The 461,373-nt window shown below is 43.5% G+C and carries 389 protein-coding genes, 24 tRNA genes, 2 other RNA genes, 15 pseudogenes and 1 CRISPR repeat array (2 of these 431 running past the window's edge); of the genes and pseudogenes, 201 read left to right on the forward strand and 229 right to left on the reverse strand.

All coding sequences use genetic code 11. The features are described 5' to 3' along the window. From tnpC (E5Y90_RS08740) to E5Y90_RS08780, 9 genes are all read right to left on the reverse strand, one after another. Positions 1 to 911, reverse strand: partial view of an IS66 family transposase gene (tnpC, locus tag E5Y90_RS08740; RefSeq protein WP_174660002.1) — the 5' portion only. 757 nt of this gene lie to the left of the window's left edge; 911 of the gene's 1,668 nt are visible here — the first part of the coding sequence; the start codon lies at positions 909 to 911; the stop codon falls past the left edge of the window. Positions 912 to 985: 74 nt separating this feature from the next. Further along, the gene (tnpB, locus tag E5Y90_RS08745; protein ID WP_174659632.1) at positions 986 to 1,321 is read right to left on the reverse strand and encodes an IS66 family insertion sequence element accessory protein TnpB; all 336 of its coding nucleotides are present in this window, start codon (positions 1,319 to 1,321) and stop codon (positions 986 to 988) included. Next, positions 1,318 to 1,701: a transposase gene (locus tag E5Y90_RS08750; protein ID WP_019836977.1), complete on the reverse strand. Its 384-nt coding sequence runs from the start codon at positions 1,699 to 1,701 to the stop codon at positions 1,318 to 1,320. The genes tnpB (E5Y90_RS08745) and E5Y90_RS08750 overlap by 4 nt, the downstream gene beginning before the upstream one ends. A gap of 196 nt (positions 1,702 to 1,897) precedes the next feature. Further along, positions 1,898 to 2,965 carry an enoyl-CoA hydratase/isomerase family protein gene (locus E5Y90_RS08755; RefSeq protein WP_174660003.1) on the reverse strand — a complete coding sequence of 356 codons (1,068 nt, stop codon included), beginning with the start codon at positions 2,963 to 2,965 and terminating at the stop codon, positions 1,898 to 1,900. A 21-nt stretch (positions 2,966 to 2,986) separates the two neighbouring features. Continuing rightward, a complete protein-coding gene (locus E5Y90_RS08760; RefSeq protein WP_174660004.1) occupies positions 2,987 to 3,760 on the reverse strand; it encodes an enoyl-CoA hydratase in 774 nt (257 codons plus the stop codon). A 19-nt stretch (positions 3,761 to 3,779) separates the two neighbouring features. After that, complete coding sequence (locus E5Y90_RS08765) at positions 3,780 to 4,907, reverse strand: acyl-CoA dehydrogenase family protein (protein WP_174660005.1); 1,128 nt, start codon at positions 4,905 to 4,907, stop codon at positions 3,780 to 3,782. Positions 4,908 to 4,967: 60 nt separating this feature from the next. Then, on the reverse strand, positions 4,968 to 6,617 hold the full coding sequence (locus E5Y90_RS08770; protein WP_174660006.1) for an AMP-binding protein: 1,650 nt from the start codon (positions 6,615 to 6,617) through the stop codon (positions 4,968 to 4,970). An 86-nt stretch (positions 6,618 to 6,703) separates the two neighbouring features. Further along, complete coding sequence (gene mmsB / locus E5Y90_RS08775) at positions 6,704 to 7,594, reverse strand: 3-hydroxyisobutyrate dehydrogenase (RefSeq protein WP_174660007.1); 891 nt, start codon at positions 7,592 to 7,594, stop codon at positions 6,704 to 6,706. An 11-nt stretch (positions 7,595 to 7,605) separates the two neighbouring features. After that, positions 7,606 to 9,135, reverse strand: coding sequence for a CoA-acylating methylmalonate-semialdehyde dehydrogenase (locus tag E5Y90_RS08780; protein ID WP_174660008.1), 1,530 nt, complete (start codon positions 9,133 to 9,135; stop codon positions 7,606 to 7,608). Between the two features lie 176 nt (positions 9,136 to 9,311). On the opposite strand from E5Y90_RS08780, the gene E5Y90_RS08785 reads away from it, so the two are divergent. The 8 genes and pseudogenes from E5Y90_RS08785 to E5Y90_RS08815 all read left to right on the forward strand — a co-directional run bounded on the left by E5Y90_RS08785 (position 9,312) and on the right by E5Y90_RS08815 (position 17,549). Continuing rightward, complete coding sequence (locus E5Y90_RS08785) at positions 9,312 to 10,196, forward strand: LysR family transcriptional regulator (protein WP_151206051.1); 885 nt, start codon at positions 9,312 to 9,314, stop codon at positions 10,194 to 10,196. A 481-nt stretch (positions 10,197 to 10,677) separates the two neighbouring features. Then, positions 10,678 to 10,884 (forward strand): annotated as a pseudogene (locus E5Y90_RS17690) (IS5/IS1182 family transposase); the annotation flags it as partial. 329 nt (positions 10,885 to 11,213) lie between these two features. Next, positions 11,214 to 12,479 (forward strand): tyrosine-type recombinase/integrase, encoded by a 1,266-nt coding sequence (locus tag E5Y90_RS08790; protein ID WP_168397073.1) that lies wholly within the window; start codon positions 11,214 to 11,216, stop codon positions 12,477 to 12,479. Beyond that, positions 12,469 to 12,552 (forward strand): annotated as a pseudogene (locus tag E5Y90_RS08795) (Fic family protein); the annotation flags it as partial. The gene E5Y90_RS08790 and the pseudogene E5Y90_RS08795, both read left to right, overlap by 11 nt. A 167-nt stretch (positions 12,553 to 12,719) precedes the next feature. Further along, a protein-coding gene (locus E5Y90_RS08800; RefSeq protein WP_416377163.1) for an IS1 family transposase occupies positions 12,720 to 13,420 on the forward strand; the annotation gives its coding sequence in 2 pieces (ribosomal slippage) (positions 12,720 to 13,131 and positions 13,131 to 13,420; 702 coding nt in all). 226 nt (positions 13,421 to 13,646) lie between these two features. Continuing rightward, positions 13,647 to 14,591 carry a catechol 1,2-dioxygenase gene (gene catA / locus E5Y90_RS08805; RefSeq protein WP_174660009.1) on the forward strand — a complete coding sequence of 315 codons (945 nt, stop codon included), beginning with the start codon at positions 13,647 to 13,649 and terminating at the stop codon, positions 14,589 to 14,591. A gap of 88 nt (positions 14,592 to 14,679) precedes the next feature. Next, complete coding sequence (locus E5Y90_RS08810; protein ID WP_174660010.1) at positions 14,680 to 15,939, forward strand: GTPase; 1,260 nt, start codon at positions 14,680 to 14,682, stop codon at positions 15,937 to 15,939. After that, positions 15,936 to 17,549: a dynamin family protein gene (locus E5Y90_RS08815; RefSeq protein ID WP_168397076.1), complete on the forward strand. Its 1,614-nt coding sequence runs from the start codon at positions 15,936 to 15,938 to the stop codon at positions 17,547 to 17,549. Before E5Y90_RS08810 ends, E5Y90_RS08815 begins: the two co-directional genes overlap by 4 nt. A 57-nt stretch (positions 17,550 to 17,606) precedes the next feature. Here the strand turns inward: E5Y90_RS08815 and catM are convergent, their stop codons facing one another. Continuing rightward, positions 17,607 to 18,524: a cis,cis-muconate-binding transcription regulator CatM gene (catM, locus tag E5Y90_RS08820; protein ID WP_168397077.1), complete on the reverse strand. Its 918-nt coding sequence runs from the start codon at positions 18,522 to 18,524 to the stop codon at positions 17,607 to 17,609. A gap of 102 nt (positions 18,525 to 18,626) precedes the next feature. Here catM and E5Y90_RS08825 point away from each other — a divergent pair, with 102 nt between their 5' ends. From E5Y90_RS08825 to mobR, 6 genes and pseudogenes are all read left to right on the forward strand, one after another. Next, the gene (locus E5Y90_RS08825; RefSeq protein WP_168397078.1) at positions 18,627 to 19,736 is read left to right on the forward strand and encodes a muconate/chloromuconate family cycloisomerase; all 1,110 of its coding nucleotides are present in this window, start codon (positions 18,627 to 18,629) and stop codon (positions 19,734 to 19,736) included. Between the two features lie 14 nt (positions 19,737 to 19,750). Continuing rightward, positions 19,751 to 20,041 (forward strand): muconolactone Delta-isomerase, encoded by a 291-nt coding sequence (catC, locus tag E5Y90_RS08830; protein WP_004827058.1) that lies wholly within the window; start codon positions 19,751 to 19,753, stop codon positions 20,039 to 20,041. Between the two features lie 201 nt (positions 20,042 to 20,242). Then, the gene (locus E5Y90_RS08835) at positions 20,243 to 20,914 is read left to right on the forward strand and encodes a 3-oxoacid CoA-transferase subunit A (protein ID WP_168397079.1); all 672 of its coding nucleotides are present in this window, start codon (positions 20,243 to 20,245) and stop codon (positions 20,912 to 20,914) included. A gap of 20 nt (positions 20,915 to 20,934) precedes the next feature. After that, complete coding sequence (locus E5Y90_RS08840) at positions 20,935 to 21,588, forward strand: 3-oxoacid CoA-transferase subunit B (RefSeq protein ID WP_168397080.1); 654 nt, start codon at positions 20,935 to 20,937, stop codon at positions 21,586 to 21,588. A gap of 109 nt (positions 21,589 to 21,697) precedes the next feature. Beyond that, positions 21,698 to 22,446, forward strand: a pseudogene (locus E5Y90_RS08845) (beta-ketoacyl synthase N-terminal-like domain-containing protein); the annotation flags it as partial. 85 nt (positions 22,447 to 22,531) lie between these two features. After that, positions 22,532 to 24,199, forward strand: coding sequence for a phenol degradation transcriptional regulator MobR (mobR, locus tag E5Y90_RS08850; RefSeq protein WP_174660011.1), 1,668 nt, complete (start codon positions 22,532 to 22,534; stop codon positions 24,197 to 24,199). A 259-nt stretch (positions 24,200 to 24,458) separates the two neighbouring features. Here mobR and E5Y90_RS08855 read toward each other — a convergent pair. The 5 genes and pseudogenes from E5Y90_RS08855 to E5Y90_RS17485 all read right to left on the reverse strand — a co-directional run bounded on the left by E5Y90_RS08855 (position 24,459) and on the right by E5Y90_RS17485 (position 30,095). Beyond that, a protein-coding gene (locus E5Y90_RS08855; protein WP_168397082.1) for an IS3 family transposase occupies positions 24,459 to 25,588 on the reverse strand; the annotation gives its coding sequence in 2 pieces (ribosomal slippage) (positions 24,459 to 25,336 and positions 25,336 to 25,588; 1,131 coding nt in all). A gap of 283 nt (positions 25,589 to 25,871) precedes the next feature. Continuing rightward, positions 25,872 to 26,602, reverse strand: a pseudogene (locus E5Y90_RS08860) (IS5 family transposase); the annotation flags it as partial. 74 nt (positions 26,603 to 26,676) lie between these two features. Continuing rightward, positions 26,677 to 27,579, reverse strand: a complete 903-nt coding sequence (locus tag E5Y90_RS08865) for a LysR family transcriptional regulator (protein WP_174660012.1) — start codon at positions 27,577 to 27,579, stop codon at positions 26,677 to 26,679. Positions 27,580 to 27,648: 69 nt separating this feature from the next. Continuing rightward, entirely contained in the window at positions 27,649 to 29,040 is a 1,392-nt protein-coding gene (locus E5Y90_RS08870; RefSeq protein ID WP_168397146.1) for an MFS transporter, read from the reverse strand. Positions 29,041 to 29,069: 29 nt separating this feature from the next. Beyond that, positions 29,070 to 30,095 (reverse strand): annotated as a pseudogene (locus tag E5Y90_RS17485) (OprD family outer membrane porin). A 41-nt stretch (positions 30,096 to 30,136) separates the two neighbouring features. Here E5Y90_RS17485 and E5Y90_RS08885 point away from each other — a divergent pair. Continuing rightward, a complete protein-coding gene (locus E5Y90_RS08885; protein ID WP_130149031.1) occupies positions 30,137 to 31,069 on the forward strand; it encodes an IS5 family transposase in 933 nt (310 codons plus the stop codon). Between the two features lie 29 nt (positions 31,070 to 31,098). Here the strand turns inward: E5Y90_RS08885 and E5Y90_RS08890 are convergent, their stop codons facing one another. From E5Y90_RS08890 to E5Y90_RS08960, 15 genes and pseudogenes are all read right to left on the reverse strand, one after another. Continuing rightward, entirely contained in the window at positions 31,099 to 31,374 is a 276-nt protein-coding gene (locus E5Y90_RS08890; protein ID WP_306670474.1) for an OprD family outer membrane porin, read from the reverse strand. 77 nt (positions 31,375 to 31,451) lie between these two features. Continuing rightward, complete coding sequence (locus E5Y90_RS08895) at positions 31,452 to 32,405, reverse strand: PDR/VanB family oxidoreductase (RefSeq protein WP_174660015.1); 954 nt, start codon at positions 32,403 to 32,405, stop codon at positions 31,452 to 31,454. 62 nt (positions 32,406 to 32,467) lie between these two features. After that, positions 32,468 to 32,953 (reverse strand): aromatic-ring-hydroxylating dioxygenase subunit beta, encoded by a 486-nt coding sequence (locus E5Y90_RS08900; RefSeq protein ID WP_174660016.1) that lies wholly within the window; start codon positions 32,951 to 32,953, stop codon positions 32,468 to 32,470. 10 nt (positions 32,954 to 32,963) lie between these two features. Next, positions 32,964 to 34,241: an aromatic ring-hydroxylating oxygenase subunit alpha gene (locus E5Y90_RS08905; protein ID WP_163169533.1), complete on the reverse strand. Its 1,278-nt coding sequence runs from the start codon at positions 34,239 to 34,241 to the stop codon at positions 32,964 to 32,966. A 305-nt stretch (positions 34,242 to 34,546) separates the two neighbouring features. Continuing rightward, entirely contained in the window at positions 34,547 to 35,698 is a 1,152-nt protein-coding gene (locus tag E5Y90_RS08910; protein WP_168396487.1) for an amidase, read from the reverse strand. 486 nt (positions 35,699 to 36,184) lie between these two features. Beyond that, positions 36,185 to 38,800 (reverse strand): annotated as a pseudogene (locus E5Y90_RS08915) (AAA domain-containing protein); the annotation flags it as partial. Positions 38,801 to 38,853: 53 nt separating this feature from the next. After that, positions 38,854 to 39,786, reverse strand: a complete 933-nt coding sequence (locus E5Y90_RS08920; protein ID WP_174659137.1) for an IS5 family transposase — start codon at positions 39,784 to 39,786, stop codon at positions 38,854 to 38,856. A gap of 7 nt (positions 39,787 to 39,793) precedes the next feature. Further along, positions 39,794 to 40,612 (reverse strand): hypothetical protein, encoded by an 819-nt coding sequence (locus tag E5Y90_RS08925; protein ID WP_174660017.1) that lies wholly within the window; start codon positions 40,610 to 40,612, stop codon positions 39,794 to 39,796. Beyond that, positions 40,609 to 41,970 (reverse strand): hypothetical protein, encoded by a 1,362-nt coding sequence (locus tag E5Y90_RS08930; protein ID WP_174660018.1) that lies wholly within the window; start codon positions 41,968 to 41,970, stop codon positions 40,609 to 40,611. The genes E5Y90_RS08925 and E5Y90_RS08930 overlap by 4 nt, the downstream gene beginning before the upstream one ends. Before the next feature lie 46 nt (positions 41,971 to 42,016). Beyond that, on the reverse strand, positions 42,017 to 43,642 hold the full coding sequence (gene tnpC / locus E5Y90_RS08935; protein WP_160255506.1) for an IS66 family transposase: 1,626 nt from the start codon (positions 43,640 to 43,642) through the stop codon (positions 42,017 to 42,019). Positions 43,643 to 43,716: 74 nt separating this feature from the next. Then, a complete protein-coding gene (gene tnpB / locus E5Y90_RS08940) occupies positions 43,717 to 44,052 on the reverse strand; it encodes an IS66 family insertion sequence element accessory protein TnpB (protein WP_004733288.1) in 336 nt (111 codons plus the stop codon). Then, on the reverse strand, positions 44,049 to 44,432 hold the full coding sequence (locus E5Y90_RS08945) for a transposase (protein WP_001055589.1): 384 nt from the start codon (positions 44,430 to 44,432) through the stop codon (positions 44,049 to 44,051). The genes tnpB (E5Y90_RS08940) and E5Y90_RS08945 overlap by 4 nt, the downstream gene beginning before the upstream one ends. Positions 44,433 to 44,453: 21 nt before the next feature. Continuing rightward, positions 44,454 to 45,452, reverse strand: a complete 999-nt coding sequence (locus E5Y90_RS08950; RefSeq protein ID WP_174660019.1) for a hypothetical protein — start codon at positions 45,450 to 45,452, stop codon at positions 44,454 to 44,456. 25 nt (positions 45,453 to 45,477) lie between these two features. Further along, positions 45,478 to 45,993, reverse strand: coding sequence for a hypothetical protein (locus tag E5Y90_RS08955; RefSeq protein WP_174660020.1), 516 nt, complete (start codon positions 45,991 to 45,993; stop codon positions 45,478 to 45,480). 217 nt (positions 45,994 to 46,210) lie between these two features. Next, positions 46,211 to 46,423, reverse strand: coding sequence for a helix-turn-helix domain-containing protein (locus tag E5Y90_RS08960; RefSeq protein WP_171526933.1), 213 nt, complete (start codon positions 46,421 to 46,423; stop codon positions 46,211 to 46,213). Between the two features lie 109 nt (positions 46,424 to 46,532). Here E5Y90_RS08960 and E5Y90_RS08965 point away from each other — a divergent pair, with 109 nt between their 5' ends. Both E5Y90_RS08965 and E5Y90_RS08970 read left to right on the forward strand, forming a co-directional pair. Continuing rightward, positions 46,533 to 47,420: a hypothetical protein gene (locus E5Y90_RS08965; protein ID WP_016167544.1), complete on the forward strand. Its 888-nt coding sequence runs from the start codon at positions 46,533 to 46,535 to the stop codon at positions 47,418 to 47,420. A 595-nt stretch (positions 47,421 to 48,015) separates the two neighbouring features. Further along, a pseudogene (locus tag E5Y90_RS08970) lies at positions 48,016 to 48,178 on the forward strand (IS66 family transposase); the annotation flags it as partial. A 348-nt stretch (positions 48,179 to 48,526) separates the two neighbouring features. Here E5Y90_RS08970 and E5Y90_RS08975 read toward each other — a convergent pair. Continuing rightward, positions 48,527 to 48,603 (reverse strand) — tRNA-Ile (locus tag E5Y90_RS08975). Between the two features lie 714 nt (positions 48,604 to 49,317). Between E5Y90_RS08975 and E5Y90_RS08980 the strand changes: the two genes are divergently transcribed. Further along, positions 49,318 to 49,872: a 1-acyl-sn-glycerol-3-phosphate acyltransferase gene (locus tag E5Y90_RS08980; protein WP_174660021.1), complete on the forward strand. Its 555-nt coding sequence runs from the start codon at positions 49,318 to 49,320 to the stop codon at positions 49,870 to 49,872. Between the two features lie 234 nt (positions 49,873 to 50,106). After that, positions 50,107 to 50,856, forward strand: a complete 750-nt coding sequence (locus tag E5Y90_RS08985; RefSeq protein ID WP_151206047.1) for a YebC/PmpR family DNA-binding transcriptional regulator — start codon at positions 50,107 to 50,109, stop codon at positions 50,854 to 50,856. Positions 50,857 to 50,927: 71 nt separating this feature from the next. Here the strand turns inward: E5Y90_RS08985 and E5Y90_RS08990 are convergent, their stop codons facing one another. Further along, a complete protein-coding gene (locus E5Y90_RS08990) occupies positions 50,928 to 51,398 on the reverse strand; it encodes an Lrp/AsnC family transcriptional regulator (RefSeq protein WP_174660022.1) in 471 nt (156 codons plus the stop codon). Positions 51,399 to 51,596: 198 nt separating this feature from the next. Next, complete coding sequence (locus E5Y90_RS08995; protein WP_174660023.1) at positions 51,597 to 52,361, reverse strand: glutathione S-transferase family protein; 765 nt, start codon at positions 52,359 to 52,361, stop codon at positions 51,597 to 51,599. 295 nt (positions 52,362 to 52,656) lie between these two features. Between E5Y90_RS08995 and ychF the strand changes: the two genes are divergently transcribed. The 3 genes from ychF to E5Y90_RS09010 all read left to right on the forward strand — a co-directional run bounded on the left by ychF (position 52,657) and on the right by E5Y90_RS09010 (position 55,369). Further along, entirely contained in the window at positions 52,657 to 53,748 is a 1,092-nt protein-coding gene (gene ychF / locus E5Y90_RS09000) for a redox-regulated ATPase YchF (RefSeq protein ID WP_174660024.1), read from the forward strand. A gap of 222 nt (positions 53,749 to 53,970) precedes the next feature. Then, complete coding sequence (locus tag E5Y90_RS09005) at positions 53,971 to 54,549, forward strand: superoxide dismutase (RefSeq protein WP_174660025.1); 579 nt, start codon at positions 53,971 to 53,973, stop codon at positions 54,547 to 54,549. A 121-nt stretch (positions 54,550 to 54,670) separates the two neighbouring features. Next, positions 54,671 to 55,369: a pirin family protein gene (locus E5Y90_RS09010; RefSeq protein ID WP_174660026.1), complete on the forward strand. Its 699-nt coding sequence runs from the start codon at positions 54,671 to 54,673 to the stop codon at positions 55,367 to 55,369. 84 nt (positions 55,370 to 55,453) lie between these two features. Continuing rightward, positions 55,454 to 63,524: direct repeats of the CRISPR family, unit length 28 nt; unit sequence TTTCTAAGCTGCCTATATGGCAGTGAAC. A gap of 131 nt (positions 63,525 to 63,655) precedes the next feature. Here the strand turns inward: E5Y90_RS09010 and cas6f are convergent. The 21 genes and pseudogenes from cas6f to E5Y90_RS09110 form a co-directional block, all read right to left on the reverse strand. Then, entirely contained in the window at positions 63,656 to 64,273 is a 618-nt protein-coding gene (gene cas6f / locus E5Y90_RS09015; protein WP_174660027.1) for a type I-F CRISPR-associated endoribonuclease Cas6/Csy4, read from the reverse strand. Positions 64,274 to 64,275: 2 nt separating this feature from the next. Then, complete coding sequence (gene csy3, locus E5Y90_RS09020; RefSeq protein ID WP_174660028.1) at positions 64,276 to 65,289, reverse strand: type I-F CRISPR-associated protein Csy3; 1,014 nt, start codon at positions 65,287 to 65,289, stop codon at positions 64,276 to 64,278. A 27-nt stretch (positions 65,290 to 65,316) separates the two neighbouring features. Further along, positions 65,317 to 66,201, reverse strand: coding sequence for a type I-F CRISPR-associated protein Csy2 (gene csy2 / locus E5Y90_RS09025; protein WP_174660029.1), 885 nt, complete (start codon positions 66,199 to 66,201; stop codon positions 65,317 to 65,319). Continuing rightward, positions 66,201 to 67,451 (reverse strand): type I-F CRISPR-associated protein Csy1, encoded by a 1,251-nt coding sequence (gene csy1, locus E5Y90_RS09030; RefSeq protein WP_174660030.1) that lies wholly within the window; start codon positions 67,449 to 67,451, stop codon positions 66,201 to 66,203. The genes csy2 and csy1 overlap by 1 nt, the downstream gene beginning before the upstream one ends. Positions 67,452 to 67,482: 31 nt before the next feature. After that, positions 67,483 to 70,863 carry a type I-F CRISPR-associated helicase Cas3f gene (gene cas3f / locus E5Y90_RS09035; RefSeq protein ID WP_174660031.1) on the reverse strand — a complete coding sequence of 1,127 codons (3,381 nt, stop codon included), beginning with the start codon at positions 70,861 to 70,863 and terminating at the stop codon, positions 67,483 to 67,485. Then, entirely contained in the window at positions 70,860 to 71,822 is a 963-nt protein-coding gene (gene cas1f / locus E5Y90_RS09040) for a type I-F CRISPR-associated endonuclease Cas1f (protein WP_174660032.1), read from the reverse strand. Before cas1f ends, cas3f begins: the two co-directional genes overlap by 4 nt. Before the next feature lie 268 nt (positions 71,823 to 72,090). Further along, positions 72,091 to 72,842 (reverse strand): IS5 family transposase gene (locus E5Y90_RS09045; RefSeq protein WP_416377164.1). Its coding sequence is split into 2 segments (ribosomal slippage): positions 72,091 to 72,608 and positions 72,608 to 72,842, totalling 753 coding nucleotides; the frame shifts between segments, so codons are not numbered across the junction. 432 nt (positions 72,843 to 73,274) lie between these two features. Further along, positions 73,275 to 74,795 carry a flavin-containing monooxygenase gene (locus E5Y90_RS09050; RefSeq protein ID WP_174660033.1) on the reverse strand — a complete coding sequence of 507 codons (1,521 nt, stop codon included), beginning with the start codon at positions 74,793 to 74,795 and terminating at the stop codon, positions 73,275 to 73,277. 219 nt (positions 74,796 to 75,014) lie between these two features. Further along, positions 75,015 to 75,839 (reverse strand): SDR family NAD(P)-dependent oxidoreductase, encoded by an 825-nt coding sequence (locus tag E5Y90_RS09055; RefSeq protein ID WP_174660034.1) that lies wholly within the window; start codon positions 75,837 to 75,839, stop codon positions 75,015 to 75,017. Positions 75,840 to 75,877: 38 nt separating this feature from the next. Next, positions 75,878 to 76,852 (reverse strand): metal-dependent hydrolase, encoded by a 975-nt coding sequence (locus E5Y90_RS09060; protein WP_174660035.1) that lies wholly within the window; start codon positions 76,850 to 76,852, stop codon positions 75,878 to 75,880. 669 nt (positions 76,853 to 77,521) lie between these two features. Beyond that, positions 77,522 to 78,337 (reverse strand): phosphonoacetaldehyde hydrolase, encoded by an 816-nt coding sequence (gene phnX, locus E5Y90_RS09065; RefSeq protein WP_174660036.1) that lies wholly within the window; start codon positions 78,335 to 78,337, stop codon positions 77,522 to 77,524. Between the two features lie 48 nt (positions 78,338 to 78,385). Beyond that, a complete protein-coding gene (gene phnW / locus E5Y90_RS09070) occupies positions 78,386 to 79,498 on the reverse strand; it encodes a 2-aminoethylphosphonate--pyruvate transaminase (RefSeq protein WP_174660037.1) in 1,113 nt (370 codons plus the stop codon). Between the two features lie 68 nt (positions 79,499 to 79,566). Next, positions 79,567 to 80,721 carry a TIGR03364 family FAD-dependent oxidoreductase gene (locus E5Y90_RS09075; RefSeq protein WP_174660038.1) on the reverse strand — a complete coding sequence of 385 codons (1,155 nt, stop codon included), beginning with the start codon at positions 80,719 to 80,721 and terminating at the stop codon, positions 79,567 to 79,569. Between the two features lie 132 nt (positions 80,722 to 80,853). Next, positions 80,854 to 82,566, reverse strand: a complete 1,713-nt coding sequence (locus E5Y90_RS09080; RefSeq protein ID WP_174660039.1) for a putative 2-aminoethylphosphonate ABC transporter permease subunit — start codon at positions 82,564 to 82,566, stop codon at positions 80,854 to 80,856. Beyond that, positions 82,560 to 83,756, reverse strand: a complete 1,197-nt coding sequence (locus tag E5Y90_RS09085; RefSeq protein WP_174660040.1) for an ABC transporter ATP-binding protein — start codon at positions 83,754 to 83,756, stop codon at positions 82,560 to 82,562. The genes E5Y90_RS09080 and E5Y90_RS09085 overlap by 7 nt, the downstream gene beginning before the upstream one ends. A 155-nt stretch (positions 83,757 to 83,911) precedes the next feature. Next, the gene (locus E5Y90_RS09090) at positions 83,912 to 84,955 is read right to left on the reverse strand and encodes a putative 2-aminoethylphosphonate ABC transporter substrate-binding protein (RefSeq protein ID WP_174660041.1); all 1,044 of its coding nucleotides are present in this window, start codon (positions 84,953 to 84,955) and stop codon (positions 83,912 to 83,914) included. Between the two features lie 165 nt (positions 84,956 to 85,120). Next, positions 85,121 to 85,852 (reverse strand): UTRA domain-containing protein, encoded by a 732-nt coding sequence (locus tag E5Y90_RS09095; protein ID WP_151206013.1) that lies wholly within the window; start codon positions 85,850 to 85,852, stop codon positions 85,121 to 85,123. Positions 85,853 to 86,375: 523 nt separating this feature from the next. Continuing rightward, a pseudogene (locus E5Y90_RS17490) lies at positions 86,376 to 86,465 on the reverse strand (ferredoxin-NADPH reductase); the annotation flags it as partial. 178 nt (positions 86,466 to 86,643) lie between these two features. Next, positions 86,644 to 86,733 (reverse strand) — tRNA-Ser (locus tag E5Y90_RS09100). 86 nt (positions 86,734 to 86,819) lie between these two features. Continuing rightward, a complete protein-coding gene (locus E5Y90_RS09105; protein WP_174660042.1) occupies positions 86,820 to 88,856 on the reverse strand; it encodes an NADPH-dependent 2,4-dienoyl-CoA reductase in 2,037 nt (678 codons plus the stop codon). Between the two features lie 139 nt (positions 88,857 to 88,995). Continuing rightward, entirely contained in the window at positions 88,996 to 89,349 is a 354-nt protein-coding gene (locus tag E5Y90_RS09110; RefSeq protein ID WP_174660043.1) for a hypothetical protein, read from the reverse strand. Positions 89,350 to 89,596: 247 nt separating this feature from the next. Between E5Y90_RS09110 and argG the strand changes: the two genes are divergently transcribed. Next, positions 89,597 to 90,937 (forward strand): argininosuccinate synthase, encoded by a 1,341-nt coding sequence (argG, locus tag E5Y90_RS09115; protein WP_151204831.1) that lies wholly within the window; start codon positions 89,597 to 89,599, stop codon positions 90,935 to 90,937. Between the two features lie 407 nt (positions 90,938 to 91,344). On the opposite strand, the gene E5Y90_RS09120 is transcribed toward argG, so the two are convergent. Next, positions 91,345 to 92,616 carry a GGDEF domain-containing protein gene (locus E5Y90_RS09120; RefSeq protein WP_174660044.1) on the reverse strand — a complete coding sequence of 424 codons (1,272 nt, stop codon included), beginning with the start codon at positions 92,614 to 92,616 and terminating at the stop codon, positions 91,345 to 91,347. Positions 92,617 to 92,768: 152 nt separating this feature from the next. Between E5Y90_RS09120 and pyrC the strand changes: the two genes are divergently transcribed. The 11 genes from pyrC (at position 92,769) to E5Y90_RS09180 (ending at position 101,413) form a co-directional block, all read left to right on the forward strand. Continuing rightward, positions 92,769 to 93,803, forward strand: coding sequence for a dihydroorotase (gene pyrC, locus E5Y90_RS09125; protein WP_151206009.1), 1,035 nt, complete (start codon positions 92,769 to 92,771; stop codon positions 93,801 to 93,803). After that, a complete protein-coding gene (rnt, locus tag E5Y90_RS09130) occupies positions 93,788 to 94,447 on the forward strand; it encodes a ribonuclease T (protein ID WP_151204834.1) in 660 nt (219 codons plus the stop codon). The genes pyrC and rnt overlap by 16 nt, the downstream gene beginning before the upstream one ends. 20 nt (positions 94,448 to 94,467) lie before the next feature. Continuing rightward, positions 94,468 to 94,543: transfer RNA gene (locus E5Y90_RS09135), tRNA-Glu, on the forward strand. Between the two features lie 411 nt (positions 94,544 to 94,954). Continuing rightward, positions 94,955 to 96,388, forward strand: a complete 1,434-nt coding sequence (locus tag E5Y90_RS09145) for an amino acid permease (RefSeq protein WP_174660046.1) — start codon at positions 94,955 to 94,957, stop codon at positions 96,386 to 96,388. 276 nt (positions 96,389 to 96,664) lie between these two features. Beyond that, positions 96,665 to 96,740 (forward strand) — tRNA-Glu (locus E5Y90_RS09150). Between the two features lie 111 nt (positions 96,741 to 96,851). Beyond that, on the forward strand, positions 96,852 to 98,264 hold the full coding sequence (locus tag E5Y90_RS09155; protein WP_151204836.1) for an amino acid permease: 1,413 nt from the start codon (positions 96,852 to 96,854) through the stop codon (positions 98,262 to 98,264). Between the two features lie 87 nt (positions 98,265 to 98,351). After that, entirely contained in the window at positions 98,352 to 99,254 is a 903-nt protein-coding gene (locus E5Y90_RS09160) for an alpha/beta fold hydrolase (protein WP_174660047.1), read from the forward strand. 131 nt (positions 99,255 to 99,385) lie between these two features. Beyond that, positions 99,386 to 99,461: transfer RNA gene (locus E5Y90_RS09165), tRNA-Glu, on the forward strand. A 25-nt stretch (positions 99,462 to 99,486) separates the two neighbouring features. Then, positions 99,487 to 99,562 (forward strand) — tRNA-Glu (locus E5Y90_RS09170). A gap of 47 nt (positions 99,563 to 99,609) precedes the next feature. Further along, positions 99,610 to 99,685 (forward strand) — tRNA-Glu (locus E5Y90_RS09175). A 306-nt stretch (positions 99,686 to 99,991) separates the two neighbouring features. Beyond that, positions 99,992 to 101,413, forward strand: coding sequence for an iron-containing redox enzyme family protein (locus E5Y90_RS09180; RefSeq protein ID WP_174660048.1), 1,422 nt, complete (start codon positions 99,992 to 99,994; stop codon positions 101,411 to 101,413). Positions 101,414 to 101,476: 63 nt separating this feature from the next. Here the strand turns inward: E5Y90_RS09180 and E5Y90_RS09185 are convergent, their stop codons facing one another. The 5 genes from E5Y90_RS09185 to E5Y90_RS09205 form a co-directional block, all read right to left on the reverse strand. Further along, the gene (locus E5Y90_RS09185) at positions 101,477 to 102,721 is read right to left on the reverse strand and encodes an NADH:flavin oxidoreductase/NADH oxidase family protein (protein WP_174660049.1); all 1,245 of its coding nucleotides are present in this window, start codon (positions 102,719 to 102,721) and stop codon (positions 101,477 to 101,479) included. Positions 102,722 to 102,893: 172 nt separating this feature from the next. Next, positions 102,894 to 103,904: an ABC transporter permease gene (locus tag E5Y90_RS09190; RefSeq protein WP_174660050.1), complete on the reverse strand. Its 1,011-nt coding sequence runs from the start codon at positions 103,902 to 103,904 to the stop codon at positions 102,894 to 102,896. Next, positions 103,904 to 104,947 carry an ABC transporter permease subunit gene (locus E5Y90_RS09195; RefSeq protein ID WP_174660051.1) on the reverse strand — a complete coding sequence of 348 codons (1,044 nt, stop codon included), beginning with the start codon at positions 104,945 to 104,947 and terminating at the stop codon, positions 103,904 to 103,906. Before E5Y90_RS09195 ends, E5Y90_RS09190 begins: the two co-directional genes overlap by 1 nt. Before the next feature lie 22 nt (positions 104,948 to 104,969). Further along, complete coding sequence (locus E5Y90_RS09200) at positions 104,970 to 106,778, reverse strand: extracellular solute-binding protein (protein WP_174660588.1); 1,809 nt, start codon at positions 106,776 to 106,778, stop codon at positions 104,970 to 104,972. A 40-nt stretch (positions 106,779 to 106,818) separates the two neighbouring features. Beyond that, a complete protein-coding gene (locus tag E5Y90_RS09205; RefSeq protein ID WP_174660052.1) occupies positions 106,819 to 110,049 on the reverse strand; it encodes a lytic transglycosylase in 3,231 nt (1,076 codons plus the stop codon). A gap of 203 nt (positions 110,050 to 110,252) precedes the next feature. Between E5Y90_RS09205 and dnaQ the strand changes: the two genes are divergently transcribed. The 3 genes from dnaQ (at position 110,253) to nudC (ending at position 114,171) form a co-directional block, all read left to right on the forward strand. After that, entirely contained in the window at positions 110,253 to 111,626 is a 1,374-nt protein-coding gene (gene dnaQ / locus E5Y90_RS09210; RefSeq protein ID WP_174660053.1) for a DNA polymerase III subunit epsilon, read from the forward strand. 125 nt (positions 111,627 to 111,751) lie between these two features. After that, positions 111,752 to 113,395 carry a chemotaxis protein gene (locus E5Y90_RS09215; RefSeq protein WP_174660054.1) on the forward strand — a complete coding sequence of 548 codons (1,644 nt, stop codon included), beginning with the start codon at positions 111,752 to 111,754 and terminating at the stop codon, positions 113,393 to 113,395. After that, entirely contained in the window at positions 113,395 to 114,171 is a 777-nt protein-coding gene (gene nudC, locus E5Y90_RS09220; RefSeq protein ID WP_174660055.1) for an NAD(+) diphosphatase, read from the forward strand. The genes E5Y90_RS09215 and nudC overlap by 1 nt, the downstream gene beginning before the upstream one ends. A 72-nt stretch (positions 114,172 to 114,243) precedes the next feature. Here nudC and E5Y90_RS09225 read toward each other — a convergent pair whose 3' ends face one another. The 4 genes from E5Y90_RS09225 to E5Y90_RS09240 form a co-directional block, all read right to left on the reverse strand. Further along, a complete protein-coding gene (locus E5Y90_RS09225; protein WP_174660056.1) occupies positions 114,244 to 115,122 on the reverse strand; it encodes an alpha/beta hydrolase in 879 nt (292 codons plus the stop codon). Further along, positions 115,112 to 115,801 carry a BON domain-containing protein gene (locus E5Y90_RS09230; protein WP_151203319.1) on the reverse strand — a complete coding sequence of 230 codons (690 nt, stop codon included), beginning with the start codon at positions 115,799 to 115,801 and terminating at the stop codon, positions 115,112 to 115,114. The genes E5Y90_RS09225 and E5Y90_RS09230 overlap by 11 nt, the downstream gene beginning before the upstream one ends. 134 nt (positions 115,802 to 115,935) lie before the next feature. Beyond that, complete coding sequence (locus tag E5Y90_RS09235) at positions 115,936 to 116,355, reverse strand: YraN family protein (RefSeq protein WP_151203318.1); 420 nt, start codon at positions 116,353 to 116,355, stop codon at positions 115,936 to 115,938. Positions 116,356 to 116,358: 3 nt separating this feature from the next. Next, positions 116,359 to 117,318 (reverse strand): penicillin-binding protein activator, encoded by a 960-nt coding sequence (locus E5Y90_RS09240; protein ID WP_174660057.1) that lies wholly within the window; start codon positions 117,316 to 117,318, stop codon positions 116,359 to 116,361. A 10-nt stretch (positions 117,319 to 117,328) separates the two neighbouring features. Between E5Y90_RS09240 and rsmI the strand changes: the two genes are divergently transcribed. Further along, the gene (rsmI, locus tag E5Y90_RS09245; RefSeq protein ID WP_151205993.1) at positions 117,329 to 118,171 is read left to right on the forward strand and encodes a 16S rRNA (cytidine(1402)-2'-O)-methyltransferase; all 843 of its coding nucleotides are present in this window, start codon (positions 117,329 to 117,331) and stop codon (positions 118,169 to 118,171) included. Between the two features lie 65 nt (positions 118,172 to 118,236). On the opposite strand, the gene E5Y90_RS09250 is transcribed toward rsmI, so the two are convergent. The 6 genes from E5Y90_RS09250 to E5Y90_RS09275 form a co-directional block, all read right to left on the reverse strand. Beyond that, on the reverse strand, positions 118,237 to 118,488 hold the full coding sequence (locus E5Y90_RS09250; protein WP_151203315.1) for a hypothetical protein: 252 nt from the start codon (positions 118,486 to 118,488) through the stop codon (positions 118,237 to 118,239). Positions 118,489 to 118,665: 177 nt separating this feature from the next. After that, a complete protein-coding gene (locus E5Y90_RS09255; protein ID WP_151203314.1) occupies positions 118,666 to 119,913 on the reverse strand; it encodes an FAD-dependent monooxygenase in 1,248 nt (415 codons plus the stop codon). After that, the gene (gene ubiH / locus E5Y90_RS09260) at positions 119,910 to 121,118 is read right to left on the reverse strand and encodes a 2-octaprenyl-6-methoxyphenyl hydroxylase (protein WP_151203313.1); all 1,209 of its coding nucleotides are present in this window, start codon (positions 121,116 to 121,118) and stop codon (positions 119,910 to 119,912) included. The genes E5Y90_RS09255 and ubiH overlap by 4 nt, the downstream gene beginning before the upstream one ends. 893 nt (positions 121,119 to 122,011) lie before the next feature. After that, positions 122,012 to 122,254, reverse strand: a complete 243-nt coding sequence (locus E5Y90_RS09265; RefSeq protein ID WP_174660058.1) for a DUF378 domain-containing protein — start codon at positions 122,252 to 122,254, stop codon at positions 122,012 to 122,014. 835 nt (positions 122,255 to 123,089) lie between these two features. Further along, positions 123,090 to 124,424: a Xaa-Pro aminopeptidase gene (pepP, locus tag E5Y90_RS09270; protein ID WP_174660059.1), complete on the reverse strand. Its 1,335-nt coding sequence runs from the start codon at positions 124,422 to 124,424 to the stop codon at positions 123,090 to 123,092. Between the two features lie 148 nt (positions 124,425 to 124,572). Continuing rightward, positions 124,573 to 125,205, reverse strand: coding sequence for a UPF0149 family protein (locus E5Y90_RS09275; protein WP_174660060.1), 633 nt, complete (start codon positions 125,203 to 125,205; stop codon positions 124,573 to 124,575). Positions 125,206 to 125,269: 64 nt separating this feature from the next. On the opposite strand from E5Y90_RS09275, the gene E5Y90_RS09280 reads away from it, so the two are divergent. The 5 genes from E5Y90_RS09280 (at position 125,270) to lon (ending at position 129,832) form a co-directional block, all read left to right on the forward strand. Continuing rightward, a complete protein-coding gene (locus E5Y90_RS09280; RefSeq protein WP_151203309.1) occupies positions 125,270 to 125,827 on the forward strand; it encodes a hypothetical protein in 558 nt (185 codons plus the stop codon). Continuing rightward, complete coding sequence (locus tag E5Y90_RS09285; protein WP_151203308.1) at positions 125,824 to 126,111, forward strand: cell division protein ZapA; 288 nt, start codon at positions 125,824 to 125,826, stop codon at positions 126,109 to 126,111. The genes E5Y90_RS09280 and E5Y90_RS09285 overlap by 4 nt, the downstream gene beginning before the upstream one ends. A gap of 98 nt (positions 126,112 to 126,209) precedes the next feature. Next, positions 126,210 to 126,394, forward strand: a non-coding RNA gene (gene ssrS, locus E5Y90_RS09290) — 6S RNA. A gap of 282 nt (positions 126,395 to 126,676) precedes the next feature. Then, entirely contained in the window at positions 126,677 to 127,258 is a 582-nt protein-coding gene (locus E5Y90_RS09295) for a 5-formyltetrahydrofolate cyclo-ligase (RefSeq protein ID WP_151203327.1), read from the forward strand. A gap of 147 nt (positions 127,259 to 127,405) precedes the next feature. Further along, positions 127,406 to 129,832 (forward strand): endopeptidase La, encoded by a 2,427-nt coding sequence (gene lon / locus E5Y90_RS09300; RefSeq protein ID WP_174660061.1) that lies wholly within the window; start codon positions 127,406 to 127,408, stop codon positions 129,830 to 129,832. A 79-nt stretch (positions 129,833 to 129,911) separates the two neighbouring features. Here the strand turns inward: lon and E5Y90_RS09305 are convergent, their stop codons facing one another. After that, positions 129,912 to 130,859, reverse strand: a complete 948-nt coding sequence (locus E5Y90_RS09305; protein ID WP_174660062.1) for a M28 family peptidase — start codon at positions 130,857 to 130,859, stop codon at positions 129,912 to 129,914. A 154-nt stretch (positions 130,860 to 131,013) separates the two neighbouring features. Between E5Y90_RS09305 and rlmH the strand changes: the two genes are divergently transcribed. The 3 genes from rlmH (at position 131,014) to E5Y90_RS09320 (ending at position 133,295) form a co-directional block, all read left to right on the forward strand. Further along, positions 131,014 to 131,496, forward strand: coding sequence for a 23S rRNA (pseudouridine(1915)-N(3))-methyltransferase RlmH (gene rlmH, locus E5Y90_RS09310; protein WP_174660063.1), 483 nt, complete (start codon positions 131,014 to 131,016; stop codon positions 131,494 to 131,496). A 103-nt stretch (positions 131,497 to 131,599) separates the two neighbouring features. After that, positions 131,600 to 132,376: a DODA-type extradiol aromatic ring-opening family dioxygenase gene (locus E5Y90_RS09315; RefSeq protein WP_174660064.1), complete on the forward strand. Its 777-nt coding sequence runs from the start codon at positions 131,600 to 131,602 to the stop codon at positions 132,374 to 132,376. A gap of 142 nt (positions 132,377 to 132,518) precedes the next feature. Next, positions 132,519 to 133,295 carry an META and DUF4377 domain-containing protein gene (locus tag E5Y90_RS09320; RefSeq protein ID WP_151203303.1) on the forward strand — a complete coding sequence of 259 codons (777 nt, stop codon included), beginning with the start codon at positions 132,519 to 132,521 and terminating at the stop codon, positions 133,293 to 133,295. 74 nt (positions 133,296 to 133,369) lie between these two features. Here the strand turns inward: E5Y90_RS09320 and E5Y90_RS09325 are convergent, their stop codons facing one another. Together E5Y90_RS09325 and gdhA are read right to left on the reverse strand one after the other, a co-directional pair. Further along, on the reverse strand, positions 133,370 to 133,546 hold the full coding sequence (locus E5Y90_RS09325) for a hypothetical protein (protein ID WP_174660065.1): 177 nt from the start codon (positions 133,544 to 133,546) through the stop codon (positions 133,370 to 133,372). Between the two features lie 322 nt (positions 133,547 to 133,868). Continuing rightward, the gene (gene gdhA / locus E5Y90_RS09330) at positions 133,869 to 135,212 is read right to left on the reverse strand and encodes an NADP-specific glutamate dehydrogenase (protein ID WP_174660066.1); all 1,344 of its coding nucleotides are present in this window, start codon (positions 135,210 to 135,212) and stop codon (positions 133,869 to 133,871) included. Between the two features lie 349 nt (positions 135,213 to 135,561). On the opposite strand from gdhA, the gene E5Y90_RS09335 reads away from it, so the two are divergent. Next, the gene (locus E5Y90_RS09335) at positions 135,562 to 136,353 is read left to right on the forward strand and encodes an RnfABCDGE type electron transport complex subunit B (protein WP_174660067.1); all 792 of its coding nucleotides are present in this window, start codon (positions 135,562 to 135,564) and stop codon (positions 136,351 to 136,353) included. Between the two features lie 3 nt (positions 136,354 to 136,356). Beyond that, positions 136,357 to 137,061, forward strand: coding sequence for an endonuclease III (nth, locus tag E5Y90_RS09340; RefSeq protein ID WP_151203300.1), 705 nt, complete (start codon positions 136,357 to 136,359; stop codon positions 137,059 to 137,061). Positions 137,062 to 137,365: 304 nt separating this feature from the next. On the opposite strand, the gene E5Y90_RS09345 is transcribed toward nth, so the two are convergent. The 4 genes from E5Y90_RS09345 to E5Y90_RS09360 all read right to left on the reverse strand — a co-directional run bounded on the left by E5Y90_RS09345 (position 137,366) and on the right by E5Y90_RS09360 (position 140,293). Beyond that, positions 137,366 to 137,572, reverse strand: coding sequence for a hypothetical protein (locus tag E5Y90_RS09345; protein WP_174660068.1), 207 nt, complete (start codon positions 137,570 to 137,572; stop codon positions 137,366 to 137,368). A gap of 85 nt (positions 137,573 to 137,657) precedes the next feature. Further along, complete coding sequence (gene adk / locus E5Y90_RS09350; RefSeq protein WP_151203298.1) at positions 137,658 to 138,317, reverse strand: adenylate kinase; 660 nt, start codon at positions 138,315 to 138,317, stop codon at positions 137,658 to 137,660. A gap of 75 nt (positions 138,318 to 138,392) precedes the next feature. Then, entirely contained in the window at positions 138,393 to 139,709 is a 1,317-nt protein-coding gene (locus E5Y90_RS09355; RefSeq protein WP_174660069.1) for a hypothetical protein, read from the reverse strand. A 65-nt stretch (positions 139,710 to 139,774) separates the two neighbouring features. After that, entirely contained in the window at positions 139,775 to 140,293 is a 519-nt protein-coding gene (locus E5Y90_RS09360) for a hypothetical protein (RefSeq protein ID WP_174660070.1), read from the reverse strand. 236 nt (positions 140,294 to 140,529) lie between these two features. Between E5Y90_RS09360 and mrdA the strand changes: the two genes are divergently transcribed. Then, the gene (mrdA, locus tag E5Y90_RS09365; protein ID WP_174660071.1) at positions 140,530 to 142,566 is read left to right on the forward strand and encodes a penicillin-binding protein 2; all 2,037 of its coding nucleotides are present in this window, start codon (positions 140,530 to 140,532) and stop codon (positions 142,564 to 142,566) included. 2 nt (positions 142,567 to 142,568) lie between these two features. Continuing rightward, on the forward strand, positions 142,569 to 143,129 hold the full coding sequence (gene rsmD / locus E5Y90_RS09370; RefSeq protein WP_151203294.1) for a 16S rRNA (guanine(966)-N(2))-methyltransferase RsmD: 561 nt from the start codon (positions 142,569 to 142,571) through the stop codon (positions 143,127 to 143,129). 89 nt (positions 143,130 to 143,218) lie between these two features. On the opposite strand, the gene E5Y90_RS09375 is transcribed toward rsmD, so the two are convergent. Further along, positions 143,219 to 143,449: a hypothetical protein gene (locus E5Y90_RS09375; protein ID WP_151203293.1), complete on the reverse strand. Its 231-nt coding sequence runs from the start codon at positions 143,447 to 143,449 to the stop codon at positions 143,219 to 143,221. Between the two features lie 246 nt (positions 143,450 to 143,695). On the opposite strand from E5Y90_RS09375, the pseudogene E5Y90_RS17495 reads away from it, so the two are divergent. The 3 genes and pseudogenes from E5Y90_RS17495 (at position 143,696) to E5Y90_RS09385 (ending at position 145,700) form a co-directional block, all read left to right on the forward strand. Further along, positions 143,696 to 144,397, forward strand: a pseudogene (locus E5Y90_RS17495) (sulfite exporter TauE/SafE family protein). A 64-nt stretch (positions 144,398 to 144,461) separates the two neighbouring features. After that, positions 144,462 to 145,223, forward strand: a complete 762-nt coding sequence (locus E5Y90_RS09380) for a 3-oxoacyl-ACP reductase (protein WP_174660072.1) — start codon at positions 144,462 to 144,464, stop codon at positions 145,221 to 145,223. A gap of 153 nt (positions 145,224 to 145,376) precedes the next feature. Beyond that, a complete protein-coding gene (locus E5Y90_RS09385; protein ID WP_174660073.1) occupies positions 145,377 to 145,700 on the forward strand; it encodes a hypothetical protein in 324 nt (107 codons plus the stop codon). A gap of 17 nt (positions 145,701 to 145,717) precedes the next feature. Here the strand turns inward: E5Y90_RS09385 and E5Y90_RS09390 are convergent, their stop codons facing one another. Next, positions 145,718 to 146,299 carry a 1-acyl-sn-glycerol-3-phosphate acyltransferase gene (locus E5Y90_RS09390; protein ID WP_174660074.1) on the reverse strand — a complete coding sequence of 194 codons (582 nt, stop codon included), beginning with the start codon at positions 146,297 to 146,299 and terminating at the stop codon, positions 145,718 to 145,720. Positions 146,300 to 146,513: 214 nt separating this feature from the next. Between E5Y90_RS09390 and E5Y90_RS09395 the strand changes: the two genes are divergently transcribed. Together E5Y90_RS09395 and E5Y90_RS09400 are read left to right on the forward strand one after the other, a co-directional pair. After that, complete coding sequence (locus E5Y90_RS09395) at positions 146,514 to 146,774, forward strand: hypothetical protein (protein WP_174660075.1); 261 nt, start codon at positions 146,514 to 146,516, stop codon at positions 146,772 to 146,774. Between the two features lie 351 nt (positions 146,775 to 147,125). Further along, positions 147,126 to 147,638 (forward strand): copper resistance protein NlpE, encoded by a 513-nt coding sequence (locus E5Y90_RS09400; RefSeq protein WP_174660076.1) that lies wholly within the window; start codon positions 147,126 to 147,128, stop codon positions 147,636 to 147,638. Positions 147,639 to 147,706: 68 nt separating this feature from the next. On the opposite strand, the gene groL is transcribed toward E5Y90_RS09400, so the two are convergent. The 4 genes from groL to E5Y90_RS09420 form a co-directional block, all read right to left on the reverse strand. Then, the gene (gene groL, locus E5Y90_RS09405) at positions 147,707 to 149,341 is read right to left on the reverse strand and encodes a chaperonin GroEL (RefSeq protein WP_151203288.1); all 1,635 of its coding nucleotides are present in this window, start codon (positions 149,339 to 149,341) and stop codon (positions 147,707 to 147,709) included. A 71-nt stretch (positions 149,342 to 149,412) separates the two neighbouring features. Then, positions 149,413 to 149,703, reverse strand: coding sequence for a co-chaperone GroES (locus E5Y90_RS09410; protein WP_067729023.1), 291 nt, complete (start codon positions 149,701 to 149,703; stop codon positions 149,413 to 149,415). Positions 149,704 to 149,878: 175 nt separating this feature from the next. After that, positions 149,879 to 150,655: a metallophosphoesterase family protein gene (locus E5Y90_RS09415; RefSeq protein WP_174660077.1), complete on the reverse strand. Its 777-nt coding sequence runs from the start codon at positions 150,653 to 150,655 to the stop codon at positions 149,879 to 149,881. Continuing rightward, positions 150,636 to 151,574, reverse strand: coding sequence for a diacylglycerol/lipid kinase family protein (locus E5Y90_RS09420; RefSeq protein ID WP_174660078.1), 939 nt, complete (start codon positions 151,572 to 151,574; stop codon positions 150,636 to 150,638). Before E5Y90_RS09420 ends, E5Y90_RS09415 begins: the two co-directional genes overlap by 20 nt. Before the next feature lie 416 nt (positions 151,575 to 151,990). On the opposite strand from E5Y90_RS09420, the gene E5Y90_RS09425 reads away from it, so the two are divergent. Continuing rightward, on the forward strand, positions 151,991 to 153,820 hold the full coding sequence (locus E5Y90_RS09425) for a phosphoenolpyruvate carboxykinase (GTP) (protein ID WP_174660079.1): 1,830 nt from the start codon (positions 151,991 to 151,993) through the stop codon (positions 153,818 to 153,820). A gap of 248 nt (positions 153,821 to 154,068) precedes the next feature. On the opposite strand, the pseudogene glpD reads toward E5Y90_RS09425, so the two are convergent. The 3 genes and pseudogenes from glpD to E5Y90_RS09440 all read right to left on the reverse strand — a co-directional run. Beyond that, positions 154,069 to 155,550, reverse strand: a pseudogene (glpD, locus tag E5Y90_RS09430) (glycerol-3-phosphate dehydrogenase); the annotation flags it as partial. Positions 155,551 to 155,954: 404 nt separating this feature from the next. Next, complete coding sequence (locus E5Y90_RS09435; RefSeq protein WP_174660081.1) at positions 155,955 to 156,344, reverse strand: tautomerase family protein; 390 nt, start codon at positions 156,342 to 156,344, stop codon at positions 155,955 to 155,957. Between the two features lie 595 nt (positions 156,345 to 156,939). Then, positions 156,940 to 157,482 carry a hypothetical protein gene (locus E5Y90_RS09440; protein WP_373688371.1) on the reverse strand — a complete coding sequence of 181 codons (543 nt, stop codon included), beginning with the start codon at positions 157,480 to 157,482 and terminating at the stop codon, positions 156,940 to 156,942. Between the two features lie 1,058 nt (positions 157,483 to 158,540). On the opposite strand from E5Y90_RS09440, the gene E5Y90_RS09445 reads away from it, so the two are divergent. Further along, positions 158,541 to 160,166, forward strand: a complete 1,626-nt coding sequence (locus E5Y90_RS09445) for an NAD+ synthase (RefSeq protein WP_174660082.1) — start codon at positions 158,541 to 158,543, stop codon at positions 160,164 to 160,166. A gap of 235 nt (positions 160,167 to 160,401) precedes the next feature. Here the strand turns inward: E5Y90_RS09445 and E5Y90_RS09450 are convergent. After that, positions 160,402 to 160,478 (reverse strand) — tRNA-Met (locus E5Y90_RS09450). A 174-nt stretch (positions 160,479 to 160,652) separates the two neighbouring features. Here E5Y90_RS09450 and E5Y90_RS09455 point away from each other — a divergent pair. Both E5Y90_RS09455 and E5Y90_RS09460 read left to right on the forward strand, forming a co-directional pair. Continuing rightward, the gene (locus E5Y90_RS09455; RefSeq protein WP_174660083.1) at positions 160,653 to 161,057 is read left to right on the forward strand and encodes a hypothetical protein; all 405 of its coding nucleotides are present in this window, start codon (positions 160,653 to 160,655) and stop codon (positions 161,055 to 161,057) included. Between the two features lie 245 nt (positions 161,058 to 161,302). Then, a complete protein-coding gene (locus tag E5Y90_RS09460) occupies positions 161,303 to 161,743 on the forward strand; it encodes a universal stress protein (protein WP_174660084.1) in 441 nt (146 codons plus the stop codon). Between the two features lie 49 nt (positions 161,744 to 161,792). Here the strand turns inward: E5Y90_RS09460 and E5Y90_RS09465 are convergent, their stop codons facing one another. Together E5Y90_RS09465 and E5Y90_RS09470 are read right to left on the reverse strand one after the other, a co-directional pair. After that, positions 161,793 to 162,089, reverse strand: coding sequence for an MGMT family protein (locus E5Y90_RS09465; RefSeq protein ID WP_174660590.1), 297 nt, complete (start codon positions 162,087 to 162,089; stop codon positions 161,793 to 161,795). A gap of 120 nt (positions 162,090 to 162,209) precedes the next feature. After that, positions 162,210 to 163,709, reverse strand: coding sequence for a cation:proton antiporter (locus E5Y90_RS09470; protein WP_151203279.1), 1,500 nt, complete (start codon positions 163,707 to 163,709; stop codon positions 162,210 to 162,212). Positions 163,710 to 163,919: 210 nt separating this feature from the next. Here E5Y90_RS09470 and E5Y90_RS09475 point away from each other — a divergent pair, with 210 nt between their 5' ends. After that, complete coding sequence (locus tag E5Y90_RS09475) at positions 163,920 to 164,474, forward strand: hypothetical protein (protein WP_174660085.1); 555 nt, start codon at positions 163,920 to 163,922, stop codon at positions 164,472 to 164,474. Between the two features lie 34 nt (positions 164,475 to 164,508). Here the strand turns inward: E5Y90_RS09475 and E5Y90_RS09480 are convergent, their stop codons facing one another. Beyond that, a complete protein-coding gene (locus E5Y90_RS09480) occupies positions 164,509 to 165,411 on the reverse strand; it encodes a neutral zinc metallopeptidase (RefSeq protein ID WP_174660086.1) in 903 nt (300 codons plus the stop codon). 50 nt (positions 165,412 to 165,461) lie between these two features. Then, the gene (locus E5Y90_RS09485) at positions 165,462 to 166,388 is read right to left on the reverse strand and encodes a DUF808 domain-containing protein (RefSeq protein WP_174660087.1); all 927 of its coding nucleotides are present in this window, start codon (positions 166,386 to 166,388) and stop codon (positions 165,462 to 165,464) included. A gap of 190 nt (positions 166,389 to 166,578) precedes the next feature. Here E5Y90_RS09485 and trpS point away from each other — a divergent pair, with 190 nt between their 5' ends. Beyond that, the gene (gene trpS, locus E5Y90_RS09490; RefSeq protein ID WP_151203275.1) at positions 166,579 to 167,592 is read left to right on the forward strand and encodes a tryptophan--tRNA ligase; all 1,014 of its coding nucleotides are present in this window, start codon (positions 166,579 to 166,581) and stop codon (positions 167,590 to 167,592) included. Between the two features lie 761 nt (positions 167,593 to 168,353). Here trpS and lysS read toward each other — a convergent pair. After that, positions 168,354 to 169,880, reverse strand: a complete 1,527-nt coding sequence (gene lysS, locus E5Y90_RS09495) for a lysine--tRNA ligase (RefSeq protein ID WP_151203274.1) — start codon at positions 169,878 to 169,880, stop codon at positions 168,354 to 168,356. A gap of 377 nt (positions 169,881 to 170,257) precedes the next feature. On the opposite strand from lysS, the gene E5Y90_RS09500 reads away from it, so the two are divergent. After that, positions 170,258 to 170,752, forward strand: coding sequence for a YqiA/YcfP family alpha/beta fold hydrolase (locus tag E5Y90_RS09500; RefSeq protein WP_151205952.1), 495 nt, complete (start codon positions 170,258 to 170,260; stop codon positions 170,750 to 170,752). Positions 170,753 to 170,834: 82 nt separating this feature from the next. Here the strand turns inward: E5Y90_RS09500 and E5Y90_RS09505 are convergent, their stop codons facing one another. Then, complete coding sequence (locus E5Y90_RS09505) at positions 170,835 to 171,377, reverse strand: adenine phosphoribosyltransferase (protein ID WP_151205951.1); 543 nt, start codon at positions 171,375 to 171,377, stop codon at positions 170,835 to 170,837. A 481-nt stretch (positions 171,378 to 171,858) separates the two neighbouring features. Between E5Y90_RS09505 and rubA the strand changes: the two genes are divergently transcribed. The 4 genes from rubA (at position 171,859) to oxyR (ending at position 175,212) form a co-directional block, all read left to right on the forward strand. Beyond that, positions 171,859 to 172,023: a rubredoxin RubA gene (gene rubA, locus E5Y90_RS09510; protein ID WP_151203271.1), complete on the forward strand. Its 165-nt coding sequence runs from the start codon at positions 171,859 to 171,861 to the stop codon at positions 172,021 to 172,023. A gap of 90 nt (positions 172,024 to 172,113) precedes the next feature. After that, positions 172,114 to 173,292, forward strand: a complete 1,179-nt coding sequence (gene rubB, locus E5Y90_RS09515) for a rubredoxin reductase RubB (RefSeq protein ID WP_174660088.1) — start codon at positions 172,114 to 172,116, stop codon at positions 173,290 to 173,292. A gap of 59 nt (positions 173,293 to 173,351) precedes the next feature. Then, positions 173,352 to 174,290 (forward strand): esterase EstB, encoded by a 939-nt coding sequence (gene estB / locus E5Y90_RS09520; protein ID WP_151205948.1) that lies wholly within the window; start codon positions 173,352 to 173,354, stop codon positions 174,288 to 174,290. A gap of 13 nt (positions 174,291 to 174,303) precedes the next feature. Further along, on the forward strand, positions 174,304 to 175,212 hold the full coding sequence (gene oxyR, locus E5Y90_RS09525) for a LysR family transcriptional regulator OxyR (protein WP_151205595.1): 909 nt from the start codon (positions 174,304 to 174,306) through the stop codon (positions 175,210 to 175,212). A gap of 132 nt (positions 175,213 to 175,344) precedes the next feature. Here oxyR and ppk1 read toward each other — a convergent pair whose 3' ends face one another. Both ppk1 and mtgA read right to left on the reverse strand, forming a co-directional pair. Beyond that, complete coding sequence (gene ppk1, locus E5Y90_RS09530) at positions 175,345 to 177,426, reverse strand: polyphosphate kinase 1 (protein WP_174660089.1); 2,082 nt, start codon at positions 177,424 to 177,426, stop codon at positions 175,345 to 175,347. Between the two features lie 111 nt (positions 177,427 to 177,537). Continuing rightward, positions 177,538 to 178,212: a monofunctional biosynthetic peptidoglycan transglycosylase gene (gene mtgA, locus E5Y90_RS09535; RefSeq protein ID WP_151204867.1), complete on the reverse strand. Its 675-nt coding sequence runs from the start codon at positions 178,210 to 178,212 to the stop codon at positions 177,538 to 177,540. Between the two features lie 78 nt (positions 178,213 to 178,290). On the opposite strand from mtgA, the gene E5Y90_RS09540 reads away from it, so the two are divergent. Next, a complete protein-coding gene (locus tag E5Y90_RS09540; RefSeq protein ID WP_174660090.1) occupies positions 178,291 to 179,109 on the forward strand; it encodes a rhomboid family intramembrane serine protease in 819 nt (272 codons plus the stop codon). Between the two features lie 20 nt (positions 179,110 to 179,129). Here the strand turns inward: E5Y90_RS09540 and E5Y90_RS09545 are convergent, their stop codons facing one another. After that, entirely contained in the window at positions 179,130 to 181,625 is a 2,496-nt protein-coding gene (locus E5Y90_RS09545) for an ABC transporter permease (protein WP_174660091.1), read from the reverse strand. Between the two features lies 1 nt (position 181,626). Continuing rightward, positions 181,627 to 182,352, reverse strand: a complete 726-nt coding sequence (locus tag E5Y90_RS09550) for an ABC transporter ATP-binding protein (protein ID WP_151205943.1) — start codon at positions 182,350 to 182,352, stop codon at positions 181,627 to 181,629. Positions 182,353 to 182,363: 11 nt separating this feature from the next. On the opposite strand from E5Y90_RS09550, the gene E5Y90_RS09555 reads away from it, so the two are divergent. Further along, a complete protein-coding gene (locus tag E5Y90_RS09555) occupies positions 182,364 to 182,993 on the forward strand; it encodes an arylesterase (RefSeq protein WP_174660092.1) in 630 nt (209 codons plus the stop codon). 130 nt (positions 182,994 to 183,123) lie between these two features. Here the strand turns inward: E5Y90_RS09555 and E5Y90_RS09560 are convergent, their stop codons facing one another. Beyond that, positions 183,124 to 183,738: a carbonic anhydrase gene (locus tag E5Y90_RS09560; protein ID WP_151204872.1), complete on the reverse strand. Its 615-nt coding sequence runs from the start codon at positions 183,736 to 183,738 to the stop codon at positions 183,124 to 183,126. A 313-nt stretch (positions 183,739 to 184,051) separates the two neighbouring features. Here E5Y90_RS09560 and E5Y90_RS09565 point away from each other — a divergent pair, with 313 nt between their 5' ends. Together E5Y90_RS09565 and E5Y90_RS09570 are read left to right on the forward strand one after the other, a co-directional pair. Next, positions 184,052 to 185,092, forward strand: coding sequence for an alpha/beta fold hydrolase (locus E5Y90_RS09565; RefSeq protein WP_174660093.1), 1,041 nt, complete (start codon positions 184,052 to 184,054; stop codon positions 185,090 to 185,092). A 13-nt stretch (positions 185,093 to 185,105) separates the two neighbouring features. Beyond that, positions 185,106 to 186,107 (forward strand): hypothetical protein, encoded by a 1,002-nt coding sequence (locus tag E5Y90_RS09570; protein ID WP_174660094.1) that lies wholly within the window; start codon positions 185,106 to 185,108, stop codon positions 186,105 to 186,107. Positions 186,108 to 186,227: 120 nt separating this feature from the next. Here the strand turns inward: E5Y90_RS09570 and nfuA are convergent, their stop codons facing one another. Beyond that, positions 186,228 to 186,866, reverse strand: a complete 639-nt coding sequence (gene nfuA, locus E5Y90_RS09575) for a Fe-S biogenesis protein NfuA (protein WP_151204875.1) — start codon at positions 186,864 to 186,866, stop codon at positions 186,228 to 186,230. 159 nt (positions 186,867 to 187,025) lie between these two features. On the opposite strand from nfuA, the gene E5Y90_RS09580 reads away from it, so the two are divergent. Next, positions 187,026 to 187,643, forward strand: coding sequence for a rhomboid family intramembrane serine protease (locus tag E5Y90_RS09580; RefSeq protein WP_151204876.1), 618 nt, complete (start codon positions 187,026 to 187,028; stop codon positions 187,641 to 187,643). A gap of 368 nt (positions 187,644 to 188,011) precedes the next feature. Then, positions 188,012 to 189,556 carry a hypothetical protein gene (locus E5Y90_RS09585; RefSeq protein WP_174660095.1) on the forward strand — a complete coding sequence of 515 codons (1,545 nt, stop codon included), beginning with the start codon at positions 188,012 to 188,014 and terminating at the stop codon, positions 189,554 to 189,556. 392 nt (positions 189,557 to 189,948) lie between these two features. Here the strand turns inward: E5Y90_RS09585 and E5Y90_RS09590 are convergent, their stop codons facing one another. Then, complete coding sequence (locus E5Y90_RS09590) at positions 189,949 to 191,571, reverse strand: inorganic phosphate transporter (protein ID WP_151205937.1); 1,623 nt, start codon at positions 191,569 to 191,571, stop codon at positions 189,949 to 189,951. Positions 191,572 to 192,091: 520 nt separating this feature from the next. Here E5Y90_RS09590 and metH point away from each other — a divergent pair. After that, complete coding sequence (gene metH / locus E5Y90_RS09595; RefSeq protein WP_174660096.1) at positions 192,092 to 195,778, forward strand: methionine synthase; 3,687 nt, start codon at positions 192,092 to 192,094, stop codon at positions 195,776 to 195,778. Between the two features lie 151 nt (positions 195,779 to 195,929). Here the strand turns inward: metH and E5Y90_RS09600 are convergent, their stop codons facing one another. After that, entirely contained in the window at positions 195,930 to 196,736 is an 807-nt protein-coding gene (locus E5Y90_RS09600) for an SDR family oxidoreductase (protein WP_174660097.1), read from the reverse strand. A 305-nt stretch (positions 196,737 to 197,041) separates the two neighbouring features. After that, positions 197,042 to 197,707: a hypothetical protein gene (locus E5Y90_RS09605; protein ID WP_151205160.1), complete on the reverse strand. Its 666-nt coding sequence runs from the start codon at positions 197,705 to 197,707 to the stop codon at positions 197,042 to 197,044. Between the two features lie 189 nt (positions 197,708 to 197,896). On the opposite strand from E5Y90_RS09605, the gene E5Y90_RS09610 reads away from it, so the two are divergent. Together E5Y90_RS09610 and E5Y90_RS09615 are read left to right on the forward strand one after the other, a co-directional pair. Next, entirely contained in the window at positions 197,897 to 200,791 is a 2,895-nt protein-coding gene (locus E5Y90_RS09610; RefSeq protein ID WP_174660098.1) for a valine--tRNA ligase, read from the forward strand. A 58-nt stretch (positions 200,792 to 200,849) separates the two neighbouring features. Then, entirely contained in the window at positions 200,850 to 201,425 is a 576-nt protein-coding gene (locus E5Y90_RS09615; RefSeq protein WP_174660099.1) for a toll/interleukin-1 receptor domain-containing protein, read from the forward strand. Positions 201,426 to 201,442: 17 nt separating this feature from the next. Here E5Y90_RS09615 and E5Y90_RS09620 read toward each other — a convergent pair whose 3' ends face one another. The 4 genes from E5Y90_RS09620 to E5Y90_RS09635 form a co-directional block, all read right to left on the reverse strand. Next, a complete protein-coding gene (locus tag E5Y90_RS09620) occupies positions 201,443 to 202,057 on the reverse strand; it encodes a TIR domain-containing protein (RefSeq protein ID WP_174660100.1) in 615 nt (204 codons plus the stop codon). Further along, positions 202,047 to 202,640: a hypothetical protein gene (locus E5Y90_RS09625; RefSeq protein WP_174660101.1), complete on the reverse strand. Its 594-nt coding sequence runs from the start codon at positions 202,638 to 202,640 to the stop codon at positions 202,047 to 202,049. The genes E5Y90_RS09620 and E5Y90_RS09625 overlap by 11 nt, the downstream gene beginning before the upstream one ends. Beyond that, entirely contained in the window at positions 202,625 to 203,779 is a 1,155-nt protein-coding gene (locus E5Y90_RS09630) for a toll/interleukin-1 receptor domain-containing protein (RefSeq protein ID WP_217485901.1), read from the reverse strand. Before E5Y90_RS09630 ends, E5Y90_RS09625 begins: the two co-directional genes overlap by 16 nt. Before the next feature lie 115 nt (positions 203,780 to 203,894). Next, complete coding sequence (locus E5Y90_RS09635) at positions 203,895 to 204,917, reverse strand: molecular chaperone DnaJ (protein WP_174660103.1); 1,023 nt, start codon at positions 204,915 to 204,917, stop codon at positions 203,895 to 203,897. Positions 204,918 to 205,084: 167 nt separating this feature from the next. Between E5Y90_RS09635 and E5Y90_RS09640 the strand changes: the two genes are divergently transcribed. Both E5Y90_RS09640 and E5Y90_RS09645 read left to right on the forward strand, forming a co-directional pair. Further along, on the forward strand, positions 205,085 to 205,621 hold the full coding sequence (locus E5Y90_RS09640; protein ID WP_174660104.1) for a hypothetical protein: 537 nt from the start codon (positions 205,085 to 205,087) through the stop codon (positions 205,619 to 205,621). 185 nt (positions 205,622 to 205,806) lie between these two features. Then, positions 205,807 to 206,484 carry a DUF421 domain-containing protein gene (locus E5Y90_RS09645; protein ID WP_174660105.1) on the forward strand — a complete coding sequence of 226 codons (678 nt, stop codon included), beginning with the start codon at positions 205,807 to 205,809 and terminating at the stop codon, positions 206,482 to 206,484. 273 nt (positions 206,485 to 206,757) lie between these two features. Here the strand turns inward: E5Y90_RS09645 and E5Y90_RS09650 are convergent, their stop codons facing one another. Further along, positions 206,758 to 208,062: a DcaP family trimeric outer membrane transporter gene (locus tag E5Y90_RS09650; protein ID WP_174660106.1), complete on the reverse strand. Its 1,305-nt coding sequence runs from the start codon at positions 208,060 to 208,062 to the stop codon at positions 206,758 to 206,760. 356 nt (positions 208,063 to 208,418) lie between these two features. After that, complete coding sequence (locus tag E5Y90_RS09655) at positions 208,419 to 209,657, reverse strand: MFS transporter (protein ID WP_174660107.1); 1,239 nt, start codon at positions 209,655 to 209,657, stop codon at positions 208,419 to 208,421. 136 nt (positions 209,658 to 209,793) lie between these two features. On the opposite strand from E5Y90_RS09655, the gene E5Y90_RS09660 reads away from it, so the two are divergent. The 5 genes from E5Y90_RS09660 to putP all read left to right on the forward strand — a co-directional run bounded on the left by E5Y90_RS09660 (position 209,794) and on the right by putP (position 214,574). After that, entirely contained in the window at positions 209,794 to 210,423 is a 630-nt protein-coding gene (locus E5Y90_RS09660; protein WP_174660108.1) for a 1-acyl-sn-glycerol-3-phosphate acyltransferase, read from the forward strand. A 63-nt stretch (positions 210,424 to 210,486) separates the two neighbouring features. Beyond that, positions 210,487 to 211,404 carry a patatin-like phospholipase family protein gene (locus E5Y90_RS09665; protein ID WP_151205924.1) on the forward strand — a complete coding sequence of 306 codons (918 nt, stop codon included), beginning with the start codon at positions 210,487 to 210,489 and terminating at the stop codon, positions 211,402 to 211,404. A gap of 102 nt (positions 211,405 to 211,506) precedes the next feature. Beyond that, positions 211,507 to 211,989 carry an NfeD family protein gene (locus E5Y90_RS09670; protein ID WP_151205569.1) on the forward strand — a complete coding sequence of 161 codons (483 nt, stop codon included), beginning with the start codon at positions 211,507 to 211,509 and terminating at the stop codon, positions 211,987 to 211,989. A 3-nt stretch (positions 211,990 to 211,992) separates the two neighbouring features. After that, positions 211,993 to 212,847 (forward strand): SPFH domain-containing protein, encoded by an 855-nt coding sequence (locus E5Y90_RS09675; protein WP_151205570.1) that lies wholly within the window; start codon positions 211,993 to 211,995, stop codon positions 212,845 to 212,847. Positions 212,848 to 213,062: 215 nt separating this feature from the next. After that, positions 213,063 to 214,574 (forward strand): sodium/proline symporter PutP, encoded by a 1,512-nt coding sequence (putP, locus tag E5Y90_RS09680; RefSeq protein WP_151205571.1) that lies wholly within the window; start codon positions 213,063 to 213,065, stop codon positions 214,572 to 214,574. Positions 214,575 to 214,656: 82 nt separating this feature from the next. On the opposite strand, the gene E5Y90_RS09685 is transcribed toward putP, so the two are convergent. The 3 genes from E5Y90_RS09685 to carO all read right to left on the reverse strand — a co-directional run bounded on the left by E5Y90_RS09685 (position 214,657) and on the right by carO (position 218,027). After that, on the reverse strand, positions 214,657 to 215,565 hold the full coding sequence (locus E5Y90_RS09685) for a polyprenyl synthetase family protein (RefSeq protein WP_151205369.1): 909 nt from the start codon (positions 215,563 to 215,565) through the stop codon (positions 214,657 to 214,659). A 225-nt stretch (positions 215,566 to 215,790) separates the two neighbouring features. Next, the gene (gene prpF / locus E5Y90_RS09690; protein ID WP_151205922.1) at positions 215,791 to 216,981 is read right to left on the reverse strand and encodes a 2-methylaconitate cis-trans isomerase PrpF; all 1,191 of its coding nucleotides are present in this window, start codon (positions 216,979 to 216,981) and stop codon (positions 215,791 to 215,793) included. A 308-nt stretch (positions 216,982 to 217,289) separates the two neighbouring features. Further along, positions 217,290 to 218,027 (reverse strand): ornithine uptake porin CarO, encoded by a 738-nt coding sequence (carO, locus tag E5Y90_RS09695; RefSeq protein ID WP_174660109.1) that lies wholly within the window; start codon positions 218,025 to 218,027, stop codon positions 217,290 to 217,292. Positions 218,028 to 218,322: 295 nt separating this feature from the next. On the opposite strand from carO, the gene dapD reads away from it, so the two are divergent. The 5 genes from dapD (at position 218,323) to E5Y90_RS09720 (ending at position 221,646) form a co-directional block, all read left to right on the forward strand. Continuing rightward, positions 218,323 to 219,144 (forward strand): 2,3,4,5-tetrahydropyridine-2,6-dicarboxylate N-succinyltransferase, encoded by an 822-nt coding sequence (dapD, locus tag E5Y90_RS09700; RefSeq protein ID WP_174660110.1) that lies wholly within the window; start codon positions 218,323 to 218,325, stop codon positions 219,142 to 219,144. Between the two features lie 126 nt (positions 219,145 to 219,270). After that, on the forward strand, positions 219,271 to 219,981 hold the full coding sequence (queE, locus tag E5Y90_RS09705; protein WP_174660111.1) for a 7-carboxy-7-deazaguanine synthase QueE: 711 nt from the start codon (positions 219,271 to 219,273) through the stop codon (positions 219,979 to 219,981). 32 nt (positions 219,982 to 220,013) lie between these two features. Next, entirely contained in the window at positions 220,014 to 220,682 is a 669-nt protein-coding gene (queC, locus tag E5Y90_RS09710; RefSeq protein ID WP_174660112.1) for a 7-cyano-7-deazaguanine synthase QueC, read from the forward strand. A 16-nt stretch (positions 220,683 to 220,698) separates the two neighbouring features. After that, positions 220,699 to 221,109: a hypothetical protein gene (locus E5Y90_RS09715; protein ID WP_151205363.1), complete on the forward strand. Its 411-nt coding sequence runs from the start codon at positions 220,699 to 220,701 to the stop codon at positions 221,107 to 221,109. A gap of 78 nt (positions 221,110 to 221,187) precedes the next feature. Next, positions 221,188 to 221,646 (forward strand): peroxiredoxin, encoded by a 459-nt coding sequence (locus tag E5Y90_RS09720; protein WP_174660113.1) that lies wholly within the window; start codon positions 221,188 to 221,190, stop codon positions 221,644 to 221,646. A 73-nt stretch (positions 221,647 to 221,719) separates the two neighbouring features. Here E5Y90_RS09720 and E5Y90_RS09725 read toward each other — a convergent pair. Next, a pseudogene (locus E5Y90_RS09725) lies at positions 221,720 to 222,347 on the reverse strand (LysE/ArgO family amino acid transporter). A gap of 107 nt (positions 222,348 to 222,454) precedes the next feature. Between E5Y90_RS09725 and E5Y90_RS09730 the strand changes: the two are divergent. Further along, complete coding sequence (locus E5Y90_RS09730) at positions 222,455 to 222,637, forward strand: hypothetical protein (RefSeq protein ID WP_174660114.1); 183 nt, start codon at positions 222,455 to 222,457, stop codon at positions 222,635 to 222,637. Positions 222,638 to 222,645: 8 nt separating this feature from the next. Here the strand turns inward: E5Y90_RS09730 and E5Y90_RS09735 are convergent, their stop codons facing one another. Together E5Y90_RS09735 and E5Y90_RS09740 are read right to left on the reverse strand one after the other, a co-directional pair. After that, entirely contained in the window at positions 222,646 to 223,212 is a 567-nt protein-coding gene (locus tag E5Y90_RS09735) for a YceI family protein (RefSeq protein WP_174660115.1), read from the reverse strand. Between the two features lie 47 nt (positions 223,213 to 223,259). Next, positions 223,260 to 223,829, reverse strand: coding sequence for a nicotinate-nicotinamide nucleotide adenylyltransferase (locus E5Y90_RS09740; RefSeq protein WP_174660116.1), 570 nt, complete (start codon positions 223,827 to 223,829; stop codon positions 223,260 to 223,262). A 103-nt stretch (positions 223,830 to 223,932) separates the two neighbouring features. On the opposite strand from E5Y90_RS09740, the gene E5Y90_RS09745 reads away from it, so the two are divergent. Together E5Y90_RS09745 and E5Y90_RS09750 are read left to right on the forward strand one after the other, a co-directional pair. Further along, positions 223,933 to 224,733, forward strand: a complete 801-nt coding sequence (locus tag E5Y90_RS09745) for an enoyl-CoA hydratase-related protein (RefSeq protein ID WP_174660117.1) — start codon at positions 223,933 to 223,935, stop codon at positions 224,731 to 224,733. Positions 224,734 to 224,835: 102 nt separating this feature from the next. Then, on the forward strand, positions 224,836 to 225,582 hold the full coding sequence (locus E5Y90_RS09750; RefSeq protein ID WP_174660118.1) for a nitroreductase family protein: 747 nt from the start codon (positions 224,836 to 224,838) through the stop codon (positions 225,580 to 225,582). A gap of 231 nt (positions 225,583 to 225,813) precedes the next feature. On the opposite strand, the gene E5Y90_RS09755 is transcribed toward E5Y90_RS09750, so the two are convergent. Together E5Y90_RS09755 and purL are read right to left on the reverse strand one after the other, a co-directional pair. Further along, positions 225,814 to 226,131 carry an NGG1p interacting factor NIF3 gene (locus E5Y90_RS09755; protein WP_151205419.1) on the reverse strand — a complete coding sequence of 106 codons (318 nt, stop codon included), beginning with the start codon at positions 226,129 to 226,131 and terminating at the stop codon, positions 225,814 to 225,816. Positions 226,132 to 226,418: 287 nt separating this feature from the next. Beyond that, a complete protein-coding gene (purL, locus tag E5Y90_RS09760; protein ID WP_174660591.1) occupies positions 226,419 to 230,252 on the reverse strand; it encodes a phosphoribosylformylglycinamidine synthase in 3,834 nt (1,277 codons plus the stop codon). Positions 230,253 to 231,615: 1,363 nt separating this feature from the next. Between purL and E5Y90_RS09765 the strand changes: the two genes are divergently transcribed. The 11 genes from E5Y90_RS09765 to pal all read left to right on the forward strand — a co-directional run bounded on the left by E5Y90_RS09765 (position 231,616) and on the right by pal (position 242,341). Then, positions 231,616 to 233,253: a sodium:solute symporter family transporter gene (locus E5Y90_RS09765; RefSeq protein ID WP_151205555.1), complete on the forward strand. Its 1,638-nt coding sequence runs from the start codon at positions 231,616 to 231,618 to the stop codon at positions 233,251 to 233,253. Between the two features lie 11 nt (positions 233,254 to 233,264). Continuing rightward, positions 233,265 to 233,396 (forward strand): putative transporter small subunit, encoded by a 132-nt coding sequence (locus E5Y90_RS17385; RefSeq protein WP_005097597.1) that lies wholly within the window; start codon positions 233,265 to 233,267, stop codon positions 233,394 to 233,396. A 172-nt stretch (positions 233,397 to 233,568) separates the two neighbouring features. Further along, complete coding sequence (locus E5Y90_RS09770; RefSeq protein ID WP_174660119.1) at positions 233,569 to 234,909, forward strand: deoxyguanosinetriphosphate triphosphohydrolase; 1,341 nt, start codon at positions 233,569 to 233,571, stop codon at positions 234,907 to 234,909. Between the two features lie 118 nt (positions 234,910 to 235,027). Continuing rightward, entirely contained in the window at positions 235,028 to 235,630 is a 603-nt protein-coding gene (gene ruvA, locus E5Y90_RS09775; protein ID WP_174660120.1) for a Holliday junction branch migration protein RuvA, read from the forward strand. Between the two features lie 236 nt (positions 235,631 to 235,866). Continuing rightward, positions 235,867 to 236,874: a Holliday junction branch migration DNA helicase RuvB gene (gene ruvB, locus E5Y90_RS09780; protein ID WP_174660121.1), complete on the forward strand. Its 1,008-nt coding sequence runs from the start codon at positions 235,867 to 235,869 to the stop codon at positions 236,872 to 236,874. A 508-nt stretch (positions 236,875 to 237,382) separates the two neighbouring features. Continuing rightward, a complete protein-coding gene (ybgC, locus tag E5Y90_RS09785; RefSeq protein ID WP_151205506.1) occupies positions 237,383 to 237,790 on the forward strand; it encodes a tol-pal system-associated acyl-CoA thioesterase in 408 nt (135 codons plus the stop codon). A gap of 27 nt (positions 237,791 to 237,817) precedes the next feature. After that, positions 237,818 to 238,516 carry a protein TolQ gene (gene tolQ / locus E5Y90_RS09790; RefSeq protein ID WP_174660122.1) on the forward strand — a complete coding sequence of 233 codons (699 nt, stop codon included), beginning with the start codon at positions 237,818 to 237,820 and terminating at the stop codon, positions 238,514 to 238,516. After that, positions 238,516 to 238,965 carry a protein TolR gene (gene tolR / locus E5Y90_RS09795; protein WP_151205504.1) on the forward strand — a complete coding sequence of 150 codons (450 nt, stop codon included), beginning with the start codon at positions 238,516 to 238,518 and terminating at the stop codon, positions 238,963 to 238,965. Before tolQ ends, tolR begins: the two co-directional genes overlap by 1 nt. 3 nt (positions 238,966 to 238,968) lie before the next feature. Further along, positions 238,969 to 240,225, forward strand: a complete 1,257-nt coding sequence (gene tolA / locus E5Y90_RS09800; RefSeq protein ID WP_174660123.1) for a cell envelope integrity protein TolA — start codon at positions 238,969 to 238,971, stop codon at positions 240,223 to 240,225. 205 nt (positions 240,226 to 240,430) lie between these two features. Continuing rightward, positions 240,431 to 241,714: a Tol-Pal system beta propeller repeat protein TolB gene (tolB, locus tag E5Y90_RS09805; RefSeq protein ID WP_174660592.1), complete on the forward strand. Its 1,284-nt coding sequence runs from the start codon at positions 240,431 to 240,433 to the stop codon at positions 241,712 to 241,714. A gap of 54 nt (positions 241,715 to 241,768) precedes the next feature. Then, positions 241,769 to 242,341 carry a peptidoglycan-associated lipoprotein Pal gene (gene pal / locus E5Y90_RS09810; protein ID WP_174660124.1) on the forward strand — a complete coding sequence of 191 codons (573 nt, stop codon included), beginning with the start codon at positions 241,769 to 241,771 and terminating at the stop codon, positions 242,339 to 242,341. Positions 242,342 to 242,418: 77 nt separating this feature from the next. Here pal and E5Y90_RS09815 read toward each other — a convergent pair whose 3' ends face one another. Further along, positions 242,419 to 242,598, reverse strand: a complete 180-nt coding sequence (locus E5Y90_RS09815) for an NF038105 family protein (protein WP_151203547.1) — start codon at positions 242,596 to 242,598, stop codon at positions 242,419 to 242,421. A gap of 184 nt (positions 242,599 to 242,782) precedes the next feature. Between E5Y90_RS09815 and E5Y90_RS09820 the strand changes: the two genes are divergently transcribed. From E5Y90_RS09820 to E5Y90_RS09840, 5 genes are all read left to right on the forward strand, one after another. Then, positions 242,783 to 243,757 (forward strand): class 1 fructose-bisphosphatase, encoded by a 975-nt coding sequence (locus E5Y90_RS09820; protein WP_174660125.1) that lies wholly within the window; start codon positions 242,783 to 242,785, stop codon positions 243,755 to 243,757. A gap of 49 nt (positions 243,758 to 243,806) precedes the next feature. Continuing rightward, positions 243,807 to 244,583 (forward strand): TrmH family RNA methyltransferase, encoded by a 777-nt coding sequence (locus E5Y90_RS09825; protein ID WP_174660126.1) that lies wholly within the window; start codon positions 243,807 to 243,809, stop codon positions 244,581 to 244,583. Between the two features lie 165 nt (positions 244,584 to 244,748). Then, complete coding sequence (locus E5Y90_RS09830) at positions 244,749 to 245,363, forward strand: RNA polymerase sigma factor (protein ID WP_151203537.1); 615 nt, start codon at positions 244,749 to 244,751, stop codon at positions 245,361 to 245,363. Further along, positions 245,360 to 245,677: a hypothetical protein gene (locus E5Y90_RS09835; protein WP_151203535.1), complete on the forward strand. Its 318-nt coding sequence runs from the start codon at positions 245,360 to 245,362 to the stop codon at positions 245,675 to 245,677. Before E5Y90_RS09830 ends, E5Y90_RS09835 begins: the two co-directional genes overlap by 4 nt. After that, a complete protein-coding gene (locus tag E5Y90_RS09840) occupies positions 245,667 to 246,074 on the forward strand; it encodes a DUF3106 domain-containing protein (RefSeq protein ID WP_151203533.1) in 408 nt (135 codons plus the stop codon). The genes E5Y90_RS09835 and E5Y90_RS09840 overlap by 11 nt, the downstream gene beginning before the upstream one ends. A 59-nt stretch (positions 246,075 to 246,133) precedes the next feature. On the opposite strand, the gene E5Y90_RS09845 is transcribed toward E5Y90_RS09840, so the two are convergent. From E5Y90_RS09845 to cxpE, 4 genes are all read right to left on the reverse strand, one after another. Next, on the reverse strand, positions 246,134 to 248,542 hold the full coding sequence (locus E5Y90_RS09845; protein WP_174660127.1) for a CSLREA domain-containing protein: 2,409 nt from the start codon (positions 248,540 to 248,542) through the stop codon (positions 246,134 to 246,136). Positions 248,543 to 248,551: 9 nt separating this feature from the next. Further along, the gene (rbtA, locus tag E5Y90_RS09850) at positions 248,552 to 250,351 is read right to left on the reverse strand and encodes a rhombotarget A (RefSeq protein WP_174660128.1); all 1,800 of its coding nucleotides are present in this window, start codon (positions 250,349 to 250,351) and stop codon (positions 248,552 to 248,554) included. A gap of 121 nt (positions 250,352 to 250,472) precedes the next feature. After that, complete coding sequence (gene hda, locus E5Y90_RS09855) at positions 250,473 to 251,177, reverse strand: DnaA regulatory inactivator Hda (RefSeq protein WP_151205901.1); 705 nt, start codon at positions 251,175 to 251,177, stop codon at positions 250,473 to 250,475. Between the two features lie 15 nt (positions 251,178 to 251,192). Further along, positions 251,193 to 252,413, reverse strand: coding sequence for a chloramphenicol efflux transporter CxpE (cxpE, locus tag E5Y90_RS09860; RefSeq protein WP_174660129.1), 1,221 nt, complete (start codon positions 252,411 to 252,413; stop codon positions 251,193 to 251,195). Positions 252,414 to 252,548: 135 nt separating this feature from the next. On the opposite strand from cxpE, the gene purM reads away from it, so the two are divergent. Both purM and purN read left to right on the forward strand, forming a co-directional pair. Beyond that, entirely contained in the window at positions 252,549 to 253,619 is a 1,071-nt protein-coding gene (purM, locus tag E5Y90_RS09865) for a phosphoribosylformylglycinamidine cyclo-ligase (protein WP_174660130.1), read from the forward strand. A 7-nt stretch (positions 253,620 to 253,626) separates the two neighbouring features. Further along, the gene (purN, locus tag E5Y90_RS09870) at positions 253,627 to 254,256 is read left to right on the forward strand and encodes a phosphoribosylglycinamide formyltransferase (protein WP_174660131.1); all 630 of its coding nucleotides are present in this window, start codon (positions 253,627 to 253,629) and stop codon (positions 254,254 to 254,256) included. Positions 254,257 to 254,339: 83 nt separating this feature from the next. Here purN and E5Y90_RS09875 read toward each other — a convergent pair whose 3' ends face one another. Then, positions 254,340 to 255,134 (reverse strand): alpha/beta fold hydrolase, encoded by a 795-nt coding sequence (locus tag E5Y90_RS09875; RefSeq protein ID WP_174660132.1) that lies wholly within the window; start codon positions 255,132 to 255,134, stop codon positions 254,340 to 254,342. Then, the gene (sppA, locus tag E5Y90_RS09880; protein WP_174660133.1) at positions 255,131 to 256,153 is read right to left on the reverse strand and encodes a signal peptide peptidase SppA; all 1,023 of its coding nucleotides are present in this window, start codon (positions 256,151 to 256,153) and stop codon (positions 255,131 to 255,133) included. The genes E5Y90_RS09875 and sppA overlap by 4 nt, the downstream gene beginning before the upstream one ends. A 125-nt stretch (positions 256,154 to 256,278) precedes the next feature. Here sppA and E5Y90_RS09885 point away from each other — a divergent pair, with 125 nt between their 5' ends. Then, positions 256,279 to 257,247 (forward strand): lysophospholipid acyltransferase family protein, encoded by a 969-nt coding sequence (locus E5Y90_RS09885; RefSeq protein ID WP_174660134.1) that lies wholly within the window; start codon positions 256,279 to 256,281, stop codon positions 257,245 to 257,247. Positions 257,248 to 257,255: 8 nt separating this feature from the next. Here E5Y90_RS09885 and E5Y90_RS09890 read toward each other — a convergent pair whose 3' ends face one another. From E5Y90_RS09890 to E5Y90_RS09900, 3 genes are all read right to left on the reverse strand, one after another. Then, a complete protein-coding gene (locus tag E5Y90_RS09890) occupies positions 257,256 to 259,703 on the reverse strand; it encodes a DNA internalization-related competence protein ComEC/Rec2 (protein ID WP_174660135.1) in 2,448 nt (815 codons plus the stop codon). 84 nt (positions 259,704 to 259,787) lie between these two features. Beyond that, positions 259,788 to 260,471, reverse strand: a complete 684-nt coding sequence (gene lolD / locus E5Y90_RS09895; RefSeq protein ID WP_151203511.1) for a lipoprotein-releasing ABC transporter ATP-binding protein LolD — start codon at positions 260,469 to 260,471, stop codon at positions 259,788 to 259,790. Next, on the reverse strand, positions 260,464 to 261,699 hold the full coding sequence (locus tag E5Y90_RS09900; RefSeq protein ID WP_151203509.1) for a lipoprotein-releasing ABC transporter permease subunit: 1,236 nt from the start codon (positions 261,697 to 261,699) through the stop codon (positions 260,464 to 260,466). The genes lolD and E5Y90_RS09900 overlap by 8 nt, the downstream gene beginning before the upstream one ends. Positions 261,700 to 261,724: 25 nt before the next feature. Between E5Y90_RS09900 and E5Y90_RS09905 the strand changes: the two genes are divergently transcribed. Then, a complete protein-coding gene (locus tag E5Y90_RS09905) occupies positions 261,725 to 262,291 on the forward strand; it encodes a PilZ domain-containing protein (protein ID WP_151203507.1) in 567 nt (188 codons plus the stop codon). A 10-nt stretch (positions 262,292 to 262,301) separates the two neighbouring features. Here E5Y90_RS09905 and E5Y90_RS09910 read toward each other — a convergent pair whose 3' ends face one another. Both E5Y90_RS09910 and E5Y90_RS09915 read right to left on the reverse strand, forming a co-directional pair. Then, a complete protein-coding gene (locus tag E5Y90_RS09910; RefSeq protein ID WP_151203505.1) occupies positions 262,302 to 263,207 on the reverse strand; it encodes a DMT family transporter in 906 nt (301 codons plus the stop codon). Positions 263,208 to 263,219: 12 nt separating this feature from the next. Beyond that, positions 263,220 to 263,705, reverse strand: coding sequence for a YaiI/YqxD family protein (locus E5Y90_RS09915; protein ID WP_161981116.1), 486 nt, complete (start codon positions 263,703 to 263,705; stop codon positions 263,220 to 263,222). Positions 263,706 to 263,941: 236 nt separating this feature from the next. Between E5Y90_RS09915 and E5Y90_RS09920 the strand changes: the two genes are divergently transcribed. Next, positions 263,942 to 264,874 carry a hypothetical protein gene (locus E5Y90_RS09920; protein ID WP_151203501.1) on the forward strand — a complete coding sequence of 311 codons (933 nt, stop codon included), beginning with the start codon at positions 263,942 to 263,944 and terminating at the stop codon, positions 264,872 to 264,874. Between the two features lie 127 nt (positions 264,875 to 265,001). Here the strand turns inward: E5Y90_RS09920 and E5Y90_RS09925 are convergent, their stop codons facing one another. Continuing rightward, positions 265,002 to 265,949, reverse strand: coding sequence for an IS30 family transposase (locus tag E5Y90_RS09925; protein WP_174660136.1), 948 nt, complete (start codon positions 265,947 to 265,949; stop codon positions 265,002 to 265,004). A 171-nt stretch (positions 265,950 to 266,120) separates the two neighbouring features. On the opposite strand from E5Y90_RS09925, the gene E5Y90_RS09930 reads away from it, so the two are divergent. From E5Y90_RS09930 to E5Y90_RS09940, 3 genes are all read left to right on the forward strand, one after another. After that, positions 266,121 to 266,516, forward strand: a complete 396-nt coding sequence (locus E5Y90_RS09930) for a transposase family protein (protein ID WP_174660137.1) — start codon at positions 266,121 to 266,123, stop codon at positions 266,514 to 266,516. After that, a complete protein-coding gene (locus tag E5Y90_RS09935; protein WP_174660138.1) occupies positions 266,464 to 266,934 on the forward strand; it encodes a transposase family protein in 471 nt (156 codons plus the stop codon). The genes E5Y90_RS09930 and E5Y90_RS09935 overlap by 53 nt, the downstream gene beginning before the upstream one ends. Before the next feature lie 288 nt (positions 266,935 to 267,222). Beyond that, the gene (locus E5Y90_RS09940) at positions 267,223 to 267,363 is read left to right on the forward strand and encodes a hypothetical protein (RefSeq protein WP_162850556.1); all 141 of its coding nucleotides are present in this window, start codon (positions 267,223 to 267,225) and stop codon (positions 267,361 to 267,363) included. 53 nt (positions 267,364 to 267,416) lie between these two features. Here E5Y90_RS09940 and serC read toward each other — a convergent pair whose 3' ends face one another. Beyond that, entirely contained in the window at positions 267,417 to 268,496 is a 1,080-nt protein-coding gene (gene serC / locus E5Y90_RS09945; protein ID WP_151203499.1) for a 3-phosphoserine/phosphohydroxythreonine transaminase, read from the reverse strand. Between the two features lie 437 nt (positions 268,497 to 268,933). On the opposite strand from serC, the gene E5Y90_RS09950 reads away from it, so the two are divergent. Genes E5Y90_RS09950 through E5Y90_RS09965 form a run of 4 tightly spaced genes read left to right on the forward strand, consistent with a single transcriptional unit; the run spans position 268,934 to position 273,722 of the window. After that, positions 268,934 to 270,397: a TolC family protein gene (locus tag E5Y90_RS09950; protein WP_174660139.1), complete on the forward strand. Its 1,464-nt coding sequence runs from the start codon at positions 268,934 to 268,936 to the stop codon at positions 270,395 to 270,397. Between the two features lie 11 nt (positions 270,398 to 270,408). Beyond that, entirely contained in the window at positions 270,409 to 271,491 is a 1,083-nt protein-coding gene (locus tag E5Y90_RS09955; RefSeq protein WP_151203497.1) for an HlyD family secretion protein, read from the forward strand. Continuing rightward, positions 271,492 to 272,634 carry an ABC transporter permease gene (locus E5Y90_RS09960; protein ID WP_151203495.1) on the forward strand — a complete coding sequence of 381 codons (1,143 nt, stop codon included), beginning with the start codon at positions 271,492 to 271,494 and terminating at the stop codon, positions 272,632 to 272,634. Next, positions 272,631 to 273,722, forward strand: a complete 1,092-nt coding sequence (locus E5Y90_RS09965) for an ABC transporter permease (RefSeq protein ID WP_151203493.1) — start codon at positions 272,631 to 272,633, stop codon at positions 273,720 to 273,722. Before E5Y90_RS09960 ends, E5Y90_RS09965 begins: the two co-directional genes overlap by 4 nt. A gap of 38 nt (positions 273,723 to 273,760) precedes the next feature. Here E5Y90_RS09965 and E5Y90_RS09970 read toward each other — a convergent pair whose 3' ends face one another. The 5 genes from E5Y90_RS09970 to E5Y90_RS09990 form a co-directional block, all read right to left on the reverse strand. Continuing rightward, positions 273,761 to 274,171 carry a DUF4878 domain-containing protein gene (locus E5Y90_RS09970; RefSeq protein WP_151203491.1) on the reverse strand — a complete coding sequence of 137 codons (411 nt, stop codon included), beginning with the start codon at positions 274,169 to 274,171 and terminating at the stop codon, positions 273,761 to 273,763. Positions 274,172 to 274,237: 66 nt separating this feature from the next. Continuing rightward, entirely contained in the window at positions 274,238 to 277,213 is a 2,976-nt protein-coding gene (gyrA, locus tag E5Y90_RS09975) for a DNA gyrase subunit A (RefSeq protein WP_174660140.1), read from the reverse strand. Between the two features lie 311 nt (positions 277,214 to 277,524). Then, positions 277,525 to 278,124: a hypothetical protein gene (locus E5Y90_RS09980; protein WP_151203487.1), complete on the reverse strand. Its 600-nt coding sequence runs from the start codon at positions 278,122 to 278,124 to the stop codon at positions 277,525 to 277,527. Between the two features lie 302 nt (positions 278,125 to 278,426). Then, on the reverse strand, positions 278,427 to 279,359 hold the full coding sequence (locus E5Y90_RS09985; protein ID WP_151203485.1) for an FAD-binding protein: 933 nt from the start codon (positions 279,357 to 279,359) through the stop codon (positions 278,427 to 278,429). Positions 279,360 to 279,377: 18 nt separating this feature from the next. Continuing rightward, positions 279,378 to 280,130, reverse strand: coding sequence for an electron transfer flavoprotein subunit beta/FixA family protein (locus E5Y90_RS09990; protein WP_151205880.1), 753 nt, complete (start codon positions 280,128 to 280,130; stop codon positions 279,378 to 279,380). A gap of 604 nt (positions 280,131 to 280,734) precedes the next feature. Between E5Y90_RS09990 and E5Y90_RS09995 the strand changes: the two genes are divergently transcribed. Then, the gene (locus E5Y90_RS09995; RefSeq protein ID WP_151203481.1) at positions 280,735 to 281,328 is read left to right on the forward strand and encodes a GNAT family N-acetyltransferase; all 594 of its coding nucleotides are present in this window, start codon (positions 280,735 to 280,737) and stop codon (positions 281,326 to 281,328) included. On the opposite strand, the gene E5Y90_RS10000 is transcribed toward E5Y90_RS09995, so the two are convergent. The 7 genes from E5Y90_RS10000 to E5Y90_RS10030 all read right to left on the reverse strand — a co-directional run bounded on the left by E5Y90_RS10000 (position 281,255) and on the right by E5Y90_RS10030 (position 287,437). Beyond that, entirely contained in the window at positions 281,255 to 281,626 is a 372-nt protein-coding gene (locus E5Y90_RS10000) for a hypothetical protein (RefSeq protein ID WP_151203479.1), read from the reverse strand. The two genes, E5Y90_RS09995 and E5Y90_RS10000, sit on opposite strands and share 74 nt — an antisense overlap. Positions 281,627 to 281,893: 267 nt before the next feature. Continuing rightward, positions 281,894 to 282,835, reverse strand: a complete 942-nt coding sequence (gene xerA / locus E5Y90_RS10005; RefSeq protein WP_151203477.1) for a site-specific tyrosine recombinase/integron integrase — start codon at positions 282,833 to 282,835, stop codon at positions 281,894 to 281,896. After that, positions 282,835 to 283,440, reverse strand: a complete 606-nt coding sequence (locus E5Y90_RS10010) for an alpha/beta fold hydrolase (protein ID WP_151203475.1) — start codon at positions 283,438 to 283,440, stop codon at positions 282,835 to 282,837. The genes xerA and E5Y90_RS10010 overlap by 1 nt, the downstream gene beginning before the upstream one ends. A gap of 97 nt (positions 283,441 to 283,537) precedes the next feature. Beyond that, positions 283,538 to 284,383 (reverse strand): diaminopimelate epimerase, encoded by an 846-nt coding sequence (dapF, locus tag E5Y90_RS10015; RefSeq protein WP_174660141.1) that lies wholly within the window; start codon positions 284,381 to 284,383, stop codon positions 283,538 to 283,540. A gap of 15 nt (positions 284,384 to 284,398) precedes the next feature. Beyond that, a complete protein-coding gene (gene lysA / locus E5Y90_RS10020) occupies positions 284,399 to 285,643 on the reverse strand; it encodes a diaminopimelate decarboxylase (protein WP_151203471.1) in 1,245 nt (414 codons plus the stop codon). Between the two features lie 24 nt (positions 285,644 to 285,667). After that, entirely contained in the window at positions 285,668 to 285,901 is a 234-nt protein-coding gene (lptM, locus tag E5Y90_RS10025; protein ID WP_151203469.1) for an LPS translocon maturation chaperone LptM, read from the reverse strand. Positions 285,902 to 286,033: 132 nt separating this feature from the next. After that, positions 286,034 to 287,437: an amino acid permease gene (locus tag E5Y90_RS10030; RefSeq protein WP_151203467.1), complete on the reverse strand. Its 1,404-nt coding sequence runs from the start codon at positions 287,435 to 287,437 to the stop codon at positions 286,034 to 286,036. A gap of 642 nt (positions 287,438 to 288,079) precedes the next feature. Between E5Y90_RS10030 and E5Y90_RS10035 the strand changes: the two genes are divergently transcribed. The 10 genes from E5Y90_RS10035 (at position 288,080) to E5Y90_RS10080 (ending at position 303,268) form a co-directional block, all read left to right on the forward strand. After that, entirely contained in the window at positions 288,080 to 289,432 is a 1,353-nt protein-coding gene (locus E5Y90_RS10035) for an alanine/glycine:cation symporter family protein (RefSeq protein WP_151205871.1), read from the forward strand. 140 nt (positions 289,433 to 289,572) lie between these two features. Further along, positions 289,573 to 290,964 carry a DNA repair protein RadA gene (gene radA / locus E5Y90_RS10040; RefSeq protein WP_151205870.1) on the forward strand — a complete coding sequence of 464 codons (1,392 nt, stop codon included), beginning with the start codon at positions 289,573 to 289,575 and terminating at the stop codon, positions 290,962 to 290,964. 113 nt (positions 290,965 to 291,077) lie between these two features. Then, the gene (locus tag E5Y90_RS10045; protein WP_174660142.1) at positions 291,078 to 292,082 is read left to right on the forward strand and encodes a Tim44 domain-containing protein; all 1,005 of its coding nucleotides are present in this window, start codon (positions 291,078 to 291,080) and stop codon (positions 292,080 to 292,082) included. A 189-nt stretch (positions 292,083 to 292,271) separates the two neighbouring features. Further along, positions 292,272 to 292,796, forward strand: a complete 525-nt coding sequence (locus tag E5Y90_RS10050) for a tetratricopeptide repeat protein (RefSeq protein ID WP_174660143.1) — start codon at positions 292,272 to 292,274, stop codon at positions 292,794 to 292,796. A 527-nt stretch (positions 292,797 to 293,323) separates the two neighbouring features. After that, entirely contained in the window at positions 293,324 to 294,706 is a 1,383-nt protein-coding gene (gene ahcY / locus E5Y90_RS10055) for an adenosylhomocysteinase (protein WP_151204888.1), read from the forward strand. 183 nt (positions 294,707 to 294,889) lie between these two features. Continuing rightward, positions 294,890 to 295,726, forward strand: coding sequence for a methylenetetrahydrofolate reductase [NAD(P)H] (metF, locus tag E5Y90_RS10060; RefSeq protein WP_174660144.1), 837 nt, complete (start codon positions 294,890 to 294,892; stop codon positions 295,724 to 295,726). Positions 295,727 to 295,756: 30 nt separating this feature from the next. Next, a complete protein-coding gene (locus E5Y90_RS10065; protein ID WP_151204886.1) occupies positions 295,757 to 296,467 on the forward strand; it encodes a 16S rRNA (uracil(1498)-N(3))-methyltransferase in 711 nt (236 codons plus the stop codon). Between the two features lie 174 nt (positions 296,468 to 296,641). Then, positions 296,642 to 299,521, forward strand: coding sequence for an EAL domain-containing protein (locus tag E5Y90_RS10070; protein WP_151204885.1), 2,880 nt, complete (start codon positions 296,642 to 296,644; stop codon positions 299,519 to 299,521). Positions 299,522 to 299,663: 142 nt separating this feature from the next. Then, positions 299,664 to 301,943 carry an NADP-dependent malic enzyme gene (locus tag E5Y90_RS10075; protein WP_151204884.1) on the forward strand — a complete coding sequence of 760 codons (2,280 nt, stop codon included), beginning with the start codon at positions 299,664 to 299,666 and terminating at the stop codon, positions 301,941 to 301,943. Positions 301,944 to 302,026: 83 nt separating this feature from the next. Further along, positions 302,027 to 303,268, forward strand: a complete 1,242-nt coding sequence (locus E5Y90_RS10080) for a multifunctional CCA addition/repair protein (protein ID WP_151204883.1) — start codon at positions 302,027 to 302,029, stop codon at positions 303,266 to 303,268. A gap of 88 nt (positions 303,269 to 303,356) precedes the next feature. On the opposite strand, the gene epmA is transcribed toward E5Y90_RS10080, so the two are convergent. The 5 genes from epmA to E5Y90_RS10105 all read right to left on the reverse strand — a co-directional run bounded on the left by epmA (position 303,357) and on the right by E5Y90_RS10105 (position 309,746). After that, positions 303,357 to 304,337: an EF-P lysine aminoacylase EpmA gene (gene epmA, locus E5Y90_RS10085; RefSeq protein WP_151204882.1), complete on the reverse strand. Its 981-nt coding sequence runs from the start codon at positions 304,335 to 304,337 to the stop codon at positions 303,357 to 303,359. Then, the gene (locus tag E5Y90_RS10090) at positions 304,334 to 305,401 is read right to left on the reverse strand and encodes a 4-phosphoerythronate dehydrogenase (RefSeq protein WP_174660145.1); all 1,068 of its coding nucleotides are present in this window, start codon (positions 305,399 to 305,401) and stop codon (positions 304,334 to 304,336) included. The genes epmA and E5Y90_RS10090 overlap by 4 nt, the downstream gene beginning before the upstream one ends. Positions 305,402 to 305,563: 162 nt before the next feature. Further along, on the reverse strand, positions 305,564 to 306,817 hold the full coding sequence (locus E5Y90_RS10095; RefSeq protein ID WP_174660146.1) for a CaiB/BaiF CoA transferase family protein: 1,254 nt from the start codon (positions 306,815 to 306,817) through the stop codon (positions 305,564 to 305,566). Between the two features lie 65 nt (positions 306,818 to 306,882). Further along, entirely contained in the window at positions 306,883 to 308,283 is a 1,401-nt protein-coding gene (locus tag E5Y90_RS10100) for an MFS transporter (RefSeq protein WP_174660147.1), read from the reverse strand. A gap of 239 nt (positions 308,284 to 308,522) precedes the next feature. Further along, positions 308,523 to 309,746, reverse strand: coding sequence for an acyl-CoA dehydrogenase (locus E5Y90_RS10105; protein WP_174660148.1), 1,224 nt, complete (start codon positions 309,744 to 309,746; stop codon positions 308,523 to 308,525). Positions 309,747 to 310,006: 260 nt separating this feature from the next. On the opposite strand from E5Y90_RS10105, the gene E5Y90_RS10110 reads away from it, so the two are divergent. Further along, positions 310,007 to 310,957 (forward strand): LysR substrate-binding domain-containing protein, encoded by a 951-nt coding sequence (locus E5Y90_RS10110; RefSeq protein WP_174660149.1) that lies wholly within the window; start codon positions 310,007 to 310,009, stop codon positions 310,955 to 310,957. A 54-nt stretch (positions 310,958 to 311,011) separates the two neighbouring features. Here E5Y90_RS10110 and E5Y90_RS10115 read toward each other — a convergent pair. From E5Y90_RS10115 to greB, 3 genes are all read right to left on the reverse strand, one after another. Further along, positions 311,012 to 311,101 (reverse strand) — tRNA-Ser (locus tag E5Y90_RS10115). A 273-nt stretch (positions 311,102 to 311,374) separates the two neighbouring features. Further along, positions 311,375 to 311,464 (reverse strand) — tRNA-Ser (locus E5Y90_RS10120). An 88-nt stretch (positions 311,465 to 311,552) separates the two neighbouring features. Further along, positions 311,553 to 312,047, reverse strand: a complete 495-nt coding sequence (gene greB / locus E5Y90_RS10125; RefSeq protein ID WP_151203933.1) for a transcription elongation factor GreB — start codon at positions 312,045 to 312,047, stop codon at positions 311,553 to 311,555. A 363-nt stretch (positions 312,048 to 312,410) separates the two neighbouring features. On the opposite strand from greB, the gene E5Y90_RS10130 reads away from it, so the two are divergent. Next, the gene (locus tag E5Y90_RS10130) at positions 312,411 to 313,529 is read left to right on the forward strand and encodes a transglycosylase SLT domain-containing protein (protein WP_174660150.1); all 1,119 of its coding nucleotides are present in this window, start codon (positions 312,411 to 312,413) and stop codon (positions 313,527 to 313,529) included. An 84-nt stretch (positions 313,530 to 313,613) separates the two neighbouring features. Here E5Y90_RS10130 and E5Y90_RS10135 read toward each other — a convergent pair whose 3' ends face one another. Together E5Y90_RS10135 and ttcA are read right to left on the reverse strand one after the other, a co-directional pair. Further along, positions 313,614 to 314,000: an SCP2 sterol-binding domain-containing protein gene (locus tag E5Y90_RS10135; protein WP_151203931.1), complete on the reverse strand. Its 387-nt coding sequence runs from the start codon at positions 313,998 to 314,000 to the stop codon at positions 313,614 to 313,616. 429 nt (positions 314,001 to 314,429) lie between these two features. Next, entirely contained in the window at positions 314,430 to 315,356 is a 927-nt protein-coding gene (ttcA, locus tag E5Y90_RS10140; RefSeq protein WP_151203930.1) for a tRNA 2-thiocytidine(32) synthetase TtcA, read from the reverse strand. 501 nt (positions 315,357 to 315,857) lie between these two features. On the opposite strand from ttcA, the gene E5Y90_RS10145 reads away from it, so the two are divergent. Both E5Y90_RS10145 and htpX read left to right on the forward strand, forming a co-directional pair. Further along, complete coding sequence (locus E5Y90_RS10145; protein WP_151203929.1) at positions 315,858 to 316,733, forward strand: lytic transglycosylase domain-containing protein; 876 nt, start codon at positions 315,858 to 315,860, stop codon at positions 316,731 to 316,733. Between the two features lie 171 nt (positions 316,734 to 316,904). Further along, complete coding sequence (gene htpX / locus E5Y90_RS10150) at positions 316,905 to 317,810, forward strand: protease HtpX (protein ID WP_151203928.1); 906 nt, start codon at positions 316,905 to 316,907, stop codon at positions 317,808 to 317,810. Between the two features lie 95 nt (positions 317,811 to 317,905). Here htpX and E5Y90_RS10155 read toward each other — a convergent pair whose 3' ends face one another. From E5Y90_RS10155 to E5Y90_RS10170, 4 genes are all read right to left on the reverse strand, one after another. Continuing rightward, positions 317,906 to 318,487 carry a DUF4112 domain-containing protein gene (locus E5Y90_RS10155; protein ID WP_151203927.1) on the reverse strand — a complete coding sequence of 194 codons (582 nt, stop codon included), beginning with the start codon at positions 318,485 to 318,487 and terminating at the stop codon, positions 317,906 to 317,908. 73 nt (positions 318,488 to 318,560) lie between these two features. Beyond that, positions 318,561 to 319,901, reverse strand: a complete 1,341-nt coding sequence (gene mgtE, locus E5Y90_RS10160) for a magnesium transporter (RefSeq protein WP_151203926.1) — start codon at positions 319,899 to 319,901, stop codon at positions 318,561 to 318,563. A gap of 212 nt (positions 319,902 to 320,113) precedes the next feature. Further along, a complete protein-coding gene (locus E5Y90_RS10165; RefSeq protein WP_174660151.1) occupies positions 320,114 to 323,209 on the reverse strand; it encodes a multidrug efflux RND transporter permease subunit in 3,096 nt (1,031 codons plus the stop codon). Between the two features lie 250 nt (positions 323,210 to 323,459). Continuing rightward, entirely contained in the window at positions 323,460 to 325,061 is a 1,602-nt protein-coding gene (locus E5Y90_RS10170) for an isocitrate lyase (RefSeq protein ID WP_151203924.1), read from the reverse strand. A 679-nt stretch (positions 325,062 to 325,740) separates the two neighbouring features. On the opposite strand from E5Y90_RS10170, the gene E5Y90_RS10175 reads away from it, so the two are divergent. The 3 genes from E5Y90_RS10175 (at position 325,741) to E5Y90_RS10185 (ending at position 328,502) form a co-directional block, all read left to right on the forward strand. Further along, entirely contained in the window at positions 325,741 to 326,730 is a 990-nt protein-coding gene (locus E5Y90_RS10175; protein ID WP_151203923.1) for a LysR family transcriptional regulator, read from the forward strand. Positions 326,731 to 326,856: 126 nt separating this feature from the next. After that, on the forward strand, positions 326,857 to 328,179 hold the full coding sequence (locus E5Y90_RS10180; protein ID WP_151203922.1) for a hemolysin family protein: 1,323 nt from the start codon (positions 326,857 to 326,859) through the stop codon (positions 328,177 to 328,179). 44 nt (positions 328,180 to 328,223) lie between these two features. Further along, positions 328,224 to 328,502 (forward strand): hypothetical protein, encoded by a 279-nt coding sequence (locus E5Y90_RS10185; RefSeq protein WP_151203921.1) that lies wholly within the window; start codon positions 328,224 to 328,226, stop codon positions 328,500 to 328,502. A 210-nt stretch (positions 328,503 to 328,712) separates the two neighbouring features. Here the strand turns inward: E5Y90_RS10185 and E5Y90_RS10190 are convergent, their stop codons facing one another. Beyond that, positions 328,713 to 329,219, reverse strand: a complete 507-nt coding sequence (locus E5Y90_RS10190) for a hypothetical protein (RefSeq protein WP_151203920.1) — start codon at positions 329,217 to 329,219, stop codon at positions 328,713 to 328,715. A gap of 170 nt (positions 329,220 to 329,389) precedes the next feature. Between E5Y90_RS10190 and E5Y90_RS10195 the strand changes: the two genes are divergently transcribed. From E5Y90_RS10195 to E5Y90_RS10205, 3 genes are all read left to right on the forward strand, one after another. Next, a complete protein-coding gene (locus E5Y90_RS10195; RefSeq protein ID WP_151203919.1) occupies positions 329,390 to 330,121 on the forward strand; it encodes a hypothetical protein in 732 nt (243 codons plus the stop codon). A 179-nt stretch (positions 330,122 to 330,300) separates the two neighbouring features. Next, positions 330,301 to 330,386 (forward strand) — tRNA-Leu (locus tag E5Y90_RS10200). A gap of 90 nt (positions 330,387 to 330,476) precedes the next feature. After that, positions 330,477 to 331,163, forward strand: coding sequence for a hypothetical protein (locus E5Y90_RS10205; protein WP_174660152.1), 687 nt, complete (start codon positions 330,477 to 330,479; stop codon positions 331,161 to 331,163). Between the two features lie 38 nt (positions 331,164 to 331,201). Here E5Y90_RS10205 and E5Y90_RS10210 read toward each other — a convergent pair whose 3' ends face one another. The 5 genes and pseudogenes from E5Y90_RS10210 to rlmE all read right to left on the reverse strand — a co-directional run bounded on the left by E5Y90_RS10210 (position 331,202) and on the right by rlmE (position 335,922). Next, positions 331,202 to 331,516 (reverse strand): DUF5713 family protein, encoded by a 315-nt coding sequence (locus tag E5Y90_RS10210; RefSeq protein WP_151205849.1) that lies wholly within the window; start codon positions 331,514 to 331,516, stop codon positions 331,202 to 331,204. Between the two features lie 99 nt (positions 331,517 to 331,615). Continuing rightward, positions 331,616 to 332,470: a dihydropteroate synthase gene (folP, locus tag E5Y90_RS10215; protein WP_151203916.1), complete on the reverse strand. Its 855-nt coding sequence runs from the start codon at positions 332,468 to 332,470 to the stop codon at positions 331,616 to 331,618. A gap of 85 nt (positions 332,471 to 332,555) precedes the next feature. Continuing rightward, positions 332,556 to 333,147 (reverse strand): annotated as a pseudogene (locus E5Y90_RS10220) (GNAT family N-acetyltransferase). Between the two features lie 101 nt (positions 333,148 to 333,248). Further along, positions 333,249 to 335,138, reverse strand: coding sequence for an ATP-dependent zinc metalloprotease FtsH (gene ftsH, locus E5Y90_RS10225; RefSeq protein WP_151203915.1), 1,890 nt, complete (start codon positions 335,136 to 335,138; stop codon positions 333,249 to 333,251). A gap of 133 nt (positions 335,139 to 335,271) precedes the next feature. Then, a complete protein-coding gene (rlmE, locus tag E5Y90_RS10230) occupies positions 335,272 to 335,922 on the reverse strand; it encodes a 23S rRNA (uridine(2552)-2'-O)-methyltransferase RlmE (protein ID WP_151203914.1) in 651 nt (216 codons plus the stop codon). 196 nt (positions 335,923 to 336,118) lie between these two features. Here rlmE and yhbY point away from each other — a divergent pair, with 196 nt between their 5' ends. Continuing rightward, positions 336,119 to 336,442, forward strand: coding sequence for a ribosome assembly RNA-binding protein YhbY (gene yhbY / locus E5Y90_RS10235; protein ID WP_151203913.1), 324 nt, complete (start codon positions 336,119 to 336,121; stop codon positions 336,440 to 336,442). Between the two features lie 14 nt (positions 336,443 to 336,456). Beyond that, complete coding sequence (locus E5Y90_RS10240) at positions 336,457 to 336,996, forward strand: DOMON-like domain-containing protein (RefSeq protein ID WP_151203912.1); 540 nt, start codon at positions 336,457 to 336,459, stop codon at positions 336,994 to 336,996. Between the two features lie 323 nt (positions 336,997 to 337,319). On the opposite strand, the gene E5Y90_RS10245 is transcribed toward E5Y90_RS10240, so the two are convergent. After that, the gene (locus tag E5Y90_RS10245; RefSeq protein WP_151203911.1) at positions 337,320 to 337,838 is read right to left on the reverse strand and encodes a hypothetical protein; all 519 of its coding nucleotides are present in this window, start codon (positions 337,836 to 337,838) and stop codon (positions 337,320 to 337,322) included. A gap of 309 nt (positions 337,839 to 338,147) precedes the next feature. On the opposite strand from E5Y90_RS10245, the gene carA reads away from it, so the two are divergent. From carA to E5Y90_RS10275, 6 genes are all read left to right on the forward strand, one after another. Further along, entirely contained in the window at positions 338,148 to 339,290 is a 1,143-nt protein-coding gene (carA, locus tag E5Y90_RS10250; RefSeq protein ID WP_151203910.1) for a glutamine-hydrolyzing carbamoyl-phosphate synthase small subunit, read from the forward strand. A 14-nt stretch (positions 339,291 to 339,304) separates the two neighbouring features. Then, positions 339,305 to 342,538 carry a carbamoyl-phosphate synthase large subunit gene (gene carB, locus E5Y90_RS10255; RefSeq protein ID WP_151205845.1) on the forward strand — a complete coding sequence of 1,078 codons (3,234 nt, stop codon included), beginning with the start codon at positions 339,305 to 339,307 and terminating at the stop codon, positions 342,536 to 342,538. Positions 342,539 to 342,625: 87 nt separating this feature from the next. Beyond that, a complete protein-coding gene (gene greA, locus E5Y90_RS10260; RefSeq protein ID WP_151203908.1) occupies positions 342,626 to 343,102 on the forward strand; it encodes a transcription elongation factor GreA in 477 nt (158 codons plus the stop codon). Between the two features lie 134 nt (positions 343,103 to 343,236). Further along, the gene (locus tag E5Y90_RS10265) at positions 343,237 to 344,673 is read left to right on the forward strand and encodes a cryptochrome/photolyase family protein (protein WP_174660153.1); all 1,437 of its coding nucleotides are present in this window, start codon (positions 343,237 to 343,239) and stop codon (positions 344,671 to 344,673) included. A gap of 31 nt (positions 344,674 to 344,704) precedes the next feature. Next, positions 344,705 to 345,331, forward strand: a complete 627-nt coding sequence (locus E5Y90_RS10270) for a CatB-related O-acetyltransferase (protein ID WP_174660154.1) — start codon at positions 344,705 to 344,707, stop codon at positions 345,329 to 345,331. A 39-nt stretch (positions 345,332 to 345,370) separates the two neighbouring features. After that, a complete protein-coding gene (locus tag E5Y90_RS10275; RefSeq protein ID WP_174660155.1) occupies positions 345,371 to 346,267 on the forward strand; it encodes a hypothetical protein in 897 nt (298 codons plus the stop codon). A 37-nt stretch (positions 346,268 to 346,304) separates the two neighbouring features. Here the strand turns inward: E5Y90_RS10275 and E5Y90_RS10280 are convergent. The 4 genes from E5Y90_RS10280 to coaD form a co-directional block, all read right to left on the reverse strand. Then, a tRNA-Met gene (locus E5Y90_RS10280) sits at positions 346,305 to 346,381 on the reverse strand. A 72-nt stretch (positions 346,382 to 346,453) separates the two neighbouring features. After that, positions 346,454 to 346,831: RNase P RNA component class A (gene rnpB, locus E5Y90_RS10285), an RNA gene on the reverse strand. A gap of 26 nt (positions 346,832 to 346,857) precedes the next feature. After that, positions 346,858 to 347,121: a YfhL family 4Fe-4S dicluster ferredoxin gene (locus E5Y90_RS10290; RefSeq protein ID WP_151205646.1), complete on the reverse strand. Its 264-nt coding sequence runs from the start codon at positions 347,119 to 347,121 to the stop codon at positions 346,858 to 346,860. 1 nt (position 347,122) lies between these two features. Beyond that, the gene (gene coaD, locus E5Y90_RS10295) at positions 347,123 to 347,614 is read right to left on the reverse strand and encodes a pantetheine-phosphate adenylyltransferase (protein WP_151205645.1); all 492 of its coding nucleotides are present in this window, start codon (positions 347,612 to 347,614) and stop codon (positions 347,123 to 347,125) included. 137 nt (positions 347,615 to 347,751) lie between these two features. On the opposite strand from coaD, the gene smpB reads away from it, so the two are divergent. Further along, positions 347,752 to 348,228 carry an SsrA-binding protein SmpB gene (gene smpB / locus E5Y90_RS10300; protein WP_151205644.1) on the forward strand — a complete coding sequence of 159 codons (477 nt, stop codon included), beginning with the start codon at positions 347,752 to 347,754 and terminating at the stop codon, positions 348,226 to 348,228. Positions 348,229 to 348,282: 54 nt separating this feature from the next. On the opposite strand, the gene E5Y90_RS10305 is transcribed toward smpB, so the two are convergent. The 3 genes from E5Y90_RS10305 to rluD are packed head-to-tail and all read right to left on the reverse strand — an operon-like array spanning position 348,283 to position 350,715. Next, the gene (locus E5Y90_RS10305; RefSeq protein ID WP_174660156.1) at positions 348,283 to 348,843 is read right to left on the reverse strand and encodes a flavodoxin family protein; all 561 of its coding nucleotides are present in this window, start codon (positions 348,841 to 348,843) and stop codon (positions 348,283 to 348,285) included. Positions 348,844 to 348,883: 40 nt separating this feature from the next. Further along, positions 348,884 to 349,624, reverse strand: coding sequence for a peptidoglycan editing factor PgeF (pgeF, locus tag E5Y90_RS10310; protein WP_174660157.1), 741 nt, complete (start codon positions 349,622 to 349,624; stop codon positions 348,884 to 348,886). A 38-nt stretch (positions 349,625 to 349,662) separates the two neighbouring features. Further along, a complete protein-coding gene (rluD, locus tag E5Y90_RS10315) occupies positions 349,663 to 350,715 on the reverse strand; it encodes a 23S rRNA pseudouridine(1911/1915/1917) synthase RluD (protein ID WP_151204088.1) in 1,053 nt (350 codons plus the stop codon). A gap of 71 nt (positions 350,716 to 350,786) precedes the next feature. Here rluD and E5Y90_RS10320 point away from each other — a divergent pair, with 71 nt between their 5' ends. Both E5Y90_RS10320 and E5Y90_RS10325 read left to right on the forward strand, forming a co-directional pair. Continuing rightward, positions 350,787 to 351,752, forward strand: a complete 966-nt coding sequence (locus tag E5Y90_RS10320) for an outer membrane protein assembly factor BamD (RefSeq protein ID WP_174660158.1) — start codon at positions 350,787 to 350,789, stop codon at positions 351,750 to 351,752. A 214-nt stretch (positions 351,753 to 351,966) separates the two neighbouring features. Then, the gene (locus E5Y90_RS10325) at positions 351,967 to 353,871 is read left to right on the forward strand and encodes a DNA primase (protein WP_174660159.1); all 1,905 of its coding nucleotides are present in this window, start codon (positions 351,967 to 351,969) and stop codon (positions 353,869 to 353,871) included. 244 nt (positions 353,872 to 354,115) lie between these two features. Here E5Y90_RS10325 and hemA read toward each other — a convergent pair whose 3' ends face one another. Next, positions 354,116 to 355,435 carry a glutamyl-tRNA reductase gene (hemA, locus tag E5Y90_RS10330; RefSeq protein WP_174660160.1) on the reverse strand — a complete coding sequence of 440 codons (1,320 nt, stop codon included), beginning with the start codon at positions 355,433 to 355,435 and terminating at the stop codon, positions 354,116 to 354,118. A 78-nt stretch (positions 355,436 to 355,513) separates the two neighbouring features. Between hemA and E5Y90_RS10335 the strand changes: the two genes are divergently transcribed. From E5Y90_RS10335 to panD, 11 genes are all read left to right on the forward strand, one after another. Beyond that, positions 355,514 to 357,214 (forward strand): tetratricopeptide repeat protein, encoded by a 1,701-nt coding sequence (locus E5Y90_RS10335; protein ID WP_151204084.1) that lies wholly within the window; start codon positions 355,514 to 355,516, stop codon positions 357,212 to 357,214. A 19-nt stretch (positions 357,215 to 357,233) separates the two neighbouring features. Continuing rightward, positions 357,234 to 357,815: a lipoprotein insertase outer membrane protein LolB gene (gene lolB, locus E5Y90_RS10340; RefSeq protein ID WP_151204083.1), complete on the forward strand. Its 582-nt coding sequence runs from the start codon at positions 357,234 to 357,236 to the stop codon at positions 357,813 to 357,815. Positions 357,816 to 357,834: 19 nt separating this feature from the next. Further along, the gene (gene ispE, locus E5Y90_RS10345) at positions 357,835 to 358,665 is read left to right on the forward strand and encodes a 4-(cytidine 5'-diphospho)-2-C-methyl-D-erythritol kinase (protein WP_151204091.1); all 831 of its coding nucleotides are present in this window, start codon (positions 357,835 to 357,837) and stop codon (positions 358,663 to 358,665) included. Next, positions 358,664 to 358,738: transfer RNA gene (locus tag E5Y90_RS10350), tRNA-Gln, on the forward strand. Before ispE ends, E5Y90_RS10350 begins: the two co-directional genes overlap by 2 nt. A 25-nt stretch (positions 358,739 to 358,763) precedes the next feature. Continuing rightward, positions 358,764 to 358,838, forward strand: a tRNA-Gln gene (locus E5Y90_RS10355). Positions 358,839 to 358,856: 18 nt separating this feature from the next. Next, positions 358,857 to 358,931, forward strand: a tRNA-Gln gene (locus E5Y90_RS10360). Between the two features lie 91 nt (positions 358,932 to 359,022). Then, a tRNA-Gln gene (locus E5Y90_RS10365) sits at positions 359,023 to 359,097 on the forward strand. Positions 359,098 to 359,133: 36 nt separating this feature from the next. After that, a complete protein-coding gene (locus tag E5Y90_RS10370) occupies positions 359,134 to 360,087 on the forward strand; it encodes a ribose-phosphate pyrophosphokinase (RefSeq protein ID WP_151204082.1) in 954 nt (317 codons plus the stop codon). Between the two features lie 98 nt (positions 360,088 to 360,185). Beyond that, entirely contained in the window at positions 360,186 to 360,482 is a 297-nt protein-coding gene (gene rplY, locus E5Y90_RS10375) for a 50S ribosomal protein L25 (protein ID WP_151204081.1), read from the forward strand. A 19-nt stretch (positions 360,483 to 360,501) separates the two neighbouring features. Beyond that, positions 360,502 to 361,083, forward strand: a complete 582-nt coding sequence (gene pth / locus E5Y90_RS10380) for an aminoacyl-tRNA hydrolase (RefSeq protein WP_174660161.1) — start codon at positions 360,502 to 360,504, stop codon at positions 361,081 to 361,083. 143 nt (positions 361,084 to 361,226) lie between these two features. Further along, entirely contained in the window at positions 361,227 to 361,607 is a 381-nt protein-coding gene (panD, locus tag E5Y90_RS10385) for an aspartate 1-decarboxylase (RefSeq protein WP_151204079.1), read from the forward strand. A 75-nt stretch (positions 361,608 to 361,682) separates the two neighbouring features. Here panD and E5Y90_RS10390 read toward each other — a convergent pair whose 3' ends face one another. The 4 genes from E5Y90_RS10390 to E5Y90_RS10405 all read right to left on the reverse strand — a co-directional run bounded on the left by E5Y90_RS10390 (position 361,683) and on the right by E5Y90_RS10405 (position 365,298). After that, positions 361,683 to 362,246, reverse strand: coding sequence for a GDYXXLXY domain-containing protein (locus E5Y90_RS10390; protein WP_174660162.1), 564 nt, complete (start codon positions 362,244 to 362,246; stop codon positions 361,683 to 361,685). Next, a complete protein-coding gene (locus tag E5Y90_RS10395; RefSeq protein ID WP_174660163.1) occupies positions 362,243 to 364,039 on the reverse strand; it encodes a DUF2157 domain-containing protein in 1,797 nt (598 codons plus the stop codon). The genes E5Y90_RS10390 and E5Y90_RS10395 overlap by 4 nt, the downstream gene beginning before the upstream one ends. A 112-nt stretch (positions 364,040 to 364,151) precedes the next feature. After that, on the reverse strand, positions 364,152 to 364,763 hold the full coding sequence (locus tag E5Y90_RS10400; protein ID WP_151205830.1) for a LysE family translocator: 612 nt from the start codon (positions 364,761 to 364,763) through the stop codon (positions 364,152 to 364,154). Between the two features lie 49 nt (positions 364,764 to 364,812). Then, on the reverse strand, positions 364,813 to 365,298 hold the full coding sequence (locus E5Y90_RS10405; protein ID WP_151204075.1) for a DUF1289 domain-containing protein: 486 nt from the start codon (positions 365,296 to 365,298) through the stop codon (positions 364,813 to 364,815). A gap of 188 nt (positions 365,299 to 365,486) precedes the next feature. Here E5Y90_RS10405 and E5Y90_RS10410 point away from each other — a divergent pair, with 188 nt between their 5' ends. The 4 genes from E5Y90_RS10410 to E5Y90_RS10425 all read left to right on the forward strand — a co-directional run bounded on the left by E5Y90_RS10410 (position 365,487) and on the right by E5Y90_RS10425 (position 368,063). Beyond that, positions 365,487 to 366,419 carry a rhodanese-related sulfurtransferase gene (locus E5Y90_RS10410; protein WP_174660164.1) on the forward strand — a complete coding sequence of 311 codons (933 nt, stop codon included), beginning with the start codon at positions 365,487 to 365,489 and terminating at the stop codon, positions 366,417 to 366,419. A 206-nt stretch (positions 366,420 to 366,625) separates the two neighbouring features. Then, positions 366,626 to 366,904, forward strand: coding sequence for an FUSC family protein (locus E5Y90_RS10415; RefSeq protein ID WP_151204073.1), 279 nt, complete (start codon positions 366,626 to 366,628; stop codon positions 366,902 to 366,904). A gap of 89 nt (positions 366,905 to 366,993) precedes the next feature. Continuing rightward, positions 366,994 to 367,611, forward strand: coding sequence for a DedA family protein (locus E5Y90_RS10420; protein ID WP_174660165.1), 618 nt, complete (start codon positions 366,994 to 366,996; stop codon positions 367,609 to 367,611). A gap of 29 nt (positions 367,612 to 367,640) precedes the next feature. Continuing rightward, positions 367,641 to 368,063, forward strand: a complete 423-nt coding sequence (locus E5Y90_RS10425) for an ABZJ_00895 family protein (RefSeq protein WP_151204071.1) — start codon at positions 367,641 to 367,643, stop codon at positions 368,061 to 368,063. Positions 368,064 to 368,726: 663 nt separating this feature from the next. Here the strand turns inward: E5Y90_RS10425 and E5Y90_RS10430 are convergent. Then, complete coding sequence (locus E5Y90_RS10430) at positions 368,727 to 369,251, reverse strand: YecA family protein (RefSeq protein WP_174660166.1); 525 nt, start codon at positions 369,249 to 369,251, stop codon at positions 368,727 to 368,729. Positions 369,252 to 369,322: 71 nt separating this feature from the next. Next, positions 369,323 to 369,529: a PA3496 family putative envelope integrity protein gene (locus E5Y90_RS10435; RefSeq protein WP_151204069.1), complete on the reverse strand. Its 207-nt coding sequence runs from the start codon at positions 369,527 to 369,529 to the stop codon at positions 369,323 to 369,325. A 373-nt stretch (positions 369,530 to 369,902) separates the two neighbouring features. On the opposite strand from E5Y90_RS10435, the gene rpoD reads away from it, so the two are divergent. The 6 genes from rpoD to E5Y90_RS10465 all read left to right on the forward strand — a co-directional run bounded on the left by rpoD (position 369,903) and on the right by E5Y90_RS10465 (position 376,455). Continuing rightward, entirely contained in the window at positions 369,903 to 371,789 is a 1,887-nt protein-coding gene (gene rpoD / locus E5Y90_RS10440) for an RNA polymerase sigma factor RpoD (RefSeq protein ID WP_151204068.1), read from the forward strand. Positions 371,790 to 371,902: 113 nt separating this feature from the next. Beyond that, positions 371,903 to 372,190, forward strand: coding sequence for a YbeD family protein (locus E5Y90_RS10445; RefSeq protein ID WP_151204067.1), 288 nt, complete (start codon positions 371,903 to 371,905; stop codon positions 372,188 to 372,190). Positions 372,191 to 372,353: 163 nt separating this feature from the next. Further along, positions 372,354 to 373,013 (forward strand): lipoyl(octanoyl) transferase LipB, encoded by a 660-nt coding sequence (gene lipB, locus E5Y90_RS10450; protein ID WP_174660167.1) that lies wholly within the window; start codon positions 372,354 to 372,356, stop codon positions 373,011 to 373,013. A gap of 74 nt (positions 373,014 to 373,087) precedes the next feature. After that, the gene (locus E5Y90_RS10455; protein WP_174660168.1) at positions 373,088 to 373,621 is read left to right on the forward strand and encodes a hypothetical protein; all 534 of its coding nucleotides are present in this window, start codon (positions 373,088 to 373,090) and stop codon (positions 373,619 to 373,621) included. A 3-nt stretch (positions 373,622 to 373,624) separates the two neighbouring features. After that, positions 373,625 to 374,809 (forward strand): iron-containing alcohol dehydrogenase, encoded by a 1,185-nt coding sequence (locus E5Y90_RS10460; RefSeq protein ID WP_174660169.1) that lies wholly within the window; start codon positions 373,625 to 373,627, stop codon positions 374,807 to 374,809. Positions 374,810 to 375,066: 257 nt separating this feature from the next. Next, a complete protein-coding gene (locus E5Y90_RS10465; RefSeq protein WP_151204063.1) occupies positions 375,067 to 376,455 on the forward strand; it encodes an APC family permease in 1,389 nt (462 codons plus the stop codon). Positions 376,456 to 376,513: 58 nt separating this feature from the next. Here E5Y90_RS10465 and E5Y90_RS10470 read toward each other — a convergent pair whose 3' ends face one another. The 9 genes from E5Y90_RS10470 to rplU all read right to left on the reverse strand — a co-directional run bounded on the left by E5Y90_RS10470 (position 376,514) and on the right by rplU (position 384,673). After that, complete coding sequence (locus tag E5Y90_RS10470; RefSeq protein WP_228723956.1) at positions 376,514 to 376,903, reverse strand: hypothetical protein; 390 nt, start codon at positions 376,901 to 376,903, stop codon at positions 376,514 to 376,516. Positions 376,904 to 377,068: 165 nt separating this feature from the next. Next, positions 377,069 to 377,545: a tRNA (cytidine(34)-2'-O)-methyltransferase gene (locus E5Y90_RS10475; protein ID WP_151204061.1), complete on the reverse strand. Its 477-nt coding sequence runs from the start codon at positions 377,543 to 377,545 to the stop codon at positions 377,069 to 377,071. A gap of 168 nt (positions 377,546 to 377,713) precedes the next feature. Then, complete coding sequence (gene cysG / locus E5Y90_RS10480; protein ID WP_174660171.1) at positions 377,714 to 379,102, reverse strand: siroheme synthase CysG; 1,389 nt, start codon at positions 379,100 to 379,102, stop codon at positions 377,714 to 377,716. A gap of 68 nt (positions 379,103 to 379,170) precedes the next feature. Continuing rightward, entirely contained in the window at positions 379,171 to 380,442 is a 1,272-nt protein-coding gene (gene serS / locus E5Y90_RS10485) for a serine--tRNA ligase (protein WP_151204059.1), read from the reverse strand. A gap of 100 nt (positions 380,443 to 380,542) precedes the next feature. Continuing rightward, positions 380,543 to 381,283 (reverse strand): DUF3298 domain-containing protein, encoded by a 741-nt coding sequence (locus tag E5Y90_RS10490; protein ID WP_228723957.1) that lies wholly within the window; start codon positions 381,281 to 381,283, stop codon positions 380,543 to 380,545. 136 nt (positions 381,284 to 381,419) lie between these two features. Beyond that, positions 381,420 to 382,571, reverse strand: coding sequence for an IS4-like element ISAbe18 family transposase (locus E5Y90_RS10495; protein ID WP_096901158.1), 1,152 nt, complete (start codon positions 382,569 to 382,571; stop codon positions 381,420 to 381,422). A gap of 135 nt (positions 382,572 to 382,706) precedes the next feature. Next, complete coding sequence (gene lolA, locus E5Y90_RS10500) at positions 382,707 to 383,402, reverse strand: outer membrane lipoprotein chaperone LolA (RefSeq protein WP_174660172.1); 696 nt, start codon at positions 383,400 to 383,402, stop codon at positions 382,707 to 382,709. 685 nt (positions 383,403 to 384,087) lie between these two features. Further along, positions 384,088 to 384,342, reverse strand: a complete 255-nt coding sequence (rpmA, locus tag E5Y90_RS10505; RefSeq protein WP_004814861.1) for a 50S ribosomal protein L27 — start codon at positions 384,340 to 384,342, stop codon at positions 384,088 to 384,090. Positions 384,343 to 384,361: 19 nt separating this feature from the next. After that, on the reverse strand, positions 384,362 to 384,673 hold the full coding sequence (gene rplU / locus E5Y90_RS10510; protein WP_151205530.1) for a 50S ribosomal protein L21: 312 nt from the start codon (positions 384,671 to 384,673) through the stop codon (positions 384,362 to 384,364). A 439-nt stretch (positions 384,674 to 385,112) separates the two neighbouring features. Between rplU and sdsA the strand changes: the two genes are divergently transcribed. The 8 genes from sdsA to E5Y90_RS10550 all read left to right on the forward strand — a co-directional run bounded on the left by sdsA (position 385,113) and on the right by E5Y90_RS10550 (position 395,777). Further along, on the forward strand, positions 385,113 to 386,090 hold the full coding sequence (gene sdsA, locus E5Y90_RS10515) for an All-trans-nonaprenyl-diphosphate synthase (protein ID WP_151205818.1): 978 nt from the start codon (positions 385,113 to 385,115) through the stop codon (positions 386,088 to 386,090). Between the two features lie 15 nt (positions 386,091 to 386,105). After that, positions 386,106 to 388,148, forward strand: coding sequence for a site-specific recombinase (locus E5Y90_RS10520; RefSeq protein WP_174660173.1), 2,043 nt, complete (start codon positions 386,106 to 386,108; stop codon positions 388,146 to 388,148). 159 nt (positions 388,149 to 388,307) lie between these two features. Next, positions 388,308 to 388,910, forward strand: coding sequence for a phosphatase PAP2 family protein (locus E5Y90_RS10525; RefSeq protein WP_174660174.1), 603 nt, complete (start codon positions 388,308 to 388,310; stop codon positions 388,908 to 388,910). A gap of 37 nt (positions 388,911 to 388,947) precedes the next feature. Beyond that, complete coding sequence (locus E5Y90_RS10530) at positions 388,948 to 390,204, forward strand: efflux RND transporter periplasmic adaptor subunit (RefSeq protein WP_174660175.1); 1,257 nt, start codon at positions 388,948 to 388,950, stop codon at positions 390,202 to 390,204. 13 nt (positions 390,205 to 390,217) lie between these two features. After that, the gene (locus E5Y90_RS10535) at positions 390,218 to 393,394 is read left to right on the forward strand and encodes an efflux RND transporter permease subunit (protein ID WP_174660176.1); all 3,177 of its coding nucleotides are present in this window, start codon (positions 390,218 to 390,220) and stop codon (positions 393,392 to 393,394) included. Continuing rightward, positions 393,394 to 394,860 carry a multidrug efflux RND transporter AdeIJK outer membrane channel subunit AdeK gene (gene adeK / locus E5Y90_RS10540; protein ID WP_174660177.1) on the forward strand — a complete coding sequence of 489 codons (1,467 nt, stop codon included), beginning with the start codon at positions 393,394 to 393,396 and terminating at the stop codon, positions 394,858 to 394,860. Before E5Y90_RS10535 ends, adeK begins: the two co-directional genes overlap by 1 nt. 110 nt (positions 394,861 to 394,970) lie before the next feature. Then, positions 394,971 to 395,327, forward strand: coding sequence for a YbjQ family protein (locus tag E5Y90_RS10545; protein ID WP_174660178.1), 357 nt, complete (start codon positions 394,971 to 394,973; stop codon positions 395,325 to 395,327). A 3-nt stretch (positions 395,328 to 395,330) separates the two neighbouring features. Beyond that, the gene (locus E5Y90_RS10550; protein WP_174660179.1) at positions 395,331 to 395,777 is read left to right on the forward strand and encodes a YbjQ family protein; all 447 of its coding nucleotides are present in this window, start codon (positions 395,331 to 395,333) and stop codon (positions 395,775 to 395,777) included. Here E5Y90_RS10550 and E5Y90_RS17695 read toward each other — a convergent pair. Continuing rightward, the gene (locus E5Y90_RS17695) at positions 395,774 to 395,860 is read right to left on the reverse strand and encodes a hypothetical protein (protein ID WP_174660594.1); all 87 of its coding nucleotides are present in this window, start codon (positions 395,858 to 395,860) and stop codon (positions 395,774 to 395,776) included. The genes E5Y90_RS10550 and E5Y90_RS17695 overlap by 4 nt on opposite strands. Before the next feature lie 718 nt (positions 395,861 to 396,578). Here E5Y90_RS17695 and E5Y90_RS10560 point away from each other — a divergent pair. Then, positions 396,579 to 397,856: an MFS transporter gene (locus tag E5Y90_RS10560; RefSeq protein ID WP_174660180.1), complete on the forward strand. Its 1,278-nt coding sequence runs from the start codon at positions 396,579 to 396,581 to the stop codon at positions 397,854 to 397,856. A gap of 68 nt (positions 397,857 to 397,924) precedes the next feature. Here the strand turns inward: E5Y90_RS10560 and E5Y90_RS10565 are convergent, their stop codons facing one another. Both E5Y90_RS10565 and E5Y90_RS10570 read right to left on the reverse strand, forming a co-directional pair. Further along, complete coding sequence (locus E5Y90_RS10565; protein ID WP_151204275.1) at positions 397,925 to 398,422, reverse strand: DUF2505 family protein; 498 nt, start codon at positions 398,420 to 398,422, stop codon at positions 397,925 to 397,927. A 140-nt stretch (positions 398,423 to 398,562) separates the two neighbouring features. After that, the gene (locus tag E5Y90_RS10570; protein ID WP_151205810.1) at positions 398,563 to 398,835 is read right to left on the reverse strand and encodes a hypothetical protein; all 273 of its coding nucleotides are present in this window, start codon (positions 398,833 to 398,835) and stop codon (positions 398,563 to 398,565) included. A gap of 171 nt (positions 398,836 to 399,006) precedes the next feature. Here E5Y90_RS10570 and E5Y90_RS10575 point away from each other — a divergent pair, with 171 nt between their 5' ends. After that, positions 399,007 to 399,891 (forward strand): alpha/beta fold hydrolase, encoded by an 885-nt coding sequence (locus E5Y90_RS10575; protein ID WP_174660181.1) that lies wholly within the window; start codon positions 399,007 to 399,009, stop codon positions 399,889 to 399,891. 37 nt (positions 399,892 to 399,928) lie between these two features. On the opposite strand, the gene E5Y90_RS10580 is transcribed toward E5Y90_RS10575, so the two are convergent. Beyond that, positions 399,929 to 400,411 carry a hypothetical protein gene (locus tag E5Y90_RS10580; RefSeq protein ID WP_174660182.1) on the reverse strand — a complete coding sequence of 161 codons (483 nt, stop codon included), beginning with the start codon at positions 400,409 to 400,411 and terminating at the stop codon, positions 399,929 to 399,931. Positions 400,412 to 400,794: 383 nt separating this feature from the next. Between E5Y90_RS10580 and E5Y90_RS10585 the strand changes: the two genes are divergently transcribed. Next, entirely contained in the window at positions 400,795 to 401,238 is a 444-nt protein-coding gene (locus E5Y90_RS10585; RefSeq protein WP_151205964.1) for a GNAT family N-acetyltransferase, read from the forward strand. A gap of 5 nt (positions 401,239 to 401,243) precedes the next feature. Here the strand turns inward: E5Y90_RS10585 and E5Y90_RS10590 are convergent. The 5 genes and pseudogenes from E5Y90_RS10590 to E5Y90_RS10610 all read right to left on the reverse strand — a co-directional run bounded on the left by E5Y90_RS10590 (position 401,244) and on the right by E5Y90_RS10610 (position 406,007). Then, positions 401,244 to 403,075: pseudogene (locus E5Y90_RS10590) on the reverse strand (diguanylate cyclase domain-containing protein). Between the two features lie 163 nt (positions 403,076 to 403,238). Next, the gene (locus E5Y90_RS10595) at positions 403,239 to 403,580 is read right to left on the reverse strand and encodes an FKBP-type peptidyl-prolyl cis-trans isomerase (protein ID WP_151204272.1); all 342 of its coding nucleotides are present in this window, start codon (positions 403,578 to 403,580) and stop codon (positions 403,239 to 403,241) included. Between the two features lie 82 nt (positions 403,581 to 403,662). Then, positions 403,663 to 404,286: an MgtC/SapB family protein gene (locus tag E5Y90_RS10600; RefSeq protein WP_174660183.1), complete on the reverse strand. Its 624-nt coding sequence runs from the start codon at positions 404,284 to 404,286 to the stop codon at positions 403,663 to 403,665. A gap of 87 nt (positions 404,287 to 404,373) precedes the next feature. After that, positions 404,374 to 404,904 carry a YaeQ family protein gene (locus tag E5Y90_RS10605; RefSeq protein ID WP_174660184.1) on the reverse strand — a complete coding sequence of 177 codons (531 nt, stop codon included), beginning with the start codon at positions 404,902 to 404,904 and terminating at the stop codon, positions 404,374 to 404,376. An 83-nt stretch (positions 404,905 to 404,987) separates the two neighbouring features. Further along, positions 404,988 to 406,007 (reverse strand): CobW family GTP-binding protein, encoded by a 1,020-nt coding sequence (locus tag E5Y90_RS10610; protein ID WP_174660185.1) that lies wholly within the window; start codon positions 406,005 to 406,007, stop codon positions 404,988 to 404,990. 389 nt (positions 406,008 to 406,396) lie between these two features. Here E5Y90_RS10610 and E5Y90_RS10615 point away from each other — a divergent pair, with 389 nt between their 5' ends. Further along, complete coding sequence (locus E5Y90_RS10615; RefSeq protein ID WP_151204268.1) at positions 406,397 to 406,609, forward strand: hypothetical protein; 213 nt, start codon at positions 406,397 to 406,399, stop codon at positions 406,607 to 406,609. Positions 406,610 to 406,953: 344 nt separating this feature from the next. Further along, the gene (locus tag E5Y90_RS10620) at positions 406,954 to 408,561 is read left to right on the forward strand and encodes a bifunctional 3-(3-hydroxy-phenyl)propionate/3-hydroxycinnamic acid hydroxylase (RefSeq protein WP_174660186.1); all 1,608 of its coding nucleotides are present in this window, start codon (positions 406,954 to 406,956) and stop codon (positions 408,559 to 408,561) included. 810 nt (positions 408,562 to 409,371) lie between these two features. On the opposite strand, the gene E5Y90_RS10625 is transcribed toward E5Y90_RS10620, so the two are convergent. The 6 genes from E5Y90_RS10625 to E5Y90_RS10650 all read right to left on the reverse strand — a co-directional run bounded on the left by E5Y90_RS10625 (position 409,372) and on the right by E5Y90_RS10650 (position 414,504). Next, positions 409,372 to 410,265 (reverse strand): LysR substrate-binding domain-containing protein, encoded by an 894-nt coding sequence (locus E5Y90_RS10625; protein WP_151204266.1) that lies wholly within the window; start codon positions 410,263 to 410,265, stop codon positions 409,372 to 409,374. A 15-nt stretch (positions 410,266 to 410,280) separates the two neighbouring features. Beyond that, positions 410,281 to 411,471 carry an MFS transporter gene (locus tag E5Y90_RS10630; RefSeq protein WP_174660187.1) on the reverse strand — a complete coding sequence of 397 codons (1,191 nt, stop codon included), beginning with the start codon at positions 411,469 to 411,471 and terminating at the stop codon, positions 410,281 to 410,283. A gap of 26 nt (positions 411,472 to 411,497) precedes the next feature. Beyond that, positions 411,498 to 412,055, reverse strand: coding sequence for a TetR/AcrR family transcriptional regulator (locus tag E5Y90_RS10635; protein WP_373688380.1), 558 nt, complete (start codon positions 412,053 to 412,055; stop codon positions 411,498 to 411,500). A 135-nt stretch (positions 412,056 to 412,190) separates the two neighbouring features. Continuing rightward, the gene (locus E5Y90_RS10640) at positions 412,191 to 412,712 is read right to left on the reverse strand and encodes an acyl-CoA thioesterase (protein WP_151204263.1); all 522 of its coding nucleotides are present in this window, start codon (positions 412,710 to 412,712) and stop codon (positions 412,191 to 412,193) included. 285 nt (positions 412,713 to 412,997) lie between these two features. After that, complete coding sequence (locus tag E5Y90_RS10645; RefSeq protein ID WP_151204262.1) at positions 412,998 to 413,180, reverse strand: hypothetical protein; 183 nt, start codon at positions 413,178 to 413,180, stop codon at positions 412,998 to 413,000. Between the two features lie 334 nt (positions 413,181 to 413,514). Beyond that, positions 413,515 to 414,504: a patatin-like phospholipase family protein gene (locus tag E5Y90_RS10650; protein ID WP_174660188.1), complete on the reverse strand. Its 990-nt coding sequence runs from the start codon at positions 414,502 to 414,504 to the stop codon at positions 413,515 to 413,517. Positions 414,505 to 414,626: 122 nt separating this feature from the next. Between E5Y90_RS10650 and chrA the strand changes: the two genes are divergently transcribed. Further along, positions 414,627 to 415,835, forward strand: a complete 1,209-nt coding sequence (gene chrA / locus E5Y90_RS10655) for a chromate efflux transporter (RefSeq protein WP_174660189.1) — start codon at positions 414,627 to 414,629, stop codon at positions 415,833 to 415,835. 223 nt (positions 415,836 to 416,058) lie between these two features. On the opposite strand, the gene gltS is transcribed toward chrA, so the two are convergent. Then, positions 416,059 to 417,297, reverse strand: a complete 1,239-nt coding sequence (gene gltS, locus E5Y90_RS10660; protein WP_151204259.1) for a sodium/glutamate symporter — start codon at positions 417,295 to 417,297, stop codon at positions 416,059 to 416,061. Between the two features lie 886 nt (positions 417,298 to 418,183). Here gltS and E5Y90_RS10665 point away from each other — a divergent pair. Continuing rightward, positions 418,184 to 418,891, forward strand: a complete 708-nt coding sequence (locus E5Y90_RS10665) for a nitroreductase (RefSeq protein ID WP_174660190.1) — start codon at positions 418,184 to 418,186, stop codon at positions 418,889 to 418,891. 93 nt (positions 418,892 to 418,984) lie between these two features. Here E5Y90_RS10665 and E5Y90_RS10670 read toward each other — a convergent pair whose 3' ends face one another. Beyond that, a complete protein-coding gene (locus tag E5Y90_RS10670) occupies positions 418,985 to 420,175 on the reverse strand; it encodes a multidrug effflux MFS transporter (protein WP_174660191.1) in 1,191 nt (396 codons plus the stop codon). Positions 420,176 to 420,318: 143 nt separating this feature from the next. Here E5Y90_RS10670 and yccS point away from each other — a divergent pair, with 143 nt between their 5' ends. From yccS to E5Y90_RS10690, 4 genes are all read left to right on the forward strand, one after another. Next, positions 420,319 to 422,493 (forward strand): YccS family putative transporter, encoded by a 2,175-nt coding sequence (gene yccS, locus E5Y90_RS10675; protein WP_151204732.1) that lies wholly within the window; start codon positions 420,319 to 420,321, stop codon positions 422,491 to 422,493. Positions 422,494 to 422,578: 85 nt separating this feature from the next. Next, on the forward strand, positions 422,579 to 423,139 hold the full coding sequence (locus tag E5Y90_RS10680) for a hypothetical protein (RefSeq protein ID WP_151204731.1): 561 nt from the start codon (positions 422,579 to 422,581) through the stop codon (positions 423,137 to 423,139). 179 nt (positions 423,140 to 423,318) lie between these two features. Beyond that, positions 423,319 to 425,865, forward strand: a complete 2,547-nt coding sequence (locus E5Y90_RS10685) for a PepSY domain-containing protein (RefSeq protein WP_174660192.1) — start codon at positions 423,319 to 423,321, stop codon at positions 425,863 to 425,865. Positions 425,866 to 426,017: 152 nt separating this feature from the next. Next, a complete protein-coding gene (locus E5Y90_RS10690) occupies positions 426,018 to 426,245 on the forward strand; it encodes a hypothetical protein (protein WP_174660193.1) in 228 nt (75 codons plus the stop codon). 53 nt (positions 426,246 to 426,298) lie between these two features. On the opposite strand, the gene E5Y90_RS10695 is transcribed toward E5Y90_RS10690, so the two are convergent. From E5Y90_RS10695 to E5Y90_RS10745, 11 genes are all read right to left on the reverse strand, one after another. After that, entirely contained in the window at positions 426,299 to 426,760 is a 462-nt protein-coding gene (locus E5Y90_RS10695; RefSeq protein ID WP_174660194.1) for a DUF2750 domain-containing protein, read from the reverse strand. A gap of 71 nt (positions 426,761 to 426,831) precedes the next feature. Beyond that, positions 426,832 to 426,907 (reverse strand) — tRNA-Val (locus tag E5Y90_RS10700). A 97-nt stretch (positions 426,908 to 427,004) separates the two neighbouring features. Next, positions 427,005 to 427,081 (reverse strand) — tRNA-Asp (locus E5Y90_RS10705). A 12-nt stretch (positions 427,082 to 427,093) separates the two neighbouring features. Then, positions 427,094 to 427,169 (reverse strand) — tRNA-Val (locus E5Y90_RS10710). A 70-nt stretch (positions 427,170 to 427,239) separates the two neighbouring features. Further along, positions 427,240 to 427,316: transfer RNA gene (locus tag E5Y90_RS10715), tRNA-Asp, on the reverse strand. A gap of 14 nt (positions 427,317 to 427,330) precedes the next feature. Next, positions 427,331 to 427,406 (reverse strand) — tRNA-Val (locus E5Y90_RS10720). A gap of 21 nt (positions 427,407 to 427,427) precedes the next feature. Next, positions 427,428 to 427,504 (reverse strand) — tRNA-Asp (locus E5Y90_RS10725). Positions 427,505 to 427,552: 48 nt separating this feature from the next. Further along, positions 427,553 to 427,629, reverse strand: a tRNA-Asp gene (locus E5Y90_RS10730). Positions 427,630 to 427,657: 28 nt separating this feature from the next. Then, positions 427,658 to 427,733, reverse strand: a tRNA-Val gene (locus E5Y90_RS10735). A gap of 458 nt (positions 427,734 to 428,191) precedes the next feature. Continuing rightward, positions 428,192 to 428,734 carry a cell wall-recycling L,D-carboxypeptidase ElsL gene (elsL, locus tag E5Y90_RS10740; RefSeq protein ID WP_151204727.1) on the reverse strand — a complete coding sequence of 181 codons (543 nt, stop codon included), beginning with the start codon at positions 428,732 to 428,734 and terminating at the stop codon, positions 428,192 to 428,194. Further along, positions 428,731 to 429,168 carry a YbaN family protein gene (locus tag E5Y90_RS10745; RefSeq protein WP_151204726.1) on the reverse strand — a complete coding sequence of 146 codons (438 nt, stop codon included), beginning with the start codon at positions 429,166 to 429,168 and terminating at the stop codon, positions 428,731 to 428,733. The genes elsL and E5Y90_RS10745 overlap by 4 nt, the downstream gene beginning before the upstream one ends. Positions 429,169 to 429,255: 87 nt before the next feature. On the opposite strand from E5Y90_RS10745, the gene E5Y90_RS10750 reads away from it, so the two are divergent. From E5Y90_RS10750 to dapE, 3 genes are all read left to right on the forward strand, one after another. Beyond that, entirely contained in the window at positions 429,256 to 430,131 is an 876-nt protein-coding gene (locus E5Y90_RS10750; RefSeq protein WP_151204725.1) for a DUF1853 family protein, read from the forward strand. Between the two features lie 115 nt (positions 430,132 to 430,246). Continuing rightward, on the forward strand, positions 430,247 to 430,396 hold the full coding sequence (locus E5Y90_RS10755; protein ID WP_151204724.1) for an entericidin A/B family lipoprotein: 150 nt from the start codon (positions 430,247 to 430,249) through the stop codon (positions 430,394 to 430,396). Between the two features lie 119 nt (positions 430,397 to 430,515). After that, positions 430,516 to 431,652, forward strand: a complete 1,137-nt coding sequence (gene dapE, locus E5Y90_RS10760) for a succinyl-diaminopimelate desuccinylase (protein WP_174660195.1) — start codon at positions 430,516 to 430,518, stop codon at positions 431,650 to 431,652. A gap of 60 nt (positions 431,653 to 431,712) precedes the next feature. Here dapE and E5Y90_RS10765 read toward each other — a convergent pair whose 3' ends face one another. From E5Y90_RS10765 to pilG, 7 genes and pseudogenes are all read right to left on the reverse strand, one after another. Next, entirely contained in the window at positions 431,713 to 432,171 is a 459-nt protein-coding gene (locus E5Y90_RS10765; protein WP_174660196.1) for a hypothetical protein, read from the reverse strand. Then, a pseudogene (locus E5Y90_RS17700) lies at positions 432,172 to 434,532 on the reverse strand (hybrid sensor histidine kinase/response regulator); the annotation flags it as partial. Positions 434,533 to 434,708: 176 nt separating this feature from the next. Next, positions 434,709 to 436,656: pseudogene (locus tag E5Y90_RS17705) on the reverse strand (Hpt domain-containing protein); the annotation flags it as partial. Between the two features lie 168 nt (positions 436,657 to 436,824). Further along, on the reverse strand, positions 436,825 to 438,897 hold the full coding sequence (locus E5Y90_RS10775) for a methyl-accepting chemotaxis protein (RefSeq protein WP_151204720.1): 2,073 nt from the start codon (positions 438,895 to 438,897) through the stop codon (positions 436,825 to 436,827). Between the two features lie 46 nt (positions 438,898 to 438,943). Beyond that, complete coding sequence (locus E5Y90_RS10780; protein ID WP_174660198.1) at positions 438,944 to 439,480, reverse strand: chemotaxis protein CheW; 537 nt, start codon at positions 439,478 to 439,480, stop codon at positions 438,944 to 438,946. A 5-nt stretch (positions 439,481 to 439,485) separates the two neighbouring features. Next, positions 439,486 to 439,854 (reverse strand): response regulator, encoded by a 369-nt coding sequence (locus E5Y90_RS10785; protein WP_151204718.1) that lies wholly within the window; start codon positions 439,852 to 439,854, stop codon positions 439,486 to 439,488. Positions 439,855 to 439,878: 24 nt separating this feature from the next. Continuing rightward, complete coding sequence (gene pilG / locus E5Y90_RS10790; protein WP_004784987.1) at positions 439,879 to 440,262, reverse strand: twitching motility response regulator PilG; 384 nt, start codon at positions 440,260 to 440,262, stop codon at positions 439,879 to 439,881. Between the two features lie 285 nt (positions 440,263 to 440,547). Here pilG and E5Y90_RS10795 point away from each other — a divergent pair, with 285 nt between their 5' ends. From E5Y90_RS10795 to E5Y90_RS10810, 4 genes are all read left to right on the forward strand, one after another. Beyond that, positions 440,548 to 441,195 (forward strand): hypothetical protein, encoded by a 648-nt coding sequence (locus E5Y90_RS10795; RefSeq protein ID WP_151205790.1) that lies wholly within the window; start codon positions 440,548 to 440,550, stop codon positions 441,193 to 441,195. A 51-nt stretch (positions 441,196 to 441,246) separates the two neighbouring features. Then, positions 441,247 to 442,371: an efflux RND transporter periplasmic adaptor subunit gene (locus E5Y90_RS10800; protein WP_174660199.1), complete on the forward strand. Its 1,125-nt coding sequence runs from the start codon at positions 441,247 to 441,249 to the stop codon at positions 442,369 to 442,371. An 18-nt stretch (positions 442,372 to 442,389) separates the two neighbouring features. Continuing rightward, positions 442,390 to 445,497, forward strand: a complete 3,108-nt coding sequence (locus E5Y90_RS10805) for an efflux RND transporter permease subunit (protein WP_174660200.1) — start codon at positions 442,390 to 442,392, stop codon at positions 445,495 to 445,497. Positions 445,498 to 445,592: 95 nt separating this feature from the next. Then, positions 445,593 to 447,311, forward strand: coding sequence for a proline--tRNA ligase (locus tag E5Y90_RS10810; protein WP_151204893.1), 1,719 nt, complete (start codon positions 445,593 to 445,595; stop codon positions 447,309 to 447,311). A 54-nt stretch (positions 447,312 to 447,365) separates the two neighbouring features. Here E5Y90_RS10810 and E5Y90_RS10815 read toward each other — a convergent pair whose 3' ends face one another. From E5Y90_RS10815 to E5Y90_RS10840, 6 genes are all read right to left on the reverse strand, one after another. Continuing rightward, complete coding sequence (locus E5Y90_RS10815; protein WP_151204894.1) at positions 447,366 to 448,736, reverse strand: hypothetical protein; 1,371 nt, start codon at positions 448,734 to 448,736, stop codon at positions 447,366 to 447,368. Positions 448,737 to 448,756: 20 nt separating this feature from the next. After that, positions 448,757 to 450,928: a DUF6160 family protein gene (locus E5Y90_RS10820; RefSeq protein WP_174660201.1), complete on the reverse strand. Its 2,172-nt coding sequence runs from the start codon at positions 450,926 to 450,928 to the stop codon at positions 448,757 to 448,759. 26 nt (positions 450,929 to 450,954) lie between these two features. After that, on the reverse strand, positions 450,955 to 451,668 hold the full coding sequence (locus tag E5Y90_RS10825; RefSeq protein WP_151204896.1) for a hypothetical protein: 714 nt from the start codon (positions 451,666 to 451,668) through the stop codon (positions 450,955 to 450,957). A gap of 9 nt (positions 451,669 to 451,677) precedes the next feature. Next, complete coding sequence (locus tag E5Y90_RS10830) at positions 451,678 to 453,099, reverse strand: hypothetical protein (RefSeq protein ID WP_373688381.1); 1,422 nt, start codon at positions 453,097 to 453,099, stop codon at positions 451,678 to 451,680. Positions 453,100 to 453,341: 242 nt separating this feature from the next. Then, complete coding sequence (gene dcd / locus E5Y90_RS10835; RefSeq protein WP_004785008.1) at positions 453,342 to 453,911, reverse strand: dCTP deaminase; 570 nt, start codon at positions 453,909 to 453,911, stop codon at positions 453,342 to 453,344. 122 nt (positions 453,912 to 454,033) lie between these two features. Continuing rightward, positions 454,034 to 454,627, reverse strand: coding sequence for a LysE family translocator (locus E5Y90_RS10840; RefSeq protein ID WP_174660203.1), 594 nt, complete (start codon positions 454,625 to 454,627; stop codon positions 454,034 to 454,036). A 649-nt stretch (positions 454,628 to 455,276) separates the two neighbouring features. Between E5Y90_RS10840 and E5Y90_RS10845 the strand changes: the two genes are divergently transcribed. From E5Y90_RS10845 to E5Y90_RS10855, 3 genes are read left to right on the forward strand one after another with little or no spacing between them, the layout of a single operon-like run. Beyond that, complete coding sequence (locus E5Y90_RS10845; RefSeq protein WP_174660204.1) at positions 455,277 to 456,281, forward strand: TAXI family TRAP transporter solute-binding subunit; 1,005 nt, start codon at positions 455,277 to 455,279, stop codon at positions 456,279 to 456,281. Beyond that, positions 456,281 to 456,766 (forward strand): DUF1850 domain-containing protein, encoded by a 486-nt coding sequence (locus E5Y90_RS10850; RefSeq protein ID WP_174660205.1) that lies wholly within the window; start codon positions 456,281 to 456,283, stop codon positions 456,764 to 456,766. The genes E5Y90_RS10845 and E5Y90_RS10850 overlap by 1 nt, the downstream gene beginning before the upstream one ends. Continuing rightward, positions 456,763 to 458,778 carry a TRAP transporter permease gene (locus E5Y90_RS10855; RefSeq protein ID WP_174660206.1) on the forward strand — a complete coding sequence of 672 codons (2,016 nt, stop codon included), beginning with the start codon at positions 456,763 to 456,765 and terminating at the stop codon, positions 458,776 to 458,778. The genes E5Y90_RS10850 and E5Y90_RS10855 overlap by 4 nt, the downstream gene beginning before the upstream one ends. A 39-nt stretch (positions 458,779 to 458,817) precedes the next feature. Here E5Y90_RS10855 and apbC read toward each other — a convergent pair whose 3' ends face one another. Further along, positions 458,818 to 460,086, reverse strand: coding sequence for an iron-sulfur cluster carrier protein ApbC (apbC, locus tag E5Y90_RS10860; protein ID WP_174660207.1), 1,269 nt, complete (start codon positions 460,084 to 460,086; stop codon positions 458,818 to 458,820). 281 nt (positions 460,087 to 460,367) lie between these two features. After that, positions 460,368 to 461,000, reverse strand: coding sequence for a hypothetical protein (locus tag E5Y90_RS10865; RefSeq protein WP_153228189.1), 633 nt, complete (start codon positions 460,998 to 461,000; stop codon positions 460,368 to 460,370). A gap of 313 nt (positions 461,001 to 461,313) precedes the next feature. Between E5Y90_RS10865 and metG the strand changes: the two genes are divergently transcribed. After that, on the forward strand, positions 461,314 to 461,373 hold the beginning of the coding sequence (gene metG / locus E5Y90_RS10870; protein WP_151203458.1) for a methionine--tRNA ligase. It continues 1,998 nt past the right edge of the window; the window shows 60 of its 2,058 coding nt (coding positions 1-60); its start codon is at positions 461,314 to 461,316; the stop codon falls past the right edge of the window.

Below are 461,373 nucleotides of genomic sequence, written 5' to 3' on the forward strand. Positions count from 1 at the left end.
TTTTTATCATTCTCACCCATCCGCATGATGGTGACCGGTGTTTCATCTGCATGCAGCACCTGCTGTTGTAGTACCACCTGTTTTAAGGCATTGGCCAGAGGTTCCAGTTCCACACCGCAGCGACCAATCCAGTCAGATAAAGTGGATCTGGACAGATCAATGCCAGCCCGCTGATAGATCAGACGTTGACGGTACAGCGGTAAATGATCGGCATACTTCGATACCAGCACATGGCTGAGCAGTTCAGGACTGGCAATACCTTTATCAATCACATAGGCGGGCATCGCTTGCTGAGTCAGGGTGTCGCACTGATCACAGACCCATTTGCCACGTACATGCTGTTCCTTATAGAACTGTGCCGGTCTGAAATGCAGTTTTTCACTGATATCTTCGCCGATACGACGTAACTGGCAGCCACAACTGCATTGGGTTGATGCAGGTTCATGCTCAATACGGATGGTGTGTAGATGATCTGGCAGCAGTCGACGTTTAGGTTTGTTGACTGTGGCTTTCTGTGTCGCTGCATGGGTTTTATCTGCATTTAATCGTTCTAATTCCAGATCAACGGCTGCGATATCTTCTTCGACCGCCTCATCCCACAGATGGATTTGTTTTGCGGTGAGATGTTCGTTTTTACTGCCGAATTTATGCTGTTTAAACAGCGCCAGTTCATGCTCGTATTTTTGATTGAGAATAGAAAGATGCTGAACTTTAGAATCTAATTGCTGATTGGTGACTTCAAGATGTTGAACTTTGGCATCTAATTGTTGATTTGATACTTCCAGATGTTGAACTTGAGCATCTAATTGTTGTTTATCTTCTGCGAGTTGTTGATGCTGCATCGCCAACTGCCGGGTGAATTCCAGCAGTTGTTCATGGGTCAGTTGGCTTAAATCTGGCAGCGTATTCATGACCGCAGTATGCCTGAGGTCATGAGAAGAATGAAATAGAACGTTTGGAGGATGGCAGAATAGCCGAGCTTGGTTTAGAGCATCGTGACCACCTGCTGTCGTCCAATGCGCTGCCAAGGCAAACCCGGGATTAATGCCTGTAACTGTTCCGGGTTGAGAGCTACGCTTTCACCCTGGTGAACTTTAGCCCAGTGGAATTTTCCCTGTTCCAAACGCCTGGCACACAGCCAGATGCCCAGTCCATCATGTACCAGCACTTTCATACGATGGCCACGTTTATTACAGAACAGGTAGGCGCAATGCGGTTTGATTGAGCCAAAGGCTTTCATAATCTGCGCCATGACCGTATCCATCCCTGCTCGCATATCCAGAGGTTGGGTGGAGAGCCAGATTTCATCAATGCGGATCATGTTGCCAGTGCCTTGAGTAATTCTGCCAAGGCAGGTATTTCTGATGTCTGCCATTTTAGCTGAATATCATTATTCGTATGAGGCACGGTGATACACAACGTGATCCTCTCATCAATAGGTTGGCTGATTGCAGCAGTGTAAGGCAAAGCAATAAATGCTGGATTCACATGAGTAGGATCCTGCACGGCACCATCATGATGGCTGAAGATCCTGATCCAACGACTGACAAGGTTGGCATTAATACTATGTTGCAGTGCGACCGAAGCGATCGAGGTATTAGGATTTTTACAGGCATTGACAATACTGAGTTTGAATTCTTTGCTGTACGTTCTGCGTTTTTTAGCAACAGGAGGTGTTGCTGAATATATATCCATGTTCATGGATTAAGTCCCCACTTGTTTTTAGGTGGGAACTAAATTAAGGCTTATAGGATGAATTCAGAAGGTGTGTTCAGCGGACGCTTACATTTATGCATGGTTATGCGCATATCAATGAATTCATCGCAATAAGCCAATAATTCAGGTTATGGAATCATTGGCTTAAGCCGGATTCGGGTTTCTTTACAATAAATTTTGATTATTTATAACAAAGCGAATCTATATATTGCTTGCTCCAGGCGGGCCAGCATTTTTCCAACGTTTTTTCAAAGTTTACATTGTCTATTTGCCACTGCGGATTTTTATCTTTATCAATGATCAGTGCACGTACACCCTCGATGAAATCGCCCTGCTCTAACCAGATATCTTGTAAATCCCGTTCTAACTGCATACATTTTTCCAGCGACAGATTCTGACCGGTCTGCTGTAATTTCAGACTGACTTGTTTTGCCATCCGCGGACGTTGCTGCAAGAGATCCAGCATTTTCTTGGCCCAGTCCTGATCAAGGGCATCGCTTGTATGAGCCAGACTATGTTCAATTTCCTCCAGACGCGGATAAGAAAAATGTTTGTTAATCAGTCCAACACGTTTTTGCAACTCGCTTTCTACCGGATGGGTGATAAACGCACTGATGATTTTACGGATTTCCACCGGATTTAAAATAGGCGCAGCGCTCAATGCCGCTTCTAGTTTAGCAAAATTTTCACTCGGCACATGATAATCGACCAGATCCAGATATAACGCATCGCTACTGCTGATCTGTTCACCAGTCAGTGCCATATAAACGCCAACTTCATCCAGTCGGGACAGGAAATGGGTGGCTCCCACATCCGGGAAAAAGCCAATCGCAGTTTCTGGCATGGCAAAGCGTGATTTTTCACTGGTCACTTTAATATGACACGCCTGCGCCAGTCCAAATCCTCCACCCAGAACATAACCGTCCATCATCACGATGACGGCCTTTGGAAAATTGCGCAGTGTGCTCAGCATCGTATATTCTGTGGCAAAAAAATCCTGATATTGGGTATTGCCTGCCTGATAGCTGTCATACAGATAGCGGATGTCTCCTCCGGCACAGAATGCCTTGGGACTGTTAGAATTGATCAGAACCGCTTGCACCTCTGGATCATGGCGCCACTGATCTAATTGTGACTGAATACCTTGAATCATCTGTAGGGTTAAGGCATTTAAATGGCTAGTGCGGTCCAGGCTGATGATACCCAGAACTCCCTGTACGCTAATCACTAAGTTATTTTCAGCACTCATTATTTTTTTCCTATTCTTTTTTTATTGATGGGTAAATTTGGCTGGGCGTTTTTCAACAAAGGCCTGCATACCTTCTTTCTGATCAGAACCAGCAAAAATAGAATAAAATACCCGTCGTTCAAAGCGTAGACCTTCGGCCAGACTGACTTCAAAAGCCCGATTAATCGATTCTTTAATCATCATCACTGCAGGCAAAGATTTTTCGGCAATTTTTTCTGCCGCTTGCAGCGTCTGTTCCAACAATTCTTCTTTGGCAAAGACACGTGCCACCAGACCACTTTGCTCGGCTTCTTGTGCGCCCATGTGACGTGCGGTCAGGCACATTTCCATGGCTTTGGCTTTACCAATGGCCAGGGTCAAACGCTGCGTTCCGCCAATGCCGGGCAATACCCCTAAAGTGACTTCAGGTAAACCAAATTTTGCATTATCAGCACAGTAAATAAAATCGCACATTAAGGCCAATTCACAACCACCGCCCAAGGCATAGCCACTTACCGCAGCAATTAAAGGCTTACGGCGCTGGGCAATCCGGTCGGCCAGACTGAAAAAATCATCCAGATAAATTTGTGGAAAATTTAAATCCGCCATTTCTTTAATATCGGCACCGGCAGCAAAGGCTTTTTCCGAACCGGCAATCACAATACAGCCAATCTTTGGGTCTTTTTCCAGCTGATCCAGTGCCTGATTGACTTCAACAATCAACTGGTTGTTCAGTGCATTTAAGGCTTGCGGACGGTTTAAAGTAATCAGTCCGACACCATTACGTTGTTCGAGTAAAATCGTTTGCCATTGCATGATAAAAATCCCTTTAAAATTATAAACTGCGTGCAATTACCAGGCGCTGAATATCGCTGGTGCCTTCATAAATCTGACAAATCCGTGCATCGCGATAAATTCGTTCAATCGGAAAGTCTTTCAGATAACCATAGCCGCCAAAAATCTGTAATGCTTTGGAACAGACACGTTCTGCCATTTCCGAAGCAAAGAGCTTGGCCATAGAGGCTTCGGTTAAACAGCTTTCACCGGCTTCCTTTTTACGTGCAGCAAAATGCACCAGTTGACGTGCCGCTTCAATTTCGGTGGCCATGCTGGCCAGCCTGAATGCAATCGCCTGCTGCTCAAAGATTGGCTTGCCAAAGGCCATACGATCATGGGCATAAACAGTGGCTTCTTCTAAAGCAGCACGCGCCAAGCCAACCGCCTGTGCCGCAATGCCGATCCGTCCACCTTCCAGATTGGCAAGGGCAATTTTCAGACCTTCACCTTCTGCACCCAGTCTTAGGCTTTCATGAATGCGGACATCGGTTAAAGCAATCTGACAGGTATCCGAAGCATGTAGACCGAGTTTTTCTTCGACCCGAATCACTTCATAACCGGGCGTATCACGTGGGATTAAAAATGCACTCATGCCCTTTTTACCCGCGTCTGGGTCGGTCACGGCAAAGACAATAATCATCCCGGCATTATGGCCTGAGGTAATAAACTGTTTGGCACCATTGATAATATAGTGATCGCCGTCCTTGACCGCCCGGGTTTTAATCGCTGCCGCATCCGAACCGGTATGCGGTTCGGTCAGGGCGAAGGCACCAATCATTTCCCCTTGAGCCAACGGTTTTAAAAACTGCTGCTTTTGCTGTTCCGTCCCAAACTTCAGAATCGGCACACAACCCACCGAGTTATGTACGCTCATGATGGCGGAGGTTGCACCATCTGCCGCAGCTACTTCTTCGAGGGCCAGCACATAAGCCAGCGTGCCCGTACCTGAACCGCCCCACTCTTCTGGAATCAGCATGCCTAAAAAACCCAGCTCACCCATTTGAGACAAGGTCTGTTTAGGAAAGATGCCTTTTTGATCCCACTCGCTGGCAAAAGGTTTAATCTGTTCCTGGGCGAAGCTTTTGGCCATATCCTGAATCAGTTGTTGCTCTTCCGTAAATTGCATTGATGCTTCCTTCAATCTCTTTATTCAATATTTTTATTCAATCTGCGGGCTTGGGCTGATTTATGCGGTTTTCACCTGCTGCTTGTTGATTTCCTGATTACGCAGTAAGAAACGCTGAATCTTGCCACTCGGGGTTTTGGGCAATTCTGTGACAAATTCAATCAGGCGTGGATAAGCATGGGCAGACAAACGCTTTTTCACAAACTGGCCCAGTTCCTCTTCCAGATGAGGTGAGGCTGTAAAGTTATTCGCCAGAATTACAAAGGCTTTAATCACTTCAGTACGTTCAGGATCAGGCACGCCAATGACGGCGGCTTCAATCACGGCATCGTGTTCCAGCAAGGCACTTTCCACATCAAATGGTCCCACGCGGTAGCCTGAGGTGGTAATGACATCATCACTACGCCCCACAAAACTCATACTGCCATCGGCATGAATTTCCGCGGTATCCGCAGTTAAATAGTAATGTCCGACAAAGGGCGATTTGCGACTTTCTTCATAACCCGAGAACCACATCATTGGGGACTGACTGATATCCACTGCCAGGATGCCCGGAACATCAATCGCTAGTTCCTGACCTTGTTCATCGATGACTGCAATCCGATAACCCGGACTGGCAAAGCCTGCCGAACCTGAACGGACCGGATGTTGTAGTGCATGATGATTGCACACCACCATCCCGACTTCAGTCTGGCCATAATGGTCATAAATTGCTACATCCAGTACTTCTTTAAACCAGCGGATCACTTCCGGGTTTAAGGGTTCTCCAGCACTACTGACCACGCGCAACTTGCCGCGCAGCTGCGCCATCTGAGCCGGATCAGCAGCCATCATCATGCGGTAAGCGGTCGGCGCACCGGCCAGATTGGTAATGCCATACTCCTTGACAATGTCGCAGACACTTTCGGCATTGAAACCACCTTCATAAAACAGAGTCGAGTGCCCGAGCAGTAAAGGCCCGGTAATGGCATAGTACAAGCCATAAGCCCAGCCCGGATCAGCAATATTCCAAAAAGCATCATCTTCGGTTAGACCGATGGCATTGTGCATATAGCCAGCAAAAGCAATCAGGGCTTTTAGCGGCACTTTTAGAGGCTTGGCCGGTCCAGTGGTTCCAGAGGTAAACATCAACAAAAATGGCTCATCGATACTGAGCATTTCCAGTTCACAACCTTCAGCCTGACGGTTTAACACTGTCCAAAAACTGAGGTCTCGCGGATAGGTTTCGGCCTGCGTTTCGGCATGTACAGTGACGATCGTAGGACAAGCACTAAGATCGGAGAGTTTCTCCCGATTCGCCAGATCAGTCACGACCAGCTTGCTTTGCGCCAGCTGAATACGGTGTTCGATGGCTTTAGGACCAAAGGCAGTAAATAAAGGTTGATACACTGCACCAATCCGCCAGGTCGCTAGAATGGTAATAATTAGCTCTGGAGTCCGCGGTAACAATCCGGAAACGCGGTCTCCTTTGCCAATGCCTTGAGACTTCAAAAAATTGGCAAACTGGCTGGAATATTTCTTAAGCTCGCGAAAGCTATACTGTTCTTTGCGGCCATCTTTACCGTACCAGTGCAAGGCAATGGCATCGGAGTCGGCATGGCGGTCGCAACATTCATAACAGGCGTTCAGTGCCTGCATCGAACCGGATAAATACTGTTTTGCCACTGTATCTAAATCAAAATTTTCAATCGTTTTTTGATAATCTAACATGTTCAACCTCAGCCTGAATTTATCGTTATTACTGACAAGGTACTGTTAATGAAGCGAATCCTTGCTTCATCTGGATATTTTAAGTGTTAAGCAGGTGGCGTAGTGTATTGATGCATGATGCTGGAAAAGTCCAGATGCGCATCCCCTTCCTGACACAATTGCTGATAGAGTTTTTGTACCATGCTGCCAAGTACAACTGGTTGATCCACCTGCTGCGCTGCATCGACGGCCAAGCCCAAATCTTTAAGCATGAGCTGTGCTGCGAAACCATCGGTATAACCCCGTGATGACGGCGCATTGGCACAGATATCCGGCCAGGGATTATAGATTTCAGAACTCCAGCAACGTCCGGTTGAGCTATTGATTACCCCGGCCAGTGCTTGAGGATCAATGCCCAGTTTGGCACCAAGCGCCATGCCTTCCGCAACGGCGGTCATGGAAATACCCAGAATCAGGTTATTACAGATTTTTGCCACCTGTCCTGTTCCTACAGCGCCACAATGCACCAGATTTTTACCCATACTGCTGAGGACTGGTTTTACGGCCTCAAAGGTGGCATCGTCTGCACCCACCATAAAGGTCAGAGTGCCATCTTTGGCCCCCAAAGTCCCGCCAGAGACTGGTGCATCACACACACAAACCTGTTTGGCCTGCGCCATCGTGGCAATCTCCTGAATAGTTTGCGGGTCAATGGTGCTGCTGTCGATACACAGGCTGCCGGCTTGGAGTACTTCCAGAATACCGTGTTCACCGAGATAGACTTCACGCACATGCTTGGCTGCCGGCAGCATGCTGACCACAATATCCGCCTGTTTTGCGGCAGCTTGTGGACTGTCACAAACTATACCGCCCGCTTCGGCAAAATGCTGTAAAGCCATGGTACTTAAGTCATAACCAAAAACCTGATGTCCCGATTTGAGCAGATTCTGCGCCATCGAGCCGCCCATGTTGCCCAAACCAATAAATGCAATCTTCATGCGGATGCTCCTTAGCGCAGGCTGATGGTGGTATTGACACCCGTGGTTTCCTGATCATCTTCAAACCAGCGACTAGTAATGGTTTTGGTCTGGGTATAGAACTGTACTGCCTGCTTGCCATAAGGACCCAAATCACCCAGCTTTGAACCGCGTGAACCGGTAAAGCTGAAGAACGGTACAGGGACAGGAATTGGAATGTTGATGCCGACCTGACCAATATCAATCTGGTTCTGGAAGATGCGCGCGGTATTGCCATTTTGGGTAAACAGTCCAACGCCGTTACCGAATGGATTAGCATTAATCAGCTCAATCGCTTGTTCTAAAGTGTCGACATGCATGATCGCCAGCACCGGACCAAACACTTCTTCCTGATAAATGCGCATATCGGTCGTGACCTGATTAAAAATCGTTGGTCCAACAAAGTTGCCCTGCTCATAGCCCGGAACCTGAACATCACGACCATCGAGCAGCAGTTCAGCGCCTTGTTCAATGCCACTGTTAATCAGATCAATCACGCGGGCTTTGGCACGGGTCGAAATCACCGGTCCAACATCGGTATTGGGTTCATGCCCGGCATTGACTTTCAAGGTTTTGGTTTTATTGACCAGTTCATCAACCCAGTGCTTGGTCTCGCCGACCATCACTGCCACGGAAAGTGCCATACAACGCTGGCCTGCTGCACCAAAAGCGGCACCGACCAAAGCATTTAAAGTCTGTTCTTTATGGGCATCTGGCATCACCACCACATGGTTTTTCGCGCCCATCATCGACTGCACACGTTTGCCATGCTGGCCTGCGAGGTTATAGACGTGGGTGCCGACTGCGGTCGAACCGACAAAGGAAATGGCCTTGATGTCAGAATGGGTACAGAGCAAATCGACCACTTCTTTACCACCATGCACCACGTTGAGCACACCTGCTGGCACGCCAGCCTGAATCGCCAGTTCAACCAGCATCATGGTTGACAGTGGATCCTGTTCCGAAGGCTTTAAAACAAAGGTGTTGCCGCAGACAATCGCCATCGGGAACATCCACAGCGGAATCATTGCCGGAAAGTTAAAGGGGGTAATTCCGGCACAGACCCCCAGTGGCTGTTGCAAGGTATAGGTATCAACACCACGTGCCACGCCTTCTATGTATTCACCCATTTGTAGGGAACCGACTGAACAGGCATGTTCAACCACTTCTAAACCACGCTGGATATCACCTTCGGCATCTGCTAATGTTTTGCCCTGTTCAGCGGTCAAAACCTGTGCGATACTTTTTAAGTTGGTACGAATCAGATCTTGTAGTTTCAGCATGATACGCATACGTGTCTGAATCGGGGTCTGGCGCCAGCTGGCAAAGGCATTTTGCGCCGCCGCAATTGCAGCATTGACTTCTTCAGTCGTGGCAAAAGGCACCTGACCCAAGACTTCCTGAGTTGCAGGATTAACAATATCTTGCCAATGGCTGGTTTTTGATTCGACAAATTCACCATTAATCAGGAGTTTTGCGGTGGTGAATCCGGTACGTTGCTGGGGGTGATGAATAGCGTTCATGGTCGCTCCGTGCTGGTTTTGTTATTGTCGTTGTATCTGCCTTTACTGGCTTTTTTTTAACGTATTTTTTTACGCTGTGTCAGCAGACTAACAAAGAACACTTTGACCACCAATAGAAATTGATGCACGATGATTGTGCAAATATGCACAGGATTTAACAGGATGTTAAAGAGAAGATGAAAGTAGATTGGGATCATTTACGCTTTTTTTTGGTTTTGGCACGTGCTAAAACGCTCACCAACGCAGCCCGCTTGATTGGAGTTGAACACAGCACCGTGGCACGGCGGATTCAGGCGCTGGAAAATACCCTCGGTACACAACTGTTTAAACGTGAAGCAACAGGTTATGAGCTGACTTTGGAAGGTTTGGCACTAGTACCGCGTGTGGAACAGATGGAACAGTCCTTTATCCAGATTGACAAGCGCCATGATCCCTTGCAAGGTCGGGTTCGTATCGGCGCGCCGGAAGGCTTCGGCACAGCATTTCTGGCGGGCCTGTTGGCTGAGTTTTCCCAGCATTATCCGCTATTGACCATTGACCTGATTCCGGTGCCGAAAACCATTAAACTCTCGCATCGTGAAGCGGATATCGTTATTTCCATCGACCGGCCTAAATCCGGGCCGTATATCATTACCCGGTTGTCCAATTACTGTCTAAAGCTGTATGGCAGTAAACGTTATTTACAACAAAATCCGCCAATTCAAAAACTGGAAGATCTGAAACAGCAACGTTTTGTCAATTATATTGATGATCTGGTTTATAGCGCGGCGCTGTATTCACTGGAACGCCTGCCCTTGCAAGTCAGCGCCTGTTTTCGCAGTAACAGTATTCTGGCACAGGAGATTGCAGTTCGGGCCGGTGCCGGATTGGCCATTTTGCCGAGATTTCTTGTACATGATAAAAGTGAACTGGAAGAAGTTCTAGGCGATCAGCTGAGTTTTACCCATACTTTCTGGATGCTCACCCTGGTCGATTTACAACATGAGCCGAGAATTAAATTAGTGTGGGATTTTTTGCGTAAACAGGCCGATGTTCAGCAAGAACTGCTAATGGGCAGATAAATCACTATTTGTATAGATTTCAATAATATCTAGACACAGCAAATGAACGGATCACCAGAATTATAGCCAAATCCTAAAGACTATAGAACAATAAAGGTATGGGATACTCAAAAAGTTAACATGTTAAGCAGTCTAAAATGCCCCCTATATGAGCTAAGGGAGTCGGTTTTTAAATGCTATTAGGGGATTATTTTTACACTGCCGTGGCTTTATTGCACGAACTTATCCCAAAGGCTTATTCAGCAATAACTCTCAAATGAATAAGTCTAGACCTAAAATCTATCGTACAACAAATTGATCTTCCTATAACCGAACCTTAATTATATAAAAGACAAAAACATATTAATATTTATTGCAGTTAGCTATTAAAGAAAGCAGCAATCGCCTACATCTAATTACCGATTGTACTGACTTGAAATCTTTAAGTGACAGCAAGTAAAAACGTAAGAAACATTAACCTTCATATCGATGATAGCGGCTTAGGCTAAATATGGGTATAGAGGCTGAAACACTGCAAATATGTACAGTTCCGCTCATAATGAACAAGATTAGTGATTCACTAGTACTCGATGATTTACCTGATCAAATTTTACTGGATGAGCGGATTAATTCTGTCTATATAGATGGAGCTTATGACACGAAACATTGCAGAAAAGTCTTTTCAGATCGACAAGCACATGCGGTAATTCTATCTTTAAAGCCTTTATGCTCTAAAGCCAATTAAAAATAATATTGATTTAAGCTGCTTACATAGTACTTACATGAATTCTAAAAACAAAAAACCACTTAGGGTTAATGCATCTAAGTGGTTGTTTTATATGGTGGGCCCAGACAGACTTGAACTGTCGACCAACGGATTATGAGTCCGTTCATGCTCAATCAAAATATCAACAAGATATTAAAATAAAATATATATTATCATGTACTTATAAATTATACAAAGTTTACTATTCACTCTTTTTGTAGATTGATATATATTAATTTTGCTTACTACTTGCTTACCAGACGCTTACTAGAATGAAGTTAACAAAACCTGCTATTGATAGAATTGATTGCTCGGACAAAACTAAACCAACTTTTTTTTGGGATGAGAGAACACCTGGATTCGGTGTTAAAGTTACACCTAAAAATAATAAAAGCTACATTTTCCAAGGCCGTATTGGTCTTCAAAACCGTCGTATCAAAATTGGTGACGTTGATGTATGGAAATTAGATGACGCTCGTAAGTATGCACAAGAATTGGCGATTATGTGCCACAAAGGGATTGACCCATTAATCGAGCGTAAGAAAGCTTTAGCTAATAATAAAGAACTGCTAAAGCAAGAAAAGCGCAAAACTATTAAATTTAAAGATGTATGGTCTGAATATTTAAAAGCAAGACAACCTAATTGGCGACCAAGAAGCTATCAGGATCATATCGAATTATCTAGAGGTGGTTACGATCCTGAAAAAAATAGTGTTTATGCTAATCAACCCATTTTTCAACTGTTTGAGTACAAACTTTCTGAATTAACTGCAGATGTATTATGCGATTGGCTTGATCACAATGACTTCCGTCCAACAACATCAGCTAAAGCATACAGACTTACACGAGCTTTCCTGAATTGGTGTGAGGAACACGAGGATTATGAAAACTTAGTGCCTCCAAAATCATACAACTCAAAAAAAGTTAAAGATAAAGTCCCTTCCCCAAAAGCCAAGAATGATTGTTTGATGAAACAGCATCTAAAACCATGGTTTGAAGAGGTAAATAAGTTAACTAATAGAAAAATAGCGATTTTTTTGATATGTAGTTTAATCACTGGTTGCAGAAAGAATGAGCTACTTTCATTAAAATGGACAGATGTCGATTTTCGGTGGAAAACAGCGAAAGTCAGAGATAAAATTGAAGATGAGGGTCGCCTAATTCCTCTGACTACATATGTTGAAAGCCTATTATTAGAACTAAAGAAAAATTCTGATTCTAAATTCATATTTAGCAGTAAGGACGCTGAATGTGGTCATATTGTTAATCCTTATGATAGCTTAGAGAAAATATGTAAAAAACTAAATATTGAACTTACACCCCATGGATTGAGAAGGTCGTATAAAACATTAGCTATATGGGCAAAAATCAATGAAGGATCTTTAGCACAGATATCAGGTCATAAACCAAGCGCATTAGTTGAAAGGCACTACATCGTACGGCCTATGGATATGCTACGAGAGACACTACAAGAATATGAGGATTGGATTTTACAACAAGTACGAAATGGCATTAATTTAAATACCCGGAAAAACTGAATCATTTATCCAGTTGGTTTCTGAAGCTGTACTTGAAGGATTTAAACCATATCAAGTTGTTTTAGGAATTTAAATTTCCTATTCAATAACTTAGGGGGAAATTTAAACTTTAATTCTTAGTTTAGATCTATAATATCATTAGATATATTGAGTTAATAGATGCAATACAGATAAGAAAAATAGGTGGTGTTTCAAAAAGTATGCTGAAAAAAACAATATGGCTTTTGATAAAATAGAGGTATGAAAATAACGCTACAAATCAAATGTCCTACCTGTCTAAGTAACAATATAAAGAGAAATGGCATCAAAGTAGATGGGAAACAAAACCATCAGTGCAAAGATTGCAAACGTCAGTTTATTGGTGATCATGCATTAAGCTATCAAGGGTGTAACTCAGGTATTACCGGCAAGATATTACATTTAATGGTCAGAGGAAGCGGTGTAAGAGATATTGCTGAAGTCGAGCGTATCAGCATTGGCAAGGTATTACGAACCTTAAGTGAATCGATCTATCAGATTCAGCCTAAACAAAGCCACTACGAATGTCTTGAAGTCGATGAACTTTGGACTTTTGTAGGGAATAAGAAAAATAAACAATGGCTTATTTATGCCTACCATCGAGAATCTGGAGAAATTGTTGCTTATGTTTGGGTAAGCGGGATTTAGTAACGGTTCAACGTCTTAAAGCTAGACTTAAAAAGCTTGGGGTTCAATATGCTCGAATTGCGAGTGATCACTGGGATAGTTTTATCACAGCATTTCAATGTTGCAAGCAAGTGATCGGTAAGTTTTTTACCGTCGGTATTGAAGGTAACAATTGTAGAATTCGTCATCGAATCAGGCGTGGATTTAGGAGAAGTTGCAACTTTTCTAAAAAGCTCGAAAATCATTTCAAAGCCTTTGATTTGACTTTCTTTTACCTTAATAACGGATTTGTTTAACGCCAGCATACTTTTTGAAACACCACCTAATTTTTTAAAACCACATTCCTTAAATATACCTTTTAAGTATTTAAAGATACCAAAAAAAGACTAGATAAGGCTATAACATTTAATTAAGGTATATATGAACGGATATACAATTTAAGAATCAATGCAGGCTTAACTCATACAACGATTGAATAATTATGAAGTGGACCAGCATTATGGCAACATGAAGGAGATAGCCATGACAGCCGCAAATGTTAAAATTTTTAACACGGAAGAAGTACAAAATTTTATAAATCTACTCAGTGGTCTTGAGCAAGAAGGTGGTAATCCGCGTATCAAACAAATTATCCACCGCGTAGTTTCTGATTTATTTAAATCAATTGAAGATTTAGAAATTACTTCTGACGAATATTGGGCGGCAATTGCATATTTAAACCAACTCGGTACAAGTCATGAAGCTGGATTGCTTTCCCCTGGTTTAGGTTTTGACCATTTCCTTGATATGCGTATGGATGCCGCGGATGCCGCTTTAGGTATTGATAATCCAACACCGCGTACTATTGAAGGCCCATTATATGTAGCTGGTGCGCCTGTATCACAAGGCTTTGCTCGTATGGATGACGGAAGTGATCCAAATGGCCACACCTTAATATTGCACGGTACAATTTACGATACTAATGGCCAGCCGATTCCAAATGCACAAGTTGAAATTTGGCATGCCAATACCAAAGGTTTCTATTCACACTTTGACCCAACTGGCGAACAAACACCATTCAACATGCGCCGTACTATTATGACGGATGCACAAGGCCATTATCGTGTACAAACGATTCTGCCATCAGGTTATGGCTGCCCACCAGATGGTCCAACACAGCAATTGTTAAATCAATTAGGTCGTCACGGTAACCGTCCTGCGCACATCCACTTCTTTGTGTCAGCTGATGGTCATCGCAAACTAACTACGCAAATTAACGTTGCTGGCGACCCGTACACCTACGATGACTTCGCTTATGCAACTCGTGAAGGCCTAGTGGTTGAAGCGATTGAGCATACCGATCCTGCGATAAGTCAAGCCAACGGCGTAGAAGGTCCATTTGCTGAAATGGTCTTTGATCTAAAATTAAGCCGACTTGTCGATGGAGTTGATAACCAAGTGGTAGACCGCCCGCGCTTGCAAGCTTGATGCAACAATAAATCTAATTTTGAATCTTGTAATCAGGCTGTCAGCAATCGCGTAGCCTGATTTGCTTTATGGATAAATAGAAAATTATATGGATATTCGTATTTTTGATGCAGCAAAAAATGAAATTTTAACCATTCTTCCAGAGCGAGATAGGAGTTTGGCTCGGCTTCGTGCTATCTTGTTAGCAGGACAATTTCCCACCGTGACGGTGATTGGCAAATATAACCACGGTAAAAGCCGACTTTTAAATGAACTAATTGGCGATGACATTTTCTCTGTTGCAGATAAACGTGAAACGGTCACTTTATCTGAACATTTAAAGCATAATGTCCGCTGGTTAGATGCACCAGGTTTAGATGCTGATGTCGCAGCCATTGACGACCAATATGCGCAAGATGCGATGTGGACCGAAGCGGATATCCGCTTAATAATCCATTCTGTTCGTGAGGGTGAATTCGATCCGTATGAATTACAATTATTTCAACAATTCAAACAAGATGAACAGCAAACACGGCGTCAAAGCGTACTGGTGCTGACGCAAATCGATCAAGCACCAGATCAAGATGTTTTAGCACATATTATCGACAGCATTAAAAAACAAGCGCCTGATGCCAATGTTATGCCCGTTTCTGCAACGCGTCATCGCCAAGGCTTAGTCAATTCTAAACCACTACTAGTTCAACGTAGTGGTATTCCAGAACTGCAACAAACCCTCAACGGCATGATTGAAAAAGTTTCCGCAGTACGCCAGTTTGAAAAAAATAAAATCTTCACTGAACTTAAATCAGAAATCTCTGAACTGCAAAATTCAACTCAGACCCAAATACAGCAACTGAACACAACGCTTCAACAACAAGCTGAATCCTTTTTGCATGATCTCAATCAAGTGCTAGACAAAGTTCGTGTGGATTTACAGCCCATTCTGCAGATTTCAGGAAAAGACGATTCTTTAGAACCAGATTCCTTTGCCAATATGTATAAAGTGACTGCGGGTAAACGAGATCGTAACCGTATTCAAGTAGCGTATTCTCGCGCTTGTATCGAAATCAACAGTCACTTAGTACGATATGGTGTGATTGGTTTACCTGATACACAAAAAAGTAATGTCCGTAGTTTGGATACTGTGATGGTTGCGGTCATGGGGGTTTCGGTCAAACTGCGTAAGGATTTAAAACTTATTTTTGACGAAGAATCAGGTCGTGATCGTTTGCGACGTGAATTCACACACTATTTTGAAGTCTCGGCCGATCGCATGCAATTGAAAAACCAACTGCAGAATCTAGAGCAACGACTTCAACTCATTGTACAAGCCCAACAAGTAACAGAAACTTTGGAGGGAGCATTATGAGTACTGATTTGATTCAAACTTCGATTGAAAGTCCAATTCAACATTTGATCCAAAGTTCTGATACTTTCGTTCAGCCTGAGCAAGATATTCTACTGCATTTAAATAAAATGCAGGCTTGGCATCAGCAACTGGCAACCAATCTAAATGAACGACGTTTAAACAGTAACGGATTGAGTTCATCCAGCCAAATATCTACTGCGATTGTGGCTTTAAATACCCAACTTGAACATTATCTGAGTCACTGGGAAACACATCTAGACCGCCTCAAAGATGCACAATCTATTGCTGAACATTTTGAAGATAAAATCATTTTATTAATTTTTGGCAAATTTAATGCCGGTAAAAGTTCATTATGTAATGTCTTGGCTGAAAGTTTCCGCAGACGACAACAAAGCGTTGGTTATTTTTACCTCGATGCTGGAAATATCATCGAAAGTGATAAACCTTTAAAAGAAGGTGCCACAGAGACCACCTCGCGTTTACAAGGTGTTTGCCTCGGTCTTAATTTAATTTTATTAGACACGCCTGGACTGCATTCTGTAACTCCCCAAAATGCCGAACTAACTCAACGGTTTTTAGACAGTGCCGATGGTGTTTTATGGTTAAGCAGTTCATCTTCACCCGGTCAGGTCAAAGAACTCATGGCTTTGGGACAGGAGTTACGTAGGCATAAACCCTTACTGCCTGTGATTACCAGAAGTGATTATTTTGATGAAGACGAGGTGGATGGAGAAATTTTCCAAGTCTTATGCAATAAAAATTCGGATCAACGCAGTTTGCAGGAGCAGGACGTCTATACGCGTGCCACATCGCAACTGGTGGAAATGCAAGTTGATCCTGACTTATTGCAAGTGCCAGTATCGATTTCTTCGCAAATGTTAAAAGATGCAGATTTTAATGATCAAGCTATGCAATCTGCTGGATTTAATAGCCTATTTAATGCTCTTTTTCATTTAATTGAACCCGCCTTAGCCTATAAACAGCGAAAACCTGCCGAAGCCTTGCTTCATCATTTGCAGGAAGAAATATTAGCGCCGTTACAACTTGAAGTTGTGCCGCAGCTTAATCAATTGCAGGTGTGTTTGAACAATGCCAGCAATGCATTAGTGCAGCATAAGTCTCAAATCATGACACAGACTTGGCGCAGCGTTATTGCCACTTTACCAAGCCTATTAGAACAATTTGCCGCGCAGCAAGCCTTGCCTGATTTATATCGCACGCTTACACAGCAAACCAATCAATTACTGGTAGTACACATTTCAAATCATTTGGTTGATTATCAATTGAAATTTATGCCGCTTGAGCATTTAGAGTTTTCGGAGCATTTGGCATACGACGTCATATATGCAGAGGAGGATAAGGACATCTTAGCCATTGGTCATGAGCGTTTATATACTGAAATTTCGAATGGTTTATTGCAGAAAGTAGACAACTATTTGGATGATGTCATTGAGCAATGTCAAAACGTGCTGAGCAACATTGAAAAGCAAATTGAGACCATCCATCAGGGCTTAATCAATGATGAACAAGAACTAAAATACATTGCCGATTATTTAAGAAGGCCAAGTTCTGATTCGTCAAAAGCGAGGAATCTTTTGAATCTATCCTAATTAGATCCTAAATAGGCACATTAGGAAAAACTTCAGTGCAGCTTACCAACCATTATGTTAATCATCATTGAGTTGAACTGGCTCCCCCTCTTCGGCGAATACTTCTTTTATGCATTCTAAAATATCGGGAATGTATGAACTTTGATCCATATTTCTGACCGATAATGAAATTGGCGAATAAGCTTCTAAGTCTAAAATTGGAATATAGATTAAGTTTTTCATGCCAATTTCACTGGCACTTTCAGGAATGATTGAAATCCCTTCGCCAGAGGAAACCAAACCGAGTGCTAAATGAATTTCACGAACTTCTATAAGCTCTTTCGGGACTAAGCCTAATTCCGTAAAAATAGACTGGATTAATGTCGAAAAATTAGGTTTAGGCGCAATGGGATAAGAAAAGATGGATTCTTTGACAATTTGTGACAGGTAAACGCCAGTATCAATAAATTCTGCCAGATGATGATTTTTATGCACCGCCAGTTTTAAGCGCTCTTTACGTAATAATAAACGTTTGATGGCTGGATCGGATAATCGCAATCGACCAAAACCAATATCAATCTTACCTGCTTTTAGGGCTTCAATCTGATCCCGCGTGCCACACTCGATTAATTTTACATGTGTATCTGGATGCCGCTGACGAAATAAATAAATGATTTGAGGCAACAAAGCATACAGTAAAGAACCGACGTAGCCGATCCGAACTGTCTTATCCACAGCATTGATGCGCTGCGCCATTGAGGTCGCTTGAGCTGTATGCGTCAAAATTTGCACAGCATGTTCATAAAAGAACATCCCTGCCTCTGTTGTTTTAACTGGGCGCGATCCTCGTTCGAATAAGGTAATGCCTAATTCTTCTTCTAATTTTTGAATTTGTCGACTCAAAGGAGGCTGAGCAATACAGAGTTTATTTGCAGCTTTAGTAATGCTTTGCTCTTCAACAACCGTCACAAAATAACGTAAATGTCTTAATTCCATTTATATACCTTTTAAGTATTCAAAAATACCAATTTGGCTCTAGTTTAAGATATTACATTAACTTAGGGTATACAAATAGCTAAACACAGAAGATTTTTTGCAATGTATAAAACTATAGAAACATTGCTTGTTGAGATTCCAACGATCCGTCCACATAAGATGGCTGTTGCAACAATGCAAACTCAGACACTCGTACTGGTTAAAATCAGCACAGACGACGGTTTTATCGGCTGGGGCGAAGCCACCACAATTGGTGGCTTAGGATATGGCGAAGAAAGCCCTGAGAGCGTCAAAACCAATATTGAAACCTATTTTGCACCTCTACTCAAAACATTGAAAGATGTGAATGTCGCGCAAATTATGCAGGTCATTAATCGCAATATTAATGGTAACCGTTTTGCAAAATGCGCCATTCAAACTGCATTACTCGATATCCAAGCACAGCGTCTGGGTTTGCCTCTTAGTGAGGTTTTAGGTGGTCGCCTAAGAGACAGTATTCCAGTGTTATGGGTATTAGCTTCTGGTAATACTGAAAAAGACATTCTTGAAGCGCAAAAGATGATTGCTAGCAAGCGTCATAATATTTTCAAACTCAAAATCGGTTCACGCCCTGTTGAACAAGATGTTGAACATGTATTGGCAATCAAAAAAGCCTTAGGTGATGACATTTCAATTCGTGTCGATGTCAATCGTGCATGGTCAGAATTAACCGCGATTAAAGGTATTCAAATGCTGCAAGATGGTGGCATTGACCTTATTGAACAGCCATGCGCGATCCATAATATTGATGCTATGGAACGCTTAACACGTAAATTTGATATTGCGATCATGGCAGATGAATCACTCATGGGTCCACAAAGTGCTTATGAACTGGCAAAACGAAGCGCTGCCTCTGTATTTGCAGTAAAAATTGCGCAATCGGGCGGCTTACTTGAGGGCTGCGAAATTGGAAAGATCGCCAATCTTGCAGGTATAGATTTATACGGTGGCACCATGCTAGAAGGTTCTGTAGGCACAATTGCTTCAGCCCACGTATTTTCAACCTTCAGCAATTTAGCATATGGCACTGAGTTATTTGGTCCATTATTGCTGACTGAAGAAATTTTAAAAACGCCACTTAAATATGAAAATTTTGAGCTACAAATCCCTACAGGTTTAGGCTTAGGTATTGAGTTGGACGAAAATAAAATCGACAACCTACGTCGTCAATAATTTAAGGAGTCATCATGCTTTTCCAAGTCAAAATGGACGTACATATCCCTTTAGATATGCCAAGCGATAAAGCCAATGAAATTAAAGCTGTTGAAAAAGCTTATTCACAAGATTTACAGCGCCAAGGTAAATGGCGCCATATTTGGCGTATTACGGGTCAATATTCAAATATCAGTATTTTTGATGTTGAAAGCAATGAAGAGTTGCACAACATTTTGCAAGGTTTACCACTCTACCCGTATATGGATATTCAAGTAACAGCGTTGAACCGCCATCCTTCTTCAGTTCGTGAAAATGATAGCTGATCAGAACATTAAACCACTCTAATTTTTAGGGTGGTTTATCTCTCATTTATATACTGAGATGTATTACAGGAGTTTTAAAGGAGCAGTTTGAAATAGGTCCTAATTGTACAGTGATAACAACCCAATAATTTTTATGCATAGGTATTTTTGAAATGATATTTACGCATAGCAATTTAAGCATATACAAATAAGAGTAGGCATATGATTGATAAAAGCTCAACATCCTTAATGGATGCACTGTCCCAAATTAAAAATGGTTCAACTGTCATGATCGGTGGCTTTGGTACAGCTGGTCAGCCTGCTGAACTGATTGACGGACTGATTAAGCTTGGCATCAAAGACCTCGTAATTGTGAATAACAATGCAGGCAATGGTGATTATGGCCTTGCGAAACTGCTTAAAGCAGACTCTGTCCGTAAAATCATTTGTTCTTTCCCGCGCCAGTCTGACTCTTGGGTCTTTGATGAACTTTACCGTGCTGGAAAAATTGAATTAGAACTTGTGCCACAAGGCAATTTAGCATGTCGTATTCAAGCGGCGGGGATGGGTTTAGGCCCAATCTATACGCCTACAGGTTTCGGTACGCTTTTAGCTGAAGGTAAACCGACACTCAATTATGAAGGTAAAGACTTTGTTTTAGAAAATCCAATCAAAGCCGACGTTGCACTCATCAAAGCGCATCAAGGCGACCGTTGGGGCAACTTGGTTTACAACAAATCTGCACGTAACTTTGGCCCAATTATGGCCATGGCTGCCGATGTGACTATTGCGCAAGTATCTGAAGTGGTTGAACTGGGTGGCTTAGATCCAGAAAATATCATCACCCCAGGGATTTTTGTTCAACACGTTGTTGAAGTTACACCTACTCAATAATTGGATACGGAGATTTAAAAATGAGTTATACCCAATTAAGCCGTGATCAAATTGCTGAACGTGTGGCCCAAGATATTCCAGATGGTGCTTATGTGAACTTAGGCATTGGTTTACCGACTAAAATTTCGAATTACCTACCTTCAGATAAAGACATATTTCTACACTCTGAAAATGGTCTATTGGCTTTTGGCCCACCTCCAGAAACAGGTCATGAAGACCCAGAGCTGATTAATGCTGGTAAAGAATTTGTCACCATGTTGACTGGCGGTGCATTTTTCCATCATGGTGACTCATTTGCCATGATGCGGGGCGGTCACTTAGATATTGCTGTACTCGGTGCATTCCAAGTGGCTGAAAATGGCGACTTAGCCAACTGGCATACAGGCGCTCCCGATGCAATCCCTGCAGTGGGTGGTGCAATGGACTTGGCTGTGGGTGCAAAGAAAGTATTTATCACCACAGATCATGTAACTAAAAAAGGCGAGCCTAAAATTGTCGCTGAATTAAGTTACCCTGCCACTGGCTTGAAATGCGTAGACCGCATTTATACCGACCTTTGCGTGATTGATGTGACGCCTACAGGCATGACCGTGATTGAAAAAGTAGACGGTCTGAGCTTTGAAGAGTTGCAGGCAATGACTGGTGCAAAGTTGGTGGATGGGACATCTAAATAAAAAAGGGAGTCCCCTTTTACAAAGGGGGATTTTTCGAATAAATCAGCTTTTTAAAATCGCTCTCAACCTCCCTTTTAAAAGGGAGGAGCTTTCAGTAAAGGATTTAAAAATGAAAAACGCATACATCATTGACGCTATTCGTACACCTTTTGGTCGCTATGCAGGCGGTCTAGCGCCAGTTCGTGCAGATGATCTGGGTGCATTCCCCATAAAGGCTTTGATGGAACGAAATCCGACGGTCAATTGGGAAAATGTTGATGATGTCATTTACGGTTGCGCGAACCAGGCCGGTGAAGATAATCGTAATGTCGGACGTATGTCTGCCTTTTGGCTGGTGTGCCTTATCAAGTGCCTGCAACTACGGTAAACCGTTTATGTGGCTCATCTTTAGATGCTATTGCAATGGCCGCACGTGCAATCAAAGCCAATGAAGCTGATTTAATTATCGCGGGTGGTGTAGAAAGCATGAGCCGTGCGCCTTTTGTAATGGGTAAATCTGAATCTGCTTATGGGCGCAGCCAGAAATTTGAAGACACTACCATGGGCTGGCGCTTTATCAATCCTAAGTTGAAAGAAATGTACGGTGTAGAAACCATGCCGCAGACAGCGGAAAACGTTGCAGAACAATTCAATATCAACCGCACGGATCAAGACATCTTTGCATATAACAGCCAACAGCGCACCGCAGCAGCCCAAGCCAAAGGTTTTTTTAAAAGCGAAATTATTGCTGTCAGCATCCCTCAACGTAAAGGCGATGCCGTAATTGTTGATACAGATGAACACCTGCGCGCTTCAACCACACTGGAAGGTTTAAATAAACTCAAACCGGTTGTGAAAGCAGAAGGTACAGTCTTGGCATGATACTATTTATGTATTGTTAAATTTTCACGAATTTGCATAAGATAGCTAACCAGCCACGAATTTAATGGATTAAACACGGCGCATGGCACTAGTAAAATACGACAGTAGCGGCAAAAATGCAGGCTATCCTCAGGAAATTCACGACCTGCTTTCCAAGCTACATTTTGACACTGAGCATGGACAAATCTGGTTTGACGAATACCGCATGTTGCTGATGCATACCAGCGTCATCGGCTATTTGCGTAAAGACCTTGTCAATATGATTGGAATACAACGCACCAAACGCTTTTTTATTCGTTTAGGCTATCAGGCAGGTCTAAAAGATGCAGAAGTCACCACGAAAATGCGCCCAGGCTTAAATGAAGAGCAGGCTTTTATGGCAGGGCCACAAATGCACGGTATTCGTGGCATGGTACAAGTTTCTGCCAATCAACTGATTATAAATCAAAAGAAAAAACAGTTTTATGCAGACCTAAACTGGCATAACTCCTTTGAAGCCGATGTACATCTTGAACAGTTTGGACCGAGCAATGAACCTTCTTGCTGGATGCTGCTAGGCTATGCTTGCGGGTACAGCAGTTATGCCACAGGCATGACCATTATTTATCAGGAAATGGAATGTAAAACCTGCGGACATGCTAACTGTCGCATTATTGGTAAACCACTCGGTGAATGGGAAAATGCCGATGAACTGATTCAGTTCATGTCACCCGAACCGATGAAACAGGAACTCATTGCACTACAAGCCGAATTGTATGAACTGAAAAAATCGATTTATACCACCAGTAAAAATGACTACAGCATGTTCAGCTCAGTCGGCCAATCGGCAGCCTATCAACGGGTTTGTGACTTACTCAAAAAAGCCGCAGGTGCCAAAGTTTCCATTTTGTTGCAAGGTGAAACAGGTGTCGGGAAAGAAGCCTTTGCCCGTGGTGTACATGAACTGAGTCAACGTAAAGAATATGCTTTTGTCGCAGTCAACTGTGCGGCAATTCCGCCTGAACTGGTTGAATCTGAACTGTTTGGTGTTGAAAAAGGTGCATTTACAGGTGCACATCAATCACGTGTAGGTAAATTTGAACGCGCCCATGGCGGTACTATTTTTTTAGATGAAGTGATCGAACTTTCACCACGTGCTCAAGCGGCTTTGCTGCGTGTGCTACAAGAAGGTGAAGTGGAACGTGTCGGAGATTCACAAACCCGTCATATTGATGTTCGCGTGATTGCTGCAACCAATGAAGATTTAGAACAAGCGGTTAAAGCTGGGCGTTTCCGTGCCGATTTATATTACCGTTTAAATATTTTTCCTGTCCAAATTCCACCTCTGCGTGAACGCCGTGAAGATTTACCGCTGTTAGTCGAACACTTTTTAAAACGCTTTGAAAAAATGTATGACAAACAAATTCAGGGCGTCAGTGAAAAAGCCACTGATTTTATGCAAAGCTATGCTTGGCCTGGCAATATTCGTGAACTGGAAAACCTGCTCGAACGTGCGGTACTGCTAACGGAAGATCAACAACTGATTAAACTGAAAGCCTTATTTCCACAAATGCACAGCGAGCATAGCGTAGATGAACAAGCCAACGTAGATTTAGACAAGCTGTTGACTGAAGGTTTTGATTTAGAACAACATGAACAACAACTGATTATCACCGCGATGCAAAAAGCCAAACACAATGTGTCTGAAGCGGCCCGTTTGTTGGGTATTAGTCGAGCAAAGCTCGATTATCGACTTAATAAATATTATTAGGGCGTGTCCTCATTTAAAGAATTGGTTTTAAATACTTAAAATCTTCCTTTGACTTATTTTTATTTCTATATTTTCAATGGCACGTACTCTTCTTACCGATGATATCTGGCAGCAAATTCAAGATACTATGCGATTACATGATTGCTACCGTTCAAAGAATAGTAGAAATATCATGGAAGCGATCTTATGTAATATGGTTCCGTTAATTAGACCACTCAATTCAGTTTTATAAGTGATAAATCCGCTCTAAATATTTAAATTATGCTGCCATTACTTTTAGTAAATGTTGATCATAAAATTCATTCGGTGTTGCCTTATTCAAACTTGAATGAGGACGTATCATGTTATAAAAATCCAAATATTCAGCAATTGATTGTTTCGCTTGTTTAACCGTATCGTAAGCCTTCAAATAGACTTCCTCATGCTTCACGCTGCGCCATACACGCTCAATCATCACATTATCCATCCATCGTCCTTTCCCATCTATACTGATACGGATATTTCGCAATTTTAACTCATTCAAAAATGCTTCGCTTGTGAATTGACTGCCTTGGTCTGTATTAAAGACTTCAGGACAACCATATTTCACAATTGCTTCTTGCAACGCATCTATGCAAAAGTCTGTTTCCATACTGCTCGATACACGATGAGCCAGTACTTTACGACTATGCCAATCTATAATTGCACACAGATAGACAAAGCCTTTAGCCATAGGAATATACGTTATATCTGTACACCAGACTTGATTAGAGTGATCTATGACCGTGTTTTTCAACAGATATGGGAAAATACGGTGTGCAAGATTAGGCTTACTGGTATTGGGTTTTGGATACAAGGCATGTATTCCCATCAAGCGCATTAAACGTCGGACTTTACGCCGACCTATTTGATGCCCTTGACGCTGTAGCATATCTCGTATCATTCGACTGCCCATAAATGGGTAGTCGAGATGAATTTCATCGATTAGACGCATCAAACTCAAATCAGTGGATGAAATCTCTTTGGGCTGGTAATACAACGTACTGCGATTGATTTGAATCAATTGCGATTGTTGTCGTACCGAAAGTTGATGGGTCTTATCGATCATTTTTTGCCGCTCAACTGCCCTATTTTTCTGAGCGCACCTTCTAAAAAATCAATTTGCAATGCCTGATGTCCTATCTTGGCATGTAAAGCTTTGAGGTCAATCTCTGGTTCTTGTTGTGCTGTTGGTCGTGAAAAAATATTGACTGATTGCTCAAGCAGTTGATTTTTCCAATCAATGATTTGGTTTTGATGTAAGTCGAATTGAGTAGAAAGTTCAGCGAGTGTGTGGTCGCCTTTAATTGCTGCGAGAGCAACTTTAACTTTAAACTCTGCTGAATGATTACGACGTTTTCTTCGTGTCATGGTTGACTCCAAAAACAAGCATTTCCCATGCTTATTGGGGAGTAGATTATCACTTATAGGCGTGGTCTAAAATCCTAGACCCACATCAATTAATTGATAAAATTTTCATAAAATCCCTTTAAATCATAGCTTCTATATACTCTTTTCCAACCAAAATACCATTTTCCAAAGGCTTTGTTGCATAAATATGTAAGCATCTGATTTAAATAAATTTAATTTTGGATCAAAAAATAATCAAAACTTTTAAAATCATATAGTTATGAAATCTTTGTGCAACAAAGCCTGTTCGAAGTAATTCATTTCGCTCTAGCGAGCTACTCTTTGTATCTTTCCATGGTTTCGCATTTTTTCTAGGTGGAATCACCGCATGCGCTTGCCGATCTGCAATGACCTGGCGGCATTGCTTGGTGTCATAAGCTCCATCGGTATAAACAGAGTCAATCCGCTCATCTTGTGGAATCTGATTAAGTAAATCACCAAGCACCTGTGAATCACTGACATTATTGGTTGTAAGCTGAACTGCTCGTATTTGCAGGGTTTTAGCATCTATACCAATATGAAGTTTACGCCATTGGCGACGATATTCAGGTCCATGTTTCTTGCGTTTCCATTCGCCCTCACCTAGAAACTTCATGCCTGTAGAGTCCATGAGTAGATGCAGCCCATCGCTACTTTTTTGGTAGCTGATTACAATATCAATATGCTTTTGTCTTCTACAAAGCGTGGTGTACGAATATCACTGATATTCGGGGCTGCTCATCCGCAAAGTTTAATCAGACTTTGCACAAAGCCAGTGACCATACGTAAAGACAGACGGAATAAGGATTTAATCATTAAGCAGCATTGGATGGCTGCGTCGGAGTAGGTTTGATTTCGCCCTTGTTTGCCTTTTGATGGCGCATACCATTGCGTAGCAGGATCAAACCAAATGGCAATATTTCCGCGACTCATGAGTGCTCGGTTATATGCGGGCCAATTGGTTGTGCGGTAGATTTTGTGTGTAGGCTTCTTCATTTGAAAATTATATCGCTGAAAAACCCTTTACAGATAGGTTTGTGCAACAAAGCCGTAAAAATTTAAAATATAATTTATCTATTTCTGAAATTATTGACAAGCATATCCCTTAAAGTCAACGTTGATTTTTCATTTTTAAATAATTTATGATAAATAACATCCACTTCTATCAAATTCTCCTTAATTAAAATAGGGAAAATTTTAAATGTATTATGAAAATTATATTTTTTAGCAATAAAACTCGGCATAATGACCCCATAATCTGTTTTTTCAACTATATCCGGGGCAGCACTATAATAAGGTATATTCATTTTATTTTTACACCCCAATTTATTTAAAATTTTATTAACAACTTCAGAATGACCAGTTATATTATTATCCACACCAATCAGACTTAATAAGTTATAATTATTAAAATCCCCATCAGATTTAATCAATGGGTGTCCATCCCTAATCATTAAAACAAAGCAATCTTGAAATAAATTTTCAGATATTAAGTTAATATTATCTTTTAAAGCGGGAAAATTACCAATTGCAAAATCAATTTTACCCTCCCTCATTTTCACTTCCATTTCCAATTGATTAACTTGCAAGATATTGATATCAATATTTAAATTCGCCTCATCCAATAACAAGCAAAGTGGTGGAATAAAAAAAGATTGTGCTAAATCAGACATAACTATATTATAATTTTTCTTATAGAACAAATTATCATTATACCCCTTTTGATTCAATGATAACTCTATTAACTCAATCGATTTTTTTAGATTATCAATAATCTTCCTACTGAAAATTGTAGGTTTCATATTTCCAGACGTACGAACAAATAAATCATCATCATAAATATTTCTTAATTTTTTTAATGATTGGCTCACTGCAGGTTGTGAAATATTAAGAATTCTTGCTGTTTCTGTTAGATTTTCAGTATCGAATAAACTACAGAACACTTTGACCAAATTATAATCAAAATTTTCCATGCAATTCCTCCTTGAAAAACAAAATTCCATAGTTGATATTAAATATTAACTATGGAATTAGATAACGACTTACTTCATAAGTTTTCTGGCTAGACCATCAGGATTTAAAAATAAAATTGTAAAAATCCCAATAATAATCATATAGATACCAGCAGAGTTAAAACCAATATTGACACCTCTAATCAGATTTTCAGCCATTTCTTTAGATACCATTATACCTTTAGCAGGTTGTATATAACCAGCTGTATCCATTAAATATCCCACCATAGTTGGAGAGACTATACCTCCAATAGACGCAGTTGCAACTAATGTTGCCATGACTGCAGCACGTTGTTGTGAACATACACTGAAACCTACTGCCATGGTCGCTAAAGGGAAACACATTGCGAAACCAGCTGCAATAGTAATCAATATGATACACATACTATTCGATGCCATTGGTATTAAGAAAAAGCAAATACCTGATATCAAAATCATTGATCCGAAAATCATACCTAATGAAACATATACAGTCTTGTCCTTCCGCATCAAAATTCTTGAAATATAACCGGCTCCAGCTAGGCTTAATGCACCCATAATCCAAGGAAAGCTTGAAACTGTTGCGATTACTTCTGGTGAAAAGGACCCTAGTGCTGCAATATATTTAGGTGTCCATGTAGTTAAAAAACCTAATGACCAAAAACACCCTAAACCAGCTAAAAATGCAGAATAAAACATTTTTGAATTTAAAATTTTAAAGAATGGTACAGGTTTTAGGTCATCTACAAAATGAACAATACTTTTACTATTTAAGTTCACTTGTTTTTTTTCAATAGGTAGAGTTTTTTCCTTACTAAAATGGCTATATGGACCTTCTTTGAATACTATTGCCCACAAGATTGTCCATATAAGGCCTACCGCACCCAAAAATCCAAATGCCCAGCGCCATCCCCAATCTGGATGAGCAATAATATAAGCTAAGATTGGCGCAGCAATTACAGGACCTAATGTAGTACCGGAAGCAACCAAACTACTAGGAAAACCTCGTGATGAAGGTTCAAACCAACTTTGAACATGTGTTAAAGATATAGATGAAGCAGGACCCTCTGCTGCCCCTAGAACAATTCGAGTCACTAGGAGAGCCATTGCTCCACCACCAAATAACATAGGAAATTGTAAAATTGCCCAACTCAAACCCATAACCAAAATAATCCACCTGGTTTGAATCTTTTCAGCAACAAATCCAACAATGATTCCTGATATCGCAAATAAAAAGAAAAATGAACTTCCAATAAAACCAAACTGAGTACTTGTCATCCCTAACTCAGACATTACAGATTCAGCAACTAAACCTAATACAGCTTTATCTGCAAAATTCACCATTTGAAAAACTACTAGCAATGTCGTAATAATCCAGGCTTTTCGCATAATTCTTTTTCTATACTTAAAATCCGTATCAATTATCTCATTCTCTGACTTCATTAATCATCCCCTCTTTCATTAAATATTATTTAGAATTTAAATTCATATGTTGTAATGACACGATTTTCTTTAAAACTATTACCTGAATTGTTTTCAATACCATACCGAGTATCAGTTTGTGTGTATCTCCATTCTAAACTCAATCCTTTAAATTTACCTTCAGGAACAGCATATATAAGACCAACAATAGTTTCCTCTTCTTTATTATCATTTAATCCCGGTCTTTTAATATTATGACCATAATGGTAACCTAATCTTGTTTTAAAGCCATCCATTCCATGATTCTTAAAATCATGAATATAATTCAGATGCCATGTTAATTCTTCAGGATTATAAAAAGGAAGATTTGACCATGCTTGCAAATAAGGTTGTGGCGGATAACCAGCAAGGGTTGGGAAAATATCTTTCCCCATATTCTTTTGTACCCCTATACTGAGTTGATTATCATACTTATAATACGTACCCATTAAACCCACAGCCTGACTATCTATTTCTCCATATAAATTTTTTCCATCTTCTACATTATAAAAATAACTACTTTCAATTTTTAATTTTGATTGTTCAAATTGCTTTGTGTAGGCCAAACCTAGATAATTTTGTTGATAAATATCTTCAAGCTGACCAAACTAGTAAGATCCCGAAAAATACTCACTGAATTTATAATCCAAGCCAATAAAATTTAATCCATCACTTTCATATCTTGGTCCAGATCTTAATAAACTTAATTTTTCATATTGATCATCATTCCTTGCATTAATATGCGTAATCCGCCCCATATTAATATTTAAATTTTTGATTTCTTTTGACTCTAGCATCACCCCTGCATATGAAGTCGGGAGCTGCCTTGAAGTATCAATAAATACAATTGGATTTTTTGGATTTAATTCCCCCACCTTCAACTCTGTATCTTTATATTTAAATTTTAAGGTGACTCCATACTTCCCATAGGACTCTTTTAATTTATTATCCTGAGTGTCGTAAGGAAAATTGGTATCACTGAGCTGTTCATTTTTATCATTGAGCCGAAATGCATACCTTAGACGGCTTTGTTGCACAAACCTAGCATCAAAAGCTTATTCAGCAATATAATTTCAAAATGAATAAGCCTGCCTCTAAAATCTACCGTACAACCAATTGGTCATCCTATAACCGAGCCTTAATTAACCGAGGTAATATTTCCATTTGGTTTGATCCAAAGACTCAGTGGTATGCACAATCACAAGGCAAGCAAGGTCGAAATCAAACCTACTCCGATACAGCGATTCAATGCTGCTTAATGATCAAATTACTATTCCGACTCTCTTTACGTATGGTCACAGGTTTTGTTCAAAGTCTGATTAAACTCTCTGGATTAGATTGGACAGCTCCGGATTATTCCACCCTTTGTCGTAGACAAAAGCATATTGATATTGCGATTAGCTATCAAAAAAGTAGTGATGGACTGCATCTACTCGTAGACTCTACTGGTTTGAAGTTTCTTGGTGAAGGTGAATGGAAACGCAAGAAACATGGGGCTGAATATCGTCGCCAATGGCGTAAGCTTCACATTGCTATAGATGCTAAAACCCTGCAAATACGTGCAGTACAACTCACCACAAATAATGTCAGTGATTCTCAAGTACTCGAAGATTTACTTGCTCAAATTCCCTTGGATGAACCAATTGATTCTGTTTATACAGATGGTGCTTATGACACAAAGCACTGCCGACAAGTCATTTTAGATCGAGATGCACATGCGATCATTCCACCTAGAAAGAATGCAAAGCCTTGGAAGGATCAGCAAGCGAGGTCTATAGAGCGGAACGAATTATTAAAGACAGTCAAACGGCTAGGCAGATCGCTTTGGAAAAAGTGGTCTGGTTATCACCGTCGAAGTTTGGTTGAAACCAAGATGCATTGCATCAAATTATTAGGCGATAAATTAACAGCGCGGAGTTTTCCAAGTCAGGTAAATGAGATCCACGCACGCGTAGCGGTTTTGAATAAATTCACAGAATTAGGTCGCCCGCATACCCAAGTTGTCTCTTAAATTTGGATTACTTAGAGGAGTTCAGCCTTTCAAACCTTTATGCAACAAAGCCACCTTAGACTAAAATCAGTTCCCATTTGTATAGCAGTATCTGTATATCCAGACTGATATAATGCATTGATCGATTGTGACCAGCTCCCCAAATCATGAGATTGCGGATTTGAAAATGTCCTTTCAAAATAAAAATTTCTCAGATCAATTTTAAATTTATCATCTTGAAAAAATTCTGCATGTGTATGTGTTGATATTAAAATTGACATCATGATACCGAGTGGTATTTGCTTGAGTATCCCTGACCCTTTCATAAATATTCCTTGTTAAGTTATTTCCAGCATCTCTTTTACTTGGTAAGGAGAGATGTATGTTTGCTTATTGATTGACATCAAATATCCAGAACCAGAAATTTTGATTTTGATCGTGAACAGCACACCAAAATCTGTTCATTACTTTCTTTTTCTTCATCCGTTAAATACACATCACGATGATCAGGTTCACCTTCTAATACATCACACAAACATGTACCACACACACCTTGTTCACATGATTTCTCAATCTTTATGCCTTCTCTCGCTAATGCATCGATCAAACTTTCATCCGCTGCAACCGTAATAATTTTATTACTGCGCTGCGCAACGACTTCAAAGCTATCGCCTGTGACATCTGTTTCAACTTTAAAATATTCTCTGTGAATCTGCTGATCAGCAAAGTGATTCACTTTAGCTAAATCAATGACCCAATCCATAAAGCCATTCGGACCGCACGTATATATATGTGCTTCAGAGTTGAGCTGTTTAAAATGGTCTGTGAGGTGGTCACGATGACTTGAACCTTCTGCTTTAAAGTGGAAGGTTGTAAATGGTGCAAGTGGTCCCTGTTCTATTTCTTCGACGAAAGCACAGCGATCGCGACTACTGCCACAATAATGCAATTCAAAGGATTTGCCCTGAGCCAGTAGCTCATATGCCATGGTAATGAGTGGTGTAATGCCAATACCGCCACCGATCAACACTGAGTGGGAAGCATCAACCAAAGGGAATAAGTTTCTTGGTGCACTCACCTGCAACTGCATACCCGGTGTAAGTTGCTCAAATGCACATGTTGAACCACCACGTGACTGAGGATCTTTCAAAATACCGAGGCGAAAAATGCCGACTTGTTTAGGATCTTGGCAAAGTGAATATTGGCGTATTAGACCATTCGGCAAATGCACATCAATATGTGCCCCTGCTTCGATTTCAGGGAGTGTATTTTCATTCGCAGATGCCAATTCCAGTACTGCGATTGTGCCGCCTTGTATATAACGATCTTTTACGACCACATCATGTAAACACATCATTTTTTCTCATTCGATCCTTTTAAACAAATAGGGATTAGCAAAAAGCTAATCCCTATTTCCTCTTACAAAATATAGCTAATACCCGCCAGGGTATCGGTTGAATTAATGAGGTTAATCACCTTGCGACGAATCTTGAAGCCATTTTCTTCATCACGTACCAAGTGGTAAATCACATCTGCTGTGTAATGGCGCAAGTTTTCTTTACGGAATTCTCGCAAGTTTTGTGAACAGCGTAAGACAATCTCACCATCTTGTTCTTGAAGAATGCGTACACGCGATAAACTACGCACTGTATTCGCTTTTGGAGATGTCGAAATCGCTTCACCATTTTCTAAACGTTCAACACGTAGTTGACGCATATGATGATTGTCATATGCATAGTTCAGATGATTTTCATAATCGGTTAAGGCTGGGTCGATTGGAATAATATACTGACCTTGCTCTTCCCATAATGCTAACCAAGTTTGGTAATCCGAATGGTCAAGCATATCCGCTTCTGCCCAGATAAATGCGGTTACTTCATTTACTAAATTTACGTCGATTTTCATTGCATTCCCCTTAAGCCGTCATAATCTTTTTCCACTGCTGATAAGCAGCGCGCATACCTGTTTCAGCACTTACATCACTTTTCAGACCATCTTCGGTTTTAACTTCACCGGGTAATCCGCGATGTAGCATGATCCAAAGATCATTGCCTGCATTGGAGCCTTTTTGTACACGTTCCCAAGCCTCGGCATCATCTGGCGTACCAAAGCCAAACGGTCCTTGGAAGTGTTCGTGTAGACGTAAGCGATATTGGTTGGCAATTTGAGGTCCACCATCCATCGTAATAACAGAGTGATGAATTTCAGTTTTATCGACTGCTAAAGGCTGCATAACACGGAAAAATGCCATTGAACATGCGATGTTCGGGAAGATGTTCAGGTTAAAGCCCGTACCACCTACAGCTCGGCAGATACGTCGTACTTCAAGTTCTTCATGCCCTTCATCACGAAGTGCTTGTGCCAGCTCTTCGAAACGCTCTTGAATTGGACGTTCCATTAGTTCTTCTTCGAGATCGATCAGTTCAGGAATCATGACCATGACACTGTGACCATTTCCAAGATCTTCAACATAACCAGGCTGATTTTCGAAGTTGAAAAGTTCTTCAGTTTTTTCGTCAACAGAGCTCAGGAATGATTTGTGTACCAATGGGAAATGGTAAGCATCCGTTGTATTTTCTAACTGAATCTTCCAGTTGCCAGGGAATGTAAAGCGATGTTCGCCCAAGACTTTGACTGGGTAGCCTGCACCCTGTTTCATGAACAGATCAATCCACTTTTTAGCAGGACCAAGGAAATCTACAAGCGGCTCAATGTCTTGTTTAAATGTAGCGAAGATCATGCCGTTATATTCTTCGACACGTAAACTCACCATAGGGAGTTCAGATTTGTCTAAGCATTCGCCATAACTTTCCGGAGATGGTACGCCACGTAATGTGCCATCTAATGCATAGCTCCAACCATGATAAGGACAAACGAAACTATTGGTTTTGCCTTTTTTATGTTCACATACTGTCGCAGCACGGTGACGGCAACGGTTTAAAAGTACATGAACTTTTTTCTTACGGTCACGTACTACGACAACAGGCTGTAAACCTACATTAATCGTTTTATAGCTTCCTGCTTCAGGAAGTTCACTTGCATGTGCAACCCATACCCAAGTGTTGTAAAAGATTTTTTCCATTTCTTCTTCAAAAATGGCTGGATCTTTATACAGCGAAGTATGTACACGGTCACTTTGAACCAGTTCGTTGTAATCAATTTCGATATTTTTAATTTGGATTGCATTATCCATAATTTGCCCTCATTACTATCTTTAAAAGATCATGTTTCTTACTAATAAATTACCTGTTTATAACCTATATTAATTAATCAACTAAGACTATTTTCTAGTTGAAGATTTAATATTAAATTCAATTAATTAGAGTATTAAATTGAATTTATAATCGAAATAACTCATTCATTTTTAAAGCCTTGAATTTAAACGACTCCCCATAGTCTTAAAGTTCTTGTATCCAGTCTTACAAACCACCTAGATTACGAGAATAGAAAGTAAGTTCTAAGTTGCCTAAATTCTGAATAAGACTTGTGGAGACATAGTTACTTGTCTATTACCATCTGCTTCTTAAACTGATGTGATTTATTTGGATCAAAGATTTTTGCTATTAGGCATAATTTTTCATCTTTGTTATGCCCTGAAACTAGTTGCAAACCAACCGGTGTGCCTAACTCCGTTTCTAGAGGCAGGGTAATCGCCGGATGACCAGAAACGTTAAATGGTCGTACTAATGCAGTTAAATTTAATAGCTTAAGCGGATCATTTATTTCACTTAGTAGTGGCGGCGCTGTAGGCAATGTAGGTAGTAACAAAGCATCGTATTTCTTCAGCAATAGATCTAGTTCAGCTTTAAATAAATGCTGCACATCTTGTGCTTTTTCATATTGTTCAATGGTAATTTGAGATGCTGCTAATAATCTTTTTCGAATGTCTGTACCCAATTTACCTGTGGTTAGCAAATGTGAAAATGAATGCCAATTTTCATAGCTGATTAAAGTCATACCTGCCTCATATGCAGCATTAAAATGACTCAGCTCCATCTCTTCAAAGTGAATGTCATTGATCTGAGAAACATGTCTATTAATGCACTCCCAAACCAGGTCATCCGCATCGACACGTAAAATACCAACTCTAGGTATATGCACTTGATTATGCTGAACCTTAGAAAGGTCAAAGGTTGGGTCAATAATTTGCATAGCTTGAATAAGCATATTCATAGCAAAAGGCCCAACACAATCTAAGCTAGAATATTGCGGTAATACGCCTTTGCGGCTTATTCGTCCATATGTTGGTTTAAGACCATAAACCCCACAACAAGCCGCTGGTAATCGAATAGATCCGCCAGTATCTGTTCCTATTGAAAAGTCACAAATTTTCTCTGCAACAGCTGTGGCAGATCCACTAGAAGAACCTCCAGGAATTAAATGGAGATATTTAGGATTTATCGGACTACCTGTATACTCATTTAAACCTGTAATACCAAATGCCAGTTCATGTAAATTAGCTTTACCTATAATTTCACAGTCATGTTCTAAAATATTTTCTACTACATCAGCGTGCTTTATTGCTGCAGATACATTTGCTAAAGTCGGACTAGCAGCACATGTAGGATATTTCTGAATATCAATTGTGTCTTTAATGACGACTTTTATTTCTCCAATCCCTAAATGAAGATTTTGAACCAAAGATGTCATATTTTCTCAACCTATGATGTACGATTTCAGATCACTACAGACCTAAACTTGACTTTCTATAAGTTATATACATGCCCTTCGATTATCACAAATTAGTGATGCTTATATATGTCCAAATACTATTAGCGATATAAATTTAATACTGATCAAATTAAGGAATATTGAAATACCCAAGAAAACTAGGAATCATACTTTTAGATTAGTTTTACTGGACTGCTTACAAATCCTGTAAATCACGAGTGGATGTAGTACAACAAGCTCTGAAAACACTTTTAAAGAAAAGACGAAATTCGCCTTGGAGACTAGGAGTAGTCCATATCTGATTATCAGGTATTTACCAAAGTGTTTGTTATTCAATCATTAATACTTCCTTCTAACTGCACATTTACTTCACTAAATTTCATTTAATAAACTAAAGATTACTACTGTAATCTTTAGTTCCGTAAGTATCCGCTAGCGAATCCATTTAAATAGAAGCTAGTACAATTAAACAATTAACAAATCTTTTTCGATATCACTTTTCCCACGCATTTCAGATTCGTCATCTAGCCATTCTTTATGTTCAACATCATTAACTAAACTACTCATACCATGTGTAGCTGTAATCCCCATAGAATTTAATTTTGCTTGTAATGATTGAATCATGTTAAATCTTTCAATTTCCCAGCTTGATGCAAAGCATCTCCAGAATGTCCATCCTGCACGTTCTAAAGCACGTTGACGAATCATGTCATCATGCCATTGTTCTGGCCCATGATAGCTATCACCATCACATTCAACAGCCAAACGCTGATCACCATCTGACTCAACGACTAAATCGATTCGATAGCTACCAACCTTAACCTGTGGAGTAACTGTGTAACCCATTTCATGGAGTGTCGTAAATACAGATTTTTCAAACTCCGATTCACACAAGTCTAATTTTGCTTCAAATGATGCTTTTTGATCTTCTTGCAAATCATAAAAATGATTGAGTAAATTCAGCCTTAGATCTTTTGGAGATATATGATCACGATTCACGGAGTGGACAAGATACATCCTTTCACGAGCACGACTTGCAGCCACGTTAAATCTCTGTTCATGATCAGATCGACTCAAAGCATGACAATTCTCAGGATCTGCTACCATAGATAAGAAAATAATATCTCTTTCTGCACCCTGAAATGCTGAAGCATCTCCACAAGCAAATTGAACCTTAGTAAGAGTTCCTGCGCCAAACTCATTCAAAGCTTCTGATTGAATGAACTCAGCCTGTGCTGGACCTAGCAACGAGATCACGCCAATTGATCTATTCGTATATCGTTCATCTTTAATAAGTAGCTTCATTTCCTCAATAATTGCTTTCGCTTCTATTCGATTAATATGTTTGCTGTTTTTAGATTCTCTATACCCCTGCGGGGTATAAATTGCGACTAAAGCTGGGCTTAACTGCTCAGACTTCTTCGATAGTCGCATTGGCTTAATACGGTTACCATAAAAGTTTTTATTACTATAACTAATGATTGCAGGATGACAGCGGAAATGCTCTAGAAGCATCACGCTTGACTCATAGATAGAAGAAGCCATGTCGTATAAAGACATATCTGGTGTTAAATATGCAGCATGTGGCTGACCATGTAGATAACGATTCCTTAATACATCAATTTGAGCACTTGCTAGGCCGACATTACTCGGAGAAACCTGCTTATTATCCCCCACAACTAATAACTTTTTAGCACGCATTAAAACGGGTAATACGTCAATTGATGATTGTGATGCCTCATCCACAATCACTAAGTCAAAGAGCCCTAATTCAGCAGGCATAGATTCAGATACCTGAAGATGTGACATGACCCAGCAAGGAATAGCTGCTGTTGCCTCTTTAAGGGCTACTTGAGCATCTTTTCTATAACGTGGAGCATTCTTACCTGTCCCTTTTCCATAGTGTTGTACAGCAATTTTATAACGCTGTAATGCAACTAAAATTTTGTCTGAGGCATTTTCCTTTAATGCCAGCCATGTCTTATTTGCTGCCAATTGAGCGTAATTTTGAGATAGATTCTTCTCGTGAATACGACGGCGCTCATACAAATTTTCAATTTGACCTGTATTACTGATGGCCATTACAAAAATCTCAAGACGTTTCCACTCCCAAGCCTCTAGCAGTGTATTACGTAATACAGGATCCTCAATTTCTTCAGCGTACGGAATTTCAAGAATGTCTTTACTAACAATCAAAGCATTTGTTTTACTCAATCTAATACTGGCGGATTTAACTCTTTCAAAATCTTCAGTTAGATCTTTTAAATGTGATAATTTTTTTAATAGATCAGCATACTCTCCAAGTTCACTTTCATATAATGAATTGGAATCAATCTGAGATACAATTTTTTGTAACTGATTTGATATCTTATTACCAAACTCTGATAAATAAAGGATTTGATCAGCCAGTTGTTGTTGATAGACTTCTAAATTAAATATTTTTAATTTCTGCCCTAACAATTGAATCAAGTCATCAATATTTTTAGGTAATCCGTAGAAATCAAAAGATTTAGCTCTCTTAAAAACTTTTAGATAATTCGCATTAAATAAATCCAAATATTTATTTTTTAAATCTAGGCATTTTTGGGTTCTACTGATGAGCTGGGTGAACTCTTTTAATATTTCATCGATATTACGATTATTTAACTCAATTAAAGGAATGTCTAATTGTGCGGCAATACTATTCCATTTGCTCATAAAGACGTTAAGAGTCTGCCTTCTATCAAGATATTCTTTAAGTCTTTTCCATTCATCCGATGTATCAGGATATTTTCCAGAAACTTTAATTGACTTAAAAAGGTCTTGTAACTCAGCAGTACCAAAATGATACCAATTAAATGGCTTACCTGTATCAACAGCACGTTGAACAGCTTGATATTCTTTTGAGTTTGGTTGTATCTCAAAATTCAGCTCTATAGGATCAATTAGTAGCGTTTTCCTGTATTCCAATAAAGGCTGAACTTCTTGAATAAGGTTACTATAGATATCAAGTTCCATAGCCTTATCTTCTGAATTTATCTTTTTGAAATAGCTCAATAACCATGGTTCTGCATGATCAAGAACAAGGTTTAGATCTTCTAGAGGCTTTGTTGCATAAAGGTTTGAAAGGCTGAGTTCCCTTAAGCTACTCAAATTTAAGAGACAACTTGGGTATGAGGGCGACCTAATTCTGTGAATTTATTCAAGACTGCTATGCGTGCATGGATCTCATTCACCTGACTTGGAAAACTCCGCGCTGTTAATTTATCGCCTAATAATTTGATGCAATGCATCTTGGTTTCAACCAAACTTCGACGGTGATAACCAGACCACTTTTTCCAAAGCGATCTGCCTAGCCGTTTGACTGTCTTTAATAATTCGTTCCGCTCTATAGACCTCGCTTGCTGATCCTTCCAAGGCTTTGCATTCTTTCTAGGTGGAATGATCGCATGTGCATCTCGATCTAAAATGACTTGTCGGCAGTGCTTTGTGTCATAAGCACCATCTGTATAAACAGAATCAATTGGTTCATCCAAGGGAATTTGAGCAAGTAAATCTTCGAGTACTTGAGAATCACTGACATTATTTGTGGTGAGTTGTACTGCACGTATTTGCAGGGTTTTAGCATCTATAGCAATGTGAAGCTTACGCCATTGGCGACGATATTCAGCCCCATGTTTCTTGCGTTTCCATTCACCTTCACCAAGAAACTTCAAACCAGTAGAGTCTACGAGTAGATGCAGTCCATCACTACTTTTTTGATAGCTAATCGCAATATCAATATGCTTTTGTCTACGACAAAGGGTGGAATAATCCGGAGCTGTCCAATCTAATCCAGAGAGTTTAATCAGACTTTGAACAAAACCTGTGACCATACGTAAAGAGAGTCGGAATAGTAATTTGATCATTAAGCAGCATTGAATCGCTGTATCGGAGTAGGTTTGATTTCGACCTTGCTTGCCTTGTGATTGTGCATACCACTGAGTCTTTGGATCAAACCAAATGGAAATATTACCTCGGTTAATTAAGGCTCGGTTATAGGATGACCAATTGGTTGTACGGTAGATTTTAGAGGCAGGCTTATTCATTTTGAAATTATATTGCTGAATAAGCTTTTGATGCTAGGTTTGTGCAACAAAGCCTTAACAAACTAATAGCTGTGAGATAAATTTGTTTAATTTGGTATGGTTTATCGAGATAGACTAAATTCGCATATTTCTCATTTTCTACTGGATAATTATATAAGTAACCCGTTTTTGATGAACCTTTACGATATAGGGATACAAGTCCACTCAACAATTCTGATGGTTTTAACTGATCATTTGAAAAATATGCTCTGAGTGACCTTAGAATCGCCATTAAGTCCTCTTTATAACTACACCCACAATCAATAACTAGTGCTATTAAAAATTGTCGAAGAAGTAATTCCTTTTGCTCATCCGTAAAATCAGCATTAAAAACATCAGTTTTAAGCCTTTTCGGTAATTCAGTCTCCCAAAAGAAATGCAACTTGAGCTTAAACTCATGTAACCTTTGCCCTCTAAGCAACTTAATTTGCGTTGATTCAATATCTTTAATATTTGGAGCTGAATATGCTCTTTGAATAAGCTTAATTTCATATTGATCCTTTAACCACGGTATTTGTGACTCTATTTCTTGCTTTTTTTTCACACATAATTCAGACCAATATCCCCTTAATTCTTCCAAATCTTTTTTTGAGATTTTCCTATTGCGAAAGTATTTCTCTACTTTAGCTCGATTCGAATACATTTCGTTTTGAATAAGATCATCAAGTTTCTTTTTTTCACAAGATTCCGTGATCTCATGGATAAGAAATTCTGAGATTTTTTCAAATAAAACATTCGTCGAAGACTCTAGCTTAGTTCGAATTTTTTGTAACTCTTCATCTTTCATGATTGGCTCACCACTGATTTTAATCCCAGTCTTTTAAACAGCTGATTTACTGCATCTTGAATTTCAATCATGTAGGTGTAGGGCTGTAAAGATGAATATTTTGAAAATCCGATCTCATTTTGTTGATCGTGCGCATACCAACTCTTAAAAATCGCATCAGGCAATTCCAGAAAATTCCTTACAAAATGGCGCGTCCAATTGGGATATAACTCATCAATTTCAGGAAAGTTTTCTGATAAATAAGATGCTATATGCTTTTGTGTAAGTGGCTCCAATGTGAAGCTCATGAATTCTGAACCTTTCTTCCAATAAGAAAGGTAATAGATATGATCTGCTGTATTAGCTAGCTCTAAGGCATTAATGTTTTTGATAAATTCATCATAATGCTGTAACTCATTAACAACGAATTCGATCAGAGGTGAATAACGACCATGTGGACGAGATCTACTGCTCTTATCATGGATATATGCAATATTAGTAATAAAATCAAAATTTTCTCTGATACTAGATGCACCTATAGCAGGACGTGCACCTGAAGACAATAGACAACAAAACCAAATCCAAACACTGAAAGCATTAAATTTTTCAGCAATGTCTTGTTCTTCTTTTAAAACTTGGACAACTTTCAAGTTTAATGTATTTAAGAATTTTTTCGCTTTATCAAATGACCATACACGCTGACTTCCTACGCGGGCTTGCTCTTCTACTTGAATAAATTGCGGACGATCTAAAACATTTACCTCGTTTTTATTTTGAAACCATAGATATATATACTTCTCATATACCTCATTTAACTGTTTATAAGAAAATCCCCCATACGCTAGATCAGGTTGATGTGAAACCTGTCTACCGATTAAGAAATTTTTCGTAAGATCATCTTTACATATACGGTTCAAATGAAAGGAAAGTTGTAAAGCAATTGAAGTAACTGATATCGGGCCTATACGACGATGATAAAACCATTCTGATAAAGATTTTTCGAAATCTGTATTCGTTAGATTGGAAAGGTTAGCCTCTCTAATTCTATCAATCCACATAGCAGGAATTTGAAATGCCCAAGTTGTATGCTCGTTATATTTATTGTCTTTTTTAGCAATTTGACCTTTCAAATTTTTATTTAAATTTGCATCAACGATCCACAAATAATAGGCACGATTGGAGCTACGTTTTAATTGCTTAGTTTTTAGCAATTGGTCGATATCTTGAAATATAACGGCACTCTGCCCGGTAAAGATTGACATCAAGCAACAAGCTGCTTTTGCAGATTCCATGATATCTTTGTTTTCATGAAGTTGGTCAAGTAAAATCTGGTTTACAATTTTTAATAAGGGTATGTCCAAATAGTAAATATTACTCACCGTTGGTTGCTGAGTTGTAAGCGTCCGCTGAATCCCATACCAATTTTTAATTCGATTTAGGTTTCCAGCAGTGTGGCAGTAACTCTTCAATCTGGGTCACTTTATGTGTCGGCAGCCTTTTCAGCACATCACTTAAATAGGCATACGGATCCAAGCCATTCAGCTTTGCTGACTGGATTAAAGTCATGATATTCGCCGCTCGCTGGCCGCTGCGCAGCGAGCCAGCAAACAGCCAGTTCTTGCGCCCTAAGGCCCAAGGTCGCATTTGATTCTCTACCCAATTATTGCAAATCGGTAGATTGCCATCATCCAAATAGCGGCTTAAAGCTGGCCAACGCTTCAGAGTGTAATTGATGGCCTTGGCGGTGGGAGAACTCGATGGCACCGTCAGATGATGTTGGTTGAGCCATTCATATAGTTGTTGCATCACTGGTTGACTATGCTGTTGTCGGTATTCGCGGCGGTCTTCCGCTGTACCATCGGTCTTTTTCCTGAGCTCTGCTTCTATCGCATACAGTTTCTGAATCAGCACTAATGCCTGTTCAGCGACCTGACTTTTCCCAGTTACATGCAGTTCATGGAATTTACGACGTGCATGGGCCATGCAGCCCACCTCAATGACCTGGCCTGATTTAAAGCGTGCTTTATAACCACTGTAATCATCACAGACTAGATAACCCTGCCAGCCTTTCAAGAACTCTGCAGCATGCTGGCCTGAACGACTATCCTGAAAGTCATAGATCACCGCCTGAACTGGATTGTACTGTGTAGTGGCATAGGCCCAGACATAACCTTTCTTCGGTTTTTTATCATTCTCACCCATCCGCATGATGGTGACCGGTGTTTCATCTGCATGCAGCACCTGCTGTTGTAGTACCACCTCTTTTAAGGCATTGGCCAGAGGCTCCAGTTCTACACCGCAGCGACCTATCCAGTCAGATAACGTTGATCTAGAAAGCTCGATTCCCGCCCGCTGATAGATCAGACGCTGACGGTACAGCGGTAAATGATCGGCATACTTCGATACCAGCACATGGCTGAGCAGTTCAGGTGAAGCAATGCCTTTATCAATCACATAGGCAGGCATCGCTTGCTGAGTCAGGGTGTCACACTGATCACAGACCCATTTGCCACGGACATGCTGTTCCTTGTAGAACTGTGCCGGTCTGAAATGCAGTTTTTCACTGATATCTTCGCCGATACGACGTAACTGGCAGCCACAACTGCATTGGGTTGATGCAGGTTCATGCTCAATACGGATGGTGTGTAGATGATCGGGCAGCAGTCGACGTTTAGGTTTATTTGCTTTGGCTTTGTGTGTCGCTGCATCGGTTTTATCTGCATTCAGCCGTTCCAGTTCCAGATCAACGGCTGCAATATCTTCTTCGACCGCTTCATCCCAAAGATGGATTTGTTTTGCAGTGAGATGTTCGTTTTTACTGCCGAATTTGTGCTGTTTAAATAGTGCGAGTTCATGCTCGTATTTTTGATTGAGAATAGAAAGATGTTGAACTTTAGAATCTAATTGCTGATTGGTGACTTCAAGATGTTGAACTCTGGCATCTAATTGCTGGTTTGATTGTGCTAGAGACTGATGCTGCAGCGCCAACTGCCTGGTGAATTCCAGCAGTTGTTCATGGGTCAGTTGGCTTAAGTCAGGCAGCGTATTCATGACCGCAGTATGCCTGAGGTCATGAGAAGAATGAAATAGAACGTTTGGAGAATAGCAGAATGGAACAGCCTGGTTTAAAGCATCGTCACCACCTGCTGTCGTCCAATGCGCTGCCAGGGCAAACCTTGGATCAGTGCCTGTAACTGTTCCGGGCTGAGGGCCACGCTTTCACCTTGGTGAACTTGAGCCCAGTGAAATTTGCCCTGTTCCAGCCGCCTGGCACACAGCCAGATGCCCAATCCATCATGTACCAGTACTTTCATGCGATGGCCACGTTTATTACAGAACAGGTAAGCACAATGCGGTTTGATGTAGCCAAAGGCTCTCACCACCTGAGCCATGGTCGTATCCATACCTGCACGCATGTCCATGGGCTGAGTAGACAACCAGATTTCATCAATGCGGATCATGTTGCAAGTGCCTTGAGTAATTCTGCCAAGGCAGGTATTTCTGATGTCTGCCATTTTAGCTGAATATCATTATTCGTATGAGGCACGGTGATACACAACGTGATCCTCTCATCAATAGGTTGGCTGATTGCAGCAGTGTAAGGCAAAGCAATAAATGCTGGATTCACATGAGTAGGATCCTGCACGGCACCCTCATGATGGCTGAAGATCCTGATCCAACGACTGACAAGGTTGGCATTAATACTATGTTGCAGTGCGACCGAAGCGATCGAGGTATTAGGATTTTTGCAGGCATTGACAATACTGAGTTTGAATTCTTTGCTGTATGTTCTGCGTTTTTTAGCAACAGGAGGTGTTGCTGAATATATATCCATGTTCATGGATTAAGTCCCCACTTGTTTTTAGGTGGGAACTAAATTAAGGCTTATAGGATCGCTTGGTAAGGCTGTGTTAGCCGGATGCTTACGCTGAGTTCTATCTATATGACGATTCAATCTTTGATTTGAGACAAATGGTGCTAGTCTACGCGTATCTTCATTTAGATTATAATCATACTGCTTAGAAGTCTTATCTTCATCGACTTCATCATCAATGTTATCTTTGTCATCTGAGTAATCAAACTGGCTCTCGGTGACCAAAGGCGGATTATGATATGTCTGCGGATCAACGTCCAAATCGTCTATATTCTCAATCTCATCCGTCTTTTTAATTCTTACATTGTTGTGATAAAAGATATCCTCAACTGCAATTCTGTACTCGTCTAAATACCTTGTTAGAGCTTTGATTATATTTTCTGAAACATTAACATCAAGGCCCTTACAGAATTCTGTGACATCTACATTTTGGGCTTTTGCATACGTATTGAACTCTTTAATGGTCTTAGCTGTATGATCGAACTCAATAAGATGATTAAAATATTGAGAAACTATCGGCAATACTTCGAAAATAAAATCCTTAAAACTTTTTCCCATCATTTTTAAAATTAGATAGAAATTATAGTTTAGCCTTTCAATTTTATTTTGAGAGTTCTCCATATTGGACATCAACACAATTAAAAAATTTACAACATTAAAAATTTTTAAAATATTTTGGTTAATCGAAAGTTGTTTTTCTTTATTTATAACATCCGAATCTTTAACATTTTTATATAAAATGCAGATACTTGATGACCCTAAAATACTTTTATATTGGGTTTTAGCTTTATTTATGTTTAAATATGAATATATACCTTCACATAAAACTTTTAATTCCCTCATAAATTCATCAGTCATATAAGTATTATGAAAATCTTTTAAATCACATGATTCTAATAGAAGCAAACCTTCTCTATATGAAGATAAAATTTCAGCTAAACAAGCACACCTTGATTTAAAAACTTCTAAATCTAATTTATTATTCATTTCAGCATTCCACAATATCAACTTTCTATTTTTCAAAAATATTTCTAGGTAATTTAAAATAATTTACAAAATCTGTTTTATAAATTATTTTAGGAATATGATATTTATCCCTCTTCAAGATTTCCTTATTAATTAAATAAAATAAATTTTCATCTTCTAATTTAGTTAAATAATCAAAAAGTTCCTTATAGAAGTTAATTCTATATTCACATTTTATTTTGTGACTTTGAAGATAAGTAAATAGCTCTGACCAAAAAATATAGTTAGCTTGATTCTTAAACCAATCTTCATGACTTTTAGCTTCAATAGATAAAAGATACGTATGTTGTGTAAGACTCAAATAGTCTTTCTTAACGCGAGTAATCATTGAATTTTTCAGTCGATCTTTTGCATTTTTTTGATCACCTACCTCAACATTAGTAAGCTTTATTGTCTGGTCGATTATGTCGGAGAATTTTCTTAGCGAACTTTCAGTTAATTTGTCTTGTTTCACACAAGATAGCTTAGAACTCTTCTTTGGTTTAGCTTGTTTTTTGGACATTATTAGCTCCAAATTCATCATTCTAAAAATTTCATAAAGGCTTTTTTTGAGCATGAGAAATCTTAGGACCTAAATCTCAATCAAATTTAAGCTAATGATATTTTTAAAAAATCAATTATAAATTTTTTCTGGATGAGCTAGCTTTTCTTGTTATTGCATGTCTTTTTTATATCAAATGCAATAAGCATTAATAACAAGAAAAACTGTCTCGATTTTTCTAGGCCTCTTCTTCGACACCAGCAAATTTGTAGACTTCCGCCTTACTCCAACGAAGAGTACGTCCATGTCTAATAGGATTAATTGGGCCATTTTCATATAAAGCCCACTTACGTAAAGTCTGTTCTGCATACCCTAAAAGCCTAGCTGTCTCTCTAGTGGTCAATAAAAGCCGATCATCTGTAATCGGCTTATGTTTATGCTTTAGTGCCATATTTCTCTCTTTAAAATGCTTTAAAACTATAAAAGCACGTTTAAAGGGGTAAAGAAAAGAGGTATAATTACTAAATAACTTTACCCCAACTTTAGTATGGAATGGAAAAATGGGACGCAATGCTCGTGGCATTTTGGAATATGCAAAAACAATTACTTGGTTTGACTATTTATTCAATGAAGCTAAAAAATTAAAGCACTTAAACATAACAAATGATTACAAGTTTTATAAATTCATGTATTCAAATTCTAAACATTCACCTGAAGATAAATTATTTAAAAAATATAAATTTGGTTTATCTACACCTCAAAAATCATGGAAAGAAAGCACTGAGAAAAATATACCCGGTGCAACCTGTATTATTCAACACCCTATTTGGGATATTGAAAACACAAAATTTACATCAAATAAAATTATAAATGACATGCATAACTTATCTTCAGATATTCGCAGCTATGTAATATCCGATGGATTAGGTTGTCCACAACCCATATGTTATCCAACACTTGAAAAAATTATTTCTTTTGAAAATCTTGATGCTATCTATTCTATATATCTTCTATATCAATGGGGATTAATTATTAATAACTATGAATTATGTAACTATTGTGCTATAGCTCTTGAAAAAAACTTAGAAACTCTCTTATTAAATATTAGCTATTTGCATAGATCTCACATATTTTTATTCGACATAATTTTCGATAAAATTAGAAAAATATCTTATCGAGGCCTGACTATAGCTGACGTCACAAATATAAATTGGCGCCTGCTAAGAGCTAAAAATTGGATCAGTGATATTCGAATGAACTCATATGTATCCGAATATGAGTTGTTCAAAAAATCTGTTATATCAGAAAAATTTAAAAATAAAGAAATTTACATTTCCAATTCTGATTCTTTAATATTGCATGCGAAAATTGCTACTGATCCAAATGATCTAATCACCCTTAACCTTAATAAATTTTTTCCTTCCCACATCATATTGTATTCCAACTAAAGCGGACACCCACAATTAACACCCAGGTATGGCAGCCTGCCCTTTTATCGTTTGTAAACCTTTTTCCATGTGCTCATGCTGCCTGCCCCTGCACCAAATGCTGTATTGGCAATAATACCTTGAACATCGTCACCTGAAGCAGGTGAGATCCCAGCTGAAATTGTCCCGGCTAATTCAACATTGCTCTCTTAAATGTATTTCTTAATGCGGCACTGCCAGCCAATTTTTACCGTGTAAAAAACCCATTTACTGCCTTGGTAAATTCTATCACCAGATCCCCAAAGGGGCGAGCCAAGCTGTATAGAGTGTGGCTAAAACAAAGTCATCCCTGCTGCGCCTGTCTTAAACCAGTCACCAAAGATACACCATGGCACAGCCGTCATATTGTGAAGCTAAGTCATGGTAGGATGGATGCGGTCGCTCATCTTGAGATTTACCATCTATCTGTATTGTCCGAGGAGTGTTCAGTTTGCCAATGTCAACGAGGTATAACCGGGTGCCGAATGGCGCCTTAGAAGAGGCTTGAGCCGTGTGCTGGGAAACTCGCATGCACGGTTCTTAGGGGGTTGACGTAGGCAACTGCGTCTGACTACCCGACAACCAAATGCGCCCTTAGGCCTTGGGAAGTAAGAACTGGCTGTTTGTTGGCTCGCTGCGCAGTGGTCAACGAGCGGCGAATATCAAGACTTAAATCCAGTCAGCAAAGCTGAATGGCTTGGATCTGTATGCCTATGTTACCGACACATAAAGTGACCTAAATAGAAGAATTACTGCCACACCGGTGGCAACCCGACCAAAATTAAAAAATAGGTGTGGGGTTCAGCCCACGCTTACGAAACTTGTAATAAACTGATCTAAAATTCGATCATATACTTCATATCTCAAAGTATTGACTTAAATTATGATTAAGCCATGCCAGAATTAGATCGCCCCATACCCAAGTCGTCACTTGAATTTGAGTAACTATAGGAAATTCTATCTTTAAAGTCTTTATCCAACAAAACCAATTAAGAATAATGTTGATTTAAGCTGCTTACCATTTGCTTACCAGAATCTAAAAACAAAAAAACCACTTACGATTAGTACACGTAAGTGGTTGTTTTATATGGTGGGCCCAGACAGACTTGAACTGTCGACCAACGGATTATGAGTCCGCTGCTCTAACCAACTGAGCTATAGGCCCTATAGGCTGAATTTGTTATATATCAACAAGTTCAGGCGCAGTGAATACTAGCGGAGATTATTTTAAAATACAAGCCTTTTTCATACCGCTTGCACATTAACGCAACAATTCAAATCAGCAAATTTCTCTAATGGATGAAAATTATTGAAATGAAATGATTACTTATCGTTTTTAAATATTACTCAAAACATATAACTAAAGGATTAATGATAAAAAACTTTTATTTATAGGAGTTTTAACACTTCACATGATTGAAATATGAAAGTTTTAAAATTAATCAAATTGCTTAATTCTCTTAGATTCCGTATAAAATTCAATCAAAGACCATACAATAACGAGTGCAAAAATGACAGATGCAAATAGAACAGCAGTAATATACGTCATTTTTTCCAGTCTCCTAGGGGCAATTTGTTTGAATAAAACTCAAAGCTCAACTTTTGAACCTACGACAAAAGTCTAATAAGATTCACGCTTTCTGAATAGCCCCTAAAAGACCTTTTTAATATATTTTTTATATCAACTCATATTTATTTTATATTTAATCAATTATATTTATTACATCTACGTCTAAGTAAGATTCGCTTTTGGCGACCCCTGCCTTTTCCATACCTCTGCATTTTATTTGCGTATTAACTCCACTTTTCTATTGACTGCACACCAAAACAGGCAGAAATTAGCACTCACTATTTCATAGATATACTTTGACTTTCTCTTATGCTGAACAAATTTCTTGGTGAATCTGCATTTAAACTTGCCGGTTGGCAATACCATGTGGAACCGAATGTATTGGAAGACAAACAGGTCATCGTTGGCTTTGAACATACTTCAATGCTAGACGCTGTACTTTCACTGGCACTATTTCAGATTTATGACCTGAAGATTCATACGCTAATCAAAAAAGAGTTATTTAAAGGACCATTGAAACCACTTTTAAAAGCCATAGGGGGTATCCCTGTTGATCGTCAAGCGAATAAAGATATTGTGAGCTTGATGGTGGACCATTTCCAGCAGCATGAAAAATTTAATCTGGTCATTGCGCCAGAAGCAACTCGTGCCAAAAGTGCTGAAGTACGCAAACCGATCCGCACAGGTTTCTGGCATATTGCCAAAGCAGCCAATGTTCCCATTGTCTTGATGTATGCCAACTCAAAAACCAAACAAGGTGGTATTTTTGGAAAAATCTATCCGACTGAACTGTCTCATGATCTAGCTTTAATCAAGCAGCTTTATAAAGATCATGTAGGGCTAGAGATTATTATTCCAGAATAAATACTGAGGCAGAGCTCATGAGCAACGCCTTGTTTCCCTTGCTGAGTTTGCCTCTCTATTTGTATTATTTTCTGCCTTATTTTTCGTTTCTGTTGCTATAGTTTTCCTTTTTAAGGATTTTTTTGACATTATGCTGAAATCTCAAATCTAGCCTCTATTTTCAAAAAAATACCTTATGGTAGAATCTGCCCAATTCGATAGGCATACAGCCGATCTACAAGGAGCATATTTCGCATGGCGGGTCATTCCAAGTGGGCCAATATTAAGCATCGCAAAGCAAAACAAGATGCTAGTCGTGGTAAGTTGTTTACCAAATATATTCGTGAATTGACAACTGCTGCTAAACTCGGCGGTCCAGATGTCGGCAGCAACCCTCGTCTACGTGCTGTAGTGGAAAAGGCATTATCTGTGAATATGACACGTGATGTCATCAACCGTGCAATTCAGCGCGGTGCAGGCGGTGAAGATAATGACGATCTAAAAGAAGTCACTTATGAAGGTTATGGCGTAGGCGGCGTTGCCGTAATTGTAGAAACCATGACTGACAACCTGAACCGTACCGTTCCGGATGTCCGCCACTGTTTTTCTAAAACAGACGGTAATCTCGGTACAAATGGCTCGGTTGCGTTCCTGTTCACCAAACGTGGCGAAATTTCTTTTGAGGATGTGTCTTTAGAAGACCAGATTATGGAAGTTGCACTTGAAGCAGGTGCAGATGATATTGAAGTGGATGAAGATCAGATTCTGGTCATCACCACGCCAGAAGCCTTTGGTACGGTACAGGATGCTTTATCCGCTGCCGGCTTAAAGTCTGACAATGCCGAAGTGGTGATGAGTCCTTCAACCAAGGCTGAAATCACAGACATTGAACAAGCGAAAAAAATCATGAAAATGATTGATATGCTTGAAGATCTGGATGATGTTCAAAACGTGTATACCAACGTAGAGTTCTCTGATGAAGTATTAGCGCAGCTAGATCCCTAATGCGCTTTAGAATAAAAAACGCACCTTCAGGTGCGTTTTTTATTGAAACTTGTTAAAAATAATTGGGGATTTTAAATTTTGTTTAATAGCCCACTACAATTAAAGACATTGTATTCCTTGATCACAAAACTGGAATGCAGAGCCACCACATGCTCGATCTTGCCAATTTTATTTAACAGGATTTCACTGTAGTTTTCCATATCACGCGCAACCACTTCTACAATAAAATCGGCTGATTGTCCCGTCACGAGAAAAGCATGAATGACCTCAGGAATATCTTCCAGCTCTTCCAGAAATTTGGCAAAAGTATCAGTATCATGTTTGCTTAAAGAAACCTGCAACAGTACATGCAGGCTAAAGCCAAGCTTTTGATAATTAATCTCCCGCTTCAAACCACTCATAACATTCTGATCAATCAGATGCTTGATGCGGCGGTGTACGGAACTAACTGACAAATTTACCCGCTCCGACAGCTCATTCAGGTTAATGTCTTCATGGGTTAAAATTTCCAGAATATGTTTATCGAAACGATCCAGCTCCATATTTATACTCTTATCTATCTCTTTAGAAATGCAGGATTAACTTTAAAAAATCCTACCCAACATTTCGGTAATTTTCACAAAATTTGCTTATTTTGAAAATATTTTCGGAATAGCCAGCAGCTTTCAAGATTTTTTATATCTTACGATTTAAATCTTAAAACTTTGCTGTCATTTAAGATACAGAGAGTATAGCTCACGCTATACTCCACGCCAGTCGACCCGCGCACCACGTTCAGTTCGGTAGATCCGGCAGATATATTGTCCAAGGGGTAAGTCTTCCAGATACTGCTGATATTCACGGTATTCTTCGGACAGATTTTCAAAGTTTTCTTTTTCCCAGGGCGTACCGGGAATGGCCAATAAAGGGGCCAGCATCGAACACACGGCAATATCCGCCAGCCCCAAACGTGAACCCACAAAATATTGTCCACCCGCTTGCACCAGCAAGGCATTGAGCCGCTGTACCGCAACATCAATCTGCTGTCTGGACTCCGCCACTGTTTCTTCATTCAGCGCATAGCCTCTGGCCACCACCGCTTTTAAAAGAGGCCGGGAGTATTTTTCAAACTGACGTAAATAACCCTGCTCACCAATTAAAATATCCATGGATTCATCATCATATGCCAAAGCCTGAGCCAACATCCAGCGTCTGACATGCCGCCCTAGCTCCAAGGTCATTTCATTAATATTTAAACTTTGCTGGCGCCATGGGCCTTCTGGGTACAGCAGGCCATGTTCCGGATAGGCATCATCTAGATATAGTGCAATCTGGGTGGAATCGGCAATCCACCGGTCCTGATCACGCAGAATCGGCAGGCGGTTTTGTCCGGTCTTCAGTCGGGCAAATGCCCGATGTACCCCGGGAATCAGGTTCTGTGCAACATAGTCCAGCTCTTTATGGTCCAACATCCAGCGCGCTTTTTCACAAAAGTGAGATAAAGGAAACTGGTATAGAGTTCGCATGCATGCTCCGTATATATGCCAAGATGAGGACTATTTTCGTCTAATGGTTATTCCAGCTACTTTAGACATTCGCCTGTTTAAAAACAATGTGATTTTTATTTAAAATTAACATCATGAGGGTCAAGCCGCTCTTGTCAGGCCAGCATCTGCTTATTTTCCTCCGGTTTTTTCGATTTATCCAGACTCTATCAAAAATGGTCCGATTGCAATAAAGCTAATACACATCACCTGACTTTGGTGCGGCTTTCATGTAAAATCACAGGCAATTTTTATATAACGCTTTGTGAGTTATTTCATGGGTTTTAATTGTGGTATTGTAGGCCTGCCGAACGTTGGTAAATCTACACTTTTCAATGCATTAACTAAAGCTGCTATTGCTGCAGAGAACTTCCCATTCTGTACCATTGAGCCCAATACAGGTATCGTGCCTGTACCGGACATGCGTTTAGACAAGCTTGCTGAAATTGTAAAACCACAACGCGTTATTCCAACCACGATGGAATTTGTGGACATCGCAGGTCTGGTGGCAGGCGCATCGAAAGGTGAAGGTCTGGGTAACCAGTTCCTGGCCAATATCCGTGAAACGGATGCAATTGCACATGTAGTTCGCTGTTTCGAAGATGAAAATGTCATTCATGTGAATGGTAAAATTGATCCTTTAGATGATATTGCGACCATTAATACCGAACTGGCCCTAGCTGACCTGGAAACAGTGACCAAAGCTGTCACCCGTCTGGCCAAGTCTGCAAAAGGCGGCGATAAAGAAGCCGTTGCGACCAAAACCGTACTTGAGAAAATCCTGCCTTTGCTAGATGAAGGCAAGCCTGCCCGTGCTGCCGATCTGGATGATGATGAACGCAAACTGGTTCGTGGTTTTGGTTTATTGACATTAAAACCTACCATGTATATTGCCAACGTGGCTGAGGATGGTTTTGAAAACAACCCGCATCTGGATGCAGTACGTGAACTGGCAAGTACGGAAAATGCAATTGTAGTGCCTTTGTGCAACCAGATTGAAGCTGAAATCTCACTGCTTGAAGATGAAGACCGCAATGAATTCCTTGAAGCACTGGGTATGAAAGAACCTGGATTAAACGTGGTTATTCGCGCAGGTTATGCTTTGCTTGGCTTGCAGACTTATTTCACGGCAGGCGTACAGGAAGTTCGTGCCTGGACTGTAAAAGTAGGTGCAACTGCTCCTCAGGCCGCAGGTGTGATCCATACAGACTTTGAAAAAGGTTTCATCCGTGCTGAATGTATTGCTTATGATGATTTCGTACAGTACAACGGCGAAGCAGGTGCCAAAGAAGCGGGTAAATGGCGTCTGGAAGGTAAAACCTATATTGTTCAGGATGGTGATGTTCTACATTTCCGTTTTAACGTGTAATTGATTTTTAAGCTTAAGTTTTTCATTGTTTTTAATTAAAACCCCTTTCGAGGGGTTTTTTTATGGTGTGAAGAAAATATCTTGCACAGCAGGTTAGCATCTGAACAAGGACTTAACGCACCGCAACACTAACGATAATAATTCTCATTGTATTTTATGGGATTCAGGCGTATTTTATTTCTTAGTCCAATCCGCAATCCGGTGACACTGAGGAACAATAAAATGAGCTATGTACTTCCGCCACTGCCCTATGCTTATGATGCACTTGAACCTCATCTTGATGCCAAAACTATGGAGATCCATCACAACCAGCATCATCAGACTTATATCAACAATATTAACGCGGGTATTGCAGGTACAGAATGGGAAGATTTATCGGTTGAAACACTGGTAACAAAATTCAATCAAGTACCAGAACATTTAAAAAACAATGTCATTAATAATGCGGGCGGTCATGCCAACCACTCTTTGTTTTGGAGCATCATGAGTCCTGAAGGCGGTGGTCATCCCCAAGGGGAAGTTGTACAAGCTATTGATACAGAATTGGACGGTTTTGAAACCTTTAAAGAGGCTTTGACCAAAGCTGCACTGACACGTTTCGGCAGTGGCTGGGCATGGCTAAGTGTCGCACCGGATAAAACAATCATTATTGAAAGCAGTGCAAATCAGGATTCTCCACTGATGCATGGCAATATCCCTATTCTTGGGCTGGATGTCTGGGAACATGCTTATTACTTGAAATACCAAAACCGCCGTCCTGAATATATTGCTGCTTTGCGGCGTGTGGGTAATTTTGTTTGAATATCTTCCCGGATCATTGTTTTAAAAACCAAACGATCTGTCGCTTAAATGATATATCTCCAGCACAGTTAACAACACTACAATAGCGGTATATTGAATAATCAAGCTAAGGATAAATATCATGAAGGCTTTTTTACATCCGAGTGAAAACCGTGGTCATGTGAAAATGGATTGGCTGGAGTCTAAACACAGCTTCTCCTTTGGTACCTGGTATAATCCGAAATATATGGGCGTTAGTGTATTACGTGTTATCAATGATGACCTGATTAATGCTCATCAGGGTTTTGGTCAGCATCCACATGACAATATGGAAATTTTGACCTGTGTTTTAAAAGGTACCATTACCCACAAAGACAGTATGGGCAATCATGGCGGAATTTCTGCTGGTGAATGGCAGCTGATGAGTGCCGGCACAGGTGTACGTCATAGTGAGATGAACCAGGGTGATGAGCAGGTGCATTTATTGCAGATCTGGATTGTGCCTAATGAGCGGAATGCCGAACCCAGCTATCAACAAATTAGATGTGATCCGCACGAGCAGCCCAACCAATGGCATTTGATTTGTGGACCAAATGACAATGCGCCTATGCATATCCGCCAGAATACTGAAGTCAAAACTGCAGTGATTCACAAAGGGCAAAGTCTGGAGGTTGAAGCAACACAGCAGGTGAATTATGTACATGTGATTTCCGGTTCAGTCCAGATTGCAGAACATACTGTAGCGGCTGGTGGTGCAATTGCTTTCATTGAAGCAAGTCAGATTAAGGCGCTGGAGGATGCTCAAGTGATCTGGTTTGATTTGCCAGAAGCCAACAACTAGCCCCTACTCGGCTCAAAGCATATGGTGAGTGATTCAGGTGATCAGTCACCATTTTTAAAAATGGTAATCAGGTGTAGGTATTAAGATTTAAACTGCCTATATGGCAGTGAACTATTAGCTGGTTGTTCTGTTCGAGTAGCTTTATTTCTAAGCTGCCTATATGGCAGTGAACATTGTTCGCAATAACTACTTTGACCCACGTTTTTTCTAAGCTGCCTATATGGCAGTGAACGCAGACAATCACGATGCACAGCACAACAATCATTTCTAAGCTGCCTATATGGCAGTGAACCATATTCGCAACTTTTCGGAATTATTCGCAATTTTCTAAGCTGCCTATATGGCAGTGAACGAACGCGCTGAAGAATTGTTGCGCCACATGCATTTCTAAGCTGCCTATATGGCAGTGAACGCCCAGGCGGTGCCGGAATGGATCAGCGTCAATTTCTAAGCTGCCTATATGGCAGTGAACTCAAGCTCAGTTCGAATATAGATTCATCTATCTTTCTAAGCTGCCTATATGGCAGTGAACGATGAGATGAAGCAAATCCGTGTGGATGCTGATTTCTAAGCTGCCTATATGGCAGTGAACAAGGTATCAGTGATTGGAATGATGTTGTGGTTTTTCTAAGCTGCCTATATGGCAGTGAACGACAGCTCACCCGCTAATTCTGGCTGAACGATTTTCTAAGCTGCCTATATGGCAGTGAACTAGCATAAATAAAACCCCCTCTACTTTGCTTTTTTCTAAGCTGCCTATATGGCAGTGAACACGAAGTTATATATCAACGAACTGACCCGTTCTTTCTAAGCTGCCTATATGGCAGTGAACCAGCATGCTCATAGCGGTTGTCTTTTACTACATTTCTAAGCTGCCTATATGGCAGTGAACCGGTTAAAGGCCAATCTATATCTAAAAATAGATTTCTAAGCTGCCTATATGGCAGTGAACTTTAACTTCCGAGCTATTGCAGGCATCTATCATTTCTAAGCTGCCTATATGGCAGTGAACTCTATCACGAGTTCACGCTTAAATTTGCCAACTTTCTAAGCTGCCTATATGGCAGTGAACCATCCCTAAAAACTTGGCCGACATGGGGTAAATTTCTAAGCTGCCTATATGGCAGTGAACAAGCCCAAGCAACGTACTGGCCACTGGTGCGATTTCTAAGCTGCCTATATGGCAGTGAACACCGTAGGCCAAAACACTGCATCAATTCAGGATTTCTAAGCTGCCTATATGGCAGTGAACTGAGATTGAATGAGCTGTGCAGCCTTGAAAAATTTCTAAGCTGCCTATATGGCAGTGAACATGTTCTTGTGAATACAAGTATCAGTTCAGGTTTTCTAAGCTGCCTATATGGCAGTGAACAGCGACAACGCTAAGACGCTCGGTATCAATATTTTCTAAGCTGCCTATATGGCAGTGAACTTCCAGGGCCACCTAAGTAAACCACCTTCGGGTTTTCTAAGCTGCCTATATGGCAGTGAACCGTACCGGTCAATGAATGTGGCATCGATGTTATTTCTAAGCTGCCTATATGGCAGTGAACGTCAACCATCACTTGCAGTACTTCTTTGGCTTTTTCTAAGCTGCCTATATGGCAGTGAACTAAGAGCTAAGAAAACAATCATCACCGATTCTTTTCTAAGCTGCCTATATGGCAGTGAACTGAGCTGCATCGCTGCGGTATCGTTTCAGAGTTTTCTAAGCTGCCTATATGGCAGTGAACTTGCATTTACTTGGATTATTTTTGATTTTCAATTTCTAAGCTGCCTATATGGCAGTGAACATGACGAGCTGCACAACGCTCGTATGTCGTCATTTCTAAGCTGCCTATATGGCAGTGAACAACAACTTTGCGCATAAGGTGGGCTTCGTACATTTTCTAAGCTGCCTATATGGCAGTGAACAGATGATTAAAACCTACGGCCACCAATCCAAATTTCTAAGCTGCCTATATGGCAGTGAACGTTTAAGCTTGGCTTTTTTTCGTTCAGCCTTGTTTCTAAGCTGCCTATATGGCAGTGAACAAGTGGTTCAATTAATCGAACTCATTTCGTTCTTTCTAAGCTGCCTATATGGCAGTGAACTTATGAGATCGATTTAGACAACTCAATAGTTGTTTCTAAGCTGCCTATATGGCAGTGAACATAGCGCGACCGAACTGACTGGCAACGGTGCATTTCTAAGCTGCCTATATGGCAGTGAACCGGCTGCTTAGTGGCTCGGCAGGATTCATAGCTTTCTAAGCTGCCTATATGGCAGTGAACTAATTGATAAAGTTGGTGGTGGTATTATCGCGTTTCTAAGCTGCCTATATGGCAGTGAACAGCCTGTTTCGTCATAGTACGGGCGCTCTGACTTTCTAAGCTGCCTATATGGCAGTGAACTGGCTTTGCTGGTGATATCTTCTCAGGACGATTTTCTAAGCTGCCTATATGGCAGTGAACGGCATAAGCAAAGCACTTTCTTTTTGCTGAGTTTTCTAAGCTGCCTATATGGCAGTGAACGGCTTTAAGCCCTGTATTGGATTTTTTATATTTTTCTAAGCTGCCTATATGGCAGTGAACAAGCATGAATGTATCAAGCGTTTCCCTAACATTTTCTAAGCTGCCTATATGGCAGTGAACACACATTGCAAAGCTAAAAGACCGCCTTTGGATTTCTAAGCTGCCTATATGGCAGTGAACATATGCTTGGTAGCGGTTCCAATTCGCTTCGTTTTCTAAGCTGCCTATATGGCAGTGAACTAGCCACTAGCCTGCTATATCCACACATTGACTTTCTAAGCTGCCTATATGGCAGTGAACCCGTCTTGGGCGACCAAATGAATTAGGTTTTTTTTCTAAGCTGCCTATATGGCAGTGAACGCCTAGAAGAAATCCGCAAGAACGCGCCAGATTTTCTAAGCTGCCTATATGGCAGTGAACTAAAACTCTTTTTTCATCTAGCCCGAAATTATTTTCTAAGCTGCCTATATGGCAGTGAACATTTTATCTCCCGATAAGCAAAAAAAATGAATTTTCTAAGCTGCCTATATGGCAGTGAACGGGGTCTGTTGAAGCCCCCCCCAAAACAACAATTTCTAAGCTGCCTATATGGCAGTGAACCAACGTGAATGGACACGCCTTGGCTATCTCATTTTCTAAGCTGCCTATATGGCAGTGAACATAGCTGTCTGTAATACGCTGACGGAAGGTGATTTCTAAGCTGCCTATATGGCAGTGAACTGAATGGTGATGCACTGTTTGGTGCAGTGATTTTTCTAAGCTGCCTATATGGCAGTGAACCCCCAAGACGTAAACGCCTACGTGAACAGAAATTTCTAAGCTGCCTATATGGCAGTGAACATTTGACCAGACGACCACATTTCACGATACGTTTTCTAAGCTGCCTATATGGCAGTGAACTGTTGGCGTAACTATGGACGCTCATCTGGTGTTTTCTAAGCTGCCTATATGGCAGTGAACAAGATGAAGCAGCACAAACAGCAAACGTCATTTTTCTAAGCTGCCTATATGGCAGTGAACAAACAGTACATGTTTAAAATACTTCGGCTTTCTTTCTAAGCTGCCTATATGGCAGTGAACGCAATTGCTTTGGACCGTATCATGATTGGTTTTTTCTAAGCTGCCTATATGGCAGTGAACCCTAATAAAGTCGTTGATAGTACGGATAGTAATTTCTAAGCTGCCTATATGGCAGTGAACTTTTCACCCATCAATTGAAAGCGACCCCAGCTTTTCTAAGCTGCCTATATGGCAGTGAACATGATGCGTCTGACAATACCAATGTATTGGCTTTTCTAAGCTGCCTATATGGCAGTGAACAGAAAGATGACTGAATTTATTATCAATGCAGGTTTCTAAGCTGCCTATATGGCAGTGAACCTCGCGCTTTGTATTATCACGGAAAACGTCATTTTCTAAGCTGCCTATATGGCAGTGAACGCTAAATATAGCGCGCCATTCCCTTGCGCTCTTTTCTAAGCTGCCTATATGGCAGTGAACCAACAAATTGCATCAACAGTGTCATTCTGAACTTTCTAAGCTGCCTATATGGCAGTGAACTTCACAGTAGCGAAGAAAGGCTTCAAACTGCATTTCTAAGCTGCCTATATGGCAGTGAACTAATGTGTCGTGTTGGGCGAGTTCGGCTCTGATTTCTAAGCTGCCTATATGGCAGTGAACCAATTGTAACGGGTGTGCGGAGTTTGCTAGCATTTCTAAGCTGCCTATATGGCAGTGAACCAGGCTCGTTTACTATGGCATGGTCTGCTAACTTTCTAAGCTGCCTATATGGCAGTGAACGCATGTCTATTTCTCTCTGTATGCTCGATATATTTCTAAGCTGCCTATATGGCAGTGAACCAAGCGCAACGGCTGACACCGTAAAGGCTTCGTTTCTAAGCTGCCTATATGGCAGTGAACAAGTTCAGCTTCACGCGCTTGTAATTTCTCTTTTTCTAAGCTGCCTATATGGCAGTGAACCGTAAATCGGCATTCGATGACCTGGGTGTTTGTTTCTAAGCTGCCTATATGGCAGTGAACTCCACGTTTGATGATTTATACAGCGCCGTTGCTTTCTAAGCTGCCTATATGGCAGTGAACGTGATGTATTTAGCCCTGAAATCGTGGCATACTTTCTAAGCTGCCTATATGGCAGTGAACAACGCCACCTGAAAAAAACACAGAAACGGACATTTCTAAGCTGCCTATATGGCAGTGAACAGTTGAACCCAAGCTAGACCATGCGTTCCAAATTTCTAAGCTGCCTATATGGCAGTGAACTTTTTCGCATGATTGCGCTTGTCTAGGTATTATTTCTAAGCTGCCTATATGGCAGTGAACATAGGGAATGCAAAGCGTCCTAAGCTGTAGACTTTCTAAGCTGCCTATATGGCAGTGAACGTCACCTTCATTTCAGTAATAGCATTTGGGTTTTTCTAAGCTGCCTATATGGCAGTGAACAAACCGATGTTCGTACTGAGCGTAAGTATTCTTTTCTAAGCTGCCTATATGGCAGTGAACTGTAAGGTCTGTTTTCCGTCTACTTTTCTTTATTTCTAAGCTGCCTATATGGCAGTGAACAAATACGGCATTGAACATGGTGCGATCTAGTCTTTCTAAGCTGCCTATATGGCAGTGAACTTCCGGTTAGCTCCGCCAAGGCCGTCCGTCTTTTTCTAAGCTGCCTATATGGCAGTGAACAACACGGCCTTTAATGCGTTCGCGGTTTACCCTTTCTAAGCTGCCTATATGGCAGTGAACGAGAAATATCACTGTGTGCATTTTCTGATTGATTTCTAAGCTGCCTATATGGCAGTGAACTTGATTTTGCAGTCGCTTTCACTTCTGAATACTTTCTAAGCTGCCTATATGGCAGTGAACCAGAAGATCAAAGACAAGATTCCGCACTGTCATTTCTAAGCTGCCTATATGGCAGTGAACAATTCAACCTCATGCCTCAATGCAGCAAGCACTTTTCTAAGCTGCCTATATGGCAGTGAACTGGTTATTCCCTACTCCACTGGAACTCACAAATTTCTAAGCTGCCTATATGGCAGTGAACCACAACTTGAGCTGATTACCCAATCTCTGTCATTTCTAAGCTGCCTATATGGCAGTGAACGGGTAGTCACCATTGGTATTCAAACCCTCAGATTTCTAAGCTGCCTATATGGCAGTGAACTTTACAATTAATTACAGATAAAGCATCCTATATTTCTAAGCTGCCTATATGGCAGTGAACTTACACCTATCCGAAATCGGTGTGCATTTTCATTTCTAAGCTGCCTATATGGCAGTGAACAACAAACCCTTCCGGCACCGCCTGGGCTTTGTTTTCTAAGCTGCCTATATGGCAGTGAACGAGTGATTGGCATATGCCTCCGAGAGTCGAGATTTCTAAGCTGCCTATATGGCAGTGAACCCGCACTGTCAGGAGTATTACGCAAAGCTTATTTTCTAAGCTGCCTATATGGCAGTGAACCTGTTGAATTAATAAACGTAACCTTAGCGGAATTTCTAAGCTGCCTATATGGCAGTGAACCATGCAACTGCCTATTAATCGGCTCAGCATCATTTCTAAGCTGCCTATATGGCAGTGAACCCGGTCAAACCATTGCAGGTATGGCCCACGACTTTCTAAGCTGCCTATATGGCAGTGAACTTGGTTGCTATTTTTTCCATGAATACTTTCTATTTCTAAGCTGCCTATATGGCAGTGAACGCAAATACGATCCCGCTGGTATTGTCCATAAATTTCTAAGCTGCCTATATGGCAGTGAACATGCAACTGCCTATTAATCGGCTCAGCATCATTTCTAAGCTGCCTATATGGCAGTGAACTCCCCCGTGGCATGTTCTCAATTGGTACAAATTTTCTAAGCTGCCTATATGGCAGTGAACCGCTATGAAGACATGACAAAGCTTGGCGACATTTTCTAAGCTGCCTATATGGCAGTGAACAACGGTGTTAAGCGCTCAGGATTTGCGTTAATTTTCTAAGCTGCCTATATGGCAGTGAACGCTTTAACGCTTTTCTCGGTCACTACGCCATCTTTCTAAGCTGCCTATATGGCAGTGAACGAATTTACCATGGTATGGGCAAACCACAATAATTTCTAAGCTGCCTATATGGCAGTGAACAAATGGCAGCAGCGGTTTATGTGATTCGTCAATTTCTAAGCTGCCTATATGGCAGTGAACATACAATCCGGCGAACATTTGCTGATTGGTATGTTTCTAAGCTGCCTATATGGCAGTGAACTCTTGTTCATGCCCTTTGTGGCTGCTTCTGTTTTTCTAAGCTGCCTATATGGCAGTGAACAATGATTTTTTGCCTGTGCTTGCGATTGTATATTTCTAAGCTGCCTATATGGCAGTGAACGGTGCTTGCATACTATGGCCATTATTAAGAGCTTTCTAAGCTGCCTATATGGCAGTGAACGGCATATTGTCACAAGCTCCCGATGTGTCACGTTTCTAAGCTGCCTATATGGCAGTGAACAGTCTGGACTGGATCATATCTCTGATGCTCTATTTCTAAGCTGCCTATATGGCAGTGAACTTCATTTTCATTTCCTTTTAGCTTGTTTGCTTTTTCTAAGCTGCCTATATGGCAGTGAACGCGACTATTCAATCTGGTGGAGGTATTGGTAATTTCTAAGCTGCCTATATGGCAGTGAACAGGGAATGTTTGTAGCCGTTCGCATTCCAGTGTTTCTAAGCTGCCTATATGGCAGTGAACACACGACAGCGCAGATTGTCGCTGAACTTCGATTTCTAAGCTGCCTATATGGCAGTGAACTCTTTTGCGGCTTCTAGTTGCACACCGCGCAATTTCTAAGCTGCCTATATGGCAGTGAACATGGCTTGTCAAATTATTTTTGCCCCTCGAACTTTCTAAGCTGCCTATATGGCAGTGAACATTTCCAGCTACAAGACAATTCTTTTCAGCATTTTCTAAGCTGCCTATATGGCAGTGAACTTTTGAAAGTAATCAAAATTTGTGCTGCTGCTTTTCTAAGCTGCCTATATGGCAGTGAACTGACTGCTGCAAGCCAAAATCAAAAAGAAACATTTCTAAGCTGCCTATATGGCAGTGAACAATGATTTTCCGACTCCGCCCTTACCTTGCAATTTCTAAGCTGCCTATATGGCAGTGAACGAAAGTACATTACCCAAAAGAAACACCAAAAATTTCTAAGCTGCCTATATGGCAGTGAACCTCAATAAGTTTTTGCTTCTGATTTTGAATCTTTTCTAAGCTGCCTATATGGCAGTGAACAAAGGTGCTATTTATGAGCAAGATTTTAGATTTTTCTAAGCTGCCTATATGGCAGTGAACTTTGATGAGTATTTTCAGGTTCAGGAGTGGGATTTCTAAGCTGCCTATATGGCAGTGAACCAATGCCTCTCTTTTTACTGCCATTTCTTTTTTTTCTAAGCTGCCTATATGGCAGTGAACTCGAGCGTCAGATTAGTAAAGGTCGTTTAGGATTTCTAAGCTGCCTATATGGCAGTGAACATTGCCGAAACTCTCTCAACCGTTCACCAAAGTTTCTAAGCTGCCTATATGGCAGTGAACGTTATGAAAATATGGTGGATGAATCTGTTACCTTTCTAAGCTGCCTATATGGCAGTGAACAGTAATTTTACAGCAAAAAATAAAGTTATAACAGTAAGTTAACCCTTTAAATCCACAAAAGACCCAAGTTTCAACCTACCGCTATAACTTATTGATTTTATTAAACTGTTAAAGAGTGAAAAAATATTGGGTTAAAATTCGGGTACAGATGACACCGAACTTAAACCATAAGTACTAAAAACCTGAGTTTCAGATTTTTCAGCAGGTCGCTTTTCAATAAATAATTTAAAACGCTTCTTATCCTGTTCATTAGAAGTGCTTAGGCTGAGCATTTGAATATAAGGTAAATCCGTAGTTGTGATAAATTTTTGATAATGTGCTAAAGCATTTTCATAACTATAACGTCCCTTATTTGCCTCATGACGTGCCAAGCGTTCAGCATTGGTTTTAACCTGTTTACGACTATATATTGCATAGCCCCTCACTTTAGTTTCAGGTACTTCGCGAATCGAAGTAATATGCAAATAATCAGTTAAACGGTCTAGCCATTTCTTTATATCTAACCTTTCCAAATCAGCTTCTGATTGAGCAAAAACACGTAATTTATCACCTAAATGAGCTTTAGCTTTTTGACTTCCAATCTTTTCTTCAAAAACATACTTTGGAAAAGCCACTCCTATATTGACCTTATTATCAATATTTTTATTTCCAGCCAGAGCAATATGCAGCTGTGTAAATAGCTTTGACCAAATAAAATAAGGAGAAATCTCAGCCTGATCAATCAGTGTGATTTCCTGAAAATATTTCATGATCAATCCTTTCCACTTTGCCCAAATACACCACCACGCACTAAAACTGCCATGACATAGTGTTCTTGGTCAGTATTTTCCAAAGTTTCACCCAACGCATATTTATCAAATAGCGTGAAGAAATCTTTTTTATCTTTTGGAGTACGATAAGCTTTACCTAAATTTGTCACTGCACCATAAGGCTCAATTGCAATAGCAGTTTTCTTCTCATCAAAGTCAGGATACCAAGTATCAATGGTTCGCAAAGCGTTCCCGACTTTTTGAGAATGCATGGCAGCAACATCATTGACATGGTAAAGAATTTTACTTTTTGTACCCTTCCCTTTATCCAAGACTAGCTCTTCACTTGGATAAACCTCCTGTGCTTTTCCAACCAGAGCGTAAGCTTCTATTTTGATTAATAAATACGGCAATTCACCTTTAAGTGCTTGCGCAATTTGATCAGCAAGTACTTGTACTTTCGCATCGACATGTTCAAAATCATGCAATGAGTACTCAAGCGCATTAAAAGTGATTGCATCCTGATTATTCACCTGGACCACTACTTCGACTTTTTCAGCGCCAACACGGTTACGCCATAAAAAACGTGCATTGGCAATATTTAAAGCATAGCGCTTTGCAAGTTCAGTAAAGCCATATTTTTCAATATAGTTTTTGGCAACTGTCTGATAAGAATTCAAAAAAGCTTCGTTATTACATGCCGATGGATTTTCAATTCCACCTAAAACCTTCAAAGTAAAAGCAACTTTCAACGCATCCTGATTTTCACCCAATGCACATGCATCTACGGTTTGTAAGTTTGCTTTTTCAACTTCTGCATTTAATTTCATTGGGTCACCTGCCACTGCAGGTTTTAAACGATTTGAAATTGTACCGCGTACAGATTTTTCAATTAGTTTTAAAGCTGTTTGTTCTGTACGATTTTCCCAAGTTGTTCCATAAAAATATCCATCAGATGGCACAAGTTTTTTTTCAAATGCCAGTACACTCGCTACTGCTTTTTCATTTTTAGCCATGAGTTTGATCCCCTTTTTAATACCCAGTTAGTTTGTTGTAAAGCTTTGGCAAAGATATAAATTATTTTCAAGATCAACATGATATTGCCATAATAGTTGATCAATACTTTCTATACGGTAAGGCATTTTAAATTCCCCAAGCGTGATGACACTTTCAGCAAAACGATGTGGTGTATTGGCATCTCGTTGATTTTTTGCTTGCCCCAATTCAGAAATACCCTGAAAACCGACTGCAATGGGTACGAGCCAGCCCTGTGCTTTTCGCTTTGAAGTCCAAGTCACTTTGTCATGATCATCGATAGTTGAACTATGGGTCACTTTTAGATAATCCAATACTGCATCTAAGGCATCTTTCCCTTCATTCATGCTTTCAATGACAAGATCACGGCGTTCGATCAGCACATGTCCAAGCATTAATTTATTCAAAATTGGACGCAGTTCTTTATCTATAGAAGCTTCATCATCAAAATTTAGAATTTCACATTTTTTGACAGCCAGAACATCTCCACTTGCAAACTTCATACTGATCACAAGCTGATTGACCAAATTCAAAAACTCATCTTTTTCATCAGGATCAATATTTTCACATTCAATCAAAAGAGAGACTTCTAAATGACAGCGTGCTTCTTCAATAAATGCAGGACGGCTACCATCTTTATCTAAGGGATTTGCAGTACCAATAATCGAATGAACAAAGTCCCCATACCCTTTATAAGTTTGTAAATTAAACTCATGACAGCTAATTGCGAGTTTAGTTAACTCAACATCATGATTTTTTACTTTTAATTTACGCTGAAGCGCATGAACTGCTCCCAGCCATGCCGTCATCGCAGGAAATCCGATGGTATAAGGACTACTCATTGCATTGGCATTATGAATTTTAAGATGCGGAATCAACAAAAATTGGCGCATTAGAAAAACTCCTGCACTTTATTTAATGCTTTTTCAACACGTTGCTTTACCTCTACCAGCTCACCTGTACCTAATTTATAGGCATCATTAATGACTTTTTCATAACTGCGTAAAATCCAGCGCGCAATTTCTTCACTTACCTTTTTTCGCCACTCACCCTCTTCCTGACGCTGTTCTGCATAGATGTTATCTAGCCAGATACGCTGTAATTTCGGTAAGCTTGTGTAGTAATCCTGACTTGACCAGCCCGCATCATAAGATTCACGTATCTTGAATGCCTGTAAAAGAACTTGATCAATGGCGTACTGAATAATGTTTCTAATTGCGGTACGAATATCGATATTATTCAAATCAAGCTGCATGAATTGATGTAATTGAATAAAGCCTTCTTGAAAATTTCTCCGATATAAGCTCTGTGCAAAAAAATCAGTTTTAGGCAATCTCACAGTTCTTTTTTCCAAAACAGGCGGATAACTTGGCAGTAAATAAGCTCTTCCCGCATTTTGACTATTTAATACACTCACGTTTTGCGGTTGCGTACCACCATATGCCGTCACCGTAAGCTCATAAATATCGGCATAACCTTGTTCATCATGCTCATTCTTTTTCCTGTTTTCTTTTGCATTTTTTGTAGCTTCAGAAAAGCGCATTGCATCAATCGCTTGCTTCAGTTTCGTAATCAAACCTGATGGTGTTAATACTGATAGCAGATGATAGTCAGCATCTTTTATTGGAAAATAAACTTGCTTAATCAAATGATCAGTTTTATTAGAATGATCACCATTTTTAATGACTAAAAAAGCTTGTCGTAAGGTCTCGAAGTCCAAAGAAGCTTGTTCAAGCTTTTTCCTGAGTTGCACATCTTTCTGCTCAAAACCATCTAGAACCGTATGCTGTTCAGTTAAATTAAGTGATAAGAATTTAAATACATCCATTGCAGCAGCATTGCCAAATACATCTAATGGATAATCCACATTCCCGCTACGCCAATAACCATCTGCTTTGTATTTCGCCTGAGCAATGACACTTGAAGTCTTCGCACTTGGATGGCTGAATTTACTTGGATGGCTGACCATAGAAAGTTGTGCCACTCGTTTGGCAGCATCAGGCAACCATTCCTGCAAACTGAATTTATCATGTGCCTGTTGCTGTAATTCAGCGATTACTGCTTCATTCTCTGCTTTCTTTACACGGTCTTTTAACCAGAGCTCTTTGCGCTCATTTAAAAAGGCATCAATATTTGTCGTCATACTTCCCCCTCGCACATTTTATATCCCCTTTTTATTTATCCAAAACAACCAAACCGAACTGTTCCGAATATATGAGTTTTTTATTTTCATCATATTCAGGCAACATAATTTCCCCATAACGCTTTGATAATACTTCTAGCTTTGTGTCAATATCGTCATTTTCTGAAAGATGATCAAGAGCCAAACGACGTAGAATGTCGTAATAATGACGGTCTAACCAAAGACGTTGTTTTTCAGGTGCACTTAACTCAATAAAGTTAATGTTATAAAATCCGCTGCGATCAATATATTCACCAAAGTCATCTTTTTCACAAAATATAAGCTTGCCATTTTGCCAAGTCGCAAATAATTGAATATTCGGAGAACTTTGTCTGAATGGATTAAAACGCTGCGGTAAAGCCGTCAAAAACCAATGTTGTGTTAACCAGGCATTCAAAGGCTTTGCACCCTTTTTACTATATGCAGTCAGTGCATCTGCCATGACGGCATGTTCTAAATCTGCAAGCTTCAAAGCCGGCTGTAAAGGTGAAGGAACCTGAATTCTCGGAATTGCATTGATGCCGTTGTCAAAAATATTTGGATCAAGTAGTTGTTTTAAATCTTTAGTTTCTAAGCGGAAATTACCCTTATCAGAATTAACCTCAAAACCGGGTTTTTCAAACGCAATTTTGGCATTTTTTAAACCCCTTAAATTATATTGCAGCAAAGCGATGTTTGGTTTTTCAATATCTTGAGTACATTTACGATGCCTTAAAACACGACCTGCCAATTGAATAATTGAGCGATAAGATGATGGCTCTACAATCGCCCAATCAAAATCATGGTCACGTCCCACCTCTTCTACAGGCGTTGCAATTAAAATAAAAAGGACATGCTCATCATTTGTATTATCAAGATGTTTTCGGATGACTTCATTGGAAAATGCTTTGGGTTGCTCACCTGATTTCTCTTTACGCTTTAACACCTCATCCAAATGATGCTCCTGCTCACTACGCAATAACAACACTTGACGACTATGATAGGCCATCACTCTTGGTGAAATATTTTCAGACCACTCTGCATTTAATAAATAACGAGTCAGTGCCACACAGGGTGGAATATTGGCAACACGAATCACCCCAAAGGAAACTTTTTTACCCGTTTTTTGATCAATACTATGATGCTGCTGATGCAACTGCTCTGCATGCTGCTTAATCCGCTCAAAATACTGATTTTGTAAGCTTTCATCCAAACGATCTACTGTTTTCTCTGCAACTAAGTCAGCACATTCGATAATATAAGCCTTATGTTTAATGACTTGTTTTGCCAATGCATCGGCTCTAATTTTGACAAATTTACTGTGCGCTTGCTGGTACTCAGCAATAGTTTCCGTCTGCCCCTTTATTTCGATAGATTGAATCTGAGTTTTAAACTCATCCACCCACATAGACACCACATTGCTTTGTTTTGATTTTTTAAATGCTGTATAAAGTGTCCAACCCTGTTGATAAGCATTAAAGAAACCTTCAGCCAAAGCTGGTGGAATGGTCGCCGAAGAAATCATCACTTTCCTGCCAAGCATACCTGCCAAATGCACCAAGCGTGCAATAGCAATCAAGTCTTGACCATTAAAATCATCCACTTCATCTATGACTAAATCTGAGGATGAAAGTCTTAGGCTTGGTAAAATATATTTCCCACCGCGTTTGGTTTCAGTCGCAGACATGATGTGATCAATGGTGCATGCCAAAACAGGTTTATAAAGAAATGCCTTATTACGTTCTGCCTGATTTTGTGGAAAAAGAGCATCCATAAAGTCAGCCTGTGGCATAGTGGAATAATCTAATTCATTGTCCAATAATTCTTCCAAGGATTCTGAACCAATTTCCTCTATATCCACTTCATTATTCTGCTGTTGAGCAGTATTTTTATGATGCAATTCTTGTACCGCTTTGGAGCCAATCAATACCGCTAACTCATCATTCCCTAAACCAATATCATTTCGGTAGGAATCACCTGTTTGCAAAGTTAAAGTTCTCAGCCCCAAGGCTAAAATATAACGTAATGACTGCGCATCTCTGGACAAAGCCTGCATGATTTTTGCATTGGCAATGGTTTTACCTTTGCCCGTACTCGCCATATTGACAATAAACCAGCCTTGTTCAGCAGCCTTTTCATTTTTTTGAATAAAATTTTGAATCCCCTTTACAGCCTGATCTTGCCATTCAAATCCCTCTGGACTTTTCTTTTTCAGTTTTTGAATATCATAAGCAGGTTCCATCTCATCCGCCAAACGGCTTAAAGACTGCGCCACACGCATTGCTGTATCACTGACATGAACCAAATGTTCATCTAAATATTGTTTGGCTTGCTTGGTTTTAGGGTCAGTATTGGCAATTAAAGTTAAATCGGTTTTCCAGTCTTTATCAGCCTTGCAGGATGAATAATAGTGATCCCCCAACATGAGGCATAGTCGAGCATGATGCAAAATAACGCGCCAACTGCCATCTGCAAAAATCTGCGGAAGATGTTCAGATTGCTGCTGTAATCGTGCTGACCATTTTTTTATTGCTTTTGTCCATTTGACTGACTTAGTCAATAATCCCTGCTCAAACTCAAAACACAGTTTTAAACGCTGTTGATATTCCTGCTCTTCAAACTTGTTTTGATAACCCCAATCAACCTTAATGCTTTTCAATAAGCTCGATAATGTATCCTTATTTACACCTGCATAGTCTTTACGGCGTTCTTCTTCTTTTAAATCAGGCAGACGATGATGCGAAACAATTAACCAGGCAAGCAATTGCGCCAATGGAGGAAGTTGATCCAAAGCCTTAGTCTGATCAAGATTTTTACTGATGGTTTGCTTTAAAGTATTTTCATCCCAGTTTTGTTCTATTAGTAAATTTAACCACGCATCATCTGTTTCAATATTTCCAGACGATTGCACCAAAGCATTAAGCAATAAACAGGAAATCCATTCATGCCGAATCGGATCACCTTTAAATCGGTTATTTTTATTCAATAATTTTTGTTGAAATAAAACGGTTGCTTTACCCCAGTCATGCAATAAAGCAGAAACTGCTACCAATGCCTTGATCAACGGTAAATAGTGCCAATTATTTTCCCATTTATTTTGATCTAATTTTTTTCTGGTACTATTCACAGGGACGATCCCCTCTGAATTAAACTTATTCCGATTCCCTACGATCCACAACAGCTCACTTCTACGTCGCCCGCGTATCCAATGACAACTCACCGCAGTGCTTTTGGTCACGGTTTTACGCAGCAACTTTTTTACGGCAATCAAACCATCTTCAGTGATAACCGTTTGCCAAGTGTTATCCCCTATTCGATCTGCAAAGGCATCTAAAACACGGCGTGTACGTGGAATGGCTTTCTTTTCACATTGGGAAATAAAGGTCACAATCATTCTTCATCTCCATTTTTAGAAGATAAAGCAGCTAATTTCACCTGATCAAACATCCAATCCAAGCAGCGATGCTCTGTAAATTTCTGCAATAACTGCTGTCTAAACTCTTGCTCAGTCATCTTCTCCTTGGCACAGATAAAGGCATAAGGCAGAACGACCGCATCCTTAACCAAATCCGCCACATCAAACACCAAAGCACCACGGCGGGTTTTTCCATGCATCACCGCAAAACCATGCGGAATACCTAAAACCCAAAGTGTTGTTGCTGCGAGTCCATAGGCCAAGTAATTGCCATGATTGAGGAAATCATTGGCTAAATCCCCCTGTTCCGGATTGCGGCTAAAATCTTTTAAGCCTGTGCGGGTTGCCGCAATTTTATAAAGCTGTTTGGTCATGGCCGCTTCGGTCAACAAGAGGTCGCCGACTTTATTTAAATGCGGTATTTTCTTCTCAAAACCTGTCAGTGCCTGCTGAATATCCAGATCATCCAGATAAAAACCTTCGGCTTTTAAATCACGGTCTTTGTCCCAAACTTTTCTGATAAATTCAATCCGAGCCTGCTGAAACTGCTTGGCAACTTCTAAACGTTTTGCATCATCAAACCAGAATTGCATCCAGCCTTGCATGTATTCGGTTGGGCGATATTCACTTTGCGGTGTCATCCATTCAATTTCACAGCCCATAAATAAAGGTGTGCCGCCTCCGCCACAAAACCCAACCAGAACACCTGCACTGGCCAGCATACGCATCGCCGCCTGGGTAATTGATGTTCCCGTTCCCAGCATAATGACCGTGGTATTGGCGATCGGAATATTCCAGTACTGGTTTTCATTTTTGGCTTCTGTCAAATACAGGACCCGACCATCTTTTTGCATGACCCGGGCATGTTCCAGGTAGTACACATTCGCGCGTTTGGAATGCAAGATGGCTTTAAGATCTGAAGGATTAAGTTGTTCCATTTTCTATTATTCTTGGTATCAAGTTAAGATCAATATAATGAGATTTATCAACAAATTCGAGCCTAATTTCAAGTTAGGCGACATTTTATGTCTCTTATTCGTCTCTATAGAAATACAGTTTTAGGCCGTCTCTTGGAATGCCTAGCTGTCTTATTCAAAAGGATTGAGCTTAATTTCATGCGAATTGCTCTATCCCCATCCTCTGCTGGATGAACTCTATTGATTAAGTTATTGGTCTTCTGCTTTATTTTTATATTAGGGCGTGTCCTCATTTGGCTTTACACCAAATAAACATGCAAGCAATGTAAATCATAGAATGATAATTTCGTGCAAGCTTATCAAATCGGGTAGCAATAGCACGGAAATGTTTTAATCTCGCAAATGCATTTTCAACTAAATGTCTTAATTGATATAGATATTTATCAAACTCCTTATTCGACCTCTTATTATTTGATCTCATTGGAATAATGGGAATCATATCCTTATTCTGGGCATATATTCTAATGTGCCCAGCATCATATCCCTTATCAGCAATAAGATAAGTTGCCTCATCTACAGTATCAATCAGTTGTTTTGCAACTTGACTGTCGTGGACGTCACCCCCAGTGATTTTAAAATCAATCGGTACTCCATTCGCGTCGGTTGCAAGATGTATTTTTGTTGTTCGTCCACCACGTGATTGTCCAATTGCTCTTTTGAAACCATGCCGAGCTCCACTTGCATGTTGATGCACGCGTATGTAGCTTCCGTCAATGAATACCCATTCTTGATCCAGGACGCCTCGTAATCTAAAAAAAATTTATCCCACAATCCCTTCCTTGCCCAACGATTAAAGCGATTGTAAGCAGTTTGCCAAGGACAAAATTCTTGGGGAATATCCCGCCATGTGGCGCCTGTACGCAGTTTCCATAAGATCGCTTCCATGATATTTCTACTATTCTTTGAACAGTAGCAACCATGTAATCGCATAGTATCTTGAATTTTCTGCCGGATATCATCGGTAAGAAGAGTGCGCGCCATTGAAAATGTAGAAATAAAAATAACTCAAAGGAGGATTTTAAGTATTTAAAACCAATTCTTCAAATGAGGACACGCCCTAGAGTTGTTTCACAAATCATTCTTTAATTAACGTAAAGGAAATTCCCTTTCCTTGTACGAATGGGTCAGGGAGAGGCTCTTATAAAAATCCCCTTATCTTCTTGCGGAGCATGCTCTCATCCCAAAGAGAGAAGGAACTTTTAATCTCTGTTTAAACATGTAATTAGTATCATTATTTTTTGATTGAAGAAAGCGACCTACTGATCAGACATTTATATAGAATCAGAACGCCTCAGTCTGCCCCAACACCTCATATAGACGCGTGCTTCAAAACGCCTCATTCTGCCATAATGATCATTAAAAAGTGATTCATTTTTGATAGATATCATCAACCTTTAAATGAATGTTTTAAAATTAGCTGGTTTTTTCAGTTTGATATGTCACTTCATAATCATTTAAATCTAAATGTCTTAACCGCTGCTTCAATGTTTTTAATGACCATGGCCAAGCCGCAAAATTACGCCCATTGGCATCCAGATAGTAACTCTTACAACCACCTGCATTAAAGACCGTTGTTTTTAAATGTTTTTGTACCAGCTCATTATGTTTTCTGATCACTTCCGGCTTAATGTTCAGTTGACTAATTCCCTGTTGCTTAATTTTAAGCAGACCATCCACAATATAGTCCAGTTGTGCTTCTGCCAAGCCAATAAATGAATCATAAACCAATACATTCGGCCCCAAGATCAAAAAAGCATTCGGTACATTTTCAATACTGGTGCCTAAATAAGCTTCTGGTGAACTATTCTTCCACAAATCATGCAAACATTCCCCCTTCTCATTGCTAATCCGCTTACCAATCGGTGGATGAGAAACCTCAAAACCTGTTCCCCAAATAATGACATCAACTTCATGGCGTTCACCATTTGCAGATACCACGTGATTGCCTTCTACTTTCACCAAGCCATGTGGAATCAACCGGATATTTGCCTGCTGTAAGGCGGGATAATAATTATTGGCAAATAACAAACGTTTACAGCCAATAGTAAAGTTTGGAGTTACATTTTTGCGTAGTTCAGCGTCTTCAATCTGAAAACGCAGTATCAGTTTAGCCAGTTCACCCACTGGTTTTAATACTGCTGGGTTACGTAGTCCAAAATTAATTGCATTCAGTGACTGAGCCACTGTTTTCCGCCACGCTGTCTGAATGAAAGGAAATTTTGCAATCATTGCCTTGCTGAAGTCACCCAGCTCCATATCCGGTTTTGGAACCACCCACGGAGCTGTGCGCTGGAAGACATACAGTGCTTTGGCTTTGGGTTGAATCTGGGGCACAAACTGAATGGCCGATGCACCCGTGCCAATTACTGCAATCCGCTTATCTGTCAAATCATATTCATGATTCCATTGCGCTGAATGGAACATCTCCCCTTGAAAAGTGTCAAGGCCTTCAAGCTGTGGGGTTTGAGCTTCGGTAATAGGACCTGTGGCAAAAACCACGGTCCTGGACAGGTATTGGCTTTTATTGGTCTTAATCACCCACAGATGACACTGTTTATCCCATGCCGCATTTAATAGTTCAGTTCCAAATTCAATCTTGGCGCGGATCTTAAACTTTTCACTGACCTCTTCCAGATAGTTCAGGATTTCAGGTTGACGTGCAAACAGATGACTCCAGTTTGCACTGGGCGCAAATGAATAAGAATATAACGCCGAGGGCACATCACAGCCACAACCTGGATAAGTGTTTTCACGCCAGGTTCCACCGACTTGGGTCGCCTTTTCAATCATCTTGTAATTGTGATAACCCGCCTGATCAAGGCGAATGGCGGTGGCAATGCCTGAAATACCTGCACCCACAATAAATGTATCGTAAATATGTGGGGTTAATGCTTTTCTTTTAGCGATGTCTAATTTTTCTGCTTGAGCTGTCATTTTAAATGTCCCTTAACTCTGATATTGACTTGGCTGTCTTGCCAAGCTTTTTATCCTGATCTCCGCACTGACTTTAGGCGTGAACTATTTATATGTCAGACACGCTGCTATGTTTATTGATTTAACTTTCAAGTGAAGAGATTTCTTATTCCGCCTCATGGCCCAGATCACGAAGAGTATTTCCTATCTCCTACGAAAAAGGCTGGAGATTTTTATATTTCACTTCATTAACCGGTACAAATTACCCAAAAATTTCGCATATAAATTTGGAGCTATCCGTTTCATCAACCAGAATAATTTGGCATCAAGCTGCGGAATAGTATAAAGCTGGCCTTGATCCAGACGATCCAAAGTCAGTTCCGCGACTTTATTGCTAGTGGTCAATGCCAGATTGGTCAGGGCATAATCCATAATTCCTTTATGCGGGAGCTTGCCATTTTTAATAATATTGGTCGGCACCAGCGTCGGACAGACGACATTGACTTGGATATTAAACTTTCTCAGCTCGGCAGCCAGTGTTTCCGATAAAGCTCGCACACCGGCTTTAGTGACGTTATAGGCGGTCATTTCTGGAGCGGCGGTATAGGAGGCTGCTGAAGCGACATTAATAATGGCCCCATTTCCTAACTTTTTAAACTTGGGCACAAAATAATGACAACCATGCACCACGCCCCACAAATTTACATCAGTGACCCATTTCCAGTCGTCCAGCGTCACTTCATCAAACTTGCCACCCAAGCCGACCCCTGCATTATTAATCAGCAATGTGGTGGGGTGCTGCATTAACTGCTCGGCCTGATTCGCCAGCTGCTCGACTTGTCTGGCATTACCCACATCACATTTCACGGCAAACGCTTGGGCACCCGAGGCTGTAATCAGCGCAACAGTTTCTTCAGCAGCCTCCAGATTAATATCAGCACACACCACCATACCGCCCCGTTTGGCCAGCTCAAGGGCGAAATTACGGCCAATTCCGCTTCCAGCACCTGTCACCACGGCAAAAGCATTCTGGCTGGGCTTGGTTTTTTTTCTAAATAATTTCATTTTATTATCCAGCAAATATAGTCTTGGGCAGAATTAGCTTAGGCAGAAGCTGCAGGTACAGGCGGTACAAATTCTTTCAGGAAATAAGGTGTCAACAATCCGGTTTCAGGATGCAATAATCGCTCTTTGTAATAGGCCAGATAGGCTGTCGTATCATGGTCATTGGGATGAAAGCTCGGACGCAGATATTCCAGAATATGCACAAAGCTGCTACCAAACACGCCACGCTCACTGCCAAATAACAAGGCTGTGCTTTCTAGCACATCTTTCATATAACGCGGATTTATTAAATTGCTGGGTTTACGCACAAATGGCATGAGATAACCGCCAAGCGACACCCCGCCCAGAATGGTTAAGCTTGCCAGTAAAAAACCGGTAATTCGTAGCCAGTAATTACCTGATAATTCCAGAAACACATCATAAGCAATATCTTTATGTTCGGATTCTTCCAGCATATGCCACATCCACATGGCACGCTGTCTTTCATCTTGTGAACCCAGCAGATATGCCTCGTGCTGCATCATAAACTCGGCTAGAACCGCCGTATAATGTTCAATGCCGGCCATTAAGGAAAGCTGTAAAGAATGGGGCAGTTTGTAAATGCCATAATCAAACACTTTTGCAGCGATAGCGCGCAGCAACTCGACGGGGTAGCCATTTTCTTTTAAAACTTCATCATTAAACTGATTATGAATTTTGGAATGAATGGCCTCTTGTCCAATCAGGGAGGTGAGCCTCTGTTTCAACACCGGATCATCAATAAAATCCCGATGATGACGTGCAGTTGCAATCACCACATCTTCACCAAAAGTCAAAAAAATTGACAAGGCATGAAAATAAGAAGAGGCTAATTCTTTATTGAGGAAAAAGCGCTTATCTAGCTCTGCCGGGTTAAATTTAAAATCAAAGTGACGAATCGGAATGGGGGATTTATCGACAATATTTTGAACAATTCCCTGATATTTCGTACTTAATTTTTCTGTAAAAACGTTTCTAATAGTTTGAGTGACCATAGTTTAATCCCTATAGAGAGAATAAAAAATCTAAAACCAGCACCTGAGTTGAAGCGTAAAATTGTTTATAAGGTTGTTTCTGCAATTTTACTGAATACCCTCCTTCAAACCTCAAGCCAGATCGTGCCGCATCCTTCCTGAAAAAGTTTAAAGGGGTGCCTGAATTCCTAACAGCATAGTGCACTGATAAAATATGACCAGAACCAAACTGCCCATATCACTATGAACTTTTTTGCCAATTCTGTGGATTAACATCTGCCTTACAGATGTGGCTTAGACGCCAGCCTCTGGATTTATTTTCCATGGCACAGCAAGTGCATGTTGGATGGCAATGCAGACTCTAATTCAGAGGATGGATTTACTTACTTCCAGGGATAAAATTAAAAAGTTATTTAAAAAAAAATACTTGATTGCAAATATTAAAAAACACATAGCTCTGCCCTGATGTACCAGTGACAGTTAAAACGATGGGATCAATACCTCAGCATACCTAAGAGTAGTGCTACAAAATATTAGCTCGGAGATTAAAGGATTCTGAAAAACGGTTAGCTCAAGTCAAAACCTTAACAAAAATTTAGATGGTAAAATATAAATTCAGTTTGATCTTCGCCTAAAACAAAAAAATGGATATTAAAACAATATCCATTTTTTAATGCCTGACTTAACTGATCAAGGCTTTTCACCTTGAGCCAAGCGCTGCTCAATCTCATTTAGCACAGCAGGCAAGTCTGCAATACTGTCAATGACATAATGCGCTCCTGAAGCATGCATTTTTGCATAAGCTTTTTCTTTTAGACTGACCTGTTCAGACTCAGGCAGTGCCTTCCATTCTTCATAGCTCAGACCAACCTCATTGCCACTCACGGCCAAGCCTACTGTCCAGCACCCTCCATTTAAGCCCTCATGAATACCCACGACGGTATCATCCACTTTCACCACTGTTTTAATATCCAGAACATCCAGTTCAATCAAGTTTTTCCATAACATTTCTGGATACGGACGACCATGTTTCACGTCACTCGCAGTAATAATGCAATCAGGCACATAACCTTGTTGCGCTGCATCTTTTACCAACTCAGTAATCATCATGCTGGCATAACCGGTATTGCTGCCGATTTTTGCTCCACGTGCGCGAATATCTGCAAATGTTTCCAGTGCGCCCGGAATCAGCTGTGAACATTGCGGAATGGCTTTTAACTGATAAGGAATAAAGTCCTGATATAAACGGTCAATATCGGCAATGGTCACTTCTGCCCCATGTGCCTGCTTCCATGCAGCTGCCACACGCGGCATGGCTAACACAGCTGCAATATGATCGCGTTTCTCCAACCCCATCGGCGCACGTGCTTCTTCAATGGTGATTGCAACCTGATTATCTGCAAACAATGCCATGAAAGCTAAAATTGGAGCACGTGAGCCAAAATCGACTGTGGTTCCAGCCCAGTCGAAAATAACTGCTTGCAAGGTATTATATGAAATTGTCATGAGTCTTTCCTTAAAAAATTAAATATAAATCAATAAAAATAAGCTAAATTATTTCTGGCAGTAGACTGAGATTGCAGCCAGTAAACGTTGAATGTCTTCCAGATAAACCTCGCCAATATTGCCAATCCGGAAACAGTTCAAATCGGTGACTTTGCCGGGATAGATGACAAAACCCGCCTGTTTTAAATTCTCATAGAGCTCCTGAAAGCTAAAATCGGCCGTATTTGGATACATAAATGTGGTAATGATTGGTGATTGTGGAATATCAGTATCAAGTACCAGTTTAAAACCAAGTTTTTGCATGCCATCCGCAAGACATTTTTGATTATTCACATAACGCTGATAACGGGCTTCAACCCCGCCTTCCTGCTCCAGTTCCAGTAAAGCCTGATAAAATGCACGTACCACATGTGTAGGTGAAGTAAAACGCCATTTACCATCATGCTGTTCCATGGTGTTCCATTGATCGTAAAGATCCAGACTTACTGAGCGCGCCTGACCTTTGCAAGCTTGTAATTGTTCACGTTTTGCCAGAATAAAACCAAAACCGGGCACACCCTGAATACATTTATTGGCACTTGAAATTAAAAAGTCGATTTCAAGCTTTGCAATGTCCATCGGCACCCCTCCAAATGAACTCATCGCATCGACAATCCAGACTTTGCCGGCAGCTTTCACAAGACGGCCAATCTCTTCAATAGGATTGAGCAAGCCCGTCGTAGTCTCACAATGCACACAAGACACATGAGTAATACTTGAATCGCTTAATGCCTTTTCAATATCACTTAAATCAGGAATTTGAGTCTCCGGATAAACCAGCTCAACCACTTCAATATTTAAGCAACGTGCCATCTGCACCATGCGAGCACCATAGGCCCCATTATTAATAATTAAAATTTTGCCATTTTTAGGCAGGGCTGAACCCAATACAGCTTCTACAGAAAAACTGCCACTTCCCTGCATCAACACGGCGCTGTAAAGTTCTGTTTCTGAGGTCGCCAAAGCCACTAAACGCTGGCGAATATCTTGCACCAGACTATTGTATTCTTTGTCCCAGGTACACCAGTCACGCTGCATTACCCGGCGCACGGCTGGAGAAGTCGACAATGGCCCAGGAGTAAGCAGTAAATATTTGTTTTCTAGTTCAACATGCGCGTTCATTCATCAATTCCTTACTGAGACTTTCACTTTAATTACAATCAATATAGCTCAATCTGGTTTAAACCAGATTACAGAATATGGTTTTTTAATACTTCTTGCATAAAACCTGCACCTGTAGTCATCCCCTTGCCTGCAATGGCACTTATCAAGTAAATATTCGGTTCTGCTTCGGTTACACAGGCCAACTCTTGAGGATGTGTGAGGTAATAACCATTCCAGCGAGACTCAATGGCTGGAAGTTTCAAACCTATTTTTTCTTTACAGTATTTAAGAATAAATTGGTTAATTTCTTCACGCTGATTAAATTGTGGTGCATCTTGAATGGCATGATATTCATGACTGTCGCCTAAAATAATCTGTCCAAATTCATTTTGTTTGATCAAAATATGAATTCCGTAGTCTTTGACCAGACCTTGCTGTGATTCTTCTTTTAATGCTTGATGACTCGGGCAAATTTCAAAAGCAGGATAACGGGAGATAGATAAACCCGAATAAATCGATGCTTTCAGATCATGCGCCAAAGGCTGAGTCAGGGCCATTTGTAAAGCACAGCGCTGCAGACCCAAGTGCTGCAAGAGTTCTGGATATAAAATTTGTGTCGTTTCACCATGACAGATCAAGACTTTCTCTGCGCGATAATGCTGTCCTGAAGCCAGCTGGATTTCAGCATGTCCACGGTGATAACGGGTGCGTACCACACAAGTATTACAGTAGATTTCAATACCCAGTTGCTTGGCATATTGCAATAAACGATGTCCTGCCAGATGTGGTTCAACCGAATAATCTTCCTGAAATATTAAGGCACCGCTGATGTTGGCGCTGTGGTCCAGGTAACCATAACGTTCAAACACTTGTGTGCGGCTCAATAGTTCGACCGGAATCTGGTAATCCGGTGCAGCTTGAGCAAACTCATTCAGCACTTGCCATTCCAAAGCGGTATTGGCCAGATATAAACCATCGCGCTGCTGAAATGAAATATCATGCTGCGCTTGAATGCGCTGATAAAACTTGCGGGTTTCGAGCGCGTATTGGCGCCATTTTGCATCTGGACGGCTTAAGGTTGACGTGCCGACCATGCCAAAGTTCCGTCGGGTGGCTCCCACGGGTTGGGCATCTTTTTCAAAAAGCTGGACTTTCAACCCCTGTTCAGCCGCCTGAATGGCCGCTGACAGTCCTAAAATACCGGCGCCGACAATAATTAAATCTGTTTTTGCTGTGTTCATCGAAGGTTTCCAAGCCCTTTCAAGTTTTTCAGGATGAAGAATCCTAAGCCTTGTTAAAAAGCGTTCAAAAAATGAGTATTCATTAAGGTTTAAAACAAATTAAAAGGATGAAAAATAGAGCTCTTTTCTCACCTAATGCTGATGCTCGCGCCAGCGCTGACTCGACTTCATCATTTTCCGGGTCAACAGCCAGTGCAACAGCTTGACTACACAGGATGTCACTAAAATCAAAATGCTCATGGCAACCGCTGCCACGGTATCCCCGGCATCATCCATATTCAGCACGGCCACCGAAGCCAAATTGGTATCCGGTGAGTAAAGGAAAATGGCCGCTGAAACCGTCGTCATGGCATTGACAAAGATATAGACCGACACATCACATAACGCAGGAAAGGTTAAAGGCAAATAGACTTTGTAAAACATTTTCCAATTTGAGGCTCCCAGACTTTGCGCAGCATGATCCAGTTGGGTCGGAATCTGTTTAATGGCATTGCTCAAGGTTAAATGCGGCACGGTGTAGTAATGGATAATGGTCGAAATCACTAATAAGGTTAATGAACCATATAGCACCGACGTGGGATTTTCAGGCTGATTAAAAAACAGGATATAGGCTATCCCGAGTACCAACCCAGGTACGGCCAATGGTAATAAAACCAGCATCTGCACATAATTTTTAATCACAGGATGAGCTTTAAAACGCTCGGTAAATAAAGCAATGATGAAAATCAGTATCGTACCGGCCAGTGTGCTCCAAAGTGCCAGCTGAATGGAGTTGAAATAACTGGACCAGCCACCACCATCCACGTAGTCGAAGCGGTAATGGTTCAGCGTCAGCGAAAGATCGTACGGCCAATAGCGGATAAAAGAAGCCAAGATTGCAGTAATCACAATTAATAAAATACTGCCTGCAATCACGCTGCAAAATATGGTCAGCAGCTTTTCCAGACGCGGATTGTTCTTGATACGATAAGGCTGGATCTGGAAGCTCTGGAAGCGGGCCTGACGACGGCTTTGATAGCGGTCAAAAATAAAGGCCATCACGGCAGGACAAAGCAGCAGAATAGAAATTACTGCCCCCATATTCATATTTTGCTGGCCAATAATTTGCTTATAAACATCCAAAGCCATCATATTGAACGAGCCACCAATTACCTTGGGAATACCAAAATCGGTAATCACATAAGTAAATGCCACCAGACAGGCACTGACCAGTCCGTAACGGATGGCAGGTAAAGTGACCGCCCAATGCGTCTGCCAACTGTTTTTACCTAAAACGTGAGAAGCTTCAATTAAACGCTGGTCAATATTGCGAAAGGAGGCCATCATCAGCATAACCATGGCAGGAAACAGCCAGAAACAGTAACTGATAAGAATACCCAAAGGCCCATAAATTTGCATATCTCCCAGCAGACCTTTGAACACCCCCTGCTGTCCGAACAGATAGACCAGAGCCAATGAAGGTAAGAGCGAGGGAGCTAAAATCGGCAAAAATGCCACGGTTTTAAAAAATGCCTTGCCTCGCATATGTGTGTTGGTCAAGGCAAATGCATAAATACTGGCCAAACTCACGGTCACCAGCATCGCGGTACAGGCAATCCAGACGGAGTTGAAGATAGAGGACAACAGAGCTGGATTGGAAAAATAGGCTATAAAATTTTGCAGGCCGACAAACTTCTGATTTTCATCCAAAAATGCGCTTTGCAATAATAATAACAGCGGTACAATGAGGCTTAGGGTCAGTACTATTGCAGCAACGAACAGCACTGCACTAGAACGTAATGAATACAATGAAGGTTTGGATTTTTTACTGTTTAAAATGGCTTCTGCGGTCGACTGATTTAACATCTGGCTATTCCTTGCAAGTCAAACACATGTAAAGCCTGAGTCGGGATTTGTAGCCACATGTCATCTGCTAAGTTCATGAGTTGCTGATTTTCAATATCAATTTGCAATTGGACTGGCGCAGCCTGTGGGTCATTTTGTTTCAATTCACAAAACAGGCGACGCTTCGCGCCAAGAAATTCCATATTTAAAATACGGACAGCTAAACTAAATTGTCCTTTACGCTCTTCTGGTTTTAGAGCCAATTCAATATTTTCTGGTCTAAATGCAATCTCGAGTTGCTCGCCTGCCCTAAAAGTTATGCTTGGATGATCCAACTCATATTGCCCGGCAATCTTTAAGCTATGGGTTGAAATTGCTGTGGCCTGAATAAAGTTCATGGTGCCGATAAATTGCGCGACAAAACGGGTTTGTGGCTTATAGTAAATATTGTGCGGAGTATCCAGCTGTTCAATCAGGCCTTTATTCATCACTGCAACACGATCGGAAATACTTAAAGCTTCTTCCTGATCATGAGTGACCATAATTGCAGGTAAATTCAGTTGCTGTTGAATGGCACGGATTTTCTGACGCAGATTTAAACGCACCAAGGCATCCAAGGCAGACAACGGTTCATCCAGCAACAAAATGTCGGGTTTCGGGGCAATGGCCCGTGCTAGTGCAACACGCTGCTGCTGCCCACCCGACAATTGGTTTGGATATTTATCACTAATCTCCGGCAGTTCAATCAGCTGTAATAACTCAGTAATGCGTGTTTGGATTTGTGCCGCTGTCCATTGTTTTTTATGCAGGCCAAAAGCAATGTTTTCTGCAACGGTTAAATTTGGAAACAAAGCATAGTTTTGAAACACAATCCCGCATTTGCGTCTGGCAGTATTCAGGTGGGTAATATCGACATGCTGTTTAATAATCCGGCCATAATCGGGCTGTTCCAGACCTGCAATAATACGTAGCAATGTGGTTTTTCCGCAGCCTGAGGGGCCTAAAAAGCTGACAAACTCCCCCGCTTTTAAATCTAAATTGATATGTTCCAATACTTTTGTGTGGGCAAAAGATTTTTGAATATCTACAGCTTCGAGTACCACTTTCGCATTGGCAGTTGGATAGTTTTTTAAAGTTGACAGTAAATGTCCCGCTGACAACTTTTCCCCTGTTGGAGGCAGAGAGTTTTGTAAATAAGTTGGAATTTGCATACTGTACCTAATTCTAATTTCATTTATTTAAATGACATTTCTTCAATTTCAGTAGAAGCACTATTGTCTTTTTTCTATCTCACCCGGAATCCTGATGCAGGAATTGCCGGGAAGAATCGCTACCGGAGAAATGGCTAATTCATCTAATTTCTAATTTACTTCTCGAACTGTGCTGACCATTTTTTTAAAATTGTGTCGCGCTGCGCTGCCGCCCAGTAAAAATCATTTTTCACCAGTTTTTCTGGCAGATCTTTGGGGAAATCGGTATTGCTACTTTGGACATGTTGATGGGCAACCATGGAAAAATTTTGCGCATACGCCTGATTCGCGGCCTGACTGACAGTCCAATCAATAAATTTCTGTGCGCTGCTCAATTTCTTGGTGCCTTTTACAATTGCAGAGGCTTCCATGTCCCAACCCAAACCTTCTTTAGGATAAATCACCTCTAACGGCGCACCACGGGATTTGAGTTTAAAGCCCGGGTAACCGAATGAAATGCCAATCACGGTTTCACCTTGTGCCGCCATTTTGCAAGGCTTGGAACCAGAGTGAACATATTGAGAAACATTTTTGTCCAATGCCTGCATATAAGACCAGGCTTGCTTTTCACCAAAAATCTGCATCCATGCCGTGACATCCAAATAACCTGTACCACTCGAGGCCGGGTTTGGCATCACGATCATATTCTTATAAATCGGTTTACTGAGATCTTGCCAGGTTTGCGGCATCGGGAGATTTTTCTTCTTTAACTCGACTCGATTAACACATACCGCCGATTCCCAGGCCGTCATGCCTGTCCAGGTCGGAATTTCTTTCTGGCTATAAAACTCAGGCTTTAACTGTTCAACATTTTGCGGCCGATACGGCTGTAGCATCTGCTGTTTTTCCATCACCAATAAACTGGTCAAGGCCAGGCCCATCACTACATCTGCTTGCGGATTTTTTTGTTCTGCCAGCAGTTTTGCAGTAATGACACCGGTAGAATCACGGACCCATTTTACTTTTAATTCAGGATGCGCTTTGCGTAGTTCCCATTGATAACGTTTGAGCTGATCGGCTTCTACGGCGGTATAAACCGTAATTTGTTCAGCATCTGGTGAAACTGAACTGGTGGTACATCCTGATATCAAATAAGCCGTACCAAGGCTCAGGACACATAAACCAATCTTTTTTTTACACTGTTTTAAATACTGACTCATCTGCCATTCCTAGTGAATGCGGCTTCTTGATAATCAGTATTTCAGCAAATATTTATGACAGTTTAATTAATCTGGTTTAAACCAGATTGGTTTTTTATTTTAATTAAGGCCAGGTTATCAATGAAGCTAGATCATTGTTGAAATAATTTTACTTTTCAACCCGCTCTAAGTTGAAGCTTCAAAATGTAAATCCAGTACATCATGGAGCCAATATTCCTGATCGACATCAGTAATGATGCCGTTTTGATCACGATTGGTTCGACAAATATATAATCCCATGCTTCCTACATTGACATGTAGGGCCTTAGCCTGTTGTTCAGCAAAAGCAGTTGGATAAAGATGGATATGTGCTCGCGTAAGCTGTCGCTGATATTTTTCAGCCATTAGTACAGTGATTGAGTTTTCCAAGTTCTGTGCTAAAAACTCTGGAAAGAGTGTTGCGTTTACTCGGATATGTTCAACCACAGCAGGACGGCCATTAATTGTGCGTCGACGCCAAATTGAATAGACTTGATCTCCAACATTCAGATTTAAATGTTTTGCATCCCATTGAGTTGCAGATACCAGCTCTGCTGAAATAAGCTCTGTGGCGGGAACACTTCCTTGCTCTTGTACATATTGATTAAAGCTTTTGGTAGATTGCGGCCGATAGGCAATGCGGGGGGCACGCACAAACCAGCCGCGACGGTCTAAACGATAAATTAAACCATCCATTTCAAGCGCTAAAAGTGCTTCTCTGACCGCAACACGTGTTGTTGAAAACTGCTCCGATAGTAAGCGCTCAGAGGCTAATTTTGTATTACTGCTTAATTGGCCCGACTCAATTTCATGGGCAATTGCATCTCTTATCGCTATATATTTAGGAATACGCTGGGAAGTTGTAGCCAAATCAGACATAAAGGTAAATTTTAAAAAAACTTAAACCACTATACTAAATTTTTAATTTCAAAGTGATGAAAATCAATAATAACTCCTATTCTGCTTAGGCCACTCATTCCATTAATTAAAGAGTTGACTTTGATTCAGCATACATAAAAAAATAGGCTTCTGAATAGAAAATTCTCTTTTATATAGATGGTTATGCTTATTAAATTTTTTCTATTGAGCAGGTCGTACTCTCAAATGCAGATCGCGGTGTTTTAAAAACTCCCCATACCCCTAGAGGCCTTCGAATTTCTAAAAGTCATCAATTATGCAAAAAAACATAGAAAACCGAACAAGGGGGCTCAAGGAATAAACTACCCAGTAAGCTCTTAATGAGTATCAGCCACTTTTTCAGGTTCATTTATTTTCCACAATTCAGATAAATAAAGAGATTGAGATGATGACCTTCATTTCAGACCTCCAAGACAGCCTTCAAATATCCAAGGTCCACAGTCATTTCTTTAGCTTTCACACGAGCAATACAAATCATCATATTTTATCGTGATGCTTTTTCATCCCTATCAAGCTAGTAGTCAAAGTGTTCAGCTTCAGCTTGCAAAATCGCAGTTTCACAAGTACCACAGATTAGTGCTGTCATTGATACGTGTCATTAGCTTCATTATTACCGTGATGAATATATGCATTGGGCACAGTTTGCCTCAAGCTCACCTAAATAAGCAGCCGCCAATCATGTATTCATGTATACAACTAAAATCACGCCCCAAAAAAAAAGACCCTTGATGATCAAGGGTCTTTTAGCTATTTGGCGGAAGCGGTGAGATTCGAACTCACGGAGGACTCACACCCTCGTCGGTTTTCAAGACCGGTGCATTAAACCGCTCTGCCACGCTTCCATGGCCGCCATCATACGAATCTTTCAGCCAGCTGACAAGTGAAAAGTACAATGAATGCAATTAACTGCATATAGTTTCATCAACTCTTACAATTTAGCTGCCAATTCAGCACCCTCACGGATTGCACGTTTAGCATCCAGCTCAGCCGCAAGCTTGGCCCCACCAATAATATGATAATTGGCCAGCGTATGTTGACCTTCGGCTGGCATTAATGCTTTGACCGATTCCTGACCTGCACAGACCACCACACTATCTACACGCAGTAACTGGTCATGACCATCAACTTCAATCCATAAGCCTTCATCCGTGACTGCTTTATACTGCACTCCCCGCAGCATGCGTACACCGTGTTTCTTTAATTGTGCACGGTGTACCCAGCCGGAAGTTTTACCCAGACCTGCGCCAAGAGCAGTGGTTTTACGTTGTAGCAAATAAATTTCCCGGATTGGCGGTTCTACTTCAGCAGGCTGCATTCCGCCTTCGCTGATATAGTTTGGATTCGGATCAACTCCCCATTCACGCTTCCAGTCTTCCAGCGGTTGTGGCTGAGGCTGATGCGGGGGTTTTAACAAAAATTCTGAAACATCAAAGCCGATCCCACCTGCCCCAATCACTGCAACCCGATCACCTACCGGTGCACCCCGTAGAACTTCTGCATAAGACAGCACTTGTGGCGCCTCACTACCCGGAATTTTCAACGTACGCGGAATCACCCCTGTGGCAATAATGACTTCATCAAAGCCTTCGCGTTCCAGCTGTTCTTGATTGACCTGGGTATTCAGACGAACATCCACCCCATTTTTTTCCAGCTGCACCTTGAAATAGCGAATCGTTTCATGGAACTCTTCTTTGCCCGGTATGACTTTGGCCAGGTTAAACTGCCCGCCAACTTCATCACTTGCTTCAAATAAAGTCACCTCATGGCCGCGACTGGCAGCAACGCTCGCTGCCGACATGCCGGCAACACCTCCACCAACGACGGCGATACTTTTCGGTTTTTTGGTTTTTACATATACCAGTTCAGTTTCGTAGGCGGCGCGCGGATTGACCAGACAGGTTGCCCGTTTATTTTTAAAAGTATGATCCAGACAGGCCTGGTTGCAGGCAATGCACGTGTTGATTTCATCGACCCGATTGGTTGCCGTTTTATTGACCCAGAAAGCATCTGCCAATAATGGTCGTGCCATTTGAATCATATCGGCCTGACCAGAGGCCAAAATCGCTTCTGCTGTATCCGGCATGTTAATCCGGTTCGATGCAATTACCGGGACGGTGACATGCTTTTTAACTTCTGCCGTGTAATCAACAAAAGCTGCTCGCGGCACAGAAGTTACAATGGTAGGAATACGTGCCTCATGCCAGCCAATCCCGGTATTTAGCAAGGTAATACCGGTTTTTTCCAGGGCCTGAGCCACCGTAATCACTTCCTGCATGGTGTTACCGTCATGCACCAGGTCCAGCAAGGACAAGCGGAAGCAGATAATAAATTTCTCACCCACTTCTGCACGGATGGCTTTAACAATTTCTAATGCAAAACGCATGCGGTTTTCAATTGACCCGCCCCAGCGGTCAGTACGCTGATTCACATGCCGGCTAAGAAACTGGTTTAGTAAATAGCCTTCAGAACCCATAATTTCGACCCCGTCATAGCCTGCTTTTTTGGCCAGACTGGCAGTTTTGGCATAGTCCTGAATAGTTTCCAGAATCTGTTTTTCAGACATCTGGCGAGGTTTAAAAGGTGAAATCGGTGACTTGATCGGGCTGGCTGAAACCACAAAAGGCTGATAGCCATAACGGCCCGCATGCAGAATCTGTAAAAGAATTTTGGCGCCATGTTTATGGACGGCATGCGTGACCAGACGGTGTGGAGCAATATCTCCCAGCGTATTCATAGTTCCGCCGGCAGGCAGTAACCAGCCCTGACGGTTAGGTGAAATCCCGCCAGTAATTAATAGCCCCACGCCACCTTTGGCACGCTCACCAAAATAGGCAGCCAGTTTCGGATAATTATAAAAACGGTCTTCCAGCCCTGTATGCATTGAACCCATTACTACCCGATTTTTAATCGTCGTAAACCCCAAATGTAATGGTTTTAAAATATTCGCATAACGCGTATTGGTCATAAGATCTTCCTGTTTTTATTTAGCCCAAGCCTATTCCTCTTACTTTAACTGATTTCACACGGCTTTTTATGACTATCAGGTCTGCTTTCTCAGGCATAAATCCCAATCTGTGTCGTCATGCCGCATCTGGCTTTTTCAATTACTGTTGCCATTGCCGTGCGCTTGCTTTCCACAAGGCAATCACGCCTAAAACTGTACCGACTGGAAAACTGAGCAGCATCAGAATGGCCATGATTCTGGACAGTGTCCGACCACCGCGATTGCCCTGTTTGACCTTAAGCGATGCCTGAATATTCAGGTAAATCATCAACGCGAGCAATAACAGGATAAACCCTAAGCTCATAACTGAAATTGTCGACTGCTGATATTCCAGATAGCCGAATACAATCGTAGTAAACACCAGCAGACCGGCATAAATACCATGGATCAAGGCCAGGGTTTCATTTTTGGGTTTAGAATTCAGGTTGGGTAAAGGGGGAATACGTGTCGTCATTTTGGGTGCCTCAGCGAATCACTTTTTATCTATTAATGATGAATATAGCGAATATTGCTGATATTCAGCAGTATTTTCAAAAAAACAAGCGTATTTGAAGTGATTTCAGACTATTGATTTCAAATTTTAAACCGAGTTTTCCTTTTCTAAAGCACACCTAAATAAAATAATGATACAATTGATACAATATATGTTTTTTTCAGGCCACCACTTCTGGCGTGCCTATTTCATATCATTAGGATGAACAATGTCTGATAATGCAACTATCTTGCAGAATGTCCCAGTAGGTAAAAAAGTTGGTATTGCCTTTTCTGGTGGTCTAGATACTTCTGCAGCTCTTTTGTGGATGAAACAAAAAGGCGCTGAGCCTTATGCTTACACAGCAAACCTGGGTCAGCCTGATGAAGACGATTACGATGCAATTCCCCAAAAAGCTGAAGCTTATGGCGCTGTAAAAGCACGTTTGATCGACTGTCGCCTACAACTTGCATTAGAAGGTATTGCAGCCATTCAATGTGGTGCATTCCATATTTCTACAGGTGGCGTTCCTTATTTTAATACCACGCCACTTGGCCGTGCAGTAACAGGTACGATGCTTGTAACTGCTATGAAAGAAGATGATGTCAACATCTGGGGTGATGGTTCGACCTATAAAGGAAACGACATCGAACGTTTCTACCGCTATGGTCTGTTGACCAACCCGGCACTTAAGATCTACAAGCCTTGGTTAGACCAGACGTTTATTGACGAACTAGGTGGCCGTGCAGAAATGTCACAGTTCCTGATCGACAATGGCTTTGACTACAAAATGTCAAAAGAAAAAGCTTACTCAACTGACTCAAATATGTTGGGTGCAACTCACGAAGCCAAAGATCTTGAATACCTGGATGCTGGCATTAAAATCGTTGAGCCAATCATGGGGGTAGCTTTCTGGAAAGAAGATGTTGAGGTTACGCCTGAAGAAGTATCGATTACTTTTGAAGAAGGCTTCCCGGTTGCAATCAATGGTCAACGTATCGAAGATCCGGTGGAGTTTATTCTTGAAGCGAACCGTATTGGTGGCCGTCATGGTCTAGGTATGTCAGACCAGATCGAAAACCGTATCATCGAAGCGAAATCTCGTGGTATCTATGAAGCTCCGGGTATGGCGCTGCTTCACATCGCTTATGAACGTCTGGTAACAGGTATCCATAACGAAGATACGATTGAACAATATCGTATCAACGGTTTACGTTTAGGCCGCCTACTTTACCAAGGTCGCTGGTTCGATTCTCAAGCCTTAATGCTGCGTGAAACTGCACAGCGTTGGGTCGCAAAAGCCGTCACAGGTACTGTAACGCTTGAGCTACGCCGTGGTAATGACTACACCATTATGAACACTGAATCTCCAAACCTGACTTATGAAGCTGAGCGTTTGACCATGGAGAAAGCTGATTCAATGTTCTCTCCTATGGATCGTATCGGTCAATTGACCATGCGTAACCTGGACATCACTGACACTCGTGCAAAATTAGGCATCTATACAGATTCTGGTTTGTTATCTGTAGGTACAGGTTCTGCTGTTCCTCAACTTAAAGACAAAAACTAAGTCCTTCGGGTCAACTCCTTTAAGTTGTAAAACCGCTTTTGATGAGCAATGCCAGTCAGTTAAACATTGACTGGCATTTTTTATGCTTTATCAGCGGCCTAGAAAGACAATAAATAATTTTTAAAGCAACTCAGCATTTAAAATCGTCCCTGATCAGTTTCCTGATTTTTTAAAGCAACTCTCAGCTATTGGACAAATTTAATTCTAATATTTTGCTGCAAGCTTGCCTTCTTTGCTTTTGAAAGCGCAGATAGGATTAAATATATACAGTCAGCAAGAAAAGCTTTTCATTTGTCTCTCGCATTTCTGGCTTAAACATCTGCCCTTTTCACCCTCATACATTACGAAAAATATTCAACTTAAAATCAATGACTTATATTTAGAAACACTATTGAGTAGCGTTTATTTCAAGAATTCACCATACCTGCATTTACTGAGCGAATCGACTGATAATAAATCTGGTTACGTCCCAACTGCTTGGCCCGATACAATGCCTGATCGGCAATCTGCAATAAACTGTCCTTATCAAGATTTTCTTCACTACGATAGACCGTGATGCCTAAGCTGATCGTAATCTGATCAGAGATATGAGATTTTTCATGAGGAATTCGCAGTCGATCAATCGCTTTTAAAATATTGGAAGCCACTGCATAGGCCCCGTGTGCGTCAGTTTCCGGCAGCAGCACCACGAATTCTTCACCGCCATAACGCGCGACAAAGTCCATATGGCGAATCGCATTTTTAATGGTTAAGGCAATACTGGAAATGACATCATCACCTTTTTGGTGCCCATAATAATCATTATAATTTTTAAAAAAATCCACGTCGATAAACAGGATGGCTAAGGCACTTTCATTACACTGTGCCTGCCTGAAAAAGACATCCAGGGTTTCATCCAGAGTTCGACGATTAGAAATTTTAGTCAGCTCGTCATGCTGACTTAGATGCAACAGCTCGGTGGTGTGAATACGCTGGATTTTTTCACTGATTTTGGCACGCCTACTGTATAAAAAGATCATTCTTTCCCGTGCAAAAATCATGTGACTAATTACATAACCCAGCAAACAACTTCCCACCAGAATCCGGCCAAACACCAGCGGATTAAACACCACCGCCATGCTGAGCAGCAGCAGGATCGTAGTGAGCGCTGCCATTAAGCCGGTGATCAGCATCTGCACAGGTTTAATCCCGGTCAAGATATAGCCCAGAATATAAATGATCGTCATGATCGCCATTGACTGATGTTGTAAGCTCTCGGCCTGCATAGACATGTTGATATAAGAAATAGACACCAGCAACCAGAACACCAATATCATTGAGGCTTGCGAAAAAAAGCGTTTCAGTTTGGGGAGCGACGCGGCCAGATAGAAGAGTACCAGAGAGATTGCACCATTTAGCAAGCCTAACAGGCAGAGTATGAAATCATGCAAGAAATACTGGGGATCAGCAATCCAGTAATCGGTGGGAATCATGATCAGCAAAAAAATGAAATAGCTCAACACGCCTCCCCAGACGTATTTTTCCACATGCTTGCGTGCACGTTCCAAATGTTTGCTGCAAAACTCCTGCTCCAGACTTTTCGGAAATATTGAGCCGATACGCTGACTTTGGCTTGCAATAAGCTGTTCTATTTTTTCTTTGTCGTTCTGCAATTTTGCAAGATTGTACTTGTAGTCCATTGCCAAGTATTTATGTAATTTTTTTATTAATTACAAAATAACATACTTTTATAAATTAATTTATAGTGCTCATTTATTTTATATCCCTTTCTCGTTACCATTTTTGCTATAGATGGATTATCATTTGTTTTATTTCTCCGATTGAATTCACCTTGGATACGATTACGATTCTTCAGCCAGACGACTGGCATGCTCATCTGCGTGATGGTTTAGCACTACAACGCACCGTTCCTGATTTGGCCAAACAGTTTTCCCGTGCGATCTGTATGCCGAATCTTGTTCCCCCGGTTAAAACGGTGGAAGAAGCCCTCAGCTACCGTGAACGCATTATGGCGCACGTACCGGAAGGCTGTGATTTTGATCCCCGTATGGTGCTGTATTTCACTGACAATACTTTGCCAAGCGAAGTCCAAAAGATTAAAAACTCTGCCTATGTCAATGCCATCAAGCTCTACCCTGCCGGTGCAACCACCAACTCGGATAGCGGCGTGAGTGACATCAGCAAAGTCTATGCCGTCATTGAACAACTGGAAGAGCACCAGGTGCCATTACTTCTACATGGTGAAGTCACCCAGCATCATGTGGATATTTTTGACCGTGAAAAACGTTTTCTGGACGAGGTTCTGGCACCTTTGCTAAGACAGTTTCCGAAACTGAAACTGGTCCTTGAGCATATCACCACCAGTGAAGCGGCGAACTTTGTACTGGAACAGGATCGCAATGTAGCGGCCACCATTACTCCACAGCATCTGTTGTTTAACCGCAATGATATGCTGGTCGGGGGGGTGAAACCGCACTTCTACTGTTTGCCAATTTTAAAACGTCAAACGCATCAGCAGACTCTGCTGGAAGTGGCCACTAGTGGTAACCCTAAATTCTTCCTGGGTACGGACAGTGCGCCGCACTCCAAGAATGCCAAAGAAAATGCTTGTGGCTGTGCGGGTTGCTATAGCGCACCGACGGCAATCGAGCTGTATGCCCAAGCATTTGATCAGGTTGGTAAGATTGAACGTCTGGAAGGCTTTGCCAGCCACTTTGGAGCAGATTTCTACGGTCTGCCACGCAATACCAATACGATTACACTGGTCAAAGAAGACCAGGTGATTCCTGAAAGTCTAGACTACTTGGATGGTGAACAGATTATTCCGCTTTATGCCGGGAAGACCATCCAATGGAGAAAAATGTGACAATTGAAACTCTTCCAGTCATTGGTCAGCGTTTCCGTGGATTTTTACCTGTTGTTGTCGATGTTGAAACAGCAGGTTTTAATGCACAGACTGATGCCCTGTTAGAAATCGCAGCCATTCCGATTGTATATAATGAAGATGGCCAGTTTATGCCAGGTGAAGCTTTTCATGCCCATATCAATCCTTTTGAAGGCGCCAACCTAGATCGCCGCTCTCTGGAGTTTATTGGAATTGATCCCTCCAATCCCATGCGGATCGCCATGGCTGAAGATGAAAAAACTGCATTAAAGCGTATTTTCAAATCAGTCAATGAGGTACGTCGTCAGCAAAACTGCACCCATGCAGTTTTGGTCGGACACAATGCGCATTTTGACTTAGGCTTTGTACAGGCCGCGATTGCCCGTACCGGAACCAAAAACCAGAACCCGTTTCACAGTTTTTCTGTCTTTGATACTGTGACCTTAAGCGCGGTAATGTTCGGTCAGACCGTCCTGGCAAAATCCTGTATTCAGGCTGGAATTGAGTTTGATGGCAAAGAAGCCCATTCTGCATTATACGATACGCAAAAGACGGCTGAACTGTTTTGCTATATTTTAAACAAACTCGCACCTCACCTGCTTGACACTTGGGTGGCGGATCAATAAGATACCGCCATCTTCTAAACGTCCCTATCGTCTAGAGGCCTAGGACATCGCCCTTTCACGGCGGTAACCGGGGTTCGAATCCCCGTAGGGACGCCATCTTCTGTTTTCAAAATCATGGTTGCACTTTATCTGAGAAGCCCAGCTGTACTCGTACCTGCTTAACTGCCTTTTTGAGTCTGCTTCAGCTATAATTCATCCAGTTCCCTATTTTATATTGTCGTCATGTTAAAAAAGATCTTACTGGTTCTGATAATTCTGGCTCCTTCGGCTTTGTACCTGTACATGGTCTCCGGTGATGATACTGCAACAACCCAGTCAGAGCCGACTCCTTCTTCCACTAAACCGGCAGAACAACCGCGCTATTCGACTCCAGACCACTAAAATGAGTGGTCTTTTTACCTATTTCTTAAATAAAAGCAATTAATTTATAAAAAATTCCAATTTATGTGAAATTTCATTCAATTAAAACTAGAATAGTCTTTTTCAAGTACATTTCCCAATTCATTTATGCAACCTGCTTCTCCTCCTTCACAGCAGTCCCCTGTTGATGAGGGACATACCCCTTCTTTAAAACGTGCCATGGGCACCCGTCATCTGATTATGCTTTCCCTTGGGGGGGCCATTGGCACCGGCCTGTTCATGGGCTCAGGTGAAGTCATCTCTCAGGCAGGTCCTTTAGGGGCAGTGCTGGCTTATATTGTCGGGGGCCTGATTGCCTATATGGTCATGCTATGCCTGGGTGAGCTGGCTGTACATTTGCCAGTATCCGGTTCATTCGGTGCTTTTGCTACAAATTATATTGGTCCGGGTACAGGCTATATGGTGTCCTGGATGTACTGGCTCGGCTGGTCTGCAACTCTCGGGACTGAATTTACCGCTGCTGCCATTCTTATGCAGGAATGGTTCCCTCAGACGTCTATCTGGTTATGGACGCTGATCTTTGCTGCTGGCGTGCTGCTCTCCAACCTCAGCTCAACCCGTACTTTTGCAGAGTCTGAATTCTGGCTGTCGCTGGTGAAAGTGGCTACCGTCCTGATCTTCATTATTCTGGGCTTTGGCTGTATCTTTGGTTTTATTCCTTTTCAGGGCTATGAATTTGCCCCCCTCTTCGGCAATCTGACCGAACATGGCTGGCTACCCAATGGCTTGATTCCACTGTTTACCACCCTGCTCATCGTGAACTTCGCCTTTAACGGCACAGAAATGATCGGGATTGCCGCCGGTGAAACAGAAAATCCTGAGAAAAATGTGCCAAAGGCCATTCATGCAGCGGTCTGGCGCCTGATCATTTTCTTTGTCGGCACCATTATCGTCATCAGTTCTTTACTGACCTACACTGACGCTGGTTTACAGGTGGGCGGAGATGGGGGCTTGAGTAGCAGTCCTTTCGTCTCGGTATTTACCCAGATGGGGATTCCATATGCTGAGGACTTTATCCGCTTTGTGATCATTACCGCACTGTTATCTACAGCCAACTCTGGCCTTTATGCCGCTTCGCGCATGATGTGGGCGCTGTCTTCACAAAATCAGCTGCCCCGGGTATTTGCCAAGGTCAGCAAGTCTGGCGTGCCTTATATTGCGGTTTGGGTGACCATGATTGGCGGCTTACCGGGCTTATTGTCTGAACAGTTCGAAGCCGATGTCATCTTTAAAAACCTGCTCGGTGTAGCGGCCTTTACCATGGTAATTGTATGGATGAGTATCTGCTGGAGCCAGTTTAATTTCCGTCGTCAGTGGCTTAAACAGGGCCGCAGTGTATCCGAGCTTAAATTCCGTACCCCGTGGTTCCCGCTGGTACCGATTCTCGGCTTTATTGCCTGTACTGCGACCGGCCTGAGTATGGCAGCAGATCCTGAAATGCTGTCGGGCTTTATCGGCTGTCTGTTATTTATGGCTGCCTGCTATGCCAGCTATTACTGGCTATATCATCCAAAACCTTAGGTTCTACACTAAAAATTCTTAGCATTGCTGCAATAAGCCCAATTTTTATTGGGTTTATGCGAGGGCCTGTTGACCCTTCATGGATGTTTGCGACCACGCAATCCATTTATGAAATATCAACAGACCCTCTATTCAGAGTTAAAAATCACCTGAACTCTCCTATTCCAATAAAATAATCTTATGTTTTGCTTATTGTTTAAACTATTAAATAAGTTTTCATAAAAAGCCTTTTGACAAATTTAAGCTGAGTCCTTAATATACGCATCACCTCGCAACGTCCCTATCGTCTAGAGGCCTAGGACATCGCCCTTTCACGGCGGTAACCGGGGTTCGAATCCCCGTAGGGACGCCATCTATTGATCACATCTGATCAAGCCTTAGACACAATCCATATTAATACATTGCAGATTTGTAGTTTTTCACTACAATAACCCGCTTTACTTCTCTGGTTTTTTTGACTCCTATGCATTCATCTCCGAATGATGCTACGCATCAGGGCAATTCTGCGCCTTTAAAACGCGCTATGAGTACTCGACATCTGGTCATGATTTCGCTTGGCGGCGCAATTGGAACAGGCCTGTTTTTAGGTTCGGGTGAAGTCATTGCACAAACGGGGCCAATAGGTGCCATTCTTGCTTATTTCCTCGGCGGGATCATCGCTTATATGGTGATGCTCTGTCTGGGTGAGCTTGCAGTTCATATGCCTGATTCAGGTTCTTTTGGCGCCTATGCCAAACGCTATATTGGACCAGGAACAGGCTATACCATTACCTGGCTCTACTGGCTGACCTGGTCGGTGACCCTGGGAACTGAATTTACCGCTGCCGCCTTGCTGATGCAGGAATGGCTTCCGGACAGTTCCATGTGGATGTGGACGCTGGTCTTTGGCGCGCTGGTCTTCACGCTGAATATGATTTCGACCCGCTGGTTTGCCGAATCCGAATTCTGGCTGGCGCTGGTAAAAGTCGTCACCGTCATTGCCTTTATCCTGCTCGGTTTATTGGCCATTTTCGGGGTTCTGGATTATCAAGGCCAAGAAACAGCACCGCTGTTCAGTAACCTGACCGCCCAAGGCTGGTTCCCTGAGGGACTGTTCCCGATTTTCACCACCATGCTGATTGTGAACTTTGCTTTCTCGGGCACCGAACTGATTGGGGTCGCAGCAGGTGAAACCAAAGACCCGGCCAAGAACGTGCCAAAAGCCATCAATACCGCAATTTTCCGCCTGCTGATTTTCTTTGTGGGTACGATTGTGGTGGTAACTTCACTTCTGCCCCATCAAGAAGCAGGACTGGCCGTTGAAGGCGTGAGTAACAGTCCGTTTGTAACCGTATTCCAGCATATCGGTATTCCCTATGCAGAAGATATTATTCGCTTTGTTATTATCACCGCACTATTGTCGGCAGCCAACTCTGGCCTATTTGCCGCGTCGCGCATGATGTGGTCACTGTCCTATAGCAAACAGTTGCCCGCTGTCTTTTCACGCGTGAATGCCAAAGGAATTCCTTATATCGCAGTCATTGTGACAATGATTGGCGCAATGCCGGGCCTATTGTCAGAACAGTTTGCACCGGAAACTATTTTTACCAACTTGTTGGGTATCGCAGCATTTACCATGGTCGTGGTCTGGATGAGTATCTGCTTGAGCCAGTTCAATTTCCGCCGCCAATGGTATAAGGATGGTCATAGTGTCAAAGAACTGGGCTTTGCAGCTCCACTGTTCCCGATTGTACCGATTTTAGGCTTCCTGTTCTGCCTGATCACCTGTATCAGCATGGTCTTTGATCCGAGCATGCGCATCAGTTTCTTTGGCTGTCTGCTGTTTATTGCAGTGTGTTATGCCAGCTACTATGCCTTCTATCACAAAAAAGTGTAGGGCTTAAAGCCAACAAAAGAGCAGCTTTCGCTGCTCTTTTTTTATCTATACTGTAAATAGATATGGAGCCACCCGAATGAGGCACCGATGAAAATTATTTATATTCATGGAATAAACAAACAGCAGTTTACATCTGCCTCATTACGTCAACATTGGCTACATATTTTTAAAAAAGGTCTTCGGAAAAACCATCAACTGGCCTGCTTTTCTCATTTAAAACGCCATATTCGCATCGCTTTTTATGGCGACTTACTGTTAAAGCATCATCTGCACAATGTTCTCAATGCCAGCACTCTTATGCCTCAGGACTGGCCACACTTCCCGTTTCATCATCCCATCAACATTCCGCCAGAGCACTCCCTCCCTCCGCATAAAGTTGAGACTTGTGAAATTCCAGAGTTAAATGTAGAAGATGCTGTGGGTTTTAACCAGAAATTAAAATTTATTACTACTTTAAGTAAAAATACAGCCTTACGTGATTTTGTTGTATTGCTAAATTATTTTCCCGGCTTACATGGCACTCTGATCAAGAAATTTCTGATTGAAATCTATCTTTATCTGGCCAATCCTGATTTTATGCAGCAAGTTCACCAGCGTATTGCCCAGCAACTTTATGGTCAGCAGCCCTGTATTGTAATTGCCCATTCGCTGGGCAGTGTCATTGCCTATAATTATCTGGTTCATCATCCAGAACTGAATATCCAGCGCTTTATTACGCTCGGATCGCCGTTGGCTTTTAGGGTAATACAGACTCATCTGCCTCAGCCCGTGGTCCGGCCTGCTGCCATTTGTGGTGACTGGATCAACTTTTATTCACATGATGATTTTTTGACAACGTTTCCCCTGACAGAAGCCCCTTTTTTATTTGAACCTGCCATTATTAATCATGAAATACGCACCTCCCCCGAACATCCGCATGATATTGATGGTTATATCCAGCATCCAGATGTGGTAGCAGCCATCCTGCACATGCTTAAAAAATCGTCTTAAATTCTGTATTTTTCAAGCATTTCCCCCATATTGTTTTAAAATTATGCGCTCAGCAGAAAAAACAGGAAAAATTCTGGAAAAGCGTTTGACACCTCCTAATTTTCACCCTACTATACGCCCACCTCTGAAACGTCCCTATCGTCTAGAGGCCTAGGACATCGCCCTTTCACGGCGGTAACCGGGGTTCGAATCCCCGTAGGGACGCCAATTTTCAGAAGTATTATTTTATTAAGTCCCTATCGTCTAGAGGCCTAGGACATCGCCCTTTCACGGCGGCAACCGGGGTTCGAATCCCCGTAGGGACGCCATCCTTTAAATCAAAAGGTATGGTAGATTAAAATATTACTTCTCATTTGTCCCTATCGTCTAGAGGCCTAGGACATCGCCCTTTCACGGCGGTAACCGGGGTTCGAATCCCCGTAGGGACGCCATATTCGAGATCATTCTTTTAAAAGAAGTGTTCTCACAAAAAAGCCCAAGCATGATGACTTGGGCTTTTTTATTACCTAGACATTCAATTCCATTTTTTATCTTTTGATCAATTTCATGGGACCGCAATTTTCTTTTTTGATAAATAATTCATTCAAAAATTTCATTCTTTTACATTTATCTTCATCTCGTTATCGATTCATTTTCATTTACAGCAATCACACTATAAATATGAACAAAAAATCAACACCGAGCATATCAGCATGCCGTTAAGGTAGAAAGCATACTATATCTGCAAGGATCAGATTATGTTCGTCAGTACAAAGTCAAGTTCGTCTGAATCATCTATTAAAAACCATAACCATCAATTTAAAAATTTTAAAGATTGGGTCAACTTCTTTCAGGATCAACAGATTTCAACGGCGGTCAAGACCGAACAGGCGGAGCACTATTTAAGCGATTTAATCCAGCAAGTTGATGTGGTGGGAATGAAATGGCTGGATCAGCCAGCTTATGTAGAACAGCATTTTCTGGAACAGCACCATCAAACTTGTGCGCTTTTCCAGTCATATCTAGAACGGCGCAAACAGCAGCAAGGACGGGAATATTTTCCCACTGTGGCCCATGCCTTTGAGTTTTTAGCCAAAGTGGCTCCGGTGAAACTGGTAGATGGTTCGTGGTTGTATTCGAGTGTACAAAACTGGAATCGTCTGGAAAATAAAGACCTGATTTACATCTATCTGGAAGAACTCGGCATGGGGCATACTCGCGCCAATCATGTCACCATGTATCAGGAGCTGCTCAACCATTATGAGTTAAACAGTTATGCCGAGCAGCTGGATGTCAGCTATTATGAACAGGCGGCAGTACAACTGGCGCTGGCCTATGCTCCTCCAGAATATCTGCCCTTAGTGATTGGATTTAATCTTGGCTATGAACAGTTGCCCTTACATCTCTTGATCACCAATTACGAGCTGGCTGAACTGGCTATCGACCCGCATTACTTCAATGTGCATATCACCATTGATAATGCGCACAATGGTCATGCCCACAAATCGTTACAAGCCTATTTAGATCACTATGCTCTCGCGGAAGATCCTGCACAGTATCTGGATCTGATCAAAAAAGGTTATGTACTGAATGATATTGGTAAAAGTTCTACCGAGATCATCACGCAACTAAATCCTGAACAACTGGCCTTGAAAGTATTCCAAAATAAGGCTCTGATCGGACAATATATCCATAACCAGAAGTGCCAGTTTAGCGGCAAAAATATCAATGAATGGCTATCTGACCCGGCGCAGATTGCCGACTTCCTGAAAGTCATGCTTGAAAAAGGTTGGATTGTAAAAGATGCAGCAGTAGAACAGAGCCGTTTCTGGAAAATCATTGATGATCCGGACGGCAAAATGTTTGGCGTATTTAATGCCACTGAAAAGCAGATTATTAAAGACTGGATTCAGGGAGCGACATTGGCTGCCCGCCTGTCTACAGGTAGCAAATCTCAGCTAAATCATCAGACGGAATCAGTATTAAACCGTATCGATCAGCAACAGATTCATCAGCTGAAAAACCGTTTGAATCGCTGTGCCGCTGCCGAGCAGAAGATTGATTTATTGATTCCTTATGTGGCGCCACATATGCACCATCAGGAAGTCGGTTTATGGGCTACACGTCAGCTTTGCCAGCTACTCTTCCCCTTCCAGACTCAGGCCATGACCTATTGCTAAACAAGTCACTGATAAAAACAGGGCATTTAAAATGCCCTGTTTTTTTGCTTCAATTTATAGCTATCAAGCTGATTTACGTGAATTGATCTGACCTTTAATCACGGCTTTTACATTACCTTTTAAATAATTCAGAAAAACTTTTAGAGGTGATAGTTTTGGATTCGGCTGATTGCCTTTGGCAATTTCCTTAAACTGTGCGGCATACCAGATAATTTCCATAATGGCCATTTTATCAACCATTGGAATACCGGTTTTAATTTTCTCCACGGCATATCGCACATCCTCCCCGGCAACCAGACGATCGCCCAGATCGGGCTCAACCGCAAATGGGCGGGCAATACCCACAAATTCGCATGCACCACTTTCCAAGGCGGCATTCATACCCGCTGCAGTACGGAAGCCACCCGTCACCATTAGATGGCAATTTACTTCCTGACGAATCTTCTCGGCAAAGTCGAGGAAATAGGCCTCTCGTGCCACGGTTGAAGCTTTACGTTTTTCCGCTTTTACTCCTGCCATGGCCGGTGCTTCATAAGTCCCGCCAGATACCTCGATCATATCAATACCTGCGGCATCCATGGCTTTAAAGACATAGATCACATCTTCTTCACTAATACCACCACGTTGGAAATCCGCGGAGTTCAGCTTGACCGAGATGATGAAGTTTTCCGAGGTTGCGGCACGAACCGCCTGATAAGTCTCAAGCAGAAAACGGCTGCGGTTTTCAATACTGCCACCCCACTGGTCCTGACGCTTATTCGTCAGCGGCGATAAAAACTGGCTGATCAGATAACCATGGGCACCATGTAATTGCACGCCTTCAAACCCGGCCTTTTCACAGATGGCTGCTGAAGTTGCAAAGCGCTGAATAATATCTAGAATCTCATCTTCACCTAGTTCACGCGGTGTCCCAAAACTTACCGCCAGCGCCGGGCTAAAAGGCACAGCCGAAGGCGCAACCGTTTCTTTATTTAATCCTTTAGGACACTGACGTCCCGGATGAGACAACTGAACCAGCTGCACCATACCATGACGTTTGCCCACTTCAGCCCACGCCTGGAGCTGCGCCAGATCACGTTCGGTTTCCACCACGACCACGCCAGGTTCATTTTTGGCACGAAAATCCACCATGACGTTGCCGGTAATCGCGCAGCCCAAACCGCCTTTGGCCCAAGCTTCATAAAGTTTTAAATGGGCCTGATTCGGCTGACCTGCATCATTGGCCAGCGCTTCACTCATCGCGCCTTTAATAATGCGATTTTTAAACTGGGTATTACGAATCTGGATAGAATCAGCCAATTTTGTCATGTATATTCCTAAGGTATTTATCTTATTTTGTATGTGTTATAACCCAAGTCAGAAAATTTGACAATTCAACTTGTCAAATTGACACAAATTTTATTTAAGATGACTGATCACAAATTTATTTGCTCTATGTTTAAGACGATGCATCTTTTTTAGCTGGAATGAAGTGAGAAGTTTAAGTTTTAGGATCAAAAGCATCCCGTATGGCTTCTCCCGTATAAATGAGCAGGGACAGCACAATTGCCAAGGTCAGAAAGCCAGACCAGGCCAGCCAAGGCGCATTTAAATTATTTTTTCCTTGTAGTAACAGCTCACCCAGAGAAGCTGTTTCAGGTGGCAAGCCATACCCCAAAAAATCCAAAGCAGTCAGGGCGCTAATATTAGCGGTCAGCATAAAAGGAAGCTGCGACAGGCTGGAACCGATGACATTGGGCAAGATATGCCGGAACATGATCCGGCCATGGCCTGCGCCCATACTTCTGGCAGCCCAGACATACTCCAGATTTCTCGCTCGCAAAAATTCAGCCCGCACCATCGACACCAGCGTGGTCCAGCCAAAGAACAGCATGATCAAAAACAGCCAGTAAATATTCGGACTGAACAGACTGACCAGAATCATCACCATAAACAGCATTGGCAGACTGCCCCAGACTTCGAGAATCCGTTGCCCAATCAGGTCTACCCAGCCGGCATAATAGCCCTGGATTGCGCCGACCAGAATACCGAGGGCTGCAGACAGCAAAGTCAATGCAAAACCAAATAGCAGGGAAATACGCAAGCCATACAGAATCCGGGCCAACACATCTCGCCCCTGATCATCTGTCCCTAACCAGTTCTGCTGACTGGGGGGTGCAGGAAGCGGCACATCCAGCGCCAGATTGGGTGTGTCATAGGAAAACCGGATAACCGGCCAAAGCGCCCAACCATTGGCATGGATCAGCTGCTGCACAGCCGGGTCCTGATATTCAGCCTCAGTTTCAAAAACACCACCAAAGGTGGTTTCAGGATAGGCCTTCAGTACGGGCAGATAATAAGCATCCTGATATTTGACCAGCAGGGGTTTATCATTGGCAATCAGTTCCGCGCCCAACGAAAGCAGCAGAATCATTAAAAATGCAATGAAACAGGCAAAACCGGTCCGGTTATTTTTAAAGCGTTGCAGGCTGGCACGCAGCATCGGTGACATTATTTCAATCCTCGCGATTCAAAATGAATCCGTGGATCAATTACCCGGTACAGCACATCACTGAGTAAACGCAGAAGCAGACCCAGCAAGCTAAAAATAAAGAGCGTTCCAAAAATTACCGGATAATCCCGCTGCATAATCGCCTCAAATCCCAGCAGCCCCAAACCATCCAGATTGAAGATGATTTCGATAAACAGGTTACCGACAAATAGAATGCCGAGCAGTGCCTCAGGTAAACCGGCAACCAGAACCAGCACAGCATTCCGCAATACATGCCGATACAGCACTGCCCGTTCCTGTAGGCCTTTGGCTTGCGCTGCCAGTACATAATGTTTGCCCAGCTCCTCGACAAAGGAAAATTTCACCAGATAGGTCAGTCGGGAAAAACCGCCCAGTACAATAGCCAGCAAGGGCAGCGCCATATGCCAAAAATAATCCCGGATTTTCCCCCAAAAAGATAATTCAGCAAAATTTTCCGAGCTTAGGCCTTGCAAAGGAAACCATTGCAGATAAGAGCCACCTGCAAACAATACAATCAGCAAAATCGCAAAAATAAAGGCTGGAATGGCATAACCGACCGCCAACAGCAAGGAGGTAGTCTGGTCAAACAGGCTGCCATGCTTTTTAGCTTTCTGGATGCCCAGAGGAATCGAGACCAGATAGATCAGCACCGTACTCCACAGGCCTAAAGACAATGAGACAGGAAGTTTTTCCCAGATGAGGTCTGTTACAGCCTGCCCTTTAAAAAAACTGTGTCCCAAGTCAAACTGGGCATAGCTTTTCAGCAGTTCCCAGAAACGCAGATAGAGCGGCTGGTCAAATCCATATTGAATTTTAATCTGCTCCAGCATTTCAGGCGTCAGACCTTGCTGCCCCTGATATTTCAAGCCATTCGCCCCTAGAGGGTTAACGTGCTGCGCCTGATAAATCGCCTGTTCTACAGGACCACCCGGTGCAAGCTGAATCACCACAAAATTGATCAGTAAAATGACGAATAATGTTGGAATCATGAGTAGCAGACGTTTGAGTATATAAGTACTCATGGTACTCCTCGGGACTAGAAACTTAGCGATATTTTAAATAGGGTGCTATTTGTTTGGCCTTGCCAGCATCAACCCACCAGTAATCAATGCCGGCAGAAAGCTTCGGCTTGATCTTGGGTTGTTGATACATATTCCAGTAAGCGTACCAGTATTCACGGCTACCATATGTCGGAATGTGATAATAACCCGCCCGCAGCAAACGATCCAAGGCCCGGGTACGGTCTATCAGCTGCTCGCGGCTTTGCGCCTGAATGACCTGATCAATTACCCGGTCAATCCCCGGATTGCGAATCCCGGCATAATTATAGTTGCCGGACTGGCCTGCAGCCTCGCTACCCCACAACTGCTTTTGTTCCTGTCCCGGCGTCAGCGATTGCGGCATGGTATCCACAATCATATCGAACTGATAATTTCTTAGCTGCTCATAATACTGTGCAGTTTCCACCATCCGGATTCGAGCCTGAATCCCCAGACGTTTTAAATGCCTGAGATAAGGCATCAGATAACGCTGCTGCTCGGCCTGATGTAATAAAAACTCGATTTTTACAGTTTTACCCTGGGCATTTAGCAACTGTCCCTGCTGATAATAATAACCGGCTTTTAACAGGATTTTCCGGGCCTGAAGCAGGTTTTTGCGGTTAAATCCGGAGGCATCCGAGGGTGGATACTGCCAGTTTTGCAATACTGCTTGACGCTGTACCGGATGCAATTTAGACAGTTCAGGCTGTAAAATTTTCAGCTCCTGAGCACTGGGTTTTCCACCAGATGCGAGTTCACTATTGCTAAAAAAACTATTTAAACGCTGATACTCTCCATGAAACATGGCTTTGTTCAGCCATTCAAAATCATAGGCCAGACTCAGCGCCTGACGGAAGTAAATATCAGCAAAAGGCTGACGCCGAGTATTCAACACCAGGCTTTGTGTGGGAATCGGATTATGGTGGTGTAGGCGATAGGTCTTGACCCGGCCTTGCCGTACCGCAGGAAAGCGGTAATCTTTCACCCAGCGGCTGACCTGAGTTTCCTCATGGAGGGTGAACTGGCCTGATTTAAAAGCTTCAAATTTAATTTCCGGACTGCGGTAATATCGATATTGAATCCGGTCAAAATTATAACGCCCACGATTGACCGGCAAATCCCGGCCCCAATAATGCGGATTGCGCTTATAGGAAATACGTCGTCCCGCTTCAATCCGTTCAATCACATAAGGCCCTGAACCCAGAATCGGTTTCAGGCTGATCTCCTTAAAATTACGCTGCTGCCATTCCTGTTGTGCATAAATCGGCATTTGTGACACGCCTATGGCCATTTCCGGATTGTGGCGCGACTTAAAACTGATTTTGACTTTTAAGGGAGATAGCACTTCAATGCGTTGAATATCCGCCAGATACATCTGCAAGCCAAAATTGGATTGGGTCTGATACAGCTCAAAGCTGTATTTAACATCCTTTGCCGTGACGGGCTGACCATTACTGAATCTGGCCTTCGGATTTAAATGGAAAATAATATAGGCGGTCTGCTCTGGATCGAAACTGACTTTCTCCGCCAGCAAGGGATAATATACGCCAGGCTCATCCAGCGACTTCGACAGTAAACTGTCAAAAATATAGTTAATCCCTTCAGTGACATTCCCCTTGCCATTCATGCTGTTCAGATTATCAAAACTGCCATCCGCAGCCCGGATCAGCACCCCACCTTTGGGTGCTTTAGGGTTGGCATAAGGCATAGATTCAGCGTGAGCATATTGAGGACTGCCATGCAGGGCAATATACGGGGTGGTGATGACTGCTGCCCCACTGCTACTGATGAGCCAAGGGGCAGTCACTACCATCCAGATATGACTGGGATTAAACAATCTCACGAGACAAAAATCAGTTTGGAACCTTAATTACCTCGCCAATCCGCAATTGCGTATTCGGTTTGATTTCATTCATTTCTGCCAGTTCGTCTGTTGCCAGACCATGACGCGCAGCCAGACCAATCAAGGTATCTCCACGCTGGATCTTATATTCAGTCACCAATTTTGGAATCTGAATGGTCTGACCGACACGCAGCCCTGCACGCGGACCGAGATTGTTCAGGCCTGCCAGATCACTCACGCTTATGCCCAAACGCTTGGCAATCGCATTCAGAGACTCGCCGGATTTCACGGTATAAGATTCCGTTGCTTTAGACGCTGAAGATTTATTTGTCACCTTCGCTTCTTCGACTTTTTTATCGGCCGGAAACTGACCTTCAATTTTTAAACGCTGGCCGATACGCAGGCTGCTATTGCTCTTCAGACCATTTAAATCCGCCAGATACTTCTGCTGCAAATGATACTGACGCGCAATCGAAGTGAGGGTTTCACCCGATTTCACCACATGCGTATCAGACTTGACATTCTTCGTACTGCTCTCAACCTGCGTTTCCTGCACAGGTTCAGCTTCGCCGCTCAGTTTTAAGCGCTGACCGACACGTAGATTGGCCGTACGGGAAATATTATTCAAGTCCGCAATCTGGTCCATCGACAGATTGTATTTCGCCGTGATACCGGTCAAGGTGTCCCCTGCTTGCACCGTATAAGTTTCCGGCACTCGACTAGCGGCTGGAATTTTGATGGTCTGACCGATACGCAAGCCGCTATTGGCAGACAGACTGTTCAAGGCCGCCAGTTCCGATACGCTGAGCTTGCTTTGACTGGCAATGCTATACAGGGTTTCACCGCGCTTGACCTGATAGTTTTCTGTCGGTGTCTGCTCTACTTTGACATTTTCAAACTTCTGCTCGACTTTTTTGCCCGATGTAGTCAACTCTGCCACTTCATTTAATGGCACATTGATCTTTTGTCCCACCAATAAGCTGCTGCCCGCTGTTAACCCCAGGGTCAATGCTGCCAGTTCACCATTCGACAAGGCATAACGATCCGCGATCAGTTTCAAATATTCACCACGTTTTACCGTATAAGACTTGGTCTGAATTTTGACTGTTTCTGCTTTTTTGTTGTCCTCAGCTTTGGCTTTTGTGGCAGTTTGTTTTAAAGCCAGCTTCTGGCCCACAAACAAACCACTACTTGGTGCCAGATCATTAAAATCGGCCAATTGTTGTAGGCTTAAACCGAACTGGCTGGCGACACTGGTTAAGGAGTCATTAGCCTGAACCACATAGCTGTCCGGTTTTTCTTTGGCCTTCGGCGCTGCTTGTACCGGCTTGGCATCATAGAGATAAATCGTGGTTCCTACATATAGCGTTGCACTCGGATCAATCTGGTTCCACTTGGCAACATCACGCCAGCTCACCCCATTTTTGGCTGCAATCAGCGCCAAAGTATCACCCGCAACAACGGTATAAGTACTGCGTTTGCCTTTCGGTGGCACCACGACCACTTCAGAGTCAGTCTTGACATAGTTCTTGCCCTGATTCAGCTGGGCTTCAACTGAACTGGCTTGGGTATTTTCCGCCACCTGTTTAGGATAGGAAAAACCTTTGGTCAGCTCCTTGCCCTGCTGCTCTGCCACAGACAGACTGGTCTGAATGGCAGTGAGCTTAATTTTGCCATCATAAGGATCAACAATTTCTGTGCCCGCAGGTGCCAAGGCTTTTAGCTCCTCAACCACCTCATCACGCTCAGCGGTTGTCGCTACAGGCTGTAAAACCTCTTCTACCGTTTGTGCCGCACTCTCTGCAGCTAGCATACTTTGAATTTTCTCACGTTCTGCCGCAGAAATTGGAGGCTCCACCTGAACCGGCTTAACCGGAGTATCGGGTCTTACCGCCACCGGAATACGTGGTGCACTCGGAATCGGCAAGTCACTTTGTGCCGCGAAGTCCGCCAAGGCGGTCGATCCTTTTGGTGTGGATACTTTTTTAGTATTAAGTGCCAGCGAATTGCCAGAGTTCGTGGCGACTTGAGTTGCTGTAGAGCTTGCCGTTTTACTCACCACTCCCGCAGTTGCCGATACTGTACCGGACTTGCTGGTGGTTGCAGCAGAAGGTGTGCGGGTCGTAAGCACCGTGGTGGTCGAAGTTTTAGCAGCAGAGCTTGGAGCACTCGCCAATAAACCGCCAGAGCCAGAGAGTTTTTTCAGTTTCTCATCAATCGATGGACTCAGGTCAGCCGGGATCAGAATACGGCGCGGGCTTTGTGGATCAATCCGTTCACCCCGATGTCCCGGGTTTAACTGATAAAGTTCTGCACGGCTTAAACCGGTAATCGCTGCAATCTCATTCAGACTGGATGCACCCACATTCACTTCACGGAAGTGAGGACGGTTGGCAATGGGCGGTAAACTCACGCCATACTGATTAGGATTTTTTACAATCTGTGCCACTGCCAGAAAGCGCGGCACATAGTTCATCGTTTCCTGCGGCAGTTTTAAAGACCAATAGTCAGTCGGCAAACCGGCTGCCTTGTTACGGTTAATCGCCTGTTGAATACGTCCTGGACCCGCATTATAAGATGCCAGAGCCAGCTCCCAGGAACCAAACTGGTTATACAGGCTCCCCAAAAACTCATAAGCTGCACGGGTGGATTCTACAACGTCACGACGGCCATCATACATCGGGGTCTGTTTTAAACCATAAATACGGCCGGTACTTGGAATAAACTGCCACAAGCCTGCTGCTGCCGCACTACTGGTCGCTGCCGGGTCATAGGAACTTTCAATAATCGGTAATAACGCCAGTTCAGTCGGCATACCACGACGCTCTGCCTCTTTCACCGTATGATATAAATAACGCGAAGCACGCGCACTCAAGCGGTCCAGATAAGGCTGACGGGAAATAAACCAGCCACGCTGGGCATCAATACGCGGGTTCCAGACAGTTAAATCCATCTTGAAGCCCACAGTCATGCGCTTCCAGATATCACCGTGTTTTAGAACCTGCAAACGATCTCCTTCCACTGCCCGCATATCGGTAGCAGAAAGCAGATCTTCAAGTCCATCCAGACCGTTGGCATCCAGATATTGCGAACTGACTTTTTTACTGGAACCTGTTTGGGTCGCACTTTGTGTAGATGAACAGCCGGTCAGTCCCAAGGAAGCAAGCGCCGTTCCAAGTACAGAAAGTTTTAACAAGATGGGGAAATCAGGCTGCCACAAAGTTGCGGTTGGTTTATACATAAAGAAATCCAAACAATCCGTATAATTTATTTTTTAAGATATGCCATTGTAGTTAAGCATGTCGGAGACACAAGGCAATAATTTACCCTGATTTCACGTTAAATGTTACAAGAAATTAAAAAAACCGCTACGGGTAGCTTAATCCGCTGCATTTGCGTTATACAATATCGGCTCATCATGTTCTTTTCTGATCGGATTTATATATGTCACACACAATTACCCTCTATGTTGATGGCGCTTGCCGTGGCAATCCTGGTTTAGGCGGCTGGGGGGCGTATATTGTTAGCGGACAGCAGGAACATAAAATTTGTGGTGGCGAAGACCATACCACCAATAACCGTATGGAACTGACTGCCGCCATCAAAGGAATTAAGTTCTGCCCCAAAGATGCAAAACTGGTGATCTATACCGACTCCAATTATGTCAAACAAGGCATTACCGAATGGATTCACGGCTGGAAAAAGAAAAACTGGAAAGATGTCAAAAACCCGGACCTCTGGCAAGAACTGGATGCAAGCTGCCAGGGACGTGAAATTGAATGGCACTGGATCAAAGGCCATGCCGGTCATGCGGGCAATGAAATGGCCGACCAGCTGGCCAATCAGGGCGCTGATGAAACCCTGAAAAAATCCAAACTGTCCGCTTCATCTGCTTCCACCACGGAAGATAAAAAAAAATCTGAACCCGACTGGCTGCTAGACGATCCTTTTGGTCTGGACCTGATGACGGATGAAGAAGAACCGGAAGAGCCGATTGAGGTTGAAGAAACTGAAACTGATATGGCAGTCCCAGAACCAAGCTCTCATTCTCAGGCCATGAATGAAGCCCAGCCGGTTCAGATGCATCCACATATTGTCATTACACCTGCAACAGTAGAGTTACATGGCCCACGCCAATTAATCCTGGATACGGAAACTACCGGTTTTTACTATCAGGATGGTGACCGGATTATTGAGATTGGTGCAATCGAGATGATTAACCGCAAACTCACTGGCAGCTCGATTCATATTTATACCAACCCTCAAAAACCGGTCGGCGATTCGGTCAATGTCCACGGCATTACTGATGAATTCCTGCAAGACAAGCCATTATTTGAAGAGATTTCTCAGGTCCTGTTTGACTATCTGCAAGGAGCCGAGATTATTGCACATAACGCGACCTTTGATATGAACTTCCTAGATATGGAGTTCAAGCGTGCAGGGCATGTTGCGTTGTCCGAAGTATGTGAAGTTACCGATACTCTGGCTATGGCCAAATCCAAGCATCCTGGACAGAAAAACTCCCTTGATGCACTGGTACGCCGTTATGAAATTCCACAACGCGACCGTACCTTCCATGGCGCCTTGCTGGATGCGGAAATTCTGTCCGATGTCTATCTGGCGATGACCGGTGGACAGGTTTCTTTTGATATGGATGCCCTCTCTCAGACAGAAGAACAAGGGAACCGTTCTGGCAGCGCCCGGATCGAGATGGAGCTGCCGGTGATTCTTCCATCAGATGAAGAACTTGCAGAACATGAGAAGTGGGTCAAACAATTTCAGGAAAAGCATGGAACTCCTTGCCTTTTTGCCAAATAAAATCTAGATTTCGAGCAGTAATTTCGCTTTAAAAATACAGTTCTTCAGTTATAGTAATTACAAACAGTTCCGTCCAATAAAACGGGACGCATATATAGATAATACTTCAGGAAAGGTGCAGATCCATGTCTTACCAAACCTCTATACATTTTGATCCAACAGCATTACTGATAATAAAAAATGAGGTTGATAACTCGATCAAGTTAGTCGAATCAGCAGTAAGCACCTTGGTAGAAGATCAGGCCTTACCTTTTGGTATTGATGATGCATTAAATCAGTTTGAACAGTGTGCGCAGGTTCTGGCTCTGATTGATATGCAAAGTCTGGCAAAAATTGCTCAATATTCAGCAGAACTTATGCGCAAGATTATAGAAAATCCGGCCCAGGTAAATACTCAGGACGTGATCGCGTTGAGTGAAGGCACCACCATGCTGAAACGCTATATCGAATTTATCTGTCTGCGTGAAGTGAAGATTCCACAGTTCCTGCTGGATACCCTGAACCGTCTGGAAATTGCGCTGGGCAAACCGCTAACTACCGAAGGTCAGCATATTGAACCTCTACTGGATCTGATTACCCCGGACTTCCAGTTACCGCAAGCGCCAGGTCTGGAAAAATCCAACTATGTACAACGCCTGTACAAGCTGTCTCTAAACAAGCTGCTAAAACAGGAAGAAAGCGAGATGGATTTGCAGGCAATCAAGCTGGTCGGTACCTATCTGGCAGGTCTGGCCGTCAATCATCCGAGTAAGCAATACTGGCATCTGGTCCATGTAGCGTTTAACAATATTGAGCACTTGCTGATTAATGAACCGCGTTTGCGCACCCTGATCAGCATCGAACGCAATATGGCGCAGTACTTTAATACACCGCAAAGCTTTAAGGCCTCCATGAGCGATCTGGCCAATGTAATTAGCCTTTGCATCAGTCAGGAAGATCCTATCTCACAACATATCCGTAACCAGCTCAACATTGGCGATGAGCTGCTCACTGATACGCAATTGCAGGTATTCAGCCGTCATCTTTATGGACCTGACTTTGAAACCATGCAGACGATCAGTGAACTGGTGACCACAGAAATGGCGCAAATTCGTAATGAGATCGAATACAACTATCAGAACATGAGTCCTGAAAAAACGCAGGAACTTCAGCTTCAGTTGAATAATCTGGCCAATATTTTCAAGGTACTGAACCTGAATGAAGCCTACAATGACCTGACCCAGCAAGCCGCGTCATTGAGTCAGGCGGATATTCTCAAAGATGAAAACTTTGCCCAGCAACTGATGAATGTCATTCTGTCAGCCATGAACTCGATTGGAGTGCTGGAACGTCATCATACTTCGAGCCGTCTACAGCTGCGGGTGAATAATATGAATGTTTCACTCGACCGTCTGGATGAAGCTCATACCGCCCTATTGAATGAAACCCAGGCAATCATCGAACTGTCTAGCCAGACTCTGAGCAATTATCTGCAAGAGCAGGATCTGGCCGCACTCGAAGCTGTACCAGCACAGTTGATTGAAATTGGCGGGGCGATGATGTTCCTGAATGCTGAACAGGTCCGTACAGCCTTTGTGACCACAGCGGCCTTTATCAAGAAGCGCTTTGAACTGTCAACGGCTCTCAGTCCAGAGGAAGTGCATCACGCACTGGATGCACTGGCAAGCGCGGATATGATGATTAATAACTTAAAGAATAAACAGCCTGTATTACAGTCCATGTTTAAGATAGCATTAGACAGTAGTGAAAAACTGAAAAGCGTTGCCTAATGTCTAAATTATCACTGGCTTATATTTTCCAGCAGCAACAGTTGCTGGTCGATCAACACTTTCAACTTCCGCGAGTTGAAGCACTCGCAGGTGACTTGCTACTGAACACGGATGCTCAGGTAATTGCCCGTGACCTGCTTCCGCAAGAGCCGATCCCTGACGGCCTGCAACTGGTGCCCATCCGTCAGCTGTTACAATTCTGGAATGCCCAGCAATTTGAACAGGCCAGCCGCGCCGTGCAATTACTGGAGTGGCGCCGTAACCACAAATTCTGCAGTCACTGCGGCACAGCGACTGAAGCTCATACCACAGAACATGCCATGGTCTGTCCTACTTGTCATTATCGTCAATACCCCCGGGTTCAGCCTTGTGTCATTACGGTTATTACCCGAGGTGAGAATGAAATACTGCTGGCCAAAAATGCACGCAACAAGAACAGTCAGATGTATGGCCTGATTGCTGGCTTTGTAGAGGTCGGAGAAACCCTTGAAGAAGCAGTCCGTCGTGAAACTTTTGAAGAAGTAGGCTTGGAACTGACGAACATCCAGTATCTGGCCAGCCAACCCTGGCCTTTCCCCAGCAACCTGATGATTGCCTTTAAAGCAGAATATGCGGGAGGTGAGTTACAGTTGCAGGAAGAGGAAATCAGTGATGCGCAATTTTTCAAATTTGACCAGCTGCCCGAGATTCCATTTAAAGGCAGTATTGCCCACGCCATGATCATGCATGTGACCCAAGGTCTCCCGGTGGCTGATGACACCCGGGCCTGGCTCTAAAAGATTTAATCAAAAAGCCCGGTTTAAACCGGGCTTTTTATTGCTAAGCGTTTGAATTACACAGATAGCTCTTTATCTAAAAGCATCCTCAAGCGCCCACATTACACGCGGCTTGGTTTCAAAGAAGCGGCTAAACAAACTGGACAATGAACCAATCAGGGTAATATGTCCAAGCTTTGGAATTGTCACCAATTCACAATGATTACCATGATCTTTCAGGACCTGATCCAAGTCCTGACTATTGAAATGGCCAACAATAGTGTCTCTTTCCGCCATAAACAGATAATGCCTGGTCGAGCTGTTTTCTACAAAATAATAAGGCATCACCTGCTGATAGGGAATCGACTGATCAAAGGCATCGGCACAGATCGGGTCATTTTTATAATCGAAATGGTAAGGCCCGGCTAGTCCAATAATAGCTCGGATATTCTCGCGCTGAATCATTGCCTTTTGTGGATGATATAAAGCCGACATTACATTAAATGCCCCGGCAGAATGCCCCATCAAGACCAGATTTTCTGTAGAAATGTTTAACTGCGTTTCTGCCTGCTGTAAATGATTAAGCAATAAATGCAGGTCATTAATATACATCGGGAAAATATGTTCAGGCGCCAGATGATAATTCATAACGACGACATCATAGCCTTCTTTGGCAAAAGCTTCGCCAATGAAGCGATAATCCTTTTTGTCCCCATGCAGCCATGCACCGCCATGTACAAATACAATCAGTGGCCGATGAGATAAAGGCTGATGACTGCGGAACAAGTCAAAGCGCTGCCGAGCTTTCAGTCCATAAGCCAGCTGGTGTTCAAAACTATAACCCTGTCGGGGGGTTAAACGATTCAACGCATAACTGCCAACATCATATACTCGCAAATCTTTATAGCGTTGCTGGACTTCAAGTAACTGATTTGACAGTTGCGTTCTTAAATGCTCAACCTTATGGAGCATCGGTTGGCTCAATCGCATCTGGATCAATGGCAACTGGTGTCTGTTCCAAGCCAGGTTGCGCATAGGAAGCCGGTGCCGCAAAATCCTGCCCGTTTAGCGTTGAACTCTGTTCGATATTATCAATCAAAGTGACAATTTTTGTGACATTGCCTACCTGTTGCAGCACCTGATTCAGGTCATTAATTTCCGCATTGTTTAAGCGCCCCATCACATACAATACGCCATCTTCGGTATGGATATGCAGCTTACTGTCTGACACCACCGGTGCTTTCATAATCAGGCCACGGGTATTGGCGGTCACTGCCGTATCCTGCATGATGGTGTTATAGCTGATCTGATTACCTACTGTAATAAAGTTATGGACGGCTTTCACATCGCTCATCGACTTGACATTATCTTCTGCCAGCTGCTTAAGATGCGCATCTGGCACCTGCCCCGTCAACAGCACATTGCCATGGAAACTTTCAATATTGACCCGCGCCTGTTTAAAACGCGAATCCAGTTTATAAAGATTAATTTTTGCAGTACGCACAATAGAAGAATCAATAAACACCTGTCCCAACGTTCGTACACCACTTTCGGTACCTACAGGAGCCGTACCTGTACCACTGGAAATAAAGCTGGCACAACCCGATAAACTTGCGACACACAGCATTGTTATTGCAATACGCTTAACCACTCAGCAAGACTCCTTCAATTTTTTACAGTCTTTATCTTAATTTAATCGTCTGTTCTTAAGTTCAGATAAATTCCACTATAGGGGACTTTAGCCTGTTCCTGCAGTAAATATAAGCATATCTGGACTTATTTTGTTCAAAGATTAATAAACTCTTGATCAAAAGTAAAAGCATTTTCAATCCATTGCAAATCATACGGGTATAGTGAAAAGTCATGCTGTATGGTTTTTGCAAAATACTGATTAAAATCAAAACAAATTACATCGAAACGATAATCATGATGAATAAATTGTGGAGATTGCTGAATAAAACATAAGGCTGTCTGTAAGATTTTTCTTTGCTTTGTGTAAGAAATAGATTCAATCGCTGGGGCATAACGGGTTCTGGCCCGAGCCTTTACCTCTACAAAAACCAGCTCTAGCCCACGCTGCATCACCAGATCCAGTTCACCATAACGACTATGATAGTTCTGGGCCAATAACTGAAAACCCTGCTCCTCCATCAGGTGGGCCGCCTGCTGTTCGGCCCATAGCCCCAACTGTTTTTGTCTGCTCATCCTTCACAATACCTTCAAGCCATGGGCAGTTTGCTGAAAACAGGAGGGTGTACGCTGTACACCCTGCTCGGATAGCTGAATCAGACCGGTGCGGCCATAAAACTCAATCTGTTTCAGTTTTTTATTGGCAAGATAATATTGGGCAATTTGCCAAGCATCGCCCCCAAAGGCAATCAGCCGCTGATAGGACATATCTACCGGATTCTGATGATAGGCCTGATGAACGTCGGGCCAGTGACCAAAATAAAGTACGGGCACATCACAAAACTTGATGCCCCGTGGCGGTGAATACTGCTCATTAATTGCATGGGCGACCGTATAGATACGTTTATGTCCCAAGCCCTGTAAAGTAGCCAGCCAGTCTGCATTACCAAGTAATAATATGCCTTGTTTATGTTTCAAGAAAAAGGGCGGTTTCTCAACCAGATGTAATTGTAAATTGCTCTGGCTCAGCAGTGACATCAGTACAAGCTCATGTTCCGTTTCATGTCCTGGCTGGCGTAGCACCAGAAGCTGCTGGATACCGTCTTGAGAGATTTGCTGTTTTAAGGCAGCTGCATCATCTCTTTTCGACAGACTGAATTGCCAGACCTTGGCGGTCTTTGACGTCGCTTCATTTAAGCTTAAGGTGCGAATTCCGGGCCTGCTTTGAATCAATTGCTCAACATCCTGACGGGCCAGTGGGCCAATCACCAGCTGGGTCTTTTTATTGACATGCTGTTTCAATAGTTGGGGGATTTTCTTCTGGTCAGAATTAACCCATCTTAGCGGGACTTTCTGCCCGGAAACCTGATAGGCACTTAGAAAACCCTGTTTGATACTGGATGCAGCTCGCGCCAAAGGGCCAGATTCAGGTAGAATGATCAGCACTTCCGCCTGTACACTGCTACAGCAGAGCAGCAGGCTTAAGCACAATATTTTATTTTTAATCTTCCATTTTTTATTATTCATTTTATTCCACATGGAGAAACCTATGAGTGCTCAGTTATTTGTTGTTGCGACTCCAATCGGGCACTTAGATGATATTAGTTATCGTGCAATTCAAGTTTTAAAATCGGTGAGTCTTATTGCCGCTGAGGATACACGAACTTCTGCACAATTACTTAAACATTTTAATATTCAAACACCGCTGACGGCCTGCCATGAACACAACGAAAGCAACAAGATTGAACAGCTGATTGCACGGCTGCTCATGGGTGAAGATATGGCACTGATCAGTGATGCCGGTACTCCCCTGATCAGTGACCCAGGCTTCAAGTTTGTCCGTGCAGCACAAGAGCACAATATCCGGGTGGTTCCGGTACCGGGTGCCTGTGCAGCAATTGCCGCCCTAAGTGCTGCAGGTCTGCCTAGTGACCGTTTTAGCTTTGAAGGCTTTTTGCCTTCAAAACAAAGCCAGCGTCTGTTAACTCTGGAAAAACTCAAAGATGAAAGCCAGACCCTGATTTTTTACGAAGCGCCGCATCGGATTCTGGAATGTGTCAAAGATTTGGCTCAGGTTTTTGGTGCAGAGCGCCCTGTCGGCTTTGCCCGTGAAATTACAAAGACTTTTGAAACCATCAAAAAAATGACCTTGGCTGAACTGGTGGAATTTATTGCTCAGGATCATAATCAGCAAAAAGGTGAAATTGTGCTGGTGGTCGGTGGTGCAACGGTAGAAAAAGATCTGGATCAGGAAAAACTGGACAAACTTTTACTGCGCTTATTACAGGATCTCTCGGTCAAAGCCGCCTCCCAACTGGCTGCTGATCTCACTGGCATCAAGAAAAAAATCGCCTATCAGCGTGCATTGGAACTGACCGCTGCAAATGGCTAATGCATTCTTCAAAAAAAACACCACAAGCAAGGTGGTGTTTTTTTTGGGCTTAAACCTGGCAGCTATTATTCTCTGGCAACGGATTCATCCGCTGGAACTTCAGTAATACGACCACCTTTGGCCAGGAAAGCCGCTATTTCATCTTCCAGAGCCTGACGCTGCTTTTGTTTGGCAGTAATCGTCAGAGTTTCCGCTTCGACCACATCACTATCATTTACAGCTTCATCGCTGCTGACTGCACCTTTTTCAGCTGCCTGTGCTTCTTCATCGTCGACAACAGGATCTTCTACATCATCATAATCATTTATATCTGTCATTTTAGTCTCCCCACAAATGACTGCTGGTTTTGGGCATTTCAAGCTCGGTTTGAAATTACCTGAAATTTAGCAATCTCTGTGGGTTTCGCCTAGTACTTCCTATTAAAAAATCGTATTTTTTTTAAACAAAATAGTTACTCTTTATGAGTGTTTGTTTAAAAAATTTACATTCACGATCTAGGCGGAGTAACGGGTAGCTTTCAGCAAACTCAAACCATTGGCCTGAGCCATAAACGCATCTTTTAACAGGGGCAGCTGTTCCACCTGTTTCAGAGCAAAATTACGTGCCCACACCACCGGAAAGAGCTGGGCGGTTTCCATCCAGCCAATTAAAGACATGCTATGCATCATCGCATCATTTTGTCCCTTACGGCGATGTTCGTAACGCTTCAAGGTCTGCTCATGTGCCCAAACGCCACGTGCTCTATCATGCAACAACACATCACATAGCACTGCTGCATCCAGACAGCCAATATTTACCCCTTGTCCCGCCAGCGGATGAATCACATGCGCCGCATCCCCAATTAGCGCCAATCCATCCTGTACATACTGCTGTGCAGCACGCGCCTTGAGTGGGAATTTGGCACGCGGTGTCGCTTCCAGCACTTCACCCAGCATATAATAACTTTCACGCGTCAGAAGCTGCTTAAACTCGGCATCTGATAGTGCAGCATATTCATCGGCATAATCGTCCGGCAATGTCCAGACAATCGATTGCCAGTGCCCCTGTTCCTCAGCTTTCAGGCTGGCCATCGGCAAATAGGCCAATGGGCCGGTTTCGAGGAAAATCTGGCGGGCCACATGCTGATGTGGCTGAGCCGTTTTAATCGCACAGCTAATCCCCGCCTGTTTATAATCCAGTACATCCAGATCGATAAAGGCCTGTTCCCGCACAAAGGAATTCGCGCCATCTGCACCGATCACCAATTTGGTTTTTAGCTGAGTCCCATCCGCCAGATGAATCAACCAAACGCCAACACCACGTTCGATCCGGCTAACTTTGACCTGCGTGCGATAGTCCTGCACATCCTGCAGTATCTTTTGCTGAATGGCCAGATTCAGAATGCTTGGTTCCACCATCGAGCCTAAAGCCTGCTCTACCGATGGTGTTTTTTCTGCAGGATGACCAAAATTAATTTCGCCATAACCATTTTTATTCCAGACCTGCATGCCGGTATAAGGCTGCTGCCGTGCCAGATTTTCCCAGACACCCACCGTTTTTAATAGGTGAATGGTTGCCTGACTTAGAGCCAGAACACGCGGATTGGCCACACTTAAAGTTTTGGCTTCATCCAGGATAGGTGCAACATCAAGCACAGTGGCCTGTATACCGCCTTGGGCCAGCAATAGCGCAGTGAGCCCACCTACCAATCCACCACCAATAATGACAACGTCTAATATTTCGTTAGTTTGATTTAAGCTCATGCTTTTAACCCCATGGCATAATTTGCAACGAGTGGCTTGATGCCTGGAATAGTATCAAAAGCAATGAGTCCGGTATTACGGACCAGCTTTAAAAATGGATTCTGGTTACTAAAGCCACGCACCACAGAGTCACAGAACTTAATCACACGCTGCTGATCATTCAGACGGGATTTTTCATAATCCTGCAACACCGCTGCATTGCCCAAGTCTGCCCCTTGTGCCTGCTGTTCTTTGAGATAGCGCAGCAGTACATAGGCATCGCGCATACACAGGTTAAAACCCTGCCCGGCAACCGGATGGATGGTATGTGCCGCATTTCCCATTAACACCACACGGCCAATGGCCTGCTTTTCTGCCAGAACTTGAGATAAGGGAAAGCTAAAACGTTTACCGGTTTTCTGGAATTTACCTGCCCGGTCACCATAGGTTTGCTGCAAGGCATTCAGGAAGTGCTGATCATTTTCCTCACCCAGCCATTCTCCTTCTGTACCCTTTTTTACAGGCCAGACCACAGAGCGGCGATATTCGCCCGGTAGTGGCAATAAGGCCAATGGCCCTAAATGGCTAAAACGCTCAAAACCCACCTGATGATGCGGTTTAGAAGTTTGTACAGTCGTTACAATCGCAACCTGATCATAATCATGTTCGGATGCACCGACCCCGAGAGCTTTACGGCAGAAAGAATCCCGTCCGTCTGCTGCAATGAGCAGTTTGGATTGCAAGCTCAGTACAGATTCACCGCGCTGCGCTTCAATATAAGCAAAGTCGGCATCTTGGGTCAGTGATGTAACCTGAACACCATCAATCAGTTCAATCAGTGGATTTTTTTTAACTTCAGCAAGGAGTACCCGGCCGAGCCAGGCATTTTCAATCACCTGACCAAAGCTTTCTACTTTTTCCTGTTCTGCAACCAACCGTGCCTTACCAAAGCTGCCCTGTTCGGTAATATTGACTTCAAGAATTGGAGTGGCATGTTCCTGTAAAGCATCCCAAAGTCCCAACTCCTGATAAATCTGCACACTACGGCGCGACAAGGCACTGTTACGGGCATCAAAACCGGAGTGATAGGGAGCAAGACTTACATCATCATAATCCGGATATTTGATCGCTTCCAAGAGTTTGACTGCAATATTGGTTTTCGCCAACATCAGTGCGAGGCTTAAGCCGACCATACCACCACCGACAATGATGACTTCTTGTTGCATGCTCTAATCCTTTCAATATCGTATCTACATAACAGATACTTATAATCATGATAGATTTTATATTAGCTCAAAAATTTCCTTTTTTATAATAAATTAGGTTTTGCCTACCCAGTACTTCTTGAAGGTGCTGGCTTCCTTGATGAAGGGACAGCATGCAGGGGGGTTCTGAGAGTGAATTCATGGCAAGCTTTAAAATGTGGAAACTTTAAAATAATGCTTAAAAACCAGTTTTGCATCTGTCCTTTGGTTGATCGAGTTTTGCTTATGCAAAACATATAGCACCTAGTTTTGATAAAGAACTAGATCTCGTAGCGAACCCCACTACCCTGCAAATCATGAACGATATTCTCCACCCATTAAAACAAGAGCAAATTCTAGAAATTATCTATTCCAGCTTGAGTAAAGTCAGGAGAAAGCATGGTAATTCTTATTCCTCTTCAAAAAACTTTATTCAATTTTGTAATCTCCGGCGTACATCAGTTGCGGTCCTTTACTGCTATCCAGCATATAGAAGACCTTCTATGATGAACTCATCAGGAATAGGACGTTCCCTATAAGAATAACAAGAGATAAGCACAAGGACAGTCTGGTACGACAGGAGTTATACCGAACAAATCCAGAAGAAAAACCCCGGCAGGATGCCGGGGTTTTTCTTCTCTTATTTTTCATGCTGTTAATTTCTTTTAGTTTTTCTTTGGCTGAAAGTGTTTAAAAACAGCGCTTAAAATGATGAAATATCATCTTTATATCCACGGAAAGAATGAGAGAGATTTTTTAATCCATCATAAAAACGGAACCTGAGCTCCGTTTTCACTTATTAAGATTTAATAGCTTCAAGTTCCATCTCACTCAGATATCAATGATCTCTTTCTGCCATTCAGCGCATTAACGGATTAACGCACTACTCTCGAGTGAGTATCCGGATGGTGATGTATGGTTCTGCCTAATTTCGTTCCTGTATAAATTAAATATAAGGCTGACAAACCCACCAGAACATAAATAATTCGAGACAGGGTGCTCATTTCACCAAAGATTGCAGCAACTAAATCGAAATTAAATGCACCCACCAAACCCCAGTTGATTCCACCAATAATTGCCAAAGCATAAGCAATCCAGTCGATCGTATTTAGTCTCATTTGTTGTCTCCTACTCTTGTTTAAATTTACTCAGGGATCAGAGAAATTATGAAAACTAAGCTCTATTTAATATGTTGTATTGATGCTAAAAAGGCCGAAGCTGTGTTGAAGTACTGTCATCTTATAAAGTTTATTTTTTAACCGGGTTGGTTTTGTTTTGCTTATACAAGATAAACGTAAGTTGAAATTTTTCTTATTCTCAGTGAGGCTTTAAATGAGTGAGTAAAGTAGGGATCTCTTTTAACAAAATAAAATTAAAAGAACCTTTCTCTCTAAAAAATTATTTTACCAGTGACCATGTCGCTTATTTTTTTAGAGGATTTGACATATTTTTCATGGCTGGGCTGAAGGTTTGTCACGCCAGATAGCCAAGACACAGCTTAGGTTTTGCCCAGTTATCCACCAAAACAAGCGTTCTATACTGACATCTGCTCTGATAACGATTGGCAGTAATGTCGGGCAAGATATCGATACTGCCCCCTGCTCGACCATTTCAGCCATGCCTTCAAATGTAGGTATCCCGCTTCTTAAATTCAGCTCATGTCCTGGTGTTGGGGGCCTGCATGTTTATATGATCTTGTCATCCACGTCCTGAATAAAAAGCCAATATGACTCCTACACAGGAGCTTTGAATGAAACCTCAGCGTGCTGATATTAAAAGAGACTAAGGTGGAAGGATTACAACCAGATGGTCATCAATCACTGGTCCAGCGTCTTAAAGCTCCGAATTCAGGCCAGTATTTGGGCTTCTCTACAATATTTTCAGCATTCTTGTCAGATAAAATAGGGACTGAAATAAAACAGCCAGTCATCTGACTGGCTGTTTTAAATAGATTTATACAGTGCGTGCTTTAGCCATCAGTGCTTCAATTTCTTCCACTGTTTTCACTACTTTGCAGGTTAAGTTCAGCGGACCATGTTTAGTCACTACAATATCGTCTTCAATACGAATACCGATACCCCGCCATTTCGGGTCAACTGTTTCATCATCAGGTGCGATGTAAAGACCTGGCTCAATGGTCACGACCATTCCCTCTTCATAGTTACGCCAGTCACCCTCTAGCTTATAGCTACCCACATCATGAACATCCATGCCCAACCAGTGTCCGGTACCATGCATATAGAACTGGCGATAGGCTTCTTTTTCAATAATATCGTCAATATCACCTTGCATAATGCCAAGATCAAGCAGCCCTTGAACTAGAATACGTACTGCGACATGATGTGGCTGTTTATAAGAATTACCGATCTGAACCGCGTTAATTGCGGCAATTTGCGCATCAAGTACAATATTATAAAGCGCTTTTTGTTCAGGGCTAAATGTGCCACTTACCGGGAAAGTACGGGTAATATCCGAGGCATAAAATTCATATTCACACGCCGCATCGATCAGGACCAAATCACCCGCTTTTAGCGGTTTGTCATTTTCTACATAATGCAGGATACAGGCATTGTCGCCTCCACCCACAATACTGTTATAAGAAGGCACACAACCATTCTTACCAAAAATATAATTCAGCTCGGCTTCCAGAGCATATTCCATCATGCCCGGATGCACCATTTTCATGGCTTGAGTATGAGCTTGGGCTGAAATATCAGATGCAATCTGCATCAGTTCAATTTCTTTTTGATCTTTATGCAGGCGCATTTCATCCACAATGCGATCCAGCTGAATGACCTGCGCTGGTGCCGAAGTCCCGCGGCGGCTTTCACCATTGGCAGCTGCGATCCATCTGGCCACACGCGCATCAAAGTCTGCATTGTGCCCAATCCGGTAAAAAAGCTTATCCTTGTTCTGCAGCTTAAGTAAGATTTCTTCATCTAGCAGATCAATTGCATAGGCTTCATCTGCTTTATACTCTTCAATAGCGCCATCAATACCAGCCCGATAACCATTCCAGATTTCCATTTCACGGTTCCGCTCACGGCAGAACAGGCTATAGGTATAACCTTCCTCTGCGGTATCAAAGGTTTCAATGACTGCAACTGCTTCAGGTTCGGCAAAACCGGTTAAATAGAAAAAACTGCTGTCTGCTCGGTATTTATAATCTGCATCGCGGTTACGCATGGCCACCGGGCTGGTGGCAATAATGGCAATACTACGCAGACCTATTTCACCCGCGAGGATGTCACGACGTTCCTGAAAATCGGCTTGAGTCAGTTTCTTCATGAGACCTTACTTCTTGTTCATTTATATGAGGATTAAAATATGGATTAAGCGTCTGCCCTGAAAGCAGCGCAGTTCTGTTTGCTGTCAGTAACGAAAAATACCAGCAAAACATCTGCCTGTTTTCAAGACAAGTTATAAGCTGGTGGAATTAACTCGGGCGTTGAGGCGAGAAAATCTCGACCACAGATTGTGCTTCTGTAGTCGTCGCTTTGGGTTGAACTTTTTGAGTAAATTTCTGCAACAGTGGGGTTTCTTCCACAGCAACTTTCTTGCGCCCTAAGGACAGGCTGACCGGAATTAAACGCACAAACTCGTAGAGTTCCTGGTAGCTTTCTTCACCTTCGGCATCATTATCAGAATCTTCGAATTCAACTGCTGCCACACCCTGCAAATGTTCAATCAGTTCCATTTCATCATTACGGATATGTCCTGAAGCCAGTCCAAAGCCCAGCACTACCCCGGCACACCAGTCAGCCAGTGCCTGAACGCGCTCAGCCAGACTGTGCTCATCATCGGGCAATAAAGGCAGATAATCCAGTTCATCTTCTGACAGGGCATGAAACACATCTTCAGCTTCGCCGGTTAATAACTCTAATGCTTCAGGGTTCAGCTCGGGGACATCCAGCGTTTCCAAAATCTGCAACCACTCTACATTGGTCGGTGCCTGAGTCACGCAAACAATGCCAGTCAACAGACCATGTAACTCACTTGGACTAGAAATTTCTTCAATTGAAGAAAAATTGCGGTACCATTCCGTCCAACCTGAAATATCGTCTTGCATTCGTTTATCCAATCTCTATACTGCTTATATATTACCTTTGTTTGCAACACTGTGCGACCTCGATATGTTAGAAGAATTACAGCGTCTACAAGGGCATATTGGCGTTTTAAAAACGCGACTTGCCCATCTTGAACATGAGAATACCAGTTTGCGCGAGGAGCAAGAGACTTCTAATGCGCGATATCAAAATCAAATCGAACAGAAAAATAGCGTTATTACACAAAAACAACAAGAAATTGAAGGTCTAACCCAAAAGCTCTCTGAAACACGTGGACAGTTCCAGCAGTTAAATCAGGATGCCACTGCGCTGGCGGATCGTTATAGCCGTCTGGAGAAAAGCTGTACCGATCTGAAAAACCGTTTTCAGGAAATTCTGGCAGAGCGCAATGAATTACGTGCAGTAAAAGAAAAGTTATTACTTGATCAGCGTCATGCCCAACAGGAAATTCAGCGCCTGAATCAGGAAGCTGAGCGTCTGACCCAGAAAAATGAAAGTGCAAAGGCGAAAGTGGAAGTCATTATTCAGCGTCTGGCCATTTTGGGAACTGCACAAGACCAGAATGCACAGGAAATCCAGCAACTGGCCCATCCGACTGAAGTGACCGAGGAAGCATCATCATGAGTGAGCAAATCGCTATCGACTTAAGAGTACTGGGACATAGCTTCCGTCTGGCCTCCACCGCGGATAAACGTGAGGATCTGGAGCGAGCCGCCCAGTTACTCAATGAAAAATATGATGAGTTTCGTCGCAAAGCGCCCCGCATGGAGCCGAGCAAGCTGATTATTATGGTGGCACTGGAATTGATGCAGGAAGTTCTGACCATGAACAAGTCCTTGCAGCAATATGCGCATTGCGAACGTTTGTTACAAACTATTTTAGAAGAAGTAGAAGAACTCTCTGAATAAATTAAGTTTTTGTTTAAAGTTCAAGCATTCAATCCGCATGTTTACAGTTGAGGAACAGCATAGAGTTGCCTCATCCCTATTATAGTTTATACTGAGTCTTAACTCTGAGATGTTCGCCAGCCGGTCAAATTCCCCTGAGCCGATATTTAAATCTTAGGATTGAGTTCTGCATATTTAGAGTGTATGCCCATCCGGTATGGGAAACCTAGCAAGTATGCGTCTCGTCCACCTTGAACTTTAGGGTTCAAGGGTAATGACATGCAGCGGCATCTTCGGAGTGCTTGACTATTTTTCATACATTTCATTTTTTTATCTTTTTAAATTTCAATTACATTTTTAATTTTTTTGTATTGATCGGATCTGCCTCAAAAACTCTGTTTTCATGCCCGACTTAAAACTATCAATAGATTCATTTCATTCTCAAGGCTTTAGTTGTTTAAAGCTTTCTTAAAATACTATCCATATGTCTATAATATATAGGGCTTCTTTATCTTCGGTATAGCGAAGCTTTGCTGCCCTTCTCAAGCTGATCGCGAATTTTAAAGACCCTATGCTTATGACGACGATGAATCTATTTGAACTTCGAAAACAGCTCCGTAAACAACGCCGTCAACTTTCTTCCTTCCGGCAAAAACAGGCACAGCAGCGCGTTCTCAATATACTCCGCACCTTACCCGAATTTCATACCAGCAAGTCTGTCGGGCTTTATTTACATGCCTTTGGGGAAATTCATACCCAAGCGCTGATTGAATACTGCTTTAAAATGGCTAAACAGGTCTATCTGCCAGTTATTTGTAATATGAACCAGCAATTGGTCTGGGTCGAGATCAGTAAGTATCAATATCGCAATAAGCGCTTTGCCCATCATCGTCTGGGAATGCGTGAACCGGTCGCAACACGTGGTCTGCATGTTTCAAAACTGGAGCTACTGATCATGCCACTTCTGGCCTGCGATACCGTAGGAACTCGTATTGGAATGGGCGGCGGATATTATGACCGTACTTTGGCATCTGCTCCTCGTCATCCTTTTCGGCTCGGTCTGGCGCATGATTTCCAGCTGATTCATCAGCCTTTGCAACGTGAAGCATGGGATCAGCCGCTTGATGCCTTAATCACGCCCTCCCTTTTACGACGCTTTAAACGTTAAATAATGTATTTCCAATGAGTTAAAGGCTTTAAAATCACATAATTAGTCATTTTTCATACAATTTAATCCTGTTTACCCTTGTAATTTTTAAATTACCCATCACTATTAAAAACATGGCAACACCGTTGTCACTCATTAGGAGTGCCCATGTCTGAAATTATTATGAATCAAGAAACCTTAGAGCCTCAGGTTCCAAGTGTATTACCACTTTTGGCGCTACGTGACGTGGTAGTTTATCCACATATGCAAATTGCGCTATTTGTCGGTCGTGAAAAATCGATCAATGCAGTTGATGTGGCTCGTAACAGTGACAATCTAGTATTTGTAGTTGCGCAAAAAGATTCGCTTACAGAAGAAATTGATCACGACAACTTATATCAATACGGTACTGTCGCGAAGATTGTGCAAGTTGTGAATCACGAAAATGATGAAAACTGTATTAAAGTCCTGATTGAAGGCCTGTATCGTGCCAAGCTCAAAACCATCATTGATGAAAATGAGTATTTGACTGCAGAGCATGAACTGAGTCCAATGAGCGTCACTGTAGATGAAGATACTCAAGCGCTTCGTCTGCAGGAACTGCGTGCGCTCTTTGCTCAATATGCCGAAGCTAAACTGCGCAATGCCCGCGAGCTGATCGCGGCTGCCAATAAAATCGAAGATTTGCTCCAGCTGCTATTTTTTGTTGCGACACGTGTACCCTTAAATATCGAAGTAAAACAGAAATTTCTGGAACACGATGAATTCGAAGCACACTTAACCGAGCTGATGACTTATTTATTGCAGCAATCTGAAGAACAGCAGATTGAGCAAACCCTGCATGACTCGGTTAAACGCCAAATGGAAAAGAACCAGCGCGAATATTTCCTGAATGAAAAAATGAAGGTCATTCAGCGCGAGCTTTCCGATATGAATGGCGGTGCAGAAGATGATGTTGCGGAAATTGAAAAGCGTCTGGCCGAAGCTGACCTGCCTGAACATGTCCGTAAAAAAGCCGAAGCTGAGTTCCGCAAACTCAAAGCCATGCAGCCGGCATCCAGTGAAGCGGCTGTGGTGCGTAACTACCTGGAAGTCATTCTCGATACACCGTGGAACAAAGCCAGCAAAGTCAGCATTAACCTGAACAAAGCGCAGGAAATTCTGGATGCCGATCACTATGGTCTGGATGATGTCAAAGACCGTATTGTGGAATATCTGGCAGTTCAATCCCGTGTGAAAAAACTGCGTGGCCCGATTCTGTGTCTGGTTGGTCCTCCTGGGGTCGGTAAAACTTCACTGGGTGAATCGATTGCCAAAGCAACCGGTCGTGAGTTTGTGCGTATGGCCTTAGGTGGTGTACGTGATGAAGCTGAGATTCGCGGTCACCGCCGTACTTATATCGGTGCGATGCCAGGTAAAATCGTACAATCACTAACCAAAGTTGGGGTTAAAAACCCGTTATTCCTGCTCGACGAGATCGACAAGATGGCTCAGGATTACCGTGGTGATCCAGCATCTGCGATGCTTGAAGTACTTGATCCATCACAAAACAACAAGTTCAATGATCACTATCTTGATCTAGATCTGGACCTGTCTGAAGTGATGTTTATCTGTACCGCGAACAGCATGAATATTCCTGAGGCCCTCTTGGACCGTATGGAAGTGATTCGTCTTCCGGGTTATACCGAAGAAGAGAAAGTTAACATCGCAGACCGTTACCTGGTGCCTAAAGCCATTAAAAACAATGGTCTACGTGCCAAAGAACTTACCGTGCATGAAGAAGCAATTCGTGACATTGTACGCTGCTATACGCGTGAAGCCGGTGTGCGTAACCTTGAGCGTGAAGTGTCGAAAATTGCACGTAAAGTGGTGAAAGAAGCCGTCAGCAAGAAAGCTAAAAACCTTCAGATTGAAGTAAATGCTGCCAATCTTCCTGACTACCTGGGTCCGCATAAATTTGACTATGGTATGGCAGAAGAAGAAGCTCAAGTCGGCCGTGTCAATGGTTTGGCCTGGACTTCAGTCGGTGGTGAATTGCTCACCATTGAAGTTGCAGCAGTCAAAGGTAAAGGGAAGTTTATTACCACAGGTTCTCTTGGCGATGTGATGAAAGAGTCGATTACTGCGGCCATGACTGTGGTTCGTACCCGTGCCGATGAGCTGGGTATCGAAGCTTCACGCTTTGAGGAAACTGATGTACACGTGCATTTACCGGAAGGTGCCACCCCTAAAGATGGCCCATCTGCTGGCTTGGCATTAACCACGGCGCTGGTCTCTGCGTTTACTGGGATTCCGATCCGTCCAGACATTGCTATGACTGGTGAAACCAGCCTGAGTGGCCGTGCAATGCGTATCGGCGGCCTGAAAGAAAAGCTGCTTGCGGCACATCGTGGAGGTATCAAACTGGTATTCATTCCACAGGCAAATATACGCGATCTTGCGGAAATTCCTGAGAATGTTAAAGAAGGCCTGGAAATTAAAGCGGTGAAATCGATTGATGAAATTTTACCACTGGCTTTGATGGATATGCCGAAAGCACTGGTTAAAGCTCCCCTTGTAAAAGCCAATGAAGAAGCCAAAGCAGCGCGTCATTAAGATTGCTATGCTATAAAAAATTACCCTGCCAGAGCAGGGTAATTTTTTATCTGGGTATATGGTTAAAATTAAAAACTGCCTAAAATTTCAAAGCCAAATCCACCACACTATTGACGACATCTGCCATTTTATTCAAATCCAGCTTATCGACCGTATCCAGTGGCGTATTATAATAAGGGTTGCGATAATGCGCTGTATCGGTAATCAAAAGCGTAGAATAATTAAATTTGGCATAATTCAAATAACCCGAAAAGTCGATATTTTGCAAAAAGGCCGGGCTAATAAATCGTTCACACTCTAAACGGGAAAGACGCTGCATCGACTCACAATAGTGAGTGACCATTCCGGCTGAAGCCAGATGACCAATCGCCGCAATAAAGTTCCCTTCGCTTGGATAGATCCATTTTAAACCAGCCGGATAGGTTTGTACCTGGTTATCGTTAAAATAGCCGATTGAATCCAGAATGATGACTCCTCTAATTTTCTGTTTCTGAGTTTTTAACGATTTTGCATGAATGTAACTACCCATATATTCAGACTTAAAATAAGGGGGTTCCTCTAGGGTATAAAAGGCAAACTCGACATTGTGTTCTAGTTTGGTCTTTTGTAAAGCCAGCAACCGTGCAGCTTCCAGTGCTCCTGCAACACCAGAGGCATTATTGTCCGCGCCAGCCTGCTCACCTTGTGCATCATAATGCGCTCCCAGCACCAAGGTCTTTTCCGCTTTGGCATCCAGACGGCAAATGACATTACGATAGCTCAGATGATTGACAACATAAGTTTGAAACTGGCAAGGGATACCAAATAGTCGCATCTGCTGCTTGATCCAGGCTGAAACCCGATTGAGTTCTTCGACATTCTTAAAATTCCGAAATTCATCAATATTAACAATCTGGTTAATAAACAGTTTTAGGTGCCCTGCTTGAGCACTTTTGGCAATATTGGCTTGACTTGCTGTAGAACACAGCAATCCCCAACTCAACAGAAGAACCGTAATACATCCTTTTAAAATAACGCTGGGCCGCATTCTTATTATTCCATGGCTTTATTATCAAGCGGAGACTTGAACTCGGTTTATTAAAGCAACATCACTCCCAGTATTTCAATTGCAATTTGTTTCACCGCTCAACTTCATGTTAGGAGATCGTTATAATGGCGTATCCAATGATTGATTCTCTATTATGAAAATTCGTATCCTGACCATTGGTCAGAAAATGCCGGCTTGGGTATTAACTGGCTTTACAGATTATTTTAAGCGCATTCAGCCCTTTGTCCAGACGCAGGTGATTGAATTACCTATGGCCAAACGTGGGAAAAATGATTCTGAAGCCGATATTTTGAAATACCGCAATATTGAAGGTGACAGCATCTTGAGTGCGTTGAAACCAAATGAAGTGCTGATTGCGCTGGAAGTGGGGGGTCGTGAATTGAGTACCGAAAAGCTGGCTAAAACCATGAAAAGCTGGATGCTGGAAGGTCAGGATATTGCGTTAGCCATTGGTGGACCGGACGGACATTCAGAAGCTGTGCGTAAGGCAGCCGTCTGGCACTGGTCGCTCTCTAAACTCACCTTACCGCATCCGCTGGTACGTGTAATGCTGATCGAACAGCTGTATCGTGCCATGAGCATCAACCATAATCATCCTTATCATCGCGCTGGCTAAGCGCAGTTGTTCTGTATTTGCAACGTTTTGTTGAATAATCACGCCTGCTCCTGATGCTCTTTTTTGGGCATTATTGAAACATCTGACTGATATGGTTTGAATTATGAACTTACAAACCCTGCCCGGCTTATTTATTTCTCATGGCTCTCCAATGCTGGCACTTAACCCGGAGCAGGTAGGCCCGGCCTTACAGCGTCTGGCGTTGAATTTACCGCGTCCGCAAGCCATTGTGGTGATGTCTGCACACTGGGAAAGTGAGGTACTGGAAGTGAATACCGGTATTCGTCCAGAAACCTGGCATGACTTTCGCGGCTTTCCGCCGGAGCTGTACCAGCTCCGCTATCCAGCACCGGGTAATCCTGAACTGGCAGAACAGATTCTGAATATGTTTGCCAATGCCGGATTCTCGGCGCATGCCAACAGTGTCCGTCCACGTGATCATGGTGTCTGGATGCCGCTATTGCATATGTATCCCGAAGCAGATATTCCAGTGGTGGAAATCTCTCTGCCGATGTCAATGAGTGCCGAGGAGATTTATGGGATCGGTCAGACCTTGGCTGTGTTACGTGAGCAGCAGGTGCTACTGATCGGTTCTGGCAGTATTACCCATAATCTGGCTGAATTATCCTGGCAAGGAAATACTGACGAAGTTCCAGAATGGGCATCGACTTTCCGCAATTATGTGGTGAACAAACTGACCCATAGTGACTTTAATACAGTACTTGACTGGCAATCGCTCCCTCATATCAAGCGCAACCATCCAAGCTTGGAGCACTTTACCCCATTGTTCTTTGCCATGGGTACCGGGCACCGCTTCAGCATTGTGCATAGTAGCTTTAGCATGGGTTCCTTAGGCATGGATATTTACCGTTTCGATTAAAATTTAAAGCAACTTTCATCAATTAACAAAAAAATATCAATGGATACACTTTGAAACCAAAAAAAACTGAATGTATCCATTTTTTTTAAAAGCTGATCATATATGATGTATCTTGTTATTTTAAATCAAGAACTTGAATCTAATGAAACTAAAACTTCTAGCACTTGCACTCTTCCCACTTGCACTGACTGCTTGCCAATCATCTGAGATTCAAAAAGTAGGAGATTTGGCTGTGTCTGTACTACAACAACAAAATGCAGATCAGACTTTGGCAAATTACCATTGGAGTGCTAACACAGCAGATGCCCCAAAACCTCTGGTTTTAAAGTTTGACAAAGCAGGCCGTTTAGGAATTTCTACCAGCTGTAACGGTATGGGAACCAGTTGGAAAGTTGAAAATAACCAGATCGTGACGGGCAACCTGGCGGCTACTCAAATGGCCTGTGAGCCTAAAGCCATGGCACAAGAAAAAGTTGCAGCAGATTTATTTGAAAACCGTAAAGTCCCATTCGTTTTAAACTTGAATGATCCACAAGCTCCAACACTGACTATTGTCTCTGTGAAAGGCGAAAAAATTGTCTTCACTGGTAAGCAAACCGCTGAATCAAAATATCAAAGTGAAGGTGAAACCATTTTTCTTGAAATTTCACCAGAAACCAAAGCATGCACAGGTGTAACAGCACAAACTTGTCTCCAGGTTCGTGAAATCAAATATGCTGACAATGGCGTAAAAACCCAAGTCAATAAAGACTGGACATTATTCTATAACTCTATCGAAGGTTTTACACATAACCCTAAAGAGCGCCAGATCGTGCGTATCAAACGTTATGAAGTTAAAAATCCAGCAGCGGATCATTCCAAATATGCGTATGTTCAAGACATGATTATTGAACGTGAAACAGTTAAGGGTTCACTTTAATTTTTAAGTCGATATAAAATGTATGGAAAACCGATGTTAAGGCATCGGTTTTTTCAGTTTTTACTCCCCTTCACTCAGGGATCATCATTTTCTATAATTTTTAAATATGGAATATTGATCATGCAGATAAAAAGAAATATGTAAGCCATCAAAGCATTCAGCTTATTTTCTATATTTTTATTGCTATCAACTTGCCGAAATACAACCATAGAAAAAACCACTCCGACAACACCCTTTAAATCCTCAGTCACGTTTTTATGTCATGAAATATTAGAATAAACAGGTGGATATCATGCCACCCAACACTAACCTAAAGTCACTTCAAAAATGGTCATCAGTATATTGTTTACGGTATCTCTTATATTTCTGATATAAAAATTATAATGCTGAACTTTAGCAAAATTCGCATCGAAGTCAATTTAGAAGATCAAACTCCAACACTGTGATTAAGCTTCCATCCTGATCGAATGATATTTTAGAGTAACTGCCCTCGCTTAGGTCTGGACTGTTTTTTGTAAAGACAATAAAAAAACCGAGGCAAAATCCTCGGTTTTTATTTAGCTATATTCAAATTTAGAATACACCCTGTGCAAGCATCGCATCCGCTACTTTAACGAAGCCGGCAATATTTGCACCATTTACATAGTTCACAGTGCCATCTTCTTGCATACCGAATTTCACACAGTTACGATGAATTTCTTTCATGATTGCATGCAAGCGCTCATCGACTTCTTCAAATGTCCAACCTAAACGTAAAGCGTTTTGAGACATTTCCAAACCAGAAGTAGCTACACCACCTGCATTTGAAGCTTTACCTGGCGCATAAAGAATTTTCGCTTCAACGAACTTCTCAACTGCTTCCAGCGTAGAAGGCATATTTGCACCTTCCGCCACACAGATCACACCATTTGCTAGCAGAGCTTCAGCATCAGACTCATCCAGCTCATTTTGTGTAGCACATGGAAGCGCAATATCACACTTGATGGACCAAGGGCGCTTACCTTCCAGATACTCAAAACCATGCTTGGACGCAAATTCGGAAATACGGCCACGTTTTACGTTTTTCAGTTCCATCACTTCAGCCAACAAGGCATCCGTAAAACCGTCTTTAATGTATACCGTACCCCCTGAGTCAGAGAGTGAAACAACTTTAGCACCCAAATACATCGCTTTTTCAGCTGCGTACTGTGCAACGTTACCTGAACCTGAAATGGTCACTACTTTATCTTTGAAGCTTTCGCTACAGCTCTTAAGCATTTCCTCAGCGAAATACACAGCTCCGTAGCCTGTTGCTTCTGGACGAGCCAGTGAGCCACCGAAAGTCAGACCCTTACCGGTGAATACACATGAAGTGTCATTGCTGAGCTTCTTCATCATACCCGCCATATAGCCCACTTCACGGCCGCCTACACCAATATCGCCCGCAGGAATATCGGTGTCCGACCCTAAATGACGGTATAACTCAATCATCAGAGACTGGCAGAAACGCATGATTTCGCCTTCTGACTTGCCCTTAGGATCAAAGTCGGAACCACCTTTACCACCGCCCATAGGCAATGTAGTCAGGGCATTTTTAAATGTTTGTTCAAAGCCCAAGAATTTCAGGATAGACAGGTTCACCGATGGGTGAAAACGCATGCCACCTTTAAATGGACCAATCGCTGAGTTATATTGCACGCGAAAAGCACGGTTGACATGGGTTTGACCTTGGTCATCCACCCAGGCAACACGGAACTGGATCACGCGCTCTGGTTCAACTAGACGTTCAAGCAAACCGTGGGCTGCGTATTGTGGATTTTTCTCGATAAATGGCCACAAGCTGGTCATCACTTCTTCAATCGCTTGAAGAAACTCTGGTTGATGTGCATCACGTGATTTTACGTAATCTAGGAACTCATTAAGTGTGTTGTATTTCAACGCTTAATCCTCAGCAGAAAATGGATCAAAATTGGTCAAATTTACAATCAATGTTAAATTTTGGCGCAAAATATTAAATATCTTTTGTAACTAATCTACAATACTTTTTTGAAAAAATCTTTAAAATTAATTTGATAACAAATATTTATACACATTATAAAAATTTTTCCTCTGTTAGAAAATGCTAATTGAGTCCATCCAGAATTCTGCCTTTATGTCTAAAAAACAAGGCACTAAATGCTAAAAAATCCTGCCCATCATGTGACTTTAAATTTATGTTAAAATTGAAAAAACGACATATTTTGTTTCACTTATACTAAAGCTCAAGCAAGAGCAGCTCTGGTTATTCATGACTTCGCAAATTTCTCTCATCCAGTCCATTGATGCTTTACTGCCCCAAACCCAATGTGGTTTATGTGGTCATCGTGATGGTTGCTTACCTTATGCCCAATCTATTGTTGAGGGTGAAAATGCAAATAAATGTGTACCAGGAGGACAGCCGGTTGCGGATGCTCTGGCCACATTATTAAATCGCACTAAACTTCCGGCCGAAAAAAGTGTCTGGCTGATCCAGGCCGATGGCCGGCCACAGCGGATGAAAGCGGTGATTCGTGAAGATGAATGCATTGGTTGTACCAAATGTATTAGTGCATGTCCGGTAGATGCAATTATTGGTTCAGGCAAACTCATGCATACAGTTTTGACTGAGCTTTGCACCGGCTGTGAATTATGTATTCCTCCTTGCCCGGTCGACTGCATTGATCTGGTCGAGGATCAGCAGCCTTTAGCTACAGATGCACAGCGTATCACTGAGCAGAATGACCTGCGTCAACGTTACTATGCACATATCCAGCGTGAAGAAAAACGCCGGATGAACCGCAAGGGTCCAGTGGTACGGGCTGAAATCAATACTGCCCTATTTGCACAATTTTCTGCCCAGGTTGAGCAGGTTCCGGCTATTGAAGTCATCCAGAAACCGGCAGATGAAGTGGTCATCTCAGATGCGCAAACGACGATTGAACTTGCCAAACTCCGCACGCAAATCAAGAAGCTGGAAAAACAGCTTTCTGTACGTGAAAATGAACAGAAACGTATACAGCTTGAGGAATTACAGCAGAAATTACAGGGATTACAAGGATAAAATATGAGTACCGCAAGCCATAAGCCTGTAAAAAACATGACTAAGAAACAGGTTCAAATCTTTTTTGAGCGCTTAAGAGCGCAGCGTCCAGATCCCAAAACTGAACTGAATTATTCCAGCCCATTTGAACTGTTGGTGGCCGTAACCCTGTCTGCCCAAGCAACCGATGTCAGCGTGAATAAAGCCACCGACAAACTGTTTCCAGTGGCCAATACTCCCGAAGCAATTTATGCCTTGGGCGTAGACGGCTTAAAGGAGTATATCAAAACCATTGGTTTATATAATTCAAAAGCGGTTAACGTCATTAAAGCCTGTGAAATACTCATCACGAAACATAATAGCGTAGTACCGGACAATCGTGCTGATCTGGAAGCTCTGCCCGGCGTAGGCCGCAAAACCGCCAATGTGGTGTTAAATACGGCTTTTGGTCAGCCGACTATGGCAGTCGATACCCATATTTTCCGGGTAGGTAATCGTACAGGTCTGGCCGTAGGTAAGAATGTACTGGAAGTAGAACACCGTCTGGTGAAAGTCATTCCCAAGGAGTTTATTGTCGATGCCCATCACTGGCTAATTCTGCATGGCCGCTACTGTTGTATCGCACGCAAACCTAAATGTTTTGAATGTGTGGTCGCCGATGTCTGCAACTGGCCGGACCGTTTTGAATTTGGCGCAGGCCAAGCCATTCCAGTAAAAAGTATTGATTAATCTTTTTAGTTAAGTTCTGAGGAAATGAAAAGCTCTTATAAATTGCTTGTCTTTGGTTAACGCCGAGAGTAGAGAGTCATCATGCTGAATAGTTTGAAGTGGGGTTTGTGAATAGAGTTCATTTCAGAACAATCAGCCTGAATAGTGGTGTCGGGCTGGGTGATAAGGAGTTTTATACATACCAAGCTTTCCCCGCCAAGTCAGCAGAAGTGAGTTGGCAACTAAGGAAAAAATCGAGCGCCTAGCGTTAAAAAATATAATTCTTGCATCCTTTACTCCTCAGCTGACTTTTTGTTTCCGGTATTTATTTCTTGTCTTGCTCAGCTTGTTCTTGCTTGGCCCGATCAAGTTCAGCTTGTAATTTTGGATGCAGCTGACGCATAGGCACTTTACCCATATTTTCTGTGCGCTCTTCTTTCTGAACTTTTCTTAGCATTTTAAAGCTCAATACAAACAGGCCTACCAGGACAACCAAACAAAGTCCTATTCCAAGCAATATCGCAATTTCCACAGTGGTCAGCCCTTTTCAATCAACCATAAAAAAGAGCCCTAATATGACTTAGAGCTCTTTTAAAGTCAAAATTATCGAAAATCGATTATTTTGTTTGGTCCAGAACCGCGAAAAGATCAGCCTGAACATCTTCGATTGGACGTAAACCGTTTAGCTTGTCATAAGTCGGCGCATTTTCACCAGATGCTGCACGGCTCTGATAGAAGCTCACCAACTGTTCAGTTTCAGTGTGGTATGAACCCAGGCGCTTACGAATTGTCGCTTCCTGATCATCAGGACGTTGAACCAAGTCTTCACCCGTTTCATCATCTTTACCTTCCACCTTAGGTGGATTGTAAATAATATGGTAAACACGACCAGAACCCGGATGCTGGCGACGGCCAGACAGACGTTTTACGATTTCTTCATCCGGTACATCAATTTCAATCACATGATCAATATCGATGCCTTCTTTTTCCAGCGCTTCAGCCTGTGGAATAGTACGTGGGAAACCGTCAAAGATACAGCCATTTACACAGTCAGGCTGTGCAATACGTTCTTTGACCAGTCCAATAATTAATTCATCAGAAACCAAACCGCCATTATCCATGACGTTTTTAGCTTGTAGACCTAATTCAGTTCCTTCACGAATCGCAGCACGGAGCATATCACCGGTTGAAATTTGTGGGATATTGTAGCGCTTACAGATCAACTGAGCTTGTGTACCTTTACCTGCTCCAGGTGGTCCGAGTAAAATAATGCGCATATATAAACATCCTCATTTAAACAATATGTATGACGCCACGACCACAATCCTCTGATTGTGTCCCCCGGCATCTCATTATAAGAAAGCCACAAACAAATGGATTAAACCCGCAATAAAACCGGTGACACCACCCAATACAATCAGGATCCATTCGTCTTCCTGAAATGCAGGACGTAACAGATTCTGAAACTCCTTCGGTGTCAGCTCGCGTATGCGGTCTCTAAACATTTGATAGATCTTCTGTGCACGGCTCGCATTAAATGCAGGGTCGCATACAGGCACCATCGTAATTTCAATCGAGCGATCGATCAAGTCTGTCTTGAGTTTTGCATACTCTTTGGGTCCTAAAGACAACTGTAAAGAGGTCCGAACCAACGGTGTTTCCATAATTTCGTTAATATGGCGTTTGACAATACGGCGAGTCTTATCTTTTCGACTGCCATACATCATTTCAGTCATGATTGATTTTAGCGTAATCAGATCTTCTGTGACTACACTTGCAAAAACATCAGAGACTTCTTCCTGACGTTTCATAAAGGCACCTTGTATGTTATAGGTGCTAATTCGTGGAATTAGCGGCTTGATCCAAGGGAAGCTGCGATCGGCAGTCCGGGCGAAGAATTGTGGATATTTGATATAGTGCGGCTCTACTGGATTAAATACCATCCAGATGGCAATCCAGTTGGTCAGAAAACCCCAGATTGCTGCCCAGAACGGCACAGTCCAGTGCCAAGGCACCACAAACCACACTATCATCTGGAACAGACCAAAGAGCATCCCGATCAGGGCGCTAATATGCCAGATAAAGTTAATTTCTTTTTGCCCGACTTTAAGGAACATGCGTACCATTAAACGCCGGTCACCTTCCATTTGGCTGACCACCATCTCCCGCATATTGACCAGTGACTCGACGTTCATGGTCAGCTCGGTCACAAGTTCTTTTAAGGTACTTGGTAGCTGCTTATGGGCCTGGGCATAAATACGGCGTTTAATAGAATAAGGTAAATTTTCCCAAAGTACCGCATTACGGTCGATCATCACTTCATCAATCAGGTGCTCAAGCTCAAAACTCACCTGTTCACCAATAATACGAGCCATATCATCTGGATCCATGGCATTTAAAAACTCATGCAACGAGCCCAGTTTAGATAAAGTATTATCTGTGATAATTCCCGAAATACGTCCAGCTTTACGCGGTACGATTCCCTGCCATCCCACAGGTAGAGGGCCTATATGAAAACCCCAGAAGTTGATTGGATAAAACACCATTTTCAGTGCCATCCATACGTGTGCCCACGTTACAAATGCGGTGACCGGGATAATGCTGAGCACGGCCCAGAAATCCGGGCGATTCAAAAAGACTTGCCATAACTCGTTGACGTACTCAAGCATGCATAACTTCCATATTTAATTTTTTGTTCACAGTATACACGTATTAATAAAGTCAAATATTTTCTCTATAAACCGATACTTGAAGTATAGGAAAATTGTAGCCGCGGTTCAGTTTCAGCCACCACCCGGCCATTTCGGTCTTCTAGTTTCTCACCTGCCCCTATCCCGATACTAAAGCTGCTGATCCGCTCTGAGTTCAGCAAGACGTAGGCCAGATCAACGCCTGCACCCAAGCGGGCTTTATCTTGACGGTCTACCTGTTTAGTATCAATATGTCCTGCATAAGTTCCAATATAATAACCATTTTTATCTTTACCTGTGAGGTGGGCCGGGTAACGAAAGCCAACTTGTGCTCCCACAGTCTTGTCATCGTTGATAAAGACACCACCTTTCACGTAAGCAATCCCATAAGGATTCACCCATTCAGTATTTAAATGGAGCATTTTCTGGGTCAACCCTGCTCCGATATTCCAAGTTTTGGGTTGCTGATCATTTAACTGGGCCTGCCTGTGATTGTCCTGGGCATAGGCAGAACCCGCAACTGCCCATAAAGCACACATTAACAAAGGGTAAACTTGGTTCATTCCTTCACCATCATCCTTAATTATATTTTTTGGTAGAGCTCTATTTTTATTTAATTTTGACTTTAGCAGAATTATCCAGACTGTTATAGGCAGCAGCTTATAATTTTCATGTCTACAAAGTCAAAACGTCGTCGCCGTCTCATTTTGCAGCTGTTTTTTCGTTATCAAATTAAGAACAGTTGCGTTAGAATACTCCACTTTGATTCTTTTCTCTCAGGTCTTAAGTCGATCGCGTTATGAAGCAGCACTTTCCTTTAAAAAATGCACAACAAGAAAAGCGCATCTATCGCAATCGGGTCATGATTTCGTTTGGGATCGTCATTTTCTTTATGCTGCTGCTGGTATGCCGCTATGCTTACCTGCAAATTTTTAATTTTGAAACTTTTTCCACGGCTTCTGACCAGAACCGGATTCGCCTGCAACCTTTAGCGCCCGCACGGGGATATATCTATGACCGTAATGGGGTGCTTTTAGCCGATAATTATCCAGTTTTTACAGCAACGTTAAGCCGTGCAGATGTCAAGGATATTGACCAGACTATTGAGCAACTCAAGCCAATTTTAGACCTGAGCGAAGAAGATATCCAAGGTTTTCAGAGCCGGATTAAAACCGCTCGTCGTACCGAACGGGTCTCGATTAAACTGAACCTGAATGAAAGTGATATTGCACGTTTTAGTGAAGTAAAATATCAGTTCCCAGGTGTCAACATTGAGACCCAGATGACCCGCTATTATCCGCATGGTGAGCTGTTTGCTCATGTCATCGGTTATGTAGGCCGTATTAATGACAAAGAACTCAAGTCGATCGATAAAGACCTGTATGCCGGCACCAACCTGATCGGGAAGATTGGGGTAGAAAAATCCTACGAGGAATTACTGCACGGAGTTCCGGGCAATGAATCGGTTGAAGCAGATGCCTTTGGTAATGTATTGCGTCATCTCGGCCGTAAAGACCCAGTCCGTGGCAATGACCTGTTCCTGTCTTTGGACTATGGCCTGCAAGTTGTTGCCTCAGAGCAGCTGGCTGGACGCCGTGGTGCCATTGTGGCCATGAATCCGAAAACTGGAGAAATTCTGGCACTGGTCTCTAGCCCTAGCTTTAACCCGAACCTGTTTGTAACCGGAATTAGCCACAAGAACTATAGTGCATTAAGGGATAACCTCGACCAGCCGCTTTATAACCGTGCTGTACAAGGGGTCTATCCACCAGGTTCCACCATTAAACCCATGTTTGGACTGGGCGGGATTCATTATGGTTATGTGGACTGGGATACCACCATTTCTGATCCGGGTTATTTTAGCCTGCCTGGCGATAGTCACCGTTTCCGTGATCATAAAAAGACCGGGCATGGTGCAGTCGATATGCATAAGGCACAGAACGTTTCCTGTGATACCTATTTTTATGTGCTGTCCTATCGCATGGGTATTGAAAAAATGGACACCTGGATGCGCCAGTTCGGTTTTGGTGAAAAAACCGGTGTAGATCTGCCCAGTGAAAGTTCAGGACTTTATCCTAACCCGGATTGGAAAATGCGTACCCGAAATGCTAAATGGCTACGTGGTGAAACCATTTCAGTCAGTATTGGTCAGGGCGCCTTTACTGCAACCCCTTTACAGCTCGCGATGGCGACAGCTATTACTGCCAACCATGGTAATAAAGTCATTCCGCACGTCCTGCGAGAAAGCCGTGGTGCAAAATCTTTCCAGGTACATAATGGCACGCATGGCAAAATTGAATTTAATGGAAGCGATGAAGACTGGATTAAAATGCGTGATGCTATGGTTGACGTCATCCAGACTGGGACCGGCCGTGGGATTCGTGGGGGCTTACAGTATTCAATTGCAGGTAAAACCGGAACGGCACAGGTTAAAAGTATTGCTCAAGGAAAGCGCTATAACGAAGCCTTACTGAATGAACGTCAGCTTGACCACGGTTTATTCGTCGGTTTTGCGCCAGCAGAAAGTCCTGAAATTGCCATTGCAGTGATTCTGGAAAATGGCCGCGGTGGTAGTGCGGCTACAGCACTTGCCCGCCCGATCTTCGACTATTGGCTGCTCCACAAGGACAAAAATCCAGTACGTCCACACAACCATCAGTTAAGTGGTGGCCTGATGACTGCGGGGATCAAACCTGGTGAATTGCCAAGTGGTGAAAGTCTGCTCAGTCCAAATGCAGCCGGCACAACGAATACATCTGACAATGCGGCAGCTTCTCCCCCAGGCAATGCTTCAGCTCCCGCAACCCCTGCACCTGCTTCTATAGAGCGAGATTAACCATGAAAAATCAGCTTCGTATTATTGGAGGTGACTGGAAACGCCGGCAACTGGCTTTTGCCAGCATTGAAGGGCTTCGTCCTACGCCAGACCGCGTTCGTGAGACTCTGTTCAACTGGCTCATGTGGGATATTCAGAATGCTGTTGTCCTGGACCTGTGCACAGGCTCGGGAGCATTATCCTTTGAAGCGCTGTCACGCGGTGCTGCTCAAGTGGTCATGATTGAACCTGACCGTACTCAGGCGCAGTTTTTAACCAATAATCTTGAGCTGTTAAAAGTCACCAAGTCACGTGCCCAGTTAAAAATTGCTACGGCGCAGCAAGCGTTGACAAATATAAAGCAGCAATTTGACCTGGTCTTTCTGGACCCCCCTTATGGCCTAGACTTATGGGAAGAATTGGCTCAGCAAGCAGATCCGCTGATTAAGTCTGAAGCTTATATTTATGTCGAAGCAGACAAGGACTTACATCAGCTGAAGCTTCCGGCTTCATGGCATTTAATTAAAACGACCAAAGCAGGTATGATCCGGGCGGGATTGTATCAGAAAAATGTAAATGCATAGTGATCGAAAAAAATCATAAAAAAGGATTCCAGTATGGAATCCTTTTTAAGTAATTACATCGTCAAGTTAAAAACTAAGCCATAACCTGCTTAACGGTCACGACGCCAGTCACGGTTGTCCCGATCATGTTTCCAGTCCCGATGATCTTTATGTTTCCAGTCGCGGTCACCATGTTTTCGGTCATAGTGGCGGTCACCATGATTCCGATCATATTGTCCATGACGGTCTTTATTGTAACGATAATCACCATCATCATAAGGGTCAACCACACAACCGGTGACAGAGATTGCCAATATAGACAGTAATATGATTCTTTTCATATTCATCCCCTCTTACTTCATTATTTAGTATCGAATGATTTAATGGAGAATAAACGTGATGATTGTTGTACTGTTGTAGCTTTTATTCACTACTTATGCGTACAGAGATTCAGGCGAATCTGACCGCAGCCTTCAGGTATCAATCCAGTGAAATATAAACTTGGATTTTGCAGGAATCTGCTAAAACTATTTACCTCTATATAAGCACTTCATTTTACGACCTTGCTGGTTTTTATTGTAGGCGCCATGATCGCAGCTTTCGTTCAAGGCCTGACCGGTTTTGCCTTGGCTTTAATTGCCCTGTCATTCTGAATCTGGGTTTTGCAGCCCAACCAGCAGCCCCTTAGAGGTATGCCCCGCTGTCTGGAGTCATCTCATTTGTCTAAGTCAGGAACAACACCAGTCAGTTTTACCCGGATAGCTTGATCTGCCTGATTTATTAGCAGGATGAATCGGAATCCCACTCGGTATTTGTTTATTCCACATCATTCAAGCCAATACTTTTAAATTGGTGCTGGGAATATTTTTGCTTCTCTGGTCACCGATAATGCTACTGAATCCTCAACTAGCCGCGCTTGAATGTCCAGGAAAAGTTATTGACAGCGTGATCGGCTTTATAGATGGCATTTTAGGAGGGTTAAGTGTATTTTTCGGCTCATTCAACCTAAATAATGATTAGACAACGGCACAGAGCAGCACAACCTAATATCCTACGTCATTTTAATCTTTCTATTCAGCTGTTTAGCCTCGTGGCTTATTGGCAGTCATTTCTCTTCTCTGGCAATTCTCATGATTTTTGTCCTCTCTGCCATTTTGGGTGCCAGGTTGCTTTATCACATTTTTGAACTGGTCTTTAAGCGGATTATTTTAGAGCGGTTGTTCAGTGCCGGCAGGTTTTCTGCTCATGGGCCAGCTGATGTAAATCAGACGATCCAGATTATTTTCTAAAACTTGGACAGTATTCCTAGAACTGTTATGGTAGGTTCATGTTCAGTAACTTCAGATAAAATTCATGCAAATTCGTGATCAGATTGTTCTTGTGACTGGCGGTGCCCGCGGTCTTGGTCTAGCTATTTCTCATGCCCTGCTTTCCGAAGGTACGCGTGTGGTGGTGAATTATCATAATAGCCAGCAAGCAGCTGAACAGTTGGCCCAACAGTATCCTGAGCAAGTTTTTATCTATCAGGCCGATGTAACACAAGCTGATCAGGTTAATGCCATGTTTGCGGCTGCTAAAAACCATTTTAATGAAGCGATTCATGCCGTGGTCAATAATGCTCTGATCCAGTTTGAATTTAATGGCGATGCGCGTCCTAAAGTAGAGCAACTGACTTGGGACATGATGCAACGCCAGCTGAGCGGAGCAGTACAGGCCGCTTTAAATACGACTCAAGCTGCGCTACAAGATATGCAACAAAACCGCTTTGGCCGTATTGTCAATATCGGGACGAATCTGGTGCAGAACCCAGTCGTGCCTTATCATGACTATACCGCTGCAAAAGCTGCGCTGCTGGCATTTACCCGTACCACCGCTCAAGATCTGGGACAGTATGGTATACATGTCAATATGCTCTCAGGTGGGTTATTACAAAAGACAGATGCCAGCAAAGCCACACCGGATGCTGTGTTTGACTTGATCGCGGCTTCTACACCGATGGGCCATGTGGTATCACCCGAAGAATTTGCTGCGGCTATTCTTATGTTCCTGTCTCCGTATGCACGCGCAGTCACCGGACAAAACCTGATTGTAGATGGCGGCTTGGTAAAAGGCTAAGGACTGTACAACGAAAGCACTTAAAGCCAGCCACTGGCTTTAAGTTGAGAGGTCAATTTTCTAGTTTTTAACCAGTTATTTAAATTTAGAGAGGTTAAATCAGATTTTTAATTTACACTATTCACTTTCTTACCAAACCTACCTATTTTTATTATGAAAACTATCACAGCATTGCTCGGTAGCATCTTACTGGCAGGTTGTATGTCTAGTGATCTTAAAAAATCAGAACAGATGCTCGAGAACTTTCGCTGCACCAAGATTGAAACCTCACAAATGTCAAACAATGCAGTGACGGACTATTATCAGCAGTCACTCTACAGCACCAAAGCCAAAGCTGAATCCTATATTCAGCAATATCAGCAAGGTCAAAAGCTATTTGATATTCCCTTAACCGAAGTAGTCCAGCAGCAATATGATCTGTATAAAGATGCCTGCCAGAATCTCGGAGGCATCTTGACTACCCAGCATCACCCCTGAACTCAGCTTATATCCAGTTAAGCTGCATAACGCTGGTCGATGCTGAATTTTTCAGGAAATTTCGGTTGAATGTTGACATAAAAGGCCATAATTTCAGCCATATCCTGTTCATAATTTCCAGTTGGGTAGATAATTTTCCCTACGCCTGCCTCTTTTTTCTCATAATCCATATAGGCCAAGGCAATAGGCACACCAGCATTGATTGCTACATGATAAAAACCGGTTTTCCACTGCTCCTGACGGGAACGCGTACCTTCCGGAGTAATCAGCATTACCAGTTTAGGATGCTCTTTAAATAAGTCACTCATGACCTGAACCATACTTGGACGTGGCTCACCTGGCTGCTTAGGACAGCGATTAATGCCAATACCCCCCATCGCCCGTACAAACGGTCCAAATGGAAGTTTCATATAGCTGTCTTTAATCGTCAGGCGGACATTCACCTTCAATGCTTTTAAAGCCAGACGCGCATAAAGTGCATCCCAGTTGCTGGTATGGGGTGCTGCGATCATCACGCATTGATCTAGGTCTTCCGGCCATTGATTATCAGTTTTCCAGCCCATTAAATTCAGAGTTTTTTCAGCCCATTTTTCAAACACGATAGGTCACAATCATTCGCAAAAATTCGGCACAGTCTAACAACAAAGTAAAATATAGATAGAGTGAAATGTACACAAAATAGACAATTAATTTATATTTGTATTTTAAATTTAAGCAAGAGATTTTTCTTTTTACTAATCAATTACTTTTTTAATTGGGCTGATATCAAACTCTATAACCGTTTATCTATATTTGCGATAACGCATATTTTTTATGCCATCCATCTCCCAATTTGCAGATAAAGACATTACAGGTTTCCGGGAAATTAACCGCACGCATAACAGCGCTAGTTTATTCGCTATTTTAGAAGATGGATGCTACAGACAGGGTGAAGCTGATAGTTCTGATGATCTCGGTCATTCCGGCATAGACATCAGACAGTTAGCTTGGAATACGACCACTATTCAGTTTACAGCCCATCTTTCACCAGATACTCATGGTGGATTGGAACTTTCACATCCGGTAAATAGTTAGGCAATACCTTAAATCTGGATGATAGACGTTTAATTTTGACTGAATTTGGAATAAATAAGACGAATTATTTAACCCGCGTCCAACAATCTCCTGATCTGGCAGAAACCTGAAATCTGAAAATTTCCAGTTATTGACTTTCTATAACAATACTTATTATTTCATGCTGGATATAGCCGATTACATGCTGATGAAATTATTATACTTGCTGATATTTCCAAGATTCTTCAAATTATATTTGCTCAACTTCACTTGCTTCACCTACGGAATCAAACTTTAACAAGATCTCTCTTTTATATTTTCCCTGTCCTTTTAAGGTATTTAAAGTGCAATAAAAAAACCAGGTGAACCTCAATGAAAAAAATTCTATTCTCCGCCCTGCTGACTGTAACGGTTGCAAGCTTAACCGCCTGTTCAAAACAGGAAGAACGTGACATGACCAATACCGAGCAGGCCGATTCAGTTCTCAATTCTTCTACCTCTTCAGAACCTGCAAGCGCTCAAAGCACATCCAGTACTGGCCTGACCGCCAGTGATCGTGCAGAAACTGCCCTAGATTGGTCAGGTGAATATGAAGGTGTTTTCCCCTGCGCAGACTGTGAAGGCATCAAGGTCGAACTCGAACTTCATCCTGATAAAACCTATGAATTAAAAGAAGAATATCTCGGTAAAGGTAAAAACAATGAAACTGAAATTAAAGGCAGTTTCAGTTTTGACTCACAACAGCCTTCAATTATTATTCTGGATGCCAAGGCTGAAAACCGGAAATTTTTTGTAGGTGAAAATTTTCTTGAAGCGCGTAATCTTGAAAATGGTCAAAAAATCGAGAGCCAGCTGAATTATAAACTGCTTAAAAAAGCATCCTGATAATGCATCGGCTAAAAAAATCCCCGCTTATGCGGGGATTTTTTTAGATCGAATGACCGGATGATGAATTACATCATGCCGCCCATGCCACCCATACCGCCCATATCTGGCATAGCTGGTTTTTCTTCTGGAATTTCTGTGATCATACACTCAGTGGTCAGCATCAAGCCAGCTACAGAAGCAGCATGCTCAAGCGCTGAACGAGTTACTTTTGCAGGATCAAGGATACCCATTTCCAGCATATCGCCATATTCGCCAGTTGCAGCGTTGTAACCAAAGTTACCTTCACCGTTCTTCACTGCATTGATTACAACAGATGGTTCATCACCTGCGTTTGCAACGATTTGACGAAGAGGTGATTCAATCGCACGACGAAGGATGTTAATACCTACATTCTGGTCATCGTTTATGCCAGTCACACCATCAAGTGCTTTTGCTGCACGTACTAGCGCAACACCACCACCAGCAACAACACCTTCTTCAACCGCTGCACGAGTTGCATGAAGCGCATCATCTACACGGTCTTTCTTCTCTTTCATTTCTACTTCAGTTGCAGCACCGATCTTGATAACTGCTACACCGCCTGCCAGTTTAGCAACGCGTTCCTGAAGTTTTTCCTTATCGTATTCAGAAGTAGATTCTTCGATTTGCGCACGGATTTGCTGTACACGGTCAGCAATTTGAGCTGCATCACCAGCACCATCCACAATGACCGTATTTTCTTTAGACACTGTGACTTTATGTGCAGTACCAAGGTGTTCAAGCGCTGTTTGATCTAACTGCATACCGATTTCTTCAGAAATTACAGTACCGCCAGTTAAAATCGCGATGTCTTGCAGCATTGCTTTACGACGGTCGCCAAAACCAGGCGCTTTAACCGCACATACTTTAATGATGCCACGCATGTTGTTAACAACAAGTGTTGCAAGTGCTTCACCTTCAACATCTTCAGCAATGATCAGAAGCGGTTTACCTGTTTTTGCAACAGCCTCTAATACAGTGATGAGTTCACGGATGTTGCTGATTTTTTTATCAACCAACAAAATGAACGGATTTTCCAGTTCAGCTGTCAAAGTATCTTGCTTGTTTGCAAAGTATGGAGAGATATAACCGCGGTCAAACTGCATACCTTCTACAACATCAAGCGAATCTTCAAAGCCTGAACCTTCTTCAACAGTGATCACGCCTTCTTTGCCCACTTTTTCCATGGCTTGCGCAATCAGTTTACCTACAGTGGTGTCAGAGTTTGCAGAGATCGAACCAACCTGTTCAATGGCTTTAGAATCAGATGCTGGCTTGGCAGTTGTTTTGATATTTTCAACCACAGTTCTTACTGCAAGGTCGATACCACGTTTCAAGTCCATTGGGTTCATACCCGCAGTTACAGACTTGATCCCTTCATTCAGGATAGCTTGAGCCAATACGGTTGCAGTTGTTGTACCGTCACCTGCGATGTCATTGGTTTTTGAAGAAACTTCGCGAACCAGCTGCGCACCCATATTTTCAAATTTGTCTTTTAGGGTAATTTCTTTTGCAACAGAAACACCATCTTTAGTGATGTGCGGTGCACCAAAAGAACGGTCGATTACAACGTTACGGCCTTTAGGACCTAACGTTACTTTCACCGCATCTGCAAGCGTATTGACACCAGCAATCATTTTGCTGCGAGCTGAATCACCAAATTTTACGTCTTTAGCTGACATAGTTGACTCCGAATATTTTTAATAGCTTTACAAAATCTGATATGGAATGTGTAAGACTGTATTTAGCGAAATTAAGCTTCTAGCACCGCTAAAATATCAGACTCTTTCATAATTAATAGTTCTTCACCATCCACTTTTACCGTTGTGCCGGCATAAGTACCGAACAATACTTTGTCGCCAACTTTTACATCTAATGCGCGTACGCCATTGTCAGTGATCTGACCATTACCTACTGCAATAATTTCCCCTTGTGCCGGTTTTTCTGCAGCAGAACCTGGAAGTAAAATACCGCCAGCTGTTTTAGTTTCTTCTTCAACACGACGAATAACAACGCGGTCATGTAATGGACGAATGTTGCTCATATTTAACTCCATCAGACTAAGTCTTTTTGATTACTGATAATGACTTCGTTATTCCCTGGGTCACTATCAAAACTTTTAGATGTCACTTTTATGGAGATGGAATAAAACGCTTCAAGGGTAAAAATAAAAAAATTTCGTTTTTTTTGATATTTTTTGATCAATTACATCATTTCGTCTATTTATTCAGCGCATCGGGGTGCAATACAAAGTTTTTAGTTTGCTCATCAAATAAATATTGAGAAATTTTTCCTGCTGCATCAATCAGATTAAAACTGTTTGGTTGGCTTTTATGGAGCCGATGCGAGGTAGAAGTTCCAGCGTGTACATCATAAACGGGATGATCTACCCCAAGCCTAAACATGCAGTTTAGGTCATAGCTGGCTGGCTGATGTAGATGACCATGCAAGACCGCGAACAGGCCATGTCTGGCCCAAGCCTCCAAGGCAATCTTGGCCATGAGTGGGCTATCTTTAAAACCGCGCTTATTGTGAAAAGGCACATAAAAAGGTTGATGGCTCACAATAATTTTGATCTTAGAGGAAGGTGCCTGTGCCAACTTCTGATCAATGCGCTGAATCTGCTCAAGCGATAAATGCCCTTTGGTATGATAGCGACGCCGGATTGAATTCACTCCGATCAGATAAAAATTTTCCGTTTCGAGGGTGGGCTCCAGTTCACGGAAAAAAAACTGATAACGGGTAAAAGGACTAAAGAGGCGATTCCATAAATGATAAAGCGGAATATCATGATTACCGGGAATGACCAGATAAGGTGTACTGAGCTGATCCAGAAATCGTTTGCAGGCATAAAATTGTGCAAACCTGGCGCGCTGGGTCAAATCTCCGCTCACCACGACCGCCTCCAGAGGATGAGCCTGACAGAACTGATGGATCGCCTCCAGACACTCAGGTCTTTCTGTTCCAAAATGCAAATCAGAGAGATGTAGAATCATAAGGCACCATAACACTTAGGCTGTTTTTAAGGACAGCAATATTGAGAGGCGGTGTCATTTCTACAGTTTCTCCATCTATGGCCACCATCAGCTTGTGACGCCCTGCTTTAATACAGACATGATCTGCTGCAAAACTGTAGACGTCCGAAGCCTGATCAATTTTGCCTCTAATTAGCTGATAAACCAGTCTGAATAAAGTCAGCTTATCGCTTTTGGCCACCACCACCCCAGCGACTTTACCCTGCTCTGCTGCCTGAGCAATCCGCATTTTCATTTCTTCCAGCTGCAAAGGGTTATTTCCAAAAAAGATCAACGGCGTTTTTACCGGATATTTTTTCTGGTCAATCCAGATTTCCAGCTTGAGTTCCTTATGATTACGAATCAACACATCCAGTGCTGAGGTATAAGCATGCAAAGGCAAACGCCCAAAAAGACGATTATAATCTTCTCTTTTTTTGATAAATAAAGGATATAAGCCCAGACTGGCATTATTCAGGTAAATGTCCTGATTAATTTGTGCCACATGAATCCGCTTAGCTTGACCTGTGACAATCACCTGGGCCGCTTCAAGCAGCTCTAAAGGAATATGTAATCTTCGGGCAACATAATTAAACGTGCCCATTGGCAAAATCCCAACAGGAATGGGGGTATTAAGCAAATACTTGGCGACTGCATTTAAAGTACCATCACCGCCAGCCGCGACCACAATGCCTTTGTCAGATGCCTGAGAGTGCCGTTCCAGCACCTGCTGCATAATCAGTTTAAATTGTTCTGGAGTATTAATTTCAAAAGCCTGAGTGTCATAGCCATGCGATGCAAAAATATTAGTCAGCTCTGTATACAGCTCTTGCTGACCTGTAATACGAAAGCCTGAATTATGATTATAAATAATCGATAAAGGTTTAGATTGCTTAGACATTTTTCGCTTAAATATACTGACACCTTTAGGCATTTTGTCGAATTCATAGACAATTAAAAGGTGCTTTATGTAAAATTCAAATCACAGTCATTCATTTAATCAATAAATGAGTTAGAACAAATATTTAATTTAAGCCATTGATAAATAATATAATCAATTAAATAAATACCGCACATAAAAAAACAAAATAACAATTAAAATCAAAGATATCCTTCTTATGTGGTTGTTTTACATCAACTTAATCAATGAGCAGCATTATATTCCAAAAAAAATCTAGCGCGCCTTTAGTCTTATTTTTTTTATGATTTTATGCTTTAATACAGCCACTTTTTTTTCATATTTCATCTGAGCAGTTGCTGTATTGTTCAGATTGTACTTTGTACAACATTTTGTACACATTTGAGATAGGCCTCACCATGACCCAAGTGAACGCACCAGAATTCGTTCGTCACCCTAAGCTTATTGCTTGGGTGGAAGAAATTGCTAATTTAACAAAACCAGCAAAAATTGAATGGTGTGACGGTAGCGCAGAAGAATATCAACGTTATATCGACTTGATGATCGCTAACGGCACAATGCAAGCGCTGAACCAAGAAACACATCCGGGTTCTTATCTTGCAAATTCTGATCCTTCTGACGTTGCGCGTGTTGAAGGTCGTACATATATCTGTTCAGAAAACAAAGAAGATGCTGGTGCAACCAACAACTGGGAAGCGCCTGCAGAAATGCGTGCTCGTCTGAACGGTTTATTTGATGGTTCAATGAAAGGCCGTACTTTGTATGTGGTTCCTTTCTCTATGGGTCCTTTAGGTTCTCATATTGCCCATATCGGTATCGAATTAACAGATTCTCCATACGTTGCAGTTAGCATGTCTAAAATGGCGCGCATGGGTAAAGCTGTTTATGACGTACTCGGTACTGACGGTGAATTCGTTCCTTGCGTACACACTGTAGGTGCTCCGCTGGAAGAAGGTCAAAAAGATGTTGCATGGCCTTGCAACCCTGAAAAATATATCGTTCATTATCCAGAAACCCGTGAAATCTGGTCTTACGGCTCTGGTTATGGCGGTAACGCATTGCTGGGTAAAAAATGTCTTGCTTTACGTATCGCCTCTTATATGGGACGTGAACAAGGCTGGTTAGCTGAACATATGCTGATCCTTGGGGTAACGAATCCACAAGGTGAAAAGCACTATATCGCAGCTGCATTCCCTTCTGCTTGTGGTAAAACCAACTTTGCGATGCTGATTCCACCAGCAGGCTATGAAGGCTGGAAGATTGAAACTGTAGGTGACGATATTGCCTGGATCAAACCAGGTGAAGATGGTCGTTTATACGCAATCAACCCTGAAGCTGGTTTCTTCGGTGTAGCACCTGGTACAAATACCAAGACCAACCCGAACTGTATGGCTACGCTTCACAAAGACGTGATCTACACCAACGTTGCTGTAACTGACAACGGTGAAGTATGGTGGGAAGGTCTGACCAAAGAAGCGCCTGCAAATCTGACCAACTGGAAAGGTCAACCACATACCGGTGAAGAGAAAGCAGCGCATCCGAATGCTCGTTTCACAGTTTCAGCTGGTCAATGCCCATCTATCGATGCTGATTGGGAAAATCCGGCAGGTGTTCCTATTTCTGCATTCATCTTCGGCGGTCGCCGTGCAGACACAGTGCCTTTAATCTCAGAAGCTTTTGACTGGGTTGATGGCGTGTATAAAGCTGCAACTATGGGTTCTGAAACGACTGCTGCTGCAGTTGGTCAGCAAGGTATTGTTCGCCGTGACCCATTCGCAATGCTTCCATTTGCAGGTTACAACATGGCTGACTACTTCACGCACTGGTTAGAAATGGGCGAGAAAGTAGGTGCTAAAGCTAAAGCTGCAGGTAACAAACTTCCTGGTATCTACAATGTGAACTGGTTCCGCCGTGATGCTGAAGGCAACTTTGTATGGCCTGGTTTTGGTCAAAACATGCGTGTGCTTGAGTGGATCATTGACCGTTGTGAAGGCCGCGCTGATGCAGTTGAAACTCCAATCGGCCGTGTTCCAACTTACGAACAGTTGAACTGGACTGGTGTAGACTTCACCAAAGAACAGTTTGATCTTGTGACTGCTCAAGATAAAGATCAATGGATCAAAGAGCTTGAAAGCCACACTGAACTATTCGACAAACTGGGTGAGCGTTTACCAGAAGCGCTGAAAAAACGTCAAGCTGAGCTTTTAGAAGCAGTTAAATCAGCTTAATTATAAGTTAAAATGAAAAAAGACCGCTCATGCGGTCTTTTTTTGTCTATTTGACGACTTGAATGGATCAATGAACAAAAAATATAACAAGGGATTTTTTAAAAGCACTTATCCCAATGACCTGCTTACCTGGGCTATCCAGCTTCACTCTGGCTAACTCTACTATGTCCTAACAACCCGTTGTGTACGTCTGTGCCATTTTTTATTTTATGGCCAATTTCATTTGATCTTTTAATCAGTAATTTTAGAAGATACTGATCTAAACGCGATATTTCATCCCCATTAAATTGAAAACCAAGTTTGCTTCTACGCCATAAAATATCCTGACTGGTTCTGGCCCACTCCCGATCTACCAAATAATCGACTTCTTTGGCAAACAGGCCGTGGCCAAAATCTTCACCCAGCTCCTTCAGGCTAGAAATATGCCCTAAAAACTGCCAGACTCGTGAACCATAAGCGTGAGCCCAGCGTGAGGCCAAGGGTAAAGAGACATTTTCCACACGCTGCATAATTTGCTGAATTAAAAGTTCCAGCGAAACCAGATTTTCAGCTCCAGGCAATAACGCTTTTTCAGTCCAAGGTTTTTTTATTTCAGGAAAGATCACTGCCAAGTGCGCTATGGCTGCCTCCGCCAGCTTTCTATAAGTAGTGAGCTTCCCGCCAAATACTGAAAGCAAAGGCGCTTCATGGGGCTGCGGATGCGACAGGGCCAAAGTATAATCCCGGGTAATGGCCGATGGATTATCAGACTCGTCATCACATAAAGAGCGCACACCGGAATAAGTCGATAAAATATCTTCTGGACCTAACTGCTGCTTAAAGTGATCATTATAAACATCCAGCAAATAATTCATTTCCGGCTGAGTAATTTCAACCTGATCTAAATCGCCTTGATACTCATGATCCGTGGTTCCGATTAGCGTGTATTGCTCAAGATAAGGAATGACAAAAACAATGCGATGATCTTTATTTTGTAAAATAAAAGCCTTATCGCCATCATAAACTCTAGGCACAATAATATGACTGCCTTGAATCAGGCGCAGCCCATAAGGTGATTTTTGTTTTAAGCTTTTTTCAATAAACTGGGTTACCCAAGGTCCGGCAGCATTGACCAAAGCTTTCGCCTGTACCTGATAACTCCCTTGCGAATCTTCCAGATGAATTTTCCATAATTCATTTTCACGCTCAGCAGCTGTACAACGTGTTTGGGTGGCAATATAGGCTCCCAGCTCATGTGCCTGCATGGCATTTAAAATCACCAGACGGGCATCATCTACTGCACAATCCGAATATTCAAAACCCTGGGTTATGTCTTCCTTTAAAGGACTACTAACGGTATCAAACCTAATATGTCGAGAACCTGCTAGTTTTTCCCGTTTTCCCAGATGATCATAAAAAAACAAACCCGTCCGGATGAGCCATGCAGGACGCAAATGCGGTTGATGAGGCATGATAAAGCGAAGTGGACGAATAATATGCGGAGCTTTCGCCAACAGAATTTCCCGCTCAGCCAAAGCTTCGTGCACTAAACGAAATTCTTTATGCTCCAGATAGCGCAAACCACCATGAATAAGCTTGCTGCTGGCAGAAGAAGTGTGACTAGCTAAATCATCTTTTTCGCATAAAAAAACTGATAAGCCTCGGCCCGCAACGTCAACCGCAATGCCAACACCATTGATACCGCCACCGACAATCACTACATCATAGACCGGATGATTCATCTGCATCATCACCTCCTTGGATCTGCTCAAACAGCATATTTAGATTTATTCTTGTTCTAATAGTTGGTTTTGCATCTAACAAATTAACATTATTGAAAGGGAAATAATACTGAGAAACTGTCCTTTATTCTTCATATGTCTCGATACTTCATATTTCCACACCTCACTTTTGAGTATCCCATTCGGTTTATTTTCTACTCAGTCTCGACTCTCAAAGGAAGTGCCGAAGTGTGACAGGGAATGATTTCAGAAACAGGAAAAATGAAATAGTAATTTATTTAAGACCTATCAAAATCAAAGATACTCCAAGAACTTGGTGTTGTACTTTAAATTTTAATCAAAGTCATAAAAATAAGGGTTTAAGGCTACTTTTTTAATTCCACCTAATACCCACTATATCGATTGTATTAAAATCAAATATTTATCTTATAATTCAGCTGTAATTCATCCGCACTTTCCCCTCTAATCCCCCAGTTTTCTTGAGAGGTCTCAAATATAGTGATTTCAATATCATTTAAATCAATACCGCATAAATTGCTTATATTTTTGAACAAAGTCTTAATCAATGCTTTCTTAGTCTCTTTTGTTCTTCCATCAAACATAGAAATTTCAATAATTACATAAGATGTACTACGATCTGCTGGATAAATAAAATTTTTTGGTTCTAATGAAATAAAGCGTTGAAACTTTTTTTCTTCAGGATATTTTAATTCTTTGACTAAAGCTTGATGAATAGCTTTACTTAAATTATCCCGATGTAATTCTATTGTTTCACTTAAAGCATAAACTTTTATTTGCGACATTATTTTTCTCTATGTTAAAAAAATTAATCTTAGCTTAACCTTCTCTTTATTTAATACAGTATCCAACAAATATTGGATATAGTTTTAAGCTTTTATTCAGCCTCATAAAGACTGAACCTCTAGTTAAACTAATGTGCTTCAATAAATTGTAGTATTCCATTAAATAAAGCTTAATATCTACTCTCTCGTCCTGAATGAAATAGTAGCCAAGCTTGGATATCTATGCCGTTTTAAGACTTCGGAAGAGCCTCTCTGCCGGAGCATGATCTCATGAGCAGTATACTGCCCCAGACCTGTGCAACTCATATTTACCTCACCATCCTTTTTCAAACTATGCCCAAACATATGGCTTCTAGACTGATTAAGGGCTGTCATAAATTGTCTTGAGAATATCTGATCAATCCTTATTATTCTTTTATGACTCAACGCCATATATTAAGAGATAATCAGTGGAAGTAGATCAAAGTCTATTAGCTAAATGATCCGGTAGCATTGGAATAACTGCCAAAGATAACCGATTATTTGTTGAAACAGCTCTATACCGTGATTGCTTTATCTGGTTTTAACAATGGTCTGGCTTCATTGATAATCTACTCTAATTTTGAATAATAATATTAGGAATTTTTTCAAAAAAAATATCCCGTGCAATATCACCTTGTTGCTCAATATTATATTGCTCAAAAAGCTTGCCTTCGATCAATTTATATTTATATGGATTATATAGCTTAAAACTAAGATAATAAGCACTTTGTAAAATAAAGCCTCTTAGCACTACATTCTTATGTTTTTGATATTGAAGTATGTGGGTAAGTTCATGGATAAATACACCTTGCATAGCAATTGAACATTCAGAATAATCTTTGACGAACAACTCTTGATTTACAAATATCCTGCCATTTGGAGCCATCAATATGCTTTTAGGCTGCCAAGGTAAATAACGTATATTAAAAATCTTCACATCATTATAATTAATAAGATTATGAAATACTTTTTTCGCAATATTTACTTCGCCCTCAGTTAGACCTCTATATTGAAATTCCTTTATATTTAGCCAATTATAAAAAAAATAAATTGAGTACTGAACAATACTTTTAAATAACCTTATAAATGCATTTTTCATAAAAGCATCGTGACCCATGTTTAACCAATTTTCATTGGCAGCACACCGAAACTCATTGAATGGCAATCATTGAGCTACCCCCTAGCATCTTAGTATAACTCGAATCCCACCTAAACCAAGATTGCATTACTTGAATGCTTGGCTTAGCTTGATGGCATAATCAGTAAGCACATAAACAAGATGTATAACATCCAGCTCCGTCTCCATCAATAGCTCTCACTTTACTGCTGATGAAATTATATTTCTCTTTTAATAAGCTGAATAAATTTTCTATTTTGTTAGACTGCTTTAAGTGATATTCATCTGACATAGAGAGTTGAATAGATTCTATCTTCTTCCGCTGATAGATAATTAAATCAACACTTTGTATTTTTTATCTGTTCTTTAATTTCTGAATCATAGCGCCACAATTAGCATAGAGCTTTGCTTTTAATCCCCCCTCTCCACTGTTCACCTATTTTCATGGTTGCTGTATACGTATTCATAAAACCGTACTTACAATATCTCCTCATTGATTCATGATTAGATACAGCTTGCAGCCAAACAACCATCCCATTGAACTTTCTTGAGGTTTCAATCGTCGCTCTGCTTCGATTTTTGAAAAAAGTCATCAATAACACAGAATGAATGCTTAAAATCCAACATCGTGACTGAAAGCATAGGTTGTGGGATACCTCTGCAAGAGTTTTCTGCCATCTTTTTCAAGTCAATTTCTTATCCCTGATTCAGATTAATTAAGAGCAGTTTAAATAAAGGTCTGCACAACCACCATTGCTCCCAGCGGTCTACTATTAAGGTGCAAAAAAACAACAATTCAAATGATTTTTTATAATAACGTTGCATATCGGCAGCAATTCTCTTAAAACAGCGCTAGCTTCTCAACCAAATTGCGATAAAATACCTCAAGTATGATATTTTTAGTTCGCAAATCAAAATGTAACGATTATGCGAGATAATGACGTTTTTATTTTGGCCATTTGGCTTTTGCTAGTATCGAACTGCACTCAGCTGGATAAGTAGAATTATAAAAATCAGTAATTTAGTGTATTAACCTATAGGAATAGGATTTAATTGGAATGAAAAGTTTTAAAATTGCCATTGCTCAATTCTCTCCACATGTTGGCAATCTAGATGCAAATACGCAGGCCATCATTGATCAGGCCAATCAGGCTAAAAAAGATAAAGCTGATCTGATTATTTTCCCTGAACTCGCCACTCTGGGCTATCCGGCAGAAGATTTATTAATTCGCCCAAGTCTGGCCAAACGTACTCAACAGGCTTTTGAAAAGCTTAGCGAAGTCAAAGATATTGTGATGGTCTTTGGTTTTGTTAATCAGTCTGAAGAGGGTCAGCGCTATAATGCTGCGGCCGTCATGAAAGATGGTGAAGTATTAGGAATTTACAACAAACAGACCTTACCAAACTATAGTGTATTTGATGAAAAGCGCTACTTTGAACAAGGTCATCAGCATTTGGTATTTGAATATCTTGAACATAAATTTGGCGTATTAATTTGTGAAGATATCTGGTCCTTATCTACAGTACAGCAACTGGCACAGTTAAATATTGATACTGCCTTGGTACTGAATGCGTCTCCCTACGAAGTAGGCAAGCCACAGCACCGCATTGACACGATGACTGCACTGGTAAAACAGCTGAATATCAATCTGGTGTACTGTAACCAGGTGGGTGGGCAGGATGATCTGATTTTTGACGGAACCAGTTTCATACTGAATAAATCAGGTGATGTGGCTTTACAGGCACCAAGCTTTGAAGCTGGGTTATACATTGCAGACTTCGACGCTGAACAGTTAAAGTTCAGCAAAGGGGCCATTACCCCGACTTTAGACACCATGGCTGAGATTTATCAAAGTCTGGTGATGGCCACACGCGATTATGTTCAGCGTTCAGGTTTTCCTGGAGTGATTTTAGGCCTCTCCGGCGGGATTGATTCTGCCCTGACTTTGGCAATTGCAGCGGATGCGATTGGCCCAGACAAGGTTCAAGCAGTAATGATGCCTTATACCTATACCGCCCAAATTAGTGTCGAAGATGCGGCGGAACAGGCGAAAAGTATGGGGGTGACCTTTGGTATTGCCGAAATCAATCCAGTGGTTAACAGTTTTATGCAAACCTTGTATCCATTTTTTGGGAATGCTCCGGCAGATACCACTGAAGAAAACCTGCAGGCCCGTACTCGCGGCACCTTGCTGATGGCTTTATCTAATAAGTTTGGCAATCTCGTACTGGCCACCGGCAACAAATCTGAACTGGCTGTAGGTTATTGTACTTTATATGGTGATATGGTCGGCGGATTTGCTGTTCTGAAAGATGTGTATAAGACCATTGTGTTTGAACTAGCAAAATACCGTAACAGCATTTCGGAAACACCGGTTATTCCTGAGCGCGTAATCACACGTCCACCTTCAGCCGAGCTGCGTCCAGATCAGGTTGATCAAGACTCCTTGCCGCCATATGAAATTCTGGATGCTATTCTATACTCATATATTGAAGAAGATTTGAGCCAGGATGATATTATTTCCAAAGGCTTTGATGCCGAAGTTGTGAAAAGAATCATTCGTTTGGTGGATGTGAATGAATATAAACGCCGTCAAGCCGCAATTGGCCCTCGTATCAGTTCACGCTCCTATGGTCGTGAACGCCGTTATCCAATCGTAAATGGCTGGAAAGCAGGTATTTAAAATACCATTGTTAGATACTTTAAATCGCTCTGGTCTTCGACTTGGGCGATTTTTTTTAGGATAAAAAATTGAATAAGCTAAATATAACAAAACAGAAGTTAGAAGTTAGAAGTTAGAAGTTAGAAGTTAGAAGTTAGAAGTTATTTTTCAAATAATGTTAAAAGTTAAGTGAAGTTTTTAATTATATTTTGAACTAGAAAAAAAAGAGACCAAGCTGAGAGCTTGGTCTTTAAAATGGTGGCTATGACGGGACTTGAACCTGTGACCCCCGCATTATGAGTGCGGTGCTCTAACCAACTGAGCTACATAGCCATAAACTGTGTGCGCATTATCGTTAGTTCTACAGTCACCGTCAAGCATTTTCAAACACAAATGTTCAGTCTTTACGCAAATAAATACTGAACATTTAAACTTTAGCCAAAAAAGTTTTTATACTGTTTAATACATATAGCCATAACACCATTTAAGTCATAGAGGCTTTATTCAATGAATAAAATGAAAATCCTTATTCTCCTCCTCAGTCTGGCGAGTCTCCCTGCCTGCCAGATCATTTCGCCTATTTTTGTTGATTACAATGGAGTGAGACGTGACGTAGCGCAATGGATCAATCATCATCAACTCTTAAGCATGCAGCAAAAACGTGCCTTGGTACAATTGAGCAAAGCCCAACAAAAAATCAACCGCTTTGCCGAGTATGATCAGAGCAAACAATGGACCATCACTCAAAAAAATCAGATTGCTTTATATTGTGCCGGTCGTTCTGTAAGCGAACATAAAATCCAGCAGTTACAAGAGAAGATTCATGGAGATGAAACTGCCATGATTTTACAGCGTTACGAACAGCTTGCGCCCAAGATCAAACTTGATCTGAATGCCGTGCAATGTGAGTGAGAGTCGAGTAGCTTCTATTCACTTGCTCTTGAACGCCACAACCTTGATCCGGATCAAAAATAAGTGCTGGGGAAAATACATTTTTTTTAAAAATAAGCCTTTAGTCTATTAGACGTTATACCTATGTATTTACTTGGTTTTATTTTTATAAAATACAGGCTATGATCAAAGTATAAACAACAATTCGTACCCGTTTTAAGGCGTCACATTTTTATAATACTTTATTTCTCACAAGGAGAATTCTCGTGTCATTTGAACATATTTTAGTACCAATCGACGGCTCAGAAATATCATATGCAGCAGTGGACAAAGCAGTAGAACTTGCCAAAGCCTTTAATAGTAAAGTTACGGTTGTACAAGTACTTGCTCTGGATCCTTATATCGCCGCTGAATATATTACAGCCGCACAAACCAATGACCTGATTGAACGTGCCCGTACTTCTATTCTTAAAACGCTGGAAGAAGCAAAAGCCAGATTCTGTAATGCAGGTTTGGACGTCGAAACTCAACTGCTCGAAGGCCAAGTGATTTATAGTGAAATCGCTAAGGCAGCTCAGTCTTTAAATGCTGACCTGATCGTGATTGGTTCACATGGCCGTACCGGCTTCAAGAAACTGTTCTTGGGCAGCGTAGCGCAAAGTGTGTTGGGTCAAGCAGATATTCCGGTGATGGTAGTGCGTAAATAAATTATTTTTCCTTCATTCCTCATTTTTCCGAAAGTGAGGAATTTTATTTTTAACTCCAGCCATCCCACTGATATTGTTTTAAATTCACTTTACCCTGATTCACACAAACCCCTTCCTGACTTAACCTAAGCTGCTGAGTATTCTGACCTTCGGCATCCAGTTTGTTTAAGCTTAATTTTCCTTGCGCATTAATGACACGATACCAAGGTAGATCTGTACCTTCATCCAACTGACTTAATACCTTACCGACCAGACGAGCATGTTTGGCTAAGCCTGCCAGTTTTGCAATCTGTCCATACGTCGCAACTCTGCCATAAGGAATTTGACTGATTACCGCCAGAATCATCTCCGCCATTTCCCGGCTTGCCTGACTTTTCATGGTATTAGGTGACTCAACAACAATCTCATTTTAATAACACTTCGCAAGTCTTCAAGAGTCAGACTATTCCTGTTGAGCGATGCCATACTAGAAATTATCCGGATTTTCCAGACGTTTCACTTCCTGTGCTTTTTCAGGATGATGTACGCTGGTCACGCCATCAGCATCTTTTTGATCAATCAGCACTTCAGGCTGATAGATGGTAATGGTTTCATTGCCATATTCATCTTCCCCTACGATGTATTTGAACCCCTTACGGTTCAACTTATGGCACATTCGTTGATACCAGCCCTTAAAGCCTTGAGTCTCTTCATAGGGATTATAATAAAAAGCATTCATGACGGCAGGTAGACCCAAACCACAGACCACCCCTGAAAGTAATACGGCAATAAAAGTATAACCCACCAGAATACTGCTATAAGCTTCCAGCTGAGGAATATTGGCAACAGCAAGAATCAGGGCCAGGGAGATCCCGCCACGTACGCCACCCCAAGACAGAATGGTTAAACTGCCGTTATAGCTTTTCTTGCTTATTTTTGGAAATAAGGCAAAGGCCAGATGATTCGCAGCAAACCGGGTCAGATGCAGAATGATAAAGGCGACAATTCCACCCAGTACCAGACTAGCACTCAGGTCGAGAATAAAAAGTTCTAGTCCAATTAAAGTAAACAAGAAAGAATTGATAATGCCTTCAACAGTGTGCCAGAAGTGATTGACATCCTCGATTTCGGCATACGCCAGAATTTCCTTCCATTTATTTCCGACAATCAACCCCCCAATAACACAGGCAATTGGTGCCGATGCATGAGCCAGCAAAGCAACCAGATAGGAACCACAGGCCAATAAGGCTGTGGTCAAAATTAAAGATTCCATCTCATGCTTGCCACGCAACAAACGTAAAATGGCTGCACCAAAGATCAGGCCAATTAGCACCGCCACGACAATTTCATAGAACAGGGTCTGTAATACGCCGACCAAGGTAAAGTTTTCGCCCTGTAAGACATTTAACAAAGTCATGAATAAGGCAATACACATTGCATCATTAAACAGGGATTCGCCTTCCAGTTTCACAATTAAATGATGCGGTGCCCGTACCGAACTCAATACACCTTTGATACCAATCGGGTCGGTCGCCCCTAAAGCCGCCCCCAGTAAAAGTAATACCAGCAAATCAACATGCTTGCCAATTAAGAATTGATAACCATATAAGAGCGTACCAAACAGGACTGCACAAAATACCAAGGCCAGACTGGCAAGGATTCCTATCGGCCGCCAATGATTTTGCAGATCGGATACCTTAAACTTCAGTGCCGAAGAAGTTAAAATAAAACAGATTACTCCATTGATCAGAAAATCATAAAAATCAACATTTCGAACTGCCTGCTCGATATTTTCAATATTGATACTGAAAAATGGATTGCCGTGCAAAAGGCTGGCCCCCCATTGCAAGATAAAGACAAAAATTGCCGATACAATCGGAACACCAATCGCCTGAGGAAAACCTAAAACACGCTTGTTGAACATGGTGGTGGCAATTGACAGCGCAAAAACCACTGTCAAAAGTTGTAGAAAAAAGAAACTTCCCATTCGGTGTCCTAAATGATGGCAAAATCAGGCAATACTAGGTCGCGGGTTCACTTGAAATAAAAATTGAAAAAGCAAAATATTTTAACAAAACAAGTTTAATCTGCTTTTATTGAAAATTGAGTTAAGTTTTTTTGCAATTCTTACAAATGCCGATTTAATATACACCCTAGAACACCTCTTTACTTTCCTTCTGTTTTGAAATCTTCTCCCATGCATCAAACTGTTAAAACCATCTTTCGCCTGTGTTTTGCTGCGGTTATTTTTATTGTTACGCTTTCCCTTGTTTTGACCTGTTTTATCAAGGTCCGGGACATCATGAATGCAGAACAGCACTATCAGCAAGCCACCCCTCTTTCCTTGAAAAGTGATCCTCACACCCAGTACGTGCTGCTGTCCAATAATCAAAAACCGGACAATACGATTTTTATTTTGATCGCCGGAAATGGTTATATTGCCAAAATCAGTTGTGATCACTATCCGGCTTTATGTACGGATGATTATAATCAGTCGCACACCCGTCAGATTCAGACTATTGATTTAATTAAAGCCGGTAATTTTTTCTATATTAAAAATATTCAGTACCGGGAGAGCCGCAGTGGCCAGGTGAGTCACTTTAATTACTCTCCGCAGGAGCTACAGCAGTTTTATAAAAATGATATTTACCATTTAAAGTTTATTGTCGTAATCGTGGCTTTATTTGCTTTGGCCGCTCTATTTGTAAGTCTGAAAATTTTAAGAAACTTCCGACAGTTTCTCAACAAATGAAACAAGGGAATCAGCACTCCCTTGCTCTTTGTCATTAGATCGCTTGGTTAAAGGTATCACAGTTGGCCAATTGACCAGATTTCAGACCGGTATTAAACCAGTGTACACGCTGTGCACTGCTACCATGCGTAAAACTATCAGGGATTACTTGTCCACGTGCCCGCTTTTGTAAATAGTCATCGCCAATTTTATGTGCTGCGTCCATCGCTTCTTCCACATCTCCTGCCTCAAGAAACTGGGTGCGCTGCTGATTATGATGCGCCCATACACCCGCCAGGCAATCAGCCTGTAATTCCTGTCGTACTGAAAGCTGATTACCCTCAACTTCACTGCTTTGACGGCGCGCCTGCTGAACCTGGGAGGAAATACCTAAAATGGTTTGAATATGGTGTCCCACTTCATGAGCCACTACATAGGCTTGGGCAAAGTCGCCCGCCTGATCCGTACTAGACAGCTCGGTAGTATTCTGTTCACCACTAATGCCCATCTGGGTACGCATATCTTTAAAGAATGCTGTATCAATATAAACCTTCTGGTCGGCCGGACAATAAAATGGTCCCATGGCAGATTGTGCAGTACCACAACCTGAATTCACCACCCCATTAAAAAGCACCAGTTTCGGCGGCACATATTGTTGATTCAGCTGCTGCTGAAATACCTGATTCCAGGTATCCTCAGTATCGGCCAGCACAGTGCCCACAAAATCTATCGCTTCCTGCTGCTCAGGCGTAGGATGCTCCAAGCCTTGGGTTTCAGCCGGCTGGGATTGGGAGGTTACTTGCTTGGTGGCTTGATAGGCTTGTTGAGGATCAACACCAAAGAATTTCCATGCCACAAAAGCCACTATCAACCCTAAAATACTGATGCCGCCCGCTTTAGCCCCACCACCGCGACGGTCTTCCACATTCGTACTGACACGACGTCCTTTCCAGCGCATAGCAATTTTCCTTTTTTCTAATTCACTGTATATTATCGAATTTATAAGGATTATGCTTGTTTTGATTTGGGCCAAATTTTCTGAATCCCAGCCACCACACCCAGTACAACCAAGCCAGCTATAAAGCCAATCACCAAATTAATCAAGGTCGGTGTTAATGCTCCCACAATAGTACCCACCGTTGGAATATGCTCAGCATAATCAACCGAGCCTTCCATGAAATGATGCAATAAAGGTACCCCGTGACTAATAATGCCGCCACCTACCAAAAACATGGCAATGGTGCCTACAATAGTTAGGGTCTTCATCAATTTTGGTGCAAAAGCCAATAAGCCACGCCCAATACTTTGCTTTAATGAAGAGGCTTGCTTAGTTAAATACAGCCCTAAATCATCAATTTTGACAATCATTGCCACAAAACCATACACACCGACGGTCATCAAAATTGCAATGACTGACAGCACCATCACTTTGGTACCAAAAGTAGCTGTAGCCACTGTTCCTAATGAAATCACCACAATTTCCGCAGACAAAATAAAATCTGTTCGTACCGCCCCTTTAATTTTGTCTTTTTCAAACGTCACCAGATCGGTTTCTATGGTGGCTAATTCTTGGCTAGCAGCTTCTCCGGTTTTGGCTTTTTTGTGCTGTATACTATGCAGGACTTTTTCCACGCCCTCATAACAAAGAAATAAGCCACCTATCATTAACAGTGGTGTAATCAGCCAGGGAGCAACTACACTAATCAGCAGGGCAGCAGGAACAAGAATAAGCTTATTGACAAATGAACCTTTGGCAACAGACCACACCACCGGAAGTTCACGGTCTGAACGCACCCCACTGACTTGTTGCGCATTGAGAGCTAAATCATCTCCCAACACCCCTGCCGTTTTTTTCGCTGCCATTTTGCTCATGACAGCCACATCATCCAGGACCGTAGCAATATCATCTAATAATATAAGTAAACTGCTCGCCATATTTATTATCCTTATCCTATTTCAAATTATTTTAATCACAATTCTAAAAAAAGATTGTATTCACTTGTTTAATTAATAAGATTTTTTTATTCAGGCTTTTTAGTGGCTGACATTCAAAAACAGAATGCCGTACAATATTGCCATTCATTCATATTTAGAAGTCATACTGACTACCCTTTTGGAATAAAAAATGAGTAATCAAGATAATCGTCCAGTGATCCTGACTGGCGACCGTCCTACCGGACAACTTCACCTCGGTCACTTTGTCGGTTCATTACGCTCACGTGTCGGCTTGCAAGACTCTCATCACCAGCATTTATTACTCGCTGATGCTCAAGCTCTGACCGATAATGCAGATAACTTTGAAAAAGTACGCCGCAATATTATTGAAGTCGCAACGGATTATCTGGCAGTCGGGATTGATCCGACCAAAACCACAATTTGCGTTCAGTCATGCTTACCAGCCTTGAATGAACTGACCATGCTGTATTTAAACTTTGTGACGGTTTCCCGTCTGGAGCGCAACCCGACCATTAAAGCTGAAATCCAGCTGCGTGGTTTTGAACGTGATATTCCGGCAGGTTTCCTGTGCTATCCGGTAGCTCAAGCGGCCGATATTACCGCATTTAAGGCCACTGTCGTTCCAGTCGGTGAAGATCAGATTCCGATGATCGAACAGACCAACGAAATCGTACGTCGTTTGAACCGCCAGATTGGTCATGAACTCTTACCTGAATGTAAAGCTCTGCTATCCAACATGAGCCGCTTACCAGGTTTTGACGGCAAAGCGAAAATGTCAAAATCTCTGGGCAATACCATTGTGCTGGATGCCTCAGATAAAGACATTAAAAAAGCCGTAAATGCCATGTATACCGATCCAAACCATCTGCGTATTGAAGATCCAGGCCAAGTGGAAGGTAATATCGTATTTACTTATCTGGATGCGTTTGACCCAAATAAAGAAGAACTGGAAGAGTTAAAAGCGCATTATCGTCGTGGTGGCTTGGGCGATGGTACCGTGAAAAAGCGTCTGGAAGGGATTCTTAAAGAATTGATCGGTCCGATCCGCGAACGCCGGATAGAGCTAGCGAAAGATCCAGATTACATCATGGATATCCTGAAAACCGGTACAGACAAATGCCGTGATATTACTCAGGCCACACTAGATGAAGTGAAAGCAGGCCTAGGCGTATTCCGTTTCTAATTCATGCTGCAGGTTGAAAGAAAAGCTCTTCCCCAGGAAGGGCTTTTTTTACCGCCTAAATCACCACTGAGCTATGGGTTTACCCACATATTCTCCATAATTTTTACCTTATTTAACATCTATTAACATGAATACTGATGAGTCATCTCAGGTTGGGCTTTACTATAAATCACATAGAAGGAATCAAGCTTAACTCTCTCCACAGTTAATTTTGGTTTGTTTAAAAGGACATTCCTTTTTCTACGCAATGACAACCCCAATCATTGCGTTTTTTTTGTCTGTTATTTTTATAGGCGTGTATGGGCTAAAAAATTCCGCCCGGTTGGCAGGATTTTTGAATCTCAAGTCTTAAAAATTAATACTTAAATAAGCCATGCTCCAAAGTAATTTCAATGCTTGAAGATACTCCGCCATCCGGCTATTGGCGTCAGAATCACCGAGCCAAGTATTCATTTTAAGTGGCAGATCCTGACGAATACAATAGCATGAGATCAAGTGCCTTCATTTCATCATCAAAAGCAAAGGCAGCATTGTTTTCTGCGCTACGCTCTGACTGGTTGACCTTAGCCAACAAGATGTCCTGATAAACGGTTCATCCGCTCAAAACGAATCTCGGCACCTGCGGAAATCATTTTTCAGCTTCACCATAATCGCTCATGTTAATTTTCAGCGATTCAACTGGGGCTTTTTACTCAGGCAACAAGCCCTATTTTCAAAAAAAATAACCCACGCGAAGGTGGGTTATTAGGGTAGATCAGCTATTAATTTTTATGACGCATATGCGGGAATAAAATCACGTCGCGGATACTTGGTGCATTGGCGAACAACATAACCAGACGGTCAATTCCAATCCCTTCACCTGCGGTTGGAGGCAAGCCATATTCCAGCGCTTCAATGAAGTCAGCATCATAGTGCATGGCTTCATCATCGCCAGCATCTTTCTCAGCCACCTGTGCCTGGAAGCGTTCTGCCTGGTCAATCGGGTCATTTAACTCCGAGAAACCATTGGCCAGCTCACGACCACCAATAAAGAATTCAAAACGGTCTGTAATATGTGGATTATCATCATTACGACGTGCCAATGGAGAGGTTTCCGCTGGATATTCCGTAATAAAGGTCGGCTGACGCAGTTTAGTTTCAACGGTTTCTTCAAACACAATTGTTTGCAATTTACCCAAACCAAAACCAGGTTTCACCTGCTCTTTTAATTCTTCCTGAACAAATTTTGCCAAGAACTCACGATCATTGACATTTTCAGGCGTGAATTGCGGATTGTGCTCAAGAATGGCATCGAACATCGAAATTTTCTTGAATGGTCCTTTGAAATTATAAACTTCATCACCATAAGGCACATCAGTTGTACCCAGAATATCAATTGCCAGCTTTTCCAGCATTTGTTCGGTTAATTCCATCAGGTCTTTATAATCTGCATACGCCTGGTAGAATTCAATCATGGTAAATTCCGGATTATGACGTGTCGACACCCCTTCATTACGGAAGTTACGGTTAATTTCAAACACACGCTCAAAACCACCGACCACCAAACGCTTTAAGTATAGCTCGGGTGCAATACGCAAGAACAGCGGCATATCCAGGGCATTATGATGGGTTTCAAACGGACGTGCAGACGCTCCGCCTGGAATCACATGCATCATTGGTGTTTCGACTTCCATATAACGTTTTTCAGTCAGGAAAGCACGAATCCCTGAAACCACCTTGGCCCGAATTTCAAAGGCTTTACGTGTTTCTTCGTTAACGATCAGGTCAAGATAACGTTTGCGATACTTAACTTCAGTATCATTTAGACCATGAAATTTGTCTGGCAGTGGACGCAGAGATTTGGTCAATAATTCAAATTGTTCGATATGAACATAGAGATCGCCTTTTCCAGAACGGCCAATATAGCCTTCTACTGCGATGATATCCCCCAGATCAAGTCCTTTGATGGTGGCCAGTACATCTGCAGATAGCTCTTTACGGGCAACATATAGCTGGATACGACCGGTCATGTCCTGGATCACGATGAATGATCCACGGTTTAACATTACACGGCCCGCAACTTTGACATATACCTTTTCACCAGCTTCAATTTCTTCTTTAGATTTATCAGCAAACTGGATTTGCAAATCTTGTGCATAATGCTCGCGCTTAAAGGTATTTGGCCACGGACTCTTGCCATTTTCTTGAGCTTGGCTTTCGATTTGCTTTAACTTGGCATGACGCTGTGCAATTAAATCGTTTTCGGAAATGATTTGTTCAGAAGTCGATTGAGCGTTATTTTGCGTCATCTCTGCCTCGAATAAAAATAGTTGAAAAATAGAAGTTACATAGAATAGCAGATTCCCCAGTCGAATCGTAGCTTAAAGACTGGGTGGAATTGGCTTTTCTGAAGAAAATTTACAGTATATAGCTCTTTTTTATTTTTTCTCTTTACCGCCTTTTAGCCCGGCTCTCGTTCATTTTTGAAAACGATTTCTTCTTTTATTAAAGCCAAGCTTCATATATTCAATAGCAACCTCGATTGCGGCGGCTGTCTTTCCTGAAATTAGACCAATAGCTAACTGTTTTTTATGCTGCCAGCTTTTAAGCTAGTACCCAGATTGAAACTCATCTTTCAATCACGAACTAATGACTTTGGCATGTCGGATAAGAATGAGTAAAAAATATGTCTAAAATCTTATTTTTGCATGGCTTGGACTCTTGTAAAAAATCTTCGAAATTTCACGCAATTAATACAACACAAAAATACTGTATTGATGTGGATTACCGCAATCTGAGCTATAGCTCCGTGGCCGATTTTTATCATGACACTATTAAAATGATTAAGCCGGATATTCTGGTTGGCCACAGCCTGGGAGGATATTGGGCACTCAAAATGTCACAGGCCCATCAACTTCCCTGTATCGTAGCAAATCCGAGTCTGCAACCGAATTTCCGTGATGATTATCCGATCATCTCTGATCAGGATTTACAGCATGATATTCCACAGTTTGCCTATCTTGAACTGGGCGATGAGATCCTGGATATGCATGCTGTACAGATCTGCCTAGAAGACTATATGCAAATTCAGGCAATTGAAGGGGGTCATCATCGTCTAGCACACCCCGAACAGCTCAATCAACTGATTCAGGAAGTCGAAAAGCACTTTATCAGACAATAAAAAAGCTCCTCGTTCATCTGCCTTCCCAAAACTGGACGGTTTGACTGAGGAGCTTTGATCTGGAAATCCAGATCTATTTAACTTAAGCCACCGCAACCTTAGGTTGAGATTTATCATCCAGTACTGACCAGATTTCTAAGCCCAGGTTTGCATGCGAATCAGGCAAATCGAGGAAAACACTAGCACCCAGTACTTCATGCTGACATTTTTTAGCCAGTTCATTTACTGCCTTTAATGTACCGCCAGTCGCCAGAACATCATCTACAATAATGATTTTTTGTGGCTCAATTTCAGCAGACATTTCCAGACGGTCCACCCCATACTCCAGGCTATACCCCACCCCAATCACTGGAGGCGGTAGCTTGCCAGCTTTACGCACTAACAATAAGCCCTTTCCTGTACGCTGTGCCAATAAGCTGGCCAGTACAAAGCCACGCGCTTCTACGGCTAGAAAGCTATCTACTGCTGCCAGTTTGTCGGCTGGAATGCTCTCGATTAATGCATCAGTGAGTTGACTAATATCGCTGGTGAATAAAGGTGTCAGGTCAAAGAAACAGATCCCCGGTTTTGGGAAATCCTGAACAGTACGAATGTTAGACCACAATGAAGTAGACAAATTGCTCATGGGAGATTCTTAAACATGAAAATGAATAGTTGTATATTAGACTAAAGGGTCAAAACAAACAAGGACAAACGCCTAAATATAAGACAATATTAAATTATAAGATTTTGATATTAATAATTTAATTTATTTTTTAAAAATATTTTCTAAAATCGTGCAAATTGATTAAAAATCCATCAAGTCAGAATACTTCAAGAAATATACAGTCTCCTGAATACTTTGGTGGGTTTTGATTTTAGGCTGAATCGTGCTGCTCTGACCGTATGCTTGAAATACAGATTTAGCCCTTTCATCGATAAAATTTGGCCTGAGTTGCCATTCCGATCTTAATTTCACTGTTTAAACTCTTATTCGCTTTACTTTCTGAACGGAACTGCGTAAAAATTTAGCCCAATATGTTCACTATTAAAGTCATATTATTTTAGAGTCGTGCACGTTATAGTTTTTAGCTGACTCCTACAGGTGGTCAGTTTTGGAGAGTTACATGAAAAAATATCAATGCATCGTATGTGGATGGATTTACGACGAAGCACTGGGGTGGCCTCAGGATGGAATTGTTGCCGGTACCAAATGGGAAGATATTCCAGATGACTGGACTTGCCCAGATTGTGGCGTATCAAAAGCTGATTTCGAAATGATTGAAGTCTGATCATGTCCTCTTAAAGACCATGCTGAATGGTCTTTTTTTATGTCCTTTAAAAAATTTATAAATTTAATTTTAAAAAGTCTGGAGAATATTATGCATCCTATCGTCATCATTGGTTCCGGAATGGCCGGTTATGCCGTCGCACGTGAATTTCGCAAGCTTAATCCAGACCATGAACTTGTTATGATTTGTGCTGATGATGCGATCAATTATGCAAAACCGACTCTTTCAAATGCACTGGCAGGGAACAAGGCACCTGAGCAGATTCCTTTAGGGGATGCTGAAAAAATGTCGGTACAACTCAATATGCAAATCCGGCAACATACCTGGGTAAAAGCGATTGACCCAGAACAGCATCAGCTACACTTAGAAAAAGATGGACAGGAAAGTCTGCAACCCTACTCAAAACTGGTTCTGGCGGTGGGGGCTAATCCAGTACGTTTGGCAATTGCCGGCGATGCCAGCGACGAAATTCATGTGGTTAACAACCTGAACGACTACAAAGCATTCCGCCAAAATCTGGCCAATCGTAAAGACAAACGTGTGGTAATTCTAGGTGCTGGTCTAATTGGCTGCGAATTTGCCAATGACCTGCAACATACCGAACATCAGGTGACTGTTATTGACCTTGCACCTCGACCACTGGGCCGCCTTTTACCTGCGCATGTGGCTGAAGTGTTCCAGCAGCATCTTGAAGAAACAGGTATACATTTTGTGCTGGGCACCACAGTTGAGAAAGTCTCCAAAATGGACAATGCAGATTATCTGGTCACGCTGGCGAATGGTCAATCACTGGTCGCCGATGTGGTTCTGTCTGCGGTAGGCTTGCAGCCAAATATTTCTGTCGCGAAAAAAGCTGATATTCATAGCAGTCGCGGGATTCTAACCAATGCCCTGCTAGAAACCAATCAGCCGGATATTTATGCTGTCGGAGACTGTGCTGAAGTAAACGGCATCCTGCTGCCTTATGTCATGCCCATCATGCAACAGGCACGTGCTCTGGCCAAAACCTTAAATGGCGAGCATACCGCAGTGCATTATCCAGCCATGCCGGTTGCAGTAAAAACACCAGCAGCACCATTGACCGTATTAGCGGCACCTGCTGAAGTCAATGTGACTTGGGAAACGGAAGAGCTGGAAGATGGCATGATTGCCAAAGCAATAGATGTAGAGGGTGTATTGCGTGGTTTCGTATTATTAGGGGCGACAGCAGCCAAGCAACGCCTGACCTTGAGCAAACTTGTTCCTGACTTGATTCCAGCAACTCTTTAGATGTTTAATATATGAAGGACGTTTTTTAAACGAAATGTCCTTTAATTAGGAAGCTTATCATGCATAGTGCGCTGCAGTTTAACCACTCCCCTTATACATCTTTTATGCGTGAAACCAAGGTTGATCTTGGTAATGGTATTGAATTACATGTAGAAGTAGGCGGAGAACCGGATCACCCCCCTATTTTGCTGATTATGGGACTCGGTGCACAGATGCTGTACTGGCCTGATTTTTTCTGTAAATCGCTGATTGATCAAGGCTATTATATCGTTCGTTTTGACAACCGCGATATTGGTCTGTCATCCAAGATCCATCATAAAGGCCCGCGCCTGAATACCTTTAAAATGATGAGCCGTTTTATGCTCGGTCTGGGCAATCAGGGAGCACCCTATAACCTGTATGACATGACTGAAGATGTTAGCTTGCTGATCGATAAACTGGAGCTTGGGCAGGTCTATGTGCTGGGCGCTTCCATGGGCGGCATGATTGCACAGATTCTGGCAGCCCGCCACCCGGAGCAGGTCAAGAAACTCGGCCTGCTGTTTACCAGCAATAACCAGCCGCTATTGCCTCCTCCTTTTCCAAAGCAGCTCTTTAGTTTAATTGACAAACCGGCCTCAACAGATGAAGATGGCATCGTAGATCATAGCCTGAAACTGTTTAAGCTGATCGGTTCGCCGGGTTATGTCAATCACGTGGAAGCGATTCAGACAGCCCGCAAGTTGTATAAACGGAGTTACCATCCGGCGGGTGTACTTCAACAGTTTTTAGCAATATTATGTACAGGTTCATTGCTGCAACTGGACAAGCAAATCAAGCAGGATACCCTGGTGGTTCATGGGGCTCGTGATCGATTGCTACCTCCTAGTCATGGCAAGGCTGTTGCCAAAGCAATTCCAGGGGCTAAATTTGAATTAATTGAAGGAATGGGGCATGATATCCCTCCTCATTTTATTCCACATCTTAGCGAATTATTTGCTGATCATTTTAAATCATAAATATTAGGACACTATGGCTGCATTACCATCCCTAAGACAGCTGTCATACCTTGTAACACTGTCAGAGACGCTGCATTTTACAGAAGCTGCTCGCCGTTCATTTGTGACCCAGTCAACCCTGTCTGGTGGCATTATGGAACTCGAGCGTTTACTGGGTGGCGTACTTGTTGAGCGCGACCGTCAGAATGTACGTTTAACTCCTCTTGGTGAGCAAGTGGTTGCACGTGCTCGTGTTCTATTGGCTGATGCCCAGGACTTGATGCGTTTAAGTCGTGAGATGAGTGAGCCCCTTACCGGCGATTTGCATCTCGGTGTCATTCCAACCATTGCACCGTTTATTCTGTCGCAATTACTGGATGAAGTTCATAAACAGTTGCCAAAAATCCAGCTGCATCTGCATGAAGCACAAAGTGAGAAGATTGTAGAGAAACTGGAACACGGCAATCTGGACATGGTGGTACTGGCACTGCCTTTTGATACACGCGGCCTGAAAGTAGCCGAGATTAATAAAGAAAATCTGTATCTGGTGCACCATAAGTCTGATCAAGCTTCGGCTCAGGCAGATAAGCTAGAAAATCTGGATCTGTCACGCCTGATGCTGCTTGAAGAAGGTCACTGTTTACGTGATCATGCACTCAGTGCCTGTCCAATCGGCGAACGTAAAAATGATCATCGTTTAAAAGCCAGCTCTTTACCGACACTAATCGAAATGGTTTCTGCAAATCTTGGTTTTACCTTGCTGCCTGAAATCGCGCTATATAGCAGTATGATCAAGGCCAATCCTGAGTTACAAGTCAAAGCCATTCAGGCGGCCCCTAGCCGGACCTTGGCCTTAGTGACTCGCAAAAGTACACCGCTACAAAGCGAGTTCGACATGCTATTACAAATTTTGCAAAAAATTACCCAGCACCCGGCGGACTAAAACAAGATTCACTACCTGTACATAAAAAGGAGCTTACATCGCTCCTTTTTTATTGCAACAAGATTTAATAAACCAGAATCTCTGATAAAAAACACAAGAGACTGTATTTACAGTCTCTTTTTATCCGCTACTTTATTTAAAAATTTCCAGCAGTTCACGCTGGGCATTATGCAGCTTTTCTCCTTCGGCTGGCTGGGCGCGAATCCAGGTGCCATCGCCTTGTAACAGCCAGGCTTGCTGGTTATCTTTCAGATAGTTCAGTAAACCTTGCTGATAAATCCGTTTTTTTAAGGCTTCATCTTCAACGGGGAAGCAGGCTTCTACCCGGTTAAACAGGTTACGATCCATCCAGTCGGCACTTGAACAATAAATTTGTGCATTGCCATTATTAGCAAAATAATAAACCCGCGTATGCTCCAGGAAGCGGCCTACAATCGAACGTACCCGAATATTTTCTGACAGTCCTGCCAAGCCTGGACGCAGGCTGCAAATTGAACGGATAATCAGGTCAATCTGTACCCCTGCCTGAGATGCTTCGTAAAGCTTATTGATTAACTGCATCTCGGTAAGCGCATTGACTTTGACAATAATCTGCGCTGGCTTGCCTGCCTTGGCATGGGCAATTTCATTATCAATATAGTTAACTAACTGGGCATGCAAGGTAAATGGTGCATGCAGCAGCTTTTTCAGCTTGGCCATTTTCCCCATACCGGTCAGTTCCTGAAAAATGCGGTGTACATCTTCACAGAGTTCTTTATCCGTTGTCAATAAACCGTAATCGGTATAGATCCGCGCATTACCCGCATGATAGTTGCCAGTTCCCAGATGTACATAACGGACCAGTTTGTTATTTTCCCGGCGCACCACCAGAATCATTTTGGCATGGGTTTTATAGCCAACAATTCCATAGACCACGACGGCCCCGGCTTCCTGTAAAACATTGGCCACAGCAATATTGGATTCTTCATCAAAGCGAGCACGCAGCTCAATCACCGCAGTTACTTCTTTGCCATTTCGTGCAGCCTCTGCCAGCACCTGGACAATTTCAGAGTCGGGACCACTACGATACAATGTCTGTTTGATGGCTAGTACTTTCGGATCACGCGCGGCCTCACGCAACAAAGAAATGACAGGGGCAAAAGATTCAAAGGGATGATGCAGCAAGATATCCTGCTTTTGTATGGCACTGAAAATATTTTCATATTTTCTCAGTGCTTTGGGAATGATCGGAGTATGTGAATCATAACGTAAATGGGGACGTTTAAAATTCGACAGCAGACGCGCCAGATTGACCGGCCCTGCCACTTTATACAGCTGCTCTTCTTCCAGATCAAATTCGTTGAGCAAATAATGATAGATATGCTGCGGACAATTTTCTGTCACTTCCAGACGTACGGCACGGCCAAAACGGCGAGAGCTGAGTTCGCCTTTCAGCGCTTTAGCCAAATCTTCCACATCTTCATTTAAAGCCAGATCGGCGTTACGGGTCACGCGAAATTGATAACATCCCGTCGCGGTCATACCGGGGAACAGATCGGACACATGCTCATGAATAATGGCGGAAAGCATGACATGGTGCTCCTTGCCATCTGTCAGCTCATCTGGCAAACGCACGACACGCGGCAATGAACGTGGCGCAGGCACCACAGCCAGATCAATTTGACGGCCAAAGGCATCTTTGCCTTCTAGCGTAACAATAAAGTTCAGCGACTTGTTTACCAGACGAGGAAATGGATGTGCCGGGTCTAGACTGATGGGGGTCAGGACAGGCGCAACCTGCTCCTGAAAATACTTTTTGACCCAGGCTGATTGAGCCGGGGTTAACTCGCCACGGCGCAGAAAACAAATATCTTCTTCTCGTAATTTTGGTAAGATTTCTTCATTTAAAATACGGTATTGACGTTCAATTGCAGCATGTGCCGTCTTGGAAATCTGGTCCAGTACCTGCTTGGGCGTCAAACCATCCGGGCTGCGACTTTCATTACCCAGATCAAGCTGCTCCATAACTCCGGCAACGCGAATTTCAAAAAACTCATCCAGATTGCGCGAAAAAATCAGCAGGAAATTCATGCGTTCGAGCAAGGGGTGTAAAGGATCGACAGCCTGTTCCAGTACACGTAAATGGAAGTCCAGAATAGACAATTCACGATTAATGTAACGATCATTATATGTATATTCAGTCGGTGCCGAAGTGGTTGTGGCTGCCGTATTCATATGAAACCTACGCTATTTTAAAATTTTGCTTATCTGCTTTAGTATGCTTCAATTTGATGTCATTTTGATAAAAACGCCCAAAAAAATTAGGCTTTATTTCAAATTACAGGCCTAAGGTAATTCGGCATAATTCATATAGCGTTGAATCATACGTTTGCGTGCTTTCAGGGCCGATGAATGGCGATGGTCCTGAAAATATTTTGGATTGGTCAGAATCGCTGCCAGAAAAACTGCCTGATCACGGCTAAGGCTTTGTGACGTTTTACCAAAATAATGTTTGGCCGCGGCTTCAACCCCATAAATATTGTCACCAAACTCGATTGAGTTTAAATAGACTTCCAGAATGCGCTCCTTGGACCACATGCGTTCCATCATCCAGGTAGCGATCGCTTCCTGACCTTTGCGTACAAAGGAGCGCTTATTTATCAAAAAAAGATTTTTTGCCAATTGCTGGGAAATGGTTGACCCCCCTGCCACCACGCGGCCTTCATTCTTGTTACGGTTTAATGCGGTCTGGATACCATCCCAGTCAAAGCCATGATGATGAATAAACTTCCCGTCTTCTACCGTAACAATGGCACGCTTCAGGTTCAGGCTAATTTCGTCATAAGGCCGCCATTGGTGCTGAATGGGTTTGGAAGGCTCAGTCCAGTAATCAATCCGCATCATCATGGTGGTATTCACCGGATTGGTGCGCCACCAGACCAAACTTGCAAAAATCCACAACTGTATAAGTAAAATCACACTGACGATGATTAAAATCGTGCGGATCAGAAAGGCTTTCATGTCAGTGCGTTACTCCTGAATATTTGATTTTTCGTGTTAAGCTTATGCGAAATATACACTCATCGCAAAAAAAATAGCATGTCTAAATACTCTCCACCCACCTCCTATCGTAAACCGGAAGTACAACTCTGGTGGATAACTGCGCTCCTGATTGGTATCAATGTCGGCTTATTTGGCTGGCAGGTACTAAGTGGCATGGATATTAGCCAGCCTAGCTCCAGAGATGCCATTTCCTGGGGAGCGGATTATGCTCCCTTAACTTATCTGGCGGAACCCATACGCTTGTTTAGCAGCATGTTTTTCCATTTTGGCCTGATTCATCTCATGCTGAATATGTGGGCACTGTATATTTTTGGTAGCGTGGCTGAACAGCTGTTTGGCCGTTTTTACTTTATTGGGCTTTATCTGTGTGCCGGCCTAATGGGCAGCCTATTTAGCGGTTACATGAACATTCAGGACACTTATGCCTTAATTGAAGGTGGGGTGGCCAATCCTGAGCTTTTACCCAGCGTGAGTGCTGGCGCTTCTGGAGCTGTCATGGGGCTGGGTGCAGCCCTGACGGTCTTGTCCATATTGCCAATACTGCCTCAACAGCGCTTTATTCTGGACAAGAAAACCCTGATCATGGTTATGGGCCTGAACCTCGTGATGGGATTTATGATCAGCGGGATTAATAATGCTGCCCATATCGGCGGTATGATCATGGGGGCCTGCCTGACCCTGCTCTGGTATCTGCTACAACGACTGCAATGGGGCAAACTGATGCAACTCATTGCCCTGATTCTGGGGGTGGTCGCGTGTGGCCTGCTCTATCAACATAATCTGGCCTTGCTGGAGCCAATCCGTCCTTTCTGGCAGGACATTCTCCGCCTGATGCAACAGCAGCTGCACATTTAAAGCCACAAAGAAGATGAATCTTACTGATTCATCTCGCGCAGGCTTTGCAAGGGGGGAATATCGGACAGATAACTGAGTCGATAACGCCCCACCAGCGCACAAAGCAGTGTCATCAAGACCGGTAAAATCAGCCAGATTTCCCAGTGTGGCTGAATCAGGAGATCCATTTTATAACTGGCAATGGCACTGATGACTTCGGCAAACAAACATGCCACCACGCCAGCAAACAGGCCGATAAAGCCAACCTCCAGACTCATCAGGTTTTTTAGTTTGCGTTTGGAACTGCCAAAAGAACGCATTAAAGCCACCTCTCGTTTGCGCTCATCCATGAGCAGATTCAGACAGGCCATCAATACCAGAAAGCCGGACACACTGACCAGCATCGCCAGAATAGTAATGATCTGCACCAGAACATTTACTATGCGTTTGATTTCTTCCAGAATCAGACTGACATCAATAAAAACCGTATTGGAAAAACGCTGGATAATAGAAACCAGTTGATCTTTGTCTGTTTCAGGCACATAAAAACTGCCCAGATAACTGCCGGCATTGGCATCCATGCTCTGGGGTGCAAAAATAAAGAAGAAGTTCGGACTAAAGCTTTCCCACTCCACGGTTCTCAGATTCACCACTTCCGCTTCCAGCCTCCCCTCAGGCAGACTAAAGCTTAGTTTGTCGCCGAGCTTGATGCCCAGTTCCTTGGCAGTCTGGGCTTCGACCGACACTTCGCCCGGCTGTTTTAATACCGTTTCGCCCTGAACAATGACATTATCCTGAGGATAACGGTCTGACTGGGTCAGATTCAGTTCGCGTCTTAAAGTATTGCTTTGCTTAATCAGTTCAGCGTTAAAAGGCTGGTCATTTTTTGCCACCAGGCGCCCGCGAATATTCGGATAAAGTGGCGTGCTGTTCCAGCCATTCTGTTCGAGCCGGGCTTTCAGCTCAGGCATCTCATAAGGTGGCAAACCATACACAAACTGGTTCGGTGTACCTTCAGGCAACTGTTGCTGCCAGCGTTCCAGCAGATCGGTACGCAGTACGGTGAGTACACTGATCAGACTCAATCCGAGAGCCAGTGCGGTAATCTGCAAAGCAGTCTGATACGGCGTACGGACATAAGCCGACAGGTTAAATTTCAGGTTCCGTAGCAGTTTTAACGTGCTCCAGACCGTAAAATACAGCACAGCACACAACAGGACAATTGCCCCAATCACCCAGGCGGTGAGCACAATATTTTCAGTCAGAATCACGCTAAAAACAATCAGGCCCAAGGTCCCGCATAGTAACATCCATAGCATGGACTGGACCGACTTTTCCTGCTGGCGAATTACCCGAATAGGTGGCGTATTTAACAGCTGAAACAGGCTCGGCATCACAAAACACAGCAAGACAATCGCACTGGTCAGCATGGCAACGGGTAAAGGACCCAGCAACATCTTCACCACAGAAAACTCAAGTTGCAGGTTGGGAATCAGCTGCAACATTAACTGTAACAATCCATATCCCAGACTGATCCCAATGAGCGTCCCAATCAGCATGGCAACCAGTAGCACGACTCCAAGCAAGGCCAGATAAGCGGCCAGAATCTGCTGCTTGGTCGCGCCTATACAGCGCATCAGCGCGATATAATCCTGATTCTGCTGTACATAACGTTGTGCGGTTAAAGCAATCGCAATTCCGCATAATAAAATGGTCAGGATATTGGCCAATTGCAAAAAGGTATCCAGATTGGCAATCGGACGCATTAAACGGGTATTGCCCTCGCTGGCATTACGTAATTTTAGACTACCCTGCTCCTCAAACTCCTGCCCGTCTACTTCGGCGACTGGTGCATCCCTCTTCTCTTTTTTAGATTTTATCTGCTGTTTGAACCAAGCTTCATATTCTTGCGTCTGTTCAGGATTACCAGCCAGCAGCAAACGGTAGTCAATCCGGCTGCCCACCTGAATGGCCTGAGTTCGTGCAACATCTGCCTGAGAGATGATGACAGTAGGCGAAAATCCGGAAAAACCAAGCTCCTGATTGGAGTCTTTTGCAATTTGAGCGGTGAACTTAAATTTTGCATCAGCAATATTCAGCTCATCTCCCAACCTTACATTGAGCAGATCCATCGCTCGAGGACTGAGCCAGATTTCACCGGGTTGAATGGTTGTTTTTGCAGGTTGGGTCTGCAATTGACCACGCAGCGGAAAGGCTTGATCAACCGCCTTGACATTGACCATGACAAACTGTTCATCGGTAAAAGCCATGGTATTAAAGAAGGTTACCTCAGACTGCTGTAAATCCAGCTGTCTGGCCTGATCACGCCATTCTTCTGCCAAAGGTTCATTATCTGACAGCACCAGATCAGCTGCCAGCATCTCCGCGGCCTGCAAAGCGACCGCATTTTGAATCTGTTCATTACTGAACTTCAGCGCAGTCGTGGCACTAATGGCCAAGGTCAGGGCAATAATCAGCAGATAAATACCCGTGCTTTTAAAACTTTGTGTGAGTAAGGGACGAAATAGCTGCTGCATATCATCCTCCGCTGGCATGTTCAACGAGCTGACCATCCAGCAGCTCAAAATGCCGCTGACATTGTTGGGCCAGTTTTGGATCATGGGTCACCAGAACCAGCGTGGTGCCCAGTTCACGGTTGAGCTGAAACAGTAATTGCTCGATCTCATGCGCCGTTTCACCATCCAGGTTGCCTGTAGGTTCATCTGCAAAAATGATTTTAGGTGCACTGACCAATGCCCGGGCAATTGCTACCCGTTGCTGCTCTCCCCCCGATAAGACTTTTGGCGTTTGCTGGGCCTGCCGGTCCAGACCAACTTTTTTCAGCAGCAGCAGTGCCTTCTGCTCTGCCTCGCTATATTTAAAACCCGGCTGCAAACGCAACGGTAACATGACATTCTCTAAAGCTGTCAAATGTGGCAGCAACTGAAAGGACTGAAATACAAAACCGATATTTTTTAAGCGGACTACAGCACGTTGCTCTTCACTTAAATTCGACACCTGTTCGCCACATACCATCAGCTGACCAGAACTGGCCTGATCCAAAGTCGCTAAAACTCCCAGTAAAGTCGACTTCCCCGAACCCGAACGACCAGTAATCGCCACCTGTTCCCCAGCCTGTATGTCTAGTGAAAGATCCTCAAAAATCGTCAGCTGTTTTTGTGAAAGCTGTATCTTTTGTGTCAGCTTCTGGGCAGAAATAATTGCTTGTGGCATGATGGTCGAATCGTAACTGCTTTGAATCATACGTGTCCTATATGAAAGATCGAGTTCAGAAAACCCGTGTATTGCCTTGCCTGATCCTGTGGAGTATATGCCTGATTCCTTTCGGCGTGTCGGCAAAGACCATTATGATTGTGGGTGACAGTCTAAGTGCAGGTTATGGTATTCAACCACAGCAAGGTTGGGTAAATTTATTGCAAAAACGCTTAGACCAACACTATCCGAAACAGCACAAAGTGGTCAATGCAAGTATGAGTGGCGAAACCACCAGTGGTGCAGTGGCAAGACTGCCTAAACTGTTACAGACTCATCGTCCGGATATTGTCGTAATTGAACTGGGTGGTAATGATGGCTTGCGCGGGCAGCCACCGCAAATGATCCAGAAAAATCTGGCCAATCTGGTGCAGCAAAGCCAAAAAGCCCAGGCCAAAGTGATTGTATTTGGCATGAAAATGCCACCGAATTATGGTCAGGCGTATGGCAAGGCATTTGAAAATAATTATAAAGTGATAAGCCAGCAATATAAGGTCAAATTATTGCCTTTCTTTATGCAGGGTGTGGCCGGCCATAAAAGTCTGATGCAGCAGGATCAGATTCATCCGAATGCCAAAGCACAAACGATTCTCTTGAACAATGCCTATCCCTATATTCAAAGCGCGTTGTAAAATGCATGTTTGAAAGCATTTCCCCGCCTTCCTGACGAGAAAAAACTCTTGTAAATTAAAGTTAGTTCAACAAAAAAACTCTCCTTTTTTAAAGGAGAGTTCGGAAGACTTAAAAACTGATCTTTAACTCTTAGAAATCAAAAAAAACAACTTCTCCGGTTTCCAGTGAGTATTCTGCTCCCACCACTTTTAACTTGCCTTTGGCAATCAGACCTTCTATTACGGCCGAGCCATGACGCAACTGGTTCACTGAGGCAAAGACATTGGATCGTACTGCATGCTTGGATAGTTTAGCCAGATCATCTTTGAGTTCAGTTTGCAGCAGTGTTTCAACGGATGGACGTACCCGGTTTACAATCGACATCAGATTATTGGATGGTGGACAATCTGGGCAGGTCAAGGTATCAATCGTGGCCTGAATAGCGCCACAATGATTATGACCTAATACCACTACCACCGCACAGTCATAACGCTCCGCGGCAAACTCTACGCTCCCAACCTGGGAGGGTGCTACGACATTGCCTGCTACACGAATGACAAACAGATCCCCCAGGCCTTGATCAAATACCATTTCCGCAGGGACACGTGAATCCGAACACCCCAAGACAATCGCAAAAGGGTTTTGATCCTCTGCCATTTCTGCTCGCTGTTGATGGCTCAATTGCCTTGGATGAGAGGTATCGCCCGTAACAAAACGTTGATTACCCTGTTTAAGACGTTCTAGCGCTTCCTGAGCTGTGAGCATTTTTTACCACCACTGTATTGAGTTGGAATATCTTACTGCTAGATTTTTTGAAAGTCACTTGCAAAAAAAATTAGCTGTTTAATTTTTTTGCAGTTGAATTGTTTCAGCTCTGGCTGACCATTTATGCAAATCTGGTCACATTTCACCTCATATTTATTGTCTTAAACAAAAAATTCATAGATGAACAATAGCCAATAATCCTTTAAAATAAACCAAAGATAAGGATAGATTCATCCATACTTTTTAAATTTAGAACATGGAAGTATTTTTTGGGGGGCGATTTGCCCGATCATTTAATTTGAGGAAAGTAGCAATGACGAAAATAATAAAGTTGCGCTCAAATATGTTTTGTTCGGCTTTACTCAGCCTGAGTCTGACTTTACCTGGACTCAGTTATGCACAAAATTTATTTACCGGAACCAAGGCTGAAAAATCAACACAGCTCTTACAGCAATATTTGATCCAGGAACGCCATCAGGCAGGCCTTCAGTCTAAAACACTTAAAATTGGTGATATTAGCTGGAGTTATAGTGAAGGCGGGGCCAAACATAAACCTTCTATTTTACTCATTCACGGACTGGCCGGAACCCGGGATAACTGGAATCGTGTCGCACAGTTTCTTACCCCCTATTATCATGTGATTATTCCTGACCTGCCCAGTAATGGCGAGACCAAGGTTCCTGCCAACTTTGATGTTTCAGTACCGAATGTCACCTCTCAACTGCGCCTGTTTGCTGAAACCTTAGGCATTGAGCAGGATCTGCATGTGGCTGGACATTCTCTCGGCGGCTCTATAGCAACCGTCTATGCTGCACAATATCCATTTGATACCCAAAGCCTTTTTTTAGTCAATAGTGCCGGGATCTATAAACTGAGCAATACCCCTTATACCAAAGACCCACATGCCTTAAAGGATCTGATTGTCACCAAACCTGGAGATCTGGAAGGTATATCCAAACAGCTGATGCAAAATCCGCCTGTTGTGCCCTATCAATTAAAATATGCCCAGGAAAAACTACTGATTTCACGTTCTGAGCAGACCAGTAAATCCATTGATCAGGTCGTCATGCTCAACCGGATTTATACTCCGGAAAGCTTTGCACGCCTGACCCGGACAGTTGAAGCTCCGACGCTTATCTTGTGGGGGAAGCAGGACCGGATTATCAATGTTGAAGTGGTTAAAGAACTTTATTCTTTGCTTAAACGTGCCGAAACGCCGGTCATTTTAAATAATGTTGGTCATATGCCGATTTTGGAAGCAGAAAAACAGGTTGCCCAGAGCTATTTGCCTTTTCTGGCCAAGACACAGACCCTAAAAAACCCTCTAGCTGATAAACTCATCCCTTTAAACTAAGTTCAGAGATACCATGCAGAAACATCCCATGATTGAGCAATTGATCGATGCCCAGCTTGATTTTCTGGAGCAGACATTTGCTCAGGCTGATACCATTCAGACCGAGTTTCATGAGTTCTATCTCTGGTTCCGTAAACACCCTTTACAAGAGTTGTGGAGCTGTGAACTGATTAGCCAGTTACTGCAAAAACAGATTTTAGCTACAGCAGCCACAACTTTTCTGGTCGAGCAGATTGCCGAACATATTCGTTTTGCACTGGTGCATCCAGCCAATGACCAGACTAAAATTGCCGATGTTATTCCGGTATTAACCGTTGATAAGATCGCGCAATATGTGTCCAGCAAAAGCGGACACCGTCAGCGCCTGATCAAAACCGTGGTCAATAATCCGGCATTTTCAGCCATGATTACGCAATTGATTCAGCACTCCATTCAGGACTATCTGGATAACTCCGTGATTGCCAAAAGTGTTCCCGGCGTTTCCCGTTTCATGAAAATGGGCAAATCTGTTCTGGAAAACGTCACGGATAGCAGCTTAGATGATACTGTTGCCCGTTATCTGCAAAAAAATATTCTGAAACTCAGCCAGATGAGTGAACATGTACTGAACCAGCATTTTGATGATGAAAAGCTGTACCATTTTCAGGCCAATCTCTGGCATAAGGTTAAGGAAATGCCGCTGTCGGTACTGAAAAACTATATTGAAACCCAGGATCTACCCCATACCGTCGGTTTGGCCCATGAAATCTGGGATCATTTACGACAAACCGAATATATGCAGCAACAGATTCATGATAGAGTATATACTTGGTACATCCGTAATCAGACCCATACTTTTGACCAGTTATTGCGTGACCTGAATATTGATGAAGCCCTGATCCAGCATGAGTTGAATGAACTGCTCGTTCCGCTTATCCAGCAGATGGTTTCCCAGCAGCATCTGAGCACACGCGCCCGTAAATATCTTGAACAGTTTTATTATCGCGAAGAAACCTTAAAAATCTTGAATGTCTAGATAGAAAAGCCGCTTGCAGTTTTTATTCAATTGCCCAAAACCTGCCAATAGAACTCATGTCATTGCATAAAAAAATCCCTCGGCTAACCGAGGGATTTTTTTCGCTTTTTCACTCAAATATTATTTGAAATAAGCGCCTTCTGCCTGACTATGGTCAGTCTGGTCAACCACCTGCATCAGTTCAGGAACATGCTGTTTCAAGGTGGTTTCAACCCCTTGTTTCAGGGTGACATCAATAGCTGAACAGCCTTGGCAACCACCACCGAATTTAAGTACAGCAGTTAAACCATGCTCAGGATCTTCAACCACTTCGACCAATGCACAGTTCCCGCCATGGCCTGCAAGACCCGGGTTAATTTCAGACTGAAGTACGTAAGTAATACGCTCTTCGATTGAAGCATCAGGGCCTACGCGCGGCACTTTTGAATTCGGTGCACGGAAGGTCAACTGGCCGCCAAAACGGTCTTTGTTGTAGTCAATGACCGCATCTAACAGGTACGGAATTGAAGGCGAATCAATAAATGCAGGAAAATCTGGATATTCTTGCTTGTAATCTGTGGGAACAACTTCATCCGGGGCGCTATATGCCATACAACATTCAGCACGCGGTGTACCCGGATTTTCAACAAAAACGCGCACACCAATACCTGGCGTATTCTGTTTTTCCAACAAATCCTTTAAATACTCTTGGGCAGACGGTGTAATCAATAAATTCGGAATATCTTCAACCACTGCAGTGCTGCTGTTCTCAGTCGACATAACAATCATTTCCTCAAGCTGAAGTTACTATTTTAACTGAAGATGCGGGGTAAAGATAAAATTTCAACTAAAATTGTCGGAATTATTATAAAAGTGCTCTCTAAATACCAGATTAATGGCAAGATTGAGCATTATTATTCAGAATGAGAACGACCTGTTATGCTGCATTTACCTTTTAATCATACTGTTACCCTCATTCTGATTACCTGCATTATTTCTTTTATTGCTTTTTCCAAAGAGCGTGTCATGAACCGCCTGATCTTCTGGCCACCTGCCATTCAACGCGGTGAATATGACCGTTTCATTTCACATGGTTTTATTCATGCAGACGGCACTCACCTGCTGTTCAATATGATTACCCTGTTTTTCTTTGGCAGTATTATTGAAAGTTTTTATCGCCAGTATCTCTATGACCTTGGCTTTGTACTGTTCTATCTGGGCGGTTTAATTGCTGCAATTATTCCCAGCTACCTGCACCATAAAAATAATCCACGCTGGGCAAGTTTAGGCGCTTCGGGTGCAGTGTCTGCGGTTCTGTTTGCCTATATTCTATTTGAACCTTGGAAATTGATCTTTGTGTTTTTTATCCCGGTGCCCGCCATTATTTTTGCAGTCCTATACGTGGCCTACAGCATCTGGTCCGGCAAGCGCGGTAACTCTAATATTAACCACAGTGCCCACCTTTGGGGTGCAGCTTATGGAGTGATTATTACTATTCTGATCGAACCTCGACTCATTCCACACTTCCTGAATAAACTGTCGCAGCTGCCTTTCTAGCATGGTCCTGAGCTTGGGGATAGTCGCTACACTTCTATCCCTAGGTAGCAAAATAAATAATCAAATACCTAAATGGCTAAAAATCCTGCTTCCCTCGGGCAGCGTTTTATACAACCCAACCTGTCTCCAAAATGACTCATTGCGATCACTCTTTCACCGCGCTCAGCACTTCACCTATTTAAATAAAATGATTCAGCTGATCGACGTCACTACTTGACTTGCCCGAGTCTATCAACCTGGCCTCAATTGAAACATCTGGTAATAATTTTGACATATAGGATGGCAGTTATTGCCAACCTCAGCAGCAAGTTCACAGCGATAATGTATACATCTGTATATTAATTATGTTAAGCCACGAGATATTTTGCATGTCCACATCTTTAGACGGTCTACAATTTCCACGCCATACCCAACAACAAAAACCAAGTACCTCCAAAGTCGGACGTGAATTACTGGCTCATGCACTTTCTGCTGTCAATCCGCAACATGCAGCTGCAGTACAATCTGAAAAAAACTGGCGCAAACAGTATCCTGTTCATTTTAAACGTCTGGTTGAAAATGGTTTAAAAAATGCTGAAGCAGCTATTAGCATTGCAGAACATGGGCTAAAACAGGCGCATGAAAGTTTTGAGTTTTACCGTGATGGTCAAAAGTATGCTTTGAGTCGGGTCATGACGTTGGCCGCCGCTCCGCTGCATACCTTCAAAATCATAGGTCAGTCAGCGGCAGTACCAGAATGGTATGTGCCCTATCAAGGCAAAAAGTTGCATGGACCCGCCTTACTTGAGCAGATCCAAACCTGGCAAGATCAAGGCATTGTCGAAGCCAGCCATGCCCAGGCTCTGCGTGCCTGTGTGGCTCATCCGGAATGGTTTGATCTTTCGGACCGTACCACCGTGTTGTTTGGTGCTGCCTCTGAAGCCGGGCCACTGACCTGGCTGTCCAGATGGAAAGCCAATATTGTGGCCATCGACCTGCCCAATACTCGGGTCTGGGGCAAGATTATTGAGACCGTCCGTCAAGGTAATGCCACACTGTATGCACCCTCAAGTGAAGCTTTAAATACCGATACAGCAGACCATATCCTGAAAGAAAAGCTCGGTGCCAATTTATTAACCCAGATTCCTGAAATTGCCCAATGGCTGACACGATTTGAGCAGGATCTGGATTTGGCTGCGATTGCCTATCTGGATGGTGAAAAACATGTGCGTGTATCTATGGCAATGGATGCCATCATGAAATACGTCAGTGAACAAAAAACCAAGACCAGTCTGATGTATATGTGTACCCCAACGGATGTGTATGCTGTACCGCAAGATGTGATTCAGGCGGCCCAGCTTAAATACCAGCAGCGCTCCAAGGCCGAAGGTTTGATTGCTAAAGGTATTTCTACCCTGTCCGGCCAGTATTTCTTTAAAAAGAACAATACAGACCTGATTCACTCGGCTCAGGGTCAGGCCTATGGCATTGCGGACTGTCTGGTGGTAGAGCAAGGTCCGAACTATGCTTTAGCAAAACGCATCCAGCAATGGCGCGCCACCTTGGCACGTACCCAGGGTCAACGTGTCAGTATCAATATTGCCCCCTCTACCACAACCTATTCGGTGACCAAAAACCCGTTGCTCAAAGCTGCTTTTAACGGCGCCAGCCTGTTTGATGTAGAAGCTTTTTCCCCCGAAACCACCAATGCCATTATGGCCGCACTCTGGATTCATGACCTGCGCAATCCTGACTCCGTTGCCAATCCAGAAGTAAAACTTGATCATCCTTTAGAATTAATGATGCACGGCGCCAATCATGGCGGTTTATGGCGAGTGGCTTACCTGCCACGCACGGCATTGCCTTTTGCTGCGCTGTATGGTTTTGCAACGGATAAACTGCCGAAAGGATTGTTGGGTAAGTTGAAGAAGTAATTTTTTCTGAAATAAAGATGAAATCAATTTTATTGGTCAGGCGACATGGATGTCGCCGTTAGGCTGTGATATAGGGACATATCATCAGCCTAACAAAAGATTTTTGTTACTTTTGATCTTTCAAAAGTAAGGCTAAGAAATACTCATTTTTTACATTTAGTTGAAATTAGCTATTAATCCTTCTATTGAAAGTACTTTTAGCCTTCTGATTACCCTCACCTCACCCCAGCCCTCTCCCATAGGGAGAGGGAACATCCCTTATAATTTTGCAAGCCATTGGATAACAAACGGTCTTCTATTTCAGCAAAAAAATCACCAATTTTAAGGTTAGAAAATTTTCTCCCACCCATAAAAAAACGCTGCTCCAGCAGCGTTTTTCACATCAAACCTTTTTAGAATACTTTCAATAATAACCAGTACAAACCACCTGATAAACAGATTGTTGCAGGCAGGGTAAATATCCAGGCGGATAAAATTGTTTTCACCATCTGGAAATTCAAACCAGACTTGTTCGCCACCATCGTACCGGCAACGGCAGAGTTCAGAACGTGTGTAGTCGAGACTGGCATCCCCAAGCCATCTGCCGCAGCAATGGTTGACATCGCGACAAGCTCGGCAGACATCCCCTGACCATAGGTCATATGCTGTTTACCAATACGCTCACCCACAGTCACGACAATGCGCTTCCAACCCACCATCGTTCCTAGCCCCAAAGCCAAGGCTGTTGCCACTTTCACCCAGGTCGGAATGTATTGCAGGAAAGAGTCCAGATTGTCACGATATGCTCCTACTGTTTTTTCCTCTGCACCAGACATAGCCGGTAAAGCTTCCGCCTTATCCAGACGTTTGAATGCTGTTGTGCTTAAGTACATATCATTACGGAATTCAGATACCTGTGCTTCTGGTACATCCTTAATGCTGCTATAAGTACCCACTTTCTCACCTAAATGGTCTGTCAAACTCGCCAGCGCCGGCACCACTTCAGGTGTAAGTTCCTTGGTTTGAATATACTTGGTAATCACATCACGCGCTTGTGCATCTGGAATATCGGCATGCTCTGGATAGATCAAATCAGCTGTTTGTGCAGATAACTGACCAAAAGACTGGATATGCTGGCTATCAAGATTTTTATTCAGTGAATAAGCCAAAGGTACACAGCCAATCAAAATCAGCATGATCAAGCCCATACCCTTTTGACCATCATTTGAACCATGCGCAAAGCTTACGCCGGTGCAGGTAAAGATCAGAATGGCACGAATCATCGGTGGTGGTGGCTTGTTGCCTTCAGGCGGTTGGAACAGTTCCAGTTGACGCTTAAAGATTTTCTTCACCAGCAGAAACAGGATTGCTGCAAATGCAAAGCCGATTAAAGGCGAAAATAACAGCGCCTTACCCACTTTCATGACTTGCTCCATGTCCACACCTGAAGCCCCTGCACCCGAATTCAGAATATAGTTCATGATGCCTACCCCCAAAATCGAACCGATCAGGGTATGCGAACTGGAAGCCGGAATACCAAGAAACCAGGTGCCCAAATTCCAGAGAATCGCCGCGATCAGCATGGCAAAAACCATCGCAAAACCTGCGCCGCTTCCTACATTCATAATCAGTTCGACTGGAAGTAAAGCAATAATTCCGTATGCTACGGCGCCACTTGCGACCATCACACCGAGAAAGTTACAGAAACCCGCCCACATCACTGCAACAGGTGCAGAGAGCGCATTGGTATAAATCACCGTCGCTACTGCATTCGCGGTATCGTGAAAACCATTCACGAACTCGAAACCCAAAGCAATAAACAGGGCCGTGGCCAGCAGAATCACTGAATAGAGGCTTAAAGCAGGGACATGCGCTAAATCTGCAGACAATTGAAAGCCGATATAAATCAGCGTGGAAATAATAACAGTCAAAAACACCGGCATAAAAAATTTCGGTGTGGGCACATGAACATTGGTTGACTTCTGTACAGAAGCCCCTTGTTGTGCTGAATCTATGGGAGTTTGGTTAGAATTCATGCAAGCAGGAATAGAGGATACAATGATCCCCGTATTGTTCAGTTAAATTGTGACAATTATATGACAGTTTGCCGGCTTATGAAGCAAATTTTTCAGCTTTATTCCGACCAGCGCATATTATTTCATCTGAATACTGCCGCTGATTTTTTATTAAAAATTATTTATTTGCTCCTTCCAGCTCTTTTTACCCTTTCCTGCTTTCAATACAATAAAACGCTGTCATGCGTGAAATATGTTGCGATCCGAATGATGACAAAATTTTTATGGCTGCATCATGCCAAAGAAATATGACAATATTATGAATAAAAGTAGTTGGTTATTCTTTAGATCTTGATCCTCCCCAGCTTTAAGAGTTTGGCCTGCTTCCCGCACCTGTTGCTCTTATCTATAGCTGCACATCTATAGACTTATCAAATTTTTATATCACGCATATCCATCATTCTTAAGTTCATGCAGCAGATATTGGATAACTAATCTGCTAAGATTACACACATTTTTGATTCCTGCTGAGAAAGTCTGCATGTCCACACTTACCACTCTAAAAGAACTTCTTGCCAAGAAAATTCTCATTATCGATGGTGCGATGGGTACCATGATCCAACGTCACAAACTGGAAGAAGCGGATTATCGTGGTGAGCGTTTTGCAGATTGGGCACATGACCTCAAAGGTAATAATGACCTTTTAGTGCTGACCCAACCGCAAATTATTCAAGGTATTCATGAAGCCTATCTTGAAGCGGGTGCTGACATTATTGAAACCAACACTTTTAACGGTACGCGCGTTTCCATGTCGGATTACCACATGGAAGAGCTGGTACCGGAGATTAACCGTGAAGCGGCACGTCTGGCCAAAGAAGCCTGCGCCAAATATTCAACGCCCGAGAAACCACGTTTTGTAGCCGGTGTACTGGGGCCAACCTCACGTACCACCTCTATTTCTCCAAATGTAAATGACCCTGCGTTCCGTAACATTACCTTTGATCAGTTAAAAGTGAATTACATCGAATCAACCAAGGCGTTGATTGAAGGCGGTGTAGACATCATCCTGATTGAAACGGTATTTGATACCTTAAATGCCAAAGCTGCCATCTTTGCAGTTAAAGAAGTCTTTAAAGAACAAGGCTATGATCTGCCAATCATGATTTCGGGCACGATTACCGATGCTTCAGGCCGTACCCTGACCGGTCAAACAGCAGAAGCCTTCTGGAACTCGATGCGTCATGCAGAGCCGCTTTCGATTGGCTTTAACTGTGCACTGGGTGCAGATGCCATGCGTCCACACGTCAAAACCGTGTCTGACGTAGCCGATACCTTTGTATCTGCGCATCCGAATGCCGGCCTGCCAAATGCTTTCGGTGGCTATGATGAAACCCCGGAAGAAACTGCGGCATTCCTGAAAGAATTTGCTGAAAGTGGTTTGATTAACATTACTGGCGGTTGCTGTGGTACCACGCCGGATCATATCCGCGCCATTGCCCAGGCGGTTGAAGGCATTCGCCCGCGCCAGCTGCCAGAAATTGCACCTGCTTGCCGTTTAAGTGGTTTAGAGCCATTTAATATCACCAAAGATTCATTATTTGTGAACGTGGGTGAACGTACCAACGTCACGGGCTCGAAAAAGTTCCTGCGTCTGATTAAAGAAGAAAACTTTACTGAAGCATTGGACGTGGCCCGTCAACAGGTGGCCGCCGGTGCACAGATCATCGACATCAACATGGATGAAGGCATGCTGGATTCACAGGGTGCCATGGTGCATTTCCTGAATCTGATTGCTTCTGAACCGGATATTTCACGTGTGCCGATTATGCTAGATTCCTCTAAATGGGAAATCATTGAAGCTGGTCTGAAATGTGTACAGGGTAAAGCGGTGGTTAACTCGATTTCCCTCAAAGAAGGCTATGACGAGTTTGTTGAGCGTGCCCGCCTCTGTCGTCAATACGGTGCTGCCGTGATCGTGATGGCCTTTGATGAAGATGGTCAGGCTGATACTGCTGAACGTAAAAAAGAAATCTGTAAGCGTTCATATGATGTGCTGGTCAATGAAGTCGGCTTCCCGTCTGAAGATATTATTTTTGACCCGAACGTCTTTGCCGTAGCGACCGGTATTGAAGAACACAACAACTACGGTGTGGACTTTATTGAAGCGACTGGCTGGATTAAACAGAACCTGCCAAATGCGATGATTTCCGGCGGTATCTCCAACGTCTCTTTCTCTTTCCGTGGTAACGAACCAGTACGTGAAGCGATTCACGCGGTATTCCTGTATCACGCGATCCAGAAAGGCTTAACCATGGGGATCGTCAACGCGGGTCAGCTGGCGATTTATGATGATATTCCTGCCGAGCTGAAAGAAGCGGTCGAAGATGTGGTGATGAACCGCAATCAAGGTGAAAGCGGTCAGGATGCGACCGAAAAACTGCTGGCAATTGCTGAAAAATACCGTGGTCAAGGCGGCGCGCAAAAAGCTGAAGAGAACCTGGAATGGCGTAATGAAAGCGTAGAAAAACGTCTGGAATATGCGCTGGTGAAAGGTATTACCACCTATATCAATGAAGATACTGAAGAAGCCCGTTTAAAATCTGCACGTCCACTGGATGTGATCGAAGGTCCACTCATGGCGGGTATGAACGTGGTCGGTGACCTGTTTGGTGCCGGTAAAATGTTCTTGCCACAGGTGGTAAAATCTGCACGTGTGATGAAACAGGCAGTTGCATGGCTGAACCCGTTCATTGAAGCAGAAAAGACTCAAGGCGAAGCCAAAGGTAAAATTCTGCTGGCAACCGTTAAAGGTGACGTACACGACATCGGCAAAAATATCGTGGGCGTGGTACTCGGCTGTAACGGTTATGACATCGTTGATCTGGGCGTAATGGTGCCTTGCGAGAAAATTCTACAAACCGCGATTGATGAAAAAGTCGATATTATCGGTTTGTCGGGCCTGATCACGCCATCATTGGATGAGATGGTGTTTGTTGCCAAAGAAATGCAGCGTAAAGGCTTTAACATTCCATTAATGATTGGTGGTGCAACCACTTCTAAAGCCCATACTGCGGTGAAGATTGCTCCGCAATATCAAAATGATGGTGTGCTATATACTGCTGATGCTTCACGTGCAGTCGGTGTAGCGACACAACTACTTTCTGCGGAAATGAAGCCTCAACTGCTGGCCGACTATGCTGCGGATTATGAAAAAATCCGCACCCGTCTTGCCAACAAACAGCCGAAAGCGGCGAAACTGTCCTATCAGGCTTCTATTGAAAATGGTTTTAAAATTGACTTCAACAAGAATGCCCCGGCAAAACCAAACTTCATTGGCTCACAAACTTTCACTAACTATCCTTTAGAAACCTTGGTGGAATACTTTGACTGGACACCATTCTTTATTTCTTGGAGTCTGGCAGGCAAATTCCCGAAAATTCTGGAAGATGAAATTGTCGGTGAAGCCGCGCGTGACCTGTATGCTCAAGCCCAGGAAATGCTGCAAGACATCATCCAGAACAAACGTTTCGATGCACGTGCGACTTTCAGTCTTTACCCTGCGAACCGTACCGGTTCAGATACGGTTACTGTCATGGATGAAGCCGGTAAGGTCACTCATACTTTCGAACACCTACGCCAGCAGTCCGACAAAGTGACCGGCAAAGCCAACTATTCACTGGCTGACTTTATTGCCCCTAAAGATGTGGCTCAGGATTACTTGGGCGGCTTTACCGTGTCGATCTTCGGTGCGGAAGAGCTGTCGCAGGAATATAAAGCCAAAGGCGATGACTATAATGCCATTATGGTTCAAGCCTTGGGTGACCGTTTTGCTGAAGCCTTTGCCGAGCATTTGCACCAGCGTATTCGTAAAGAGTTCTGGGGCTACCAAGCCGATGAGCAATTGACCAATGATGAATTGATCAAAGAGAAGTATGTCGGTATTCGCCCTGCACCGGGCTACCCGGCTTGTCCTGAACATTCTGAAAAAGCGCCATTGTTTGACTGGTTAGGTACAACCGACAAGATTGGTACGTACTTAACCACAAGTTTTGCAATGTGGCCACCTTCATCAGTGAGCGGTTTCTATTATGCCAACCCTGAAACTGAATACTTTAACGTGGGTAAAATCTCTGGCGATCAGCTGGAAGATTATGCGAAGCGTAAGGACTGGACACTGGATGAAGCAAAACGCTGGTTAGCGCCGAATTTGGATGATTCAGTGAATTAATACACCTCGCCCCTTTCATCAAGGGAGAAAAACCAATTGAGATTTGAAAAGAAAATCCCCCTCATTTGAGGGGGATTTTTTATATTTGATCATCCTTCCTTGTTTTAAAGGAGGTGTTTCATATATCAATTGAATTGCTTGAACCAAGCGCCTATTTGACCTTGGTTTTACGGATCATTTTATACAGCATGCCTGGCGATAAACGCGACATCCAGGTTCCTAGCACTTCTTTACGACCACCGACAACAATATATTCCTCGCCCTTCATTAAGGCTTTGACAGCTATTTGGGCAAACTCCTCGGCCTCCAAGCCATTTGCCGTCGCTTCATTATCAAAGCCCTGAGCTTTGCCTTCCCCATTCAGGGCATTAATCGACACATTGGTTTTTACAAAGCCCGGGAAAATCACCGAAACATCCACACCATCCTCCGCCACTTCAGCACGTAAACTGTTAGCCCACATATGAATCGCTGCTTTGGCCGCTGAATAAGAAGCACGGTATTGGGTTCCCAGCAGGCCGGCTACACTGGAAACAAAAACAATCCGGCCAGATTTTTGCTGTAAAAAAGTCGGCAATACGGTTTTGGTCAAAAACACCTGTGAGAAATAATCCACTTCCATAATGGCGCGCTCAGTTTGCATGCTGGTATCCAAGATCAGCGCACGTTGACTCAGCCCGGCATTATTGATCAGCCAGTCAATCCGGCCTTTTTCGCTCAGGACCTGTTCATAGGCTTGGCGTACCTGGCTTTCATCAGTAATATCTGCAGTAATAGCAAGATGCTGGTCCGGATTAAGCAAACTGATACGGACTTTTTCCAGTTCTTCATAACGGCGTGCCGTCAATATGACCTGTGCCCCCTGCATCGCACACTCCTGTGCAATTGCTTTACCAATCCCCGAGGATGCCCCGGTAATCCAGACGACCTTGTCTTTTAAATTTTCCAGCTTTGCCATTGAATCCCTCTTATCTTTGATAATATTCGCTGTGTATTTAGAGTTTGCTGCCCTTTAAATGGAGTGCGCTATAAACCAGCTTGAGCAGATCAAGTAAGACCAAGTTTCATACCGAAATCTGCGAGAGTTTTAACTCCATGAGCAAGAACCAAGCATCGCGTTGTTCACAGTACAAGAGGACGAGTATATTTTTCTGCCGCTATATCTTGATGAGTCATTCATTTAGAACAACGCAACTTCTTGCCTCATCTCAGCTATAAAATCTTGCGAGATATCTCACTCACGTCGCAACCGTAAATAAAGGGTTAGCAAACCCTCACTTCATCTTCCAGAAATGCTAAAAAATGCTCGAAATAATGACTCATGGTATGTACATCATAGATGCTCCCCAGTTTATCAAAACGCTTATAACCGAGCTGCGTGGTTAAATTAATCACACCATTCAGGGTTTTATCAACTACCACATTAAATTTCAGGATACTTTTGGGCTGACGTACCAAATGGGTGACACCCTGATCCACTACTTCAATGAAAGCTTTTAAAGCCAGTGACACAGCATGCTGATTGCCGGCTTTCATATCATAGGCATAGCTGAGCAAGTCTGTCACCAGATGCGGTTCAACCGGATAACGCATAAAATAATCCCCTTCATTTTCATGCGTCAGGTCATACAAATAGTTAACCAAAGGCAGCAGCCGCTGATTGGCAAAAAATGAAACAGACCATGGCATATATTTATGAATGGTATCGAGAATCTGCTGAATCACCTTTTCTGACTCATGATCCTGGGAAGTGGACAGACGGGCGACTTGCCCAAAAACCTGTTCGATAATTTCACAGGCCATATCCGCCAGATTTTCTCCCAAAGGTTTGGCCAGGCTAATCTGATCTCCAGCATTTAACCGGGAATGAAGCTCTCTAAAACGGTGATGAGTTTCAGGCTGAAGTTGTAGATAAATGTTATAGCTCATCTGGGTCTCCTCATATCCGAGTCGTATTCTTGTCATTTGCGATGAGTCGCCTTTTATTCCGTTCTACCATAGGGCCATCAATCTCTCAAGCAGTCCGGTTAAAGTTTGCATCTGCTTGGACTGCCGCAGTCCTTATTTTTTTTGCTACAATAGCTACAATTTTTCATCTACTTTTGATCTGTTCGAACTATGACTGATTCAGCGCAAAATATTGCTACAACTTACGATCCGACTGAGATCGAGAAAAAATGGTACCAAACGTGGGAAGAGCGTGGCTATTTCAAGCCCTCTGAAAAAGGTGAATCATTCTGTATCATGATTCCACCGCCAAACGTCACCGGTAGCTTGCATATGGGTCATGGTTTTAACAATGCCATTATGGATGCCCTGACCCGTTATAACCGCATGTCTGGCAAAAATACGCTTTGGCAGCCAGGAACTGACCATGCCGGCATTGCCACCCAAATGGTGGTAGAACGTCAGCTCGGTGCAGAAGGTATCAGCCGTCATGATCTGGGCCGTGAAAAGTTCATTGAAAAAGTCTGGGAGTGGAAAGAACAATCAGGCGGAAATATTACGCATCAAATCCGTCGTCTGGGCTCTTCTGTGGACTGGTCACGTGAACGCTTCACCATGGATGATGGTCTATCCAATGCAGTCAAAGAAGTGTTTGTAAAATTGCATGAAGATGGCTTGATCTACCGCGGTAAACGTCTGGTTAACTGGGATCCAAAACTACAAACTGCGCTTTCTGACCTTGAAGTTGAGTCTGATAAAGAAGAAGCAGGTTCACTGTGGCACTTCAAATACTTCTTTGAAGATAAGTCACTTCGTACCCACGACGGTAAAGACCACATCGTTGTTGCAACGACTCGTCCTGAAACATTGCTCGGTGATACAGCGGTTGCTGTTGCGCTTGATGATGAACGCTATGCGCACTTGGTAGGTCAAAACATCATCCTGCCGATTACAGGCCGTGCGGTTCCAATCGTTAAAGATGAATATGTCGACAAAGAATTCGGTACAGGCTGTGTAAAAATCACCCCTGCACACGACTTCAATGACTATGACGTGGGTAAACGTTGCGAATTGCCAATCATCAACATCTTCAACAAAAATGCGGAAGTGTTGAGCGATTTTGAATACATCGCAAAAGCGGGCGAGCAAATTTCTAAAACCATCCCTGCCCCTGCAGACTACATTGGTTTAGAACGTTTTGAAGCACGTAAAAAATTGGTCGCTCAAGCAGAAGCGGAAGGCTGGTTAGACCAAATTCAACCGTACACCTTGAAGCCACCTCGCGGTGACCGTTCAGGTGTCATTGTTGAGCCATTACTGACTGACCAATGGTATGTAAAAATTGCACCACTTGCCAAACCTGCCATTGAAGCGGTTCAAGACGGTCGTATCAAGTTCGTACCTGAGCAGTACAGCAACATGTACATGGCGTGGATGAACAATATTCAAGACTGGTGTATCTCACGTCAATTGTGGTGGGGTCACCGTATCCCTGCTTGGTACGATGCTGACGGCAATGTATTTGTTGGTCGTGACGAAGCTGAAGTGCGGGCGAAAAACAACATCCCTGCTGACGTTCAGTTAAGCCAAGATGAAGACGTACTTGATACCTGGTTCTCATCTGCTCTTTGGACATTCTCGACTTTAGGCTGGACAGGCGATGCGAAAAAAGATGCTGAGAACTACTTCTTAAATACCTTCCACCCGACTGATGTACTTGTCACTGGTTTTGACATCATCTTCTTCTGGGTTGCCCGCATGATCATGATGACCATGCACTTCATGAAAAATGAAGATGGCACCCCACAAGTACCGTTTAAAACTGTGTATGTACATGGTCTGGTACGTGATGGCGAAGGTCAGAAGATGTCTAAATCTAAGGGGAACGTACTTGACCCACTCGACTTGATTGACGGTGTAGATTTAGAAACACTGGTACAAAAACGTACGACAGGGCTCATGAACCCGAAACAGGCTGCTAAGATTGAAAAATCAACCCGAAAAGAATTCCCTGAAGGAATTCAGTCTTACGGGACTGATGCGGTTCGTTTCACCTTCTGTGCGCTTGCCAACACCGGTCGTGACATCAAGTTCGACATGAAGCGTGTTGAAGGTTACCGTAACTTTGCCAACAAGATCTGGAACGCAACCCGTTTCGTGATGATGAATGTTGAAGGTCAAACCATTGGTTCAGAAGCACGTCAAGACCTGTGGGAATTGCCTGAACAATGGATTGTCAGCCGTCTGCAAAAAGCGGAACAGGCAGTACAAACAGCATTTGCAACCTATCGTTTAGACCTGGCTGCACAAGCAATTTATGAGTTCATCTGGAATGAATACTGTGACTGGTATGTAGAACTGACTAAACCAGTTCTGAATGATGAAACTGTATCTGAAGAACGTAAAGCTGAAGTGCGTCGTGTTCTTCTTGCAGTAATGGAAGCGTCTTTACGTTTGGCTCATCCGTTGATGCCTTATCTGACAGAAGAAATCTGGCAAACGCTTGCGCCGAAACTCAACATTTCTGGCGAAACCATTATGCTTGCGCAGTACCCTGTTGCTGACCAAGCGTTAATCAATGACCAAGCTGAAGCGGACATGCAATGGCTGCAAGGTTTGATTGGTGCGGTACGTAACATCCGTGGTGAGATGGGCTTAGGCAATGCGCGTTTGTTGCCTGTTCTGCTTCAAAACACCACTGATGCTGAAAAAGCACAAATTGCACGTATTGAACCATTGTTTAAAGCATTGGCAAAAGTTGAAAGCATTACTTTCCTGGCGGATGCTGAACAACCGCCATTGTCATCGTCTTCTGTAGTCGGTCATGTGTCTGTATTCGTTCCAATGAAGGGCCTCATTGACCCTAAAGCGGAATTGGGTCGTCTGCAAAAAGACTTAGACAAGGTTCAAAAGCAGCATGACCAGATCGCGAATAAACTTTCGAATGAAGGTTTTGTAGCAAAAGCACCTGCGGCTGTGGTTGAAGGTGAGAAAGTGAAACTTGCTGAGTTTGCGGATCAGTTAGCGAAAATTAAAGCGAATATGGAGCAGATTGCGGCGCTTTAATTTCTTGTTAAATCTCTAAAAAATAAGCTAAAATCCCCTCAAATTTGAGGGGATTTTTATGCGTTTTTATACATTTGATGAAATCAATAACTATGCTTTAAAAGCTAGATCAAAATCTCAATATTACAGCTTTGATAATATTTTAAATGAGACAATTCAAGAACAACAAAACCGCAATAGTTTTGATATTTTTCTTTCACATTCATCAAAAGATAAACAACTAATCTTAGGAGTAAAACAATTCATCGAAGACAGTGGATATAGCGTATATATCGATTGGGTAGATGATCCTCAGCTTGATCGAGCTAATGTCAATGTTCAAACTGCTGATGTACTTCGCACTCGAATGAAGCAATCCAAATTTTTATTATATGTAGATTCAAATAATGCTACTGCTTCAAAATGGATGCCTTGGGAATTAGGCTATTTTGATGGTTATAAACCAAATAAAATTGGCATTTTGCCGATTAGACAGAATCCAGAGGGATACTACACAGGACAAGAGTATTTAGGACTTTATCCCAAAATTGAAAAAAACAGCCTAAATGTTTTGAATGAATTTAAATATGCTGAAATAAATGGAAGCTTATTCACAACATATTTTACAAAAACTTCAGGTGTGTCACTTCGATGAACACACCTGAATAATTCTTAAATATTAACTCTCAAATTATATTTGTCTACATTGCTTCGGTTTCTAAGTGCTTTCTCAATCCAACTGTCAAATTGACTTAGAAACTGACTCCATGTACATGTAACAATATAATTATTATCATATAATCCATATGAATATGCAGGTTTAAGATTATTCTTATTCATTCTTACAATTTCAAATCCAAAACCATAATTATTAACATAATTATAGTTTCCAAATAAATCAGGTAAAACCACGGCTAATATGGCATTTGGATTACTATAATTGCCTCGTCTATTTTTAGTTCTAAGTGAATACGAAACTTCCCAAGGAATCCATTGATCTTTCTCAAATGGATATGAAACTTTCATATTCGGAGAAATAAGAACAATCGTAATAGAACTATCAAAAATCTTATCTGCTAGTTTTGAATATATTGTAGATTCTTTAAAGGTTGCTAGCGATTCACCATCATTTTCACCTTTGTTAAGGTGACCATATTTAGGTAAAAGTTTTTGTTGGATAATATCAACATAATGGCGTGGTGTTGTTTGTTCCCAATATGAAGTGGAACTTAGTTTTTGTACGCTTGAATCAGCATACTTATATGAAATAAAAATCTTATTCCCCACCTAAAATCCCCTTAAATAATTCGTCAAATAATGGTAAATAACAAAAATCTGTTAATAATCTTTCATTTTCAAATTTATTTTGAAAATATAAAATCCGTGAAGCTGCACCTGTTGATGCTATTGGGAATACAGGAACATCAGGATGAGCTTCTTTGAATAGTTTATATTCATCTTCTACCCCCTCCATTCCTCCAATAAAAATAGCTGCACAGAAATCATTTTTAACAATCATTTCTTCACGCATGAGCTGCAGACTAGAAGCTCTATCCTGTAAGGCATCTGTACGAATAATTTTTTCTACGTATTCATTTTCAGGTGGAAAAAATTTAGCAAAAAAATTAGATTGGTAGAGCGTAACGTGGTCTTCAACTTTCAGCTTTTGCTTTTCTAAAACCAATTTAATCAATGGAGTTATAGAGGGATGACCTCCCCACACCAACTCTGCTTTCGGTAAAACAATTCTAGCTAGAGCAATCACGGCATCACGTATTGCTGTGTTATCCGCAGTATCAAAATACTTAGGGTCTCTATCAGCTAAGGGAATACTTGCCGATAAAAATATTTTTTTTAAATTGCTAGCCATTCTGACACCTTACCAATTTCTTTGGTTTTTACTGGCAAATGCTCATTTAACCAACTTAAATGTCGCACCCAAATATCTCGAATATGAATTTCATCATATAGAATATAAATTTTATCTAAACCTTCTTCATAAATAGACTTAATCAAAGTTTGTGATTGTTCATAATTAAGTGCATTTGGTATACCAATAGCAGGAACGACTACCGATTTTTCACCATCTTTTTCAAGCTCAATGAACTTATGGCTTGAAAGCGTTGCTGTTACCTTTGATTTTTCAGCATAATGCATGAATGTAGAAATAAGCTTATCTTGACGTGAAGCTAAAGTTCGTGCTCTCAATGCTTCAGTAAAATGGACAATTTTTGAAAGACTATCTTCATTTAACTTAGCATTAACATTACGAAAATCATTGTTTATGAAGTCTGATGCTTCTAATTTGAATATTTCTGAGAGTTGCGCTCCCTGTATTACAGTATACTCGGGCCATACAATTTGAACTAAGCCAATAGATGCAAGATTTGCTTCACTTAACTCCTTCTGTGTCCATTCACTTTCCAAATAATTTTCTGTACTTAGTAATACAACCACATCGCTATCAATCATTCTCTGCAATAATTCTTCTTGGAATGACTCAGATTTACGAATCGAATGAGTATCTAAGAATACATCGAAGTTATGTTGTTCAAGATATTCATATAGCTGAATCGCAACGCCTGATGAATCGCTACGCTTATAACTTACAAATGCACGGCGCTTTGCTTTAAGTAGATTAAAAGCCTCTAAAGCATTATTCACAACTTTTACAATAGCCAAATCCGTTGTCAATCTTAAAATACTCAATCCATTATATTTTTGAATTGATTTAGGTACTAAATTATTAAATTCAGATAAATCCTCATCAATCAATGGCAGTAATAAAGTTGCATCCTTTACCAATTTATTAACAATGGCTTCATCTAAAAAGCTGGTGTCAGTTCTTTGTCCCATATAAATACAAAAAGCGGGATTTGCATCTGTATATTCTTCAAAATTATATCTATCAAGAATTTTAAAGAATGACTTATCAATTCCTAATTCATCAATTCTTTCAAAAAAAACATCTTTAACTTTTGGGAATAATTGATGATCAATTGCCCCCATAAATATTAGTTGATAATAGTGCTTCAAAGCAGCCTCTTGATTTTTAATATTTGATCAAATATATCTGTTCAAAAAGTTATAATTCAAGGCTAAATATCTATTATTTTTAATTTTTTTATAAAACTCCATGCTCCAACAACATCTCCAACCCGCTCTCTTTCTCCATAAAGCTCAGTCTTTGCTTTTCTGCTTTCAGCTGTTGCTTGACCGCAGACACATCCGCATCAATCTGCTTATATAAGTCCGTAATATTCAATCGCCCTTTCGACTTCTGGACTGCAATTTTGGCTTTATTTGACCACACGAGAAAGTTAATCAACTCCTGAATCTGTATCTTTAATGCTTGACTTTGCGCTTCCAACGCCTGTTGGTAAAACTTGACTTGCTCTGCGTTTAAACCCTTATTTGAACCAGTTTTACTTTGTTCCACTTCAAGCTGAAGTTTCAGTAAAAAGAATAAATCTTCCTGATCATAGGCTTCATTGACACGTTGTAACAGTTCGGTCTTTTCAACTCTTTTAGATTCATCTAGCTCACGGTCAGGGTGAATAATCGAGGCAATTTTTAAATACACGATTTTAAGTGACTGGTTTACTAACTTTTCCGCTTGCGCTTGTTTAGCTTGCTGACGCTTTAATTTGGCTTGCTCTTTTGCTTGTTGATATTGGTCATTATTCCAATCTTCATCAGCGGGAGATTCAATATTTTCAGATTGATCAAAACTGTCTGTATTCTTCTTTTTGGTTTTTTTCTTTGAATATTCATCTGCCTGCTGATAATAAGCATACATTTTTTCTACTTCATCTAACTGCTTTTGACTCAGCAAATGAGAACCTTGGAGTAAGCGAGCAAGCGTTTGGATTTTATCTTCCACCACGGCACGATCTGACTTGCTTAAATCATAATAACTTAGGCTATTCCACAGTATCTGCATTTGCTCATACAGCGTGCTATATAACTCGCGATACGCAGGCATGAGCGCCTTTTGACTATAGACACGAATTTCATCTTTAGCAGTTTGCCATGCCAGCAGTAACCGCTTTTGTTGCTCAATCTGATCAATCAGCACATTCAGCTTTCTATGCTGGGGTGAGACATCTAAAATAGCGTGTGGCGTAGTTTCTAACTCAAAGGACATGACGTGCAAGAAAAACAGGACAGAGCGATAAGTTTAACGCTTTTATACCTGAGCTGTATGCCCACAATCGGTACAAATATGCGCCCTATTTGGGCAGCTTTTGTTTAATATCAAGGAATCGATACGACAGGGCTTCCAGTCATCATTGTACTGAAAAGGAGATTCAGATGCCGACGCAAGCAGATTTAATCTTTAATCAGGAACTTGCCGCATGGGTGCAAGCGATTGGCTCTGTAATTGCAATTTTTGTGGCGATTAGTGTGCCCTTATATTTAAACCATTTGGCACAAAATCGTGATGATGCCCTGCAAGACAAGCAAAAACAGAAGTACTTTGTCACCCTGCTCCCTACCCTATATCGTATTCGCCGTTATAGCACTGAATTTATTCAACAAATGCAGTTACATCAGCAAAGTACCCAGAATATCCTGCAAACGCTGGAAACTGAATACCTGGAACTGATTCCAGTTTTTTCCAAGGAACTGCATATCTTTGTACATAGTCAAATTTATGACTCCAACCTGAATCAACTGGCATTTGAACTGTTTCATTCTGAAGAGATTCTGCAACAACATTTATTACAGCCGCAGGATCAAAAACAGCTCAAACATCAAGCTTTACTCAGCAAGCATAGCCAGCATATTCACGATCTAAGTCATCAGCTGATTATGCAGATTGAAAAAATTTATGCCCTACAGGATTAAACTTATTTTCAGTACTCGGTTAGATCAATAAACTCACTCAATAAAATTTATATTGCGATCTAAATCTAAAATTCGTTTTATTAAGTTAATGTTTTCTGTATTCAAAAGCTTACATAAACACAGAGCAAATAAACGTGTCAGATTGCTAGACTCTAAACCAATAATGAGATGCAGGGACAGCTTATATGGATTGGGCCACGATCTTTATCCACGATACCACCTGGGAATTTGCCACTGAAATTGTGGTGCGCTGTGTGTGTATGTTTATCATGATTATTTTATTTTTACGGCTGACCGGTAAACGTGGCGTACGGCAGCTTTCGGTATTTGAACTGGCCATTATTTTGTCCCTCGGCTCGATTGCCGGTGATCCAATGTTTACCAAAGATCTACCCCTGATTCAGGCACTGCTCATTATGAGTATTATCATTGCTATGTACCGCCTGACCACATGGCTGATGATGAAGTATCAACCCTTTGAAGATTTGCTCGAAGGCAAACCGATTTATATCGTTGAAAATGGCAGATTGGTGGTCGAAGAAATCAAAAAAGGTAAAATGTCACATGATGAATTCTTTGCTGAAATGCGTCAGCAAGGTATCGAACATCTGGGACAGGTCCGTACCGGACTACTGGAAACAGATGGAAAGTTCAGTATCCTATTTTTTAAGCCAGAGGATGTTCGACCTGGCTTACCTCTTTTCCCCAAAACCTGTATGACCATTCAAGACGTGAAGCCAGAGCAGCTTTACGCCTGTATTTACTGTGGACAAGTTCAGCATCTTTCTCATGTAGAACAGATCTGCCCACGTTGTACGAGCGCGGATTGGATAGAAGCCATGAACAGTTATCGCGTCACTTAAAGTAGACCGATGTTTCAGATAAATTAAAAATTCTAATTAGGGCCGATGCTCACAGAAAGGTCATGCTTGATTCATCATACGCCCCCCCAATGTCTAAAGTAAGATATAAAGTTGCCTAATTACAGCGCTTACTCAAATAAAAAATCCAAATTAAAACTTGTATTTCAAGCCTATAGCAATTCTCAGGCTTTATTAAAGACATCTTATCGTCAAGTATGTAGATATAAAAAATCCCACCAAGTGGTGGGATTTTTTTAAACTTCAGCTCATCAATTAGAAGCTATATTTGCTCATTAAACCAATACGGTTATCTTTGAATTTTTCATTATTAAAGGTTTTACGCTCACCGTTGACATACTCAATACCGAACTCAAGTGGTTTAACTGGTGAATACACCAGGTTTAACCATGCTTGTTGTACCTCTTTATTTGCAACAATATTAAGTGGCGTATTATTAATTTTTGCGTAGTCTGTGTCTTTGTCAGCAAACAATGCGCCATAACCAAGTGAGGTTTTTAAGTTAGGTAAAATACTGTAAGTTAAACCCGTTTGTACTGCCCAAATTTCATTTTGCTCAATACGACGGTCATCTTCAGCCTGTACGAATGCAGCATTGGCATTGGTACCATACAAAATACCATTTACACCTTTGGTATAGCTGACATCTAGCGTCGCTTTTAAAGGATCAAGCACTTGATACGTTGTACCTGCTGCTAGCCCCCAACCTGTTTTACGCTTGTTGATATCTTCATCTTTATACACTTCAACTAAAGCACGCGCAGACGCATTACCTTTGTTGTCATCAAAGTTGTGTGCCAATTTAGCGGTCAATGTTGGTACGCTTGATTTGATGCCTTCAGCACTTGAGTTTGGCTTTTCTGCCGCCAGGAACAATTGCGTTGCCGGTGCCAAATCAAAACCATACCGAACCATTGGTGTACGGGTAGTACCCCCACCGACGTTGGTGCTGAAGTCAATCATAAATGGTGCGTGATTTGACAAGAAGTTAGATTGGGTTTGACCAATCAACCAGTTTTCATAGGTTAAATATGCGTGACGTATACGGAATGAATCACTAGACCCTGCGAAATCGCTTTCAAGTTTACCGCCCACCTCTGCACCGTTGACATTGGTTTTAAAATCTAGGCCAATTCGTGTTGTTTTTGCTGTTGCAACGAATTTATCTTTGGTTTGTTGAGCATTTGGTTGACTGGTTTTACCGTTACCAACGTTAGCAACATCAGAAAAGTCACCTTTTGAACCTTCAATGATATAGTTCGCATCACCACGAACAAAACCATATAGCTTCACTTCGGTATCTGATTTTGTAGCTAGCGCTTTCGGTGCAGCTGCTGATGGTTGGGGTGCCGCTTTAACCTGTTCAATCTGCACGGCTTGATTTTGCTGAACTTGTTGCTGCTGTACGACTAATGCTTTTAATGCTTCAATTTCTTGACGCAACTGCTTAATTTCTTTTTGCTCTTGTGTTTCAGCATGTGCAACCGTCCCCATCATCAAGGTGGTTACTGCAACTGCTAATCCTTTAGCTAAAAACTTTCGTGTTAAAACTTGACTCATTACATTCTCCATATTGAACAAACGTTCATTGGCTTTGAAAGCTTGCTGATTCCCAAAAACCTAAACCGTGTTGAATATCTATAATTATAAACTGACTTATTTGATTATCTCGCGAGATAACTCCTGAACAATATGCAGGGTTAAAACATCATCCTGATCACATCACCTGATTTTACTGGATTTACGTTTTAACCTGCCTATATAACAAGTCGTTTGAAAACATCAGGAATTTAACAATTTTTAACTCAGTTTGAAATCATTTTTATCTCATACTTTTAGCTAAAATATGTATTAACGACTTTTTCAAAATATATTGATTATTTTTAATACGGATTTAATTGATGTCTTTGCAATGATTAGGATTTCTGCGTTGTTCTGCCCCACAATATGATCGGCCATAATAGCAATACACTGATCCATACAATATAGGTTAAATACTGGGTATAGCCCAGATAATCTCCTAATATCCCGCTCAGGCTATATAAGCCCCCACTCACTGTGGCCATCACCGAAACTTGAAAAGTAAAATCCGTACCCGCCAGATGCTTGCGGCTATATTGCATAATCAAGGTCAACATCACCACCAAAAGCATGGCAGACACCATATCTTCTGCGGCATTTATGGCATAAATGACCCAATGATTGATTGGTAGCTGCGCTTCATATTGTCCGGCTAACCAGGCATAAGCCATCAGCGTCAATATTTTAACTATTGAAAAAACCAGCAGACTTCGCGATCGAGACCAGTATTTCAGACACCAGCCAGCCAACCCTGCGCCGAGCAAGGCAGCAAAAGCCCCTAACATGGTCACGTAGATACCAATCTGGCTCAGGCTCAAGCCCATATCAACCATCAAAGGTTTTAATAACGGCCCGGATAATCCATCAGCGATTTTAAAGGTCAGTAAAACCAGCAGCCACCTCGCCAAGGTAGAATCCGAGCAGAAATATCGAAAATAGGTTTTCATTCGAATTCGGGTCGAAGCCGGCACTGTTTCGGATACAGCTAAATGGTGCGAGGGTTCTTTAAATTTTAAAATCGGCAGCATATTTAGAAAAACCAGTGCAGCCAAGAATAAAAAAGTGCTTTGCCATTGCAGTAAATCCAGAAACAGTAAAATCGCTCCGCCACCCACAATAAAGCCCAGACGTGAGCCAATCACCTGAAAAGTATTGCCCCAATGCTGCTGTTCATTTTTTAAGATATTAACTGCCAGCGCATCGGTAGCAATGTCCTGAGTCGCACCGACCCCATTCATCAGCAGCAATGCGGTAAAAAAAGCCAGTAGATACAATGGCTGGTTTAAAGCCTGAATAGGTAAAAAAGACAGACCTATTAATACGGCAACTGACAGCAATTGCAGTGGAATAATCCAGCTTCGATAATGCCCTTGGGCTTTAACTCCGTAACGGTCAACCAGCGGCGCCCAGAAGACTTTAATCGACCAGGGCAACATGAGCAGACCAAATCCCCCGATATGCGCCAAAGACACACCCTGTGCTCGCAGAATCACGGGTAAGGCATGAGTCATAAACCCAACCGGAAGTCCCTGCGCCCAATATAGGGAAAACAATAAAATATAAGTATTCCGCATATTTAGACTAGGTCCCCGAAAGATAAAATGCACCAAAGGCATTAAAGAATGCTATATATTTTGCCAATGATCCAGATTTTACAACAGTCTAATATGATCAAAAATAAAGAGAAATGAGTTTCAGGAAGAAACGCTGATGACCATGACACGCTTTCCCACCCTTCCTCCGCATGTTCCTTCTCGCGGTAGCAAACTGAGCCGGAGCTTTTTTAAACAGCTATTTTTAGCCCAAGGCTGGCGAATCGAAGGAGAATTTCCGGATTTGCCTAAAGCGGTTGCTATCATTTCGCCACATACCTCCAATATTGATGCCTGGTTGGGGTTTAATGCTCTGCTGGGTCTTGGAATCCAGATTACTATTTTTGGGAAAGACAGCTTGTTTCGTACTCCGCTGAAACCGATTCTGGAGTGGGTGGGTGTGGTGCCAGTCGTCCGAAGTAGCGCACAAGGACAAACCCGGCAGATTGTAGAGATTATTGAACAGTCCGAACAAATCTGGATTGGTATGGCGCCTGAAGGCTCTCGCAAGGCACCGGAAAAAATCCGTAGCGGTTTTTATTATATTGCCCAAGAGGCACAGCTACCGATTGTCATGTTCTCTTTTGATTATGACCTCAAGACCATCCATATCTTGGGGGTTTATCATCTGACCGGTGACTATGAATACGACCTGGAACAGATCTATCAACATTATACAGGCAAGTTCTCGGCAAAAAATCCAGCCTGGGTGGCGAAGCCGTTACAAAAGCTTTTGAAAAAAGACTAGGCAAAAACCGATTTTTTTGATGTGATAGCCTCAATTTTGTTGATTTAACCGTCATTTTCTACAATGAAATTCGCTCATTATGCTTTTATTGGCTGTCTTGGCCTAAGCTTGGCTGGCTGTGATAAAGCCAGTAAAACTCCGACTGCTACGACTCCGATTAAAGCGCGCGAACCGGTGGTCGCCGTTGCGCTTGGCGGCGGCGGAGCCAAAGGCTTTGCCCATATCGGGGTGCTGAAAGTCCTGGAGTCACATGGCATTAAACCGAAAATTGTCACTGGCACCAGTGCCGGAAGTTTTGTCGGCAGCCTGTACGCTAGCGGTAAGTCTCCTTATCAATTACAACAAATTGCACTGAATTTTAAAGAATCCGATATTCGGGATTTAACCCTGAACCGGCAAGGGATTATTGCGGGCCAAAAACTTCAGGATTACGTCAATAGCCAGATTGCGAACAAACCTATTGAACAGTTCCCGATCCGTTTTGCCGCAGTTGCTACCCGGTTAGACAATGGACGTAAGGCAGATTTTATTAAAGGCAATGCTGGACAAGCCGTTCGTGCCTCTTGCAGTATTCCGAATGTCTTTGTGCCTGCAGTCATTGGCGGCAAAAAATATATTGATGGCGGTCTGGTCAGCCCGATTCCGGTTAAAACGGCCAAGGATATGGGCGCCGATCTGGTGATTGCCGTAGATATTTCTGCCCGGCCGGACAGCAGCAAAGCCATCAATATGTGGGGACTGCTGGATCAAACTATTAATATCATGGGACAGCAAAGTATTAATGAAGAGCTGAAACAAGCGACCGTGGTGATTCAGCCGCAAGTGGGCCATATCGGCACGCTTGATTTAAAGTCCAGTAATGCCACCATTCTGGAAGGTGAAAAAGCCGCCCAGCTGAAAATTCGCGCCATTGAAAAAGCCATTCATGATTTCAAACAGTCTCCGGCTGCATTTAAACCGCCACGCCCTGCCAGATTCTGATCCACGAGTTTTTTTATATTCATCTGTGGCAGCATCTGTTACATTGGAGCAAATCATATAAAGATGATGATTAATTAAATACTTAGCGATATAGGTCACGATATGGAATTAGTTCTTGAACCTTGGCACTGGTTTGTATTAGGGATTCTGCTGATCCTTTCAGAATTACTCTTGCCTGCATTTGCTGCCCTATGGTTCGGGATAGGTGCCCTCATGGTCGGTATTCTGTACTGGATGTTCCCGATGATGGGTCTGACCACCCAGCTCCTGACCTGGATCGTGCTTTCGGTTCTGTGTACGCTACTCTGGTTCAAATTTATCAAGCCGCTTTCAACCGACAAGACCAAGGCCGGATTGTCACGTGAAGCCACGATTGGTCAAATTGGCATGGTCATTCAAACCAATATGGAGCATGGGCAAATCCGGGTACGCTTTCCCATGCCGGTATTAGGCTCAGATGAATGGAATTGCCGGGCACTGGATAAGGTACAGGTCGGAGATCGTGTTCGTGTCGTAGAGATTCTCGGCAATGACCTGGTCGTACAACCCCACAGCACTCATTATCAAAATGAAAAAGGTGAATAAGCTATGTCTAGTGGCTCTATAATTGTTCTTGCATTTTTAGCTTTTGTTGCAATTACCATCTTTAAAGGTGTGCGTATTGTTCCGCAAGGTTATAAGTGGATTGTACAAAGACTCGGTAAATACCATACCACCCTGAATCCGGGCCTGAATTTTGTCATTCCCTATGTCGATGAAGTCGCCTATAAAGTCACAACCAAAGATATCGTGCTGGATATTCCCTCTCAAGAAGTGATTACCCGTGATAACGCGGTGCTGCTCATGAATGCCGTGGCGTATATCAACCTGACCACACCTGAAAAAGCCGTATATGGTATTGAAAATTACTCTTGGGCCATCCAAAACCTGGTTCAGACTTCACTACGTTCTATCGTGGGTGAAATGGATCTGGATGATGCTTTATCTTCACGTGACCATATCAAGGCGCGTTTAAAATCCAGTATTTCGGATGATATTTCAGACTGGGGCATCACCTTAAAAACCGTAGAAATTCAAGATATTAAGCCATCTATTACGATGCAGACCGCAATGGAAGAACAAGCCGCTGCAGAACGTCAGCGCCGTGCAACCGTAACCAAGGCCGATGGTGAAAAACAGGCTGCCATTCTGGAAGCGGATGGTCGTCTGGAAGCTTCACGCCGTGATGCGGAAGCACAAGTCGTTTTGGCTGAGTCTTCACAACGTGCCATTGACATGGTGACCTCTGCAATTGGAGATAATGAAATCCCGGTGGCATATTTACTTGGTGAACAATATGTCAAAGCCATGCAAGATATGGCCAAATCTCCAAATGCCAAAACTGTGGTACTGCCTGCCGATATACTCAATACCATCCGCGGCGTGATGGGAAGAAATCATTAAAATACCCTCTTCCTCTTCTGAAAACAGGCAGCCATCAGGTTGCCTATTTTCCTTTGGGACAAGAAATCTCAGCAAAGAGTGTGAATTTATGGTTAAATTTCGCATTTATTTTGAAATCCTTCGGACTTGGCTGGAAATATACGTCCCGACGTCACTCTGGTCATCATGAAAGTCCTTATTTCGATCTCCTGTGAAAACTCGAAAATGGATATTGTATGAGTCCCCTAAATCCGACCTTAATTACCTTTCTTCTTTATATCGTTGCCATGGTCGTGATTGGCCTGATGGCTTATCGTGCAACCAATAACTTTTCTGATTACATTTTAGGGGGCCGACGTTTAGGTAGTTTCGTAACTGCACTTTCTGCCGGGGCTTCTGACATGAGTGGTTGGCTGCTAATGGGCTTGCCAGGTGCAATTTATCTTTCTGGCCTGTCAGAGATGTGGATTGCAATTGGCCTGATCATCGGCGCATGGCTGAACTGGCTGCTGGTTGCCGGGCGTTTACGCGTACATACCGAAGTCCAGCACAATGCCCTGACCCTGCCAGATTATTTCTCCAACCGCTTTAATGACCAGAAGAAAGTCCTGCGTATTGTGTCAGCCTTTGTCATTCTGATTTTCTTTGCGATTTATTGTGCTTCAGGCATGGTTGCCGGTGCCCGTCTGTTTGAAAGTATGTTTGGCCTGTCTTACAGTACAGCTCTCTGGATCAGTGCGATTGCGACCATCAGCTATGTGTTTATTGGTGGCTTTCTGGCTGTCAGCTGGACCGATACCATTCAGGCTGGCCTGATGATTTTTGCACTTTTATTGACGCCAATTGTGACCTTGCTGACGTTCTCCGATCTGTCACAGGTCACGTTGGCGCTGGAAGCTGCCCGTCCACAGGCCATGAATCTGGTGGGTGATCTGAGTACCGTAGCCATTCTTTCACTGATGGCATGGGGCTTAGGTTATTTTGGCCAGCCGCATATTCTGGTGCGCTTTATGGCGGCAGATTCTGTCAAGTCGATTCCGAATGCACGCCGTATTGGTATGACCTGGATGATTCTTTGCCTGGGCGGTGCAGTTGCAGCCGGTTTCTTTGGTATTGCTTATTTCCAGGCTCATCCAGAATTAGCCACTGTTGTGAGTACCAATCCTGAAACAGTATTTATGGAACTGACCAAAATCCTGTTTAATCCATGGATTGCCGGTATTGTGCTGGCTGCAATTTTGGCCGCTGTCATGAGTACCTTGAGCTGCCAGCTTCTGGTCTGTTCAAGCACCCTCACCGAAGATTTTTATAAATCTTTTCTGCGTAAAAATGCCTCACAAAAAGAACTGGTGTGGGTCGGCCGCTTAATGGTGCTGCTGATTGCCCTGCTTGCCATCTGGATGGCGGGTAATCCTGAATCTAAAGTACTGGGCTTGGTATCTTATGCCTGGGCCGGTTTTGGTGCAGCCTTCGGCCCTCTGATTATTCTGTCACTGTTCTGGAAGCGCATGACTTTAAATGGTGCTCTGGCAGGGATGATCGTCGGTGCTGCTATGGTTATTCTCTGGAAAAACACATTGGGCGTTACTGGTCTGGGAGTTATTCCAGCTGGAATCTATGAAATTATCCCCGGCTTTATGTGCTCATGGATTGCGATTGTACTGGTGAGCCTGATAGACAAAACCCCAACTGCCGCAATTACCACCCGTTTTGAAGAAGCAGAACGTCTGTATAACCAAAGCAAATAATTGAGCGATCCACTAAAAAGAGGACGTTAAGTCCTCTTTTTTTATAGATGGGTTTTCATCTGTCTTGGCACAATTTTTCCAACTAGCTTTTACGATGGAGCAGGAACTGGGTAATGTGCATCAGTTCCTCAGCTTCGCCTTCAAAATGAGCCAAAGCAGTCAATGCCTGATCATGTAATTGCTGGGCATAAATTTTGGCCTGCTCCAAACCCATTAGGGCCGGATACGTCGATTTCTCAACCTGTTCATCCTTGCCTGCGGTTTTACCCAACACTTCCGTGTCGGAAATAATATCCAGAATATCGTCCTGCACCTGGAAGGCCAAACCAATGACCTGTCCAAATTCACGCAGTTTAGGAATCGCCAGATCGGTTCCTTCAAAGATTGTCACTGCCGCCATCATAATTGCTGCGCTGATTAAAGCACCGGTTTTATTACGGTGAATGGTTTCTAAAGCCTCTTGATCAATTTTCTTGCCTTCAGACTGTAAATCAAGCACCTGACCATTGACCATTTTTGAAGAGGCCGTTGCTAAAATCTGCATCTGCTTCAAGACAATCGACGACTCGACAGCCGGTCCCTGATCAAACAGACGGCTACCCAGAATTTCAAAAGCCATGGACTGCAGAATATCTCCGGCCAACAGCGCCGTATCTTCACCATAGGCCACATGACAAGTCGGCTGCCCACGGCGTAACAGGTCATTATCCATACATGGCAGGTCATCATGGGCCAGTGAATAACAATGAATAAATTCAATCGCAACAGCCGCACGGCGTACCGCAGCGGTATTCTGGTTGGGCTTTAGGGAGGCGGTGGCATAACACAGGGCTGGACGTACCCGCTTGCCGCCAAGCATCACGGCATGATGGACTGCCGACTTTAGCGGCTCAGGAATGGCAAAAGCCTCTAAAGCGGCCAGTAAGTCGTGGTGAATCCGTTGTTGTGCTTGAGTTAATGCATGGGTTGATACGTCAGTAATAGATGACACATTCGCCTCGAATACGTAGTCCAGAAAAATAGAATGACAAGCGGCTAAACGCCTGTGTGCTTAGCAGGCATTGTACCTAGAATTACTTTGAATTTTCAGCTTTAAATCGACCTGTTGTTCTGTAATTCCTGGATTAATACAAGATAAATCCAGGAAAGCACTTCTTCTGCCCCATAAAAACCCACCGCAGGGCCAGAGGCTTACTTAGGCGATTTAAAAAAAGCATTAAGATAAAACATCTTCAGGCACCCGCACCCAGCCTTCCATCAGCACACGCGCACTGCGGCTCATGATGGCCTTTTTTACCTTCCATTCACCATTTTCCTGAACTGCTTGTGCGCCGACTCTTAAAGTTCCTGAAGGATGGCCAAAGCGAATCGATTCCCGCTCTCCCCCACCGGCAACCTGGTTTAGTAATGTCCCCGGAATTGCAGCAGCCGTTGCAATTGCGACCGCAGCTGTACCCATCATGGCATGGTGTAGTTTCCCCATAGATAAGGCGCGTACCAGAATATCGCTATCCGCTTCGGTGACTTCTTTACCGCTAGAAGAAATATAAGTCTTTGGTGCTGCAACAAAAGCAATTTTCGGTGTGTGTTGACGGGTTGCAGCTTCACTAACATCCTGAATCAGTCCCATCTGCTTGGCAGCATAAGCACGAATAGTTTCAAACTTTGCCAGTGCAGCGGCATCATTATTAATATGCTCCTGTAACTCGGTGCCGTTATAGTCCAGATCTTCAGCCTTTAAAAATACGATTGGAATACCGGCATTAATCATGGTGACTTCAAAGCTGCCAATATTTGGCACGTGCAGCGTTTCGGTCAGGTACCCTGTTGGAAACATTGAGCCACCTTCGGCATTGTCATCCGCCGGGTCCAGAAACTCAATCTGCACCTCAGCCGCCGGGAAAGTAACTCCATCCAGTTCAAAATCACCCAATTCCTGCACTTGGCCATTCTGCATAGGCACGTGCGCAATAATCGTTTTCTGGATATTCTTTTGCCAGATTCGGACTATACATATTCCATTTTCCGGGATACGTGCCTGATCCACCAGATCATTGGAAATCGCAAATGCACCTACTGCTGCGGTCAGATTGCCACAATTGCCACTCCAGTCAACAAAAGGTCGATCAATCGATACCTGTCCAAACAGATAATCTACATCATGATGTTCTTGCTGGCTTTTGGATAGAATCACAGTTTTACTGGTACTTGAACTTGCTCCCCCCATCCCATCAATTTGTTTGCCATAGGGATCAGGACTGCCAATGATACGTAGCAGGAGCTGGTCACGAATTCGGCCCGGCTGCCGGGCAGCAGGCGGCAAGTCATCCAGCTTAAAAAATACGCCTTTACTCGTACCTCCACGCATATAAGTGGCGGGAATCTTGATCTGGGCTGCAAAACTCATGAATGCTCTCTTCCTTTGATTTATCTTGATTTGTCGTTGTTTTCTTTAGATTATTGGATCTCTAGGTTTTAACTATAGTAGGTTTAAGCCACAACACTACCAAGCCCGACCTTAGTATAAAAACCGGCCATCAAGCCATTTGGTATCCTTCAAGGATTCTGACCTATCACAGTCTCCCCTTCAAACTCACCTGAAAAGGCTGCCATGACTCTATGACTTCATCCCGGCAATAGATACTCAGTTTTATCAACAAGATGATAAATAAAAAAACAGGCCGTAGCCTGTTTTTTTATTGCTGAGATAAATGTTTAGAAACGGAAGCTTACACCCAGTTTGGCAACCGGTAGCCATTCATATTCGTTATCATTACGAATTTCACGCTCTTCAGCATCAAGCGCCTGCCCCAAGGTACGGCCATCATCACCCACCAAACCTAAGGCAGCTTGGTTAGCATTTAAATTAACTGTTGGATTGCCATTATAGTAGGCACCGACTTCACCGAATACGCCCCAACGGTTGGTAATTGCTGGTGAGAAACCAATCCCTACATACGGTGCAAGATTGTTTTTATAGGATAAATCACCATTAATACGAACATCTCCACCTGTTGTGTTAGCAAAACGTGATCCATCTACTGTAAATGATGCATTAGTTCCTGGACGACGCTCTAGGCCATAATCATTATCAATATAACCTACACCCGCGGCCATATAAAACCAGTTGGCCCAAGGACGGATTTCGGCATTTAAATAGGTCAGGTTATTGTCCATATCCAGATCGTATTTCGTGCCATTGATTGACAAGTCATCAGACCAGGAAATATCACCGCCGTTATAACCTAAGGTTACACCTACATACGGGTTCACACTCCATGAAAGTGCGCCACCATAACCGGTCGTTCCAACTTCAGCACGAACAGAAGCAGGTTTAAAGAAAGAAAAAGATGCCACACCCTCATCTGTCACAACTGTTTCATCAGCCGCCATTGTAGAGCCTGCTGCTACCGCTAAAACGGATACAGCTAAAGCTTGATATAAAGATTTCATTATTTCTCTCCTTAAAAGAACTTTTTTTTGATCATTAGTTATGTGATGAGTTCAATATAAAGGAGTTAATGAATATTTTTTATGCAAGTTTTGCTTAGCTTTTGTTGTTTTTTGATACAAATTAGTTTTTCTTGTTGAATGGTAAGTGTTTTTTAAACAATGTTTGTACACATTAAAAATAAAGAAATTATACTTATCACTTTACTTTTTAAATTAGCCATCACCTTGCCGAGTTTTTACTTTTTTCCCAAAAATATAGTGTAAAATATTGGAAATTTTTTTCGGAAGGAAACTCATGCTTCAGCTTTCAACAATCATTGAGCAAGCGTTTGAAGGCCGTGCAAATTTTAGCGCAGCAGATTGTCCTACTGAAGTCCGTCAAGCAGTAGAGGACGTAATTACTGGTCTGGACAATGGTACTTTACGGGTCGCAGAAAAAATCAATGGTGAATGGATAGTTCATCAATGGATAAAAAAAGCAGTCCTGTTATCATTTAAATTAAACGACAATCAACCGCTGGAAGCTGGTGACCTTCGTTTCTATGACAAGGTAGATACCAAATTTACCGGCTGGACCGAAGAGCAGTTTAAAGCAGCGGGTGTGCGCGTCGTTCCTCCTGCTGTAGCGCGTAAGGGTTCTTATCAGGCAAAAAATGTGGTATTGATGCCTTCTTATGTGAACATTGGTGCTTATGTTGATGAAGGCACCATGGTGGACACGTGGGCTACAGTCGGCTCATGCGCACAAATTGGTAAGAATGTTCACCTGTCAGGTGGGGTAGGCATTGGGGGGGTACTTGAACCCCTTCAGGCAGGCCCAACTATTATTGAAGATAACTGCTTCATCGGTGCGCGTTCTGAAATTGTAGAAGGTGTGATTGTAGAAGAAGGTTCAGTTATTTCCATGGGCGTATTCATTGGTCAGTCTACCAAAATTTATGACCGTGCAACTGGCGAAATTTACTATGGTCGGGTTCCTGCAGGTTCTGTCGTAGTATCGGGCAGCCTTCCTTCTAAATGTGGTACATACAGCCTGTATGCTGCAATCATCGTGAAAAAAGTAGATGCCAAAACTCGGGCTAAAACCAGCCTAAATGATCTACTTCGTGAAGATTAAGATGTAGTCTGCTGCGGAACATTCATTGTTCCTCGGGGCCTCAATCGCTCCTCGTCTCTACGGTTAGCAATGATCGTAGGGATTTTTATTTTTATACCTAATTATTTTTCAGTGGTTAATAGTGTTATGAATATGCTTCGATCTTCTGCTATTCCTGTTTCTGATCCGTCTGCGGGTTTACGCATTACGGAGATCTTTTATTCATTACAAGGTGAAGCCAATGCGGCTGGACTGCCAACGGTATTTATTCGTTTAACCGGCTGTCCGTTGCGCTGTACCTACTGCGATACCACCTATTCTTTTGAAGGCGGTGAACGTCAAGCTCTGGATGATATTATTCAGACTGCACTCGCTTTTAAAACCCCTTATATTTGTGTGACAGGTGGTGAACCCTTAGCGCAGCCCAATGCCCTGCCCTTGATGCAGCGTCTGGCAGATTTGGGCTGTGAAGTATCGCTTGAAACCAGCGGTGCACTCGATGTGTCAAAGGTAGACCCGCGTGTATCTAAAATTTTAGACTTGAAGACCCCAACTTCAGGTGAAGTTTCACGAAATCTGCTTTCTAATCTGGACCATTTAAGTCCGCATGATCAAATCAAGTTCGTCATTTGTAACCGTGAAGACTATGAATGGTCAAAACAGCAGGTAGAGCTCTATCAACTGAAGCAGAAAGTCAGTACAGTTTGGTTTTCGCCCGCATTTGCGATTGAAAAAGGTTCGGTACACTTGCCTGCACTGGCACGTGATTTAGCCCAATGGATTTTAGAAGACCATCTCCCGGTTCGTTTCCAGCTGCAACTTCACAAGTTGTTATGGAACGATGAAACAGGTCGTTAATTTTTTATAAAGTTATTTTTGGAGTATCAGTTATGCGCCCTCGTGCCATTGTATTGTTATCTGGCGGATTAGACTCAACAACCTGTCTGGCTTGGGCGCAGGCACGGTATGAATGTATTGCGCTAAGCTTTATGTACGGTCAGCGCTCTACCACCGAGCTGGACGCAGCACGTGCCTTGGTAAAACGTGCAGGTATAGAACACCGTGTAATTAATATTGATTTAGGTAACCTGGGTGGCTCAGCCCTGACTGATCCTAGCCTTGAGATCCCGGATCAGGAACAGGAAGGTATTCCTATTACCTATGTACCTGCACGCAACACCATCTTCCTCTCTTATGCCCTGGCAGCGGCAGAAGTCTTACACGCTGAGGCCATCGTAATCGGAATTAATGCAGTGGATTATTCGGGCTATCCAGACTGCCGCCAAGAGTTTATTGAAGCTTTTGCCAACATGGCTCGCCTTGCCACCAAAGTCGGTATTGAAGGTCAGGCGCTCAAATTTGAAACACCTTTGTTACATTTATCCAAAGCAAATATTATTCGCTTAGGTCTGGAACATGGCGTAGACTACAGTCAAACGGTATCTTGCTACCAGGCAGATGACCTAGGACGTGCCTGTGGAAAATGCGACAGTTGTCGTTTACGCAAACAAGGTTTTGCAGACGCAGGTGTTGAAGACCCGACACGTTATATACCGTAAAGACAAGGTAGAATATATGAAAATGTTAAAATCAAGTATCGTTCTTTCAGCGATCGTTTCAGCTGCGGCAATGTTTACAACGGCAACCCATGCAGCTGAAGACAAATTACAACAAGCTTATAAAAGCACCAATGTTAAAGCTGCATTGATCAATGTTTGTAAAGATGAAACTGCTAAAGGCAAAAAACTGACTGCTGCTGAAGTGAGCAAGTATTGTAGCTGTGCTGTAGAAGCAGACGGCAAGCTGACCAATGCTCAAAAATGGGAAATCCAAAGTACGATTAACCAGAAAAAAAGCCCGGGTACTTTAGCGTTTGTACAAAAACAGAATAAAGATCTGCAAGCATGTTTCGGTCCGCAGCTGACTGGTAAATTGAAAAATTTAACTGAAGAAGCGATGAAATCTGCTCAGGCAGCAAAGAAATAATCCGTCCAGATTATTTGCTAGAATAAGCCACAATATGTGGCTTATTTTTTTGAAAAATCTATAGAAATTGGAGTAGTCATGTCTGAGATCAGTTTACTTGACCAGAATTTTCCTGCAACGACAGGTGAAATCAATTTAGCTCAACTGGATACACCATGGCTGGTGATTTATTTTTATCCTAAAGATTCTACCCCCGGCTGTACCACTCAAGCGGTCAGTTTTTCATGCCTAAAAGATCAGTTTGATGCTTTAAATACCACAATTATTGGTATTTCACGTGATTCGGTTAAAGCCCATCAAAACTTTACTGAAAAGCAAAATCTGACGATTAATCTGATTAGCGATAAAGAAGAAGTGTTATGTAATCACTTTGATGTGATCAAAGAAAAAAATATGTATGGCAAAAAAGTTATGGGCATTGAACGCTCAACTTTTATTTTCCATAACGGCATATTGCTTAAAGAATACCGCAAAGTGAAAGCTGCAGGTCATGCTGAGCAGGTGCTAGAGGATTTAAAAGCCCTTCAAGCGGCTTAACTTGCTCTCCTCCCCTAAAAAGGCATGAAGTTTCTCTTCATGTCTTTTTCTTAGATTCATGCTCCCAATAGACTTAATTTAATAAAGAAATCGCAATTGACCACATCACGCAGCCGATCAGTATATCCAGTATCTTCCAGGCTTGAGGGCGATGAAAAACCGGCTGCAAATAACGTGCCGCATAGCCCAGGCTAAAAAAGAATACGAAGGAGGCAGTGATTCCTCCCAGAGCAAAATAAAGTTGTGCATTTGCATATTGGGTGGAGATAGACCCCATTAATACTACGGTATCTAGGTAGACATGCGGATTCAGCCAGGTCAGCATTAAACAGATGCATAGGACTTTATATAAGACGGGCTCTGCATCTTGGTCTGGTATTAAGCGCTGCTCACTTTTCCAGGCCTGATAAAAATGTTGTGCACCATAGATCAGCAAGAACGTCGCACCCAAATACTTGGCAATGTCCAGCCAATGCTGGATATAACAGAATCAGCTGTGAGAAACCTAAAACTCCAGCTAAAATCAGGACGGCATCTGATAATGCACAGCAGAGACAAATGGCAAAGATATGCTGCTGTCTCAATCCTTGTTTCAACACAAAAGCGTTCTGCGCACCAATGGCAATAATCAGGCTAAAACTAATAGCTAGCCCTTGTATAAAGATGCGTATCGCATGGTGGCGACCCCTGCTTTTGTACAGTCGTGGTTTAAACGAGGGATAAGGCGAGAGGCGCTATGTAAGCCCCCTGCCGTCATTTATAATGATCAAGATCATCTGCATAGCCACACATTGTGGGTTATGGTTTAGTGCCTGAATATCAAATCGCTGACTGTCTTGAAAATAGCGCACTGGTCGAGACATTGCCAGAATGCCAATGCGATGTGCCATGGTATTGGCATCACTGGCAGCAGCAATCTCCTGCTCTTAGGGTATTAACCGGAGTGATCTTGCATCAGGCCAGCTCCTTATTAAACCAGAGCCGTTTTTAGAGCCGAGCCTATTTAAGCTGCCATTGTCCAGAAACTACAATATTGACTTTTTCTCCAATCCCGCCAAATGCTTTTTTCATTCCAAAGTCACTGCGTGTTATCACTGTCGTCGCGTCAACATCCAAACGTTGGGGCTGGCTGATACTGGGTTTTAAGATAGTATCCAAAACCACCCGTCGGGTCACGCCCCGCAAGGATAAATCACCTGTAATACTGTAGTGATGAGGACCTAAAACGATAAATTCACGGCTCGTGAAAGTCGCAGTCTGATATTTTTCAACATCAAAGAAATCTTCTCCCAGAATCAGATTACTCAACGAGGGCTTATTTAAACTCAAACTTTTGATGTCGAGAACAAACTGGGCGGAGGCATGGAGTGGAGCTGCAGGATCAAAACTCATGCTAGACTGAATCTGCTCAAATTTACCTTTTACAATCGACAACCCCATCGACTTGATCTCAAAACCGACTTGAGTTTCTGGCGTGAGTTCCCATTGCTGAGGAGTGGCATGAGTAGCAAAATTTAAGCTCAGCATTCCTGCAACTAAGACGCTTTTCGCGATCCTGACATTCATCTGCTTCTCTCCTAGGCCGCTGCAATTGCTTGCCTTGAGCTATTAGCTTACTCAAGATTGGTTTTGTCTTGAGTCAGGTATTTGTGCCGCAATTGTTGGTAAATAGGTGTTTTTTGAAATTGATGTAAAAACTCACTGGTTCCTAAAGGAAAAGCCGATTCAACAATTTTCCCAGCATAATAAGCTTCACGTAGCGGCGTTGCTGAAATTGCGCCTTTCAGGCTTTCAAGCTCGACCATCTCCCATTCAGGAAACAGCTTAAGATAATAGGAAGATTCATCCTTAAAATGGCCAATTAAACCCACTTTTGCATCTGGTTCAACGACACCTGTGACGAGTGATTTGACCAGTTTCTGCCATTTTTGGTCATTATAAACATCAATCACATGAACAAATTTGATCCGTTGCTGATCTTCAGCGGAAAAATTAGATAAAACCATCTGTTCACGCTCAGCAGCACTAAATGGATTTTTAATATTCCGTTCATTCTGTGCCGAACCTAAGGCCAGAATCACTTGCCGGCTTTGTTTTAATGCAATTTTAATGGTTTGCATATGGGCCAGATGAAAGGGCTGAAAGCGGCCAATAAAAACCAGATAATCAAATGTATAGTTCATAACAGATCAATTTTTTATGACTCGAGAGTTGTGTCGTTTAAATAAATATGCGACATAATAAACGCCATAAAATTAAATTAAGTTTTAAAGCAAGGATAGTACGATGACACTGAGCTGTATTCAACAACCTCATCCGCATTTAAACGCAATTTTAGATCAGGGCGTACTCACGCTGGCTATCAACCGCCCTGAAGCCAAAAATGCCTTGTATGGTGAATTGTACTTATGGATTGCCCAGGCCCTCGATGAAGCCGATCAGGACAGCAGTGTCCGGGTGGTAATTTTACGCGGTCAGGATGCAGATTTTAGTGCAGGCAATGACATGCAGGACTTTATGAAGTATGCAGCAATGAAGGGTCAGGCCCCTGCAGCGGAAGGCCCTCCTTTTATTTTATTAAAATCGGCAGCTAAATTTTCTAAGCCTTTGATTGCAGCCGTACGTGGTGTAGCTATTGGTATTGGGGTAACGATCCTGTTGCATTGTGACCTAGTTTATAGTGATCATACTGCCCTGTTCCAGATTCCTTTTGTCAGTCTGGGACTTTCTCCTGAAGGAGCTTCAAGTAAATTGTTAATTGAACAGGCGGGTTATCACAAGGCGGCTGAGTTATTACTTACTGCACAAAAATTTAACAGTGAAACAGCACATTCAGCCAATTTAGTGAACAGTATTGAAGAAGAGGTTTATAATAAAGCAGCGCAGCAAGCTGCTCAACTGGCAGCTCTTCCGCTGGCTTCTCTGGTCCAGTCCAAAGCCTTGATGAAACATAATTTAAATGAAATTATTGAATGGATTGATCATGAAGCTGACATCTTTATGCAGCGTGTTGGCTCACCTGAAATGATGGAAGCAGTTGCGGCCTTTATGCAAAAGCGTAAGCCGGATTTTTCTCAATTCAACTAATTTAAGTTTGTCTATAAAACCACTTGGTTCGATAAGCTGGGTGGTTTTCTTATATTTCACCCCCATTTCTTTCCACATCACTGTAAAAAGAATATAAATACCATGACTGAAAAAAAGCGCTACCACGAACCTGCTCCCCAAGATATTGATGTAGACAACTTCCGTAAGGTAATTGAAAGCCGCCGTTCGGTACGTAAATTTACCAGCAAAGCGATTCCTGCCGAAGTGCTCGATGATTGTCTGGATCTCGCCTTACTGGCCCCCAACTCATCGAACTTGCAGCCCTGGACCTTCTATGTGGTACAAAATCCTGCCAAAAAGAAACGCCTGGTGAAAGCCTGCATGAGCCAGCTGGCTGCCAAGACAGCATCTGAACTGATTGTCTGTGTTGCCCGCACTGACCGTATAGATGAAATAGCCAAACGTAATATTAATGAGTTTCCATTTCCAGAAGCTCCACCTGCAGTCAAGAAATACTACAAATACATTCCCTATAACTACAAAACCGGTTATCTGAATGCCTTTGGCAATTTTAAGAAAGTGGCGTTCAAAGTCGCCCGTACACTGGACAAGCAAATGCCGGTATCAGCATTTAATCCTGCGGATGCCAAACTGTGGGCCAGCAAAACTACAGCACTGGCCTGTGAAAATCTGGTTCTGGCCTTACGTGCTTATGGCTTTGACAGCTGCATGATGGAAGGATTTGATGAGCCGCTGGTACGTGAAATTCTGGCATTAAATGATGGACAGTATCCTGTCATGGTCATTGCAGCAGGTGAGCGTGCAAAAGATGGCGTATTCTTCCCGCAGTACCGTTTTGATCGTGAGCTGTTTATTCAGAAGGTTTAAGGTTCTTCCAGATGGACTCTTTTTCAATAAGGTCTTAATTTTGAGATTAACCTTCGCTTCGACCTACTGTTGTTTTGGGAAAAAGTAGGTCGAAACATCGAAGTATTGTCATCCACAAAATCGGCTCAAACCTTCTCACTGTCGATACATCACAGATTTTTTTTATCTTCAGTCCTGCCTCAAACCAGTGCGGATGGCGTTTCCGTGTACCAAATATTGGTTTAAAAGTTATTAGAGTGGAATCTCCACCATTTGAATAAACTCAAAAGCCGGCTCTTCATAAGGATGCATGGCCTTTAACGCCCGTGCCACCTCACTGGCCTTATGTTCAGGCACAATGGTTTCTACCCGCCATTCTGAAACTTGTTCAAGCTCACCGACCTCACCAATAAATGGATCAGCGCCTTTCAGCGGCTTAAACTGGCCAGTGCCTAAAATCTGCCAGGCACAATGTTCATAATCGCCTATCCCTCCAGCACCGGCTGTAAAAATGGCAAGTTTAGTCGATTCAAGATGAGATTCAGGAACGTAGTAAATGAGTTTAAGCATATCAATTGGTATATATTCTAGGAGTATTAATCCATCATATGGATCAACCACCATGATGTCTAATCAAAGATTACTCGCGAACCTGCTGGAGGAACAGCTAAAAAACTTAACAGATAAACCATCTGCAAAGCAGCAATTACCTTTCTGGAAGATACTATTAAATTTCTCTCTTTTCATAAAGTTAATCACTGGTTTAATTCCTTAAAAGAGCAAAAAATAAAAGAAAAATATCACCCAATAAAAAAGCCACCCGAAGGCGGCTTTTCATTCAGATGAATTTATAAAAATTAACCAATAAACTTACGTGCATTACGGAACATACGTAACCAGGCACCATCTTGATCCCAGTCTTCCGGTTTCCAAGAATGCTGAACCGCACGGAAGTTACGCTCTGGGTGTGGCATCAGAATTGTTGCACGACCATCTTGAGAAGTTACACCAGAGATCCCTTCAGGCGAACCGTTCGGGTTTAATGGATATTGCTCTGTTGCCTGACCTTGGCTGTCAACATAGCGCATAATCACTTGATTACCTGCATTCAGTGCAGCCAGATTTTCAGCAGATGCAACCACACGACCTTCACCATGCGCCACAGCGATTGGAAGAATAGAACCTTCCATACCTTCTAGCAATACAGAATGAGATTTCTCGACACGAACGTTGACGCTACGTGCTTCAAAAACCTCTGATTTGTTGCGATGGAAACGCGGCCATGCATCTGCCCCCGGAATAAGGGGTGCCAATTGAGACAACATCTGACAACCATTACAGATACCTAAAGAGAAGGTTTCCTGACGGTTGAAGAATTTCTCGAACTGGTCACGTAGCTGCGGGTTAAACAATACAGATTTGGCCCAGCCGCCGCCTGCACCGAGTACGTCACCATAAGAGAAGCCACCACAGGTCACCAGACCTTCAAAGTCATCCAGACTGATACGGCCAGCCAGCAGGTCACTCATATGTACGTCAACCGTATTGAAGCCCACTTTATCGAATGCAGCTGCCATTTCAACATGACCATTCACACCCTGCTCACGCAGAATTGCCATATTTGGACGACGTGAATTGATATATGGGGCTTCAACTGGCTCATTCAAATCGAATGTCGGTTGAGCGATCAAGCCCTGGTGGGACTGGTCTGTGATCAGGGAAAATTCTTGATCCGCAGTTTCGACGTTGTCACGTAAACGCTGGATTTGATGAGAAACCTCAGTCCAGGCCACTTGTAAATCGGCACGCTCAAGTACCAGACCATTTACAGACAACTGGTCCGTATTGTTGACTGTACCCACAACAGAGATAGCATCTTTCAAGCTTGAAGCCGCAACTTCTGCTTGCAATACTTCCCAATCTGCTTTGGCGATTTGCAGAACTGCCCCGATTTCTTCAGCGAACAGTGCAGGCACAGATTGTTCTTCGAGTGCAACACCCAGACGTGACGTAAACATCATTTCTGCAACAGTGGCCAATAAGCCGCCATCACCGATGTCATGATAGGCCTTGATCAGGTCGCGATCGCTCCACTCCTGAACCAGTGCAAAGAAAGCTTTCAAGTCATCAAAGCTATCAACGTCAGGGGTTACTGAACCAATCGCTTTATAAACCTGAGCCAGAATCGAACCGCCTAGACGGAATTGGCCTTTAGAAAGATCGATACGTAGCAGTACAGAATCAATGTTTTTCAATTCAGGGGTCAATGTCTTGCGCACATCAGTCACTGGCGCAAATGCCGTGATTACCCCTGACATTGGCGAAGTCACAGATTTATCTGTACCTTCGTCATTCCAGGTCGTACGCATCGACAATGAGTCTTTACCCACAGGAATCGCGATTCCCAGTGCTGGACACATTTCCATACCGATGGCTTTTACGCCTTCGAATAAAGCTTGGTCTTCACCTGGTTGACCGGCAGCCGCCATCCAGTTTGCAGACAATTTGATGTCACTGATCTGTTTAATCTTCGCTGACATGATGTTTGTAATAGACTCAGCAACCGATAAACGTGCAGATGCTGCCGGATTTAACAATGCTACCGGTGGACGCTCGCCCATCGCCATCGCTTCACCGTTATAACCGACTAGACTGGTGGTGGTCACTGCAGCATCCGCGACAGGAATCTGCCAACGACCCACCATCTGGTCACGTGCAACCATACCGGTAATCGAGCGGTCACCAATAGTGATCAGGAATGATTTAGATGCAACTGTCGGGTTCTTGATCACGCGGTAAATCGCATCTTTCAGGTCAGTGACTTTAGACGCATCAAAGTCATCACCTTTACGCTCCACTGTTTCATATGAACGGCTCATACGCGGGGTACCGCCAAGCATCACCTGCATTGGCATGTCCACCGGCTTGTTGCCAAATAATGGATCTTCAACAGTTAAATGACGCGCTTCAGTCGCTTCGCCCAGTACCGCAAACGGACAACGTTCACGCGCACAGATTGACTCAAACAGTGGCAGAGATTCTGGACGGATCGCAAGCACATAACGCTCTTGTGCTTCGTTTGACCAGATTTCCATTGGCGACATGCCTGGCTCTAAAGATGGAATCTTACGTAGATCCAGTACCGCACCCAGTTCGTGGTCATTGACCAGTTCAGGCATTGCATTTGAAATACCGCCTGCACCGACGTCATGTACCGAAACGATCGGGTTTTCATCTTCCATGCGCCAGCAAGTATCAATGACTTCCTGACAACGGCGTTCCATTTCCGGGTTTTCACGCTGTACCGATGCGAAGTCCAGATTTTCACCCATGGTACCGCTGTCTACAGAAGACGCTGCGCCGCCGCCCAGACCGATCAGCATGGCAGGCCCCCCCAGCACGATGAGCAAGTCACCCGGCTGGATTGGATCTTTTTCTACATGGTCAGGACGGATGTTACCGTAACCACCTGCAATCATGATCGGCTTATGGAAGCCTTTCACTTCGCCATTGACGTTCTGTTCAAAAGTACGGAAATAACCATTTAAAGCCGGACGACCAAATTCGTTGTTAAACGCTGCACCACCCAACGGCCCTTCAATCATGATTTGCAGTGGCGATGCCATACGTGATGGTTTGCCGTAGTTTTCTTCCCAAGGCTGTTCAAAACCAGGAATATTCAGGTTAGATACTGTGAAACCGGTCAAGCCAGCTTTCGGCTTACCACCACGACCTGTCGCACCTTCATCCCGGATTTCACCGCCTGAACCGGTCGCAGCACCGGCAAATGGCGCAATCGCAGTTGGGTGGTTGTGTGTTTCCACTTTCATCAGAATATGAGCAGCCTGGCTCTTATATTTATAAACGTGCTGGCCGTTATCTTCCTTGGTTGGATAGAAACGTTGCGTATCAGAACCTACAATCACTGAGGCGTTGTCTTTATAAGCAGACAATACATCTGTTGGTGATTCCTTATAGGTGTTCTTGATCATCTGGAACAGTGACAAAGGCTGAACTTCACCATCAATGGTCCATTCTGAACCGAAGATTTTGTGACGGCAATGCTCAGAGTTTGCCTGTGCAAACATCATCAGCTCAATATCATTCGGGTTACGGCCCAGCTTGTTAAAGGCATCGGTTAAATAATCAATTTCTTCATCAGACAGTGCAAAACCGAATTCATTGTTCGCCTGAACTAACGCTGCCTTGCCCTGACCCAGAATATCAATCGAGTTCAAAGGTTTTGGTGCTGTTTCAGTAAACAGTGCCGCAGCATCTTCAATCGTATTAAACACGCTTTCAGTCATGCGGTCATGTAAAACCTGCAGTACTTCTTTAGAAAGCTCTTTTTCACCTTTTAAGGTAAATAAAACACCGCGTTCCAGACGATGAACTGGGGTATTACAGTTCTTGAAAATATCTGTCGCTTTGGATGACCATGGAGAAATGGTGCCTAATCGTGGTGTTACTAAAATCTGGATTTCATCACTTGTCGCTTGGTGTAAATCAAAAGATTGACCATCATTTAAAAGCTGCAAAGCGGATTGCTGTTGTTGCTCGTTGAGCGCTTGGTCAAAGAGGTAGACCCATTGACTTTCAATTGATTGAACAGAACTAATTGACGATAAACGTGAAAGTAGTTGAGTTTTCTTAAATGAAGAATGTGCAGGTGCACCGGCAACAATAAACATGCTGATTTTGGCTCCACGGGATGGTCGTAAACCATGCCACAATGTGACTTGAGAGAGCGCATATTCTACTGTGAAATAAGGAAATCGGCTAGATGGCAAATACGAAAACTACTGCTGAAATATTCTGTATTTTTAAAATATTGTTTTATTTTCAAGCAGGAAAATTGAATCGGGTAGCGTAGACTAACACAATTTGTTAAATAAAAATCAAAACCGATGAAGAATAATTTTATTTAATAAAATTGTATTATTTTTCAACAACAAGTCTACTTAAAATGCGTACAGCACTTATTCTTGAGCCGCTATAAAAACCTTATTGAGGATAGGTTTAGGCTCAAGCTTCTCGAGATAGACTAAAAACACTCGGGTTCATTTTTCAGCTCGTCTCTGTGTCCTGTCGGTGAGTTGCCATACCGCAATATTTTGTATCCCGCTATCTTCATTCCGGGCTCCAGCGTACGCGTCAAGACTCTGCCTCGCTGTGCTGTATTTTTGGTCCTACCCGGCATAGACAGTCATGTCGCCTGCTTCAATCGACTTCCAATAATATCCGGCAGCCCAGATTATCCTGCTCACCTCTTTTAATATCTGGGCTGTATTTAAAGATACTTGAATCTCATATATATAGGACCCCACCCTAGTTTTTAACAAGGAGTGAGACTTAAAATAAATAGGGTTATTTTATTAAATACATTTTAAAGAGATTAAGCCTGTTTTTATTGACATATTAACCCAGAATATTGATTCAAATATTTCTTAAAACCCTTACTCAAAAGAGTGAAATTAAACGCTAATCAATTGAAAATATAAAGCTTAAATTCAAATTGATTCTCAGCCTCTATTCTTATGTAAAAATTTAGTATATATAGGCAGCATGAGACATGAATTAATGTTAATTTCGTGGCCTATTATGAGAAAAATCACGACTCATAATGCAGAAAAAAGGCAATATTAAAATTTTGTTACTTTTTTATTTCCTGACTACTATCAATCTTTATTCTAATTAAAAACCCTGCAATAAATGGCTGTAATTCCTATAAAAATATACCACTCACAGGTCCACATATTAGAAGATGTCGAAATCGAAAATAGCCTTATATCAGCAAAGAATCTGCATAATTGAGGACTTCATCATTAAATTTGATGATTTTATGTTAACCTCTACGCCAATTGTTGAGGAAATGTCCACATTTAGGACGCATAAACCATCCTCTTTTCTGCTGCAGATATGCATATCAAATTGATATTCAGACACTGGTTTTTTATTTTCTGTAGCTTCACTGCTCTGTCTAATCTAGAGCCTTAATCTGTTGCCAATGATTTAATTTTCAAAAACAAAAGGTGACCCGCTTAAGGAGTATATATGTTTCAATTCACTAGTACAGCAACTGTACTATTGATGGTGCTTTTCTATGGCATCACCTTTCTATTGTCGTTACGCATTAAGCAAAAAAATGAAAATGTCGATGGATATATGGTCTCGAATGGCTCCATCGGCTTTGGAATGTCTGCGGCCAGTATGACCGCCACCTGGATCTGGGCCGCTTCATTTTATGCAGCAGCTTCGTCCGGATATAAATATGGTGTTTCCGGTGCCTTACACTATGGTTTGTGGGGTGCACTGATGATTTTATTTATCTATCCATTCGGCAAACGTTTCCGCGAACTGGCACCCAATGCGCACACTTTGGCAGAAATCATGCATGCGCGGCATGGCAACCAGAGCCAGATGATTCTGGCCGGCTCCAACATTGTCGGGAGCGTGATCAGCCTGATGGTAAACTTTACCGCAGCAGGTGCGCTGGTTGAAATTCTGTCTCCCCTCAGCTTTATCCATGGGGTCTTGATTACCGGATTTGGCGTCCTGTCCTATACTTTATGGTCAGGTTTCCGCTCCTCGGTATTTACCGACTTTGGTCAACTGGTTGCCATGATTGTGGCGGCAGTGATCATTATTCCAACGCTATTTTTTACTCTGGGCGGCCCGTCACTGTTCCAGACCGGCATGCATAATCTGCAACCGGAACAACTGGATTTCTTTTCAAAAACCGCATTTTTAGAACAGGGCGCACCATTTTTTGTGGCGGTACTGGCGTATGCAATTGGTAACCAGACCATTGCTCAACGCATGTTTGCAGTCCGTAAAGACTTGATCAAACCGAGTTTCATTACCGCAACCATTGGTTATGCTGCGATTGTCGTCGGTTTAGGAATGCTCGGATTATTGGCACTATTTGCCGGTATTCAGCCAATTGATGGCAACCTGAACAACCTGATTCCACAAATGGCAGCGACGTATCTGTCTCCATTTATGGTGGCCTTACTCTTTTTCATGGTGATTGGCGCGCTTTCGTCAACGGCGGATTCGGACTTATCTGCCCTGTCTGCCATCGTAATGACCGACATTTATGGCAAACAGATTGCTAAGAATCGTCCTGATCCGAAGAAGATGCTGTTTATTGGCCGGATGACCATGATTGTAGCCACCATGCTCGGTATTTTAATTGCCACGCTTAAATTCGATATTCTGGCGATGCTGATTTTTGTCGGCGCGCTCTGGGGTGCCATTGTATTCCCGGTGATTGCCAGCCTGTACTGGGACAAGGTCAATGCTCGTGCCTTTAACTGGTCTGTCGGTATCGCATTTTTAAGCTTTCTGGTGGTTCGATTTGAATGGCTGCCGATTCAGGGTCTGATCGCACTTGGCTTTGAGCTTATGGCGACCCTCGGTATTGGTGTGGTACTGGGTCTGATGAGCTTTGGCTTCTTTGGCAAGAAAGTTGGCCTGGTGGTCGGCATTCTGGCCAGTATCGGCTTCCTTCCATGGACCATCGGCTTCCTGCGTGATTATGGCACGCTATTGAGTTCTCTGACCGCCTATGGCAGCAGCGCCATTGTCTGTACCGTCCTGACTTTAATGAATAGCAAAGAACGATTTGATTTTAAACAAATCAATAAAATGGTGATTGAGTTTCACCAGGTATCTGAGAAAAGTAAATAAGGAGATTTCAGATGAGTAGTCAATTTATGACCCTATATGTACTTTTTTGGCCATTGGTGGCGACGATGATTCTGTTCGTCATTTGTATGGGAGTCTATAAAGACATCCAGGAAGCCAAGATCAGTGGTGAAGATTTGCTTTAGTACACCACTCCCATGAGACAAAAACAGGTCAATATGACCTGTTTTTTATGGCAACTGTTCAACTGAAATTTCCACAGAGTTTTGTGTGTTCCGACAATTTATGTCGCAGCACCCTAGTGCTGTCGTCACTTTTTTGGCATGATGCACAGAGCAAAGAACTGAATAATGATAAATGACTCAAATGCGTTGGTTAGAACTGCTTTCCACAGTTCGGATTGGTAGTAAAAAGCAAAGTACTGAACTGGCCCGCAGCCCGTTCCATAAAGATTATGACCGGATTATTTTTTCCCAGAGCTTCCGGCAGCTGAACCGTAAAACGCAGGTTCACCCCCTGACCCAGCATGACGGGATTCACACCCGTTTAACCCATTCGCTTGAAGTGTCCTGTATTGGACGCTCGCTGGGAATGCTGGCAGCAGAGAAAATTAAAGACCGGCTGCCACCCTGGATTTCCCCGGCCGATGTCGGTGCCATTATTCAGGCGGCCTGTCTGGCACATGATATTGGTAATCCGCCCTTTGGCCATGCGGGTGAATATGCAATTCGGGAATGGTTTGATGATGTATCGCATACGGACTTTTTAAAAGATTTGAGTGCCGAGCAGGAAGCCGATGTACGCCAGTTTGAGGGCAATGCCCAAGGTCTGCGCTTGCTGACCAAGATTGACTATCATCCCAACGACGGCGGCATGCGCCTGACATATGCCACTTTAGGCGCTTATTTAAAATATCCGTGGCTGTCCAAAACCATTGCATCTCAAGGGGACCGCCCGGCCAGTCAACGAGCCAAATTTGGCTGTTATCAGGCAGAAAAAGACATTTTAAAACAGATCGCAGAAGAGCTTGGACTGATCCAGTTAGACGAGTATCAATACTGCCGTCACCCACTCACCTATCTGCTCGAAGCAGCCGATGACATCTGTTATGCCCTGATTGACCTGGAAGATGGCATCAGCCTGAATATGCTGAGTTATGAGGAAGTAGAGCCGGTATTTTTAAATCTGTTAGGCGACTATGGTGTTCCATCCGAGATAGCCATGGACAATACTACCTGGCAGCAGAAAATTGCCGCCTTGCGCGGCCGCGTGATGAAACGTTTGGTGAATGAAGTGACCACGGCCTTTGCCCGACATCATGACCAGATTTTATCGGGTCAGTTACAGGGTGGGTTATTGCAATATTGCACAGCAGATATTGAAAGCGGGATTGACCGGGCCAAAGAACTGGCGCGTGACAGGATTTTTGAGCATCCGCAAAAAGCAGGACTGGAAATCATTGCTCATCAATGCTTGCAGAATATTCTGGATGCATTTATTCCGCTGACTATACCGCATAAAACGCTGAGCTTTAAGGAACAGCGCCTGATGTCGATTCTGCAACGCTCAGGTGCGAATTTCACAGCCAGCCATTATGAAAATATTATGCAGGTCCTGGATATTATCTCAAAATTTTCTGATCATCAGGCCTATAACCTGTCACAGGAATTACAGGGTAATAAAGTCGGATTATTATAAAATATCCTGCTGTATTAAGTGATTCTGACAGTAAAATCCCCCATTGTGCAGCAGTGGTTTTGCCTTTACTGAAAATGCTGACTACTATGCTACAAACTGAATTTAGTGATGATAAAAGATGATTGGATGCCTAATTGGTGAAGTACTGGCGCTTGAAGCACCGACTGTCCTGTTAAATGTAAATGGCGTGGGTTATGAAATTGATACACCACTTACCACCTTTTGCCAGCTCCAGAAAGGTCAGCACCTTACCCTGTGGACACATCTGGCCGTACGTGAAGATGCGCAGTTACTCTATGGCTTTTTAAATGCCCAGGAAAAAACCATTTTCCGGACCTTATTAAAGGTGAATGGCGTTGGCCCAAAAATGGCACTGGGTATTCTGTCAACGTTAAGTGTAGAAATGCTGATTCACACAGTTGAGAACGAAGATCTCAACACCTTGGTCAAAGTACCGGGGGTGGGCAAAAAAACCGCTGAACGCCTGATGATTGAGCTGCGAGACCGCTTTAAGGCGATGGCCACAGGTACCACACCGGCCAATTCTACTGCCCCCCAGATTCAGTTTATGGGGAATTCTGCAGTGGCCGAAGCCGAAGCGGCCTTACAATCACTCGGTTATAAACCAGCTGAGGCACAGAAACTGGTCAACGCAGCCAAAGGCGAGTTTACTGAAGCCAGCGATATTATCCGTGCGGCTTTAAAATCAATGAATCGCTAATGATTAACGTCAACCACATATGTTAAGCACTTAGTTTTACTACACGTTAGACGACATGGATGTCGTCCGTTAGATTGGGATATAGGGACATATCCTCAATCTAACAAAGGGTTTTGTTACTTTTGCCCTGTCAAAAGTAAAATACCGCCTACGTAATGGCCGTTAAACACAAATCATTATTTGAGGCTGTCCCAACAGCATCAAACAGCTTCAATAAAGAGATGAATTAAATCGATATGCAAGACCGTCTCATCAGTGGTTCTGAAAAACCCGAAGATCATTTTGATCGTGCCATCCGTCCGACCTCCCTCGATGACTACATCGGTCAGCCCGTGGTCCGTGAACAAATGGAAATCTTTATTGGCGCTGCTCGTGGCCGTGAAGAAGCCCTCGACCATACACTTATTTTTGGTCCTCCAGGCCTTGGAAAAACCACACTGGCCAATATTATTGCCCGGGAAATGGGCGGCAACTTAAAATCCACTTCAGGCCCAGTGCTGGAACGTGCAGGCGATCTGGCAGCGATGCTGACCAACCTTGAAGAGGGTGATGTTTTATTTATTGATGAAATTCACCGCCTTTCCCCAGTAATTGAAGAAATTCTATACCCAGCGATGGAGGACTATCAGCTAGACATCATGATTGGTGAAGGTCCGGCTGCCCGTTCAATCAAACTGGATTTACCTCCATTTACACTAGTGGCGGCAACCACACGGGCTGGTCTGCTGACCTCTCCCCTACGTGACCGTTTTGGCATTGTGCAGCGTTTAGAGTTCTATTCTGTTGCTGACCTGACCCATATTGTGTCACGTTCAGCCAGCTTAATGGATGTCCCAATGACAGACGATGGTGCAAAAGAAATCGCCCGCCGTGCCCGAGGCACACCACGTATTGCCAACCGTTTACTGCGCCGCGTACGTGACTATGCACAGGTCAAAGGCACTGGTGAAGTCACTCAGGACATGGCACAACGTGCGCTGGATATGTTGAATGTCGATAAAGATGGCCTGGATACTTTAGACCGCCGTTACCTGTCGATGTTACTGGAACGTTTTGAGGGTGGCCCTGCGGGTGTTGAAGCCGTGGCAGCGGCCATGGCAGAGGACTCCGGGACTCTGGAAGATGTGATTGAACCTTACTTAATTCAGCAAGGTTATGTCATGCGAACTGCACGTGGACGTATTGCCACCAATATGGCGTATTTGCAATTTGGCATGACTCCACCTGAATCAAAAGATAAATGACGGGAAGGGAGTACATACTCCCTTATGGTTTTCGGTCAATATTGAGCATTTTCATATCATCCTGTCCTTATTGTTAAAGCAGAGAATCCTTAGCGTTTGTCAGTCGTGACTTGGGTAAGAAACCAAGTTATTCATACCGGATAGACCGGGTATATACAGTTATGCTCTGAGTACTGCTAAAACATTTGCCGTCATTAAAATCACTCAGCAGACTCAAATGAGCTAAAAACAGAACAACACAAGCGGATTTCCCCCTATTCAGATATAGGTGAGTCAAGGTACTCACCCTGCTAAGATTGCCTCATAAATAAGCAATTGACTGCGCTCTACAGACGCAATAACGTGCCGACTCAGATTTGACATCTTGTGCCATTGGTCTCAAGGCTCACAATGCTAAACTTTGACGCGCTAATTTGCTTGGCTTCAGGAAGGAATAGAGTAGATTTCAAACCTTGCCCTCCCTTCTAAAACAAGCAAATATTTCGTAAAACCTGCATGGAACAAAACTATGGCGAATCACTTTGAATTCAATATCCGCGTCTATATTGAAGATACTGATGCGGGTGGCATTGTCTATCACGCCAACCATATTCGCTATATGGAACGTACCCGTACCGAATGGTTACGTGCGGCTGGCGTCAGTCATTACTGGCATCAGTCCGACTATAACTTTGTTGTGCACAAAATTAGCGTGAAGTATATGCGTCCAATTTTAATGGATGATTTAATTACTGTTACTGCACGTGTCATTTCATGTAAAGCTTCATCATTTGTATTGCAACAAAATATTTATCGTGGTGAAATCATGCTTGCATCTGGCGAGGTAGAGTTGGCATGTATTAGTGCAGAAATGAAACCGCGTCGACTTCCAGATGAAATACGCGAACTGATTCGAAAAGAATTGGAACAAGACTAAAAAAATTAATTGGCACACGTAACAACTATGGCAACTCAGTTAGAATCATCTCTTCAAATTTCAGATCTTATTTTACAAGCAAGCCCTGTCGTACAACTGGTGATGCTTTCTTTGCTGTTAGCCTCATTGTACAGCTGGTATCTGATTGCCAAGTTATATATGAGCTATAAAAAGGCTCAGGCTGAAGACCAGCATTTCCAGAAAATTTTCTGGTCAGGTGCCGAACTGAAAACCTTGTATAACAATGCCCAGCTGAATTCTAAACGTACCGGTCTTGAAGATATTTTCTATCAAGGTCTGGGTGAGTTCCTGAAACTGAAAAAGCGTCATGCGCCGACTACCCAGTCCATTGAAGGCACAGAGCGTATTCTGCGTGTCGGCCTCAGTCGTGATCAGGGACAACTTGAACAGGGACTGGGAGCTTTGGCCAGCATTGGCTCAGTTGCACCCTATGTCGGTCTTTTTGGTACGGTCTGGGGCATCATGAATGCCTTTATTGGCTTGGCTGATGTCGAGCAGGTAACGCTGGCGACCGTTGCACCAGGCATTGCAGAAGCGCTGATTGCTACAGCCATTGGCCTGTTTGCAGCAATTCCAGCTGTATTGGCTTTTAACCATTTCACCGCTAAAGGCGAAACCCTGTACTCAGATCGTGCCCTGTTTGCTGAAGAAATGGTGGCGCTGCTGCAACGTCAGTCGGTGGGCGTAACACAGGACACGAACTAATGGCTATTCAAGGTGCAGGACGCTTTGCGCGTATTAAAAAACCACTGAAAAGTGACATGAATGTTGTACCTTATATTGATGTCATGCTGGTACTTCTGGTTATTTTCATGGTGACGGCTCCCATGATTACCAGCGGTATTAAAGTTGACTTGCCTCAGGCCAATGGTCTACCCATCGAATCTAAAGATGCACCCACTATTGTCACGCTGAAAGAAGATGGAACCTATTATCTGGACTACAAAAACCAGACCACAGGCCCAGTCACACTAGCTGAGTTGAGCCAGACTTTGGTGGAAGCGCAGACCGAGGCTGAGAAGAATAACAAGCTGCTGAATGTCGTGATCAACGGTCATACCACCCGTCCTTATGGCGATGTCATGGCGCTGATGTCGAGCCTGCAAGATGCCGGTCTGTCCCAAGTCGGTTTACTGACCAAACCATTAGAATAAAGTATGAAAAATTATCAGAAACCACCCTTTCAGCAAAAAGCAGTGGCGATTGGATTTACCTTGGGAATCCACGCTGTTGCTTTGGTGGGCCTACTTTTTCTGGGCATGAGTAAGCCACCCGAACCACCAAAACAGATCAAAACGGTCCTGATCAAACCTGAGGACTTAAAACCGCTGACTCACGAAAAAACCGAGTTTGAAGAAACAGCCCATGAAAATGTGACAGAAGAAATTACCCAAACAGCTGAACCGAGCGTAGAGCCTGCCCCGGTGGCTCCAACAGCAGCTGCACCAACCCCTCCGGCACTGCAACCTGCACCATCACCACCACAGATCGATATTCAAAAAGCCCAGCAAGAAGCGAAAGCAGCAGAGCTTGCTCAAGCCAAGGCCGCCCAGCAAGCAGCTGAAGCTGCAAAACGCGCGAAAGCAGCCGAACAGGCTAAAGAGGCAGCTGCTAAAGCCAAAGCTGAGTCAGCGCAGAAATCCAAAGCTGAAGCCGACGCTGCTCGTAAGGCCGAGCTTGACGCACAGCGTAAGGCCGATGCTGTACAAAAAGCCAAATTAGAAGCTCAGAAAAAAGCAGATTTGGCCGCCAAACAAAAAGCCGATGCTGCAAAGGCGAAAGCTGACGCGGATGCAAAACGTAAGGCAGATGCCGATGCAAAAGCAAAAGCCGATGCGGCAGCTAAAGCCAAAGCCGATACTGCTGCAAAGGCGAAAGCCGAAGCGGAGGCAAAACGTAAGGCAGATACTACTGCAAAGGCGAAAGCCGAAGCGGATGCCAAACGTAAGGCGGATGCCGATGCAAAAGCCAGAGCTGACGCGGATGCAAAACGTAAAGCAGATGTCGATGCAAAAGCCAAAGCTGAGGCAGATGCAAAACGTAAAGCGGATGCCGATGCGAAAGCCAAAGCTGAGGCAGATGCCAAGGCTTCAGCAGCCAAACAGGCGGCTGAAGAAGCTGCTCAGAAAAAAGCAGAATCAAAACGGATTGCGTCTACTGCAAAACGTGATTTCGAAAATAAAATTAAACGTGCTTGGGATACCCCAGTGGGATCATCAGGTCAGCGTGCTACTGCTCGTGTGACCTTAAATGATAATGGTGGTGTGGTTTCTGTCATCGTAAACTCAAGTGATGCAGACATGAAAGCCAGCGTAGAAGCTGCAGTTCGTGCTGCTGCGCCCTATCCGATGCCTTCAGATCCAGATGCACGCCGAGAAGCACGAAGTTTTACCTCAACCTTCACAGCCCAATAAATAAAAAATCCAGCCATCTTCCAGAACAGGTGTGATGGCTGGATTTTTAAGTTAGACTTTAATTAAAATAGACTGAAAAATATTCGCTTTTCACAGTCGCATAACAGTTTGGTGATAAATTCATGGTTTTATTCACATAAATCCATGCGATGATGTAGCCCGATCACCTTAGAATAACGCCGTTGATTTGAGTAAATAACGAATGATGGAAAAGACTCGCAAACACCTACTCTGCCTTGCCCTTATGACCGCCCTTGGTGCAGTGACGGCGACCCAGTCACAGGCCCAGCTGCATCTGGAAATTACCAAAGCCCCCGAAGCAGCGCCTAAAATTGCCATCGTGCCTTTTAGTCAAGACCAGAGTATTTATCCGATTGTAGAAAATGACCTGAATCGTTCTGGAAAATTTACCAGTGCTTCAAAAAACCTGCCTGCGACAGCGACCATCAACACCCCTAATGCAGAAGCTTGGGCATCTGCTGGCGTACCTTATGTTGTAACGGGTTCATCTAAAACCAACCCTGATGGTTCGTTTAGCATCCAGTATCAACTCTATGATGTTGAAAAAAGACAATATTTAATCAATGAATTACTGACTGTTCCCGCCTCGCGTACTCGCCAGGCAGCGCATATGATCAGTGATGCAATTTATCAGGCATTAACAGGAATTGCAGGCGACTTTAGCGGCCGTATTGCTTATGTGCTGCGTAACCCGGCCACGCCGGAACAGCGTTATACCCTGCAAATTGCCGATACCGACGGTGAACAGCCAAAGACCATCTTGACCTCACGCGATCCGATTTTGTCACCGGCCTGGACACCGGACGCGAAAAAAATTGCTTATGTGTCTTTTGAGACCAAGCGCCCTGCTATTTATGTACAGGAACTGGCTACAGGTCAACGTGAAAAACTGGCCAGCTTCCGTGGCTTAAACGGCGCGCCAAGTTTCTCGCCAGATGGCAAAACTATGCTGTTTACTGCCTCCATGCACGGTAATCCGGAAATCTATCAGATGAGTCTGGAAACACGCCAGTTACAGCGTATGACCAATGATAGCTCAATTGATACCGAAGCCCGTTATGCACCAGATGGCAAATCCTTTATCTTTACATCAGACCGTGGGGGTTCTCCGCAGATCTACCGTTACGATCTGGTCAACCAGACCACCAAACGCTTAACCTTTCGGGGTGCCTTTAATGCTCGCGCAACTTTAAGTGCAGATGGGAAAAAGCTTGCCTTGGTACATCGCCCAAGCGGCAGTAATTATAAAGTAGCGGTACAGGATATAAACTCTGGTGTAACCAATATTCTGACTCCAACCAGTCTGGATGAATCGCCAAGCTTCTCGCCAAATGGGCAGATGGTGGTTTATGCCACACGCGAAGGCGCACGTGGTCTGCTGTCAATCATGACCTTGGATGGCCGCTTTCGTATGAATTTACCAAGTGAAACCGGTGAAGTCCGTGAACCGGCTTGGGCACCCAAATAACCGTTTAATATTTAAAAATGCTTTACCCCATAATCAACCTTCATGGAGATGAAGATGAACAAAGTAAAATTATTTGCGCTTCCTTTACTTGCAGCAGCCGTAGTGATGACGGGTTGTGCAAGCCGCAAGCCTGCCGCTGAAGTACAGACCAGCAACCTGGATACTAGCGGTAGCACGACCGTCAATACTCAAGGCTTGAGTGAAGATGCAGCATTAGGTGCACAAAACATGGCTGGCGCATCATCCAAAGGGGTGACGGCTGAGAATAAGGCTTATCTTGCAAAGCGCGTTGTACACTTTAACTATGACAGTAGCGAACTCAGCAATGACGACATTCGCACGCTTCAGGCCCATGCCCAGTTCCTGATGGCCAATGCTAACTCCCGTGTAGCTTTAACCGGTCACACAGATGAGCGCGGTACACGTGAATACAACATGGCACTGGGTGAACGCCGTGCTAAAGCGGTTGAAAGCTTCCTGATCACCACTGGTGTCAATACCAATCAACTGGAAGCGGTCAGCTATGGTAAAGAAATGCCGGTGAATCCAGGCCATGATGAAAGCGCATGGAAAGAAAACCGCCGTGTTGAAATCAATTACGAAGCCGTTCCGCCATTGTTGAAATAATCATTACCACACTCTAAGCCCAATAAAAAAGCACTCAATCGAGTGCTTTTTTATTGCATGAAGATTTGAAGATGAGGTCATCCCTGCTCTTCCTCAGCAGGTTGCATCGATTCAATCATGTCATGCTTATTGAATTTTTTATATTCAGGCTTAGCCTCATAATCCTTCCAGGCTTCTTTCATCTTGTCTTCGGAAATCTCATCAAGATTAATTGCCTCTCCTGGCGTCGGAGTCGCATCAAACTTTAATACCGTCATCTCTGTGCTCCTATATACAACTTTTTCCTTTGCCTTCAACATAGCACTTTCCAGCAGAGTTGCAAGGGCAAAATCACAACAAATAGCCCAGTTTAATTGTTCTTTTCAAGCGTTCTCATCTAAAATGTAGCCGCATATCGTTTTGATCATTTTTTCCTGATTTAAGTCTTGGAGCTTTTCTCTTATGTCATACCGCACCTTATCCCAGTTTTTACAACAACAAAGCGGGAACCTCACACCTGAACTTGCACAAGTAATTGAAACAATTGGGAATACATGTAAGCGTATTGATCAACTTCTGCAAAAAGGTGCTTTAGCAGGTATATTGGGAAGCGCCCAGCTTGAAAACGTTCAAGGCGAAGAGCAAAAGAAACTGGATGTCATTTCCAATGATTATCTGATTGATGCTTTGCAACAGCACCCGCATGTCGGCGGTCTGGCCTCGGAAGAACTGGATACCTTTACGCCTGCACAAGAAAATGGTCAATACCTGGTCTTGTTCGATCCACTCGATGGTTCAAGCAATATCGACATCAATATGTGTGTAGGTACTATTTTCTCGGTTCTGCCTGCAAAAAATGCTGTAACTCAGGCGGAAGATTTCATGCAGGCTGGTGTACATCAGGTTGCTGCGGGTTATGTGCTCTATGGTCCATCCACCATGATGGCGCTGACTGTGGGTGCCGGTACCATATTCTTTACTTTTGATCCGGAAAGCCAGGAGTTTTTACTGACTTCTGAAAATATTCAGGTTGCAGCCGATACCCAAGAATATGCAATCAATGCTTCAAATCAGCGTCACTGGGAAAAACCGGTACAACGTTATATTGATGAACTGCTCGCGGGCAAAACTGGCCCACGTGAAAAAGACTTTAATATGCGTTGGGTGGCCTGTATGGTAGGTGATATTCACCGTATTCTATGCCGCAGCGGGATTTTCATGTACCCATACGACCTGAAAGATCCTAAAAAAGCCGGCCGTCTGCGTTTAATGTACGAAGCCAATCCAATGAGCATGTTGATGGAACAAGCAGGCGGTACATCAACAACGGGCCGTGTACGCATTCTCGAAATCGAACCCACAGATTTGCATCAGCGCGTGCCTGTGATTATCGGTTCAAAAAACGAAGTTGAGCTTGTCACCAGCTACCATCATTAATTTTTAAACGGCAGTTGATGATCTGATCGACTGCCGTGGACTTTTCCCTATGCCAACCATCTTCCTTGAATCCAAAGACAATCCTAAAATTAAACACCTGCGTGGTTTAATTGAGCAGAATTCTTATCGTAAAAAACAACGGCAAACCGTGCTTGAAGGCACGCACCTGTGTCTTGCATGGTTACATGAAAATAAAAAAATCAACTCCATTTTCACAACTGAACACGCCTTGGAGCATCCTGATTTCGATACGATTTTAAAAAAATACTCAGGCGTGGTATTCGTGATTGGTGAATCACTTTATAAAGATTTAAGTACCTTAGGTACTTCTCTGGCTTGTCTGGCGATTGTAGATATTCCAAGCTCAAGTCAGACCTTGGACTACACGGCCGACACCCTGATTCTAGAAAATGTGCAGGACCCGGGCAATGTCGGCACCCTGTTACGTTCTGCTGCCGCGGCCGGTATTGATCAGGTAATTTGCACCAAAGGTTCAGCCTCACTCTGGTCACCCCGTGTACTACGTGCAGGTATGGGCGCGCATTTTTCTTTGCAAACTTTTGAAAATATTGCCCTGGAAGAGGTACTGCAAAACTTTAAGATTCCAGTGTATGTCACCAGCTCACATCGTTCTAGCAACCTGTATAGCAAGGATCTGCGTAAAGCCTGTGTCTGGATTCTAGGCAATGAAGGCCAAGGGGTATCAGATTATGCCCTGCAACATGCAGAAGCCGTGGCTATTCCGCAACCGGGTGGACAGGAATCCTTGAATGTTGCGATTGCCGGGTCAATCTGCTTCTTTGAAATGGTCCGTCAACGTATCTAAATGAGTATTTAGGTTACATTGTTTTAATTCCAACCCGTGTATTTGTAAAATAGATTACACTACAAAAATAATAAGTTTTATTGTCAACCAAATCATTAGTCCCAGCGTTATATATATAAAGTTGGGAATAATGGTGGGTGTCGAATGACAGGGTTTTCCATCTCTATGGATTTAGCACCAAAACCGTTACAGTCACAAGAGGCAAGTATTCTAAAGAGTACCGCTGAGTCTCGCTTAAAGAATTTCATGCAGGATGTGACTGGTCGCGCTTTGGTCATGATGGAAAGTGCAACTCAGGATCAGCATGGCATTGCCATGGATCTGGTTCAGGAAGCCTTTATTGCCTTGCATAAATCCTATGCTGAAAAAAGCACTGAAGAATGGTATCCCCTGTTTTATACGATCCTTAACAACAAGTTACAGGATTGGCGCCGGAAAGAAGCGCGTCGGCGCCAGCCATTTTCCTTTTTTAAAAAAGTCAGCCTCGATGACGATGAGATTGAATTCGATCATTTGGTAGATGAATCAACACCATCCCCACTCGAGTTTTTGGATCAGGCGGTTACTGCTGAAGAAATTCAGGAGGCCATTGCCAAGTTACCGTTACGTCAACAACAGGCATTTATGCTTAGAGCTTGGGAAGGCTTTGATACTCATACCACGGCACAAATTATGAACTGCAGTGAAGGAAGTGTAAAAACTCATTATCACCGTGCTATTCAAGGACTGCGTGCCTCTTTAGCACATTTAAATCCATATCTGGGAGGGTCATCCGAATGAAAGAAGATGATTTCTTAAAGCAAGTAACTTCCAAACTTGATGGACTGGCACAACACCATAAAGACAAACCAGTGGTGATGCACCATGTTCTTGAAGAAATTCAGGAATCTAAACATTCACGTTTTGCATTTCTAAAAATGTCTGGTTTTGCTCTGGCAGCCGCAATTGCAGGTGTAATCGTTTTACCGAATATTGCTACCCAGCATGAGCCACAAACCCAAACTGTTTCAGTACCCAAACTCTCTCCACAAATGCTGGAAGATTTAGAAATGCTAATGGTTTTAGGTGAGGACAAGGTTCCCCATGGCAGCTAAAAGATTAGCGATTGCGTTCTGCGCATTTAGCTTTTTACAAACCAGTTTTGCAGGGGTCGAACGTTTCTGGATTTTTTCCAAGGACGCGCATACTCAGGTCAATGATACCTGGGAAGATCTGTCTGATTCTGAACAACTGGCCTTGATTAAACGCTATCAGGCCTTGAAGGAAATTCCGGAACAGCAACAAATTAATTTGCAGCAACGTCTAGACTGGTTTACTCAGCTTCCTGAGACTGAAAAACAGAAAATGCGTGAAACCTGGCAAATGATGAGCAGCCAGGAACGTAAAGAGCTAGGTTTACGGATGCAAAAGGCGAAACCTGAAGAACGTCTGGCCATTCGTGAAGAATATATTCAAAAATATCAGCAATTGACTCAACCCAGCTCTCACTGAAATCTAAAGAATATTAAAAGCCTCCCAATGGAGGCTTTTAAAATATCAGAAGGTTGTGATTATTTTTTCCAGCGGCGATAGCCAACCAAACCAACCAAGCCAAGCAGCCCGAAAATACCGAAAGAGCCGCCGCCACTAGAAGTATTATTGGTGTTCTTCAGCGTATTGCGTAGTAAAATCTCTGCATCAGCAGACATCAGCCCATCGGCATCAAATATATTATATATAATCGTATAGTCTGCCTGACTCAAACTATTTTTCACTTTAAAAGTCAGTTGGCCGCCATAGCATCTCTCACCTTGATAATCACCTGGACAGGGACCTTCACGTTCAGCACTAACACTTACTCCTGCCGGCATTTTAATCCGGATAGGACTTTCTAGCCCGTCGTTATTCCAATAAAAAGCCGGTTTGCTATTAATCGCAGGTCCATCCCCATCATCACTGTCATTTTCCAAAGGATTAACAGTTACGCTAAGATACTTATCAGGATTAATGGCATAGACATCACTCTTGATAATGGGCTGAATATTGGCAAAAGTAACCTTTAAAATTCCCGAGCTACTCGCTCCTGTCTTCTTATCTTTCAAGGTGTATTTACAGAATTCCATATCATTAGCATCAGTTACTTTCCCATCAGTACGATACATGATGATCCGTTGAAGATCCGGCTTCCATTCACACTTTAAATTCGGATCTTCCGGATGGCCTGTTACCGTAAGTGAATCCCCCTCACCTGTTAATCCACCTACGCCCAAAGACTTCACTTCAACATCATAGTTTTGTGCATTAAGCGCTTTAATGATAATTTCTTTGGCTTCCAAGTTTTCCTGTGGCATCGCCAGCTTAAAAGGGTCAATATAAATAGCGCGATATTTTTGGTGCTGCTTGGTATATTTAAGCAGCTCTTCAAACTCTCTTAATTCTTCTTTTAAACCTGGAAGCTCTTCTGGCAAAGTATCCTTGTGATTCAGAATAGATTGAAGATCATCAATATTTTTTTGGTAAGAATTCAATAGCTCTGTTAACGATACATTTTTAAGTCCGACTATATCTGCTGCAGTAAAACGCCGCATTTCAATCGAGCCAATGTCACAGGTATTTCTTGCAGCTGGATTGAAAAGTAAAGTGGCATCAACGACACGCTCAATCCCGCGCTGATCGTTTTCAATACAATTCTTGTCTCCAATATCAACCAGATCTGTATCAGTTTGATTATCAACTGGATAATACATACCTAGATAACGGTTATTGATCGAGGGTTCTATAAAGGGCGTCAACAGCTTTTCAAGCGCTGTATTGGATACATCAATATTGGTTGAGACCTTTTCTTTCTCCAGCTCTGGCAATACACACCTTGATTCCCCAGTTTGCTCTATTGCATTGAAATCTGTCGTGAAAGAAATTTTTGGTGCTGGGGGAGGACTTCCTGCATTCAATGCATATTCACAAGATAAACCTTTATTAAATGCCAAAACATTGTGTTTAAGCGTTTTTACTCCCAAATCATCATAATATAAAACTGATTTTGCTACGTTTTCTACAATTGTATTGTTAGAAGCATTGAGCACTGAGCTACTGGTTAAAGGCCGACTTAAATGATGGACCATACGCAGAATATAGCCTTGGGCACTGGCGGTATTTTGGGCAATGGTTGAATTTTGGATATTTACTTTAGCTGCACCACAAAAATCTAGAATACTCGCTGTATGACTGGAACCATTTTGAATCAGACTGCTTCGGATAATATCCACCCCCGTTTGGGTACTGCCTAAATTTCCACTGCAATCCATGGCCAAGATGCTGCCATACGTATTTGCCACATTGTTGCGAATTAAAGAATCTACTATCTGGATATTTTTTTCATTATTCAAGGCAGTCGCATAAATTGCTCCTCCTTCTGCCTCTGCTTTAGACCCTACAATTTCACTATTAATCACGCCTAAAGGCCCCGCGACATAAAATGTGCCCCCATTGCCCTGATCATAAGAATTTTTCGTCGCATAACCATCCTTTAATATAAGGTTCTGGATATTTAAGCTCACCTGACTTTCTAAGGTGTTAAATAGTCGGGTCTTACTTTGACCAGAAATGGTGGTTTTCAGCGCTTCACGGGTAGGATATAAAAAAGTGATCGGGCTTTTTGTATTATAGCTATAGGGGGATTTACCATAGATCTTCACTGCTGACTCTACAATCAGTTCACGGTCTAGCTTATATTCACCCGCCTCAAGCTGAATGACATCAGCTGCACTCCCATCCAGTCGGAGTGTACGTCCAACATTACACCCCCCATAAGACTTATCCAGCTTTGCAGTTTTAATCGCTTCACGTAAAGAGCAAGCTTTAGAATTTTCCCCATCTTCATCTAACAGTGTGGTGACATAAATAGTTTTATCTTCAGCTGCCATCAAACTCATGGCAGATAAAATCATGACTGCAAGCAATCCTTTTTTATAATTTTTCATGATTGTTCCTTAATCTTTCAGAGAACGTTGTAATCCTATTAATCCCAACAAAGCAATTAGTCCACCAAAACCCCACGCGCCTCCAGAAGTTTTAACTGACTTGTCTTGTATTTCATTTTTAGGCTCTTGCACAATCTGTGTACTCAAAACCAGATAAGGCTTGGATTTATTAAAGCGTGTAGAAGACGTCACGACCTGAATTTCAAAAATATCTGCGCCATGCCAACCAGAGTCCGGGGTATAAGTCACATTCCCTTCAAGATCAATGGTGGTTTTACCTTTTGATTCTGTTTTGGTTTGTACAATTCTCAAACATCCATCTTGCCAGCTTTGTCCTGATGCATGTGGGCCTACCAAAATGCTGCATTGTTCTTTAGGCAAGAGGTCACTATCGCCAAGATAGGGCTGTATTGAAAATTTGGCCACCTCACCTTTCAGCAAATCCTGGCCGACCAGACTCATAGAGGTTGGAACAATCACTTCAATGGCACCGCGGTCACAAAACTGGTTATCCATCAAACGGTTATTAGTCCGCTGGTCAGCTTCTGCACAGCCAATCACTTCACTATCTATCTTATTCGAAGGCAGGCCTTTATTTACGATAGGCGAGTCTTCTACCACCGCATGACTCAACAAAATACGCGGCCGTATATACCCTAAGAACTGGTCTTTTGGTATGCTATAAGGGCATAAAATTGCTGTTGTATTTTCTCTGAAATTTTGACAAACGCCTTCACTCTGATTCATTTTTTCTGCAAATAGATGGGTTCCAGTCCAGATCTGGTTTGGATAACGGGCTTCTCCGGTTCCACAACTCCCTACTAGATTATTTTGAACAGTTGTTTTATCTGTAGCGGTAATCTGACAATCCTGTACACCATTTTTCAAGATAATACTATTGGCTACATAAGCTTTAGCATGCGGCGCTTCCAAACGTAAGGCTGTATCTGCATTATCGACAATGGTCAGGTTATTTAGTCCCATTCCATCCACTACATTAATGAGCACTCCGCTGTTTTTAAGTAGCGTACTGCTGCTCATTTCTGCATTTTTTCGTTCAATAGTTTCAAGATCAGCGACCTGACCAGCTGTATAAATATTGGCACTACTCAGATTTGAGGTTTGATTGTCTCTTAGTACACTTTGCGTGATAAAGAAAAATGGCAACTTTGTATAAAGAATGCCCCCTTGTTGTGCTTTGTTATTCTCAATCAGGCTATTTTTGATAATTACACTGCTCATCAGATTGTCACCAAACTGACCAGCACTATAAATTGCGCCTCCTTTTATAGCCGCGCCTTTAAACAAACGGCTGTGCTCCAGGCTTAATCTACCTTGGTTATAGATCAAGCCCCCTTCCTCAGCACAACTGGCCGCTCCACAGCCTTCTAGGTCTAGCTCTTTTAAAGTAGCAGTAATCCAATTTTCATTGTTAGCAATCCGGAACAGGTTATCTGTACCTTTCATCTGAATACGGGCATTTTCCCTGCCCCGCACCTGCTCGGTAGAGCTCCAGTTTCCATCATTTTCAGCAACGGATCGAATAGTCAGGGATTTTTTAACCGGAATGTGCTTATTCAGGACATAGGTGTTGTTTGCTTTTAATAAAATGGTGGTTGTAGAGTTCTCTCCTCCACATCCCAGGTAGCCTTCTTTGCCTGCCTCTCGGTTAATATATTCAATGGCTTCTCGAAGGGAACATTCCTTGTCGTCTTTTTCAATATCTTCTGTAGTGGTTACAACAATATCTGCACCATATGCCTGCCCTGCTATACATAGCAAAGCCACGCCTATGCCCCTCTTGAGCATAACCTTCTCCTTAGTTTTTTATTTATTTGTTTTTTTTCTAGAGTTGCATAATCCGTGCAACAGCGAATAATTTTGCCTTACTTTGGCATAGACTGAGTAATTACTCAAGATTTTTTATAACTTATCGATATTCGTCAATTAATGCATAAATCTGTCTTAAATTGGCATGACTTACCTTTAACTTTTCTCCTTTTAATAGCTGGATAATCTGCTCCAGGGTCTGCAATAATACCGAGGTTTGATGAGATCCGTAGTTAAGTAAATAATCAAAAATTTGTGGATCGAGATGTATCCCGCGACGATCCAGAACCGAAGAGACCAGTGCATAACGGTCAGCATACAGACTACCATTGGGTACTCGAACACTGACCGCCTGGGTCAGACGAGATTGCAGATCTGGTAGTTCCAGTTTTAATTCAATAGGCGCGAAACGCGATGAAAACACCAGCTGACCGCCCCCTTCATTATTATAATTAATCAAATGAAAAACGGCGCGTTGCCAATGCGGTACGCCACTGATGGCTTCAATATCATCCAGCGCAATCAGATCAAAACGGTCCAGAGAGGTAATGGCTTCAGTGGGTGCATCTAGCAGCTCTAATAAAGAGACTTGAATGGCCGACTTACCGATCTCCAGATAAGAGTCACAAATCGCAGACAGTAAATGGCTTTTACCTGTACCTGCCCCACCATATACATAAAAACGGTTAATTAATCCAGCATGTAACTGTCGAATGGCATCAATGACATGCCCCCAGCCCGGACCCGAAAAATCACTGATTCGGGCATCGAGTTGAGGTTCTATATCTAACTGCAATTGACGCATATAATATTAATGGCCTTATGAGTCTTTATTAAAAGAGGCATCCATCTTACTGGATTTTTCATCAGCCTGCAGTGATTTTGCTTCTGGCTTTTTCATTTCAATATCAACGTCTACGTCTGCAGTCTCAACACTGATCGACCCTGTCGAAGCATCTCTGATCACCCGGGTTTTATAACCATAAAATTCTGTATGTTCATAATACTCCCGTATATGTCGCAATAACACCACAATTACGGCAGCAACCGGCAAGGCGATCAGCATCCCTAGAAAGCCGGCCAGTTGCGCACCTGCCAATACCGCAAACACCACAGCAACTGGCGATAAACCAATTTTATCCCCGAGCAAGAAAGGCTGTAACACATACCCCTCTACGGCCTGCCCCACCATAAACACCACACCGACCAAAACCAGCTGCCACCAGTCAATCCCAAACTGCAAGAAGGTCGCGACCACCGCTGCAATGATCCCGACAGCAAAACCCAGATAAGGAATAATACTGGCCAGACCTGCCACCATGCCAATAATCAGGCCCACTTCAAGTCCAATCAGTTGCAAACCGACTGCATAAACAATTCCTAATAAAACCATGACCAGGAACTGTCCTTTGACAAAAGCCCCCAAAACATTATGGCACTCAGATACGATCTTCAAGGTACTTTTTTCATAAGGACGCGGGATCAAGCGGCGCAAGCTTTCCAGCATACGGTCCCAATCCAGCAGGAAATAGAAGGCAATAATAGGAATCAGAACAATCATCCCGCCAATCTGTAAAAAGTTAATCCCGGATTGAGCCAAACGCAGTACAAAGGCCTGGATACTATCTGCACTATAATGGGTCTGTATATAGTCCATGACCACAGTGGAAATCTGGTTCGTATCGACTTCCATTTCAACCATATTAAAGGTATTCGACAACCAGGGTAAAAAGCTTGAATTGATCCATCCAATTATCGCCGGGATGTTGTCACGTGCATACATCAGCTGCTGCCAGATTAATGGAATCAGATACCAAATGGCCAGGGTCACCAGGATACCAATTCCAATAAACACGATACTGATTGAAAGCCAGCGCGGTAGTCCGGCATCATGAAACTTATCGACCAGCGGACTTAACAGATAAGCTATCAAAAATGCCGCAACAAATGGAATAACAACAGGTTTCAGTAAATACAACATCCACAGCAATAAAGCTATCGCAGCTAGGATAAACACGCGACGCAATGTGCGATCTATCATAAATTTTGACCTTTTCTCTATTAATCATTATAAAAAGTAAAATATTTCCACAAAGATAGCATTTTAAGCCACAAATACCATAAGAGTTTTGCATATTCGGGTTATAATCCCTGCCGCGAATGCGGAGACTTCATTATGAGCAACTCAACTTCTACCCCAAACACTGGTTTAAGCTACAAAGATGCAGGTGTCGATATTGAAGCGGGCGACGCGTTAGTCGACCGAATCAAAACTGTCGCAAAGCGTACTTCCCGTCCTGAAGTGATGGGCGGTCTAGGCGGCTTTGGTGCACTTTGTAAAATCCCTAAAGGTTATGAAGAACCTGTTCTCGTATCTGGCACAGATGGTGTTGGTACAAAATTACGTTTAGCCCTGAACTTGAACCGTCATGACACGATTGGTCAAGATCTGGTGGCCATGTGTGTAAACGATCTTCTGGTATGTGGCGCAGAGCCACTGTTTTTCCTTGATTATTATGCCACTGGCCAGTTGAATGTCGATGTTGCTGCCAATGTCGTCACTGGTATCGGTAAAGGCTGTGAACTTGCCGGCTGTGCATTGGTAGGCGGTGAAACTGCTGAAATGCCAGGCATGTATGAAGGTGAAGATTACGATCTTGCAGGTTTCTGTGTGGGTGTGGTTGAGCAAAGCAAAATTATTGATGGCTCAAAAGTAAAAGCGGGTGATGTATTGATTGGTGTGGCTTCTTCAGGCGCCCATTCAAATGGTTACTCTCTGCTTCGTAAAATTCTTGACGTAAAAAATGTTGATCTGAATCAAATCGTAGATGGCCGTCCACTTGCCGATGTGGCAATGGAACCAACCCGTATCTATGTAAAATCTATTCTTGAACTGTTAAAACACGTTGATGTGCATGCAATGGCACACATTACCGGTGGTGGTTTACCAGGTAACCTGCCACGCGTATTGCCAAATGGTGCACAAGCGGTAGTGAATGAATCGTCATGGGAATGGCCAGAGCTGTTCAAACTGTTACAACACGAAGGTGGTGTAGAACAGTTTGAAATGTACCGCACATTCAACTGTGGTGTTGGTATGGTACTGGTTGTTGATGCAGCTGCTGCAGATCAAACCATAGAGCTTCTAAATAGCTTCGGCGAAAAAGCATGGGCGATGGGTCATATTGTCGAAAATGCTGAGTCTGTTGCAGATGCTGACGAAAAAATTCGTGTAGTTTTCGCTTAAGCCCTAGATGATTAAAATCGCTGTTCTTGTTTCAGGAAATGGATCAAACCTGCAAGCCCTGATTGATGCAGATCTGTCAGGGAAAATTGTCGGGGTACTTTCCAACAAACCTGAAGCATATGCCTTAACGCGTGCACAACAAGCAAAAATTGCAACTGCGGTGATTGAACACAAGCAGTATCCAAGCCGTGAAGCATTTGATGAGGTTATGCATCAGCAGCTTCTGGACTGGGAGGCGGACCTGATCGTACTTGCAGGCTTTATGCGAATTTTAAGTAAAAAATTTGTAAAAGCCTGGGAAGGGAAAATGCTGAACATTCACCCTTCTCTCCTACCGCATTACAAAGGTATGCATACGCATCAACGTGTATTAAATACCGGAGATATATTGCATGGCTGTACTGTGCATTATGTGACTGCCGAGCTAGATGCCGGTCAGGCACTGGCTCAGGGTGTACTTAGAGTCAGTCATCAGGACAATGCCACAACCCTGGCAGAGCGAGTTCATAAGCTGGAACATCTGATCTACCCACAAGTGGTGGAATGGATCTGTAGCGGAACCCTTCAGCCTGCTGATACTGGGGTCTATTACCACGGTAAATTGATGCATGAACCGGTTCAATTCTGCAAGTTTTAAAATTTCAAATAAATAAAAAACGCCTTTTCGAAGGCGTTTTTTATTTATTCTGTTAGAAAAACCAGCTGATAGATTATTCCAGCTTATCCCTGGATGAGCTGTCTGACTTTCTCTGCGACTTTTAAAGGCTGCTCCAGAGGAAACATATGTCCACCGGGGAATATCTCAAAGGGAATACCGAATTTTTTCTCAATCTGTTGAGGGAATCGACGCTCGAGAAAAGGGCCTTTTTCAGCCACCAGCACTTTCACCGGAACTTGAGGTTTAGACTGAGGCAGCCACCAAAGTGATGGATTGGTCCTGAAGATCTCGACTTCATCCATCTTCGGAATAGTCAGCTCTACACCGCCCCGCACTGGATCAATGCTGAGACCATGATCAATATATGCCTGAAAACAGTCTGCATCAAAATCTCGATAAAAACCTTTGGGACGAAGTAGCTCAGCCGCCTGTTCACGCGAGTCCCAATGATCACGACGGCGTTTGGATAAACCAGCCGGTGACATTTGATCCAGCGCCTTTAAACGCAGTATTTTTGCAGCATGTAATGCCAATACTTCTTTACCCATTATCAAGGGTGGATCCAGCATAATCACTTGAGAAAACAGTTCCGGACGTGTTAAGGCTGCCTGAAAACTCAATACTGCACCCAAAGAATGGCCTAAACCGATCACTGGCCTGCCATGTGCCTGACGTACAATACTATCAGTCACTTGCTGAGTCAGGCCCCGCCAGTGATTGTCTACCGGATAACGTTTATCTGGGCCTAGAGCCTGAACATAAATAATATCGAAGTCCGGTTGCAGTGCATCGAACAGCTTTTGATAGACTTTGGAGGGCACGCCATTGGCGTGCGCAAAATGGATTAAAGGCTTCATTGCAGCGATGTATGATTCTCTGACTGGAGTTTCTGGGCAACCGAAGTGGCAATTCCTTCACCGATTGATGATCCCATACGGCCAAGCACTGACTCAAATGGGCTATATTCGATGGTATAGTTCAAGGCTTTATCTGTTTTCAATTCACGTTTTAATGTGTTCAGACTACCAACACGATCTGCAATACCGAGTTTTACTGCCTGCTCACCTGTCCAGAACAAACCGGAGAATATGGCAGGATCAGTTGATTTCAGTTTGTCGCCCCGGCCCTGTTTTACCGCCTGAATAAAATGACTATGCACATTATCCAGCACACCCTGTACATGTGCTTTTTGCTCAGGATCTACCGGCTGAGTCATGGAGAGCAAAGCTTTATTTTCACCAGAGGTCATGGTGCGGTCTTCAACTCCCATTTTCTGTAACAGACCATTTAAGCCATAATTTGGCATAATCACGCCAATTGAACCCACCAGACTGGATGGATTCACAATGATTTCATCGGCTGCCGAAGCAATATAATATGCACCAGATGCACCGGTATCTCCAATCACTGCATACAGTTTTTTCTCCGGATGCTGCTTTTTCAGATACTGGATTTCCTGCCAGATTTCATCCGATTGCACCGGTGAACCGCCTGGCGAGTTAATATTCAGCACCACCGCCTTACTCTGTTTATTTTCATAGGCTTTTTTAAGTGATTTAATCGTATTGTTGCTATTTACACTCTGTTTGTCAGCAGCAATCGTGCCCACAATGTCGACCACTGCAAGATGTACACCTGCGCCTGAGCCGGCCTCAGAAGAAGCTACACTACAACTTTTACCGAGTGCCAATATAATAATCAGCAGATAAGCAAAAGTTAAAAATTTGAAAAAAATTCCCCAGCGACGGGCACGGCGCTGTTCTTCTACAGAAGCTAAAACTGCTTTCTCCAGCAGCTTCCATTCCGGACCAGTGGGTTGCACTGGCTGTGATGACTGTTGTATTTGGTTTTCAGGTTTTGGTGGCCAATCGGACATAAACAACCCAATAAATTGATTTATCTTGAACCCATTATATACACTGAATAAGGTAATTCTGTCTAAACAAAACGTTTTCGCCTATAATAAATTTTATTTTCTTTCATTTTACCTATTAACACTCAATGACTGAACGAAGCTCGCAGAATATTGCTTATAGTGTATTAAAGTTTATTAGCCGTCAGCCGATTCAATTTTCACGTTGGATTGCGCAGGCTCTGGCTGGTTTGGTCAATATTTTAAAAATTTCAAAAACTTCCAATACTATTCGATTAAATCTGGAAGTCAGCCTGCCTGAGCTTTCCAAGGAGCAACGGGAACAAATTACCCGCGCAGCCATCCGTAATGAACTGATGTCTTATTTTGAGTTCTTTAGTATTTGGGGTTCCAGTAACGAAAAAAACCTATCCCGCATCCATCAGGTTCATGGTCAAGATATCTTTCAGCAGGCTTTAGCTGAAAATAAGGGACTTGTGTTAATTGTGCCGCATTTTGGGACTTGGGAAATTATGAATGCCTATTTTGCCCAGTATACCCAAATGACCATCATGTATAAGCCAGTTAAAAATCCAGCTGTTGATCGTTTTGTACATCTGGCACGTAGCCGTGAAAAAGCTCATCTGGTTCCGACCAATGACTCCGGTGTCCGTCAAATCTTTAAGGCACTTAGACAAGGAGGGACGACTGTTATTCTGCCGGATCATACCCCAAGTATCGGGGGGGAATATCTGCCTTATTTTGGTATCCCGCTCGCTACCAGCAATTTAAGTGCCAAGCTTATTCAAAAAACCAAAGCCGAAGCCTTGTTTTTATACGCTTTACGTAATGACAATGGCGGCTTCGATATGCATATCGAAGCGATGGACGAGCAGATCTATGAAAATGATGCAAATTATGGGACACAGGTCATTTTTAAAACTCTTGAAAACCTGATACGGCGCTATCCTGAGCATTATCACTGGAGTTATAAACGCTTCAAGGCCAATCCAGAATTACGCGGATTGTATACCATGGAGCATCAACAAGCCTTGGCCAAAGTCCAGCAGATCAGAACAGCAGCTCAACAACAAAATAAACTTATTGCACCTATTTAAATCTGGGTTTAATTCCGCTTAAGCCAGGAAAATTTGTCACGGTAGGCGTGTACTAACATATTCTGCTCCTGTTTTGAAAATTCAATTGTGCCTTTTTCAATAGTCGTAATCAGAGGAATCGCCAGGGCGTCCAATCGAGCTTGGGTCATACCACTGGGATGCCCATAACGATTAAAACGCCCCGCAGAAGCAATCGCAAGTTTAGGCTGGTAATGTTTCAGAAATTCATAGGCTGAACTATGCTTGCTTCCATGATGCCCCAACACAAGCACATCCACTTTGAGCGCCGGATAATGCTGCAGCAGATAGAATTCTGTTTGCCATCCCGCATCACCCATGAGCAAGAAATTCTGATACGGTGCCCCACCCTGTATTTCGATATGTAATACGCATGAATTTTCATTTTTATTTATAGCAGCTTGTGAAAGATGCTGAATTGGAGGAGATAGAACAGTAAACTTAACTTGCTGTCTCCATTGCCATTGCATACCTGCATGACAATACTGAAATGGGACAGACTGATCACCCTTAAGGGTCTCGTTGGCATAAATTTCTTTGACTTTAAGCTGATTTTTAATACTGTAATACGCTCCACTATGATCCTGGTCCAGATGGGTCAATATCAGTTGATCAAGCTGAGCTACGCCTTGCACCGATAAAAAAGGCATAATAATTTGCCGGCCAACACTAAATTTTTCTTTATCATAATATCCGCCCATATCCACCATCATACTGTGCTGACCATTCCGGATGAAAATCGCCTGCCCTTGCCCCACATCAAGTATCGATAATTGAAAAGGTGCAGCATAAAACTGCGGAATGCAAAGCGGTACACAACTTAAGGCAGCCCAGGATTTGGGCAATACACCTCTTGGCATAAAGACAATCAGAAGGGCCAATATCATCAGGCCGATCATCCAGATATTCATGGCGAATGGAATGAGCTGCGGCTTGAACCAGTAATCCAGTACATTCAAAAAGGCCAGCAGTATTTGCAAGAGAAGATCATTCAGTTGAAACAGCACGCTTGAAAATGGCTCTGCAATAAAAAACACTACCGCAGCCAGAATATCCAGAGGAACAATCAACAGGCCAATCCAGGGAATGGCGACGAGATTACTAAAGGGAGTAATCCAGGCAAGCTGCTTAAAGAACAGCATCATTAAAGGGAATAAGGCCAGAAAAATCTTCCATTGGGACTCCACCAGCACTTTGCCTGCCAGAGACAGGCGCTGCCAGGTACTGGGCTGGAGTTCACGCGGTTGTTGCTGAATCGTCTGGTAAATCCTGAGCAAGACAAAACAGGCGCCATAAGACAGCCAAAACGCGGCCGATAAAATACTGAAAGGGTCAAATAAGAGTAATAAGGCCGCACTTAAAATCAGCAGTTTTAAAGCTTGGACTTGCTGTCTCAAGATCATCGTGATGATTCCAAGTACACAGATCAGCATAGTTCGCATTGCGGGCACTTCAAAGCCCACAAAGGCACAATAAAGTAAAACACAGAGCAGGAAAGGCACACTTAAAAAATACTGACGCGGCCAACGCAAATAAAGCAGAGGTGAATATCTTGACACCATCCACTGCAAAGCTGAACAGCACATCAAGGCAAAAATCAGTACATGCGGGCCAGAGATAGCCAATAGGTGACTCATTCCAAAACGCCGGAACTGCTCTTGTGTGGCGGGTTCCAGTAAACTCTCATCGCCCGTTAACAAGGCCAGTAACAGGCCTTTATTTTGCACAGGTTGTCTAAGGATAAATGCTCTTAATTGCAGTCGCTGCTTTTCCACCCAGAGTAAAAAGCGCGATTGAAATGTTCTTTGTTCCCGAAGATGCCTGCCATAGCCCAGTGCATATACAGCAGCAGGATCGAGTTGCTGAATATTCTGGATCCGAAAACCAGCCATCACATTCTGCTCTAAAGCCCATTTTTCTGCATCAAAAGCTCCCGGTGTTGCATAACTGTGGGTTGGTCGAACTTCTCCCTGTAACAAATAATAATGCCCCAACTCAAGCGTAGAATCATGAGTGTTCTGAGTATCCACAGCTTTCTTTAGAGAAGATGGCGCTAAAAACCCCATCCATTTTATAGCGTCGCCTTGCGTTATCAGTACTTCTAAAGGCTGCTGAATCGAGCTGTTTCCCAGCTTATTCAGGTTTTTGATATAGACCACAACTTTTTTCTGCTGAACTTTATGCTCAACATTCAGGAGGCGCTGACTAAGCTGCTGATTGGCATAGCCCTGCCCCAACATCATGCCGATGATACTCATCAGGCACACGATAACAAAGCGTCGTAGCGGTGTATTCAAAAGCGGGTTAAATATAGAGCAGCCCAGGTAGCAAAATGCCGCAATCAGCATAATGAGTGAAGTACTCAGCTGAATATTCAGAATATTTCTTCCCATAAAGGCCAGACCTGTAATCCAGCCCACACACAGCCACTGCAACATGAATTATTCTATCTTGTTATTGTTTTCAGGCCATCATAAAGCCCACCGGAGTGGGCTTCAATTAAAGAAGATTTTTCTTGTAATTTAGTTCTCCAGCCACAGACCATCCTGCATATGTAAAATTCGGTCTGCTGCATGTGCCAGCTGTTCATCATGGGTAACGATCAGCATCGCCATATTAAATTCACGACGCAGCTCTGTCAGCAGTTCAAATATTTTTTCCGCTGTTTTACGATCTAGGTTGCCAGTCGGTTCATCGGCCATCAACAGCTTGGGTTTAGTCACCACAGCCCGTGCCAATGCGACACGCTGGCGCTCCCCGCCTGACAGCTCACCAGGCTGATGCGTCAGGCGATGAGACAGTCCGACACGTTCCAGCAGATATTCAGCCTGCTGTTTGGCTTCCTTAAAGCTGGTTCCTTTGCGTAGCATCAAGGGCATGGCCACATTTTCCAGTGCAGTAAACTCTGGAAGAAGATGATGAAACTGGTAAACAAAGCCCAGATGTTCATTTCGCATATAGCCACGCTCTGCCTCGGACAGATTATCAAAGCGGCGACCATTGACCATCACCTGCCCGGCAGTCGGGCGATCAAGCCCGCCCAGTACATGCAATAAGGTGCTTTTACCGGAACCACTGGAGCCAACAATTGACACAAATTCACCAGCTTGGACCTGCAATGAAATTCCCTTAATTACTTCAACAGTCGATTTTCCATCTGTAAAAGACTTCTGAATACTCTGGGCATCTAAAATCAGATTACTCATAACGCAATGCCTCTGCCGGTTGAATTTTCGCTGCTCGCAAAGCCGGATAAATGGTAGCAACAAAGCTTAGCGCCAGTGACAGACCGACAATTACAAGCACATCTTGCCAGCGCAGATAAGAAGGTAAATAGTTAATAAAGTAAGCATCAAACATATTTAAACCGAATGCAGTATTTAACCAGCCAATAAAACTGCTGATACTGGTCGCACTAATAATGCCCAGAATTGCCCCAGCACACGTACCAATAACTCCAATCACGGTACCTTGCACCATAAAGATTTTGGTAATTGTGGCAGGTGAAGCACCTAAGGTCCGCAAAATCGCAATGTCTGATTTCTTGTCAGTCACCACCATGACCAGCGATGACACAATATTAAAAGCTGCCACCAGAACGATCAGAAAGAGAAGCAAACTGACCATGGCTTTTTCCATCTGGATCGCGCTGAATAGATTGCCGTGGGTATAGGTCCAGTCAGAGGCATAGAAATTAGCTGGCAAATCACGTGCAATTTCCTGCGATACTTGCGGAGCAACGAAAATATCATCCAGCTTCATGCGTATCCCCTGCGCGCCATCTGGCAAACGCAGTAAGGTCGAGGCATCATTCAGGGCGATATAGCCCATCATCGAGTCTACTTCGGCACCAATACTAAAAAGGCCAACCACCTTGAAACGCTTAAAGCGTGGCACCACTCCTGCCGGCGAAGGTGTGGCTTCAGGTAAAACCAGGGTAATGTTGTCATTCAGGCCAACCCCCATGGCATCGGCCATCTGCTTACCTAAAACAATCCCGAATTCACCCTTTTTCAGCTGATCAATACTGCCCTCAACCATATGGTTTTGAATGATCGAAACCTTCTTTTCATATTCTGGTTCAATCCCGGTCACCATAATTCCGGCGACCTGTCCCTGAGCGGTCAGCATCCCTTGTAACTGGGTAAATGGTGCTACCCCCTGAACATGCTCATGCTGTTCAATTTTGTTTGCAAGTTCAGGCCAATTTGTTAAGATTTGTGTTGAAGAAACAGTTGCTTGAGGTATCATTCCCAAGACACGGTTTTTTAGCTCGCGATCAAAACCATTCATCACAGATAACACTGTAATGAGGACGGCTACACCGAGTGTGAGACCGATCATTGAGACCAGTGCAATAAAAGAAATAAAGTGGTTACTACGCCGTGCGCGAGTATATTTCAACCCTATATACAGCGAGATTGGTTTGAACATACCATCTAGTCCGAGGTAATAAATTATGGAAAATGTCCAGCATCCAAGCGGATTCGCGGAAAGACGCGTCATGTCTCGAATCGATGCTGCCTTACGAATCAATTATCAGATTATTTCCGATGATGTTGCCTTAAATGACCCTTATGACTCTAATTTTGTCTTGCCTCGCTATTTTCTACTACTTGCCGAGTTAGATCAATTTGATCATGCTGTTAACTACGAATTAGAACAATTGTCTGAAAAAGATCAACAAATTTCTCGAATATTATCCTTATTTAATCAAAAATTAAACCTTATTACTGGCTCTTTATACGATGCCATTGTACAAAGCCTGTTGCCTATACCGGAACAGGTCAACTTTTCGGAGACCGGTTTTAGCTTCTTTAGCAACCATCTGATCAATGAAGGCACTTATCTGCATGTGACCTTAAGCCATCCTGAGAACTTTTTCCATATCGCGGCAACCGCACAGGTGGCCTATAGCCGTGAAGAAGAAAATGGCAAATACCGGACGGGAGCTTATTTTATTACCTTACATCCGCAGGATCGCGTCAAGCTGGGTGAGTCGGTCAAAAGCAATTTCAGTCAGTAAAATGTAAATCTCAAAAGTCTTCCGGAAGGCGAGCAGAATAACTTGCCTTAATCGCTTTAGAAAAATAAACCAGTAAACCTAACAGTAAAATAACCACGCCTACCAGCGCCATAAACGACAATTTTTCATCATTCAATATCACCCCGACAAACAGGGCAAACATCGGGGTGACCACTGTCGTTAAAGAGAGTGTGGTTGCCTTAATTTTTTGTACCAGTTTAAAGTAGCAGAACATAGCGACCAGTGAGGCCATAATCACCGTATAACTGAGCCCGATAAGGGATTTGGCCTGAGGGATTTCGGTTGGTGCAAATTGCCAGATAAAAGGCAACATAGCACCAGCCAGTAGTGCCGAAACTGCAATCGAACCGGCCGCCTGCGTCATTGGCTCAAGTGGTGCATTGATCTGCTTCACCCAGAACATGGAAGCACAATAAATAACCACACTGAGCAACATCAGCCCAATACCCACAGGCTGAATATGCTGGTCTTTACCGCCAATACAAATAATACCAAGTCCCAACAGGGCAATCGCCATACCTAACCACTGTGAAGGATAAAGCTTGAGCTGAAACACAAAACGACCAATCAGGCCGGCAATAATCGGAGACAGCCCGAACATCAGCGCGATAATCCCAGAGCTTAAATAGCTCGTCGCCAGATAGGTAAAAATCTGTGAGCCAATAAAGCTGCATGCCCCGGCCAGATAACTATGCAGGGAAATCCGGTCTAAAGAAAATCGGCTTTTAAATATCCACAGCAGTACAAAAGCAAACGGCAAGGCCAAGAAAAAGCGCAAGGCCAACGCCCAAAGTGGATGCAAGTCTGTGACACTCCAGACAATTGCCAGCGGTGTTGTTGCCCAGATAAAAACCAATAAGGCATAGGTCACAATCATATTGGTTTGTATAGGCATGAAATAAAGCTCTTAGAGAACGGAAGTTTTACGTTTCTGCTTTTGAATGGTTTGGTCTAATGAACTGGAAAATTCACGCTTATCCCGTTCAGAAATGGGGGGTGGGCCACCCGTCTGCACCCCTGCGCCACGCAAGGTATCCATAAAATCACGTAAATGCAGACGTGCCCTCACATTGGCTTCGGTATAGATTTCCCCGCGTGGATGAATGGCAATTCCGCCCTTCTCTATCACCTCTGCAGCCAAAGGAATATCCTGGGTAACTACAATATCATGCGCTTTCATACGATCCACAATTTCCTGATCCGCTGCATCTGCTCCGCTCATGACCTGAATCGAGTTAATCCGTACTGAAGGCGTAATTCCTATAGGCTGATTGGCTACAAAAGTCACTTCCAGCTGGTAGCGATCTGAAGCACGGATAATCACATCTTTCAGGATACGAGGCAATGCATCGGCATCGACCCAAAGTTTAAATGGCAACACAAAGCTTTCCATAGAGGGAGAAATCCCGATTAGTGTAGCAAATCATCCGCTCAAGGTTGAAGATTAAAAATATGGTTCTGGCTTTTTCTATGCAGAAAACTAAGACTGTAATCCTTGTACAGCTGGCCTTCAAGAAAAAATAGATTTCATCCGATTTACATTTTAATTTTAAAATTCATTCAATTGACTTGAAAAATCGTAATAACCCTCGATTAACATAAATAAGTCATCCAAGATCAATTGTGTATATGAAAAAACAGAATAGCCCAGAGATCATTACCATTGATGATCAGAATTTCGGTAGTCATGTCGAGCATTGGACCTTGCTGACCGAAAATCCAGGCACAGATGTTCCCCAATGGTTAGGCCAAGCTCTTGACGCGCCTGTTATGCCCATGGGCCTGTGTACGCAAGAAGGAGAAATGGATGAAACGACCTGGCTGATTCAGGGACCTAGCAAAGCTGCAGTGCAGTTGAGTCAGGTAATTGCGGTAGAAAACAACAAGCCTCAGGCCGTAAAAACCGCATTCCCATGTTTTGAAAGCCCGTATCAGATCAAAGCCAGCATTGACCGGATTATTTCCTGTAAATCCAATACCCAAGCTGTGCTTTGCCTGAATCTTGGTGCCAACAGTATTATTTATGCTTTCGATAACCTGTATAGCGTTAATCGGCAGCATTATGAAAAAGACCAGTCTTATATCGTCAACCTGAATGCCTGGGCTTATGAGCTTGAGGCCGTCGGTGATCACGAACATCTGGTGGTAGATGATCCGGCATCCATTAAACATCACCGTGCCTTAAATGATATTCTGGCCGCCAATAACGGTGTGGCTCCTGAGAATTTGCAGGAACAGATTGATGCATGGGAACCAAAAACCGAAGAAGATAAAGAACCCGTCACTGTCGATTTTTCCAAAATGGTGGCCTATCTCTACGGCGAAACCTTGGGGCAGGAAGATGAAGCCTGGTTCCAGGGCAATATTGTCGGCAAAACCACCATGCAATTTATGGCTCAGAACTATACTTTATACGATGTCACCCTGCTTCATGATGAAGGCCAGCCCGCCACCCTCATCCGGATTGCTACTCGCAATACCGAATATAAGGATTTTGAAATCGGCCAATATATTCGAGGCAATCTCTGGATTCAGGCCAGTATCTATAAAAAATCAGCATAACTTGCAAAGAGGAGATATTCACTTATAGCCGAATATCTCCTGATTATTTTTAATTTAATTTTTTCTATTTTCCGATTATTTTTAATGGGTTGATTGAAGCGAAAATAATAGATCTCTTTCATAAATCTTAGATTAGCATTTGAAGTGCAACACCATGTTGTTGCCATAATACCTGACTCGGACTTTTAAAGCCGAGTCTTTTTCTTGGACGATGATTCAAGCGTTGAGTAATTTCTGCAATATAGGCATCCGTATAGTCATTCAAGTCACTGCCTTTTCTAATATATTGTCTGATCAATCCATTCGTATTTTCATTCGTTCCACGCTGCCAGGCGCTATAGGGATCAGCGAAATACCAATCTATATCTAATTCCTGAGCAGCATACTCATGCAGGCTGAACTCTTTACCATTGTCCGCGGTAATTGTTTTTAGATGCGCTTTGATGGGTTCCAATAATCTGATCGTAGCCTGGCAAACTTCCTCAGCCTTGCGCGTGCTGCACTTTTTCAGCCAAAGATAACCTGTCTTCCGATCTACAATTGAAACCAGGGATTGTTGGTGATTCTTGCCAACAATCGTATCTATTTCCAAATCACCGAAGCGGGAGCGCTGCTCAATCTCAGCAGGTCGATCGTGAATGCTTTTGCGGTTTGTCAGTTGGCCACGAGTCTCAACGGAGCCATATTTCCTCTTTCTTTGATTTCTGAAACGTAAGTTGCGGAAGAGCACACCACCTCTGCTTTTATCCTGCTGTATAAACCTGTATATGGAATGCAGGCTGACTGAAACATGAGAAGCAATCTGTTCGGGGCTCCATTGGAGATCAAGATAAGCAATGACCTGTACCCAAGTATCATAAGGGATTGTTTTGGGATTAGGACAATGCCGTCTGCGAGCTAATTTATTGGCATGTTGAGCGAAATAACCATTCCTTGCCCGATTGCGTGCTATTTCTCTGGAAATAGTGGAAGGTGAGCGATTTAGCCTCCATGCGATATAACGCTTAGAAAAACCTTCACGTAACAATGTGGAAATCTGATATCTTTCTTCTTGAGTAAGATGAGTATAGTTCATGATGCAACTTTGACTTTGGTCGGTCGGAAGCAAAATGCTAGCTCATCTTGCTTCCTTCCAATAATTTAATCTCTGTTGCACTTCATTTGAGAATCCAAGAATCAAAAAAAGATCTACTTTTTGCTGCTTATTTATACCAAAGAATTTTTAATATTCATACATAATCTACGGATGAAATACATCGATTCAAAGAAGCTTTCTGAAACACAGTTCAAGCGATATACCGGCATCTCATGGTCAACCTTTGATTTAATGGTTGAGCAATTGAAGAAACATGTCCCTGCCAAAGGCAGACCGCCTAAGTTAAGCCTGGAAGACCAGGTTCTGCTCTGTCTAAGCTATTGGCGGGAATACCGAACCTTATTTCACGTTGCGACGAGCTACGGGGTTTCAGAGTCCACAGCCTCAAGAATTGTCCGTCATGTTGAAGACTGCCTGATTCGCTCCAATCTCTTTAATTTACCCAAAGATTTACCCGAGGGCGAAGGCATCGATTGGAATGTGGTAATTGTAGATGCCACAGAAATTCCAATCCAAAGGCCTAAAAAAACAGAAGAAAAGCTATAGCGGCAAGAAAAAGACCCACACCTTCAAAGTACAGGCCATCATTCATTATCAAACTCAAAAAATCCTGAGTTTATGTACCAGTCGTGGTGCCGTACATGATTTCGAACTCTTCAAACGTAACTTGAATCAGATTCCTGCAGGTGCATTTATCCTTGCGGATAAGGGTTATCAGGGAATTTATACAGTGTATCCAAATAGCTTGTTGCCATTAAAAGCAAAGAAGCGCTGTAAACTGGATTCCGAACTAAAAATCTATAATCAGCAAATCAATAAAAGAAGAATTGGAATTGAGCATGTATTTGGCAGTTTGAAAACCTTCAAAATTCTTGCTGAGCGATATCGCAATCGAGGCAAAAGACTGGGATTAAGATTCAATTTAATTGCTGGAATCTATAATTTGGAACTGAGTGAAAAATGACTTATGAAAGAAATCTAATGAATTTCGGCTTTATTTTACTTTGTTTTATAAAAGCTTTTAAATCCAATGAAGCGTTCTTGTGAATTTGTTTAATTAGGCTTTTGAGATTATAAAAATTATGAAATTAAAAAACTTAGAATAAATCTTTAGATATTTAACCTGGTTATTTAAACAATACGAACTTTAACAAGTTTAGCTCGGAATGTTCTTTATTTAATCAACTTTTTATGATAAAAATACGGTCAACAAATAATGATTTACGATAAATAGATCGGACTATAAATATCTATGAAAATCGTGCAAGAAGAAAATTTACAGCAAGTCGAACATCGACTTGGTTCCCGCTATGATCTCGATATGATGTCATGTGTGTTTTTTGCACTGGGCATGCTGATCTGTGGTTTTATCCTTCATACTTTTATTTTTTAAACTATAGCTGCACAAAAAAACCCGGCCATTGCCGGGTTTCTGCTTTTCAGGCATTAAGCATTGCGTTGAGCGAAGTCATCCATAAAATTCACCAATGCCTGCACCCCTTCCAGAGGAACAGCATTGTAAATGCTGGCGCGCATACCGCCAACTGAACGGTGGCCGGCAAGATTCAACAAGTGATTGGCTTCAGCTTCTTTCAGGAACTGTTTTTCAAGTTCTGGATGAGCCAAGGTAAATGGCACATTCATGATTGAACGGTTTGCCTTAGCAATCGGATTCGCATAAAAATCGCTGGCATCAATATAGCCATAAAGCAAGTTTGCTTTTTCCATATTCCCTTTATGTATAGCCTCTACACCGCCATTTTCTAGCAGCCACTCAAATACCAGACCTGACAGGTACCACGCATAGGTCGATGGAGTATTGACCATAGAGCCATTTTTAGCCTGATCCGCATATCTCAGGATGCTTGGAATCTCAGGTTTTGCCTGATCCAGCAAGTCTTCACGGATAATCACCAACGTTAAACCGGCAGGACCAATATTCTTTTGCGCACCGGCATAAATCAGACCAAATTTAGACACATCCAGTGGCGCAGACAGAATACTTGAAGAGAAGTCACATACCAGTGGCTTATCTGTTTCTGGAATATCCGCAAATTGCAGACCGCCAATGGTTTCATTGTCGGCATAATGCACATAAGCTGCGTCATCAGACAATGTCCATTCGCTTTGTGCGCTAATGGCATATTTACCCTCAATCTGGGTACCAGCTTCAACGACATTAATATCGCCATAGCGCTTTGCTTCTTTCAGGGCTTTTTCAGACCAGATCCCCGTGTGAATATAGTCAGCTTTGTTTTTTTTACCTAGCAAATTCAAAGGGATCGCCGAGAATTGTAAGGATGCTCCACCCTGCAAAAATAATACTTTATAATTTTCAGGAATATTCATGAGCTTACGTAAATCAGCTTCTGCTTTTTCAGCCACCGCAACATAGTCGGCACTACGGTGACTCATTTCCATGATCGAAAGCCCCTTACCGTGCCAGTCCAGCATTTCAGCTTGAGCTTTTTCAAGAACGGCAGTAGGTAATGCAGCAGGACCAGCACAGAAGTTGTACGCGCGCATGATTTTTCCTTTCAGAGTGAAACACAATAAAATGATGGCATTTAACCATATATCAGCCTTCCTTGCACAAAATTATTTCAATCCAGGAAGTGAAATACAGTCAAAAAATCAATCTAGATTCAAAGGATAATTTGAATTTTTTCCATTTTTAGTTTTTAAATTCATGATTTCACTGCATAGAAGTTATATAGATAAAATATGGCCGCACTCAACTCTGAACTTATTTTAGGATCGGGGGAAGTTTGGGAATAGAAATAGTATAATTTTTCAATTTGTGCTTGTTTAGACACGATCAGGGTAACAATCAAAGTAGACCATTTAAACGGGATCGGTTTCAATTACAACAATACTACAACTTTACTGTCGCCTGTCTTGCAAATACTTGATTTATAATTCAGCCTAGACTGATTTAATGTGACTTTTACATCACTAACTTGATGAACATGAAGAAAAATAAACCATATGTCTGCTGGGGTTTTAGTGTGCTTGCATTCATGATGTATGGCAGTTTTAGCTATGCACAAAACATCAGCTTTCAGGATGCAGAACGACAATTGCTACAGCGCTCTTATTCGGGTCAGGCTTTTCAAAGCCTTGAGCAGGCTTCTAAACTGGAAGCCGAAGCGATTAAAGGAATTGGATTACCACGTATCGACCTTAATGTCCGGGCCTATGCCTTTCGCAATGAATTAGACATTCCTTTAGGGGCGGTTAAAAATAATCTTGAGCAGTCTCTGAGCAGTGGTTTAAATAATAAGATTGATGAGTTTAATTTAGACCAGAGTATCGCTGACCCGCTTAAAGAAAGCCTGAAACAACCTATTCGGGATGGCGTGGGTTTAATTCCAGATTCAACCAATGTAGTGCTTGAAGACCAAGTGGTCCGCCCTAGTGTTTCAGTGATGATGCCACTTTATACCGGTGGACTGACCCGCAGTGCCAAAGAGGTTGCCACGATTCAAGCTGGACGCAGTGAACTGAGCAATCAGCAACAGCAAGATACACAGCGCTTTGAACTGATTCAGGCCTATTTTAGTGTACAACTGCAAAAGCAGTTATTAGAGGCAGCGCGTTTTAACTCAAATGCCATGCAACAACATTATCGCAATGCCCTGAAAATGGAACAGCAGGGATTTATTAGCAAAGGGCAGCGTATGCAGTTTGAAGTGGCGCGTAATAATGCTGATCGAACCCAGCAAAATACTCAGGCTAATCTGAATGCTGCACTGTTCCAGTTGAACAACTTATTGCGGGACAATACTATTACCGAGTTGAGCACACCTTTATTTGTCAATCGGGCTGAACCACAAAATGTAAATATCCTGCTCAGCAGTTTTAGCCAGAATTCACCTTTAATTAAAAAAATGAAACTGGATACCGAACTGGCCAAAACCAATGTCAAAGCCCAGCAGGCAGCTCAAAAGCCAAATGTCTTTGCCTTTGGCGAATACAGTCTGGACGCACAGCAAAACTGGATTGTTGGGGTTGCAGCACGTTATAACTTGTTTTCCGGCATTGATAAAAACAAGAATATTCAAGCTGCCGAACTGAAACGTTATGCTGCCGAACTGATGACAGCACGTACACAGCAGGAAGTTGAAAACCTGATTTATAAATCGTTTAGTGAAGCAGTCAGTGCCCAGCAAAGCGATGTTTTATTACAACAAAATATGAAAGCAGCTCTGGAAAACTTGCGTATTCAAGAATTGTCTTTTAAGGAAGATGTCGGCACTGCAACTCAGGTGATTGATGCACAAAATATGCTGAGCAGCTTAAAGGCAGAGACAGCATTAAATGCTTATAAGTATGTCATCTCCCTCGCCACATTATTACAAAGTCATGGCTCTATTGCTGAGTTTCCAGACTATATGCAGCATGCCAATACTCACTATATTCGTTAATGGAGCCAAATATGACTGATGAGCAAAAGCCTGATCCTCCGGTTAATGAACCTGCTTCAAAAGTAGCACACAACAATCAAACTGAAGAAAATCCTGCCGAAGCAAAACAGAAAAAGTCTGGCAAGAAATATCTGCTGGGCAGCTTGATTCTGGTCATTCTGGTTTTGATTGGATTTGGCCTCTGGAAGACCTATCAACCTAAAGCGCTCGAACTGCAAGGCCGGGTTGAAGCGGAAACAGTGCAGGTTGCGACCAAAGTTCCAAGCCGGATTGAAAGGATCTATGTACACGAAGGTGATGAAGTAAAGAAAGGTCAGGTACTGGTTAAGTTACATAGTCCTGAAATTGAAGCGAAAAAACAGCAGGCACTCGCCACTTTGCAGTCTGCCCTAGCCCTCCAATCCACCGCAGAACGCGGTTCACAGGACGAAAATATTGCTTCTCTGCATGCCAACTGGCAATCACTGAAAGCGCAAGAACAGCTGGCAAAAACCTCCTATCAGCGGGGGGCAAACCTGTTTAAAGAAGGAGTGATTTCCCGTCAGCGCCGCGATGAACTGTATGCAGCATCACAGTCGGCCACACAAATGACTGAAGCGGCCTATCAGCAATATATCCGCGCCAAACGTGGCAGTACACCGCAGCAAAAAAGTTCAGCCGATGCACAGGTGGACATCGCCCGGGCAGCGGTAGCCGAAGCCAATGCCCTTGAGGCAGAAACTGAATTACTGGCACCGATCGATGCCACGGTATCCAAAACCTATGGCAATGTTTCGGAGCTGGTCGCAACTGCTGTACCTCTGGTCAGCCTGATTTCGGCAGAACGCTGGGTCAGTCTGAATATCCGTGAAGATCAATATGCTTCTTTACACGAAAAAAAGCAGCTCGAAGGTTATATCCCGGCCCTTAATAAAACCGCGAACTTTAATGTAAAAAGTATCAGTGCTGAAGGTGAGTTTGCCACGATCAAGACTACCCGCCAAACTGGCGGTTATGATGTGCGCAGTTTTAAAGTTCATCTCGTGCCTGCCGCCAAAATTCCAGAACTGAAAGTCGGCATGAGTGTATTGTTTAAACTGCAAGAGCCGAAATAAATGGCAACTGGATTCTGGGCCGGCATTCAGCGTGAATTAGCCTATTTATATAGAGAAAAATGGGATCTGGCACTGGTCTTGCTGGCCCCTGCCTGCATTTTAATTTTATTCGGCAGCATGTTTGCCAAAGGCAAACCTGATCATTTACCGATTGCTATTATTGACCAAGATCAAAGCAGCCTGAGTACTCAGATTTATGATCATTTATCTCTGAATTCTACTCTGCGAGTGTATAGCGTTTCTGATCAGAGCGTTGAGGTTGAAAAACTGCTCAACCAGAATAAAATCTGGGGCTACATCCATATTCCTACAGGTGCTGAACAGCGACTGGTCCAGGCACAAAATGCCGAAATCAGTATTGCCTTTAATCAGAGCTATTTCAGTATCGGCAATACCATTTCTTCAGCCATGTTACTCAGTACACTACAGGCAATGGCTGAGTTTACCGGAAAACAGTATCTGGGCAATACTCTGCCTGATCTGGATGCACCAACACCGAATATTAAAATTTCTCCACTTTATAACCCGCAGCTGAATTATGAGTTTTATCTGGAACCGTATATGGTTCCGGCGATTCTGCATTTGCTCTTGTGTTGCTGTGTGGCTTTTTCAGTAGGTCAGGAGCTCAAGCGGCATACTTTTCATCATTGGATTAATAAACAGAATCTCTGGTCAGCCCTTCTCTCTAAGAATCTGGTCTATGTGGCGATCTTCTGTCTCTGGACCTGGGCCTGGATGTTGTGGATGGTTGAGTTCCGCGGCTGGTTTATTGCCGGCTCATTCTGGCTGATTGTATTGGCTCAAATCTTATTCTATAGCGCCTATGCCTTTATCAGTAGCGCGGTCGTACTCGCTACGCAGGACCTGACCAAATCTTTTGGCCTACTCGCGGTCTATGGTGGTTCATCGCTCAGTTTTGCCGGTGTGACTTTACCCTTAAATAATGCCCCGCTGTTTACCCAGTTCTGGGCCCATATTATTCCTTATACACCTTATGCCAAATTACAAACCGAGCAATGGGTGATTGGCAGTCCTCTAGCTATTTCACTGCAACCGATGTTAATACTGATAGTCTATGTACTGCTTTACGCCGGACTGGCCTATATTTTTTTAAAGAAGACCGCTAAAGGAGTGTCGACATGAAAGCACTCTGGAGGGCTTACTGCAAAACCTTTAAAGATATTGTCAGCAATAGCAGTATTTTTACCACGCTGATTCTCTCGGTACTATTTTACAGCTTTTTCTATCCAACCGCCTACAAAGCTGAACAGGCCAAAGCCTTGCCGATTATTATTGTCGATGAAGAGCAAAGTGCCCTAACCAGCAGCATTATCAGTCACGTCAGTCAAAGCCCGAATGTACAGACCATAGCCGTCACCGGGAATTTTGCTGAAGCCAGGCAATGGGTAGAATCTCAAAAAGCTGACGGGATCTTGTTATTACCGGATAATCTTTCACAATCCATTCGACATGGGGAAAATGGGGGGATCGGGCTATACCTGAGTGCAGCCAATTTCCTGATTACTAAACAGATTGGCTTAGGTCTAGTGGCTTCCGTTGAAAATACTCTAAGTGAATATACTGAACGTTTTAGCGAAATTTCACATTTCTCACCTGCCCTGTCTATTCACCAGATTCCGCTTTTCAATCCCCTATCCGGCTATGGCAGTTATGTATTTCCAGCTGTTGCACCACTGATTATTCATCAGACAATTTTTTTGGGACTTAGCATGCTGATTGCCCTGTACCGGGAAAATAAACAGATGCTTAATCTAATCACCTTGAGCGGGATTGGTCTGGCTATTTTGACGATTGGCTGTCTGGGTTGTTATTACCTGTTTGGCTTTACCTTCTGGTTGTTTGACTATCCACGTGGGGGCAATTTCTGGGGCATGCTACTCGCTGTACCAGTATTTGTGTTCTGTATGATTGGCATCACGATCCTGTTCGCCAGTTTTCTAGATATGCCGGAACGTGCCGGACATATAATTGTCTTCACTTCCATTCCATTTTTTATGCTGTCTGGAGTTGCCTGGCCACACGCTGCAATGCCCGTCTGGATGCAATTCATTGGACAGGCTTTACCTTCAACACAGATCGTTCAAATGTTTATCCAGCTGAATCAGATGGGCGTACCCACTTACCTGATTCTAGGAAAGCTTGCTTATCTGTTTGTGGTCGGCATGATCTGCATGGGCTTAGGCTATTATCGACTACGCCCACGCAGTTAAATTGAGCCGTGTTTCATTAAGACCCCTCCAACACAACGTTATTCACCAAAAACCTGAATATTAAAGTTACGAATTTTGCTGCTACCATGAGGCTGGTCAAAACTGACATCATATTGCACCAGATTTTTGGGATAGGCAATTTCATAACTGATCTTATATTGAGTCACTCCTTTTTCCTCTTCAATGCGTTTGCTCATTAAAGTTTTGGACTTATAAGCTTCTTGAGGAATCGTGCGAGAAAAGCGCTTCATTAGTTTCTGGTTATCTTTAAATTCTGCCTGTAGCTGAGGTTCAAGATAGGTCAAAAATTTATCATATTTACCCTCGCGCAAATCATTATAAGCAGCTTCCGCAGCCTGTTCCTGTGCCGGACTAGGATTCGGAATCTCCTCTTGAGTACAGCCATGTAATCCGATCAGGGTAGCCAGTAGCATTAATCTGGTTTTCATCATTCACCTTTTTTTAGTCGATGTATGAAAAAGGACGCCGCAGCGTCCTCTTGTTCAGTGAAGAATTTACTCTTTTACTGTAGCGTTATCATCTGCCTGTTCAGCATCTTGCTCACCAGCCACAAGATCCGCAGTTGACTCTGTATTTTCAGTATCAGCCAATACATCCAATTCTTCATCTTCAACCGCTTCAATGGCTTCTACACCAACCAGTGTTTCATCTTCACCAAGACGGATCAGACGAACCCCTTGAGCATTACGGCCAGTTTGTGCAACTTCGGATGCACGAGTCCGTACCAATGTTCCGCCATCTGAAATCAGCATCAACTCTTTAGAAGCATCAATCGCAACTGCACCTACAAGTTCACCATTACGCTCGGACGTCTTGATTGCAATTACGCCTTTACCGCCGCGTTTCTTGGTCGGGAATTCATCTACTGTGGTACGTTTACCATAACCATTGGCAGAAGCACACAGCACTTCACCTGTTTCTGGAACGACCACCAGTGATACGATACGGCTAATAAAGCTAGTTTCAGTCGCCTCGTCATCATCAGACTCGACATCTGCATCTTCTGCATCTTCGACCTGAGCAGCGCCGATGGTTACACGCATACCGCGTACACCTTTGGCTGAACGCCCCATAGCACGAACATCAGTTTCCGCAAAACGGATTGCTTTGCCTTCATTCGAGAACAGCATGATCTGCTGTTCGCCATCGGTAATGGCCACGCCAATCAGGGTATCATCGCCATTCAGCTCAATCGCACGCAGACCATTTGAGCGGACATTGGAGAACTGTTCCAGTTCTACACGTTTAATCGTACCGTACTCGGTAGCCATAAACACATAGAAGTTTTTACGCAGGTTTTCTGCCAGCTCTGCAAATTCAGCAACAACTTCATCATCCAGATCAGTCGCAGAAAGCTCAACGCCCAATTCCTTCAGCTGAACACGCAAGGCATCAGACAGATCATCTCCATCTTTAAGCTCTGCAAATGCTGCTTCCAGACCCGCATAATACTTGGCGATAATGTCATTCTTCTGCAGCTGTTCCATATTTGCTTTTACAAAGCTACGGAAGCCTGCCAGACGCTCTTTGAATTTCTTCGGGGCTTCCATGACTGGCAGAATCGCAGTAATGGTTTCATGCTCTTCCAGTGGTAACAGGTTGACCATTGGACGGCCTTTGGAACCACGTGAGGCTTGCGGCACTTCAAACACACGCAGACGATAAACTTTACCAACATTGGTAAAACAAAGCACCGTAGCATGGCTCGAGGTCACAATCAGATGTTGGATATAATCATCTTCTTTCATCGAAGTAGCAGACTTGCCGCGGCCACCACGACGTTGTGCGGCATAATCAGACAATGGCTGAGTTTTTGCATAACCTGACTGGGAAACAGTCAATACCATCTGCTCTTCTGGAATCAGATCTTCACGCGAGAAGTCGATACGAGACTCAACAATATCTGTCTTACGTGCATCGCCATATTGTTGCAGCACCAGCGCAAGCTCTTCTTTAATCACATTCATCAATAAGTTGAAGTCATTTAAGATAGCAGTATATTCAGCAATTTGAGCCAAGATTTCAGAATATTCAGCTTGAAGTTTATCCTGCTCAAGACCGGTCAAACGGTGTAAACGCAATTCCATAATCGCGTTGACTTGAGTCGGAGATAAACGATACACATCACCATCAATACCAAATGGACGGTTTGGATCTTCGCCTTCAATTTCATCAGGACGTACAGAAACAGCGCCCGCCTTTTCAAGCAATGCTGCCACACCACCTGCTGCCCACTCACCCGCTTGCAAACGCTCACGCGCTTCAGCAGGGTTAGCAGAAGTTTTGATGGTTTCAATGATGGCATCAATATTTGCCAGCGCAACTGTCAGGCCTTCTAATATATGACCACGTTCACGTGCCTTGCGTAATTCGAACATGGTCCGGCGGGTCACAACTTCCTGACGGTGACGGATAAACGCTGCAACGATATCTTTCAGGTTCATCAATTTTGGCTGGCCATTGTCCAGGCAAACCATATTAATGCTGAACGAGTTTTCCAGCTGGGTATTCAGAAACAGGTTGTTGACGATGACTTCAGCATTTTCACCACGCTTCAGGTCAATCGCAATACGCATCCCATCTTTATCTGATTCGTCACGAAGTTCTGAAATTCCTTCGAGTTTTTTCTCTTTAACCAGCTCGGCAATACGCTCAATGGTTTTAGCTTTATTGACCTGATAAGGAATTTCAGTAAATACAATAGTGGTACGGCCAGACTTCTGATCTTCCTCAAAATGGTATTTACCACGGATATGCAAACGGCCTTTACCGGTGCGGTAAGCATCAACAATCCCTGATTTACCATAGATAATACCGCCTGTAGGGAAATCTGGACCGGAAATATGCTCCATTAATCCTTCAATGCTGATATTCGGGTTATCTGCATAGGCCAGACACGCATTCACCACTTCTGTCATGTTGTGCGGCGCCATATTGGTCGCCATACCAACTGCAATCCCCGCAGCACCATTGACCAGCAGGTTTGGAATACGGGTCGGCATCACTTGTGGAATACGTTCTGAGCCGTCGTAGTTGTCTTCCCAGTCAACGGTATCTTTTTCAAGATCCGCCAGTAATTCATGGGTCAGCTTACGCATGCGGACTTCGGTATAACGCATCGCAGCAGCACTATCGCCATCGATCGAACCAAAGTTCCCTTGTCCATCTACCAGTTGGTAACGTAAACTGAAGTCCTGTGCCATGCGTACAATTGTTTCATAAACGGCTAAATCCCCATGCGGGTGATATTTACCGATGACGTCACCTACAACACGGGCAGACTTTTTGTAAGCTTTGTTGTAGTCATTGCCCAATTCGTGCATTGCGAAAAGCACACGACGATGAACAGGTTTTAGACCATCTCGTACATCCGGCAAGGCACGTGAAACGATCACGCTCATTGCATAGTCTAAATACGAGTGCTTGAGTTCATCCTCAATGGCAATCGGTCTAATTTCCGATACGCTCATGCATACTCCTTATTCTATAAGCCAGCTTTGGCTTATATTTATATGTCGTAAATCCAGCAAAATTATTAACTCAAACGACAGAGCTAAAAACTAAAATACAGCCCTAAATTATAGCATAAACCTGGCTAATTTTGTGCTTTAGCTTCAATCTTAATCTTGTTAATTTACTTAAATTTAGTGATTATTTTTTACACAAACCGCCAAACAAAAATAGAAATATAGCCATATATCATCTTATGCTAGAAATTGGCTAAATCGCTCACATTTCAAATCAAGCGGGCTTAAAAACCTTTCATACGCAGCAGTTATATTTATTCGGATTTATCTTGCTTCATCAAATGAAAGCTGATCAAAAATAACCCTAGGATTAAGGGGAATTCATAGAGCTCTTCCATCAAATCTTTATACTGAATGTCGCGTAGAAATAATGTATCAATGGCACGCTCATGCTCAATCGCATCTGAAATAATTAAGCCCGAACAAGCCAATACTAACGCCCATACTGGCAGCATAAAATGCTTAAGCTTTCGAATAATTTCTTTTCTTAAATGCTCAGAAAACAGCATAAATATCACAGGGGAAATCAACATGATCGAAATTGCACGAAAATAAGGCTTAGGAACCTCAGGAAAATAATCTCGCCCCCAACTGGTGCTGCGCCCAAACAGCAACAACCACCACAGGACTGCCCACAACCAAAACTGCTTTTTTCCGTCTTGCAAATCTAAGGGCCGAATATAGAAATAGCTAAATATGGCACACATTAGCAATAACAAGGCTTGTAAATTTTCCACAAAACGAACTATTTCACCATCGTGTAATGGTACTTGCAGATCAGCAGAAAATGGAAATAAAAAACACAGGATGGCAATGGCTATAATCGGCCACGTAAGCCGGGTATCGACCAACAAAAGACTACTCCTACCCAAACGACAAAGTAGGGTAAAGCTTAAAAAAAGATGGCGAATAATATCATAAATGCTTTATACGAATAATAGCCCTGTGTGTTTTAATCATACATTGCAAAGACACAATACGAGCATAGTCCTACTCTGCCCTCAACTTAGAACTGCTCCTATTGGAAATGTAACATACAAAAATCACTGATTGCTCGGACTTTAACACCGACCGTAAAAAACGCCCTTGAGTAAAACAGTAAAGTATTACTTTAACTGCTTACACAAGAGCGTCTTTTTTAAACCTGATTCAGGAATTAGATTTTAGAAACCAATTCAGGAATAACAGTATTCAAGTCACCTACTAACCAGTAATCAGCAACTGCATTAATTGGTGCTTCTTCATCTTTGTTGATCGCAACGATCACTTTAGATTCTTTCATACCTGCCAAATGCTGAATCGCACCAGAGATACCGACAGCGATATAAAGTTCAGGTGCAACAATTTTACCTGTTTGACCCACTTGCATGTCATTAGGAACAAAACCAGCATCTACCGCAGCACGTGAAGCACCTTGAGCAGCACCCAGCTTGTCAGCCAGTGGATCAAGAATCGCGTGATAGTTTTCACCCGAACCCACACCACGACCACCTGAAACCACAATACGCGCAGCTGTCAGTTCTGGACGCTCAGATTTCACAATTTCTTCTGATACAAACTTAGAAATACCTGCATCACCTTGGGACGCAGCAGCTTCAACCGCAGCTGAACCACCTTCTGCTGCCACAGCATCAAATGCAGTACCACGAACCGTGCCCAGTACGATGTCTTCGCCTGATTCTACAGTTGCAATCGCGTTACCTGCATAGATTGGGCGCTTGAAGGTTTTAGGACCGTCAACCGCAATGATGTCAGTGATCATGCTGACATCTAATAAAGCAGCTGCGCGTGGCAGAATATTTTTACCAGTTGTCGTAGAAGCAGCCAGAATATGGCTATAGCCTTTGCCTAGTTCTGCAACCAGTTTCGCTACGTTTTCAGCCAGCTGGTTTGCATAAGCAGCGTCATCAGCAAGTAATACTTTACTTACACCAGCCACTTTCGCAGCCTGATCAGCAACTGCCTGCGCGCCAGAACCCGCTACCAATACAGTGATATCACCACCGATTTTTTGCGCCGCAGCAACAACGTTTAAAGTAGCAGCGTTTAATGCTTTGTTGTCGTGCTCAGCGATAACTAAAATACTCATGATTTTTATCCTTCTGTATTAGATCACTTTCGCTTCGTTTTTCAATTTTTCTACAAGCTCATCTACAGACTTCACTTGTACGCCAGCTTTACGCTCTGCAGGAGACTCAACTTTCACTGTTTTCAGTTTAGTTGTAGCGGTTACACCGAAATCTGCAGGAGACTTGGTATCCAGCGGCTTTTTACGCGCTTTCATAATATTTGGCAGAGCTGCATAACGTGGCTCGTTCAAACGCAAGTCAGTGGTAATGATCGCTGGAAGTGATAATTCAACAGTTTGTAGACCACCGTCGATTTCACGCGTCACTTGTACTTTATCGCCTTCAACTTTAACTTCCGAAGCAAATGTACCTTGACCTGCACCCATAAGCGCACCCAGCATCTGACCAACCTGGTTAGAGTCGTCATCAATTGCCTGTTTACCCAGAAGGATCAGTTGCGGTTGTTCAGCGTCAACCACACCTTTTAGAATTTTGGCAATTTCCAGTGCACCCAGCTGACTATCATCAGCTTCCACCAGAATACCGCGGTCAGCGCCAAGCGCCATCGCAGAACGGATTTGTTCTTGCGCTTCTTTAGGACCAATAGACACAACAACGATTTCTGAAACAGTTCCTTTTTCTTTTAAACGAACCGCTTCTTCCACTGCGATTTCACAGAATGGGTTAATTGACATTTTAACGTTTGTTAAGTCAACACCACTGTTGTCCGGCTTAACGCGAACCTTAACGTTGGCATCAACCACACGTTTTACAGCAACAAGAGCCTTCATGTAATCCTCGGCTGTTTTAGCAAATGTAAATGTTGAGAAAAGTTATTGTAACTCTTCACTTAAATTTTTTTAGGTGCCCTATCTTGCAATGCGTACGGCATTTCGGTCAAGTCACAATTCAGGAAAGAGCTGTAAAAATATATAAATTTCCTTGAACGATGCGTTCACAATTAATAAGTATCTTTTTATTACAAGGGATTGCACCCAGTTTTATATAAAAATTAACCTTTGATTTTTAGTATTTTTTTATTTGATTAATCCCATCAGTAGTTTTGATGTAGTGCTGCTAAAATATCCAGCCCACCTCTTTTGGCCCACAAAATAATCAATTCTCTGGCCTTAATATTTTTGTCATTTTAGACATAGCTTTCTCTGACTGACCATTCATCTTCAATGAAGTATTATTCTGATGTCTATTTCTCCTCCATTCAGGTTAAATTTTCTTGTACTTTCTCCCTTCTTTCATACCCAAAGCATGCCGAATTCAGGGGGGTTGATTTTAAAGTCTGAGGGTTCAGAATTAGCGACTACTTACAAACTGTAGACGGGGTTAAATGAGCAAATATACTTCCCCTTCCCTCGTAAAAAACCTCCGGAATATTTTATGCCTATTGAAATTGAGACCACACGGTTATTACTGCGGCAATGGCATCCGTCGGACTATCCGGTTTTTGCCAAGATGAATGCAGACCCGGAAGTGATGCGCCATTTCCCACAATGCCTGAATAACAGGCAAAGCAATGCCTTGGCAGATAAATTCTACCAACTGATTGAAAGACAGAGTTGGGGATTTTGGGCACTAGAATTAAAACGCAGCCGACAATTTATTGGTTTTACCGGCTTACATTATCGACCGCAACAATTCAGTTTTTCTCCCTGTACTGAAGTGGGCTGGCGTCTGGCTCAGGCGTATTGGGGAAAAGGCTATGCAACTGAAGCGGCACTTGCCTGTCTCGTCTTTGCATTTCAACATTTAAATCTTGCCGAAGTTGTGTCATTTACCGCAGTGAATAATATAAAGTCACAAGCCGTAATGCAGCGTTTAAATATGAATATTGTGGGATATTTTGATCATCCTGCCTTGGACAGACACCACGCTCTAGCCCCACATATTTTATATAGCCTTAAGCAGGCTGACTTTCCAGGAAATCACGATGTACATGGCTTAAGTCAATCAATTCATATTGCGCAAGTTTAAAAACCTCCCAAACGGCCATAAAGTCTTCTTTCAAATCAATATGAGCCGAGGGCTGTGCTGTTTCTTGCCACTGCAGGTCTGAAATCCACAGATAATATTGTTGTGTAACCGGATTTACCGCCTGAACTTTACCGGCAGCATTGACTCCTTGAACCACGGTATTTTCCGGAAGTACAGGTTCAATCTTGGCTAAACTGATTTCTACAAAGTGTTTGACCTGACGCAAGCCATAGCCTGCAAAAATTTCTTTTTGTGCAGCAGTTAATTGATCATATTTCTCTAAAATATCTAAAATCATTACTTTGCCTATATTTTTCTTTCCAATATTTACATGACGAGTGGGGGCAGTTAATAATTTCCTTCCCTTCGATTATTAATGCCACCCACTTTATACTGATAGGAGGCTGTTATACCTTATAAATTGACTTTTTATTATGCGACAATAGTTCAAATGCCATCTAGATAGACTCCCTATTGTTTCACCCCCTGATTTAAATTAGATGACAAGGAGGTCGCCAGAATTAACAAACCATAAACCGGCAAAGCCTGCTTGCTCTCTTAATTTTTAAAAACTGTCCGATTTTTTAAGTTGGGCGCGAGGATGGGCTTGATCATAAATCTGTGCCAGACGGTCAAAATCAAGATGGGTATAAATTTGCGTGGTGCTTAAGTTGCTATGCCCCAGCATCTCCTGAACGGCACGTAGATCTCCGCTATTTGATAGCATATGACTGGCAAAACAATGTCTTAATAAATGCGGATGCAGATCGACATTTACACCGGCGCGCTGTGCCTGAAACTTGACCCGGTTTTCAATTTGACGGGCGCCCAGTGGCTGGCCTTTTTGGGTAATAAAGACATTCGCATCTGCGACAAAGTCACCATTCCATAACGGATAAATTTTCAGCCATTCCATTAAGCTGTCTTTGGCTTTTGAACCAAATGGTACCACTCGAGTTTTGTTCCCCTTACCGGTAATTCTTAATAATTGACGATTGAAATCAATGTCCTTGATTCTTAGACCTTGAATTTCCGCTAGCCGCAAGCCGCTGGAATATAACAACTCCAAAATTGCTTTGTCTCTCAGCCACATCTGCTGCTGTGCTTGAGTTTCGGGCGCGGACTGATCTAGAATTTGGTTGACCGTTTCAATATCAATCATTCCCGGCAAAGGACGTGACTGACGCTTCAGCTGAAAATCATCGGCCGGATTAAAGGCCAGATACTGAGACTGCTGCGCCCATTTCATGAACTGGCGGATAGAGGACAGCATGCGTTGCAAACTGCTTGAACTCAAGCCTTGCTGTTCTACCTTTTCAGCCAGAAACTGACGCAAATCTGTGGCTTCGACATCATTTAAAGCCAGTTTTTGCTGTGCACAGAATTTCAGAAAATCAGTCACATCACGCGTATAAGCCTGTAAAGTATGTTTGGACTGGTTTTGAATTTCCCGTTCTTTTAACCAGATCCCGAGCAACTCTTTAGCAGTTCCCTCCATATACCCCATTAAATACGCTCCAGATAGGTATCAATCAGCGCAGCCACCTGTGCAGGCTGACTGGCAGCAAAAAAGTGATCCCCGCCTTGGAGGGTATGTAGTGTTGCACTTCGAAAGGTCTGTTCCAGATATTGTCCTAGCTGAACAGTACTTAAAGAATCCTGATCTCCCCAGATCAGCAAGATGGGAACCTCAAGGCTGGCAAGTTGCTCCGGACTAAATTCGGTTTGGTCTTCTAAAAAACAGTCAGGGACTGCCTTAAACTGCTCGCGATAACCTGTTCGCCAGTCTGCACAGCCGAACTGCTGCACGTTTAGGCCGCCAGATGTAGCCAGTAAAACCAGTCCTTTGACTTTTTCGGAGTGATTAAGCGCAAGCCCAAGCGCCAGCACACCACCCATAGACTGTGCAACCAGGATAGAATCTGCTTCAATCTGCTGATTCAGATAGGCTTGCAGATCATGCAGGTTGTGAATGGCCGAATTTGGCGCGATGCCATCGAATCCTGGATAAGCCAAAATCTGATAAGCCTGTCCTGGTGCTAAATAAGTAGTCAAAGGCTGCCAGAAACCTTGACTGCCTGATGCTCCTGGTAAAAATACAAGCTGATTCATGGCGTTGTTGTTCTATGCATTTAATATAATTTTATCCTAACATAAAAAAAGCGCCGTTCTGAGCACAGCGCTTTTTTAGATCGCCCGAGGTTCTGCATTAACTCTGGAAATAACGTAGATCCAGACGTCCTTCATAGACATTTGCCGTTGGCCCGGTCATCCAGACCAGATCGCCCTCGACCCATTCAATCTGCAATTTGCCACCAGCAAGTTCCATCTCGACCTTACTGGACAGCAAGCCACGGCGCATACCCGAAACTGCTGCCGCACAGGCCCCTGTGCCACAGGCCAGAGTTTCCCCGACCCCACGCTCATAGACTCGCAAACGTGCATGCATTTCATCCACAATCTGCATAAAACCGGCATTGACCCGGGCAGGAAAACGCTGATGCGATTCTACCTGCGGACCAATTTTTGCGACATCTGCGGTGAGCACATTCGGAACAATAGTCACCGCATGTGGATTGCCCATATTCACCACATCAATGGTCAGCTTTTTATCACCTTCCAAATCAATGTCATATAAATTATCCGGCTCATCCGCCAGGAATGGAATCTCCTGCGGCAGGAATTTCGGATAGCCCATATTGACCCGCACCCAGCCATTGGCCCCCAGCTCCGGCTCAATAATGCCAGCTTTGGTCTGCACCTTGATTTTGGTCTTGCTGGTCAGTTGACGCTCATGCACAAAACGCGCAAAACAACGCACGCCATTACCACACTGTTCAACCTCAGAACCATCGGCGTTAAAAATACGATATTTAAAATCTGCAGTTGGAATATCAGGCGGTTCAACAATCAGCAGTTGATCAAAACCCACACCAAAATTACGGTGAGCCAAACGTTGAATGGTCAGCGTATCCAGATAAGCGCGTTGGCTGATCAGATCCACCACCATAAAGTCATTGCCCAAGCCATGCATCTTGGTAAATTCTAATAACACTTTGATTTACTCCTTTTAAGGCAATAAACGCTCGCGTTCCCAAAGTGATTCAATCGTTTCACGTTCACGAATCAGATGTGCCTGATCACCATTGACCATCACTTCAGCGGCTCGGCCACGGCTGTTATAGTTCGAGCTCATCACAAAACCATATGCGCCTGCACCGAGTACAGCCAGCACATCATTTTCCTGAATAGCAAGCTGACGCTCTTTACCCAGAAAGTCACCCGTCTCACAGATCGCACCGACCACATCCCACTCTTTACTCGCTGTATCTGTACGTGGCGTTACCGGCTGAATATCCATCCAGGCCTCATACAACGCCGGGCGGATCAAGTCATTCATCGCGGCATCGATGATGGCAAAGTTGCGGTGAACCGTTGGTTTCAGTAAATCCACTTTAGTCAGCAATACGCCGGCATTGGCTGAAATGCTACGGCCCGGTTCCATATAAACTTTTAAACCCAGTTTTTTCAGGGCCGGACGTAGTGCATTGGCATACTCTTCGACAGATGGCGGAGTTTCATCTTTATAGGTCACTCCCAAACCACCTCCAATGTCGATATGTTTCAACTGAATCCCCATCTCTTTCAGCTTATCAATCATCACAATGACACGATCCAGTGCATCGACAAAAGGCTGGGTTTCAGTCAATTGCGAACCGATATGACAGTCAATTCCCACTATTTCCAGATTCGGCAAAGATGCGGCGTATTGGTAAGTTTCAAATACGCTCTCCGATGGAATACCAAACTTGTTTTCTTTTAAACCCGTCGAAATATAAGGATGGGTTTTGGCATCAACGTCTGGATTGACGCGTAAAGAAATCGGGGCTTTTTTACCCATCTTAGCCGCTACTTTCTGGATACGATCCAGCTCGGCATGTGACTCAACGTTAAAGCAGGCAATCCCCACTTCCAATGCTTTTTGAATATCCGCTTCAGATTTACCCAAACCCGAGAACACGATTTTTGCAGCTTCACCACCGGCTTTGAGTACACGAGCAAGTTCACCACCGGTCACAATATCAAAACCGGCACCTTGCTTGGCCAATACATTCAATACCGCAATATTAGAGTTTGACTTTACCGCAAAGCAGATTTGATGATCGATAAAGCTAAAAGCACGGTCCATCTCCAGATAATGCTTTTCAAAAGTGGCTTTGGAATAAACATACAGTGGTGTGCCAAACTGCTCGGCAAGCTGTTGCAGTGAACATTGCTCGGCGTGCAATACCCCATTAATACGGGTGAAACTCATGAACGTATCCTTTCTTTGAACGTTTTAAGGAGATGATGTTGAATCGGATTCTACGGGTGCTTCAAACTGCTGCCTAACTGGTGCATCCTGTTTTTCACCAGACGCAGGTGTCGCAGGCTCGGTGTTTTTGTAAAGCAGATATTTGGCACGCTTATCGTGATTTGGGTCAGCAGGAAGATGTAAGGCTCCCGATTGTCCACAACCTGCCAGCACAAAGCCGGCTGTAATTAAACTGATGTAGCAAATGACCTGATGCATCTGACCACCTAATCTGAGTATTTTCATAAAGTATAACGCGATGATAGAAATAGACCAAAGCGCTCAACCTTAGAGAGTATCTTGAGACATTAAAAAACGCCAGCAGATCGCTGACGTTTTTATTGATATGGATTATTTATGTTTCTGTTTATAGAAGCCCAAATAACCAATAATCAGTAAAACAAACCAGATCGGACTGACCATCAGGGCACGACGCGTATCTTCTTCCAGCGCCAAGACACCAATCATGGCAACAAAGAAAATAATCACGATCCAGCAGGTCACCAGTCCACCAGGTAATTTAAACACCGATTTGGCATGCAACTCGGGACGGGTTTTATAGTAAATCATATAACTCCAGATAATCATGAGCCATACACAGATAAATAAAATCGTCGACAGGGTCGTTGCCAGAGTAAATGCTTCTACGGTGTTCGGCACGAAGTACTGTAAAGCTGCGCCTAATAACAGACATACTGCAGAAAAATACAGGGCATTGGCAGGTACAGCGCGACTGTTTAAACGTCCAAAGGATTTCGGTGCCTGCTGTTCACGTGACAAACCAAACAACATCCGGCTGGTCGAAAACACTCCACTATTCATGGAAGACATGACCGAGGACAATACGACCAAGTTCATGATAATGGCAGCCGCAGCAATGCCCGCCTGACTGAACAGATCAACGAATGGCGAAATATTCGGGTCAATCTGGTTCCATGGCGTAACCGACATCACGATAAGCAAGGCAAGCACATAGAAAATAATGATACGAATCGGAATCGAATTGACCGCTTTAGGCAGGTTTCTTTCCGGGTCTTTGGTTTCAGCAGCTGTGGTACCGACCAGCTCTACCCCAACAAAGGCGAAGATGGCAATCTGGAAACCCGCCAGGAAACCCATGGCGCCCGTTGGGAATAAACCTCCATGCTCCCAGAGATAGCTAAAGGAAGCCTGTGTACCCGCATCGGAGGTAAATCCGGTAAAGATCATCCATAAACCCACCGCAATCAATACGATAATGGCAATAATCTTGATCAGGGCAAACCAGAACTCCATTTCACCAAACAGTTTTACCGTGACCAGGTTCAGTCCCATGATAAAGACAATAGCAGCAATACTGATCAGCACCCCTTCACCCGCGGTGAAAGGCAGGCCGTTATTGAAGAACTGCAGGTAATAAATAATTGCAGAAAGATCTGCAATACCAATGGTGATCCAGCACAGCCAATAGGTCCAGCCGATAAAATATCCTGCCCATGGTCCGATCAGGTCAGTAGCAAAATCAATAAACGATTTATAGTGCAAATTAGACAGCAATAATTCGCCTAATGCACGCATGACCAGAAACACCATGAAGCCGATGATCATATAGATCACCAGAATAGACGGTCCTGCCAAACTGATGGTTTTTCCCGAGCCCATAAACAGGCCGGTTCCGATTGCCCCACCAATCGCAATTAGCTGCAGATGCCGGTTAGACAAGCTACGCTGTAATTCACCCTCTTGCGATGATGAGTGGCTATATTTTTCTGACATTATTCATTTCAACTTTGTTTTTAATGGCGACAAGTTAACTTAAAAATATAAAAATACAAAAAAGAAAATCGCTTTTCATTTATATTTTCCCATTCACTCGAGTCGCGGCTAAGAAATTGACTTGAAACCAAGAGAACCAGAGCCATCCATTCAGTGAGTACACCAAACTGACCCCTCTGGTTTCCAGGAAAGCTATAGTAGCGAATTATTCTGCATTCTTGAGGATTTCTCTAAAATTTGAGTCAATCGGTGTCGATATTTTTCAGACAACTTCCTTCCTGCCTGAAAAATCAAGCTACTTAGCCAAATCTTGTTGAAATTATTTTTTATTAGGCTTGAGGATAACTCGTGTATTCCAATAACAGCCTTTCTTCTATGAGCAGATGACTGGTCTCCTTCAATTCCCATCCCCCCCCACAGGCCTGTACGTCATGCTTGATATTTAGCGCTCTCTTTTGTCCTGCCGAGTTTCTCTATCTTCGTGAATTGAACAAGTATTTTCTTGTCAAAACTTTTAAATTGTGCAAAAAATAGAAGACAAATCCGCCATTATTTGTGTTCAGGATGAACTCACTTGGCATCGTAATTACTTTTTAATCAAGACCTCAAATAAAACTGACATGGATCAATAAGAAGAATTTTATGCAAAATTTACAAAGTCTGATGGAAACTTTGAGCGGCTGGATCTGGGGCCCTTATATGTTGGTACTGCTGGTTGGCACCGGTGTATTCCTCACTTTCCGCCTAGTATTCTGGCAATTCCGTATGCTGCCTTTTGCAATCAAACAAGTGTTTGGCAAGCATCCTGCTCATGAAAAACATGGAGATATTTCCCATTTTGCCTCTCTCATGACTGCCCTGTCTGCCACCATTGGTACCGGTAATATTGCCGGGGTGGCCACGGCCTGTGTATTGGGCGGTCCGGGTGCAATCTTCTGGATGTGGATGACGGCGCTGTTTGGCATGGCCACCAAGTATGGTGAAGGCGTACTGGCAGTGAAATACCGCATTAAAAATGAAAAAGGTGAAATGTCCGGTGGCCCGATGTATTACATTGAACGCGGACTTAAATGGAAGTGGCTGGCCCTGATCTTCGCCCTGTTCGGCACCTTGGCCTCTTTCGGAATCGGCAGTTCGGTTCAATCCAATACCGTTGCGCTGGCTGTAGAAAACAGTCTGGGAGTTGAAACCTGGATCACTGGTGTGGTGATTACCCTACTTTCTGCCCTGGTGATTCTGGGCGGGATTAAATCCATTTCCAAAGCGGCTTCCCTGATTGTTCCGATCATGGCACTGGGCTATGTGGCCGGAGGCTTAATTATTATTTTCACTCACCTTGAACTGGTGATGCCTGCCCTAAAAATGATTTTCACTTATGCCTTTACTGGTGAGGCTGCCATGGGTGGTGCCGTCGGTGCTGCCATTCGCTATGGTGTGGCGCGCGGAGTATTTTCCAATGAAGCTGGTATGGGTTCTGCCCCAATCGCTGCTGCTGCGGCCAAAACCGACCATCCTGTCCGGCAGGGTCTGGTATCGATGACCGGTACATTTATTGACACCATTATTGTCTGTTCAATTACCGGTATTGTACTGGTAATTGGCTATATTCTGGCTGGCAGCAGTTTTGGTGGTGAAACTGGCGCTGTGCTGACCACCCAGGTATTTGACCGGTTGCTGCCGGGTGTAGGGGGCTGGGTGGTGACTTTCGGGATTATTTTCTTTGCCTATTCCACGATTCTCGGCTGGAGCTATTATGGTGAAAAATGTGCCACCTATCTGCTTGGTGAGAGGTTTGTCCTGCCGTATCGCATCATTTATATCCTGTCGGTTTTTGTCGGCTGCGTCGCCACTCTAGATCTGGTCTGGCTCTTCGCCGATACCTTTAATGGCCTGATGGCTGTACCTAACCTGATTGCGCTGCTATTACTGTCCGGCATTATCGTTAAGGAGTCCAAAGACTTTGTTGCCCGTCGCCAATCTGGCGAGCTGTATTAAGACCAGAAATTTTCTAAACTAGCAAACTACCTTCTCTTCTGGCTTCTGGTGGTTTTTGATTTTCATCTTCGCTGAATGATTTTAAAAACCACCTTTACTCTGTATGCTGTGCAGTAGTTTTATCAGTTTTTATATCGATTATGGCTAAAGCAAAAAGTGTATATCGTTGTGAACAATGTGGCACAGATCATTCTAAATGGGCTGGTCAATGTTCAGAATGTGGTGAATGGAACAGCTTGGTAGAAGTGACTATTGCCCCTGCAACGACACACCGTGCCCAGCCTAAAATGGGCGGAGGTTATGCCGGTCAGGCCGCCGCAATCACCACCTTAAATAAAATTTCCGTTTCTCATGAAACCCGTCTTCCGACTGGAATCAGCGAGTTTGACCGTGTATTGGGGGGTGGTCTGGTCACAGGTTCTGTGGTCCTGATCGGAGGGGACCCCGGTATTGGTAAATCCACTATCCTGCTGCAAACAGCCACTCATATGGCAGCAGGCAACAGCTCGGCGCTTTATGTAACCGGTGAAGAATCTTTATCGCAGGTGGCTTTACGCGCCCAGCGTCTGGATCTGCCAACAGATCGGCTTAGAGTCATGGCTGAAACCTGTGTGGAACGCATCTGTGAAGTGCTGGCACAGGAACGTCCTGCGGTGGCCATTCTGGACTCGATTCAAACCTTATATACCGAAACCTTACAGTCTGCACCGGGTGGTGTTTCCCAAATCCGCGAATCGGCGGCCCTGCTGACGCGTTTTGCTAAAAATAGTGGTACTGCCCTGTTTATTGTCGGCCATGTGACCAAAGAAGGTGCGCTGGCGGGTCCACGTGTGCTGGAACACATGGTGGACTGTGTGCTGTATTTTGAAGGTCAGTCAGATTCACGTTACCGCATGATCCGTGCAGTCAAAAACCGTTTTGGGGCAGTGAATGAACTCGGCGTGTTTGGCATGACCGATAAAGGCCTGCGTGAAGTGGCCAACCCTTCTGCGATTTTCCTGAGCCGCTATGATGAAGCTATTCCGGGTTCAATCGTGATGATTAGCCGTGAAGGTACGCGCCCTTTACTGGTTGAAGTTCAGGCGCTTGTAGATGATGCTCATGGTCAACCACGCCGTGTGGCACTTGGACTGGAACAGAATCGGCTTAATATGTTACTGGCAGTGATGCACCGGCATGGAGGCGTTCAGACTTCCGGACAGGATGTCTATGTCAATATAGTCGGCGGCCTGAAAATTACCGAAACAGGTTCAGACCTGGCTGTTCTACTTGCCTGTGCTTCCAGTATCCGTACCAAAGCCCTGCCTCAGCAGCTCGCAGTGTTTGGTGAAGTCGGATTGTCTGGAGAAATTCGTCCGGTACCCAATGGCCAGGAGCGCCTGAAAGAAGCAGTCAAACATGGCTTTAAATATATTATTTTGCCACGTGCCAATGCACCGCAAAAACCGATTCCAGGCGTTCAGGTGATTGCGGTAGCACGTTTACATGAAGCCTTGACAGAAGCCATCAGCTTAAGTGACGAACTAAATTAGCGTGGATTAAAATCGGGAAAAAGCCTAAAAAAATACAGATTTCTAATTGAAATTCTCTATAAAGCCTATATAAATAGAGAGTTCAAATAGATTTATTCATATAGGAAAATTGGATGGAAGTTCGACAGCGTGGTTTGATCGCCGGCTTTTTAACAGCAGCATTACTGGTTGCACCTTTAACTGCTGAAGCAAAACGTGCCGGTGGCGGTAAAAGCCACGGTATGCAACGTTCTGCGGCGCCTACTCAGTCTTATCAGCAACCTCGTCAGGCTGCACCTGTACAACAGGCTCCAGCCGCGGGTGCTGCAACCCAGCAAAAATCTGGCCCAGGTGTAGGTGGTATGGTTGCTGCGGGTGTTGCGGGTGCTGCCATTGGTGCAGTTGCTGCCAACGCACTGGCTGATGATCAAAATGCTGCAGCCTCTGAAGCTCAGGCAGCTCAAGAAGAGGAAAAAGGTGGTATTCCAGGCTGGATCTGGATCCTGCTTGCTGCTGCTGTTGCCTTCTTCATTTTCCGTAAGATGGGCGCAAAAAAAAAAGTAGCTTCTAATCCGTATGCGCCAAATAGTGGTGCTGGTCAGCCAGCACCCTTTGGCCAAGCGCCTGCTGCACCGCGTGGTGGTGATAATACCAACATCTTTGGTCAAAGCGTGAGCGGCAACACTACGGGCAATAATGCACCATTTGGTTCAGCGCCGGTAAATAATGCGCCATTCGGTACAGCGTATACCAATAGTGGTCAGCAGTTACCAGATGGAACTGAGCCGGCTGCCTTCCTGCGTGTTGCACGTCAGCGCTTCAACCATATTCAGTCCATGAATACAGCAAGCAATATTTCTGAGATTCAGCGCTATTTAACTCCTGACCTGTATCAGTCCATGTATAACGATATTATGGCCAATCAGGATCAGGACGTAGCGGAGTTCTCGAACTTGAATGCGATGGTTGCAGATTCATCTACAGAAAATGGTCAATACGTGGTGAGTGTACGCTTTACCGGCACAGTAAGCGAAGACCTGAACAGCCAACCACAACCATTTGCTGAGATCTGGCACTTTGTAAAGCCTGCCGGTTCCCAACAAGACTGGCTGGTTGCAGGCATCCAGCAAGAACTGTAATTTATAGCAATTTAACAATACTATTTTAAAAGCGATCTTCGGATCGCTTTTTTATGGCGCAGTATTAGCTTTTCTTGAGCTTTCATTTTACCCTAGGGCCACTATATTTGAGGTTGCCTTATGACTCAGCGTATTAGCTTTTCTTGAGCTTTCATTTTACCCTAGGGCCACTATATTTGAGGTTGCCTTATGACTCAGCGTATTTCTCCTCCTGCTGCCCTTTCTAATCGTGCCCTTGCCGGTAATGCCGAAGCGCAATTTGAACTGGCTGAACTGTATATGCAAAGCGAGTATGAAGATGACATCATTCTGGCAGAAGAATGGGCTTTAAAAGCAGCCAACGGCGGACTGGTTGAAGCCATGTACTGGCTGGGTGAAGGCTATACAGTCTATGCCAAAGAACTGGCGGAAGAAGACCCGGAAGAATCCAAAGCACACTTTGAGTTAGCCTATTACTGGTTAAGCAAGGCCAATATCGAGAAGCACCCTGCAGCAACCTTGGAACTGGCAGGTTTTTACCGCCGCGGTGATGTCATTGAAAAAGATGTCGAAAAATCTATCACACTGGTGAAGCAAGCTGCTGAATGGGGTGAGGTTCAAGCGATGCGTGATCTGGCCTTTATCTATGCCAATGGTCTAGGGATTGATGCTGATGAAGAACAGGCAGATTACTGGACACAAAAAGCAGATGAAATTGAGCAGAAAATAGAATAAATGAGAAGCCCATCAGATGATGGGCTGTTCAATCTTTTCAGATTCGCCAGTTTTTTATGCAATCAAAAATATCTTCAGTTTTTATAGTTAGATATTCAATACTTAAGTTCGTTTGTCCAAATTTATAATAGCAATTTGAATTTCCTCTTTACTTTAAAACAAGATGAAAATCAGCACACTCGTCTGAGTCCGAAAAAATAATCAGGAATCATCATCTAATCACTTTTTAGCAAGACTTCTGAGCATAGCTATTTACTTTTTATTGGTTAAACTCCACACGCGATTACTATTTTTACAGACTAACTTTCCTAAATTTTGACCATTATCTATAAATAGCGCAGCGATAGAGTTGGAACAGAATTAGTTTCCAAGTACAATACCCCGCTAGTCGAGGGATGCTGCGACGTTTTACAGGTACAAAATGTAAAAGCGCCAGGCTCGACGATCGGCCAGTCTTTTTCTAGACAGACCAACAACGGCATCCGCGAACTGAATGATCAATTATTGTTTTTTATAAGGAGATCGTGATGAACGCGGTTAATGCTTCATTTACAGATTATAAAGTTGCTGATATTTCACTGGCTGACTATGGCCGTAAAGAAATCAAACTTGCTGAAGCAGAAATGCCAGCATTAATGGGTCTGCGTAAGCGTTATTCAGCTGCGAAACCACTGGCAGGCGCGAAAATTCTCGGCTGTATCCACATGACGATTCAAACTGCAGTTTTAATTGAAACATTGGTTGAATTAGGTGCAGAAGTTCGTTGGACTTCTTGTAATATTTTCTCGACTCAAGACCATGCTGCGGCTGCAATTGCAGCGTCTGGCGTACCTGTATTTGCCTGGAAAGGTGAAACCGAAGAAGAATATGTATGGTGTCTAGAACAACAGATTAATGTCAATGGCAAACCTTGGGATGCCAACATGATTCTGGATGATGGCGGTGACTTGACTGCACTGGTTCATGAAAAATATCCTGAAATGCTGGCAAAAATCCACGGGATTACTGAAGAGACCACTACAGGCGTACAACGTCTGCTAGAAATGTGGAAAGACGGTTCTCTGAAAGTACCTGCAATCAACGTCAACGATTCAGTCACCAAGTCTAAAAACGACAATAAATACGGTTGCCGTCACTCACTTAACGATGCGATCAAACGTGGTACAGATATGCTGTTATCTGGCCGTCGCGCGCTTGTGATTGGTTATGGTGACGTAGGTAAAGGTTCTGCCCAGTCACTTCGCCAAGAAGGTATGATTGTACGTGTTACTGAAATCGACCCAATCTGTGCCATGCAAGCATGTATGGACGGCTACGAAGTGGTTGCACCATACAAAAATGGCGTTCAAACAGGCAAAAAAGAAGACATCAACCTTGAGCTTCTGCAAAACACGGATCTGATTGTTACCACAACAGGTAACTACCACGTATGTGATGCTGCCATGTTAGACACTTTAAAACCGGGTGCAGTGGTATGTAACATCGGCCACTTTGACACTGAAATTGACACCAACTATTTACGTGGTTACAAGTGGGTTGAAGTAAAACCTCAAGTTCATCAAGTATATCGTTCTGAAAATGAAAACGATTACCTGATCCTGCTTTCTGAAGGTCGTCTGGTGAACCTGGGGAACGCAACAGGTCACCCATCACGTGTGATGGACGGTTCTTTTGCCAACCAGGTACTTGCTCAAATGCACTTGTTTGCTGAAAAGTTTGCCGACCTGCCTGAAGATCAAAAACAGGCTGCGATTCGTGTAGAACTACTTCCCAAGAAACTAGATGAAGAAGTGGCTGCTGCAATGGTTGCTGGTTTCGGCGGCGTATTAACGACTTTAACGCAAGAACAAGCGGATTATTTAGGTGTTCAAGTTGAAGGTCCGTTTAAATCGGATGCTTATAAATACTAATTAAACTCCACCCTCTCCCTAACCCTCTCCCATAGGGAGAGGGAACATTCATTACCAAATGTATGTCATCGAGGGTAAGTCCTCTCCTGAGCGTGCTTAAAGCACTGCTTTGAAGCTCAGCGCAAGAGAGGATTTAGGAGAGGTAAAACTAATTAAAAAGTATTTATAAAAAAGGATTTGAACATGTCAAAACAGATTCCAATTTCGTTTGAATTTTTCCCGACCAAAACTGATGCAGGTGCGGAAAAGCTCAAAACTGTACACCAAGAGCTGCAACTTTTAAATCCAGAATTCTTCTCTGTGACTTATGGGGCTGGCGGTTCGACGCGTGAACGCACTTTATCGACCATCAATGATTTCAATGGCAAAGGTACACCGGTAGCACCTCACCTGTCTTGTATTGGAGATGACAAAGCGCGTATTGCCGAGTTACTAGATCTTTACAAGCTACAAGGCATTGACCGCATTGTAGCGCTACGTGGAGACTTGCCTTCCGGTCAGGTTGGCTTGGGAGAGCTGCCTTATGCACAGGATTTGGTTCGCTTTATTCGTGAACATTCAGGCGATCATTTCACTATTGAAGTCGCAGCTTATCCGGAAATGCATCCACAAGCTGAGAGTTTTGACCAGGATATTCAGCGTTTCTGTGAAAAAGCCAATGCGGGGGCCAATGCAGCGATTACCCAATTCTTCTTCAATCCGGATGCCTACTTCTACTTTGTTGAGCGTATTCAGAAAGAAGGTGTCAATATTCCGGTAGCGCCCGGGATTATGCCGATTACCAATGCCAGCAATCTGATTCGCTTTGCAGATGGTACAGGTGCCGAGATTCCACGCTGGATTCGCAAGCAGTTAGCCGCCTATGGAGATGATACTGCCAGTATCCGAGCCTTTGGTCATGAAGTCGTGGTGAAATTCTGTGAGCGCCTGATTGCTGGCGGAGCACCGAGTTTGCATTTCTATACCATGAATACCACCGACCCCACCCTTCAGCTTGTGAAAGACCTTGGTCTTGCATAATTCAATTTCCTAGTTGAGAGTAATACCTGAATGCCACGTTTTTTTATTGAAGCTGATTTAGCAGTTGATCAAACTCTTGAACTGACTGAACCAGTATTTCATCACTGGATCAAAGTATTACGTGCTCAAGTAGGAGAAAAAGCCACCTTGTTCAATGGGCAAGGTGGTGAATATGAGGTTGAGCTTGTAGATATTGCCAAAAAGTCGGCAATGGTGCAGGTCAATCACTTTAACCCGACCAATCGCACGCCTAAGTTTAAAGCTCTTCTGGGTCAGGTGATGAGCAAGGGGGAACGCATGGACTATGCGATTCAAAAAGCGGTAGAGCTGGGTGTCTCTCATATTCAGCTTCTGACCTCAGAACGCTGTGAAATGCGTCTAAAATATGAACGTGATCAGAAAAAATTAAATCATTGGCGTGGAGTAGTAATTGCAGCCTGCGAACAATGCGGTTTAAATCTTGTGCCTGAGATTTTAGCTCCCCTGTCTTTGCAAGACTGGTTAGCAAGCGAACTGCCAGCGACCAAACTGGTTCTTGCTCCTAATAAAGATGAAGTTGATGTACTTGCCCAGGCCACACCTGATCTTGCCCTGCTCATTGGCCCGGAAGGTGGTTTAAGTGAGGCGGAAATTCAGGCAGCAAATGAAAAAGGCTTTATAAACTGGTGTATTGGAGAGCGGATACTGCGTACCGAAACTGCGCCTGTGGTAGCGCTTTCGATTTTAAATTACCGCCTATAAATAGGGATATTATAAAATTTAGTTATTAATTTTATTGATTTTTATTTAAAAAAATTCTACTCTGAATTCAATAATAATTAGGCAATATATTAATTTAAAGTTGGGTTTTAGTAGATATAACAACAAGGGCAACCAGAAGTAGGGTACTTAGGACGCACAAAAGGCTTTTTTGACATGGTGGATAATCGAAATGATTATGTTCAAACGTATTTACATTACGCTCAAATTGCGAACACGCTTCGCCACAGTCGATATTTTTTACTCAGCATCCTGATTATTTGTCTTTATATTTTCAGCATTTACCAGATTTACTACCACCCTTCTCATGTATATTTTAACCAGTGGTTTATTTTTACAGAAATTACCGTCAGCCTCTGCTGGCTGACCAGTACGCTCTATTTTAAACCTGGACAGTATCAGCTTAAAGTTGCCCATCGCTGGCTGCAAGTTCAGAGCCTGTTTGTTGGCCTGTGTATTGCGCTGGGTATTTTTATTATTTATTACTATCTGCCAACCGCGGACCCAAATTTCAGTACAATTGAAGCGCTTACCCTGTCTACTTTACTGCTGATTGTCACTCAGACCTTTGGACTGACTTATCTGACCCAGAAAATCAGCTATTTCTTACTGACGTTTATCCCCTGTCTGATTCCCTTCTTTGCCTCCCAGTTTTTACACACTGCATCAGAGAACCCTTTCTTGGGTCTGGCTTTAAACTTTGTCATGATTGTGATCCTGCTCTGTGCCACAAGCAGCTACCGTATTCAACGACACACTTCCTGTCTGTCTGCGGAAAATCATTTACTGGTTGAGCAAGCCAAACAACAGGTAGACTGGACCGATGAGCTGTGTCAGCAATTACAAAAAGAAGTCAACAAATCCAAAGATATTGAACAGCAGCTCCAGCTCATCAATCAGCTACTTGAACAAAAAGTGCGTGAACGTACCTATGATATTGAGCAGATTAATCTTGACCTGAAAAATCAGCAGCAGAATCTGGAGCTGGCACACAATATTGCCGGACTGCGACCATGGGATTGGGATATTGCCAACCGGAAAATCACCCTGGTCAACCATAAGAATGAAAAAATCCTGAGAGGCTCCAAAGAGCATAATATTTATTTAAAGCAACTGATTCACCCGGATGATCTTAAATCTTTTAAATCTGCTATCAAGCAGCATCTACGCGGGCAGGTTGACCGTTATGATGTGACTTACCGGATTCAGCTATCACCAGGGGTTTGGAATTGGGTGCATGATGTTGGTCGTGTGATTAGCAGCGACCCAGTCAGCCATAAACCGCTGAGAATGGTCGGTATTCGTCGTGACATTCAGCAGGAACGCACATCTCAGGAACGTTTAAAACTGGTTGCCAGTGTGATGGAACAGGCCGCCGAAGGGATTTTTATTCTGGATCAGGAACTCAATTATATTGATGTCAATCCCCACTATGAATATCTGACCGGCTTTAATCGTAATCAATTAATTGGACAATCCCTTTTTGATATTATTGCCCCTTCTAAAATCGGGCAACGGCCCAGCATGCGGGCGACCATCATCAAAAAAGTTAAAGACACCGGCTCTTATGATGGGGAAATTCATGCAAAATTTCGATCAGGTAAAAAACTGACTTTGTGGCTCCATATTAATGCTACCACTGATGAAAAGGACCGTATTACCCATTATATCGGTATTGTCTCGGATCTGACCGAGCGCAAACTGCAGGAACAACGTCTGTCCTACCTTGAAAACTATGACGCTCTGACCGACTTGCCCAACCGTTTTTACTATAATTATCAGCTACATCAATATCTGGTTTCACAAAAAGATTCCATCCAGAAAATTGCCGTCATTCGACTCAATATTGATCGCTTCCGCCCGTTAAATGAATATCTATCCAATAATGGGGGGGATGAACTGTTACGCCAGGTGGCACAGCGTCTGCGCATCACCAATGCTGAAGCCCTGTTTGTTGCCCATCTGAATGGAGATGATTTTGCGATTCTATATGAAATATCGCATATTCGGCCCTCGGTGCAGGAGCATTGCCAGTGCATCGTTGAAGCCTTTAAAGTACCCTTTCATATTTATGGACAGGATTATGTGATTACCCTGTCGATGGGGATTGCATTTTATCCCGACCATGGCCGTCAGCTGGATTATCTGAATAACTGTGCCGAACAGGCTTTGAGTGAGGCCAAGGATCTGGGAGGCAATACCATTCGTTTCTATTCCAGCAAAAATACTGCACTCCTCGAGCAAGGGATTTTTATTGAACGCGATCTGCGCAAAGCACTGCATAATAATGAACTGGTGGTGTATTATCAGCCCAAAATTCACTTCCACAACCAGAAAATTTATGGCTTTGAGGCTTTGGTACGCTGGAACCATCCTGAAAAAGGCATTATTCCACCCGGTCTGTTTGTTCCACTGGCTGAACAGACCAGCTTGATTTCAGATATTGGCCGCCTAGTGATTCAGCAAACAGCACAGCAAATTAAAAAATGGAATGAACTGGGTTTTAATAATATTTGTGTCTCAGTCAATATCGTGGCACAGCAGTTACGTCGCGGTCAGCTCCTGAATGATCTGGATCATGCCATTGCAGAAAACCAGATTTCTGGCAGCAGCCTAGAACTTGAGATTACCGAATCGTCCCTGATTGAAAATTCTGAGGCAATTAAAGTGCTGCTAGATCAAATCAAGCAGCGCCAGATTAATATTTCTCTAGATGACTTCGGTACCGGCTATTCGTCTTTGTCCTATCTTGCCGACTTTCCTATTGACATCTTAAAAATTGATCGAAGTTTTGTCTCTAAAATTGGGGAAACCAAACAGGAAGCGCTGGTAAGCGCCATAGTTGCAATGGGCAAAGCAATGGGAATGATTGTGGTTGCTGAAGGTGTCGAAACTCGGGAACAATTTGACTATTTACTTGATTTAAATTGTGATATTGCCCAAGGCTATTTATTTTCCAAACCTTTGCCAGAGCAGGAAGCGACTGCCTATTTGGAGCAAAACCGCAACTTTGCTTCTTATACCCTGCACGTCTAAGTTCATAGCCCTGTTCAATAATTTTGTTTGAAAAACGGGCGGCTTTGACTGGGCTAAGCGCCTAACAAATGGTATATTCGAAGCCATAAATCTAATTTATTTACCCGGTTGCCGGGTAATCTTTACAACGATCGAGATACAGATGGACGAACAATCTTTAAAGCAACAGGCTCTTTACTATCACGAATTTCCTACTCCGGGAAAAATCAGCGTTACACCAAGCAAACAATTGGTCAACCAACGTGACTTAGCCCTTGCTTATTCGCCTGGCGTAGCGGCTCCATGTCTTGAGATTGAACGTGATCCTTCAACAGCTGCCCTCTATACCGCACGTGGCAACCTGGTGGCTGTCGTCACTAACGGTACTGCAGTACTGGGTCTGGGAAATATTGGCCCGCTTGCATCTAAGCCGGTGATGGAAGGTAAAGGCGTACTGTTCAAAAAATTTGCTGGCGTTGACGTATTCGATATTGAAATTGCAGAAAATGATCCGGATAAGATTGTTGATATCGTTGCTGCTCTGGAACCCACCTTTGGTGGCATCAACCTTGAAGATATCAAGGCTCCAGAATGTTTCTATATTGAACAGAAACTGCGTGAGCGCATGAATATTCCTGTATTCCATGATGACCAGCACGGGACCTCTATCATTGTAGGTTCTGCCCTGTTAAATGCGCTGAAGCTCAACGGTAAAAAAATTGATGAGATCAAGATTATTGCTTCAGGTGCGGGTGCTGCTGCGCTGTCTTGTCTGAATCTGCTGTGCGCACTGGGTGCCAAAAAAGAAAATATCATTGTGGCGGACTCACGTGGCCTGTTAACGTCTAAACGTGAAGGTCTGGACGAGTCTAAAAAAGCCTATGTACAAGATATTGAAGAGACTCAGATCGGTGAAGTGATTGCCGGTGCAGACATGTTCCTCGGTCTTTCTGCGGCAGGTATTCTGACCAAAGAAATGGTTAAAACCATGGCCAGAGATCCGATCATTTTTGCCTTGGCAAACCCGAATCCGGAAATTCTGCCTGAACATGCCCATGAAGTTCGTGATGACGTGATTATGGCAACTGGCCGTTCTGACTATCCGAACCAGGTGAATAACGCCCTGTGCTTCCCTTATATCTTCCGTGGTGCGCTTGATGTAGGTGCGACAACGATTAACGAAGAAATGAAAATTGCCTGTGTACATGCAATTGCACGCATGGCGCATATCGAAGCTGATGCCTCGACTTATGGTGAAAAATCGGCATCTTTCGGCCGTGACTACCTGATTCCGGGTCCACTGGATCAACGTCTGATTCTGGAAATTGCTCCGGCAGTTGCCCAGGCTGCTATGGATTCTGGCGTAGCAACTCGCCCAATCCAGGACTTCGCAGCTTATCGTCAGCGCCTGTCTGAGTTCGTCTATAATTCTGCCTTCATGATGAAGCCTATCTTTGAACAGGCAAAATCTGACCCGAAACGCATTGCCTATGCCGAAGGTGAAGATCTGCGCGTACTTCGTGCGGCACAAATTGCAGTCGATGAAGGTCTGGCCAAACCGATTCTGGTCGGCCGTCCGGCAGTGATTGAAGCCAATATCAAGAAGCTGGGCTTGCGTCTTGAAGACGGCGCGAACATCACGATTGTCGATCAGGAGAAAAACCCGGATTACCAGAAGTTTGCGGATGACTATTACACCATCATGCAACGCAAGGGCGTTACGCCTGAGTATGCTCAGCGTGAAGCACGTCGCCGTTCAACCCTGATTGCTGCAATGCTGGTCAAACATGGTCTTGCCGATGGCATGTTATGTGGTACTTACTCCAGCTATGACATCCACCTGGACTTTGTCAGCAACGTTATTGGCAAGAAAGACGGTCACAATACCTTCTTCACGCTGAATGCCTTGATGCTGGAAGATCGTAACCTGTTTATTGCAGATACCTATGTCAACACCAACCCGACCGCTGAACAACTGGCAGAAATGACTATTCTGGCTGCTGAAGAAGTTCGCCGTTTTGGTATGACTCCACGCATTGCCCTGCTTTCACATTCGAGCTTCGGTTCCCATCAGGATGATGTCAGCGCGCAAAAAATGCGTCGTGTATTTGAACTCCTGTCTGAAATTGCACCAGAACTTGAAGTTGAAGGTGAAATGCACGGTGATGCAGCCCTAGATGAAAATATCCGTCAGTTTGCTTTCCCGAACTCACGCTTCAAGGGTTCTGCCAACCTGCTGATCATGCCAAATCTGGATGCGGCTAATATTTCATTTAACCTGTTAAAAGCAACATCAGGGAATAATGTAACAATTGGTCCAATTCTACTAGGTGCAGCGAAACCGGTACATATTCTGACCCCAACCGCAACTACTCGCCGTTTAGTGAACATGACAGCATTAACTGTGGCTGAAATCCAGGAAGTTGAAAAAAACGCCCTATAAGAACTATACGCATTCGCGTCACTTCTTAACTTGAGAAAACCTCTATTCTGTAGCATGATGCTGTTAAGAATAGAGGTTTTTTCATGCAAGTTTATTTAGTAGGCGGTGCAGTGCGAGATCACTTACTCGGGCATCCCTATCACGAAAAAGATTATGTGGTGGTTGGTACCACGCCTGCACATATGCTGAGCTTAGGCTATCATCCTGTCGGGAAAGATTTTCCTGTTTTTTTACACCCAGAAACCAAAGAAGAATATGCGCTAGCCCGCACCGAACGCAAATCCGGTTCTGGTTATCATGGTTTTGAATTTCACACTGACATCAGTGTAACGCTGGAACAGGACCTGATCCGCCGCGACTTGACCATCAATGCTATGGCCATGGATGAGGCCGGCCAGATTTATGATCCGTATGGCGGTCAGCAAGATCTGGAAAATCGGGTTTTACGTCATGTGTCCGATGCCTTCATTGAAGATCCATTAAGAGTCCTGCGGATTGCCCGTTTTGCTGCACGCTATCATCGTCAGGGTTTTCAGATTGCTGATGAAACCCTGCTACTCATGCAACAATTGACTGAATCAGGTGAACTGGATGCGCTAACCCCGGAACGGGTCTGGAAAGAGACAGCACGTGCCCTGATGGAGCGTGATGCGGATGTTTATTTTGAAGTGTTACGCAGTTGTGGTGCTTTAAAAGTTCTGTTCCCGGAAATTGATGCGTTATATGGTATTCCGCAACGCCCTGAATATCATCCGGAAATTGATTGCGGTATTCATACCATGATGTCTTTACAACAAGCTTGCCGTCAGAATTATAGTCTGGATGTACGTTTTGCGGTTCTGGTGCATGATCTGGGTAAAGCGCTGACGCCTGTAGAAGAATTACCGCGACATATCATGCACGAAGAGCGCGGCATTAAACCGGTAACGGCATTATGTGAACGGCTCAAAGTACCGACTTATACCAAACAGCTGGCGTTGGCGGTATGTAAGGAGCATCTAAAATGCCATCAGGCTTTTAATCTGAAGCCCGGCACTTTATGGCGTTTATTGCAGCGGCTGGATGTATTACGTCGTCCTGAGCGTGTCGAAGCATTTATACAAGCCTGTGAATGTGATTCGCGTGGCCGCTTAGGTCTGGAAGACCGGCCTTATCCGCAGGCACAATATGTACTAGAAGCCATGCAGCTGGTACGAAATATTAAAGCTCAAGACCTACCCTCCGATATTCAGGGACCGGACATTGGGGAGATGCTGATTGAACGGCGTATTCAGGCACTGGGAGTATTAAAGGAACAATATCAACAGACTATTGATATTGATTAAAAAAGCACCCTTGGGTGCTTTTTATTGTTTAAGGCCTACACCTAAGCTTCTTGTCTCCAAGAAAGCTTAAACAAAATTTAAGCCTGGATCAGGAAATATCTGCTGGAAAAGCAATCACCTGCTCTAGCTTCATCTGCCGGGTTGCAACCATCAGCAGACGGTCCAGCCCCAAGGCAATGCCTGAACATTCCGGCATCTTGGGCAATGCTGCCAGCAGATATTCATCGATGGGCATCACATGCAAACCGAGTGCTGCTCGTTCGGCATTATCCGCTTCAAAACGAGAGCGCAAAACCTCGGCATCTATTAGCTCGTCATAAGCATTCGCCAGTTCCAGCCCTTCAATATACAGCTCGAAACGTGCAGCAACCAGTTCACCGTCTTCATCAAGTGTGGTTTTAGCCAGTGAGGCCAACTCAGGCGGGAAATCTGTCAGAAATACAACAGTATCAAAACCCAGGCTTGGCTCTACCATATGTGAAAATAACAGATCAATATAGCCCAGACGGTCATTGCCCAAGTCCAGATTCAGTCCTACCCTGCGGCAGCAATCCTGCAATTGTGGCACAGTCGCCTGGAGGGGATTTAAATCCAGACGATCCATAAAGGCATGTTTATAACTCAGGACCGTTGGCCGTACTTCACCAAAGCGTGCTTTGAGGACGCCATTTAGCAGCTCAGTCACTTCAAACATTAACTCTTTCAGACTGAAACCCGGACGGTACCACTCCAGCATACTAAACTCGCTGTTGTGTTTATGGCCATGTTCATCATCACGGAAAACTTTACAAATCTGGTAAATCGGCCCGCTTCCACTGGCCAATAAACGCTTCATGGCAAATTCTGGGGAGGTTTGCAAATAATGAGTACTCAGCTTGCCCATGACATGGCGCTGTGCCTGAATAGATGCTAAATGTACATCGGTCACACCTGCCTGTGACAAGACAGGGGTTTCAACTTCCAGCACTTTACGTTCAGCAAAAAACTGGCGGATTTGAGTATACATTCTGGCGCGCGCTTGAATACTTTGCAGATCACAAGTCGGTTGATAGGACACGGACTGGCTCATGCTTGTGGCCCTCCATGTGCTGCCCATTCCCGGCGTAGCGGATAGGTTTTACGTAAATGGTCAAATGCCTGCTGGTCAACCTTGCCGTCTTTTAGACAGGCACGCAGACTGGCATCATCACGGGCAATGTCGTAGATTTGAGACAGATGCTGTTGTAGCGACATTTTCAAATTCTGGTTTTGGAAAAATGGCTCACAGACAGGCAACTGGGTTTCAAACTGTTTATGCCTGTCAAAGCCAAACGTCTGGCAAAATGCGTCATAAATTATTTGTGTACCACGTGCCTTGCCTTCCAGACTATAACCGGCAATATGGGGCGTCACCAAAGTCAGCAGATCAAGCAGCTGTTCAGAAATTTCCGGTTCGTGTTCAAAGACATCCAGCACCACTTTTCTTCCAGTCTTCTGAATATCCTGAATCAGGGCCTGCTCTTCAATCACCGGACCACGTGCGGAATTAATCAGGAAGGTCTCAGGCTGCATGTGCGCCAAGCTAACCGCGTTAATCAGATGATAGGTCGGGTACTGGCCAGTTTTGGTAAGCGGCACATGTAGCGAGACTGCATGCGCTTGCTTAAGTAGTTCCGTCCATTCCACTTGCTGAACCTGTTCCTGCTGTACATAGGGATCATAGGCAATTACCTTCCAGTCCAGCAGTTTTGCCAGAGTGGCCAGACGCGAACCGACATTGCCAAGGCCGACAATACCCAAAGTAAATTGCTGACCAGCATTGAGTAGGTCTGGCTGCACATGCAATAAAGCCGTAATCACATATTCAGCCACAGCCTGCGCATTACAACCCGGTGCATTGGCCCAGCTGATCTGCTTATTTTCCAGCGCTGCAATATCCAGATGATCGGTGCCAATCGTGGCACTACCCACAAATTTAAGCCGACTGCCCTGTAACAGGGTTGCATTCACCTGGGTCACGGAACGAACCAGTAAAGCATCCGCATCTTTAACATCCTGTGCAGACAGGCTGCGTCCTGCGCGATGTTGAATGTCACCAAATTCGGCAAAGAAATAGTCGGTAAATGCCAGATTTTCATCTGCAACAATTTTCATAATCTGTTCCAATGACTGCATCTGCGTATCATACCGCGTCCACTGGCATGTGACTATTTTCCCTTAGAATCAATCCTTAGCAAAAATACCAATATAAAGAAGCCGAAGTAGAGATTCACTCCGGCAAAGGCATGTCATGAAAGCAATATCAAGGCGCTGCTTTCAGGCCACCGTCTCATCGGCAAGAGAGTGAATCGAGCCATCAATAATGCCTTTGGCCTGCAATGCAGCCAATTGTTCCGGAGTTTTGAAGCGGGATAAGATAAAGCCGGTATGTTGGCCCAGTTGTGGCGGCGCATGCCGATATTCTACCGGGGTTTCAGACAGCTTGATCGGCGAAGCAATCACTTGGAAGCGATCATTCAATGGATGTGGCACATCGACCACCATGCCGCGATGCTGGACTTGTGGTTCAGCCAATGCCTCTTCAATCGAGTTAATCACCCCGACCGGTACTTTGACAGCATGGATCGCATCAACCCAGTCTTTGGCATTTTTTCTGAGAAAATATTCAGATAATAATGCAATCAATTCATCCCGATGTTTTACCCGATCCTGATTACGCTGGAACCTGCTGTCTTGTAGTAGCTCCGGCAAATCAATGGCCATACATAAATCTTTAAATTGCTTGTCATTACCACAGGCAATAATAAATTCCTTATCTTTTGCTTTAAAAGTCTGATAAGGCACAATATTTGGGTGATGATTTCCCATCCGCACCGGCGAAACACCCGAGCTTAAATAGTTCATGCCCTGATTGGCAAGTGCTGCGACCTGCACATCGAGGAGCGACATATCAATATACTGGCCGCGTCCGCTCTGTTGACATGACCATAGGGCGGCCTGTATGGCAATGGTTGCATATAAGCCGGTCTGGATATCAACTACTGCCACGCCGACCTTCTGTGCGCCTCCACCTGGTCTATCATCACTTTCACCGGTAATACTCATCAGGCCCGACATGCCCTGAATGATGAAATCATAGCCGGGTTCTTCGGCACGTGGCCCATCCTGACCAAACCCAGTAATCGAACAATACACCAGCTTCGGATTTAGTGCGCTTAAGCTGGCATAGTCCAGGCCATATTTTGCCAGTGAACCTGCCTTATAGTTTTCAATCACCACATCTGCCGTTTTGGCAATTTCCCGGATCAGTTCCTGACCTTCGGCACTCGCAATATCGACTGCAACCGAATATTTATTGCGGTTGGCACACTGAAAATATCCGGACTCACGTGTGGCATTGCCCTCCTGGTCCGACATCCAGGGCGGTCCCCACATCCGGGTATCATCCCCGACATGCGGCCTTTCAATCTTGATGACTTCAGCGCCCAGATCAGCCAGAATCTGTCCGCACCAAGGTCCTGCCAGCACGCGACTCAAGTCTAAAACACGAATTCCCTGTAAAGCTCCCATATCTTTCTTCCTTTTTAAGGGGGATGGACCTTACTGCTCCATCCTGATCATTTTTATTTCAGGTTTTATTTCACAGCAGCTGGTCGGTCCGACACTACCGTCTTCTTAGCTTTAGCTTCTTCATCTGCTGGAACCACCAGATTGGCTTGCGGGTCATATTGACGCTCACGAATAAAGAGTCCAGGAATTACACCAGCAATAAAGTAGGCGGCACCCATCACAATAAAGGCCAGGGTAAATGAACCGCCCGCAGCAATAATTCCAATCGTTGCAGGAGCAATAGCTGCGCCCAAGCGTCCCATATTGTAGGCACCGCCAATCGCAGTTCCCCGCACATCAGTAGAAAAGGTTTCCGCCATATACGTTGCATTCACGCCATATGGAATGCCATATAAGAAGCCAAATGTGACCAGTAAGTAGGCAATATTGGTCGGGCTGTTATAGAAAATGATAATCGGTAAAAAGGCAGCTGTACTGACCGTACCAAATACAAAAGTGATCCGGCGGCCAAATTTATCTGCCAGATAACCCGCTAAAATCTTGCCCAGGATCATGGCCGTATATGCACCTACCATATAACCGGTCAATGCCTTGAAGTTCATGTTGAGTTCGGTTTCAAGATAGGTAGGCATCCAGTTATTTACGCCATAATAGCCAAACTGTAAAAATGCCGCAGTGGTCATCCACAGCAAAAACATTTTACGGTGCTGCTGGTGGCCAAAAATACGCTTATAAATACTTTCCGCTGGCTGTTGGGCAACAGGTAGCGTCGGCTCAGCTTCAGCTTTTATATGACGATTTTGCAATTGCTTGATTTTTTCTTCCTGCCAAGATGCCGGTTCTGGCACAAAGCGCATAAAAATCAAGGCAAAGGCCGCAGGAATAATAGTTACATAAAACAGCATGCGCCAGCCATAATCAGGGATGATGGCTCCGGCCATTAAAGTGGCGACAATATAGCCAATCGTCTGTCCAGTTTGTAGCGTTCCTAAGACTGTGGTCCGGTATTTGGTCGGTACATATTCAGCCATTAACGTATTACAGGCCATGTAGAGTGAACCGAGTCCAAAAGCACCAATAAAACGTAAAATCATGAACTGCTCATAACTTTGGGTAAATCCCAAAATACAGGTCATGATCGAGAAAAACACCACAGACCAGGCAATGGTTTTTACCCGCCCGAACTTGTCACAGGCCCATCCACCCGTAATGCCGCCCAGCGCCATCCCTGCCAAAGAAGCACTTCCTAGCATGCCAGCCTGAAAAGAAGTCAGGCCAAACTCTGCTTTCAAACTGGTCAGACTGAACGACAACAGCATGATATCCACGCCGTCAATCACCAGTGAAATAAAAGCAAAAATAAAGGCCAGTTTCCAGGTATGTGCTGTAATACGATGCAGAGTGCCTACATTCGAGGGCAACTTCAGCGCTGCGACCGCAGACGTATGATTAATCTCATTCTTCATTCCATTTACCTCATTTTCCCAAATGAGCCATCGACAGTCCCAGTCCTCCACCTTTGCTTGCCTGTTCTTTATTATTTTTATTCCGATATTTTTTAGACACAGGCTTGCATAAGCATCGATTGACAAGAATGTTTTACGATGAATCCTTTATTGACGTTTTGATTAATTTTTTAAGATAAGTATCCTGCAGGATGCTCAGGTATGAACATCCTCAGATCAATAAGAAAAGTTTGATTTAATTAATTGCAGAATGCGGCAATGCCTGTTTGAGCCCGGCCCAAAATCAAGGCATGTACATCATGTGTGCCTTCATAGGTATTCACCACTTCAAGGTTCACCAGATGACGGGCAACGCCAAACTCATCAGAAATACCGTTCCCGCCCAGCATGTCACGTGCAAGACGCGCAATCTCCAGCGCTTTACCACAGTTATTACGCTTGATCAGTGAAGTCCCTTCCACTGAAGCAATGCCTTCATCTTTCATTCGGCCAAAACGTAAAGCCACTTGCAGGCCCAAAGCAATTTCAGTTTGCATGTCCGCCAGCTTCTTCTGGATCAACTGATTGGCAGCCAGTGGACGGCCAAACTGTTTACGGTCCATGGTGTACTGATGGGCGGTATGCCAGCAAAATTCAGCTGCGCCCATTGCACCCCAGGCAATACCATAGCGTGCACTGTTCAGGCAGGTAAATGGACCACGTAAGCCGCGAATTTCCGGAAACGCATTTTCTTCTGGCACAAAGACATTATCCATCACGATTTCACCGGTAATCGAAGCACGCAGACCGACTTTGCCGTGAATTTCTGGTGCAGACAGCCCTTCCCAGCCTTTTTCTAGAATAAAGCCGCGAATATCACCGACATTACCCTCTGCTGAGACTTCTTTGGCCCAGACCACAAATACATCGGCAATCGGACTGTTGGTAATCCACATTTTCGCACCTGTCAGACGGTAACCACCCTCGACTTTCTTGGCACGCGTGATCATGCTACCTGGATCAGAACCATGATCCGGCTCGGTCAGACCAAAACAGCCAATGTATTCACCCGAAGCCAGTTTCGGTAAATATTTCTGTTTCTGCTCTTCAGAACCAAACTCGTTGATCGGCACCATCACCAGAGAGCTTTGTACGCTGGCCATGGAACGGTAACCTGAATCGACCCGCTCCACTTCACGGGCAATCAGGCCATAGCTGACATAATTTAAACCCGCACCGCCATATTGCTCAGGAATGGTGGGACCCAACAGACCAAGCTCGCCCATCTCACGAAAAATAGCCAGATCGGTTTTTTCATGACGGAACTGCTCGAGCACACGCGGCATCAGCTTGTCTTGACAATAAGCCTGTGAGCTGTCCCGAATCATGCGTTCTTCTTCAGTCAACTGCTGTTCCAGTAAAAATGGATCTTGCCAGTTGAAGTATGATTTGCTTGCTTTTTTAGTATCGACCATTTGATTCATAATGTCCTCTGCCAATCCTTCGTTGATATTATCTTGTTTTATCCTTAAGACTGACTTTATGCATGAATCGCCACTGCTTCAACCAATTAATTTGCATGCAGTTATGCGTTTTACGCATAACTTGTCTAGATACTTCTTCTTAAAAAGAAATTTAACCCGGTAATGACTATTTTTCACCCTAAAGCCCTATACTTGGACAACATGAACATACCGTTTATTAATATCTGATTATTTTTTTACCATGCGTCAAGGATGACCAGATGCGCCGAAAAATCCCCTCCCTGCAAGCCCTTATCTGTTTTGAGTCTGCTGCACGCCACGCCAGCTATACCTATGCAGCACAGGAGCTGTTTCTGACACAAAGCGCTGTTTCTCGCCAGCTCCAGCAGCTAGAGGACTATCTGGGGACAGCACTATTTACCCGAACACGGCATGGCGTAGAGTTAACCAATGCCGGACAGCAATACCTTAAAAGTATCGGCCCGCATCTAAAAGGGCTGGAACAGGCTACTGTAGATGTCATTACCCATCAAGGCCGTGGCGGCACCTTAAAACTGGGCGTGGTTCCGACCTTTGCCACCCGCTGGCTCTTACCAAAACTTCAGGGCTTTCATCAGCTTTATCCTGAAATTACGGTGCATCTGGAAACCAGTACCCGGCCTTTTTTGTTTCAGGAACATATTTTTGATGCGGCAATCTATGCAGGTACACCGCAGCAGCTGGAACAATGGCCTGGAACCTATAGTCATTTTTTAATGCATGAAGATGTGGTCGCGGTTTGCGCACCCAGCCTGATCCGGCAGTATTTTCCGGATGCCAGCATGATCAACTCTTATAGTTTTGATCTGAGTGCGGAGCAGCTGATTCGACTACCTTTACTCCAACAGACCACCCGGCCCAATATCTGGGAAGACTGGTTTAAACTGCATCAGATTCAACATGCCAATCCTTTTCAAGGCCAGCGTCATGAGCTGTTTTCCATGCTGGCAGTCGCGGCAACACATGCTATGGGCATGGCCTTAATTCCGCAAATGCTGATTGAAAAAGAATTAAATAAACAGGAATTGGTATTGGTGTCGACAAAGACACTCGCAAAGCAACGGGCTTATTATCTGGTGCATTCCGGTCAGGAAAGTTCCCCCCTGATTGAAAAGTTTGCCAGCTGGTTACAGCAGGAAATCCAAAACCCCACTTCTATTGCGAATATCTGAATATTCACTATTTAGCCATAAAAAAACCCCAATCATTGACTGGGGTTTTGAATCTGGCGGAAGCGGTGAGATTCGAACTCACGGAGGACTCACACCCTCGTCGGTTTTCAAGACCGGTGCATTAAACCACTCTGCCACGCTTCCATGGCCGCCATCATATAAATAAATTGCCGAATTAGCAATAAAATTTAGCAAAACTTGTGTAAAAACCGGTTTATTCAGCTAAAAATCAGCCGGAAAGAATAAGTTGAATAAAGATAAAAACTCAGTAGGACGAAACAATAAATAAAGTCAGCAGCAACGAATCAATTGGCGCTTTGAGATGCCGTATTTCTCTTCGTCTATATCCCTTCATTCCTGCGACAGAAATTTAAGCAGCTATAAAAAAACCCAGCCTGTAGACTGGGTTTTTGAATTTGGCGGAAGCGGTGAGATTCGAACTCACGGAGGACTCACACCCTCGTCGGTTTTCAAGACCGGTGCATTAAACCGCTCTGCCACGCTTCCATGGCCGTCATCATATAAATAAAAATCGCCCTTGGCAAATATTTTTATAATTTCCCTGCATCAACTGAACAAAATAAAATCAATTCTATTAATTTGCTGAATTTTCTGGCTTTTCATAATCAATCGAGTTGATATACCAAAGCTTCTTACCTGACGGTGTAATAACCTCGATTTCGTCATCCACCTGCTTGCCCAACAAGGCACGTGCCATAGGAGACTCAATCGAAATATGCTGTGGATGATGATCATAAATTTCATCGACCCCGACGATCCGCAAATTCTTTTGTTCACCCTGTTCATTTTCAATTTCAACCCAGGCTCCAAAATAGACTTTTCCTTCCTGTTCAGGTGAAAAATCAATAATTTTTAGCTCTTCTAAACGCTTACCCAGATAACGCACTCGACGGTCAATCTTGCGTAACAACTGCTTGTTGTACTGGTAATCGGCGTTCTCTGAACGGTCGCCCAGACTGGCCGCCCAGTTTACCTTTTTGGTAATTTCCGGACGTTCTTCATGCCACAGATTCTTAAGTTCTGCCACTAATTTATCGTGTCCGCCACGGGTGATCAGGTTTGATTTCATTGCGCTTAACTAAGTTAATTTGCTCATTATTGACAACTCATCAGCTTATTTTATTCACCATTTTAGGGCAAGCTTAATTTTAAAAAAAATTCCCTAATAAATTTAACCACTTAAATTACATTTCAAAAATAAATCACCTACAAAATTTGACAATCATTTTTTACATCATTACTATGCACCCATCTTTTGAAATTGATCACTTTTTACTCTATGTAGTTTTTCTACACAATCCCTTGTAATTCTCTTGTCATTCTGAATGACGTCATGACTGCCCAACCCTTATTGAATTTATCAAACTTTTAAAAGTTTCAGGCTGTGTTACCTGTAATTTTTAGGGCATAAATTACTAGTAGCGGAGACAACATGCACAGTAGTTCAACCACTGGGTCTACGAGGCTTTGCCTAAGATCTTTTATTTCTTCTCTCCCCGTTAAAGCACTTGTATTAAGCACTGTATTTATTCCTTTTCACAGCCTGAATGCAAGCAACACTGCCTTGCAGTATGACCAGGTAGTCAACAGTCAGCAGCTGACCGTTGTGGCGGTCAAAAATCCGAGTACCGTCTTTCAGGATGGTGAACATCTGCATGGGTTTGGTTATGACCTGGTGCGTAGCTATGCCAACAACCTGAATGTCAAGCTGGACTTTAAAATTGTTCCTGACAATGCCACTGCCCTGTTATGGGTGGCTAAAGGAAAAGCCAATCTGGCGATGACCACATCAGATATACAGGCTATTGAAAAGCAACGCTTAACTGGGTTCTCTGCGACCTGTGGAGATCAGTATAGCCTGTCCAGCAACGGCCTGAATACCAATCTGAATCTGGTCTTTAAGTCAGCGAATGATCCACTCAGCCAAACAGCAAGCGCTTTTGTCTGTCGCGGCAAACAAAGTGGTGTCATTAAACAGCTGGCTTCTTTTTATAACCGCAATGTGGTACAGCAAGAGTCCTGGAATACCATTCAGCGTGATTTAAGCAATCGCCTGCCCATCTACCAGGCCAGCTTTAAGCAGACAGCCAAACAATATGACCTGGACTGGCATTTACTGGCAGCCATTGGTTATCAGGAATCCTATCTTAAACCGAACTCAGTTTCACCAACGGGTGTACGCGGCCTGATGATGCTGACCAATAGTACAGCCAAAGCAATGGGCGTCAGCAACCGCACCGATCCACTGCAAAGCATCCAGGGTGGTGCCAAGTACTATGACCAGATGCTGGATCGCTACGAGCATATTCCTTATCCAGACCGGAACTGGTTTGCGCTGGTGGCTTATAATATGGGTCCAGGTGCCGTCAATCAGCTGCAAAAGCGGATTCAGGCCCAAGGCAAGAATCCAAATAACTGGGTGAACTTATATGCCTATCTGGATCAGAACAAAGCCAATAATGGCCGTTACCGTCAGGCAGTACAATATGTGACGCGTATCCGTGCTTATTTAGAGCATATCAAGACCACGCCACAGCTGGTAAATATCTAAATATCCCGTATTTAAAACTGGCAGACATAAAAAAAGCTTACCTTCGGGTAAGCTTTTTTGGTTTATACGAGCGTTCAGCGAGAATTATGCTGTCGTATTTTCAAGCACTTTTTTGAACAGGTCTTTTTGCGCCTGACTTGGTTTTGCAGTTTGCAGCGCCATTAATTGCGACATATCGCCCTGTACTTTAATTTTACCTGTCATGAAGGCTTGCATTGCGGCAGCCATATCAAATTCCAGGAAGACTTTACGTAAGGTCTCTGCATCCATATTTAAGGTTGTTTTCGCATTTGAAGACAGACCTTTTTTGATCACGCCACCATCTAAAGATAATTCAGTATTACCTGTTGTATCCGCAACCACCAAATTAATTGCAAGGTTTGCCAAAGCGGGTGGCAAATCCAGATTACCCGCTTGTGCAGTCAATGTATCTACAGTTGAAAACCAATCATCAGATAAAAAAACAGGCATGATCTTTCCTCAATTTATTTGTTCATTTGTGTCGACTATCCAGACGACATCAGGGTGAGCATTTATGCTAGTACCTTGTTATAACATGATCATTGTGGCAATGGCTAACAAATTTTGTACGCACCGTTCAATTTTTGTAGTTCTGGTTTTAAGTTATTTTTCAGCAACTCGAGTGTTGACTCTTCCCCGAGAGGCAACGACACATATTTTTGAGCTGATCTAAAATATAAGGCAGGAAATTGCATCATTTTCAAGCAATGACATCTAATGCTAGAGCAGCAAAATATACTTTTTCCCTTGCGCTTTCAATAAAGCAAGGTTGGTCATTTCTTATATAGTTAGAAGACCCTCATAATTTATAGCGTCATTCTTTTATAAGGGGTCAACAACGCAGACATCAGCCCGAAAGCTGATGCCTGCTTTTTAGTCTTAGTCTAAGGCAAAGCCAAGATTGACCATATTGATACGGCGGTTCTCACCTTCAACAGCCTCTTCAGTCGAACAGCTGCCTTTAAAATCAAATTCGCGTTGGCTGTCCAGCACTTCAAAATCAAATAGCTCGCGATCTGCCAGCTGAGATGGCGATACGTTTTGCAGGGCACCAAAAATGCTGTGCAAACGTTTAGGATGCGCTTTATCCCAGTCACGCAGCATGTCATTAATAATGGCACGTTGCAGATTGTCCTGCGAACCACACAGGTTGCATGGAATAATCGGGAACTGGCGCATTTCTGCATATTTGATAATGTCTTTTTCTTCCACATAAGCCAGCGGACGAATCAGGATGTTCTTTTTGTCAGAAGACAACAGCTTCGGCGGCATGGCTTTCAGGCTGCCACCATGGAACAGGTTCAGGAAGAAAGTCGCCAGAATATCATCACGATGATGGCCCAGCGCCACTTTGGTGGCCCCGATTTCCTGAGCAAAGCCATACAGTGAACCACGGCGTAAGCGTGAACAGACTGCACAATAGGTCTTGCCTTCAGGTGTCAGCTTTTTAGTGATGCTATAGGTATCTTTTTCCAGGATGTAATACGGAATGTTATTTTCTTCTAAATAACGTGGCAGAACATCTTCAGGAAAACCTGGCTGTTTCTGGTCCAAATTTACCGCCACCACATCAAAGTTGATCGGTGCAATGCGCTTGAACTGAAGCAGGATATCTAACAAGGTATAACTGTCTTTACCACCAGAAATACACACCATGACCTTATCGCCGTCTTCAATCATCTTGAAGTCGCGAATGGCATGTCCGACCTGGCGGCGAAGCTTCTTCAACAAACGGTAGTAAGCAGAGCTGGTTGGCGGTTCAGGTTTGAAATTAAATCCTTGCTCGGGTTCAACTGGCGAGTACATAGACGAGACTAACCCATAAATAAAAATACCGCGCAATTTTAGCCGATTCGGGTGCATATCGCATCAAAAGAATTTAATTTCCTGCAAATGTCATGCTAGCTTCATGTTGATGCTTTATTTAAATAGCTAGGCCGAAACTTTTGCGTTCATTTTTCCAGCAAAGTGCTTATCTTTTACACTTTTCCACAGTTGTCCACAAAAGCTGTGGATAACTTTGTGGATTGAAAATGACTTGACAACTTGTCCGCCTCCAAATTTAAGGCTTCCCCTTAAATTGATCACTTATTGATCAATTTATTTTTTCATAAAAAACAATGTCTTACCCCTGTCAAGCCTAGGCTTTTAAATTAAATAAAAATTTTTTTTGATGAATAAACTCTCAAACAGATCTTGCATTTACAAACTCGTTTAGAAATAAAGCACAGAATACTGTTCATTCCGTAATTTTTTGTTAAACTCACCCCTGAACTTTACTCGCTTATTATCTGTCAAATATAAACAATGAAAATAAAGCTATCTTGGTTGGGGTGTCATCTGATTAGTGCAGTAGTCTGCCTGCAGAGCAGTCAACTTGCCTCTGCCGGTGAAACGATCTATCAATTGCGTGACAGCAATGGCAGTACCTTATTGACCAATAAAAAGAGCCGTTATAATCATTTACAGGTCGAAAAGAAGACCTACTATCCAGACAGTAATATTCACAGTTATAGCAACTGGGGCAACAGCGAAGCTGCTGTTTTACCAAGCTATAGTAAAAATAAAGATGCTTTTGATGCCATTATCCGTCAGGCAGCACAGACCCATGGTATTTCCGAAGGTCTGATTAAAGCGGTGATGCATACCGAATCCGGTTTTAATGTGCATGCACGTTCTCCGGTTGGAGCACAAGGCCTGATGCAACTGATGCCAGCTACGGCACGCCGCTTTAATGTCAGCAATGCGTATGATCCGCACCAGAATATTATGGCAGGTGCCAAATACCTGGCTTGGCTGATGAAACGTTTTAATGGCAATACCACGCTGGCATTGGCCGGCTATAATGCCGGTGAAGGCAATGTCGCCAAATATAAGGGCGTCCCTCCCTTCCGTGAAACTCAGGACTATGTTCGCCGGGTAACGAGCCGTTATCAGAATTTATATAGTAATGGTGTCCATGTTTCACAGGCCAGTTATTCCGCTTCTGCCGATCAGGGCCGGGTGATTGCCAGTTCAGCCCACTATACTACGCCTGCGACCAATACAGCCCCAATGCAGGCTGCTGCTCAATATCAACGTCAGGTGATTGTGAATGCCGATGGCAGCTATACCGATGCTCCGATAGGCTCTTATGCCACCGCAAATGCTTCAGCAGCAGCAAAAATCTATTTGAGTGATTAATAATAAAGATTTTTTTGCTCGAAAATGGCCTGTAATTCAGGCTAAACTCCTGCTAACTTTTTGTAGCTGATTGCGAATTTTTTCTTGAATTTTTAATAATTCCACCTCATATTGAGTTCAATGATTTTATTTGCTAATCAGATTATTTTTCTATAATAAGAGGATTTCTCAATGATGCGGATTGGTTTGTTCTTGCTAACCAACCTCGCGGTACTGGTTGTAGCTGGCATTATTCTGTCACTCTTCGGTGTCGGTAGTTACCATGGCGCGGGTGGCTTGAATCTAGGCAACCTGTTAGTCATCTGTTTTGTGTTTGGTATGGTAGGTTCCCTAATTTCCCTGTTCATGTCTAAATGGATGGCGAAAAAGACCACAGGTACTGAACTGATTGACCCGAATGCGCCACGTAATCAGGCAGAAGCATGGTTACTTCAAGAAGTTGCGCAACTGTCTCAACGTGCTGGTATTAAAATGCCAGAAGTCGGAATTTTCCCGTCTTATCAGTCGAATGCCTTTGCAACTGGCTGGAACAAGAATGATGCGCTGGTATCAGTATCGACAGGCTTGCTGGAACGCATGAACAAAGACGAACTACGTGCAGTGCTGGCGCATGAAATCGGTCACGTTGCCAATGGCGATATGGTCACACTTGCGCTCATCCAGGGTGTAGTGAACGCGTTCGTGATGTTCTTTGCTCGTGTGGCAGGTGATTTCATCGACCGTACTTTCTTTGGCCGTGAAGAAGGCGAAGCTCCAGGGATTGGTTATTTTGTCATTACCATCGTTCTGGATATTGTCTTTGGTATTCTGGCTTCTGCCATCGTGTTGTGGTTCTCGCGCTATCGCGAATACCGCGCTGATGAAGCGGGTGCACGTCTTGCAGGCAAGCAGGCCATGATTTCAGCCTTATTACGTTTACAGGCCGAATCAGAAATGCCGGATGCGATGCCAAAAGAGATGAAGGCCTTTGCCATTGCTGAAGGTCAGTCTCAGGGTTTCAGTCTTGCAGCTCTCTTCCAGACGCACCCGACAATTGAACAGCGTGTCGCGGCCCTACAACAGCTTGATTGTCCTTAATCAACCGGTTGTTCCTGATTTAAAAAAAGTCTGCATCTGCAGGCTTTTTTCTGGCGTTTTAAAGTGCGTTGATTCATATCTTAAAGCTTTGGAGTTTAGCTGCTCATCCATTGATACAATACAAAACTCCCCCATCCAATGAGACCAGTCAGCAAAATCAAGAATAAAGCCCCCAGCAGATCAGGAATATGAATCCACACCCAGGCCACCACAGGATTGCGCCAGAACCTGGACTGCTGCTGTTTACGCTCCAGACTTTCATGTAAAAAAGGATGCACCACATGATCGTCGCTAAGGATCTGATATTCCTGCCTGATATGATCATGCACAACATCTAATGCCTTACGGCTAGGGCGTATGAAAATATCAAAGATGGTGCCCACTACTGGAATAAAGCCGACCACGGCATCCAGTACAGCCAGTTTCATGACCGGATTTAACTTGCTGCGCGGTACACCAACCTGCCTGGCTTTATAGATGGCATAACAGGTCAAGACAAATCCGGCTAGATCGCCCGCGACTGGAATTGTACTCAAGGCAGCATCTGCTCCTACGCCCTGTTTGGTAAATGGAATCCTGACCAGGGAATCCATCAGATTGGCGAATTTGGCCAGATCCCGTTCCAGACGGATGACTTCCTGTTGGGTCAAGACTTTCTTGCTGTCAGAATCAGACATGTTTAGGTCCAAATTTTCTATTTATTTCGTGAGCATACCGTATGCTAAAGCCTAGGATATATAAATCTGTCAATCAGAGCAGCAGTTTTGACGCTACAAATAGATAGATTACCACACCAGTTGCATCACAAATTGAGGTGACCAAGGGAGCCGAAGCACTGGCCGGATCCATATTAAAGCGATTTAGAATAAACGGCAGGCTCATCCCAATCAGGCAGCCCATCACCACAATTCCCACCATACTGATGGCCAGAACAATAGCGACCATCATATCTCCTCGAATATAGCCCAGAATCGAAACTGCAAAAGCCATGGTTATTCCCAGGCATAAAGCGACCAGAATTTCCCGGCTGAGCAGACTGAACCAGTCCTTAAATTCCACATCATCCGTGGCAAGCGCACGTACCATCAAGGTGGCCGACTGAGAACCGGCATTCCCGCCGCTCCCGACCAGCAGCGGCAGAAAAAATACCAAGACGATATTGGCCGCAATAATCTCTTCAAAATGTGCAATCCCAATTCCTGAGAGCAGGCTACCAAAAATCAGCACGACCAGCCAGAATACACGCTTCTGATACAAGGTCAGAATCGGTGCGGTTTTCAGGCTGAGTTCATCCAGAGGCTCAACTGCACCCGACTTTAAGATATCCTCGGTAGTTTCAGCTTCTACAATATCCAGTGCATCATCATAAGTGATAATTCCCAGAATCCGTTTATGCTCATCCACTACCGGCAAAGCCATAAAATCATAATAGGCCAAAGCACGCGCCACACTTTCCTGATCATCTTCGAAATGGGCATATAGAACATCGCGGTGCATGACTTCTGCAATCGTCTTTTGTGGATCGGACTGAATAATCTCCCGCAAAGAAATAACCCCGATTAACTGCTCCTGCTCATCTACGATATAAACCAGATAGATGGTTTCCTGAGGAGTGGCCACCATTCTTAAGGTCTGAATGGCCTCATCCATGCGTAAATCCTGATGCAGCTTGACAAAACTGGAGCTCATCAGCGCCCCCGCAGTGCCTTCTGGATAAAGCGCCAAATTCTTCAAGGTCTGCCGGGTGTCTTCAGACAGTTGCGGCATCAACTGTTGCTGATACTCCGAGCTTAAACGCTTATACACATCGACAAAGTCATCCGGATTCATGGTGTTCAGAATAGGAATGATGATGGCTGCTGGCAGTTGCTCGGCCAGGCTGACCTGTTGATTGAGTGGCATAAACTCAAATGCTCCGCGCGGCTCATCCAGCTCTTGCAGAATCTGCACCTGCTCGTCTAATTTCAATCCTTTCAGAATACGCGCCTGATCTGCAACATTTAACAGATTTAACAGGCCCATCGCTTCCTGATAATGCTCAGAGCGAAGCTGTTGCTGCACATGATGTATTTTTTCGGCGATTTGTGGCATGGAATTCTCTTTTTTAATCTTGATGCGTCATGTCATTGTTCGGGTCTGTCCTGCGTATTCCCTATTTCCAAGGCTAAGATAAATCAGCAGGATATTCATTATTAATCATGCAATACCTGATTCTCATCACAGCGGATAAATCAGAATTTTGCCGCGCACAATAGAAGAGCCTGATCAGCTCAGACTCTTGCTCGCTTGAATGAGACAGATGACTAGGCGGGTGAGTGTTTACGAAACAGGCTGCGGATCAGTACATACATAAATGGGGTAAAGATCAGGACCAGTACCGTGCCGAAGATCACGCCTCCCAGCACACTGACTCCAATTTCCTGACGGCTGACCGCACCAGCACCGAAGGCAAAAACCAATGGCATAATCCCGGCACCAAATGCTAGCGAGGTCATCAGAATCGGACGTAAACGCAGGGAGGCTCCTTCTAGGGCAGCCTCGATCACCGTTTTTCCTTTATCCTGAGCCAAAGAAGCAAACTCTACAATCAGGATGGCATTTTTACAGGACAGGCCAATCGTCGTCAGTAATGCAATCTGGAAATAGATATCATTTGGAAAACCGGCCAGAGAGCTGAAAATAATATTCCCCCCAATCCCCAAAGGAATGGCTGACATCACCGCGGTTGGAATACTCCAGCTTTCATATAAAGCAGCCAGACACAGGAAAATAAAGCCAACGGAGACCAGATAAAGCCAGATCGCCTGGTTATTGGACTGTTTTTCTTCAAAAGATAAACCACTCCAGACCACATCCACACCCTCTTGCTGACCGACCAGATGCTCTACATCCTGCATGGCTTGACCAGAACTGGCACCTTTGCTGATATCTGCTTCCATTTGCAGTGCAGTATAGCCCATAAAACGGTTGACGACCTCAGGGCCACCACTCCAGCCGACCTTAGAAAAATTACTGAATGGAATCATCTGGTTCTGATCATTACGTACATGCCATTGTGCCAGATCTTCGGGTTTGGAACGAAACTCTGCATCGCCCTGCATAATCACCCGTTTAATCCGGCCACGATCAATAAAGTCATTAATATAGTTGCCGCCCCAGGCCGCTGAAAGCGTGCTGTTGATTGCTGACTGGCTTAAACCATTGGCCATGGCCTGTTTCTGGTCAATATTGACTTTAAGTTCGGCTTTTTCAGGATTGGAACGCTTATCCAGATTTTCAAAGCTACTATATTGAGCTGCACTAGCCTGCATATTCTGGAACTGCTCTTCCAGATACTGACGGCCATTGCCATTAATATCACGAATCCAGAAATCCAGGCCGTCGGTTTGTCCCAGACCATTCACCGATGCGGGCATACTAATATTGATCTGAGCATTGGGATTATCACGGAAATGTGCCATGGCACGTTCACGAATCGCCTGCGCGGTATTTTCTCCCCCTGAACGATCATCCCAATGCTTCAAGGCTACAAAACCGGTCGCCAGGTTCTGACCGGTACCTGAGAAGTTACGACCATAACGTATCATGACCAGATTAATATTGGCTTTTTCCTGTTCCAGAAAATATTGACGTACCTGCTCACCCACTTGAATAGTATTTTTCATAGGGGCACCTTCCTGCAGGCGAATTTGCAGGCTCAGAATTCCCTGATCTTCACTGGGCAAAAAGCTAGTCGGTAAAGCGCGGTAAAATAGAGCAAAAATGCCAATCAACCCGATAAAGAGCACTAGACAGATCGCTTTATGTTGCAAGGTCATGGTGGAAAGATGCACATAACGATCTTTTAAATTGTCGAGTTTCTGGTTAAAGCAGCTGGCCCATCTTACAGGTTGAGGATTCGTCTTGAGTATAAGTGCGCAGAGTGCCGGGGTCAGGATGAGCGCCACCATCAGGGAAAGCGACATGGCAGCAACCAACGTAATGGAAAACTGACGATAGATCACGCCGGTTGATCCCCCAAAGAATGCCATCGGAATAAACACCGCAGTCAACACCAGAGTAATCCCGACTAGGGCACCACTGATTTCCTGCATGGATGCCAAAGCTGCCTCTTTGGCAGACAGCTGCTGCTCGTGCATCAGACGCTCTACATTTTCCACCACGACAATCGCATCATCGACCAGTAGACCAATCGCCAGCACCATCGCAAACAGTGTCAGAGTATTGATGCTCAACCCCAGCGCATATAACACCGCCATCGTTCCCAAAATGACCACAGGCACAGTAATTGCAGGAATCAGGGTTGCCCGCCAGTTCTGCAGGAAAATAAACATGACTATAATCACCAGGATGACTGCTTCGATCAGGGTTTTTACAACCTCCTTAATCGACTCCTGCACAAATGGCGTATTATCCCGGGGATAGGCGATTTTATAGCCTGGGGGTAATTGTGTGGCAATACGGGAAATTTCGGCCTTGATCAGTTGTGAGGTAGCAATGGCATTCGCCCCGGAGGCTAGTGAAATTCCCAGACCAGCCGATGGAAAACCATTATTAGTGCTATAAGACTGATAATTTTCAGCTCCCAGTTCTACCCTCGCCACATCTTTTAAATAGATAAAACTGCCATCTTGAGCAGATTTCACAATAATATTTTCAAACTCTTCGACCGTTTTTAAACGGCTGCCAGAGGTGACTTTGGCATTCAGATACTGGTCTTCGACCGTAGGCAGGTCTCCTATCGCCCCGGCAGCCACTTGGGTATTCTGGGCTTCGACTGCTGCCCGTATATCGCTCGGCATCAGGCTATATTGTTTGAGTTTGGCCGGATGTAGCCAAATCCGCATGGCGAACTGTGAACCAAAAACATCCACCTCGCCCACCCCATCAATCCGGGCAATATCCTGCTCCAGATGAGTCATTAAATAGTCCGAAAGTTCGATATTGCTGCTGCGCCCACTTTCGTCATACAGACTGATGACCATATGGGTATCTCCCAGAGACTTAAAGACATTAACTCCCTGACGCTGTACCTCTTCCGGCAAGCGGTTTAAGACCCCGTTAATGGCATTTTGCACCTGCACCTGTGCGGTATCCGGATCTGTCCCATTTTCAAAACTGATGCTGATCCGGCTTCGTCCCGAAGAATCACTACTGGAACTAAAGTACAGCAAATGATCAATCCCTTTGATTTGCTGTTCTAAGACTTGGGTGACACTCTCCTCCACCGTTTCAGCAGAGGCACCGGTATAGGTAGCCGCCACAGTGATCCGAGGTGGTGCAATGTCAGGATATCGTTCCACAGCTAAATTCATCACCGCAAAAAGCCCGATCGCCATCACGACTATGGCCAATACACCGGCAAAAATAGGACGATGAATAAAAAATTTAGACAACATAAGTCCGGATCACTTCAGATTTGATGAACGATAAGAAGGTACACAAAATAAACAAGCTTTATGGATATTCAATGACATAGCTTGAGAATGCAAGAATTAAACACAAAAAGCTGTGATAACACCCAATCATGAAGAAATAATGAATACCTGAAAAGCAGGCTGTAAAGAGCGTTTTATTTTTTTGTTTGTATTTTTTTTGACATAAAAAAAACCCTGCATAAGCAGGGTTTTTTTCGAATCAGTTCAGTGCTTATGCAGAGAATTGGTTCATCGTGTTTTTCGCATCGTCACCCGCTTTAAGCGCGTTGTCACCAGCGAAGATTTCTTTGTGGTCATCACCGATGTCAGAACCTGCCATTGCTTGGTGTTTAACACACGCGATACCACCACGGATTTCTTTACGTTGTACGCCAGCAACATAAGCCAACATACCTTCAGAACCGAAGTAACCTTCAGCCAGCTCATGAGTAGAAAGAGCAGCTGTGTGGTAAGTCGGAAGTGTAATCAAGTGATGGAATACACCCGCTTCACGAGAAGCATCTGCCTGGAATGTACGTACTTTCTCATCAGCATCAGCAGCCAATTCAGAGTTGTCGTACTCAGCGCTCATTAACTTAGCACGGTCGTAAGCAGAAACGTCTTTACCTTCAGCAACCCAACGGTCGTAAGCTTGTTGACGGAAGTTTAAAGTCCAGTTGAACGATGGAGAGTTGTTATAAACAAGTTTCGCATTTGGAACAACTTCTTTAACACGGTTAACCATGTGAGCGATTTCTTCAACGTTTGGCGTTGCAGTTTCGATCCACAGAAGGTCAGCACCGTTTTGTAAGCTAGTTACACAGTCAAGTACAACGCGGTCAATTTGAGTGCCTTCACGGAACTGGTACAGACCAGACGCTAGACGCTTAGGACGGTGTAATTTACCATCACGCTTGATCAGGATTTCGTCTTCTTGAGCTTCAGAGATATCAATTTCTTGAGTGTCTAGGTAGCTGATGTATTGAGAAGCAATGTCGCCTGGCTCTTTAACCACTGGGATTTTTTGAGTCAAGTCAGCGCCTTCAGAGTCAGTACGCGCAACGATAATACCATCGTCAAGACCCATTTCCAGGAACGCATAACGTAACGCGTGGATTTTAGCGATGAAGTCTTCGTGTGGAACAGTTACTTTACCAGCTTGGTGACCACATTGTTTCGCGTCAGACACCTGGTTTTCGATTTGAAGTGCACACGCACCCGCTTCGATCATTTTTTTAGCAAGCAAGTAAGTTGCTTCTTCGTTACCGAAACCAGCATCGATGTCCGCAATGATTGGCACAACGTGAGTTTCGAAGTTGTCGATTTGTGCAGTGATTTCGGCAACTTTAGCTGTATCACCAGCTTCTTGAGCCTTTTTAAGTTCACGGAACAGATCGTTTAATTCTTTTGCGTCAGCTTGACGTAAGAAAGTGTAGATTTCTTCAATTAATGCAGGAACCGAAGTTTTTTCGTGCATAGATTGATCAGGAAGAGGACCGAATTCTGAACGAAGTGCAGCAACCATCCAACCAGAAAGGTAGATATAACGCTTAGAAGTTGTACCGAAGTATTTCTTGTTCGCGATCATTTTTTGTTGTGCGATGAAACCATGCCAGCAACCCAGAGACTGAGTGTATTTGCTAGGATCAGCATCATATTCAGCCATATCACGACGCATAATCGCCGCTGTATATTTAGCAATGTCTAAACCAGTTTTGAAACGGTTTTGCATTTGCATACGCGCAGCATCTTCAGGACTGATGTCTGCCCAAGTATTACCGAATTTCGCTTTTAATTCGCGGATTGCATCAATCGCTGTTTGGTATGTAGTCATGATCTTTTCCTGTAATAATATTAGGATTTTTCTACAACAAGTAGCAAAAATCGTACCCTCAACAACCTGTTTAGATTTTCGCCGCCCCGTTGGGATAGCTAAAGATTAGTGGGCTTGTCAAAATTAATCCAATATTCTCCCAGAATCTTCACTATTTATTTAAAAAATATATAGATAAAGGTCTAAAGATAATTCAATATGCTAGACATAAGACATTGTTTTTAAATATTTTTAATATATAAGAATTTGCTTACAAATTACCCAACATGTTTAAATTTTATCCATGCGACTTAAGTCGGACTTGGAAATTTTAGGTAATATAAATGGCAAATTCCGCCATTTTCGGGAATTTGAACTGTCCTATTCGGGTCTTCACCGCTGTTATTTTTTATACAGCCGACAGATTGATTGAGCCACCTCAGACTTGACGCTACGGGTTTTAAGGCTAAAAGTGTGCAACATACCTGACTTTGTTTTAGACTATTCTCCATTCAGTTTCTTGCCACGTTGAGCACTATAAAATTAAAAAATGTGCCGAAAAAGCATGGATAAAATTTCAGCAAATTCAGCTTGATTTATCAAAATCAGCTGGGCTTTTTTTCTTCAATTCCACACACAAACCCCGGTTGTTATGGCATAATCAACATAATTTCATGATTTTATTTTCGGTATTTATTTTATGAATCTGGAGCGGGTCGATCTTAATTTATTAATTTATCTTGATGTACTTTTACGTGAAAAAAATGTGACTCGGGCTGCTGAACAACTGGGGGTCACCCAGCCAGCAATGAGTAATATTTTACGTCGTTTACGCAATTTATTTAATGATCCCCTGCTGATTCGCTCGTCTGAAGGCATGACCCCGACCGAACGGGCGCTGGAATTACAGCCAAGAATTCGCGATGCGCTGGCGGATTTATCGATGATTCTGGAGCCACGTACCGAGTTCCGTCCTTATACATCAAATCGCGTATTCCGGATTATGACCTCAGACTACGCAGAAGCTACACTGGTTCCACGTTTAGTCAAAGCCTTGCGTTCAGAAGCACCCAATGTGGTTCTCGACTTTTTAACCCCAAGTGATGTGTCCTACCGCGACATGGAACAGGGTAAGGTCGATCTGGCCATTAACCGTTTCAATGAAATCCCGCAAAGTTTTCACCAAGTGCTGGTTTGGCGTGACAGTTTTTCCTGTCTGCTGAACAATAAACACCCGGCCGCCAGCAATTTAAATCTAAAAAGCTATCTGGATGCCCAACATATCTGGGTGTCTAAAACAGGGATGGGGGTTGGCTTTGGGGTTAACCCAGAGAAACAGGCCGGCTTGGGCTGGATTGATCAGGCGCTGGAACGGATTGGCCAGAAACGTAAGATTTCCGTGTTTACCCGACATTATCAGATGCCAGCACTTTTGGCCTCGAATGTCGATTTGATCGCCACCTTGCCTAGCCGGATTGCACGCTTGCAAGCCAAAAATCAAAACTTGCAGATTAAAGATCCGCCCTTTTATATTCCAGAGTTTGAGTTGAAAATGGCATGGTGCCCTCTATTGCATCATCATCCGGCCCATCGCTGGTTACGTCAGCTCATTCTGTATGTGGCACGTCAAATGATTGAAGAAGAAAACCGCGAGTTTATGCTGAATAATTCGCAATTTTCACACTATTAAATTGAATAGCGTCTAAATTCTTCTTTTTTAAGCTTATACTGTAAGGACTTGAGAGCTGCTGTTTACCTCTCAAGTCTTTTTTGTGTTAAAAATATTCCAATATAATACTAATCCACAGGTGAATTTGTGAGCCTCTTTCAAAACATCGTGGTTATCCTGATACTGATCGCGGGGGCTGGTTTTTTATCTTTAACAGAAATCGCGCTCGCCGGTGCCCGCAAAGTCAAACTGAAAATTTTGGCCGAAGCAGGAGATAATCGCGCTCAAAAAGTTTTAGATTTACAAGGAAATTCTGCTGACTTTTTTGCCGCTTCTCAAATCGGTTTAAATGCGGTTGCTATTCTCGGCGGTATTTTGGGGGAAGGTGCTTTCCGCCCTTATATCATTGAGTTTATTGCACGTTTTTATCAAGGTCCCTGGGCAGAAACCATTGCTTTCTCGCTGTCATTTACTATCGTCACCTCGCTTTTTATTTTATTTGCCGACCTGATGCCCAAACGTCTGGCGATGATTGCGCCTGAAAAAATTGCCGTTTCGGTCATTAACCCGATTCAGGTCTTTATCTTGGTCTGTAAACCGCTTGCCTGGTTTATCAATGTCATTGCTAACATGCTGTTTCGCCTGTTTAAGGTCAATACTGTGCGTGATGACAATATTACCTTTGATGATATTTCAGCGGTAATGGATGCAGGTGCACAAGCTGGCGTCTTACAAAAGCAGGAACATCATTTCATTGAAAATGTGTTTGAGCTTGAAGAGCGTAATGTGCCTTCAAGTATGACCACGCGTGAAAATGTGGTGTATTTCACCTTAAACGAAACTGAGGACAGTATCCGCCAAAAGCTGGCTGAATATCCTTATTCCAAGTTTCTGGTCTGTAATGAACATATCGATGAAGTAATTGGTTATGTAGATGCCAAAGATATTTTGGTGCGGATTTTAAATAACCAAAAAATCAACCAGCTGAATGAATCCACGATTCGTAATGTATTGACTATTCCAGATACATTGACCCTGTCTGAACTGCTGGACCGTTTTCGTTCTACCAAAGAAAAATTTGCTGTGGTTATCAATGAATATGCCTTGGTGGTCGGCGTGATTACCCTGTCCGATGTCATGATTACCGTGATGGGAGACTGGGTCACTCCTCTGGAAGGCGACCAGCAGATTATCAAGCGCGATAGTAATTCCTGGCTGATTGATGGCAGTACGCCTATTGAAGACATGAAACATGCGTTAGAAATCAATGAAATGCCGGATCAGGACAACTATGAGACTCTGGCCGGTTTTATGATGTTTAAGTTGCGTAAGATTCCTCGTCCTGCCGATGTCGTCCTGCATGCTGGTTATAAGTTTGAAGTGGTAGATGTTGACCATTTTAAAATTGACCAGCTTTTGGTGACCCGTATGTTAGAAATTAAAGATGAATCCCCACAGGAATCAGAGTAATCTGATTCCTGTCACTTCAAATACAAAAATAATCAGCGTATAAAATGAATTTTATTGCCCTTCTGGCCTGTCTGGCTTTTTATTCCGCCCTTTATCTTTTATATTTCTTTTTTGCCAAACAGCAGAATCCTTTATTGCTGTTGGCTGCCATTGGCATGCTGTGCATGACCGTACTTATGACTCCCTATCCTTTTGAGAAAAGACGGTATGGTTTTGATGCCACCCTCAACTTTGGCAACTATCTTTATTGGCCGCTTTATAGCTGGTGGCGAGTATTTACTTTCCCAATCCGCTGGCTCTTGTCTTTGTTTTTTCATGATTAAAAAAAGCACCGCTCTTGGTGCTTTAATCAGGGTCTATTGCCATTGCATAAATGGATTGCGCTATAAGAGCTAAAACTGAGCAGATGATGCATGAAACGAGGAAAACAGCGAGACTATTGCCAAGTTTTATAACGAAATCTGAGAAGTTTTAGCTCCATGCGCAAGAACAAAGCATAGATGAAGTGTTAACACCCCCAAATCTATCAGGCTTTAAACTTTAGTCAGTAAAACATCTAACACGGCCTGATAGTGAATCTGAATATCGTCTTGCAAAATCTTATAGGCATTATCGTACTGTACCATTGGCCAGCCTTCTTTCCAGAACGGAAAAATATTATGCAGGTCATGTGTGACAATAGCATCTTCACGGGCAATCGCCTGTGCAATCTGGGCCAGTACAAAAGCAGTTTCTGCGCCATCAATTGCCAGATAATCAATCCCGCGTGCTTTTAAAATGCGGATACGGTCTTTCTTATAGCGAATCTTTTTAATCTGAGCTTCATTTAAGTGCAAGGCCAGTGCAACGGCTTCCACGAATTTCGCTTCAAATGACTGATGCAGGGCGACCAATGCCTGTTTGTGCGCTTCCTGACGACCCGCTTTACCACCCTGACGAATGACTTCTAATGCTTCAGTATCGAGTTCATCATTCTTCATACTTTGAAGAATGTCTAGAATTTCGATGTCGCTTAAAGCCTCAGGAGATTGATCAGTCATACACTGTCCTTAAAAATAATCTTTAATTGACTATTTTCGCATAAATCCTAACTAAAAAACTAAAATCTTGTGCTGTCAGTGCCGATAAGTCTAAAAATTTTGTTGAGCCTATCATTCTTGGACAGATCCTCTATAGTAGGGCCAGTCTCTTCCGCAATTCTGGTTTCATAATGCGCACCGAACAGGTCAGTCTTCTGTTACAGCAACTGCAATTACTTTATCCCGCTGCCTTTAAAAGAAATTATCTGTTCTATAGCCAACTCAAGACACACGGTATATTGCTAGAAGATCGCAAGGCAATAATTTCCTGGATTCTGGCCGGCATGATTTTTATACCGGTCTGCCTGTTGTTACGGGATTTTTTGCAGCTCTCATTTCCAAAACTGTCTGCCTTTCAGACGCAAAGCACAGCTATCTTGATAATCCTGCTCTTTCTGATGCTGGTGGTGCCTTTCATCCTCAAGCAGGTCAAACATTCTTCTTATTCTCTTTATCATGTCTTGCGCTATGCTCCACTCAAGTTGACAGTGGTCATTATTTTAGAAGGTTTAAATCTACTAGTTCTGGAAAATGAATGGGTCATGTGGGGCTTGTTCTTTTTTGGTCTAAGCGTTGGATTTGTGCGTATTTATAAAGAAAACCTGTTTCGTAGCAGTACCCAAAACCATGAATATTATCAATTGCAACAACTCCGCCGCGCGTGTTTCTGGGCTTATCGTCAAACCGTTGCCCTGCGCCTGCAATTAATTTTTTCTGCTAAAGATCACCCACAATATAAGCAACGCAAACAGCAGCTCGAGTGCTATGCCGAGCTTTATACCCGTTTGCTCAAGTCTGAATATGAGTACTGCAAAACGCTTAAATATCTCGATATAGAGACCTATCTGAATGAGCGGCACTAAGCCTGATCCTCTCCAGTTGTTTTAAATCAGCTTTTTACAAGGCCAAGCTTCAGTGATGGAATTTATTCGGGTTCATGAGAGATGATTCACATCTTAAGTCGCAAAACTGATTGAAAATAAAGCATTCGTAGAGAAATTTGCTTGCCAAGCTTTATTTCGTCCTCTATGATTGCGCACATGCCCGAGTGGTGAAATCGGTAGACACAGGGGATTTAAAATCCCCCGCCCACAAAGCGTGCCAGTTCGAGTCTGGCCTCGGGCACCATTTTAATTCTGGTTAAAATGGTGCAATAAAAAAATCCAGCATTAAGCTGGTTTTTTTGTGCCTGAATTTTCTTTGCCACCCGAAATCTTCATGTCAGAATTAAAATCATTCAATTTCGCCAGATTACAATTACAGCATCCCGATGCTTTTTTTCTGAAACTGCATTACAGCCGCTTCAAGTTTAGTACGCTACAAAAAATCCAGTTTGTGATTGCCCTTAATCTGCTATCGCTGCTGATTTGTCTGCTTTGCAGTCTGGGTTCAATTGCTTTGGAATATTATTTCTTTCATGAAGCCCAAGCAGCCTTTAACATGAGTTTGATGCTGCTCATTACGCTATTTTACCCTTATATGGCCTATATCCAGTATCAGGCCAAGTTCAGTTCCAAAGTCTATGCCGCACATCTACAGCACTGTCTGTATCTGCACATTCCAATCTTCTTGGGTCTTCTAGTTAACCTTTATCTGATTCATTCAGACTGGCTGGTTATTCTGAGTATGCTGCTGGTTTCGGTTTTATTAGGTGGAGCTACTATTTTAGAGCCGTTTTTTAAGCCTAATACAAGCGTTCTGGATCAGGTTCGACTGCAAAAACTTCGCCAGCTCGCCTTCTGGGCCTATCAGCAATCGCGTTCTCAGTCTCCACAATATGTCCCCGATCAACCTGATCTGCCCGCCTATTATAAAAGCCTTCATATACGCTGCATGCAGGAAGAACAGCAACTTCTTCAGCGTATCCGCTTCACCAGCTTTAAAGACTATTTTAAGAACACATAAAAAAGCCCTGTATTTACAGGGCTTGAAATGATTGGGTGTTACCATTCACGGTTAGCGACCAGCTCTTCCACCTCGAGATCAAACAGACCAAGCTCCTGTACCACCATCATCATGGCTTCTGCAATATAATCTGCAGCCGTACCATCCAGAGAAGAATCCAGATCTTCAAACTGCGGCTTCATGGCATTAATTTCAGCAACCGCAAGATGTGCAAGTGGATATACCTCTTGCTCAGTCAAACCGGACTTTGACACTTTTTCAGCGAAACGCTCAATGTGCTGCTTAACCTCAGCAACCAGAATATCGGGATAATATTCATCATCGAACATAGGGAGAAGTAAATCTGCAAACATTACAGGTACTCTAAAAGATGATAGTCAAATAAGCGTGCTGTATAACACATTGCTGATCAAAAGCCAAACAGCCCGCTGTGGCCACCTGTCTTCCAGTTATTAAATTGCCTGCTGCATCGCCTGCCAGATCTTGATTGCGTCTACGGTGGCTTTTACATCATGGACACGCACCATGCAGGCCCCTTGCTGGATACTGAGTAAATGTGCGGTTGCCGAGCCTACTGCGCGCTGCTCTGGGTCTGTAGCGTCCAATACCGCTCCAATAAAACGTTTACGTGATAATGCCGATAAAATCGGATAGCCCATCTCAGTCAGTTTATAAAACTCTTGAAGTAATTTCAGATTTTGCTGGGCATTTTTAGCAAAGCCAAAGCCTGGATCAATCATGATATGTTCAGGCCTAACTCCCGCGTCCAGAGCATCCTGAACCCGCTGGCCCAGTTCACGCATGACGTCCTTAGTGACATCCTGATATTGATCTAGATTGTTCATGGTGGTCGGCTCACCACGCATGTGCATGACAATCACGGGGATATTCAACTCTGCCGCAGTTGCTAATGCCAGCGGACGAGTCAGCGCACGTACATCATTCCAGATATGTGCGCCTGCTTTGACCGCAGCCTTAATCACTTCTGGCTCTGAAGTATCAATGGAGATAATCACATCATGTTTGGCCAGTGCCTCAACCACCGGCACCACTCGACGGATTTCTTCTTCTACTGTGACTACAGATGCACCGGGACGGGTAGATTCCCCACCAATATCAATAACTGTTGCACCTTCTGCTAGCATAGCCAGTGCCCGCACGAGTGCAGCATCTTTAGAGTTGTGTCGTCCGCCATCGCTAAAGGAATCTGGAGTCACATTTAAAATCCCCATTACCTGCGGCTGAGACAAATCCAGGGTTAAACGACCAAAATTCCAGATTTGTGGACGTAGCGGCTTCAGCTGCATGTGTAATCTCCATGATAAATTTGCGACTTATTGTCCATGTTCTATCAGACAACGCAAGCTGTGTTCTGCCTGGCCTGTAAAAGAATCAGGCATGATGTTCTGAAAACTGCTCTAGTTTGGCTTTTACCTCGAACCATTCGTTCTGAAGAGTACTAAACATCACCGTATCACGAATGGTCTTGCCATCTTTTCTTAGGGTATGACAGCGTAGGGCACCCTCTTGTCTAGCACCTAAAACCTGAATTGCTGCCTGACTCCACAAGTTCAGATGATCAGTTCTAAACGCAACCACTTGAGCCTGTAAGATTTCAAAGGCATGTTTCAGCAATAAGTATTTGCAGGCTGGATTGACATGAGTATCCTGAAATCTTTGTGCATACCAAGTATAGCCAATCTCAAGTCTAGGAATTTCTGGCTTAATATCATGATCACTGATTGAACCAATGGCTCGATTGCTCTGCTCATCAATCACTGCAAAAGCTAGACCTTCATCCCTCGCCTGCTGCACTAAAGCTTTCTCAATATAGACTTCAACTGTTTCTGGATAAGGTGCAGAGGCATAAAAAACCTCTCTCAATTTATCATCAGCACAGGCAAGTTTCAGATTCTCCATATGCGCTCGATAAAGGCTCTAATCGTACTCCGTATCCACTGGAGACTAATAAATTCGTGTTGATTTTATAGCTCTTTTATTTTTATAAGCTCCGCAATTTAACCTACTTTGCAGCAATTTTTATAGTTATAAAAAAACCACCCGAAGGTGGTTTTAATTTTTCACTTAGTTCGCTGGTAATGGCGGAGGAGTCATCGGACCATCGTTCGGTGTTACATCAATTACAGGGTTTTCTGCAACATACACCTTCGGTGGTTGAGGCTCACGACCTTCCATGATGTCTCGAATCTGTTCACGATCAATCGTTTCCCATTCCAGCAGGGCTTTCACCATTGCATGTGCGATATCTTTGTTATTTTCAAGGATATCTCGTGCAACCTTGTATTGCTCATCAATGATGCGGCGAACTTCAGTATCCACCTGTTGCTGGGTAGCTTCAGAAATCGTACGACTACCAATACTGCCCATGAAAGATTGCTGTGAATCATCTTCATAGACCATGACGCCCAATTTGTCAGACATCCCGTATTTGGTCACCATTGCACGTGCCATTTTAGTTGCACGTTCAAAGTCATTCGATGCACCTGTTGACATCTGGTTAATAAAGACTTCTTCTGCAATACGGCCACCAAACAGGATTGAAAGCTCATTCAGCATCTTGTCTTTATAATGACTGGTCTGGTCGTGTTCAGGCAACTGCCAGGTCACACCTAACGCCCAGCCACGCGGCATGATCGTTACCTTATGCACCGGGTCTGTACCTGGAAGCATTTCAGCCACAATCGCATGACCAGCTTCATGATAAGCCGTTGCACGACGCTCTTCCTCACGAAGTACCATCGATTTACGCTCAGGCCCCATATACAACTTGTCTTTGGCATCTTCAAAGTCATGCATGTCGACCGTGTTTTTGTTACGGCGTGCGGCAAATAATGCTGCTTCGTTTACCAGGTTGGCCAGCTGTGCACCAGAGAAGCCCGGTGTACCACGCGCCAGCACTTTGACATCGACCCCTGTGGTAGAAGGCAGTTTTTTCAGGTGAACATTTAAAATTTGTTCACGACCTTTAATGTCTGGCAGGCCAACCATCACTTGACGGTCAAAACGGCCCGGACGCAGTAAAGCTTTATCCAGCACGTCTGCACGGTTCGTTGCAGCAATCACGATAATGCCTTCATTACCTTCGAAACCATCCATCTCAACCAGCATCTGGTTCAGGGTCTGTTCACGTTCATCGTGACCGCCACCCGTACCTGAACCACGGTGACGACCGACTGCATCAATCTCATCAATGAAAATAATACATGGCGCATGACGTTTTGCCTGTTCGAACATGTCACGCACACGAGATGCACCCACACCGACAAACATTTCAACGAAGTCAGAACCTGAAATACTAAAGAATGGAACTTTGGCTTCACCAGCAATTGCTTTGGCCAGCAGGGTTTTACCTGTACCCGGAGGACCGACCATCAATACGCCTTTGGGAATGGTCGCACCAAGACGTTTGAACTTTGCAGGATCTTTAAGAAAATCAACAATTTCAACTACTTCTTGCTTGGCTTCATCACAACCAGCCACATCAGAAAAGGTCACTTTGATCTGGTCTTCAGAAAGCATTTTCGCTTTAGATTTACCAAAGCTCATCGGGCCATTCTTGCCACCTGCGCCACCACCCATGTTGCGCATAAAGAACATGAATAACAGAATGATCAAAAGCACAGGGAAACTTGCAATTAGCAATTGCATGAGCAGACCTTGGCGCTGAGGTGCTTCACCTTCAACCACCACATTATTCTTAATCAGGCTTGGCATCAGTTCAGGATCCTGAACTGCCGGACGAATACTTTCAAACTCTGAACCGTTTGATTTTTCGCCACGAATCCTTTCGCCGTCAATTGTAACTTGTTTAATTTGGCCAGCATTGACCGCGGCAACGAACTCTGAATAGTTCATTGTAGTCGGTTGATTGCGGTCACTGACGTTGCTGAAGATGAGCACCAGCACACCCAGTATCACGAGCCACAATACGGCATTCTTAAAAAGATCGCTCAAAGCTTTATTTCCCATTCCAATCTAATTTGATCTTGCCCTCAAGGGGTGACCTTAATCAATATGCTGCAAATCGTTTTGCAATAATGTAAAAATGTACAAAATGCACAATTTTTAACGCCTTGGCAAGTAAACTTTATTTTAAAGCTTTCTTGCGACCCTGTCCCACCAGAAAGACTTCTTTAGAACGGGCACGTGATGCAGCAGGTTTAACCGTCTTCAATACATCAAAACTGTTCACGACTTCTTTACGGAATTCATCAAAGCCGGAACCCTGGAATACCTTGACGATAAACTGCCCTTTCGGTCCCAAGACTCTATTGGCAAAATCCAAAGCAAGTTCACATAAATAGATTTGACGCGGTTGATCTACAGCCTTATTACCTGATGTATTGGGGGCCATATCCGAAATTACAACGTCTACTGTGCGTCCGTTTAAAATATTTAACAATTTATCGAATACTTCTTGCTCACGGAAATCGCCTTGCAAGAAGGTCACATCGGGAAGCGCGTCCATTTCCAGAATATCCGATGCAATCACCAGACCTTTATCACCCACCAGTTTACCGGCGATTTGCGACCAGCTTCCGGGTGCAGCCCCCAAATCCACTACTGTCATGCCAGGTTTGATGATGTTGTATTTTTCCTGAATCTCAAGCAGCTTGTATGCAGCACGAGCACGATAACCTTCTTTTTGTGCTTTCTTCACATAAAAGTCATCTAGATGCTCTCTCATCCACGCACGACTACTTTTGGATAACTTCTGATTGGTAATGCGTGTTGCCATAACTCTCTAAATAAAAAAAACTTCCAATTTGGGATTGTACGTGAAAAACACAGTTTTTGCAGTATACATGTGTATCTAAATCTCAGTTTAGCTGCCGAAATACCAGCCTCTTGTCCTTGATAATTTCCTTAGAATTTACAGCGTTTATTCTTTGCTTTTGTTATACTCAGTCGTTTTAAAATTCAGGTTATCTCTCATGGCATCTTTATCTATTCAGGAACGTAAGCGTTTGCGTCAAATCGGACATGCATTAAACCCGGTCGTTATGCTGGGCGACAAGGGCTTGTCTGAATCTGTGGTTGAAGAGCTGAACCGCGCCCTTAATGATCATGAACTGATTAAGGTTAAAGTGGTTGCAGAAGACCGTGAAGCGCGTGCTGCAATGATTGTCGAGTTGGTCGATGTTACGAGTGCTGAATTGGTACAAACCATTGGTAAAATTGCCCTAATTTACAGAAAATCGCCAAAACAAAACCAGAAACTGTCGAATCTTGTCCGTTTTGCTCATCTGTCTAACTAAGCACAACATCTATTATGGCGAGTTATGAACTAAGCGCTTTTGATCGCCGTTTTCAGGCTATCTCTCTGGTGGGAGCTATTGAACCGCAAAACCCATGTAGCTTGAATGTGGGTTTCTGGTTGAGTGATCCAAACCAGTATGTATTGTGGCCAGATTTAGTGGCAGCCCATCCACGTCAGGATTTCTTATGGGAGCAGACCTGCTTTGAAATTTTTATCGGGGTTCGGGATGAGGATTTCTATCGTGAAATTAACCTCTCTCCTTCTCAAGCCTGGCAGGCCTATCAATTTGAAGAATATCGCTATCCAGAGGACATGCCTCCTCAAGCAGCAAATGATATTGAGTTAAATCAGCTCAAGCGTACTCATTATGGCCTGAATGTCAGTCTGGATCTGACCGACTTTATGTCCAGCCATGAATTAAAGTGGTCTGACCTCTTTATTGGCCTGTCTGCTGTGCTTAGCACCACTCAAGGCACACAGTTCTATGCCATGCAGCACAGTAGTCCGCAAGCGGATTTCCATAATAAACGTGACTGGTTGCATGTATTTTAATGCCAACGGCGTCAGTTCAAAAAGTCAGATCAATGTGAGGCCTTCAGTCTCACATTTTTTTGATGATTAGCCCTATAAAAACTTATTTAAATGATAATTCTTTAAAATTAAGTTATTGAAGCGTTTCTGAAATATCTGAAATTTACTGTTTTGTAGAAAAAAGAGGTTTTGTTATTTCGAATCCTTTTAGAAAAAAACAAAAAAATTAAAAGGATAATAAAGCAATATGATTAGTTATGTTTTCATAAAGCCTTGACCGAAATGTAAAGGAGAACACTGAAATACTCTCCCTTAATCTTATTAGATGATGCTTGCTTTATCGCTTAACTTCCCAGCCCCGACTTTTTATCAGACTCTTCAATTTTCAATTCCGGTTGTGCTGGTTCTGCAATCTTATTTTCTTTAACCACCAGTTTTACTTTCTTCAGGACTTCAATTGTACTGTCTTTAGAACGTTTCAAGGTGCCCGTTAAAAGCTCTTTATGTTTGCTGGAAATCTGCGTGACATCCTGTTTAAACTCTTTACCCAGACTGGATAAGTCTTCAAGTACCGCAGTAAATTCGATCTTGATAAAGTTCTTCAGTTCTTTTTGTGAGCCAAACCATTGCTCCTTTATGCTATCAACACGCTGAAGCACATCCTGACTAAATTGACGTAACTGTTCCTGAACCGTATCGCTTAACTGCTTCGCTTCAACTTCCAGCTTTTCTTTACTTTGCCCGATACTTTCAAGCGCCTGTTCCTTGGCTTCCACTGTGGCCTTTTCCAGTTGCTCTGCAGTTGCAGCAACGACTTTGTTTAACGGCTTCTTGGAATTGGTGGTTTTGGATGCTGTAGTCATGAATCTTGTTCCTGTTTTTATTATGACCCGGCAATATTATGTGGATTTGATCAAACTTAGAATCTGATTTGTCAGACAATGCCAACTCGCTTACATTTTTCTAACACTGTCAAAAAACAGACTTCATAATAAAAAGCAAGGGATTTATCTTACACTTTCGTACCAAAGCTATTGGACTTGGAAACTGTTTCTGCGTATAATGCCGTGTTAAGTTCAAGCGAGCAGACATAGGGAGGGTGGGTTTTAAAGCAGCCTTCCTTTTTTTTCGTCTTCTCGCTTTTTTACAGCCTAAATTTCAGGAGCTTTGGTTTGAGCACCCCAGCAATTTTAGCCCTAGCCGACGGTACTATCTTTAAAGGTACCTCAATCGGTGCATCGGGTAGTACGACTGGCGAAGTCGTTTTCAACACTGCCATGACTGGCTATCAAGAAATTTTGACTGACCCGAGTTATGCACAGCAGCTTGTCACCCTAACTTACCCACATATTGGTAATACAGGCTGTAATGATGAAGACACTGAGTCAGGTCGAATTCATAAAGTATGGGCCAACGGATTGATCATTCGTGACTTGCCTTTATTGCATAGTAACTTCCGTGCAGAGCAATCACTTGGTGATTATCTAAAACAACATAACATTGTAGCTATCGCAGACATCGATACACGTAAATTGACACGTATTCTGCGCTCTAAAGGCACACAAAGTGGCTGTATCCTTGCTGGCGAAAATATCACTGAAGAAGAAGCATTAGAAAAAGCACGTGCTTTTGGTGGTTTAACTGGTTTAGACCTTGCAAAAGAATGCTGTGACCCTGAAGGGTTTGAGTGGACTGAAGGCTCTTGGGAGCTGGGTAAAGGCTTCTCTCAACCAGAACTTAAATTCCATGTTGTTGCATACGATTACGGTGTCAAAACCAACATCCTACGTATGCTTGCAGATCACGGTTGTAAATTGACTGTAGTTCCTGCACAAACTCCTGCAGAAAAAGTCCTTGCTCTGAATCCAGATGGCGTATTCCTGTCAAACGGCCCTGGCGATCCGGCAGCATGTGACTATGCAATTGAAGCTGTAAAAACAATTGTAGAAGATGCGCGCAACATTCCGGTATTTGGAATTTGCTTAGGCCACCAGATTCTTGCGCTTGCCTCAGGTGCTAAAACGGTGAAAATGCCTCACGGTCACCACGGTGCCAACCATCCTGTACAAAATCTTGAAGATGGTACAGTGATGATTACTTCACAGAACCACGGCTTCGCGGTAGATGGCGAAAGCTTGCCGGCCAACCTTAAAGCAACGCACAAATCTTTGTTCGATCAAACCCTGCAAGGGATTCATCGTACAGACAAACCTGCGTTCAGCTTCCAGGGGCACCCTGAAGCAAGCTCTGGTCCGCATGACAGCGCGCCATTGTTCGACCATTTCATCGAACTTATCGAAGCATCTAAGAAGTAATTAAGGAGCAAATAATGCCAAAGCGTACGGATATTAAAAGCATCTTAATTATTGGTGCTGGTCCTATTGTTATCGGTCAAGCCTGTGAGTTTGACTATTCAGGTGCTCAAGCATGTAAAGCGCTGCGTGAAGAAGGTTACCGTGTTATTTTGGTTAACTCGAACCCTGCGACTATTATGACTGACCCAGCAATGGCGGATGCAACCTATATCGAGCCAATTACTTGGCAAACGGTTGCAGCCATCATTGAAAAAGAACGTCCAGATGCAGTCCTGCCTACCATGGGCGGTCAAACTGCATTGAACTGCGCACTTGCACTGGATGCCAACGGTATTTTAGAAAAATACAATGTTGAACTGATCGGGGCGAGCAAAGAAGCCATTGAAAAAGCCGAAGACCGCAAACTCTTCGACCAGGCAATGCGCAAAATCGGTCTTGAGTGTCCAAAAGCGGCCATTGCTGAATCAATGGAAGAAGCGCTGGAAATTCAAGCACGTTTCGGTTTCCCTGTCATTATCCGTCCATCTTTCACCATGGGTGGTTCAGGCGGTGGTATTGCGTATAATCGTGAAGAATTCCTTGAAATCTGTGAACGTGGTTTCGATCTTTCTCCAACCAAACAGTTATTGATTGATGAATCTTTAATTGGCTGGAAAGAATACGAAATGGAAGTTGTTCGTGACAAAAACGACAACTGTATCATCGTATGTTCGATTGAAAACTTTGACCCAATGGGTGTACACACTGGTGACTCCATCACTGTTGCACCTGCGCAAACATTGACTGACAAAGAATACCAATTGATGCGTAATGCATCTTTAGCGGTTCTTCGCGAAATCGGTGTAGAAACAGGTGGTTCTAACGTTCAGTTCGGGATCAACCCCGAAGATGGCCGTATGGTGATCATCGAGATGAACCCGCGCGTATCACGCTCATCTGCCCTTGCCTCTAAAGCCACTGGTTTCCCGATTGCGAAAATTGCAGCGAAACTGGCTGTGGGTTATACCCTGGATGAACTGAAAAATGACATCACCGGCGGTACAACTCCTGCGTCATTCGAGCCTTCAATTGACTACGTGGTTACCAAAGTTCCACGTTTTAACTTCGAGAAATTCCCACAAGCTGACGCAACGCTGACCACCCAGATGAAGTCGGTGGGTGAAGTGATGGCAATCGGCCGTAACTTCCAGGAATCTGTGAACAAAGCGCTTCGCGGTCTTGAAGTAGGTTCATGTGGTTTTGACGAACAAATTGCCCTGGGCACTGAAGGCGCACGCGAGAAGATTCTGCAGGAACTTAAAGTGCCGGGTCCAGAGCGTATCTGGTATGTGGCTGATGCGTTCCGTCATGGCTTTAGCTTAGATGATATCTTTGAAGCCACCAAGATTGACCGCTGGTTCCTGATCCAGATTGAAGACATCGTTAAGACTGAAAATGAAATCAAAACTTTAGGTTTTGGCGATTTAAATGCAGACAACATCCGTTCGTTCAAACGCAAAGGTTTATCTGACCTGCGCATCGCGAACCTGATGGGTATTTCACAAAAACAATTCCGTAAGCACCGCTGGAACCTGGGTGTAACGCCAGTTTACAAACGTGTCGATACTTGTGCAGCAGAGTTTGAATCTGATACAGCGTACATGTATTCAACTTACGATGAAGAGTGTGAATCAAATCCATCAAGCAAAGACAAGATCATGGTGATTGGTGGCGGTCCGAACCGTATTGGTCAAGGGATCGAGTTCGATTATTGCTGTGTACACGCTGCGCTTGCCATGCGTGAAGACGGCTATGAAACCATTATGGTGAACTGTAACCCTGAAACAGTATCTACCGATTACGACACTTCAGACCGTTTGTACTTTGAACCGATTACATTGGAAGATGTACTTGAAATCGTACGTACTGAAAAGCCTAAAGGCATTATCGTACAGTATGGCGGTCAAACTCCATTGAAATTGGCTCGTGCTTTAGAAGAAGCAGGTGCACCAATTATCGGTACCTCTCCAGATGCGATTGACCGTGCAGAAGACCGTGAACGTTTCCAGCAAATGATTCAACGTCTGCAACTTCGTCAGCCAAATAACAGCATTGTTAAATCTGCTGAAGAAGGTATCGCGGAAGCAGCGAAAGTAGGCTACCCGCTGGTTGTACGTCCATCTTATGTACTGGGTGGCCGTGCGATGGAAATCGTATATAACGAAGAAGAGCTGAAACGCTACCTTCGTGATGCAGTTCAAGCCTCTAACGATGCCCCTGTCCTGCTTGACCGCTTCCTCGACGATGCGATTGAAGTTGACGTAGACTGCGTATCTGATGGTAAAGACGTGGTGATTGGTGGGATCATGCAGCACATTGAGCAGGCTGGTATTCACTCGGGTGACTCTGCATGTTCGATTCCTCCATATTCTTTATCCAAAGACGTACAGGATGAAATGCGCCGTCAAACTGTGGCTATGGCCAAAGAACTTGGCGTAATCGGTCTGATGAACGTTCAGTTTGCTGTAAAAGGTGAAGATGTTTACATTCTGGAAGTGAACCCACGTGCATCACGTACTGTGCCGTTTGTTTCTAAGTGTATCGGCGATTCTTTAGCGAAAGTTGCTGCACGTTGTATGGCGGGTCAATCTTTAGAATCTCAAGGATTTACTAAAGAAATTATCCCGACTCACTTTGCTGTGAAAGAAGCGGTATTCCCATTCAACAAGTTCCCGGGTGTTGACCCGATCCTTGGCCCTGAGATGAAATCGACAGGTGAAGTGATGGGTGTAGGCAAAACATTTGGAGAAGCGTTCTATAAAGCTGTATTAGGCTCAAATGACCGTTTACCAGGCCTGCCAACCGAAGGTGAAATCAAACATGCTTTCATCTCTGTACGTGATTCCGATAAACCGCGTGCAGCAGGTATTGCGAAGCAACTTGCTGATTTTGGCTTCAAAATTATCGCAACTGGCGGTACTTATGACGTCATTAAAGCGGCCGGTATTGAATGTGAGCGTGTGAATAAAGTAACCGAAGGCCGTCCAAATATTGTGGACCGCTTGAAAAATGGCGAAATTCACCTCATTATCAATACCACTGAAGGGAAGCAAGCTCAGCAGGATTCATTCTCAATCCGCCGTTCTGCACTGCAAGGCAAGGTGTATCACACCACGACCCTGAACGGTGCTGACGCTGTATGCCAAGCTCTCGCTATTAAATTGCCAATGGATGTATATCGTTTGCAAGACTTACAAACAGTAGGTTAATTCGTTACTGAGAAGTCCCGTCACCTTCTTGGTGGCGGGCTTTTTTCATTTCTAGACTTTATTTTTTTTAATTAATGAGGGACAACTATGCAACGTTATCCTATGACTCCCGAAGGCAAAGAAGCCTTAGAGAAAGAATTACATCAACTGAAAACTGTAGACCGTCCACGTATTACTGCAGCGATTGCGGAAGCACGTGAACATGGCGACTTAAAAGAAAATGCGGAATATCATGCTGCACGTGAGCAGCAAGGTTTCTGTGAAGGCCGCATTCAGGATATCGAAGGTAAACTTGGTGCTTGCCTGGTGATTGATGTCAAGGAGCTTGAGCAAAATGGGCGTGTAGTTTTTGGTGTCACGGTAACGATTGAAAACCTGGACACTGAAGAACAAAAAACCTATAAAATCGTAGGGGATGACGAGGCAGACTTTAAGATTAATAAAATCTCTGTCAACTCGCCGATTGCACGTGGCCTTTTAGGTAAAAATGAAGGCGATGATGTAAAAATCGTAACCCCACAAGGCGAAGTGGAATACGAAATAGTAAAAGTCGAATATCTTTAAGATTTAAGACGATTGAATAAAAAGCCCCTCGATTGAGGGGCTTTTTATTCTAAATTCACCATTAAACACTATAGAAATCAATTAAAAATGTTTATGCTTTTTCAATATTCAATACAACTGATTCCAGACTTAGCATGCAACTTATTTGGTTTAGACAAGATTTAAGAATTCATGATCACACGGCACTTTGGCATGCTCGCCAAGCGGGTGAATGCATTGCACTGGTGGTTTTATCACCCACTCAGTGGCAACAACATCAAGATGCTCCAATTAAAATTGATTTTTATCTTAGACAACTCCAGCAACTCAAAAACGAACTTGCTCAGTTAAATATTCCTCTTATTCACCTCATCACCCCGCTCTGGAAAGATCTACCACAACAACTTCTAAAGCTTTGTAAAACACATCACATTCAAAATGTACATGCCAATATTGAATTAGGTATCAATGAATTAAAAAGAGATACTCAAGCACAGAAACTCCTTGAATTGAATGGGATAGGTTTTGAATTGTATCATGATCGAACGCTTTTTATGGTCGGAAATATACGCAATAAAAGCGGACAGCCCTACCAGGTTTTTGGTGCATTAAAAAAACAGTGCTACGAACAGTTAAGTATCAGTATTCCCACTTGTTACCCAACTATTGAGGCACAGCCCCCAATAGCACCTCATGAGGATTTTTCACGCCTCTTGCCCAGTTTTGAAGCGATTTATCCAGATCAGCACATCTCACAAGAACAACAAACACTTTGGCAAGTTGGAGAACATCATGCCTGGAGTATATTAGATGATTTTATTAAGCATCGAGTCAGCCATTACCACTTAGAACGAGATTTTCCTGCACTCAATAGTACAAGCCAACTTGCTGCTTATTTGAACACTGGAATCCTGTCTATTCGCCAATGTTTAGCAGCATTATTTGGTCATACAGGTTATCTTCATTTTGACAATCAAGGTCAGCAAATATGGTTAGATGAACTCCTATGGCGTGAATTTTATCAACATATCTTGTTCGAATTTCCCCGTGTATCAATGTCTTTGCCCTTTAAACAAGATACTCAGCGTATTCAATGGAGACATGCACCTGAAGATTTACATGCTTGGCAGCAAGGACAGACAGGCATCCCTATTGTGGATGCCGGCATGCGGCAACTACTCGCTACAGGTTGGATGCATAATCGCGTTCGCATGATCTGTGCGATGTTTTTATCGAAGAATCTATTAATTGATTGGCGTCATGGTGAAGCATGGTTTATGCAACATTTAATAGATGGTGATTTGGCTGCAAATAATGGTGGATGGCAATGGTGTGCATCTACAGGAACTGATGCTGTACCCTATTTCCGTATTTTTAATCCTGTCAGCCAATCTCAAAAATTTGACTCTAACGGTGATTATATTCGTAAATGGGTACCTGAGATCGCGCATCTAGATGCCAAACAAATTCATGAACCTTATGCAAAAAGTCCAAATCCAGATCTGGATTATCCACGCCCTATTGTTGATTTAAAAAGTAGTCGAGTACGTGCAATAGAAGCTTTTCAGCATTTAAACCAAACTCAGTTATAATGGGTTTGAAATTATTAAGTCTGTAAATTTCATGTCTGAATGTTTAGTTAATTCCCCGGTAAAGCATTGGTGCGAATTCGAGTTTATTTCCAAAACGGTGAAGAATCCGAATATTCACATTAAGGGGAATTATAGTTATTACTCAGCCTATTGGGATCAGGGCTTTGAACGTTGCGTGGTTCGCTATTTGCATGACAAGCCCTCGACACCTGAGAAGCCGATTGATCAGCTTTATATTGGTAATTTCGTCTGTTTTGGCGCCGAATGCGTGATCATGATGGGTGGCAACCAGTTGCACCGTACTGACTGGATATCAGCATTTCCTTTCGATACTCGCAGTTTTGTACCGGCAGGTGACACTATCATTGGTAATGGCTGCTGGGTTGGTTCACGTGCCATGATTATGCAAGGCGTGACACTCGGTGAAGGTGCTATCGTTGCCACAGGTGCGGTCGTCACCCAAGACGTGCCACCTTATGCGATCGTCGGTGGTGTACCTGCCAAAATTATTAAATATCGTTTTCCACAAGAAGATATAGAAAAACTGCTTTCTCTTAAGCTTTATGACTTAGATGAAAAGCAGTTTTTAAAAATGCGTGAACAATTGCAGACGGATGATGTGAATAACCTTTTCAATTATGTACAAAATTTAAACTAAGACTTATATTTATCTTACATTAAATAAAATCCGACAAATATGCTTCTTTCACCTAAGACACTTGAAAAGCTTCGTGATCTGATCAATGAAATAACTGAATATAGATCAGGACCTAAAATTATAGATTTCTTCGCTACTTTTGATTATGAAGATGTCTATGGGAATGACTATTTAAGAAAGTATGGACAAGGTTTCCCTTCAAGATGGTTATATACAGATCAACGCTTATCTCAAATTAACAATACTCCTAAAATCATTACCTGCATTCAAAATTTATTCACTCCTATCAACTATATGGAGAACTTAAAAAGACTCGATGAGTTGATAGCTGACTTTAATAAATATCTTCAATTCGATAAATACCGAGTAATTCGTGCAAACACTGAAATTATTGTTAAGCAAATTAATTCTATAAATATTGATGATCAAATTCAAGAAAGTACACAGGATTTAGGTCGTGATTTTATCAAATATGAATTTAAGATAGATCTCGCAACGATAAACTTGACACCCACACTCGTTCCAGTTATTGAAAGTCGAATGTCAGAAATTGAGAAAGCATTTAAAGGGGAAGCATTTTTATCTGTGGTTTTATTGGCAGGCAGCACTTTAGAAGGTTTATTTTTGAATCTTGCCTCTCAGAATCCCCAAATTTTTAATACATCACCGATTAGCCCTAAAAAAGATGGCAGTGTAAAAAAATTTGATCAATGGACTTTAAATAATTTTATTGAAGTTGCTCACGATATTGGAATTATTGAAAAAGATACTTATAGATTTAGTAAGGAGCTAAGAGATTTTAGAAACTATATACACCCATTTCAGCAAATGACTGAAAAATTCACTCCTAGAGAACAAACAGCAAAAATCTGCTTACAAGTATTAAAATCTGCAATTTCAGATATTAACAATAACAAAAATAAAATTAAGACATAAAAAAACCCACTCAATCGGAGTGGGTTTTTTCAGAATATGGTGGCTATGACGGGACTTGAACCTGTGACCCCCGCATTATGAGTGCGGTGCTCTAACCAACTGAGCTACATAGCCTTAAACTGTGCGCGCATTATGAGATTTTCTTTAAAGAGCGTCAACCCCATAATGCACTGTTTGATCAAAATTTGTTGAAGTGAGCCGATAAGCCGGGTTCTGTCGAGAACGATCATTCCTCTAGGCGTACAATCACTCATACGCTCAAGCGACCTACCCGGATCCAGCATGGGCCATGCCTAACGGATCCCTATTTGGTCTTGCTTCCGGTGGGGTTTACCATGCCATGAACTGTTACCAGTCATGCGGTGCGCTCTTACCGCACCCTTTCACCCTTACCTCCGGTTCCGATTGCTCAGAACCACAATGAAGGCGGTCTACTCTCTGCTGCACTTTCCGTCGGCTCGCGCCGCCCAGGCGTTACCTGGCACCTTGCCCTATGAAGCCCGGACTTTCCTCCCCTGCTTCAATCACGGAGATTTCCACAGCAGCGATCGTCTGGCTCACTTCGAGCCGCATAGTATCAAATCTGACAACTAATTGCTTGATGTTTTTTGAGCAGTCAGTTTTTCATACTTGGCCTGTAGCTGTTCCTGCGTCTCTACATGGTTCGGATCAAGCGGAATACAATCTACGGGACAGAATAACTGGCACTGCGGTTTGTCATGATGTCCGACGCACTCGGTACACAGATCAGGATTGATCTCATAAATGAGTTCCCCCATATAAATTGCCTCATTCGGGCATACAGGTTCACAGACATCACAATTGATACATTCATCGGTGATATATAAAGACACTCTACCAACCTTGTTGAAGTTTACGCTCGAAGGCAGCAACCACATTTGGTGGAACAAATTTGGTTACATCCCCTCTTAAACGAGCAATTTCACGCACCAATGTGGATGAAATAAATGAATATTGCTCTGAAGGCGTTAAAAATACCGCTTCAAAATGAGCATCCAGTTGACGGTTCATATTCGCTAGCTGAAATTCATACTCAAAATCAGACACTGCACGTAAACCGCGTAATACCGCTGTTGCCTTCTGTTCACGGAAGAAATTCACCAGCAAACCGTCAAATCCTACAAATTCAACATTGTCCAAATGGCTTAAGGACTGTTTGGCTAGCTCAACTCGCTCTTCCAGACTAAATACCGGATTTTTATGATGACCAATGGCAATAGCCACCACAACTTCATCAAACATTCTTGATGCACGTGTTACCAAATCAATATGACCATTGGTAACTGGATCAAAAGTTCCCGGATATATCACACGAGTTTTAGACATCCATTTGTACTCTGTTTGTTATGTAGGCCGCTATTTTAGCAAAATCTTGATTTTTGTTGAAGAAACTCCACTAATTTAAACTCTTCAACTCAATAAAAGTTACGGTACAATAGCTTTAACTTTGGAAGTGTCGGATTATGGCGAAAGTAACTGTAGTTAAAAAAAATAACGGCGGAACGATTGCACTCAACAAACGTGCCCGTCATGATTATTTTATTGAAGAAAAATTTGAAGCTGGACTTTCCTTACAAGGCTGGGAAGTCAAATCTTTACGTGCGGGCCGTATGACCATTGTAGAGAGCTATATCACCTTTAAAAATGGTGAGGCTTTCCTGTTCGGGGCGCAAATTCAACCTCTGCTCAGTGCATCTACGCATGTCGTGCCGGAAGCCACACGTACCCGCAAGCTGTTATTGAACCGCCGTGAAATTGAAAAACTGATGGGGGCGATTAACCAGAAAGGTTATGCTTGCGTACCATTGGCCTGCTACTGGAAAGGGCCAAATGCCAAACTGGAAATTGCCCTGGTAAAAGGTAAGCAGCTGCATGATAAGCGTGCGACTGAAAAAGACCGTGATTGGCAACGTGATAAAGCACGTTTATTTCATAAATAAGAGCTGAACCCGGTCAATAAAAAACCTCCCTAGTACGGAGGTTTTTTTATGCTTTTAAACTTTGCTATGTAATCTGGCTAGCGTAAGGGCAATATACTCCCCAAACCAGAGTGCAGTCTGCAAATCCCCTTCTGGCGGTGTCACTTCAACTGGTGCATTATCCGACTGGGTCATCAGTCCTAAAAAGCTCGACATGCGGTTCAGGTCTGTTGCAGAACGGCCGGTCGGCATCAAAGGCAAACCCGACCACAACATGCCATGCTGCATCGCAAACAGGTTAATCTGTTGTAAAACAGCAAGCTTGTCACCACTTAAACCACCACCATTGGTAAATGCAGCAGCCAGTTTCCCCTGCCAGTTACGTGCTACCCAGCGTTTGGACGACTGCTCCATAAACAGTTTCATGGCCGCCGTCAAACTGCCCATATAGGTGGGGCAGCCAAAAACAATCGCATCACTGGCATCCAGTAACTCCCAATCAATCTGCTCAACATTCATCATATGTACCTGAACACTTGCCTTTTGCACACCTTCAGCAATAAAGTTTGCCACTTTAGCCGTGTGTCCATAAGGACTGTGATAAACAATCGCAACAGATTTGGAAGATAGGGACATAACAATCAAAAACCAGTAATTTCAGTCAAGTTTAACAGTTTCAGGCCATAAACACGAATGTTGCCATGCGCCCGGTTTTGGCTTCACGGCGATAGGAAAAGTATTCATCGGCCTGAGTATAAGAACACTGATCGCCGCCCAAAACGGTTATTATCCCGTGTTGCTGCAAGATGTAACGCGCAATTGCATACAGGTCGGCATAGTATTTTTCGGTCTGCTGTCCCGCCTGAAATGCGCTGTCCAGCTCAGGATATTTTGAACAGAATGCCTCTTTCACTTCTGTACCCACTTCAAAGCAAGGCTGGCTGATGGCCGCCCCCAACCAGGCCCAGACCGGCCGGGACTGCATACTGGCAATGGTATTTTCAATAATTCCACCTGCCAGACCCCGCCAGCCAGCATGCAGGTTGGCAACCTCAGTTCCTTCCCCATTCACCAGCACCACCGGCAAACAGTCTGCCGTCATCATTATGAGGGCATGCGCTTTACGCTGCGTCACCAGACCATCTCCCACCAGTGCTTCAAACGGGAGCTGCTCATTAATAGTATGGCAAATCGTGCTATGCGTCTGGCTCATCCAGGTGATTTTATCCACACCGAAAGGCTGAAAATCCTGTAGCAGCTGAATGCGGTGCTTGTAGACACGTGCAGCCTCATCATTTACATGCAATGCCAGGTTAAAACCTGCCAGTTCCGGCTGCAGAGATGGCTGAACCTGATCATGATGGACACGGGTCTGACCCACATATACCCCTTGAGGAAGTCCTGCGACAAATTGCATCTCGATTCCTTATACTGATGACGGCCTAGATAGAAAAATTAATACGCTTTGTTTTCGCTACGCAGTACTTCAACCAGATGGGCGAAATCTTCTGGCCACGGCGCTTCAAACATCATTTCCTCATGGGTACGCGGATGAACCAGTCCGAGCTTAGCGGCATGCAAGGCCTGACGCTTAAAACCGCGTAGAGTATCTTCAAGGAGCTGCGATGCACCTGCCGGCAAACGTACACGCGGCATATATACCTGATCGCCAAGCAGGCCATAGCCTAAATAGCTAAAATGCACACGAATCTGATGAGTACGGCCAGTTTCCAGACGCGCCTGAACACGGGTGAAATGCTGGAAACGCTCTTTCACGTTGTAGTGTGTGATGGCATCTTTACCGCCGGGCAATACCGCCATTTTGACACGATCCACCGGGTGGCGTTTAATCGGTTCATCAATGGTGCCACCAGCAATAATATTGCCGTAAACCACCAGATCATACAGACGATACACCGATTTCTTTTCCAGCTGTTTACTTAAAGCAAACTGAGCCTCAAGGTTTTTTGCCACCACCAATAAACCACTGGTGTCTTTGTCGATTCGGTGTACCAAACCTGCGCGCGCCAGCTCAGACGATTTCGGATAATGATGCAATAAGGCATTGACCAGAGTTCCTGAAGTATTGCCTGCACCCGGATGCACCACCATACCCACCGGCTTGTTAATGACAATAATGTCATCATCTTCATATACAATGTTTAACGGAATATCTTCCGGCAGGCTACGGGTCTGTGATTCAAGCTCAACATTGAGTGTTAATGTTTCAAAACCGTCACTTTTAAATTTGGGCTTAACTGGTTGACCATTCACCAATAAATTGCCCTCTTTAATCCACTGCTTGAGTTTTTCCCGAGAAAAGTCACTCCAGACCATTGCAGCAATCTGGTCGATACGCAGGCCGATATAAGTTTCATCCAATTGAAATTGCAACGATAAACGTGTTGCAGTTGGTTCTGAAGTATGGTTATCTGCATCCTCAGAATCTTCAAGTAAATTGAAATCAGTCTCAGGGATATTAGAATTGGAAGATTGTGCTTGACTCATTTGCTCATTCAGACAAAAGTGGTTTAATAGTGCAATTGTAGCTCATTGCCCGTATTAACAGAGGAATTTTTATGTCGCTACCACATTATAAAATGACAATGCTTGCAATTACGTTAGGCGTTGCATCGGCAATGGTAGGCTGTAGCAGTAATCCCAAAAAAGAAGTCGTGGACAAAGGTCCAGAGTCTAGCGAACAAGTTTATATTCAAAAAGCACAGAAAGCGCTAGATCGTAATCAATATAGTGATGCGGCAAAACAGCTTGAAGCACTGGAAACCTATTTTCCGACCAGCCAATACGCACCGCAGGCCCAGCTTGAGCTGCTCTATGTCAAATTCCAGCAAAAAGATTTTGAGGGTGCTGTCGCACTGGCTGAACGTTTTATCCGTCTAAACCCGCAGCACCCTAACGTAGACTATGCCTATTATGTGCGTGGTGTGGCCAATATGGAACAGAACTATAATGGCCTGATGCGTTATACCTCACTAAAACAGTCGCACCGTGATGTCAGTTATCTGAAACTGGCCTACCAGAACTTTGTCGATTTCATTCGCCGCCATCCATCCAGCAGTTATGCAGTAGATGCCGCGCAACGTATGCAGTTTATCGGTCAGGAACTGGCAGAGCATGAAATGAGTGCAGCGCGTTTCAACCTGAAACGTAAGGCGTATCTGGCTGCTGTAGAACGCTCATTGTGGGTGATCGAACACTATCCGAAAACACCTCAGATTCCGGAAGCTTTGGCCACAGTCGCCTATGGATATGACAAGCTGGGAGATAAAGCGACTTCCCAGCAGTATATTGAAGTTTTGAAGCTGAACTATCCGAATCTGGTGAAAGCCAATGGTGAGGTCAACCTGCGCGCAGCACGTCATGAAGGCAGCTTCCTGAACCGTGCGACTTTGGGTATCTTTGGTAAGGGCGCCAGCACGGCAACCGATACTACAAGCCAGCCAGCAGAACTTGAACCACCAAAACGCAGCTGGACCAACCGCATATCATTTGGCTTACTGGACCGTCCGGAGAGCGAAGACTAGGTCTGACAGAACCGTTCAATCAAGTCACGGTTCGAGGTGCAATTTTATTAAGGGCAAGGTATCATACTTGCCCTTTTGTTTTGTCCGGGCAATGCTTGAACAATCTGCTCAAAAGGTATACAAAGGAATTTGCAAGACGACAGTTCCATTAGACTATTCTCATTTTTTCAATGATTTAGAATTTAGACACGCAGCACGAGCAGCTCAATACACCATGGCCATTCCTCAGCATACGATTGATCAGATTCTCGATCGCACCGACATTGTCGATGTGATTGGTCAATACGTGAAATTAAAAAAGACTGGCCGTACCTATTCGGGCTGCTGCCCCTTCCATCAGGAAAAGTCACCTTCTTTCCACGTCTATCGCGACAAGCAGTATTTTCACTGTTTCGGCTGTCAGGCCAACGGAAATGCCATCCGCTTTTTGATGGATATTGGCAGCCGTAATTTCGTCGAGGTGATGAAAGAACTGTCCAGCCAGACCGGGATTGAACTGCCTAAAGACAATAAAGATTCCAACCGGCTGAAATACAAGCGTGAAGCCAAGCCCAAGCCAGTCACAGCACCGCCTGTAAAAATAACAAATCTACCCGCAAATCCTGCACCTGAACAAGCGGCTTATTTTGACCCTTTTGCTGAAATTCAGGCGCCAGACCCTGAGTTTTATACCGATGATCCATTTGCCTCTTTTGAGCAAATGCCAGCTATAGAAAGTCAGGCTGACGGCAATCTGTATGACTTACTGGAAAATATTGCACAGTTTTATGAACGCCAGTTACCTCACAGTCCCAATGCCCAGCAATATTTTAAACAGCGCGGTTTAAGTCATGAAACTGTGGCCTACTGGCGCTTAGGCTACGCACCTGAGGACTGGCAACATCTGGAAAAAGCCTTTCCACAGGATATTCAGGGACTCAAACTGCTGGGCCTGATTCGGACCAGTGACAGCGGCCGGGATTTCGACCTGCTGCGTGACCGCGTCATCTTTCCGATTCGTGACAGCAAAGGCCGGATCGTCGGTTTCGGTGGCCGTGCGCTAAATAATGAAATCAAACCCAAATATATCAACTCACCAGATTCAGAGGTTTTCCATAAAAACCAGCTGCTGTACGGTTTATACGAAGGCCGCAAGCAAAAAGCCCAAGACTGGCTAATGGTCGAAGGTTATATGGATGTGATTGCCTTACAGCAAGCCGGCATCCATGGCGCCGTGGCGACCCTGGGTACAGCCAGTAATACTGAACATCTGAACATCCTGTTTAAGCAGAATAATCGGATTACTATTGCCTTTGATGGTGATGCCGCCGGACAAAAAGCTGCACGGCGTACTCTGGAAATTGCCCTGCCGCTCTTAAATGATGGCCGTGAACTTAAGTTCTTTGTCCTGCCGGATGATCATGACCCAGACTCGTTAATTCGCCGTGAAGGACTGGAAAATTTCCGCCGTTTACTGGATCAGGCCCCGCTGCTTTCGGACTTCGTCTTTGCTCACCTGACCCGAAACCATGATGTGGCCACGCCCGAAGGCAAAAGTCAGGTCATGGGTGAACTGCGCCAGCTAACTGAACTGTTGCCCAAAACAGGCTCATTTCGCTATCTGCTGCAGCAGTTTTTCCGGGAGAAATTAGGCTTTAGCCGAAAGTGGCAACCCAAAGTCAATAATGACGCCTCTTTAAGCTTTAGTACCAAGATTGATGCTGAAGAATATGTCATTGCAATTTTAATGAATCACCCCTATCTGTATATTCATTTTGAGCCTTTGCGTGCCCTGATTTCGCCTGATCAGCTGCTGTTTAAAATTCTGAATATTCTGAATATTATTTTTGATGAATTACCGGATGATCCCGAGCTTTCGATTTATTATGTACTCGGGGCCTGTGCGGCCTATCATCGTGAATTGCAGCATATTCTGCAACATGCCAATGTCAGTGACTATACCTCCTCCCCGGAACAGGCGGACAAGCTGGCAGCTGACTTTTCAATCAAGTTGCAATATCAGTGCTTACAGCACAAGATCAGATCGAAAAAATTTAATAGTATTGCAGAAATGAAAAATCTCAAGATGCAGATTTATGAAATTGATAAAAAGCGCTCAATGACTCTGCTGGAAGATTAAGCGCTACTATAATTATCATTTTTAGCTCCCTATCAAAGTTTCAGACCTATATCGCATCTGCCATTTTTCTAGCGGAACTCGATTAAAAATATAGTTTGGAAATAGAATTTAAAGCGCTTGCTATGCAGGGTTTTGCAAAACCTGCTAGTGTTTCAGCCAGCAAATAAAGTCAGCATTCTGCAAGATAAATCCACCAGAAAAAGCTATCGAGCAAGAAAACAACAAGAGTAATAGCAGTCTTTCGTTAAATATCTATAGTCTTATCTATCAAGGATAAATCCTCATGCTTCGGCTTGCGGCGCTTATCCATCACATCATGCAGGTTATCACGCATCAGTTCAAAAACGCCTGGATCTTCCGCTTTTGCGGCTTCACGTAACAAAATCGAAGTCGGATGCAGCAGTTTCTGGGTCAGACGATGAGAAAACTCGGCCAATACTTTCTCTGCATTTTCTCCCTTGGCAATGCGCTGGGTCGCAAGTTGCAGCTCTTCCTGACGCAGAACTTCACCATGTTCGCGATAGGCATGAATGGTACTACCGGCCTGATTGACCTTTTGCTGGGTCATCAGCTCAGTAGCCAGCTGGTTGACCATCACTTCTGCTTCAACGGCTGCCTGACGACGCTGCGCCAGATTCTCATCAATCACACTTTGCAGATCATCTACACCGTAGAGATACACCCCATCCAGTTTTTCAATTTTCGGATCAATATCACGCGGTACAGCCAGATCCACCAATAACATTTGCTGATAACGGCGTTTCTTTAAAGCGGCTTTGACATCGGCATAAGGAATTACCTGGTGCAGACTACCAGTACAGCTGGAAATCACATCAGCACGATGCAGATGAGCCGCCAGCTGGTCAAAGTCGATAATTTCCACATCAACCCGATGGGCAATTTCCTGAGCCAGAGTTTCAGCACGTGCCTGGGTACGGTTACAGATAATGATCTTACCCACCCCCATTTCCGCAAGGTATTTGGCCACCAGACTGTTCATCTCTCCTGCTGCAACCACCAGAATAGTCAGCTTTTCAGGGTGACTAAACACCTGAATGGCCAGTTGGGCAACGGCATAACCCATAGAAACGGCATGACTTCCTACAGCAGTTTCCGAACGTACGCGTTTGGCTGCATAGAAAGCATATTCAAAAATACGGTTTAAGTCCTGAGAAACAATTTCGGCTTCTTTGGCCAGCGTTAAAGCAGACTTAACCTGTCCCAGAATTTGAGGTTCCCCGAGCATCAGTGAGTCCAGACCGCTGGCTACCCGCATCAAATGTGTAACGGCTTGGGCATTTTCATAACGATAGACATGATTTTGCAGTTGTTTGACATCAACCCCATTTTTTTGGGCAAGCCAGTTCAGCACAATGTCGACATTGTCCGACATCGCGTAAACTTCGGTCCGGTTACATGTAGAGACCACCACCATATCGTTTAATTCAGGGTGTTGGCTCTGTGCAGCGAGCAAGGCACTTAATTTTTCAGGATTAAATGCTATCTGTTCGCGTAGCTCTACAGAGGCAGTTTGATGGTTGACACCCAATGCAAAGAAAGACATATCAGGTCATCATTTCAATAAATTTATGCTATTGTGCAACATCGGTGTCATAAAAAGCATTACTTGGATCAAGAAAAATTGCGTCAAACAGCTAGCCGTATGAACGGGCCTACAATTAAGCAATATTCTACCACATTCTTGCTGGTAGGGAGCATGGTTTCAACTGTGCATCTTCATGCAGCAGGAACAGCCTACCATGCAAATCAGAATTATGATGCCATAAAGCAAAGTATGGTGGCTGAGTTTGCGCTGGCCTATCATGATATTCCAACTGCCCTGCATAACTATACCGTGCTGGCGATTAAAAGTAATTCCACCGCTGTGAAAGAGCGCGCACTCAATATTGCCCTGGAACACGATGACCTATCTGCGGCACTGGACATTTCCACGCATTGGGTGGTTCAGGAACCGCAAGATGTGCCCGCATTGTTCTACTTGTCGCACATCGCCTTAAAAGCACATGAGTATGAGCTGGCCGCAGAAACGCTGGAGAAAATCCTGCACATTGATGACAGCGCAGATCTAGAAGAGATTCTGGCCGGAATTTCCCCTGAAGATTCTGAGGACCGGGCCTACCTGATCAATGCGCTCAGCAAAAGCAGTGCTAAAAATAACCCCTCGATTCTTGTTCTGATTGCCGGCCTTGAAGCCCAAAATGGCCAGCTGGCTCAAGCATTGGAAACCATTGGACAAGCACTCAGGAAAAGACCAAAAACAACCGGCTACATACTGCTCAAAGCCAACCTGCTGGATGCCATGGGCGATTATAACGAGACGCTAAAATGGTATGAAAAATCCAGCCGTAAACATCGTAACAACCTTGAGGTGCGACTGGCTGAAGTAAAATACCGCATCAAACTGAATGATTCTGTGACTGCCTTAAAAAAATTGCAGGATATTTTAAAGAAATGGCCGACTGCTGAAGAAGCCCTGTTTATTGCCGGTCTGACCAGTATTGATTTAAAAGAATATGAACAGGCTGAAAAATATCTGGTCGAGCTACGCTATTCGGCGCAGTATCAAAACGAAGCCTATTACTATCTGGCTGTGAATGCCGAACGTAAACAACATTATGAAACAGCAAAAGCCTATTATCGACTGGTAGATGGCAGCCTGTATATCGTCTCTCGGCGTAATATTATTTCCATCTTTGCCAAGCAGGACAAACTGCATGATGCTTTACGTTTCCTGACCCAGGAACGGGTAAATTATCCACAGCACACCAGTTTTCTGTATCTGGCCCAAGCCGACATCCTGAAGCGTATGGACAATAAAAAGGCTGCGATTCGTCTTCTGGAAGAAGCCAGTAACAACCTGCCGGATGACCCAGAACTGATCTATGCCCAAGTACTCTTGCTTGACCCTTTTGCAGACCGTAACAAGCTGGATAAACTGCTGCAAGCCCTGCTCAAAATTGAGCCGCATAGCCCAACCTATCTGAATGCTTATGCCTACACCCTCGCCATGCAAAATCGCCGCCTTGAAGAAGCGCGGCATTATGCAGAGCTGGCCCTGGAATATGCACCGGAACAGGCATCAATTCTGGATACTTATGGCTATATCTGCTATTTGCAAAATGACTTTGCTAAAGCCTCCCAGGTGCTGGCCAAAGCTTATACGCTAAATGCCAGTCTTAAGATCGGAATACGTTATGCACGTGCCTTATATATGCATGGAGATTTACAGCAATTTCATCAAGTGTTACAACAACTACAACAAAATCACGCAAATGCCCCCGAATTAGAACAACTTAATTCGCTATTGTTAGCACCACAATAAACAACAGGTAACTACACCTATGCGCTATTGGAACTCTTTAGGCTGCAGCATGTTTGCAGCCACTGCCTTATTCATGACGGGCTGTCAGCACATTGTACAGCCTCAAGCACCGACCACCGGTACGGTACTGGAAGCAGAAAACCAGTTCCAGTTACAGGGGAAAATCGGCGTACGCACCCCACAGCAAAGTGGCAGTGCTTTTTTCACCTGGGTACAGCAGCAGGAAGAATTTGACATCGAACTGACTGGCATTTTAGGCGTAGGTCGAACCCAGATTTCAGGCAAACCCGGCCAAGTCACTTTAAATAGCGCAAAAACCGGACTGATTCAAGCGGAAAGCGCTGAGGAACTGCTGCAACGTGCAACTGGCTGGCAGGCACCCATAAGCCATCTGGTGGACTGGGTACAGGCGCGTCCTTCCACTCAGGCTGCTCAAATCCAGAAAGATAGTGCCCAGCGCATCAGCCAGATTATAGAAGATCAATGGAGGGTAGAGCTAAGCTATAACCAGCAGGCAAAACTGCCAAACCGCCTGATTTTAAAACACGCGCTTGAGAACGGTGGTGAAAACCGTATTACAATGCTGATTCAAAACCGTTAACTGCTCTGATCCAGATATGATGATTCGTGTTCCCTCCCCTGCAAAGCTGAATTTGTTTTTACATATTACCGGTCGCCGGCCGGATGGTTATCATGAGCTGCAAACCATTTTCCAGCTGATTAACTTATATGACTGGCTGGAGTTTGAACAAAGCGCTGATGATGCGATTCAGATTGAGGGACTGGCTTCGGTCGATCAGGAACACAACCTGATTTATCGCGCCGTGCAGATGTTACGGCCCCATGCCAAGACTCCTTGTGGTTTAAGCATTCATATAGAAAAAAATATTCCAATGGGTGCAGGTCTTGGCGGCGGCTCTTCCAATGCAGCCACAACGCTGATTGTGGTCAACCAGCTCTGGCAATGTGGCCTTAGCACCGGGCAACTTGCCGAACTTGGGCTAAAGCTCGGGGCAGATGTTCCCATTTTTGTGCATGGTCTGAATGCTTGGGCCGAAGGCATTGGTGAACACTTAACATTCATAGACTTAGATCAAAAAAAATTCATTGTATTAAAACCTGACTGTTTTATCAGCACTCAACAGCTTTTTTCACAAAAAATGTTGACAAGAGACACGAAGCCATCTAAATTTTGCGCCTATCAGCAAACACCATCTGATTTTGGAAATAACTTTGAGCCAGTAGCGAGAAGCCTATATCCGGAAGTCGATGCAGCCATGCAATATCTTGACCAGTTCGGAGTTGCAAAGTTGACAGGTACAGGTGCCTGCGTGTTTATTGAGGTAACTGATGAATTGAATATCGCGGATATTCTGGTAAATGCGCCATGTAAAGCTTACCTGGTGGACAGTTTACAAGAATCCCCTTTACGTCAATTCAAAGTTCAATAGGGGTATCGCCAAGTGGTAAGGCACCGGGTTTTGATCTCGGCATCCGTTGGTTCGAATCCAGCTACCCCTGCCATTTTTCACCTGTAGATGTATGTATTAGGGGTATCGCCAAGTGGTAAGGCACCGGGTTTTGATCTCGGCATCCGTTGGTTCGAATCCAGCTACCCCTGCCATTTACATTCATCAAATCTAGGGGTATCGCCAAGTGGTAAGGCACCGGGTTTTGATCTCGGCATCCGTTGGTTCGAATCCAGCTACCCCTGCCATTTCTCGAAAAAAGACAGAACATCTATTTGCGGTAAGACTGTTAATTTACCTTGACATAACATCGCAAAAATATTAAAGTTCTGCCGCATTAGGGGTATCGCCAAGTGGTAAGGCACCGGGTTTTGATCTCGGCATCCGTTGGTTCGAATCCAGCTACCCCTGCCATCTACTTCCATACATACCAACCGCCAAGGGTGCTTCATGCCCAATCTTGTCGTTTTTAGTGGAACTGCACATCCACAATTCGCTCAAAAAGTCGTAAGTCATTTACATATTCCTCTAGGCGCTGCCTCTGTAGGTCAGTTCTCTGATGGCGAAATCGCTGTTGAGATTACTGAAAATGTTCGTGGTAAAGACGTATTCATCGTACAACCTACTTGTGCCCCTACCAACGATAACCTGATGGAAATCCTGGTGATGGCTGATGCATTGCGTCGTGCAAGTGCTGGTCGTATTACTGCCGTGATCCCTTACTTCGGTTATGCCCGCCAAGACCGTCGTCCTCGTTCAAGCCGTGTACCAATTACTGCAAAAGTTGTTGCAGACATGTTGACTACCGTCGGTATTGACCGTGTGGTGATGATTGACCTGCATGCTGACCAGATTCAAGGTTTCTTCGATATTCCTGTCGACAACATCTATGGTACACCAGCATTGCTTGCTGACCTGCGCCAGCAGTCACATAATAACCTGATGGTTGTTTCTCCTGACGTTGGGGGTGTAGTCCGTGCACGTGCTGTTGCAAAACAGATGGGCGATATCGATCTTGCGATTATTGATAAACGTCGTCAAAAAGCGAATGAGTCACAAGTGATGCATTTGATTGGTGACGTGAAAGATCGCGACTGTGTCATTGTCGATGACATGGTCGATACGGCAGGTACCCTGTGTAAAGCAGCAGATGCACTGAAAACTTTCGGTGCACGCAAAGTTGTTGCCTATGCTACTCACCCTGTACTGTCTGGCAAAGCCATTGAAAACCTGAAAAACTCTGTAATTGACGAGCTGGTAGTCACTGACACCATCCCGCTTTCAGAAGAAGCTCAGAATCTGGGCAAAATCCGTCAGGTTTCGGTTGCAAGCATGGTTGCTGAAACGATCCGTCGTATCAACAACGAAGAATCTATTAGCGCAATGTTCGATTCTTATCTATAATAGTGCGCTGAATTTCTAAAGCCCTGCCATTTGGCAGGGCTTTGTATCACCAGATCGGTCGCAGATCTGGTTCATTTAACTTAAATAGGATGTCTATCATGGCAAACTTCGTATTAAACGCAGAAGCACGTGAAGTAGCATTACAAGGGAAAGGTTCGAGCCGCCGCCTTCGCAATGCTGCTAAAGTACCTGCTATCATCTACGGTGGTGCTGCTGAGCCTGTAGCTATTACACTTGAACTTCGTGAGCTTGTTAAAGCTTTAGAAAACAACGCTTTTTTTGAAGAAGTGATTGAAGTTAAAGTAGGTGATAACGTTGAAAACGTGAAAATCCAAGCGTTACAGCGTCACCCAGCTAAAAACACACCAATGCACGCTGACTTCAAACGCGCATAAGTGTTGATGGTGTAAATTAGTGTCTAGTATTTCACTGATTGTCGGTTTGGGTAACCCAGGTTCTGAGTATGCCCAAACCCGCCATAATGCAGGCTTCTGGTTTGTAGAACGTCTTGCAGACCAATATGGCATTAGCCTTAAAAAAGACCCGAAATTTAATGGAATCAGCGGGCGTGGCAATATTGAAGGACAGGATGTTCGTCTTCTCATGCCTACAACCTTTATGAACCTTTCTGGTAAAAGTGTTGTTCCTTTCGCTAAATTCTATAATATCGCACCAGAATCGATCCTGATCGCCCACGATGAGCTGGATATGAATCCCGGCATCATTCGCCTAAAAACTGGCGGTGGCCATGGTGGACATAATGGTTTACGCGATATCGTGCCGCATATCGGTGCAAATTTCCATCGTTTACGTATTGGGATTGGTCATCCGGGCACTAAAGAACGGGTTTCTGGCCATGTTCTGAGTAAGGCACCAAGTAGTGAACAGGGTTTAATGGATGATGCTATTGCGCACGTACTGGCCCGTACCAAAATACTGGTTAACGGTGAAGTACAGCAAGCCATGAATCAAATTAATGCCTATAAACCGAACTGAACATTCAATAATTGCTGGACAATTACGCTTGCCTTGCAAGGCGTTTAGGCGCAAAATGCGCAAGCCTACTCACTGATCCAGTGCCGTAGAAACTGATTCAACCATAAGGTCAAAATCTTAGGTCAACTAAGGGGACGCTAGCCATGCTATCTCGTTTATTAAAATGCAAAATTCACCGCGCTTTTGTTACACATGCAGAATTACACTATGAAGGTTCATGTGCAATTGATGGCGTTTTAATGGATTTGGCTGGCATTCGTGAATATGAAGAAATTCATGTATGGAACGTGACCAATGGTAAACGCTTTACTACTTATGCAATTCGTGGTGAAGATAATTCCGGAATTATTTCGGTGAATGGTGGTGCAGCACATCAGGCCGATGTTGGCGATATCATCATTATTGCCACCTTTGGTGATTTTACCGAAGCTGAAGCCAATGCACATAAACCACGTCTGGTTTATGCAAATCCGGACAATACGGTAAATCACACTGCTAACTGTATTCCAGTACAAGTAGCGTGATTGATCACTCAAGATTCAAAAGCCCGCATCTTGCGGGCTTTTTTATTGCTAAAAATACCTCCCCTCTACAAGAGATCAACTGTCCTGCCACCAGCTTTTACGAGTTTTACAATTCAAGGAGTTAAGCTGCTGATCGACCAGATCCACTAGGACGGCCTCACCATTTTCCTGTACTTTTAATTCAGCAAATTTAGCATTTCGATAACAGGACTCCAGCCCTTCAGCGAACATAAAACTGTTGGCAGCAGGATATAAACTCTCAAAAGTATTACGGGGATTTTTCAAAACAAGCTTGCTAAATGCTGCTGACCCACCAAGAAGCCTTTGATCAAAACTGGTCGTGATCACTCTGCGCTGTTTATCCAGCTGCACATAACTTAGCACCTGGGACTGATTTTCAAAATCGTCAATACGAAGATTCGAAAAAGATCGCTGGCTACTCTGCCTCGCTGCAGCACCAAAATGCAGCTGATAGCTCAGGGCCATATAATCTCCCTGAAGTATAGAGCGCGGATCTACAGGCATCAATTCAACAAACATGCTCTGGCTATTTCTTAAATGCCATTCATGCTGCAAAATCAGCCCACTAAACAAGGCTATATTCAAAATGGCCAAATAAAGAGGAAGAAACTTTTTCATCTGGGCTCTCCTTCTCTACCTTCCAGCATTGGTCGGTTTAAAATATAAGCCAGCAGCAGTACCAGCAGCCCGGATGCAAAAATACTGAGACTTTTAAAAAGAAAGCTTAGACCCAGATTGTAATACAGCATCCATAACCAGAAGACCAGCAGCAAGATGGACAGCGCCTGTATCCAAACGTGCCGATAAACAATCGCCCACGCCATCAGCAGCAGAATTATTAAAATTTCAAAATAGCCCAGCCAGATTAATACTATTCCCAAGACGGGAACCAGCCACAGGAAATGCCGATTAAATTGCTGTTTATATAGCAGAATAAAGCTCAGTAGCCATATTGCCGGTAAAGCATAAAAAACCATGAGATTTTCAAGATAATGATGATCAGCTGGATGAACCACCACCTGCTTAAATAAAGTTTGCAATATCGCCATGGCTGCCAGTATGCAGATCATCCATAACTGTATGCTTTTGCTATAGCGGGATTCCAGCCAATGGCTGGTACTTATTAAAATAACAATGAGAATCAGATAATTGATTGACATTGCAATCAACAACAACTGGTCATGCTGTATTTTTGAATAGAAGGCTGCAATCGCTAAAACATGTGCTATTAATAATTGTAAAACCACCACCCACCAATGCATACGGCTCCGCATACTCAGCAGTGTAATCCCTAGCTGAATCAACCAGATCAGCACCAGGCTATCTGTTAGCCACTCCGTATGAATCAGAACGGCGGCCTGACCACATAGCCACAAACAATACGCAAACTGGCGCAGAAAAACAGAGTTCCTGGTATGAATCAACCAGCAGGCAGCCACGATAAAAACCGCTCCCATAAAAATGGAAAAACTTTTCCAATAGGTCAGTAATAAGGCAGCCAGAATGATTCCAGCAATCCATGCACCTAGCGCCAGTGGAATCACTGAAAACCTGCTTTTGGGGAGGATCTTCATTAATAAGCCACTGATCCCAGCGAACCAAGCAAAGATCAGTACAGCCAGAACCAGCAAGCCTCCGGCTGATTCCTGAAAATGGGACTTGGTCAGATCCAAGATCAGCACACTCATACTCAGCGCGAGTCCAGCCACCAGCAAACTGGTTTCCAGCTGCTTACCAAGGCTATAAAAATAAGCACTGAATATGAGGGGCAAACTTAATACCGAACCTAAATACCAGATAGAGTTCGAGTTGATAAACTGGACCATGCTCACTATAGAAATTATCACCACAGCCACAATCAACAGATAACGCAAAACCGAATAAAATCGCAGTGCATAGAAAAAGCTAACACCGGTGAGTACATTCAGAGTCAACCAATAGGCAGGCTCGGCACGCTCCATCCAGAAGCTCTGCTTGAAATACAGATACAGTGCCAGCTGGCTAATCACACAAAATAAAGCAAAAACACCAATATTCAGACGATACAACCAAGGCAAGAGCAATAAAGCCCACAGTAAAAAAAGCTGATAACTATCCGCCCCTGTTTGATAAATCTGCCCTATCACCGCTAGGCTTAAGCCCAGCATCAGCCCCACAACACCATCTAGACTTTGTCTTACCATTTCTCGTGCACTAAAGCGTATGCTGAGCAATGCCGAAATCAGCACTAAGGCTTGTGGAATCAGGAGCTGTACCCACTTGGGAAGCATCCACCAGTTCGCAGCCAGCAGATATACAATACTGACAGCGATCAGCCGAATTCCAATGATCTGTAGGTATTGAATAACAGCAGGTTGACTAAATAGCAGGGGTGAAAATGGATGGTCTGACTTTATGATTATTTTAGACATTCTGAGCGGTTCAGTTTTATTTGATTTTACCTTAGCATAATTTTTACTGACTCTTCCAGACAGGATCGTTAAATTTTATTTAGCCAGACCCTTGTTTTTATTGATTTTATACTCAAATTAGCAAACTATACATACCATAAAAGGCAACCATGACCAGAATCACACCACACCCTGCCAGCAAATACGGATAAAAACGAGAGTGCGATAAACGGTTAAAACCTAAATACACAATAGATAAGCAAAGAAAGTCCAGTACAACCCAGCTTAAAATCAAAATGATTAAACTCAAATCAAGATTTGGCGTAATCCCGATAAATTGCGGAAAAAAGGCAGCGAAGAAAAGAATATCTTTAGGGTTGGAAATTCCGACCAGAAAGCCGCGACGAAAACCGCCGGATGCTGCCGACAGAGACTGATGTCCCTGTGCTACCTGACCTTGCCAAACTTCTCGGAAAATCTGCAAGCCCAGATAGCCAATATATATGCAGCCCAATAGCTTGATAACATCCCACCATTGTTCATTAATGAGCAGCAAGCCCTTTAGACTGAGTACTGATAGAGCAATGAGCACCAACGAAGCCAGGTTGGTTCCAAAAATAGTCTGTAATGCATGCCGATAACCACCTTTTAAACCAGCACTGGCGACCAGCAACATAACAGGCCCAGGCGTAGCGATCATCATTACGACCGCCAGACAGTACAGCATATATTCACTGATATTCATCCGATTCCTCAGCGATACTTACTCTATTTTTATATTAAAAAAAGAGGACTTAGTCCTCTTCTTGTAAATGAATCAAATGCTGGCCAATGCTATCAGCCCGTAAAAAGGCCAAGTCATAACTGGCTTGGGCCAAGGCCAGCACCCGACGTTCAAACTCCTGCCAAAGAGGACGCACTTGCTTATAATGAATGCCCAGCCCGCTTTCATCGGTGAAATGGCGGTTCTTTTCACACAGCTTTAAAGCATGATACAACTTTCGACCTTTGCTGGCATCATCACGCAAACGTACACGTTTGGAACGGACAAAGTTTTCTACATGCTTTAAATCAGCATGAGGCAGCATCGGCACTAAAATCTGGTCTAACTGTATATCTAGCCGCTGCCAGACCACGCTATGCTGGTCAGCAGTATAAGTATTCCACTGAATGACTTCATGATTAAAACGGCGACAGCCACGACAGACCGCATCTCCAAATACGGTAGAACAACGCCCTGCACAAGGGGTTAAAGATGCAATACGACGATCCGAACTCAAAACTTACTCCAACTGTGCTGCAATTTTTAGCATTTGCATCATTGTCCCAAAATCTTGGGTCGGCATGACTATACACGCTCTCCTGAATGAATTGAAGCCTGTTAAAAGCCGGTGTTTTACTCGCTTATTCACCCGAATCACGTTAAAATATGCGCCTTTTAAACTATCATGCTACGTTGGAGTATTCCATGAACGCTACTGTAGAACAGCTTGCACCTGTAGAACAGCAAGCGACGACTGGTTGGGTTGTTGCCGCACTTTATCAATTCAAAGAAGTTCAGAATCCTGCGAATCTGCAACAACGTCTTTTGGACTTGGTAAATACCATCAACCTTTGCGGTACTCTGATTGTGGCAGGTGAAGGCATTAACGGCACAGTGGCGGGTGACCGTGCTGCTATTGATCGAGTTCATCAGTTCCTGCTTGATGAAGGTTTTGAACAGATGGAATATAAAGAGTCACACAGCTCTGACAAACCCTTCCGGAAAATGAAAATCAAGCTGAAACAGGAAATCGTGACCTTGGGCGTAGAAGTGAAACCACGCGATTTGGTCGGCCACTATCTGGACCCTAAAGAATGGAACGAGCTGATCGCACGTGATGACGTGATTCTCGTCGACACCCGTAACGATTACGAATATAAAGCCGGTACATTTAAAGGTGCGATTGATCCGAAAACTGAAACTTTCCGTGAATTCCCGGAATACGTAAAAAATAATCTGGAACAGCACAAAGATAAGAAAATTGCCATGTTCTGTACTGGCGGAATTCGCTGTGAAAAATCAACTTCTCTCTTGCTTCAAGAAGGCTTTACCGAAGTTTATCACCTGAAAGGCGGCATCTTAAAATACCTGGAAGAGACACCACCTGAAGAAAGCATGTGGGAAGGTGAATGTTTCGTATTTGATGGCCGTACTGCGGTCACACATGGCATGGAAGAAGGCCAGAACACCAAATGTCACGCCTGTGGCTGGCCGTTGAGTCCAGAAGAAGTAGCACTACCGAGCTATGAACATGGTGTTTCCTGCGTGTACTGCATTGATAAAACCACCGAGAAGCAAAAAGAAGGTTTCCGCATGCGCCAATCGCAAATTCTGGCGGCAAAACGTAAACGTCTTTAAACCAAGCTTTGTAAACAAATATATATAAGCCCTCTTCGGAGGGCTTTTTATTTACATAAAAACACATCCGCAATAAAAAGCTTACTAATTATTTACCAAGACACGCATTTTTTTCAGATCAAGCTTGCTAGTCTTATAATCAAGCACCTTTAAACACCTAAGTCTTTCATTAATAACTAAATATTTAAAATGAAAAGGAACGTAAAATGACGAGTTCACTTGCACCGGATTCTGAAAATATTGTCAGATTCCAGACTCAAGAAAATATAAAATTACAACGAATGAATCAGGTTACTGAGGAACTTGAACGCCAGTCACATTTATTTATTGTCATTCTAGGTACCGTGATTGGGGCAATTTTAGCCCTGTTTGTCAGTTATCACATTAATGCTACCGCGGTACATTTTTTATTGCTAAGTGTTTTGCCGATCTGTTTGGCCTATCTATTACGTAAAGTTTATATCTACACCTTAAGTCACAGTTAATTGCTGCGATCTCAGTTATATATCTCAACTTTACTGTATAAAAAATACTCCTTAGCATATGGGGATTATTTTTTATTGACTTATTTACCATGAATCTAACCGAATGGATTATCTCTGTCATGGAAAAACTGGGCTACTTCGGTATTGCCCTGCTGATGTTTCTAGACAATGTCTTCCCTCCTATTCCCTCTGAAATCATTATGCCCTCTGCAGGCTATTCAGCTTCTCAAGGCCAATTGCTTCTAAGCGGAGTGATTATTGCTGGCTCTTTCGGTTCCTTAATCGCTGCCGCTCTCTTGTACTGGATTGGCTATAAATTCAATCATGACAGCATTTTCAAATTCGTCGACCGTTATGGCAAACTCCTGTTTATCAAATCCAAAGATGTTAAAACATCTCTGCAATGGTTTGAAAAGTATGGGCATCGGATTGTATTTTTTGGCCGCATGGTGCCTGCAGTACGCTCCCTGATCAGCATTCCTGCGGGTATGAGCGGTATGCCTTTCTGGAAATTCATGTTCTATAGCAGTTTAGGAACGGTCATCTGGACCACATTTCTGGCCTGTGTCGGTTTTTATTTTGGTGAGAATCAGCAACTGATGCAGCAAATCTTCAGCAAAGTTAGTTATGTAATTCTCTCTATCGTCCTAGTGCTGATTAGCTGGATATTATACCGTAGACACCAGCGTAAAAATCAGCCATCCTGAATCGGACTCTACAAAAGGAGGCTAGAACAATGTCGCATTATCTAAAATATTTTGCCACTATTTATCTTGCCTTGGTGATATTGATTGGCATCCTCATCTATATATTGAATCTGGGAGTCATTATCCTGATCCCGGCCCTGATTGCTGCGGCTTTCCTGAGTGCCCGCCATTTTGTAAAAACACAACAGCGTTTACCCAGCAAAGAAGAGAAAAGTAAACTGGTATGGGGGTCGACCACCATCGCGATGGCTTTCGGGTTTATTTTTCTATTTGTCATGATCTGGCTTCATCCACAAACTGAAGAAGTTTTCCGAACCACAGCTTATGCAGGCAGAGGCCCAAATTCATTTTTGGTCGCCGCCCTGATTGGCTTACATGGCTTAGTCTTTCATATCGCTTATAATGGCTATGCCCGCTACAGTCTGGCCAAATTTCTAAAGAAACCTACTTAAAACTGGCCTTTTCCTGGATGGGTGTCAAAATACTGGCTGGTATCAAATGGCACTCATCCAGTTTATGCTAATGTATCTTGCTGAATATTATAATTCTTAGATTAGCATTTTAATAAAACAGCAAAACTCACTGACCTTCCTCCTCCAGGTTAAGTGAACACAATACATATCCTATTTAAGATAATAAAGTCGGTTGACACTTCATAGATGTTTGCGACATACAGGATAGATCTGGCAAGATTTTTAGCTGACGTGAGGCAGGAAATTTCGCCCTTTTAACTGGAGGACGCATAACGAAATAGCAGCAAAAAATATGCTAATTGATCCTCTACGCAGTATGACTGCAATATGAGCTGCTGATGTAGCAACCCCGATCAAATTTGCACACGAAGCAACACTTACCCAGTAAGGGAGGGGAAAAAAAGCTGGTTTGGGGCTGTCTCGGGGTCAGTGTATTGCTGAGCCTGAGCATCATGGTGTTGTAACTGGTATTCCAAGAGAGAAATCTTACGCGAGATGCTGTACCGCCCTTATGTTTCGGCGAATTCAACAAAAACAACCTTAAAGCCATTCAGATAAAGTCACAACTAAAACCATTGGCTTATCACCAGAATAGCGAGACATAAAAAAAGCACCCAGTGGTGCTTTTTTTATTTTACAGAATTATTCTGGTGTGTGATACATCAGATATAACTCATTCAGGTTTTCCGGGATTTCTTCTGCAAGTTCATCCATAAGCTGACCATTGCGACGGAAAGACTCCATTTGCGGATCTTCTTCATCAATGCCACTAAACACCATAATTGGCAGAGTCAAATCTACCAGCTGTTCTTCAAACTCTTCAGTGAACCAGGCTTCTTCGTTCAGGAACATGGCGTCAACAAAACCTACACTCCAGTCCCCCAGACTAGAATCGGTATCTGCTTCTTCAATCTCGAAGGGGAAACTGATTCCTTCTTCGTTGGCCAAGCTTTGACGAATTGCCTCTAACCATGTTTTTACCTGATTGATGATTTCTGCAGGTACTTTTTTCTGGTTACTTTCAAACAGCTCATCTAACCATTTGTCGAACTGTGGGCCGACAGCAATTGCACACAGGAAACCATGAGTTGCTGCAAAATCCAGACCATACTCATTTTGGTCGCCATCCAGATATTCACTCAACTGGTCTAAATCTAAAGCACTCATTTCATATCCAAACTTAGAAAACCGAAGGGTTTAGCATAGCATTTATTCAGTCCATGCTAAATCCAAATCGGCTAATCTTCCTCATCGAAATCGTCATCATCGTCGAAGTCGTAGTCAAAATCTTTGAGTTCACGTTCCAGTCGGCGCTGAGACAACAACTCATCAATCAGACGGCGTTTTTCCAATGATTCTTTCGCACTCAGCTTACTTGATGCTTCATCAAAATTAACGTCATCATCACCGTAGCTATCATCCAGCTCAAAATCTGTTGAAGACACTAAAACTACCTCGTAGTGAAAAATATAATGGGTCTAGGCGCTATTTATCTTGCCTTCTAAAACTTGTCAAGTTTTATTTATATATTTTGTATGTGTATACCAATTGGCTCTTGTTTTTCTACTACATAATTGTGTATTAATTAGCATATTAGGTATTGAATGTTTTTTATCCACCAGATAAAAGACATTTCTATAAAATAAGATCAGGAAATGCACTTGAAAAGATAAACTTAGGCCTAATATTCATATTCAATTGTACTTTCAAACATTTTGATAAAATCATGCTTGACTGATCAATTCCAAAATTATTTCAGTGAATTGTGCTATGATGCACGGTTTTTCACTGCCACAGATTCAACGAGAGTAAGCAAAGATGAGCGATATGACTTCCCCTACTTCTCAAGTAGCGGCTCTGATTAGCCGAGGCAAAGAACAAGGTTACTTAACCTTCGCTGAGGTTAACGATCATCTCCCGGACTCCATCACAGAAAGCGAACAGATTGAAGACATCATTCAAATGCTGAATGACGTGGGTATTCCTGTCCATGACCGCGCTCCTGAATCTGATGATGCGATGTTTGAGGATAATGCAGAAGCTGCCGATGAAGTTGCAGAAGAAGAAGCTGCAGCGGTACTTGCATCTGTAGAAAATGAACCAGGTCGTACCACTGACCCTGTACGCATGTATATGCGTGAAATGGGGACGGTTGAGCTCTTAACGCGTGAAGGCGAAATTAGCATTGCAAAACGGATTGAAGAAGGTATCCGTGACATTCTGCACTCGATTGCTTACTGGCCAAATGCAGTGGGCGTTGTACTCCAAGAATATAAAGATTATGAAGCCGGCGAACGTCGTCTGGCTGACATTCTGTCAGGGTATTTAGACCCTGAAACTGATGAAGCAATTCCAGAAGTTATCGAAGAGGAAGCTGAGCTTCCAGAGGAAAAAGCATCTGCCGCCAAGTCCACCAAAGAAGTAAAACTGGATGATGACGAGGAAGAGGAAGAAGCTGAAACTGAAGAGGAATCTGAAGCAGATTCAGGTCCGGATCCAGAAATTGCCAGAGCCCGCTTTACTGAACTTTCAGATGCCTGGAAAAACACCAAAGCGGTTCTGGAAAAACACGGCCGCAATAGTAAAGAAGGCGAAGAAGCCCTGCAAGCACTCGCATCTGTGTTCATGATGTTCAAATTTACACCGCGTCTGTTTGATCTGATTTCTGAAATGATTCGTGGTACGCATGAGCAGATCCGTAGTGCAGAACGTGAAGTGATGCGTTATGCAGTCCGTCGTGGCCGTATGGACCGTACCCAGTTCCGTACGACATTCCCGGGCCAGGAATCAAATCCAGCCTGGTTAGATGAGCAAATCGCAAAAGCACCTGCTGATCAGAAAGGCTATCTGGAAAAAGTTCGTGCTGACGTACTGGCCTTCCAGCAAAAAATTGCAGATATTGAAAATGAGCTTGGCTTAAGCGTTCGTGACATCAAAGAGATTGCGAAACGTATGGCGGTAGGTGAAGCAAAAGCGCGTCGTGCCAAGAAAGAAATGGTGGAAGCGAACTTGCGTCTGGTGATTTCGATTGCCAAGAAATACACTAACCGCGGCTTGCAGTTCCTAGATCTGATTCAGGAAGGTAACATCGGTCTGATGAAGGCTGTAGACAAGTTCGAATACCGTCGTGGTTACAAGTTCTCGACCTATGCCACCTGGTGGATTCGTCAAGCGATTACCCGTTCAATCGCAGACCAGGCGCGTACTATCCGTATTCCAGTACACATGATTGAAACTATAAACAAGATCAACCGTGTATCGCGTCAATTGCTTCAGGAAATGGGCCGCGAACCGACTCCTGAAGAACTGGGCGAACGTCTGGAAATGGACGAGGTTAAAGTACGTAAAGTACTGAAAATCGCCAAAGAGCCGATTTCGATGGAAACACCAATCGGTGATGATGAAGATTCGCATCTGGGTGATTTCATTGAGGATAGCAACATCACTTCACCAGTTGATGCAGCAACCTCAGAAGGCTTGAAAGAAGCAACCCGTGAAGTTCTGGAAAATCTGACTGAGCGTGAAGCGAAAGTCCTGAAAATGCGTTTCGGTATCGACATGCCAACGGATCACACGCTGGAAGAAGTCGGTAAACAATTTGACGTAACCCGTGAACGTATCCGTCAGATTGAAGCGAAAGCACTACGTAAATTACGCCACCCTTCCCGTTCTGAACACCTGCGTTCATTCCTGGAAAACGACTAATTCTTAACGCGTGATGGGGACTTGAAAGATTGCTATGGGTCTCCATTATGTATTTAAGAGAATCTCAAAGCCTGCTCTTTTGCAGGCTTTGTCTATAAAATTTGAGGTGAACTATGATAGACCGCACTCCATCTCGCGAACTCCGTGAAGATCTTTGGGTATTTCCAATGGACTACCCAATTAAACTCATTGGTAATGCAGGTACAGAATTGCACGGTGCTGTCGTAGAAATTTTAGTGAAGCATTTTCCTGAATTTGACCAGACGACTTTAAAAGTGCAGCCGTCGCGTACAGGTAAATATCACTCTATTACTGCGCAGCTTCGTTTTGAAGAGCTTGACCAAGTTCATGCGCTTTATGCGGACCTTGCAGCTTGCGAACACATTCGCACAGCGCTGTAATCAGCATAATAAAAAAGCACGCAAATATGCGTGCTTTTTTATGCGCTTTACGCCATGAGCCACAATAAAAAAATAGAACTCGGAGCCTACCCTATTGCTCTATTGGCCTTGCAATTCATTATAATGAATCTGATAAATTTGACCCAAAAAGGACTTTCACAGCGTGGCTGAAACTGTTCAAAAACCTGAATTGATTATCCGTCAGTACAACCAGCTGACGCCTTATGAAGACCGTTTTCTGGAAATGAAACATTTTACCGAAAACCGTGATGCTCATACCCCGGATGAGCTGTGGATTTTACAGCACCATGATGTATTAACCCAAGGTCAGGCAGGTAAACCGGAACATATCCTGATTCCTAGTAATATTCCTGTTATACAAACAGATCGTGGCGGTCAGGTCACCTGGCATGGTCCGGGGCAGCTGGTGGCTTATTTCATGTTTGATCTAAATCGTCTCGGCTGGAATGTGCGTACACTGGTGTCGTATGCCGAACAGCTGATGATTGACCTGTTAAAAAAATATGGTATAGAAGCCTATGCCAAAGCTAATGCACCGGGTGTGTATGTCGCAGAACGCAAGATAGGTTCTTTGGGCTTTAAAATCCGTAAAGGGCGTTCTTACCATGGCTTGGCACTCAATATTGACTGCGAATTGACAGGATTCCAGACCATCAATCCCTGTGGCTACGCTGGGCTGGAAATGGTTCGAATCCATGACCTGCTGAGTCAGCCACCGACATTTGCCGACTTGTGTCAAGATATTATTGAAAGTTTAAGCAGCAGCGGTTACTTTGCACACATTAATATTGAACAAAAATAAAGCCTTTGCATTTCACCTTTAAATAAATTAGAGTATTTACTCTAAACAAATAATACCAAGATAAGGATTATCATGTGATTGCGAAGAAATCCGTAAAACCTGCTTTGCAGCTTGCCTATGTCAAACTGATGATGCATATCATCGGTCGCGGTCTGGTCATGGCCAGTCAGGTAGATGCAGAAATCCAACAGGAAATCACCCAGTTTCCTGCCAATTTTAGCCTTTCAATGAACGTATTTCCGAATGGCCCGGCCTTTGTTGCCAGAGTGACTGAAAACCATCAACTGGAGTTGGTGAAGAACAGCAAGATTAAACCCGATCTCACCATTACCTTTAAGCATTTACACCATGCCTTTCTGGTATTTTCTTTTCAGGAAAGTACTTCACAGGCTTTTGCCAATGACCGGATGATTGCGGATGGCGATATTTCCAATGCGATCCGTCTGGTACGCTGCCTCAATAAAATGGAAGCGTTGATTTTACCGAAATTAGTAGCCGAACTGGCTGTCAAAGAATATCCAAGCGATTTGAGTTTAAAAGAAAAATTAACTGGGGCTGCCAATATCTATCTCAAAGTAGCCCAATCCTATTTCAAGCGGAGTGCATAACCCATGGCTAAACCATATTACGAATTTTTCTGCCCGGTCAAAGTCATTGCCGGTCATGCCGCGTTAGAACATATTCCATTTGAACTGGCTACCTTGGGAGCAAAGCGTCCACTGATCATTACCGATAAAGGGGTACGCGCCAACAATCTGCTTATACCGATTGAAGACGCTTTTGAATCTGCCGATGCCGTGATTGCGGGCATTTTCGATGATGTTCCGCCAGATTCGAGTCTGGAAACAGTACGCAAGGCTGCAAAACTTTATCGTGATCAGAACTGTGATGCCATTATTGCAGTTGGGGGCGGTTCAGTCATTGATACTTCAAAAGCGACCAATATTCTAGTCTCTGAAGGCGGTAATGATTTACTGAAATACTCAGGCGCACATAACCTGCCTAAACCGCTCAAGCCTTTCTTTGTGATTCCGACGACCTCAGGCACTGGCTCAGAAGTGACCATGATCGCTGTCGTGTCAGATACTGAAAAGAATGTCAAAATGCCGTTTGCCTCTTATTATCTGATGCCGCATGCAGCAATTCTTGATCCGCGCATGACCCAAACGCTCCCCCCACATCTTACGGCAATGACAGCGATGGATGCCATGACCCATGCGGTAGAGGCCTATACCTGCATGGCGGCCAATCCGATTTCAGATGCTTATGCCACCGCAGCAATTAAAAAGATCAGCGCGCATCTATTTAATGTTCTGGACACGCCAACCGATGCACAAGGACGCTTAGAACTGGCTCAGGCATCGACCATGGCCGGTATTGCCTTTTCTAACTCTATGGTGGGACTGGTTCACTCACTCGGTCATTCCTTAGGTGCGGTCGCGCACCTGCCGCATGGTTTATGTATGAACCTGTTCCTGCCTTATGTGCTGGAATACAACAAAGAGGTCAATGCAGAGAGAATTGCCGATTTACTCCTGCCTCTGGCCGGTGCAGATATTTATGCACAAACACCAGCGCATTTACGTGCTGATAAAACCATCGCGATGATTATGACGGTGCGTGACCGCATTTATAGTCTGACTAAATTACCGCGGACTTTAAGTGAAACTGGCAAAATTTCTGAAGCACAACTGGATGAAGTGGCGGAAAAAGCCCTGAATGATGGGTCAATCATTTACAACCCGAAAGAAGCCACGCTAGAAGATTTGAAATCTATCTTAAAAAAGGCTTGGTAATTACTGAAAAATAAGCCAATATAGCGAAAATTTTAGCCTGATGTTTTTTTAAACATCAGGCTTTTATCTTGCATGAACGCTATTTTTTAAGAAACAGCATATTTTTGCAGTTCTAAAGTTAAAAATAGCTAGTAAAAGCCATCATTTTGGAATAGATTGGCGCACTTTTACAGAAAAATGTAGGGGGGATCGTTCGTCTCAAACGATCCTTATTTAATATGACTGATCCTTGATCAACGATTAAGAGGATAACGCCGTTGACTAATTTCTCTGGGACTCAATCGGCAGCTAAACTGCAAAAAACGCTAGGACTCTGGCACATCATTATTATTGGTTTGGCTTATATTCAGCCAATGACCTTATTTGATACTTTCGGTTTAGTATCAGAAGCAAGTCACTTCCATGTTCCTACTTCTTACATCATTGCCCTGATTGCAATTTTGTTTACTTCGATCAGTTATGGTCATATGATCCGTCGCTACCCCTCTTCGGGTTCAGCCTATACCTATGCGCAAAAATCAATTCATCCAAATATTGGCTTCATGGTCGGCTGGTCGTCGTGGTTGGATTATCTGTTATCACCGATGGTCAATATCATCCTGGCGGTCATTTATCTGAAGGCCTTGTTCCCGGATATTAACCCCTGGGTTTGGGTGGTAGCTCTGACGGCCTTTATGACCGGGATCAACCTGCGTGGTGTGCGTTTTGTCGCTAACTTTAACAGTATGATTGTGTTGATCCAGTTAATCGTGATCGCGGCCTTTACCTGGATGGTATATACCAAGCTTCAGGCCGGTTTCAATGCTGAAGGTCTAATTACTGCGGAACAGCGTTATCAGTTATGGAGTATGGAACCGTTCTGGAATGAGTTAACCTCGGTCGGTGCCCTGATTACAGGTGCTACCCTGCTATGTTTTTCTTTCACCGGATTTGACTCTTTAAGTTCACTGGCGGAAGAAACCAAAGATACCGAGAAAACCCTGCCTAAGGCAATTTTCTTAACCGCTTTAATTGCCGGTGTGATCTTCATTATCAGTACCTACTTCATGCAGCTCTATTTCCCGTCAGCACCGGGGACTTACTTTAAGAATATTGCCGAGACCCAGCCAGAAATTCTGTTATTGGTCGGTGGCTCGCTGTTCCAGTCTTATGTACTGGCATTTGCGATCGTAACGGTGATGGCATCCGGCATTTCTGCACATGCCGGTGTATCGCGTTTAATGTATGTGATGGGTCGCGATGGTGTGATCAACAAGAAAATCTTTGGTCATATCAGCCCACGTAATTTCACACCGTCTTACAATATTATGATTGTGGGTGCTGTGGCGCTGACTGCAGGCTTCATGGATCTGGATATCGTGATTTCCATGATCAGCTTTGGTGCATTGACTGCATTTACTTTTGTGAACCTGTCTGTCATTTCACGCTATGCTTTGCGTGATGGCCGGACCAAAACAGCAAAAGATATTTTCAGCTTTGTGGTTATTCCTTTACTGGGCTTCATCAGTGTTTTTGCTATGTGGCTGGAAATTGAAGAAACTGCATTGAAATATGGTTTATGGTGGGCAATGTTTGGTATTTTGTACTTGGGTTATAGAACCAAGGGCTTTAAGCACCCAGCTCCTCAACATAACGAATTTGAATAATATTTCACTTTAAAAAAGGCGCTTGATGCGCCTTTTTTAGGCTTGGATTTTGCTGCGCTTAGTGTAAACGGCAATCAAAGCCCATCTTGGTATTGACCCGATTATTCTGATAACCCAGTTTTTCAATAAACCCATCACGATTCGACAAGAGTTTCTGGTCTTCGGGGCGTAAACGGGCTTTATTTTCAACCATGAGCTGATACATTTCATTGACCACTTGTTGGAAAATATCACAGACTTCCTGACGTTTGGACTGCTTCAGTTTACGTCCATGCCAGGTCCATTCAAAATCATCACGCTGAAGTGTTTGCCCCCACTGCTCAATGCGAAAATTTAAACGCTGCTGCATCTCTGCCAGACTCTGCTGCACTTCTGCCTGAGTGATAGGCTGAATCTTTTCTGGCGCTGCTACTGTTTCCTCTTCAGCATGAAGCGGTAAAGCGGTCATTCCCAAATATAGGGCGAGGGACAGTGTTAAGATCGGCTTCAGACACATATCCTTGTTATTTCCGTTGCTTTTATTCAGCTCATCATAACAAATGAAGCCAAGAGGAGGATGAGTGTTGGGAAAATAAAAAAGCTGCCCTTAGGCAGCTTGTCATGCATCCAAAGATTAAAGAGCTTTAAAACCCTGCTGACGCCAGGCTTCATAGACAATCACGGCAGTGGCATTCGACAGGTTCAAACTACGGGAATTTTCAGCCATCGGCAGACGAATCCAGTGCTTTTGTGGGAACATCAAACGTACCTGTTCAGGCAGGCCTCGGGTTTCAGGCCCCATGAGTAGCGCCACCGGGCGGTTTAAATCTGAGGTATGCGGCGTTTCAAAACCTTTGGTGGTCAGCGGATAAACCGCATCAATTCCCACACCCTTGCTGGCCAGATCAGCCAGACAATCTTCGATATTGTCCCAGATCTGTAGATTGGCATATTCATGATAATCTAAACCAGCCCGTTTCAGTTTTTTATCATCCAGCTCAAATCCTAGCGGTTTGATCAAATGTAATTGTGCGCCGGTATTGGCACACAGGCGAATGATATTCCCTGTATTTGCGGGAATTTCTGGTTCATAGAGAACGACATGGATCACTTTTATTCACTCAATATTTTAAATATAGGCACAGGGTTTAGCTGATGTATCGGATCTAAACATTGTTCCTGCATAGTTTTTTACAGATATAACAGATCAAGGGCATCAAGTATCGCTCACCTTATACAGGACTTACGACCTGCGCTTAACGTTCTTACAGAGCCACAATCACGCCTCAGCGCGCTCCTGCCATTGCAATTGTTCACGCAAGCGGACCACCTCACCAATAATGGTTAAAGTCGGGGCCTGTATTTGATGTTCGGATACTTGAGCTGCAATATTTTGCAGGGTTCCCACTACAACTTTCTGCTCGGGTGTGGTGCCTTTAGACACCAAAGCCACAGGCATATCAGAACGCTGACCATGCTCAATTAACTTTTTGCAAATAGTTTCCAGTCCGATCAGACCCATATACAACACCAGTGTCTGATTTTCATAAACCAGCTCAGACCAAGGCAGTTCAGGTGAACCTTCTTTTAAATGTCCGGTCAGAAAACGTACACTTTGTGCATAATCACGATGAGTCAGTGGAATTCCGGCATAGGCTGAACAGCCCGATGCAGCTGTAATCCCCGGAACCACCTGAAATGGAATACCTGCAGCAAAGAGCTCTTCAATCTCTTCCCCCCCTCGCCCGAAAATAAAAGGGTCCCCCCCTTTTAAACGGCAGACCCGCTTGCCTTCACTGGCATATTTCACCAGCAAGGCATTGATTCCTTCCTGTGGAACGGCATGATTGGAACGTGCCTTACCAACATAGACTTTTTCTGCATCACGGCGGCACAGCTCCATAATCGGTGCCGAGACCAGACGGTCATAGATGACGACATCCGCTTGTTGCATCAAGCGCAAAGCCTTGAGGGTCAAAAGCTCTGGATCACCTGGTCCCGCTCCGACCAAATAGACTTCACCTTTCGGTTGCTGCCATTCATTTAAGGTTTGCTCAATCAAGCGATCCGCTTGGACCAGATTGTCATTAAATACATGTTCTTTCAGCGGACTGGCGTATAGGTCTTCCCAGAAAATCCGGCGTTTATCCGGATTGCTAATTTTGGCTTTCACCGCAGCGCGCCATTTTCCAGAAAATTCAGCCAGTTTTCCCATACCATGCGGAATAACAGCTTCTAGCTGGGTACGGATCTGGCGAGACAGCACAGGTGATGTGCCATTAGTCGCCACAGAAATCACCAAAGGAGAACGGTCAACAATCGCCGGCACCATAAAACGGCAATGCGGCGGATCATCAACACTGTTGACCAATACATTTTCAGCTTCACAGGCTATAAATACCTGCTGATTAGTATCGGCTTCATCGGTCGCCGCAATCACCAAACGGTATTGGCGCAGCGGCAGGTCGACACTAAAACGTGCCTGTACATACTGCCCAGCGGACTGCTGCACAATCTCCAGCAAAGCCGTTTCAATTTCAGGAGCAATCACATGAATGATCGCCCCGGCTTTCTGCAGCAATAATGCTTTCCGGTAGGCAATATGCCCACCACCGACAATCAGACAAGGTTGCTGCTGCAACTTTAACGAGATTGGAAAAATATCCACGGATTACCTCAAAACTTTAAATCTGACTGTCTATACCTTGATGCTGCACAAAATGCTGTGTACCGACCTTAGTCGATATAGCTTACCCCACCCATATATGGACGCAATACTTCCGGAATCTCGATTGAACCATCAGCACGCTGATAGTTTTCCATAACTGCCAGCAAGGTACGACCTACAGCCAGACCTGAACCATTCAAGGTATGCACAAATTCAGTTTTCTTCTGGTCAGCACGGTAACGCGCTTTCATACGGCGTGCCTGGAAATCTCCCATATTTGAACATGATGAAATTTCACGATAGGTATTTTGGCTTGGCACCCAGACCTCCAGGTCATAGGTCTTGGTTGCCCCAAACCCCATATCGCCCCCACACAAGATGATTTTACGGTATGGCAGACCTAAGGCTTGCAAAATACCTTCTGCATGACCGGTTAGCTCTTCCAAAGCCTGCATAGAGGTTTCAGGTTTTACGATCTGCACCATTTCCACTTTGTCGAACTGGTGCTGACGGATCAGACCACGGGTATCGCGGCCATAAGAACCTGCCTCACTACGGAAACATGGCGTATGCGCTGCATATTTCAGGGGCAGACGTTCTGCATCAATGATTTCATCACGTACAAAGTTGGTCACTGGCACTTCAGCAGTCGGAATCAGATAAAATTCTTTTTCACCTTGCAGCTTAAATAAGTCTTCTTCAAATTTTGGCAACTGGCCTGTACCACGCAGGGAATCCGCATTGACCAGATACGGGACATAGGCTTCGGTATAACCATTTTGCAGGGTATGCGTATCCAGCATAAACTGGGTCAGCGCACGTTGCAGACGCGCCAATGGCCCTTTTAATACGCTAAAACGTGAACCGGTTAATTTGGTCGCTGTTTCAAATTCCAGACCGCCCATCATTTCACCAAGGTCAGTATGGTCTTTGATTTCAAAGTCGAAGGCGCGTGGTGTACCCCAAGTCAGGACTTCTACGTTGTCATTTTCATCCTTACCTTCAGGCACGGATTCATCCGGCAGGTTTGGAATAGACAGGGACTTTTCTTCGAGTTCAGCTTGCAGCTCAGCCAGCGCAATTTCAGCTGCCTTGATTTCATCACCAATCGCCGCCATACGGGTCATGATCTCAGAAGCGTCACCGCCTGCTTTTTTGATCTGACCCACTTGCTTGGCACCCGCATTACGCTCAGCTTGCAAGGATTCAGTTTTGGACTGAATCTCTTTACGGCGGGCTTCCAGTGCAGCCCACTCTTCTACATTCAGTTGCACGCCACGTTTTGCCAAGGCTAGATTTACAGCCTCAATATTATTTCTGAGTAATTTCGGGTCGATCATAACCAATCTTTGGATAAGAAAAAAACTGGCTATAGTGTAAGCTTTTAACGTTAAAAAATACAGTGATCAAGCCAATAGCTGGGGGTTATTAGAACAATATTTAAGGGCGCTCTTTAGGTGCAGCCGGCAAATATCGTGGCTGAAGAATACCGTTTAACTGTGAATAAGGCACTTTTAATTCCAGCACTTCCTGGGTGCCCAGACTCAACTCGTTCTGCGCATAAACCAGTACCAGTCCCTGCCGATCCAGATAATAATTATCGCTCAGCTTAAGCTGTGACTGTTTAACTGTTCCTTTCTTTAATTTGTTTGGATATTGCTGATCTACAACATTCATGAGTTCTGCCTCTCGCGTAGCCAGCATGATTTCATGCAAAGCCAGACGCTTTTTATGCTCCAGATCTAAATTGATATATTCCTGATGCTGAATACGCCGACCAGAAGCTTTGGCCAGATGGCTGCTTTCCAGCACAAAGGTAGCAATCGGCCCCTGCTGCCCCACATAACTGACCCGAATCCTACGCTGGTCTATAAGTCTGGATTGAGCCTGAGCAGATACCAGCGGACTAAAGGCAACCGGTTCAGTACGTTTGATCCGCTCGATAAAATATTGGTCAATCCACGGGATATGGGTATCTACGGTAGATAGATCAAAGCGGACACAGCCTTCTTTGTCACAGACCATCGGAGCAGCCTCCTGAACAGGTACTGTTTTGACCTCAATCTGTATTTCCTCTTTTTGTACCTTATTGTGAGATCCAGGCTGGCAACCGTATAAACCCAGCATGAAGACACTGCTGATTGACAGCCAGCGTAGGATATAAAATGGATATTGTTTCATCCCAGGCTCCTTATCCTTCAGTGCTTGTCACCTATTTCAAGCCAAATTCTTCTATCTCTCTAAAATATGGCTGCTTTCAAATTGCACTCTACATATCAAAAAAGCAACCCGTAGGTCATTGCTGTCCCACAATTTTTCACAAGAGGAAGCTCATTTGAGCTTCCTCTTGTTTTATGGGTATTTTATCGGGTGAAAATAAAGCTTTTAAAGTTCTTCTTTCAAACAAATTCACTTGAATTATTCTGAGTAAACGTTGAACTGTCCAACCTGTTTTTCCTAAATGTCGAGCGAAACTCACCAATAAATAGGCGATCATCGCAATCCAGATTTGTGTCTGAATTGCGTTCCTGCTGCGGCCTAGAAACGCTTTTAATTTGAGATTCTGCTTAATCGCCTTAAAGAACAGCTCAACTTTCCAACGATCTTTATAAATCGCCGCAATGGTGGAGGCGGCTAAATGAAAGTTATTGCTGAGAAAGCTAAAGTGCTTGCCACTTTGCTGATCTCTATATTCAATTCTTCTTAACACTGGGGCTTTTCTTTTTAGGGCATGTGCGCTATTCAGCTGAATGGTTTCATCTTTTAGAATACCTTTGGATTCAAGCACTGGATGTTGCTGGATCACCTGATACACAGATTTAGGCCTAAAACGTGTGACAAATCCAATGTTTTGAGCAGTCAGATTTGCATACCATTGGTAATCGACATAGCCTTTATCAAAAACTACAATGCTGCCAGCAGGAAACTGGAATTTGCGGCCTTGTACCATGTCATTTTCTTTGCCATTTTCAACTGCAACAAACTCAGGAATATCATTGCTGTGATTCAATCCTATACTGAGTTTCATGCTGGCTTTTGAGTCGTGAACTTTGGCCCATTCACATAAGGAAAGCGACAGGTCAATATGACTGGCATCCAAGGAATACAAGGGATTCTTAAAGCGAAATTTATGAGCTACTTTTGAGTGTTCATAGTATTTAAGCAACTTGTAAAATAGCTGTTGATACAAGGTAGCAGGCTGCTGCTCATTGATTCGTGCCAGCGTGCTTCGGGGAATAGACTTTGCTCCGAGATGACTTAGCTTTTCCTGTTGGCACTCCAAATTGGATTGAATATCTCTCAGACTTTGCCTACAAGAGAATTGAGACATCAATATGGCAATAAACTGATCCCACCGGGAAGCCGCTCTAAATTTCTGTCCAACATGGTGTACTTTAGCAAGTTGTTCAAAATCCTGTCGCACAACAGGTTTAATTAGCTCATGAAATACGGTATTCTGATGTGACAAAACCTGAATCCTGGTCGTTAAAGTGTTTGTTTGCACTCATATTTTAACTGTTAGGACTCAGGTTTTTTTATTTAAAGCAAACTATGGGACAGCAGTGACCCGTAGGTTGCTTTTAACTGTATTTATTCATCCAGCTTATTGATCAATAATGTCCGTTCCCTTTGGCGGAGTAAAGTTAAAGGTGGAGGCCGGAATACTGCTATTCACTTTTACATTATTAAAGCGAATATGGGTCGTCTGTCCTAAAGAGTCCTGTAAAATCATCAGAGTAGGTGCTTTATTCGCGCCAAAACTGATGGTCAGACTTTCAAAGACACCATCGGTATTTTTGGGATACAGCGTATAATAAGTCTTGCCTTTGTTCGGCTGGGTCACACGATAAGACTGCATGATCTGACTGGTATTACCGGACAATAATAATGCAGGCGTGTTTGCTACCTGTTCATCCAGACTCTGACGTACTGCTTGTTGCAGGTCGGGGTCATAAATCCAGACGGTTTTACCCGTGGTCACAATGGTCTGTTTCGATGGGCTTGACGTTTCCCAATAGAATTTACCCGGACGTTCTACCTTCATTACCCCTTTAAAGGTCTGATTCATATGCTGCGCGGTCAGCCCTTTATTCTGGGTGGTTTTAGGAGCGGTCAGCTTGGTGGTCTGCTCAAAGTTTGCAGTCAGACTACGAATATTGTTCAGCTGTTTGATCAGGCTGGTAGTGGCCTGTTGCTCCGAAGCCGCTACTGGCGCAGCAAACACGGTTGTACTCATGACCGGCCCTAAAGTGACTGCACCCAAGGCCATCGCACATACGGTTTTACGAAGCATTTGCATAATTTCACCTTTATATTTGCGTCAGCGCAATTTATTCAATGTCTCATCTTAAACGAAAATAAAAAGCTAAAATGATAGAAAATAAGAATTTTTGTATGGTTATTAATTCGAAATTGATTTTTTTGTTCATCATGATGAAGAAAAATTAACAATCCCAAAGAAGCTCCTGCTCATTTCGGAGCTTCTTAAAATTCTCGTTATTTTATGAGTCTAGCCGCTATTTCCTTTATCATCCCACAGAAAAGCTCGTGCCAAAATAACCCGATTAGTCGTAGTGGCCAGTTTATAGACATATTAATGGTTTTCAGTTAGATCACTCCAACCGATGACACCTCCCTGTTCACTTCCCCATACTCCAACGCTGATACTCAGCCCAGCATATTGAAACCCACCTCTGTAGGCTGTGTATTACCTTTGAAGCAAGCCTTGATCAAGAGTTTTTTCAAAATTTTATTCATATCTCTATTCTATTTTTATACTTTTTGCTTTTAATTACCCACCTTAAAACAGGTAATTCAAATCACGTTTAACTCTATATTTAAAAATTTTTTATTATGAATAGTTTTAAATTACGGATTATTTTTCTTGTAAACTGGTAATTATTGAATGTTAGTTCAGCTGTGTTTAATAATTCAGTTAACATAAAAAAACCCGCAAAATTTGCGGGTTTTATTTCTATTAAAGCTTAAGCTTCAACAGATACGTAGCGACGACCGAATTGGCCTTTCACTTCGAATTTTACTACGCCATCAGCAGTAGCAAATAAAGTATGGTCACGGCCCATACCTACGTTTACACCAGCATGGAATTCAGTACCACGTTGACGAACGATGATGTTACCTGCAGTTACAGTTTGACCACCGTAAACTTTAACACCTAACATCTTAGGATTCGAATCACGACCGTTCTTAGTCGAACCACCGGCTTTTTTAGTTGCCATGTCTATTTACTCCTAGTAATTAGCCTGAGATACCAGTAATTTTCAACTCGGTGAACCATTGACGGTGACCTTGTTGCTTACGGTAGTGCTTACGACGACGCATTTTAACAATACGGATTTTGTCGTGACGACCATGGCTAACCACTTCTGCAGTTACTTTAGCGCCAGCTACAACTGGAGCACCGATTTGAATGCTCTCACCGTTTACAAGCATAAGTACGTCGTCAAACGTAATCGTTGCACCAGTTTCAGCTTTCAATAATTCAACTTTAAGGGTTTCGCCCTCAACTACACGGTGCTGTTTACCACCGCTTTGGATTACTGCGTACATAATGTACTCCAAATATGCCCGTGTCGTCGTGCCGATAAAGGAATATACCGATCTTAAAACGAACGCCACTGGGGGTTGCACAAGGGCAAGGATTTTAAGGGATATTTAAGAAAACAACAAGCCATTTCAGGCAAATAGTGCGATGTAAACTCACTGAAAATTTTAACAATTTAATTATGCTCATAAAATCAATTACTCATCTACGAGCTAATAAAAAATGATAGCGAAAAACAGTCAACTTTAAGTAATATAGCCAACCTATAAAATTCAAAGACATGCAAAGTCAGGCAATTTTTTTTAGGCAAAAATGCCTGACCCACCCAAAGAAGTACGATAAAAGCTGATTTGTAGTGGAGTTTATGCATTTCTTATGTTTCACTCATGTTATAAATTGTTAAACTACGCGCTGCGATTTACCGAATTAGAGGTTTTCTTTGAAATGACCATCGACTTTAAGCAAGATATTCTCGCTCCTGTGGCTAACGACTTTGCTGCGATGGACACATTTATTAATGAAGGGATTACTTCAAAAGTTGCTTTGGTTATGGCAGTTAGCAAACATGTGGTGGAGGCTGGCGGTAAACGCATGCGCCCGATCATGTGCCTTTTGGCAGCTAAAGCCTGTGGTGCAGAAAACCTGGAACAACACCGCAAACTGGCTGCGATCATTGAAATGCTGCATACCGCCACGCTGGTTCATGATGATGTCGTAGATGAATCTGGCCTGCGCCGTGGCCGACCGACTGCCAATGCCACCTGGGATAACCAGACCGCGGTTCTGGTTGGAGACTTCCTGATTTCACGCGCCTTTGACCTGCTGGTTGATCTGGACAATATGGTCCTGCTCAAGGATTTCTCGACTGGTACCTGTGAAATCGCAGAAGGTGAAGTCCTGCAACTACAGTCTCAGCATCAGCCAGATACCACAGAAAAAACCTATTTAGATATTATTCACGGCAAGACTTCCCGCCTGTTTGAACTGGCGACCGAAGGTGCAGCCATTCTGGCTGGTCAGTCTGCATTTCGTGAACCTTTGCGGAAATTTGCCGGCCATTTTGGCAATGCCTTCCAAATTATTGACGATATTCTGGATTACACTTCCGATGCTGAAACCTTAGGCAAAAACATTGGCGATGACCTGATGGAGGGCAAACCGACCCTACCACTGATTGCAGCCATGCAGAACACCACTGGCGAAGATCATGAAGTTATTCGCCGTAGTATTGCCACTGGTGGTACTGAACATTTGGCACAGGTGATCAGCATCGTCAACAGTTCAGGAGCATTGGATTATTGCCGCCAGCGTGCGACTGAAGAAACAGAAATTGCAATTTTAGCCTTGAACGCCTTGCCTGACTCAGAGTATCGTCAGGCCCTGATCAATCTGGCCAAACTGGCGCTAAACCGTATTCAATAATGACCTTTCCTGCCTATGCATATTAATTTTGTTGATCTTTTCCAAAGTATGCAGTACCAGCTTGAGCAACCTCAGGTGGTACTGGATGAAAACCTGCTAATCCAGCTTGTAGAGCGTATAAGGCCAGAGGACAGCAGAGATACCGAAGAGATCGAAGCAAAGTTTAATATCTTTATTCGTGCACTGTTATTGACTCCCAATGCAGTGTCGACCTTGCAGACTTTTACCCTAAGAATTATTAACCGTTACAAGCAGACTAGCCTGTTTTCCGATACTGGCATCCTGTCGCTGGACGGTTTCTGGAACCAGCTGAACCAGCGGATTGGAGCGCATATACTGCCGATCATTCCAGATCATCGAAACCTGCAAGAACTGTTCCGCAAGATCTTTTATCTGCGTACTGATCAATACTGGCTGGATTATTTTGATGAAGCCGACTGGCAGCGACTGTTTTCGGTCATGAATCAGGGACATTCCAATCAGCAGGAAAAAACCCGTATTAAAGATGAAATCATCAAAGCTCTGACTATTCTATCTTACCGGATCAGTGGTATTGGCTTGCATCCAGAATTCATTAATGCCCAACCTGAACTCATGGAATATGAATCACCTTTTCTGGTACAGAACCGTGAGATCAACGAATTTATCCAGGAATATAAAAAACGCTATAACACGGTCAAGCTGGTGGATTCGATTACCCCCCCGGATGCCTCACAAGCGCTGGTGATGCTGGAACAATGTCATGATGTAGTCGCCAAGATTCGCCGTTCTACTAAACGGATTGGAGTCAGTGTCAGCCTGACCTATATGCTGGCCTTACTTGAGCAGTGTCTGGAACGCGTTGAAATTTTGCTCAACATGGTCATGGATGAAGATGACCTGCGTTATCAGTCTATTGGGCTTTTTATTGCAGATATTACCGAAGCCATTTATAGCGAGCGCAGTGTCCGTGCCTTGCTGGCAACCAATAGTGAATTACTGGCCTTACAAGTCACTGAAAATGCCAGCAAGACCGGCGAGCATTATGTCAGTACGGACAAGCAAGGCTTTCTGGGCATGTATAAGTCAGCGGCCGGTGCGGGTGCCATCATTGCCATCATGGCAACGCTCAAAATATTGATGGCCCGGGTCAGTATGGCACCGCTGATGCAAGCTTTTAGCTATAGCATGAACTACTCTTTAGGTTTTATGCTGATCCATGTGCTGCATTTTACCGTGGCGACCAAACAGCCCGCGATGACCGCAGCCGCCCTAGCCACCACCGTCCAGCAGCGCAAAGGCGCGAAAATGGCCCGAATCGCCGAGCTGGCCGCCCTGATCGTGAATATTATCCGCACCCAGTTTGTGGCAATTTTGGGAAATATCTCGATTGCCATTCCAGTGGCCGCCCTGATTACTCTGATGTGGGAAGTCGCCTTGCATGAACCGCTGCTGACCCATGCCAAAGCAACCACCACCTTACATAGTCTGAACCCGTTTACTTCTCTGGCGATTCCTCATGCTGCCATTGCCGGGGTTTGCCTGTTCCTGTCAGGGCTGTTGGCCGGTTACTTTGACAATATGGCCGTCTACCGCAAAGTCGGTCCACGTCTCAAAGCGCATGTGCGTCTGTCTCAGCTGATGGGCCACGAGCGTCTGCAACGCTTTGCTGACTATATAGAGCGCAATCTTGGCGCACTAGCGGGTAACTTTCTGTTCGGGATCATGCTGGGCAGTATGGGGACCATCGGTTTCATCCTCGGTTTACCTTTAGACATCCGTCATATTGCCTTTGCCGCAGCAAACTTCATTCAGGGTCTGCTCAGTATTAATGGACCGGATATTGGACTGATCATCGTTTCTTTTCTGGGGGTTTTGCTGATTGGCCTGACGAACCTGTTTGTCAGCTTTACCCTGACGATTATTGTGGCTTTACGTGCCCGTCGGGTTCGTTTTGAACAGTGGAAACCTCTCGCAAAATTAGTGATGACTCACTTCCTGACCCGGCCAAGCGATTTCTTCTGGCCACCTAAGCAAGAGATTGAAATTGACGAAAATCATACATCGACTAAAACTTAAAACTGCGACAATTATCCGAGCTTTATAGAGAGAATTCCTTAATAAATAAAAGGAATTCGCATAAAATACGCACACTTGAAAAAAAGTGTACTGACAAGTACACTTTGGTTCAGACAATCAACCGGTCTTTTATCGGTGAGAGGGACAAGGATTTCCGGCATGCCTTACTTGTTACTTTTTGTCGGCATTTTGCTTTTAATTTTCAGTGTCTTATTCTTGAATATTGCAGCTTTGAGCCGGCTTGACCTGCTCAGTATGCAATGGCTGAGTGAGTATCGCACCCAGACTTTAAATCAGATTGCACAGTCCTTATCAGTGATAGGTGGCATGCCATTTGTATTATTTTTATCCACACTATGGTGTATTTCTTTACTGTGGTATAAAAAATATGCAAGCGTAATTTTTATATGTATCGGAGTTATCGGAGGAATACTTCTAGCCTGGCTACTGAAATTCGTGATTGCCCGACCACGCCCCCCAGCATCCTTTCATCTGGTGGAAAGCTTTGGAAGCTCTTTTCCAAGTGCCCATAGTCTATATGCGGCCTGTCTGAGCTGTCTGGCAATTTACATATATCGGCAACATTCCCGACATACCATTATCATAATGATTGCCGTAGGGTGGCTGCTGATTATGGGTATTTCAAGAGTTTACCTAGGTGTACATTTTCCTTCAGATGTCATATCCGGCTGGAGTATAAGTTTTATTTGGATTTCGTTGTGGTATATGGTGTGGATCAGATATTGCACGATTCTAAAATAAAAAAATATTTAGATAAAAATCTAATTGAGGTGGAATAATGATGTCTGCAAAGCTTTGGGCTCCCGCCCTGACTGCTTGCGCATTAGCAACAAGTCTTGCACTTGTTGGTTGTAGCAAAGATCCGAGTGAAGGCCAGCAAGCTGGTGCTCAACAACAAATGCCACCGGCTGAAGTCGGCGTGCTGGTTGCACAGCCCCAAAGCGTCGAGCAATCTGTAGAGCTCTCAGGTCGTACAACAGCATTTGAGATTTCAGAAGTGCGTCCACAAACCAGTGGCGTGATCCTTAAACGCTTATTCACTGAAGGTAGCTACGTTCGTGAAGGTCAGGCCCTGTATGAAATCGACTCCAGTACCAACCGTACTGCGGTAGATAATGCACGTGCTGCGATTGCCCGCGCTGAAGCAAATCTAGGCGTACTGCGCGTTAAAGAGAGCCGCTATCGTCAGCTGGTCGGCACTAATGCTATTTCCAAACAGGAATATGATGATATTGCAGCCCAGGTCAAACTCGCTGAAGCAGATTTGAACGCCAACCGTGCGACCTTGCGTAATGCTGAAATCAATTTAGGCTATTCAACTGTACGCGCACCAATTTCGGGCCAGACCAACCGTTCATCCGTGACGGCAGGTGCCTTGGTCACTGCCAGTCAGGCTGAACCACTGGTCACGATCCAGCGTCTGGATCCCATCTATGTAGACATCAACCAGTCCAGTGCAGAACTGCTGCGTTTACGCCAGCAGCTGAGTCAAGGTAGCCTCAACAGCTCGAATAATACGAAAGTCAAGTTAAAACTTGAAGATGGCAGTATCTATCCGGTTGAAGGCCGTCTGGCATTTTCGGATGCCAGCGTGAATCCTGACACAGGCACCGTTACGCTACGTGCAGTATTTCCAAACAAGAATCACTTGCTCCTTCCTGGTATGTTTGCTACAGCGCAAATTGTACAAGGTGAAGTACCGAATGCTTTCTTGATTCCACAAGCCGCATTGACCCGTACCCCAACTGGCCAAGCCATGGCGATGCTGGTTGGTGCCGATAACAAGGTGGTTGCTCGTCCGGTAGAAACAGCAGGGATTCAAGGCCAAAACTGGATTGTGACCAGTGGTTTGAACACTGGCGATAAAGTCATTGTAGATGGTATTGCCAAAGTTAAACCTGAACAACAGGTTGTGGTAAAACCGTATCAGCCAAAAGCTGCTGCTCCACAAGGCACTCAGGCCCCTACAGCTGAGGCGAAAAAGGCAGAAGATGGAAAAGAACCAGCTGAACAAAAACCTGCTGCAAATGCATAAGGAGTACTAGTTCATGGCTCAATTCTTTATTCATCGCCCCATTTTTGCCTGGGTGATTTCTTTGGTCATTATGTTAGCCGGTATTCTTACCCTAACCAATATGCCTATTGCCCAGTATCCGACCATTGCTCCCCCCACCGTAACAATTGCTGCAACTTATCCAGGTGCATCTGCAGAAACTGTTGAAAATACAGTGACCCAGATCATTGAACAGCAAATGAATGGTCTGGATGGCCTGCGCTATATTTCTTCAAACAGTGCGGGTAATGGCCAGTCCTCAATTACATTGAACTTTGAACAAGGTATCGATGCAGACATCGCACAGGTTCAGGTACAAAACAAATTACAATCAGCCACTGCGCTTTTACCTGAAGACGTACAGCGTCAAGGGGTCAAAGTAACCAAGTCTGGCGCAAGCTTCCTGCAAGTTATTGCCTTCTATTCACCAGACAGCAGCATGTCAGCCGATGATATTAAAGACTATGTCAACTCGAACATCGCTGAACCTTTAAGCCGCGTTGCAGGTGTGGGTGAAGTACAGGTATTTGGTGGTTCATATGCCATGCGTATCTGGATGGATCCATCGAAAATGGCAAGTTTGCAAGTCACGCCAAGTGATATCGCAGCAGCACTTAGAACACAAAACTCCCAGGTCGCAGTGGGTCAGCTCGGTGGTGCTCCTTCTATTGAAGGTCAAGTACTGAACGCCACAGTAAATGCACAGAGTCTGTTACAGACACCGGAAGAGTTTAAAAACATCTTTCTGAAAAATGCGCCTAACGGTGCACAAGTCCGCCTGGGTGATGTGGCTCGGGTAGAATTAGGTGCAGACAACTATCAGTTCTTGTCTAAATTTAATGGTAAACCAGCAGGTGGTGTGGCCATTAAGCTGGCAACCGGTGCAAATGCGCTGGATACCGCCACTGCTGTTGAAGACCTGTTGACTGACCTGCGTAAAAACTACCCGGCAGGCATGGAAGACAAGCTTGCGTTTGATACTACGCCATTTATTGAGCTTTCAATTAAGAGTGTGGTGAAAACCTTAATTGAAGCGATCATTCTCGTCTTCCTGGTAATGTTCCTGTTCTTACAGAACTGGCGTGCAACGATTATTCCCACCATGGCTGTGCCTGTCGTGGTCTTGGGTACATTTGCAGTTATTAATGTCTTTGGTTTCTCAATTAACACCTTGACCATGTTTGCCATGGTTCTGGCCATTGGTCTATTGGTGGATGACGCGATTGTCGTGGTGGAAAACGTGGAACGGGTCATGGTCGAAGAGCACCTCGATCCAGTCACGGCGACAGAGAAATCCATGCAGCAGATTTCTGGTGCCTTAGTCGGTATTACTTCGGTATTGACCGCGGTATTCGTACCGATGGCCTTTATGAGTGGTACGACGGGGGTGATTTATCGCCAGTTCTCGCTCACGCTGGTGACCGCGATGATTTTATCGCTGGTGGTGGCCTTAACCTTTACCCCTGCACTTTGTGCAACCATGTTAAAACAACACGATCCGAACAAGCCGGAAAGCAATAATATTTTCGCGCGTTTCTTCCGTTGGTTTAACAAAAGTTTTGACAGCCTCTCGGTGAAATACCAGCGCGGTGTTGACCGCATGACACATGCGAAACTTTTCTCAGGCGTATTTTACGGTGCCGTGATTGCTGTTTTAGCTTATCTGTTCGTTCAACTCCCTTCTTCATTCTTGCCAGATGAAGACCAAGGGGTGGTGATGACCTTAGTGCAATTACCACCAAATGCGACCCTTGAGCGTACTGAAAACACCATCAATACGATGACCCAGTATTTCCTTGAGCAAGAAAAAGACAATGTTGATTCTGTATTCAGTGTAGCTGGGTTCTCATTTACCGGGGTGGGCCAAAACGCTGGTCTCGCCTTCATTCAGTTAAAAGACTGGAAAGACCGTACCACAGCCGAATCACAGGTGGGGGCAATCATCAAACGTGGTATGGCTTTAAACATGATTGTAAAAGATGCCTCTTACATCATGCCTTTACAGCTTCCTGCGATGCCTGAATTAGGCGTAAGTGCGGGCTTCGACTTACAGTTAAAAGCGGCTGCTGGTCAAAGTCACGATCAACTGCTGGCGGCGCGTAATACCATTTTAGGTCTGGCCGCACAAGATCCACGCTTAATGGGTGTACGTCCAAATGGCCAAGAGGATAACCCTCAATACACCATTACTGTGGATCAGGCGCAAGCCGGTGCCATGGGTGTCAGCATTGCTGAGATCAATAGCACCATGGGTATGGCCTGGGGCGGCTCATATATTAATGACTTCATTGACCGCGGTCGTGTCAAGAAAGTCTATGTTCAGGGTGAGGCCAACTCACGCATGATGCCGGAAGACCTGAACAAATGGTATGTGCGCAATAACAAAGGTGAAATGGTGCCATTCTCGGCATTCGCAACAGGTGAATGGACGTACGGTTCGCCGCGTCTAGAGCGCTATAATGGCGTATCTGCGATGAATATTCAGGGTACACCTGCACCGGGTGTCAGCTCGGGTGATGCCATGCTGGCCATGGAAGAAATTATTGCCAAGCTTCCTGAAAAGGGCTTACAAGGTTTCGACTATGAATGGTCTGGTTTATCTTTAGAAGAACGTGATGCAGGTTCGCAAACCCCATTCCTGCTGGCTCTGTCTTTACTGATTGTATTCCTTTGTCTGGCAGCGTTATATGAAAGCTGGTCGATTCCATTCTCGGTGCTTCTGGTGGTCCCGTTGGGTATCGTTGGTGCGGTTGGAATGACCTTCTTGGGAATGATTATTTTCAAAGATCCGAACCTTTCAAATAACATTTACTTCCAGGTTGCACTGATTGCCGTCATTGGTCTGTCTGCAAAAAATGCGATCTTGATTGTAGAGTTTGCCAAAGAATTGCAGGAACAAGGTGAAGAGCTGTTTGAAGCCACTCTGCATGCTGCAAAAATGCGTTTACGTCCAATTATTATGACCACACTGGCCTTCGGTTTTGGTGTACTGCCATTAGCACTTTCTACAGGTGCCGGTGCCGGTAGCCAGCACTCGGTCGGTTATGGTGTCCTGGGCGGTGTGATCAGCTCAACCCTTTTAGGGATCTTCTTTATTCCTGTATTCTACGTGTGGATTCGAAGCATCTTTAAATACAAACCAAAACAACAAAATCAGGAGTACAAGTCGTAATGCAAAATCTATGGTCTATTACAGGTCGTAGCATTGCGGTATCTGCCCTTGCGCTTGCTTTGACCGCGTGTCAAAGCATGCGTGGCCCAGAGCCGGTTGCACAGGCAAATATCCCAAGTAGCTATACCAATGCGTCTGGTACTTCTGTGGCAGAACAGGGTTATAAGGATTTTTTTGCAGATCAGCGCCTGTTACAGGTACTTGATCTGGCACTGGCCAATAACCGTGATCTGCGTACGGCAACCTTGAACATCCAGCGCGCCCAGCAGCAATACCAGATTACTGAAAATAACCAGTTACCGACTATTGGTGCCAGTGGCAGTGTGCTGCGCCAGGACACCCTGAATAACAATGCACAAGGTCGCGGTCCGAGTACCACTTATAATGTCGGTCTGGGTGTGACTGCGTATGAACTGGATTTCTGGGGCCGTGTGCGCAGCCTGCGTGACAATGCACTGGATACTTTCCTTGCCACCCAAAGTGCACGTGATGCTACACAAATTGCCCTGATTGGTCAGGTGGCACAGGCCTGGCTCAGCTATTCCTTTGCCAATGCCAATCTGGCACTGGCTGAACAGACGCTGAAAGCCCAGCTAGAATCATTTAACCTGAACAAGAAACGTTTTGATGTTGGCATCGACAGCGAACTACCAGTGCGTCAGGCACAGATTTCGGTTGAAACAGCACGTAATGACGTGGCCAATTACCGCACTCAGGTGGCACAGGCTACAAACCTGTTAAACCTGCTGGTCGGTCAGCCTGTACCGGCGAACCTGTTACCGGCTAAACACATCACACGTATCACTTCCAATACGGCTATCGGTGCAGGCCTGCCAAGTGATCTGCTCATTAACCGTCCAGATGTGCGCTCGGCAGAATACCGTCTGTCTGCGGCAGGTGCCAATATTGGCGCAGCACGTGCACGTTTGTTCCCTACCATCAGTCTGACCGGCTCAGCAGGTTATGCATCGGCTGATCTGGGTGATCTGTTCAAGTCTGGCAGTTTTGTCTGGGCAATAGGTCCAAGCTTGGATATTCCAATCTTTGACTGGGGCACACGTCAGGCAAACATCAAGATTTCTGAAACGGATCAGCAGATTGCACTGGCTGATTACGAAAAGTCGATCCAGACTGCCTTCCGTGAAGTGAACGATGCACTTGCTGTACGTCAGAATATTGGTGACCGAATTGCGGCTCAGCGCCGTCTGGTTGAAGCCACCAATACCACTTACCGCTTGTCTGAAGCCCGTTTCCGTGCCGGAATTGACAACTATCTGACTGTACTGGATGCACAGCGTGCCTCTTATGCAGCAGAGCAAGGCCTATTGCTGCTTGAACAAGCCAACCTGAACAATCAGGTAGAGCTGTACAAGAGTTTAGGTGGCGGCCTTAAAGCCAATACCGCTGATGCCACATTACAACAGCCATCAACTGCTGAACGTAAAGCGGCAAACAGTGATCAGTAAATTTTAAAGTTATAATAAAAAAGCCTGCGCAATGCAGGCTTTTTTATTGCTTTTTGACCCTCAATTTCCTATCTTCACAGCCATCCTATTTTCATTTGAATATCACAAAAATGCTGCTCAGTAATTTAGAAACCGTTCCCGGCCATACCATTAACCGTCAAATTGATGTGGTGTATGGCAGCACGGTACGAAGTAAACATGTGGGACGTGACCTGCTGGCGGGTCTGAAAAATATTGTCGGTGGTGAACTCACAGCCTATACCGAACTGCTGGAAGAGTCCCGTCAGGAAGCCATGAACCGTATGATTGAAAAGGCTCGCGCACTGGGTGCGAATGCGATTGTAGGTATCCGCTTCTCGACTTCAAATATTGCCCAGGGTGCATCGGAACTGTTTGTATATGGTACCGCCGTGGTCGTCGAACCCCATACCACCAAACTTCCTGACCCCTTCCCTCCGGCAGCTTAAATCATGGACGGTTTAATTCTTCAGATCACCATTTTTGTGATTCTGTTCAGTGTGGGGTTTGGCTTTGGCCGCTACGATGAGCGTAAACATCTGCAATATCTGGCAGAACAGGAACAGCGCCTGGCTTATATTGCGGTCAATAACAGCCGCTTTATCCTTTCAAATTTTCCAGGTCAAATGATCAGCAGCAATGTGGTGATTTCCCATGACTATTTTAAATATGCCATTGCCAATATTCAGAATTTCTTGGGGGGACGTTTGACCAGTTATGAAAGCGTGGTTGAACGGGCTCGACGTGAGGCAATCGTGCGCTTAAAACTTGAGGCTGAGAAAATGGGTGCACAGCAGATTATGGGGATTCGGCTAAGTACCACCGAACTCGGCATGCAGGGCGGCATGGTCGAAGTCTTTGCTTATGGCACCGCGATTCAGGTACCAGCTACCCCCTAAGGTCTGTCTATCCACAAGCTCCTATGCAGATGATCAATTGTATGCTGCGCGATCCGGGCGGGAAAATCGCGAAATACCCACATGACTTTACTGCCTGCTAAAGTAAAATAACGCAGCTTGCTCTGTTGTTCTCATGCCATTTGCCCGCTGGTGTCCTGCACACTTACTTAAGTAATCTGCTTCCAAGACCTGGGCTGCCATTTCTATTTTCCGGATGGATTGAGCTCACCGGTTGCATATACAGCGCACCTGGATAACGTGAATTTGCAGGTGAGACGATAAGGGGCTGTTGATATTTCGTCTATGTTTGCCATGTGAGAGATATCTCGCAAGAGTTTTAGCGGATATAAGCCATCAGACAGCCCAATGAGCCATTCTAAATAAATGACTCATCACGAGATTGAGATAACAGCAAAAATATACTCGTCCTCTTGCCCTTTAAACAAAGCAATACTTTGTGCTTGCTCATGCAGCCAAAGCTTTCTCAAGCTTCATTATAAAACTTGTCAAAAGCCTCTATTTCCTTCATTTCATGCCTTATTTGTTCAGCCTTTTTCTTTTCATTGAAATATTTCAATCTTTTTTTCTGTTTCTTAAGGCTATTTTTAGCTAGAGACCGCTGAGGGATTCAAGAAAAAGTACCCAAATTTCAGTCTAGACATTTATATATTCCAAATAATTGAATAAAAATGAAATCTGATAACTTTTAGTTAAAATCAAACAAAGAAAGTTTGATTATTCAATTAAAAAAGCATTCTTTAAAATCAATCATCTAGGATTATTTATTAGCGGAACTCAAGTATGGTTGCTCATTCCAAACTCACCCGTGCTGACAAACGCACCCTTGGACTCTCCTCTTTGGGCGGCGCACTCGAGTTTTATGACTTTGTCATTTATGTATTTTACGCCAAACTGATTTCTGAACTGTTTTTCCCCAGTACTTTAAGTCCATTCTGGGGCATGCTGAACACTTATGGCATCTTTGCTGCAGGTTATTTTTTCCGCCCGCTAGGGGGCGTGGTCATGGCGCATTTTGGCGACCTGATCGGGCGTAAACGCCTGTTCAGCTTGTCTATTCTGCTGATGGCTCTACCTACCCTGATGATCGGGATCATGCCGACCTTCGAAAGTATCGGTTATGCCGCCCCTTTGCTGTTATTGCTGATGCGAGTCATGCAAGGCATCGCGATCGGCGGAGAAATCCCGGCAGCCTGGACCTTTGTTTCGGAACATGTTCCGGAACGCCGGATTGGTATTGCCAATGGCGTTCTGACGGCAGGTCTGTCCTTAGGTATTTTACTCGGTGCCCTCATGTCACTGTTCATTTCCCTGCAATTTAGCGAAACTGAAATCAAGCAGTGGGCATGGCGCATTCCGTTTATTTTAGGCGGTATTTTTGGCTTTGTGGCGCTGTACTTACGCAGTTATCTTAAAGAGACCCCTGTCTTTCAGGCCATGCAGGCTAAAAAGGAACTGGCCAAAGAGCTGCCTGTGAAACAGGTACTTGCCCAGCATAAAACCGGTGTAGTTCTGGGCATGCTGTTTACCTGGTTCCTGACCGGCTGTGTGGTAGTACTGATTTTAGCCATGCCGAACTTGTTGGTGGCTGGTTTTGGTTTTGAACGGGCCGATGCCTTTAAAATGCAAAGTGCGGCAATTGTCATGCAAATGCTGGGCTGTATTCTGGCAGGCATGCTGGTAGACCGTTTCGGCGCAGGTAAAATCATGTTGCTTGGTGCTTTATTTGTCGCACTAATGGCAGGTATTTTCTATCATAGTCTGGGGCATGTGGAAACTTCGACGGTGTTTATGCTGTATATGCTGCTCGGCTTAAGTTCCGGCACCGTGGGCATCGTCTCCTACAGTATGGTCAAAATGTTCCCGGCCCAGATCCGGTTTAGTGGCATTTCATTTTCCTATAACCTTGCCTATGCAATTGCCGGAGGAATCACCTTGCCGCTGGTTCAATGGCTGAGTCTATATAGCAATATTGGCGCCATGTACTATATCTGGGCGATCTGTCTGGTAACCCTGTTAAGTGCTGTAATTTATCAAAGAAAATTTGAAAAAATAGGATAAAGCCCATAAAAAGAGCCTGCTTATCAGGCTCTTTTTTATCAAATATTGAAAGACCGAAACATCAAAAATCAGGCTGACAGATTCTTACGCAGCTCATCTTCGACAATATTGATTTCAATCTCGCTAAATTTACGGATTTCTCCTTCAGCATGCTTTTCCAGCATATTGCCCAACAAAGGCACTTTAACTTTAACGCTCCAATCCAGCTGAAACTGGATCTGTGCCTCATCACCTGTCACCACACGCTGACATTTCGCTTCAATCGGCAAATTTGCACCTAATTCTACAATTGAAGTCATTTCTTCCAGATTGCTTACATCGGTGCGCTGCAAGCGAAAGGCATCTTTTAATAGTTTTTTCGCCATATCTGGAATTTTAACATCCAGATTATAGGCACGTTTTAAAGTATAAATCTGACCCTGCTTTTCAGAGACTAGAATTTCCATATTCTGTGCAGGGATGCGGTGACAGACCGCTTCATGCATCCGAATATCCGCGGCCAGACGTTTAAAGTCATCAATTGAAATACCCTGAATGATTGCTGTTACGGTGAACTGGTGTGCCATACAAATTTTCCTTATTTTTATTGCTTGGAGGATGGGCGTGTCTTGAATCAGCTAAGGGAAAACCCTCAATAGAGCAGCTATTTAATTCAATTTTAAAGCAGATGTCATTACTCGATTGCGGGTAAAAAATGACAATCTGGTCAATGTTTCCGGATGAGCTTTGCTGATACCTCTGCACCGCAGCTGAGCTGAAGACAGGCATCCCGATAATAAATGACCACATCAAATTCCTCGGCGCCATCATCCAGACCACTCACATACCAGTGTGTACCTCGAGGAAATTCATGTAACCAAGCGGATTGATAGAACTCAGACACCGAATCAAACTGTAAATATTTTTCGGGATTCGCTTCAATCCGGACTGCAAGCTGAAGGAAGTGATTCAGCTGCTTATAATAAAAGTCAATCAACATCCGGCGTCCTTGAGTTTAAACAGCGCCTTAAAAGACACTTGGGCTTATGTAACGGTTTCGATGCAACAGCTCTTGCAAACGACTGTAGAGTTTTGACATCTCTGGGCGGATCTGCTTAAAACTACTATAAATGATTCTTATCCTGATCGCTGAAAATAAAAGGAACTTAGTATGACACAAGGAAAAATTCAGACCCGAACCGTGCAATTTCTGGCGGAAGACGGCTACACCTTAAGTGGCAAGCTTTACCAGACAGAAATGCCCGCTCTGGCCAATATCGTGGTGGCCTGTGCCACCGGTGTTCCGCAAGCGTTCTATCGGCGCTTTGCTGAATATGCGACCGCGGCCGGTTTTCAGGTATTGACTTTTGACTATCGTGGCATTGCAACTTCAGCACCCAAAACGCTCAAAAACTTTAAAATGTCCTATCTGGACTGGGGCCGTTATGACCTGACCGCCGCGATTGAGTATTTAAGCAAAACCGGTCTGGACATTTATATGATTGGGCATTCCTATGGGGGGCAGGCTCTGGGGCTGAGTAAATATCATGACCGGGTAGAAGCGCTCTACTGTTTTGGTACGGGTGCAGGCTGGCATGGCTATATGCCTTTTAAGGAAAAAATCAAAGTTCAGGTGATCTGGAATATTATCTTTCCCCCGATGGTGGCTGTTAGTGGCTATCTGCCGTGGAGTCTTCTGAAAATGGGCGCAGACCTGCCCTATGATGTGTATCGTGAGTGGCGCAAATGGTGTAAAAATCCGACTTATTTTTTTGCTGACCCTGACTTGAAAGCATTGCATGACCAGTATGCCAAGGTTCAAACCCGGATTTATGCCATTGCCGCTCTGGACGATGCCTGGGCCTTACCCGCTTCAAGGCATGCCTTTATACAGCACTACGCTCAAGCTAAAAAATCCTATATTGATATTCGCGCAGCAGATTATGGCCTTCGGGAGATTGGCCATATGGGATATTTCCGTCAGGGCGCAGAAAAAATCTGGGATGAAGCATTGAACACCTTTAAGCACTTACATCAGCAGAAATATGCAGCCTGAAGATTGTTTTGATCCGGGGCCTGATTGCTGATAGATATCAGATACAGGGCGAATGTGATAAGTTTTTAGCAATCTCCAGCTTATGTTCCTGCCCGAAGCGGTCAACGTGCGTATAAAAAATGCCATAGCAGCCCACATAATATTCCAGGGACTGGTCATAGAAATTCCAGTAAATTGACCATTCTCCCAAGTCCAGACGACGAATATGTGTAGTGGTCCGTCCCGGCATTTTATAGAACAGTCTTTGTTGCAACTGTTCAGCCTGAGCCGGATCCTGAAGATCTGTTTTCTGCTGAAACAGTAAACTGGCGACATCATCGAACAATTCCTGTTCATGGGCTTCTACCACATGAACCATTTCCCGCCTGACGTAATTGGAGAGAGGAACGGCAGCCAACGCTGTAGCTATGTTTGATGCTTTGCCCTTGAGATAATGACGGATTTTATAAGTCTTTAGGCCCACCTGACAGGCTGCATAAAAGATCAGCAGCAGACAAAACAATAGCAAAAATTTAAGCATAATGGATTATCTCACCGGGCTGGTTCTAGGGATAGATGTCGTTTATTCATTTGAGAGTGACTTGAAGCTAAAGGCGGCTTCTCGGCTTAGCCTTCTTAAAGCGCTCACAAGCCTATTTTTATAGAGTCTTTTCTTCTAATTTTTCACTTCATATTAATAGCAGTCTTTAGACCGTCTGCCTTACTATGCTTAATCTAATTTAAACTGTTCAGACTTTAGGCAAAAGATAAATAAATGAGACAAATTATCAACAAAAAACGGCTTTTGCACGGCATTGTTTAGCAAATTTATCCCAAAATGACACAATCACGCTCTTGGTTTTCCAATTGGCTTTGCCGTCAAATGGAACCTCCCTATAAATGGTCGAGTAAATGAATAAAATTATGATTCGTGAAGGGAAGGTTCAGGATATACCGCAAATCATTCAGGTCATTCATGACAGTATTCAATCTTGTGTGCTGGATCATCAACGCGAAGACAGTGTGATCCAGACCTGGCTGGAAAAATTTAACCAGGCCTACCTGATCGTTGAAATGCTGTATAACGATTGCTGGGTCTATATTTTACATGACCGGGTTGTGGGCTTTTTAATGGTAAGTGACCGCGGTGAAATTCTGATGCACTATGTCAGTGCTGACTGCCAGCGCATGGGTTTTGGTACTCAGTTGATCCAGCAGATGTCTGTCTCTTTAGCCAGAAAAAAGATTCATCAGCTTGAAATACAGTCGACCCAGACCGCTTTAGCCTATTATCAAAAACATGGCTTTCTGACACGTATCAGCCCAGATGCTGAAGACCCTTATCGTTTATATAAATATACCTTCTGATCATTTTATTCTGCCATTTTTAACTGGTCACGCCCCGCCTGCTTTGCGGCATAAAGTTGGACATCCGCAGCTTTCATCAATTCATGAATATCGGTATAACGCTGCTGATCATCCATCCAGGCCACGCCTATACTCACCGTCACATAAGTCTTAGATCGCCCCGGTTCAAATGCTCAAACTGCTGTTCACGAACCTTCCGCAGTACATTTTCCAGATAAGCTGAGGCGACCTGAATGGTCACATTTTTCAGCAGAATCGCAAATTCCTCTCCCCCATAACGTGCTAGATAGGCAGATTCGGGTAATTCTTTCTGAATCACCTTCACCAGATTCTGTAAAATTTCATCCCCCTTCAAATGCCCATAATAATCGTTATAGTTCTTAAAATAATCGACATCCAGCATGCTAAAAATCAGGCTTTGCTGTGAATCTTGGTGCAGATGAGAAAAGTGCTTTTGTATTTCTTTATTCAAAGCTCGCCGGTTAAAGGCTCCTGTCAGCGCATCTATATTCATCTGGTCTTCCAGCCTGGTATTCAGCTCATATAATTGCCGGGTACGCTCCTTCACTTTCTGGTCCAGCGAGCTGTTTAGCTCCTTTAAACGTATATTTAGCTGCTCGGTTTGATAAGTGTGATGGGCATAGTTTCTGGACTGCTGAAACATGGTCAACAAGGCATACAGACTGGTTGAAATAAACAGTAAATTTGTAGTTTCAATAACATTGATCAGTAATAGATAATCATTCAAAAAGGTCAGGCACAAAAAAACCACTGCATATAAGGTGAGACGTGAATAAGGCAGTTTTTGCCGCAAGGTCTGATAAAAACCATAGATGAAATTACCCCCAATCACCCAACAGAAAATAGCGCTATACAGTGCCACACGTTCAAATATTTCCGGTTGAGTAAATAAGGTCACCGCACAGTTAAACAGCAGAAAAGCCACTGCTATATAATAAACATAACGATGCAGATAACGCTGATTAAACAGGTACATATAGCTGAGGAAAAACAGAATCGCCAAGAAGGTGAATAAATATTGCAGACGCATCCCCCAAAGCCAGTCAATACTGGTAAAGACCGAATAGGCATAAGGGGCATTAAACAGGTTGTGCAAAGCCAGAAAAACAATAAACAGGCCAAAGGTGAAAATACTTCTACTATTACGTTCCTTGGAACCACGAAAGACTGAAAATAAAATTGTAAAGCAGCCGATTCCCAACACCATGCCACTGACCATGCTGATACTCATCATAATCTGCTGGTACTGCCGGTTAATGGTGCTTGCTGTTCCAATCCGCAGCGGACGTTCGAGTCCTCCATGTAAAGTACTGTAGTTGGAGACTTGAATACTCAGGGTAAAATACTGGCTTTCTGGTACAAAATAACCGATCTGGGGCGCTCTTTTGGTGACTTGACCTGCCGCAGTGGTGCTGACTTTACCTAAACGCAGAATAAAATCACCATTCATATAGACCTGATAAGCGCCATATTGCGCCGGAATATGGATTGCTATTCTTCGTCCAATAAATTCTTTAGGAATTTTAAAATGGCCAATAAAAGTGCCATACCCCATATTTGATCCGGTCAGATTTTTAAAGGACGCCGGGAGCTGACAAACTTGTGGCTGGACCACCGGACTAGGTGCAGTAATAAACTGCCCCTGATAAAACAGCCAGTCCGTATCCAAAGACGTACTGGTGTTCTCAGTAAAGTTAATTTCCGCAATATCATGTTCGGGAGGCGGTGCAAAAGCAGATAAGGCTTGGGCTTGAGCTATCACCGATACAGTCAGTATGAGCCAAGCCACCACTACCTTATAGATATGCCTTATCATGTTTTGCAAAAGCGCAATATTCCTGAAAAACCGGTTATTTTTCAATCTTACGTAGAATCAGAACAAGTACAATTTTTTTTTGTAGTGAATACGACGAAGCCTACCCAAGCCATGACTTCGTCTTTTTTATAGAGAGTTAAAAAACAGGATATCGGCAGCCCGATTATTCATCACGGGTTTTTACGTCGTACAGTTCAATTTCAAAAATCAGATTCGAGTTGGCTGGAATGATTTTCCCCATTTTACGTTCACCATATGCCAGATGTGCCGGAACCCGCAATTTACGTTTGCCACCCACTTTCATTCCTAGGATGCCTTGGTCCCAGCCCTTAATCACCCGACCCGTACCAATCACGGTTTCAAAGTAATTTCCGCGATCCAGTGATGAGTCAAATTTGGTTCCATCTTCGAGCCAGCCGGTATAGTGCGTGGTAATTAAGGCACCTTTGACCGCTTCTTTCCCCTCACCTACTTTTAAATCAATAATTTCAAGTTCGTTGATCATCGTCATTCATCCAAAACTGGTATTTAATTCAGGCAGTATAAACCGGATTTACTCAAATTCCTTGCGCTTTCATGGCAAGGGCCTAAAAGCTGAGCTGCTGAATTTCCTCATCCTGCAGCAAGCACTGAGTTAATTTTTGATGGTTTTTGGCCGATCCCATTAAGACCCAATGCCCAGTAATCTGTCCTTCCATTTTTTGATGGTGAGAATAGATCACCTTTAGATGATGGTCTTTAAACAGTTGTTCATAATGGTCGATTTTATGCTGTTCAAAACAGCAGACCATGTCATAGCTGCGCTCCTGATTCAGCAATTCAATCCCGCGCTGGACATACAGCAGCAATACCAGCACCAGCATGACTATGATCGTGGTCCAGATACTTAATAAGGCATAACCTGCACCGACCGCCATGCCCAGCGCAGCCGTCATCCAGATAGTGGTTGCGGTAGTAATGCCGGAAATCCGGTTCTCATCTTTCAATATAACCCCGGCACCCAGAAACCCCAGACCCGTCAAGACATTGGCTGCCAGCCGGTCAGGATTTTCCACACCAATTTTCAGGGAAATAATGGTAAACAGGCAGGAGCTCAGGCTGACCATGATCATGGTGCGCAGCCCGGCGGATTTACTGTGATATTCCCGCTCTGCGCCAATAATTGCACCGAGCGCAACTGCTAGCAGCAGCTCATACAACTCATGAGGCATGTCTCGACTCTGAAACTGACCCGACCTCCCAGATATACGAAATTTTGCGACCAGGATGCAAGTGGAGACTTGCATCCATCCTGACGCTTATTGTAACTGTTCCCACTCGATGACCGCCTGTGCCTGATCACCAATCAAGGTCCATTCTCCATCCATGACATTGAGCTGCAATTGCATGGTTCTGGCACATAATTGCTGTATCGCGTCTGTACTTACAGGAGATAGTTTCCAGACTTCAAGATTGGACAGGGTTTTCAGTTTTGGGTTGCGCTTATACCATTCATCGACCGCTGTACCATAAGACACAATCGCCACCTGCTTGCAGCGGGCACTGGCTTTTTTCACCTTGTCTTCATCCGGACAGCCGACCTCAATCCATTTCAATAATTGACCGGTCAGGTCTTTTTCCCACAGGGCGGGTTCATCTGTTTCAAACAGGTCTTTGGTAAATTCCAGCCCTTCCTCGGCATAACGTGCAAAAGCCAAAATTCGCACCATTAAACGCTCAATCGTTTCTGAAGGATGCTGCGCCATCGTCAACTGATAATCCGCATAGTGGTGCTGATCCATGTCGGCAATATTCAGGTCTGCCTTATAAATTGTTGCTTTTAACGCCATAATATTATCCTCAAATTTGGCGCCTAGCATATAAGATTTATTCTGGCTTTGCTGCACAGATTCAGGCCTGAAGCGGACTTTTATCAGGCTTCTTTCTTTTCCGGATCAATACGACATTGCAATAAGGCAGTTTCAAATCCCAGCCAGTCCCGATCCTGCTGATAAATAATTTCAACCCGATTATCAATGCCTTCTTCAGCCGACTGATAATTAAACTGCTCCGGGTTGAAGTTAAAGCTTTTCCAGCCTTGCTGGGTATTAAAAATCCCTTTAATTCTGAGCCAGTCCTGCTGCTCACACAGCAGATCAAGCAATTCATAAAAATCGAACTGCCAGCGTTTTGGAAATTTCCAGCCGGCCACCTGATAGCCTTGGGCACGCTCGACATAATGATAAGGCAACTGCCGGATAACTACAGGTGCCTCATCAGTTTGGGACAGCCGTGGGCGCAGCTTTAATAAAGGTTGCAGCTGGCGTGGGCTGCCCTGATAGTCCTGCTGGATTTCAGTGATGTCCAGCTGGCCTTGTTCCGCCATCAGCCAGCGCTGGGCATAAGGCTGATATTCGGCTTTTAAATGTTGCAGTGCCAGATGATCGGCCTTTGCCATCAAGTCTGGATGGGAAATCACGATAAGCTGTGCCGCTTTTAACTGATCGGCATACAGATATTGCTGGGTCCAGGCCTGATCATGCAAACGTGAGCCATCCACCACCGTAACCAGCACCTGCATCTTTAACTGACTGTGCCAGTACGGTTCTGTCAGTTGTTCTAACAGCTGTGCAGGATGACCTAAACCAGTCGGTTCAATAAACAGCCGGTCCGGTTTGGCTTCGGAAAGCAGACGCGATAAGGCGATCTGCATCGGTAACTGGCTGCTACAGCACAAACATCCACCGAGCAGCTCTTTGACGGCATAGCCTTCATCCTGACTTAATAACTGCTGGTCTACCCCTATCTGACCAAATTCGTTCATCAGCACCGCCCAAACCTCCTGTTCAGGTTTCTGAGCCAGCAGCTGTTTTAACAGGGTGGTTTTACCGGCTCCTAAAAAGCCGGAAATAATATGCACAGGAATAGCAGGTGAAGCAGCAAGAACTTTCAAAATCGACTCACAACAAATGAGATAGAAAACAGCAAACGCTGACCATTATAAAAGATGAATCTACTAAAAGGCTGATGGACAAGCACAGGAATTCAAATATGGCTCCGTTTTTTGCTTACAGAGCTTTTTTTGCTGCTTTTTATCCATCCGAATCACCCAATAACAAGTAACTCTGAAATATCTACACACATTTTTTGCTAAGCTTCTCCTATACAATTAACAAAAAACAAACAACTTTCTTGGATTTGTAAATGTTCAGTTCGTTCTGGTGTGCGGCTTTTGTTAATTCATTTGCCCGGCCTATTTTCGCTGCTTAGGATGAATTCCTGTCAGGCCGGTGTGATGATCACGCTGACATGTTAAAAATGAAATAATCAAGGATACTCAACATGAAATATGCACAACTTTTACTTGCAACCACTTTAACTGCAGCAGCAGCCACCAGCTTTGCAGCAACAGAAAAAGCAGCTGAACACACGACTGAAGAACAAAAAGTAATCGTCAGTACGCAGGAAATGCCGACTTCTGGTGCAACTACAGAACAGCCGGCTTCTGAAGCTGCTGCAGAAGGTCAATCTTCAGCAACGCCTGCTGCTCGTTAAGCTGATCTAAACCCTCGGAATGAGAAGCATAGCCAGCACAGTAGAACTCCAGTAGGCCTCGGTCTATACGGCTGGTTATGAAAGAATGCTGAACCACGCGAGAGCGGGTTTGGCATTTTTCTTATAGGTTAAAGCTCATCTACCATAGTCATAATTGATCATAAAATTGCTAGGGGCTATTAAAGAACAATAAATTAATCATTTAAAATCAATAAATTATTCCGGACTGTCTAACCCTTTATTTATTCATTTAATACACATTACCTACTATGGCCTAGCTTGTCTGAATACCCGATTTATCCCTTAATGACCCATATTGATTGTGGATTGAATGGATATTCGCTATGGGTAAAACAAATTATACAACTGAAGTCGCGATTTTAGGTGCAGGCCCAGTAGGCTTGACACTTGCCAATTACCTGAGCAAACAAGGCATACAAGTGACGGTGGTCGAACAGTTGGATAGTTTGATTGATTATCCCCGTGCCATTGGGATTGATGATGAGTCGCTGCGTACGATTCAGTCTTTAGGTCTGGTCGATCAGGTGCTTCCACATACCACACCCAACCATGCGATGCGTTTTTTAACACCTAAAGGTCGCTGTTTTGCCGATATTCAGCCCTTAACCCGTGAGTTTGGTTTCTCACGCCGTAATGCCTTTATTCAGCCTCAAGTCGACCGTGTTCTGTTAGAGGGCTTAAAACAATATAAAAACACTGAAGTGCTTTTCTCACGTCATTTGACTGACTTTAGCCAGAATGCCGACGGTGTAACACTAAATGTCCAAACCAAAGAAGGCGGTACAGAAACCATTCAGGCGCAATACCTGATTGCCTGTGACGGCGGTAATTCTTATGTACGCCGTACTCTGGGCGTGGCATTTGATGGTGAGACTGCACCCAACCAATGGATTGTAATTGATATTGAAAATGATCCGCTAGCGACCCCCCACATCTATTTATGCTGTGACCCGGTGCGTCCTTATGTGTCTGCTGCCTTGCCACACGGTATTCGCCGTTTTGAATTTATGGTCATGCCCGGTGAGACCCAAGAAGAACTTAGCCAGCCTGAAAATATTGCCAAACTGTTATCTAAGGTTTTACCAACCACTGATGGTATCGAAGTGATCCGTCAGCGTGTCTACACCCACAATGCGCGTATTGCCGATAAGTTCCGTGTAGACCGTATTTTGCTGGCAGGTGATGCTGCCCACATTATGCCGGTATGGCAAGGTCAGGGCTATAACAGCGGTATGCGTGATGCCTTTAACCTGGCCTGGAAAATGGCGCTAGTCATTCAGGGCAAAGCAGGTCCGGCACTGCTTGACTCTTACCAGATTGAACGTAAAGACCATGCAAAGGCCATGATTGATCTGTCGGTGATGGCGGGTCACGTACTGGCACCACCCAAAAAATGGCAAGGTTTTGTACGTGACGGGATTGCCTATGCACTGAACTATATCAAGCCCATCAAGCAATACTTGCTAGAAATGCGCTTCAAGCCAATGCCTAAATATCATGACGGCGCGCTGATTCCACACAACAGTAAAAACTCACCGGTAGGTAAAATGTTCATTCAGCCGCAGGTGCGTGTGGGATCAGGTGAAACCGTTCTGCTGGATGAAGTGATCGGAAATGATTTTGCCATCATCGCTTGGGGTGTAGATCCGAAATGGGGACTTTCAGCAGAAAATCTGCAAAAGTGGCAAAAGCTGGGCGTAAAATTTATTCAGGTGCTGCCTGCCATACAAATGGATAATCCGCAGCGTCAGCACTATAAACATGTAATCACCATTGGTGATATGGGTACAGATATTCGTGCTTGGTTCGGTCAGACGTCTGAATCTGTGGTGATCTTGCGTCCAGACCGTTTTGTGGCGGCACTTGCTATCCCACAAACCCTAAACCGCATCAGTCAGCAATTGTTCAGCAAGCTTTCGATTCAAGTTTAAGTTCCTCGAGTAGAACTCACAGAAGACCATGCCTTGGCGTGGTCTTTTCATATCATAACTCTCAGTTTTCAATAGCCTTTTAAGACTCTCTCAATAGGGAATTACACAAACTGCTGCCCCGCCTTAAATCACCCGTACTCATCTTTGAAAGCAAGCTGATTAGAAATAGCATTTTCAATATAAGCCATGTCCAGCCTTATATTGCTTGATGTCTATCTGAACGTTTTAATTTCTCTTCAATAGCGCGGAGACTTTCAATATCTATTTAAATACTTGAATAGAAAGATGGTTTTTTAATTCTTAGATTGGCACCTGAAGTACAACAGAGATTAAATTATTGGAAGCAAGAAATGGTTGTTTTGCCAAGCAGGTCCATAAATTAGCGCGAAGAGCTCATGTTTCCAGTCCTAAAAAAATCCATGATAAAAGGCAGGCCCAGGTGATTTCTCGTCTTAAGCTTCAAAGCAGTCCTGAACAAATTGCTTCATCTAACAGGATAAAAATAAGGGCGGTACACTCTTTCCCCTCCTAGGTTTGGGAAATCAGAGAAACAGAAAATACGGCTCTTCTGAAAAACACGTGGCCAGCTGTGCAAGAATGAAAATACCAAAGGTTTAATCCGGCCATATATTCAAAGAGGCAGTGATTTAAAGATCTAGATGGATGACTATCTCTTAGAAATCACTCAAGGCTTGAATCATCACCCAAGAAAAAGACCCGGCTTTAAAAGTCCGAGTCAGGTATGGCAGCAACACGATATTGCATTTTCAAGGCTAATCTGCAATTTATGAAAGAGATCTGATTGAGAAATTAAAACAGATTCATATAAAACTGTTCATTCAGGATCTTTAGGATCAGTTCAATCAATTCATTTCTCTGGCCTTTACGGTAACTGGCATACAGGTCAATCATCGGTAAAGGTTCAATGGTATTTTTAACCACAATCTTGTCACCCAGTAGAGGAATCACATAAGCAGGCACCAGGCTCCAGCCCACTCCCATCCCCACCAGATTAACATTGAGCAAAATATTGGTGGATTGCTGGACCACATTCACATTAATTTTGGACTGTTGTAAAAAGTCGGTCACGATCTTGTACAGCTGGGGGGAAGCCCCCTCATCACTGATAATAAAATCCTGTTGGTTCAGACTTTTGATACTGACATGACGCTGTTCAGCTATCGGGGAACTTTTGGGCACAATCAGCGCCAAAGGCTCACTAAAGATCTGCACATGTTCCAGCTCTTCGGCATTCTCGATATAACGGGTAAAAGCAATATCAATTTCCCCTTTCTTTAAGGCCCTGAACTGCTGCGCATCTGTCAGACTATGAAAATTGATTTTCACTTCCGGAAAATGTGCCCGGATGGTTGGCATGATATAAGGGAAAACTTTCATTTCCGCCACAGGTACAAAGCCGATATTGAGCTGGTCCTTATTGGCATGGGCGATTTGTCTGGCCACTTGTATGGCACGCTCGGCATGTTCCAGACTCAATAGCGCCTCTTTTAAAAAGGCCTGTCCGGCTTCGGTCAACTCCACTTTACGGTTATTGCGTTTGAGTAACTGTACCTCGACTTCGCGTTCCAGGTCCTTAATCTGCTGGCTCAAGGAGGGTTGTACGGTATTTAATTTTTCAGCGGCGCGGGTAAAGTTCAGTTCATTCGCCACTGTCACAAAATAGCGTAAATGTCTTAATTCCATCTGCTGGTTCCTCTCTTAGCTGCCCACAATTGCATGGTGTTTTTTGGCCACATATTGACGATAAACCCATAGGGTCAACATGATTAAGACTGCACAGAAGATATAGGTCTGTTCAAAGCCCCATTGTGCAATCAGCAGCCCCATCACGATCGAACCCACAGCCAGACCGAGATCAAACAGGGTAAAGAAAGTCGAAATCGCATGGCCCATGCGCTGTTTTTCAACCGACTGAATTGCCAGAGTTTGCAAGCATGGAAATAAGGACCCATAGCCGATGCCGATAAAGATTGCTGACAGCCATAATATCCACTGATTAGAAACCAGACTGACGACGAGCAGACCAATTGCGAAAAAAACAAACGAAGGGTAAATCACTGCACTTGGACCTTTGCGGTCATAAATTTTGCCCACCCAGGGACGCACCAGCAGCATCGATACAGCAAACACAATAAAAAATATTCCGGCATAAGCCAAGAGCTGCTTAGACTCACTATAAGGCGTAATAAAGCTGGTGATACTGGAATAGGAAAATGCCGTAAGCAGCGCCACAAAGCTGACTGCCAGCACCCTTAACTCCAGAACATCATGCAGACTAAACCTGGATTTTTCCGCCTTTCGCGGTGTGGCTGGAGGAAGTTCCGTGATATTCAGCATCCAGCAGAAAATCAGCCCGACGGAAATAATCACCGCCAGCAAGCCAAAGAGCACCTGAAAGCTGGTCACTTGTATGATACTCAGCGCCAGAAGCGGCCCAAAGACCACTCCCAGATTGGTGGACATCACAAAATAGCCCATCCCCTCACCTTTACAGTGCTCCGGTATAAATTCATTGGCTATCGGTACCGTCACGGTGGTCAGAATACTGAACCAGATTCCATGAAAAAACCGGACTGCCAGCAAGGAGCTCATACTGTCGACCAGCAGATAACTAAAGGCAAACAGGGCAAAGATCACTCCGGCAGCACGTAGAGAGACTTTTTTGCCCAGCTTTTCAATGATCAGCCCGGAAAACGGCCGGATCGCAATAGAAGATGCCAAAAACAGGGTTAAGGCCAAACCCGCCTCCTTGACCGTTCCGCCCAGATCTTTCATGATATAAATCGGCAAGATGGTCAATAAAGCAAAGTAATAAACAAACAGAAAAAAATTATTCAACAAGCAAAGAATGAATGAGCGATTCCATAACCGCTCAGGAGCAACTGACATAACACCCACTATTAAAAGTCACACGCTCAAACAGAAACCAGCACTGGAGCTAATACAAGGTCGACCAGCTTCTGAATATAGACTTCATCCGGCAGCCGGTTAAAAAAGATAATCTGATAATGAATCGGGCCATACAGGCTATCCAGCATCAGATCAAAAGGATAATCTGCCCGGATCTCACCGCGCTGAATGGCCTGTTGCAGTAATTCATGGGTCTGCTGGCGACGCGGCAATAAATACTGCTGAAAAAACTCACTCGTCAATTCCCGATGATCCGCAATCACCACCAGCAAGGCTCGCCCCACTGGATGATTTAAAGCCTGGGCAAGCAGGCTTAATTGCTGGATCAAATTGGTTCTCAAGCTTTCTTCTGCATTCAGTTCAAATACCGAAGCGGTATGCTGCTTGAAGGTATCCAGCACCAGTTCCGATTTATGTTTCCACCAGCGATAAATGGTTGATTTTCCTACGCCTGCCCGGGCAGCAATATCTTCAACGGTCAGCTGCGAATAGTCACCTTCAGTCAAAGCCTGCTTGACTGCCTGTAAAATCTCGTCCTGACGGCGTGAGGATTTTTCTTCCACCTTTAAAAGCTCCACAATCGAAACGATACGTATCGTTTCATATTAAGATAAAAATAAAGGCCCGACTAGAGCCTGTATTTGGTTTTCATCAAAAAAAGACCTTTCAAAAAGCCTTTTTTATGACAATTTCACTATTTAACTATGGGCAGTTTTTTTATAAATGCTGCAGGATGGATGATGATTTTCCTGCAAGCGGGCCACTTTACGTTGCTCTGCAGCTTCAAAACGGCAGCGTTTCCAGTCATTATCGAGTTTCAGCGGTGGAATCTGTTTTGGCTTACCATTTTCATCGACTGCAACCATGGTGAAATAACAGCTATTGGTATGACGTACAGTACGTTTTTGAATATTCTGTGCTTCTACACGAATACCAATTTCCATAGAAGTACGACCAACATGATTCACACTAGCCAGGAAAGTCACCAATTCACCGACATGAATCGGCTCTTTAAAATTCACCTTGTCTACAGATAGGGTCACGACATAACTGCCCGAATAGCGGCTGGCACAAGCATAAGCCACTTGGTCCAGTAGTTTCAGAATGGTGCCCCCATGAACATTTCCTGAAAAATTCGCCATATCTGGTGTCATCAGAACGGACATCGTTAACTCAGACTGGTCATCCGATACTGGGGCAATTTGATCTAAAAGGGTCATCGTTTTTTCTGAACTCTTTGAATGACAATGATATAGGTCATTATTATATCAATTTTAACATAAATAAAATGTTCAATTCGGCAAATAAAACATCACAATTATTTATACAGAAAATTACTTTATATAGAAAAAAGTATATTTAATTATTTCTATCGCATTTTCAGCATGCAGAAAATAAGCTTAAATTAAATAAGAGTTTATTTAAGGCAAATAAACGATCTATATTTTAATATGCACATTATCAGCAAATACTCGACTTTAATCAGCAGCACTTTAATGCTTAAGCTATTTTTCTTCCTCGACCCGTTTGAGCATTTCTCGAGCAACCTTTTCATAATTGAGTATTTGCTGCCCATCAAGTGTGGTTTCAATATCAACCGAACCATCTGCATGCACAGCAGTTACGGTGAAAATATAAGATTCGAATTGTGCCAGTTTAACGTGTTGTCCAATTTCAATATGATTCATGAAGCTCTCAAATTTTTTAGTATTCATTAAAATACATTCTGGCATGCAGATTATGTTTTTGAAATATTTGCTTAACTTAAGTCTATAAACAAATATGTTAAAAGTTCAAATTAGCATCACTAGAGTTTTATAAAAAAATTATATTTTTATAATTCAATCTCTTGTATTTAATTATATTCTATATTTTGTGAATATATAAGCAATAAATAGCTGGGGGAGATAATCAGATCATAGACAAAAACGATAGCCCTGCTCAGTATCTGGAGGAGATCGAGTTCCAACAGCTTTCATCCCATATTCCAAAAGAGGAAAAATCGGCTGATTTTCCAAAACGTTATTGTGATTCATGGGTCAACAATTGGGGAATACGATGTCCGCGAATATAATTATGCTTTTGATAGACTTGGGCAATCTCGGTTAGCTTGTATTGGGTCGCCTCAATTCCGGCCTGCATCGTCATTTCCCGACCGCGTACATCGAAAATATGGCCTTTCTCACGCAAGTCCGGCTGAATGACGACATCGGCATATTGCAGCTCTTCATGGGCCAGACGCTGCTGCATAATATTAATATTCTGGTTAAACAGTCCCCAGACATTGCTGGTTTCGGTGTGTATAGGCTGTGCCAGTATATCCACGGCGATAACAATATCGGCGCCGAGTTCACGCGCAACCTTAACCGGTACCGGACTCACTAGCCCCCCATCCACATACTCCTGGCCCTGAATCAGCGTGGGAATAAACATGCTCGGAATGGATACGGATGCACGTACCGCCTGTCCAGTATTGCCGTAATTAAAGACCACCTTTTTGCCTTCTTTAAGTGCTGTTGCCACCACAAACATTGGAATTTTCATGTCCTGCAGCGGCATCTGGTCAACCTGCAGATTGACATAATCTTCGACCTTTTTACCATCAAAGAAGCCTTTCAGGTCCAAACGGATCTCCCGGACATCATTCGCTTTCATGTTAAGGGCAATATTGCGTAATTCAATTGCCGGCTTACCACTGGCATAGATGGATCCGACCAGACTGCCAGCACTGGTACCTACAATAAAGTCGGGACGGATGCCCGCCTGCTCCAGCACCTCAATCGCACCAATATGCGCATACCCACGCGCCCCGCCACTACCTAAGACCAGGGCAACAATCGGCCGCTGTTCGGTTTTTTTTATCTTCCAGAAATTAATAAGATTTGGACGTGACTGGGCTTCTACAATGACAGCAGACTGTAAATGATTGGTCAAAGATGTCATGGGCACAGTTTGGCAACCACCAAGCACCACGACACTTATAATGAGCAGACTCAATACATAATTCTGCATGTAGCGAAGACCTTCCTCACCCAAAACAGCATAGTGTATAAACACATGCGCAAATAATCTGTAGAATTTCGTAAAACTGTCATACAGTTGGCTTAGCTTATCTATATTTTTGCAGCAACTGTATGACTCGACCTTCGTTATACCAGATTTTCCTGATTTTCCTACAACTTGGCTGTTTTTCCTTTGGCGGACCTGCTGCCCATCTGGTATTTTTTCACCGTAAATTTGTCATGCAGTTAAAGTGGATAGACGACCCGCTATATGGTCAGCTGGTAGCGCTGGCCCATCTGCTTCCGGGTCCAAGTAGCAGTCAGGTCGGTCTTTCCATTGGTTACCTACAGCGAGGTTATGCCGGCGCATTGATGGCCTGGCTGGGATTCACCCTTCCTTCTGCGATGCTCATGACAGGCATTGCACTGCTAGGACAGCATTATTTTTATATCTTAGATGCAAATAGCTTTCACACCCTGCAACTGGTGGTTTTCGCTGTGATCGCCTGGGCGTTCTGGCAGATGTTGAACAGTCTCTGTAAAACGGCCTGGCAATATGCCGTGGTGCTGATCTCGACCCTTTTGCTTGTGGTGATCAGCGTCAGTTTTAACCAGCTTTTAGTAATTCTGCTGGGAGCCATCAGTGGCCTGCTCATGGCCAAGTCTGGGCCAGCGTCTGCTCAACAGCCAAATGCAGAGCATGCTCCAGCTATTGATTCAGCATTTGCCAGAAAGTCTGCTGCACCTTATTGGCTGCTTATCTTTATCGCGCCCTTTTTCCTGCTTCCGCTTATTGTCCACTTCACTGAATGGAAAAGTCTGCAATTTTTCGCAGATTTCTATCAGACCGGTTCCTTGGTCTTTGGGGGAGGCCATGTGGTTTTACCATTGCTCTATCAGGATTTTGTGGCCACACATCTAGTTTCCGGGCCGTCATTTGACTTGGGTTATGCCTTTGCCCAGCTGATGCCCGGTCCCCTGTTCAGCTTTGCCAGCTATGTAGCTGCCTTGCTTCCATGGACAGCCTTTCCCTGGCTCAATGCCCTTCTTGCCACTTGTGCGATTTTTCTACCCTCGTTTTTGCTGGTCTTTGCCGCCCTGCCTTACTGGTCCTGGCTGATGCAACAACGCTATATTCAGCGGGCAGTTAGTGGCATCAATGCAGCTGTGGTGGGTTTGTTATTGTATTTATTGCTTGATCTGTCGCAGCGTTCTTTCAGCTCTTGGTCGGATCTGCTATTTGTCCTCCTCATGATTTTATTGCTTCGTTCCAAATTGCCGGTCTGGGCGAGCCTGATCAGCGGTTTTATCATCTATCAGGGCTATCTCCACTATTTTTAAATCTCTTTTCCTATTTCCAGCCAGTAAAAAAGCCCCGAACCAGTCGGGGCTTTTGCTTCCAAGTCTTAACAGCTCTTTAAATTGACTTAATCTTGGTATTCAGCAGAATAGCCATGCTGGAACAGTTCGCTATGTGCCTTGATTAACAAAATTGCAATCAGGTACATACTGGTCATTATTTCCATTAACCGATCTGCATTACCAAAGTTTTGTATACAAAGAATTATATAAAGAACTTTAGAATCATCTGAATGACCGTTGCATTGATCAGGTCAACAAAGAATGCACCACATAGCGGCACAATCAGGAACGCCTTATGCGATGGGCCATAGGTATTGGTGATCGCCTGCATGTTGGCTACCGCAGTCGGAGTCGCCCCCATACCAAAACCACAGTGACCGGCTGCCAGTACCGCAGCATCATAGTTTTTACCCATCACACGGAAGGTAATGAAACCTGCATATAAGGCCATGGTTAAGGTCTGCGCCCCCAGAATCACCATCAATGGTCCTGCAAGATCTGCCAGTTGCCAGAGTTTTAAAGAAAGCAATGCCATCGCCAGATAAAGCGACAAGGACGCATTTCCAAAAACATCAATCGCCCGGTCAAAGACCTGAACTTTAAAAATACCTTCCAGCACATTACGCAAAATCACGCCGCCTGCCAGCGCCCATACGAAAGTCGGCAGCTCGAATGCCGTCCCTCGGCTAAAACCGGTCATAAATTCTGCAAATGCCAGACAACCGGCAAACAGGCCTAGCGTTGTAATTGCGTTATCCGCGGTAATCAGACGTACCTGATGTGGATATTCAAATGGAATATATTCCGTAGAATTAATATCCATCGGGGTATTGTTGCGCTTTTCAATCTGCTGGTTGGTACGCTCAGTCGCCAGATTGTGACGGTTAATCAGAAGCCTGGCCAAAGGTCCACCAATGATTCCGCCAATAATCAGGCCAAAAGTCGCACTGGCCATTCCCAGTGCAAGCGCACCCTGAATACCGTGCTGAACTTCCAGAATTTCACCCCATGCTCCTGCTGTACCATGTCCCCCGGTCAAGGTAATTGAACCAGCAATCAGACCAATCAGCGGATCGATGCCCAGTAAAGTCGCCAGACTGATCCCTACGACGTTTTGTATCACAATGAATGTAGAAATCGCCATCAGGAAGATCACCAGCCCGATCCCGCCTTCACGTAGTTTGGAAAAGTTGGCGCTCAGACCGATTGAGGAGAAGAAAATTAGCATAAAACTGGTTTGCAATTGGGCACTTGTGGTAATGCTATAACCCCAGAATGTGTGTACCAGCAATGAGAGAATCGCTGCAACCAGACCACCTGCTACAGGCTCAGGAATGTTGTAACGTTTTAAAAATTCGATTTTATTGACCAGGAAACGTCCGAGTAACAGCACGATAGCTGCCGCGATCAAGGTATAAAATGCGTTAAAAGTAAAATCCATAATTTTTGCCCAAGATGATCTGGAGTTTTTTGTCGTTCTAAAAGTCACTTTATGTTGCAGTCTGCTTGCAACCTATGATGACTACGCCAGAAATGCCTCGAAGTCATCTCTCACTTTTAGAATCACAAAACGCTTAATCATCCCTTTCAAACTTATGAATATCATCATGATGATCATATTCAATAAATGAGAGATTTATAAAAGCGAAAAAACAGCCTGTCTTTCAACTTCATGCCTGCTCAAAACGAGCAGTTAATTATATGAAAGCTGATGAATCACTGTCATTTACTACCCAAAAATATTTTACATTTTTCTGAGCGCTTTCAACCTAATTGGCTTAAAACAAGCCGTTTGGAATAACTTTATTTTAAGTAGATCTTAGCCATGTAAAGCTGAATTTCTTCAAAGCACATGTATTCAGATGAAAAGTCGCACATTATGCTGTTTCTTTGTATAAAGTTTTATTATTTTTTATTAGAAATAGTTAAATCACCTATAAAAAATTATTATAAGTTATTATTTCTTATATAAAATTTAGCATTTATTAATTCAAATAAACTCTTAATCTCTACATTAAAATTTGATCTTCTGGCTACTTTAGTCGTCTACCATCTGGAACTTTCCAGGAGCTTAAAGGCCTCAAGAGATGCCTGTTATCACGCTTTCAGCCGCTTATAAGAGCTTGCAGCAGTTTATCCTGCATATTATGAGCCTAATATATCACTTAAAAAATCAGGAGATTTAGCTCTTGAAACAGGCATTTTAATTCCCCTCAGAATGAAAAAAAATTATAACAGCTCATCACGTTATTCACTTTGTACCCACCAAACTGTTTGTTTAGTTTATAGTCATTCAAAATCGTAAGGATATAAGATTGGATATCAAAATGGATCAAAACCTCGTTCGTGCAGTAGACCAAACCATTCGCTCACGTCATTCCGTGCGTGCTTTTTTAGATACTCCGGTCAGCACCGAGCTGCTCAAAGATATTTTAACCGTTGCGAGTCGTGCACCTTCAGGAACCAATATCCAGCCCTGGAAAGTGTATGTGCTGACAGGCAAAAAGCGGGATGAACTGGTACAACGGGTGTGTCAGGCGCAAATCGAATTACAGGCCAATCCTGCGCTAGCAGAACACTATGGCGAAACTTTTTCCTATTATCCGCAGCAATGGTTTTCGCCTTTTATAGAACGTCGTCGTGAAAATGGCTGGGGCTTATATGGCCTGCTCAACATTCAAAAAGGCGAAAAAGAGAAGATGGCTCGTCAACAGCTGCGAAATTATGAACTGTTTGATGCACCGGTAGGGCTCTTCTTTACTTTACATAAGGCGCTGGGCATCGGCTCTAAAATGGATGTTTCCATGATGATCCAAAATGTCATGATTGCCGCCAAAACGCGTGGCCTAGATACCTGTCCACAGGCTGCCTGGAATCCTTTTAATCAGCTTGTGCTGGAAGTGGTCGGTGCAGGACAAGAGGAAGAACTGATTTGTGGCATGGCGCTGGGTTATGCCGACCCTGATCATATTATCAATAGCTATATCACCCCGCGTGTTCCGGTAGAAGAATTCGCAGTATTTTTAAATCACTGATTAAGAAGTTTTACTTTACTCAAAAAGCCAGGGACAAAGCCCTTGGCTTTTTTTATACTCCACCGCTTTAATGCTTTCTTTAGGCTCGATTGCTCAGGCTAATTTAAACTGCATCCGTATTGCAATACAGACCAGCAAGGTCATCACCAAAGCCATATTCAATAATGCATTCCAGAGTAAAAAGTTGAGCAAAACCCCACCCAACAAGCCGCAGGTAAATTGCATACTGCCGATAATGGCACTGGCGGTGCCCGCTCGCGCGCCCTGTTCGGACATGGCCAGTGCCATCGCATTGGGACCGGTAAAACCCACTGCCGCCACGACCAAAAACAGGGCGACCAGAACGGGAATGACTGACTGAGTATCCAGCAGCCCCATAATGAGTAAAGCACTCACCCCAAGGGCTTGTAGCCACAGTCCTAGTTGAAGTCGTCCCCGTATCGTGAAACGTCCCACCAGATGTTTATTAAGCGCTGAAGATAACATGATACCCATCGCATTTACTCCAAATGCATAGGCAAACTGCTGTTCACTCAGCTGGTAACGGTCCATAAAAATAGCCGAAGAGGCACTGATATAACTAAACATGATGCCACCCGACAGACAGCCTACCAGCATTGGATGCCGGAAACTCTCATCCTGGAAAATGGCACGGTACAGACTTAATACCTGCTGAAAGTTCAGTTTCAGCTGCTGTTCCGGCTTTAGCGTTTCTTCAAACAGAAAATGTACGCAAGCCAGCATAAACAGGCCACTCATCATGAGGACCACAAAGATCATGTGCCAATCATAAAAAATTAAAACCCAAGCGCCCAAGCTGGGTGCAATAATCGGTGCGATGCTGGTCACAATCATCATGCTGGCAAAAGCTTGAGCGGCCGACTGCATATCCAGACGGTCACGAATCGCAGCACGCACCATGACCACACCTACACAGCCGCCTAAGGCCTGCAAAATCCGCGCTGCAATCAGGCTCCACTCATTCTGGGCAAAGATACACAACACGCTCGCCACAATATAAAGACAGAGCCCGAAATACAGTGGCGGCTTACGTCCAACCCGGTCACTGATCGGACCATAAATCAGCTGCCCAAGCGCCAGCCCCAGAAAATAGGCAGGTAAACTGTTAGCGACCATCTGGGTACTGACCCCAAAGTCAGCGGCCATTTCTGGCAAGGCAGACAGATACATATCAATGGATAAAGGCCCCAATGCAGTCAGCGAAGCCAATAAAATAATCCAGGACATACGATAAGGCTGCTGTACTGTATTGCTTGAGTTCATGATTTAAGATTTAACGCGATGAATGCAGACAAGTTAACACAGCACATAGTATGATTTATATGGAAATTAAATGTTATCGAGATCGCATTTTTACGCGAATATTCACTCTCCCCCACACCAGACCGAAGGATAAAGGATCACCGTTGAAATCTTGGCTTAATCATCTTAAACGCACCACTTATAATACGACCTTGATGTATAACCTGCGTATGCTGGTCGCGTTTATAGGCACAGCCTTTGTGCCCTATTTTATGGGGCAGCAATTAATGACTATTCCCCTCACCTTGGGAGTGGTAGCAGCTGGCTTAAGCGATATTGATGACCGCTTTTCGGTGCGCATCCTGAATCAACTGTATACCTATCTCGGTTTCTTTATAACCGCTGTTGGTGTGTATCTACTATTTCCTTATCCGATTCTGTTTGCGCTAGCTTTAATTGTCTCCTGTATAGCCCTGATTCTGCTCGGTTCACTGGGACGGCGTTATGCCACAATTTCGTATGGCTGTCTGGTGGTGTCCGTCTATTCCATGCTGGGCGTTGACCTGTTTGATGGCTGGTATGTGCAGGCCGGCTTATTGGTGATTGGGGCCATGTGGTATGGTCTGCTCTCCACCTTAAGCTTTCTCTTCTTTCCGGCGCATCGTGCGCAGGATAGTCTGGCCAAATGCTATGCCTCACTGGGTGACTTTCTATATGCCAAGTCCAATCTCTTTGATGTCGACATGACCCCGAACAGCTATCAGCAGAGTATCATTGAGCTATCTCTGGAAAATGGCAAACTCATTTCGATTTTTAATGAAATGAAAACAGTGCTGTTAACCCGCCTGAAAGGTGACCGTGGTCAGAAGGACACACGCCGCAGCCTGCAATACTATTTTGTCGCGCAGGATATTCATGAGCGGGCCGATTCGGCACATATTGACTACCAGAAACTGGCCAAGCTGTTTGAACACAGTGATGTGCTGTTTCGTTTTCAACGCATCCTGTCCCTTCAGGCCAAAGCCTGTAAGGACCTGGCGGACAGTATTCAGCTCCGCACCACCTATGTACATAACAAGCGCTTCAAACATGCCTTTGGCAATCTGAGACAGTCTCTGGAAAAGCTACGACAAGAACAGCAATATGATCAGGTCTGGGTAAATGCCTTATTTTCGCTCTATCAGAACCTGAAGTCGATTGATGCCCAGCTGCGTAATCTGGAAACTGAGCGTCATATCAAATTTGACCGGGCCAAGTATATTGACCACCAGCTGAAAGATGATGATCTTAAAGGCTGGGAGGATATTAAAATACGGATCAAGCAGCATCTGACCCCTGAATCCGTGCTGTTCCGGCATGCCATCCGCCTGTCGATTGTGCTGCTGATCAGTTATATCTTTGTGCAGCTAACCGATATTGAATATGGTTACTGGATTCTGCTGACGGCCCTGTTTGTCAGCCAACCTAACTTTAACGCCACCAAGCGCCGCTTACGTTTACGCATTATTGGGACGCTGGCCGGTATTACGCTGGGTTATGCGATTTTATATTTTGTACCTTCGGTAGAAGGACAGTTATTACTGCTGGTCATCAGTGGTATTTTATTCTTTGAATTACGCAGCAAACAGTATGCTCAGGCCACGGCCTTTATTACCATTTTGGCCCTGATTAACTTTAACCTGGATGGAATGGGCTTTGCCGCAGCCTTCCCGCGCATGATCGACACCCTGATTGGCTGTGCGATTGCCTGGTTTGGGGTGAGCTTTATCTTCCCCGACTGGAAATTCCGTCGTCTACCGCGCAGCATCAATCGTACCCTACAAGCCGAGTGTGATTATCTGGGCGAAGTAATTGAACAGTATAAGTCAGGACGCAATAATGGCCTGAAATATCGGGTGGTGCGCCGCGCTGCGCATAATACCGATGCCGAAGTGGCTTCGCTGATTTCGACTTTGGCTACTGAGCCCGACTTCGATCCGCAGCAAAAATCACTGGCTTTTGAGTTCTTATGCCTGAACCATACCTTTATCAGCTATATTGCGGCCTTGGGTGCGCATCGGGAAAAAATTCAGGATCAGGATATTTTGGACTTGCTCGACAAGGCGCTGATCGATATTCACGGTGCATTGCTGCATGATGAAATGCCGGATCTGAGTGCTCCCAAGATGCTGCTGGATATTCGTCAGCGCCTGTCCGACAATCGGGAAGATGACCAAAAGTCGTTGATCATCTTACAGCAACTGTCGCTGATCTTTAGTATTCTGAACCAGCTCAGTCAGTTAAAGCAAAGTTTAAGCCATGAGCACGATCAACAGGCTACCGAACTGGCTTCCCTATAATTTGACTGATTTTGGAACAATATACTCACTGAATGCATCCAATTAATGCTAAACTTTTTAAAGTTTTAAATCTGTTAATTTCATTATGACTGCGAAAAATTTATACGCTTATACCCTACAGCCTGTGAACTATGAAATTTCAGAAGCAGAGCAGCGCCATGCTCAGCTGACGATCTGGCGTAGCACCAATAAAATTGGCATGAAAGCCTGGCTGATCATGGGTGTTATTGTGGCCCTTTCCATTCTGGGTATTATTCTGCTCAAGAACTATTCGACTGTCTTCTGCTGGGTGGCGATTGTCTGTGTGGTGCTGTACTACCTGATTCGTACATTTGGCATGGAATGGTATGTCAAACGCAAGATGAATGAATTTCCGGTTCAGGAAATCAAAGGCATTCGTCTGGGCGTGCAACCGCATGGCCTCGTGATGCGCCAGAAAATGGGCATGCAAGAAGGTGTAGGTGCGATTGGCTGGAAAGATATTTACGAGTGGTATAACACTCCTGAATTTATCTTGGTCAATTTCAAGGTAAAGGGCCAACAAGGTGCTTATATTCTGCCAAAACGTATGGACAGCAAGAATTTCTCTTTTGCCACCATCCGCAAACATCTACAAGCTGAAGTGGGCGAGCCGAAGCAGATCTAAATAGAAGTGAAGCTCAAAAACCTCCTGCCCGGGCATGGAGGTTTTTTTACAATATTTTTTTATAAAAAATCACCTATATCGCAATATAAATGATAATGAGAATAAATATTATTTTCAAACTCTATAATTTCCAGCTATAATTTTCGTAATTTTGTATAAACCACTTTCATCTGACGCCCATGTTAAAAAAAATGTTTTTCCAAATCCACTGGTTTCTGGGGATTAGCGCTGGTTTGATCCTTTCTATCATGGGAGTCACTGGAGCTATTTATTCTTATGAACAACAAATCTTAAAATGGATAAATACTGACAGTTATGTGGTTCAGATACAAAATCAACCAAAACTAAGCCCCGCTGAGCTATATCTACGCTTCCAGCAAAACCAGCCTGAGGCCAAAATTAATAGCGTTACGGTGACCAGCGATCCGGCTGCATCTAGCACAGTGAATATCGCCAAAGAAGGTGCACGACGCGGCCAGAATATTATGCTGAACCCCTACACGGCCGAAGCCCTGCCTGAGCTTAAAGGCCGTGAGTTCTTCCAGTTTGTTCAGCAGTTACACCGCTATTTAACATTGGGTCCATTCGGCAAGCAAATTACCGGTGCCTGTACCCTGATGCTCATCTTCTTCGTACTGTCCGGCCTGTATTTGCGTTGGCCCAAACGCCACTCAATTAAACAGTGGTTCCTGGTTAAGCCGAAGTTAAAAGGCCGAAATTTTATCTGGGATTTACATGCCGTAGTTGGAACTTGGGTAGTTATTTTCTACCTGCTGCTCGCATGCACCGGCCTGTACTGGTCGTATGACTGGTGGCGTAATGGCATGTTTAAAGTATTAGGAGTCGAGCGTCCACAACCAACCATGCAGGCCAATGCCAATCCGGGTCGCAGTGGTAAAAATACTGAAAACACTCTGCCTCCAGAAACAACTGTGCAGATACTGGAGCAAAGCTGGATGGGTTTTAATACGGAATTCTCCGATAGATACTCGAGCGTGACGTTTACTCTTCCGAAAAAAGCCGATGGTAAAATAGAGTTGAGTTTCGTGGACCCGATCCCCCAGCATGAACGTGCGCGAAATACGGCAAGTTATCATTATTCTGATGCCAAGTTTTATGATGTCCAGCTCTATAAAGATAAAAAGTTAAATGAAAAAGTTATGAGCAGCATGTTGCCCGTCCACCGGGGGAGCTTCTTTGGTCCGGTCTACCAGTTCCTAGTCATGCTGGCAGCTTTAACAATGCCTCTATTCTTCGTGACTGGCTGGATGCTGTATCTGAAACGCCGTAAACAGAAGAAACTGACGTTGACTGCCCGTCAAAGTGCTACTGCCATTCCTTTAGATTCAAATACCACCCCCTGGCTGATTGCCTATGCTTCACAAACTGGTGTCTCCGAGCAGTTGGCCTGGCGTACTGCAACCGCCTTACAAGAAGCGCGTCAACCGGTTAAAGTTAAAACAGTACAGCAGTTAAGCCTGAGTGATCTGCAACAGGCTGAACAGGTGTTATTTGTTGCCAGCACCTATGGCACCGGCGAAGCACCGGATCTGGCTGCATCTTTTGAGAAAAAAATCCTGTCTACAAAAACCGATCTCAGTCATCTCAGTTATGCAGTTCTGGCACTCGGCTCCCAGGAGTATCCAGACACCTATTGCAGTTTTGGCCATCGTATTAATGCATGGCTGCAGCAGAATGCCGCCAGACCATTATTCCCGACCATTGAAGTGGATAATGCCAATCATGAGCATATCCAGCAGTGGAATCAGGCACTGGCACAGGTCACGCAACTGGAATTACAAGCCATGCGCATTGACAAGACTTTTGATTCATGGACTTTGCATCAACGTGAGCTGCTCAATCCGGGCAGTCTGGGTGCGCCAGCCTTTAGTATTGAACTGACTCCCGAGCATGAAGCCATCTGGCAGGCAGGTGATATTGCCGAGATCCAGCCAGGCAATAGTCCTGAGCGGATTCAGGCCTTCCTTAATGAACATCAGATTGCAGCTGGTACACAGGTCCCATCTCTGCAACAAAGCATTGAACAGGCGCTTTGGGATCGTGACCTGACTCAAGCCAAGCCTTTTGACTCTCTGGAGCAGCTACTTGAGCAATTACCTGTTCTGCCTACCCGGGAATATTCGATTGCCAGTATCCCCAGCCAGCAGGTTTTACGTTTAGTGGTTCGTCAACAAAGCGATGCCCTAGGCCGCTTTGGTCTGGGTTCAGGCTGGCTGACCGAGCATGCGCCGTTAAATACTTCAATTGCCTTACGTATCCGTAACAATGAATCCTTCCATCTGGTAGATGATAACCGTCCAATTATCTGTATTGGTAATGGTACTGGCATTGCCGGCCTACTCAGCCTGCTGAGCGCACGTAACCGTCAGGACTATACACAAAACTGGCTAATCTTCGGCGAGCGCCAGCGTGAACATGATTTCTTCTTTGCAGAAACGATTCAGGCATGGTTACAGATGGGCACACTGCAACGTCTGGATCTGGCCTTCTCTCGCGACCAGCCGGAAAAAGTCTATGTACATCATAAGCTGCGTGAACAGGCAGAAGAGCTAAAAACCTGGATTGCTCAGGGTGCAGTGATTTATGTATGCGGTAGCATTAATGGCATGGCCAGTGATGTTGATCAAGCCCTGATCGAGATTCTGGGAGAAAGTAGTGTCGATCAATTACGCCAGGATGGGCGTTATCGTCGTGATGTGTATTAAAACGATATAAAATCAAAAAAACCGGGCAAAGCTGCCCGGTTTTTTATTGCATACAGAGATGACAACTTAATCTGTTCTTAAACAATCAGGACATAAAAATTTCCAGTCAACTTAAACACAGCCTGAGCTTGATCCTTACTGTGCTACTGCTCATGAACGGGGTCTGGACAGCCCCTCCCACTTTAAAAAAATGTCTGGGGACTACAGCAGCATATGCTCAGCCATATCTGGATAACTTGATGATTATCACGGGCGGATTCGGTTTTCATACGCCACGCGCCCGTGCGATTGCCCAACATGAGAGCTATCAGCATGTTGTCATCAACCTCAGTGCCGCCATTCCTCTGTGTATTCGCTATCACTTCTGGTTAGGCAAATAGTTTGTGTTGATGAGTAGCTCTTCAATGGATATGAGGGTCTATTTAAATACATCCTAATGTAAACGGATCTGCCGCGGCAACGGCAGATCCAGATTTTTAAACAGTTCGGGTTTTTGTATATAGATCTGATAGAGATAATTTTTAATATCAAGCAGTAACTTTTCTGGCGCCACCAGAATATTTTGCCCTTCCGGAGTTAAATCCAGTGAAAGAATGGTCTTTTCCTGACGTAAAAAAGGAATGACTTTCTCAACAAAATCCTTGAGACTGATTTCCTGGACCTGATAATTGGCCCAGTTGTCTTTTATCAGCAGCCTGGCCAAACCCTTGCTTTGCCAGCTGGCAAAAGCCCGCTGTCCGGTCGGAGTCGCACAAAGTGCCCAGCCGTCTTGATAAAGTGCAAAAATGCCTGCATTGGCGACAATCGCTTCAATATACTGTTTATAGGCATATTTGGGATCGTAAGTAGAATTTTGGGTTTTTGAGGCGGCTTTGCGCTGATATGGATTTCTCATGGCCATGAAATCTTCAAATTATTATAGACTTTGAATTCTAGGGAATAATCAGATTTTAGGCAAGAAAGATATGGTGGGCGCTGACGGGATCGAACCGCCGACATTCTGCTTGTAAGGCAGACGCTCTACCAACTGAGCTAAGCGCCCTGAGGAATAAAATAGCAGGACTATTTTATGACGCAAGACCAACAAGTCTTGGTATGAATATCTTAAACTCAGGAATTTAAGCAGAATGATCTTAGGATGGCGCAGCGGACGGGGCTCGAACCCGCGACCCCCGGCGTGACAGGCCGGTATTCTAACCAACTGAACTACCGCTGCATCGTAAGAATCTGGTGGGCGCTGACGGGATCGAACCGCCGACATTCTGCTTGTAAGGCAGACGCTCTACCAACTGAGCTAAGCGCCCTGATAAAGAGTGTCAATCTTTAGTTTTATTAAATTTAAGCTCAGGGACCTAAATCTAATCTCTCTTGAGATGGCGCAGCGGACGGGGCTCGAACCCGCGACCCCCGGCGTGACAGGCCGGTATTCTAACCAACTGAACTACCGCTGCATCGCAAAAGAATCTGGTGGGCGCTGACGGGATCGAACCGCCGACATTCTGCTTGTAAGGCAGACGCTCTACCAACTGAGCTAAGCGCCCTCAAAAGGTCAATCATGTAAATGGCGCAGCGGACGGGGCTCGAACCCGCGACCCCCGGCGTGACAGGCCGGTATTCTAACCAACTGAACTACCGCTGCACTTACACAATGTCACTATTGCGGCAAACGAATATCAAGATCTTAAAGTGGCGCAGCGGACGGGGCTCGAACCCGCGACCCCCGGCGTGACAGGCCGGTATTCTAACCAACTGAACTACCGCTGCACTATAAGGTCTCAACGTGAAAGAAGCTTGGTGGGCGCTGACGGGATCGAACCGCCGACATTCTGCTTGTAAGGCAGACGCTCTACCAACTGAGCTAAGCGCCCTTTCTAAACGTCTTCATCGTTTGATGAGGTGCATTATAGAGAATCCTCACAGACTGTCAAACGCTTTTCTGACTGTTTTCCACTTTTTCAGTGTGAGTGATTAAAAAATAGGTTAATTGTTAAAAAAAACAACACTTTTTGTTTATTTTTTAAGTTTATAGCAAATTTCAAGTGCTTTCTGTGAGCAGCGATCTGCACTTTTTCAGCTCTTAAATGAAAATTTAGGCCAGCACTTACCGAAAACGTCAAGACTGCTGAAAGATTATACAGGGCCTCAAAACTCTTCAGGTGGTAATCCTGTAATTCAAACATTTTCAGTCTTTCTAGAGTTTTAATATTTTATGATCCAGTACTGTCGCTAACTTTCCTTTCCCTATATTTCCTTCAGATCATCCAGCAGTGAATTTAACACTCAGGACTTATTCACCTGGTGAAAATAAGTGATATTTCATCTGATTTTATTCATTCATCTGTCTTACTTTTAAAGATTCAGGTTCAATCTCCAGCGGCTGTTCCGAAAGATAGACCAGTGCGTCTTCATTCACCAGACGAAACAGCTCTGCTATATCTGCATTGCGCATCCGGATACAGCCATGTGACCTCGGCGTACCCATTGGTTCTGAATCTGGTGTGCCATGAATATAGATATAACGCTGATAGGTATCGCAGCCTTCGCCCTGATTAAAGCCGGCTTCCAGACCACAAAGCCACAAAATACGGCTTAAAATCCAGTCCCGCTCAGGAAACTGGGCTGCCAGCTCAGCATCATAAATCTCACCCGTGGCCTGACGGGCAATAAATACACTGTTTAAAGGCATTTCCTGACCAAATTTTTCTGCCACCTTATGCCAGCCACGCGGGGTCTTGCCACTATTTTCAGTTTCACCTATCCCGTTTTTTCCACTTGAAATCAGATAGCTCTTATTAAAGCGCGGCAAATGCAGTTTTTGCTGGGCTAAATCAATCAGAATTTCGGCCTGAGCCAGCTGTAAGTTATTCATGACTTATCATTCTCGGTCTTTTTCTTGATTAAAGAAGATACTGAGGTGGCGATCTGCTCATGTTGCTGGTTCTCTGCCAGGGGTTCAGGACGGCGCCATAACCAAATAGCCACAATCAGCAAGATGATATCAGTAAAGATTTTGACAGCGACAGGGGCTGGGGTCACCAGCATAATGATTCCACTGATCAGCATCATGATACTGGCCAACCATTTGGCCTTACGAGGCACCGTACCATTGGCTCGCCAGGCGCTAAGCGTAGGCCCATATTTTGGATGGTTAAGTAGCCATTCATCCATCTGTGGCCAACCTTTAGAAGCCGCCCAGGCAGCCAGAATTAAAAAGACTGTTGTTGGCATACCCGGCAAAAATGCACCGATAAAACCTAGGATCACAAACACCACCACTAGGCTTCGCCAAAACAACATTTTCATAAATCAGTCCCAACCCCGGAATTAGGGTAGTATAAAGTGTTTTTATCTGCTCTCCGTTATATTTCTGCACTTTTCACAGGTCACGTGATGCCCTTTTCCCGTCTAAATCAAAATTTTGTAGAAACATGGCAATGCTATCAGCACCCTTTGGTACGACAATTGGCCTTCGCTGTCGGCAGCCCCAACATCCTGTCCGGACTCCCAGATGAGCTGACGATTGTGCATGGTTTTGAGCTACACAATAACCAGCACTGGCAGCAGCATCTACAGCACTATCATCCGCGCCTGAAATATCTGGATCAGCATCCACAAGAACTGGAATATTTTGTCGGGCAACTGAAAAGCACCCGGCTCGGCCTGCGCTTTGAAATGCTGATCTGGTTCTGGCTATTGGATAATGCCTATCATCCTTACCAGCTTTTAGGACATAGTATTCAGAAAATTGACGGCGCCAAAACACTGGGTGAGCTGGATTTTTTAATGTTAAATAGCGATAGCGGTCTGGTTGAGCACTGGGAAATCGCCCTGAAATATTATCTGGCTGAGGCCGATTTCAGCCTGCCACACTGGTATGGCCTGAACCGCAGCGATACTTTAATCCGGAAAATGAAGCATTTTACCCAGAAACAGTTTCAGTTTACCGAGGCGCTTGGGCATCCTATCCAACAACGTTTTTGTGTGATTAAGGGCCAGCTTTATCTACCACTTCATCGTGCTGATCAGCCCCTGCCCGCATGGGTAAATACTGGACGGCGTCTGGGTTTATGGGGACAGCAGATTCCTGATCCCAGCTCCGGTTTTTATCGTCTGCAACGACATGAATGGATTTATCCAAATGCTCAGCCAAGCAGTTTAAAGCCATATTGGTGGACAGATGGATTATATAAAAAAGCAGATCAAGAAGATTTTTATATGTACCGCAATCCCTTACTACTTCCTTTATCTACACATAAGTCACTATAAAACATTACATCTATTAACCGAAGCACTATGAAAACCTCATGTTTTTTAGAACATATATTTTCTAATCTAAGTTCCACATCATAATAATTTTATTATTGATTATATGGAGATGATGATGAAAAAAATTCTTGCTACTTCATTGCTAATGGCTTTTGTATTGACTGGTTGTAATACGTTCAAAGGTCTGGGAAAAGACGTTTCCAAAGCTGGAGATACAGTCACTAATACCGCGGAAAAAACGTCTGAAGAAATCCGTCACAATTAAGTTTTTTCAAGTACCAGGAAGCCCTATCTACGATAGGGTTTTTTTATATGGCATATTCACATTCCAGCTTATATTCCCCTATTATAGAAGCCATAAATTTACCCACTTAAGAATACCCTATGGACTCTTCTGCCACTCTAGACTTAAGCCTGCAACTGTTACGCCAGCCTTCTATTACCCCTCTGGATCATGACTGCCAGACGATCATGGCGGAACGTTTAAAGCAGATCGGCTTTCATATTGAAGCCATGCGCTTTGAAGATGTGGATAATATCTGGGCGCGTAAAGGAACAGAAGACCCGGTATTCTGCTTTGCTGGCCATACGGATGTGGTACCTACAGGAAATCTGGAAGCCTGGAACTCGGACCCATTTCAGCCAGAAATCCGTGATGGCAAGCTCTATGGTCGTGGCAGTGCCGATATGAAAACAGCGCTAGCTGCTATGGTGGTGGCCACTGAGCGTTTTGTAGCAAAATATCCAAATCATAAAGGCTCGATTGCCTATCTGATTACTTCAGATGAAGAAGGTCCCTCCATCAATGGTACGGTGAAAGTCATTGAAACGCTGGAGGCACGCAATGAAAAAATCACCTGGTGTCTGGTGGGCGAACCATCAAGCACACATCAACTCGGCGATATTATCAAAAATGGCCGTCGCGGTTCATTAAATGCCCATCTAACGGTTAAAGGCAAACAAGGCCATGTGGCTTATCCACAGCTTGCAGTGAATCCGATCCATACTGCCTCTCAAGCTATTGCAGAATTATGTAATACGGTCTGGGATCATGGCAATGCCTATTTCCCGGCCACTTCTTTCCAGATTTCCAATATCAATGCCGGTACGGGTGCAACCAATGTGGTACCGGGCAGCATGGAGCTGCTGTTTAACTTCCGTTATTCCACCGAAGTGACTGCCGAAGAACTTAAGGCACGTACCCTTGAGATTCTGGACCGTCATGGGGTGGAGTATGACATTTCCTGGACATTGTCTGGCTTGCCATTTCTGACCCCGGTGGGCGAACTGGTAAATGCTGCCAAGAATGCCATTTTGAGTGTGAAAGGTCGTGAGGCCGAACTGTCTACCTCTGGTGGGACCTCGGACGGCCGCTTTATTGCCCCTACTGGCGCTCAGGTGCTGGAACTTGGGGTACTGAACGCCACCATCCACCAGATCAATGAACATGTAGATATTGCCGATCTAGAGCCACTGGCTGAAATTTATGAGCAGATTCTGGTGAACTTACTGAGCCACTAAGCGCTAGATGAAGACATAAAAAAGGAACTCCGTAGAGTTCCTTTTTTATGTTTATATTTTTTATAGACCAAGTGTAGCCTGAATATGTGCCATATTCGGGATATGGAATAACTGTTCTGCCATACGGACATACTGGAATACGGCAGGATCATGATCGGACTGCTCCGCATCCACCACTTCAGAAATACGTAAACGGATCGTTTTTGGCATTTCATTGCACATCAAGGCAAAACGCTGGTAGATTTCATCCCCTTCAATCACCAGGGCAACCCCCTGTTGCTGAGAAGGCTCATTCAGCGCATAGACCGGCAGTTTGGCTTCATGCCACTCTACGGTTTTGACTTGGGTCGAACTATCCAGCGCTGACAAAACAATATTTTGCGGTAATAGCATCGGCGCTTTGCCGTGACAGTCAATAATATAAGCATCAATAAATCCGGTAGAGACCGTAATTAAATGCTGTAATTCCTGCTGACTAATCTGATCAGCCATCGTGCTGCTTAAGTTACTCTGACTCATCTATGACCCCTGTTGTACTGCAATGATTTCCTGAATATTCTCCAGCAACTCTGCTTCCTGGAACGGTTTACCCATATAGTGAGTAACCCCCAGACTGAACGCCCGTTCGCGATGTTTTTCACCGGTTCGCGATGTGATCATGATAATTGGCAGGTTACGGTGAATATCATGGTGACGAACCAGGTTGGTCACCTCGAAACCATCCATACGCGGCATCTCAATATCAAGCAGCATCAGATCCGGACGGATATTTTCAAGCTGCTCAATCGCATCGACACCATCTTTCGCCGTTACCACATCATAACCCTGACGTTCTAGCAGACGTGAAGTTACCTTACGCACTGTCACCGAGTCATCCACAATCATCACCAGACGACGTGTATTCGAGTAGCGTGAACTATCACGATGATCTTGCAACTGTTTCAGACGCTGAGTGGTTTGAATCTGACGGGCAATATTCTGACCATCCAGAATCAGACAGACCTGACCATCACCAAGAATCGTTGCACCAGCCACTACGCCAATATTGGCAAACTGCTGACCCACTGGTTTCACGACAATCTGGGCGCGTGAGCCGACCAGCTGATCAACCAGCAAGGCAATGGTCTGACCACTATTGCCTTTGATCAGCAGTACCGGAAGTGAATGACCGATATTGTTCAGACGTGGAATTGGCTGATTGGCAACAAATTCGGACAAAGAACGTAGCTTGTAATTTTCATTATCAATCTTGAAGTGGTCATCTTTACTATTAAAGTAAGTTTCCAGTGTTGACGGCGCAATACGGACAATACGGTCAATCTGGGCCAGTGGAATGGCATATTGCTGATCCCCTACTTTCACCATCAGGGCATCGCTGACCGCCACTGTTGTAGGAACGCGAATGCTGAAGGTGGTTCCCTTGCCTAATTCGGATGTCACCGAGACATGACCGCCGAGCAGCTTGATCTGACTTTGTACGACATCCAGCCCGACCCCACGACCGGAAATCTGGGTGACCGCTGTGGCAGTACTAAAGCCAGGATGGAAAATCAGCTGCAAGATTTCTTCCTGATCCAGCATCTGATCTTCTTTGATAAGACCCAGGCCAAGAGCCTTTTCCCGAATCTTTCCGGCATCAATGCCTTTACCGTCATCACTGAAGGAAACGATAACATCTGTTCCTTGGCGGCTAATATTTAATACAATAGCGCCCACTTCCGGCTTGTGCAGTGCAAGACGCTCAGCGCGATCTTCCAGACCATGGTCAATCGCATTACGCAGCATATGCTCAAATGGAGTCACCAGACGTTCCAGAATATTACGGTCCAATTCGCCTTCATTATTTTGTACGATTAATTCAGCAGGACGGCTCAAGCTGGTCGATGTCTGACGTACAATACGTTGCAAGCGCGGCAGCATGCGGTCAAATGGAACCAGACGGGTACGCATCAGGCTCTCCTGAATCTCGGCCTGAATCCGTGACTGTTGCAATAACAAGCCTTCAGTTTCCCTAATCTTGTCTGCCAGGGTACTTTTGAAATCCACCAAGTCAGATGCCGACTCCGCCAGAGATTTAGACAGCTGGTTCAAAGAAGAATATTGGTCCATTTCCAGTGGGTCAAAGTCTGCATAACGCGAGTTTTCTGAACCGTGTTTGGCAATAATCTGGGATTCCAGCTCACCTTCCATTCGGCGTAACTGATCGGCCAGACGCTTGATCGCAAGCTCCATCTCGTTCAGGGTATTGCCCAGCTGCCCCAAATCCATTTCGATACGGGAACGGTTAATCGCGTTCTCACCCGACAGGTCGATCATCTTCTCCACCAGATCGGCCGAGATACGGATCATCTCATTGCTGGTATCGCCCGTACCTGTATGCGCCCACTCACCCATCATCTGAGGTGGTTCAGTACCATCACCTTCTATAAATTCGAAACTAGGAACCGCAGCCAGATGTTCAGTTTTGGCCAGGTGTTCAGGCAATTGTGCCGTTACATCTACATACTGGATCTTTGCCAGACCGCTTTGAATCTGCTCAACATTGCTATAGTCGCGCTGGAAAATTGCCTGTTTTAGCCAGGCCAGCGTTTTTTGCAACAGGCCATCATACGCATTCGAGTTAAAATGATAGACTGCGAACTGCTCGAAAGTAGTTTCCAGCTCATAGGCAATGCTCGCAACCGTTTCATTGTCAATCATACGTGCGCCACCTTTAATACTGTGGGCGGCACGTTGTAATTGTAGTAACAAGCTACGGTCGCTACGCTGTTCAAACCATTGCTTCAGCAGTTTTTCTGCATTGTCGAGAACCTCTTCAGATTCTTCTAGGAAGCTTTCTTCAACGATAGATTTCAGCTCATCCTCTGCCGAAAGCTCGGCAGTAACTGCCACTACTTCAAGACCAGATTCTATTGCTGCCGGTTTTTCAGATATCAGCTCATCAGTGCTGTCATCAGCAGTTTCAACTATCAACTCATTTGCTAAATCACCCAGCGCATCAGCCTGCGCTGTATTCTTCAGCTCAACACTTGCTGGTACTCCCGTTTCAACAGGTGTCTCAACCGCCTGTCCTGCTGCCAGCGTCTGAATATTTTGCAGAATTGCAATTGCTTCAGGTGCCGGATAGTCAATGCCTTCATCACGCATCGCCTGGATACGGTCAGAAACGTTGTCCTGTACCAGACGAATCATCTGGATTAAGGCGGGAGTGACCTGAATTTGCTGGCGAATAATCCGCTCATAAATACTTTCCAGTTCATGCGCAATTGCACCAATATGTGACGCCATAATCATGTTTGCGCCCCCTTTCAAGGTATGCAAATGGCGCATCAGATTATTTAATGAAGCCGTGTCATTTTGTTTTTTGGTCCAGCTATTCAGGTCTTCATCAATACTGACCAACAATTCATCTGCTTCTTCCAGGAAAATATTCAGCAGGTCTTCATCAAAGTCACGCTGTGCCTCACTACTTTCAATCAGCTGACGGTCTGCGGCAATCCGCTGGCTTAATACAGCAAAATCCACACTCCCCGTAGTAGCAGCTTCAGCTAATGGCTCTGCTTGAGCGAACGTATTTTCTATCGGAGTTTCTGTACACTCATCCTTCAAGATTTCCAGATCCTGCTGTACAAATGCCGACAGTTCGCCCAGGGTCTTATGCACTTGTTCGCTTAAGATCACCCGCTGTCCCGCTGCCAGCGTATCGAACAGATGAATGAATTCCTGATGTGCCTGTGCAAACAGCTCATAAGCATAATTACTGCCGAGCAGTACCGGCTTTTCCAGTAAGGCATCATAGGCCAGTTTCAGATCAGCAGTAAACTCATGGATGCCAAGTGCTGCGCGATTATCGGTATGTGCAAGCAGTTCTGCTGCCTGCTGGCTTAAAGCCTGAATATATTCCGGATAATCCATCTGGGCACGTTTATCAAACTCAAACTCGGCATCCAGCAACAGATCAATATTCAGCTCAACCAGTTTGGAAACCAGACCTTGAGTTTCCGGACGATCTACTTCACTGGCTGCATAGCCATAATCATCCCAAACCTTGATGAAAGTAGCATAGACCTTGTTCAGGGCTTCCTGCTCACTCTGGCCCAATAAATGCAAATAGTCACTGATAAATTCAGCATACTGGATCAATAAAGCCGTCTCTTTAGAGGTCGAAACGATTTCATCCTGCACCAGGGTTTTAAACAAATGTTCCACTTTGGAGCTGGCATCAAAAATCTGCTCGATTTGCGCCATGGATGAACTGCCACGTAAAGTATGAATGGCACGAATCAGGGCATTATAATCCTGAGTTTTTTCATCTTCATTGCCCAGGAATCTGGCAATTGTTTCAAGATGCTCTTCTGCTTCTTCAATAAAGATTGCGACAGTTTCATCAATATCATTCTGAGCCATCGTGTCCTGATTTTCAGCGGCCTGTTCTGGGCTAAGCGGAGCACTATCAAGCTCGCTACCGGAACTGTCTGCCAATTCAAGACCTGTGATCTGGCCTTCAGCCGTCAAGCTGTCTGCCAACTGCAAGAGTTCTTCTAGCGCTGGCTCAGGTGAAATTTGTTGTTGTAATTGTTGTCCCAACAGGATGACTGGGCGCAAATCAACATCCAGCTCCCGCACCTGCTTAAATTTTGGATATAAAACAAACTGGTAAATATTCAGTACAGCTTTGGCATATTGCTGAATCACCGGTGTTAGCTGAATCGAGCCTGAGAGGACCCGGTTTAAGCTATCCTCAACTGTCCACGCAATTTCCCCGGCTGTTTTTGCCCCTACCATCCGCCCTGAACCTTTCAGGGTATGGAAATGGCGACGAATCGTAGTCAGCGTCTCCTGCTGACCTGGATTGGCAAACCATTCTGGAAATAAAGCATTTAACTCAACGAAGATCTCTTCGATTTCTTCAACAAAGATTTCAAGAATTTCTGCATCTTGATCAAGATAACTATCTTCAGGAAGCGTTGTCGTTTCAACTAAATTTTTTAATATTTCTTTCATAGCTCATGCTTCTTACGTTGTGCCGCCAAGAAGGGCGCTCAAACTTAATTGTCATCGTCACGCGAGACCTAACGTTATGAAGTTAAGTACATCTTGTCGAGGCTTTATCTGTATGTCCCAATGTGCCTCAACCTAGATCAAGGCACATTTCCTCCATATGCTCTAACTTTATTCTGGCAGTTTAAAGTCAGATACAGATTCACGTAATGCATCGGCCATGTTTGCCAACTCAGAAACAGAGCGGGCTGTGTCAAAAGTTGCACTCGTGGTTTGCGACGTAATTTCCTGAACAACGTTCATCGTGGTCGCAATATGACCTGCAGAAGCAGACTGCAGTTTTGCTGCATCAGAAATGCTTGCAATCAGTTTTGCCAAGTTATTCGATACAGTTTGAATCTCGTCCAGTGCTACACCGGCATCTTTAGACAGGTTCGCACCACGCACAACCTCGGCTGTGGTTTGTTCCATCGAAATTACCGCTTCGTTGGTATCGGTCTGAATCGTTTTTACCAGGCCTTCAATCTGCTTGGTTGCAGAGGCAGAACGTTCCGCAAGACGTTGTACTTCATCCGCGACAACCGCGAAACCACGACCGGCCTCACCTGCCATCGACGCTTGAATTGCAGCGTTCAAGGCAAGAATGTTGGTCTGGTCAGCAATATCGTTAATCAGGGCAACGATGTTACCAATTTCCTGAGAAGATTCACCCAGACGTTTAATACGCTTCGAGGTTTCCTGAATCTGTTCACGAATGGTGTCCATCCCCTCAATTGAGCGGTTTACAACGTCTGCACCATTGGCAGCAATTTGTACCGAACGTTCCGCAACCATGGCAGATTCTTCAGCGTTTGAAGATACCTGATCAATCGACATTGCCATTTCGTTAATTGCAGCAGAAGCACCGGCAATTTCTTGGGCCTGGTGTTCAGAAGCTTCCGCTAACTGGTTGGTAATGCTTTGTGTGGTTGCCGTATATTGCGCTACTTCATGTGAAGTTTCGGTAATACGTGATACCAGATCACGTAACTGGTCAATCGCAAAGTTAATCGAGTCGGCAATCGCACCGGTAAAGTCTTCAGATACTGTCGCATATGAACGTAAGTCACCATCTGCAAGGTCGGCAATCTCGTCCAGTAAACGTAGAATCGCATTCTGGTTACGGTCATATTCATCTTGCAGGCGTGTTACACGCTGTTTATCCGATGCTCCACGCAGGGATAGCAGTTTAAATACACAGATCAGGAAGCCAATCAATAACAGAATTAATAAAACCGCTGGAAGAATCGTCGTCAGACCGGCTTTGCTTGACAGCTTATTCAGATTATTCAGCAGCACGTCAGATTCGGTGAAAACCGCAGCAGAAGCTTGACGAACGTTGACAATTTGAGTCGAGTTTTTCAGGATCGTTGCAGACGCAGACTGCAATACATCATCATATTCAGCCTTGATCCCTTCCAGAGATTCACGCAGGTTCGGATCATTGACACGTTCTACACCCAGTTCAGCAGAACCGTTCAATTGGGCATTTAAATAAGAACCAAAAGTTTCCGTATCGGCACTGAAGTCATCCGCTGATTCACGGGAACCATCGCTACCCGTCAATACCAAACTGATTGAACGCAAGATACGTTCTGCAATAAATACCTGGTTTTTCGCAATAACAACCTGGTTAGAAGGCATGTTCTGACGCGCCATCTGGTCAACCATCAGGTTATATTCTGCCTGAATCCCCGGGATGGCTTCACCAATCGCGATATTAGTATCATACAGCTGGTTAATGATTTTTTGTTGCGACGCAATCAGGTCAATATTAGATGACATCTTGCTCCACTGTTGATTCACCGTGTCCAGTGCTTCATTGTCCGGATGAATACTTTTCACTGTTTCCAGGTTTTCAGCAAACGCTTTTTGTGATTCAGTCAGGCTTTTCATCGCTTCAGGTGTTCCCGAAGCAGTGGCTTCTGTCGCCTGACGTGAAATCATTTGCGAAAGTAGGCGTAAATCACCCAGACTTTGAGTCAGCTGGTTGGTACGTGGCACGCTATAGAAAAGATATAGCAAGGTAATGAGTGCCGCGAGTAGACAGCCTATTGCCCCGTAAATAAGCGGCTTAGACTTTTCACTGTCACCAAATACACGTGATAACTGATCTGTTTGTGATTGAATCTTGGCTAAAAAAGCATTGCCACTTTTGCGGCTGGTACTTTCACCTGTATTCTTCTTTTTAAGTTTAAAGCCCATGCAGCTTCTCCCCGATTTACGCCTTTATTACTTTCGTGTGCGACGTTTAATTTATAAATTTTATTGACGCGTTCATAAATTTTGGATTTTGCAACAAACGACTGAATAAGAAGACATACCATTGCTGGTTATGCTGGTGAAAAAATCCCTGACAGTAGTCTTGCAGGTTTTTATCCAATTCAGTGGTCTTAGAAAAGAAACTTTTCTTGTTAAAGTGTTGAATCCCCAAAACTTGATCAACGACCAAGCCGACATAATGGTCATTATGATGTATACATAATACTTTTTGAGTAGGCAAAAACTGACTGGCATGCCCCGAAACATATTGTGCCAGATCAGAAACAGACAACTGTCTTCCCCGGATATTCGCCAAACCCAACACCCAGGATTGTGTATTAGGCACTGGCGTATATTTTGGAGGATAGATCACTTCAGATACTTCCCCCAGCGGCGCAACAAAATATTGCCCCATCATCTCAAAAGCGATACCTGACCATCGGTTGACTTCATTTTCATTGGAAACGTAGTTTTTATTCCCCCGTTTCGCAATGCGAAGCAATTCGATAAATCCATTTGCTGCCATAGAGCTTATCCTGCATTGAGGTGTTGCTTAATCACATCAATTAATTGTTGTTCATCAACAGGCTTGGTCAAGTAGTCCGCAGCACCCTGCCGTTTACCCCAAACGCGGTCAGTGGCCTGATCCTTGGTACTTACGATCACAATCGGAATATGCTTGGTGGTTTCGCCACGCGCAATCTGACGGGTCGCCTGAAAGCCGTTTACCCCCGGCATTACTACATCCATCAGCACCAGATCAGGCAACTCTGCCTGCGCCATGGTGACCCCATCGGCGCCATTGGCTGCTTCAATCACCTCAAAGCCATGTTTGCTAAGAATCTCTCTAAAGCGAAAGGTTTCTGTCGGTGAGTCATCTACAATTAAGATACGTGCCATGCCATTCCCCAAAAAAATCAAATATTAAGCACTAATATGGTTACGGATTGCGTTAAGCAATTCATCTTTACTGAAAGGTTTAGTTAAATATTCATCCGAACCGACAACACGACCTTTGGCCTGATCAAATAAACCGTCTTTACTCGAAAGCATAATCACAGGAATATTCTGATAGTTCTGTGAGTTTTTGATCAAGGCACAGGTTTGATAGCCATCCAGACGCGGCATCATGATATCGACAAAAACAATATCCGGATTGGCTTCTGCAATTTTAGACAATGCTTCAAAACCATCAACGGCAGTGACGACTTCATAGCCTTCGCGTTGCAGTAAAGTTTCTGCGGTACGGCGAATTGTTTTTGAGTCATCAATGACCATAACTTTTAAATTCTGGAATTTATCATCCATTTATTGCCCCGTCCCCTTTTAGAAATGATATGCCATAAGGCTGATAGCATTATTTTATTACGATTCGCCAACATTTTTAACACAAACTTACTTATATTATCAATGAGCATTTTTTGTACAAGTTGGCAGAGTTTACAAATTACAAGAACTGCTTCACACTTTATTTATACTGGTGATTTTTTTTTGATTAACGGTGGTTTTTTATTGAAGAATTTGGGTCTAATATAACCATATTATTACTTTAAAATAAGTAATTTAGTCAACTTTAAATTTGGGGAGCCAATGATGGGTCAGTTTTCGGAAAAACTTGCTGTCATTGATAAAAATAAAATGACTGGCCAATTCATTCTTGTACTTGCCTTATTTGCGCAGGTGAGCCTGAGCTATGCCAATACCCAGCAAAACCCACAAAAAGCCACCTGGTATCGCTATTATGACAGCAAAGGTGTGGCCAATATCAGCACCAATGTCACCCCCAATCATATTCATTATGGTTATGAAGCACTTGATCAGAATATGCAGGTGATTAAGCGCGCGCGTCCTTATAATGCCGAGCTGGATATCAAGCAGGCACCGCAACGTGCTCAGCAGGCAAAGCGTCTGGCCGAGGACCAAAAACTTAAACGTGCCTATAACAGCAGCCATATAGCCTCCCAGAAAAAGACCGAAGCCCTGAACCAGTTGAAAAAGCAGATTAACTTTCAACAGGAACAAATGAAGCAGTTACAAAAAGACCGGATCATGTTTGTACGTCAGGAACGTGAATATTTACGTAAAGGCAAAGCACCGCCTGCGGCTTTAAAAACCAGCCTGCAAAACAACCAGAAAAATCTCACTTTCCAAAAAGAGAATATTCAGTCTTTACAAAGTCGCTATCGAAACCTGGAAGCAGAATACGACAGAATTATTGCTCGTTTACAAGCACTTGAATAAACATATAAAACTTGTCGTTGCTTTTGGCGACCACAAGTATGAAGGACTCTTATGCAATCTGCACCGCCTCATCTTTTGGATATGCCCTCTCCGCGCTCAGTCTTGATGATGAGTGCACTTTGCTTAAATTTACTGCTACTTGGCTGTGGTCAAAATGAGTCAGCCCCACCAGCAACGACTCCCCAAACAATTGAACTGATTCCTCAAGATCTGGTGGCGGTGAAAGCCGGCAATTCAGTCCAGAAAACCGCTTTTACCGGTACAATTCGTGCCGTAAATCAAAGCAGCATTCAGGCCCAGGTCACAGCAACAGCTACCAGCGTCAATGCCCAAGTAGGTCAGACAGTGACCAAGGGGCAGCTTCTGGTCCGGTTAAACAATCAGGATAATGCAGCCCGTCTGGCTCAGGCACGTGCCAATCTGGCTGCGACTCAGGCGCAGGCCAATCAGGCCCGCACTATGATGCAGCGAAAGAAACGCCTGCTGGATCAGGGCTTTATTTCTCAGGTTGAATATGAGCAAAGCCAGGTAGACTACCGGGCCCAACTGGAAAATGTACACGCCCAGCAAGCCAATGTAGATATTGCTGAAAAGGCTGATCATGATGGAATAATCACCAGTCCTATGAACGGTGTAATTACTCAGCGTCAGGTTGAGCCTGGACAAACAGTCGCAGTAGGCCAAACCCTATTTGAAATTGTGGATCCGAATCAGGTGGAAATTCAAGCACGTGTACCGAGTGACATGCAGGCCAGCCTGCGCCCGGGTCATCGAATTGAATACCGGCTTCAAGGCAATCCGGATCAGCTCACCGCAGTCATTAGCCGGGTCTCCCCGATTGCCGATCAGGCCAGTCGCCAGATCGAATTCTTTGCAGCTCCGAATGAAAGCATCTCTTCTTTAAGTATTGGTTCTTTTGTTGATGGCTCTATTTTAAGCTCGCAGCAACTGTCAGGACAAATACTTCCTCTGGATACCATCCAGAATATTCAAAACCAGCCCTTTGTCTGGGTAATTCGTCAAAACAAGATCAAGCGAGTCAATATAGAGATATTGGAGCAACGCTATAACGATAATATCGCCGTGGTCAGAGGCTTGGAAACAGGCGATCAGGTCAGTCGTATTGCTTTTACCGAAGCAGATCTGAACAAGGCCGTGACTTTGGGTTCTCCCTAATCTGACAGGATTATTACTATGTGGTTTACCCGAATCAGTGTGAAATATCCAGTCTTCACCATCATGATGATGTTCTGTTTGATGGTGCTGGGGCTGGCTTCCTGGCAACGGATGGGCGTAGAGGAGTTCCCGGATGTCGATTTTCCGTTTGTGGTGGTATATACCACTTATCCGGGTGCATCTCCTGAAACGGTTGAATCAGAAATTACCAAAAAACTTGAGGATCAGATCAATACCATTTCTGGTTTAAAACAGGTAATTTCCCAATCTAGTGAAGGCTTGTCGATGATCACGGCCGAATTCAATCTGGATATTCCCTCCACCACAGCCGCTCAGGATGTGCGGGACAAAATTGCGTCGGTAACAGCCGAATTTCGTGATGAAATTCAGGAACCGGTAGTCGAGCGCTATGACCCGACAGCGAATGCCATCATGTCGATTGTCTTCAAGTCAGACAATATGGACTTAAAAGCCCTCAGCTCTTACTTAGATCAGCGGATTGTGCCACAGCTGCGCACCGTTCCCGGCGTAGGCACTGTGAACCTGCTCGGTGATGCACAACGTCAAATCCGGATTCAGGTTGAACCTGAAAAACTGCGTGCTTTCGGGATTGGGGTAGACAGTGTGATAAATACCCTTAAAGCTGAGAATATTGAGGTGCCGGGTGGTACTTTAAAATCTGGCAATTCTGAACTGGTGATTGAGATCAACTCTAAAGTCCTGCATCCCCTGGCCTTTGGAGATTTAATTGTTGCTAACAAAAATGGCGCGCCCATCTTCCTAAAACAGATTGCACAAATTGAAGACAGTCAGGCTGAGCTTGAAACAGGGGCTTTTCTGGATGGCAAGGCTGCCGTCGCCATTGATATTTTGCGTAGCTCGGACGCCAATGTAATTGAGGTCGTGGATCAAACCTATAAGACGCTGGAAAGCATCAAAACTCAATTACCCTCGGGCACCAGTTTGGAAGTCGTGGTAGATGCTTCGAAAAGTATTCGTGGCACGATTAGCGATGTGGCGCGTACCATCATTGAAGGCGCTGTGCTTGCGGTATTGATTGTCCTGCTATTCTTAGGTTCATTCCGTTCGACCATGATTACCGGCCTGACCTTGCCGATTGCCCTGTTAGGTACTCTGACTTTTATCTGGGCCTTTGGCTTTACCATCAATATGATGACCTTATTGGCTCTCTCCCTCAGTATTGGTCTGCTGATTGATGATGCGATTGTGGTACGGGAAAATATTGTCCGACATGCCGATATGGGCAAAGATCATGTTACCGCAGCCCTGGAAGGTACCCAAGAAATCGGCCTTGCTGTTCTGGCTACGACATTGACCATTGTTGCAGTCTTTCTGCCTGTCGCCTTTATGGGCGGGATTATTGGACGTTTTTTCTATCAGTTTGGGGTGACAGTCAGCACCGCCGTTCTCATTTCCATGTTTGTCAGTTTTACGCTCGATCCGATGCTTTCTGCGCATTGGGCAGAAAAGCAAAAAGATCCGAACAAACGTCCTGGAGCAGTTAAACGCTTTTTCATGTGGATTTCACATCACCTGGACAATTTAAGCCAGGTCTATGAAAAACTGCTCAAGCTGGCTCTGCGCTTCAGGCTGCTTACGCTCCTGATTGCGTTCGCTTCTCTGGTCGGTGCATTCGGACTGTCCAAACTGATCGGCACTGAATTTGTACCCGTCCCCGACAAAGGTGAAATCCGCATCAAATTTGAAACTCCGGTCGACGCCTCTCTTGAATATTCACAAGCCAAGCTGCAACAAGTAGATGCTATTATTCGTCAGCATCCGGATGTGCGTGCGACCTATGGCGTGATTAACGGTGTCACCGACCGCGGTAAAAACCATGTCAGTCTGCGTGTAAGCGTTACCCCACGCACTGAACGCGAAAAAACACTGACTGATTTAAATAATGAATTCCGTCATCGCCTGCAATCGGTGGCCGGTATTATGGTTACCTCGGTGGCTTCTGCCGATGAAACCGTATCTGGCGGTCAAAAGCCAATTATGATTTCAATTAAAGGGCCTGAACTGAGTGAATTACAGAAAATTTCTGATCGCTTTATGCAGGAAATGACTAAAATCGAGGGTATTGTCGATTTAGAGTCCTCCTTAAAAGCGCCTAAACCGACTTTAAGCATACAGGTTAATCGTGTTCTGGCCAGTGATCTCGGTTTATCGGTCAACCAGATTGCCAATGTCGTCCGCCCTCTGATTGCTGGTGATGACGTCACTACCTGGCAAGATGAACAAGGCGAAACCTATGATGTCAACTTGCGTCTCACTGAAGACCAACGTACGCTTCCAGGTGATTTACAGAACATGTACATCACTTCAAATAAAACTGATGCTGCGGGGCAACCGATCCTGATTCCGCTATCCAGTGTGGCAAATTTTGAGGAAAAACTTGGTGCTTCACAAATTAACCGGCGTGATCTGGCACGTGAAGTACTGGTTGAAGCCAATACTGCTGGCCGGCCTGCGGGCGACATCGGCTCGGATATAGAAAAAATGCAAGCAAGTTTCGAGCTTCCGCCTGGTTATAGCTTCGATACTCAAGGCTCAAATGCCGATATGGCTGAGTCTGCCGGCTATGCCCTAACCGCAATTACCTTATCGATCGTATTTATTTATATTGTATTGGGTTCGCAGTTCAACAGTTTTATTCATCCCGCCGCCATTATGGCCTCCCTGCCGTTATCACTGGTCGGGGTATTTTTAGCCCTTTTCCTGTTTAACTCGACCATGAACCTGTTCTCGATCATTGGCATTATCATGTTAATGGGCTTGGTCACCAAGAATGCGATTCTGCTGATTGACTTTATTAAAAAGGCAATGGACCGGGGAGAAGCGCGTTATGAGGCCATTATTGCAGCCGGTAAAACCCGTTTACGTCCTATTCTGATGACTACCAGTGCCATGGTCATGGGTATGGTGCCGCTTGCACTTGGACTAGGTGAAGGTGGAGAGCAAAGTGCACCAATGGCACATGCAGTCATTGGGGGGGTCATTACCTCGACCCTGCTTACCTTGGTTGTAGTACCGGTAATTTTCACTTACCTGGATGATGTAAAGAATTTTATGCTGCGCCATATGCGTAAAATCATGTCATAATTTAAATCACAAGCATGAGGTGATATTCAAAAATGATCACCTCATTTTTTATTGTATAATCTCTGCTTTAACGCTTAATTTTTAGGACAGTTTCCATGCGCGCGAGTCGCTTTTTATTTGCAACGTTAAGAGAAACCCCGAATGATGCTGAAGTTATTTCACATCAGCTGATGCTTCGTGCCGGTATGATTCGTAAGTTGGCTTCAGGTCTATACACTTGGCTGCCGATGGGCGTTCGCGTATTAAATAAAGTGGCTGCGATCGTTCGTGAAGAAATGAATAATGCTGGTTCACTTGAAGTCTTTATGCCTGTAACCCAACCGGCTTCACTTTGGGAAGAGTCAGGCCGTTATGTAGAATATGGTCCTGAACTGTTACGCTTTAAAGATCGTCATGACACTCCTTTTGTGCTGGGTCCAACGCATGAAGAGGTCATCACGGATCTGGCACGTAATGAATTAAAGAGCTACAAACAGCTGCCAGTCAACTTCTATCAGGTACAAACCAAATTCCGTGATGAAATTCGTCCACGTTTTGGCGTCATGCGTTCACGTGAATTCATCATGAAAGATGCTTATTCTTTCCATGCAAATCAGGAATCACTGCAAAAAACCTATGATGCAATGTATGAGGCCTACTGCAAAATCTTTAGCCGTTTAGGTCTGGATTTCCGTCCGGTACAGGCAGATACAGGTTCAATCGGGGGGTCTGGTTCGCACGAATTCCATGTTTTGGCTTCTAGCGGTGAAGATGATATTGCATTCTCAACTGAATCAGACTATGCAGCCAATATTGAAATGGCTGAAGCAATTTTAGTCGGTGAGCGTGCTGCTCCAGCTCAAGCACTGAAAATTGTTGATACTCCCAATCAAAAGACCATTGCTGATGTTTCTGCATTCTTAGCGACTGATCCTGCGCATTCAGTTAAAGCCCTGCTGGTTCAAGGTGTTGCTACTGAAGAAGCCAAAGCTGTACCAGTGGTTGCGCTATTCCTCCGTGGCGATCATGAACTGAATGAAATTAAAGCTGAAAAACATCCTTTAATTGCAGCGCCACTGACTTTTGCCACTGAAGAGCAAATCAAAGCGCTTGGTTTGACTGCCGGTTTTGTAGGCCCACAAGGTCTGGTTGAAAAAGGGATTACCGTCATCGTTGATCGTGCTGCGTCTGTACTGTCTGACTTTGTTGCGGGTGCCAATGAAGCGGACAAACATGCGACTGGTGTCAACTGGGAGCGTGATGCACAGTTTACTGAAGTTTATGACCTGCGTAATGTGGTGGAAGGCGATCCTTCTCCAGATGGTAAAGGCGTACTTCAAATTAAACGTGGTATTGAAGTCGGTCATATCTTCCAGTTAGGTAAAAAATACTCTGAAGCTTTAGGCTGTAAAGTTCTCGGTGAAGATGGCAAGCCGTTCACTGTGACCATGGGTTGTTACGGTATTGGTGTAACCCGTGTGGTTGCTTCTGCCATTGAGCAGAACTTTGATGAAAAAGGCATTATCTGGCCAATGGCCATTGCACCATTTGAAGTTGCGATTGTGCCAATGAATGCACATAAATCACCACGCACTCTGGAAGCAGCCGAAGCACTCTATACTGAGCTTCAAGCTGCGGGCTTTGATGTGCTTCTGGATGATCGTAATGAGCGCCCAGGCGTAAAATTCTCTGATCTTGAGTTAACGGGCATTCCACACCGGATCGTAGTGGGAGAAAAAGGTTTGGATGCAGGCACCTTTGAATACAAAGGTCGTCGTGATGCAGAATCAGTCAACCTGTCTAAAGAAGAATTACTGGCTAAAATTGCCAAATAATTCTTGTCAAAATAAAAATCCCGCTCAAATAGCGGGATTTTTTATAGGCATTCGTTAGCAGAATCTATGCCCGCCAAAGCAGTTTGGTTTAAAGTTTTGTCCTTGCAGACTCAAGTTGGTTAAAGGGAAATCTAAAGTTGTAGAACCCATAGGCACATTACCAACCACTAATGCGGAACCACCTATACACCCTGTTAAAAGGTTGCCACAATTTCGCGGGTTCTCCGTTAAATCTTTATTAATTCCAGCAATGGTTTGTTTCAAGACTTCATCCGTAATTGCAACTTCAGTATTTGGGCTCAAACTTCCAAGTTCGACTTCATCCTCCATTGCCAGCCACCAACCTTTATTTGCTCCGACAGCCGCACCCGGCCATAAGATACTTTCAGCTTGTAAAGATAATGAGGCAGGATTATTCAAATACAGAGCATGAATTAAGCCCAAACTCTGATTCACAGTAATATCTGTTTTCAAGCCTGTAATATTACCCGATACCTGCTTCTCTAAATTTAAGAGTCCTAATACTTTAGCCGTTAATTGCCCACTAAAATCAATCTTCCCAACTGTACCACTGCCTTTTAACATTACATCTTTCATTCGCGTCCCAGATACAATGGTAGAGTTAATTGTAAAAGGAGCAGAAGTTGAAGATAAGTTTAAATTATAAGAATCAGAGGTATAAGAAACATTATGACAAGGATCTAAAAAACCACCTACACAAGTTGTACCCGAGCTACTGCCCAATAAACGTCCTGAAACTTCCCCATTAATCTTTAACTGGGTATCTGCATAAGTCATAGAACGACTACCTGTTACAGCTACACCGGATGCCGTTTTGGTTTTCATATAACCACTAAAGCTATTAATTCCATTCGGAATACCATTACCTTTTGCATCCTGGTCATTATGTGTACCCAAAGTTAACAGTCCTGCAATTTTCTCTGCACTCACGCGGAAGCCAAGAACCTGTCTGGTTGCTGCCGAATCTGGATTTTTAATCGCAATCTGGACAAAAGGATTGGTAATTTTAGCTGAAGAGGCTGCTCGTTGATCAGCTGTATAATTTGTATTAATGCTGCCATCCGCATTTAAGGGTAAGCCGCTCAAACCAAGATTATCAATATCAATATCACAACTTGCGGCACGAATAGCATTATTTTCACCACCACAGCCTAGCTGTAGTTTTTTAATATTGGCATTCAGTTCCATTTCAGCACTAAGAGCAAGTTTATAAAATCCCATATTGGTTTGATTATAAGATTTACCTTGTGCATCAGTGGCACTAATTCCTTTCTGGTATTCAAGGTTGATTAAAGCTTGGCCCTCTACTTCAGATAATTGCTCATCATTTAATATGGTCATCGCGTAGGTATGAGAGAAACCAGTAAATGTACCCACCAGTAATGCAATTAAAGATTTTTTCATAATTCTATCCTTTATTCTTTTTATCGCGGTGTAATTCCCAGCGTACTTCTTAATGTGCCACCAGTAATTGCGATATCCGCAATTTTTTGCATAGTCGTACCTGAAGGTGACATCGCCATTTCAGCTTTAAAAGGTACACCATGCCCTCTATTGGACAAGGTTGACTTATAATTCAGTTGCACCTGAGTGTCCAAGGCTACAGCATTTTCCTTTAAATAAATTTGCCCGTTTAAACCCACATGACCCTGTAATTTATTTAAATTTAAACTTGATTTCTTAGTTACACCCGCAATCGTATCTTCAGTGCTTAAACTGATATAACTCCCTAAATATTCGGGTGAGGATTCTGTTAATGGAGTAAATTCAAAATTGGCCTTGAGCGATAAAAAATTGGTTTCGGGCGTTGCGTTGATACTTTCTACGCCCGGAATAATCATGAGCTCACCCTTACCATCTAATTTAAAGGCCAATGTATTTAAAACATCCTCTTTCTTAGCAAAAATATCATCTGCTATGACACCATTACATTTAGCTGAAACTGAACTGGCACAATTATATTTTGAACCTGGCAACTGACCGACAGCAATTTCCGCATTTGCTGCAAAAAGTAACTTGTCTGCCCGAACATAGATTCCTTCATCTTCATAACCAATTACGCCCTGCGACTCAATAAAAGTATCAATATTACGCAAACCCGCATAATAGTTGACCGCTTCACCATGTACCCCATTGTGTCCATCAATCAAGATCATAGAGGTAGTACTTGGGCCTTTTGGACCATCGACCCCGTATCCGTCGGTCGAAGCCATAAGATTGTAGGCAATACCTTTTTTATGCTCTGTGCCATAAGTCGCTCCTGTCAGTGCAAGATTGGCATTCAGATTATAAATAGGAATACCAATTCCCCAGGTTCCAGTATCATTATTTGCTGGAGCAGTCTGTGAAATAAAACGTGCACGTGAAGCAATAGTCTGGAAATCCATGCCCCGTATGGCAATCAGGGCAAAATCACCACCCTCAGTCGTATTATTTAAAGTCTGCGCTAAAATTGGGCTTGCCTTCGCCAGAGTATCCTGCATATTTTTATTAATGACAAAATCAAGTGTTTTGGCTTTTTGGATTGTATTTATATAAATATCGCCAAAATTAATAGAAGCATTCGCCTGCTGGGTTAATGCCCTTAATCTTGAAAACTCAATTGCATAACTTCCTGTACCCGTGTGGCCAATTTCAAGTGTTGTAGGCATCTGGCCAGGTTTTAATGCTGCATGACCTTTACTTAAAATATCTGCCGCCACTCCAAAATGCAGTCCCCCACTCCCCAGTTCACTATAACTTGTGCTTGATGAGGAGCGACTAGGTGTACCAAAGTTTTTAATACCTGCCTGATCAGCATTTAAGAAAATTTTGGCATTGGTAACTGCACCTGAAGCGCCCATACGGATAATATTTTTACGCTCATTCGATGGTGTGCTATAGCGAAAATCTATATTTACACCTGGGTTATTTCCAACTTTATTCAGGTTAACTGTATTTTTATCAACCCCTTCAATACCATTAGACGTTGCTAAAACCACCCCTTCCTTGGCATCCACATACATGTATCCTTCCCCTTCAAAATTGAAGTTGAAATCATTTAATATCAAGCTATTGCTATTTAAACTGTGGCTAATTGAGGTGTTTTTCAACTGAAAATTGATATGGGTTTTGCTATCTTTGTTAAATAGGCCTGATGTAGTTTGCAGAACCAGATTGAAAGGAGATTTCATATCAATTCCTAACTCACCAAGATTCTGCTTGCTTTGTACACAAGGAGCCTCATTACAATTATTTTTTACAATATTCAGATCAGCTTTGAGCTGGAGCGGATCTACACTGGCTTCAAGTCTTAATCCTGCCCCCTTCTCGGTTGCTCCGACATGCATAGCAAAAGTACTAATAATAGGCTTTTGCTTAATTCCTTCAATTTTTACATGATGTAGACCTAAACCCATTTTTGTATTTGAGATGGGATTAGGGTCATACCAGTTCACCTGATTGACTTCCGCTTTTGAAATTTCATGGGTAATAATAATCCCATCTTGACCAGTCACACTGCCTAAGTCCTGATCTTTAATCAATTCCAGAGCATAGCTCTGCTGTGCCATACATATACAGACGGTAAGTAATTTGAACTGCGATTTAGTTTTCATTCTAATATCCTTATTCTTCTACCGAGCTAGCAACGGCTTGCTCCATCGCCCGTACAGTTGACGCTAAATATTTTTATATTTCCATTCATGTGCATATTGCCATGAATATTCAAACCCATGAATCCCTTTTCCTGCCCTTGGTCAAATTGAGGGACATTCCTGCCTGTTGCATAAGTTTCATATTTAGTGGTATTAAAATATCCTTCATCACCCGCTTCAATCGATACACTTTTAAAACCTAAATTTCTGATTTTAAGTGGTTTATCATCATAGAATGTTAAGCGCATAGCGCTTTGTGGATTATTATATTGATTGATAAATGTAGTACCACTTAAGGTGAACTGATCAATCTGTAATGTGCCCTGAATTTGCTTGAAGACCAGCCATTTTTTGGCTATTGAACCATCCGGCTGTTTTTCTGTATGGTTATTTGGAGAAATAGCCAACCGGCATAATTCCAGTAATGGACACTCCAGATTATTCGTCATGCGATAATAGGCTTGCGTCACCTTGGCAATCCCGTTCGCTTCAAAACCATTAACCAATGAAATCTCTTTTTTACTGAGGTCACTGGCATACTGATGATTTAAAGATAAGGTCCAGCTTAAATCTGCCCCCCCTAAAATCTCTGTGCCTTTCCCACTAATAGCGACCATTTCTTCATTATTCAGACTTTCTAATGCCGCATAGGCCCATGAAGGTACAATAAGTACGGCAGCAAATAACATTTTCAGCTTCATGCTCATCTCCTAAAGCCCTGTCGTTTTAAACTTCAGATGTTGAATCAGCACACCATCAATCACCACAGAGCCCAAGTTTACTGGAGCTGTATTGGTAGGTCCCCTAAACACGATACCAGTTGCATTATCATTTTTATTTGCTTCCAGCAGCTTGTTATTAATTGTGACACTTCCCACACTGATACTACTGTGGGTCGCTGTATTGGCCTGATATTTGATATTACTAATCATGGAGGCTTGGCTGCCACAAGAGGCTACATTACATAAAGTAGCGGCTTTAGAAGCTTCACTAGAATAGTCCGTATAAATTTTATTATAAATATCAGGTACGTTTGGAATCCGTGTAACTTCCAAAACGATATTATTGCCTTCTGAGCCAACAATAAAGGGTTGATACATATTACCAAAGACCAGGTTGATATTAGGGCTATAAAGATATAAGCCTTCACTCGCGTGAAAGATGGGGGCATACGAACGATTTAGTGCAGGTGTCGATGCTGTGCCATCATCAATCGCCGCCGTACTAATACGCAGGGCTTTTTTATTTAAGTCTACCAGGTTGATTGCTTCGCCATTCGAACCTTTATTAAAGGTTAATGACGCTGGATTATCATGGGTGTTCTGCCGGATTAAGCTGGCCATACCGAGTGTTTGGTTCTGCTGTGCCACAGGTGAGGCTTGTGTTTGAAAAAGACGGACCTGAGAACCACTTAAACTTAATCCGTTTGCAACCAGTTGAAGTCGAATACGCTGGTCGGTGGGTAAATCCGCAGTAACTGTCGGTGCACCTGTAATCTCATCTACTTGATTATTTGAGCCCCACTTACGTGAAAAAGCATCCAGCCAGTATCCTAGCTTAATATTGTTATCTTCTTCATATACCCCTTCTCGTGCCAGAGGAGCTTCAATTGACAGATAACTGACATCCCCATTATTGGTATTTATAAATTGCTTTACATTCGATTGCGTACCTGCTCGTACCACCCAAGGGTTAGCATCTGAACCCCAGGTAAAACCTGTATTACTAAATCTTTGATTTAAATTATCATTAGTTCGTGAAAGTGCTAGACCATAAATAAAAACATCAGCCTTGGTGCGTTTTTCTGCCAGATTCTCGTTTGAGTTGACATATCTTGAATAATCTTCCCCGACCGGAATAATTCGAATAAAACCGGTATCAAATTGGCTCGGATCCGTAGCACCCGTACCTGTCAAAGGGCGGTTATAACTGGAACCTGTAGATTTATCATTCGGCATTTGAAAAACAAGTTTAAAATCCTCAGGTAAAATCGCAATTCCTTCACCTGTGGTATCTGACATCGTATCATCAGAAAGCTGCTGCATCGCGAAGGCTGGCGGCATTGAAAACATACACAATATGGTGGCTAAGCACGTTTTTTTAATAGTCAAGTGCCTGCTGTTCTTCTTCATCATCACTATCCTTTTCTTATCTGATGCTCCGCATCTTTATCCTTTAGCTTCCTAGCTACCACACTTTATTTTTTGTTAAATGATGCATCACGCATCTTTTTTATATTGATTATCCATTATGCTTATTTTTTGTGTAATTACCAAAGTCAAAAGAGCAGAAATTCCGAGTTTCCGATGAATGAAAGAATAAAAAAAGCGAGGCCAATGCCTCGCTTTTTGATCTATCTTTCTTTTAAAAGTATTTAAGCCTTCGGCAGCGTCACACCGGTCTGACCTTGATATTTACCACCCCGGTCTTTGTAAGATGTTTCACACACTTCATCAGATTCAAAAAACAGCATTTGCGCCACCCCTTCACCAGCATAAATACGGGCAGGCAAATTGGTCGTGTTTGAAAATTCAAGCGTGACATGACCTTCCCACTCTGGTTCAAGCGGAGTAACGTTTACAATAATTCCGCAACGCGCATAGGTCGATTTCCCCAGACAAACGGTGAGTACATTTCTCGGAATACGGAAATATTCTACTGTACGCGCCAAAGCAAATGAGTTCGGTGGAATAATACATACATCCGACTCAATATCGATAAAGCTTTTTTCATCAAAGTTCTTTGGATCGACAATTGCAGAATGAACATTGGTAAACACTTTGAATTCACGTGCACAGCGCACGTCATAGCCATAGCTTGAAACGCCATAAGAGATCAGTTTTTGACCATTCTCATCCAGACGAATCTGGTTTTCTGCATACGGTTCAATCATGCCGTGTTTTTCGCTCATTTCGCGAATCCAACGATCAGACTTAATTGCCATTGATATAATCCAAAAATCTTAAATATAAGTAATTACGACGTACTTTAACTGAAATTGGCAGTAATGAAAATAAGTGAAATCCTGACAAGTAAATTTCACAAACATTCGTCACTTTTTCTGGTTTATAAGCTAAGCAGTGCGGAGTAGCTTAAAGGCACAGAAAAGCTCATTAAAATAATCGAAGCGGTCTTTTGCAGGTTCTTCTGATTTAGCCAGCGATTATTTTTACGCGCCAGAATTGTGCCTAAAAATGTCCAGAAAAATGCAATTGGAATCAGTAAGGCCAAGAATACCAGCATATAAGTCACATAATAGAGACTGCTTTTCCAAACCATCACCGGAAAAATAGCCGAAGCAAACAGTAATGCTTTAGGGTTCAGTAAAGTCGCAAAGAACAATTCACGTGCAAGAATGGTTAGCTGCTCAAAATTTTCATCCAGCTCTGCCGTACGCCATAATTTCAGGGCCAGAAAAAGAATATAGGCTGCACTAAACAGTTTGAGAATATGAGGAAGTGGAGGAAAATAAACCGAGATCTTTCCGATTAAAATGCCCCAAAAAGTAATTGCAATCAAATAACCAAAGGCTTCTGCAGGAATAAGACGAAAAGCTTTCTTAAACCCGACCTGGATGCCCGACGATGCCAATAAAGTATTGGTTGGGCCGGGTGTTAATAGAATACTTATCACCAAACCAATAAAAAACCATGAAACCATAGCTTGACCTCGCTCTTATGCCTGCAGCATAAAATAATCCAGTCAAATCTGCAAAAAAATATTTGTAAGCGAACATATTAAAAAAAATTATATTTTATTTTTCTATTTACTATTAAGTAGTTGGTTAAAAATATAAGAAAATTTACTTTTAGTCAATTTTGTCAATTTATAAAGCTATAAGCAAATAGTAAAACTGCTAAAAAGTAGAGGTTTCAATGAGCGTATTCGGAATTAGAGTTCCAGAAATACTGATCCACACCCTATGAAAGGAAAATTGTCAAAACTTAAAAAAATCATTATTTCTGGTAATCTTTGATTGAAATTCAACCAACCAAAAACCTCTGGCCTTGTGTATGAACTTTGGACATTCCTATGAAAAGATATTGTGGTTGGAGCAACTTTTACCTCACTCCTCATGCTTAAATTTCCGCTCTCCATTTAAGCTGTCTATCTTGCTCAATTTGTTCAACCTATTGATAAAGTAAATTTTTGAAAAAAATGCTATTAATGGTATTCAGAGAAAATAATTGCTGTTAAATTGTACAAAGACAGCAATTGATAATTCACATTTTTTAACCTCCAGACGGTCTAGCACATTGTTGTTTTAATTATATTTTAAAAACTGCAGAATAATATCAGGAGTCATAATATGAATAAATGGATCAAGCTTTCAGTCATGGGTTTAGCGCTATCAGGCGTAGTTGCTTGCTCGAATGATAATGCACAAAATAAATCGAATAGTCAGGCTGCATCCGGCGAAAGTGTGGCTGCAGATAAACTGCAAACCCATTTTGTCAATATTGCCACAGGTGGTGCCTCAGGTCCTTATAATGTCATTGGGACAGGATTGGCTGAAATCTATAACAAGACCTACGGCGTGAGTTCTAAAACTCAGACCACTGGTGCTTCTGTCGAAAACCTGAATTTATTGAAACAAGACAAAGTTGAAATGGCTTTTGTCATGAGTGACAGCTTAACTGAGGCGATCAATGGCCAAGGCAGTTTTAGTGCCAAAATTGACAACGTGCAGCAGATTGCTGCTCTTTATCCCAACTATGTACAAATCGTGACTTCGAAGCGTTCTGGGATTAAAAATATTGAAGATCTCAAAGGCAAACGTATTGCGGTGGGTGCCCAGAACTCAGGTGTAGAAGTGAATGCACGTAGCCTGCTGAATGGTTTTGGCATTACTTATAAGGATGTAAAAGTAGATTATCTTGGTTATGCTGAAGCAGCGGATGCTTTAAAAGGTGGCAAGCTGGATGCAGCCTTTCTGACCAGCGGCCTCCCAAACTCTTCTCTGATGGAATTACAACAGGGCTTTGATCTGCAACTGGTGAGTATCAATCCTGACAAAGTCAAAGCCATTGCCAAAGATCAGGCTTATTTCCTGCCGATGACCATCCCCAAAGGGACCTATGGCAATGCTGAAGATATTCCAACAGCGGCGATCATGAATGCACTGGTGGTTCGCTCAGACTTGTCTACTGATGATGTATATAAGCTGACCAAGACTTTCTTCTCCAGTCTCGATCAACTCGCCAACTCACATCAGGCTGCTAAAGAAATCACTTTAGAAGGTGCACAAAAAGGTCTGGTGGCTCCACTACATCCGGGCGCGCAAAAATTCTATGATGAGAATACAGCGAACTGATGAAATGGATACAAGGTGCAGCGATTGCTGCACTTTTTAGTTGGGCTGCTTTTTTTATTAGCTGTGTTTGGCTGACATTTCCTTATATTTTTGTTGAAGTGAGAGAACAAAATTTTCAGTGCAAAATTGACCAGAAATCTTTTCAGCTCAGCTGGATACATTCGGTAGAAAAAACACAGTGGAAAGAACGCTATCTTCAAGATGAAAACGATTTGATTCTGGCAGAAACACAGTTCATTTCATTTGGCGCAGGTACACCTGACCAAGGCACCATTACGCGGCAGGATGATGGTAGCATTCATATACAGATCAACCGAAAATTGAAAGAACTCAACTGGGTCATTTCGCGCAGGATGCAGGGAAAAATTGAGAGTGCTGATCGGGTCTGGAATATTTATCAGGATTTTCCCGACTACAGTACGGTACAGATCTCTATAAAAAAAGACAGCCTATGGAAAAAAAGAGGTTTAAATGACTGCCTATGAATCCACAAGACATAAAAAATGTGCCCGAAGCACTCAATGAGCAACAGCAACAAGAATTATTAGAAAAATTTGACCGTGAATCTGTTACCCGTAACCCGATCAATAAATCGGTTCGCTGGTTTATTGCTGCCTTAGCAATATCCTATTCGTTATTCCATCTCTATATTACCTTTAATCCTTTACCCGAACTGATTCAACGTGCGGCACATGTGTCCATTGGTTTAGCACTGATTTTCCTGCTCTATCCAGCACGTCAGGCCAGCAGCCGGCAAAAGGTCGCATGGACTGACTGGATTTGGGTAATCGCCTCTTTTGCTTCGTTCTTTTATCTGTTTAAAGAATACCAAGCCATTATGACCACTCGCGGAGGCATTCCCAATACGCTGGACATTGTCTTCTCGATTATGACGGTCGTATTAGTGGTTGAGGCAGCACGGCGGGTAATGGGCTGGATGCTGCCGATCCTAGGACTGATTTTCTTAAGCTATCCATTTGTCAGTCATTTTGACTGGATGCCAGATCGCTTGCTCACCCGCCCCTATACATTCAGTGATATTTTCGGCCAAATGTATCTAAAGACTGAAGGGTTATATTCCTCAGCCATCAGTGCTTCGGTCACCTTCATTTTCCTGTTTATCCTGTTCGGTGCCTTTCTGGCGAAATCAGGCATGGGAAAATTATTCAATGACCTGGCCATGGCACTTGCCGGACATAAGCAAGGTGGCCCTGCCAAAGTTGCAGTGATTTCCAGCGGTTTTATGGGCAGCATTAACGGGACAGCGGTTGCCAATGTGGTGGGAACCGGTTCATTTACCATTCCTTTAATGAAGAAAATCGGCTATCACAAAGACTTTGCCGGTGCGGTTGAAGCCAGTGCGTCTGTGGGTGGACAGATCTTGCCGCCAGTGATGGGTGCCAGCGCCTTCATCATGGCGGAAACCACGGGTGTCAGTTACGGCACGATTGCCTTAGCTGCGGTATTGCCCGCCCTGCTATATTATCTCGGTGTGATGGCACAAGTACATTTCAGAGCCGGCCGGGATAACCTGAAAGGTGTTCCCAAAGCTGACCTGCCACGGGTCAAAGAAGTCCTAAAAGAACGAGGACATTTATTACTCCCTATCGTTGCCTTAGTGTTCTTCTTATTTCAATCCATTCCGGTTAGCTATGCGGCTGTGTATACGATTTTATTGACTATCGTGGTTGCAGCATTCAGAAAATCGACCCGTATGGGACCGAAAGAAATTCTGGAAGCCTTAGCTGATGGCGCTAAACAGTCACTTTCCGTGATGGCAGCCTGTGCCGTCGTCGGTATTATTATTGGTGTCGTGAGCTTGACCAGTTTCGGTTCAGTGATGACTTCTTCAATCATGAGTATTGGTGCCGGCAGTCTGTTCCTGACCCTGTTCTTCACCATGATTGCATCGATGATTCTCGGTATGGGCCTGCCATCCATTCCTGCCTATATCATTACCGCAACGATGGCTGCCCCTGCTTTGGCCAACTTTGACATTCCTATCTTAGTCGCCCATATGTTCGTGTTCTATTTTGGTTTGTTTGCCAATATCACCCCACCCGTGGCCTTGGCCGCCTTTGCCGGTGCCGGGATTGCCGGTGGTGATCCAATGCGGACCGGATTCCTGGCCCTACGCCTATCTCTAGCCGGTTTTATTGTGCCATTCCTGTTTGTCTATAACCCGGCGATGCTGATGATTGACACGACAGATATTGCCGTGAATGCCAAAGAATTTGCCTTACCGGCATGGAATGTCATTTTAAGCATTACTGTAACCTCCATTGTCGGTATTCTGGCACTGGGGGCTGCAGTAGAAGGTTATTTTAAAACAGCCCTGAGCTGGTTCTGGCGGATCTTCCTGGGGGTTGGCGCACTTATGATGATCGTGCCGGAAACCATGACCGATATTATCGGCACCCTCATGGTGATTATTGCGATTGGCTTTAATATCGTTCAGGCAAGAAAAGAAAATACAGTGACTACTAAAATCTCATAAAAAAGAGAGCCGAGGCTCTCTTTTTTTCACTATAAAATCTTAGAAAATACGAGTTTTATCTTTTTCTGCTTGCGGCAAGCGATCTGCAATTTTCTGGGCAATAGCCATGTAACTTTCAGCAGCATCATCTCCAGCAATCACCGAAGGTTTACCGGCATCGGCATTTTCACGAATTTTCACATTTAAAGGTAAGCGTCCCAGTAATGGAATGTCATATTGTTCTGCCAGTTGGTCGCCGCCACCCGTACCAAAGATCTGTTCTTCATGACCACAGTTCGAACAGATATGGGTCGACATATTCTCGACCACACCCATCACTGGAATCTGCACCCGATTGAATAATTCAATACCTTTGGTGGCATCCATTAAGGCCACATTTTGCGGTGTGGTCACAATCACGGCGCCTGTTACCGGAATACGCTGAGCAAGTGTTAATTGAATATCGCCTGTGCCTGGCGGCATATCAATCATCAAAACATCCAGATCCGGCCATAGGGTCTGGTTAAACAGCTGCATCAAGGCACCCGTGGCTTTTGGACCACGCCAAGCCACGGGAGTATTATGATCACCTGTTAAATGGCCAATAGATAATACCGGCATGCCATAAGCATCTAAGGGCACAAACTGCTCGGCTTCAATCATTGGCGTTTTACCAGCATTACCCAGCATGGTGGGAATACTTGGACCATAAATATCAGCATCCAGCACCCCCACTTTTAGACCGAGTTTTTGCAAGGCCAATGCCAGGTTGACGGTCGTGGTGGACTTACCCACACCGCCTTTGCCAGAGGATACTAAAATCACATTCTGAATACGGGGATGTTTCGCTACATCACGCTGTTGGGGTGCAGCTTTTTGAATTGGCGGATTATTGGGATCAGCTACTTCTGTTGAAGCTGTACCACCTGAAGCATCAACTACAGGCGGTAAATTGCTTTTGCCTGTTGGCGTCTGGTCCGTCGTAGAGCAGCTTTCCCCCGCGGCATGCGAATGTCCGCAACCCCCTGATTGCGTAGATTTATGGCCGGTTTTCTGCTGAATGACATGCATATTCAGCTCTTTAATACCACATTTTTCTAGCGCATCTGCCAGTTCATCATGAATCTGTTGTAATTGCTCTTTTTCTTCCGGGTAAGTATTTAAAGTAATTTGTAAAATCTCGCCTTGCACATTGACCTGAGTAATACGATCTTTCAAGGCATGACTGGAATTCGGCAAAATGTAGTTTTGGAGTATGTGCTGCACAGCTTCTTCGTTCACTTCCTTGGAAGGCGAAAAAACCGATTTAAGCGAAGAAAGCCACGACATAGGTTACTCCAAAATTAGGCTGAGACATCTGAAGTACTTAGTTTAACGAGGTTTGGGTAGAAGGTTAAGCATTGTCTTGAACCAGAGATATATTTATAGCACTATTTCCTACTATTTTAGTCGGTTTTTATATTTTTTCTGATTTAATACCGCTAAATAATGGCCTTGTCGCTCTTTCTGTCTTTTATATGCCTAAAAATTTTAGTTATTTTTATTCACTCCTGCCTTAAAAGACCACTTCAATCCCTTTCGGAAGTGGTCGCTTGGCAGATCATTCTTTATTATTTTTGAGTGTTGTAAGACGTGTCCTTATCAGCCTGATCCTTCTTGGCTGTATCCTGCATAGATGATTGATTGTGCGTCTCTGCTTCGGTCAAATCCTGCTTTTCATCATCCTTCATGTGGGTATTTTCAGCTTGCCCGTCCGCAGCTTGATGATCTTTCTTCATTTGAGTCAGCTTTTCGGTCGCCATTTTTTTGAGTTCATCAAATTTTTCAGTCGCCTGAGTTTTCAACTCACCCAGCTTAATTGAAGCATCATGAGCAAGTTCAGTGGCTTTGTGCTTAGCTTCTTCAAATTTTTGTCCAGCTTCAGTTTTAAGCTGTTCTAGTCTTTCCTGGGTTTCTGTCTTTTTATCAGACTGACCCGTGCTATCAGATTGGCTATCCTTCGAAGCATGCTGTGATTCTACTGATTCACTATCTGCTGCCTGAGAACTTTGCTTACTCTCGGTGTCAGTATTTGGATCCGCCTTGTGCGGTTTGGCACCTGGCTCTTCCTGATGATGCTGATTGTGCTGTTTATCATTCTCGTTTTGCTTTTGCTCTTGTTCAATTTTCTGATTTAAGGCTTTTGTCTGCTGGGTTTTATCTTGGTGTTGCTTCGATGTACTGGTCTGTTGATGTTGAGTCATGAGTACTCTCCTAAGCTAAATTTTATTTAAATCATCAAACGTTTTTAGCATAAAGTACGTAGGTAGTCGGGGGGAATTAAGCAAACTGCAACAAAGCCTGTACATGTTGTTGCTGTTATTTGCAGGATGTAGCAGCTGTGCAATTCTTCTATTTTTTAGCCTTAGCCGGCTTTAATCTGTCCGCTATTTGAATTTCAGATATTTAGCTGTCCTAATTAGTGGTGTTTCAGACAAAGCATTGCTTTGTAATCCCTCCGGCATCATGTAAAATTGTGGCCCATTGCATAATGAATATGAATGAGAGAGTGAATCCGTGCGTAAAATCCTAGTCACCAATGCCCTTCCCTATGCCAATGGCCCCATTCATATGGGT

Origin of the sequence: Acinetobacter sp. 10FS3-1, from assembly GCF_013343215.1 — a bacterium.
Taxonomy (GTDB): Bacteria; Pseudomonadota; Gammaproteobacteria; order Pseudomonadales; family Moraxellaceae; genus Acinetobacter; species Acinetobacter lwoffii_C.

Bases quoted from the DNA above. Each gene is read 5' to 3' on its own strand.
- tnpB (WP_174659632.1), bottom strand. From the start codon at position 1,321: ATGATCCGCATTGATGAAATCTGGCTCTCCACCCAACCTCTGGATATG.
- E5Y90_RS08750 (WP_019836977.1), bottom strand. From the start codon at position 1,701: ATGAACATGGATATATATTCAGCAACACCTCCTGTTGCTAAAAAACGC.
- E5Y90_RS08755 (WP_174660003.1), bottom strand. From the start codon at position 2,965: ATGAGTGCTGAAAATAACTTAGTGATTAGCGTACAGGGAGTTCTGGGT.
- E5Y90_RS08760 (WP_174660004.1), bottom strand. From the start codon at position 3,760: ATGCAATGGCAAACGATTTTACTCGAACAACGTAATGGTGTCGGACTG.
- E5Y90_RS08765 (WP_174660005.1), bottom strand. From the start codon at position 4,907: ATGCAATTTACGGAAGAGCAACAACTGATTCAGGATATGGCCAAAAGC.
- E5Y90_RS08770 (WP_174660006.1), bottom strand. From the start codon at position 6,617: ATGTTAGATTATCAAAAAACGATTGAAAATTTTGATTTAGATACAGTG.
- mmsB (WP_174660007.1), bottom strand. From the start codon at position 7,594: ATGAAGATTGCATTTATTGGTTTGGGCAACATGGGCGGCTCGATGGCG.
- E5Y90_RS08780 (WP_174660008.1), bottom strand. From the start codon at position 9,135: ATGAACGCTATTCATCACCCCCAGCAACGTACCGGATTCACCACCGCA.
- E5Y90_RS08785 (WP_151206051.1), top strand. From the start codon at position 9,312: ATGAAAGTAGATTGGGATCATTTACGCTTTTTTTTGGTTTTGGCACGT.
- E5Y90_RS08790 (WP_168397073.1), top strand. From the start codon at position 11,214: ATGAAGTTAACAAAACCTGCTATTGATAGAATTGATTGCTCGGACAAA.
- catA (WP_174660009.1), top strand. From the start codon at position 13,647: ATGACAGCCGCAAATGTTAAAATTTTTAACACGGAAGAAGTACAAAAT.
- E5Y90_RS08810 (WP_174660010.1), top strand. From the start codon at position 14,680: ATGGATATTCGTATTTTTGATGCAGCAAAAAATGAAATTTTAACCATT.
- E5Y90_RS08815 (WP_168397076.1), top strand. From the start codon at position 15,936: ATGAGTACTGATTTGATTCAAACTTCGATTGAAAGTCCAATTCAACAT.
- catM (WP_168397077.1), bottom strand. From the start codon at position 18,524: ATGGAATTAAGACATTTACGTTATTTTGTGACGGTTGTTGAAGAGCAA.
- E5Y90_RS08825 (WP_168397078.1), top strand. From the start codon at position 18,627: ATGTATAAAACTATAGAAACATTGCTTGTTGAGATTCCAACGATCCGT.
- catC (WP_004827058.1), top strand. From the start codon at position 19,751: ATGCTTTTCCAAGTCAAAATGGACGTACATATCCCTTTAGATATGCCA.
- E5Y90_RS08835 (WP_168397079.1), top strand. From the start codon at position 20,243: ATGATTGATAAAAGCTCAACATCCTTAATGGATGCACTGTCCCAAATT.
- E5Y90_RS08840 (WP_168397080.1), top strand. From the start codon at position 20,935: ATGAGTTATACCCAATTAAGCCGTGATCAAATTGCTGAACGTGTGGCC.
- mobR (WP_174660011.1), top strand. From the start codon at position 22,532: ATGGCACTAGTAAAATACGACAGTAGCGGCAAAAATGCAGGCTATCCT.
- E5Y90_RS08865 (WP_174660012.1), bottom strand. From the start codon at position 27,579: ATGGAAAATTTTGATTATAATTTGGTCAAAGTGTTCTGTAGTTTATTC.
- E5Y90_RS08870 (WP_168397146.1), bottom strand. From the start codon at position 29,040: ATGAAGTCAGAGAATGAGATAATTGATACGGATTTTAAGTATAGAAAA.
- E5Y90_RS08885 (WP_130149031.1), top strand. From the start codon at position 30,137: ATGAATAAGCCTGCCTCTAAAATCTACCGTACAACCAATTGGTCATCC.
- E5Y90_RS08890 (WP_306670474.1), bottom strand. From the start codon at position 31,374: ATGAAAGGGTCAGGGATACTCAAGCAAATACCACTCGGTATCATGATG.
- E5Y90_RS08895 (WP_174660015.1), bottom strand. From the start codon at position 32,405: ATGATGTGTTTACATGATGTGGTCGTAAAAGATCGTTATATACAAGGC.
- E5Y90_RS08900 (WP_174660016.1), bottom strand. From the start codon at position 32,953: ATGAAAATCGACGTAAATTTAGTAAATGAAGTAACCGCATTTATCTGG.
- E5Y90_RS08905 (WP_163169533.1), bottom strand. From the start codon at position 34,241: ATGGATAATGCAATCCAAATTAAAAATATCGAAATTGATTACAACGAA.
- E5Y90_RS08910 (WP_168396487.1), bottom strand. From the start codon at position 35,698: ATGACATCTTTGGTTCAAAATCTTCATTTAGGGATTGGAGAAATAAAA.
- E5Y90_RS08920 (WP_174659137.1), bottom strand. From the start codon at position 39,786: ATGAATAAGCCTGCCTCTAAAATCTACCGTACAACCAATTGGTCATCC.
- E5Y90_RS08925 (WP_174660017.1), bottom strand. From the start codon at position 40,612: ATGAAAGATGAAGAGTTACAAAAAATTCGAACTAAGCTAGAGTCTTCG.
- tnpC (WP_160255506.1), bottom strand. From the start codon at position 43,642: ATGAATACGCTGCCTGACTTAAGCCAACTGACCCATGAACAACTGCTG.
- tnpB (WP_004733288.1), bottom strand. From the start codon at position 44,052: ATGATCCGCATTGATGAAATCTGGTTGTCTACTCAGCCCATGGACATG.
- E5Y90_RS08945 (WP_001055589.1), bottom strand. From the start codon at position 44,432: ATGAACATGGATATATATTCAGCAACACCTCCTGTTGCTAAAAAACGC.
- E5Y90_RS08950 (WP_174660019.1), bottom strand. From the start codon at position 45,452: ATGAATAATAAATTAGATTTAGAAGTTTTTAAATCAAGGTGTGCTTGT.
- E5Y90_RS08955 (WP_174660020.1), bottom strand. From the start codon at position 45,993: ATGTCCAAAAAACAAGCTAAACCAAAGAAGAGTTCTAAGCTATCTTGT.
- E5Y90_RS08960 (WP_171526933.1), bottom strand. From the start codon at position 46,423: ATGGCACTAAAGCATAAACATAAGCCGATTACAGATGATCGGCTTTTA.
- E5Y90_RS08965 (WP_016167544.1), top strand. From the start codon at position 46,533: ATGGGACGCAATGCTCGTGGCATTTTGGAATATGCAAAAACAATTACT.
- E5Y90_RS08980 (WP_174660021.1), top strand. From the start codon at position 49,318: ATGCTGAACAAATTTCTTGGTGAATCTGCATTTAAACTTGCCGGTTGG.
- E5Y90_RS08985 (WP_151206047.1), top strand. From the start codon at position 50,107: ATGGCGGGTCATTCCAAGTGGGCCAATATTAAGCATCGCAAAGCAAAA.
- E5Y90_RS08990 (WP_174660022.1), bottom strand. From the start codon at position 51,398: ATGGAGCTGGATCGTTTCGATAAACATATTCTGGAAATTTTAACCCAT.
- E5Y90_RS08995 (WP_174660023.1), bottom strand. From the start codon at position 52,361: ATGCGAACTCTATACCAGTTTCCTTTATCTCACTTTTGTGAAAAAGCG.
- ychF (WP_174660024.1), top strand. From the start codon at position 52,657: ATGGGTTTTAATTGTGGTATTGTAGGCCTGCCGAACGTTGGTAAATCT.
- E5Y90_RS09005 (WP_174660025.1), top strand. From the start codon at position 53,971: ATGAGCTATGTACTTCCGCCACTGCCCTATGCTTATGATGCACTTGAA.
- E5Y90_RS09010 (WP_174660026.1), top strand. From the start codon at position 54,671: ATGAAGGCTTTTTTACATCCGAGTGAAAACCGTGGTCATGTGAAAATG.
- cas6f (WP_174660027.1), bottom strand. From the start codon at position 64,273: ATGAAATATTTTCAGGAAATCACACTGATTGATCAGGCTGAGATTTCT.
- csy3 (WP_174660028.1), bottom strand. From the start codon at position 65,289: ATGGCTAAAAATGAAAAAGCAGTAGCGAGTGTACTGGCATTTGAAAAA.
- csy2 (WP_174660029.1), bottom strand. From the start codon at position 66,201: ATGCGCCAATTTTTGTTGATTCCGCATCTTAAAATTCATAATGCCAAT.
- csy1 (WP_174660030.1), bottom strand. From the start codon at position 67,451: ATGACGACAAATATTGATGCCTTTTTAAATGAGCGCAAAGAGCTCTGG.
- cas3f (WP_174660031.1), bottom strand. From the start codon at position 70,863: ATGATTGTGACCTTTATTTCCCAATGTGAAAAGAAAGCCATTCCACGT.
- cas1f (WP_174660032.1), bottom strand. From the start codon at position 71,822: ATGGAACAACTTAATCCTTCAGATCTTAAAGCCATCTTGCATTCCAAA.
- E5Y90_RS09050 (WP_174660033.1), bottom strand. From the start codon at position 74,795: ATGACAGCTCAAGCAGAAAAATTAGACATCGCTAAAAGAAAAGCATTA.
- E5Y90_RS09055 (WP_174660034.1), bottom strand. From the start codon at position 75,839: ATGAAATTATTTAGAAAAAAAACCAAGCCCAGCCAGAATGCTTTTGCC.
- E5Y90_RS09060 (WP_174660035.1), bottom strand. From the start codon at position 76,852: ATGGTCACTCAAACTATTAGAAACGTTTTTACAGAAAAATTAAGTACG.
- phnX (WP_174660036.1), bottom strand. From the start codon at position 78,337: ATGACAATTTCATATAATACCTTGCAAGCAGTTATTTTCGACTGGGCT.
- phnW (WP_174660037.1), bottom strand. From the start codon at position 79,498: ATGAACGCGCATGTTGAACTAGAAAACAAATATTTACTGCTTACTCCT.
- E5Y90_RS09075 (WP_174660038.1), bottom strand. From the start codon at position 80,721: ATGAACACAGCAAAAACAGATTTAATTATTGTCGGCGCCGGTATTTTA.
- E5Y90_RS09080 (WP_174660039.1), bottom strand. From the start codon at position 82,566: ATGTTAAATCAGTCGACCGCAGAAGCCATTTTAAACAGTAAAAAATCC.
- E5Y90_RS09085 (WP_174660040.1), bottom strand. From the start codon at position 83,756: ATGCAAATTCCAACTTATTTACAAAACTCTCTGCCTCCAACAGGGGAA.
- E5Y90_RS09090 (WP_174660041.1), bottom strand. From the start codon at position 84,955: ATGAGTCAGTATTTAAAACAGTGTAAAAAAAAGATTGGTTTATGTGTC.
- E5Y90_RS09095 (WP_151206013.1), bottom strand. From the start codon at position 85,852: ATGTCTGATTTGGCTACAACTTCCCAGCGTATTCCTAAATATATAGCG.
- E5Y90_RS09105 (WP_174660042.1), bottom strand. From the start codon at position 88,856: ATGACCAATACGCGTTATGCGAATATTTTAAAACCATTACATTTGGGG.
- E5Y90_RS09110 (WP_174660043.1), bottom strand. From the start codon at position 89,349: ATGACGACACGTATTCCCCCTTTACCCAACCTGAATTCTAAACCCAAA.
- argG (WP_151204831.1), top strand. From the start codon at position 89,597: ATGTCTGATAATGCAACTATCTTGCAGAATGTCCCAGTAGGTAAAAAA.
- E5Y90_RS09120 (WP_174660044.1), bottom strand. From the start codon at position 92,616: ATGGACTACAAGTACAATCTTGCAAAATTGCAGAACGACAAAGAAAAA.
- rnt (WP_151204834.1), top strand. From the start codon at position 93,788: ATGGAGAAAAATGTGACAATTGAAACTCTTCCAGTCATTGGTCAGCGT.
- E5Y90_RS09145 (WP_174660046.1), top strand. From the start codon at position 94,955: ATGCAACCTGCTTCTCCTCCTTCACAGCAGTCCCCTGTTGATGAGGGA.
- E5Y90_RS09155 (WP_151204836.1), top strand. From the start codon at position 96,852: ATGCATTCATCTCCGAATGATGCTACGCATCAGGGCAATTCTGCGCCT.
- E5Y90_RS09160 (WP_174660047.1), top strand. From the start codon at position 98,352: ATGAAAATTATTTATATTCATGGAATAAACAAACAGCAGTTTACATCT.
- E5Y90_RS09180 (WP_174660048.1), top strand. From the start codon at position 99,992: ATGTTCGTCAGTACAAAGTCAAGTTCGTCTGAATCATCTATTAAAAAC.
- E5Y90_RS09185 (WP_174660049.1), bottom strand. From the start codon at position 102,721: ATGACAAAATTGGCTGATTCTATCCAGATTCGTAATACCCAGTTTAAA.
- E5Y90_RS09190 (WP_174660050.1), bottom strand. From the start codon at position 103,904: ATGTCACCGATGCTGCGTGCCAGCCTGCAACGCTTTAAAAATAACCGG.
- E5Y90_RS09195 (WP_174660051.1), bottom strand. From the start codon at position 104,947: ATGAGTACTTATATACTCAAACGTCTGCTACTCATGATTCCAACATTA.
- E5Y90_RS09200 (WP_174660588.1), bottom strand. From the start codon at position 106,778: ATGGTAGTGACTGCCCCTTGGCTCATCAGTAGCAGTGGGGCAGCAGTC.
- E5Y90_RS09205 (WP_174660052.1), bottom strand. From the start codon at position 110,049: ATGTATAAACCAACCGCAACTTTGTGGCAGCCTGATTTCCCCATCTTG.
- dnaQ (WP_174660053.1), top strand. From the start codon at position 110,253: ATGTCACACACAATTACCCTCTATGTTGATGGCGCTTGCCGTGGCAAT.
- E5Y90_RS09215 (WP_174660054.1), top strand. From the start codon at position 111,752: ATGTCTTACCAAACCTCTATACATTTTGATCCAACAGCATTACTGATA.
- nudC (WP_174660055.1), top strand. From the start codon at position 113,395: ATGTCTAAATTATCACTGGCTTATATTTTCCAGCAGCAACAGTTGCTG.
- E5Y90_RS09225 (WP_174660056.1), bottom strand. From the start codon at position 115,122: ATGCTCCATAAGGTTGAGCATTTAAGAACGCAACTGTCAAATCAGTTA.
- E5Y90_RS09235 (WP_151203318.1), bottom strand. From the start codon at position 116,355: ATGAGCAGACAAAAACAGTTGGGGCTATGGGCCGAACAGCAGGCGGCC.
- E5Y90_RS09240 (WP_174660057.1), bottom strand. From the start codon at position 117,318: ATGTGGAATAAAATGAATAATAAAAAATGGAAGATTAAAAATAAAATA.
- rsmI (WP_151205993.1), top strand. From the start codon at position 117,329: ATGAGTGCTCAGTTATTTGTTGTTGCGACTCCAATCGGGCACTTAGAT.
- E5Y90_RS09250 (WP_151203315.1), bottom strand. From the start codon at position 118,488: ATGACAGATATAAATGATTATGATGATGTAGAAGATCCTGTTGTCGAC.
- E5Y90_RS09255 (WP_151203314.1), bottom strand. From the start codon at position 119,913: ATGAGCTTAAATCAAACTAACGAAATATTAGACGTTGTCATTATTGGT.
- ubiH (WP_151203313.1), bottom strand. From the start codon at position 121,118: ATGCAACAAGAAGTCATCATTGTCGGTGGTGGTATGGTCGGCTTAAGC.
- E5Y90_RS09265 (WP_174660058.1), bottom strand. From the start codon at position 122,254: ATGAGACTAAATACGATCGACTGGATTGCTTATGCTTTGGCAATTATT.
- pepP (WP_174660059.1), bottom strand. From the start codon at position 124,424: ATGAAGAAACTGACTCAAGCCGATTTTCAGGAACGTCGTGACATCCTC.
- E5Y90_RS09275 (WP_174660060.1), bottom strand. From the start codon at position 125,205: ATGCAAGACGATATTTCAGGTTGGACGGAATGGTACCGCAATTTTTCT.
- E5Y90_RS09280 (WP_151203309.1), top strand. From the start codon at position 125,270: ATGTTAGAAGAATTACAGCGTCTACAAGGGCATATTGGCGTTTTAAAA.
- E5Y90_RS09285 (WP_151203308.1), top strand. From the start codon at position 125,824: ATGAGTGAGCAAATCGCTATCGACTTAAGAGTACTGGGACATAGCTTC.
- E5Y90_RS09295 (WP_151203327.1), top strand. From the start codon at position 126,677: ATGAATCTATTTGAACTTCGAAAACAGCTCCGTAAACAACGCCGTCAA.
- lon (WP_174660061.1), top strand. From the start codon at position 127,406: ATGTCTGAAATTATTATGAATCAAGAAACCTTAGAGCCTCAGGTTCCA.
- E5Y90_RS09305 (WP_174660062.1), bottom strand. From the start codon at position 130,859: ATGCGGCCCAGCGTTATTTTAAAAGGATGTATTACGGTTCTTCTGTTG.
- rlmH (WP_174660063.1), top strand. From the start codon at position 131,014: ATGAAAATTCGTATCCTGACCATTGGTCAGAAAATGCCGGCTTGGGTA.
- E5Y90_RS09315 (WP_174660064.1), top strand. From the start codon at position 131,600: ATGAACTTACAAACCCTGCCCGGCTTATTTATTTCTCATGGCTCTCCA.
- E5Y90_RS09320 (WP_151203303.1), top strand. From the start codon at position 132,519: ATGAAACTAAAACTTCTAGCACTTGCACTCTTCCCACTTGCACTGACT.
- E5Y90_RS09335 (WP_174660067.1), top strand. From the start codon at position 135,562: ATGACTTCGCAAATTTCTCTCATCCAGTCCATTGATGCTTTACTGCCC.
- nth (WP_151203300.1), top strand. From the start codon at position 136,357: ATGAGTACCGCAAGCCATAAGCCTGTAAAAAACATGACTAAGAAACAG.
- adk (WP_151203298.1), bottom strand. From the start codon at position 138,317: ATGCGCATTATTTTACTCGGACCACCTGGAGCAGGTAAAGGTACACAA.
- E5Y90_RS09355 (WP_174660069.1), bottom strand. From the start codon at position 139,709: ATGCTTGAGTACGTCAACGAGTTATGGCAAGTCTTTTTGAATCGCCCG.
- E5Y90_RS09360 (WP_174660070.1), bottom strand. From the start codon at position 140,293: ATGAACCAAGTTTACCCTTTGTTAATGTGTGCTTTATGGGCAGTTGCG.
- mrdA (WP_174660071.1), top strand. From the start codon at position 140,530: ATGAAGCAGCACTTTCCTTTAAAAAATGCACAACAAGAAAAGCGCATC.
- rsmD (WP_151203294.1), top strand. From the start codon at position 142,569: ATGAAAAATCAGCTTCGTATTATTGGAGGTGACTGGAAACGCCGGCAA.
- E5Y90_RS09375 (WP_151203293.1), bottom strand. From the start codon at position 143,449: ATGAAAAGAATCATATTACTGTCTATATTGGCAATCTCTGTCACCGGT.
- E5Y90_RS09380 (WP_174660072.1), top strand. From the start codon at position 144,462: ATGCAAATTCGTGATCAGATTGTTCTTGTGACTGGCGGTGCCCGCGGT.
- E5Y90_RS09385 (WP_174660073.1), top strand. From the start codon at position 145,377: ATGAAAACTATCACAGCATTGCTCGGTAGCATCTTACTGGCAGGTTGT.
- E5Y90_RS09395 (WP_174660075.1), top strand. From the start codon at position 146,514: ATGCCATCCATCTCCCAATTTGCAGATAAAGACATTACAGGTTTCCGG.
- E5Y90_RS09400 (WP_174660076.1), top strand. From the start codon at position 147,126: ATGAAAAAAATTCTATTCTCCGCCCTGCTGACTGTAACGGTTGCAAGC.
- groL (WP_151203288.1), bottom strand. From the start codon at position 149,341: ATGTCAGCTAAAGACGTAAAATTTGGTGATTCAGCTCGCAGCAAAATG.
- E5Y90_RS09410 (WP_067729023.1), bottom strand. From the start codon at position 149,703: ATGAGCAACATTCGTCCATTACATGACCGCGTTGTTATTCGTCGTGTT.
- E5Y90_RS09415 (WP_174660077.1), bottom strand. From the start codon at position 150,655: ATGATTCTACATCTCTCTGATTTGCATTTTGGAACAGAAAGACCTGAG.
- E5Y90_RS09420 (WP_174660078.1), bottom strand. From the start codon at position 151,574: ATGTCTAAGCAATCTAAACCTTTATCGATTATTTATAATCATAATTCA.
- E5Y90_RS09425 (WP_174660079.1), top strand. From the start codon at position 151,991: ATGACCCAAGTGAACGCACCAGAATTCGTTCGTCACCCTAAGCTTATT.
- E5Y90_RS09435 (WP_174660081.1), bottom strand. From the start codon at position 156,344: ATGTCGCAAATAAAAGTTTATGCTTTAAGTGAAACAATAGAATTACAT.
- E5Y90_RS09440 (WP_373688371.1), bottom strand. From the start codon at position 157,482: ATGGGTCACGATGCTTTTATGAAAAATGCATTTATAAGGTTATTTAAA.
- E5Y90_RS09445 (WP_174660082.1), top strand. From the start codon at position 158,541: ATGAAAAGTTTTAAAATTGCCATTGCTCAATTCTCTCCACATGTTGGC.
- E5Y90_RS09455 (WP_174660083.1), top strand. From the start codon at position 160,653: ATGAATAAAATGAAAATCCTTATTCTCCTCCTCAGTCTGGCGAGTCTC.
- E5Y90_RS09465 (WP_174660590.1), bottom strand. From the start codon at position 162,089: ATGATTCTGGCGGTAATCAGTCAAATTCCTTATGGCAGAGTTGCGACG.
- E5Y90_RS09470 (WP_151203279.1), bottom strand. From the start codon at position 163,709: ATGGGAAGTTTCTTTTTTCTACAACTTTTGACAGTGGTTTTTGCGCTG.
- E5Y90_RS09475 (WP_174660085.1), top strand. From the start codon at position 163,920: ATGCATCAAACTGTTAAAACCATCTTTCGCCTGTGTTTTGCTGCGGTT.
- E5Y90_RS09480 (WP_174660086.1), bottom strand. From the start codon at position 165,411: ATGCGCTGGAAAGGACGTCGTGTCAGTACGAATGTGGAAGACCGTCGC.
- E5Y90_RS09485 (WP_174660087.1), bottom strand. From the start codon at position 166,388: ATGGCGAGCAGTTTACTTATATTATTAGATGATATTGCTACGGTCCTG.
- trpS (WP_151203275.1), top strand. From the start codon at position 166,579: ATGAGTAATCAAGATAATCGTCCAGTGATCCTGACTGGCGACCGTCCT.
- lysS (WP_151203274.1), bottom strand. From the start codon at position 169,880: ATGACGCAAAATAACGCTCAATCGACTTCTGAACAAATCATTTCCGAA.
- E5Y90_RS09500 (WP_151205952.1), top strand. From the start codon at position 170,258: ATGTCTAAAATCTTATTTTTGCATGGCTTGGACTCTTGTAAAAAATCT.
- E5Y90_RS09505 (WP_151205951.1), bottom strand. From the start codon at position 171,377: ATGAGCAATTTGTCTACTTCATTGTGGTCTAACATTCGTACTGTTCAG.
- rubA (WP_151203271.1), top strand. From the start codon at position 171,859: ATGAAAAAATATCAATGCATCGTATGTGGATGGATTTACGACGAAGCA.
- rubB (WP_174660088.1), top strand. From the start codon at position 172,114: ATGCATCCTATCGTCATCATTGGTTCCGGAATGGCCGGTTATGCCGTC.
- estB (WP_151205948.1), top strand. From the start codon at position 173,352: ATGCATAGTGCGCTGCAGTTTAACCACTCCCCTTATACATCTTTTATG.
- oxyR (WP_151205595.1), top strand. From the start codon at position 174,304: ATGGCTGCATTACCATCCCTAAGACAGCTGTCATACCTTGTAACACTG.
- ppk1 (WP_174660089.1), bottom strand. From the start codon at position 177,426: ATGAATACGGCAGCCACAACCACTTCGGCACCGACTGAATATACATAT.
- mtgA (WP_151204867.1), bottom strand. From the start codon at position 178,212: ATGAAAGCCTTTCTGATCCGCACGATTTTAATCATCGTCAGTGTGATT.
- E5Y90_RS09540 (WP_174660090.1), top strand. From the start codon at position 178,291: ATGTCTAAATACTCTCCACCCACCTCCTATCGTAAACCGGAAGTACAA.
- E5Y90_RS09545 (WP_174660091.1), bottom strand. From the start codon at position 181,625: ATGCAGCAGCTATTTCGTCCCTTACTCACACAAAGTTTTAAAAGCACG.
- E5Y90_RS09550 (WP_151205943.1), bottom strand. From the start codon at position 182,352: ATGATTCAAAGCAGTTACGATTCGACCATCATGCCACAAGCAATTATT.
- E5Y90_RS09555 (WP_174660092.1), top strand. From the start codon at position 182,364: ATGAAAGATCGAGTTCAGAAAACCCGTGTATTGCCTTGCCTGATCCTG.
- E5Y90_RS09560 (WP_151204872.1), bottom strand. From the start codon at position 183,738: ATGCTCACAGCTCAGGAAGCGCTAGAACGTCTTAAACAGGGTAATCAA.
- E5Y90_RS09565 (WP_174660093.1), top strand. From the start codon at position 184,052: ATGACGAAAATAATAAAGTTGCGCTCAAATATGTTTTGTTCGGCTTTA.
- E5Y90_RS09570 (WP_174660094.1), top strand. From the start codon at position 185,106: ATGCAGAAACATCCCATGATTGAGCAATTGATCGATGCCCAGCTTGAT.
- nfuA (WP_151204875.1), bottom strand. From the start codon at position 186,866: ATGTCGACTGAGAACAGCAGCACTGCAGTGGTTGAAGATATTCCGAAT.
- E5Y90_RS09580 (WP_151204876.1), top strand. From the start codon at position 187,026: ATGCTGCATTTACCTTTTAATCATACTGTTACCCTCATTCTGATTACC.
- E5Y90_RS09585 (WP_174660095.1), top strand. From the start codon at position 188,012: ATGTCCACATCTTTAGACGGTCTACAATTTCCACGCCATACCCAACAA.
- E5Y90_RS09590 (WP_151205937.1), bottom strand. From the start codon at position 191,571: ATGAATTCTAACCAAACTCCCATAGATTCAGCACAACAAGGGGCTTCT.
- metH (WP_174660096.1), top strand. From the start codon at position 192,092: ATGTCCACACTTACCACTCTAAAAGAACTTCTTGCCAAGAAAATTCTC.
- E5Y90_RS09600 (WP_174660097.1), bottom strand. From the start codon at position 196,736: ATGGCAAAGCTGGAAAATTTAAAAGACAAGGTCGTCTGGATTACCGGG.
- E5Y90_RS09605 (WP_151205160.1), bottom strand. From the start codon at position 197,707: ATGAGCTATAACATTTATCTACAACTTCAGCCTGAAACTCATCACCGT.
- E5Y90_RS09610 (WP_174660098.1), top strand. From the start codon at position 197,897: ATGACTGATTCAGCGCAAAATATTGCTACAACTTACGATCCGACTGAG.
- E5Y90_RS09615 (WP_174660099.1), top strand. From the start codon at position 200,850: ATGCGTTTTTATACATTTGATGAAATCAATAACTATGCTTTAAAAGCT.
- E5Y90_RS09625 (WP_174660101.1), bottom strand. From the start codon at position 202,640: ATGGCTAGCAATTTAAAAAAAATATTTTTATCGGCAAGTATTCCCTTA.
- E5Y90_RS09630 (WP_217485901.1), bottom strand. From the start codon at position 203,779: ATGGGGGCAATTGATCATCAATTATTCCCAAAAGTTAAAGATGTTTTT.
- E5Y90_RS09635 (WP_174660103.1), bottom strand. From the start codon at position 204,917: ATGTCCTTTGAGTTAGAAACTACGCCACACGCTATTTTAGATGTCTCA.
- E5Y90_RS09640 (WP_174660104.1), top strand. From the start codon at position 205,085: ATGCCGACGCAAGCAGATTTAATCTTTAATCAGGAACTTGCCGCATGG.
- E5Y90_RS09645 (WP_174660105.1), top strand. From the start codon at position 205,807: ATGGATTGGGCCACGATCTTTATCCACGATACCACCTGGGAATTTGCC.
- E5Y90_RS09650 (WP_174660106.1), bottom strand. From the start codon at position 208,062: ATGAGTCAAGTTTTAACACGAAAGTTTTTAGCTAAAGGATTAGCAGTT.
- E5Y90_RS09655 (WP_174660107.1), bottom strand. From the start codon at position 209,657: ATGCGGAATACTTATATTTTATTGTTTTCCCTATATTGGGCGCAGGGA.
- E5Y90_RS09660 (WP_174660108.1), top strand. From the start codon at position 209,794: ATGACCATGACACGCTTTCCCACCCTTCCTCCGCATGTTCCTTCTCGC.
- E5Y90_RS09665 (WP_151205924.1), top strand. From the start codon at position 210,487: ATGAAATTCGCTCATTATGCTTTTATTGGCTGTCTTGGCCTAAGCTTG.
- E5Y90_RS09670 (WP_151205569.1), top strand. From the start codon at position 211,507: ATGGAATTAGTTCTTGAACCTTGGCACTGGTTTGTATTAGGGATTCTG.
- E5Y90_RS09675 (WP_151205570.1), top strand. From the start codon at position 211,993: ATGTCTAGTGGCTCTATAATTGTTCTTGCATTTTTAGCTTTTGTTGCA.
- putP (WP_151205571.1), top strand. From the start codon at position 213,063: ATGAGTCCCCTAAATCCGACCTTAATTACCTTTCTTCTTTATATCGTT.
- prpF (WP_151205922.1), bottom strand. From the start codon at position 216,981: ATGAGTTTTGCAGCCCAGATCAAGATTCCCGCCACTTATATGCGTGGA.
- carO (WP_174660109.1), bottom strand. From the start codon at position 218,027: ATGAAATCTTTATATCAAGCTTTAGCTGTATCCGTTTTAGCGGTAGCA.
- dapD (WP_174660110.1), top strand. From the start codon at position 218,323: ATGCTTCAGCTTTCAACAATCATTGAGCAAGCGTTTGAAGGCCGTGCA.
- queE (WP_174660111.1), top strand. From the start codon at position 219,271: ATGAATATGCTTCGATCTTCTGCTATTCCTGTTTCTGATCCGTCTGCG.
- queC (WP_174660112.1), top strand. From the start codon at position 220,014: ATGCGCCCTCGTGCCATTGTATTGTTATCTGGCGGATTAGACTCAACA.
- E5Y90_RS09715 (WP_151205363.1), top strand. From the start codon at position 220,699: ATGAAAATGTTAAAATCAAGTATCGTTCTTTCAGCGATCGTTTCAGCT.
- E5Y90_RS09720 (WP_174660113.1), top strand. From the start codon at position 221,188: ATGTCTGAGATCAGTTTACTTGACCAGAATTTTCCTGCAACGACAGGT.
- E5Y90_RS09735 (WP_174660115.1), bottom strand. From the start codon at position 223,212: ATGAATGTCAGGATCGCGAAAAGCGTCTTAGTTGCAGGAATGCTGAGC.
- E5Y90_RS09740 (WP_174660116.1), bottom strand. From the start codon at position 223,829: ATGAACTATACATTTGATTATCTGGTTTTTATTGGCCGCTTTCAGCCC.
- E5Y90_RS09745 (WP_174660117.1), top strand. From the start codon at position 223,933: ATGACACTGAGCTGTATTCAACAACCTCATCCGCATTTAAACGCAATT.
- E5Y90_RS09750 (WP_174660118.1), top strand. From the start codon at position 224,836: ATGACTGAAAAAAAGCGCTACCACGAACCTGCTCCCCAAGATATTGAT.
- E5Y90_RS09755 (WP_151205419.1), bottom strand. From the start codon at position 226,131: ATGCTTAAACTCATTTACTACGTTCCTGAATCTCATCTTGAATCGACT.
- purL (WP_174660591.1), bottom strand. From the start codon at position 230,252: ATGTTTATTGTTGCCGGTGCACCTGCACATTCTTCATTTAAGAAAACT.
- E5Y90_RS09765 (WP_151205555.1), top strand. From the start codon at position 231,616: ATGTTTCAATTCACTAGTACAGCAACTGTACTATTGATGGTGCTTTTC.
- E5Y90_RS17385 (WP_005097597.1), top strand. From the start codon at position 233,265: ATGAGTAGTCAATTTATGACCCTATATGTACTTTTTTGGCCATTGGTG.
- E5Y90_RS09770 (WP_174660119.1), top strand. From the start codon at position 233,569: ATGACTCAAATGCGTTGGTTAGAACTGCTTTCCACAGTTCGGATTGGT.
- ruvA (WP_174660120.1), top strand. From the start codon at position 235,028: ATGATTGGATGCCTAATTGGTGAAGTACTGGCGCTTGAAGCACCGACT.
- ruvB (WP_174660121.1), top strand. From the start codon at position 235,867: ATGCAAGACCGTCTCATCAGTGGTTCTGAAAAACCCGAAGATCATTTT.
- ybgC (WP_151205506.1), top strand. From the start codon at position 237,383: ATGGCGAATCACTTTGAATTCAATATCCGCGTCTATATTGAAGATACT.
- tolQ (WP_174660122.1), top strand. From the start codon at position 237,818: ATGGCAACTCAGTTAGAATCATCTCTTCAAATTTCAGATCTTATTTTA.
- tolR (WP_151205504.1), top strand. From the start codon at position 238,516: ATGGCTATTCAAGGTGCAGGACGCTTTGCGCGTATTAAAAAACCACTG.
- tolA (WP_174660123.1), top strand. From the start codon at position 238,969: ATGAAAAATTATCAGAAACCACCCTTTCAGCAAAAAGCAGTGGCGATT.
- tolB (WP_174660592.1), top strand. From the start codon at position 240,431: ATGGAAAAGACTCGCAAACACCTACTCTGCCTTGCCCTTATGACCGCC.
- pal (WP_174660124.1), top strand. From the start codon at position 241,769: ATGAACAAAGTAAAATTATTTGCGCTTCCTTTACTTGCAGCAGCCGTA.
- E5Y90_RS09815 (WP_151203547.1), bottom strand. From the start codon at position 242,598: ATGACGGTATTAAAGTTTGATGCGACTCCGACGCCAGGAGAGGCAATT.
- E5Y90_RS09820 (WP_174660125.1), top strand. From the start codon at position 242,783: ATGTCATACCGCACCTTATCCCAGTTTTTACAACAACAAAGCGGGAAC.
- E5Y90_RS09825 (WP_174660126.1), top strand. From the start codon at position 243,807: ATGCCAACCATCTTCCTTGAATCCAAAGACAATCCTAAAATTAAACAC.
- E5Y90_RS09830 (WP_151203537.1), top strand. From the start codon at position 244,749: ATGGATTTAGCACCAAAACCGTTACAGTCACAAGAGGCAAGTATTCTA.
- E5Y90_RS09835 (WP_151203535.1), top strand. From the start codon at position 245,360: ATGAAAGAAGATGATTTCTTAAAGCAAGTAACTTCCAAACTTGATGGA.
- E5Y90_RS09840 (WP_151203533.1), top strand. From the start codon at position 245,667: ATGGCAGCTAAAAGATTAGCGATTGCGTTCTGCGCATTTAGCTTTTTA.
- E5Y90_RS09845 (WP_174660127.1), bottom strand. From the start codon at position 248,542: ATGAAAAATTATAAAAAAGGATTGCTTGCAGTCATGATTTTATCTGCC.
- rbtA (WP_174660128.1), bottom strand. From the start codon at position 250,351: ATGCTCAAGAGGGGCATAGGCGTGGCTTTGCTATGTATAGCAGGGCAG.
- hda (WP_151205901.1), bottom strand. From the start codon at position 251,177: ATGCGTCAATTGCAGTTAGATATAGAACCTCAACTCGATGCCCGAATC.
- cxpE (WP_174660129.1), bottom strand. From the start codon at position 252,413: ATGATAGATCGCACATTGCGTCGCGTGTTTATCCTAGCTGCGATAGCT.
- purM (WP_174660130.1), top strand. From the start codon at position 252,549: ATGAGCAACTCAACTTCTACCCCAAACACTGGTTTAAGCTACAAAGAT.
- purN (WP_174660131.1), top strand. From the start codon at position 253,627: ATGATTAAAATCGCTGTTCTTGTTTCAGGAAATGGATCAAACCTGCAA.
- E5Y90_RS09875 (WP_174660132.1), bottom strand. From the start codon at position 255,134: ATGAAGCCTTTAATCCATTTTGCGCACGCCAATGGCGTGCCCTCCAAA.
- sppA (WP_174660133.1), bottom strand. From the start codon at position 256,153: ATGTCCGATTGGCCACCAAAACCTGAAAACCAAATACAACAGTCATCA.
- E5Y90_RS09885 (WP_174660134.1), top strand. From the start codon at position 256,279: ATGACTGAACGAAGCTCGCAGAATATTGCTTATAGTGTATTAAAGTTT.
- E5Y90_RS09890 (WP_174660135.1), bottom strand. From the start codon at position 259,703: ATGTTGCAGTGGCTGTGTGTGGGCTGGATTACAGGTCTGGCCTTTATG.
- lolD (WP_151203511.1), bottom strand. From the start codon at position 260,471: ATGAGTAATCTGATTTTAGATGCCCAGAGTATTCAGAAGTCTTTTACA.
- E5Y90_RS09900 (WP_151203509.1), bottom strand. From the start codon at position 261,699: ATGTTCAAACCAATCTCGCTGTATATAGGGTTGAAATATACTCGCGCA.
- E5Y90_RS09905 (WP_151203507.1), top strand. From the start codon at position 261,725: ATGGAAAATGTCCAGCATCCAAGCGGATTCGCGGAAAGACGCGTCATG.
- E5Y90_RS09910 (WP_151203505.1), bottom strand. From the start codon at position 263,207: ATGCCTATACAAACCAATATGATTGTGACCTATGCCTTATTGGTTTTT.
- E5Y90_RS09915 (WP_161981116.1), bottom strand. From the start codon at position 263,705: ATGGAAAGCTTTGTGTTGCCATTTAAACTTTGGGTCGATGCCGATGCA.
- E5Y90_RS09920 (WP_151203501.1), top strand. From the start codon at position 263,942: ATGAAAAAACAGAATAGCCCAGAGATCATTACCATTGATGATCAGAAT.
- E5Y90_RS09925 (WP_174660136.1), bottom strand. From the start codon at position 265,949: ATGAACTATACTCATCTTACTCAAGAAGAAAGATATCAGATTTCCACA.
- E5Y90_RS09930 (WP_174660137.1), top strand. From the start codon at position 266,121: ATGAAATACATCGATTCAAAGAAGCTTTCTGAAACACAGTTCAAGCGA.
- E5Y90_RS09935 (WP_174660138.1), top strand. From the start codon at position 266,464: ATGCCACAGAAATTCCAATCCAAAGGCCTAAAAAAACAGAAGAAAAGC.
- E5Y90_RS09940 (WP_162850556.1), top strand. From the start codon at position 267,223: ATGAAAATCGTGCAAGAAGAAAATTTACAGCAAGTCGAACATCGACTT.
- serC (WP_151203499.1), bottom strand. From the start codon at position 268,496: ATGCGCGCGTACAACTTCTGTGCTGGTCCTGCTGCATTACCTACTGCC.
- E5Y90_RS09950 (WP_174660139.1), top strand. From the start codon at position 268,934: ATGAACATGAAGAAAAATAAACCATATGTCTGCTGGGGTTTTAGTGTG.
- E5Y90_RS09955 (WP_151203497.1), top strand. From the start codon at position 270,409: ATGACTGATGAGCAAAAGCCTGATCCTCCGGTTAATGAACCTGCTTCA.
- E5Y90_RS09960 (WP_151203495.1), top strand. From the start codon at position 271,492: ATGGCAACTGGATTCTGGGCCGGCATTCAGCGTGAATTAGCCTATTTA.
- E5Y90_RS09965 (WP_151203493.1), top strand. From the start codon at position 272,631: ATGAAAGCACTCTGGAGGGCTTACTGCAAAACCTTTAAAGATATTGTC.
- E5Y90_RS09970 (WP_151203491.1), bottom strand. From the start codon at position 274,171: ATGAAAACCAGATTAATGCTACTGGCTACCCTGATCGGATTACATGGC.
- gyrA (WP_174660140.1), bottom strand. From the start codon at position 277,213: ATGAGCGTATCGGAAATTAGACCGATTGCCATTGAGGATGAACTCAAG.
- E5Y90_RS09985 (WP_151203485.1), bottom strand. From the start codon at position 279,359: ATGAGTATTTTAGTTATCGCTGAGCACGACAACAAAGCATTAAACGCT.
- E5Y90_RS09990 (WP_151205880.1), bottom strand. From the start codon at position 280,130: ATGAAGGCTCTTGTTGCTGTAAAACGTGTGGTTGATGCCAACGTTAAG.
- E5Y90_RS09995 (WP_151203481.1), top strand. From the start codon at position 280,735: ATGCCTATTGAAATTGAGACCACACGGTTATTACTGCGGCAATGGCAT.
- E5Y90_RS10000 (WP_151203479.1), bottom strand. From the start codon at position 281,626: ATGATTTTAGATATTTTAGAGAAATATGATCAATTAACTGCTGCACAA.
- xerA (WP_151203477.1), bottom strand. From the start codon at position 282,835: ATGGGGTATATGGAGGGAACTGCTAAAGAGTTGCTCGGGATCTGGTTA.
- E5Y90_RS10010 (WP_151203475.1), bottom strand. From the start codon at position 283,440: ATGAATCAGCTTGTATTTTTACCAGGAGCATCAGGCAGTCAAGGTTTC.
- lysA (WP_151203471.1), bottom strand. From the start codon at position 285,643: ATGAGTTTCACCCGTATTAATGGGGTATTGCACGCCGAGCAATGTTCA.
- lptM (WP_151203469.1), bottom strand. From the start codon at position 285,901: ATGCATCAGGTCATTTGCTACATCAGTTTAATTACAGCCGGCTTTGTG.
- E5Y90_RS10030 (WP_151203467.1), bottom strand. From the start codon at position 287,437: ATGTCAGAAAAATATAGCCACTCATCATCGCAAGAGGGTGAATTACAG.
- E5Y90_RS10035 (WP_151205871.1), top strand. From the start codon at position 288,080: ATGCAAAATTTACAAAGTCTGATGGAAACTTTGAGCGGCTGGATCTGG.
- radA (WP_151205870.1), top strand. From the start codon at position 289,573: ATGGCTAAAGCAAAAAGTGTATATCGTTGTGAACAATGTGGCACAGAT.
- E5Y90_RS10045 (WP_174660142.1), top strand. From the start codon at position 291,078: ATGGAAGTTCGACAGCGTGGTTTGATCGCCGGCTTTTTAACAGCAGCA.
- E5Y90_RS10050 (WP_174660143.1), top strand. From the start codon at position 292,272: ATGACTCAGCGTATTTCTCCTCCTGCTGCCCTTTCTAATCGTGCCCTT.
- ahcY (WP_151204888.1), top strand. From the start codon at position 293,324: ATGAACGCGGTTAATGCTTCATTTACAGATTATAAAGTTGCTGATATT.
- metF (WP_174660144.1), top strand. From the start codon at position 294,890: ATGTCAAAACAGATTCCAATTTCGTTTGAATTTTTCCCGACCAAAACT.
- E5Y90_RS10065 (WP_151204886.1), top strand. From the start codon at position 295,757: ATGCCACGTTTTTTTATTGAAGCTGATTTAGCAGTTGATCAAACTCTT.
- E5Y90_RS10070 (WP_151204885.1), top strand. From the start codon at position 296,642: ATGGTGGATAATCGAAATGATTATGTTCAAACGTATTTACATTACGCT.
- E5Y90_RS10075 (WP_151204884.1), top strand. From the start codon at position 299,664: ATGGACGAACAATCTTTAAAGCAACAGGCTCTTTACTATCACGAATTT.
- E5Y90_RS10080 (WP_151204883.1), top strand. From the start codon at position 302,027: ATGCAAGTTTATTTAGTAGGCGGTGCAGTGCGAGATCACTTACTCGGG.
- epmA (WP_151204882.1), bottom strand. From the start codon at position 304,337: ATGAGCCAGTCCGTGTCCTATCAACCGACTTGTGATCTGCAAAGTATT.
- E5Y90_RS10090 (WP_174660145.1), bottom strand. From the start codon at position 305,401: ATGAAAATTGTTGCAGATGAAAATCTGGCATTTACCGACTATTTCTTT.
- E5Y90_RS10095 (WP_174660146.1), bottom strand. From the start codon at position 306,817: ATGGGAGCTTTACAGGGAATTCGTGTTTTAGACTTGAGTCGCGTGCTG.
- E5Y90_RS10100 (WP_174660147.1), bottom strand. From the start codon at position 308,283: ATGAAGAATGAGATTAATCATACGTCTGCGGTCGCAGCGCTGAAGTTG.
- E5Y90_RS10105 (WP_174660148.1), bottom strand. From the start codon at position 309,746: ATGAATCAAATGGTCGATACTAAAAAAGCAAGCAAATCATACTTCAAC.
- E5Y90_RS10110 (WP_174660149.1), top strand. From the start codon at position 310,007: ATGCGCCGAAAAATCCCCTCCCTGCAAGCCCTTATCTGTTTTGAGTCT.
- greB (WP_151203933.1), bottom strand. From the start codon at position 312,047: ATGAAATCAAACCTGATCACCCGTGGCGGACACGATAAATTAGTGGCA.
- E5Y90_RS10130 (WP_174660150.1), top strand. From the start codon at position 312,411: ATGCACAGTAGTTCAACCACTGGGTCTACGAGGCTTTGCCTAAGATCT.
- E5Y90_RS10135 (WP_151203931.1), bottom strand. From the start codon at position 314,000: ATGCCTGTTTTTTTATCTGATGATTGGTTTTCAACTGTAGATACATTG.
- ttcA (WP_151203930.1), bottom strand. From the start codon at position 315,356: ATGTACTCGCCAGTTGAACCCGAGCAAGGATTTAATTTCAAACCTGAA.
- E5Y90_RS10145 (WP_151203929.1), top strand. From the start codon at position 315,858: ATGAAAATAAAGCTATCTTGGTTGGGGTGTCATCTGATTAGTGCAGTA.
- htpX (WP_151203928.1), top strand. From the start codon at position 316,905: ATGATGCGGATTGGTTTGTTCTTGCTAACCAACCTCGCGGTACTGGTT.
- E5Y90_RS10155 (WP_151203927.1), bottom strand. From the start codon at position 318,487: ATGTCTGATTCTGACAGCAAGAAAGTCTTGACCCAACAGGAAGTCATC.
- mgtE (WP_151203926.1), bottom strand. From the start codon at position 319,901: ATGCCACAAATCGCCGAAAAAATACATCATGTGCAGCAACAGCTTCGC.
- E5Y90_RS10165 (WP_174660151.1), bottom strand. From the start codon at position 323,209: ATGTTGTCTAAATTTTTTATTCATCGTCCTATTTTTGCCGGTGTATTG.
- E5Y90_RS10170 (WP_151203924.1), bottom strand. From the start codon at position 325,061: ATGACTACATACCAAACAGCGATTGATGCAATCCGCGAATTAAAAGCG.
- E5Y90_RS10175 (WP_151203923.1), top strand. From the start codon at position 325,741: ATGAATCTGGAGCGGGTCGATCTTAATTTATTAATTTATCTTGATGTA.
- E5Y90_RS10185 (WP_151203921.1), top strand. From the start codon at position 328,224: ATGAATTTTATTGCCCTTCTGGCCTGTCTGGCTTTTTATTCCGCCCTT.
- E5Y90_RS10190 (WP_151203920.1), bottom strand. From the start codon at position 329,219: ATGACTGATCAATCTCCTGAGGCTTTAAGCGACATCGAAATTCTAGAC.
- E5Y90_RS10195 (WP_151203919.1), top strand. From the start codon at position 329,390: ATGCGCACCGAACAGGTCAGTCTTCTGTTACAGCAACTGCAATTACTT.
- E5Y90_RS10205 (WP_174660152.1), top strand. From the start codon at position 330,477: ATGTCAGAATTAAAATCATTCAATTTCGCCAGATTACAATTACAGCAT.
- E5Y90_RS10210 (WP_151205849.1), bottom strand. From the start codon at position 331,516: ATGTTTGCAGATTTACTTCTCCCTATGTTCGATGATGAATATTATCCC.
- folP (WP_151203916.1), bottom strand. From the start codon at position 332,470: ATGCAGCTGAAGCCGCTACGTCCACAAATCTGGAATTTTGGTCGTTTA.
- rlmE (WP_151203914.1), bottom strand. From the start codon at position 335,922: ATGGCAACACGCATTACCAATCAGAAGTTATCCAAAAGTAGTCGTGCG.
- yhbY (WP_151203913.1), top strand. From the start codon at position 336,119: ATGGCATCTTTATCTATTCAGGAACGTAAGCGTTTGCGTCAAATCGGA.
- E5Y90_RS10240 (WP_151203912.1), top strand. From the start codon at position 336,457: ATGGCGAGTTATGAACTAAGCGCTTTTGATCGCCGTTTTCAGGCTATC.
- E5Y90_RS10245 (WP_151203911.1), bottom strand. From the start codon at position 337,838: ATGACTACAGCATCCAAAACCACCAATTCCAAGAAGCCGTTAAACAAA.
- carB (WP_151205845.1), top strand. From the start codon at position 339,305: ATGCCAAAGCGTACGGATATTAAAAGCATCTTAATTATTGGTGCTGGT.
- greA (WP_151203908.1), top strand. From the start codon at position 342,626: ATGCAACGTTATCCTATGACTCCCGAAGGCAAAGAAGCCTTAGAGAAA.
- E5Y90_RS10265 (WP_174660153.1), top strand. From the start codon at position 343,237: ATGCAACTTATTTGGTTTAGACAAGATTTAAGAATTCATGATCACACG.
- E5Y90_RS10270 (WP_174660154.1), top strand. From the start codon at position 344,705: ATGTCTGAATGTTTAGTTAATTCCCCGGTAAAGCATTGGTGCGAATTC.
- E5Y90_RS10275 (WP_174660155.1), top strand. From the start codon at position 345,371: ATGCTTCTTTCACCTAAGACACTTGAAAAGCTTCGTGATCTGATCAAT.
- coaD (WP_151205645.1), bottom strand. From the start codon at position 347,614: ATGTCTAAAACTCGTGTGATATATCCGGGAACTTTTGATCCAGTTACC.
- smpB (WP_151205644.1), top strand. From the start codon at position 347,752: ATGGCGAAAGTAACTGTAGTTAAAAAAAATAACGGCGGAACGATTGCA.
- E5Y90_RS10305 (WP_174660156.1), bottom strand. From the start codon at position 348,843: ATGTCCCTATCTTCCAAATCTGTTGCGATTGTTTATCACAGTCCTTAT.
- pgeF (WP_174660157.1), bottom strand. From the start codon at position 349,624: ATGCAATTTGTCGCAGGACTTCCTCAAGGGGTATATGTGGGTCAGACC.
- rluD (WP_151204088.1), bottom strand. From the start codon at position 350,715: ATGAGTCAAGCACAATCTTCCAATTCTAATATCCCTGAGACTGATTTC.
- E5Y90_RS10320 (WP_174660158.1), top strand. From the start codon at position 350,787: ATGTCGCTACCACATTATAAAATGACAATGCTTGCAATTACGTTAGGC.
- E5Y90_RS10325 (WP_174660159.1), top strand. From the start codon at position 351,967: ATGGCCATTCCTCAGCATACGATTGATCAGATTCTCGATCGCACCGAC.
- hemA (WP_174660160.1), bottom strand. From the start codon at position 355,435: ATGTCTTTCTTTGCATTGGGTGTCAACCATCAAACTGCCTCTGTAGAG.
- lolB (WP_151204083.1), top strand. From the start codon at position 357,234: ATGCGCTATTGGAACTCTTTAGGCTGCAGCATGTTTGCAGCCACTGCC.
- ispE (WP_151204091.1), top strand. From the start codon at position 357,835: ATGATTCGTGTTCCCTCCCCTGCAAAGCTGAATTTGTTTTTACATATT.
- E5Y90_RS10370 (WP_151204082.1), top strand. From the start codon at position 359,134: ATGCCCAATCTTGTCGTTTTTAGTGGAACTGCACATCCACAATTCGCT.
- rplY (WP_151204081.1), top strand. From the start codon at position 360,186: ATGGCAAACTTCGTATTAAACGCAGAAGCACGTGAAGTAGCATTACAA.
- panD (WP_151204079.1), top strand. From the start codon at position 361,227: ATGCTATCTCGTTTATTAAAATGCAAAATTCACCGCGCTTTTGTTACA.
- E5Y90_RS10390 (WP_174660162.1), bottom strand. From the start codon at position 362,246: ATGAAAAAGTTTCTTCCTCTTTATTTGGCCATTTTGAATATAGCCTTG.
- E5Y90_RS10395 (WP_174660163.1), bottom strand. From the start codon at position 364,039: ATGTCTAAAATAATCATAAAGTCAGACCATCCATTTTCACCCCTGCTA.
- E5Y90_RS10400 (WP_151205830.1), bottom strand. From the start codon at position 364,763: ATGAATATCAGTGAATATATGCTGTACTGTCTGGCGGTCGTAATGATG.
- E5Y90_RS10410 (WP_174660164.1), top strand. From the start codon at position 365,487: ATGAACGCTACTGTAGAACAGCTTGCACCTGTAGAACAGCAAGCGACG.
- E5Y90_RS10415 (WP_151204073.1), top strand. From the start codon at position 366,626: ATGACGAGTTCACTTGCACCGGATTCTGAAAATATTGTCAGATTCCAG.
- E5Y90_RS10420 (WP_174660165.1), top strand. From the start codon at position 366,994: ATGAATCTAACCGAATGGATTATCTCTGTCATGGAAAAACTGGGCTAC.
- E5Y90_RS10425 (WP_151204071.1), top strand. From the start codon at position 367,641: ATGTCGCATTATCTAAAATATTTTGCCACTATTTATCTTGCCTTGGTG.
- E5Y90_RS10430 (WP_174660166.1), bottom strand. From the start codon at position 369,251: ATGAGTGCTTTAGATTTAGACCAGTTGAGTGAATATCTGGATGGCGAC.
- rpoD (WP_151204068.1), top strand. From the start codon at position 369,903: ATGAGCGATATGACTTCCCCTACTTCTCAAGTAGCGGCTCTGATTAGC.
- E5Y90_RS10445 (WP_151204067.1), top strand. From the start codon at position 371,903: ATGATAGACCGCACTCCATCTCGCGAACTCCGTGAAGATCTTTGGGTA.
- E5Y90_RS10460 (WP_174660169.1), top strand. From the start codon at position 373,625: ATGGCTAAACCATATTACGAATTTTTCTGCCCGGTCAAAGTCATTGCC.
- E5Y90_RS10470 (WP_228723956.1), bottom strand. From the start codon at position 376,903: ATGACCGCTTTACCGCTTCATGCTGAAGAGGAAACAGTAGCAGCGCCA.
- serS (WP_151204059.1), bottom strand. From the start codon at position 380,442: ATGATCGACCCGAAATTACTCAGAAATAATATTGAGGCTGTAAATCTA.
- E5Y90_RS10490 (WP_228723957.1), bottom strand. From the start codon at position 381,283: ATGAAACAATATCCATTTTATATCCTACGCTGGCTGTCAATCAGCAGT.
- lolA (WP_174660172.1), bottom strand. From the start codon at position 383,402: ATGCAAATGCTTCGTAAAACCGTATGTGCGATGGCCTTGGGTGCAGTC.
- rpmA (WP_004814861.1), bottom strand. From the start codon at position 384,342: ATGGCAACTAAAAAAGCCGGTGGTTCGACTAAGAACGGTCGTGATTCG.
- rplU (WP_151205530.1), bottom strand. From the start codon at position 384,673: ATGTACGCAGTAATCCAAAGCGGTGGTAAACAGCACCGTGTAGTTGAG.
- sdsA (WP_151205818.1), top strand. From the start codon at position 385,113: ATGACCATCGACTTTAAGCAAGATATTCTCGCTCCTGTGGCTAACGAC.
- E5Y90_RS10520 (WP_174660173.1), top strand. From the start codon at position 386,106: ATGCATATTAATTTTGTTGATCTTTTCCAAAGTATGCAGTACCAGCTT.
- E5Y90_RS10525 (WP_174660174.1), top strand. From the start codon at position 388,308: ATGCCTTACTTGTTACTTTTTGTCGGCATTTTGCTTTTAATTTTCAGT.
- E5Y90_RS10530 (WP_174660175.1), top strand. From the start codon at position 388,948: ATGATGTCTGCAAAGCTTTGGGCTCCCGCCCTGACTGCTTGCGCATTA.
- E5Y90_RS10535 (WP_174660176.1), top strand. From the start codon at position 390,218: ATGGCTCAATTCTTTATTCATCGCCCCATTTTTGCCTGGGTGATTTCT.
- adeK (WP_174660177.1), top strand. From the start codon at position 393,394: ATGCAAAATCTATGGTCTATTACAGGTCGTAGCATTGCGGTATCTGCC.
- E5Y90_RS10545 (WP_174660178.1), top strand. From the start codon at position 394,971: ATGCTGCTCAGTAATTTAGAAACCGTTCCCGGCCATACCATTAACCGT.
- E5Y90_RS10550 (WP_174660179.1), top strand. From the start codon at position 395,331: ATGGACGGTTTAATTCTTCAGATCACCATTTTTGTGATTCTGTTCAGT.
- E5Y90_RS17695 (WP_174660594.1), bottom strand. From the start codon at position 395,860: ATGTGGGTATTTCGCGATTTTCCCGCCCGGATCGCGCAGCATACAATT.
- E5Y90_RS10560 (WP_174660180.1), top strand. From the start codon at position 396,579: ATGGTTGCTCATTCCAAACTCACCCGTGCTGACAAACGCACCCTTGGA.
- E5Y90_RS10565 (WP_151204275.1), bottom strand. From the start codon at position 398,422: ATGGCACACCAGTTCACCGTAACAGCAATCATTCAGGGTATTTCAATT.
- E5Y90_RS10570 (WP_151205810.1), bottom strand. From the start codon at position 398,835: ATGTTGATTGACTTTTATTATAAGCAGCTGAATCACTTCCTTCAGCTT.
- E5Y90_RS10575 (WP_174660181.1), top strand. From the start codon at position 399,007: ATGACACAAGGAAAAATTCAGACCCGAACCGTGCAATTTCTGGCGGAA.
- E5Y90_RS10580 (WP_174660182.1), bottom strand. From the start codon at position 400,411: ATGCTTAAATTTTTGCTATTGTTTTGTCTGCTGCTGATCTTTTATGCA.
- E5Y90_RS10585 (WP_151205964.1), top strand. From the start codon at position 400,795: ATGATTCGTGAAGGGAAGGTTCAGGATATACCGCAAATCATTCAGGTC.
- E5Y90_RS10595 (WP_151204272.1), bottom strand. From the start codon at position 403,580: ATGATCAACGAACTTGAAATTATTGATTTAAAAGTAGGTGAGGGGAAA.
- E5Y90_RS10600 (WP_174660183.1), bottom strand. From the start codon at position 404,286: ATGCCTCATGAGTTGTATGAGCTGCTGCTAGCAGTTGCGCTCGGTGCA.
- E5Y90_RS10605 (WP_174660184.1), bottom strand. From the start codon at position 404,904: ATGGCGTTAAAAGCAACAATTTATAAGGCAGACCTGAATATTGCCGAC.
- E5Y90_RS10615 (WP_151204268.1), top strand. From the start codon at position 406,397: ATGAAATATGCACAACTTTTACTTGCAACCACTTTAACTGCAGCAGCA.
- E5Y90_RS10620 (WP_174660186.1), top strand. From the start codon at position 406,954: ATGGGTAAAACAAATTATACAACTGAAGTCGCGATTTTAGGTGCAGGC.
- E5Y90_RS10625 (WP_151204266.1), bottom strand. From the start codon at position 410,265: ATGGAATTAAGACATTTACGCTATTTTGTGACAGTGGCGAATGAACTG.
- E5Y90_RS10630 (WP_174660187.1), bottom strand. From the start codon at position 411,471: ATGTCAGTTGCTCCTGAGCGGTTATGGAATCGCTCATTCATTCTTTGC.
- E5Y90_RS10640 (WP_151204263.1), bottom strand. From the start codon at position 412,712: ATGACCCTTTTAGATCAAATTGCCCCAGTATCGGATGACCAGTCTGAG.
- E5Y90_RS10645 (WP_151204262.1), bottom strand. From the start codon at position 413,180: ATGAATCATATTGAAATTGGACAACACGTTAAACTGGCACAATTCGAA.
- E5Y90_RS10650 (WP_174660188.1), bottom strand. From the start codon at position 414,504: ATGCAGAATTATGTATTGAGTCTGCTCATTATAAGTGTCGTGGTGCTT.
- chrA (WP_174660189.1), top strand. From the start codon at position 414,627: ATGACTCGACCTTCGTTATACCAGATTTTCCTGATTTTCCTACAACTT.
- gltS (WP_151204259.1), bottom strand. From the start codon at position 417,297: ATGGATTTTACTTTTAACGCATTTTATACCTTGATCGCGGCAGCTATC.
- E5Y90_RS10665 (WP_174660190.1), top strand. From the start codon at position 418,184: ATGGATCAAAACCTCGTTCGTGCAGTAGACCAAACCATTCGCTCACGT.
- E5Y90_RS10670 (WP_174660191.1), bottom strand. From the start codon at position 420,175: ATGAACTCAAGCAATACAGTACAGCAGCCTTATCGTATGTCCTGGATT.
- E5Y90_RS10680 (WP_151204731.1), top strand. From the start codon at position 422,579: ATGACTGCGAAAAATTTATACGCTTATACCCTACAGCCTGTGAACTAT.
- E5Y90_RS10685 (WP_174660192.1), top strand. From the start codon at position 423,319: ATGTTAAAAAAAATGTTTTTCCAAATCCACTGGTTTCTGGGGATTAGC.
- E5Y90_RS10690 (WP_174660193.1), top strand. From the start codon at position 426,018: ATGAACGGGGTCTGGACAGCCCCTCCCACTTTAAAAAAATGTCTGGGG.
- E5Y90_RS10695 (WP_174660194.1), bottom strand. From the start codon at position 426,760: ATGAGAAATCCATATCAGCGCAAAGCCGCCTCAAAAACCCAAAATTCT.
- elsL (WP_151204727.1), bottom strand. From the start codon at position 428,734: ATGAATAACTTACAGCTGGCTCAGGCCGAAATTCTGATTGATTTAGCC.
- E5Y90_RS10745 (WP_151204726.1), bottom strand. From the start codon at position 429,168: ATGAAAATGTTGTTTTGGCGAAGCCTAGTGGTGGTGTTTGTGATCCTA.
- E5Y90_RS10750 (WP_151204725.1), top strand. From the start codon at position 429,256: ATGCCCTTTTCCCGTCTAAATCAAAATTTTGTAGAAACATGGCAATGC.
- E5Y90_RS10755 (WP_151204724.1), top strand. From the start codon at position 430,247: ATGAAAAAAATTCTTGCTACTTCATTGCTAATGGCTTTTGTATTGACT.
- dapE (WP_174660195.1), top strand. From the start codon at position 430,516: ATGGACTCTTCTGCCACTCTAGACTTAAGCCTGCAACTGTTACGCCAG.
- E5Y90_RS10765 (WP_174660196.1), bottom strand. From the start codon at position 432,171: ATGAGTCAGAGTAACTTAAGCAGCACGATGGCTGATCAGATTAGTCAG.
- E5Y90_RS10775 (WP_151204720.1), bottom strand. From the start codon at position 438,897: ATGGGCTTTAAACTTAAAAAGAAGAATACAGGTGAAAGTACCAGCCGC.
- E5Y90_RS10780 (WP_174660198.1), bottom strand. From the start codon at position 439,480: ATGGCAGCAAATGGATTTATCGAATTGCTTCGCATTGCGAAACGGGGG.
- E5Y90_RS10785 (WP_151204718.1), bottom strand. From the start codon at position 439,854: ATGGCACGTATCTTAATTGTAGATGACTCACCGACAGAAACCTTTCGC.
- pilG (WP_004784987.1), bottom strand. From the start codon at position 440,262: ATGGATGATAAATTCCAGAATTTAAAAGTTATGGTCATTGATGACTCA.
- E5Y90_RS10795 (WP_151205790.1), top strand. From the start codon at position 440,548: ATGGGTCAGTTTTCGGAAAAACTTGCTGTCATTGATAAAAATAAAATG.
- E5Y90_RS10800 (WP_174660199.1), top strand. From the start codon at position 441,247: ATGCAATCTGCACCGCCTCATCTTTTGGATATGCCCTCTCCGCGCTCA.
- E5Y90_RS10805 (WP_174660200.1), top strand. From the start codon at position 442,390: ATGTGGTTTACCCGAATCAGTGTGAAATATCCAGTCTTCACCATCATG.
- E5Y90_RS10810 (WP_151204893.1), top strand. From the start codon at position 445,593: ATGCGCGCGAGTCGCTTTTTATTTGCAACGTTAAGAGAAACCCCGAAT.
- E5Y90_RS10815 (WP_151204894.1), bottom strand. From the start codon at position 448,736: ATGAAAAAATCTTTAATTGCATTACTGGTGGGTACATTTACTGGTTTC.
- E5Y90_RS10820 (WP_174660201.1), bottom strand. From the start codon at position 450,928: ATGAAAACTAAATCGCAGTTCAAATTACTTACCGTCTGTATATGTATG.
- E5Y90_RS10825 (WP_151204896.1), bottom strand. From the start codon at position 451,668: ATGAAGCTGAAAATGTTATTTGCTGCCGTACTTATTGTACCTTCATGG.
- E5Y90_RS10830 (WP_373688381.1), bottom strand. From the start codon at position 453,099: ATGAAGAAGAACAGCAGGCACTTGACTATTAAAAAAACGTGCTTAGCC.
- dcd (WP_004785008.1), bottom strand. From the start codon at position 453,911: ATGGCAATTAAGTCTGATCGTTGGATTCGCGAAATGAGCGAAAAACAC.
- E5Y90_RS10840 (WP_174660203.1), bottom strand. From the start codon at position 454,627: ATGGTTTCATGGTTTTTTATTGGTTTGGTGATAAGTATTCTATTAACA.
- E5Y90_RS10845 (WP_174660204.1), top strand. From the start codon at position 455,277: ATGAATAAATGGATCAAGCTTTCAGTCATGGGTTTAGCGCTATCAGGC.
- E5Y90_RS10850 (WP_174660205.1), top strand. From the start codon at position 456,281: ATGAAATGGATACAAGGTGCAGCGATTGCTGCACTTTTTAGTTGGGCT.
- E5Y90_RS10855 (WP_174660206.1), top strand. From the start codon at position 456,763: ATGAATCCACAAGACATAAAAAATGTGCCCGAAGCACTCAATGAGCAA.
- apbC (WP_174660207.1), bottom strand. From the start codon at position 460,086: ATGTCGTGGCTTTCTTCGCTTAAATCGGTTTTTTCGCCTTCCAAGGAA.
- E5Y90_RS10865 (WP_153228189.1), bottom strand. From the start codon at position 461,000: ATGACTCAACATCAACAGACCAGTACATCGAAGCAACACCAAGATAAA.